General features: G+C 70.8%; 412 protein-coding genes, 13 pseudogenes and 1 riboswitch (1 of these 426 only partly in view). Of the genes and pseudogenes, 187 read left to right on the top strand and 238 right to left on the bottom strand.

The features are described from left to right. The 4 genes and pseudogenes from ATK36_RS02110 to ATK36_RS34535 form a co-directional block, all read right to left on the bottom strand. Positions 1-19 (bottom strand): annotated as a pseudogene (locus ATK36_RS02110) (cysteine hydrolase); its annotated part reaches 113 nt to the left of the window's first position; the annotation flags it as partial. A 112-nt stretch (positions 20-131) separates the two neighbouring features. Further along, positions 132-1,994 (bottom strand): S1C family serine protease, encoded by a 1,863-nt coding sequence (locus tag ATK36_RS02105; RefSeq protein ID WP_281258989.1) that lies wholly within the window; start codon positions 1,992-1,994, stop codon positions 132-134. Between the two features lie 185 nt (positions 1,995-2,179). Further along, positions 2,180-2,461 carry a TroA family protein gene (locus ATK36_RS33175; RefSeq protein WP_245914196.1) on the bottom strand — a complete coding sequence of 94 codons (282 nt, stop codon included), beginning with the start codon at positions 2,459-2,461 and terminating at the stop codon, positions 2,180-2,182. 173 nt (positions 2,462-2,634) lie between these two features. Continuing rightward, positions 2,635-3,054 (bottom strand): annotated as a pseudogene (locus ATK36_RS34535) (ABC transporter substrate-binding protein); the annotation flags it as partial. Positions 3,055-3,637: 583 nt separating this feature from the next. On the opposite strand from ATK36_RS34535, the gene ATK36_RS34135 reads away from it, so the two are divergent. Next, positions 3,638-3,760, top strand: a complete 123-nt coding sequence (locus tag ATK36_RS34135) for a hypothetical protein (RefSeq protein WP_281258988.1) — start codon at positions 3,638-3,640, stop codon at positions 3,758-3,760. Positions 3,761-3,863: 103 nt separating this feature from the next. Here the strand turns inward: ATK36_RS34135 and ATK36_RS34130 are convergent, their stop codons facing one another. Next, positions 3,864-4,763: a hypothetical protein gene (locus ATK36_RS34130; RefSeq protein WP_098509573.1), complete on the bottom strand. Its 900-nt coding sequence runs from the start codon at positions 4,761-4,763 to the stop codon at positions 3,864-3,866. 187 nt (positions 4,764-4,950) lie between these two features. On the opposite strand from ATK36_RS34130, the gene lexA reads away from it, so the two are divergent. Next, positions 4,951-5,604: a transcriptional repressor LexA gene (lexA, locus tag ATK36_RS02085; protein ID WP_098509572.1), complete on the top strand. Its 654-nt coding sequence runs from the start codon at positions 4,951-4,953 to the stop codon at positions 5,602-5,604. 6 nt (positions 5,605-5,610) lie between these two features. Here the strand turns inward: lexA and ATK36_RS02080 are convergent, their stop codons facing one another. Together ATK36_RS02080 and ATK36_RS02075 are read right to left on the bottom strand one after the other, a co-directional pair. Further along, positions 5,611-6,831, bottom strand: coding sequence for a cytochrome P450 (locus tag ATK36_RS02080; protein ID WP_098510276.1), 1,221 nt, complete (start codon positions 6,829-6,831; stop codon positions 5,611-5,613). A 114-nt stretch (positions 6,832-6,945) separates the two neighbouring features. Beyond that, complete coding sequence (locus ATK36_RS02075) at positions 6,946-7,734, bottom strand: alpha/beta hydrolase (RefSeq protein WP_098510275.1); 789 nt, start codon at positions 7,732-7,734, stop codon at positions 6,946-6,948. A gap of 286 nt (positions 7,735-8,020) precedes the next feature. On the opposite strand from ATK36_RS02075, the gene ATK36_RS02070 reads away from it, so the two are divergent. After that, positions 8,021-8,839, top strand: coding sequence for an LLM class flavin-dependent oxidoreductase (locus ATK36_RS02070; RefSeq protein ID WP_098509571.1), 819 nt, complete (start codon positions 8,021-8,023; stop codon positions 8,837-8,839). A gap of 855 nt (positions 8,840-9,694) precedes the next feature. Beyond that, positions 9,695-10,108 (top strand): DoxX family protein, encoded by a 414-nt coding sequence (locus tag ATK36_RS02065; RefSeq protein WP_098509570.1) that lies wholly within the window; start codon positions 9,695-9,697, stop codon positions 10,106-10,108. Positions 10,109-10,112: 4 nt separating this feature from the next. Here ATK36_RS02065 and ATK36_RS02060 read toward each other — a convergent pair whose 3' ends face one another. Both ATK36_RS02060 and ATK36_RS02055 read right to left on the bottom strand, forming a co-directional pair. Beyond that, a complete protein-coding gene (locus ATK36_RS02060; protein WP_245914194.1) occupies positions 10,113-10,628 on the bottom strand; it encodes a MarR family winged helix-turn-helix transcriptional regulator in 516 nt (171 codons plus the stop codon). Continuing rightward, positions 10,625-11,983 (bottom strand): MFS transporter, encoded by a 1,359-nt coding sequence (locus ATK36_RS02055; protein ID WP_098509569.1) that lies wholly within the window; start codon positions 11,981-11,983, stop codon positions 10,625-10,627. The genes ATK36_RS02060 and ATK36_RS02055 overlap by 4 nt, the downstream gene beginning before the upstream one ends. A 175-nt stretch (positions 11,984-12,158) precedes the next feature. Here ATK36_RS02055 and ATK36_RS02050 point away from each other — a divergent pair, with 175 nt between their 5' ends. Beyond that, positions 12,159-12,335 (top strand): DUF2795 domain-containing protein, encoded by a 177-nt coding sequence (locus ATK36_RS02050; RefSeq protein WP_098509568.1) that lies wholly within the window; start codon positions 12,159-12,161, stop codon positions 12,333-12,335. 462 nt (positions 12,336-12,797) lie between these two features. Next, positions 12,798-13,028 (top strand): hypothetical protein, encoded by a 231-nt coding sequence (locus ATK36_RS02045; protein WP_245914192.1) that lies wholly within the window; start codon positions 12,798-12,800, stop codon positions 13,026-13,028. Here the strand turns inward: ATK36_RS02045 and ATK36_RS02040 are convergent. After that, positions 12,997-13,854, bottom strand: coding sequence for an NAD(+)/NADH kinase (locus ATK36_RS02040; protein WP_098509567.1), 858 nt, complete (start codon positions 13,852-13,854; stop codon positions 12,997-12,999). The genes ATK36_RS02045 and ATK36_RS02040 overlap by 32 nt on opposite strands. A gap of 190 nt (positions 13,855-14,044) precedes the next feature. On the opposite strand from ATK36_RS02040, the gene ATK36_RS02035 reads away from it, so the two are divergent. Next, positions 14,045-15,322 carry an FAD-binding protein gene (locus tag ATK36_RS02035; protein WP_281258987.1) on the top strand — a complete coding sequence of 426 codons (1,278 nt, stop codon included), beginning with the start codon at positions 14,045-14,047 and terminating at the stop codon, positions 15,320-15,322. A 55-nt stretch (positions 15,323-15,377) separates the two neighbouring features. Here ATK36_RS02035 and ATK36_RS02030 read toward each other — a convergent pair whose 3' ends face one another. Beyond that, positions 15,378-16,736 carry an aminotransferase class I/II-fold pyridoxal phosphate-dependent enzyme gene (locus tag ATK36_RS02030; protein ID WP_170069547.1) on the bottom strand — a complete coding sequence of 453 codons (1,359 nt, stop codon included), beginning with the start codon at positions 16,734-16,736 and terminating at the stop codon, positions 15,378-15,380. A gap of 191 nt (positions 16,737-16,927) precedes the next feature. On the opposite strand from ATK36_RS02030, the gene ATK36_RS02025 reads away from it, so the two are divergent. From ATK36_RS02025 to msrA, 6 genes are all read left to right on the top strand, one after another. Beyond that, complete coding sequence (locus tag ATK36_RS02025) at positions 16,928-17,773, top strand: ABC transporter ATP-binding protein (protein WP_098509564.1); 846 nt, start codon at positions 16,928-16,930, stop codon at positions 17,771-17,773. Between the two features lie 32 nt (positions 17,774-17,805). Beyond that, a complete protein-coding gene (locus ATK36_RS02020; RefSeq protein ID WP_098509563.1) occupies positions 17,806-18,810 on the top strand; it encodes an ABC transporter substrate-binding protein in 1,005 nt (334 codons plus the stop codon). After that, on the top strand, positions 18,810-20,897 hold the full coding sequence (locus tag ATK36_RS02015; protein WP_098509562.1) for an iron ABC transporter permease: 2,088 nt from the start codon (positions 18,810-18,812) through the stop codon (positions 20,895-20,897). The genes ATK36_RS02020 and ATK36_RS02015 overlap by 1 nt, the downstream gene beginning before the upstream one ends. Next, the gene (locus ATK36_RS02010; protein WP_245914189.1) at positions 20,864-21,247 is read left to right on the top strand and encodes a GntR family transcriptional regulator; all 384 of its coding nucleotides are present in this window, start codon (positions 20,864-20,866) and stop codon (positions 21,245-21,247) included. The genes ATK36_RS02015 and ATK36_RS02010 overlap by 34 nt, the downstream gene beginning before the upstream one ends. Further along, positions 21,244-21,417 carry a hypothetical protein gene (locus tag ATK36_RS33165; protein WP_245914181.1) on the top strand — a complete coding sequence of 58 codons (174 nt, stop codon included), beginning with the start codon at positions 21,244-21,246 and terminating at the stop codon, positions 21,415-21,417. Before ATK36_RS02010 ends, ATK36_RS33165 begins: the two co-directional genes overlap by 4 nt. Positions 21,418-21,804: 387 nt before the next feature. After that, positions 21,805-22,311, top strand: a complete 507-nt coding sequence (gene msrA, locus ATK36_RS02005; protein ID WP_098509561.1) for a peptide-methionine (S)-S-oxide reductase MsrA — start codon at positions 21,805-21,807, stop codon at positions 22,309-22,311. A 181-nt stretch (positions 22,312-22,492) separates the two neighbouring features. Here the strand turns inward: msrA and ATK36_RS02000 are convergent, their stop codons facing one another. Together ATK36_RS02000 and ATK36_RS01995 are read right to left on the bottom strand one after the other, a co-directional pair. Then, on the bottom strand, positions 22,493-24,868 hold the full coding sequence (locus ATK36_RS02000) for an MGDG synthase family glycosyltransferase (protein WP_211291759.1): 2,376 nt from the start codon (positions 24,866-24,868) through the stop codon (positions 22,493-22,495). Positions 24,869-25,000: 132 nt separating this feature from the next. Next, complete coding sequence (locus ATK36_RS01995; RefSeq protein WP_170069546.1) at positions 25,001-25,978, bottom strand: DMT family transporter; 978 nt, start codon at positions 25,976-25,978, stop codon at positions 25,001-25,003. 110 nt (positions 25,979-26,088) lie between these two features. On the opposite strand from ATK36_RS01995, the gene ATK36_RS01990 reads away from it, so the two are divergent. Further along, entirely contained in the window at positions 26,089-26,754 is a 666-nt protein-coding gene (locus ATK36_RS01990; protein ID WP_098509560.1) for a VC0807 family protein, read from the top strand. Next, the gene (locus tag ATK36_RS01985; RefSeq protein WP_098509559.1) at positions 26,754-27,503 is read left to right on the top strand and encodes an SDR family NAD(P)-dependent oxidoreductase; all 750 of its coding nucleotides are present in this window, start codon (positions 26,754-26,756) and stop codon (positions 27,501-27,503) included. The genes ATK36_RS01990 and ATK36_RS01985 overlap by 1 nt, the downstream gene beginning before the upstream one ends. A 92-nt stretch (positions 27,504-27,595) precedes the next feature. Here the strand turns inward: ATK36_RS01985 and ATK36_RS01980 are convergent, their stop codons facing one another. Further along, entirely contained in the window at positions 27,596-28,813 is a 1,218-nt protein-coding gene (locus ATK36_RS01980) for a PucR family transcriptional regulator (RefSeq protein WP_098509558.1), read from the bottom strand. 152 nt (positions 28,814-28,965) lie between these two features. Here ATK36_RS01980 and hpnC point away from each other — a divergent pair, with 152 nt between their 5' ends. The 7 genes from hpnC to hpnH all read left to right on the top strand — a co-directional run bounded on the left by hpnC (position 28,966) and on the right by hpnH (position 37,598). After that, positions 28,966-29,838 (top strand): squalene synthase HpnC, encoded by an 873-nt coding sequence (gene hpnC / locus ATK36_RS01975; protein WP_098509557.1) that lies wholly within the window; start codon positions 28,966-28,968, stop codon positions 29,836-29,838. Further along, the gene (gene hpnD / locus ATK36_RS01970) at positions 29,835-30,695 is read left to right on the top strand and encodes a presqualene diphosphate synthase HpnD (RefSeq protein ID WP_170069545.1); all 861 of its coding nucleotides are present in this window, start codon (positions 29,835-29,837) and stop codon (positions 30,693-30,695) included. The genes hpnC and hpnD overlap by 4 nt, the downstream gene beginning before the upstream one ends. A gap of 97 nt (positions 30,696-30,792) precedes the next feature. Further along, positions 30,793-32,145 carry a hydroxysqualene dehydroxylase HpnE gene (gene hpnE / locus ATK36_RS01965; protein ID WP_098509555.1) on the top strand — a complete coding sequence of 451 codons (1,353 nt, stop codon included), beginning with the start codon at positions 30,793-30,795 and terminating at the stop codon, positions 32,143-32,145. Continuing rightward, on the top strand, positions 32,142-33,176 hold the full coding sequence (locus ATK36_RS01960) for a polyprenyl synthetase family protein (protein WP_098509554.1): 1,035 nt from the start codon (positions 32,142-32,144) through the stop codon (positions 33,174-33,176). The genes hpnE and ATK36_RS01960 overlap by 4 nt, the downstream gene beginning before the upstream one ends. Before the next feature lie 55 nt (positions 33,177-33,231). Then, the gene (shc, locus tag ATK36_RS01955) at positions 33,232-35,136 is read left to right on the top strand and encodes a squalene--hopene cyclase (protein WP_098509553.1); all 1,905 of its coding nucleotides are present in this window, start codon (positions 33,232-33,234) and stop codon (positions 35,134-35,136) included. Beyond that, complete coding sequence (ispH, locus tag ATK36_RS01950; protein WP_098510272.1) at positions 35,136-36,593, top strand: 4-hydroxy-3-methylbut-2-enyl diphosphate reductase; 1,458 nt, start codon at positions 35,136-35,138, stop codon at positions 36,591-36,593. The genes shc and ispH overlap by 1 nt, the downstream gene beginning before the upstream one ends. Positions 36,594-36,596: 3 nt before the next feature. Further along, positions 36,597-37,598, top strand: a complete 1,002-nt coding sequence (hpnH, locus tag ATK36_RS01945) for an adenosyl-hopene transferase HpnH (RefSeq protein ID WP_098509552.1) — start codon at positions 36,597-36,599, stop codon at positions 37,596-37,598. Between the two features lie 143 nt (positions 37,599-37,741). Here the strand turns inward: hpnH and ATK36_RS01940 are convergent, their stop codons facing one another. Then, positions 37,742-38,605 carry an alpha/beta fold hydrolase gene (locus ATK36_RS01940; protein WP_098509551.1) on the bottom strand — a complete coding sequence of 288 codons (864 nt, stop codon included), beginning with the start codon at positions 38,603-38,605 and terminating at the stop codon, positions 37,742-37,744. Between the two features lie 293 nt (positions 38,606-38,898). Between ATK36_RS01940 and ATK36_RS32690 the strand changes: the two genes are divergently transcribed. The 4 genes from ATK36_RS32690 (at position 38,899) to ATK36_RS01915 (ending at position 45,679) form a co-directional block, all read left to right on the top strand. Then, positions 38,899-39,480, top strand: a complete 582-nt coding sequence (locus tag ATK36_RS32690; protein WP_245914179.1) for a MarR family winged helix-turn-helix transcriptional regulator — start codon at positions 38,899-38,901, stop codon at positions 39,478-39,480. After that, positions 39,477-43,298, top strand: a complete 3,822-nt coding sequence (locus ATK36_RS01925) for an ABC transporter ATP-binding protein (RefSeq protein WP_245914177.1) — start codon at positions 39,477-39,479, stop codon at positions 43,296-43,298. Before ATK36_RS32690 ends, ATK36_RS01925 begins: the two co-directional genes overlap by 4 nt. Positions 43,299-43,724: 426 nt before the next feature. Beyond that, positions 43,725-44,243, top strand: a complete 519-nt coding sequence (locus ATK36_RS01920) for a lytic polysaccharide monooxygenase auxiliary activity family 9 protein (RefSeq protein ID WP_098509550.1) — start codon at positions 43,725-43,727, stop codon at positions 44,241-44,243. Between the two features lie 272 nt (positions 44,244-44,515). Continuing rightward, positions 44,516-45,679: a glycoside hydrolase family 64 protein gene (locus tag ATK36_RS01915; protein ID WP_098509549.1), complete on the top strand. Its 1,164-nt coding sequence runs from the start codon at positions 44,516-44,518 to the stop codon at positions 45,677-45,679. 127 nt (positions 45,680-45,806) lie between these two features. Here the strand turns inward: ATK36_RS01915 and ATK36_RS01910 are convergent, their stop codons facing one another. Both ATK36_RS01910 and ATK36_RS34920 read right to left on the bottom strand, forming a co-directional pair. Next, positions 45,807-46,172 (bottom strand): DUF488 domain-containing protein, encoded by a 366-nt coding sequence (locus tag ATK36_RS01910; protein ID WP_098509548.1) that lies wholly within the window; start codon positions 46,170-46,172, stop codon positions 45,807-45,809. Positions 46,173-46,223: 51 nt separating this feature from the next. Next, positions 46,224-47,930, bottom strand: a complete 1,707-nt coding sequence (locus ATK36_RS34920; RefSeq protein ID WP_483860562.1) for a TetR family transcriptional regulator — start codon at positions 47,928-47,930, stop codon at positions 46,224-46,226. Between the two features lie 86 nt (positions 47,931-48,016). On the opposite strand from ATK36_RS34920, the gene ATK36_RS01895 reads away from it, so the two are divergent. Next, positions 48,017-48,484, top strand: a complete 468-nt coding sequence (locus ATK36_RS01895; protein WP_098509547.1) for a hypothetical protein — start codon at positions 48,017-48,019, stop codon at positions 48,482-48,484. A 284-nt stretch (positions 48,485-48,768) separates the two neighbouring features. Here ATK36_RS01895 and ATK36_RS01890 read toward each other — a convergent pair whose 3' ends face one another. The 3 genes from ATK36_RS01890 to ATK36_RS01880 form a co-directional block, all read right to left on the bottom strand. Beyond that, positions 48,769-49,143 carry a hypothetical protein gene (locus ATK36_RS01890; protein ID WP_245914176.1) on the bottom strand — a complete coding sequence of 125 codons (375 nt, stop codon included), beginning with the start codon at positions 49,141-49,143 and terminating at the stop codon, positions 48,769-48,771. 308 nt (positions 49,144-49,451) lie between these two features. Continuing rightward, positions 49,452-50,390, bottom strand: a complete 939-nt coding sequence (locus ATK36_RS01885) for a hypothetical protein (protein ID WP_098509546.1) — start codon at positions 50,388-50,390, stop codon at positions 49,452-49,454. Between the two features lie 77 nt (positions 50,391-50,467). Further along, positions 50,468-51,319 carry an EamA family transporter gene (locus tag ATK36_RS01880; RefSeq protein ID WP_098509545.1) on the bottom strand — a complete coding sequence of 284 codons (852 nt, stop codon included), beginning with the start codon at positions 51,317-51,319 and terminating at the stop codon, positions 50,468-50,470. 68 nt (positions 51,320-51,387) lie between these two features. Between ATK36_RS01880 and ATK36_RS01875 the strand changes: the two genes are divergently transcribed. Next, complete coding sequence (locus ATK36_RS01875) at positions 51,388-52,281, top strand: LysR family transcriptional regulator (RefSeq protein WP_098509544.1); 894 nt, start codon at positions 51,388-51,390, stop codon at positions 52,279-52,281. On the opposite strand, the gene ATK36_RS01870 is transcribed toward ATK36_RS01875, so the two are convergent. The 3 genes from ATK36_RS01870 to ATK36_RS01865 all read right to left on the bottom strand — a co-directional run bounded on the left by ATK36_RS01870 (position 52,278) and on the right by ATK36_RS01865 (position 52,998). Further along, positions 52,278-52,487, bottom strand: a complete 210-nt coding sequence (locus ATK36_RS01870; protein ID WP_098509543.1) for a hypothetical protein — start codon at positions 52,485-52,487, stop codon at positions 52,278-52,280. The genes ATK36_RS01875 and ATK36_RS01870 overlap by 4 nt on opposite strands. 146 nt (positions 52,488-52,633) lie before the next feature. Next, a complete protein-coding gene (locus tag ATK36_RS34125) occupies positions 52,634-52,765 on the bottom strand; it encodes a hypothetical protein (protein WP_281258986.1) in 132 nt (43 codons plus the stop codon). Further along, positions 52,762-52,998: a hypothetical protein gene (locus tag ATK36_RS01865; RefSeq protein ID WP_098510268.1), complete on the bottom strand. Its 237-nt coding sequence runs from the start codon at positions 52,996-52,998 to the stop codon at positions 52,762-52,764. Before ATK36_RS01865 ends, ATK36_RS34125 begins: the two co-directional genes overlap by 4 nt. Before the next feature lie 65 nt (positions 52,999-53,063). On the opposite strand from ATK36_RS01865, the gene ATK36_RS01860 reads away from it, so the two are divergent. Continuing rightward, positions 53,064-53,684 (top strand): TetR/AcrR family transcriptional regulator, encoded by a 621-nt coding sequence (locus ATK36_RS01860; RefSeq protein WP_098509542.1) that lies wholly within the window; start codon positions 53,064-53,066, stop codon positions 53,682-53,684. Positions 53,685-53,734: 50 nt separating this feature from the next. Here the strand turns inward: ATK36_RS01860 and ATK36_RS01855 are convergent, their stop codons facing one another. After that, on the bottom strand, positions 53,735-54,121 hold the full coding sequence (locus ATK36_RS01855) for a hypothetical protein (protein WP_098509541.1): 387 nt from the start codon (positions 54,119-54,121) through the stop codon (positions 53,735-53,737). Between the two features lie 100 nt (positions 54,122-54,221). Between ATK36_RS01855 and ATK36_RS01850 the strand changes: the two genes are divergently transcribed. After that, positions 54,222-54,479 carry a hypothetical protein gene (locus ATK36_RS01850; protein WP_098509540.1) on the top strand — a complete coding sequence of 86 codons (258 nt, stop codon included), beginning with the start codon at positions 54,222-54,224 and terminating at the stop codon, positions 54,477-54,479. Here the strand turns inward: ATK36_RS01850 and ATK36_RS01845 are convergent, their stop codons facing one another. After that, positions 54,480-55,547, bottom strand: a complete 1,068-nt coding sequence (locus tag ATK36_RS01845) for a YeiH family protein (RefSeq protein ID WP_098509539.1) — start codon at positions 55,545-55,547, stop codon at positions 54,480-54,482. It abuts the gene before it with no gap. A gap of 95 nt (positions 55,548-55,642) precedes the next feature. On the opposite strand from ATK36_RS01845, the gene ATK36_RS01840 reads away from it, so the two are divergent. Further along, positions 55,643-56,419: a GntR family transcriptional regulator gene (locus ATK36_RS01840; protein WP_098509538.1), complete on the top strand. Its 777-nt coding sequence runs from the start codon at positions 55,643-55,645 to the stop codon at positions 56,417-56,419. A gap of 35 nt (positions 56,420-56,454) precedes the next feature. Here ATK36_RS01840 and ATK36_RS01835 read toward each other — a convergent pair whose 3' ends face one another. The 3 genes from ATK36_RS01835 to ATK36_RS01825 are packed head-to-tail and all read right to left on the bottom strand — an operon-like array spanning position 56,455 to position 60,827. Beyond that, positions 56,455-58,488 (bottom strand): oxidoreductase, encoded by a 2,034-nt coding sequence (locus ATK36_RS01835; RefSeq protein ID WP_098509537.1) that lies wholly within the window; start codon positions 58,486-58,488, stop codon positions 56,455-56,457. A 21-nt stretch (positions 58,489-58,509) separates the two neighbouring features. Next, positions 58,510-59,562: an FAD-binding oxidoreductase gene (locus tag ATK36_RS01830; RefSeq protein WP_098509536.1), complete on the bottom strand. Its 1,053-nt coding sequence runs from the start codon at positions 59,560-59,562 to the stop codon at positions 58,510-58,512. Next, positions 59,559-60,827: an aromatic ring-hydroxylating oxygenase subunit alpha gene (locus tag ATK36_RS01825; RefSeq protein ID WP_245914174.1), complete on the bottom strand. Its 1,269-nt coding sequence runs from the start codon at positions 60,825-60,827 to the stop codon at positions 59,559-59,561. The genes ATK36_RS01830 and ATK36_RS01825 overlap by 4 nt, the downstream gene beginning before the upstream one ends. 118 nt (positions 60,828-60,945) lie before the next feature. Between ATK36_RS01825 and ATK36_RS01820 the strand changes: the two genes are divergently transcribed. Then, positions 60,946-61,878: a LysR family transcriptional regulator gene (locus ATK36_RS01820; RefSeq protein WP_098510267.1), complete on the top strand. Its 933-nt coding sequence runs from the start codon at positions 60,946-60,948 to the stop codon at positions 61,876-61,878. A gap of 432 nt (positions 61,879-62,310) precedes the next feature. On the opposite strand, the gene ATK36_RS01815 is transcribed toward ATK36_RS01820, so the two are convergent. After that, entirely contained in the window at positions 62,311-63,099 is a 789-nt protein-coding gene (locus tag ATK36_RS01815) for a thioesterase family protein (RefSeq protein WP_098509534.1), read from the bottom strand. 402 nt (positions 63,100-63,501) lie between these two features. Between ATK36_RS01815 and ATK36_RS01810 the strand changes: the two genes are divergently transcribed. Beyond that, a complete protein-coding gene (locus tag ATK36_RS01810; protein WP_098509533.1) occupies positions 63,502-64,287 on the top strand; it encodes a S1 family peptidase in 786 nt (261 codons plus the stop codon). 274 nt (positions 64,288-64,561) lie between these two features. Beyond that, positions 64,562-64,705, top strand: coding sequence for a hypothetical protein (locus tag ATK36_RS31905; protein ID WP_170069544.1), 144 nt, complete (start codon positions 64,562-64,564; stop codon positions 64,703-64,705). A gap of 42 nt (positions 64,706-64,747) precedes the next feature. Here the strand turns inward: ATK36_RS31905 and eno are convergent, their stop codons facing one another. After that, complete coding sequence (eno, locus tag ATK36_RS01805) at positions 64,748-66,028, bottom strand: phosphopyruvate hydratase (protein WP_098509532.1); 1,281 nt, start codon at positions 66,026-66,028, stop codon at positions 64,748-64,750. Between the two features lie 577 nt (positions 66,029-66,605). Next, positions 66,606-67,700 carry a CaiB/BaiF CoA transferase family protein gene (locus tag ATK36_RS01800; RefSeq protein WP_098509531.1) on the bottom strand — a complete coding sequence of 365 codons (1,095 nt, stop codon included), beginning with the start codon at positions 67,698-67,700 and terminating at the stop codon, positions 66,606-66,608. Positions 67,701-67,918: 218 nt separating this feature from the next. Here ATK36_RS01800 and ATK36_RS01795 point away from each other — a divergent pair, with 218 nt between their 5' ends. After that, complete coding sequence (locus ATK36_RS01795) at positions 67,919-68,197, top strand: antitoxin (protein ID WP_098509530.1); 279 nt, start codon at positions 67,919-67,921, stop codon at positions 68,195-68,197. A gap of 219 nt (positions 68,198-68,416) precedes the next feature. On the opposite strand, the gene ATK36_RS01790 is transcribed toward ATK36_RS01795, so the two are convergent. The 5 genes from ATK36_RS01790 to ATK36_RS01770 are packed head-to-tail and all read right to left on the bottom strand — an operon-like array spanning position 68,417 to position 72,557. Then, on the bottom strand, positions 68,417-69,043 hold the full coding sequence (locus ATK36_RS01790) for a class I SAM-dependent DNA methyltransferase (RefSeq protein ID WP_098509529.1): 627 nt from the start codon (positions 69,041-69,043) through the stop codon (positions 68,417-68,419). A gap of 33 nt (positions 69,044-69,076) precedes the next feature. Beyond that, positions 69,077-69,748: a GntR family transcriptional regulator gene (locus ATK36_RS01785; RefSeq protein ID WP_245914171.1), complete on the bottom strand. Its 672-nt coding sequence runs from the start codon at positions 69,746-69,748 to the stop codon at positions 69,077-69,079. Beyond that, positions 69,745-70,647 carry an ornithine cyclodeaminase family protein gene (locus tag ATK36_RS01780; protein WP_170069543.1) on the bottom strand — a complete coding sequence of 301 codons (903 nt, stop codon included), beginning with the start codon at positions 70,645-70,647 and terminating at the stop codon, positions 69,745-69,747. The genes ATK36_RS01785 and ATK36_RS01780 overlap by 4 nt, the downstream gene beginning before the upstream one ends. Further along, the gene (locus ATK36_RS01775; protein WP_098509527.1) at positions 70,644-71,645 is read right to left on the bottom strand and encodes a proline racemase family protein; all 1,002 of its coding nucleotides are present in this window, start codon (positions 71,643-71,645) and stop codon (positions 70,644-70,646) included. The genes ATK36_RS01780 and ATK36_RS01775 overlap by 4 nt, the downstream gene beginning before the upstream one ends. Before the next feature lie 3 nt (positions 71,646-71,648). Then, on the bottom strand, positions 71,649-72,557 hold the full coding sequence (locus ATK36_RS01770) for a dihydrodipicolinate synthase family protein (protein ID WP_098509526.1): 909 nt from the start codon (positions 72,555-72,557) through the stop codon (positions 71,649-71,651). A 142-nt stretch (positions 72,558-72,699) separates the two neighbouring features. Here ATK36_RS01770 and ATK36_RS01765 point away from each other — a divergent pair, with 142 nt between their 5' ends. Further along, positions 72,700-73,341: a GntR family transcriptional regulator gene (locus ATK36_RS01765; protein WP_245914170.1), complete on the top strand. Its 642-nt coding sequence runs from the start codon at positions 72,700-72,702 to the stop codon at positions 73,339-73,341. 453 nt (positions 73,342-73,794) lie between these two features. Continuing rightward, the gene (locus tag ATK36_RS01760; RefSeq protein ID WP_170069542.1) at positions 73,795-74,997 is read left to right on the top strand and encodes an MFS transporter; all 1,203 of its coding nucleotides are present in this window, start codon (positions 73,795-73,797) and stop codon (positions 74,995-74,997) included. A 658-nt stretch (positions 74,998-75,655) separates the two neighbouring features. Here ATK36_RS01760 and ATK36_RS01750 read toward each other — a convergent pair. After that, positions 75,656-76,726, bottom strand: coding sequence for a TetR/AcrR family transcriptional regulator (locus ATK36_RS01750; RefSeq protein WP_098509523.1), 1,071 nt, complete (start codon positions 76,724-76,726; stop codon positions 75,656-75,658). Positions 76,727-77,154: 428 nt separating this feature from the next. On the opposite strand from ATK36_RS01750, the gene ATK36_RS01745 reads away from it, so the two are divergent. The 6 genes and pseudogenes from ATK36_RS01745 (at position 77,155) to ATK36_RS34530 (ending at position 82,300) form a co-directional block, all read left to right on the top strand. Beyond that, entirely contained in the window at positions 77,155-78,276 is a 1,122-nt protein-coding gene (locus ATK36_RS01745; protein ID WP_098510264.1) for a cytochrome P450, read from the top strand. 84 nt (positions 78,277-78,360) lie between these two features. Further along, a complete protein-coding gene (locus tag ATK36_RS01740) occupies positions 78,361-78,954 on the top strand; it encodes an HdeD family acid-resistance protein (RefSeq protein ID WP_098509522.1) in 594 nt (197 codons plus the stop codon). 47 nt (positions 78,955-79,001) lie between these two features. Then, complete coding sequence (locus tag ATK36_RS01735; RefSeq protein WP_098509521.1) at positions 79,002-79,541, top strand: DUF6069 family protein; 540 nt, start codon at positions 79,002-79,004, stop codon at positions 79,539-79,541. Between the two features lie 1,047 nt (positions 79,542-80,588). After that, on the top strand, positions 80,589-81,533 hold the full coding sequence (locus ATK36_RS01730; RefSeq protein WP_170069541.1) for a glycosyltransferase family 87 protein: 945 nt from the start codon (positions 80,589-80,591) through the stop codon (positions 81,531-81,533). 327 nt (positions 81,534-81,860) lie between these two features. Then, a pseudogene (locus ATK36_RS34915) lies at positions 81,861-82,049 on the top strand (hypothetical protein); the annotation flags it as partial. After that, positions 81,995-82,300 (top strand): DUF6414 family protein, encoded by a 306-nt coding sequence (locus ATK36_RS34530; protein ID WP_423682843.1) that lies wholly within the window; start codon positions 81,995-81,997, stop codon positions 82,298-82,300. The pseudogene ATK36_RS34915 and the gene ATK36_RS34530, both read left to right, overlap by 55 nt. 852 nt (positions 82,301-83,152) lie before the next feature. Here the strand turns inward: ATK36_RS34530 and ATK36_RS01720 are convergent. Together ATK36_RS01720 and ATK36_RS01715 are read right to left on the bottom strand one after the other, a co-directional pair. Next, positions 83,153-84,307, bottom strand: coding sequence for an acyl-CoA dehydrogenase family protein (locus ATK36_RS01720; RefSeq protein ID WP_211291757.1), 1,155 nt, complete (start codon positions 84,305-84,307; stop codon positions 83,153-83,155). An 18-nt stretch (positions 84,308-84,325) separates the two neighbouring features. Further along, the gene (locus tag ATK36_RS01715; RefSeq protein ID WP_245914391.1) at positions 84,326-85,138 is read right to left on the bottom strand and encodes a 3-hydroxybutyryl-CoA dehydrogenase; all 813 of its coding nucleotides are present in this window, start codon (positions 85,136-85,138) and stop codon (positions 84,326-84,328) included. 153 nt (positions 85,139-85,291) lie between these two features. On the opposite strand from ATK36_RS01715, the gene ATK36_RS01710 reads away from it, so the two are divergent. Then, positions 85,292-85,963: a TetR/AcrR family transcriptional regulator gene (locus ATK36_RS01710; RefSeq protein ID WP_098509517.1), complete on the top strand. Its 672-nt coding sequence runs from the start codon at positions 85,292-85,294 to the stop codon at positions 85,961-85,963. On the opposite strand, the gene ATK36_RS01705 is transcribed toward ATK36_RS01710, so the two are convergent. Both ATK36_RS01705 and map read right to left on the bottom strand, forming a co-directional pair. Next, on the bottom strand, positions 85,964-86,779 hold the full coding sequence (locus tag ATK36_RS01705) for a DUF1295 domain-containing protein (protein WP_098509516.1): 816 nt from the start codon (positions 86,777-86,779) through the stop codon (positions 85,964-85,966). Between the two features lie 10 nt (positions 86,780-86,789). After that, complete coding sequence (gene map / locus ATK36_RS01700) at positions 86,790-87,581, bottom strand: type I methionyl aminopeptidase (RefSeq protein ID WP_098509515.1); 792 nt, start codon at positions 87,579-87,581, stop codon at positions 86,790-86,792. A gap of 331 nt (positions 87,582-87,912) precedes the next feature. Between map and ATK36_RS34120 the strand changes: the two genes are divergently transcribed. Next, positions 87,913-88,035, top strand: coding sequence for a hypothetical protein (locus tag ATK36_RS34120; protein ID WP_281258985.1), 123 nt, complete (start codon positions 87,913-87,915; stop codon positions 88,033-88,035). A gap of 226 nt (positions 88,036-88,261) precedes the next feature. Here the strand turns inward: ATK36_RS34120 and ATK36_RS01690 are convergent, their stop codons facing one another. Further along, entirely contained in the window at positions 88,262-88,810 is a 549-nt protein-coding gene (locus tag ATK36_RS01690; protein ID WP_098509514.1) for a D-alanyl-D-alanine carboxypeptidase family protein, read from the bottom strand. A 222-nt stretch (positions 88,811-89,032) separates the two neighbouring features. Here ATK36_RS01690 and ATK36_RS01685 point away from each other — a divergent pair, with 222 nt between their 5' ends. The 3 genes from ATK36_RS01685 to ATK36_RS01675 are packed head-to-tail and all read left to right on the top strand — an operon-like array spanning position 89,033 to position 91,646. Next, positions 89,033-89,728, top strand: a complete 696-nt coding sequence (locus tag ATK36_RS01685) for a response regulator transcription factor (protein ID WP_098509513.1) — start codon at positions 89,033-89,035, stop codon at positions 89,726-89,728. Then, positions 89,725-91,146 carry a sensor histidine kinase gene (locus ATK36_RS01680; RefSeq protein WP_098509512.1) on the top strand — a complete coding sequence of 474 codons (1,422 nt, stop codon included), beginning with the start codon at positions 89,725-89,727 and terminating at the stop codon, positions 91,144-91,146. The genes ATK36_RS01685 and ATK36_RS01680 overlap by 4 nt, the downstream gene beginning before the upstream one ends. Then, complete coding sequence (locus ATK36_RS01675; protein WP_245914166.1) at positions 91,143-91,646, top strand: hypothetical protein; 504 nt, start codon at positions 91,143-91,145, stop codon at positions 91,644-91,646. Before ATK36_RS01680 ends, ATK36_RS01675 begins: the two co-directional genes overlap by 4 nt. A gap of 9 nt (positions 91,647-91,655) precedes the next feature. Here the strand turns inward: ATK36_RS01675 and ATK36_RS01670 are convergent, their stop codons facing one another. The 7 genes from ATK36_RS01670 to ATK36_RS01640 form a co-directional block, all read right to left on the bottom strand. Beyond that, a complete protein-coding gene (locus ATK36_RS01670) occupies positions 91,656-92,825 on the bottom strand; it encodes an MFS transporter (RefSeq protein ID WP_098509511.1) in 1,170 nt (389 codons plus the stop codon). Positions 92,826-92,903: 78 nt separating this feature from the next. Then, positions 92,904-93,449, bottom strand: coding sequence for a GNAT family N-acetyltransferase (locus ATK36_RS01665; protein WP_245914164.1), 546 nt, complete (start codon positions 93,447-93,449; stop codon positions 92,904-92,906). A gap of 516 nt (positions 93,450-93,965) precedes the next feature. Further along, complete coding sequence (locus tag ATK36_RS01660; protein WP_098509510.1) at positions 93,966-94,730, bottom strand: SGNH/GDSL hydrolase family protein; 765 nt, start codon at positions 94,728-94,730, stop codon at positions 93,966-93,968. Positions 94,731-94,960: 230 nt separating this feature from the next. After that, the gene (locus ATK36_RS01655; RefSeq protein ID WP_141544339.1) at positions 94,961-97,126 is read right to left on the bottom strand and encodes an AbfB domain-containing protein; all 2,166 of its coding nucleotides are present in this window, start codon (positions 97,124-97,126) and stop codon (positions 94,961-94,963) included. Positions 97,127-97,738: 612 nt separating this feature from the next. Further along, a complete protein-coding gene (locus ATK36_RS01650) occupies positions 97,739-98,194 on the bottom strand; it encodes a hypothetical protein (protein WP_098509508.1) in 456 nt (151 codons plus the stop codon). Between the two features lie 15 nt (positions 98,195-98,209). After that, entirely contained in the window at positions 98,210-102,307 is a 4,098-nt protein-coding gene (locus tag ATK36_RS01645) for a polymorphic toxin-type HINT domain-containing protein (protein ID WP_098509507.1), read from the bottom strand. 106 nt (positions 102,308-102,413) lie between these two features. After that, positions 102,414-103,472 (bottom strand): hypothetical protein, encoded by a 1,059-nt coding sequence (locus ATK36_RS01640; RefSeq protein ID WP_245914162.1) that lies wholly within the window; start codon positions 103,470-103,472, stop codon positions 102,414-102,416. Positions 103,473-104,060: 588 nt separating this feature from the next. Between ATK36_RS01640 and ATK36_RS01635 the strand changes: the two genes are divergently transcribed. Next, positions 104,061-105,272: a glycosyltransferase gene (locus ATK36_RS01635; RefSeq protein WP_170069540.1), complete on the top strand. Its 1,212-nt coding sequence runs from the start codon at positions 104,061-104,063 to the stop codon at positions 105,270-105,272. Positions 105,273-105,339: 67 nt separating this feature from the next. On the opposite strand, the gene glgC is transcribed toward ATK36_RS01635, so the two are convergent. From glgC to ATK36_RS01610, 5 genes are all read right to left on the bottom strand, one after another. Continuing rightward, positions 105,340-106,557, bottom strand: coding sequence for a glucose-1-phosphate adenylyltransferase (gene glgC / locus ATK36_RS01630; RefSeq protein ID WP_170069539.1), 1,218 nt, complete (start codon positions 106,555-106,557; stop codon positions 105,340-105,342). Next, a complete protein-coding gene (gene glgA, locus ATK36_RS01625) occupies positions 106,554-107,711 on the bottom strand; it encodes a glycogen synthase (RefSeq protein ID WP_098509506.1) in 1,158 nt (385 codons plus the stop codon). The genes glgC and glgA overlap by 4 nt, the downstream gene beginning before the upstream one ends. 55 nt (positions 107,712-107,766) lie before the next feature. Beyond that, entirely contained in the window at positions 107,767-108,534 is a 768-nt protein-coding gene (locus ATK36_RS01620; RefSeq protein ID WP_098509505.1) for a putative protein N(5)-glutamine methyltransferase, read from the bottom strand. 64 nt (positions 108,535-108,598) lie between these two features. After that, positions 108,599-109,084: a universal stress protein gene (locus tag ATK36_RS01615; protein WP_098509504.1), complete on the bottom strand. Its 486-nt coding sequence runs from the start codon at positions 109,082-109,084 to the stop codon at positions 108,599-108,601. A 205-nt stretch (positions 109,085-109,289) separates the two neighbouring features. Beyond that, positions 109,290-109,505 (bottom strand): ArgP/LysG family DNA-binding transcriptional regulator, encoded by a 216-nt coding sequence (locus ATK36_RS01610; RefSeq protein WP_387001278.1) that lies wholly within the window; start codon positions 109,503-109,505, stop codon positions 109,290-109,292. Between the two features lie 158 nt (positions 109,506-109,663). Here ATK36_RS01610 and ATK36_RS01605 point away from each other — a divergent pair, with 158 nt between their 5' ends. The 4 genes from ATK36_RS01605 (at position 109,664) to ATK36_RS01590 (ending at position 114,871) form a co-directional block, all read left to right on the top strand. Further along, the gene (locus ATK36_RS01605; RefSeq protein ID WP_098509503.1) at positions 109,664-110,119 is read left to right on the top strand and encodes a MarR family winged helix-turn-helix transcriptional regulator; all 456 of its coding nucleotides are present in this window, start codon (positions 109,664-109,666) and stop codon (positions 110,117-110,119) included. A gap of 400 nt (positions 110,120-110,519) precedes the next feature. Beyond that, the gene (locus tag ATK36_RS01600; RefSeq protein ID WP_245914160.1) at positions 110,520-111,020 is read left to right on the top strand and encodes an ATP-binding cassette domain-containing protein; all 501 of its coding nucleotides are present in this window, start codon (positions 110,520-110,522) and stop codon (positions 111,018-111,020) included. 9 nt (positions 111,021-111,029) lie between these two features. Then, positions 111,030-113,147, top strand: coding sequence for a transglycosylase domain-containing protein (locus ATK36_RS01595; protein WP_170069538.1), 2,118 nt, complete (start codon positions 111,030-111,032; stop codon positions 113,145-113,147). A 95-nt stretch (positions 113,148-113,242) separates the two neighbouring features. Then, positions 113,243-114,871 (top strand): AMP-binding protein, encoded by a 1,629-nt coding sequence (locus ATK36_RS01590; RefSeq protein WP_098509501.1) that lies wholly within the window; start codon positions 113,243-113,245, stop codon positions 114,869-114,871. Between the two features lie 9 nt (positions 114,872-114,880). Here ATK36_RS01590 and ATK36_RS01585 read toward each other — a convergent pair whose 3' ends face one another. The 3 genes from ATK36_RS01585 to ATK36_RS01570 form a co-directional block, all read right to left on the bottom strand. Beyond that, positions 114,881-115,315 (bottom strand): ATP-binding protein, encoded by a 435-nt coding sequence (locus tag ATK36_RS01585; protein WP_098509500.1) that lies wholly within the window; start codon positions 115,313-115,315, stop codon positions 114,881-114,883. Between the two features lie 3 nt (positions 115,316-115,318). After that, the gene (locus ATK36_RS01580; protein WP_098509499.1) at positions 115,319-115,693 is read right to left on the bottom strand and encodes an STAS domain-containing protein; all 375 of its coding nucleotides are present in this window, start codon (positions 115,691-115,693) and stop codon (positions 115,319-115,321) included. Positions 115,694-116,093: 400 nt separating this feature from the next. Beyond that, positions 116,094-116,627, bottom strand: coding sequence for a DUF6790 family protein (locus ATK36_RS01570; protein WP_098509498.1), 534 nt, complete (start codon positions 116,625-116,627; stop codon positions 116,094-116,096). A 57-nt stretch (positions 116,628-116,684) separates the two neighbouring features. Here ATK36_RS01570 and ATK36_RS01565 point away from each other — a divergent pair, with 57 nt between their 5' ends. The 3 genes from ATK36_RS01565 (at position 116,685) to ATK36_RS01555 (ending at position 119,256) form a co-directional block, all read left to right on the top strand. Beyond that, positions 116,685-117,107 carry a MarR family winged helix-turn-helix transcriptional regulator gene (locus ATK36_RS01565; RefSeq protein WP_098510257.1) on the top strand — a complete coding sequence of 141 codons (423 nt, stop codon included), beginning with the start codon at positions 116,685-116,687 and terminating at the stop codon, positions 117,105-117,107. Between the two features lie 236 nt (positions 117,108-117,343). Continuing rightward, positions 117,344-118,618, top strand: coding sequence for an AAA family ATPase (locus ATK36_RS01560; protein ID WP_098509497.1), 1,275 nt, complete (start codon positions 117,344-117,346; stop codon positions 118,616-118,618). Positions 118,619-118,623: 5 nt separating this feature from the next. After that, positions 118,624-119,256: an RloB family protein gene (locus ATK36_RS01555; RefSeq protein WP_098509496.1), complete on the top strand. Its 633-nt coding sequence runs from the start codon at positions 118,624-118,626 to the stop codon at positions 119,254-119,256. Positions 119,257-119,335: 79 nt separating this feature from the next. Here ATK36_RS01555 and metH read toward each other — a convergent pair whose 3' ends face one another. From metH to ATK36_RS01510, 9 genes are all read right to left on the bottom strand, one after another. After that, the gene (metH, locus tag ATK36_RS01550; RefSeq protein ID WP_098509495.1) at positions 119,336-122,935 is read right to left on the bottom strand and encodes a methionine synthase; all 3,600 of its coding nucleotides are present in this window, start codon (positions 122,933-122,935) and stop codon (positions 119,336-119,338) included. A gap of 169 nt (positions 122,936-123,104) precedes the next feature. After that, the gene (locus tag ATK36_RS01545) at positions 123,105-123,542 is read right to left on the bottom strand and encodes a hypothetical protein (RefSeq protein WP_245914158.1); all 438 of its coding nucleotides are present in this window, start codon (positions 123,540-123,542) and stop codon (positions 123,105-123,107) included. Between the two features lie 264 nt (positions 123,543-123,806). Further along, positions 123,807-123,998, bottom strand: a complete 192-nt coding sequence (locus tag ATK36_RS01540) for a hypothetical protein (RefSeq protein ID WP_098509494.1) — start codon at positions 123,996-123,998, stop codon at positions 123,807-123,809. A gap of 4 nt (positions 123,999-124,002) precedes the next feature. After that, complete coding sequence (locus ATK36_RS01535; protein ID WP_245914156.1) at positions 124,003-125,541, bottom strand: carboxylesterase/lipase family protein; 1,539 nt, start codon at positions 125,539-125,541, stop codon at positions 124,003-124,005. 341 nt (positions 125,542-125,882) lie between these two features. Next, positions 125,883-126,296 (bottom strand): SsgA family sporulation/cell division regulator, encoded by a 414-nt coding sequence (locus ATK36_RS01530; RefSeq protein WP_098510255.1) that lies wholly within the window; start codon positions 126,294-126,296, stop codon positions 125,883-125,885. A gap of 210 nt (positions 126,297-126,506) precedes the next feature. After that, positions 126,507-127,916, bottom strand: a complete 1,410-nt coding sequence (locus tag ATK36_RS01525) for an L-fucose/L-arabinose isomerase family protein (RefSeq protein WP_098509493.1) — start codon at positions 127,914-127,916, stop codon at positions 126,507-126,509. Positions 127,917-127,921: 5 nt separating this feature from the next. Then, entirely contained in the window at positions 127,922-128,932 is a 1,011-nt protein-coding gene (locus tag ATK36_RS01520) for a substrate-binding domain-containing protein (protein ID WP_098509492.1), read from the bottom strand. 23 nt (positions 128,933-128,955) lie between these two features. Next, positions 128,956-129,942: an ABC transporter permease gene (locus ATK36_RS01515; RefSeq protein WP_098509491.1), complete on the bottom strand. Its 987-nt coding sequence runs from the start codon at positions 129,940-129,942 to the stop codon at positions 128,956-128,958. After that, a complete protein-coding gene (locus ATK36_RS01510) occupies positions 129,939-131,480 on the bottom strand; it encodes a sugar ABC transporter ATP-binding protein (protein ID WP_098509490.1) in 1,542 nt (513 codons plus the stop codon). The genes ATK36_RS01515 and ATK36_RS01510 overlap by 4 nt, the downstream gene beginning before the upstream one ends. Before the next feature lie 423 nt (positions 131,481-131,903). Between ATK36_RS01510 and ATK36_RS01505 the strand changes: the two genes are divergently transcribed. After that, positions 131,904-137,372: an ATP-binding protein gene (locus tag ATK36_RS01505; RefSeq protein ID WP_098509489.1), complete on the top strand. Its 5,469-nt coding sequence runs from the start codon at positions 131,904-131,906 to the stop codon at positions 137,370-137,372. Positions 137,373-137,597: 225 nt separating this feature from the next. Here ATK36_RS01505 and ATK36_RS01500 read toward each other — a convergent pair whose 3' ends face one another. Further along, positions 137,598-138,101 carry a flavodoxin domain-containing protein gene (locus ATK36_RS01500; RefSeq protein ID WP_098510254.1) on the bottom strand — a complete coding sequence of 168 codons (504 nt, stop codon included), beginning with the start codon at positions 138,099-138,101 and terminating at the stop codon, positions 137,598-137,600. Positions 138,102-138,197: 96 nt separating this feature from the next. Between ATK36_RS01500 and ATK36_RS01495 the strand changes: the two genes are divergently transcribed. After that, on the top strand, positions 138,198-139,226 hold the full coding sequence (locus ATK36_RS01495; protein ID WP_098509488.1) for a CobW family GTP-binding protein: 1,029 nt from the start codon (positions 138,198-138,200) through the stop codon (positions 139,224-139,226). 61 nt (positions 139,227-139,287) lie between these two features. Here ATK36_RS01495 and ATK36_RS01490 read toward each other — a convergent pair whose 3' ends face one another. After that, positions 139,288-140,718: an NF041680 family putative transposase gene (locus tag ATK36_RS01490; protein WP_098510205.1), complete on the bottom strand. Its 1,431-nt coding sequence runs from the start codon at positions 140,716-140,718 to the stop codon at positions 139,288-139,290. Positions 140,719-140,987: 269 nt separating this feature from the next. Between ATK36_RS01490 and ATK36_RS01485 the strand changes: the two genes are divergently transcribed. After that, entirely contained in the window at positions 140,988-141,257 is a 270-nt protein-coding gene (locus ATK36_RS01485; RefSeq protein ID WP_098509487.1) for a hypothetical protein, read from the top strand. Between the two features lie 60 nt (positions 141,258-141,317). Here the strand turns inward: ATK36_RS01485 and ligD are convergent, their stop codons facing one another. From ligD to ATK36_RS01465, 4 genes and pseudogenes are all read right to left on the bottom strand, one after another. Then, complete coding sequence (gene ligD, locus ATK36_RS01480) at positions 141,318-142,328, bottom strand: non-homologous end-joining DNA ligase (protein ID WP_098509486.1); 1,011 nt, start codon at positions 142,326-142,328, stop codon at positions 141,318-141,320. Next, positions 142,325-142,558: pseudogene (locus tag ATK36_RS01475) on the bottom strand (ATP-dependent DNA ligase); the annotation flags it as partial. The gene ligD and the pseudogene ATK36_RS01475, both read right to left, overlap by 4 nt. 498 nt (positions 142,559-143,056) lie before the next feature. Continuing rightward, a pseudogene (locus tag ATK36_RS01470) lies at positions 143,057-143,890 on the bottom strand (ATP-dependent DNA ligase); the annotation flags it as partial. A 72-nt stretch (positions 143,891-143,962) separates the two neighbouring features. Next, complete coding sequence (locus tag ATK36_RS01465; protein ID WP_098509485.1) at positions 143,963-145,105, bottom strand: DUF1015 family protein; 1,143 nt, start codon at positions 145,103-145,105, stop codon at positions 143,963-143,965. 59 nt (positions 145,106-145,164) lie between these two features. Here ATK36_RS01465 and ATK36_RS01460 point away from each other — a divergent pair, with 59 nt between their 5' ends. Next, a complete protein-coding gene (locus ATK36_RS01460; protein ID WP_245914154.1) occupies positions 145,165-146,745 on the top strand; it encodes an MDR family MFS transporter in 1,581 nt (526 codons plus the stop codon). A 29-nt stretch (positions 146,746-146,774) separates the two neighbouring features. On the opposite strand, the gene ATK36_RS01455 is transcribed toward ATK36_RS01460, so the two are convergent. After that, a complete protein-coding gene (locus ATK36_RS01455) occupies positions 146,775-147,233 on the bottom strand; it encodes a MarR family winged helix-turn-helix transcriptional regulator (RefSeq protein WP_098509483.1) in 459 nt (152 codons plus the stop codon). 148 nt (positions 147,234-147,381) lie between these two features. Here ATK36_RS01455 and ATK36_RS01450 point away from each other — a divergent pair, with 148 nt between their 5' ends. The 6 genes from ATK36_RS01450 to ATK36_RS01425 all read left to right on the top strand — a co-directional run bounded on the left by ATK36_RS01450 (position 147,382) and on the right by ATK36_RS01425 (position 151,216). Then, entirely contained in the window at positions 147,382-147,774 is a 393-nt protein-coding gene (locus tag ATK36_RS01450; protein ID WP_098509482.1) for a DUF5313 domain-containing protein, read from the top strand. 12 nt (positions 147,775-147,786) lie between these two features. After that, on the top strand, positions 147,787-148,755 hold the full coding sequence (locus tag ATK36_RS01445) for an RluA family pseudouridine synthase (protein WP_098509481.1): 969 nt from the start codon (positions 147,787-147,789) through the stop codon (positions 148,753-148,755). 133 nt (positions 148,756-148,888) lie between these two features. After that, positions 148,889-149,467, top strand: a complete 579-nt coding sequence (locus ATK36_RS01440; RefSeq protein ID WP_098509480.1) for an ArsR/SmtB family transcription factor — start codon at positions 148,889-148,891, stop codon at positions 149,465-149,467. A 76-nt stretch (positions 149,468-149,543) separates the two neighbouring features. Then, positions 149,544-150,035 carry a DUF2975 domain-containing protein gene (locus ATK36_RS01435; RefSeq protein WP_098509479.1) on the top strand — a complete coding sequence of 164 codons (492 nt, stop codon included), beginning with the start codon at positions 149,544-149,546 and terminating at the stop codon, positions 150,033-150,035. Continuing rightward, entirely contained in the window at positions 150,035-150,271 is a 237-nt protein-coding gene (locus ATK36_RS01430) for a helix-turn-helix domain-containing protein (RefSeq protein ID WP_098509478.1), read from the top strand. The genes ATK36_RS01435 and ATK36_RS01430 overlap by 1 nt, the downstream gene beginning before the upstream one ends. Before the next feature lie 117 nt (positions 150,272-150,388). Beyond that, the gene (locus ATK36_RS01425; protein ID WP_098509477.1) at positions 150,389-151,216 is read left to right on the top strand and encodes an LLM class flavin-dependent oxidoreductase; all 828 of its coding nucleotides are present in this window, start codon (positions 150,389-150,391) and stop codon (positions 151,214-151,216) included. Positions 151,217-151,739: 523 nt separating this feature from the next. On the opposite strand, the gene ATK36_RS01420 is transcribed toward ATK36_RS01425, so the two are convergent. From ATK36_RS01420 to ATK36_RS01410, 3 genes are all read right to left on the bottom strand, one after another. Beyond that, positions 151,740-152,303 (bottom strand): dihydrofolate reductase family protein, encoded by a 564-nt coding sequence (locus ATK36_RS01420; RefSeq protein ID WP_098509476.1) that lies wholly within the window; start codon positions 152,301-152,303, stop codon positions 151,740-151,742. An 85-nt stretch (positions 152,304-152,388) separates the two neighbouring features. Then, complete coding sequence (locus ATK36_RS01415; RefSeq protein ID WP_098509475.1) at positions 152,389-153,666, bottom strand: cytochrome P450; 1,278 nt, start codon at positions 153,664-153,666, stop codon at positions 152,389-152,391. A gap of 54 nt (positions 153,667-153,720) precedes the next feature. Then, positions 153,721-154,092, bottom strand: coding sequence for a hypothetical protein (locus ATK36_RS01410; RefSeq protein ID WP_098509474.1), 372 nt, complete (start codon positions 154,090-154,092; stop codon positions 153,721-153,723). A gap of 155 nt (positions 154,093-154,247) precedes the next feature. On the opposite strand from ATK36_RS01410, the gene ATK36_RS01405 reads away from it, so the two are divergent. Further along, positions 154,248-156,407, top strand: a complete 2,160-nt coding sequence (locus ATK36_RS01405) for an IS4 family transposase (protein ID WP_141544338.1) — start codon at positions 154,248-154,250, stop codon at positions 156,405-156,407. Between the two features lie 134 nt (positions 156,408-156,541). Further along, entirely contained in the window at positions 156,542-157,609 is a 1,068-nt protein-coding gene (locus ATK36_RS01400) for a J domain-containing protein (RefSeq protein ID WP_098509472.1), read from the top strand. A gap of 157 nt (positions 157,610-157,766) precedes the next feature. Here ATK36_RS01400 and ATK36_RS31900 read toward each other — a convergent pair whose 3' ends face one another. Further along, positions 157,767-157,940, bottom strand: a complete 174-nt coding sequence (locus tag ATK36_RS31900) for a hypothetical protein (RefSeq protein WP_170069537.1) — start codon at positions 157,938-157,940, stop codon at positions 157,767-157,769. A gap of 897 nt (positions 157,941-158,837) precedes the next feature. Between ATK36_RS31900 and fabG the strand changes: the two genes are divergently transcribed. Genes fabG through ATK36_RS01370 form a run of 6 tightly spaced genes read left to right on the top strand, consistent with a single transcriptional unit; the run spans position 158,838 to position 164,619 of the window. Beyond that, entirely contained in the window at positions 158,838-159,599 is a 762-nt protein-coding gene (gene fabG / locus ATK36_RS01395; RefSeq protein ID WP_098510253.1) for a 3-oxoacyl-ACP reductase FabG, read from the top strand. Positions 159,600-159,603: 4 nt separating this feature from the next. After that, positions 159,604-160,056: a MaoC family dehydratase gene (locus ATK36_RS01390; RefSeq protein ID WP_098509471.1), complete on the top strand. Its 453-nt coding sequence runs from the start codon at positions 159,604-159,606 to the stop codon at positions 160,054-160,056. Between the two features lie 54 nt (positions 160,057-160,110). Then, positions 160,111-161,136, top strand: coding sequence for a phosphotransferase family protein (locus tag ATK36_RS01385; protein ID WP_098509470.1), 1,026 nt, complete (start codon positions 160,111-160,113; stop codon positions 161,134-161,136). After that, entirely contained in the window at positions 161,136-162,359 is a 1,224-nt protein-coding gene (locus ATK36_RS01380) for an acyl-CoA dehydrogenase family protein (RefSeq protein WP_098509469.1), read from the top strand. Before ATK36_RS01385 ends, ATK36_RS01380 begins: the two co-directional genes overlap by 1 nt. Further along, positions 162,356-163,528 (top strand): acyl-CoA dehydrogenase family protein, encoded by a 1,173-nt coding sequence (locus ATK36_RS01375; protein WP_098509468.1) that lies wholly within the window; start codon positions 162,356-162,358, stop codon positions 163,526-163,528. Before ATK36_RS01380 ends, ATK36_RS01375 begins: the two co-directional genes overlap by 4 nt. Further along, positions 163,525-164,619 (top strand): acyl-CoA dehydrogenase family protein, encoded by a 1,095-nt coding sequence (locus tag ATK36_RS01370; protein ID WP_098509467.1) that lies wholly within the window; start codon positions 163,525-163,527, stop codon positions 164,617-164,619. The genes ATK36_RS01375 and ATK36_RS01370 overlap by 4 nt, the downstream gene beginning before the upstream one ends. Before the next feature lie 74 nt (positions 164,620-164,693). Here the strand turns inward: ATK36_RS01370 and ATK36_RS01365 are convergent, their stop codons facing one another. Both ATK36_RS01365 and ATK36_RS01360 read right to left on the bottom strand, forming a co-directional pair. Beyond that, on the bottom strand, positions 164,694-165,464 hold the full coding sequence (locus ATK36_RS01365) for an SDR family oxidoreductase (protein WP_098509466.1): 771 nt from the start codon (positions 165,462-165,464) through the stop codon (positions 164,694-164,696). After that, on the bottom strand, positions 165,461-166,213 hold the full coding sequence (locus tag ATK36_RS01360) for an SDR family oxidoreductase (RefSeq protein ID WP_098509465.1): 753 nt from the start codon (positions 166,211-166,213) through the stop codon (positions 165,461-165,463). Before ATK36_RS01360 ends, ATK36_RS01365 begins: the two co-directional genes overlap by 4 nt. A 359-nt stretch (positions 166,214-166,572) precedes the next feature. Here ATK36_RS01360 and ATK36_RS01355 point away from each other — a divergent pair, with 359 nt between their 5' ends. Further along, positions 166,573-168,075 carry an alpha/beta fold hydrolase gene (locus tag ATK36_RS01355; RefSeq protein ID WP_098509464.1) on the top strand — a complete coding sequence of 501 codons (1,503 nt, stop codon included), beginning with the start codon at positions 166,573-166,575 and terminating at the stop codon, positions 168,073-168,075. A 437-nt stretch (positions 168,076-168,512) separates the two neighbouring features. On the opposite strand, the gene ATK36_RS01350 is transcribed toward ATK36_RS01355, so the two are convergent. Next, complete coding sequence (locus ATK36_RS01350; RefSeq protein ID WP_245914151.1) at positions 168,513-169,514, bottom strand: YdcF family protein; 1,002 nt, start codon at positions 169,512-169,514, stop codon at positions 168,513-168,515. A gap of 585 nt (positions 169,515-170,099) precedes the next feature. Here ATK36_RS01350 and ATK36_RS01345 point away from each other — a divergent pair. The 3 genes from ATK36_RS01345 (at position 170,100) to ATK36_RS01340 (ending at position 171,348) form a co-directional block, all read left to right on the top strand. Then, on the top strand, positions 170,100-170,420 hold the full coding sequence (locus tag ATK36_RS01345) for a hypothetical protein (protein ID WP_245914149.1): 321 nt from the start codon (positions 170,100-170,102) through the stop codon (positions 170,418-170,420). Positions 170,421-170,579: 159 nt separating this feature from the next. Further along, a complete protein-coding gene (locus tag ATK36_RS31895) occupies positions 170,580-170,732 on the top strand; it encodes a hypothetical protein (RefSeq protein WP_170069517.1) in 153 nt (50 codons plus the stop codon). A 79-nt stretch (positions 170,733-170,811) separates the two neighbouring features. Beyond that, positions 170,812-171,348, top strand: a complete 537-nt coding sequence (locus ATK36_RS01340; protein ID WP_098509463.1) for an EF-hand domain-containing protein — start codon at positions 170,812-170,814, stop codon at positions 171,346-171,348. A 71-nt stretch (positions 171,349-171,419) separates the two neighbouring features. On the opposite strand, the gene ATK36_RS31890 is transcribed toward ATK36_RS01340, so the two are convergent. The 5 genes from ATK36_RS31890 to ATK36_RS01325 form a co-directional block, all read right to left on the bottom strand. Beyond that, positions 171,420-171,659: a DUF6917 domain-containing protein gene (locus tag ATK36_RS31890; protein ID WP_387001318.1), complete on the bottom strand. Its 240-nt coding sequence runs from the start codon at positions 171,657-171,659 to the stop codon at positions 171,420-171,422. A 309-nt stretch (positions 171,660-171,968) separates the two neighbouring features. Then, positions 171,969-172,193 carry a hypothetical protein gene (locus ATK36_RS33155; RefSeq protein WP_245914147.1) on the bottom strand — a complete coding sequence of 75 codons (225 nt, stop codon included), beginning with the start codon at positions 172,191-172,193 and terminating at the stop codon, positions 171,969-171,971. A gap of 66 nt (positions 172,194-172,259) precedes the next feature. Then, a complete protein-coding gene (locus ATK36_RS33150; protein WP_245914145.1) occupies positions 172,260-172,478 on the bottom strand; it encodes a hypothetical protein in 219 nt (72 codons plus the stop codon). Between the two features lie 190 nt (positions 172,479-172,668). Then, a complete protein-coding gene (locus ATK36_RS33145) occupies positions 172,669-172,809 on the bottom strand; it encodes a hypothetical protein (protein ID WP_245914143.1) in 141 nt (46 codons plus the stop codon). Continuing rightward, positions 172,799-173,812, bottom strand: coding sequence for a Gfo/Idh/MocA family oxidoreductase (locus ATK36_RS01325; protein WP_098509461.1), 1,014 nt, complete (start codon positions 173,810-173,812; stop codon positions 172,799-172,801). The genes ATK36_RS33145 and ATK36_RS01325 overlap by 11 nt, the downstream gene beginning before the upstream one ends. 321 nt (positions 173,813-174,133) lie before the next feature. On the opposite strand from ATK36_RS01325, the gene ATK36_RS01320 reads away from it, so the two are divergent. The 5 genes from ATK36_RS01320 (at position 174,134) to ATK36_RS01300 (ending at position 179,633) form a co-directional block, all read left to right on the top strand. After that, positions 174,134-174,730 (top strand): DegT/DnrJ/EryC1/StrS family aminotransferase, encoded by a 597-nt coding sequence (locus tag ATK36_RS01320; protein ID WP_098509460.1) that lies wholly within the window; start codon positions 174,134-174,136, stop codon positions 174,728-174,730. Beyond that, on the top strand, positions 174,727-176,052 hold the full coding sequence (locus ATK36_RS01315) for a protoporphyrinogen/coproporphyrinogen oxidase (protein ID WP_098509459.1): 1,326 nt from the start codon (positions 174,727-174,729) through the stop codon (positions 176,050-176,052). The genes ATK36_RS01320 and ATK36_RS01315 overlap by 4 nt, the downstream gene beginning before the upstream one ends. Before the next feature lie 244 nt (positions 176,053-176,296). Further along, a complete protein-coding gene (locus tag ATK36_RS01310; RefSeq protein WP_098509458.1) occupies positions 176,297-176,716 on the top strand; it encodes a hypothetical protein in 420 nt (139 codons plus the stop codon). Beyond that, positions 176,716-178,110: a CoA transferase gene (locus tag ATK36_RS01305; RefSeq protein WP_098509457.1), complete on the top strand. Its 1,395-nt coding sequence runs from the start codon at positions 176,716-176,718 to the stop codon at positions 178,108-178,110. Before ATK36_RS01310 ends, ATK36_RS01305 begins: the two co-directional genes overlap by 1 nt. Next, positions 178,107-179,633: a class I adenylate-forming enzyme family protein gene (locus ATK36_RS01300; RefSeq protein WP_098509456.1), complete on the top strand. Its 1,527-nt coding sequence runs from the start codon at positions 178,107-178,109 to the stop codon at positions 179,631-179,633. The genes ATK36_RS01305 and ATK36_RS01300 overlap by 4 nt, the downstream gene beginning before the upstream one ends. A gap of 141 nt (positions 179,634-179,774) precedes the next feature. Here ATK36_RS01300 and ATK36_RS01295 read toward each other — a convergent pair whose 3' ends face one another. Then, positions 179,775-181,226 (bottom strand): aromatic amino acid ammonia-lyase, encoded by a 1,452-nt coding sequence (locus ATK36_RS01295; RefSeq protein WP_098509455.1) that lies wholly within the window; start codon positions 181,224-181,226, stop codon positions 179,775-179,777. A gap of 192 nt (positions 181,227-181,418) precedes the next feature. Next, positions 181,419-181,610 carry a Z-ring associated ZapG family protein gene (locus ATK36_RS01290; RefSeq protein WP_098509454.1) on the bottom strand — a complete coding sequence of 64 codons (192 nt, stop codon included), beginning with the start codon at positions 181,608-181,610 and terminating at the stop codon, positions 181,419-181,421. Between the two features lie 167 nt (positions 181,611-181,777). Here ATK36_RS01290 and ATK36_RS01285 point away from each other — a divergent pair, with 167 nt between their 5' ends. The 5 genes from ATK36_RS01285 to ATK36_RS01265 all read left to right on the top strand — a co-directional run bounded on the left by ATK36_RS01285 (position 181,778) and on the right by ATK36_RS01265 (position 185,371). Beyond that, a complete protein-coding gene (locus ATK36_RS01285) occupies positions 181,778-182,164 on the top strand; it encodes an ArsR/SmtB family transcription factor (protein ID WP_098509453.1) in 387 nt (128 codons plus the stop codon). A gap of 42 nt (positions 182,165-182,206) precedes the next feature. Continuing rightward, entirely contained in the window at positions 182,207-182,809 is a 603-nt protein-coding gene (locus tag ATK36_RS01280) for an SRPBCC domain-containing protein (protein WP_098509452.1), read from the top strand. A 13-nt stretch (positions 182,810-182,822) separates the two neighbouring features. Then, a complete protein-coding gene (locus tag ATK36_RS01275; RefSeq protein WP_098509451.1) occupies positions 182,823-183,311 on the top strand; it encodes an SRPBCC family protein in 489 nt (162 codons plus the stop codon). A 290-nt stretch (positions 183,312-183,601) separates the two neighbouring features. Then, positions 183,602-184,207 (top strand): TetR/AcrR family transcriptional regulator, encoded by a 606-nt coding sequence (locus ATK36_RS01270; protein WP_141544336.1) that lies wholly within the window; start codon positions 183,602-183,604, stop codon positions 184,205-184,207. Between the two features lie 558 nt (positions 184,208-184,765). Next, on the top strand, positions 184,766-185,371 hold the full coding sequence (locus ATK36_RS01265) for a TetR/AcrR family transcriptional regulator (RefSeq protein WP_098509449.1): 606 nt from the start codon (positions 184,766-184,768) through the stop codon (positions 185,369-185,371). A gap of 2 nt (positions 185,372-185,373) precedes the next feature. Here ATK36_RS01265 and ATK36_RS31885 read toward each other — a convergent pair whose 3' ends face one another. Next, positions 185,374-186,336, bottom strand: a complete 963-nt coding sequence (locus tag ATK36_RS31885; protein WP_098510250.1) for a helix-turn-helix transcriptional regulator — start codon at positions 186,334-186,336, stop codon at positions 185,374-185,376. A gap of 89 nt (positions 186,337-186,425) precedes the next feature. Between ATK36_RS31885 and ATK36_RS01255 the strand changes: the two genes are divergently transcribed. Continuing rightward, positions 186,426-186,896: a nucleoside deaminase gene (locus tag ATK36_RS01255; RefSeq protein ID WP_098509448.1), complete on the top strand. Its 471-nt coding sequence runs from the start codon at positions 186,426-186,428 to the stop codon at positions 186,894-186,896. 39 nt (positions 186,897-186,935) lie between these two features. On the opposite strand, the gene ATK36_RS31170 is transcribed toward ATK36_RS01255, so the two are convergent. From ATK36_RS31170 to ATK36_RS01215, 9 genes are all read right to left on the bottom strand, one after another. Continuing rightward, complete coding sequence (locus ATK36_RS31170; protein WP_141544334.1) at positions 186,936-187,169, bottom strand: hypothetical protein; 234 nt, start codon at positions 187,167-187,169, stop codon at positions 186,936-186,938. 206 nt (positions 187,170-187,375) lie between these two features. Next, positions 187,376-187,606: a hypothetical protein gene (locus ATK36_RS01250; RefSeq protein WP_098510249.1), complete on the bottom strand. Its 231-nt coding sequence runs from the start codon at positions 187,604-187,606 to the stop codon at positions 187,376-187,378. A 147-nt stretch (positions 187,607-187,753) separates the two neighbouring features. Beyond that, positions 187,754-188,359 carry a TetR/AcrR family transcriptional regulator gene (locus ATK36_RS01245; RefSeq protein WP_098510248.1) on the bottom strand — a complete coding sequence of 202 codons (606 nt, stop codon included), beginning with the start codon at positions 188,357-188,359 and terminating at the stop codon, positions 187,754-187,756. A 739-nt stretch (positions 188,360-189,098) separates the two neighbouring features. Next, a complete protein-coding gene (locus tag ATK36_RS01240) occupies positions 189,099-190,265 on the bottom strand; it encodes an acyl-CoA dehydrogenase family protein (protein WP_098509447.1) in 1,167 nt (388 codons plus the stop codon). Then, positions 190,262-192,214 carry an acetyl/propionyl/methylcrotonyl-CoA carboxylase subunit alpha gene (locus ATK36_RS01235; RefSeq protein ID WP_098509446.1) on the bottom strand — a complete coding sequence of 651 codons (1,953 nt, stop codon included), beginning with the start codon at positions 192,212-192,214 and terminating at the stop codon, positions 190,262-190,264. Before ATK36_RS01235 ends, ATK36_RS01240 begins: the two co-directional genes overlap by 4 nt. A 10-nt stretch (positions 192,215-192,224) precedes the next feature. Further along, on the bottom strand, positions 192,225-193,826 hold the full coding sequence (locus tag ATK36_RS01230; RefSeq protein WP_170069536.1) for an acyl-CoA carboxylase subunit beta: 1,602 nt from the start codon (positions 193,824-193,826) through the stop codon (positions 192,225-192,227). Then, positions 193,823-195,016: an acyl-CoA dehydrogenase family protein gene (locus ATK36_RS01225; protein WP_098509445.1), complete on the bottom strand. Its 1,194-nt coding sequence runs from the start codon at positions 195,014-195,016 to the stop codon at positions 193,823-193,825. The genes ATK36_RS01230 and ATK36_RS01225 overlap by 4 nt, the downstream gene beginning before the upstream one ends. Continuing rightward, entirely contained in the window at positions 194,971-196,668 is a 1,698-nt protein-coding gene (locus ATK36_RS01220) for an acyclic terpene utilization AtuA family protein (protein WP_170069535.1), read from the bottom strand. The genes ATK36_RS01225 and ATK36_RS01220 overlap by 46 nt, the downstream gene beginning before the upstream one ends. Continuing rightward, positions 196,665-197,456 carry a TIGR03084 family metal-binding protein gene (locus ATK36_RS01215; protein WP_098509444.1) on the bottom strand — a complete coding sequence of 264 codons (792 nt, stop codon included), beginning with the start codon at positions 197,454-197,456 and terminating at the stop codon, positions 196,665-196,667. The genes ATK36_RS01220 and ATK36_RS01215 overlap by 4 nt, the downstream gene beginning before the upstream one ends. Before the next feature lie 834 nt (positions 197,457-198,290). Between ATK36_RS01215 and ATK36_RS34115 the strand changes: the two genes are divergently transcribed. The 6 genes from ATK36_RS34115 to ATK36_RS01180 all read left to right on the top strand — a co-directional run bounded on the left by ATK36_RS34115 (position 198,291) and on the right by ATK36_RS01180 (position 210,369). After that, positions 198,291-199,472, top strand: coding sequence for an acetoacetate decarboxylase family protein (locus tag ATK36_RS34115; RefSeq protein WP_281258982.1), 1,182 nt, complete (start codon positions 198,291-198,293; stop codon positions 199,470-199,472). Positions 199,473-199,692: 220 nt separating this feature from the next. Continuing rightward, the gene (locus tag ATK36_RS01200) at positions 199,693-202,752 is read left to right on the top strand and encodes a ribonucleoside-diphosphate reductase subunit alpha (protein WP_098509443.1); all 3,060 of its coding nucleotides are present in this window, start codon (positions 199,693-199,695) and stop codon (positions 202,750-202,752) included. An 88-nt stretch (positions 202,753-202,840) separates the two neighbouring features. Continuing rightward, positions 202,841-203,914 carry a ribonucleotide-diphosphate reductase subunit beta gene (locus tag ATK36_RS01195; RefSeq protein ID WP_098509442.1) on the top strand — a complete coding sequence of 358 codons (1,074 nt, stop codon included), beginning with the start codon at positions 202,841-202,843 and terminating at the stop codon, positions 203,912-203,914. Between the two features lie 111 nt (positions 203,915-204,025). Then, positions 204,026-204,205, top strand: a riboswitch (cobalamin riboswitch). Positions 204,206-204,339: 134 nt separating this feature from the next. Then, positions 204,340-206,604, top strand: coding sequence for a 5-methyltetrahydropteroyltriglutamate--homocysteine S-methyltransferase (metE, locus tag ATK36_RS01190; RefSeq protein WP_098510245.1), 2,265 nt, complete (start codon positions 204,340-204,342; stop codon positions 206,602-206,604). Between the two features lie 201 nt (positions 206,605-206,805). Then, entirely contained in the window at positions 206,806-208,260 is a 1,455-nt protein-coding gene (locus tag ATK36_RS01185; RefSeq protein WP_098509441.1) for a cytochrome P450, read from the top strand. A gap of 243 nt (positions 208,261-208,503) precedes the next feature. After that, the gene (locus ATK36_RS01180) at positions 208,504-210,369 is read left to right on the top strand and encodes an EAL domain-containing protein (protein WP_098509440.1); all 1,866 of its coding nucleotides are present in this window, start codon (positions 208,504-208,506) and stop codon (positions 210,367-210,369) included. A 705-nt stretch (positions 210,370-211,074) separates the two neighbouring features. Here ATK36_RS01180 and ATK36_RS01175 read toward each other — a convergent pair. From ATK36_RS01175 to ATK36_RS01165, 3 genes are all read right to left on the bottom strand, one after another. After that, on the bottom strand, positions 211,075-212,268 hold the full coding sequence (locus tag ATK36_RS01175) for an LCP family protein (protein ID WP_098509439.1): 1,194 nt from the start codon (positions 212,266-212,268) through the stop codon (positions 211,075-211,077). A gap of 116 nt (positions 212,269-212,384) precedes the next feature. Next, a complete protein-coding gene (locus tag ATK36_RS01170; protein WP_211291755.1) occupies positions 212,385-213,641 on the bottom strand; it encodes an SAM-dependent methyltransferase in 1,257 nt (418 codons plus the stop codon). An 80-nt stretch (positions 213,642-213,721) separates the two neighbouring features. After that, entirely contained in the window at positions 213,722-214,417 is a 696-nt protein-coding gene (locus tag ATK36_RS01165; RefSeq protein WP_098509437.1) for an alpha/beta hydrolase, read from the bottom strand. Positions 214,418-214,515: 98 nt separating this feature from the next. Between ATK36_RS01165 and ATK36_RS01160 the strand changes: the two genes are divergently transcribed. After that, complete coding sequence (locus ATK36_RS01160) at positions 214,516-215,244, top strand: sugar isomerase domain-containing protein (protein ID WP_098509436.1); 729 nt, start codon at positions 214,516-214,518, stop codon at positions 215,242-215,244. A gap of 79 nt (positions 215,245-215,323) precedes the next feature. Here the strand turns inward: ATK36_RS01160 and ATK36_RS01155 are convergent, their stop codons facing one another. Next, positions 215,324-217,189, bottom strand: coding sequence for an ABC transporter ATP-binding protein (locus ATK36_RS01155; RefSeq protein ID WP_098509435.1), 1,866 nt, complete (start codon positions 217,187-217,189; stop codon positions 215,324-215,326). A 210-nt stretch (positions 217,190-217,399) separates the two neighbouring features. Between ATK36_RS01155 and ATK36_RS01150 the strand changes: the two genes are divergently transcribed. After that, a complete protein-coding gene (locus ATK36_RS01150) occupies positions 217,400-218,848 on the top strand; it encodes a glycosyltransferase 87 family protein (protein WP_245914134.1) in 1,449 nt (482 codons plus the stop codon). On the opposite strand, the gene ATK36_RS01145 is transcribed toward ATK36_RS01150, so the two are convergent. The 4 genes from ATK36_RS01145 to ATK36_RS01130 all read right to left on the bottom strand — a co-directional run bounded on the left by ATK36_RS01145 (position 218,835) and on the right by ATK36_RS01130 (position 226,249). After that, entirely contained in the window at positions 218,835-219,044 is a 210-nt protein-coding gene (locus tag ATK36_RS01145) for a helix-turn-helix domain-containing protein (protein WP_003071237.1), read from the bottom strand. The genes ATK36_RS01150 and ATK36_RS01145 overlap by 14 nt on opposite strands. 178 nt (positions 219,045-219,222) lie before the next feature. Beyond that, entirely contained in the window at positions 219,223-220,851 is a 1,629-nt protein-coding gene (locus tag ATK36_RS01140; protein ID WP_098509434.1) for an ABC-F family ATP-binding cassette domain-containing protein, read from the bottom strand. A 674-nt stretch (positions 220,852-221,525) separates the two neighbouring features. Next, positions 221,526-224,369: a S8 family serine peptidase gene (locus ATK36_RS01135; RefSeq protein WP_098509433.1), complete on the bottom strand. Its 2,844-nt coding sequence runs from the start codon at positions 224,367-224,369 to the stop codon at positions 221,526-221,528. 317 nt (positions 224,370-224,686) lie between these two features. Further along, on the bottom strand, positions 224,687-226,249 hold the full coding sequence (locus tag ATK36_RS01130) for a deoxyguanosinetriphosphate triphosphohydrolase family protein (RefSeq protein ID WP_098509432.1): 1,563 nt from the start codon (positions 226,247-226,249) through the stop codon (positions 224,687-224,689). Positions 226,250-226,298: 49 nt separating this feature from the next. On the opposite strand from ATK36_RS01130, the gene ATK36_RS33135 reads away from it, so the two are divergent. After that, a complete protein-coding gene (locus tag ATK36_RS33135; protein WP_245914132.1) occupies positions 226,299-228,134 on the top strand; it encodes a lycopene cyclase family protein in 1,836 nt (611 codons plus the stop codon). 153 nt (positions 228,135-228,287) lie between these two features. Beyond that, the gene (locus tag ATK36_RS01115; RefSeq protein WP_098509431.1) at positions 228,288-229,967 is read left to right on the top strand and encodes a GGDEF domain-containing protein; all 1,680 of its coding nucleotides are present in this window, start codon (positions 228,288-228,290) and stop codon (positions 229,965-229,967) included. A 527-nt stretch (positions 229,968-230,494) separates the two neighbouring features. Here the strand turns inward: ATK36_RS01115 and ATK36_RS01110 are convergent. From ATK36_RS01110 to ATK36_RS01075, 8 genes are all read right to left on the bottom strand, one after another. After that, positions 230,495-230,830, bottom strand: coding sequence for a YnfA family protein (locus ATK36_RS01110; RefSeq protein ID WP_098509430.1), 336 nt, complete (start codon positions 230,828-230,830; stop codon positions 230,495-230,497). Between the two features lie 250 nt (positions 230,831-231,080). After that, positions 231,081-231,479 carry a metal-sulfur cluster assembly factor gene (locus ATK36_RS01105; RefSeq protein ID WP_098509429.1) on the bottom strand — a complete coding sequence of 133 codons (399 nt, stop codon included), beginning with the start codon at positions 231,477-231,479 and terminating at the stop codon, positions 231,081-231,083. After that, entirely contained in the window at positions 231,476-231,925 is a 450-nt protein-coding gene (sufU, locus tag ATK36_RS01100) for a Fe-S cluster assembly sulfur transfer protein SufU (RefSeq protein WP_098509428.1), read from the bottom strand. Before sufU ends, ATK36_RS01105 begins: the two co-directional genes overlap by 4 nt. Beyond that, a complete protein-coding gene (locus tag ATK36_RS01095; RefSeq protein ID WP_098509427.1) occupies positions 231,922-233,223 on the bottom strand; it encodes a cysteine desulfurase in 1,302 nt (433 codons plus the stop codon). Before ATK36_RS01095 ends, sufU begins: the two co-directional genes overlap by 4 nt. Positions 233,224-233,268: 45 nt before the next feature. Further along, positions 233,269-234,066, bottom strand: coding sequence for a Fe-S cluster assembly ATPase SufC (sufC, locus tag ATK36_RS01090; RefSeq protein ID WP_098509426.1), 798 nt, complete (start codon positions 234,064-234,066; stop codon positions 233,269-233,271). Between the two features lie 34 nt (positions 234,067-234,100). Next, positions 234,101-235,273, bottom strand: coding sequence for a Fe-S cluster assembly protein SufD (sufD, locus tag ATK36_RS01085; RefSeq protein WP_098509425.1), 1,173 nt, complete (start codon positions 235,271-235,273; stop codon positions 234,101-234,103). 2 nt (positions 235,274-235,275) lie between these two features. Further along, positions 235,276-236,724 (bottom strand): Fe-S cluster assembly protein SufB, encoded by a 1,449-nt coding sequence (gene sufB / locus ATK36_RS01080; protein ID WP_098509424.1) that lies wholly within the window; start codon positions 236,722-236,724, stop codon positions 235,276-235,278. Then, the gene (locus ATK36_RS01075; RefSeq protein ID WP_211291754.1) at positions 236,721-237,629 is read right to left on the bottom strand and encodes a helix-turn-helix transcriptional regulator; all 909 of its coding nucleotides are present in this window, start codon (positions 237,627-237,629) and stop codon (positions 236,721-236,723) included. Before ATK36_RS01075 ends, sufB begins: the two co-directional genes overlap by 4 nt. Before the next feature lie 95 nt (positions 237,630-237,724). Here ATK36_RS01075 and mptB point away from each other — a divergent pair, with 95 nt between their 5' ends. The 6 genes from mptB to ATK36_RS01045 all read left to right on the top strand — a co-directional run bounded on the left by mptB (position 237,725) and on the right by ATK36_RS01045 (position 245,561). Beyond that, positions 237,725-239,401: a polyprenol phosphomannose-dependent alpha 1,6 mannosyltransferase MptB gene (mptB, locus tag ATK36_RS01070; protein WP_170069534.1), complete on the top strand. Its 1,677-nt coding sequence runs from the start codon at positions 237,725-237,727 to the stop codon at positions 239,399-239,401. 6 nt (positions 239,402-239,407) lie between these two features. Continuing rightward, the gene (locus ATK36_RS01065) at positions 239,408-240,334 is read left to right on the top strand and encodes an ABC transporter ATP-binding protein (protein ID WP_098509422.1); all 927 of its coding nucleotides are present in this window, start codon (positions 239,408-239,410) and stop codon (positions 240,332-240,334) included. Continuing rightward, positions 240,331-241,119 carry an ABC transporter permease gene (locus ATK36_RS01060; RefSeq protein ID WP_211291753.1) on the top strand — a complete coding sequence of 263 codons (789 nt, stop codon included), beginning with the start codon at positions 240,331-240,333 and terminating at the stop codon, positions 241,117-241,119. Before ATK36_RS01065 ends, ATK36_RS01060 begins: the two co-directional genes overlap by 4 nt. A 378-nt stretch (positions 241,120-241,497) precedes the next feature. After that, the gene (locus ATK36_RS01055; RefSeq protein ID WP_098509421.1) at positions 241,498-242,367 is read left to right on the top strand and encodes an isocitrate lyase/PEP mutase family protein; all 870 of its coding nucleotides are present in this window, start codon (positions 241,498-241,500) and stop codon (positions 242,365-242,367) included. 799 nt (positions 242,368-243,166) lie between these two features. Then, positions 243,167-244,144, top strand: coding sequence for a COX15/CtaA family protein (locus tag ATK36_RS01050; protein WP_098510240.1), 978 nt, complete (start codon positions 243,167-243,169; stop codon positions 244,142-244,144). 553 nt (positions 244,145-244,697) lie between these two features. Continuing rightward, the gene (locus ATK36_RS01045; protein ID WP_245914382.1) at positions 244,698-245,561 is read left to right on the top strand and encodes an acyl-CoA desaturase; all 864 of its coding nucleotides are present in this window, start codon (positions 244,698-244,700) and stop codon (positions 245,559-245,561) included. Between the two features lie 2 nt (positions 245,562-245,563). On the opposite strand, the gene ATK36_RS01040 is transcribed toward ATK36_RS01045, so the two are convergent. Together ATK36_RS01040 and ATK36_RS01035 are read right to left on the bottom strand one after the other, a co-directional pair. Continuing rightward, positions 245,564-246,430: an ATP-grasp domain-containing protein gene (locus ATK36_RS01040; protein ID WP_098509420.1), complete on the bottom strand. Its 867-nt coding sequence runs from the start codon at positions 246,428-246,430 to the stop codon at positions 245,564-245,566. Beyond that, positions 246,427-246,753 (bottom strand): hypothetical protein, encoded by a 327-nt coding sequence (locus ATK36_RS01035; RefSeq protein WP_098509419.1) that lies wholly within the window; start codon positions 246,751-246,753, stop codon positions 246,427-246,429. Before ATK36_RS01035 ends, ATK36_RS01040 begins: the two co-directional genes overlap by 4 nt. 96 nt (positions 246,754-246,849) lie before the next feature. Between ATK36_RS01035 and ATK36_RS01030 the strand changes: the two genes are divergently transcribed. Continuing rightward, positions 246,850-247,821: a quinone oxidoreductase family protein gene (locus tag ATK36_RS01030; RefSeq protein ID WP_098509418.1), complete on the top strand. Its 972-nt coding sequence runs from the start codon at positions 246,850-246,852 to the stop codon at positions 247,819-247,821. Between the two features lie 44 nt (positions 247,822-247,865). On the opposite strand, the gene ATK36_RS01025 is transcribed toward ATK36_RS01030, so the two are convergent. The 3 genes from ATK36_RS01025 to ATK36_RS01015 all read right to left on the bottom strand — a co-directional run bounded on the left by ATK36_RS01025 (position 247,866) and on the right by ATK36_RS01015 (position 251,807). Beyond that, entirely contained in the window at positions 247,866-248,396 is a 531-nt protein-coding gene (locus ATK36_RS01025) for an FKBP-type peptidyl-prolyl cis-trans isomerase (protein WP_098510238.1), read from the bottom strand. Positions 248,397-248,446: 50 nt separating this feature from the next. Next, positions 248,447-250,717, bottom strand: a complete 2,271-nt coding sequence (locus ATK36_RS01020; protein WP_098510237.1) for a HelD family protein — start codon at positions 250,715-250,717, stop codon at positions 248,447-248,449. A gap of 109 nt (positions 250,718-250,826) precedes the next feature. Further along, positions 250,827-251,807 carry a heme o synthase gene (locus ATK36_RS01015; RefSeq protein ID WP_098509417.1) on the bottom strand — a complete coding sequence of 327 codons (981 nt, stop codon included), beginning with the start codon at positions 251,805-251,807 and terminating at the stop codon, positions 250,827-250,829. 475 nt (positions 251,808-252,282) lie between these two features. Between ATK36_RS01015 and tkt the strand changes: the two genes are divergently transcribed. The 6 genes from tkt to pgl all read left to right on the top strand — a co-directional run bounded on the left by tkt (position 252,283) and on the right by pgl (position 260,568). Then, a complete protein-coding gene (gene tkt, locus ATK36_RS01010; RefSeq protein WP_098509416.1) occupies positions 252,283-254,388 on the top strand; it encodes a transketolase in 2,106 nt (701 codons plus the stop codon). 24 nt (positions 254,389-254,412) lie between these two features. Next, positions 254,413-255,525, top strand: coding sequence for a transaldolase (tal, locus tag ATK36_RS01005; RefSeq protein ID WP_098509415.1), 1,113 nt, complete (start codon positions 254,413-254,415; stop codon positions 255,523-255,525). Positions 255,526-255,535: 10 nt separating this feature from the next. Continuing rightward, entirely contained in the window at positions 255,536-257,170 is a 1,635-nt protein-coding gene (locus tag ATK36_RS01000; protein WP_098509414.1) for a glucose-6-phosphate isomerase, read from the top strand. After that, on the top strand, positions 257,167-258,693 hold the full coding sequence (gene zwf / locus ATK36_RS00995) for a glucose-6-phosphate dehydrogenase (protein ID WP_098509413.1): 1,527 nt from the start codon (positions 257,167-257,169) through the stop codon (positions 258,691-258,693). Before ATK36_RS01000 ends, zwf begins: the two co-directional genes overlap by 4 nt. A gap of 97 nt (positions 258,694-258,790) precedes the next feature. Continuing rightward, entirely contained in the window at positions 258,791-259,798 is a 1,008-nt protein-coding gene (gene opcA / locus ATK36_RS00990) for a glucose-6-phosphate dehydrogenase assembly protein OpcA (RefSeq protein ID WP_098509412.1), read from the top strand. After that, on the top strand, positions 259,795-260,568 hold the full coding sequence (gene pgl / locus ATK36_RS00985; protein WP_098509411.1) for a 6-phosphogluconolactonase: 774 nt from the start codon (positions 259,795-259,797) through the stop codon (positions 260,566-260,568). Before opcA ends, pgl begins: the two co-directional genes overlap by 4 nt. Before the next feature lie 85 nt (positions 260,569-260,653). On the opposite strand, the gene ATK36_RS00980 is transcribed toward pgl, so the two are convergent. Next, positions 260,654-261,601, bottom strand: a complete 948-nt coding sequence (locus ATK36_RS00980) for a glycoside hydrolase family 25 protein (protein ID WP_098509410.1) — start codon at positions 261,599-261,601, stop codon at positions 260,654-260,656. A 340-nt stretch (positions 261,602-261,941) separates the two neighbouring features. Between ATK36_RS00980 and ATK36_RS00975 the strand changes: the two genes are divergently transcribed. After that, positions 261,942-263,201: a sensor histidine kinase gene (locus tag ATK36_RS00975; RefSeq protein WP_170069533.1), complete on the top strand. Its 1,260-nt coding sequence runs from the start codon at positions 261,942-261,944 to the stop codon at positions 263,199-263,201. A gap of 259 nt (positions 263,202-263,460) precedes the next feature. On the opposite strand, the gene ATK36_RS00970 is transcribed toward ATK36_RS00975, so the two are convergent. From ATK36_RS00970 to ATK36_RS00930, 9 genes are all read right to left on the bottom strand, one after another. After that, positions 263,461-263,805 (bottom strand): RNA polymerase-binding protein RbpA, encoded by a 345-nt coding sequence (locus ATK36_RS00970; protein WP_098509409.1) that lies wholly within the window; start codon positions 263,803-263,805, stop codon positions 263,461-263,463. Positions 263,806-263,879: 74 nt separating this feature from the next. Then, a complete protein-coding gene (gene secG, locus ATK36_RS00965) occupies positions 263,880-264,110 on the bottom strand; it encodes a preprotein translocase subunit SecG (RefSeq protein WP_098509408.1) in 231 nt (76 codons plus the stop codon). Between the two features lie 133 nt (positions 264,111-264,243). Continuing rightward, a complete protein-coding gene (gene tpiA / locus ATK36_RS00960) occupies positions 264,244-265,029 on the bottom strand; it encodes a triose-phosphate isomerase (RefSeq protein ID WP_098509407.1) in 786 nt (261 codons plus the stop codon). Next, positions 265,029-266,243 (bottom strand): phosphoglycerate kinase, encoded by a 1,215-nt coding sequence (locus ATK36_RS00955; protein WP_098509406.1) that lies wholly within the window; start codon positions 266,241-266,243, stop codon positions 265,029-265,031. The genes tpiA and ATK36_RS00955 overlap by 1 nt, the downstream gene beginning before the upstream one ends. Before the next feature lie 4 nt (positions 266,244-266,247). Next, a complete protein-coding gene (gene gap, locus ATK36_RS00950; RefSeq protein WP_098509405.1) occupies positions 266,248-267,249 on the bottom strand; it encodes a type I glyceraldehyde-3-phosphate dehydrogenase in 1,002 nt (333 codons plus the stop codon). Positions 267,250-268,433: 1,184 nt separating this feature from the next. Next, on the bottom strand, positions 268,434-269,609 hold the full coding sequence (locus tag ATK36_RS00945; protein WP_098509404.1) for a winged helix DNA-binding domain-containing protein: 1,176 nt from the start codon (positions 269,607-269,609) through the stop codon (positions 268,434-268,436). A gap of 168 nt (positions 269,610-269,777) precedes the next feature. After that, positions 269,778-274,235, bottom strand: a complete 4,458-nt coding sequence (locus tag ATK36_RS00940) for a hypothetical protein (protein ID WP_098509403.1) — start codon at positions 274,233-274,235, stop codon at positions 269,778-269,780. A gap of 17 nt (positions 274,236-274,252) precedes the next feature. Then, positions 274,253-275,056, bottom strand: a complete 804-nt coding sequence (locus ATK36_RS00935; protein WP_098509402.1) for a hypothetical protein — start codon at positions 275,054-275,056, stop codon at positions 274,253-274,255. After that, positions 275,056-276,519: a hypothetical protein gene (locus ATK36_RS00930; RefSeq protein WP_098509401.1), complete on the bottom strand. Its 1,464-nt coding sequence runs from the start codon at positions 276,517-276,519 to the stop codon at positions 275,056-275,058. The genes ATK36_RS00935 and ATK36_RS00930 overlap by 1 nt, the downstream gene beginning before the upstream one ends. A 77-nt stretch (positions 276,520-276,596) precedes the next feature. On the opposite strand from ATK36_RS00930, the gene ATK36_RS00925 reads away from it, so the two are divergent. Continuing rightward, positions 276,597-277,034 (top strand): PPOX class F420-dependent oxidoreductase, encoded by a 438-nt coding sequence (locus ATK36_RS00925; RefSeq protein WP_098509400.1) that lies wholly within the window; start codon positions 276,597-276,599, stop codon positions 277,032-277,034. 186 nt (positions 277,035-277,220) lie between these two features. Here ATK36_RS00925 and whiA read toward each other — a convergent pair whose 3' ends face one another. Genes whiA through uvrC form a run of 4 tightly spaced genes read right to left on the bottom strand, consistent with a single transcriptional unit; the run spans position 277,221 to position 282,098 of the window. Next, positions 277,221-278,210: a DNA-binding protein WhiA gene (gene whiA, locus ATK36_RS00920; RefSeq protein ID WP_098509399.1), complete on the bottom strand. Its 990-nt coding sequence runs from the start codon at positions 278,208-278,210 to the stop codon at positions 277,221-277,223. A 36-nt stretch (positions 278,211-278,246) separates the two neighbouring features. Further along, positions 278,247-279,200, bottom strand: coding sequence for a gluconeogenesis factor YvcK family protein (locus tag ATK36_RS00915; protein ID WP_098510235.1), 954 nt, complete (start codon positions 279,198-279,200; stop codon positions 278,247-278,249). Between the two features lies 1 nt (position 279,201). Then, complete coding sequence (rapZ, locus tag ATK36_RS00910; RefSeq protein ID WP_098509398.1) at positions 279,202-280,059, bottom strand: RNase adapter RapZ; 858 nt, start codon at positions 280,057-280,059, stop codon at positions 279,202-279,204. 50 nt (positions 280,060-280,109) lie between these two features. Next, on the bottom strand, positions 280,110-282,098 hold the full coding sequence (gene uvrC, locus ATK36_RS00905; protein ID WP_098509397.1) for an excinuclease ABC subunit UvrC: 1,989 nt from the start codon (positions 282,096-282,098) through the stop codon (positions 280,110-280,112). A 252-nt stretch (positions 282,099-282,350) separates the two neighbouring features. Here uvrC and ATK36_RS00900 point away from each other — a divergent pair, with 252 nt between their 5' ends. Next, positions 282,351-283,067, top strand: a complete 717-nt coding sequence (locus ATK36_RS00900; RefSeq protein ID WP_098509396.1) for a S1 family peptidase — start codon at positions 282,351-282,353, stop codon at positions 283,065-283,067. 63 nt (positions 283,068-283,130) lie between these two features. Then, complete coding sequence (locus tag ATK36_RS00895; RefSeq protein WP_098510234.1) at positions 283,131-283,910, top strand: exodeoxyribonuclease III; 780 nt, start codon at positions 283,131-283,133, stop codon at positions 283,908-283,910. Between the two features lie 12 nt (positions 283,911-283,922). On the opposite strand, the gene ATK36_RS00890 is transcribed toward ATK36_RS00895, so the two are convergent. From ATK36_RS00890 to fmt, 8 genes and pseudogenes are all read right to left on the bottom strand, one after another. Next, a complete protein-coding gene (locus ATK36_RS00890; protein WP_098510233.1) occupies positions 283,923-284,318 on the bottom strand; it encodes a PH domain-containing protein in 396 nt (131 codons plus the stop codon). Positions 284,319-284,380: 62 nt separating this feature from the next. After that, positions 284,381-284,887, bottom strand: a complete 507-nt coding sequence (gene ribH / locus ATK36_RS00885) for a 6,7-dimethyl-8-ribityllumazine synthase (RefSeq protein ID WP_098509395.1) — start codon at positions 284,885-284,887, stop codon at positions 284,381-284,383. Next, a complete protein-coding gene (locus tag ATK36_RS00880; RefSeq protein WP_211291799.1) occupies positions 284,884-286,164 on the bottom strand; it encodes a bifunctional 3,4-dihydroxy-2-butanone-4-phosphate synthase/GTP cyclohydrolase II in 1,281 nt (426 codons plus the stop codon). The genes ribH and ATK36_RS00880 overlap by 4 nt, the downstream gene beginning before the upstream one ends. Before the next feature lie 84 nt (positions 286,165-286,248). After that, positions 286,249-286,854 (bottom strand): riboflavin synthase, encoded by a 606-nt coding sequence (locus tag ATK36_RS00875; protein WP_098509393.1) that lies wholly within the window; start codon positions 286,852-286,854, stop codon positions 286,249-286,251. 72 nt (positions 286,855-286,926) lie between these two features. Beyond that, the gene (gene rpe / locus ATK36_RS00870) at positions 286,927-287,610 is read right to left on the bottom strand and encodes a ribulose-phosphate 3-epimerase (protein ID WP_098510232.1); all 684 of its coding nucleotides are present in this window, start codon (positions 287,608-287,610) and stop codon (positions 286,927-286,929) included. A 411-nt stretch (positions 287,611-288,021) separates the two neighbouring features. Continuing rightward, positions 288,022-288,174: pseudogene (locus ATK36_RS00865) on the bottom strand (flavoprotein); the annotation flags it as partial. Next, positions 288,171-289,595, bottom strand: a complete 1,425-nt coding sequence (locus ATK36_RS00860; protein ID WP_098509392.1) for an RsmB/NOP family class I SAM-dependent RNA methyltransferase — start codon at positions 289,593-289,595, stop codon at positions 288,171-288,173. The pseudogene ATK36_RS00865 and the gene ATK36_RS00860, both read right to left, overlap by 4 nt. Beyond that, positions 289,592-290,518: a methionyl-tRNA formyltransferase gene (fmt, locus tag ATK36_RS00855; RefSeq protein WP_098509391.1), complete on the bottom strand. Its 927-nt coding sequence runs from the start codon at positions 290,516-290,518 to the stop codon at positions 289,592-289,594. The genes ATK36_RS00860 and fmt overlap by 4 nt, the downstream gene beginning before the upstream one ends. 158 nt (positions 290,519-290,676) lie before the next feature. Here fmt and ATK36_RS00850 point away from each other — a divergent pair, with 158 nt between their 5' ends. Next, on the top strand, positions 290,677-291,132 hold the full coding sequence (locus ATK36_RS00850; protein WP_098509390.1) for a GatB/YqeY domain-containing protein: 456 nt from the start codon (positions 290,677-290,679) through the stop codon (positions 291,130-291,132). Between the two features lie 110 nt (positions 291,133-291,242). Here the strand turns inward: ATK36_RS00850 and ATK36_RS00845 are convergent, their stop codons facing one another. The 4 genes from ATK36_RS00845 to ATK36_RS00830 form a co-directional block, all read right to left on the bottom strand. Continuing rightward, positions 291,243-291,452, bottom strand: coding sequence for a hypothetical protein (locus ATK36_RS00845; RefSeq protein WP_098509389.1), 210 nt, complete (start codon positions 291,450-291,452; stop codon positions 291,243-291,245). Next, the gene (locus ATK36_RS00840; protein ID WP_245914129.1) at positions 291,449-291,796 is read right to left on the bottom strand and encodes a hypothetical protein; all 348 of its coding nucleotides are present in this window, start codon (positions 291,794-291,796) and stop codon (positions 291,449-291,451) included. Before ATK36_RS00840 ends, ATK36_RS00845 begins: the two co-directional genes overlap by 4 nt. An 82-nt stretch (positions 291,797-291,878) precedes the next feature. After that, complete coding sequence (locus ATK36_RS00835; protein WP_098509388.1) at positions 291,879-292,541, bottom strand: Crp/Fnr family transcriptional regulator; 663 nt, start codon at positions 292,539-292,541, stop codon at positions 291,879-291,881. A gap of 19 nt (positions 292,542-292,560) precedes the next feature. Next, positions 292,561-293,199 (bottom strand): nucleotidyl cyclase domain-containing protein, encoded by a 639-nt coding sequence (locus tag ATK36_RS00830; RefSeq protein ID WP_098509387.1) that lies wholly within the window; start codon positions 293,197-293,199, stop codon positions 292,561-292,563. Between the two features lie 251 nt (positions 293,200-293,450). Here ATK36_RS00830 and ATK36_RS00825 point away from each other — a divergent pair, with 251 nt between their 5' ends. Both ATK36_RS00825 and ATK36_RS00820 read left to right on the top strand, forming a co-directional pair. Next, positions 293,451-294,518, top strand: coding sequence for a helix-turn-helix domain-containing protein (locus ATK36_RS00825; RefSeq protein ID WP_098509386.1), 1,068 nt, complete (start codon positions 293,451-293,453; stop codon positions 294,516-294,518). Beyond that, positions 294,500-295,642, top strand: coding sequence for a hypothetical protein (locus ATK36_RS00820; RefSeq protein ID WP_098509385.1), 1,143 nt, complete (start codon positions 294,500-294,502; stop codon positions 295,640-295,642). The genes ATK36_RS00825 and ATK36_RS00820 overlap by 19 nt, the downstream gene beginning before the upstream one ends. A 1-nt stretch (position 295,643) precedes the next feature. On the opposite strand, the gene ATK36_RS00815 is transcribed toward ATK36_RS00820, so the two are convergent. The 16 genes from ATK36_RS00815 to pyrR form a co-directional block, all read right to left on the bottom strand. Then, a complete protein-coding gene (locus tag ATK36_RS00815) occupies positions 295,644-296,186 on the bottom strand; it encodes a GNAT family N-acetyltransferase (protein ID WP_098509384.1) in 543 nt (180 codons plus the stop codon). Positions 296,187-296,884: 698 nt separating this feature from the next. Next, on the bottom strand, positions 296,885-298,978 hold the full coding sequence (locus ATK36_RS00810) for a primosomal protein N' (protein ID WP_098509383.1): 2,094 nt from the start codon (positions 298,976-298,978) through the stop codon (positions 296,885-296,887). Positions 298,979-299,093: 115 nt separating this feature from the next. Then, the gene (gene metK / locus ATK36_RS00805) at positions 299,094-300,296 is read right to left on the bottom strand and encodes a methionine adenosyltransferase (protein ID WP_170069532.1); all 1,203 of its coding nucleotides are present in this window, start codon (positions 300,294-300,296) and stop codon (positions 299,094-299,096) included. Between the two features lie 97 nt (positions 300,297-300,393). Beyond that, the gene (gene coaBC, locus ATK36_RS00800; RefSeq protein ID WP_170069531.1) at positions 300,394-301,620 is read right to left on the bottom strand and encodes a bifunctional phosphopantothenoylcysteine decarboxylase/phosphopantothenate--cysteine ligase CoaBC; all 1,227 of its coding nucleotides are present in this window, start codon (positions 301,618-301,620) and stop codon (positions 300,394-300,396) included. Continuing rightward, positions 301,613-301,882 (bottom strand): DNA-directed RNA polymerase subunit omega, encoded by a 270-nt coding sequence (rpoZ, locus tag ATK36_RS00795; protein ID WP_098509382.1) that lies wholly within the window; start codon positions 301,880-301,882, stop codon positions 301,613-301,615. The genes coaBC and rpoZ overlap by 8 nt, the downstream gene beginning before the upstream one ends. A 5-nt stretch (positions 301,883-301,887) precedes the next feature. Continuing rightward, complete coding sequence (gmk, locus tag ATK36_RS00790) at positions 301,888-302,550, bottom strand: guanylate kinase (RefSeq protein WP_098509381.1); 663 nt, start codon at positions 302,548-302,550, stop codon at positions 301,888-301,890. Next, on the bottom strand, positions 302,547-302,864 hold the full coding sequence (gene mihF / locus ATK36_RS00785) for an integration host factor, actinobacterial type (protein WP_003096398.1): 318 nt from the start codon (positions 302,862-302,864) through the stop codon (positions 302,547-302,549). The genes gmk and mihF overlap by 4 nt, the downstream gene beginning before the upstream one ends. 107 nt (positions 302,865-302,971) lie before the next feature. Beyond that, positions 302,972-303,814, bottom strand: coding sequence for an orotidine-5'-phosphate decarboxylase (pyrF, locus tag ATK36_RS00780; RefSeq protein WP_098509380.1), 843 nt, complete (start codon positions 303,812-303,814; stop codon positions 302,972-302,974). Continuing rightward, positions 303,811-307,140 (bottom strand): carbamoyl-phosphate synthase large subunit, encoded by a 3,330-nt coding sequence (gene carB / locus ATK36_RS00775; protein WP_098509379.1) that lies wholly within the window; start codon positions 307,138-307,140, stop codon positions 303,811-303,813. Before carB ends, pyrF begins: the two co-directional genes overlap by 4 nt. Then, on the bottom strand, positions 307,140-307,766 hold the full coding sequence (locus ATK36_RS00770; protein ID WP_098509378.1) for a DUF4276 family protein: 627 nt from the start codon (positions 307,764-307,766) through the stop codon (positions 307,140-307,142). The genes carB and ATK36_RS00770 overlap by 1 nt, the downstream gene beginning before the upstream one ends. After that, entirely contained in the window at positions 307,763-308,965 is a 1,203-nt protein-coding gene (locus ATK36_RS00765) for an AAA family ATPase (RefSeq protein WP_098509377.1), read from the bottom strand. The genes ATK36_RS00770 and ATK36_RS00765 overlap by 4 nt, the downstream gene beginning before the upstream one ends. Continuing rightward, the gene (carA, locus tag ATK36_RS00760) at positions 308,965-310,098 is read right to left on the bottom strand and encodes a glutamine-hydrolyzing carbamoyl-phosphate synthase small subunit (RefSeq protein WP_098509376.1); all 1,134 of its coding nucleotides are present in this window, start codon (positions 310,096-310,098) and stop codon (positions 308,965-308,967) included. Before carA ends, ATK36_RS00765 begins: the two co-directional genes overlap by 1 nt. Beyond that, entirely contained in the window at positions 310,095-310,598 is a 504-nt protein-coding gene (locus ATK36_RS00755; RefSeq protein WP_098509375.1) for a PH-like domain-containing protein, read from the bottom strand. Before ATK36_RS00755 ends, carA begins: the two co-directional genes overlap by 4 nt. After that, entirely contained in the window at positions 310,598-311,923 is a 1,326-nt protein-coding gene (locus ATK36_RS00750) for a dihydroorotase (RefSeq protein WP_098509374.1), read from the bottom strand. The genes ATK36_RS00755 and ATK36_RS00750 overlap by 1 nt, the downstream gene beginning before the upstream one ends. Beyond that, positions 311,920-312,867: an aspartate carbamoyltransferase catalytic subunit gene (locus tag ATK36_RS00745; RefSeq protein ID WP_098509373.1), complete on the bottom strand. Its 948-nt coding sequence runs from the start codon at positions 312,865-312,867 to the stop codon at positions 311,920-311,922. The genes ATK36_RS00750 and ATK36_RS00745 overlap by 4 nt, the downstream gene beginning before the upstream one ends. Next, on the bottom strand, positions 312,864-313,460 hold the full coding sequence (gene pyrR / locus ATK36_RS00740) for a bifunctional pyr operon transcriptional regulator/uracil phosphoribosyltransferase PyrR (protein ID WP_098509372.1): 597 nt from the start codon (positions 313,458-313,460) through the stop codon (positions 312,864-312,866). Before pyrR ends, ATK36_RS00745 begins: the two co-directional genes overlap by 4 nt. A 260-nt stretch (positions 313,461-313,720) precedes the next feature. Between pyrR and bldD the strand changes: the two genes are divergently transcribed. Continuing rightward, positions 313,721-314,209 carry a transcriptional regulator BldD gene (gene bldD / locus ATK36_RS00735; protein WP_003096372.1) on the top strand — a complete coding sequence of 163 codons (489 nt, stop codon included), beginning with the start codon at positions 313,721-313,723 and terminating at the stop codon, positions 314,207-314,209. An 836-nt stretch (positions 314,210-315,045) separates the two neighbouring features. Here bldD and nusB read toward each other — a convergent pair. From nusB to ATK36_RS00720, 3 genes are read right to left on the bottom strand one after another with little or no spacing between them, the layout of a single operon-like run. Continuing rightward, entirely contained in the window at positions 315,046-315,507 is a 462-nt protein-coding gene (gene nusB, locus ATK36_RS00730; RefSeq protein ID WP_098509371.1) for a transcription antitermination factor NusB, read from the bottom strand. Continuing rightward, positions 315,507-316,070 carry an elongation factor P gene (gene efp / locus ATK36_RS00725; RefSeq protein WP_098509370.1) on the bottom strand — a complete coding sequence of 188 codons (564 nt, stop codon included), beginning with the start codon at positions 316,068-316,070 and terminating at the stop codon, positions 315,507-315,509. The genes nusB and efp overlap by 1 nt, the downstream gene beginning before the upstream one ends. Before the next feature lie 47 nt (positions 316,071-316,117). Continuing rightward, positions 316,118-317,215, bottom strand: coding sequence for a M24 family metallopeptidase (locus tag ATK36_RS00720; protein ID WP_098509369.1), 1,098 nt, complete (start codon positions 317,213-317,215; stop codon positions 316,118-316,120). A gap of 95 nt (positions 317,216-317,310) precedes the next feature. Here ATK36_RS00720 and ATK36_RS00715 point away from each other — a divergent pair, with 95 nt between their 5' ends. Next, positions 317,311-317,892 carry a B-4DMT family transporter gene (locus tag ATK36_RS00715; RefSeq protein WP_098509368.1) on the top strand — a complete coding sequence of 194 codons (582 nt, stop codon included), beginning with the start codon at positions 317,311-317,313 and terminating at the stop codon, positions 317,890-317,892. Here ATK36_RS00715 and ATK36_RS00710 read toward each other — a convergent pair. The 6 genes from ATK36_RS00710 to aroC all read right to left on the bottom strand — a co-directional run bounded on the left by ATK36_RS00710 (position 317,816) and on the right by aroC (position 324,524). Beyond that, positions 317,816-319,336, bottom strand: a complete 1,521-nt coding sequence (locus tag ATK36_RS00710) for a glycoside hydrolase family protein (protein WP_170069615.1) — start codon at positions 319,334-319,336, stop codon at positions 317,816-317,818. The two genes, ATK36_RS00715 and ATK36_RS00710, sit on opposite strands and share 77 nt — an antisense overlap. Before the next feature lie 58 nt (positions 319,337-319,394). Beyond that, positions 319,395-320,294 (bottom strand): GNAT family N-acetyltransferase, encoded by a 900-nt coding sequence (locus ATK36_RS00705; protein ID WP_098509367.1) that lies wholly within the window; start codon positions 320,292-320,294, stop codon positions 319,395-319,397. Next, positions 320,291-320,722: a type II 3-dehydroquinate dehydratase gene (gene aroQ / locus ATK36_RS00700; RefSeq protein ID WP_098509366.1), complete on the bottom strand. Its 432-nt coding sequence runs from the start codon at positions 320,720-320,722 to the stop codon at positions 320,291-320,293. The genes ATK36_RS00705 and aroQ overlap by 4 nt, the downstream gene beginning before the upstream one ends. Before the next feature lie 234 nt (positions 320,723-320,956). Continuing rightward, positions 320,957-322,069 (bottom strand): 3-dehydroquinate synthase, encoded by a 1,113-nt coding sequence (aroB, locus tag ATK36_RS00695; RefSeq protein WP_098509365.1) that lies wholly within the window; start codon positions 322,067-322,069, stop codon positions 320,957-320,959. Positions 322,070-322,815: 746 nt separating this feature from the next. Continuing rightward, on the bottom strand, positions 322,816-323,340 hold the full coding sequence (locus tag ATK36_RS00690; protein ID WP_170069529.1) for a shikimate kinase: 525 nt from the start codon (positions 323,338-323,340) through the stop codon (positions 322,816-322,818). After that, positions 323,337-324,524 (bottom strand): chorismate synthase, encoded by a 1,188-nt coding sequence (aroC, locus tag ATK36_RS00685; RefSeq protein ID WP_098509363.1) that lies wholly within the window; start codon positions 324,522-324,524, stop codon positions 323,337-323,339. The genes ATK36_RS00690 and aroC overlap by 4 nt, the downstream gene beginning before the upstream one ends. A 314-nt stretch (positions 324,525-324,838) precedes the next feature. Between aroC and ATK36_RS32685 the strand changes: the two genes are divergently transcribed. Continuing rightward, positions 324,839-325,345, top strand: a complete 507-nt coding sequence (locus tag ATK36_RS32685) for a hypothetical protein (RefSeq protein WP_211291817.1) — start codon at positions 324,839-324,841, stop codon at positions 325,343-325,345. A 212-nt stretch (positions 325,346-325,557) separates the two neighbouring features. On the opposite strand, the pseudogene ATK36_RS33130 reads toward ATK36_RS32685, so the two are convergent. Next, positions 325,558-325,938, bottom strand: a pseudogene (locus ATK36_RS33130) (prepilin peptidase); the annotation flags it as partial. 667 nt (positions 325,939-326,605) lie between these two features. Then, on the bottom strand, positions 326,606-327,016 hold the full coding sequence (locus ATK36_RS00675) for a hypothetical protein (RefSeq protein ID WP_170069528.1): 411 nt from the start codon (positions 327,014-327,016) through the stop codon (positions 326,606-326,608). Positions 327,017-327,089: 73 nt separating this feature from the next. Here ATK36_RS00675 and ATK36_RS00670 point away from each other — a divergent pair, with 73 nt between their 5' ends. Next, on the top strand, positions 327,090-327,581 hold the full coding sequence (locus tag ATK36_RS00670; RefSeq protein ID WP_245914127.1) for a Rieske (2Fe-2S) protein: 492 nt from the start codon (positions 327,090-327,092) through the stop codon (positions 327,579-327,581). Positions 327,582-327,630: 49 nt separating this feature from the next. Here ATK36_RS00670 and ATK36_RS00665 read toward each other — a convergent pair whose 3' ends face one another. Both ATK36_RS00665 and ATK36_RS00660 read right to left on the bottom strand, forming a co-directional pair. Next, complete coding sequence (locus tag ATK36_RS00665) at positions 327,631-328,086, bottom strand: PTS sugar transporter subunit IIA (RefSeq protein ID WP_098509360.1); 456 nt, start codon at positions 328,084-328,086, stop codon at positions 327,631-327,633. After that, positions 328,083-328,322, bottom strand: coding sequence for a PTS sugar transporter subunit IIB (locus tag ATK36_RS00660; RefSeq protein WP_098509359.1), 240 nt, complete (start codon positions 328,320-328,322; stop codon positions 328,083-328,085). Before ATK36_RS00660 ends, ATK36_RS00665 begins: the two co-directional genes overlap by 4 nt. Positions 328,323-328,564: 242 nt before the next feature. On the opposite strand from ATK36_RS00660, the gene ATK36_RS00655 reads away from it, so the two are divergent. The 5 genes from ATK36_RS00655 to ATK36_RS00635 all read left to right on the top strand — a co-directional run bounded on the left by ATK36_RS00655 (position 328,565) and on the right by ATK36_RS00635 (position 333,320). Next, positions 328,565-329,362 (top strand): GntR family transcriptional regulator, encoded by a 798-nt coding sequence (locus tag ATK36_RS00655; RefSeq protein ID WP_098510227.1) that lies wholly within the window; start codon positions 328,565-328,567, stop codon positions 329,360-329,362. Further along, positions 329,359-330,600 (top strand): PTS transporter subunit EIIC, encoded by a 1,242-nt coding sequence (locus tag ATK36_RS00650; RefSeq protein WP_098509358.1) that lies wholly within the window; start codon positions 329,359-329,361, stop codon positions 330,598-330,600. Before ATK36_RS00655 ends, ATK36_RS00650 begins: the two co-directional genes overlap by 4 nt. 29 nt (positions 330,601-330,629) lie before the next feature. Next, positions 330,630-330,899 carry an HPr family phosphocarrier protein gene (locus tag ATK36_RS00645; protein WP_098509357.1) on the top strand — a complete coding sequence of 90 codons (270 nt, stop codon included), beginning with the start codon at positions 330,630-330,632 and terminating at the stop codon, positions 330,897-330,899. A 103-nt stretch (positions 330,900-331,002) separates the two neighbouring features. Continuing rightward, positions 331,003-331,818 carry a serine hydrolase domain-containing protein gene (locus tag ATK36_RS00640; RefSeq protein ID WP_098509356.1) on the top strand — a complete coding sequence of 272 codons (816 nt, stop codon included), beginning with the start codon at positions 331,003-331,005 and terminating at the stop codon, positions 331,816-331,818. Then, positions 331,815-333,320, top strand: a complete 1,506-nt coding sequence (locus ATK36_RS00635) for an alpha/beta hydrolase (protein WP_245914125.1) — start codon at positions 331,815-331,817, stop codon at positions 333,318-333,320. Before ATK36_RS00640 ends, ATK36_RS00635 begins: the two co-directional genes overlap by 4 nt. A 16-nt stretch (positions 333,321-333,336) precedes the next feature. Here ATK36_RS00635 and ATK36_RS00630 read toward each other — a convergent pair. The 3 genes and pseudogenes from ATK36_RS00630 to mltG form a co-directional block, all read right to left on the bottom strand. Further along, a pseudogene (locus tag ATK36_RS00630) lies at positions 333,337-333,897 on the bottom strand (GrpB family protein); the annotation flags it as partial. A gap of 31 nt (positions 333,898-333,928) precedes the next feature. Continuing rightward, positions 333,929-334,792, bottom strand: coding sequence for a shikimate dehydrogenase (locus tag ATK36_RS00625; RefSeq protein WP_281258978.1), 864 nt, complete (start codon positions 334,790-334,792; stop codon positions 333,929-333,931). Next, positions 334,779-336,455, bottom strand: a complete 1,677-nt coding sequence (gene mltG, locus ATK36_RS33125) for an endolytic transglycosylase MltG (RefSeq protein WP_342751980.1) — start codon at positions 336,453-336,455, stop codon at positions 334,779-334,781. Before mltG ends, ATK36_RS00625 begins: the two co-directional genes overlap by 14 nt. Before the next feature lie 141 nt (positions 336,456-336,596). Here mltG and ATK36_RS33120 point away from each other — a divergent pair, with 141 nt between their 5' ends. Further along, positions 336,597-337,037, top strand: coding sequence for a hypothetical protein (locus ATK36_RS33120; protein ID WP_245914123.1), 441 nt, complete (start codon positions 336,597-336,599; stop codon positions 337,035-337,037). 248 nt (positions 337,038-337,285) lie between these two features. Here ATK36_RS33120 and ruvX read toward each other — a convergent pair whose 3' ends face one another. The 6 genes from ruvX to ATK36_RS00585 form a co-directional block, all read right to left on the bottom strand. Next, complete coding sequence (ruvX, locus tag ATK36_RS00610; RefSeq protein WP_098510223.1) at positions 337,286-337,786, bottom strand: Holliday junction resolvase RuvX; 501 nt, start codon at positions 337,784-337,786, stop codon at positions 337,286-337,288. Continuing rightward, the gene (alaS, locus tag ATK36_RS00605) at positions 337,776-340,439 is read right to left on the bottom strand and encodes an alanine--tRNA ligase (RefSeq protein WP_098509354.1); all 2,664 of its coding nucleotides are present in this window, start codon (positions 340,437-340,439) and stop codon (positions 337,776-337,778) included. Before alaS ends, ruvX begins: the two co-directional genes overlap by 11 nt. A 92-nt stretch (positions 340,440-340,531) precedes the next feature. Further along, complete coding sequence (locus ATK36_RS00600) at positions 340,532-340,834, bottom strand: hypothetical protein (protein WP_098509353.1); 303 nt, start codon at positions 340,832-340,834, stop codon at positions 340,532-340,534. After that, the gene (locus ATK36_RS00595; RefSeq protein WP_098509352.1) at positions 340,831-341,226 is read right to left on the bottom strand and encodes a DUF948 domain-containing protein; all 396 of its coding nucleotides are present in this window, start codon (positions 341,224-341,226) and stop codon (positions 340,831-340,833) included. Before ATK36_RS00595 ends, ATK36_RS00600 begins: the two co-directional genes overlap by 4 nt. A 166-nt stretch (positions 341,227-341,392) precedes the next feature. Continuing rightward, positions 341,393-342,250: an NAD(P)-dependent oxidoreductase gene (locus tag ATK36_RS00590; RefSeq protein WP_098510222.1), complete on the bottom strand. Its 858-nt coding sequence runs from the start codon at positions 342,248-342,250 to the stop codon at positions 341,393-341,395. 85 nt (positions 342,251-342,335) lie between these two features. Beyond that, positions 342,336-343,712, bottom strand: coding sequence for a replication-associated recombination protein A (locus ATK36_RS00585; RefSeq protein WP_098510221.1), 1,377 nt, complete (start codon positions 343,710-343,712; stop codon positions 342,336-342,338). Positions 343,713-343,821: 109 nt separating this feature from the next. Here ATK36_RS00585 and ATK36_RS00580 point away from each other — a divergent pair, with 109 nt between their 5' ends. Both ATK36_RS00580 and ATK36_RS00575 read left to right on the top strand, forming a co-directional pair. Next, entirely contained in the window at positions 343,822-344,076 is a 255-nt protein-coding gene (locus tag ATK36_RS00580; RefSeq protein WP_245914121.1) for a metallophosphoesterase family protein, read from the top strand. 222 nt (positions 344,077-344,298) lie between these two features. Further along, positions 344,299-344,856, top strand: a complete 558-nt coding sequence (locus ATK36_RS00575; protein ID WP_245914119.1) for a metallophosphoesterase family protein — start codon at positions 344,299-344,301, stop codon at positions 344,854-344,856. Here the strand turns inward: ATK36_RS00575 and ATK36_RS00570 are convergent. The 5 genes from ATK36_RS00570 to ATK36_RS00550 form a co-directional block, all read right to left on the bottom strand. Then, entirely contained in the window at positions 344,822-345,673 is an 852-nt protein-coding gene (locus ATK36_RS00570) for an SGNH/GDSL hydrolase family protein (protein WP_098509351.1), read from the bottom strand. The two genes, ATK36_RS00575 and ATK36_RS00570, sit on opposite strands and share 35 nt — an antisense overlap. A 216-nt stretch (positions 345,674-345,889) precedes the next feature. After that, entirely contained in the window at positions 345,890-347,077 is a 1,188-nt protein-coding gene (locus ATK36_RS00565) for a phosphotransferase (protein WP_098509350.1), read from the bottom strand. An 89-nt stretch (positions 347,078-347,166) separates the two neighbouring features. Continuing rightward, positions 347,167-348,108 (bottom strand): DUF389 domain-containing protein, encoded by a 942-nt coding sequence (locus ATK36_RS00560; protein WP_098509349.1) that lies wholly within the window; start codon positions 348,106-348,108, stop codon positions 347,167-347,169. Continuing rightward, the gene (gene aspS, locus ATK36_RS00555; RefSeq protein WP_098509348.1) at positions 348,108-349,880 is read right to left on the bottom strand and encodes an aspartate--tRNA ligase; all 1,773 of its coding nucleotides are present in this window, start codon (positions 349,878-349,880) and stop codon (positions 348,108-348,110) included. Before aspS ends, ATK36_RS00560 begins: the two co-directional genes overlap by 1 nt. Before the next feature lie 598 nt (positions 349,881-350,478). Continuing rightward, positions 350,479-352,374 carry an intein-containing Rv2578c family radical SAM protein gene (locus tag ATK36_RS00550; protein WP_211291752.1) on the bottom strand — a complete coding sequence of 632 codons (1,896 nt, stop codon included), beginning with the start codon at positions 352,372-352,374 and terminating at the stop codon, positions 350,479-350,481. A 112-nt stretch (positions 352,375-352,486) separates the two neighbouring features. On the opposite strand from ATK36_RS00550, the gene ATK36_RS00545 reads away from it, so the two are divergent. Next, positions 352,487-353,434, top strand: coding sequence for an NADP-dependent oxidoreductase (locus tag ATK36_RS00545; RefSeq protein ID WP_098509347.1), 948 nt, complete (start codon positions 352,487-352,489; stop codon positions 353,432-353,434). Positions 353,435-353,472: 38 nt separating this feature from the next. Here ATK36_RS00545 and sthA read toward each other — a convergent pair whose 3' ends face one another. Further along, entirely contained in the window at positions 353,473-354,885 is a 1,413-nt protein-coding gene (gene sthA / locus ATK36_RS00540; RefSeq protein ID WP_098509346.1) for a Si-specific NAD(P)(+) transhydrogenase, read from the bottom strand. Positions 354,886-355,115: 230 nt separating this feature from the next. Between sthA and ATK36_RS00535 the strand changes: the two genes are divergently transcribed. Further along, complete coding sequence (locus tag ATK36_RS00535) at positions 355,116-355,595, top strand: transglycosylase SLT domain-containing protein (RefSeq protein WP_098509345.1); 480 nt, start codon at positions 355,116-355,118, stop codon at positions 355,593-355,595. Here the strand turns inward: ATK36_RS00535 and ATK36_RS00530 are convergent. The 7 genes from ATK36_RS00530 to ATK36_RS00500 form a co-directional block, all read right to left on the bottom strand. Continuing rightward, a complete protein-coding gene (locus ATK36_RS00530; protein WP_098509344.1) occupies positions 355,592-356,890 on the bottom strand; it encodes a type I glutamate--ammonia ligase in 1,299 nt (432 codons plus the stop codon). The genes ATK36_RS00535 and ATK36_RS00530 overlap by 4 nt on opposite strands. Continuing rightward, complete coding sequence (locus ATK36_RS00525; protein WP_098510219.1) at positions 356,887-358,623, bottom strand: IucA/IucC family protein; 1,737 nt, start codon at positions 358,621-358,623, stop codon at positions 356,887-356,889. The genes ATK36_RS00530 and ATK36_RS00525 overlap by 4 nt, the downstream gene beginning before the upstream one ends. 59 nt (positions 358,624-358,682) lie before the next feature. Then, positions 358,683-359,981 carry a lysine N(6)-hydroxylase/L-ornithine N(5)-oxygenase family protein gene (locus ATK36_RS00520; RefSeq protein ID WP_098509343.1) on the bottom strand — a complete coding sequence of 433 codons (1,299 nt, stop codon included), beginning with the start codon at positions 359,979-359,981 and terminating at the stop codon, positions 358,683-358,685. Then, on the bottom strand, positions 359,978-361,654 hold the full coding sequence (locus ATK36_RS00515) for a pyridoxal phosphate-dependent decarboxylase family protein (RefSeq protein ID WP_098509342.1): 1,677 nt from the start codon (positions 361,652-361,654) through the stop codon (positions 359,978-359,980). The genes ATK36_RS00520 and ATK36_RS00515 overlap by 4 nt, the downstream gene beginning before the upstream one ends. A gap of 239 nt (positions 361,655-361,893) precedes the next feature. Then, a complete protein-coding gene (locus ATK36_RS00510) occupies positions 361,894-362,850 on the bottom strand; it encodes an LLM class F420-dependent oxidoreductase (protein WP_098509341.1) in 957 nt (318 codons plus the stop codon). Continuing rightward, a complete protein-coding gene (locus ATK36_RS00505) occupies positions 362,847-364,952 on the bottom strand; it encodes a S9 family peptidase (RefSeq protein ID WP_098510218.1) in 2,106 nt (701 codons plus the stop codon). Before ATK36_RS00505 ends, ATK36_RS00510 begins: the two co-directional genes overlap by 4 nt. 21 nt (positions 364,953-364,973) lie before the next feature. Continuing rightward, positions 364,974-365,831, bottom strand: a complete 858-nt coding sequence (locus ATK36_RS00500; protein WP_098509340.1) for a PPK2 family polyphosphate kinase — start codon at positions 365,829-365,831, stop codon at positions 364,974-364,976. A gap of 166 nt (positions 365,832-365,997) precedes the next feature. Between ATK36_RS00500 and rocD the strand changes: the two genes are divergently transcribed. Then, entirely contained in the window at positions 365,998-367,227 is a 1,230-nt protein-coding gene (gene rocD, locus ATK36_RS00495; RefSeq protein WP_098509339.1) for an ornithine--oxo-acid transaminase, read from the top strand. 83 nt (positions 367,228-367,310) lie between these two features. Further along, entirely contained in the window at positions 367,311-367,892 is a 582-nt protein-coding gene (locus tag ATK36_RS00490; protein ID WP_245914117.1) for a phosphatase PAP2 family protein, read from the top strand. Here ATK36_RS00490 and zapE read toward each other — a convergent pair. Further along, the gene (gene zapE, locus ATK36_RS00485) at positions 367,834-368,877 is read right to left on the bottom strand and encodes a cell division protein ZapE (RefSeq protein ID WP_098509338.1); all 1,044 of its coding nucleotides are present in this window, start codon (positions 368,875-368,877) and stop codon (positions 367,834-367,836) included. The two genes, ATK36_RS00490 and zapE, sit on opposite strands and share 59 nt — an antisense overlap. 101 nt (positions 368,878-368,978) lie before the next feature. On the opposite strand from zapE, the gene ATK36_RS00480 reads away from it, so the two are divergent. The 10 genes from ATK36_RS00480 to ATK36_RS00435 all read left to right on the top strand — a co-directional run bounded on the left by ATK36_RS00480 (position 368,979) and on the right by ATK36_RS00435 (position 375,745). After that, positions 368,979-369,746, top strand: a complete 768-nt coding sequence (locus ATK36_RS00480) for a pyrimidine reductase family protein (RefSeq protein WP_098509337.1) — start codon at positions 368,979-368,981, stop codon at positions 369,744-369,746. Beyond that, positions 369,746-370,276: an RNA polymerase sigma factor gene (locus ATK36_RS00475; protein ID WP_098509336.1), complete on the top strand. Its 531-nt coding sequence runs from the start codon at positions 369,746-369,748 to the stop codon at positions 370,274-370,276. The genes ATK36_RS00480 and ATK36_RS00475 overlap by 1 nt, the downstream gene beginning before the upstream one ends. Next, positions 370,273-370,689 carry a hypothetical protein gene (locus ATK36_RS00470; RefSeq protein ID WP_098509335.1) on the top strand — a complete coding sequence of 139 codons (417 nt, stop codon included), beginning with the start codon at positions 370,273-370,275 and terminating at the stop codon, positions 370,687-370,689. The genes ATK36_RS00475 and ATK36_RS00470 overlap by 4 nt, the downstream gene beginning before the upstream one ends. A gap of 126 nt (positions 370,690-370,815) precedes the next feature. Next, on the top strand, positions 370,816-371,238 hold the full coding sequence (locus tag ATK36_RS00465; protein WP_098509334.1) for an Asp23/Gls24 family envelope stress response protein: 423 nt from the start codon (positions 370,816-370,818) through the stop codon (positions 371,236-371,238). Positions 371,239-371,278: 40 nt separating this feature from the next. Then, entirely contained in the window at positions 371,279-371,455 is a 177-nt protein-coding gene (locus tag ATK36_RS00460; RefSeq protein WP_098509333.1) for a hypothetical protein, read from the top strand. Next, a complete protein-coding gene (locus ATK36_RS00455) occupies positions 371,452-371,838 on the top strand; it encodes an Asp23/Gls24 family envelope stress response protein (protein ID WP_386998518.1) in 387 nt (128 codons plus the stop codon). Before ATK36_RS00460 ends, ATK36_RS00455 begins: the two co-directional genes overlap by 4 nt. Beyond that, positions 371,838-372,380 (top strand): DUF6286 domain-containing protein, encoded by a 543-nt coding sequence (locus ATK36_RS00450; protein WP_098509332.1) that lies wholly within the window; start codon positions 371,838-371,840, stop codon positions 372,378-372,380. Before ATK36_RS00455 ends, ATK36_RS00450 begins: the two co-directional genes overlap by 1 nt. Continuing rightward, positions 372,377-372,979, top strand: coding sequence for an Asp23/Gls24 family envelope stress response protein (locus tag ATK36_RS00445; RefSeq protein ID WP_098509331.1), 603 nt, complete (start codon positions 372,377-372,379; stop codon positions 372,977-372,979). The genes ATK36_RS00450 and ATK36_RS00445 overlap by 4 nt, the downstream gene beginning before the upstream one ends. A 27-nt stretch (positions 372,980-373,006) precedes the next feature. Beyond that, positions 373,007-374,080 (top strand): ATP-dependent DNA ligase, encoded by a 1,074-nt coding sequence (locus tag ATK36_RS00440; RefSeq protein WP_098509330.1) that lies wholly within the window; start codon positions 373,007-373,009, stop codon positions 374,078-374,080. Between the two features lie 96 nt (positions 374,081-374,176). Continuing rightward, entirely contained in the window at positions 374,177-375,745 is a 1,569-nt protein-coding gene (locus ATK36_RS00435; protein WP_098510215.1) for an alpha/beta hydrolase, read from the top strand. A gap of 212 nt (positions 375,746-375,957) precedes the next feature. On the opposite strand, the gene ATK36_RS00430 is transcribed toward ATK36_RS00435, so the two are convergent. Beyond that, on the bottom strand, positions 375,958-376,200 hold the full coding sequence (locus tag ATK36_RS00430; RefSeq protein ID WP_098509329.1) for a DUF2630 family protein: 243 nt from the start codon (positions 376,198-376,200) through the stop codon (positions 375,958-375,960). 86 nt (positions 376,201-376,286) lie between these two features. Between ATK36_RS00430 and trxA the strand changes: the two genes are divergently transcribed. Beyond that, positions 376,287-376,667, top strand: a complete 381-nt coding sequence (gene trxA / locus ATK36_RS00425) for a thioredoxin (RefSeq protein ID WP_098509328.1) — start codon at positions 376,287-376,289, stop codon at positions 376,665-376,667. Between the two features lie 72 nt (positions 376,668-376,739). Here trxA and ATK36_RS00420 read toward each other — a convergent pair whose 3' ends face one another. After that, positions 376,740-377,669 (bottom strand): proline dehydrogenase family protein, encoded by a 930-nt coding sequence (locus ATK36_RS00420; protein WP_098509327.1) that lies wholly within the window; start codon positions 377,667-377,669, stop codon positions 376,740-376,742. Between the two features lie 11 nt (positions 377,670-377,680). After that, positions 377,681-379,309: an L-glutamate gamma-semialdehyde dehydrogenase gene (pruA, locus tag ATK36_RS00415; protein ID WP_098509326.1), complete on the bottom strand. Its 1,629-nt coding sequence runs from the start codon at positions 379,307-379,309 to the stop codon at positions 377,681-377,683. A 133-nt stretch (positions 379,310-379,442) separates the two neighbouring features. Here pruA and ATK36_RS00410 point away from each other — a divergent pair, with 133 nt between their 5' ends. Continuing rightward, a complete protein-coding gene (locus tag ATK36_RS00410; protein ID WP_098509325.1) occupies positions 379,443-381,041 on the top strand; it encodes a PucR family transcriptional regulator in 1,599 nt (532 codons plus the stop codon). Between the two features lie 27 nt (positions 381,042-381,068). Further along, on the top strand, positions 381,069-381,725 hold the full coding sequence (locus ATK36_RS00405; RefSeq protein ID WP_098509324.1) for a maleylpyruvate isomerase N-terminal domain-containing protein: 657 nt from the start codon (positions 381,069-381,071) through the stop codon (positions 381,723-381,725). Between the two features lie 31 nt (positions 381,726-381,756). Here the strand turns inward: ATK36_RS00405 and ATK36_RS00400 are convergent, their stop codons facing one another. Next, positions 381,757-382,749 carry an MsnO8 family LLM class oxidoreductase gene (locus ATK36_RS00400; RefSeq protein ID WP_170069526.1) on the bottom strand — a complete coding sequence of 331 codons (993 nt, stop codon included), beginning with the start codon at positions 382,747-382,749 and terminating at the stop codon, positions 381,757-381,759. 39 nt (positions 382,750-382,788) lie between these two features. Beyond that, positions 382,789-383,181, bottom strand: a complete 393-nt coding sequence (locus ATK36_RS00395; RefSeq protein ID WP_098509323.1) for a DUF6221 family protein — start codon at positions 383,179-383,181, stop codon at positions 382,789-382,791. A 381-nt stretch (positions 383,182-383,562) separates the two neighbouring features. On the opposite strand from ATK36_RS00395, the gene ATK36_RS00390 reads away from it, so the two are divergent. From ATK36_RS00390 to ATK36_RS00360, 7 genes are all read left to right on the top strand, one after another. After that, positions 383,563-384,228 carry a TVP38/TMEM64 family protein gene (locus ATK36_RS00390; protein WP_098509322.1) on the top strand — a complete coding sequence of 222 codons (666 nt, stop codon included), beginning with the start codon at positions 383,563-383,565 and terminating at the stop codon, positions 384,226-384,228. 119 nt (positions 384,229-384,347) lie between these two features. Then, positions 384,348-385,976: a serine/threonine-protein kinase gene (locus ATK36_RS00385; protein WP_098509321.1), complete on the top strand. Its 1,629-nt coding sequence runs from the start codon at positions 384,348-384,350 to the stop codon at positions 385,974-385,976. A gap of 64 nt (positions 385,977-386,040) precedes the next feature. Next, the gene (locus ATK36_RS00380; RefSeq protein WP_098509320.1) at positions 386,041-386,346 is read left to right on the top strand and encodes a hypothetical protein; all 306 of its coding nucleotides are present in this window, start codon (positions 386,041-386,043) and stop codon (positions 386,344-386,346) included. A 27-nt stretch (positions 386,347-386,373) separates the two neighbouring features. Beyond that, the gene (gene msrB, locus ATK36_RS00375; RefSeq protein WP_098509319.1) at positions 386,374-386,802 is read left to right on the top strand and encodes a peptide-methionine (R)-S-oxide reductase MsrB; all 429 of its coding nucleotides are present in this window, start codon (positions 386,374-386,376) and stop codon (positions 386,800-386,802) included. A gap of 159 nt (positions 386,803-386,961) precedes the next feature. Then, positions 386,962-387,903: a TIGR04222 domain-containing membrane protein gene (locus ATK36_RS00370; protein ID WP_098509318.1), complete on the top strand. Its 942-nt coding sequence runs from the start codon at positions 386,962-386,964 to the stop codon at positions 387,901-387,903. Then, positions 387,896-388,696 carry an MbnB/TglH/ChrH family RiPP precursor modification enzyme gene (locus ATK36_RS00365; RefSeq protein WP_098510213.1) on the top strand — a complete coding sequence of 267 codons (801 nt, stop codon included), beginning with the start codon at positions 387,896-387,898 and terminating at the stop codon, positions 388,694-388,696. The genes ATK36_RS00370 and ATK36_RS00365 overlap by 8 nt, the downstream gene beginning before the upstream one ends. Further along, positions 388,693-389,019, top strand: a complete 327-nt coding sequence (locus tag ATK36_RS00360; protein ID WP_098509317.1) for an SCO6045 C-terminal-like domain-containing protein — start codon at positions 388,693-388,695, stop codon at positions 389,017-389,019. Before ATK36_RS00365 ends, ATK36_RS00360 begins: the two co-directional genes overlap by 4 nt. Here ATK36_RS00360 and ATK36_RS00355 read toward each other — a convergent pair. Genes ATK36_RS00355 through hemE form a run of 4 tightly spaced genes read right to left on the bottom strand, consistent with a single transcriptional unit; the run spans position 388,970 to position 393,588 of the window. Further along, the gene (locus ATK36_RS00355) at positions 388,970-390,355 is read right to left on the bottom strand and encodes a CoA transferase (protein WP_425427362.1); all 1,386 of its coding nucleotides are present in this window, start codon (positions 390,353-390,355) and stop codon (positions 388,970-388,972) included. The two genes, ATK36_RS00360 and ATK36_RS00355, sit on opposite strands and share 50 nt — an antisense overlap. A gap of 14 nt (positions 390,356-390,369) precedes the next feature. After that, entirely contained in the window at positions 390,370-391,062 is a 693-nt protein-coding gene (gene hemQ / locus ATK36_RS00350) for a hydrogen peroxide-dependent heme synthase (protein ID WP_098509315.1), read from the bottom strand. A gap of 46 nt (positions 391,063-391,108) precedes the next feature. Further along, positions 391,109-392,518 (bottom strand): protoporphyrinogen oxidase, encoded by a 1,410-nt coding sequence (gene hemG, locus ATK36_RS00345; protein ID WP_098509314.1) that lies wholly within the window; start codon positions 392,516-392,518, stop codon positions 391,109-391,111. Beyond that, the gene (gene hemE, locus ATK36_RS00340; protein WP_098509313.1) at positions 392,515-393,588 is read right to left on the bottom strand and encodes a uroporphyrinogen decarboxylase; all 1,074 of its coding nucleotides are present in this window, start codon (positions 393,586-393,588) and stop codon (positions 392,515-392,517) included. The genes hemG and hemE overlap by 4 nt, the downstream gene beginning before the upstream one ends. A gap of 474 nt (positions 393,589-394,062) precedes the next feature. Between hemE and ATK36_RS00335 the strand changes: the two genes are divergently transcribed. The 3 genes from ATK36_RS00335 to ATK36_RS00325 all read left to right on the top strand — a co-directional run bounded on the left by ATK36_RS00335 (position 394,063) and on the right by ATK36_RS00325 (position 397,351). Beyond that, the gene (locus ATK36_RS00335) at positions 394,063-394,626 is read left to right on the top strand and encodes a DUF3000 domain-containing protein (RefSeq protein ID WP_170069525.1); all 564 of its coding nucleotides are present in this window, start codon (positions 394,063-394,065) and stop codon (positions 394,624-394,626) included. Positions 394,627-395,300: 674 nt separating this feature from the next. Then, the gene (locus ATK36_RS00330; protein ID WP_098509311.1) at positions 395,301-396,017 is read left to right on the top strand and encodes a response regulator transcription factor; all 717 of its coding nucleotides are present in this window, start codon (positions 395,301-395,303) and stop codon (positions 396,015-396,017) included. Between the two features lie 71 nt (positions 396,018-396,088). Continuing rightward, a complete protein-coding gene (locus tag ATK36_RS00325) occupies positions 396,089-397,351 on the top strand; it encodes a ribonuclease D (protein WP_098509310.1) in 1,263 nt (420 codons plus the stop codon). Between the two features lie 456 nt (positions 397,352-397,807). On the opposite strand, the gene ATK36_RS00320 is transcribed toward ATK36_RS00325, so the two are convergent. After that, the gene (locus ATK36_RS00320; RefSeq protein ID WP_141544333.1) at positions 397,808-398,899 is read right to left on the bottom strand and encodes a tetratricopeptide repeat protein; all 1,092 of its coding nucleotides are present in this window, start codon (positions 398,897-398,899) and stop codon (positions 397,808-397,810) included. Between the two features lie 128 nt (positions 398,900-399,027). Here ATK36_RS00320 and ATK36_RS00315 point away from each other — a divergent pair. Then, a pseudogene (locus ATK36_RS00315) lies at positions 399,028-399,336 on the top strand (3-hydroxyacyl-CoA dehydrogenase NAD-binding domain-containing protein); the annotation flags it as partial. Here ATK36_RS00315 and ATK36_RS00310 read toward each other — a convergent pair. Together ATK36_RS00310 and ATK36_RS00305 are read right to left on the bottom strand one after the other, a co-directional pair. Further along, a complete protein-coding gene (locus tag ATK36_RS00310) occupies positions 399,293-400,441 on the bottom strand; it encodes a sensor histidine kinase (protein WP_098509308.1) in 1,149 nt (382 codons plus the stop codon). The pseudogene ATK36_RS00315 and the gene ATK36_RS00310 sit on opposite strands and share 44 nt — an antisense overlap. Beyond that, positions 400,438-401,109 (bottom strand): response regulator transcription factor, encoded by a 672-nt coding sequence (locus ATK36_RS00305; RefSeq protein ID WP_170069524.1) that lies wholly within the window; start codon positions 401,107-401,109, stop codon positions 400,438-400,440. Before ATK36_RS00305 ends, ATK36_RS00310 begins: the two co-directional genes overlap by 4 nt. Before the next feature lie 243 nt (positions 401,110-401,352). Here ATK36_RS00305 and ATK36_RS34525 point away from each other — a divergent pair, with 243 nt between their 5' ends. From ATK36_RS34525 to ATK36_RS00290, 4 genes and pseudogenes are all read left to right on the top strand, one after another. After that, positions 401,353-401,550, top strand: coding sequence for a hypothetical protein (locus tag ATK36_RS34525; RefSeq protein ID WP_211291751.1), 198 nt, complete (start codon positions 401,353-401,355; stop codon positions 401,548-401,550). Further along, positions 401,531-403,184: pseudogene (locus ATK36_RS00295) on the top strand (thiamine pyrophosphate-binding protein). The gene ATK36_RS34525 and the pseudogene ATK36_RS00295 overlap by 20 nt, the downstream one beginning before the upstream one ends. After that, on the top strand, positions 403,181-403,312 hold the full coding sequence (locus tag ATK36_RS34110) for a hypothetical protein (protein WP_281258975.1): 132 nt from the start codon (positions 403,181-403,183) through the stop codon (positions 403,310-403,312). Before ATK36_RS00295 ends, ATK36_RS34110 begins: the two are co-directional and overlap by 4 nt. Positions 403,313-403,382: 70 nt before the next feature. Further along, a pseudogene (locus tag ATK36_RS00290) lies at positions 403,383-403,709 on the top strand (aldehyde dehydrogenase family protein); the annotation flags it as partial. A gap of 43 nt (positions 403,710-403,752) precedes the next feature. Here the strand turns inward: ATK36_RS00290 and dxs are convergent. Continuing rightward, a complete protein-coding gene (gene dxs / locus ATK36_RS00285; RefSeq protein ID WP_098509307.1) occupies positions 403,753-405,669 on the bottom strand; it encodes a 1-deoxy-D-xylulose-5-phosphate synthase in 1,917 nt (638 codons plus the stop codon). A gap of 168 nt (positions 405,670-405,837) precedes the next feature. Continuing rightward, a complete protein-coding gene (locus ATK36_RS00280; protein WP_098509306.1) occupies positions 405,838-406,029 on the bottom strand; it encodes a hypothetical protein in 192 nt (63 codons plus the stop codon). A gap of 79 nt (positions 406,030-406,108) precedes the next feature. Between ATK36_RS00280 and ATK36_RS00275 the strand changes: the two genes are divergently transcribed. Next, positions 406,109-407,638, top strand: coding sequence for an APC family permease (locus ATK36_RS00275; RefSeq protein WP_098510211.1), 1,530 nt, complete (start codon positions 406,109-406,111; stop codon positions 407,636-407,638). Positions 407,639-407,693: 55 nt separating this feature from the next. On the opposite strand, the gene ATK36_RS31875 is transcribed toward ATK36_RS00275, so the two are convergent. After that, the gene (locus ATK36_RS31875; RefSeq protein ID WP_170069523.1) at positions 407,694-408,002 is read right to left on the bottom strand and encodes an alpha/beta hydrolase; all 309 of its coding nucleotides are present in this window, start codon (positions 408,000-408,002) and stop codon (positions 407,694-407,696) included. 275 nt (positions 408,003-408,277) lie between these two features. Here ATK36_RS31875 and ATK36_RS00265 point away from each other — a divergent pair, with 275 nt between their 5' ends. Continuing rightward, entirely contained in the window at positions 408,278-409,321 is a 1,044-nt protein-coding gene (locus ATK36_RS00265; RefSeq protein ID WP_098509304.1) for an ABC transporter substrate-binding protein, read from the top strand. Between the two features lie 4 nt (positions 409,322-409,325). Here the strand turns inward: ATK36_RS00265 and ATK36_RS00260 are convergent, their stop codons facing one another. After that, on the bottom strand, positions 409,326-410,516 hold the full coding sequence (locus ATK36_RS00260; protein WP_098509303.1) for a class I SAM-dependent RNA methyltransferase: 1,191 nt from the start codon (positions 410,514-410,516) through the stop codon (positions 409,326-409,328). Next, the gene (locus ATK36_RS00255; RefSeq protein ID WP_245914112.1) at positions 410,513-412,591 is read right to left on the bottom strand and encodes an APC family permease; all 2,079 of its coding nucleotides are present in this window, start codon (positions 412,589-412,591) and stop codon (positions 410,513-410,515) included. The genes ATK36_RS00260 and ATK36_RS00255 overlap by 4 nt, the downstream gene beginning before the upstream one ends. Positions 412,592-412,745: 154 nt before the next feature. Here ATK36_RS00255 and ATK36_RS00250 point away from each other — a divergent pair, with 154 nt between their 5' ends. Further along, positions 412,746-413,411, top strand: a complete 666-nt coding sequence (locus ATK36_RS00250) for a potassium channel family protein (protein ID WP_098509302.1) — start codon at positions 412,746-412,748, stop codon at positions 413,409-413,411. Next, positions 413,411-414,067 carry a potassium channel family protein gene (locus tag ATK36_RS00245; protein ID WP_098509301.1) on the top strand — a complete coding sequence of 219 codons (657 nt, stop codon included), beginning with the start codon at positions 413,411-413,413 and terminating at the stop codon, positions 414,065-414,067. Before ATK36_RS00250 ends, ATK36_RS00245 begins: the two co-directional genes overlap by 1 nt. Positions 414,068-414,171: 104 nt before the next feature. Here ATK36_RS00245 and ATK36_RS00240 read toward each other — a convergent pair whose 3' ends face one another. Together ATK36_RS00240 and ATK36_RS00235 are read right to left on the bottom strand one after the other, a co-directional pair. Next, positions 414,172-414,843, bottom strand: a complete 672-nt coding sequence (locus tag ATK36_RS00240) for a DUF3159 domain-containing protein (protein ID WP_098510210.1) — start codon at positions 414,841-414,843, stop codon at positions 414,172-414,174. 186 nt (positions 414,844-415,029) lie between these two features. Beyond that, on the bottom strand, positions 415,030-415,410 hold the full coding sequence (locus tag ATK36_RS00235) for an OB-fold nucleic acid binding domain-containing protein (RefSeq protein WP_098509300.1): 381 nt from the start codon (positions 415,408-415,410) through the stop codon (positions 415,030-415,032). Positions 415,411-415,513: 103 nt separating this feature from the next. Here ATK36_RS00235 and ATK36_RS00230 point away from each other — a divergent pair, with 103 nt between their 5' ends. Next, positions 415,514-416,239 (top strand): alpha/beta fold hydrolase, encoded by a 726-nt coding sequence (locus ATK36_RS00230; RefSeq protein WP_245914110.1) that lies wholly within the window; start codon positions 415,514-415,516, stop codon positions 416,237-416,239. A 327-nt stretch (positions 416,240-416,566) separates the two neighbouring features. Here the strand turns inward: ATK36_RS00230 and ATK36_RS00225 are convergent, their stop codons facing one another. Both ATK36_RS00225 and dut read right to left on the bottom strand, forming a co-directional pair. Next, positions 416,567-417,217, bottom strand: a complete 651-nt coding sequence (locus tag ATK36_RS00225; RefSeq protein WP_098509299.1) for a DUF3710 domain-containing protein — start codon at positions 417,215-417,217, stop codon at positions 416,567-416,569. Next, positions 417,217-417,708, bottom strand: coding sequence for a dUTP diphosphatase (gene dut / locus ATK36_RS00220; protein ID WP_098510208.1), 492 nt, complete (start codon positions 417,706-417,708; stop codon positions 417,217-417,219). Before dut ends, ATK36_RS00225 begins: the two co-directional genes overlap by 1 nt. 24 nt (positions 417,709-417,732) lie before the next feature. On the opposite strand from dut, the gene ATK36_RS00215 reads away from it, so the two are divergent. Then, a complete protein-coding gene (locus tag ATK36_RS00215; protein WP_098509298.1) occupies positions 417,733-418,218 on the top strand; it encodes a DUF3093 domain-containing protein in 486 nt (161 codons plus the stop codon). Between the two features lie 166 nt (positions 418,219-418,384). Here ATK36_RS00215 and ATK36_RS00210 read toward each other — a convergent pair whose 3' ends face one another. Continuing rightward, positions 418,385-418,693 carry a DUF4193 domain-containing protein gene (locus tag ATK36_RS00210; RefSeq protein WP_098509297.1) on the bottom strand — a complete coding sequence of 103 codons (309 nt, stop codon included), beginning with the start codon at positions 418,691-418,693 and terminating at the stop codon, positions 418,385-418,387. 527 nt (positions 418,694-419,220) lie between these two features. Here ATK36_RS00210 and cei point away from each other — a divergent pair. Next, positions 419,221-419,907, top strand: coding sequence for an envelope integrity protein Cei (gene cei / locus ATK36_RS00205; RefSeq protein ID WP_098509296.1), 687 nt, complete (start codon positions 419,221-419,223; stop codon positions 419,905-419,907). A 16-nt stretch (positions 419,908-419,923) separates the two neighbouring features. Here the strand turns inward: cei and ATK36_RS00200 are convergent, their stop codons facing one another. Next, positions 419,924-420,745 carry an inositol monophosphatase family protein gene (locus tag ATK36_RS00200; RefSeq protein ID WP_098509295.1) on the bottom strand — a complete coding sequence of 274 codons (822 nt, stop codon included), beginning with the start codon at positions 420,743-420,745 and terminating at the stop codon, positions 419,924-419,926. A 64-nt stretch (positions 420,746-420,809) separates the two neighbouring features. Here ATK36_RS00200 and ppgK point away from each other — a divergent pair, with 64 nt between their 5' ends. The 7 genes from ppgK (at position 420,810) to ATK36_RS00160 (ending at position 430,714) form a co-directional block, all read left to right on the top strand. Then, complete coding sequence (gene ppgK / locus ATK36_RS00195) at positions 420,810-421,571, top strand: polyphosphate--glucose phosphotransferase (RefSeq protein ID WP_098509294.1); 762 nt, start codon at positions 420,810-420,812, stop codon at positions 421,569-421,571. 211 nt (positions 421,572-421,782) lie between these two features. Beyond that, positions 421,783-423,201: an RNA polymerase sigma factor gene (locus ATK36_RS00190; protein ID WP_098509293.1), complete on the top strand. Its 1,419-nt coding sequence runs from the start codon at positions 421,783-421,785 to the stop codon at positions 423,199-423,201. 669 nt (positions 423,202-423,870) lie between these two features. Further along, entirely contained in the window at positions 423,871-424,848 is a 978-nt protein-coding gene (locus tag ATK36_RS00180; protein ID WP_098509291.1) for an ABC transporter permease, read from the top strand. Then, a complete protein-coding gene (locus ATK36_RS00175; protein WP_098509290.1) occupies positions 424,848-425,849 on the top strand; it encodes an ABC transporter permease in 1,002 nt (333 codons plus the stop codon). The genes ATK36_RS00180 and ATK36_RS00175 overlap by 1 nt, the downstream gene beginning before the upstream one ends. Further along, the gene (locus ATK36_RS00170; protein ID WP_098509289.1) at positions 425,846-427,969 is read left to right on the top strand and encodes an ABC transporter ATP-binding protein; all 2,124 of its coding nucleotides are present in this window, start codon (positions 425,846-425,848) and stop codon (positions 427,967-427,969) included. Before ATK36_RS00175 ends, ATK36_RS00170 begins: the two co-directional genes overlap by 4 nt. A gap of 42 nt (positions 427,970-428,011) precedes the next feature. Beyond that, entirely contained in the window at positions 428,012-429,700 is a 1,689-nt protein-coding gene (locus ATK36_RS00165) for an ABC transporter family substrate-binding protein (protein WP_245914109.1), read from the top strand. Between the two features lie 81 nt (positions 429,701-429,781). After that, entirely contained in the window at positions 429,782-430,714 is a 933-nt protein-coding gene (locus ATK36_RS00160; protein ID WP_098509287.1) for a DUF3592 domain-containing protein, read from the top strand. On the opposite strand, the gene ATK36_RS00155 is transcribed toward ATK36_RS00160, so the two are convergent. Further along, positions 430,691-431,686, bottom strand: a complete 996-nt coding sequence (locus ATK36_RS00155; RefSeq protein WP_098509286.1) for a phosphotransferase family protein — start codon at positions 431,684-431,686, stop codon at positions 430,691-430,693. The two genes, ATK36_RS00160 and ATK36_RS00155, sit on opposite strands and share 24 nt — an antisense overlap. Positions 431,687-431,706: 20 nt before the next feature. Then, a complete protein-coding gene (locus ATK36_RS00150) occupies positions 431,707-432,087 on the bottom strand; it encodes a hypothetical protein (RefSeq protein ID WP_098509285.1) in 381 nt (126 codons plus the stop codon). Between the two features lie 82 nt (positions 432,088-432,169). Here ATK36_RS00150 and ATK36_RS00145 point away from each other — a divergent pair. After that, a pseudogene (locus ATK36_RS00145) lies at positions 432,170-432,533 on the top strand (APC family permease); the annotation flags it as partial. A gap of 51 nt (positions 432,534-432,584) precedes the next feature. On the opposite strand, the gene ATK36_RS00140 reads toward ATK36_RS00145, so the two are convergent. Then, positions 432,585-433,898 carry a type I glutamate--ammonia ligase gene (locus tag ATK36_RS00140; RefSeq protein WP_098509284.1) on the bottom strand — a complete coding sequence of 438 codons (1,314 nt, stop codon included), beginning with the start codon at positions 433,896-433,898 and terminating at the stop codon, positions 432,585-432,587. Positions 433,899-434,397: 499 nt separating this feature from the next. Between ATK36_RS00140 and ATK36_RS00135 the strand changes: the two genes are divergently transcribed. After that, entirely contained in the window at positions 434,398-434,577 is a 180-nt protein-coding gene (locus tag ATK36_RS00135; protein WP_037358805.1) for a DUF7455 domain-containing protein, read from the top strand. 184 nt (positions 434,578-434,761) lie between these two features. Here ATK36_RS00135 and ATK36_RS00130 read toward each other — a convergent pair whose 3' ends face one another. The 5 genes from ATK36_RS00130 to ATK36_RS00110 form a co-directional block, all read right to left on the bottom strand. Further along, on the bottom strand, positions 434,762-435,931 hold the full coding sequence (locus tag ATK36_RS00130) for an ROK family transcriptional regulator (protein ID WP_170069522.1): 1,170 nt from the start codon (positions 435,929-435,931) through the stop codon (positions 434,762-434,764). A 22-nt stretch (positions 435,932-435,953) separates the two neighbouring features. Continuing rightward, on the bottom strand, positions 435,954-437,387 hold the full coding sequence (locus tag ATK36_RS00125; RefSeq protein ID WP_098509283.1) for a sugar ABC transporter permease: 1,434 nt from the start codon (positions 437,385-437,387) through the stop codon (positions 435,954-435,956). A 23-nt stretch (positions 437,388-437,410) separates the two neighbouring features. Continuing rightward, entirely contained in the window at positions 437,411-438,184 is a 774-nt protein-coding gene (locus ATK36_RS00120) for an ATP-binding cassette domain-containing protein (protein WP_098509282.1), read from the bottom strand. Between the two features lie 95 nt (positions 438,185-438,279). After that, on the bottom strand, positions 438,280-439,416 hold the full coding sequence (locus ATK36_RS00115) for a sugar ABC transporter substrate-binding protein (protein WP_098509281.1): 1,137 nt from the start codon (positions 439,414-439,416) through the stop codon (positions 438,280-438,282). Positions 439,417-439,761: 345 nt separating this feature from the next. After that, entirely contained in the window at positions 439,762-441,510 is a 1,749-nt protein-coding gene (locus tag ATK36_RS00110) for a DEAD/DEAH box helicase (protein WP_098510206.1), read from the bottom strand. Positions 441,511-442,651: 1,141 nt separating this feature from the next. On the opposite strand from ATK36_RS00110, the gene ATK36_RS00105 reads away from it, so the two are divergent. Continuing rightward, positions 442,652-443,737: a YihY/virulence factor BrkB family protein gene (locus ATK36_RS00105; RefSeq protein ID WP_245914107.1), complete on the top strand. Its 1,086-nt coding sequence runs from the start codon at positions 442,652-442,654 to the stop codon at positions 443,735-443,737. Between the two features lie 5 nt (positions 443,738-443,742). Here the strand turns inward: ATK36_RS00105 and ATK36_RS00100 are convergent, their stop codons facing one another. The 3 genes from ATK36_RS00100 to ATK36_RS00090 form a co-directional block, all read right to left on the bottom strand. Continuing rightward, complete coding sequence (locus ATK36_RS00100; protein ID WP_387001695.1) at positions 443,743-443,904, bottom strand: hypothetical protein; 162 nt, start codon at positions 443,902-443,904, stop codon at positions 443,743-443,745. A 107-nt stretch (positions 443,905-444,011) separates the two neighbouring features. Further along, on the bottom strand, positions 444,012-445,442 hold the full coding sequence (locus tag ATK36_RS00095) for an NF041680 family putative transposase (RefSeq protein WP_098510205.1): 1,431 nt from the start codon (positions 445,440-445,442) through the stop codon (positions 444,012-444,014). A 295-nt stretch (positions 445,443-445,737) separates the two neighbouring features. Continuing rightward, the gene (locus tag ATK36_RS00090) at positions 445,738-445,980 is read right to left on the bottom strand and encodes a DUF3039 domain-containing protein (protein WP_098509280.1); all 243 of its coding nucleotides are present in this window, start codon (positions 445,978-445,980) and stop codon (positions 445,738-445,740) included. Between the two features lie 97 nt (positions 445,981-446,077). Between ATK36_RS00090 and ATK36_RS00085 the strand changes: the two genes are divergently transcribed. Genes ATK36_RS00085 through ATK36_RS00075 form a run of 3 tightly spaced genes read left to right on the top strand, consistent with a single transcriptional unit; the run spans position 446,078 to position 448,274 of the window. After that, positions 446,078-446,986, top strand: coding sequence for a pseudouridine-5'-phosphate glycosidase (locus tag ATK36_RS00085; RefSeq protein ID WP_098510203.1), 909 nt, complete (start codon positions 446,078-446,080; stop codon positions 446,984-446,986). Then, positions 446,983-447,864, top strand: coding sequence for a carbohydrate kinase family protein (locus ATK36_RS00080; protein WP_170069520.1), 882 nt, complete (start codon positions 446,983-446,985; stop codon positions 447,862-447,864). The genes ATK36_RS00085 and ATK36_RS00080 overlap by 4 nt, the downstream gene beginning before the upstream one ends. A gap of 11 nt (positions 447,865-447,875) precedes the next feature. Beyond that, a complete protein-coding gene (locus ATK36_RS00075; protein ID WP_098509279.1) occupies positions 447,876-448,274 on the top strand; it encodes a hypothetical protein in 399 nt (132 codons plus the stop codon). A 9-nt stretch (positions 448,275-448,283) separates the two neighbouring features. On the opposite strand, the gene ATK36_RS00070 is transcribed toward ATK36_RS00075, so the two are convergent. Continuing rightward, positions 448,284-448,628, bottom strand: a complete 345-nt coding sequence (locus ATK36_RS00070; protein ID WP_098509278.1) for a DUF3099 domain-containing protein — start codon at positions 448,626-448,628, stop codon at positions 448,284-448,286. Positions 448,629-448,652: 24 nt separating this feature from the next. Beyond that, positions 448,653-449,918, bottom strand: coding sequence for an amidohydrolase (locus ATK36_RS00065; protein ID WP_098509277.1), 1,266 nt, complete (start codon positions 449,916-449,918; stop codon positions 448,653-448,655). Between the two features lie 26 nt (positions 449,919-449,944). Here ATK36_RS00065 and ATK36_RS00060 point away from each other — a divergent pair, with 26 nt between their 5' ends. From ATK36_RS00060 to ATK36_RS00045, 4 genes are all read left to right on the top strand, one after another. Next, the gene (locus ATK36_RS00060) at positions 449,945-451,450 is read left to right on the top strand and encodes a DUF7782 domain-containing protein (protein ID WP_245914105.1); all 1,506 of its coding nucleotides are present in this window, start codon (positions 449,945-449,947) and stop codon (positions 451,448-451,450) included. Then, a complete protein-coding gene (gene dtd, locus ATK36_RS00055) occupies positions 451,447-451,872 on the top strand; it encodes a D-aminoacyl-tRNA deacylase (protein WP_098509276.1) in 426 nt (141 codons plus the stop codon). Before ATK36_RS00060 ends, dtd begins: the two co-directional genes overlap by 4 nt. 271 nt (positions 451,873-452,143) lie before the next feature. Further along, positions 452,144-453,175 (top strand): sigma-70 family RNA polymerase sigma factor, encoded by a 1,032-nt coding sequence (locus tag ATK36_RS00050; protein ID WP_098509275.1) that lies wholly within the window; start codon positions 452,144-452,146, stop codon positions 453,173-453,175. A gap of 572 nt (positions 453,176-453,747) precedes the next feature. Next, entirely contained in the window at positions 453,748-455,418 is a 1,671-nt protein-coding gene (locus ATK36_RS00045; RefSeq protein WP_098509274.1) for a fumarate hydratase, read from the top strand. Here the strand turns inward: ATK36_RS00045 and ATK36_RS34105 are convergent. The 6 genes and pseudogenes from ATK36_RS34105 to ATK36_RS00005 all read right to left on the bottom strand — a co-directional run. After that, positions 455,405-455,875 (bottom strand): MarR family winged helix-turn-helix transcriptional regulator, encoded by a 471-nt coding sequence (locus tag ATK36_RS34105; protein ID WP_098509273.1) that lies wholly within the window; start codon positions 455,873-455,875, stop codon positions 455,405-455,407. The two genes, ATK36_RS00045 and ATK36_RS34105, sit on opposite strands and share 14 nt — an antisense overlap. Then, on the bottom strand, positions 455,872-457,305 hold the full coding sequence (locus tag ATK36_RS00035; protein WP_098509272.1) for an MFS transporter: 1,434 nt from the start codon (positions 457,303-457,305) through the stop codon (positions 455,872-455,874). The genes ATK36_RS34105 and ATK36_RS00035 overlap by 4 nt, the downstream gene beginning before the upstream one ends. 338 nt (positions 457,306-457,643) lie before the next feature. Continuing rightward, a complete protein-coding gene (locus ATK36_RS00025) occupies positions 457,644-458,096 on the bottom strand; it encodes a hypothetical protein (RefSeq protein ID WP_245914103.1) in 453 nt (150 codons plus the stop codon). Positions 458,097-458,737: 641 nt separating this feature from the next. Further along, positions 458,738-459,333, bottom strand: a pseudogene (locus ATK36_RS00015) (ABC transporter ATP-binding protein); the annotation flags it as partial. Between the two features lie 611 nt (positions 459,334-459,944). Next, positions 459,945-460,703: a glycosyltransferase gene (locus ATK36_RS34520; RefSeq protein WP_098509271.1), complete on the bottom strand. Its 759-nt coding sequence runs from the start codon at positions 460,701-460,703 to the stop codon at positions 459,945-459,947. Then, positions 460,690-461,373 (bottom strand): UTRA domain-containing protein (locus ATK36_RS00005; protein ID WP_098509270.1); only part of this gene is annotated, 684 nt, incomplete at its 5' end. The genes ATK36_RS00005 and ATK36_RS34520, both read right to left, overlap by 14 nt.

Genomic DNA, 461,373 nt, shown 5'->3' with positions numbered 1-461,373 from the left:
ATCCCGGCCCGGCGCGGTCCTCACGCACCACGCCGTCGTCCGGCGACCGATTTCTCCCCGGCCGCGTCGGCGGGTCCGCGGAAAACCCCGGGGCGGCGGGCGAGGCCGCTCCGGGGTGGACTGTCCGATCGTCAGCCGACCGGGCCTTGGACCGGGGTGACGGTGACGCTGTGCTGCTGACCGGAGGAGTCCAGCACGGTGAGCGTCAGATTGTCCCCGGGATGGTGCTGATCCATCAGGGTGGTCAGGGCGGTGGCCGAATCGACGGTCCGGCCGTTCAAGGCGGTGATCACCTCGCCCGCGGACAGGCCCGCGTTCGCCGCCGGGCCGCCGGTCAGCACGCTCTGGATGACCGCGCCCTGGCCGGTGGTGCTCCGCCCCTGGCCTTGGCCCGGCCGGCCGCCGCCGTCGGAAACGGACACACCCAGGAACGCCGTCTGTCCGATGTGGACGGTGCTGGAGGAGGTGCCGCCGACGATCTGGTGGGCGACCGAGACGGCCTGGTTGATCGGGATGGCGAAGCCCTGCTGGCCGGTGGTGCCGTCCGAACCGTTCTGGCTGCTGTTGCCCTGGCTGCTGTTGCCCGGACCGTCCTGGCCCAGGCCTCCGTTGCCCTGACCGAGGCCGCCCTGGCCGTAACCTCCTTGCCCCTGGCCGAAACCGCCCTGTCCAAGGCCGCCTTGGCTGCCGTTGAACTGGTATCCGGCGGAGGCGGCGGTGTCCATGCCGATCACCTGGCCGTTCGCGTTGACCAGCGGGCCGCCGGAGTCGCCGGACTGGATGTTCGCGTCGACCTGGATCAGGCCGGTCAGCTGCTCGGACGAGCCGCTGGATTCATCCGACGCGGTGATCGACTGTCCCAGCGCAGTCACCCGGCCGGACGCGACGGCCGGATCGCCACCGGTGCCGCCGGCGTTGCCGATGCCGACCACGGCGTCGCCGACCGTCACTTTGGACGAATCGCCGAGCGTCTCGGTGGTGAGGCCGGAGGCGTTCGCGAGCTTGAGCACCGCGACGTCGTGACTGCGGTCGTAACCGAGCACGGACGCGGTGTACGTGCGGCCGTTGCCGATGTCGGTGACCTTGATGCTGGTCGCGCCCTCGACCACGTGATTGTTGGTAAGCACCTCGCCGTCCGAGGTGAGCACGATGCCGGTACCGGCGGCCGCGGCACCCTGGTAACCCAGCTCGGTGTTCACGTCGACGAGCCCCGGATCCACCTTGCCGGCGATCGCTTGCGCGTTGATGGCCGCGTTCGACGCCCCGCCGGGGGTGCCGATCGAGCCGAAGTTCTGGTTCCCGGACGCCCCGTTCGACTGCCACACGAAGTGTCCGGCCCCGAGCCCCACCGCGACCGACAGCCCGACCGCCCCGACCACGATCGCGGCGGACCGCACCGGGTGCCCGCGCTTCGGCGGTCGCCCGAACTGGTGAGTCCCGTGCGGCGCCCATCCCGCGTAACCCGCGTGCCCGGCTCCCGGATACCCGCCGCCCGGAGGAACCGGTCCGGCTCCCGGGTGTCCGGCGCTGTGCTGCGCGGCGGCATATCCGGTCGCTTCGTGTGCCGCCTCGATGCCCGGCTGGCCGGCCGCGGGACCGGTTCCCGGGTGCGCCGCGGCGGGGTGCCAGCTGCCCGGGTGGCTGGAGCCGGGGTATCCGCCCGGTCCGGTCTGTCCCGCGCTCGCCGGCCCGGCGTTGGTGTGCCCAGCGCCCGGCCACCCCGCACCAGTCTGCCCGGCCCCGGTCTCGCCGCGACCGGCACCCGACCAGCCCGCACTGGCTTGCCCCGCCCCAGCCGCGCCGCGACCGGCACCCAGCCACCCCACACCAGCCTGCCCCGCCCCAGTCGCGCCGGGGGTCGCATCCGGCCGGTCCGCTCCGCCGTACTCGCCGCCCGGCTGTCCGGAACCCGGCGGCGCCCATGGATTGTCCTGCCCGGCCTGCGGGTGGGGGCGTCGCGGGTCCCGGCCCGGGTTCGGTTCCTGCTCGTTCATGGCCCCTCCAGCCTGGCTCGTGGCCTTCGCCTGCTCCAGCACACACCCTCTACCTGAGAGTTTCCTGGTCGTGGTCCAAGCGAATGCTGTGGAGCGGGACGGCCGGACCCGGGCGATCCGGCGAAAGCGGCAGAACCGGCGGGCGCGGCGCCGGACCGTGTTCTGCCTGCCGCGTCGCGTGAAGGTCATGCCCCGTTCTCGAGCGCCGTGGCCAGCTTCGGCGCCACCGCGTCCAGCGCGTACGGGATGCTCAGCACAGATGGGAAGGCCATCGCGATGGCGACATCCTGTTCAAGCGGCACATACGCGCCGCGCTGGACGGCGGAAAGGGTTTTGAACAACGGGTTCGCCTCGAACGCGGTGCGCGAGGCCGCGCTGTCGTAGCTGATGATGAGCACATCTGCGTCGAGCAGGCCGAGTTGTTCGGGCGAGATCTGCGCGCGGCCCGGGGTGCTGGACGGGGGCAACGAGGTGATCTTCGAGGACAGCGTGAGGCCGAGCTGGGAGAAGAACGTGGTGGCGGCGTCGGTGGGGCTGTTGATGGCGTAGACGCTGTTGGTCGAGACCGGGCCGAAGGTGAACGTCTTCCCGGCGAGCCCCGGATGCGCCGCGCGGACGCCGTCGATCTTGTGTCCTGCACCTGTTTCACCAGCTCCGCCGCTCTGGCCGGCTTGCCGAGCACATCGCCGGCGCGCTCGGTCATCTGCGGCCAGCCGTCCTTGCCCGCGCCGTTCCGGAACCCGAGCGTGGGCGCGATCCTGCCGAGCTTCGGCAGATCGGTCTTGAGGTCGTAATCGTCCGAGGCGAGGATCAGATCCGGCTTCGCCGCGGCGATCTTCTCGATCGGCAGGCCACCATCTGCGACGTACGCGGTCTCCACGCCGGACCCCGGTTCCGCCCAGGCGGCGAGCCCCTTCGCGAACGACTGGTTCCGCACGGACAACACCAGCTCCGCGCCGAGCGCCAGCGCCAGGTCGGTATCCCGCAGATACCCGGCTGCCACCACCCGTCGGGGCCGCGCCGTGACCGTGGTGTCGCCCAGTTGCCCCGGCACGGTCATCGGAAACCCCGGCGCCGCCTGCTCGGCCGGGGCCGCACCACCCGTCCCGCACCCGGCCAGCACCAGCGAGGCACCGGCGGAACCGAACAGAAAACCACGACGGGACAGGCTCATGGGGACTCCTCGGGTCGGCCGCGGCGGATTCGGGACCGAGTGGAAGTTAGCTTAGCCTAACCATAGTTGCCGCACACTATCAATCCGCGCCCATCGCCGCCTACAGCGTCCACTGTGGACAGCGAGCGCGGGGAGTTCCCCTGTGACCGCACCATTCCGCCGAGGCCCTCCGGCGGCCGGTGGACGGCCATGCCTAGGGTGCCCCCGTCCGGCCCGTACGACGAGGAGATCGCATGCCGCTCCGGGTGTTGTTCTGCATCGGTATCAACCAGAACTTCTTCGACCTGCCCCGCGACGGCATCACCCCGGCGGACGTCTGGCAGGCGTTCGTCTCGATGACCGAGCAGCTCAAGGCCCTGCCCGGGATCGGCTACCTCGGCGACCTGGACGACGACTCACATGTGGTCGGCCCTCCGACGGCTGGCCGTGGACCTGTTACCTGCTCTCGGACGCCGACACGCGAGAGACGGTGCAGGAGGCCTGCACTCTGTTCCGCACCACCCCGGTCGGCGCGGACGGCGCGAAGCTCTGGAAATTCGCCAAGGTGGAGGCGCGGATCGGCCGGGCGCCGACCATCCGCGACGACGGATGACGCCCGGCCCGCGGTACTCCGGCCCGGGGCGGCGTTGAGGACGCTTTCCCTCCTGCCGCCCCGGTAGCCGATCGGTGTACCGGACCGGCAGCCCGTCGGTCCATTATGGACGATCGGGCTCCTGCGCGGGCCGTCCGGGGTCGCCCGGCTGCGGGTGCCCCGGCTGAGGCGGGTACTGCCCCGCCGGGTACTGGCCGTACGGCCCGGGCGGCGGAAATCCGGCCGGGGGAACGGATCCCGGCGACGGTGCCGGGTATCCCGACGGTGGGACGAAGTGCCCCGACGGCCCGTCCTGGGCGACCGGATACGCGGGCTGGGGCGAGCCGACAGACCCCGGCTGTGCGCCGTGCGGTGCCGGATATCCGGGCTGCGGCGCGGCGCCGTATCCCGGCGGCATCTGCGGCGGAACCGGATACCCGGGCACCTGCCGTGCATCGGGTCCGGCCTGCGGCACGAAACCCGGCGGCAGACCCGGGGGCGGCACAGGACCCGGCGACGGCGGATACCCCGGCGCTGCCCCGAACCCGGAGTGCGGCGCACCCCAGGCATACCCGGCCTGCGGAGCATGACCCGCTTGCGGCGGACCCGCCTGATTCCCCGGCCCCGCCGCCCAGCCCGGAACACCGCCCGCCCAGGTTACGGGAGGCTGCACCAGTTCCCCGACCTTCGGCACCCACAGCACGATCCCGATCGCGGCCGCGGCGACCGCGGGAACGACGAGGTACCCGAAGGCATCCCGGCCGCTACCGCTGAAGATCCCGTTCGCCCCGAGGATCGCCAGGACCGCCTGCGCCCAGGCGGCGAGCAGCAGGAGCCGCGCCGGCCACAGGCGCCGGTTCACCGTGAAGACGGCGCCGGCGAGGGCAAGCAGGCCCAGCAGGGTGAGCCCGCCGTGCACGACCGTCTTCAGGTCGTCGTTCAGGTGCTCGATCAGTTCGAAGATCTCCAGCCACAGCAGCACGACCTCGGCCACTCCGGCGATCCCGCCCAAGATCAGGTTCACCGGCGGACCAGGCCGTCCGGCCCGGCCGCCCGGCGCGGGTGTTCCCGGGTACTCCATGTGCGCAACCCCCTCCGTGGCCGTCCGGCCGCGGGCAGTCTACCGGCGCGGCCGGGTGTCCACTGTGGAAACTCGGCGGAAACCCACCCGGGCCTCCGGCACGCGCCGTGGTGCCTCTACGATTCCGCAGGTGAGTGCCTACGACGACATTTTCGACGACCTCGACGCCTCGGCGCTGCCCGCGCGGCAGCAGCACATCCTCGCCACGATCCGGGACTGGGCCGGACGGCACGGGTACTCGCCGAGCACCCGGGAGATCGGCGAGGCGGTCGGGCTGCGGTCCACGTCGTCGGTGTCCAAGCACCTCACCGCGCTCGAGGAGAAGGGGTTCCTGCGCCGCGGCGCGGCGATGACCCGGCCGATCGACGTGCGCGCCTTCCTCGGCGACGCGCCGGCGCGCGAAGACGGCGATTCGGTCAGCGTGCCGGTGGTCGGCGACATCGCGGCCGGCACGCCGATCTCCGCGCTGGAGCACGTGGACGACGTCCTCCAGCTGCCACGCGGGCTGACCGGCCGCGGCACCGTCTTCGGCCTGCGCGTGCGCGGTGACTCGATGGTCGACGCGGCGATCTGCGACGGGGACATCGTGGTCGTCAAGCAGCAGTCCGAGGCGCACTCCGGCCAGATCGTCGCCGCGATGATCGACGAGGAGGCCACCGTCAAGGTGTACCGCCGCCGCGACGGGCACGTCTACCTGGAGCCGCGCAACCCGGCCTACGACGTGATCGACGGAGACCGGGCCGTGGTGCTCGGCGCCGTGGTCTCGGTGCTACGCAGCGTCTGAGCCGGATCACCAGGCCACGGGCAGCTCGTATACGCCGTAGACCGAGCCGTCGTGCTTGAACGGGATGTCCTCGATGTCCGCGGCCAGCGCGAGGGTGGGGATCCGCCGGTACAGGGTGCGGTAGACGACCTGCAGTTCCAGCCGGGCCAGTGGCTGCCCGAGGCATTGGTGCACGCCGAAACCGAACGCGACGTGCCGGCGCGGGTTGCGGGCGAGGTCGAGCCGGTCCGGGTCGGGGAACGCCTCCGCGTCCCGGTTGGCGATCTCGTTGGCCATGATCAGGCCTTCTCCGGCGCGAACGATCTGCCCGGCGATTTCGATGTCTTCGAGAGCGACGCGACGCCGTCCGCTGTGGGTGATGGTGAGGTAGCGCAACAGTTCTTCGACCGCGGACGCGACCAGGGCCGGATCATCGCCGGACTCGCGCAGCTGCGCCAGCTGTCCGGGGTTGCGCAGCAGGGCGAGCGTGCCGAGCGCGATCATGTTCGCGGTCGTCTCGTGCCCGGCGATCAGCAGCAGCACGCCCATCTGCGCGGCCTCGGTGCGGGTCAGCTCCCCCGCTGCGATGCGGTCGGCCAGCCCGGACAGCAATGCGTCGTCCCGGCGCGCGAGTTTCTCGCCCATCAGCTCGTCCAGGTAGGTCAGCAGCGCCCGGTGCGCGGCGACCCGCTCGTCCGGATCGGTGGTGCGGCGGACGAGGCGCTGGCTGTGTTCCTGGAAGAAGCCGTGATCGGCGTAGGGAACGCCGAGCAGCTCGCAGATCACCAGTGACGGCACGGGCAGCGCGAACGCCGGCACGAGATCCACCGGGTTCGGCCCGGCCAGCATCTCGTCGATCTGCTCGTCGACGATCCGCTGCACCGCCGGGCGCAGGCTCTCGGTGCGCTTGACCGTGAACGCGCCGGTCACCATCCGCCGCAGCCTGCCGTGTTCCGGATCGTCCATCAGGATGAAACTGATCCCGGCGCCGCCGTCGGGCGGCATCGGCGCCTGGAGCGGGTAACCGGGCCGGGTGATATCCGAACTGACCCGCGGGTCGGCCATCAGCGCGCGCTGCTCGGCGTAGCGAGTGACCAGCCACGGCGTGCTGCCGTCCCACAGCCGCACCCGGGACAGCGGCGCCTTTTCCTGCAGCTCGCGCGCGGCGGGCGGCGGGTCGAACGGGCAGCGGGCCGCCCGTGGCATCGGATAATCCGGCACCACGGCCGGGTCGAGCGTGCCGGTCATCGGGTCCTCCTCCGTTCCGGTGCGGAGGTGCTTGCGGGTCAACGATTCCCTCGAACGCACCACCGGTTCGTGATCAGTCAACCGGATCCGGCGGAGTTAAGTCAAGCGCTTGAGTCAGCGTGGGAGATGGTCCCGGAACCACGCGGTCAGCGCCGCGTCCACCACGTGCGCGGCCGGGAAGGGCGGCGCCGGTGTCAGCCCGGGCTCGGCGGCCAGCGGGTGCGCCAGCCCGGGGATCGACCGCAGTTCGGCCCGCTCCCCCATCGCCTCGGCCAGCTGCAGCGCGTCGGCCCGCAGCGCCGGGTGGTCGAGTTCGCCGCTCACCACGAGCAGCGGCGCGCGAGCCGCGAGAGTCCCGGCCCAGGGCAGGAAATTCAGGCTGTCCACGGCTTTCTCGGACTCCGCGGTGTACGGGTAGTCACCGGGGAACAGGTCGACGACGGACCGCATCCGGATCGCTGCGTTCACCAGTGCGCCGGCGAAGACCGGGAGGTCGGTGTCTGCGAGCACCCGCAACGCGACGGCCCCGCCCAGCGACGCGCCGAGCACACCGATCGGGCCGTCGTCGACCGGCAGTTGCGCGCGGACAGAGGCCAGCGCGGCAGGGAACTCCTCAGCCGCCTGCCGGACGAACGGGTGCAGGTACAGCATCAGCGGGTCCTTGCCGAACAACTCCACGACCGCGTCGGTCCTGCCGTCGACCATGCGCGCGCCACACATCGGCATGCCGAGATGCACCCGCCAGGCGGGCACCTCGTCCATCGGCAGCGCCGCCGCGAACGCCGCGTCGGTCCGTGGCGCGTCCAGCATGTGCCAGGTGACGATCAGTTGGGTGGCATGGCCGGCGGGCGGTAACGCGGTGAACGGCACTCCGGCCGCGGTGCCGGTGATCGGTGCGGGCATGCCGGCCACGGTAGATCCGCCGTCGTGGCAGCGGAATCCCTTGTCCGCCAACAGCGAACCGGGACCATAGTACGCGCCGAGCCCCTGGGTATCGGGAAACCTCTTCTGCGGCAACGAAGTATGCTCCCCTCCGCGATGAGGAACTGCCTTGGCGAACGTGGTCGGCTGGGCTGCGGAGATCGATCCTGGGTCCGGGGGCCGTTCCTCCGACCGGATGACGGAGGCGTGGCTTGCCGGGCCGGGGATGTGGTTGAGTCGGGGCAGGACTTCCGGGGAGTGATCGATCATGACGACGAAACCGTTCCGGTTCGGGGTGGTGGCCGCGGCGCAGGGCGGCGCCGCCCAATGGCGGGAGACCGCGCGGCGCGCCGAGGACCTCGGCTACTCGATCCTGCTTTCGCCGGACAATCTGCACCTGCCCACGCCCACCGCGGCGCTGGCGGTGGCCGCGGCCGTGACGGACACGTTGCGGGTCGGGTCTTTCGTGCTGGCCAGCCCGCTGCGCACGCCGCGGGCGGCGGCCTGGGAGGCGCACAGCCTGAGCGTGGTCACCGATCGGCGATTCGAGCTGGGCATCGGCACCGGGATCCCCGCGATGCGCGAGGCCGCCGCCGAACTCGGGCTGCCCTACGGCACCGGCGCGGAGCGCCTGGCCCAGGTCGCGGACACGATCACGCACCTGCGGACACTCGACGGCGCCGAACACACTCCGGTGCTGCTCGCCGCCGGCGGGCCGCGGGCTCGCCGCCTCGGCGGCGAACGCGCGGACATCGTGACGCTGGCGGACAAACCGCTCACCAGCCGGGCGGACTTCGCCGCGCACGCCGCGGAGATCCGCGCCGCCGCGGGTGACCGTGAGGTCGAGCTGGCGATGAACGTTTTCGTGGTCGGCGACGAGGCGCCCCCGTGGATCCGCAGCTTCATCGGCGCGGATGCCGCGACCCTGCGCGAACACGACTCGCTCGCGATCCTGCCCGGCGACCCGGCCGCCGCAGCCGACGAACTCGAACGGCGGCGCGCGGAATACGGAGTCTCCTACGTGAGCGTGAACGGCGCGTTCCTGACGGAGTTCGCGCCGATCGTGGCCCGGCTCAGCGGCCAATGAGCTGACGCGCGGCTTACGGCTCGCGGCGGGGCGATGGCGGGTCCGGGGTGGGCCTGGTGGATGCGCCGGTGGGTGAATGACTCCTCGACTGCTGGGGGGGCAGGGTGTCGGCAAAGTCGGTGTGAGGGGCCTTGCGCAGACGGCGGAGGTCCGTGGAGGTCTGTGAAGGGCCCCTTCACAGACCCGGGACAGGTCCGGCGCACACCACGAGGTGGTCGCGCGTCTCGAACACCTCCGCTTCGCCTGCTGCCGGGCGTGATCGACGAAAGATGGCAGGCGCCGTCGACGATGCGCGGCCGCTACGGCTCACTCTGCTGATCACGGGTCCTCGACCAACTTTGCCGGGACCCTGGCCGGGCGGGGACGCGGCAGGTGACCGGGCGACGGTGACTGCCGGAGTGGTGCGGGTGAGTACACCGGCAGGCTGACAACCGCCCACGGGAAACACTTGTAGTCACACGAGAATCCGCAAACCGCGGCCACACGGGCCGACCACACGGGCCGGGCTCTGGCGAGCCCGATGCCCTCCTACCGGTGCAAGCAGATCAAGCGCGAAAGGCCGCCCCCGCGCCCAGCGCGGCAATGCCCCGGCGCTCCCGGCTCCACCACCGCAGTCCCCGGCACCCGGTACGCCCCACCAGCAGACCCGGCATGCCCGGTTCCGCTCCGGCAGCGCGTGACGCACGCCAGTCCCACCCCCGCCGCCGGCACCCATCGCATCGGGAAAATCCGCACTTTCGCAGGTATCACAGGCCCGCCGCGGCGCGTATACCTGATCGCACCGAAAGGTCTGTACCACCAGCAGACGCGGAGCGGGCCAGGGAGGCCTGCCCGAACGGTCCCCATGGAGGCGGTATGCACCGGCTGGACACGACCCGGGAGCACGCGCTGGGCCTGTTCCGCATCGTGATCGGGTTCCTGTTCGCCTGTCACGGCGTGAAAACCCTGTTCGGGCTGCTCGGCGCGGCGGCACCGGTGCCGGTCGGGCAATGGCCGGGCTGGTGGGCGGCGGTGATCCAGCTCGCCGCCGGAACGCTGGTGTGCCTGGGCGTCGGCACCCGGGTGGCCGCGCTGCTCGGGTCGGGCTCGATGGCCTACGCCTACTTCGCCGTGCACTCCACGCACGGCCTGCTCCCGATCGAAAACGGCGGTGAAGCGTCGGCGATGTTCTGCTGGGCGCTGCTGATACTCGCGTTCACTGGGCCGGGCCGGTTCAGCCTCGCCAACGCGCTGCGCCCGAAGACGCGGGCCGCCGCGCAGCAGCCCTGAGGGATCAGCCGGACTCGGCGAGGTCGTCGATCGCGCCGATCAGTTCCGCGAGGGCGGGGATGGCGGCGGCGATCAGGTGCCGCCATGCCGGATGGACACGGTCGAGTGCGGCGGCGAGGATCGCGGCGTTGTGCGCCTGATACCGATCGACCGCCTCGCGCCCGGCCGCGGTCAGCTCCAGCGCGACCGTGCGCCGGTCGCCGCCGCCGCTGGTGCGGGTGACCAGGTCCCGCGTGCGCAGGCCGGTGACCATGGTGGTGACCGAGTTCGGCGCGAGCTTCAGCAGCTGCGCCAGCCTGCTCGGCCGGGCCCCGGGGTGTTCCGCCAGGCAGGACAGCAGTTCCAGCTGCGCCACGGACAGCGTGTTGTCCGGATCGGCCGTCCGCGCGGCCCGCCGCATCGCCCGCCGCAGCCGTGCCACGACGTCGGCGAGCACGGGTTCCGGGACGGTTCCTTCGAGCATCGCGGCCGCGGTGACCTCCGGCCCGTCGGAGGCAGCGTGCGGACCCTTTCCGGTCACCGAGCCGCCTCGCCCCGCGCGGCCAGTCCGGTACCCGCGGCGAGCACGCCCGCACCGGCCAGTACCGCGAGGGCGACGGATTCGCCGCCGGTGTGCAGGCAGAGCGTCACCAGCGCCACGCCGAGAGCGGTGCCCAGACCGCGTGCCATGTTCACCAGTCCACCTCCGGTGGCCGACATCGCCGCCGGGATCGCACCCATCACGGCCGAGTTGTTCGCCGGGATGAACACTCCCAGACCGAGCCCGGCCACGACCAGCGACACGCCTGTCTCCCACGGTGTGGACACCAGCGCGAGCCCGCCGCACCCGGCCGCCGCGGCCAGCGCGCCGAGCACCGTCCGGCCCCGCGCGCCGAAGCGGGCGGGCAGCACCCGGTCGGCGAGCACCGCGGCGAGCGCGAACCCGGCGGGCAAGCAGGTGAGCACCAGCCCGAGGCTCCCCTTCGCTCCGGACACCTGCGGCAGCAGGGTGAGCGGCCCGAACAGCACGAGATACCCGCACAGCGCGCCGACCAGCCCGAGCGAGACCACCGGCGGACGCAGCACGGACAGCCGCACGATCGGGCTGCCCGCAGTGCGTTCCCGCAGCACGAACCCGGTGCCCGCGGCCAGCGCGACCCCGGCCAGCACGCCGATCGCCCAGCCCGGCAGGTTCAGTCCGGACACCCCGGACAGGGCCAGCAGCAGCGCGGTCGAGGCGGTCGCCAGCAGCAGGACCCCGGCGCCGTCGAACCGGCCGAGCGGCGTGCGCTCCCGCGTGCGCGGCAGCAGGTAGCGCCCGGCGATCAGGCCGATCAGGCCGACCGGCGCGTTGACCAGGAAAACCCAGCGCCAACCTGCGGTGTCGACCAGCAACGCGCCGACCGCCGGGCCGAGCGCGAGCCCGAGCGCCTGCGCGGCGGCCTGCACGCCGAGCGCGGCCCGCATCCGCTCGCGCGGCACGCTGCGCACCACCAGCGCCACGCTGTTGGCCTGCAGCATCGCGGCGCCGAGCGCCTGCACCACCCGGAACCCGACCAGCCAGCCGAGCGACGGAGCCAGCCCGCAGGCGATCGAGGCGGCGGTGAACACGGCGAACCCGTACACGTAGGTGAGCTTCCGGCCGACCGCGTCCGCGATCCGGCCGACCGCGGCCAGCAGCCCGACCAGCGCGAGCAGGTACGCCAGCGACACCCACTCCACCGCGGCCAGCGGCTCGGCGTATTCCCGCTGCAGTGCCGGGAAAGTCAGCGTGACGATGCTGGCGTCCAGTTGCCCCATGAACGCGCCGAAGCACACCGCGCCGACCGCGAACCATCCGGCCCGCGGATGTTCCCGCACTGCCCGCGGCCGCGCCCGCTCCAGCAGGACCGTCACGTCGCCTCCTTCGATTTCATTCTTCTACAGAACTACTTTACCCCCGGGTTGCGCCATGCTTGATGGGTAAAGATCACATAAATAGTTCGGGAACCGACTCATTTGGGTGCAGGTATGGCCCGCCGCGGATCGGGTAGCCGGGGAACACTCACGCCCACCCGAGAGGAGAGCCGCGATGCCGGAGGTGCACGAATACCTCGCCGAGGTCCGCTACCCATGCGACCGGGCCGAACTCCTGCGCTGCGCGAGCGCGTGCGGCGCGGATGACACCGTGCTCGGCCGCCTGGGCACCTTGCCCGAGCAGGAGTACGAGAGCGCAGACGTCGTGCACCGGCTCCTGGGACGCGAGTGACCTGAGAGACGCAAGAGACGCAAGAGACGCAAGAGACGGTACAGTCCCCGCAATCCTGCCTCCGTCGGCGCTCAGACGCTGGGCCCTCGGCGAAACCCAGGCACATTCCCCGGCGAATTTCGCCTGGAATCGAGGATGTTCAGACCATCCCGGGCGTCATCTCGCATCGCCAGCCATATGCCGAGACCATGTGACGGGACTCCCCGATGCTGTTCCCCGACGGCCGGGGCACCGGGCTCGGACACCGCAGTGGCCGCGGTTGACCGGCCGGACAGCGGAGATCCAGACTCACCGGGTTCCGGCCAGGGCGTCGGCAAAGTCGGTGTGGAGGACTGTGAAGGGGCCCTTCACAGACTCAGAGTCCGTCAAGGGCCCCTTCACAGACCCGAAACCGGTCCGGCACACGCCACGAGGTGGTCGCACACACCTCCGCAACGCCCACTGCCGGATCCCCGACCAACTTTGCCGGAACCTTGGGGGTTCCGGCCGATCGGCGCGTTCGTCTGCCCGGAGGGCGCAGCCTGTTTCGCGGCGGTGGACCGGCTCCAGGAGTCCGGATGGCTCGGCGAGGACGACGAGACCGTCGTCCTCAACACCGGCGCCGGGATCAAGTACCCCGAAACGGTGCCCCTCGACGTCCCGCTGCTCGCGAAGGACGGCGTCATCCCGGCGGGATCTCCGCGGAGTCGGTGAGCCGCAGCTTGCGGCGGGCGCGCTGGTAGAAGGTCGTCATGCCGAGCCGGACCACCCGCGCAGCACCAGGGCGGGCCTTCAGCTCGATCGTTTCCCCCGGCCCGACGTACCCGGCTACCTGCCCGTCGACCTCCACAGCGAGCCGTCCGCTGGAGGGCAGCACCTCCAACGCGACGACGTCGTGTACGGACAACACCACGCCCCGGCTGTACGCGGAGTGCGGCGCGGCCGGAGTCACCAGCAGCGCCTCCACGGACGGGCTGGTGATCGGCCCGCCTGCGGAGAAGCTGTACGCGGTAGAGCCGGTCGGCGTGGCCACTACGACCGCGTCGGCGGCGTAGCTGACGAACTGCTGACCATTCACCCGCACTGCGACGATCGCGCTGCCGTCGCCCGGTACTCGGACCACGGCGACGTCGTTGAATGCCGTCACGGTGCGTTCGCCGAGCCGGGCGTCGACTGCGAGCCGGGGCTCCACCGTGAACTCGTGCCCGTCGATGGCCGAGAGCGCGTTGGGCAGGTCCGGCACGTCGACCTCGGCGAGGAAGCCCAGCTTGCCCAGGTTCACCCCGAGCACCGGGGCACGCTGCCCGTCGGCGAGGCGCATCGCCCGCAGCATGGTGCCGTCGCCGCCGAGGCTGACCAGCAGGTCCGCCCGGCTGCCCAGTTCGGCGGACGGCACGCCGACCGCCGAGCAGTCGAGCCGCTCCAGCTCGTCGGCGATGCCGAGGATCTCGATCCCGCGTCCGGCGGCCCAGCCGAGCACCGCGGCGACCGCGGCCGCGGAATCCCGGCGCGGGTGCAGAACCAGCCCGGCGGCATGCATCTCGGTGTCCCCTCGCGTCAGCCTGTGCTGCGCCCAGTCTGCCCCGGCGCGCCCGGGGCGGCGAGCCACGCGCGGGTAACTGATTAATTTAGTAGGCCGACCCCCACCCGGCACGTAACCGTTGCTACGAAGCCATTCGGCCGTGACTGTGGTCGGATTGGTAATGATCGGCACAGTAAGCTCGGCTCTCGTGATCGACGACGCGCGTGCCACCCGGACGAACTGGGCCGGGAACCTCACCTACCGGGCCCGCGAGATCCGCACTCCACGCACCGTCGAAGAGGCCCGGGAACTGGTCGCGCGGGCTCCCCGGGTCAAGGCGCTCGGCAGCCGGCACTCCTTCAACGCAGTGGCCGACAGCCCGGACGGCCTCCAGCTCGACCTGAGCGCGCTCGACGTGCCCACGACGATCGATCCGGCCGCCGCCAGCGTCACCCTCGGCGGCGGGGTCCGCTACGGCGATGTGGTGAAGCAACTCGACGAAGCGGGCTTCGCGCTGGCGAACCTCGCGTCCCTGCCGCACATCACGGTGGCGGGCAGCGTCGCGACCGGTACGCACGGCTCCGGGCAGCACCAGCCCGGTCTCGCCTCCGCGGTGTCCGCGGTCGAACTGCTCACCGCGGACGGCGAGCTGCGCACGTTCAGCCGTACCGGCGACCCGGACGTCTTCCCCGGCCTGGTCGTGAACGCTGGCGCGCTCGGCGTGCTCACCCGGCTCACACTCGACCTGGAACCGGCGTTCCAGGTAAGGCAAGACGCGTTCGACGCGCTTCCGTGGCAGGCCGCGATCGAGCATTTCGACGAGATCCAGGCGGCCGGGTACAGCGTCAGCATGTTCACCAACTGGGCACGCGACGTCGTCGACCAGGTGGTACTGAAGAACCGCGTGCCCGCCGAAGTACCCCGCACCCTCTTCGGCGCCGTCCCCGCCGACGGACCCCGGCACCCGGCACACGCCGCGGGCATATCCGCGGAGAACACCACCGTGCAAGGCGGCGTACCCGGCCCGTGGTATGACCGGCTGCCCCATTTCCGCGTCGGCTTCGCCCCGAGCGTCGGCGCGGAACTGCAGAGCGAATACTTCGTCCCCCGGGCATCCGCCGCAGCCGTTTTCGAGGCCCTGCGCGGAATCGGCGACCGGATCGCGGAACTCGCACTGGTCTCGGAAATCCGCACCCTGGCCGCCGACGACCTGTGGCTGAGCCCCGGCTACCGCAGCGACCGCGTGGCCCTGCACTTCACCTGGCGCCCCCGACAGCCGGAAGTCGAAGCCCTGCTGCCGCTGATGGAGGAACGACTCGCCCCGTTCGCCGTCCGCGCGCACTGGGGCAAGCTGGTGCACGGCAAGCCGCTCGAACCGGGGCACCGTGGATTGCCGAAGTTCCGGGAGCTGGCCGGGCGGCTCGATCCGGCGGGGAAGTTCCGTAATCCGTTCCTGGATTGGGCGTTGTTCGATACGCAGGGCTGAGCCGGAGTCCACAGCGTCAGTCCACAGTGTAATTCCACAATGTCACTCCGCAGCGTCACTCCACGCTGGAAATCCGGCCCCGGTGCACGGCACGCCCGATCATCCGGGCCAGATCCGCCACCAGCGCCGGGTCGTCCGGAAGCTGCCCGGTCGCCACGCGCAGATGCGGCGGACCTGAAGCCGGATAACATCGCCGGCCCTCGCCGGCCGAAATGCCCTTGGCCGCCAAGGCGATCAGGGTGCGGGACTCCTCGGCGACCGGGATCCACAGCCCGAGACCGTCTCGGCCGAAGGCGGGAATGCCCTGTTCGCGCAAGGCATCCGACAGAGCGGTGCGGCGCTGGGCGTAGCGGTGGGCGGCGCGGTGGAGCAGGACGGCGGTGCCCGGATCGGTGAGCAGGAACGCCTGCGCGTTCTGCAGGATGCGGCTCGACCAGCCGGGGCCGCGATGCCGGCGCACCTGGTCGATCAGTGTGGCCGGGCCGCCGAGCACGCAGCTGCGCAGCTCCGGGCCGAACGCGGTGCAGTACGAGCGTACGTGCAGCACCCGGCCGGGCAGGTGCGCGCCGAGGCTGACTGGGGGTGCGGTGGCCAGCGGGCCGAGATCGTCGTCCTCGATTACGGCGAGGTCCTCTTCGGACAGGACTGCGGCGAGGTCGGCGATGCGCTGTGGCGGCACCGAATGCCCGAGCGGGATTTGCGCGCGGGTCTGGTAGATGAACGCGACCGGGCGGTGTGTGGCGAGCACGGCGGCCAGTGCGGCGGGCTGTGGGCCGTCGTCGTCGCAGGGCACGCCGACGACGTGGATCCGGGAGTTGCGGAGAAGGTCCAGCAGCCACGGGGCGGTCGGCGTTTCGAGCGCGACGGTATCCCCGGGGCGCGCCACGGCCTGGCAGGCCAGCAGCATCCCGTCGTGCCCGCCGGCCGCGATCGTCCATGACTCGGCCGGGAAAGGCCAGTCCGAGCGGACCGCGGACCGCAGCCGGGCGGTGAGCACGTCGTGGCCGCCGGGACGTTCGGTGCGCACCCCGGCGGCCACGGCGTCCTCCAGCGGGGGCAGCAGGACCGGATCGGGCAGCCCGTGTTCCAGATCCACGGCCGGCCATCCGGAGAACACTCCGCCGGGCGCCGGGGCGGCCGGGGGTTCGAGCACGATCGTGCCCCGGCGTCGGCCGGTGCCGATCAGGCCCGCGGTGCGCAGCTGCGACCACGCCTCGGCAATGGTCGTGGGGCTGACCGAAAGCTCCGCGGCGAGCGCCCGCACGGTGGGCAGCCGCGTGCCGGGCGGCACCTGACCATCGCGGATCAGGCCGGAGACCGTGCTCGCCACGCCACGCGCGGTGCGCTCGCCGATCCGGGCGACGAGCCAGCCCGGCCCGATCGGCGGAGTCGTCGCGAGTTCGCCAATGGCCACGCACCGGCTCCCCTCGTCCGGTCGGTTCCTGTCGGGTTCCGAAGCTAGGACGGGAATCGGACGCGGCCAAGGCGTTTCACATCCTGGTGCGCCGCCCGCCGCCAGCCGGTACAAACCGGTCCCCGGTGAGCTGCGCCACCGACGGCCGCGCGGACTGCACAAACCGGAACTGTCAGGTTAGGCTAACCTTCATGTCGCTTCCCCGGCCGGACGCACCGACGCTCACCGGTACCGCCCTGACCCTCGGGTACGGCGCGGATCCGGTGGTACGGGACGCGGGGGTCGCCCTGCGTCCCGGCGCGGTCACCGTCCTCATCGGCCCGAACGGATCGGGCAAGTCCACCCTGCTGCGCGCGCTGGCCCGGCTGCACCGGCCGGAGTCGGGCTCGGTCACCGTGCCGGGCTCCGGCGACGCCGAGGTCGACGCGCGTGCCTTGTCCGCCAAGGAGTTCGCCCGGCGCGTGAGCATGCTGACCCAGTCCCGGCCCACCCCCGGCGGGGTGCGCGTGCGCGACGTGGTCGGCTACGGCCGGCATCCGCACCGCGGCCGCTTCGGCTCCGGCGATCCGGAGGGACCCGCGGTGGTGGCGCGGGCGATGCGGCTCACCGGCGTCGCCGCGATGGCCGCCCGGCCGGTCGGCGAGCTTTCCGGAGGGGAACTGCAGCGGGTCTGGCTCGCCACCTGCTTCGCGCAGGACACCGGCGTGATGCTGCTCGACGAGCCGACCACCTTCCTGGACCTGCGCTACCAGATCGAGACCCTCGACCTGGTCCGCGACCTCGCCGACGAACACGGCGTCGCGGTCGGCGTGGTACTGCACGATCTCGACCAGGCAGCCGCCGTCGCCGACCGGATCGTGCTGCTCTCCCGCGGCGTCGTGCGGGCCGACGGCCGCCCGGACGAGGTGCTCACCCCGGAGCTGCTCACCGAGGTCTACGGCCTGCGCATCGAGGTGTACCCGGACGAGAGCGGGCACGTGCGCACCCGGCCGATCGGCAGGCACACCACCCGGACCCGTACGGCCCGCTCCGCCTGAACGCGCTCCCCCCACCGGAAGAAGGAAGATCCGTGTCCCCACATCCCCGTTCCCCCCGCAGGCCGCTCGTGAAGGCCGCCGCGGCCGCGCTGGCCGTGCTGTTCGCCTCGGCCTGCGGCACCACCGAGGCCCCGGCGGACGCCGCGGCCACCACCGCCGCGAAACCGTCCGGCCCGGTCACCGTCACCGACGAACGCGGGCAGGTGCGCCTGCCCGCGCCCGCGGCGAAGGTGGTCTCCCTGGAATGGGGCCTGACCGAGAACCTGCTGGCACTGGGCGTGCAACCGATCGGCGCGGCCGACGTGAAGAACTACAACGTCTACGACAAGGTCGCCCCGCTGCCCGAGTCCACTCCGGACGTGGGCACCCGCGGCGAGCCGAGCACCGACGCGATCGTCGCGCTGCACCCGGACCTGGTGGTCACCACCACCGACCTGCCGGAGAGCGTGATCGCGCAGATCGCCGGAAAGGTGCCGGTGCTCGCGCTGAAGGGCTCGGACGCGGCGGATCCGATCGGCTACCTGCGCCGCACCGTGACCACACTGGCCGAGGCGACCGGAACGCAGCAGCAGGGCGGGAAACTGCTGGCCGACTTCGACGCGAAGGTGGCCGGCGGGAAGGACAGGCTCGCCAAGGCGGGCAAGACCGGGGCGCCGTTCACTATGGCGGACGGCTATGCGACCTCCGGCACCGTCACCGTCCGCATGTACACGCCGGGTTCGTTCCTCGGCGGGGTGGCGAAGGAACTCGGGCTGGCCAACCAGTGGACCGGCGGCGGTGACAAGACCTACGGCCTGGCCTCCACCGACGTCGAGGGCCTGACCAAGATCACCGACCCGGCGACGACGTTCGTGTACGCGGCCAGCGACAGCGAAGGCGACGTGTTCAAAATGGACCTCGCGGACAACGCGGTGTGGAAGCAGCAGGCGTTCGTGAAGGCCGGGCACGTGCACCGGATTCCGGACGGTATCTGGATGTTCGGTGGCCCGAAGTCGGCGTCCGCGTATGTGGATGCGGTCGTCGACGCACTGTCCTGATGACTGTTTCGCTGCAGTCGCCGGAAAAGCCCGCGGCGCCCGCTCGGCTCCGCCTGGGCGCGCCGGTGGTGTTCACGGCCGGGATCGTCGCGCTGGTCGTACTGTCCACAGTGCACTTACTGCAGGGCACCTCGCAGATCGGCGTCGGCGAGCTGCTGCGCGCGATCCTGCCCGGCTCGGGCGGCGACGAACGCGCGCAGGCCGTGGCAGTGCTGGTGGCGAGCCGCCTGCCCCGGCTCGCCGCCGCGCTGCTGGTCGGGCTGGCGCTCGGGTTTTCCGGCTGTGTCCTGCAATCCGTCGCACGCAACCCGCTAACCTCGCCGGACACGCTGGCGGTCAACGCGGGTTCGTACGTCACGGTGGTCGCGGTCTCCGCGTTCGGCGTCTCCCTGCCGTTCTACTTCAACGGCTCGGTCGCCTTCCTCGGCGGCCTGGCGGCGGCGGGGCTCGTGCTGCTCGTGGCACGGGGCGGCGGGGGCAGCCCGGCCCGGCTGGTGCTCGCGGGTTCGGCGATCGCGCTCGCACTCAACGCGCTCACCTCGGTGCTGCTGATGCTGTTCCAGCAGAAGACGACCGGACTGTTCGCCTGGGGCAGCGGCACGACCGTCCAATCCGGACTGCGGCAGGTTTCGCTTGCGGCGCCGGTGATCGCGGTCGCGGTGCTCGGCACGCTGCTGCTGGCGCGCCGGCTCGACGTGCTCGGGCTCGGCGACGACCAGGCCCGCGTGCTGGGCATCGACGTGGCCCGCACTCGTCTCGTCGCGGTCACGCTCGCGGTGCTGCTCGCGGCGATCTCGGTGACCGTCGCCGGGCCGATCGGGTTCGCCGGGCTGTGCGCACCGGTGATCGCGCGGCTCGTCGCCGACCGCGTGCCCGGGCTCGGGCGGCATCCGCTGCTGCTACCGCTCGCTGGGCTGGCCGGCGCACTCGTCGTGGTCACCGCGGACGTGCTGCTGCGCGCCCTGGTCCCGGCGGACCTCGCGACCGCGGTACCGACCGGCGTGGTCACCTCGCTGGCCGGCGGCATCGTGCTGGTGTGGCTGGCCCGTCGCCGGCTCACCGGCGACGCCGGCGCGCCGAGCGCGCACGGCACTGTCCGCTCGGGCCGCTGGGTCGCGGCGACCGGGATCGTGCTCGCGATCGCGGTGGCCGGTGCGTTCGTCGCGGCGCTGCTGCTCGGCGATCGGCTCGTGCTGCTCGGTGACGTGGTGAACTGGTGGCGCGGGCTTTCCGGCACCGAGGTGAGCTTCGTCCTGGACCTGCGCTGGCCACGGGTGCTGGCCGCGCTGCTCGGCGGAGCGGCGCTCGCCGTCGCGGGCGCGATCGTGCAAGCGGTCGCCCGGAACCCGCTCGCCGAACCGGGACTGCTGGGGGTCACCCCAGGGGCGAGCGTCGGCGCGATCTCCGTCGTGCTCCTGGTACCGGGCGTCGGGATCTGGCCGGTGATGGGTGCGGCCACCACGGCGGCGCTGCTGACCTTCGCACTGGTGTACCGGCTCGCGGCGGGACGACGGGCGTCCTCGGAACGGCTCGTGCTCATCGGCATCGGGATGAGCACCGCAGCTACCGCGATCACCACGATGATCGCGGTACTTGGCTCGCCGTGGAACACGAATCTCGCGCTCGCCTGGCTCTCCGGGTCGACCTACGGCCGGGAACTCGGGCAGATCGTGCCGGTCGCGCTGTACCTGCTGCTGGCGGTGCCGCTGGCCCTGTCCGGATCGCGGACGCTGGATCTGCTCGCGCTCGACGAAGATGTGCCGCGGGTGCTGGGCGTGCCGATGGAACGGGCGCGGCTCGGCTTGGTCACGCTGGCGGCGCTGCTGACCGCGGCCGCGGCGTGCGCCGTGGGTGCGCTCGGGTTCGTCGGCCTGGTCGCCCCGCACGCGGCGCGAGCGCTCGTGGGGTCGCGGCACGCCCGGGTCCTGCCGGTGGCCGCCGCACTCGGCGCGGTCCTGGTGAGCGTCGCCGACACGCTGGGCCGCACCGTGCTCGCGCCGTCGCAGGTGGCCGCGGGACTGGTGACCGCACTGATCGGCGCGCCGTACTTCGGGTGGCTGCTCTGGCGGAGCCGGGCACTGCGCTGAACTCCTCGGACAAGCTGAGGAGCAGGCTCGCCGGCATGTCCTCCGCGGTCCACCGGCACCCGCTCGCCGCGCAGGCTGCCGAGCATCTGTTGGCCCGGGTGCGGGCGGGCGAATGGCCGCTCGGGCACAAGCTGCCCGGCGAGACCACGTCGGCCGCCCAACTCGGCGTCGGCCGCTCGACGCTGCGCGAAGCGATCCGCGAGCCAGCGGGCAAATGGCCGCTCAGGCACAAGCCGCCCAGCGAGACCACGCCAGCCGCACAACTCAGCATCGGCCGCTCGACGCAGCACGAAGCGATCCGGCGGGCAAGGGTGTGCTCGATTCCCGGCAGGGCGCAGGCGTGTTCGTGACCGCGCTGGACGTGCCCGAGGAATGGGACGCCGTGCTGCGCCGCGCTTCGATCGTCTCCGTGCTCGAAGCGCGGATCGCCATCGAGGCGGAGGCCGCCGCGCTCGCCGCGCAGCACAACGGCCGGTGGAGTGCCCGCGCCGCCCGCCGCGGCGTGGAGGGGGTCGCTTGAGCCGACAGCCGGACCCGCTCGGCCCCCAGGGTGTCGGCAAAGTCGGTGTGAGGGGCCCTGCGCAGACCGCGGAGGTCTGTGAAGGTCCGTGAAGGTCCGTGGAGGTCTGTGAGTCCGTGAAGGGCCCCTTCACAGATCCGGGACAGGTCCGGCGCACACCACGAGGTGGTCGCGCACGTCGAACACCTCCGCTACGCCTGCTGCCGGGCGTGATCGACGAAGAGGGCAGGCGCCGTCGATGATGACGCGGCAGCCACGGCTCACTCTGTTGATCACGGGGCCTCGACCAACTTTGCCGGGACCCTGCGCTCGGCCCCCAGGAATAGACCCGGACGGGATACTGTCGTACCCGACGTAGTTGCAGTCCGATCCGAACAGGAGACGATCATGGCGACCGAGAAGGCGCTGCTGGCCGGCGGATGTTTCTGGGGGATGGAGGAGCTGTTCCGCCACCAGCCCGGCGTCACCGCCACCCGGGTCGGCTACAGCGGGGGCGACACGCCGAACGCCACCTACCGCAACCACGGCTCGCACGCCGAGGCGATCGAAGTCACCTACGACCCGGAGCGCACCGATTTCCGTGCGCTGCTGGAGTTCTTCTTCCAGGTGCACGACCCGAGCACTAAAGACCGGCAGGGCAACGACCTCGGCCCCAGCTACCGGTCGGCGATCTTCTACACCACCGAAGAGCAGAAGAAGATCGCCGAGGACACCATCGCCGACGTCGACGCGTCCGGGCTCTGGCCCGGCAAGGTCGTCACCGAACTGACCCCGGCGGGCGCCTTCTGGGAGGCCGAGCCGGAGCACCAGGACTACCTCCAGCGCTACCCGCGGGGCTACACCTGCCACTTCCCCCGGCCCGGCTGGAAACTGCCGAAGCGGGAAACCGCCTGAGCCTGCCCGGCCAGACGGCGCGGAGACCGGCCGGATCGAGCCCGTGCCCGTCGCACGTCCGCGCCATCCTCGGCGCGAGACCATTGTGGACAGTCCGCCAAGTCTGCCCGGGAATTGGCCTTCACAGCACCCGAACCCGAACCCCGAGCCCGGGCGGCGGGACGAGCCACCGAACGAAAACTCACCTGGGCACCCGGCTGAACGCCTCCACCACCCCACCGGCCAGCCGGTCCCCCCGCGCCGCCTGCTCGACCGGGACCGTCACGCACACCGTGAACCGGTCCGCCCACGTCATCACCCCGATCGCGACCGGGACGCCGGGGGCCAGGGACAGCACCGGATACACCGTCCGCACCCGCGCGCCGTTGAGCACGACCAGTGAACGCGCGCCGGGCAGCACCGAGGCCAGCGCGCTGAACCAGGTGCCCCGGTAGACGAGCCGGGCCAGACGGTGGTGCAGCCAGGGCGGGAAGATGCCCAGCACCCGCACCACAGCGTGACCCGCCTTCGGTGCCCCGCGGCCGACCTGGGCGGCCAGCAGCTCCCGGGTCTGGCGGATCCGGTCCGGCAGCGGCATCGCGCCGGTCGGCAGGTCCACCGAAGCCGCGCCGGTGTGGTTGCCCGGTTGCCGGATCGTGCCGGTGTCCCGGATCGACATCGGGATCAGCACCCGCATCCGCGCCGGGGCGCGCTCCCCCAGTTCACGGTGCAGTGCCTCCGCGACCAGGGCCAGGACGAGGTCCGTGGTCGGCACGCCGATCCGCCGCGCCGCCGCCCGGACGTCCGGCGCGTGCAGGTGCGCACGGGCGAAATGCCGCTGCGGGCCGTCGATCCGCGTCTCCCAGCGCACCTGGGACGCGGGTCCGGCCTTGGCCAGCGCCCACATCCCGCGGGCCAGCTCGCCGGCTTCACGCCTTCGTACAGCGGAGAAAACGTTGTCCCGTAAGGAAAATCGACGGTCCGGAGACGGCGGGGCGAGGACGGTCTTGCCCCGCGTCCGGCCGACCAGCGCGGCGATCACCGCGATGCCGTCGCTGGCCGCGTGGTGCAGTGCGACCAGCAACGCACCCTGCCCACCTTCGATCCCGGTGACGAGCCGGGCGCGGACCGGGTGCTCGGGCGTGACCGCGACCGAGAAGAACTCGTCCATCGCCTCCGTGACCGAAGTTTCCAGATCCGCGTCCGGACCGGTTTCGACGTGGTCGAGCACGTCGGCCGCGGTCCGGGCCCGGGCCTCCTGCCACTTCGGCCGCCACAGGCCGGTTCCGGGCAGCAGCCGCGTGTGCAGACCGGGTGTCGCGGAGACCAGATACTCGGCGTCGGCCAGGGTCACCGGGGAGCCGTCCGGCTTCGGGTCGAACAGGAGCACCGCGCCGGCCTGTTGCGGCACCTCGCGCGTGGCCGCGTGCACGAACAACGCGTCTTCCGGGCGCAGCCGCCGGGTCGCCCCGTTGTGCGGGCCCTCGACGAGCGATTCCAGCGCCGTCACGATCGGAACGGCCGTCTCGCCGTGCCGGATCGCGTTCTCCACCATCGTCTTCAGCCGGGCGGGCTCGGCGATCAGGGAGCGCACCACGGCCGCCAGCTCACCGTCCTTTTCGGACCGCAGAGTGAACCCGGCGGCGGCCATCACCTCGGCGCTCGCCTTGCCGTGCGCGGCGATCGCACGGTGGATCAGCACCGGCCGCCCGCAGGCCAGCGCCTCCATCGCGGTGACCCCGCCGTTGTTGGTCACCAGCACGTCGGAGGCGAGCACGTACGATTCCGGCTCGTCGGTCCAGCCGACGACGCACAGCCGCGGCTCGCCCCAGGCGCGCAGCCGTTCGGCCAGCGCCTCGTTGCGCCCGCAGATGGCCACCGGCCGCACCGCCGGGTCCGCGTCGAGCAGCTCCAGCGCCGCCGCCTCGACCGCGCCGAACCCGAGCGAGCCGCACGAGATCACCACCACGAACTTGTCCGGCGGCAGGCCCAGCCGCTGCCGGGCGGCGGCCCGGTCGCCCGGCCGGAACTCCGCGCGCACCGGCGGCACGGACACCGCGACCCGCGCGGCCGGGCAGGATTCCAGCGCCTGCCGCACCGCGATCTCGTGCATCACCATGGTGAGGTCGACCGAGCGGTAGACCCAGAACGGATGCGGCGCGAAGTCCGGTACCCACGCCCCGATCGGCGCCGAGAGCCGGCCGCTGCGGCGCAACCAGGCCAGCCCCGCCGTCGCCATCGGATACGTGGAGAGCACCAGCTCGGGCGCGAACCGCGCGACCGACCGGGCGAGCCGCCGTCCGCACCACTGGCCGACCACCCACCGCGACACCGCGGCGAACCACGGCAGCCGCCAGATCGCGCGATAGAAGAACTCGTACAGCCACGGCGTGGTCTCCACGTTCGCCACATACAGCCGGCGCAGCAGCGGAGCCATCCCGGGACCGAGCAGGTCCAGCAGGTCGATCCACTCGATGGTGGCCCCCGGCCACCGCTCCCGCACGCCGCTCTCCAGCACCCGCGCCGTGGCGTTGTGCCCTTGCCCCATGTTCGCGGAGACGATCAGTACGCGTTCCACCGCGCCCCTTTCACCCAGCAACGGACGGCTGATGACCAGTCCAGGTCCGTGAAGGGGCCCTTCACGGACTCTGATTCCGTGAAGGGCCCCTTCACAGCTTCTCCACAAGGCGGGCGAAGGAAGCACACGGCGTCAGCAGCTGGATCCGGCGAGACCGTAGCCGTCGCCGGAGCCCGGCCCCGGTCCGCGGTGCTCGGACTCGGCGGCTTCCCCCGATCCGGCGACGGGTTCGGCCGACAGGTGCGAGGCCCGGGTGGACAGCATCACGATCCCGATCACGATGACCAGCCCGCCGAGGGCCTCGCCGAACAGCGCGAGCGGGGTGCCGTTGGCGGATTCGCCCATCCAGGACAGTCCGATCGCGACCCCGACCAGCGGATCCAGCGCGGTGATGACGGCCAGCGCCGGGGTGAGGAACCGGCCCTGCTGGAACGTGTTCTGGCTGAGCAGGAACCCGATCGGGCCGATCACGCACACCAGATACAGCGTCCAGTGCCGGAACGGCTCCCCGGCCCCGATCCGGAACTGGTTCGCGACCACCTTCATCAGGCCGGCGGTCAGGCCGTAGAGCACCCCGGTGGCCACCGCGAGACCCAGCACCCGCAGCGAGGCGGACCGGCTGAACGCGCCGAACCCGAGGCCGAGCAGGGTGAGCACGGCCAGTACGAAGCCCAGCGGCAGGAGCGCGGCCCCGGTGACCAGCGTGGCGCCGTTGCCGCTGGGCCGGGCCACGACCAGCAGCCCGGCGAGCCCGGCCACGCACAGCAGGGCGCCGAAGGTCATCATCCGGTCCGGGCGGCGCCGCTCCAGCCGGGCCGAGGCGAACCCGGCGAACATCAGCGAGGTCACCAGCAACGGCTGGACCAGCAGCAACGGCCCGTAGGCCAGGGCGACCAGCTGCAGGACCAGCCCCAGCACCGTGCCCGCGATGCCGATCAGCCACAGCGGCCGCCCGACGAGCCGGCGGAACAGCGTGAGGTCCAGCGGTCCCCCGGCCTCCACCTCCTTGGTGGCCCTGGCCTGGGCGGCGCTCGCGAGCCCCATGCACACCGCGCCGAGCACCGCGGCGGGGACGGCCACGAACAGCGATACCCCCGTGGCAGCGGTCATGGCACCCTCACCTCACATCATTCCCATCCGCCGTGTTTATGCTGTTGGCAGCCCGCAGGCCGCGGCAGGGGACCCGGTCGACCCGGTACCGGAGGACGAGAAGCGACCCTATGCGACACCACCTGACGATCGACCTGCCTTCTTTCCGCAATCTGGTGGTCGGCGGGGGCCGGCATCTGCTGGAGTCGGCGCTGGTCCCGGCCGGCCTGTTCTACCTCCTGCTCACGCTGGTCAGTTTCGATTCCGGGGTGATCGCCGCCCTGTGCTGGTCGGTGACCGTGCTCACCACCCGGCTGGTGCTGCGCAAACCGGTGCCCGTGGTGCTGCTGCTGACCACCGGGCTGCTGGTCGCGCGGACCGTGCTGGGCCTGGCGACCGGCAGCACGTTCCTGTACTTCCTGCAGCCCACGCTGCAGAACTTCGTGGTCGCCTGCCTGTTCCTGGTCTCCGCGCCGTTCAACAAGCCGCTGCTGGCCCGGCTGGCCGGCGAGTTCTGCTCGTTCCCGGACACGCTGTCGGGCCACCCCGGCATGCGGCGGTTCTTCCAGCGGCTGTCCCTGCTCTGGGCGCTGGTCTTCGCGGTCAACGGCGGGGTCACCCTCCTGCTGCTCGCGAAGGCCACCGTCGGCGACTTCCTCATGGTCAGCACGGCCGGCTCGTACAGCCTGGTCGGGCTGACCATCCTCGGCTCGCTCTGGTGGTTCCGGCGTTCGCTGCGTTCGGCGGGCATCGTGCTGCGGATGGGCCGCCGTCCCACGGCCGCGCCGGCGGGCTGATGCCCGGGTTCGGCACCGCGCTGGTCACAGGCGCCTCGTCCGGGATCGGTGCGGCCACCGCCCGGCTGCTCGCCGCCGGCGGTACGCGCGTCCTGCTGCACGGCCGCGATCGGGAACGGCTCGGCGCGCTCGCCGCGGAGACCGGCGGGGCCGCCCTGCCCGCGGACCTCGCGGATCCGGAGCAGCGCTGCCGGCTCGCAGAGCGGCTCGCCGCCGAGGAGCTGGATCTGCTGGTGCACAACGCGGGGCTCGGCTGGGCCGGGCCGCTGCCCGAGCTGCCCGCCGAACGGCTCACCCGGCTGATGGCGGTCAACCTGACGGCGCCGCTGGAGCTGACCAGGGCGCTGCTGCCGGCGATGCTGGCGCGCGGGCGTGGCAGGATCGTGTTCGTCACCTCGATCGCCGGACGCACCGGCGTCGCGGGCGAAGCGGTGTACGCGGCAACGAAGGCCGGCCTCGACGCCTTCGCCGAAAGCCTCCGGTTCGAACTCCACGGCACCGGGATCGGCGTCGGCGTGGTAGTCCCGGGCGTGGTCCGTACGGAGTTCTTCACCCGCCGTGGCAAGCCCTACACCCGTAGTACGCCCCGGCCGGTGAGCGCCGGACGGGTCGCCGCCGCCGTGGTCCGGGCCGCGGAGCGGCCCGGTGACTACTACGTGCCGCGGTGGCTGCGCGTCCCGGTCGCGCTGCGCGGCGTGGTGCCCGGCGCGTATCGCGCGCTCGCGACGCGCTTCGGGGCAGAAAGCTGACCGGTCCACTGCACCTCCTCCCGCGACGCCGGCCCGGACGTTCTCGAACCTAGTTCTGCCAATCTCTCCGGGCATCAGGGTTATTCCCGACCTCACCCCGGATCTCCCGGTTCCGCCGGATCGCCCGTCTCCCCGGGCGCGCCCCAGGCCAAGGCGAGCAGCAGGGTGGCCCGCGAGGCAGGGTCGTCGAGTGCGGGCCCGAACAGCTCGTGCAGCCGGCCGAGCCGGTAGGACACGGTCTGCGGGTGGATGTGCAGGTCCTCGGCCACCGCCTTGCGGTCACCCAGATGGAGCAGCCACGAGGTGAGCGTGGTGGACAGCCGGGCGCGCGAGGAGTCGTTCAGCTTCGCGAGCGGGGCCAGCACCCGCAGGCGCAGCGCGTCGAGCAGCCGGTCGTCGCGGTGCACGATGACCGCGTCGAGGTGCTCGTCGGCGAACACCGGATCGTCGCTGAGCAGGTGGTCGCGGCGCAGCCGGGCGGTCACCTCGGCGATCCGCAGGCTGGCCGGCAGCCGGTCCACCGGGACCTCGGCACCGACCACCGCGCCCGCCCCGCGCAGCGCCCCGGCCAGCCACGCGCGCCGCCCGGGTCCGCCGGGGTCGGGCACGATGGTGACCAGCAGGCCCGGCCGGCGCAGCCGCAGGCAGGTGTCGTCCAGCCGGGACACCAGCTCCCGGCCGAGCTCGTTCTCGTCCTCCACCAGCACCACCGCGGCCTGGCGCGGCAGCCGCCAGGCGGCGCGGGCCGCGGCGGCCCGGACGGCGGCCATGTCCGCGCGGTCGGACAGCAGCAGCTCGGTCAGCTCGTCCCGGAGCCGTTCCCTGACCCGCACGCCGTCGGACTGCTCCAGCAGATACCCGCGCAGCGAGGATTCGGAAAGCTGGTCCACCAGGGCGAACACGGTGGTGGCCAGCGAGGCGAACAGCTCGGCCTCCACCTCCAGCCCCAGCGCCGCCTCCGAGACGTGCCGCCAGGCCACCCGCGCGCCCACCCGATAGGCGGACAGCAGACTGGTCACCGGGCGGCCCTGCCGGTACTGGGTGCGGCCGATCTCCTCGAACACCACCTGCTCCACACCGGAGCCGAGCCCCGGCAGATCCTGCTCGGGCTCCTCGGCGGCCAGCGCGATCAGCCGCCGCACGAACCCGGCGCTCGCGGTGATGATCTCGGCCAGTTCCTCGGTCAGGAACTCCGCGTAGTCCGGGTGCTGATCGACGAGCTGATCGCGCACCTCGTCGAGGATCGCCGGCAGCCGCCGGGTCACGACGACTTCCAGCTCGTCCAGCCGGGTCACCTGATCAGGTCCCATTTCGTCCGGCCCTCCCTCCGTCACCGCCTGCCGATCCGCGAGTCCACGCGCCTATCCTCACCCCACTTTGTCGTCTCGTGCCAAGTCGAACCCCCCAAAATTCTCCATCCGGTTGCAGAAGCCGCCCATCCGGGCGGACCAGACTAACCTCGATGACACGCACTTCACCTGGCCGTCACAGCCCGGAAGGAGCCGGTCTGCGGGCGAAGCGGCACGCGGAGAACTTCCCGGTCGCGCTGCGGATCCTGCCGCGGCCGCTGCGGGCGGACCTGGTCGCGGTCTACGGCGTCGCGCGCACCGTCGACGATCTGGGGGACGAAGCCGAGGGCGAGCGCGGCGCCGGGCTGGAGGCCTACCGCGCGGAGCTGTCCGCGACGTTCGCCGGCGCCGAACCAGCCGACCCGGCGCTGCGCGCGCTGGTCCCGGCGATCCGCGGCGGTCGGGTCGAGCAGGCCCCGTTCCGGCACCTGATCGAGGCGAATCTGCAGGACCAGCGCGTAAAACGCTATGCGGATTACGCCGGGCTGCGCGAGTACTGCCGGCTTTCCGCGGATCCGGTGGGCCGGATCGTACTGTCGCTTCTGGACGTCCGCGACGAGTCCGCGGCCCGGCTGTCCGACCGGATCTGCACCGGGCTGCAGCTGGTGGAGCACTGGCAGGACGTCGGCGAGGACTACCGCAACGGGCGGATCTACCTGCCACAGGAGGATCTTGCCGCGTTCGGGGTCGCGGAACGGGAGCTGGCCGCGGCGCACGCATCGCCGCGGCTGAAGGAACTGATGCGCTGGGAGACCGACCGCGCAGCCGCCCTGCTGGGCAGCGGCGCGGAGCTGATCGGGCGGCTGTCCGGCTGGGGACGGCTCGCGGTGAGCGGCTTCCTCGCCGGCGGGCTCGCGGCGGTGGACGCTTTGCGCGACAGCCGCGGGGACGTGCTCGGCCGGCCGGTCCGCCCGAGCCGCGCGGGGGTACTGGGATGGCTGGGGTGGCTCCAGGTGAGCGCGAGGACGGAGAGGCGGTCCGGATGACGACGGTCGAAGACGCGTACGCGCACTGCACGCGGATCACCCGGGAGCAGGCGCGCAATTTCCATTACGGCATCCGGCTCCTGCCGCCGGCCAAGCGGTCCGCGTTGTGCGCGGTGTACGCGCTCGCCCGGATCATCGACGACATCGGCGACGACCTCGCGCGGTCGTCCGAGGCGAAGCTGCAGGGCCTGGCCGAGGTCCGGAAATCGCTCGCCGAGCTGTCCACCAGCACCGACCCGGTGTACGTCGCGGTCGCCGACGCGGCCCGCCGCCACCCGATTCCGCTCGGTGCGTTCGAGGAGCTGCTCGACGGGGTCGAGATGGACGTGACCGGCCGTGAATACGTGCGGTTCGAGGAGCTGGTGGAGTACTGTCGCTGCGTGGCGGGCTCAGTCGGGCGGCTGTGCCTCGGCGTGTTCGGCAGCCGCCCGGACGCGGCCGCCCCCGGCTACGCCGACGAGTTGGGAATAGCCTTGCAGCAGACCAACATTCTGCGCGACATCCGGGAGGATCTGCGCAACGGCCGGGTGTATCTGCCCAAAGAGGACCTGAACCGGTTCGGTGTGGAGCTGGCGATCGGCGCGGACGGGAACCTGGCCGATCCGGGTGGCGGGCTCACCGCGCTGATCCACGACAGTGCCGCGCGGGCACGGGACTGGTACACGCGCGGGCTGCGCCTCGTGCCGTTCCTCGACCGCCGCAGCGCCGCCTGCTGCACGGCGATGTCGGGGATCTACCGCACCCTGCTCGACCGGATCGACGAGCAGCCGTCCCGGGTGTTCGATCGGCGGCTTTCCTTGTCCGGCCGGGAAAAGGCCGTGGTGGCGGCGCGGGCGCTCACGGGGATCGGGCGATGACCGCGGCCCGGCGGGAGGCTTCTCGCGGAGGCGGCCGGACCGTCGCCGGTGCGCCGTCCATTGCGGACACCGAGCCGCTCGCTCCCGCGGAGGCGGCGTGACCACCGCGGTCGCCGTGGTCGGTGGCGGGCTCGCCGGGATCGCCACCGCGCTCGCCTGCGCCGACGCCGGGCGGCCGGTCACGCTGTTCGAGGCGCGGCCGCAGCTGGGCGGGCTGACCCATTCGTTCCGCCGCGGCGACCTGCATGTGGACAACGGCCAGCACGTGTTCCTGCGCTGCTGCACCGCCTATCTGGCGCTGCTGGAACGACTCCGTGTCGCCGACAAGGTGCTGCTGCAGCCCCGGCTGGAAATCCCCATCCGCGTCCCGGGCGCCGCCGGCGCGACCTGGCTGCGCCGTGGTGCGCTGCCCGCACCGCTGCACCTGGCCGGTTCGCTGGCGCGCTACGACCCGTTGCGCCCGCTGGACCGGGCCCGGTTCGCCCTCGCCGCGCTCGCGTTGCGGCGGGTGGATCCGACCGACGACCGCACCGATCGCCAGTCGTTCGGCGACTGGCTGCGCCGGCACGGGCAGAGCGCGTCGGCCATCGAAGCGCTGTGGGACCTCGTGGGCGTGGCGACGCTGAACGCGACCGCCGACGAAGCCTCGCTGAGTCTCGCCGCGACGGTCTTCCAGGAGGGCCTGCTGACCGATCCCGCCGCGGCCGACATCGGCTGGTCGCTGGTGCCGCTGACGGAGTTGCACGGCGAACCGGCGCTCGCCCGGCTCATCGAAGCCGGCGCCACTGTCCACACCGGCACGAAGGTCCGGGAGCTGGCCCCCGACGGGGATTCCTGGCAGATCCGCACGGACCACGCGGTGGAGGAGTTCGCCCAGGTCGTCCTCGCCACGCCGCCGCCGGTCACCGAGCGGCTCGCCCCGGCGGGCGCGATCCGGCTGCCCCCGGGCTGGTCCGGCGGGCTGGGCAGCTCCCCGATCGTCAACGTGCACGTGGTGCTGGACCGGAAGGTGCTCGCCGAGCCGTTCGTGGCCGGGGTGCGCACGCCGGTGCAGTGGGTGTTCGACCGCACCCGTCAGTCCGGGTTGGACACCGGCCAGTACCTGGCGATGTCGCTGTCCGCCGCGGACGCGGAGATCGACCTGCCGTCCGCGGCCCTGCGGGCCCGGCTGCTGCCCGAGCTCACCGGCCTGCTCCCGGAAGCCGCGCACGCGGAGGTGCTCGACTTCTTCGTCACCCGCGAGCGGCACGCGACCTTCCGGCCCGGACCGGGGACCGCTTCGCTGCGCCCGCCCGCGGTGACCGCGGCGGACGGGCTGTATCTGGCCGGTGCGTGGACCGCGACCGGCTGGCCCGCGACGATGGAGGGTGCCGCCCGCAGTGGTGTCGCCGCGGCTTCTGCCCTCCTGGAGCAGAACGTGCCCGAGAAGAAGGAGGGAGTCGGAGCATGACCACCACCATGGGCTCCGCGGCTGCCACGGGGGTTCCCGGGATACTGGGACGGGCACGCGACCTCGTGCAACCCGCGTTGCGAAAGGCCGTGGCACGGCTGGACGAATCCAGCCGCGCGCAGAGCGCCTACCATCTCGGCTGGACGGATCGCGACGGTGTGCCCGCGGCGGGCAACGGGGGCAAGGCGGTGCGTTCCGCGCTCGCCGTGGTGTCCGCCCAGGCCGCCGGCGCGGCCGTGGAGACCGGTGTGCCCGGAGCGGTCGCCGTCGAACTCGTGCACAATTTCTCGCTCGTCCACGACGATCTGATGGACGGCGACACCGAACGGCGGCACCGGGCCACGGTGTGGTCGCTGTGGGGCGCGCCGAGCGCGATCCTGACCGGCGACGCGATGCTCGCGCTCGCGCTGGAAGTGGTGCTGGACAGCGGTTCCCCGCACACCGTGCCCGCCGCGCGGCTGCTGACCGAGACCACCCGGCGGCTGATCGAAGGCCAGGCGCTCGACATCGCGTTCGAGGAGCGCGACGACGTCGCGGTCGCCGAATGCGTGGCGATGGCCGGGGGCAAGACCGGGGCACTGCTGTCGGCGAGCGCCGCGATCGGTGCGGTGCTCGCCGGGGCCGGCCAAGAGGTGGTCAGCGCGCTGACGGTGTTCGGCGAGGAGATCGGCCTGGCCTTCCAGCTCGTGGACGACGTACTCGGGATCTGGGGCGACCCGGCGGTGACCGGCAAGCCCGTGTACTCCGATCTGCACGCGGGCAAGAAATCCCTGCCGGTCACGTACGCCACCACTCACGGTGGCGCGCCCGGACGGGAGCTGGCCGAGTGGCTCGCCGCGCCGGAGCCCTCGGACGAGGCCGAGCTGGCCCGGGTGGCCGCGCTGGTCGCCGCGGCGGGCGGCCGGGAATGGGCCGTCGCCGAGGCCGCACACCGGCTCGCCGCCGCCGAGCAGGCACTCGCCCCGATCCCGGCCGGACCCCGCGCCGACCTCATCGACATCGCCCGGTTCATCGTGCACCGGGAGGCGTGATGCCCCTTCCGGAACTGCCCCACCACGCCCGTTTCTTCCTGCGCCGGGAGGCCCGATGACCCAGACCGTGCCCGAACCGGCCGTCGTCGCGCAGGCGGCTCCCGAATCGGCGCTGACCGCCGCGATCGGCTTCCTGCGCCGGGAGCAGCACCCGGCGGGCTGGTGGAAGGGCGAGCTGGCGACGAACGTCACGATGGACGCCGAAGACCTGCTGCTGCGGCAGTTCCTCGGCATCCTGACCCCGCAGGTGGCGCAGGAGTCCGCCCGGTGGATCCGCTCGCAACAGCGGGCGGACGGCACCTGGGCGAACTTCCCCGGCGGCCCGGCCGACCTGTCCACCACGGTCGAGGCGTGGGCGGCGCTGCGGCTGGCCGGTGACCCGGCGGACGCGCCGTGGCTGGCCACGGCGGCGGAGTACATCCGCGGGCACGGCGGGCTGGAGGGCACCCGGGTGTTCACCCGGATCTGGCTCGCGCTGTTCGGCCAGTGGTCCTGGGACGAGCTGCCGAACCTGCCCCCGGAGCTGATCTTCCTGCCGTCCTGGTTCCCGCTCAACGTCTACGATTTCGCCTGCTGGGCGCGGCAGACGATCGTGCCGCTGACCGTGGTCGGCACCCTGCGCCCGGTCCGCGGCCTGCCCTTCGACGTGGCCGAGCTGCGGATCGGTGAACATCCCGCGAAGACCCGTGCGCCGTGGACCTGGGACGGGGTGTTCCAGAATCTCGACACCGCGCTGCACGTCTACGCGAAGCTGCCGGTCAACCCGGTCCGGAAGGTCGCGCTGAAACAGGCCGCGGAGTGGATCCTGGCGCGGCAGGAGGCCGACGGGTCCTGGGGCGGCATCCAGCCGCCGTGGGTCTACTCGATCCTGGCGCTGCACCTGCTCGGTTACCCGCTCGATCATCCCGCCCTCAAGGCCGGCATCGAGGGGCTCGACGGGTTCACCATCCGCGAAGAGACCGAGCAGGGCTGGGTACGCCGCCTGGAAGCCTGCCAGTCGCCGGTGTGGGACACCGCGCTGGCGATGACCGCGCTGCTGGACGCGGGCGTCTCCCCCGGCGACGAAATGCTCGTCCGGGCGACGGATTGGGTGCTGGGCGAAGAGATCCGGGTGACCGGCGACTGGTCGGTGCGCCGCCCGCGGCTGGACCCCGGCGGGTTCGCCTTCGAGTTCGCCAACGACGGCTACCCCGACACCGACGACACCGCCGAAGTGGTGCTCGCCCTGCGCCGGATGGGCAAGCCCGACCACCTGCGGATCCGGGCGGCGGTGGACCGCAGCGTGCAGTGGCTGGAGGGCATGCAGTCGCGTGACGGCGGCTGGGGCGCCTTCGACGTGGACAACACCCAGGTGCTCGCCACGAAACTGCCGTTCTGCGATTTCGGCGCGGTGATCGACCCGCCGTCCGCGGACGTCACCGCGCACGTGGTGGAAATGCTTGCCGCGGAAGGAAAGACCGACACCCCGGCATGCCGCCGCGGGGTGCAGTGGATGCTGGACCACCAGGAGCCGGACGGCTCGTGGTTCGGCCGCTGGGGCACGAACTACGTGTACGGCACCGGTGCGGTGGTCCCCGCACTGGTGGATGCGGGCATCCCGGCCGACGACCCGCGGATCCGGCGCGCGGTGCGGTGGCTGGCCGAGCACCAGAACGCCGACGGCGGCTGGGGCGAGGACCTGCGGTCCTACCGGGATCCGGCCTGGGCCGGGCGGGGCGACTCCACGCCGTCGCAGACGGCGTGGGCCTTGCTCGCGCTGCTCGCGGCCGGGGAACGCGCATCCGAGGCGGTCACCCGGGGCGTGGCGTGGCTGTGCGAACGCCAGCGCCCGGACGGCGGCTGGGACGAGGACAAGCACACCGGCACCGGCTTTCCCGGCGACTTCTACCTGTCCTATCACCTGTACCGCGTGGTGTTCCCGCTGTCCGCGCTGGGCCGATACGTGCGGGGCGGGTCGTGATCCCGGCGGTGGTCTGCGCGCCGCTGCGGATCGAGCAGCTGGCGTTACGCGGCGCTGTCCACACCGGACTCGGGCCGCGGCGGGCCGCGGCCACCGCCGCCCGGCTGCCCGCCGGTCCCCGCCTCGTCGCCGGGCTCGGCGGCGGCCTCGCCACCCACGTGCGGCCCGGCGACCTGGTGGTCGCGACCGAAGTGCGCGGTCCACAGGGGACTGTCCCGGTGCCGTCCGCTCCGCTGCTCGCGAGCGAACTGCGCCGCCGCGGCCTCACTGTCCACACTGGACCCATCGTAGGCAGCGACCACGTCGTGCACGAGCGCGAGCGGGCCGAACTGGCGGAAACCGGGGCGCTGGCGGTCGACATGGAGTCACCATGGCTGGCCGCCCCCGAGGCACCCTTTGCCGCCGTCCGGGCCATTGTGGACACTGCGGGCGCGCCACTGCTCCGCCTCGCCACGGTCTCGAACGGGCTGGCCGGGCTGCGCAGTCTTCGCGCCGCCGCACCGGTTTCCACCGCGTGGCAACGGGCTGTGCGGTCCCGGGACATACTGCTGGCCGCTCCGCGTTCGTTCTGCGCCGGAGTGGAGCGGGCGATCGACATCGTGGAACGCGCGCTTGATCGGTTCGGCACGCCCGTTTACGTGCGTCGCCAGATCGTGCACAACACCCAGGTGGTCCGCCGCCTCCAAGAGCGCGGCGCGGTGTTCGTGGACGAGGTCGGCGAAGTGCCCGAGGGCGCCACGCTGGTGTTCGCCGCGCACGGCGTCTCCCCCGCCGTCCGGCAAGAGGCAGCCGGGCGTGGGCTGTCGGTGATCGACGCGACCTGTCCCCTGGTCACCAAGGTGCACAACGAAGTCCGCCGCTACCACGAGCGCGGCGACACGGTCTTCCTGATCGGGCACGCCGAGCACGAAGAGGTGCAGGGCACCGTCGGCGAAGCGCCCGGCCATGTCGTGGTGGTCGACGACGTGGCGACCGCGCGCCGGGTCACCGCCCCGGACGCGAGCCGGGTCGCCTACACCATGCAGACCACGCTGGCGCTCGACGAGGCCGAGGAAATCGCTTCCGTGCTGCGCACACGGTTCCCCGGGCTGGCCGCGCCCCGCAAGGACGACATCTGCTACGCCACCACCAACCGCCAGGCCGCGCTGCGGGCGATCGCCCGCGAGGTGGATCTGGTGCTGGTGGTCGGCTCCACCACCTCGTCCAACTCACTCCGGCTCGTGGAGGTCGCCGGACGCGCGGGAACGCCCGCCGTCCTGGTGGACGACTGCGCGGACCTGGACTTGCACCGGCTGTCCGGCGTCGGCCGGATCGGCCTCACCGCGGGCGCTTCCGCTCCGCCCCACCTCGTGGACGAGGTGGTCGCGGCGCTGGGCGGGCTCGGACCGGTCACCGTCACCGAACGACGGCTGACCGAAGAGGAAACGACCTTCACCCTACCTCGGGAGGTGCGCTGAATCATGGCCATGCCGTTGCGCCAGTCCGTCCGGCTGGGCGGCTACCTGATGCTGCAGAAGCTGCGGCGCAAGGAGAAGTTCCCGCTGCTGGTCGAGCTGGAACCGCTCTTCGCGTGCAACCTCAAATGCGGCGGCTGCGGCAAGATCGCCCAGCCGCACACGCTGCTCAAGCAGCGGATGCCGGTGGCGCAGGCGGTCGGCGCGATCGAGGAGAGCGGCGCGCCGATGGTCTCCATCGCCGGCGGGGAGCCGCTGATGCACCCGCAGATCGACGAGATCACCCGGCAGCTGCTGGCCCGGAAGAAGATCGTCTTCCTGTGCACCAACGCGTTGCTGCTGCCCAAGCACATCGACAAGTTCACCCCGCACCGCAATTTCGCCTGGATGGTGCACATCGACGGGCTGGCGGAGCGCCACGACGCCTCGGTGCGCAAGCCCGGCGGCTTCCAGGCCGCGGTCGAGGCGATCAAACTGGCCAAGGCCAAGGGTTTCCGGGTCATGACCAACACCACGTTCTTCACCGGGGACACCCCGCAGGACGTGATCGACGTGCTGGACCATCTCAACGACCTCGGCGTGGACAACATGCAGATCTCGCCGGGCTACGCTTATGAGAAGGCCCCCGACCAGGACCACTGGCTGGGCGTGCGGCAGACTCGCGAACTGTTCGCGAAGGCCTTCGGCGGCGGCAACCGCAAGCGCTGGCGGCTCAACCACTCGCCGGTGTTCCTCGATTTCCTGGAGGGCAAGCGGGATCTGGAGTGCACGCCGTGGGGCATCCCGTCCTACTCGCTGCTCGGCTGGCAACGCCCGTGCTACCTGCTCGACGACGGCTACACCGAGACGTACCAGGAACTACTGGACACGACCGACTGGGACGCCTTCGGCCGCGGCAAGGACCCCCGGTGCGCGAACTGCATGGCCCACTGCGGATACGAACCCACGGCGGTGATCGCCACCCTCGGCTCGCTGAAGGAATCCGTGCGCGCTGCTGTGGGCCACTGACGCCGCTGGGGTGGCCGGAGTGCTCGTGGCTCCGGGGTGGCTGGGTGGTCGTGGCTCCCGAGGTGGCTGTGCGCGCTGCGGTCACCCCGGGCAGCGCGGCAGGTCGGGCCGTGTCCCCGAATAGCGCACTTCCGAACGGCACCTCACCCCGGGCAGCGCATCATCACGTCGTGCAGCGCCGCCCCGATCACGGCCGCGCCCGCGCGGGTCATCACCGTGGCCGCGTGGTCGGCGCCCGAGATCCGCCGCGGGTGGCCGAGGGTGGGCAGCACGGCCCGGAATTCCGCCAGCGCCGCCGCCGAGTACGCGGGCGGCGTGCCCGGCCCAGAACCCCATTCGGCATAGACGAACTCGATCGGCACGGTCAGCTCACGCCAACGGTGCTCGCCGAACAGCACGTCGGTCGCGTCGGCGAGGACGACCTCGCGGTCCAGCAGCACCCGGCCGTCGGCGAGGTCGTGCTCGAGGTGGTCGCGCAGCAGCGGATCACGGGCGTCCAGCAGCGGGTTCGCCGCGGTGAAATACGCGAGATACTGCTCGACCCCGTCCCACCGCCGAGACACCCTCGCCAGCTGGGCCGCGAACGCGGCGGGCACCTCCTCCGGCGTCAGGCCCGGCGCGACGGCGACCGGGAACCCGCCGTCCACCAGCACCAGCGCCTGCACCCGGTCCGGACGGCGGACGGCCAGTTCCACCGCCACGAAGCCGCCCATCGACATCCCGCAGACCGGCACCCGGCTCAGCTCCAGCGCGTCGAGCACCCGCACCAGATCCTCGGCGTGCTGCCGGATCGAGGACGGCCCACCGACCGGATAGCTGCCCGCTCGGCCGCGCAGATCCGGGGTCACCAGTGAGACGCCGGGCGTCTCCAGCGCCAGCCAGTTCCACAGCCGGCAGTTGCTCGCCACCCCGTGCACGGCCAGCACCGCCGGACGCCCGCCCGCGCCGAGTTCCACCGCCAACGTACCGCCGTCGACCGGTATCCGGACCGTCCTGCGTTCCGCCATCACCCCACGGTAGCGGACCGGACACTGTGGACGGTTCAACCGACCGTGCGGTTCCGGCCCCCGGCGGGCGATTCATCCCGGCAAGGCACATCCGGCCCACCACGCCGTTCGGGCCGGACATGGAGGTCGCCGTGCAATGTGCTCACCGGCCGACAAGCAGTCCGTGAAGGGCCCCTTCACAGCCTTGCCGCCGGACCGTGCCGGTCGCCGCCGGGCGAACGGACCGACCGGCCATAGCGGACCGCCGCGGCAGATGGTTCGACGGTCGAACAAAACGGCGCTACAGTCGGGACGTGCCCGAACCCACCGCCGCAGGAAGCCTCTCCGCGCCCGGAATCACCACTGCAGGAACCGATCCCACCCCCACCGCCGGAACCGCCAAACCCACCTCCACAACCCCCAGCGCCACCACCCCCACCGCTGGAACCGCCCCCGCCGCCGGATCCACACCGGACCCCGCGGCCGTGCTCGCCGTCCGCACCCTGGCGCGCGTCTCCCGCGTGCTGGAGCGCTCGACCGCCGAGCTCAACCTGGCGCACTACCGCGTGCTGTCGGCCATCGCGGGCGGCGATGCCCGGGCGTCCCGTGTCGCGCAGCGGCTCGCGCTCGGGCGTCCGGCGATCAGCGCCGCGGTGGACGCGCTGACCAAGCGTGGGCTGGTCGTGCGCAGCGACGTCGACGGCGATCAGCGGGCCATCGCGCTTTCCCTGACCCCGCTGGGGGAACGGCTGCTCGCCGAGACCGAGGCCGAGATGGTCGCCAGGGTCGGCGCGCTGGCCGGGCGCACCCCCGACCCGGAGCAGGTGCTGCGGGTGCTCGGCTGGCTCGGGCCGGCCATCGACGAACTCGTGGCCGAACACCTGGCATCCCGGTGAGCACCGCGGACGGTCCGGGCTGGCTGCGGCGGCTGACCGGCTACGTCCTGCGGCACCGCCGGGAGGTGGCGCTGGCGCTCGGCGCCGCGGTGCTCGGCGCGGCCTGCCAGACCGTGGTCCCGTTGCTGGAGCGGGAGATCGTCGACAACGTGGTGCTGCGCGGCGACCAGTCCCTGTGGCCGTGGCTGGCCGCGCTGCTCGTGGTGGCCGCCGCCGCGTTCGTGTTCACCTACCAGCGGCGGTACCGCGGCGGCCGGGTCGCCCTGGCCGTGCAGTACGACCTGCGCAACGACATGCACGCGCACCTGCAGCGACTGGATTTCGCCGCGCTCGACCGGATGCCCACCGGCCAGGTGGTGGCCCGGGCGACGGCCGATTCCGGGATCGTGCAAGGGCTGCTCACCCTGCTGCCGACGGTGAGCGGCAACATCCTGCTGGTCCTGCTCTCGCTCACGGTTATGCTGGTCCTCTCCCCGTTGCTCGCGCTGGTGAGCCTGATCGTGGTCCCGGCCCTGCTCGCGCTGTCCTACCGGATGCGCCGCCGGATCTTCCCCGCCACCTGGGCCGCACAGCAGCGCGAGGGCGATCTGGTGCAGATCGTCGACGAGGACATCAACGGCGTCCGCGTGGTGAAGGCATTCGGCCAGGAACAGCGGGAGCTGGCGCGCGTCGCGAAGACCGCCGGGGACGTCTACAGCACGAACCTGCGCGCCGTCCGGCTCCAGTCGCGGTATCAGCCGCTGCTGCAAGCGATCCCGTCGCTGGGGCAGGTCGCCGTGCTGGTGGTCGGCGGCTGGCTGGCGCTGCACCACGGGCTCAGCCTCGGCACTTTCCTGGCGTTCTCCACCTACGTCGCGCAGCTGATGGCGCCCGCCCGGCAGCTGGCCGGGGTGCTCGCGATCGGGCAGCAGGCCCGCGCGGGGGTCGAGCGGATCTTCCAGCTGCTGGACCTCGAACCGGCGATCACCGACGCCCCGGACGCGCGGGACCTGCCGCCGGCGCGGGGCGAGCTGACCTTCCGGGACGTCCACTTCGGACATTCGGCGGACGCACCCGTGCTCCGTGGTTTCGAGCTGCACCTCGCGGCGGGCGAGCGGGTCGCGCTGGTCGGGGCGAGCGGCAGCGGCAAGACCACCGCGACCATGCTGGTGTCCCGCTTCCACGATCCCGATTCCGGCGCGGTGCTGGTGGACGGGCACGATCTGCGGTCGGTGCGGCTGTCCTCGCTGCGCTCCCAGGTCGGCGTGGTGTTCGAGGAGAGTTTCCTGTTCTCCGACACGATCCGCGCGAACATCGCCTACGCCCGTCCGGACGCCGGCGAGGACGAGATCCTCGCCGCAGCCAGGATCGCGGCGGCCGACGGCTTCGTTTCCGAGCTGCCGCAAGGGTATGACACGGTGGTCGGCGAACGCGGACTGTCGCTGTCCGGCGGCCAGCGGCAGCGCATCGCGCTGGCCCGCGCCGTGCTCGCCGACCCTCGCATCCTCGTGCTCGACGACGCGACCAGCGCGGTCGACGCCACCACCGAAGAGGCGATCAACGAGTCCCTCCGCACCGTCCTTTCCGGACGGACGACGCTGCTGGTCGCGCATCGGCGCTCGACCCTGCACCTGGCCGACCGGGTGGTGATGCTGGACGGCGGCGTGGTCGCCGATCAGGGCAGCCACGAGGAGCTGTTCGCCCGCAGCGCCCGCTACCGCGCCCTGCTGACCGGTCTCGACGACGCGGAGGCCGAGCAGGTCGGCGACCGGATCGAAGCCCTGTCGGAATGGGCGGGCGGCACCACCGAATCCGCCTGGCGCGAGGCCGAACGGCAGCATGAGCACCGGCTGCACACCACCCGGGCAAGCACCGCGGGGATCGGGGCCGGGCTGGCCGGCTCGGCCGGGCGCAGCTGGCGCGCCGCGTTGCCCCCGACCCCGGAGCTGCTCGCCCGGGTGGATCGGCTCCCGCCGGTCCGCGACTCCGCCACGCTGGACCTGTCCGCGGAATCCCGGCAGCAGCGCGGGTTCTCCCTCCTCACCCTGCTACGGGAGTTCCGCCGCCCGCTCGCGCTCGGGCTGCTGCTGGTGGTGCTCGACGCGGCCGCCTCGGTGATCGGCCCGGTACTGGTCAAAAGCGGGATCGACGACGGGGTGCTGCGGGCCTCGCAGGCCGTGCTGTTCGGCGCGGCCGGGCTGTTCCTGGTGATCATCCTGGCCGCGCTGCTGGACGGGATCGCCGAGACGTTCGTGACCGGCCGGACCACGCAGCGGGTGATGCTCTCGCTGCGCGTGCGGATCTGGGCGCAGCTGCAACGGCTTTCGCTCGACTACTACGAACGCGAGCTGACCGGCCGGATCATGACCCGGATGACCACCGACGTGGACCAGTTCGAAGCCCTGATCCAGAACGGATTGCTGTCCGCGCTCGTCGCGGTGGTCACTTTCGCCGGAGTGGGGGTCACCCTGGTGGTGGTGAATCCGGTGCTGGGCCTGTGCACGCTCACCGTGGTCGTGCCGCTGGCGATCGCCACCGCGGCGTTCCGGCGCCGCGCGACACGGCTGTACGACGTGGCCCGCGACCGGGTCGCCGTGGTGAACGCCGATTTCCAGGAAAGCCTTGCCGGAGTGCGGGAATCGCAGGCGTTCACCCACGAGGGCGCGACCATCCGGCGGTTCCGCGAGCTGGGCCGTGACTATCTGGACGCCCGGTTCTCCGCGCAACGGCTCGCCGCCACGTACTTCCCGTTCGTGCAGTTCCTCTCCGCCGGCGCGGATGCGATCGTGCTCGGGGTGGGGGCCGGGATGGTCCGCTCCGGCTCGCTGAGCGCCGGTGCGCTGATCGCCTTCGTCCTGTACATCGACTTGTTCTTCTCCCCCGTCCAGCAGCTGTCGCAGGTGTTCGACTCGTGGCTGCAGACCCGGGTTTCCGTCGACCGCATCGCCGAACTGATGCGGCTGGAGACCCTCACCCCGGTCGCACCCGGCGCCGTCACTCCCCGCCGCGTACGCGGGGCGATCGCCTTACACGGCGTACGTTTCAGCTACCCCACCGCCCCTGCCACGACGCCCCGACGGCGCGGCCCGGCCGACCCGCGGATGATCCCCGGCGCCGAGGCCACCGCGAAGCTCCCGGAAGCGTTGCGGGGTATCGACTTGACCATCGCACCCGGCGAAACCGTCGCGCTGGTCGGGGAAACCGGCGCGGGCAAGTCGACGGTGCTGAAACTGCTGGCCCGGTTCTACGATCCGGACACCGGCCACGTCCGCGTGGACGGCCGCGATCTGCGCGACCTGGACCTCGCCGGTTACCGGCGGCTGCTCGGCTACGTGCCGCAGGAGGCATTCCTGTTCACCGGCACCGTCCGCGACAACATCGCCTACGGCCGCGCCGATGCGACCGACGCCGAAGTGGAGGCCGCCGCCCGCGCCGTCGGCGCACACGAGTTCGTGGCTTCCCTCCCCGGCGGCTACCTGCACGAGGTCGCCGAACGCGGTCGTTCACTCTCCGCCGGGCAACGCCAACTGCTGGCGCTGGCCCGCGCCCAGCTCGTCGACCCGGCGATCCTGCTGCTGGACGAGGCCACGTCGAACCTCGACCTCGCCGCCGAAGCCCGCGTGTCGAACGCCATGCGCACGGTGTCCTCCGGCCGCACGACAATCGTCATCGCGCACCGCCTGCACACCGCCCGCACCGCCGACCGGATCGTGGTCCTGGAGCACGGCCGCGTCGCCGAATCCGGCAGCCACGCGGACTTGCTGGACCGGCCGGGCCGGTATGCCGCGATGTGGGCGGCGTTCACCTCCCTGAGCGGGGAGGGGCCGACTGCCGCTTGAGCGGTCTGTGGCGCTCGGGTGTCTCGGGTGCTTCGCGGTGGGTGCGTTCTCTCGGTACTTGTGATCGAAAGTTGGCGTACGCGTACGCCAACTTTCTGCGGAGAGTGGCGATGGTCGGTGGGGTGCGGGATCTGATCTCTTCTGGGGGATTCGGGGCGTCTTTGGGAACCCTGGGACGGACGCGTTGGCGTTCGGGAGTCGCGTCGTAGTGGCCGCACGGATCTGGGCAGGTCGGACCTCGTCTCGATGTTGATCACTAACGATAGTCGGTCATTCTTTGCCATCTATTGACCTCTTCGCCCCTCCCCTTTATGGTCTAGACCATAACTCCATCCTTCGCTCGCCCCCATCGAGTCACCGGCAGTGTGGCCCGCGGGTTTCGCCATGCCCGGAAAGGGAAGGCGAGCACTCCCCGAAGGAGCTGCCATGAAAGCGAACCGGAAACTCATCGCCGCGCTGAGCGGGGCGGCGATCGCGCCGGTGCTGGTGCTGGCCGGGCCGGCGAGCATCGCCAGTGCGCACGGGTACGTGAACTCGCCGCCCAGCAGGCAGGCGGAATGCGCGCAGGGCATCGTCGAATGCGGGGCGGTCAAGTACGAACCGCAGAGTGTCGAAGGCCCCAAGGGGCTGCACGAATGCAACGGCGGAAAGGCCGAGTTCGCCGAACTGAACGACGACAGCAAGGGCTGGCGCGCCACCCCCACCGGCACCACGGCCAGTTTCACCTGGACCTTCACCGCCCAGCACTCGACCACCGACTACGAATACTTCATCGGCGGCCAGAAGGTCGCCGGCTTCGACGGTGGAGGCCAGAAGCCACCGGAAACCGTTACGCACCAAGTGGATCTGAGCGGGCACACCGGCCACCAGACAGTACTGGCGGTCTGGAACATCGCGGACACGGCGAACGCCTTCTACTCCTGCATCGACCTGCAGGTCGGCTGATTCCCCTGAACGGAGGCGTGCCCGGCGACGTGGCGGCGTCCCGGGCACACCTCCCCCGCGCCGCGACGAAAGTCGTAAGCCAAGTGGGCCAACGGAATCCGGTCCGAAATGCGCCCGCCGGCGAGCACCGGACCACTGGTCCAGACCCTTGCCCGTGCGCCCGGTTTCCGGTGGCGGCCCGGGCACCCTCCCGGCGAACTGTTGACCATTTGCCAACAAGATGATTAGCGTTCCCGTCAGCGAGCAACGGTGCGACCAGGAGGCGATTTTCCTTGATATCCCGGCGAACTTTCCTCGGCGCTTCCGCGGCGGCGGCGACCATCCCTTGGTGGGGAACGAATCCGGCCGCCGCGGCGACCCCGGACACGGTCAAGATCGCCTTCGACGATCGATCCGGCGCGGGGCAGACCTACGCCTACATCACCGGAACCACGCTGGACCACCGGCTGATCGTCCTCAAGGCCGACGGCACCGCGTACTACCCGCCGTCGCCGGGCGCGCAGGCGCCGCTCGGGGTGGACTGCGCGATCCCGCTGAAATCGCTGTCCCAGGTGAGCGTGCCCAAGATGATCGGCGCCCGGATCTACCTGGCACTCGACGAGAAACTCGACTTCTTCGTCAATCCGGGTCCGGAAATGGTGCACCCGAGTTTCCTCAGCGCCGACGACCCGAACTACCGGCGAAACTGGGCATTCGCCGAGTTCACTTTCAACGACGGCCAGCTCTTCGCGAACATCAGCTACGTGGACTTCGTGGCCATTCCGATCGGCCTGCACCTCACCACCACGGGGTCCGGCGAGCAGACCGTCGAGGGACTCCCGGCCCGTTCGCTGGACGGGATCTGCGACGAGCTGAGGAAACAGGGCGGCTCATGGGCCAAACTGGTGGAGGACGACGGCGGGAAGGCACTGCGGGCGCTGTCCGCCCAGCACCGCGCCGACCAGTTCGCCGGCTACCTCGACGGCTACCTCGACCAGGTGTGGGAGAAATACGGCGGCACCAAGCTCACCGTCGACACCCAGCGTCCCGATCTCGGCAAGTTCACCGGCCAGGTCTCGGGCGGGAAACTGACCTTCACCAACGGCGAAAGCTTCGACAAGCCCGCCACCGCGGACGTGTGGAGCTGCGACAGCGGCCCGTTCTCGCTCGCGGGCAACCCCAGCGAGGCCCGCAAGGCGATTGTGCCGCGGCTGGCCGCCGCGCTGAACCGCACCACCTTGCTGGACAATCCGAACCAGCCGACCGGCGAGGACCCGGCGAAGTTCTACCAGGGCGACAAGACCAATCACTACGCCCGGATCGTGCACAGCAAGCTCCCGGACAACCGCGGTTACGCCTTCCCGTATGACGACGTCACGTCCGGCCAGGACTTCAGCGGCGCAGTTCAGGCCGGCGACCCGGACACGCTGACCATCACCGTGAACGCCTTGCGCTGAAAGCAAAACTCACCCGGCTGGAGCACTTTCGCGCGCATTCCGGCCACGTGGTGGGCGAGTCTCCTCGTCCACCACGCCGGTTGCGCCACGATCGCCGGCCTTTCAACCTCGCCGCGTGGTGCCTGGATCAGTCCTCGCCGCGAAGGACTTCGGCCAAGACCGCGGCCTGGCTGTACGCGGGGTCCTTGGTCGCGGTCAGCAAGGTGAGCCGCCCACGGGCCGCACGGGCGCGGAGCGCGGCGACGGCCTCCGCCGCAACGGGTTCCGACAGCTCAAGCCGGTAACGACGGCCGAATTCGGCGAACCGCTCCGGATCGTGGCCGTACCAGCGACGCAGTTCCGTGGACGGCGCGACGTCCCGGCACCAGTCGTCCAGCGCGGCCGCGGTCTTGGCCAGCCCACGCGGCCACAACCGGTCCACGAGGACCCGCGTGCCACCCTCCGAGGTCGCCGCGTCGTACACCCTGGCCACCTGCACGTCGGGAGTGCCCATACCGCCATTGTGCCGCCCGCCCCTGCCGGCCAAGAATGGCACTGAGTGCACTTACTGCCCCCGACGCCCCCGCTCCGCCTCACGCAGCGCGGCACCGATCCGCGTGACCACCTCGTGCACCGGGGTCGTGGTGCGCAGCACCGCCACCACGGTGCCCGGCTCGTCACCCGCCATGGCCAGCGCGGTTTCGATGCCGGTCACGTCTGGAGTTTCGCTCTCTGCAGCCACATTCCCGGGGGCAATGCGCTCGGAAGCAGCGCTCCCGGAACCGGTGCGCTCGTCGAAGGCAAGGACGTCGCCGCTGGCAGGAGCATTGATCCCGGTAACCGCGCTGCCGGACGCCGGTGCCCCACGACCAGCGATCGGCTTACCGGACACGGCCACATCACCTGGGTCGATCACGGCGCCTGCCGCACCGGCGATGCCGCCGGACTCGCCGGAAGCCGCCGCCGTTGCGGGCCTGGTCGCACCGGCACCGGACGCCTTGCCGGAAGGAGCCACCCCGGCCGAACCCACCGCGCCACCGGCAGCGACCGCCCCGCCAGCGGCCATTGCCGCGCTGGAACCCACCGCGCCTCCAGCACCAACCGCCTCGCCAGCGGCCCCCGCCTCACCAGAACCCACCACACCACCAGCACCAACCGCCTCGCCAGCGGCCCCCGCCTCACCAGAACCCACCACACCACCAGCACCAACCGCCTCGCCAGCGGCCCCCGCCTCACCAGAATCCGCCGCGCCTCCCACGCCGGCCGCACCGCCCGAGGCGATCGTGCGGCGGGAGGCCGCCACGGCCTCGGAGCCGTCGGCCGCACCGGAAGCCGTTGCGTCGCCGGAGCGGATCGCACCACCGGACCCAGCCATCCCACCAGGCCCAGCCACCCCACCAGGCCCAGCCACCCCACCGGAACCGGCCGCACTACCCGGCCCAACCGCCACGCCGGACGCGGCAACCCCGCCGGAACCGGCCGCGCCACCCGGACCAGGCACTTCGCCCGAACCGATCGGGCCGGACGAACCCGCCGTACCAGGCGCAGACATGGTGCCGTGCCCAGCTTCACCAGGCATGGGCGCTCCGCCGGCCCCGATCGTCTCGCCCCCGGCGACCCCGGCGGACCATCCGGCACCGGGCGCGGCGGCCGGGTCCGGCGGGCGGAAAGCGGCTGCCACCAAGGCGAATGCCTGTTGCGCGCTGGCCGCGATGTCGTCTCGGCCGCCGCTGCGCAGCCAGCGTCGCAGGACGTGGTTGTTGGCGGCGGCGATCGCGGCCGCCGCGACGGCCGCGCGCAGGCTGGCGGTCTCGTCGCCGGCGGCGGCGAAGCGGTCGGCGAGGTAGCGGGCCAGCACCCGCTGGTACCGGTCGACGGTCGCGACTTCCTTGTCGCGCAAGGAAGGCACCGTGCGGGTGAGCGTGAACCGCTTGAGCGACACGTCGAGTTCGGCGGCATACGAGTCGAGCACCAGCGAGACCGCCGCGCACGCCACGTCCACCGGGTCCCGTCCCGGGTCCGCGCCCGCGAAGACCTGTTCCATCTCGGCCACGATCTCGTCGTGGTTGGCGAAGAGAACGTCGTCCTTGCTGTCGAAATACCGGAAGAACGTGCGCCGCCCGACCCCGGCGGCCGCGGCGATGTCGTCGACCGTGGTCGCTTCGTACCCGTTGGCGGCGAACAGGTCCACCGCGGCCGATGCCAGCGCCCGCCGCAGCTGCCGTCGCCCGGCGGGCGTCGCCCCGACGCGGGTGCGCGGCGTGTCCGTCATGACCAGGACGGTAGCAGCAGACTTGCTAGTGGCACTGAGTGCCGTTAGCATGAATGGCATCCCTTGGACAGCGGAAGGCGTCGACGATGACTCTCGATCAGCAGCTGTGGCCCGGCGCCGGAACCGGCCCGGCCACCGGAGCCGAACCCGCGGCCGCGTACTACGGCGGGCTGTTCGGCTGGACGATCCGCCGCCAGGAATCGAAGCTGTTCCTCGCGCTGGAAGGCGGGCTCTGCGCCGTCACCCTGCCGAAACTGACGGCCGGCCCGGTGCTCGCGCATCTGCTGGCGCTGGGTTGCGAGGGCCCGTCCGTGGTCGTGCCGACCCCGCACGGCCCGCGCCTGTCCATCCTCGCCGAAACCGACGGGCAGCTACTCCCGCGCGGCTCCCTCCCCGCCGACGTCACCGTCCTCGACTGTGGCGCGCTCCTCCCCCTGCCCGCCGGGCAGCGCACGCCCGGCGCGGGTCCGGAATGGCTGACCGCCCCGGATCCGCGGCACCGCTGGCTGCCCAGCGTGAGCGCGGTCCTGGCCGGAGTCCGCCGCCGCCCCTGACCTCCGGCGGTTCTCTGGACGGCCATCACAGCCGATCAGGGAAATGGGTTCGCACGATCTCATCGGGCGGGCGCACTCCCGGCTCCGCGCAGTCCCGGGGCGCGGGTTTTACCGTTGTACCAACCGAAAGCAGGACAGCTCAGCCGGGTACGCAGACCTCGTCCAGTACCGCGGCCGCCTCGGCCACCAGGGTGTCCAGACCGGCGAGGAAAGCGTCGATCTCCTGCCTGCGGCGGTGGCCACGCCGCGGGTTTCCCCGTCATACCAACCGAAAGCAGGACGGCTCAGCCGGGTACGCACACCTCGTCCAGCGCAGCGGCCGCCTCGGCTGCCAGGGTGTCCAGGCCGGCGAGCAGGGCGTCGATCTCCTGCCTGCGGCGGTGGTCGCGCCGCGGGGACGGCACCAGGGAAGTACCGACGAGCATGAGCAGGATGTCGATCTCGTAGGCCAGATCGGCCAGCCGCAGCGCGGGTACGTGATCGCCGGGGGCGCCGGTCTCCGCGTGCCGGCAGGTCGCGTGGCCCAGGGTTCGGCACAGGGTGCGCAACCGGGTGCGGGTGGCATCGGCGTACGGATCGGACCTGGGGCCGCCGGTGCGGATATTCCACGCCACCGAGAGCAGGCAGCGGCCGGCGTCGTCCAGGGCGGTGTTCGTCACCGGGGTGAGTCTGGGAGGGCGGCGTGCGGCGAGGAGTCCGACACGCCAGGGCTCACCGCATCGGATGATCGACGGCAGCCAGGCCAGACCACCGGACCTGACCTCGCACCCGGCACTCCGGAACCCACCAATCTCCGGTAACCCCGGCAGAACACCCGCCGCCTCGAGCCGCCCTCCGGCTTCGCCCGCGCCGCGCCCAGGCTGTGAAGGGGCCCTTCACGGACTCTGAGTCCGTGAAGGGCCCCTTCACAGCCTCAGACCGAAGCTCAAACCCGAAGCGCAGCCGGAAGCGCAGCCCACCACGGAGCTCACGGCACCGGGAGATCCTCCGGACCCGGGCCGGCCAGCAGCAGACGGACCGTCGCGTCCACCGGGAGGCGGTCGTCGGTGGCGTGGGCGAGCAGGGCGTGGATCCGGCCGGCTTCCGGGCTCAGTTCCGCGGTGGTGTCGGTCACCTCGGCGCTCGCGGCGGCGAGGGTGCCCAGCCCGGCGTGGTGGTGGGCGTCGCGGACGGCGTTGCGCAGCACGGCCAGTTCGGCGGGTGTCGGGCCGCGCTTCTCCTCGCGCAGCCGCGCCACGATCCGCCGGACGGCCGGGGAGTGCGCGGCGACCGCCTGCCGCCCGGCGAAGGAGGCCACCATCCGGGGCGTCGCTCGCGTCGCGGGAGCCGCGGGCGGCGGTGTCACGATCGGCGTGGCGGGCAGGCTGTCCAGCGCCGCGGCCCGACGGCGTTCGCTCTCGCGGACCCGGGCCACGGGATCCGGACGGCGGGCGGCGGCGATCTCCCGTGCCTGCGCGCGGGCCCGCTCCCCCGCCCCGGTCAGCCGGGACGGGCGCCGGTAGCCGCCCTCGTCAAGGGCCTGTTTGCGACGCTGGGCGAACCACGCCTCGAAAGTCTGCCCCGGCCGCGGCGGCTCGCGCACCTCGTTCATCGCCGCGGCGGGTCCGTCGTCGAACCAGCCGTTCAGCCGGGAACGCAGGAAATCGCCGGGGCGCTCCCCCGCGGTCCGTGGCCGCTGCCGCTCGCCGCCGGGCAGCACGCTCACCGCGATCAGCAGCGCGTCCGGGCAATAACCGTTGGCGTACCAGAATTCCAGCTGCCGTTCGACGTCGTCGCGTTCGTCGCGGGTCAGCCGTTCGGTCACCCAGCCGAGGCGGCGGAAGAGCACGCCGGTGGCCTGCGCGCGTTCGTGCGCGTCGCCGGGGACGACCGTCGCCGGCCACTCCCGGTCCGGGATCCGCACCACGGCCGCACCTCCTTCCGGTGCCCCGACGGTACGGGGGCCGCGACAGCGCCGATCGGCCGACACGCCGGATTCCGGACTCAGCCCCGCCGGAGCACGGCCACGGCGTTCACCGCCACGATCACCCCCATCGCGACCCAGGCCAGCGCGTCCGGACGCTGGCCCAGCACAACCAGGCCGACCAGCGCGGCCAGCACCGGCTGCACGCTCATGAACGCGCCGAAGAACCGGGGCGGCACGCGCCGCAGCGCCAGCAGGTCCACCAGGAACGGCACTGCCGACGACAGCACCCCGGCGAGTACCGCCGCGCCGAGCGCCCCGGCGGAGAGCGGATGGTGCAGGAACACGAAGATCCCCACCGGCAGATAGACGAGCCCGGACGCACCGGCCGCCGCTGCCGAGCCCTGCACGCCGGGCAGCCGGCGGCCGACCGTGCGGTTGAGCAGGATGTAACCGGCCCAGCACCCGGCGGCCGGCAGCGCCAGCCCGATCCCGATGTAGTCGGTGCTCGGCTCCGGCCGGGTCAGTACGCCGACCGCGGCCGCGGCGAGCAGCGCGCACGCGAGGTCCGTCCGACGCCGCGAGCCGGCCAGCGCGAGGGCCAGCGGGCCGAGGAACTCCAGCGTCATCGCCAGTCCGAGGCCGAGCCGGTCGATCGCGGCGTACAGCGCGAGGTTCATCGTGGCGAACACCGCCGCCAGCGCGAGCACCGGCCGCCATTGGGCCGCGGTGAACGTCCGCAGCCGCGGCCGTCCGGCGGCGAGCAGCACCACGGCCGCCACCCACTGCCGGACCGCCACCACCCCGGCCGGGCCGAGCACCGGGAACGCCAGCGCCGCCGTGGCCGCTCCGACCTGGTTGGAGAGCGCGCCGCCGAGCAGCATCGCCGCACCACGGGCATGGGAGGTCCCGGCCGTCTCGGTAGTCGCCATGCGCCGAGCGTGCCGCCCGATCATCCATGCGCAAAATGCATTGACCGACTCATCGATACGCTGGACGCATGGATCTGGAACTGCGGCAGCTGCGGTGCCTCGTCGCGATCGTGGACGCGGGCACGTTCACCGACGCCGCGATCGAACTCGGCGTCTCACAGGCCGCCGTGTCCCGCACGCTGGCGTCGCTGGAACGGGCCCTCGGCGTGCGGCTGCTCAACCGCACCAGCCGCAGCCTCACCCCGACCACCGCGGGCGTCCAGGTCCTTGCGCGGGCCCGGCATCTGCTCGACGAGGCCGACGATCTGGTCCGCGAAGCCACCACCGGGCACACCCGGCTGCGCATCGGGCACCCGTGGTCGGCGATGGGCCGCCACACCGCCGAATTCCAGCGCCGCTGGGCGGCCGGGCACCCGGACATCGAGCTGCTCCTCATCCGGACGAACAGCGCGACCGGCGGGCTGGCCGAAGGACTCTGCGACCTCGCCGTGCTCCGCACTCCGATGCCGCCGGGCCGGTATTCCGGCGCCGCGGTCGGCCGCGAGGACCGTTACTGCGCGATGGCGGCGGACGATCCGTGGGCGCGCCGCCGCAGCGTCACCCTCGCCGAGATCGCGACCCGGGTACTGGTGATCGACACCCGCACCGGGACCACGACGACGGATCTGTGGCCGGCGGACGCGCGCCCGGAGGTCGAGCGCATCAACGACATCGACGACTGGCTGGCCGCCATCGCGACCGGGCGGTGCGTCGGCGTGACCCCGCACGGGACCGTGCCCCAATATCGGCGCGACGGCATCGTTTACCGCCGGGTGCGCGACGCGCCGCAGGTCCCGGTCCGGCTCGTCTGGCGCCGCGAGGACCCGCATCCGGCCACCCACGCCGCGGTGGCCCTGCTGGGCGAGCTCTACCGCGGCGGCGACCGTCCACATGCGACTCATCGGGCTCCCGGACAGCACTAGACTGACCGGACGAAGGGGCTGTTGTTGCGACTGTCCGCAGTGGACTCCGGCGCGGAAGCGGCCGTCACGCCGGTCTCGTCGACGGCCGCCTGCTCTTCCTGGAACATTTCCGCCATCCGCCCGCGCGCGGCGGGCAGATCGGTCAGATCGCTCTGCGGAATCAGCGGAATCGCGGCGGCGATCTCGGGATCGCAGGGATAGTTCATCGTTCTCCTCCGGACGGACAGGCTCGTTGTTGATCATCCTCCCGCTGCCCGTCCGTCCCGCGCACCCGACGACCGTCGCGAATCCGTATGCCGCGATGCCGACGAACGGCGCCGCAGCACGGAACCCAACCGTCCACAAGGGACGATCACCGGCCGGACCGCCGCCGGATCAGCACCGCGCCGAGCACCATCAGCGCCACGGCGGCGAGCACGATCAGCCCCTTGAGCAGCAGGTCGGTCACCAGGTGGCGCAGGATCTCCGCGCCTTCCCCGGTCACCGCGCATCCCGCCCGCGGTCGTCATCCAGCCACCGCACCGCTTCCCGGGCGACGCGGCCGCCGCCACGCTCGCCCATCGCACGGGCGACGGTCTTCGCCCCGGCCCGCACCCATTCGCCCTTTCCCCGCCGGCGCAGCGCGACGACCGCCGCGAACACGGCCAGCCCCAGCACCACGACCGCCCCGGCGATGATCCCGAACCGGATCAGCAGCACGTTCAGCACCGTCTCCATGACCATCCCTTTCTGTCACGCCTGTGATACAAACCTGAATATCACGAGTGTGCTATAAAAGTCCAGTGCCCAAGGTGGTGGACGGAGAACAACGGCGAGCGCACATCGCGGACGCGGTGCTGCGGCTGGCCGCGCGAGACGGACTGAACGCGGTGTCGCTGCGCGCCGTGGCCACGGAGGCCGAGCTGAACATCGGCTCGGTGCGGCACTATTTCGACAGCCAGCACGCCCTGCTGCGGTTCGCGATGCAGGCCACCATCGACCGGGTGTCGGCCCGGCTGCTCGCCCACCGGGAAGCGATGCCCCCCATGGCCGGGCTGCCCGGCGCGGAGATCGTCGACCGGCTCACGGACTTCTTCGCCGAACTCCTCCCGCTCGACGAACGGCGCCGCTCCGAAGCGACGGTGCTGGTGGAATTCCTGATCGCCGCGCGCGCGGATCCCGGCCTGGCCGACCTGGCCGCGGAAACCATCCGCGGCACCGTGACCCTGGCCCGGCGCATCCTCGACGCACTGGCCGGCACCGGCACGTTCGCCCCCGGAGACCCGGAGGTGGAGGCGCCACGGCTGGCCGCACTGCTGGACGGGCTCGTCTTCCGCGCGATCCTGCAGCCGGAGGTGACCACGGGTGCGGAGTGCCTGGCCGTGCTGCGTGCGCATCTGACCGGGCTGACGCGGGAGGGGTGAGCCCGGGGTCGTCCGGGGCCGACGAAAATCGGCACGAACCGGCCGGAACCTCAGCCGGGCAGCCGCACTTCCGCCCAGGTCGTCGCCCGTGCTCCATCGGTGACCGTGGACCATTCGGAGGCCAGGTCGTCCAGCAGCAGCCGGCCCCGCCCGCGGCCGGGTGAGCGCGGCTCGCCCGCGGGGGCGACCGGTTCGATGCGGGTCACTTCGAGGCGCAGCCGCGGCGGGCCGGCGAGCAGGCCGAGCCACAGGCCGCGGCAGACGGCGCCGTCGCGGGCGGCGTCGGTGATCAGTTCGTCGAGCAGGAGCACTGCGTCGGCCACGCGGGGGGCGTCGACGTGCGAGAGCATCGCCCGGAGCGTCGTGCGGGCGGGTCCCGCGATGTCCGGGCCGTCGAACACGGCCGTGGTGGCCGGGTGCCGCGCATGATCGGCCATCGCCGGTCCTCCTGGAATAGGGGTGGCAAACCCGGAACTACCCAGATCATTCCGGAGTCAACCGCAGGCGCCCTTATCCTGGCCGGGAGGGAGGCAGGGCATGGAGGACGACCGGCGGGCCTGGTCCGAGGAGGATCGGGCGGCCTACCGCGCATTCGTGCGCGAACATCACCCCGACGTGGGCGGTGACCCGGCCGAGTTCGCCGCGGGTCTGCGTGCCCTGCGCGAGCGCGCGGCCACCCCGGCGGAGGAGCCCGATGCCCCGATCGTCTTCGTGACCCGGCAGAGCGCGCTGCCCCGGCTGGTGTCGGCGTTGTCGGCTCGCCGCCGGCGCAAGCGCAACCCGCGCGTCCGCTGATCAGAGTGCGCCGGTCAGCGCCTGCAGGCCGAGGCTCGAAGCGGCGACCGCGACCCACAGCAGCGCGCCCATCAGCAACGGCCGGTGCCCGGCGGCACGCAGATCGGCGGGCTTGAGGGAAAGCCCGATCCCGGCCAGCGCCGTGGTGATCATGAACGTCCCCGCGGTCGACAGCGGTTCGTGCCACGAAGCGGGGATCAGCCCGGCGCTGTCCAGCCCGGCGGCGACGAGGAAACCGATCAGGAACGGCGGCACCAGCCGGTGCCAGGGCAAGGTACGCAACGACATCCGGCCGGACCGCGCGTCGCGGCGCGCTGCGAGGAGAGCGAGTACGAGGACGATCGGGATCAGCGTGAGTGTCCGCGTGAGCTTCACGACGATGCCGTACGACCCGGCGTCGCCGCCGTACGCGTACGAAGCCGCGACGACGGACGAAGTGTCATTCACCGCCGTACCGGCCCACAGCCCGAACGCATGCGACGACATCCCCATCAAGTGTCCCAGCGGCGGGAAGAGCAGTACTGCGGCCACGTTGAAGGTAAAGATCGTGCCCAGCGCGTACGCGACGTCGGCTTCCTTCGGCTTGAGTACGGCGCTCGTCGCAGCGATCGCGGACGCGCCGCAGATTCCGGTGCCCACCCCGATCAGCGTCTGCGTGTCCCCGCGTACGCCGAGCAGACGGCCGAGCAGCCACGCACCGCCGAGCGCGACCGCGAGCGTGCCGAGCATGACCGGCAACGACTCCCCGCCGACCTGAACGACCTGCTGCAACGACAAACCCGTACCCAGGACCACGATCGACAGCTGCAGCACAGCCCGCGACGCGAAGGCGTACCCGGGGCTGAGCCCCACTGCGCGCAAGCCCGGCACAGCAACTCCAGCGAGCGCGCCCAGAAGGATCGCCAGCACCGGCCCACCGACGACCGGAACGAGTTTCCCGCCCGCTGTCGCCACCGCAGCGATCAGCACGGCGACCGCGAGCCCCGGAACTTTTCCCCCGAGCTTCGCCAGCCAATCCGGCGCTGCGGCGATCCTCGCCCGGCCGAACGCGGCCCCGTCCGCCGTCATGACACCTCCAATGTACGTACATTTACCGTAGGATATGTACGTACATTTGACAACCGGGGTCGGACGGTAGTGTTCCCGCAGGCGGAGGAGGTGCCATGAGCGAAGGCGGGCTGGACCGCGACGGCGGACGGCCGCTGTGGCGGCAGCTGCGGGAACGGCTGCTCGACCGGATCCGCGCGGGCGAGTTCGACCACACCTTCCCTGGGGAACTGGCGCTGGCCGAGGAGTACGGCGTCAGCCGCCAGACCGTCCGGCAGGCCCTGCGCGAACTGCGCGCGGACGGGACCATCGTCGCCGAACGCGGACGGCAGCCGCGGGTCGCCGAAGCGGCCGAGATCGTGCAGCCACTCGGGGCGCTCTACAGCCTCTTCGCCGCGGTCGAAGCCGCCGGGCTGGCGCAGAACAGCATCGTGCGCACGCTGGACATCCGCGCGGACGCCGTGGTGGCGGAACGCCTTTCGCTGGAAGGCTCCACTCCCCTGCTGTACCTGGAACGGCTCCGACTGGCCGGCAACGATCCGCTCGCCGTGGACCGGGTGTGGCTGCCCGCGGCGATCGCCCGTCCTCTGCTGGACGCCGATTTCCAGCGCACCAGCCTGTACGGCGAGCTGCACCGCCGTGCGGGGATCCGGCTGGACCACGGCGAAGAACAGATCCGCGCGATCGTGCCCAGCCCCGCCGAACGCGCCCTGCTCGGCTGCGACCCCGCGTCGGCCGCGTTCTCCATCTGCCGCCTCGGCACCAGCGGCGGCACCCCGGTGGAATGGCGCCACACCCTGGTCCGCGGGGACCGGTTCGCGCTCACCGCGGAGTTCTCCGGACGGACCGGGTACCGGCTGATCGGCACCCGGCAGCCGGCCGCGCTCGGCTGATCGCCGTCTGTCCTTTAAGGACTCAGGACGGGTCTTCAGATGGCCCGGCAGAGGCGCGCCGCGTCCAGCATCGCCGCGTGGACGTTCCGGCTCGCCACGGCGTCGCCGATCCGGAAGAGCCGCCAGGCACCCTCCGGGTTCCGCACCACCGACTGGGCCTGCAAGGCGAGCAGCCCGCCGAGGTCCACGGCGCCCAGGTTCACCGACCGGCCGGTCAGCTCGTCGTAGACCTCCCGGACCGGGTCGGTGCCCATCTCCGCGACCACCCAGTCGACGCTGCGGTACTCGCGGAATTCAGTACCGTCCACGCCGAGTTCCACCGCCAGGCCGCCCTCGGCGCGGCGGACTCCGTGCAGCCGCCGCAGCACGGTGATCGGCACCGCCGCTTCGGCCAGCGCAGTGAAGTAGGTGGACGCTGTGATCGCCCCGACGTCCGGCGAGACCGACCGCTCCGGAGTGACGATCTCGACCCGCGCGCCGCCGCGGATCAGCGCTTCCGCCGCGTCCAGTGCCTGGTTGCCGCCGTGATCGTCGTAGACCATCACCCGGCCTTGCGGACGGTGTGTCCCGCCCAGCACGTCCCAGGTGTCGAGCACCAGGTCCGCACCAGGCACGCGGGGCGCGGCCGGGGTGCCGCCGGTGGCGACGATGACGACGTCCCAATCCTCGTCCCGCAGCGTGGCCGCCTCGACGTAGGTGTTGAGCGAGATCGGGACCCCGAGGCGGGCGAGTTCGTCCAGCCGCCAGTCGACGATGCCGCGAAGATCGCGGCGGCGAGGCGATCGGGAAGCCAGCAGCAGTTGCCCGCCGACCTGGTCGCCCGCCTCGTAGAGCCGGGCTTCGTGGCCACGCTCGGCCAGCACCCGGGCGGCCTCCAACCCCGCGGGACCCGCACCGATGACGGCGACGCGCTGAACGACCGTGGCACGGTCGATGCGATGGGGCAGTTCGAGTTCACGCCCGGTCGACGGGTTGTGGATGCAGTACGCGGCACCGGACTGGTAGATGCCGTCGATGCACATGCCCGCGCCGACGCAGGGGCGGATCCGGGCGGTTTGCCCCTGCCGGACCTTGGCGGGCAGCTCGGGATCGGCGATCAGCGCGCGGGTCATGCCGACGAGATCGAGCAGTCCTTCGGCGATCGCGTACCGCGCGGTCTCCACGTCCGCGATGCGCGCCGCGTGCATCACCGGCACGGCGAGCTTCCGCTTGATCTGCCCGGCGAATTCCAGGTGCGGCGCGGCCGGGGTGTGCATCGGCGGGATCACCCGGCCGAGTTCGGCGTCGGTGCCGATCGAGCCCCGGATCAGGCTGAAGAAGTCGATCCCGGCCTCGGTCAGGTCCCCCGCGATGCGCAGCGCCTCGTCCGGCTCGACGCCCCCGGGACGCTGTTCGTCGAAGCTCATCCGCACCCCGACCACGAAATCCGGCCCCACCGCCGCCCGGACCGCACGGATCACCTCCAGGGGATAGCGCATCCGGTTCTCGTATGAACCCCCATACTCGTCGTCCCTGGCGTTCCAGAACGGGGTCCAGAACGCGTCCAGGAAATGCCCGTAGGCCATCAGCTCGATGCCGTCCAGACCGGCCGCCCGGCACCGCTGGGCGACGTCCACGAAATCCTGGCGCACCCGATCGAGATCCCACTGTTCCGCCGCCTTGGCGAACGCCCGGTGCGCGGGTTCGCGGACGGCGCCGACCGAGACCGCGGAGAGCCACTCCCCCGCGTAGTTGCTCGTCCGGTGGCCCAGATGGGTCAGCTGGGTCATCACCGCGGCGCCGTGTTCGTGCACTTCGTCGGCCAGGCGGCGCAGCAGTGGCTCCGCTTCGTCCTTCCAGAGCTGGAGGTTGCCGAACGCGGGCGTGCTGTCGCGGCTGACCAGCGCGCTGCCGCCGATCATGGTCAGCCCCGCTCCGCCCCGCGCCTTTTCCACGTGATAGGCCCGGTATCGGTCCCCGGGCAGCCCGTCCTCGCTGTAGGCGGGCTCGTGCGAGGTGCTGACGATGCGGTTGCGCAGGGTCAGCCCCTTGAGGGTGAACGAGCTCATCAGCGGGTCCGGGACGGTCATCGCAGCTCCAAGGGGCTCGGGTCAGGCATCGATCGTCAGGTCCTCGACGGGGGTGGCGCAGCAGGCGAGGATCCGACCCGCGGCGATTTCCCGCGGCCGGATCCCGCCGGCGTGGCGGAGATCCACCCGGCCGCCGAGGAGGGTGAGCTTGCAGGTGCCGCACACGCCTTCCCCGCATGAGGAGGGCAGGGTCAGCCCCGCACTCGCTGCCGCGGCCAGCACGGTCGTGCCCGGATCGCACTCGATCACCCGGCCGCTGCGCCGGAATTCGACGCGGTGTGCCGGGCCCGTCTGCGCCGGAATGGCCGGAGCGGCCGCGCCGAACACGAAAGACTCCACGTGACAACGGCCCGGTTCGGCACCGGCCTGGACGAGCAGTTCCCGCACCGCGGCCAGGTACGGCGGCGGCCCGCAGGTGAAGATCTCCCGGCCCGCCAGATCCGGCGCCGCTGCCGCCAGCACCGGCAGGGTGAGCCGGCCACGGTGACCACGCCACTGCTCACCCGGGGAATCGCGCCCACACAGGATGACGACCGAAACACCGGGTTCCTCGGCCAGGGCTTCGAGTTCGGCGCGGAAAACGATGTCGCCGGGCGTCCGTGCGGAATGCAGGAACACGACGCCGGCCGGATCGCCGGTCTCGCGCAGGGTGCGCACCATGGACATCGCCGGGGTGATCCCGCTGCCCGCGGTCAGGAACAGGTACTTGTCCGCGGCGTGCTGCGCGAAGCTGAACTGCCCGAACGGGCCGGACGCACCGAGCACGTCACCCGGTCGCAGGTGGTCGTGCAGCCAGTTCGAGACCACGCCGCCGGGAACACGCTTGACCGTGATCGCCGGCCGTTCCGGACGGGTCGACGGGGACGAGATCGTGTAGCAGCGTTCCACTCGCTCGCCTTCGAGGAGGAAACGGAACGTCAGGAACTGGCCGGGCTGGAAGGACAGCGCCGCTACGGCGGGCTCGAAGACGAACGTCTTGACGTCGTGGGTGACATCGACGATCTCGGTGCAGGTGAGCTGTTCGTCCGGGGCTTCGGCCGGGCTGATCTCCGGCGCGACAGTGGGCGAGGTCATCGGTTCTGGTGCTCCTTCAGGCGCTCGATGTACCAGGTGACGAATTCCTCCACATGGCTCTCGGTCGGCGCGTACGGCCCGGGTTCGTAGGCCGGATCGCGGACACCGGCCTGCGCCCGGGCGACCAGCGCGCCGTCCTGGGCGTTCGTCCGGCGCCAGACGTCGGTGAGCGTTTCCAAGTCGTAGTCGGTTCCTTCGACGGCGTCGGCATGCACCAGCCAGGTCGTGCGGACGAGGGTCCGATCCACCGCGAGCGGCAGCACGGAGAACGTGACGGCGTGGTCGCCGAGGAAGTGGAACCACGAATTGGGCTGATAGTGCACGGACAACCGGCCCAGCCGGGGCGTGTCCAGCTCGCCGAGCAGCTTGCGCGAGGCGGCGCGGCCGTCGCGGGTGTAGGACTCACCGGCGCCGTCCAGGGCCTCGCGCTGCACCCGGAACGCCGTGGGACGGCCGGAAAGTTCCTCGATCGGCTCGTACGGCATGCCGCGCCGATCGCACTCGCGCGCCAGCTCGGCCGAAGCGTCGAGATAGCGGCGGTGCGCGGGCAGCAGCCGGTCCGGGATCTCGTCCGGCCGGTACCCGTAGGTCGGAAAGAATGTGCACGTCAGCTCGGGATGCCCGGCCTCGCAGTGGTAGCACTCGCGGTTGTTCTCCATCACCAGCTTCCAGTTGGCGTGCTCGACCAGATCCACCTGGGCGGCGACCTTGGTGTGGCGCAGCCGGTGTGCGGCAAGATAGGGCCGAACCTGCTCGGCGACCTCCTCGAAATCGGCGGGCGGTTCAGGGGCCAGGCACAGGAACAGCAGCCCTTCGACGGAGCGCAGTCCGACCCGTTTCAAACCCCAGCAGCTCTTCTCGAAATCCGGAGCCTGCTGCCCCGCATGCAGCAACGCGCCGTCCGTCGCGTACGTCCATTGGTGGTACCCGCACACCAGATTTCCGGTCGATCCCGCGGCGTCGGACAGGATCCGGGCACCACGGTGGCGGCAGACGTTGTGGAACGCGCGCACCTGCTCGTCGTCGTCACGCAGCAGGATGACGGAGTACCGCCCGAGGTCGACGGTCACGTAGTCACCCGGTTCGGGGACCTCCGCCTCGGTCGCCACGAAGATCCAGTGCGCGGCGAAGATCGCGGCCAGATCGAGGGCGAAGAATTCCTCGCCGGTGTAGAACGGCGCCTCCAGCGCCCGCCCCCGCTTCCGGCGGGCCACGAGTCCGGCGGTCGCGCAGCGGTCGCTCGCCGGTTCGGCCGATACGGTCACGATTACCTCCTCGGATGCGGACGCTCCGGAACCGCCGGGAACGTGTTCTTGAAGTGTGGCCCGGGATCCGCAGCAGGAAAATCTCGTGTTGGTGCAGAGGACCATGCACAATGAGCGCATGATCGATAGACGGCTGAACGTGCTCCGCGTGGTTGCCGCCTGCGGCACGGTGACCGCCGCCGCGGAAGCGCTGAAGTTCTCGCCGTCGGCGGTGTCGGCTCAGCTGCGCTCCCTGGCCGGGGAACTCGGCGTCCCGCTGCTGGCCCAGGACGGCCGTGGCGTCCGGCTCACCGAATCCGCCCAGACGCTGCTGGCGCGCGCCGCCGAGCTGTACACGCTCTGGGAAGAGATCCGCGGCGAACTCGGCGACACCGATCCGGACCAGATCAGGTCGCTGCGGCTGTGCGGGTTCTCCACCGCCGCTTCCGCGCTTTTGCCTTACGTGGTCGCGAAAGTCCGCGATGTCCATCCACAATGTACAGTCCGGATCATCGAGGCCGATCCGGAGGAGTGCTTCGAACTGCTGCTGGCCCAGCAAGCCGATCTGGCCGTCGTCGTGGCGACCGCCGCGCTGCCGCCCCGCACCGACACCCGGTTCGACCAGCAATCGCTGCTGGAGGATCCGCTCGATCTCCTGGTCCCCGCCGAGCACGCCCTCGTGGGCCGCGGCTCCGTGCTGCTCAGCGAGGCCGCGCGCGAACCGTGGATCATGGACCGGCCGGGGCGGACCCATCACGGACTCGTGCTGACCGCGTGCGCCAACGCGGGTTTCACCCCCTCGGTCGCCCACGAATCCTCGGAGTGGGACACCGCCGCCGCCCTCGTGGGCGCCGGCCTCGGCGTCGCCCTCATCCCCCGCCTGGCCCGCATCCCGGCCGGCGACCGGATCGCCCGCGTCCCCCTCGGCGGGGACCCGACCCCGGCGCGGCACGTCCTGACCGCCGTCCGGCGCGGCAGCCGCAGGCAGCCCGCGATCGCCACCGCGCTCGCCGCACTCGCCGACGTCGCCCGCCTGCGGGCGACGAAACCGTTGCCGGAGAAGGAAACCTGAGACAGCGCGCGAGACCGGTTCCTACCGGGTTCCGGCAAAGTCGGTCGAGGACCCGTGATCAGCAGAGAGAGCCCTGGCTGCCGCGTCATCATCGACGGCGCCTGCCCTCTTCGTCGATCACGCCCGGCAGCAGGCGATGCGGAGGTGTTCGAGATACGCGACCACCTCGCGGTGTGTGCGCCGGACCGGTTTCGGGTCCGTGAAGGGGCCCTTCACGGACCTCCACGGTCGGCGCAGGGCCCTGCACACCGACTTTGCCGACACCCTGGCCGGTTCCTACGTCCGGACCACCGTCTCCGCGTGGCGACGCAGGACCGTCGGAATCACACTCGCGCCGACCTGATCATCGGCACGACCGTCATGCCACGCTGCGGCGACCTTTTCGGAGGCACCGGCTGCCCACGTCGAATCCGCCGCCTGCCGGGGAACCGGTCAGCCGAGCCGGATCCCGGCCAGCTGCGTGGCCTGGGCGACCAGCTTGCCGGTGCGGTCCCACACGTGGCAAGACTCGTCGACCCGGCCGCCGCCGATCAGGTGCGCGCGGTGCAGGACGCGCACCGGGCCGGGGGCCGGGCGGGCCCGCACGTAGGCGGTCAGTTCGAGCGTCGGCACCCAGCCCGTGTTCGTGATGTCCAGGGTGGCCGGCGGCAGCGCGTCGATGGCGAACAGCAGGCTGATCGGATCGAACGGTTCGTCCGCGGGCAGGCCGAGCCAGCCCCGGATTTCGCCGCGGCCGGTGTGCACCCGGCCCACCGGCTGGTCGGTCCGGAGATCGATCTCGTCCATGATCGCCACCGGGATCCCGCCCGGCCCCTCCGACGGCACCCGTTCCCCGCCGGGCACCTCAAGCCGCGGATCCGGCAGGCCGTCCTGCCAGTACGGCGTGTCCGCGCTGAGCGAGCCGAAGGTGAACAGGGCCTCGGCCTGTGCCACGCCGTCCCGTTCGAGGCGGCCGCGCACCTGGCTGACGGTGCGCCCGCTGCGCATCGGCTCGATCACCACTTCGGCCGGTCCGGGCGAGGGCGACCGCAGGTAGTGCGCACTCGCCGCGAGCACGTCCGGCTGCCCGGCGACGACCCCTGCCGCCCGCGCGATCGTCGCGAGCAGGTAGCCGCCGTTCGGCCGCCCGCCGACCGTCCACGCCGCACTGAGATCGACTTCGAACGTGCCGGCCGTACGCTGTTTGACACCGGTCACCACGGAGAACGTCGTAGTGGTCAAGGCCCCTCCTCGCCGGGCAAGTCTGCTCCGGCAACCTAGCTGGTCCAAGTCGTTCCGTTCCCGGCACTGAGAGCCACGCCACCCCTGCTCCCGCACGGCCGGATCGTTCGGTTCAGGCGGGATCACGGAACCGGTCGCGCCCGGGAATCGCGCTTCGGCGAAGGGACAGTGACAGCGGACGAGTCTCCCCTTCGTCTGTCCATTGCGGACTTGACGCCACCGCCAGGACCGGGCAAAGCGGACTCCCGCGAGACCGGCGGGTCTCCGCCCCGCCGCCCCCCATCCCGCCGTCGGCCCTACCGGCCGCGGCCTCCTCCGGTTCCACCCGGTTCGGTGATCTTCACCCGGCCGCCGGGCGGCTAAAGTGACTGCGATCCCGGCCCGCCGACGAGGGGAACCCCGATGTCATCACGGTTCGCGCCGCTCGCCGCGGGAGTCCTCGCGACGGCCGTGCTCACCGCGTTCTGCCCGTCCGCCTCCGCCCAGCCGGAGATCGCGGGCGGGGCCAGGGCTTCCCTCGCCGCGCATCCCTATGCGGTGTACCTGATCGACAACCAGGGCACCCAATACTGCGGCGGCGTGATCGTCAGCCCGACCGCGGTCGCCACCGCCGCGCACTGCCTCGCGGACGTGCCCGCGAGCGAGACCAGGGTGGTCGCCGGGCGGGAGGACAAGCGGGAGCCGGGCGGGGTCGTACTCGGCGTCACGCAGGGCTGGCGGCATCCGGATTTCCGGACGGTGCAAGAAGGTTCCGACGTCGCGGTGCTCACCGTCCGCGGGCGCCTGCCCTATTCCCCGGTCGATCTGGCCCGCGATCCCGCCGAGCACCCCGCGGGCACCCAGGCGACCGTCCTCGGCTGGGGCCGCCTCGCCTCGGGCGGCGAGCGTTCCAACTCCCTGCGCTCCGTTGGGGTCCCGGTCGCCGAAAATGCCACCTGCCACGAGGGCTACTCCGACTTCAACCCGGCGAGCATGCTGTGCGCCGGCTACCCGGAAGGCGGGGCCGACGCCTGCCAAGGCGACTCCGGCGGCCCCCTGGTCGTCGGCGACACCCTGATCGGCTTGGTCTCCTACGGCGACGGCTGCGGAAAGCCCGGCAAACCCGGGGTCTACACGAGGGTCACGGCCTTCGCCGACGACATCGCGGCGCACGCCGGCCTTTCCGGGTCATCGCGTCTTTCCGGGTGATCGCGCGCGGAGGACGCCGGGAGCCGGGTAGGCCGGCGGCATGACTTCCCCGGAGGCGGAACAACGCCAGCCGCCCGGGCTTCCCGCCGGGCGGCGGACTGACGGGACCCGACGCTGCTCGGTGCGGCGTGCGCCCGGTGCGGTCCATGGCCGGGAACGGCGGTGTACCGCGGTTGGTCGGCAGCGGTTGGGGTCGGCAGCGGTTGGGGTCGGCAGCGGTTGGTCGGCAGCGGTTGGTCGGCAGCGGTTGGTCGGCAGCGGTTGGTCGGCGACGATGCCCACAGCGGCTGTCCCCGCGGCGAGGCTGCCGCGGGCGACGGTCCTGCTGTCCGGTGCCGCCACCGATGCGAAGGCGGCACTGTGGGTCAGCGCCGCTTGCACGGCGGCCGCGGCCCTCGTCGCGAGGCTGCGCCGGTGACCCGAAGGTGGCGGCCCGGCCGGCCCGGGCCGCCACGGTGGATCACTGACGCGGCAAGGTGTCCCGGCCCGCGTAACGAGCCTCGGTACCCAGTTCCTCCTCGATGCGCAGCAGCTGGTTGTACTTCGCCGTGCGGTCGGAGCGGGACAACGAGCCGGTCTTGATCTGCCCGCATCCGGTGGCCACCGCGAGATCGGCGATCGTGGTGTCCTCGGTCTCGCCCGAGCGGTGCGAGAGCACCGCGGAGTAGCCCGCCTTGTGCGCGGTGTCCACCGCGGCGAGCGTCTCGGTGAGCGTGCCGATCTGGTTGACCTTGATCAGGATCGAGTTCGCGATCCCGCGTTCGATCCCGTCGCGCAGGATGTCCACGTTGGTGCAGAACAGATCGTCGCCGACGAGCTGCACGCGGTCGCCGATGCCGTCGGTCAGCTGCTTCCAGCCGGGGTAGTCGTCCTGCGCCAGACCGTCCTCAATGGACACGATCGGGAACCGCGTGGTCAGCTCGGTCAGGTAGGCGACGTGCTCCTCCACGCTGCGCTTGCGGCCTTCGCCGGTGTAGTCGTACACGCCGTCGCGGTAGAACTCCGAGGCCGCCGGGTCCAGCAGCAGCGCGATGTCCTCGCCAGGGGTGTACCCGGTCTCCTCGATCGCGCGGACCACGAACTCCAGCGCCTCGTCGGCCGAGCCGAGGTGCGGGGCGAATCCGCCCTCGTCGCCGACGTTCGTGTTGTGCCCGGCCTCGCGCAGCGAGGCGCGCAGGGTGTGGAAGACCTCCGAGCCCATCCGCACGGCCTCGGCGAACGTCGAGGCGCCGACCGGGCCGATCATGAACTCCTGGAAGTCGATCGGGTTGTCCGCGTGCGCGCCGCCGTTGACGATGTTCATCATCGGCATCGGCAGCAGGTGCGCATAGACGCCGCCGAGATAGCGGTACAGCGGCAGGGAACCCGCCGCGGCGGCCGCCTTCGCGACCGCGAGGGAGACGCCGAGCGTCGCGTTCGCGCCCAGCCGCGCCTTGTTCGGGGTGCCGTCGAGCTGGATCATCGCCCGGTCCACGTCGCCCTGCGCCTCGGCGTCGAGCCCGGTGACCGCCTCGGCGAGTGCGCCGTTGACGGCTTCGACCGCCTTGCGCACGCCCTTGCCGTGGTATCTCCGCCGGTCCCCGTCCCGCAGCTCCACCGCTTCGCGGGTACCGGTCGAAGCACCCGAGGGCACGGCCGCCCGGCCGGTCGACCCATCCGCCAGGACCACGTCCACCTCGACCGTCGGGTTACCGCGGCTGTCGAGCACTTCGCGGCCCTTGACCAGGACGATGCTTGTCATTGCGCTCCTCGGGAGATTCGGCCGGAGCGCTCTGTGAAACGGACCGTGGGCACTGCGGCAGCAGGCGGCACCACGGTGAGCCGCACATTCGCAGCGAGGCTAGCAGAGCTTTGCTGAATCGATCCTGCGCTTGCCCGACTGAATCGATCCTGCGTGACCATCCCCGGAAACAGGCGACTTCGCGCCCCGGACAGCCACGGTTCATCACGACGTCGGACGGCGCGCTCAGGTTCGGGTCCGCGAGGAGTGCCGATGGATCACGCCGTCCCGCCCTTCCGCGCTGGTGACCCGATCATCGCGTCGCTGGCTCAGGCCGGACGCGACGAGCAGCACTACGGCCCGGACGCGAGCCTGTTCGACTTGGCCCGGCAGGACAAGACACCACTGGCCTTCGGGCACGGCGTGCACTACCGCATCGGGGCTCCGCTGGCCCGGATGGAGGCGGAGATCGCGTTGCCCGCGCTGTTCGCCCGGTTCCCGGAGCTGACACTGGCCTGCCCGGCCGGGGAATTGCCCCTGCTGCCGTCCTTCATCACCAACGGGCACCCTCACCCTGCCCGTGCGCCTGTACGGCTGATCAGAGCGCCCAGCCGGCCAGCACCGCGGCGAGATCGCCACCCGGGACCGGCGGCGGAGACGGAATGTCCGCCGGGGTGCGGGAAAACCGCGGCGCCGGGGCGGGCTGGACGACGCCGTCCAGCTCGATCAGCCCGGAACGAGCCGCGATGTGCGGGTGCGCAGCGACCTCGTCCGGCGCGAGCACCGGCGTGACACAGGCGTCGACATCGGCGAAGTGGGCGGCCCATTCGTCGCGGGTCCGGGAGAGGAAGGCGCGCGTGAAGACCGCGCGCACCGCGGGCCAGCCTTCGCGGTCCAGCTGCGCGGGGAGCCCTGCGTCGGTGAGGTCGAGCCCAGCCAGCAGTGCGGTGTAGAACTGCGGCTCCAGCGCACCGACCGCGACGTAACGACCGTCTGCGCAGACGTAGGTGTCGTAGAACGGAGCGCCGCCGTCGAGAAGGTTGGTCCCGCGTTCGTCGGACCACAAGCCGACCCCGCGCAACGCCCAGAACATCTGCGCCAGCACGCCCGCGCCGTCCACCATCGCCGCGTCGACGACCTGGCCCAGGCCGGTGCGCTCCCGTTCCCACAACGCCGAGAGCACCCCGGTGAGCAGGAACATCGAACCGCCGCCGAAGTCACCGACGAGGTTCAGCGGCGGCACCGGCCGCTCCCCCGCACGACCGATCGCGTGCAATACGCCGGTGAGACCGAGGTAGTTGATGTCGTGCCCGGCCCGCTGCGCCAGCGGCCCGTGCTGACCCCAGCCGGTCATCCGGCCGTAGACCAGGCGCGGGTTGCGCTCCCGGCACTCTTCGGGCCCGACCCCGAGCCGCTCGACGACGCCCGGCCGCAGCCCTTCGATGAGCACGTCCGCCTTGCCCGCCAGCCGGAGCACGAGGTCGCGGCCCTCGGGTGCCTTCAGGTCCACCGCCACCGAACGGCGCCCACGCAGCATCGGGTCGGGCCGGTCGCCGGTGAGGTTGAGCGATCCGGACGGGCGTTCCACCCGCACGACGTCCGCCCCGAGGTCGGCGAGCACCAGGCACGCGTGCGGGGCCGGTCCGAGCCCCGCCAGCTCCACGACCTTCAGCCCGTCCAGCGGTCCCGCCACGTGTCCTCCTCGTGCTCAGCGTCGGATACCCGCCCACGCTAACCGAGAACGGGCCGCAGCCGGCCTTCCGGCCGGGTAACCCACAGGTGGGGCGTGTCCGGCCCGGACCACGGCACCCCTCACCCGAATCGGGGACCCCGGCGTCTGGCCACCGTGCCCCGGGGGTACCCGGCTGGTATCCAGACCGCGAGGGGCACGACTCGGCAAAGGAGTGCGACATGAGCTTTTTCGACCAGGCCAAGGAAAAACTCCAGGAATTCACGGGCGGCAACAAGGACAAGACCGGCGAGGGCATCGACAAGGCCGCCGATTTCGCCGACGAGAAGACCGGCGGCGGCCACGGCGACCAGATCCGCCAGGGTGCGGACAAACTGAAGGAGCACTTCGGCGGCGGGGACCAGCCCGAAGGCGGCGGGCAACCCGAGGCCGGGCAGCAGCCCGGTGGTCCGCAACCCGGTGGCCAGGAACAGCAATTCGGCGACGGACAGCAGCAGTAAGGACGCCGGTGGTGGCCCCACCCGCCTGACCCGAACTGTCCATAAAGGACACTCTGCCGATGCTGGACGACGGCCGCACCCCGGCTGCCACCGTCTGCGGTCGGCCAAGGTCTGTGAAGGGGCCCTTCACGGACTCTGAGTCTGTGAAGGGACCCTTCACAGCCTGGGCTCGCGGAAGCGGAGAGGCGCCGTGGGGCAGGGCCAGAGGCAGCGCCCGGCTCAGCCGGGTTTGCGCGCGCTGATCAGCAGGTGCTCCTCCGGCTCGGCACCCGGCTTGTCCGGCGCGAAGGTCTCCCGGTGCGTCTCGAGCACCTCGAACCCGGCCACGCGAACCCGGTCCGCCAGCGCCTCGGCGGAGTAGCTCGTCACGACCATGCGGTGGCCGAGGAACTCGATCGGCAGATCTTCGACGTCGGCCGGAACGGTCGCCAAGGCCAGAAGCCCGCCGGGTGCCAGCCAGCCCGCGACGCGAGCCAGCACCGCTTCGGTGTCCGCGCGGGACATCTGCAGGAACGAGAAGAACGCGCAGACCGCGTCCCAGCTCTCCGGGCCGGTCTCCCAGTACCGCACGTCCGCTTGCACGAACTCGGCGTCCGGGACCTGGGCGCGGGCGATCCGGACCATCTCCCCGGATACGTCGAGGCCGGTCACCCGGTGACCCGCCGCGGCGAGGTCCGCGGCGACCGGGCGGCCGGTACCACTGCCCAGGTCGAGCACGCGCGCACCGGCCGGCAGCGCCGCCAGCAGGCCCCGCACCGCGCGTTCGGCCACCGGCCGCAGGCCGAACGCCGCCTCGTAGTCCGCGCCGATCGCGTCGAACACTTCCGCCGGATCGGTTCCGCTCATCCTGGTCTCCCCTCGTCGCCGGAGGGGATCACGTTATCCCGCCCAGATCCCGCGCACATGCCGGATGTGGCGATCCATCAGGGCCTCCGCACCGTCCGCGTCGCGGGCTTCCAGCAGGTCCAGCAGCTGGGCATGCTCGGCAGAGGAGGGCACCAGCTCCGAACGCTCGGCCAGCCGGCGCAGTCCGTAGATCCGGGACCGGGCACGCAGCGAGCGGACCACCTCGACCAGCTGCGGATTGCCCGCCTCGGCCAGCAGCATCAGGTGGAACTGCATGTCCGTGGCGACATGCGCGATCAGGTCGTGCTCGACGGCCGCGCGTTCGATCCCGGCGGCCAGCGGGCGCAGCCGGGCCAGCACCTGCGGGTCCACCCCGGTCTCGGCGAGCCTGCGGACCGTGGGCACCTCGATCAGCGCACGCAGCTCGCTGAGGTCGTCCAGGTCCTTTTCGGACGGTTCGGTGACCCGGAAACCCTTGTTGCGCACCGTGTCCACCAGGCCTTCCTTGACCAGGTCGAGCATGGCCTCGCGGACCGGGGTGGCCGAAACGCCGAACTGCGCGGCCAGGTGCGGCGCGGAGTGCACCGCCCCGGGCCGCAGCTCGCCGGAGATCACCGCCGCGCGCAGCGTCTCGGTGATCCGCTCGCGGAGGTTGCGCGGCACCCCGAACGACGGCAGGACCAGCGGCGGCTGTTCCTCGGTCACGATCCCTCCCCGAGCGCGGCCTGGTAGGTGGCCGCGGCGACCACGAGATCCTCCCACGCCATCCCCACGCTCTTGAACAACCGGGGACCGCCCGTCGCGTGCGCCCGCCCGCGGACCAGTTCGGCGAGCGGGACCAGATCCGGCTCGGCGAGCGCCCCGGATCGCACGGCCTGCACCACGTCACCGGCCTCCCGCAGCGCGGCGGCGGTCGTCTCGACGACCACCGTGGCACGCCGGGCCGTGGTGTCGTCGACCTCGCGGGCATCCGGTTCGTGCGAACCGACGGCGACGACCGTGGCGTGTTCCGGCAGCAGCGCGCCGTCGAACAACGGGGTCCGCGCAGTGGTGCAGCAGGCGACGAGATCGGCGTCGGCGACGTCGGCGGGCGTGCCGGCCCGAGCGGACAGCTCGCCGTACTTGTCCGCGAAGTCCTGCGTCCGCGCCGGATCCCGGCCGACCACGACCAGTTCCCGCACCGGCCGCACGGCGCGCAACGCGGCGACGTGACTGTGCGCCTGCGGGCCGGTGCCGAAGACCACGAGCCGGGAGGCGTCGGGTTCGGCCAGCGCTCCGGCCGCGACGGCGGACACCGCCGCGGTGCGCACCGACGTGATCGCGACCCCGTCCAGCAGCGCCAGCGGGCTCAGCGTCGCACCGTCGAGCAGCAGGTAATGCCCCTGGATGCGGGGCAGCCCCCGGGCCGGGTTGCCCGGCGCGACCGAGGCCACCTTGACCCCGGTGAACCCGGCCCATGAGGCGGGCATGAGCAGCAGCTGCCCGGCCGGTACCCCGACCACCGACCGGGCCGGATCGGCGTCCGGGTCGAGTCCGCCGAGCAACGCCGCGCGCAGGGCGTCGATGGCCAGGTCCACCGTCGGTTCGGCATCGAGGAGCTTCACAGCCGGAATCCTGCGGGGAACGGGTCTTCGGGATCAAGGAAGTACTGCGCGGTCCCGGTCAGCCAGGCGCGTCCGGTGATGGCGGGCACCACCGCGGGGCGGCCCGCCACGGTGGTCTCCTCCAGCAACCGGCCGGTGAACGCGGTGCCGAGGAACGACTCGTTGCGGAAATCCGTCCGCAGCGGAAGTTCCCCGCGCGCGTGCAGCTGCGCCATCCGCGCGCTGGTGCCGGTGCCGCACGGCGACCGGTCGAACCAGCCGGGGTGGATGGCCATCGCGTGCCGGGAATGCCGGGCGGTGGACCCCGGGGCGGCGAGGTACACGTGGTGGCAGCCGGCGATCTCCGGGTCCTCCGGGTGCACCGGCCGGTCCTGCTCGGTCGCCGCATCCATAATGGACAGTGCGGCAGTCAGCATCCGCTGCTTTTCCCCGCGGTCGAACGGGATCCCGAGCTGTTCAAGCTCCACAATGGCGTAGAAGTTCCCGCCGAAGGCGAGGTCGTAGCGCACCGTGCCGAGCCCGGGCACGGCCACCTCGCGATCCAGCCCGACCGCGAAGGAGGCCACGTTGCGCAGCGTCACCGACCGGGCCACCCCGTCCTCGACCTCGACCCGCGCGAGCACCAGCCCGGCCGGGGTGTCCAATCGGATCTCGGTGACCGGCTCGCGAACCTCCACCATGCCGGTCTCCACCAGCACCGTGGCGACGCCGATGGTCCCGTGCCCGCACATCGGCAGGCAGCCGGAGACCTCGATGAACAGCACGCCCCAGTCGGCGTCCGGACGGGTGGGCGGCTGCAGGATCGCGCCGCTCATCGCGGAATGCCCGCGGGGCTCCTCCATCAGCAGGGTGCGCAGGTGGTCGAGATGCTTCATGAAGTACAGCCGCCGCTCGGCCATGCTCGCCCCGGGCAGCATGCCCACCCCGCCGGTGATCACCCGGGTGGGCATCCCCTCGGTGTGCGAATCGACCGCGTGGAACACCCGTTTCGCCCGCATGGTCTAGGAAAGTCCTTCCTCGAGGGCCCGGATGGTCGCCTCCCGCACCAGCTTGTCCTGCTCCGCGGTCAACGGCACCCGTGGCGGCCGGCACGGCCCACCGTACCGGCCGGCCAGATCCATGCTCAGCTTGATCGCCTGGACGAACTCGGTCTTCGAATCCCAGCGCAGCAACGGATGCAGCAACCGGTAGAGCGGCAAGGCAGTGGCGAGGTCACCCGCCGTCGCAGCTGCCCACAGGTCGATGGACGCCTTCGGGAGCGCGTTCGGGTACCCGGAAACCCAGCCGACCGCACCGCCGGTGGCCAGTTCGAGCGCCACGTCGTCGGCCCCGCACAGCACGTCGAGCCCGGGCGCCAGCTCAGCGATCTGGTAAGCGCGCCGGACATCGCCGGAAAACTCTTTCACGCCCGCGATCAAGCCCTCGTGGTACAGCTGGGCCAGCAGCTCGGGCACGAGATCGACCTTGGTGTCGAACGGGTTGTTGTAGGCCACGATCGGCAATCCGGCCTTGGCGACCTCCCGGTAGTGCGCCACCACCGACCGGTCGTCCGCGCGAAAGGCGTTGGGCGGCAACAACATCACCGCGGAGCAGCCCGCCTCGGCCGCGTCCTCGGCCCAGCGCCGCGCCTCCACGGCCCCGTACGCCGCGACACCCGGCATCACCGAGAAACCCTCCGGCGCCGCGGCGACCGCGACCTGGACCACCCGTGAGCGTTCTTCCGGCGTCAACGTCTGGTACTCGCCGAGGGAACCGTTCGGGGTCACGCCGTGGCAGCCGTTCGCCGCCAGCCAGGAGACGTGCTCACTGTAGGTATCGAAGTCCGGTGCCAACGTGCCGTTCGCGGCTTCCCGGAACGGAAGCGCGGTCGCCACCAGCACGCCGTGCCATGGCTTTTCGCGGTCTGTCATGGGCCCTCCCTGGGACGGTGTCCGGCGCGCCCATCGTGCCATGTGTTATGTGACATTGTACAGAGCCGAACCGGAATGCCCGTCGTGCGCAGCAGGTCACACCGCTTAGATACAAGCTGAGATGCATGCTACCGTCGCCGCCGTGACCGAACCCCGCGTGCCCGCCGCCGATCGCGCCTACACACTGACCAAGGAACTCGTCCTGACCGGCGAACTGCCCGGCGGGCACCTGTTCAGCGAGGGCGAGATCGCCGAGCGCCTCGGCGTCAGCCGGACCCCGGTGCGCGAAGCCTTCCTGCGGCTGCAGGTCGAAGGCCTGCTCAACCTGATCCCCAAGCGGGGCGCCGTGGTGGTCCCGGTACCCCCGGGCGAGGCCGAGGACGTGCTCGACGCGCGGGAGGCCGTGGAAACGTCCGCAGTCCGCAGGCTGGCCCGCCGCCCGGAGCTGATTCCCGGCGCGCTCACCGAGCTGCACCGCGTCCTTGACACCCAGCGGCGCCACGCGGAAGCCGATGACCTGCACGCCTTCGCCGAGGCCGACGAGCTCTTCCATCGCACGATCGTCGCCGCCGGCGGGAACGCCCTGCTGCTGGACTTCTACGCCACCCTCGCAGATCGCCAGCGGCGCATGAACGTACACGCCCTCAGCCCGATTCGCGGCCAACTCCCGGAGATCGTCGGGGAACACGAGCACCTGCTGCGCATCATCACCGCGGCCGAGACCGAGGCCGGTGCGTTCGCCCCCGCACTGCGTGCGCACTTGGACCGGGTACACCGCCGATGACCGCCGGGCCTGGTTTTCGACGGCCACCGCAGGAATGCGACCCCACCGGCGGTGCGCGGATTTCCCCGCGCACCCACCTGAACCGGGCCTACCGCCGGTGACCACAACCAGCACACAGCACTCAGACGGACTCGTTTCGGCGGTTAGGCCCACTCCGCAGCCATCAAGGGACGACCGGCAGACACCCCCAGCTGAACGACCTTGCTTCGGGCGACCGCCACGCAGACCCCCACTTGACCCAGGTGCACCGCCGATGAGCCGACCACCCGGACAACCCAGCCCTGAGCCACCACACCGGAATCCAAGCCCCGCACCGTTACTCCGGCACCGGCCCGAACCGGGTCCGTCGACGACGATCACCGGGGCACCACGCGTCACCCGGCTCCCCACCACCACGCCGGAAAGCGAGCCGCGCTCCCGACTCCACGCCCACTTCGGCCAGGTGCACCACCGATGATCACAGCCACTCCGCCAACCACCCGGACAACCTGGCTCCCAGCCGCCGCCGCGGTCTTCGTGTGCGGCTGGGGCGGTAACCAGTTCACCCCGCTGCTGGTGATGTATCAGGCCGCGGGCTACTCGGCCTTCACCGTCGACGCGCTGCTCGGCGCGTACGTGCTCGGCCTGGTGCCCGCGCTGCTGGCGTCCGGCGGCCTGTCCACCCGGTTCGGACGGCGGCCGGTGATGCTCGCAGGCACGGCGTGCTCACTGGTGGCGAGCGCCCTGATTGCGCTCGGGCCGCTCGGGGCGGGGTGGATCGCGGCCGGCCGGTTCCTCACCGGGGTGGCGGTCGCGGTCGCGATGGCGGTCGGCTCCACCTGGATCAAGGAGCTGGCCGACCTCGACCCGCGGGCCACCCCCGACGTCGGCACCCGCCGCGCGGCGCTGTGTCTCACGCTCGGACTCGGCGCCGGCCCTGGGATCGCCGGGGTACTCGCCCAGTGGGGACCATTGCCGATGATCCTGCCCTATATCGTCCACATTGGACTGACCGTGATCGCCCTGCCGTTCGCCGCGCGCGGCAAGGAGACCCTCCGCCTTGACGCGCTTCAGACGCCGGCACGGCGCGGACTGCCCGGCACCACAAGGCATCCCCGTTTCCGGCGAGTGATCGTGCCGTCCGCGCCATGGATTTTCGGCTCGTGCGGTATCGCTTACGCCGTCATGCCGCAGCTCGTGCACGACCGTCTCGGCTCATGGTCCCTCTGCTACTCGACGCTGCTCACGGTCTGCGCCATCGGTGCCGGCGTCGGAATCCAGCCGATCGCGAAACGCGTGGACCGGACGAACAGCGCCCGCGCAATCCTCACCGGGATGACCGTGATGTGCGCCGGACTCGCAATGAGCGCCGCCGCGGCCGCAGAACGTTCACCTTGGCTCGCACTACTGACCGCTCTCGTCCTCGGCACCGCGTACGGCATCGTGGTCGTTTCCGGCCTCCTGGAACTGCAGCGACTCGCCCAGCCGACGGAAATCGCCGAGCTGACCGGCATCTTCTATGCACTGGCCTATCTCGGTTTCCTGCTCCCGTCACTACTGGCCGCACTCAACGGAGTAGCCGGATACCCGATGCTGCTGAGCTGCCTCGCCGTACTGGCACTCGGCGGCACGGCCGTGATCGCCCGGCATTCCCGACGGCACCTGCCTGCGGACTGACCGTTTCCTGCCCGAGTTCCCTTTGTCTGGACACGTTTCCCGTACACCCGTCAGCTGGCGTCGTTTCCCACACACGATCACCGTGCCGAATCCGGACACCGGCGCCATTGTTCCGCTACCGGATCGAATATTCCATTGTGGACCCAAGGTCCAAGCCGAGTAGTTCCAGCAGGCGCAGGGCGCAGCACATCCTTTCCACCGGCACGGCTCGGCACATTCCGTCCCCCACAGGTCTCACCACGGCCCTCCCCAGGGCGTCGGCAAAGTCGGTGTGAGGGGACCTGCGCAGACCGCGGAGGTCCGTGAAGGGGCCCTTCACAGACCCGAGAGAGGCCCGGCGCACTCCACGAGGTGGTCGCGCATCTCGAACACCTCCGCATCGCCCGCTGCCGGGCGCAATAGATCGAGAGGGCAGGCGCCGTCGATGGATGACGCAGCAGCCACGGCTCACTCTGCTGATCACGGGTCCTCGACCAACTTGCCGGGACCCTGGGCCCCTCCCCAGGCACGGCTCAACACGTCTCTCCTCTGCGGGGCTCAGCACGTCCCGTCCCCCAGTACGGCTCAACACGTCTCCCCTCTGCAGGGCTCAGCACGACCTTCCCCCGTACGGCTCAGCACATCCCTTCCCCCGGCAGTGCTCGGCACGATCCCCAGATCAGGCGACCTTTCCTCCCGTCGCCGCCGCATGGCAGGCGCCGAAACCCTCGGCGCGGACCACGATCCGGCCCGATTCGACCCGGATGGCGGTTTCCGTCGCGTCGCTCACCGCGGAGACACCGGCGGCGGCGGCGATCTCGCCGGTCTCGTCGACCACCACCCGCAGCCGCGGCCACGCGTCTACCGGGCACGACTGACGGAGCAAGCCGCGCAGATCGGCGAGCACGAGGGCGACCAGTGGCACCAGTTCACCCGGCTGCCCGGTGACCACGACCAACGTCACGTCGTCGGTGGTGAACGCGGCGCGCACGGCTTCCTCGATCGCGGACAGCCGGTGCAGGCCGAGCACCGCCACCACCCCGTCGCCGTCGAGGCGGACCGGCTGCGCGCGCAGTGCGTCGAACGATTCCGGCGGCGCCCACGCCTCCCCCGCGGCCCGCGCCTGCGGCACGATCGGCGGCGTCGGCCAGCTGTCCTCGAACCGCAGCGACGGCAACGCCTCGCACGCGCGCACCACGTTGAACGGCTCCCCGAAGCCGGGCGCGGCGGCAGCGAGCTGGCTCGCGCCGTGCAGCAGCGTGAACGCCGCCTCCGCCACCCGGACCAGTCGCCCGCCCATCCGTTCGGGCGGGGACAGGCGTTCCATGGCCAGGCCGAACACGATCGCGTCGAACCGCAGGAGCTGAGCGTAGGGCCGGTGGGTCAGCTCGTCGGCGAGGATCTCCGGGAGCAGCTCCACCCCCAGCCGCGCGGCGGGGTCGGACGCCAGCGGCAGCCGCGCCACCCAGGTGCGGGCCAGCGCCCCCAGCACGTCCCCCGCGGTGAGCGAACGGTACGGCCCCGGCAGCTCGGCCGCGGACCGTTCCGCCTCCTCCGCGAGCACGGCGAAGTACAGCGCGCGCTTACCCGGGAAGTTGGAGTAGACGGCCCCGCGCGTCAGCTCCGCCCGCTGGGCGATCACATCGATCTTCGCCTCCCGAAACCCCCGTTCGGTGAACTCCTCCCGCGCCGCGCCGAGCACCTTCGCCCGGTTGCGCTCCTGCGTTTCCGCCCTGGTCAGCCGGGCCATCTGGGTCCTCCGATCTCCTCGGCGGCAGACTAGCGTTCACATGTATATGATGAGATCATCTGAATTGACCATCTGAATGACCGGACGTCTGCTCACCCCCATCCGGATGACCCGGTCCGAACTCCCCGGAGCTGCCCGTGCCCGCTGACTTCAGGCCTGCCGAACCCGCACCGTCCGAACCGTCGGGTGGCTCCCGCCCCAGCTCCCCGTTCCAGGACACCGAGCAGTCCGGCTCCACGCCGTCCGGCCCCACGCACCAAGCCTCGGAATCCCCCCGCTCAGACCTGCCGTCCAAGACTTCACCCGACCCGGCGACCGCTCTTCCCGCCGATCCCGACCCCGGCAGCACCAGCCCCGAGACCCGCCCGACGTCCACCACCGGCTCGGCCGGCCCCACGCCCTCGCGCCCCGCTCCGGACGTTCCCGAGATCGACCTGGCCGACCCCTCCGTGATCACCGATCCGTTCACCGCCTACGGACACGCGCGGGGACAGGGACCGGTGGCCCGGCTCAGCGGGCCGGGGTTCGGCCCGGTGTGGGTGCTGACGCGGCACGCCGAGGCGCGCGCGATGCTCACCGATCCGCGGTTCGCGCTCGGGGCAGGCACTTTTCAGCCGCTCGACGTGCCCGAACACTGCCGTCCCTATATGCGGACCATGCAGGAAATGGAGGGCGAACCACACGCCCGCCTCCGCCGGCTGACCGCGCCGGCGTTCGCTGCCCGGCGGGCGCTGGCGTTCCGGCCTCGGATCGACCGCGTGGTGGCCCGGCTGCTCGACGCACTGCCCGAGCACGAGCCGGTGGACCTGATCACCGCGTTCGCGCAGCCGTTGCCGATGGAGGTGATCTGCGAACTGGTCGGCGTCCCGGAGGCGGACCGGCCGAACTGGCACGAGTATGGCTCGAACGTGGTCCGCGGCTCCGGCGAAGGATTCGCCACCGCCGTCCCCGGGATCATCGACGGCGCACGAGACCTCGTCGCGCACCCGGACAGCGAGCTGCTGCGCCACCTCACCGAGGACGCGGGGCTGACCGGCCAGGAGACCGTGGCCCTCGTCTGGCAGCTCGTGCTCGCCGGGCAGACTCCGGCGAATTTCCTGGCCAATGCCGTAGATGCGCTGATCACCTACCCCGATCAGCTGGCCGTGCTCCGCGACGGACCACACCACTGGCCGAACGCGGTGGACGAGCTGATGCGCTGGTGTGGCTCGCAACTGCTGACCATTCCCCGACGCGCGACCCAGGACGTCGAGCTGTACGGCGTCACCGTCCGCGAAGGCGAACAGGTGACCGTGTCGATCGCGGCGGCGAACCGGGACCCGCGGGTGTTCCCTGAGCCGGACCGGCTGGACGTGCGCCGGGCAGCGGGCGGGCACCTCGGATTCGCCTTCGGTCCGCACTTCTGCCTCGGCGCCTCGTTCGCCCGTGTCCAGATCGAGGTCGCGCTCACCGCGTTGTTCGACCGGTTCCCCACGCTGCGCACGCTCGACGCGCGGCGGGCCCCGGACCCGGGCACCTGGCGGCTGGCCACGCTGCAGGTGTCCGGCTAGCGCCCCGATCGGGTGAGGCCCGCGGGCCGAAACGCGCGCCCGGCGTTACCGTGCCCCCGGTCGGCGCATACCCGGGAGGTACGTATGTCCGCATTCCAGACTCCACCCGTTCTCGGCCTGGCCGTGCTGGATCCCCGGCGGGCGTGGCCGCTGGTCGCCGCGCGCGGCGCGCTGGCCGTGGTGTTCGGTGTATTCGCGCTCGCCTGGCCCGGCGTCACCGTGCTGGCGATGGCGGTGCTGTTCGGCATCTACGCTCTGGTCGACGGATTCGGCGCGATCGTCCAGGCGTTCCGGCCAGGCGACGGCACGCACCGCCTCGCGTACGCATTGCTGGGGCTGCTCGGGCTCGCGGCCGGGGTGCTCGTGCTCGTCTGGCCCGCGCTCACGGTGCTGGCGCTCGCGACGTTCGCCGGCGTGTGGGCGGTGGTCACCGGCGTCGCGGAGATCGTGGCCGCGATCCGGCTGCGCAAGCAGATCACCGGGGAGGCCTTCCTCATCTTGGCCGGGCTGGTGGCCGTGGTCGCCGGGGTGCTGGTGCTGGTGCACCCGATCGCCGGGGTGTTCGGAATTGCGATCTTGCTCGGCTGCTACGCGCTGCTGCACGGGATCGTCCTCGTCGTGCTGGCCTTCCGGCTGCGCCGGCTGGCGAAATCCGAGCCAGCGGAAGAGCCCCGGTAGCAGGACAATCGGAAGCGACGAGCAGCCCGGCGGCGGAGGGATCGGTGATGACGCAGTACCCGCGTGGTGATTACGGGCAGGATGTCCGACCCGGTGTGGACGCGGCTCGGCTGTGGGCGGGCGGGGTCGCGACCGCGGTGGTCGCGGCACTGGTCGCGTTCGTCGGCCTGCTGATCGCCCGGGGTTTGTTCGAGGTGCCCGTACTGGCCCCGAAGGGCGACGGTATCTGGGGCAATGCCAGCACCACCACGTACGCGATCGCGGCCGCCGTCGCCGCGCTGCTGGCCACCGGGCTGATGCACCTGCTCAGCGTCGCCACCCCGGCGCCCGGCCAGTTCTTCGGCTGGATCATGGTGCTGGTGACGCTGATCGCGGTCGTCCTCCCGCTCACGCTCACCGTGGAGCGGAGCGCGAAAATCGCGACCGCGGCGATCAACCTCGTGATCCGGCTGGTGATCGCGCTCGTGGTGAGCAGCATGGCGGCGAACGCGCGCACCCTGCACCGGCACAAGACCGGCCGCCGGGAGCCACCGCCGCCGACCCGGCAGTGGCCGCAGCAGCCGCCTTCCTCGTACTACGACAGCTGAACCGGGCACTTCACACGAGTGCACCCAGGGTCCCGGCAAAGTTGGTCGAGGACCCGTGATCAGCAGAGTGAGCCGTAGCGGCCGCGCATCGTCGACGGCGCCTGCCATCTTTCGTCGATCACGCCCGGCAGCAGGCGAAGCGGAGGTGTTCGAGACGCGCGACCACCTCGTGGTGTACGCCGGGCCTGTCTCGGGGTCTGTGAAGGGGCCCTTCACAGACTCAGAGTCCGTGAAGGGCCCTTCACGGACCTCCGCAGTCTGTGCAGGGCCCCCCACACCGACGTTGCCGACACTCTGCGAGTGCACCAAGGAGCCGGAAGGCCGCCGCGCTGCCCGAACCCGTCGGATGGCCCGTCGGGGCCGGGATCCGCTCGGCCTCGGCATCATGATCTCCTGCCTTCGGTCACATGCCGAACACTCCGGGCAGGCCACCCGGCACAAACCGCAAGTTCCAGTCCGCAAGGCAACCGCAGAACGGCGGCGGGCACCTCACGAACGAACCTGCCCCGATCACCATCCACTGCCCGACTGTCCACTCGCGACACAGCCAGCCCACCGAGGACCGCGCACAGTGAATCGTCACCGCCCCGTAGGACCGGAAGGACACCGCGTTCCTGGCCGGACACCGTATTTTGCCGGGACCCGTCAGCTGAACGCTCGGGCTGAATCCGACTCAACCTCGGCAGCCTGACCTCGCACGCTCTGCCGGCACCACACGCCGAACACCCCGCCCGGCTTCACCCGGCAGCGACGCCGGGACCGCAGGCGTCAACTTCGGCACTCGACCCCAGCACAAGCCGCAGATTCCGATGACAGGGACACCGCAGATCGGAGACGGTCACCTCAGCGCCAACCCCGAACACCCACCCGACTGTCCACTAACGATGACACAAACCGGCCCACTGAGGACCAACGCGGACCGGGCACAGCGAATCGCCACAGCCCACACTCCGACATGTCCTGAATCACACTCCCGTCGAAAACCATCCGGCCGAACGCGGCGTCTAGCCGGATATGAACGAGGTTCGAGCGCATCGCCGGCCCGGCGTGGCATCGTGGATCGCAAGCCAGGCAACGAGTCTGGCCGGCCGCCGGACGTGGCAGGTCGCCGCGGTGGCCGGGGCGATCGGGCTCGGGCTGCTCGGGCTGCTCGATCTCGCCTACCGCAGCAGGTTCGGCGACCTGCAGAGTTTCTACCAGGGAACGTTGGCCTGGTGGCATGGACTGGACCCGTACGGGCAACTGCCGGTGACCTACGCCGGCCCGACCCCGGGCTTCATCTACCCGCCGTTCGCCCTGCTGCCGTTTTCCTTCCTCGCCGCGCTGCCGTTCCCGGCCGCCGCCGTGCTCAGTATGCTGGTTTCCTTGTCTTGCCTGGGTTTCACCGTCTTCCTGGTACTGCGGCGAGTCTGGCCGGACGGCGGCACCCGGGGCTTCCTGAAGGTCACCATCGCGGTGCTGCCGACCTTGCTACTGCTCGAACCGGTGCGCAACACCGTCGGGCAGGGACAGGTCAACCTCCTGCTGATGGCGCTGGTCGCGGCGGACTTCCTGGTCGAGAATCCGCGATGGCCACGGGGAATGCTGATCGGGATCGCCGCGGCGATCAAGATCACCCCGGTCGCTTTCGTGCTCTTTTTCCTGGTACGCAAGGACTTCCGTTCCTCATTGACCGTCGCAGGCACCGCGGCCGCCGTCACCGGCGGAATGGCCCTGCTGATGCCGGACGAGTCGAAACGGTTCTTCTTCGGCGGTGTGCTCAACGGGCCCGCCGGAATCGTCAACCGGGACAACCAGACTATCTCCGCCGCACTCAACCGGCTCGGCCTGCACGGGGTCTGGCACCACGCGGCCTGGATCGTGCTGGCGGCGCTGATCCTGGCGGCTGCAGTGCTGATCATGCGGCGCTCCAGCCCCGAAATCGGCCTGCTCGCCAACGCCGCGGCCGCGTTGCTGCTTTCCCCGCTGTCCTGGACCGCACACTGGGTGTAGGTGGCCCCCGCGCTGGTGGCGCTCGCGGCAAGCATGCTGCCTTCCCACGGATTCCGTCCACTGAGGACTGCAGACCGGTGTATCCGGCTGCTGCTCACCTGCGCCGCGCTGCTGCTACTCGGCCCACAGATTCTCACTCCGGCCGACGGGCCTTGGGCGGGATGGCAGCTGATCGTGGCGAACACCTACCCGTTGGTCACCCTCGCATTGCTGCTGACCGCTGCGTACCGGGCACACCGCGCCGCCGTCCTCGCACCGATTCGGCCGACCCCGGCCCGTCCCGAACCGGTAGCCGCCGCGCCGTCAGCCAGTGCGCTCCCCCATCCGAAAGCGGTCTCGATCAAGGAGCTGGCCGAGTATCTGGGGCACGCCGACGCGGGCTTCACGCTCCGGACGTACACCCACCTCGTCCCGTCGAGCCCTGAACGGGCCAGGCAAGCCGTTGACGCGGTGTTCGCGAGATCAAGCAACCAACAAGGCGACGTAACCGCCGCGACTATCTATACCTTGACGTAGATAGAGTAAAGTCTCTCGCTGGACAGCTCGATCAAGGCGCCGAAGAAGGGCGCAGCTTCTCTCGACGCGCCAGCAGGAAGACCGCAATAGGGTGGGAAAAGTTTCTATCGTTCAATCCAGAAAGCGGCACGGAATCAACTATTCAAAGATCCATGCTCGACAGCTTATTTCCAGATCTTGAAATCAGCCTAGAGGCAACCCTTTTGCGGGATATCAGCGACGAATTTAGCGACACCGAGATTGCCACATAGGAGGTCATCCGAGAGAAATGTCCAGAAGGTTCCTTGGTTCGACTCACCGCGCCAGGATACCTCTTCGACAGCAACTACTTAGGCAGCTCTCTAGTAAACCTATCTACAGCAATAAACGGGTATCAATAGCTTAACTACGAGCTACTAAAGGCCGCCCTGAAGGAAACAGAAGGCGACCCCAACAACGAGCTCGCAGACTTGAACTTCCTCGAATCGTCATTTCCCAAAGGGGAAGAGGACGAATACGAGAGAGTCTTGCACGACTTCATCCCAGACTTTGGGTATACCGCAAACTTTCTTCGCGCAGTAATCAGGACCACAAGAGGACTCCTGCCGTCCGGATTGAACCTAGTTTCGTTTAGCTCCCACGGAAACATCCAGATGACAGCAAACACCCGCCTTCAAAGAGAACGCCGATACCTGGAGGCGGACCCGGCAATCATCGGTTCAAGATTCGGCACTACACCTCAGGACTGGACAGTAGTAGGCACCGTAGGCCACTACACCCCAGCTGCCCGCCGAAGCAAGTGCAATACAAAAGAGTGCCATCGAGACACTTCGCGAATTCCAAGATGGAGCAAAAGAAGCCACCGGCTTCAGCCGAGCTAACTTTATAAAGGAAGTAACCAAGATGCTTTCCGAGCTAGGCCGCCTCGGCTTCCTAAATGTTCCACAGCATCCGGGAATGACCATCATCCCCATGGTGATATATCGCCATGTCCAGTAGCGCGAGTGCTTCTCGCCGGGGCGGACAGTCAACGCGGTGTTCGGGCGGTCTGGTGCCAATGACGGCCTGGAGGCGGCCTGATCATGGACCACCAGGACCACCCGAACTACCGGATCAAGATCAATCTAGCCCTTGAGCAGCGCCCGAGCCATCACAACCCGCTGGATCTGGTTCGTCCCTTCATAAATCTGCGTGATCTTCGCGTCCCGCATCATGCGTTCCAGCGGGAAGTCGCGGGTGTAGCCGTAGCCGCCGAGGAGCTGGACCGCGTCGGTGGTCACGCTCATCGCCACGTCCGAGGCGTGGCACTTCGCGGCGGCGCCGAAGAAGGACAGGTCCGCGTCGCCGCGTTCGGACTTCGCGGCGGCGGTGTAGACCATCTGGCGGGCGGTCTCCACGGCCATCGCCATGTCCGCGAGCATGAACTGGATGCCCTGGAAGTCGGCGATGTGCTTGCCGAACTGCTTGCGCTCCTTGACATACGCCAGCGCATGATCCAGCGCGCCCTGCGCGATGCCCACCGCTTGGGCGCCGATCGTCACCCGGGTGTGGTCGAGGGTGCGCAGGGCGATCTTCAGGCCCTGGCCGAGCTCGCCGACCAGGCGGTCGCCGGGGATGCGCACGTTCTCGAACAGCAGCTCACGCGTCGGCGAGCCCTTGATGCCCAGCTTCCTTTCCTTGGCACCGAACGAGAAACCCTCGTCGGACTTCTCCACCACGAACGCGCTCACGTTCCCGCCGCGGGGGCCGTCCGGGTCGGTCACCGCGAGCACCGTGTAGTACTCCGACACCCCGGCGTTGGTGATCCACGACTTCTGTCCATTGAGGATCCAGTCGTCACCGGACTGCTTGGCACGGCAGCGCATCGACGCGGTGTCCGAGCCGGCGTCGCGTTCGGACAGTCCATACGAGAATCCGGCGGCCCCCGAGGCCAGTGGCGGCAGGTACTTCGCCTTCACGTCCTCGTTCGCGGCCAGGATCAGCGGCAGGCTGCCCAGCTTGTTCACCGCCGGGATGAGCGAGGACGCCGCGCACACCCGCGCGACCTCCTCGATCACGATGCAGGTGGCCAGCGCGTCCGCACCCGCGCCGCCGTATTGCTCCGGCACGTGCGGGGCATGGAAATCGGCGGCGACCAGTGCGTCGTAGGACGCCTTCGGGAACTCCGAGCGCTCGTCGGCCTCGGCGGCGTGCGGCGCGATCTGCTCCTCGGCGACCGCGCGGACCGCCGCGCGGATCGCCTCGTGGTCCTCGTTGATCTTGAACAGGTCGAAAGTCATCAGGTACTCCTCGAAGGATCAGGCGTAGGTGTAGAAGCCGCGACCGGTCTTGCGGCCCAGCAGGCCGGCGTCGACCATCCGCGCCAGCAGCGGCGGCGGGGCGTACAGCGGCTCCTTGAACTCCTCGTACAGCGATTCCGCGACCGCCTTGGTGGTGTCCAGCCCGATCAGATCGGCCAGCGCCAGCGGGCCCTGCGGATGCGCGGCACCCCGCACCAGGCCCTCGTCGATGGCCTCCTTGGTGGCGAATCCGGACTCCAGCATGCGCACCGCGGACAGGATGAACGGGATCAGCAGCGCGTTGACCACGAACCCGGACCGGTCCTGGCACAGGATCGCGTGCTTGCCCAGCTGGTCCTCGGCGAACGCGCGCGCCCGCGCGGTGGTCTCCTCCGAGGTCAGCAGCGAGGGCACCAGCTCGACCAGCGGCAGCACCGGCACCGGATTGAAGAAGTGCACGCCGAGCACCTGCGCCGGACGTTTCGTCGCGGTGCCCAGCTTCATGATCGGGATCGACGAGGTGTTGGAGGCCAGCACCGCGTCCGGCGCGGTGACGATCTCGTCCAGCTTGGCGAACAGCTCCCGCTTGACCGCCTCGTTCTCCACGATGGCCTCGACCACCAGCGTGCGGTCGGCCAGCTCGCCGAGGTCCTCGGCGACCCGGATCCGGCCCAGCACCTCGGCCGCCGAGTCGATCCGGCCCTTCTTCTCCGCCCGCGTCAGGGAGGCCTCCAGCCGGGCCCGGCCCGCGTCGGCCGCGGCGCGGCTCGACTCGACCGCGACCACGTCCAGCCCGGCCCGGGCGCACACCTCGGCGATCCCTGCCCCCATCTGCCCGCATCCGACCACGCCGACGAGCTCCACGCGCCGTCTCCTCTCCGCTGTACCGGTACTTGGTTCCACTGTTACGGTACTCAGTATCAGCCGGGAACGGAAGCGGGCGCTCCCGCTGCCGGGACACGGGTGCGGGAAGGAGGGATCGGGATGCCGGCGAAACCGGCCCGCCAGCGGCTCACCGAGGCCGCCTTCGAACTGTTCGAGGAGCGCGGCTACGACCAGACCACGGTGGACGACATCACCGAGCGGGCGGGCGTCGGGCGGACCACGTTCTTCCGCGCCTTCCGGTTCAAGGACGAGGTGATCTTCCCCGACCACGAGGTGCTGCTGAGCGCGATCGGGAACCGGCTGGAGGGCGCGGACCCGCCGACCGCGCTGGTCGCGGTGACCGAGGCCGCCCGGCTGGTGCTGCGGCACTATGTCGCGGAGGGTGACCTCGCGCTCGCGCGCTACCGGCTGACCCGCCGCGTACCCGCGTTGCGCGCGCGGGAGATCGCCGGCACCCAGCAGTATCAGCAGCTGTTCCGCGACTTCATGCACCGCAGCCTGGGCGGCGGCGAGGACACCGCGCTCCGCGCCGAACTGCTGGCCGCGGCCGTGGTCACCGCGCACAACCACGTCCTGCGCCGCTGGCTGCGCGGGCAGGTGGAGAACCCGGAGGCGGAGTTCGACGCGGCGATGGCCGACACCGTCGCGCTGTTCGGCGCGCGTGCGGACGAGCCGGAGACCACGGTGATCGCATTCCGCACCGGCAAGGACCTCTCCGCCGTGCTCCCCGGCCTGCGCCGGCTGCTCGGCAACGACGGGATGCCCGGCTGATCAGTCCACAGTGGAGGGAACCCGGCGCGGGAACCACGGCACCACCGGCGAAGTACGGCGCTGGTACTGCGCGTACTCCGGGTAGCGCCCGCGGGTGATGCTCTCGGTGAAGATCGTGGACCCGACGAACAGCACGCTCAGCAGCAGCGCCCCGGCCACGGTCCAGGTGAGCGCGCCGGCCGCGGCGACGCCGAACCCGGCGACCAGCCACCACTGCGCCTGTTCGAAGAAGAAGTTCGGGTGCCGGGAGAACCGGAACAGCCCGGTCTGCCGGAACTGCGGATCGGGAACGCGCCCGGCCGCGAGTTCGGCGGCCTTCCGGCGGTGGAAGTCCCACTGCTGCTGATCGGCCACGGTCTCCCCCGCCAGGCAGGCGAGGAAGGCGAGCGCGAGCAGCGCGTCGGCCACCCCGAACGGCGTCCGGTGCTCCAGCGCGGTCCACGCGGGCAACGCGATCAGCAGCAGAATCCCGTTCTGGCACAAGGTGATGAAGAACAGGTTGAACAGCTGGAACTGCCACGGCGCCATCCGCCCGCGCAGGATCGCCCAGCGATAGTCCTCGCCGCCACGCGCGTATCCGCCTTTGCGGCCGAAGTTGAACGTCAGCCGCGCGCCCCACAACGCCACGAGCACGAACAGCACGTTCAGCCGCGGGTCCGCGAAACCCGCGTGGCCGGCGAAGATCCCGGCGTAGGCCACCGGCACCAGCGACCAGATCCGGTCCACCCAGGAGTATTCGCGGGTGAGCACCGAGAGCAGCCAGCAGCCGGCGCAGACCGCCCCGAAGACCCACAGGCAGACCTGGAACGCGTTCATGAGCGGAACTTTACGCGCCGCGCGGCGCCTTTTCGGAGGCTCGCCGGGTGAGCACCAATGCGTCGCCGTCGGTGATCGCGACGGTGTGCTCGGAGTGCGCCGTGCGCGAACCGTCGGCCGAGCGGATGGTCCAGCCGTCCGGGTCGTAGACGATCTTGTCGGTCGTGCGCGCAAGCCAGGGTTCGAGTGCGAGGGTCAGCCCGGGCCGGAGCTTCATACCGCGCCCGGCCTGTCCCTTGTTCGACACGTGCGGATCGCCGTGCATGGTGCGGCCGATGCCGTGCCCGCCGAATTCGGTGTTGACCGGGTAGCCGTATGCGCGGGCGACGCCCCAGATCGCGGCCGAGATGTCGCCGAGCCGGTTGCCCGGACGCGCCACCTCGATCGCCGCCTCCAGCGCCTCCTCGGTGGCGCGGATGATCCGCTGGTCCTCCTCCGCCGGGGTGCCGACGATCACCGTGCGCGCCGAATCGGCCGCCCACCCGTCGATGGTCACCGCGAAGTCCGCGGTCAGCACGTCCCCGTCGCGCAGGAGGTAGTCGTGCGGCAGGCCGTGCAGCACGGCGTCGTTGACGGCCAGGCAGAGGACGTTGCGGAACGGGCCCCGGCCGAAGGAGGGCGAGTAGTCCCAGTAACACGACACGGCCCCGCGCTGCTTGATCATGTCCCGCACGTGGTGCTCCAGATCCAGCAGGTTGACGCCCACGTCCGCAAGCCGGCCGACCTCCGAGAGCACCTCGGCGACGAACCGCCCGGTCACGTGCATGCGGTCGATCTCCGCAGGCGTCTTCAGCTCGATCACGGTTGCCTCACGTTCGACATCGGTATAGTTATACCGACGACAGTAGCACGATGCCGGGATAGAAATACCAGTCCGGCCGGGGCGCGCGGCCCAGGCTGCCGCTCGAGACGCGCGGCCACCTCGTGGTGTGCGCCGACCTGTCCCGGGTCTGTGAAGGGGCCCTTCACGGACTCTGAGTCCGTGAAGGGCCCCTTCACAGACCTTCACGGACCTCCGCCGTCTGCGCAGGGCCCCTCACACCGACTTTGCCGACACCCTGGTCACCTCGCTGATCAGCGACCTGCCGCCCACCCTGGGCGTCGACTTCTCCCGCCCGACCGGTGATTTCTTCGTGGACGCGAACTACTGGTACGCCCGCGACGCGGACATGCTGTTCCTGCATCCGCCGGACTGGATGCGGATCGTCACCGGCCGGTCCGCCTTCTGCTATCCGCTGCTCTCCTGGTACTGGTGACCGGCCGCAACGGGATGGATCCAGCTGCCCGCGGTGATCTACGCGACGATGATCGTCACGCTCACCGCGGGGTGGTGGTGTTCGGCGATCCGGCCACCCGCACCGGCAACCCGGCGAAGTTCCTCGCCTTCACCCTGCCCTATGTGCTGATTCCGTTGCTGCTGATCCGGATGCGCCGGCCGCTGCCGTTCACCCGCCGGTTTCTGACCACTGTGGACAGACGGGTTCAGCCGATCCGCTGCCGGCGGCGGGCCGGGGTATGCCCGGGATGCGGCAGCCGCAGCGGCTCGGTGTCCGGGTGGTACTCGAAATGCCACCATTCGTTGTCGTAGCGGCGGAACAGCCGATGGGCCGCGCCGTGCCGTTCCAGCCAGGCCGCGCCCTCGGTCGGGCGCACGTCCATGGCCGTCCCGCCGACGTGCGCGGACTCCTCCGGCGGCAGCACCAGCCGCCGCGCCTCGGAGACCGAACCGGTGCGGCGGACCTCCTCGGTGAACAGCCGGTACTGCTCGGCCGCGTCGCGGTGGCCCGACGTCAGGCCGATCAGCTGCCCGTCCCGCCAGAACGCCTCGGTGCGGGCGCGGGTGAACGCCGCACGGGCCGCCGCGTTCAGCCCGGCCAGATCCTCGGCCGGATACCGCAGGCCCAGCGCCCACTGGCAAGCCAGGTATCGGGCACGGCCGGGCGCCCGGACGAACGCGACGGGCAGCAGCAGTACGCCCATCAGCCGGGTGATCGCCGTCAGCAGCCGGGGACTGAGCAGGAAGCGGAGCATGCAGCCAGTTTCGGAGGCCGGTGTGCCCGGCCGGTGCGGACGATGTCCGGGCAGTCCGACGGCTCTGTAACAGCTCTGTGACAGCCGGCGTCCGTTACCGGTTCATGACCTGCCGCGCACCCCGCGGTGAAGCACCACCACGACGCTGTCGGGTGGTGTCCGCTGTGGACTGTCCGGGAGCCGGACGGGCGGGCACCGATCACTGCTGCGATAGTGAGAACCATGCCCCGGGTGCTGCTCATCGAAGACGACCAGGCCGTGCGGGAGGGCCTGCAGATCGCCCTCACCTACCAAGGCCACACGGTCGAAGCCGTGGAGACCGGAGAGGAGGGACTCGCCCGGCTCACCGGCGGCACCGCCGACGTGGTGGTGCTCGATCTGATGCTGCCCGGCATGGACGGATTCGAGGTGTGCCGCCGTATCCGCGCCTCCGGCGATCTGCCGATCATCATGCTCACCGCGCGCAACGACGACATCGACGTGGTCGCCGGGCTGGAGGCCGGTGCCGACGACTACGTGGTCAAGCCCGCACAGGCCCGGGTGCTGGAGGCGCGCATCCGGGCGGTGCTGCGCCGCACCGGAGGCGAACCGCGCCAGGCCGGTGCGGCGGAGGCGGGGCCGGAACGGCACGGGGACCTGGCCATCGACCGCGCCGGCCTGGTGGTGGCCAAGCACGGCCGGCCGGTCGCGCTCGCGCCCACCGAACTGCGCCTGCTGCTCGAACTGTCCGCCTCGCCCGGCCGGGTGCTCAGCCGCCAGCAGCTGCTCGAATCGGTGTGGGACCAGGGATACCTCGGTGACTCCCGGTTGGTGGACGCCTGCGTGCAACGGCTGCGCTCGAAGATCGAGGACGATCCGGGCGCCCCGGCGTACGTGCAGACCGTCCGTGGTTTCGGCTACCGCTTCGGACCGCTGTGAAGCTCTGGCGGAACTGGGGGCTGCAGGCGCGCCTGCTGCTCGCGTTCGCCCTGCTGAGCGTGGTGACCGCGAGTGCGGTGGCCGGGATCGGCTATGTCCGGGCGCGGGACGCGATCGTGCAGCAGGCGCAGGACAGCGCCGTGGTCGACATGACCAACAAGCTCCAGCAGATGTATCCGCTGCGGACCGGTGCCCCGGATCCGGCCCAGCTGAACGACATCGTCGAGAAGCTGCGCGGCCGCACCGTCACCGTTGCCGCGCTCGCCGGCTCGCTGTACCAGGGCGACCTGCCCGTTTCGGACATCACTCCGGAGCTGCGCGCGAAGGTGGGATCCGGGCAGGTGGCCTGGCAGCGGATCGCCCACGACGGCGTCACCGCGCTGGTGATCGGATCGCAGCTGCAGATCACCGGCGGCTCGAAGCACGCACCGACCTTCCCGTCCGGCATCGAGGTGTACGAGCTGCGGACGTTCGAGAACGAGAGCGAGACGATCGCCGGACTGGCCCGCGACGCGTGGCTCACCGGCGGCGGTGGCCTGCTGCTGGCCATGCTGCTCGCGCTGCTGGCCGCCCGCAGCGTGCTCCGGCCGGTGCACGAGCTGCAGCGCGCGGCGCACCGGCTCGGCGAGGGCGATCTCGACACCCGGCTGACCGTGCGTGGCGGTGACGAACTGGCCGCGGTCGCCGGGACGTTCAACTCGACCGCGGAATCCCTGCAGAAGCACGTCGGCGAGCTGCGCCGGATGGAGGCGGACGCGCGCCGGTTCGTCGCCGACGTCTCGCACGAGCTGCGTACCCCGCTCGCCGCGATGACCGCCGTCACCGACATGCTCGACGCCGAGTCGGAACGGCTGCCCGGCGTGTCCGGCCAGGCCGTGCGGCTGGTCAGCCGGGAGACGCACAACTTGACACGGCTGGTGAACGACCTGATCGAAGTGACCCGCTTCGACTCCGGCACGGCTTCGCTCGCGCTCGACGACATCGACCTGGCCGAAGCGATCCGGATGACGCTGCGCACCCGAGGGTTCACCGACGAGGTCCAGGCGGACCTGCCGGACGGCATCCGGGCCAGGGTGGACCCGCGCCGGCTGGACGTGATCGTGGCCAACCTGGTCGGCAACGCGCTGCGGCACGGCGAGACCCCGGTGACCGTGCGGCTGACCGGCGACGCCGCCGGGGTGCGCATGGAGGTCGCCGATTCCGGCCCCGGGCTCGACGAGGAAGTGCTTCCGCACGTGTTCCAGCGGTTCTACAAAGCAGACAGCGCGCGCGGCCGTTCCGAGGGCAGCGGGCTCGGGCTCGCCATCTCCTGGGAGAACACCCGCCTGCACGGCGGGCAGCTGACCGCGGCCAACGCGCCCGGCGGCGGCGCGGTGTTCGCGGTGTGGCTGCCCCGCACGACGGAGGTGGAGCAGTGACCCGCCGGACGGTGTGCGTGCTGGCCGCGGTCGCGCTGCTGGCCACCGGATGCGGAGTGCGGCCCAGCGGGGTGATCCCGGGTAACGGAGCACCGAGCGGACCGGCCTACCCGCCCGGCCGGTCCGGCACCGCGGCCCCCGGGGCGGGGCAGGACGTGGTGCTGTACTTCGTCCGGGGCGGCTCGGTGACCCCGGTGTCGCGCTCAGGCCCGCCCCCGGAGCCGGCCGGGCTGATCGGCATGCTGGCCGCCGGACCGGACGGCCGGTCCGGCGAGGGAGGCTTCACCACGGAGGTGCCGAAGACCGCCCTGCCCGCCACGGTGACGACTGCCGGCGTGAGCGTGCAGGCGAACCTGCACTCGGACGTCACCACGCTGTCCGCGACCGCGGTCGACCAGATCGTCTGCACCCTGCTGTCGGACGACAGCCTGGCCGAGCTGGCCACGGTGGTCCTCAGCGGCGGCGGCCGGACCCTCCCGGCGGCACGATGCCACCCCTGAGCGTCCGGGTCACCGGGGCTTGAGCGCCGGGGCGAAGATCACCCCGAGCAGGCACAAGACGATCGGCAGCACGAACGTGACGTTGAGCGGCATGAAGTGCGCCAGCCCGCCGATGATCGCCGGGCCCGAGAGCAGGCCGAGGTAGCCGACGCCGACCACGCGGGCCATCAACGCGCCGGACGCGCGGGTGTCCAGGTTTCCCGCCGCGGTGAACAGCTGCGGAACGCCGCCGGAAAGGCCCAGCCCGAACACCGCCCAGCCGATCAGGGACAACGGCACCCACGGCGACGCCGACGCGACCGTCAGCCCGAGCGCGGCGAGCGCCGACCCGTACCGCATCACCGCCACCGGCCCGGCGAACGCGGCCACCCGGTCGGTGGCGAACCGGCCCACCGTCATCGCGACCGCGAACGAACCGTAGGCCAGGGCGGCGGTGCTCTCCGAGGTGCCCAGCCCGTCGCGCAGGTACAGCGCCGACCAGTCGTTCGCCACGCCCTCGGACAGCATCATGGCGAGCGCGAGAAGGCCGAGCAGCCAGACGAGCCGGGCCGGCGGGCTCTTCCTCTCGTCCACAGTGGACTCTTGCGCCGAGGCCGCGGGCGTGGCCAGCAGGAACCGGCCGGCCACGGCCACCACCAGCGCGCACAGCAGCCCGGTGCCGCCGAGCGAGACCACGGCAGGCAGCCCCGCGTCGAGCACCGCCGCACCGGCCACCGAGGCCAGCGCCCCGCCGATCGACCACATCGCGTGGAACGCCGCCATGATCGGCCGCGAGTAGGCCCGTTCCACGACCACCGCCTGCGCGTTCATCGCGACGTCGAGCGAGCCGTTGAAGAAGCCGAACCCGAGCAGGGCCAGCGCCAGCGTCCACCAGTTCCCCGCCAGCCCCGGCAGCACCAGCGCCACCCCGAGCAGGATCCCCGCGACGGGCACGATCCGGTGATTGCCGAACCGGTCGGCCAGCCGGCCGGCGACCTGCATCCCGGCGAGCGCGGCGCCGCCGAGCACCAGCAGCAGCGCGCCCAGCGCGGGGTGCGAGATCCCCGCGGCGCGCTCGACCACCGGGATATGCACCACCCACATGCCGACCGCGAAACCGTTGAGCGCGAACACGATCCAGGTCGCCGCACGGGCCCGGCGCGCGACGGTCCGTGCCTGGGGTGGGGACAGCTCGGTCATCGGCCTCGTTTCCTGGTCGACGGCGGGTCTGTCCCGATGATCGCACGGCGGGGCGCGGTCCGTCTCGCACGGAAGGCCTCAGGCCGGGGTGAGATCCTTGTGGTACACCAGGAATTCGCACGGCACCGCGAGCAGCGGCGCGAGGTGCGGGAAATCCACGTCGAGGGTAGTGGTCCGGACCACCTCGTAACCGAGCCTGCGGTACCAGCGGGCGAGGAAATCCTTCGCCGGGTGGGTACCGTCGCGCGGCACCAGCAGTTCCAGCTGAATCCGGCGATGCCCGGCCGCGCGGCTGTGCCGTTCGGCGAAGGCGACCAGCGCCCGGCCCAGCCCCGTGCCGCGCACCTCGGGCGACGCGGCCAGCATGCCGAACTCCCCCGTGTCGTCGGCGAGGCGGCACACCCGGACACAGCCGGCCAGCCGGCCGCCGAGCCGCGCCACCGCGATCTCCCCCGCGGCGACGAACCCGGCCACCTCGGCGGGCGTGGTGCGGTCGACCGCGCCGGACCAGAGGCCCGTCTCGGACTCCGCGTAGACCAGATTGACCAGGTCACTCACCGCGGCCACGAGCGCGATGTCCCCGGCCGCGGACGGCGGCAGCAGCGTGATCTCCGGAGCAGTCACACGACGCAGCGTAGCCGTGGGTGCGGTGGTTGGCGGGGTGTCCGCGTGAGCCGCCCGGCGCAGCACTCCTTCAACGATCACCGGGCATGCAACGACCCCACGGCCCGGGCGAATCAATGCAGCTACCCCGTTTCCGGCCGAACTGCCCACCATGCTCAGCGGCACCGTGGTCACGCGACCCGGTTCGCCCTCGAACGACGGGCGTCATGATCCGCTCAGCATGGGAGCAATGCGAACTGCCCAGCGCATGCCCACCGCAGCAGGGTTCCGGCAAAGTTGGTCGGGGACACGGCAGCGGGCGATGCTGAGGTGTGTGCGACCACCTCGTGGCGTGCGCCGGACCGGCTTCAGGTCGGTGAAGGGGCCCTTCACGGACTCTGAGTCCGTGAAGGGCCCCTTCACAGACCTCCACACCAACTTTGCCGACACACTGCCCACCGCAGCACCCGGTCATGCGTTCGCCCCACCGGCCCGGGTGATCAGGGAGCCGGACACTCAGCCGGGAAGGTGCTGGACTCAGCAGATGCTGCCGATGCTGGAGGTCCAGCCCCACCACATGCCGTACTCGGCGAGGTTCCCGGCGTCGTTGAGGTGGATGCCGTCGGCGTTCCACGGGCTCGGGTTCGGCAGGTTCGCCGAGCCGGCGGGCGGGATGTACTGCCGCAGGTCGACCAGCGCGGTGCCCTTGGCGACCGCGGTCTGGTGGATCACCGAGGCATACTGGTCCCAGGTGTAACGCTGGACCGAGCCGCCATAGGGGTTCGGGGTCCACTTCAGCTCGGCGTAGATGGACATCAGGATGTCGACCCCGGGCCGCGCGGCGCGGATACCGTCGATCACCTTCTCCAGATCGCCCCGGAATTTCGCGGGGTCGGCCTGTGAGATCAGCTCGTTGCCGCCGAGGTCGACGAGGACCAGATCCGGGGTGTGAGCCGTCAGGTCGGCGAGCGCGCCGGTGGTGTCCGCCCAGCGGCCGCCGGGCAGGTAGTCGGCGGCGAGCGCGCCGTTGTGCGAGTGGTTGCGGGTTTCGGTACCCCATTCCGCGTGCAGGTCGTTGGCCAATTTCGTGGCCCACCCGTAGGTGGTGGGCGCGTAGGTGTCGGTGGCGGACCGGTAGCCGGTGGTGGCGTAGCCGGTGTCGGCCGAGGTGCCGAGGATGGCGACCGAGCCCTTGCGGGCGCACCAGGTGCGCTCCTGCGCGGCGTCCGCGCCGACCGTCGTGCACATACCGAGACCGAGGGCCAGAAGTGACACGAGCGCGACAAATCGGGCTTTTCGCATGGTGGGGGGACCTTTCGAGCACACCGGGGATCCGGCGAGTCGGGAATCGGGGACCAGAGGTCTTCGGCAGGTAGTTCGTCGCCATGAGGAACCTGAACACCGGAGGCCTTGCGGACACTTTAGCGTGACAGGACGATCTAATTTGACCGACGCTCAGCAGTGCAAGGACTATCGCCGGAACCGGGGCCGCCTCGCGCGTGACGGGGTGACCCCGGTTCCGTGCCGCCGGGTCAGGTCCGGTAGTCCCGGGTCCGGCCGGTCGCCGGGTCATGATCGATGACGCCGTGTTGGAAGGTGTTACGGCGCAGATTCCCGGCCTGGATTTCGTCGCTGGTGGGGAAACCGAGGTAGGAACGTTCCCAGCCGAGCCGGGCGTAGTGGTCGCCGATCGCGCCGTAGATCAGGTGCGCACCGGTGGCGGGCGACCAGTAGATCGAGCCGCCGTTCTGCACGTGAGTAAAGCTGCCCTCGACATTCGGCGTCGGAGTGGTGTCGATGGTGGGCAGTTTCCAACGGTATTCGCCAGCACTCTGGTATTTCTCCAACGCTGCACCGGTGACCGCGTGCGCACCCGTCGCAGCGCTCCAGTACATCCGGCCGCCGGCGTAGTCGCGGTAACGGACCCCGCCGCCGAACGCGTCGTACACCTCGGGCGCAACCGGGGCGCCCAGCTTGGCGCGGAGGGCGTCGTCGTTCTTCCAGCGCAACGTGATCGGCGTGGTCACCTCCGGGTCCGGGTCGACCACTGACCAGGTGGTGTCCTCTTTGAACAGCCAGCTGGCGTTGTAGGTGCCACTGTCGGTACTGGCGGCGGCATACACCTGGCCGCCCCAGTGGCGCAAGAAGTGGCCACGGTGGGAGTAGGACTCCAGCGACACACCGGAACCCGACGTGCCCGGGCTGGCGCACCAGGTTGCGTCGTTCTTGAACGGGGTACCACCGTCATTGGCGGCGAGCTTCACCATGTCGCCGTCGGCGCGCAGGTAACTGCCCTCGAACTGGGTGGACTCCAGCGAGAAGCAATTCGGGTCGGCCAAGCCATCCTTGATCGTCCAGGTAGCGTCGGTCAGCTTCGCAGTGCTCCGAGTGCCGGGCTCACCCCGGACAATGTAAGTGCTGCCACCGTTACTGGCGACGTACGCGCCACGGACACCGGAGGTAGTCGCTTCCAGCGACTGCGTCGGCACAGCATGTTGGCCGGTTTGCAGGAAGGCCTCGATGTCGTGGTCGGAGCCGGCAAGCGCGGCGACAGCGGCGGCGACCAGGCGGGGCCGCATTCCACCATTCTCGGCGCGGGCCTTGATCTCCCGTACGACCCGACGGTTCTCCGCAGCCTTCTTTTCGTTCTCTACCGCGACATCGCGATCACGCGCGGCATAAATGCCAGTGGCAAGGTAAGCCTTCCAATCTGCCGGAACCGCACTGCTCAAGGAAGCCTGAGCGGCAATGGCGATCTGGGTCCCCGGCGCCGCTTTCTCCAGGATCTTCCGGATGAAGAAGTCGTCGGCCAGATCGAGCATCACGTCGGTGGTCTGCAATCCGACGACGGTGGCCGCGTTCTGCCGGGCGTCCCGTGCCGCCAGCCGTACTTTCTCCGCCTCGTCACGGTCCTTGTCGGCGTTGATCGCGTCCGTCTGGTCCTGTCGCTTCGCCGCGAGCAAACCGTTGGCAAGAAAGACTTTCTGCTCGGCTTCCGACGCCCCGTAGGCCGCGAGCGCAGCTGCCTTGACCTTCGGATAGCCGGTCACGAAATGCCACAAGTCGTAAATGAAGTCACGGTAACCCAGATCGAGCTGCTGATCAGTAACCGGCATCGCGACGAGCGCGGCAGCGCTCTGCTTCAATCGCCGCGCCTGGTCACGCTCCAACCGCCCACGCGCGTAGTTGTCCCGATCACGCCCGGCCAGTTCGGTGACCCCGGACCGGATGAACAACGTCGACGCCGTATCGCCATCCCGGAATGCCTGCAGCGCGCCTTCTTTCACCAGCGGGAACCGCACCGGGTCGGCGGTGTCGAAAATCTTGAAGACGAAATCGTGGTCACGCAGGACGAGCCAGCCGTTGTCGATGTCCAGTCCCAACGACCGGACCGCCTCCACCCTCTCGCCCTGAGTCGCCTCCGGCACCCGGGTCGCCGGCGGAACGGCAGGGTCGACGGGCGCCTCGGCCAACGCCCTCACCGACGGCATCGACGGCACCACCGGCACGGCGTCGGCCCAAACCGGCGGGGTCGCGAACCCCGTCAACACGGCCGTAGCGGCGACGGTGATCAGCACCCGGCCGGGCAGGCCGGGCCTCTTGCCCATTGCAAACACTCTCATTCCCCTCTGAATTCCTACCCCTGTGGTGCCCCTGCATCGGCGATCTTCGGCAAACCCCGCATAACCCCCGATCACCCCGAATTACTCCCGCAGTAAACCAACGAAATACCATTCGCCGCATCCACGGTTACCCTATGCCATAAATAGTCGGCGACAATCATGATCTTCCTGTAGCACACCTCGGTCGACCTGGTACACCTTTCCTGCAATTATTCGACCGGAGTGCCAGTCTGCGATAAAATCTTGCTTTGCGGCAAGTAGCTCCGACCCTCATCACCAGTGTCCATCAGTGCGCCGCATGTTCGGCCACCAGACGACCCGGGACGCTAATTGCCGGCATCGCCGCATCCGCTCAGAATTCGATCACCTCAGCTGCAGGATCCGGCGAATATCGGACAATCAGGTCGCCGAGCAGCGCCGACTCGGCGTCGCAGTCCTCTTCGACACGCCGTTCTAGAATAACGGCGTCCGACCCCGTCCAGCACCGTGACGGTCTCTGGGCCTACAGAGAACCGGTTCAGTCTGACTCGGTATACTTTTGATCTTCAGAGCCCGCGGAGGCAGGGGAGCAAGCCCGCTCCCGCAGACCCTGCCGCGAGAAGTTAAATAGAGAATGCACATCAGTTCACCCTCCCCTCATTAAATAGATATCGCTGTTCAAACCCCCTTGTCATGCCGTTTCGCCGATCACGACGCAAGCAGGCTCAACGCTTCTTCGTAGGACATCGCATTGACCGGGGCCAATACCGCAAGCCCTGTCAGTGCAGACCGGGCGGCCTTCGCCATCGCGCGCAAGAACTCGTCCTCCGCAACCGACGTCCGGCGCGCCACCTTCCCGACGCACGTGACCAGCATACGGCCAACCTTTTGCCGTTCGAAAATCAGTTCGACGGGCATATCTGGAAACCTGGTTGAAACACGATTCCGGATACGGAAGTCGCCGAGCATCGTGCAGATGTACACCCACAGCTGGTCAACGAGATCCCACTGAGCTTGGCCGCAGATCTCGACCCCGTTGATCACCAGCTCGATCGCGCCTTCGATGTAGTCCGAATCCGGCACCGAAGCCCCCGGAACCGAAGCATCCGACAGCAGCGTAAAGGTCCCGTCGGACTCGCGCAGCAGGGTGCGCACCTCGATCATGATTCTCCCATTTCTTCAGTGGGGGTAGAACTGGCCAATCCGACCATTGTTCAGCCCCACGGTGTAGGTTATTCCATCAACTGTACCTTCTATCTGGTACATGCCGCCAGTCCCCTTGCTGATCAGCGTGTCCCGGTTCTGCGCCAGCACTCTTTCGATGGTGCTCTGAAGTTCATCGATGGTCATGCTCTCACGAAAGAAGCTCTGATTCTCCTTGACCGAACCGTCCCAATACTTCGGGTGGTGCCGAATCAGGAAGTGGTCCATCCCCTTCTTGTCGAGAAGGAACTGCTCGCGGCCGAACTGCATCTGCTTGTTGGCGAAATTCTTCAGCACTTCCAAACAGGCGAGGTTATGGACGAGGACGTCTCGACCGCCCGCCTCGACGTAGTACGTATGCATCTCCTCGACAGAGAGATTGTAGACGACTTTTTCCTCCTCGTACGACCGAAGTGCGCTGACCGTCACCGGCCGGTCCTTCCGGTCGTGCAGGCGGTCACCAATGCGCAGATGATCCGCGGGCGCCCAGAGCCGTCGATTCTCGACCCAGAAGGGGTGCCCGGCTGTTGCGTGGATCGTGGCGCCGTTGTCTGCTGTGACGTCGACCAGATCCTTGCGCCCGGAGCCGACGATAACCGCCGAGACCGGACGTGTCCCCGTCCGCCCTGTAATCGGATCGGTCGTGATGACTGCGTCACCGGCCTTGACGTCTTTGATCGGACGATGGCTGCCATCCGCGAGCAACACCGGTGTCGCGGGGCTGAAGCTGTTCGGCACGCTCGGACACCGGGCTTCCGCCGCCGTGACAACACCACGCATCTGTTCCAGGAACTTCTGGCCGGTCTTGGCCTCGTCGAGGAACTTGGTCAGGCCTCCGCCGACCTTGGCGATGGCCGCCACAACTTCCGGAACCTTCCCGGCCATCGAGATCAACGTGCCGACGTTGAGTACCGTCCAGAGACAGGCTGCGACATCGCCCTCGCCGAAGCACCTTTTGGCGTCGGTATAGCCGATCAGATCCAGCAGGGTCTGCCCGCCGTTTTGGACGAGGTAATCGATGATCCCCTTTTTGGTCTGCTCCCGCGCAGCGAGGTACCGGTTCACGAGTTCTTCCCCGCCGTCGGAGAAGAGCGCGTCGATGTCTTCACCCGTCGGATCTGGACCGGCATCGTCCAACCGCTGAACTTGCTTGGCGCGTTCAGCTGCCTTCCGTTCCCGTTCCGCTTGTTCCGCGCGGTCGGCCGCGTGGCCGGCGTCGATGGCGTGCTGCAGTGCGTCACGCGCAGCTTGGGCGGTGTTGTCCGCGTGGGTTTGGGCTTCGGCCGCGGCCTTTTCCGCTGCAGTCGCGTCGGATTCGGCGCGGCTGGCTGCACCGCGGGCGGCGGCAGCGTCGGATTCCGCGCGGTTCGCGGCAGCACGCGCGGCGGCTGCGTCGCGTTCAGCAGCGGAGGCTGCTTTCCCGGCGATGGCAGCGTCGTTGCTGGCGGCGTTGGCCGCGGCACGCGCTTTGACCGCGTCGGCGCGGGCCTGGGCGTCTGCGTCGTGGGAGCGAGCGGCAGCGGCGCGAGCCGCAGCACCGTCGACCGCGGCATCGGCGGCGGCCTTCTGGGCTTCCGCCGCCGACTTCGCGGCAGCGGCCGAGGAGTGCGCCGCGGCAGCGGAGGCATCGAACGCGGGTTTCACCTCGCCCGCTGCCCGGTCGGCGGCGTCTTGGGCGCGTCGTGCGGCGTCGAGGGCTTCGGTCGCGCGTTGTTGTGCGGCAGCGGCCTGTTCGGCGCCGATGGCTTTGGCCTGGTTCGCGACCAGCACGACGAAGTCGGCGTCGAGGTCACCGCCGCTGAACGGGGCAACCACGGTGATCGCGGTGTTCGCGGGATCGGTGATCGCCGTGGAGGAGTTCTTCGCTGCTGACGCGGCCTTCACCGCCAATCCGGCCTGGGTGGCGGCAGACACGGATTCGGCTGCTGCTGCGTCGGCTTCGGCTTTGGTGCGCTCCGCCGAGCGTGCGGCCTGGATCGCTTCGTCCGACGCCCGTTCTGCGAGCGCCATGGCGTTACGGGCGGCCTCGGCTGCTTGTGCTTCGGAGAAGGTGGCGTCGGAGGCGGCAGCGTCGGCTTTCAGCCGGGCCGCATGAGTCGCGGCGGCTTCGGCCTCCGCCCGGTTCGCTGCCGCATTCGCCCGCGCCGCCGCTGCTGCTGCCTGCTGCGCCGCAGCCCGCGCCCGAGCGGCGTGCGCACCGGCCTCGGTCGCCGCCGCGCGAGCACCCGCCGCCGCGCCGGTCGCGGTGTTCGCCGCGCCCCGCGCGGCACCCGCGGCATTCCGCGCGACCCCCGCCGCGCCGCGGGCCTCGTCCGCAGCATCCTGTGCCGGCTTCTGATTCTGGCCGCCCCGAGCCGCTGCGGCCATCGAATCCATCGCCGCGGCGCGGGCCTCAGCCGCCCGCTGGTCGCGTTCGGCCTGATAGGCATGGTCCCGTGCATCCGCGGCGTTCCGTTCCTCACCACGCGCGCGGGTCTCCGCATCAGCGGCCCGCCCGTTTGCCGCGTCCGCGGCGCCACGGGCCCCGGCCGCGATCCCCGCCTGGCGGGTGGCCTCCGCGCGTGCGGAGTGCGCGACCGCGGCCTGCTGATCCGCACGTGACCGTGCCGCTGCAGCGGCCGCACGCTCCCGCTCCGCCTTCTGACGGGCAGCCGCCGCGTTCGCGGCTTCACGTTCGGCGGTGACCCGCGCGGTCCGGGTTCGTTCGGCCGCGGCCCACGCCTGAGCCTCAGCGGACTCGGCTGCCTGACGAGCTGCCTTCGTCCGTGCAGCGGCGTCTTTGGCCGCGTCCGCCTGCACCCGGGCCGCATCGGCGAGCCGCGCTGCGGCCTTCGCGTGTTCCTCGGCGTGCAGACGCCATTGGTGTGCTTCGGCGGCGTGCCGTTCGGCCTGTTCCTGGGCGTTGCGGGCCTGATCGGTGAACGCCGTCGCGTCGATCGTGTGCGCGGCGGTCTCCGACGCACTCACCGCGGCCTGCGCGGCATTGGCCATACCCGTGGCCATCTGCGCCCACTGCACGCCGTAGGTCAGGCCGGTCTCGACCAGAATGTTCGCCTGCACCTGCGCCGACGCCGATGCCCGCTGCGCGTCCTCGCCGGCCTGACGGGCATACCCGAGCTGACGGGCGACCTCGTTCTTCTGCCGGTCGAACGCATCCGCCGGATGCTTCCCGCCCGCGGTGTTCGCCGCCAGGATCTGGGCAGCGGTGCGTGCCTCGTTCCCCGCCAGCACCAACGCGTTCGCCGACTTCTCCAACGCCCGGACACCATTGCCGTGCGCCACCAGCAGATTCCGGCGCGCCTGCGTGGCTCGCGCGGACCGGCGCGCCAGATCAGACAGTTCCTCAGCCGCCTTGATCCGTGCCTCTTCGTCCTTGAGCTGCTGTTCCCGCGTGTCCGCGTCGGCCTTGGCCGCCACCAGATACCCGGACTTCAGGAATTCCGTGATCGCCGCGTCACCAGCGTCCAACGCCGCCTGCGCGGCGCGCTGCACCGCTGGACCGGCCGCGGCGGTCAGCATCAGCACCCGGGCGCGAGCCCGATCCCGCAACTCCTGCTCGCCCTTGGCCGCATCCGCGTCACGCTGGTTCGCGATGTCCTTGCCAAAAGCCAGAAAATCACTGCGGTCATACACGCTGCCCGCAAGCACCCGCTCGACTTCGGCCTTGAGGTAAGGGCCACCCGTGCCCCGCAATGCCTCCACCTCGGCCAGCTCGCGACGCGCGATCTCATCCTTACGAGCCCGCGCCCGCGCCTGTGCCTCCGCATTACCATGGTCGAGGAACTCCATGATCGCCGCGCTCCTGCCCACGGCCAGTGCGGCCGCCGCCGCTTCACGAACCTCCGGTTCCTCGGCCAGCTCCGCGTTGTCCACCACAATCTGGCGCAACCGCGGATCACCCCGATCCGGCACCCCGGCCGAACCGTCCCACTCCCGATACGGATCCGACGGCATCGGCCGCGCCGGGTCCTCCACCGCCGGCTGATCCGCAGCGGCCGCGACCCGGCCTGGTGCGGCCGTCGCGGCACCCGGCTGGACCACCCCGGCCAGCACCGCGAACGCGATAAAGAGCAAGAAAAGTCTTCGGGCGTGTTTCAACGCAGTCCCTCGGGATCGAGTGCGCCACAGCGCACACTTGAAAATACGGAAGGGTCGTGCTCGTGCGTTTGGGGCGATCGGTTCAGACGGCGGCGCGGACCCGCTGCTCGCCGTCTTCGGCCTGCTGCAACAACCCGGCCCAATACCGAGCCTGCTGCGCGGCCTGCGTGCTCTCGTCGGTCCACTCGGCCTGGTTGTCCCGCGCCGGACCGGTCATTGCGGCCCAGTTCGGACCGCTCCCTGCGTTCGCCGCGGCCAGTACCGTGGCCCAGTTCGCAGCCTGCTTGTCGGCCAGGCGCTGAGCCTCGCCCCAATACGACCGGGCCGGCCCGGTCTGCTCGCCGACTGCCTGCCACGCCCGTACCGCCGCGGACTTCGCCCGCTCGGCCTGATCTCCCGAGGCATCCCGTGCGGCCTGTTCGGCCGCCGCCGCGTCACTCAGCAAACGGGAAAGTGCGGCCCGCCATCGCATTTCGTTGTCGGCGCTGCGCCGGCGGTGCGTGTCCAGGTCGAGCTTCGCGCCGAACGCCCACCCACTGGCGAAGAAATCGACCACGTCGCTGTCGGTCGCACCGACTCGCACCGCGTACGACGCGCTCACCCGCACCTGCTCCCCAGGATCGTGGGCCGCAAGATCACGCACGAACTGCCGGTCGGCCTCGGCCAACGCCCTTGCCTGCTTGCCTGTGGTCTCGCGGGCAGTCCTGTCGCGCTGCTTGGCTGCCTCGAAACCGCCGTGCGCGAACCGCTCACGTTCGGCGTCGTCCGGGCTGTTCATCGCTTTCTGCGCGGCAGCGTGCACCGCTGGGGAAAACTCCGCCGGGTACGTGGCCAGCACCCACTTTACGAAATCCGTATTACGAGCCTTCTTCTCCTCCGATAAACGCACCGCATACGCGTAACCAGAGTCCATGAACTGCCGGATCGCCGCCTCCGGCGCCTTCGACAACACCGCCTGCCACGCCGCGATCCGCACGATCGACCGTGGATCGTTCATCGCCAGATGTCGCACCCACGCCTTCTCCGCGGCGAAATCCTGGACACCGGCCGTTGCGGCCACCGCCACCGACGACGACCCGGACACACCTAACGCGACCGTCACCGACAGGCAGACCGCAGACAGCACAAAGCGCGCACGCATCCGTTTTTTCCTCCCCTGGGACCGCGGACCGAAACACCTAACGCGGACAAACAAAAATTAGTGAAACAACCCAACACGCACAAGCGAGACGATCATCACCAACCACCACGTAACGAACCGGCGAGCCGCGACGATCATGGGAATCCGGCCGCCCCGGATCCGGCGGGCCGACGACGGTTCATACGCCAAGTCCCGGCTCCGGCGCGACGCACTCATCGATGCCAGATCACCCCAGGGTGCCGGCAAAGTCGGTGTGAGGGGCCCTGCGCAGACGGTGGAGGTCTGTGAAGGTCCGTGAAGGTCTGTGAAGGGGCCCTTCACAGACTCAGAGTCCGTGAAGGGCCCCTTCACAGACCCGAGACAGGTCCGGCGCACTCCGCGAGGTGGTCGCGCCTCGAATACCTCCGCATCGCCCGCTGCCGGGCGCAATCGATCGATATGGCAGGCGCCGTCGATGATGACGCGGCAGCCACGGCTCTCGCTCTGCTGATCACGAGTCCTCGACCACCTTTGCCGGGACCCTGCGAATCACCCGCCCGCGCGTAATCCGGCTGCGCGATGCGCCCGGGATCTGGCAGGCTCACGGTCGTGAAGATCTTGTTCGCCACCGCGCCCGGGTACGGGCTAACCCTGCCGATCATCCCCCTGGTGTGGGCGGCCCGTGCGGCCGGGCACGAAGTTCTGCTTGCTACCGCCGCCGAAGTGGCCGAAGCCAGCGCGGGCGCCGGGCTGCCGGTGTCCGATGTGTTCCCGCACCGGGACGTCTGGCAGGACCTGGTGGCCAGCGTGACCGGCGACGATACGGACGAGGCCGCCATGCCGGAGGAATACCGGCTGGCCCGCCGCGGAAACGGGCCGTTCGCGCTTTTTACCGCGACCATGACCGAAGGCACCATCGAGGCGGGCCGCGCGTTCGGCGCCGAGCTGGTGGTCACCACCTCCGACCACGCGACGGGCATGCTCACCGCAGCCGCGCTCGGCGTGCCGGTGCTCGAAGTGGGCAACCGGGTCTCCTGGTCGATGCGGGACATCGACTGGCGCACCGGACACCAGGACATGTCCGGTGAGGACGAAGTCACCCGCGTGATGCGGGAGAAGCTCGGTATCGGCCAGGCCATCGCGCGCCCGATCGCCCGGATCGACCCGCGCGCGCCCAGCATGGGCGGGCTGCACCCGCAGGACGAGCATCCCGACGAACGCGACGGCGTGCCGTGGTGGCCCATGCAGTTCGTGCCCTACAACGGCGGCGCGGTGCTCCCGGAATGGGCGCTGTACCGGCCCGAACGCCCGCGGATCGCGGTCACCCTCGGGACCGTGGTGCCGAGTGTGAACGGGGTCAGCAGCCTCGCCGCGGTACTGGCGGGTCTCGGCGGGATGGACGTCGAAGTCGTGCTCGCCGCGGGCACCGCCGACCTGAGCGAATTGGGCGAACTGCCGGCGAACGTACGCTCGGTGGGCTTCCTTCCGCTGTCGGCGTTCCTGCCGTCCTGTTCGGCGATCGTGCATCACGGCGGTTCCGGCACCACTGCCGCGCCGCTGTTCTACGGTATCCCGCAATTGATCCTGCCCGGCTTCGCGGACAATCCGGTGTCCGCGCAACGCGTCGTCGACCGCGGTGTGGGCCTGTCCCACGACCCGGCCACCGTCGACGCCGACGCGGTGCGGTCCATGGTCCAGCGGTTGCTCACCGAGGACTCGTTCGGCAAGGCAGCCGCCGAAGTCCGGGCGGAGATGGCCGCCCAGCCGAGCCCGGCCAGCGTCCTGGCACGCGCGGTCGAAGCGCTGAACCGAAGGCTGTGAAGGGGTCCTTCAGGGACTCAGAGTCCCTGAAGGACCCCTTCACAGCGCAGCGGTGGTCGTGAAGGCGCTAGATCGCCGTCTCCCCCTTGCCCAGCACCACGATCCCGAACGGGCTCACGTGGTAGTGCTCCCGGTCGCGGGCCAGATCCACGCCGATGTGCGCGCCGGGCGGCACCACCACGTTCTTGTCCAGGATGGCCCGCCGCACGACCGCGCCGCGGCCGACGCGGACGCCGTCCAGCAGCACCGAGCCCTGGACCACGGCGCCGTTCTCCACGAGAACGTCCGGCGACAGCACCGAATCGACCACCTGGGCACCGGAAATGATGCAGCCGTTGCTCACGATCGACTGCGTCGCCGTGCCGCCCTCCACGAACTTCGCCGCGGCGCGCTGGCCCGGATGCGCCAGGATCGGCCACTTCCGGTTGTACAGATTGAAAATCGGCGAGGTGGAGATCAGGTCGGTGTGCGCGTCGTAATAGCTGTCGATCGTCCCGACGTCGCGCCAGTAGCCGTGGTCGCGGTCGGTTTCGCCGGGTACCACGTTGCCGGTGAAGTCGTACACCGCGGCCTCGCCCTTGGCGACCAGCGCCGGGATGATGTCGCGGCCCATGTCGTGCTTCGAGCCGGGGGCGCGCGCGTCCGCCCGCAGCGCGTCGAGCATCACCTGCGTGGTGAACACGTAATTGCCCATCGACACGTAGGACTGCTCCGGCGAGTCCGGCAGGCCCGGCGGATCCTCGGGCTTCTCCAGGAACGCGTCGATCCGGGTGCCGTCGGCGGTCTGGATCACGCCGAACGGGCGGGCCTCCGAGCGTGGCACCCGGATCCCGGCCACGGTGACCCCGGCGCCGGAAGCGATGTGCGCGTCGAGCATCTGCCGCGGATCCATCCGGTAGATGTTGTCCGCGCCGAACACCGCGATGTAGGCGGGTGATTCGTCGTGCACCAGGTTGAGGCTCTGGTGGATGGCGTCCGCGCTGCCCTGGAACCAGTGCGGGCCCAGCCGCTGCTGCGCGGGCACCGGCGTGACGTATTCGCCGGTGAGCGAGGACAGCCGCCAGGTGGTCGAGATGTGCCGGTCCAGGGAATGCGATTTGTACTGGGTGAGCACGCAGATCCGGCGGATCCCGCCGTGCACCAGATTGGACAGCACGAAGTCGATCAGCCGGTGCACCCCGCCGAAGGGCACCGCGGGTTTCGCCCGGTCGGCGGTCAGCGGCATCAGCCGCTTGCCCTCGCCGCCGGCCAGCACGATGCCCAGCACCTCGGATCCGTCGATCACGAAAGCCTCCCGCACGCCTCGTAGACCGCGACCGTCGCGCCGGCGATTGCGGCCCAGCCGAACTGTCTCACGGCCCGGTCCCTCCCGGCCAGGCCCAAACGGGCCGCCCGGGCGGGCTCGGCGGCCAGCTCGTTGATCCGCGCCGCGAGCGCGGTCTCGAACGCCGCCGGCTCGGTCTCGTCGTAGTGCACCAGCAGCCCGGTCGCGCCGTCTTCGACCACCTCGGGGATGCCGCCGACATCGCTGGCCACCACCGCGGTGCCGCACGCCATCGCTTCCAGGTTCACGATGCCGAGCGGCTCGTAGACCGACGGGCAGACGAACACCAGCGCGTGCGTCAGCAGCTGCACCACCTCGGCCCGGGGCAGCATTTCCGGGATCCACCGCACGCCGGACCGCTTCGCCTGCAGATCCGCGACGAGCCCGCGGAATTCCGCGTCCAGCTCCGGGGTGTCCGCGCCACCCGCGCACAGGATCAGCTGCACGTCCTCGTCCAGCTCAGCACCCGCGCGCACCAGATGCGGCACGCCCTTCTGCCGCGTGATCCGCCCGACGAACAGCGCGTACGGCCGGTCTGAGTCGATACCGTGCTTCGCAAGCACGTCCCTGTCCGGGTCCGGCCGGTACAGCCCGGTGTCGATGCCGTTGTGCACCACGTGCACCCGCGCCGGATCGATGTCCGGGTACGCCGTGAGTACGTCACGTCGCATCCCCGCGCTCACCGCGATGATCGCGTCCGCCGCTTCGTAGGCTTCGCGCTCAATCCACGACGACACCCGGTAGCCGCCGCCCAGCTGCTCAGCCTTCCACGGGCGCAGCGGTTCCAGCGAGTGCGCGGTGATCACGTGTGGGATCCCGTACGTCAGCTTCGCGAGATGCCCGCCCAGATTGGCGTACCACGTATGACTGTGCGCGAGATCGTGCCCGGCGAGCACGTCCGCCATCGAGACGGCGATGTCCATCGTCGCGAACGCGGGCTGGCTGTAGCCGTACGCGTCGCGGTGCCCGTGGGCGCCGTCCGACCGGTCGGGACCCCAGCAGTGCACGTCCAGGTCGACCAGCGACCGCAGCTCCCGCGCGAGGAACTCGACGTGCACCCCCGCTCCCCCGTAGACGTCCGGCGGGTACTCCCGGGTGAGCAGGCCGACCTTCATAACCCGACCCTAGACGCCCTGCCTGGCCGTCCGCAGTACAGGAAGCGAACGATGATCAACGACTGCCGAGCACGACAGTGGCGCCGAGGTCCGCCGAGTGTTCGACACGCGCGATCAGCCCGGCTCGGCGCGCCTCCGCGGCCGCGGCTTTCGCCTGCTGCTCACTCGTTTCAAACAGCACGTGCCCGCCGGGCGCCAGCCACGACGGCGCTTCCGCGACGACTCTGCGCAACAGGGCCAACCCGTCGTCCCCGCCGTCCAGGGCGGTCCGCGGTTCGTGATCACGGGCTTCCGGCGGCAACAGACGGAGGTCTCCGCTGGGCACGTACGGCACATTCGAGATCAGCACGTCGACGTGGCCGCGCAAACGCGACGGCAAGGGCTGGTAGAGATCGCCCTCGTACACCGCCCCTGGCACGTTCTTCCGCGCGCACCGCACTGCCGCGGGCTCCACGTCGGCGGCGTGCAGTTCGATGCCCGGCACCTCAGCGGCGACCGTGGCCCCGAGCGCGCCGGAACCACAGCACAGGTCGAGCACCACCGAACCGGCCCGCGCGAACCCCGCGGCCAGCCGGACCAGCAGCTCACTGCGGTGCCGCGGCACGAAAACGCCCGGCGCCACGACGAACCGCCGTCCCACGAACTCCGCCCAGCCGAGCAGGTGTTCCAGCGGCTCCCCCGCCGCGCGGCGGGCGACCAGCGGTCCGAGCGGTTCGCCGGATTCCACCAGCAGCTGTGCCTCGTCCTCGGCGAACACACAGCCTGCGGCACGCAGCCGCGTCACGATCTCGGAGTAGTCCACCCGTCCGCTATTCCTTGTCATCCGACCACGAAAACCACTGCCACCAGGCAAGAATTCCCGTCCCGATCCATCCATTGAGGACTGTTCACGGCACCACCACGACCGGCCAGGTCGCGGCGCGGACCAGCCGGTTGCCGACCGAGCCAACGAGCCGGTGCCCGCCCTGCTCGGACGCGCCGACCACGACCAGGTCGGCACTCTCGTCGAGAGCGGCCTGGCGCAGTTCGGGGAAGGTCTCGCCGCGCCGCACCATGAAGGTCACCGGCACCGACAGCTCGTGCGCACGGGCGGCCAGCTCGTCGCGCAACTGCTTGATCTCCTCCTCGAAAGACCGCAGCTGTACGTCGACCACTGCCGCCGCGGCGAGCCCGGTCCACACTCTGGGCGAAGCGACGTACACGACCACCAGCCGCGCTCGCTGACGGCGGGCGAGACCGGCCGCGTACGCCGCCGCGCGCAACCCGGTCGGCGACGTGTCCACCCCGGTCAGGATCACCCGCGGTCCATCGGTACCTCGTTCGTACGGACCGGGCTCCCAGCGCGGGCCGTACTCCTCGACCAGTTGCTCCACCGGGCCATTATCGCCATACGCGGGCGGAAAATCGCATCAGGCAGAAGTGAGTCCCCACAGCCGGCCGCCTGCTGGTAGCGTGCCCGCGTTCGGTTCGCCGTCCCCCGCGACGTGTACTTCGTCCCGGAGCTACCCCGCAACGCCACCGGGAAGATCGTCAAGCACCTGTTCGGCGACGATCTGTAGCCGCTGCCGGATCCCGGCCTCAGCGCGCCCGCTTCGCCGCCCGGGACACTGCTGCGGCCAGCGGGGGCGAGTCGAGCTTCCGCTGCTGCCAGTACAGCGGCACGTCGGCAGGGTGGTCCGGGGCCAGGTCGGTGAGACCGGGGCCTGGCACCTGCAGTTCCGGCACCATGCCCCAGACGAGGCCAGCCGCCACCGCGTCTGCGAAGGACGCCGAAGCGGGGACGTAGTGCCGCACCGGTTCCGCGCCGGCCCGCCGCGCTCGGCGTGGCCCGTGGGGTCTCCTCTTCGGCTACGGCGTGCGGATGCTGGTTTCCGCGGGATGAACCGGCAGCCTTCCGGCGAACCGGACAATCGACGTCGCCAATAGCTCTTATTGAGAGCTAACTTGCGGATATGCCCGCGAATGTGCTCGCCGAAGACCTGATGACCGCCGTGCTGCGGATCCGCCGCCTGGTACGGCGGCGGTTGCGGGGTGAGCTGCCCGGCCCGCATCTGCCCGCTTCGCACGTGGAACTGCTGCGAGTGGTACACCGCGAGCCGGGGATCGGAGTGGCCGCGGCCGCGCGGGAGCTGAACCTGGCCGGGAATTCGGTGAGCACGCTGGTGAATCTGCTCACCGAGCGCGGATTGCTGCGCCGCGAGGTCGATCCGGCCGATCGGCGGGCCGCACGGCTGCACGTCACCGGCGCGGCGGTGCGGCGGATGACCGCCTGGCGGCAGGCGCGGATCGGACTGGTCGCCGAGGCACTCGATCGACTGTCCGAAGAGGACACCGCGGCGATCACCGCGGCCCTGCCCGCACTCGGCAGGCTCACCGCGCTCCTTGATCCGGTGGAGGAGGGCAGATGATCACACCATCGCGGTGGCCTGCTCATGCGGCCGACCGGATGCGGACATCCTGCAGGACACCGCACCACATGTCTGCACCATCCCGACAACCCGCTCATGTGGCCCACCAGACGCAGGCATCCTGCAGAGCGCCGCATCACATGACCGCACCATCCCGGCGACCCGCTCACGCGGCCAACCAGATGCGGACATCCCGCAGAACACCAGACCGCATGACGACACCATCGCGGCGACCTGCTCGCGCGATTGACCAGATGCGGATGCCCCGCAGAACACCGCACCACATGATCACACCGTCCCGACAACCCGCCCACACCACCGACCAGATGCAGGCATCCCCCAGAACACCAGACCACATGACCACAGCATCCCAACCCGTCCCGCGAACTCTGGAGGAGGCATGAACGAGCCCGAGGCCGCCGTCCGGTGCGCGGGGGTGCGGCATGCGTTCGGTACCACGCGCGCGGTGGACGGGGTCGATCTGGAAATCCGCCCCGGCGAGGTGTTCGGCCTGCTCGGCCCGAACGGAGCGGGCAAGACGACCACGATCCGGGTGATCACGACATTGCTCACCGCCGAGGCGGAGCAGGTCAGCGTGTTCGGGATCGACGTCACGCGGCGGCGGATCGACGTCACGCGGCGGCGGATGGCGGTGCGGCGGCGGATCGGCTATGTGCCGCAGCAGCTTTCCGCGGACGGCGCGCTGACCGGGCGGGAGAACGCCACGTTGTTCGCCCGGCTTTTCGACGTACCGAGGGCGCAGCGAACCGCGCAAGTGCGTCTTGCTGGGCGCTACCGCGCTCGCGCTCACGATCGCATCGGCCTTGCTGGGCAGGCTGGCGCGATGACACTTGCGTCACATCAACGCCCGCACACCGCGTTCTCACCGCCGCGGGCTTAACGTGGGTACGTGGCTCGTCGCAGGGGGGTAGCCCCATTCCTCGGATTGTGCGTGCTGGCGGGGGTTCTCTTCGCCGGCACGCTGGCGCCGGTGGCGATCGGCGCGGGTGTGCTGTCCAATCAGGTCAGTGACTCGGTCGACTCGATCTCCGCGGATCTCGCGCACGCGGATCCACCACTGGTCACCACGGTGACCGACCGGACCGGCGCGCCGATCGCGACTTTGTACGCGCAGTACCGCATTCCGGTCACCCCGGCACAGATCTCCCCGGCGATGAAGGCCGCGATCATCGACATCGAAGACCGCCGGTTCTACGCCGAGGGCGGCGTCGACCCGCAGGGCATGCTGCGCGCGGCGGTCAAGGACAGCACGGGCGGCAATCTGCAGGGCGCCTCCACGATCACCCAGCAATACGTGAAGAACTACCTGGTGAACGTGGTGGACCGCACCAACAAAGCGGCGCAGCAACAGGACAAAGAGGACTCACTGGCCCGCAAGCTGCGCGAGGCGAAGATGGCCGTGCAACTGAGCGCGACCGTACCGAAGGACCAGGTCCTCGCGAATTACCTGAACGTGGTGGAATTCAGCGGCACGGTGTACGGCGTCGGCGCCGCGGCACAGGCGTATTTCGGGACGACAGTGGACAAACTGACCGTCGTGCAGTCCGCGCTGCTGGCCGGGATGGTGAACAACCCCAACGTCTACAACCCCTACACGCATCCGGCCAAAGCGCTCCAGCGGCGCAACACCGTGCTCGACGCCATGGTGTCGGCCGGGTCGATCCCCGCCTCGTACGGGGCCACCGCGAAAGCTGCTCCGCTCGGCGTCGTCGGGGCGAAACCGGCGGCCCCGTCGAGCACCTGCATGGGCGCGGCGCCGGACGCCGGGTTCCTGTGCGCCTACGCCGTGCGTTACCTGGAGCAGTCCGGGTTCACCGCGGACCAGATCGACACCGGCGGCTACACCGTGAAGACCACCCTGGACCCGCACGTGAGCCAGGTGGTCAAGGACGCGGTCAACGCGAACGTGCCGACCACCCAGGACGGCGTGGCCAACACCTTCGCGGTGGTGCAGCCCGGCGGCGACGGGCATCAGATCCTCGCCATGGTCGCGAACCGCAACTACGGCACCGATCCGGACCAGGGCGAGACGTCCTCGAACATCGTGGCCGACGCGAGCAACAAGTTCGGCGCCGGTTCCTCGTTCAAGATCTTCACCTCGGCCGCGGCGATGGCGGCGGGCAAGGCCGGGCTGAACACGCCGCTGACGAACCCGTTCAGCGACTGCTTCACCCCGCCGAACGCGAACCAGTACACGCACTGCTATCCGGTGAGCAACGACGGCACCGGTTACCCGAACCCGATCTCGCTGGCCGACGGGCTGGCCACCTCGCCGAACGTGGCGTTCGTCGGGCTGGAGGCGCAGGTCGGCATGCCCGCGATCCTGGACATGGCGAGCAAGCTGGGGCTGCGCACCACGATGGCGACCAACGACGCGGGCACCAAGCCGATCACCGACCCGGCCGACCAGCGGTCGAAGAACCCGCAGTACGACGAACCGCAATCGCAGTATTTCGAGAACCTGCTGTCGTTCACCCTCGGCAACAGCCCGGTGAGCCCGCTGGAGATGGCGAATGTGTCGGCCACCCTGATGAGCGGCGGGACCTGGTGCCCGCCGGATCCGATCCTCACGGTCACCGACCGCAACGGCGCACCCGTGCCGGTCAAGCAGCAGTCCTGCGAACAGGTGATCCCGCCGGGCTTGGCGAACACCCTGGAGGCAGGACTGAGCCGGGACACCACCGCGGGCACTTCGGCCGCCGCCGCGCGCAACGCCGGCTGGACCCACCCGGACATCGGCAAGACCGGAACCACGCAGGAGAGCGAATCGGTCGCCTTCATCGGCGGTGTGGACCACTACGCGGTCTCGTCCATGGTCTTCGCGGACGGCCCGCGCCCGCAGGAGATCTGCCCCGGCACGCCGGTCCACCTCGGCACCTGCGGTCACGGCGCGTTCGGTGGCACGGTCGCCGCGCCGCCGTACTTCACGGCGATGACCACGCTGCTCGCCGGGCAGCCGGACGTGCCGATCCCGGCGCCGGACCCGCAGTACCTGGACGCGCACTGAACCCACGGCACCACCGGCGGCCCCATATAGCGTCTTCCTGACGGTCGTAATGCGTATTACAGTACGCAGTGTCCGCGCCCGCCGGGAGGTCCGCCGTGCCGTTGCTGCCGAGTGCCCACGTCGACACCTTCTGCCGGGACCACCTGCCGCCGCGCGCACAATGGCCGCGGTTGCGGTTCGAGCTGCCCGAACTGCAGTACCCGGACCGGCTGAACGCGGCCACCCGGCTGGTCGACGGAGCGGTGCGGCGCTGGGGCGCCGACCGGCGCGCAGTGTTGTCCCCCACCGATTCCTGGACGTACGGCGAGCTGCTCGCGCGAGCGAACCAGGTGGCGGGCGAGCTGAAGGCGCTCGGGGTCGTGCCGGGCAACCGGGTGCTGCTGCGCGGGCCGAACACGCCGTGGCTGGCCGCGTGCTGGCTGGGAGTGCTCAAGGCGGGGGCGGTCGCGGTCACCACGATGCCGATGCTGCGCGCGCACGAGCTGACCAAGATCGTCGAGACCTGCGCACCCGTCCTTGCGCTGTGCGATCACCGTTATCCGGACGAGCTGGCGTCCTTCGGCTTCCCCGTCGTCGCCTACGGCAGCGTCGCGGCCGACGATCTCGCCGCCCGTTGCCGTGCCCGGCCGGACATCTTCGCGGACGTGGAAACGTCGGCCGACGACGTCGCGATCCTCGCGTTCACCTCGGGCACCACCGGACGGCCCAAGGCGACCATGCACTTCCACCGCGATCTGCTCGCCATCGCCGACACATTCTCCCGGCATATGGTGCGCCCCGAACCCGGTGACCTGTTCTGCGGCACTCCCCCGCTGGGGTTCACCTTCGGGCTCGGCGGGTTGCTGGTGTTTCCCCTGCACGCCGGTGCGGCGACGCTGCTCATCGAACGCGCCGCGCCGCTGGAGCTGGCCGATCTGGTCGCCGGCCACGGCGTGACGGTGCTGTTCACCGCACCCACCGCGTATCGCGCGATCCTGGCGTCGGACCGCAGGCCGTTGCTCCGGGGCCTGCGCCGCGCGGTGTCCGCGGGCGAAGCGCTGCCCGCATCGGTGGCCACCGATTTCCACGAGGCCACCGGACGCCGGCTGATCGACGGGATCGGCAGCACCGAGATGCTGCACGTGTTCATCTCCGCCGCCGACGAGGACGCGCGCCCCGGCGCCACCGGCCGCGCCGTCCCCGGCTACCACGCACGGATCGTCGACGACGAGGGCCACCCGGTACCCGACGGCACGCCGGGGCGGCTCGCCGTGCAAGGTCCGACCGGCTGCCGTTACCTGGCCGACGACCGGCAGACGGTGTTCGTCGAGGATGGCTGGAACCTCACCGGCGACACCTTCGTACGCGACTCCGACGGCTATTTCCACTACCGCGCGCGCAGTGACGACATGATCGTCTCATCTGGTTACAACATCGCCGGACCGGAAGTAGAAGAAGTGCTCCTGCATCATCCCGACGTGCTGGAATGCGCCGTGGTCGCGGCACCGGACGAAGCACGTGGCTCGGTGGTGGCCGCGTACGTGGTGCTGGCCGAAGGCGCCGAGGCCGGTCCGGCCAAGGTCGCCGAACTGCAGGACTTCGCGAAATCCCTTGCCGCACCGTACAAATACCCGCGCCGGGTGGAGTTCGTCCCCGAGCTGCCGCGCAATCCCAGCGGCAAGGTGCAGCGGTACCTGCTCCGCCGCCGCGCCGCCGAGTCACGTGCCCCAGAGTCCAGTCCGTGAAGGGCCCCTTCACGGCATTTCTGCGGTGCGGGCGTCGCCGAGGTTCCAGCCGAGTGTCACGACGGTGCCGCCCGCGCCGGTCCGGACGTCCGCCCGGTCGGCGCTCGCGTGCAGCAGCAGGAGCCCGCGGCCGCGGACCGGGACCGGGGTGCGGTCCTCACCGGCGGGGCGCCAGCAGCCGTGGTCGGTGATCACCAGCTCGACCTGGTCGACGTGCAGAGTCGCGTCGAGGTCGACGTGGCCGGGTTCGCCTTCGCGGTAGGCGTGGTCGGCGACGTTCGCCAGTGCCTCGTACCCGGCCAGCACGATGTCGTGCGCCCGGTCGACGGGAATGCCCGCGGACAGCGCCCATTCCAGCAGGCGGTGCCGCAGGGAACGCAGGGCGAGCGGCTCGGCAGGCACGCCGTGGAGGCTCAGCACGTCGATGGCGGAAGGAACGGGCAATGCTCAACCGCCCGTTCCGGCGACCCCGGCCAGCGCCTGGTCGACCGAGGGGAACAGCTTGATCCACTCGTCGAGGCCGGTGCTGGTGAACGGCCGCGTGGTGATCGTGGACGTGCTCACCACGCGCAGCGCCCCCGTGTCCAGCTTGCCGTGCGCGCCGGCCAGCACCTGCAGCCCGGACGAGCTGAGGAAATCCACCTCGCGCAGATCGACGACGAGTACGCCGGGCCCCCCGTCGAGCACGCCGCCGACCGCTTCGTCCAGCTCCGGCGCGGTGACCAGGTCGATCTCCCCACCCACGGTGAGCACCGCGGCCGGACCCCGCCACCGGACGCTGACCTGCAGCTCGCCGCCCGCCCCGTCCCCGGAAACCGTCACCCGTCCGATGGTGCCGCAAGCGTGGGCGGAGCGCCAGGCGACAGCGGGCCTGCGTGCGCTGCGGCCGAGATGGGCGGTCGTATGGCCGGCCGTCGAAGTTCCGCTCCACGAAGTACTGCTGCAACTCGGGGCGGAGACTTTCCAGCAGGAACCGCGCGTCCCCGAGCACGGGGTAGTTGCGCAGGACCCGCTGGACGACGCCGTACCTTCCGGTCGTGGCCAACGCGAGCAGCAGCAGGGCCGGGAGCGACCACCACAGCGAGCAGCATTGCCCCGGCCGCGAGCAGCGCGAACCCCGCGACCGCCCCGAACCGGACAACGCTGAGTCTTGCCACGGCGTCGAAACTCATCGCCGTGGCGAGACCGCGCAGGGCGGAATCCACTTCGGACCGAACGGGGTTCAGCCGAGTACCGCGGCGGCCGGGCGGGTTCGGCCGGAGGACAGCTGGTGCGAGCGGTGGGCGAGGAAGATCATCACCGTGGGGACGAGCAGATCGGAGACCAGGACTCCGCCGGTGTTGCCGGGCGCGTGATCGCCGTTGGCGAACCATTGGTAGACGTGGCCGATCAGCGCGCCCCACAAGAACATTCCGGCGCCGAGGCCGACCGTGATCCGTTCGCGCGAGGTGGCCGAGGACGAGGCGGCGCGCAGGCCCAGCACCGCGAGCCCGAGGTTGGCGAAAGCTATCTCGAAGGTGAACGGGGTCCGCGCGAAGCCGATCGCCGTGGCCATCACGTCCGGGAAGCCGAGGAACGCGATCGTCATCCACAGGCTGCCGCAACCGAGCGCGACGATGCTCCACCACCGCTGCCAGGTTTCGAGCGTCGCCTGCCGGGAGGGACTGTGCCGGGTGCGGATCAGCGCGCCGGCCACCGCCACCGCGGGCCAGATCAGCGGGACCGCGGTCTGGAGAAGGTACGAGGTTTCGGTCATGACTTGAGTCTTGCATGGTTAATATTAACTCGTCAAGACTCCGGTATGCTGTCCCGCGTGGACGATGGATTGGCCGATGCCCTGCATCGCGTGGTGTACCTGCTCGGCGAGGCCACCCGGCGGCGCGTCGACGACTCCGGCGGGCTCAGCTACAGCCAGCTGCGGCTGCTGGGCATGCTGGAGGAGATCCAGCCCGCGACCCAGCACCAGCTGGCTCAGGCACTCTCGGTGTCCGACCCGGCGATCAGCCGCGCCCTGCGCCCGCTCGAAGCCGCCGGCCTGGTCCAGGTCCGCCCCGACCCCGCCCACGGCAGGCGGCGCCTGGTCGCCGTCACCGAAACCGGCCGCACCGCCTTCCACGACGGCGGGAAACCGCTCTACGACGAACTCCGCGCCGCCCTGCTGGCCGCCGGATTCCCGTACGAGCAGTACTTGCGGGACACGCTCCGGCTGGCGGAGTTGCTCGGTCCAAAGCTGTGAAGGGGCCCTTCACAGACTCTGAGTCTGTGAAGGGCCCCTTCACAGACCGAAACCGGTCCGGCAGCCACGGGTCTCCCTGCCGACCACGGGTCCTCGGCCAACTTTGCCGGAACCCTGGACTTTGAACCGACACATGACGACGTCACGAGCGCCGACCAATGCCTTGTTCTGTTCAGATCTGACGAAATCAAGCCTCTGATTGCACCCCATGAGCCGGTCAGACCTAGGATGAGGACATGCTGATCCGCTTCGAGGTGTCGAACTACCGGTCGATCGCAGCTCCCGCGGAGCTGTCCATGGTCGCGATCGACCGGGACCGCGACGCGGCGCGAGAGCAGCCGATGCTGAACGAGAGCCTGCTGCCGGTCGCGGCCGTGTTCGGCCCCAACGCCTCCGGCAAGTCCACGATCATCTCCGCTCTTACCTGGGTTCGCGACGCCGTTCGATATTCTCTGCGCGCATGGGACGACGAGATCCCCATCGAGCCGTTCGCCTTCGGCGCCGGCCCGGCCTCGCCCAGCGAGTTCACCGTCGAGTCCGTCATCGACGGGATACGTTTCGAATACATCGTGGAGCTGGATGCCCGCAAGGTCCACTACGAAGGGCTATTTCATTACCCCGAAAAGAAACGTCGGCGAATTTTCGAGCGAGAACACACGGACCTCAAGCTGCAACGCGGACTCGGCAGAATCTCCGGAACCCGGGAACTCCTCACCGAAAGAACTCTCGCTCTGTCGATCGCGCGCCGATTCGACGAGCCCTTGGTGTCCGGCTTCGCCCGAAGCATCTTACTCACGCAGACTCTCGGCTCAGCCCCGCGGAGCGCTGCACTGCGCCGGAATCGCGACGGACGGCAATTCTTGCCCTATCCAGAAAAATCGACCTTGCGCTGGTTCGAAGAATCCGACCAGCCGTCTCTGTTCGACGACGGGACCTTGCCCGCCGGCCGCACCGATCGAGATCGCGCCCTGGCGCTGCTCCGGCTCGCGGACCTGGGCATCGACGAGGTCATGATCGACGCGCCGAGCGGACCGGGCGCGCTCGCCCGGCGGATCCGGCTGGTCCACCGCAGTGCCGAAGAACGGACCCCGCTCGAGTTCACCGCGGAATCCGAAGGAACCCGGACCTGGTTCGCGCTCATCGGACCGGTGCTGAACGCCCTGCAGGAGGGATCGCTGCTGCTCGTCGACGAACTCGACGCCAGCCTGCATCCCACACTGTCGGCGCAACTGATCCACTTGTTCCAGGACCCGGACACGAACCCGCGGGGGGCCCAGCTGATCTTCACCTCCCATGACACCAGTCTGCTCAACCACCTCAACCGAGACGAGGTCTGGCTCACCGAGAAGGACTCGGCCGGGGCGACGAGGCTCGGCGCCTTGGCCGAGTTCGCCGGGGAGCGAGTGCGCAAGTCACAGAATCTGGAGACCGCCTACCTGCACGGCCGGTTCGGCGCGCTCCCCCAAGTCGATCAAAGTGAGCTTCTCCGTTCGCTCGGCTTGATCGGCTGATCGCGGTGTCTCCTCGCCGAAGGCAAGCCGCCTCACTCAAGCGGACCACCGCCGCCCGGCCGGAGCGGCGCACGATCGTCGTCTTCACCGAAGGCAAGAACTCCGAGCCCGACTATGTCAACGGCCTCAAACAGCTCCCGCACATCGCCCGGAATGTCGCCCTCAATGTGGAGTTGCATCCGACCCACGGAGTCCCGCTCAAGCTGGTGCGTCTCGCGGTCGAGCGCAGCGCGGACCCGGAAATCGACGAGTGCTGGTGCCTGTTCGACGTCGAATGGCCGAGAAACCACCCGAACCTGGAAGAGGCCAGGGCGCTCGCCCGAAAACACGGGATTCTGCTGGCCATCACGAACCCGTGCTTCGAACTCTGGCTGGTGCTGCACTACCAGGATTTCGACAAGTTCTGCACCACTGCCGACATCGAACGGATCAGCCGCGGCCTCGACAAGCGCTCCGGCAAGAGCCTCGAAGCCGCTCAGTACCTGCCGTCACGCGCGAAAGCCGCACGGCGTGCCCACAACCTGGAGAAACGCCATCTCCGGGACGGCACTGTCTTCCCGCACGACAACCCGTCGTCCGGGATGGCGAAGTTCCTCACCGCGGTCGAAGGCGCCGCAACCCGCGCCGGCGACCCCTGACCCACGACTGGAACCTCGGCTCCCTCTCTCGTCGCGACCGTGTCCGTGAAGGGCCCCTTCACAGCGGCACGGCAGGCGGTCAGTACGCCAGGTTCGGCCGGAGCCAGCGCTCCACCTCGGCCAGCTCCATCCCGCGCCGTGTGGCGTAGTCCTCGACCTGGTCGCGGCCCAGCCGGCCGACGGTGAAGTATCGCGACTCCGGGTGCGCGAAGATCAGGCCGCTCACCGCGGCGGCCGGGGTCATCGCGTACGACTCGGTGAGGCCGATGCCCAGCTCGGCGGCGCCGAGGAGGGTGAACAAGTCCTGCTTCTCGCTGTGGTCGGGGCTCGCCGGGTAGCCCAGCGCCGGGCGGATGCCCCGGAAGCGCTCCGCGTGCAGGTCTGCCAGCTCCGGTTCGGCGTCCGGTTCGAACCAGCGGCGGCGGGCCTCCAGGTGCAGGTACTCGGCGAACGCCTCGGCGAGACGGTCGGCCAGCGCCTTCACCATGATCGCGCGGTAGTCGTCGTGGTCCGCCTCATAGTGCGCGGCCAGGGTCTCCGCGCCGTGGATGGCGACCGCGAAACCGCCGAGGTGGTCGCCTTCGGGGGCGATGTAGTCGGCGAGGCAGCGGTTCGCCCGGCCTTCCGGCTTTTGCGTCTGCTGGCGCAGCATCGGGAACCGGAAGTCCGCGTACTCGCCTTCCAGGAGGATGTCGTCACCCTCGGTGTGGGCCGGCCAGTAGGCGTAGGCACCGCGGGCGTGGAACGAACCACGCTCGATGATCTCGTCCAGCAGCCGGTTCGCGTCGTCGAACAGCTCCCGCGCCACCGGCTGGTCCAGGATCGCCGGGTACTTGCCCTTCAGCTCCCAGGCCAGGAACAGGAACTGCCAGTCGACCAGCTCGCGCAGCTCGGCGATCGAAGGCTCCCGCACGCACACCCCGGTGAACTCCGGCACCGGCAGCCCGGCGAACGAAACCTCCTCCTTGTTCGCCCGCGCCTGCGCCAGGGTCAGCAACGGCGTGGTGTGGCGGTTCGCGTGCTGCTCACGCAACCGCTGCTGCTCGGCACGGTTGTTCGCGTCCAGCGCGTCGGCGCGGTCGGTGTCGAGCAGATCGGACACCACGCCGACCACCCGCGACGCGTCGAGCACGTGCACCGTGCTGTGGTCGTACACCGGGGCGATCTTCACCGCGGTGTGCTGCTTGGAGGTGGTGGCCCCGCCGATCAGCAGCGGCAGCTTCAGCCCGCGCCGCTGCATCTCCGTGGCGACCGAGACCATCTCGTCCAGCGAAGGCGTGATCAGCCCCGAAAGCCCGACGACATCCGCGTGCTCGGCCACCGCAGTGTCCAGGATCTTCGCCGCGGGCACCATCACGCCGAGGTCGATCACCTCGTAGTTGTTGCAGCCCAGCACGACGCCGACGATGTTCTTCCCGATGTCGTGCACGTCGCCCTTCACCGTGGCGAGCACGACCTTGCCCTGGCCGCGGGAGGTCTCGATGCGGCCCTCGGCCTTCATCTTCTCCTTCTCCGCCTCCATGTAGGGCTCCAGGTAGGCGACCGAACGCTTCATCACGCGCGCGCTCTTGACCACCTGTGGCAGGAACATCTTCCCGGCGCCGAACAGGTCGCCGACGATCTTCATGCCGTCCATCAGCGGACCCTCGATCACCTCGAGGGGCCGGTCGAAGGACTGCCTCGCCTCCTCGGTGTCCTCCTCGATGAAGTCCACGATCCCATGCACCAGCGCGTGCGAAAGCCTTTCGGCGACCGGGTTTTCGCGCCAGGACAGATCCACGACCCGCTTGGTGCCGCTGCCCTTCACCGTCTCGGCGAACTCCACGAGCCGGTCGGTCGCGTCCTCGCGGCGGTCGAAGAGCACGTCCTCGACCAGCTCCAGCAGATCCTTCGGGATGTCCTCGTACACCGCGAGCTGGCCCGCGTTGACGATGCCCATGTCCAGCCCCGCGCGCACGGCATGGAACAGGAACGCCGAATGCATCGCCTCGCGCACGACATTGTTGCCACGGAAGGAGAACGACAGGTTCGAGATCCCGCCGGAGGTGTGCGCGCCCGGACAGCGCTCCTTGATCAGCGGCAGCGCGTCGATGAATTCCTTGGCATACGCGTTGTGCTCGCTGATACCGGTGGCCACGGCGAGCACGTTGGGGTCGAAGATGATGTCCGTACCGTCGAAACCGGCCTGCAGGGTGAGCAGATCGTAGGCCCGCGAACAGATTTCCACCTTGCGCGCGGCGGTGTCGGCCTGGCCCTTCTCGTCGAAGGCCATCACCACCACGCCCGCGCCGTAGTCGCGGATCCGCCGCGCCTGCGCGAGGAACGGGCCTTCGCCCTCCTTCAGGCTGATCGAGTTGACCACACCCTTGCCCTGCACGCAGCGCAGCCCGGCCTCCAGCACGCTCCACCGCGAACTGTCGACCATCACCGGGATCCGCGCGACCTCCGGCTCGGTCGCGATCAGGTTCAGGAAGGTGGTCATCTCCTGCTCGGATTCGAGCAGGTCGGCGTCGAAGTTCACGTCGAGCAGGTTGGCGCCGCCGCGGACCTGCTCCAGCGCGACGTCCACCGCGGCCTGGTGATCGCCCGCCTCGATCAGCTTGCGGAACCGCGCCGAACCGGTCACGTTGGTGCGCTCGCCGATCATCACGAACCCGGTGTCCGCGCCGATCGTGAACGGCTCCAGGCCGGAGAACCGGGTGGCCGGGGCGAGCACCGGCACCGGCCGCGGCGGGACCTGCGCGACCGCCTCGGCGATCTTCGCGATGTGCTCCGGGGTGGTCCCGCAGCAGCCGCCGACGATGTTGACCATGCCCGACCCGGCGAACTCGCCGAGCGCGCCGCCGGTCTGCTCCGGGGTCTCGTCGTAGCCGCCGAACGCGTTGGGCAGCCCGGCGTTCGGGTAGCAGGCGGTGTAGGCGTCCGCGATCTTCGCCAGCTCCTCGGCGTGCGGCCGCATGTCGGCGGCGCCCAGCGAGCAGTTGAGGCCGACCACCAGCGGCTTGGCGTGCGCGATCGACTGCCAGAACGCCCCGACGGTCTGCCCGGAGAGCGTGCGGCCGGACAGGTCCACGATGGTGACCGAGATCCACAGCGGCAGCTGTGGCGCGACCTCGCGGGCCGCGGTGATCGCGGCCTTGCAGTTGAGCGTGTCGAAGATGGTCTCGATCAGCAGCACGTCCACGCCACCTTCGGCGAGCGCGGCGATCTGCTCGGCGTAGGCATCCTTGACCTGTTCGTAGGTGACCGCGCGGTAGGCCGGGTCCTCGACCCGCGGCGACAGCGACAGCGTCACGTTGAGCGGGCCGACCGAACCGGCCACGTACCGGCCGCCGAACTCGTCCGCGGCCTGGCGGGCCAGCTGGGCGCCACGCAGGTTCATCTCGCGCACCTTGTGCTCCAGGCCGTAGTCGGCCTGTCCGATCGAGGTGGCGGTGAAGGTGTTGGTGGTGGTGATGTCCGCACCCGCGGCCAGGTACTGGCGGTGCACGTCGAGCACCACGTCCGGGCAGGTGAGGTTGAGCAGGTCCGGATCGCCGGTGACGTCCTTGGGATGCCCTTCGAGCCAGTCGTCGCGGTAGTCCGCGGGCGTCAGGCCGGCGTTCTGCAGCATGGTGCCCCATGCGCCATCGAGCACGGCGATCCGCCGATCGAGCAGGGCCCGCAGGTTCTCGGTCATGCCACCTCCGCAGCTGAAGTCACGGAGGCGCCCTTGGGATCGTGGTGCGATCGGCCGAGCGTGGCGGACCGCCGGGTCCGTTGCAGCGCCTCTCGACCTGGCCCTCGAGACTACCGGAAGTGACCGTCCGGTGGGCAGCCGCGTTCACTCCGCGAGACGCGAAACGCTGTTACCGAGCCGGCCCCGAGCCATCCTCGAGTGGCGCTCCACGCCACGACCACTCCGTACGGCGCGGCCGGCCCGGCAGCGCGTTCCGGCCGGTGCACCAGCGAAGCGTGTCCCAGGCGTCCGTGACCGGCTCCTGATCGGGGAACAACCGGGCGGCCACACGGGCGCAGATCCCGCGTGGCGGATCGAACGCAGCACCCTGGCCCCGGGCGAGGTCGTCACCGTGCAGCAGGAGTTCGACGCAGCCCATGGCGGCGAAGCCGGCTGGATCGGACCTCCCTGTCGGGTGGTAGGCGCGCGACTGCGGAGCAGCCGTACGGACTGCTGCCGCGAGCAGGCGTCCGCCGGTCAGCGCGAATTCGAGCAGCTCGGCGGGCGAGGCTTCCGCGTCGGCCGTGGCGAGGAACCGGACGTAGTGGTCGGGCGGGCTGCTGACCACCTGGGCCGCGCAGGGTCCCGGCAAAGTTGGTCGAGGACCCGTGATCAGCAGAGTGAGCCGTGGCTGCCGCGCATCATCGACGGCGCCTGCCATCTTCGTCGATCACGCCCGGCAGCAGGCGAAGCAGAGGGCTCGAGACGCGCGACCACCTCGTGGTGTGCGCCAAACCTGTCCCGGGTCTGTGAAGGGGCCCTTCACAGACTCAGAGTCCGTGAAGGGCCCCTTCACGGACCTTCACGGACCTCCGCCGTCTGCGCAAGGCCCTCACACCGACTTTGCCGACACCCTGACCTGGGCCGCGTACGAGAGGAGCGTGTCACCGAGGTGCTCGGCGGTCGTCCGGCAGTCCCAGTCCAGTCCGCCGGCCGTGCGGGTCCAGTCACCGTCGGTGTGCGGCCCGAGCGCCGCTGCCACGTACTCGGTCGCCTCGTCCAGGTCGCTCGCAGTCACCGCCATGGTGTCATCGTGGCATTGCCGGCCCCGGCCGGGTGGCCCAGAACCCGCAGTGGTGGTCCTTCGCGAACCCGGTGAGCGGCCCGACGCCGTCCGGCCGATAGGACACCGTGGTCCCGGTCCGGCCGGTGCGCACGAACGCGGTCCAGTCGTCCACCATCCGATCGGACAGACGCTGCTGTGCCGGGCTGAACGCGGCCGGAAGGCCGTCGATGTCGAACAAGTACGACAGCTCGGCGGTGTGCGGCGAACCGAGCGGGAACGGTGTGGACACTTCCTTCGCACCCGGTGGGGCCGGGTCCGCGAACTCGTACGTCGATGTGGACGGCAGGGCGGCGGCCATCCGAGCGGCCGGGCAGGCGAAGACGGAGTCGGTGACGGTCGCCGCATAGGCGAGGGAAGCGTTGCCGCTGAACGCGTCCACCGGATATTCGGCGACCACCGCCGCCGCGTCCGGGAAGACCCGGCGCAGAGCCTCGGGATAACCGTGCCGGGTGATCGGCTGCCCGCTGGAGGCGGTCTCTTCGGCGAGGAAGTAGGTGAACTCGTCGTGCGTCGTGCCCAGCAGCACCGGTACCGGGGCGGCTGCGCCGTGGCGGATGCCCTCCGGCGGCGCTTGCGGCAGGACGGAGCCGCCGGTGACCGGTCCGGGAAGCTCGATCCCGGCGAGGGAGGCGTACCGGGGCGCGTCGAGCAGCTTCCCGGGCGGCAGCGCGCGCAGGCAGGCCGCTGCGGTGGCCCGGTCCCGGCAGCCGTGCGCAGCCGCGTACGCGACGCTCGTCCTTTCCGCGTCCGCCAGCGTCGCCTGCTGCCCACAGGGTCCACTTTGGATGATCGCGGCGCGAAACAGCCCGCGCGAACCCGGGGCCACCAGGTGATCGCACACCGACATCCCGCCCGCGGACTCCCCGGCGATGGTCACCGCGGCCGGGTCCCCGCCGAAGGCCGCGATGTTGTCGCGCACCCAGAGCAAGGCCTGCTGCTGGTCGAGGAACCCGTAGTTGCCCGGCTGGGTGTCGAGCGCCGGATCGGCGAGGAAGCCGAGCGCGCCCAGCCGGTAGTTGACCGTGACCACGACCTCGTCGCCGCGGGTCGACAGGCGCCGCGCGTCGTAGCGGTCGCCACCGCCGTTGACGAACGCGCCGCCGTGCAGCCAGACCAGCACCGGACGGGCGGTGGCTCCGGCGGCCGGGGTCCAGACGTTCACGGTGAGGCAGTCCTCGCTCGTCGCCGTGGCCCCGGCCGGTGCCTGGGGACAGCGCGGGCCGGGTTTCGCCGCGTCCCGCTCCCCCGGCCACGCCGCGGCGGGCGCCGGCGGCTGCCACCGCCGCTCGCCGACCGGCGGAGCGGCGTAGGGAATGCCTTGGAACAGGCGGTGATCCGGGGCGACCGTGCCCCGCACAAGTCCCGAGGCCGTGCGCACCACGTCGCCGACCCGCCCGACGGCCGCGTCCGAGGCAACGCAGGCCGAGGCGGCCAGCGCCAGCACGAGCCCCAGTACCGCCGGCAGGCCTCGCCGTGCCGCGCCGAAAACCGCCTCCACCACCGGCGGGACGATACCGGGCCGGTTCACCCGGCCGGGCGAGGGGCAGCGGGGGCGAGGGATCAGGAGAGGTCAACCGCGGCGGTACGGATCGTTGACCGGCTTCGCGGTGACGAAGACTTCTTCACGCGTCAAGCGGGACTGCCGACAGCCCGCCTCCGCCCCAGTGCGGGCGACGCCCGCCAGGGGGCCGAAAGGCCGGAAACCGGCCGCGGAATGCACACGCCTTTGTTCGGCCCGACCTGCGGAACGCTGGACCGTCCCGTCAGTCATTCCCGCGAACTCACCCGGTCGCCACAGGGCCGGAAACCCCGCGCGGCCGGAGTCGCATCTCGGGCGAATGGTCAGTCGCGCATAGCCAGTTTCGACAGTTCCCGGTCGAAGTCGAACCAGAGTGCCTCGTCGCCGAAGGGCACCTCGTCGTAGGTACGGTCGAGGAAATCGGCCAGCTCGGCCGCCTCGGCCTCCAGCACGGCAGACCCGTCCGGCGCGTTCAGCTCCACCAGGACCTGGCTCTCGTCGGCGGCGGGCCGCACCCGGACGTCGCCGTCCCCGGCAGGCGCCAGCAGGCCGTCGGCGAGCAGATCCCGCCCGAACAGCCAGCGCACCACCCCGGCGCCGGCGTGGTAGCCGACGGACACGGCGTACGGGTCCGCCGCGTCGTACTCCAGGTCGGCACGCACCGGGAGCGGAACCGCCCCGAACGTACGCAGTCCGAAAATGACCGTCGCGCGGACGACCGGTGGCTCGATACCCACGTCCGCCACCTCCTTCGCATGCACCGGTTTACTTATGAGTTTCTCCTTTCATAGGTAACCCCACGTGAGAGAAGAAGCTGCACCGCTCGCGATCTTTCACCCCTTTGGTGGAGACAGATCTCTCAGATGGTCACCGGGAGGGCAACTAAAACGACACGAACGGGCAAACGCGCGAGCGGTGCGCCGGCGGTGCGCCGGCCCGGAGGGCGGCTACCTGCGCCATTCTTCCAGCCGCACGCCGATCCGGGCGGCCGCCACGCGCACCTCCCGCCGCCGGTCGCCGGGCACCGCGTGCACGTGGTTGGCGCCGAAACCGGACAGAAAGGTGGCCGCGGGCACGTCGAGCCGCGCGAACGCGTGCGGCCATTCCGGAGTGGACCGCGAGACCAGCTCGGCGGTGGTGGATTCGTCGAACCGCTCGAACTCGCCGAGCATCAGCTGCAGCCGGTATTCGCCGTCGAGCCGGCTCAGCCGGGCCAGCGTCATTTCGCCCGGCGCGGCGATGTGCTGGACCGAGGCCCCGCCCGCCGGGAAGAAGAACACCTCCGGATAGAGGTGCACCTTCGCCAGGTTCTCCGCCGGGTCGTCGCTGCGCGCGGCGAACCAGGTCGCGTGCTGACCGGAGTTGCACAGGTCCCACACGTCCCGGTCCGGGTGGTAGTGCCGCACGTCCGCGAACAGCACCGGTGTCCCGGTAATCAGGTGCAGCAGCTGCATGGTGAGCGCGCCGTCCATGTCCGCCTCGGTGGCCGTGACGTGCACGGGCTTGGGACCGTTCCAGTCGTACGGGTCGTTGAGCAGGGCCTCGGCGACGTCGGCGGTGGCGAAGTGCTCGGTCAGCTCCGGCTGCGCCTTGATCCCGGAGAAGTCCAGGTGGCGTTCAGCCGCCACGTCGCGCACCGCGAGGTAGAGCCGCAGCTGCCGCTCCAGCAGCTCGGGAGTGAGCCGGTCGCCGTCGTAGTGCACCGTGGCGTACCGCTCCAGCCATTCCCGCCCGCGCCCGGCCTCCTTGGCGAGGTCGCCGGACTCCGCGCGGCGCACCAGCTCGTATTGATCGATCTCCTCGACGTCCACGCCGAACGTGCGCATCCACTGGTCGGTGTTGGCGACCGCGGTGTTCATCCCCATCGGACGCCCGCCGAACCGGCCGAACGTCGACCCGTGCAGCGCGGCCACCGCGGCCGCGGCCCGCGCCTGCGCGCCGACGTCCTCGATCAGCCCGGCATCGCCGGGAGCGCCCCACAACCGGGTGTGCGCCCGGCCGATCTGGTCCAGTGCGCCGCCCGCGGCGAGCATCCCGACCAGGCCCGGTTCCGCCGGATCGGTACTCGCGACCAGCAGCAGCGGCCCCGGCGTCGCGTCCGCGGCGAGCATGGTGAACTGCGGGAACGCCCAGACCGCGTAGTAGAGCACGGTGAGCTCGACGCCTGCCGCGGCGACCGAACGGGCCGCGGTGGTGGCGGTGGTGTTCGCGGCCACCAGCCCGCCGGCGACCACCTCGTGCCCGGCCGCGGCGAGCGCTGCCGCGAAAGCGTCCATTTTGGACTGGATGAATCCGGTGTTGCGACGGTGCACGTGCTCCCGCCCGTCCGAGACGGCGATCAGGCCGATTCGCGCCATGGTGCTCAGCTCCGGTTCAAGTCGGTGTAGACCTGGGCCGCGTCGGCGCGGGTGACCAGGCGAGTGGGCAGGGTCTGCTGTTTCGGCACCTGCCGGCAATCGAGCAGGAGCTTCTTCGCCGCGGCGATCGCCTCGGCGCCGCCGGTCGGGTAGACGAAGGTGGCCGAGAGCCGTCCGGCTTCCACGGCCTTGATCCCGCCCTCGGGCACGGGCAGGCCGTCGATCCCGGTGATCGGCAGATCGGCCCGCCCGGCGTTCTGCGCGGCGATCCGCGCGCCCTCGGCCATCGGGTCGTTCGCGGAGAACAACGCCTGCGCGTCCGGATGCGCCTTCAGCAGCGCGTCGGCCTGCTGCTGTCCCTTGTCCCGCAACCAATCCGCGTCCGCGGTGCCGGCCACGGTGATGCCGTGCCCGGCGATACCCTGGTCGAAACCGGCACTGCGTTCCTTGGCCGGAGTGGACCCGGCGAGCCCCCTCAGCTCCACCACTTTCCCGCCGTGGGGCAGCAGGGTGTCCGCGAAGAACCGGCCTGCCTGACGGCCGATGTCCACGTTGTCCGCGCCGATGAACGAGGTGTAGCCCTCGCCGTCCACCTTGCGGTCCAGCACCAGTACCGGAATACCCTGCGCGTAAGCCTTGTGCACCACCGCGGTCAGCGGCGTGGCCTCGTTCGGGCTGATGATCAGCAGATCGATGTTCTGGGTGAGGAAGGTGTTGACCTGCTCGACCTGTTTCGCGTTGTCCTGCGCGGCATCGGCGAAGTGCACGGTGAACTGGCCGACGCCGGCCGCGGCACGGCGGATGTCGTCGTCCATCCGGACCCGGTAGGGCTCGGAGAGGTTCGCCTGGCTCATCCCGATGGTGTACTTGCCGCCGGTGCCCTGGCAGGCCCGGGCCGGCGGGGCGCCCGCCGAAGCCGCGCCGGGCGCGTTCTCGTGCGTGGTGCCGCAGGCGGCGAGGGCCGAGACGAGGACCAGTCCGGCGACGGCCGCCCCGTGGCGGGTGGTTGCGGACATGCGTTCCCCTTTCCGACGCGTGCTCACGCGATGGCCGGGCGCAGCCGTTGCACACCCGCGGCGAGCACGATCACCACGCCGACCACGATCAGCTGCACGTTCGAGTCGATGTCGTTGAGCTGGAGGATGTTGTCGAGCACGCCGACCAGCAGCGCGCCGGCCACGGTGCCGGACACCGAGCCGCGCCCGCCGGTGAGGCTGGTGCCGCCGATCACCACGGCGGCGATCGCGTTCAGCTCGTAGCCGGTGCCGTCGTTCGGGCCGCCGAAGTTGAGCTGCCCGGCGTGCACGATGCCGGCCACCGCGGCGAGCAGGCCGCACAGCCCGAAGACCAGGATCTTCACCCGGGTGACCGGCACCCCGGACAGCACGGCGGCCTTTTCGTTGCCGCCGATCGCATACACGTGCCGGGCGAACGCACTGGACCGCAACAGCAGCACGGCAAGCGCGGCGATGGCGGCGAAGATCAGCGCCGGGATCGGCACCACGCCGCCGAAAGTGCGCTCGCCCAGCAGCGAGAACGGCACCGGTGCCTGGCCTGGCCCGTCGCCGTAGGTGATCGACACGCCCTCCCCGCCGGACCACATCCGGGCCAGGCCCCGCGCGATCTGCATCCCGGCGAGCGTGACGATGAACGCCTGGATCCGGAACCGCGCGCTCGCGATCCCCTGCACCACCCCGAAGACCAGGCCCACCGCGAGGATCGTCAGCACCCCGGGCACCAGACCCCAGCCGGAGGTGAGCAGCTCGGCGGCACCCACGCTGGCCAGCCCGACGACCGAGCCGACCGACAGGTCGATCCCGCCGACCAGGATCACCAGCGTCATGCCGACCGCGATGATGCCGATCTCGGAGATCGCGCGCACCACGTTGAACAGGTTCTGGCTGTCCAGGAACACCAGATCCCCGCCCCGGCGCGGGGAGAACACAATCGCCGCGGCGAATACGATTACCAGCCCGAAGACGCTTTGTAACCGGAACACCACGGCCAGCACGCCCCGCGCGGTCATTTCGGCCCTCCCGCCGGTATCTCGCCCATCGAGGCGGCGAGCAGATCCGCCTCGCCGGCCGTCGCCGTGTCCAGTTCGGCCACGCTGCGTCCATCGCGCAGCACCACTACCCGGTCGCACACACCGACCAGCTCGGCAGGTTCGGACGACGCGAGCAGCACGCCGACGCCGGTCCGCGCGGTCTCGCCGAGCAACCGGTAGATCTCCGCCTTCGCGCCCACGTCCACGCCGCGGGTCGGCTCGTCGAGCAACAGCAGCGCGGGCTCGGTCAGCAACGCCCGGCCCAGCACGACCTTCTGCTGATTCCCGCCGGACAACGAGCCGACCGGGACGGACAGCGAATCCGCGCGCACCCCCAGCCGGTCCGCCGCGCGCTTCGCCGCATCGCGCTCGCGGCGAGCGGACACCAGCCCGAACCGGGCCAGCCTGTCCACAATGGACAGCACGGTGCCCGCCACCACGGAATGCTCCAGCGCGAGCCCGGCGATCCGCCGGTCCTCGGGCACGAACGCCAGCCCGGCGCGCAGCGCGCGACGCGGCGACCGTGGCCGAAATTCCTTGCCACGCACGAAGATCCGTCCTCGCACCGGGATCGAGCCAGACGCCCCGTACAAGGCTTCGAGCAGCTCCGTGCGCCCCGCGCCGAGCAATCCGGCGAGCCCGACGATCTCCCCGGCCTTCACCGACAACGTGATCCCGTCCGGCTCGCGACGCCCCGGTCGCGCGCGCACGGCGAAATCCTCCACCCGCAGCACGTCCGCGGTACCCACGCCGGACCCGCCGGAGGCACGGAACATCTGGTCCACCGGCCGGCCCACCATCGCCTCCGCCGCCCGTTCCGCGGTCAGCTCCCCGGCCGCGAACTCGGCGACCACCGCGCCGTTGCGCAGCACGGTGGCCCGGTCCGCGATCCGGCCGATCTCGTCCATCCGGTGCGACACGTAGACGATCGCCACCCCGTCCCGGCGGAGCTGCCCGACCACCGCGAACAACCGGTCGACCTCACGCGGCGAAAGCGCCGAGGTGGGCTCGTCCATGAGCAGGATCCGGGCGTCCAGCGAGACCGCCTTGGCGATGGTGACCAGCTGCTGCTCACCGGTGCGCAGCCGGTCCACCGGGACCCGCGGATCGAGATCCACCCCGCACCGGGCGAGCACCCGCCGGGTCCGCGCGGCCATCCGCGGCCGGTCCAGCGTGCCCCGGCGGGTGTGCGGCTCCCGGCCGAGGAACACGTTCTCCGCCACGGAAAGCGCGGGCACCAGGTCCAGTTCCTGGTGGATCATCGCGACCCCGGCGCGGCGCGCGTGCCCGGGGCGGGTGAACCGGACCGGCCTGCCGCCGATCCGGACCACCCCGGACCCGGGCGCGACCTGCCCGGAGAGGATCTTCAGCAGGGTGGACTTGCCCGCCCCGTTCTCCCCGAGCAGGGCGTGCACCTCCCCCTCGCGCACGGTGAGGTCCACCGAGCGCAGCGCACGCACCCCGCCGTAGGTCCGCCCGACACCGGCCAGCTCGACCAGCACTCCGCCGTCGCCCATGACCAGCCCCCCGGCCGTGCCCGCGTCGGGAAATCGATTACCGACGTAAGGTAGGGGTGCCCCGATGGTGTGTCAAGGGTCACAAGGAAGTGTGACCGGCGGAGCCCGCGCCGACTGGGCCGCCCGGACCGCTCCCGCGACCGCCGGACATCGGGGATTCAGCCGATCGTCAGGCGCTCGCCGCGCCATGGTTCATACCAGCGTGATTTGTGGCATACCGCGCGTGAAACGGGCTTGCGGGCCGGTGTCCGCAGGAGGATTTGGCGGGTTCCTACAATCCGGCAGGCGCGGCATGCGTCATCCGGAACAGTGCGCCGAGCGGTGCCCTAGGAGCAGTGTGTAAGACGGCACAGGCGGTGGTCCGGCAAGCCCGGCGCCGCCGCCGCGCGTGGTGTTCCGGGGTTATTTTGGGAGGCTCAGTCCGTGTTCAATCGTGTCGCCATCGTCAACCGCGGGGAGGCCGCGATGCGGCTGATCCATGCGGTCCGGGATCTCTCCGCGGAGACCGGTGAGCGGATCGAGACGATCGCGCTCTACACCGACGCGGACGCCACCGCGACGTTCGTGCGTGAGGCCGACGTCGCCTATCCGCTCGGGCCCGCGTCCGCCCGCCCGTACCTGGATCTGGCCAAGCTGGAGACCGCGCTGGCCGAGACCCGGGCCGACGCGGCCTGGGTCGGCTGGGGCTTCGTGGCCGAGGACCCGGCGTTCGCGCAGCTGTGCGAGAAGCTCGGGATCACCTTCGTCGGGCCGAGCGCGGACGCGATGCGCCGGCTCGGGGACAAGATCGGCGCCAAGCTGATCGCCGAGGAGGTCGGCGTCCCGGTCGCGCCGTGGAGCGGGGGCGAGGTGGCCACGCTCCAGGAGGCGCTGCGCGCCGGCGAGCGGATCGGCTACCCGCTGATGCTCAAGGCCACCGCGGGCGGGGGCGGGCGCGGCATCCGCAAGGTGTCCTCGGGCGAGGAGCTGGCCGAGGCCTACGAACGCACCAGCCAGGAGGCGCTGCGCGCGTTCGGCAGCGGCGTGGTGTTCCTGGAGCGGCTCGTCACCGGCGCGCGGCACGTCGAGGTCCAGGTGATCTCCGACGGCGAGACGGCGTGGGCGCTCGGCGTCCGCGACTGCTCCGTGCAGCGCCGCAACCAGAAGATCATCGAGGAGTCCTCCTCGCCGGTGCTCGCCCCGGCGCAGACCGCGGAGCTGAAGGCCTCCGCCGAGCGGCTCGCGGTCGCGGTCGGCTACCGCGGCGCGTGCACCGTGGAATTCCTCTACCACCCGGGCGAGAAGCTGTTCGCCTTCCTGGAGGTCAACACCCGTCTCCAGGTGGAGCACCCGATCACCGAGCTGACCACCGGCACCGACCTGGTCCGGCTGCAGCTGCACGTGGCCGGCGGCGGGAAGCTGACCGGCCCGCAGCCGGCCGAGGCCGGGCACGCGGTGGAGGCCCGGCTCAACGCCGAGGACCCGGACCGCGACTTCGCCCCCTCCCCCGGCCGGATCGCGCGGCTGCTGCTGCCCGCCGGGCCGGGCATCCGCGTGGACACCGGGGTGAGCGAGGGCGACACCATCCCGGCCGACTTCGACTCGATGATCGCCAAGATCATCGCCTACGGCGCCGACCGGGACCAGGCGCTGGCGCGGCTGCGCCGGGCGATGCGCGAGACCTCCGTGCTGATCGAGGGCGGTGCGACCAACAAGAGCTTCGTGCTGGACCTGCTCGACCAGCCCGCGGTGCTCGACGCGAGCGCGGACACCGGCTGGATCGACCGCGTCCGCGGCGAGGGCGGGCTGGTCACCACCCGGCATTCGGCGGTGGCGCTGGCCGCCGCGGCGATCGAGGCCTACCAGGACGAGGAGGAGGCCGGCCTGCAGCGGCTGCTGTCCACCGCGCGCGGCGGCCGTCCGCAGGCGCGGCACGAGAGCGGCCGTCCGCTGGACCTCAAGCTGCGCGGCGTGTCCTACCGGGTCACCGTGGCCCGCATCGGGCCGAAGCGGTTCCGGGTCGGCCTCAGCGGCGGCGGCGAGGTGCACCCGGCCGACGTCGAGATCGAGCGCTTCGACGAGCACAGCGGCCAGATCACCGTGAACGGCACGCGGTTCCGGCTGGTCACCGGCACGCACGGGCCGACCCACCTGGTCGAGGTCGACGGCGTGACGCACCGCGTCAGCCTCGACGAGGGCGGCGTGGTCCGCTCCCCCGCCCCCGCGCTGGTGGTCGCCACCCCGCTCGCGGCGGGCGACGAGGTCGAGGCGGGCGCCCCGGTGCTCGTGCTGGAGAGCATGAAGATGGAGACGGTGCTGCGCGCGCCGTTCCGCGCCCGGGTCAAGGAGCTGCCGGTGTCGGTGGGCAGCCAGGTGGAGACCGGCGCCCCGCTGCTTCGGCTCGAACCGCTGGCCGAGGACGACGCGGCCGAAACCGTGGAGCACGCCCAGATCGCGGAGATCGACCTGCCCGCCGAACCCGCCGTGACCGCGCGGGTCCGGGCCGAGCGCGGCCGGGGGGATCTGGCCGGGCTGCTGCTCGGCTTCGACGCGGATCCGCATGACGAGGGCCGCGTGCTCGCCGGGTACCTGGCCGCGCGTGCCGAGCCGGACGCAGGCCCCGCGATCGAGCACGAAGTGGTGCTGCTGCGGATGTTCGCCGATCTGTCCGAGCTGAGCCGCACCAAGCCCGCGGCCGACGATCTCGGCGGGACCGGCCACGTGCACAGCTCGCGCGAGTACTTCCACACCTACCTGCAGAGCCTCGACGTGGAGCGGGCCGGGCTGCCGGAGAAGTTCCAGGCCCGGCTGCGCCGCGTGCTCGCCCACTACGGCGTCGGCGAGCTGGATCGCACGCAGGCGCTGGAGGAGGCGGTCTTCCGCATCTTCCTGGCCCAGCAGCGTTCGGCCGGCGACGTCGCGATCGTGTCCGCCCTGCTGCGGGCCTGGCTGACCGAGGCCCCGCCTACCGGCGCGCTGCGCGAGGAGGCGGGCCTGGCGCTGGAGCACCTGGTCGCGGCCACCCAGCTGCGGTTCCCAGCGGTCAGCGACCTCGCCCGTGGGGTGGTTTTCCGCTGGTTCGCGCAGCCGATGCTGCGCCGGGCGCGCGCGGAGGTGTACGCGGACGTACGCGGGCATCTGCGGCACCTGGACAGCAACCCGGACGCGGCGGACCGCGCGGAGCGGATCGCCGCCATGGTGGCCAGCTCCGAGCCGCTGGTCCGGCTGCTCGGCCAGCGCATCGGACGGCCCGGCGCCGATCCGGCGCCGCTGCTGGAGGTGCTGACCCGGCGCTACTACGGCAACAAGACCCTGTCCGAGGTGCGCGGCCGCACGGTGGCCGGCTGCGCGTTCGTCACCGCCGAGCACAGTGAGCCGGCGCGGGTGCTCACCACCGCGGTCGACTTCCCGCAGCTGCCCGACGCGATGCGGGCGCTGGCCGAGCTGTCCGCGGACGCGACCGGCCCGGTCGTCGCGGACGTCTACCTGCGCTGGGCCGACCAGCCCGACGGCGACGCGATGGCCGCGCGGCTGGAAGCGGCGCTCGCCGCGCAGCCGCTGCCCGCGCACCTCGGCCGGATCACCGCCACGGTGGCCGGTGGCGGCGGCGCGGTGATGCACCACCACTTCACCTTCCGCCGCACCGCCGAGGGCGCCTTCGCCGAGGACCGGCTGATCCGCGGGCTGCACCCGCGGGTGGCCGAGCGGATGCAGCTGGAGCGGCTGCAGGAGTTCGACCTGACCCGGCTGCCGTCGGCGGACGAGGAGGTGTACCTGTTCAACTGCGCCGCGAAGACCAACCCGGCCGACGAGCGGCTGGTCGCGATGGCGCAGGTGCGCGACCTCACCCCGTTGCGTGAGACGGACGGGCGGCTGGTGGCGCTGCCCGCGGCCGAGGACGTGCTGGCCGCGTGCCTCACCGCGATCCGTTCCGTGCAGTCGCAGCGCCCGGCGCGGAAACGCTTCGACACCAACCGGATCGTGGTCTACGTGTGGCCGCCGAGCGAGCTGACCACCGAGGAGCTGCACCTGCTCGCCTCGCGGGTGCTGCCCACCACCGCGGGCGCCGGGCTGGAGGAAATCCTGTTCCTGGCGCGCCGGCGGAACCCGGAGACCGGGGAGCTGGCCGACGTCGCGGTGACCATCCGCAACGAGGTCGGCTCGGGTGCGCGGCTCACCGTCGGCACCCCCGATCCGGAGCCGGTGCAGCCGCTGGACGACTACCGGCAGAAGGTGCTGCGGGCCGCCCGGCGGGACACCGTCTACCCGTACGAGCTGACCGAACTGCTCGCCGGCGCGGGCGGCTTCGCCGAGCACGATCTCGACGACACCGGCGCGCTGGTGCCGGTGGACCGGCCGAAGGGCCGCAACACGGCGGGCATCGTCGCCGGGGTGGTCAGCACGCCGACCGCACGGGTGCCCGAGGGCGTCCGGCGGGTGGTGCTGCTCGGTGACCCGACGAAGGCACTGGGCGCGCTCGCCGAGCCCGAGTGCGCGCGGATCATCGGCGCCCTCGACCTCGCCGAGCGGCTGCGGGTGCCGGTGGAGTGGTTCGCGCTCTCGGCCGGGGCGAAGATCTCCATGGACTCCGGGGTGGAGAACATGGACTGGATCGCCGCCGCGCTCAAGCGGATCGTCGAGTTCACCCAGGACGGCGGCGAGATCAACATCGTCATCTCCGGGATCACCGTGGGTGGCCAGCCGTACTGGAACGCCGAGGCGACGATGCTCATGCACACCAAGGGCATCCTGGTGATGACGCCGGACTCGGCGATGGTGCTGACCGGCAAGCAGTCCCTGGACTTCTCCGGTGGCGTCTCCGCGGAGGACAACTTCGGCATCGGCGGGTACGACCGCGTGATGGGCCCGAACGGGCAGGCGCAGTACTGGGCGCCCGACCTGGCCGGGGCCCGCGACGTGCTGATGGCGCACTACGATCACGCCTACGTCGTGCCCGGCGAGACCGGCCCGCGCCAGGCCGTCACGAACGACCCGGTGACCCGGGACATGTCGGCCTACCCGCACGCGATCCCCGGCAGCGAGTTCACCTGCGTCGGCGAGATCTTCTCGGCCGAGCACAACCCGGACCGGAAGAAGCCGTTCGACATCCGCACCGTGCTGCGCGCACTGTCCGATCAGGACCATCCGGTGCTGGAACGCTGGGCGGGCATGGCGGACGCGGACACCGCGGCGGTGCAGGACGCGCACATCGGCGGACGGCCGGTCTGCCTGGTGGGCATCGAGTCGAAGCCGGTCCCGCGACGCGGGTTCCCGCCCAACGACGGGCCGGACACCTACACCGCGGGCACGCTGTTCCCGCGCTCCTCGAAGAAGGTGGCGCGCGCGATCAACGCGGCCAGCGGCAACCGTCCGCTGGTGGTGCTGGCGAACCTGTCGGGCTTCGACGGCTCGCCGGAGTCGATGCGGAAACTGCAGCTGGAGTACGGTGCGGAAATCGGCCGCGCGGTCGTGAACTTCCGGGGCCCGATCGTGTTCACCGTGATCTCCCGCTACCACGGCGGTGCGTTCGTGGTGTTCTCCAAGGCACTCAACCCGAACATGACGGTGCTGGCGCTGGAAGGCTCGTTCGCCTCGGTGCTGGGCGGTGCCCCGGCCGCCGCGGTGGTGTTCGCCGGTGAGGTCACCACCCGCACCGCGACCGACCCGCGGGTGAGCGAACTGCAGGCCCTCGTCGCCGAGGCGGGCGGCGCCGAACGGGCCGCCCGCGCGGCCGAGCTGGCCGAGGTGCGGGCCACTGTCCGCGCCGAGAAGCTCGGCGAGGTGGCCGCGGAGTTCGACCGGGTGCACAGCATCGAGCGCGCCGTGGAGGTCGGCTCGGTGGACGCGATCGTGAGCGTGGCCCAGCTGCGGCCGCGGATCATCGAGGCGATCGAGCACGGCCTGAAGAGCTGACCCGGTCGCCGGCGAAGCTGTGAAGGGCCTCTTCACGGACTCAGAGTGGCCCCGGCAAAGTTGGTCGAGGGCCCGTGATCAGCAGAGAGAGCCGTGGCTGCCCGGCCGGTTTCGGGTCCGTGAAGGGGCCCTTCACAGCCCTCCTCAACTGCGCAGGGCCCTCCACACCGACTTTGCCGACACCCTGGACGCAGAGTCCGTGAAGGGGCCCTTCACGGACATCGGTCAGAGTTCGGCGTGCGCGCGGACCCCGTGTCCGACGTCCCGGGCCCACGCCCGGATCCGGTCCCAGTCCCGGAAATCGCCGGCCCGCCGGCCCATGGCCAGCAGCCGGCCGAAGCCGCGGGCGGTGGCGGGATCCAGCCGGCCGCCGAAGGTCGCGGTGCGTTCGGCGTCGATCGCGGCGGCCAGCAGGGCGACCCGCGCGGGCAGGCTGACCCGGGCCGGCTGCGCACCGGGGCCGCACGGGCCGCTGTGGAACAGCCAGACCGGACGCTCCCGCAACGCCTCGGTGTGCTCCTCCAGCAGCCGCACCGCCTCCGGCCGCCAGCGCCAGTAGTAGAGCGCGCTGCCCACCACCACCGCGCGGTACGGCGTCACCTCGCAGACCTCGCCCGCGGACCGCAGGTCCACGCTCAGCCCGAACTCCCGAAGCTCGCCGGCGATCGCCTCGGCGATCCCGCGCGTGCCGCCGTTCTTCCCGGCGTGCGCGACGAGTATTGCGGTCATGCCCGCCATTCTCCGCCTTCGAGACCGGTCCCGTCCCGGCCATTCCTCCGAATGAGGGCAGGATAGGCTCGACGGCCGGTGCGGAGGAGGGGCCAAGTGCGCAGGCAGCGGATTCCGGTGGTGCTGATCACGGGCTTCCTCGGGGCGGGCAAGACCACCTTGCTCAACCATCTGCTCGCGAACCGCCAGGGCGCCCGGATCGGCGTGGTGGTCAACGATTTCGGCCGGGTGAACGTCGACGCGCTCGCGGTCGCCGGGCAGGTCGACACCATGGTCTCGCTCGGCAACGGCTGCCTGTGCTGCGCGGTCGATGCGAGCGGGCTGGACGCCATGCTGGGCAGGCTTTCCCGGCCGGAGGCGGGCATCGACGTGATCGTGGTCGAGGCGAGCGGCATCGCCGAACCCCGCGACCTGCTGCGGCTGATGATCGCCAGCGAGAACCCGGACATCCGCTACGGCGGGCTCGCCGCCGTCGTCGACGCGGCGGAGTTCGAGGCGCGCCGCACCCGCCACCCGGAACTCGCCGACCACCTGCGCCTGGCCGACCTGGTGATCCTCAACAAGGCCGATCGCGCCGACGCGGACGCGCTGGCCAGGGTCCGCACCGTCGCCGAGGAGTTCGCACCGGGCGTCCCCCTGCTGGTGACCGACCACGGCCGGGTCGACCCGCAGCTGTTCTTCGACCCGCGCCCGCGGGAGACCTACGGCCAGCTGTCCTTCGACGACCTGCGCGCGGACGATCACCACGACCACTCGCAGCATCTGCACACCCAGTACGAGAGCATCACGTTCACCTCGGCAGAACCGTTGTCCCCACGGCGTTTCCTGGCGTTTCTGGAGCACCGCCCGCCCGGCTTGTACCGGGTGAAGGGGACGCTGGACCTCGGCTCGGCGGACCCGCGGGCCCGGTTCGGCCTGCACACCGTCGGCTCGTTCGTCCGGCTCGACCGCTCGGCCTGGCCCGCCGGAGGACGGCGGACCGAGCTGGTCCTGATCGGCGCGGGCCTCGACCGCGCCGAGGTGACCCGGCGCTTGACCGCCTGCCGCGCCGACGATCACACGCCGGACGAACGCGGGCTGCTGCGGATCCTCCGCTACCTCGACGAACCCGCCACCGCCACCTGACCCCGCGGCGCACGACCCCGGCAAGGCTGTGAAGGGGCCCTTCACGGACTCAGCTTGTTGTTTAACCTGTGTGGTTGCGGTGCTGCGCGAGGGTGAGGTCGCGTTTGACGGTTTTGCCGACGTTGTAGCGGGTTGCGGGGTGGTGGTTGGTCGAGCCGGCTGGGCGTCCAGGACCAGGCCGGGAGGGTTTCGGTGCGGCTGCGGGGCGGGTTGTCGTCGCGTGCAGGTTGCGAAACCCCCGCCGAACCCGAGCCGGAGTCAACCGGCGGGGCTCGGTGACTGGTTTCTCCCACGGGCGGCGGTGATCCTCGGCCAGCGGGCGGGCCAGTCGCAGTTGCGTGTGGACGGTCAGGATCAGCCAGGTCCAGCGGTCAGCCGATTCCGGGGCGCGCAGCTTGGGACGGGTCCACCCGAGGGTCTGCTTGAACAGCCGGAAGGTGTGCTCCAGGTCGAAGCGGCGCAGGAACACCTGCCAGAGCAGGTCGACCAGTTCGGCACTGGCGCCGGTGACCGAGGACCACAGCCAGACCGGTTTGGGGTCGCGATCACCGGGCAGATGCTCGACCTGCAGGCGGATCACGGTGCCCTCCACCAGGGGAAGCTCACCGTCGTGGTCCAGCCAGGGGCCGCGACGGGTCAGGCGTGGGTGCAGCCGGTCCCATGCCTGGGCCTGGGCGTGTCCATAGCGGGTGGTGTCGGTGCCGGTGGTGTGCTCGGGGGTGTGCCAACTGGCGGGATCGGCCAACGTGAACACCCCACCGTGCTTGGCCCGGCGGCCGGGCGCGCCCGGCCGCCGGGGCGGTGCGGGCCGCAGCATCACCCGGCCGGAACGGATCCTGCCCACCACCTCGACGGGCAGATCAGCCAGCACGAACGCCAGCCGGGGCAGGTCGTAGCCGGCATCGGCCACGATCAGAATGCTCGGATCGGCGGGCTGCCAATGGCCGGCGTCGATAATCCGGCCCACGACCGCGCGTAGCTGGGCGGCGGTGACCGCGGTGGCGTCGTCGGCGGGTCCCAGCCGGACCGCGTCCAGGACCGCTGTCCACGAGGTGCGCCCGGTCTCCAGCGCCGCGACGAACGAGTAGGGCCAGCCGGGGATCATCTGGGCCTGGCCCTTGCCGCGGGCGTAGGTGTGGCAGAACAGCCGCTCGGGGCTGCACGCGGCGTCCGGGCGCAGCCAGTGCGACACGTCCACGCCCAATGCGATCCGCCCGCCCGCGGCACGAGGCAGGGGCAGGCGTGCCAGGGTGGTGCGTAACCGGCCGACCTCGATCGTGCCGTGGTTGATCGCGTCGTAGCCGGCGCCGTGCCCGCGCCGATGCTCCGGGACCAGCGACAGTTCGGCCAGGCTGGCGACCGGCCCGTCGGCGCACAGCACCGCGTCGGCCAGGTCGGACAAGGCGTCCGCCCGACTGGTCAGGCACTGGTGGAACCGCTCCCGGAACGCGGACAACTCCCCGAGTGCACCGGCACGGCCGGCGTCGTGCACACTGATCAACTGAGGCCCCTGGTTGTGATCTTCCTTCTGTCGCAAGAAGAATGATCAACCAAGGGCCTCACCCACGATCAACCGGGGTAGCGCGACAACGCAACCGGGTTAAACAACAAGCTCAGAGTCCGTGAAGGGCCCCTTCACAGCTTCAGGTTGAGGGGGATTCGACGCGCCGAGGGAGGGGAAACGCGGCGGTCCGGGCGGCCACCGGCGCACGATGGAGGTGCGCGCAGAACTCGAACCGGTCTCCCCGGAGGAGGAGTTCCATGGTGGAGGCGAGCACGGCCCGGTGGTACCTCGTCGGCGCGCTGCCCGAGGAGCACCCGGTCGCCCATCTGATGACCCGATCCGACGACCTGCGCTACCGCCGGTCCGCGTGCGGCGCACGGGATTCGCGCAGCTGGACCCCGATCGACCTGACCGCGCCGGGTACCGGGCACCTCAGCCCGTGCCCGGCGTGCGCGGCCACGCTGTCCGGCGCGCCCGTTCCGTCCGGCGAGCTGGAGCAGCTGGCGTTCGACCTGCAGCTGGGCTGATGCGACCCGCGCCGGGCCGGCTCGGCCTGCGGGCGCGGGGCGCGGGGCGCGGAAACCCGTTTACGGCTTGGGTTCCTTCTTCGCCCGGCTCGGCGCGACCCGCGGCGGTTCGTTCGGCATCTTCGGGTACACCGGCGGCCACGGCGCGTCCATCAGGCCGTTCGCCAGATCCGCGGCCGACAGCTCCAGCAGCGGTTCGATCGATTGTGGACGGTCGTTCGCCCCGGCCCACGGGTCGCCGTGGTCGGCGAGCCGCGCCGGGACGGTGGCCAGCGTCAGCGTGTCCGGGTCGACGGTCGCGAGTTCGTCCCAGCCGATCGGGGTGGACACCTGGCCGCCCGCGCGCGGACGCACGCACCAGGCACCGAACACGGTCTTGTGCGGCGCGTTCTGGTTGAAGTCCACGAACACCCGGCTGCCGCGTTCCTCTTTCCACCACTGTGCGGTGATCAGGTCCGGATGCCGGCGCTCCAGCGCGCGGGCGAGCGCGACGGCCGCGGCCCGGACCTGGTAACCGTCCCACCGCGGTTCGAGGATGGCGTACAGATGCAGGCCACGGGAGCCGGACGTCTTCACCTGCGCCTCGATGCCAAGCCCGGTAAGGAATTCGCGGACCAGCACCGCCGCCTCACGCAGTTCGGCGAACCCGATGCCGGGCGACGGGTCCAGGTCGATCCGCAGCTCGTCGGCGATGTCCGGCGAGTCCGCGCGGTTCGGCCAGACGTGGAAACCGAGGCAGCCCTGGTTGACCGCCCACAGCACGTGCGCGAGGTCGACCGCGACCAGCGCGTCACTGGTCGTGCCGTTCGGGGTGGACACCACCGTCGTGGTCAGCCAGGACGGTGCCGTCTTCGGCACGCGTTTCTGGAACCACGACTTCCCGCCCGCCCCGTCCGGATAACGCTCCAGCAGCAGCGGACGGCCACCCAGCCGGGCGAGCAGCGGACCGGCCACGGCCTGGTAGTAGCGGACGAGGTCCAGCTTCGTCTCCCCGCGCTCGGGGAAGTAGACCTTGTCCGGACTGGAGACGGTCAGCTCGACCCCGTCGACTTCCAGTGCCACCCCGGTCATTTCGCCTCCCCGAACAGGTCCGCCAGCTCGGCGGGCGGTGCTTCGGCCAGCTGGGCGTAGGTGCAGGACTCCGGATCCCGGTCGGGCCGGAACCGGACCAGCCGCCCGCCGTGCCGGAACCGGCCGCCCTGCAGGTGCTCGTACCGCACCTCGGCCACCCGCTCCGGACGCAGCGGCTCCCAGCTGAGATCCTTGCCCGGCGCCCACCGGCTGCTCGCGCCGGGGCGCCGCACGGTTTCCGCCCGGTCCGCCGAGGTGTCCCGTCCCGCGGTCTCGTCCCGCTCCGCCGAGGTGCCGTCCGTGGCGGCGGCGGTTTCCTCCGGCGACGTGCCTTCCGTGGCGGCAGTGGCTTCCTCCGGCGACGTGCCTCCCGCCGCGGCAGCGTCCCGCTCCGCCGAACTGCCATCCGTCGCGGCAGCGGCATCCTCCGGCGACGTACCTCCCACCGCGGCAGCGTCCCGCTCCGCCGAACTGCCATCCGTCGCGGCAGCGGCATCCTCCGGCGACGTACCTCCCACCGCGGCAGCGTCCCGCTCCGCCGAGGTGCCGTCCGTCGCGGCGGCGGTTTCCTCCGGCGACGTACCTCCCACCCCGGCAGCGTCACTCTCCGCCGAGGAGCCTTCCCCCGCCGAGGACGCATCCCGCTCCGTCGACGTGCCTTTCCCCGGCGCCGCATCCGTCGACGTGTTCGCCGCGGCATCCTCCGTCGACGTGTTCTCCCCCGCGCCTTGCCATTCCGCCCAGCTGCGCCACGGATGCCCGTCCAGCGCGTTCTCCCGCCACGGCGCCAGTTCCGCCACCAGCTCGCCGCGCCGGGCCTTGGTGAAACTGCTGGCGACGCCGACGTGGTGCAGCGTCCCGGTGTCGTCGTACAGACCGAGCAGCAGCGAGCCGATGCCCTGGCGGTCCTTGTGCCAGCGGAATCCGGCGACGACGCAGTCCGCGGTGCGCTCGTGCTTGACCTTCCACATGACCCGGCGGTCCTGTTCGTAGGGCTGGTCCGCGGGTTTGGCCATCACGCCGTCGAATCCGGCGCCTTCGAACCGGGTGAACCAGTCCTGCGCGACGTCCGGATCGGTGGTGAGCGGGGTCAGGTGCACCCGCCGCAACCCGGCCCCGGGCGCGCCGAGGATTCCCTCCAGCAGGTCCCGCCGCCGGGCGAACGGTTCCCCGGTGAGGTCGTCGTCGCCGAGGGCGAGCAGATCGAACGCGACGAAGCTGGCGGGGGTCTCCGCGGCGAGCTTGCGCACCCGGCTGGCCGCCGGGTGCAGCCGCAGCTGCAACGCCCCGAAGTCCAGCCCGCGCGAGGTGACCAGCACGATCTCCCCGTCCACCACGCACCGCGGCGGCAACGCCTCGCGCAGCAGCCCGGTCAGCTCCGGGAAGTACCGGGTGAGCGGCCGGTCGTTGCGGGAGCCCAGTTCGACCTCGTCGCCGTCGCGGAACACCACGCAGCGGAACCCGTCCCATTTGGGCTCGTACCGCAGCCCCGCCGCACGCGGCACTTCGCGCACGGCTTTGGCGAGCATCGGCCGCACCGGCGGCATCACAGGCAGCTGCACATCCGCGATCCTAAGCCGGACGGACGCTGACCTGCAGCGTTTTCCCTCCTGACGGGTGGGCCGGCGCCACGGTCACAGATCGGCCAGCACCAGGCCACCGCGGGGTTTCGGGGTGAAGTAGGTGGCCTTGCGCGGCATCCGCCGCCCGGCCGCGTGCACCGCGCGGACCGTCTCGAACGGCACCGGGGCCAGCTGCACCACGGCGTCGGCCTCCTCGGGCACCGGGCGCCCGGCCATCAGCGGACGCAGGTGCGGTCCGTCCACGGGCAGGCCCAGTGCCTGGGCGAACAGCACCCGCTCCACCACTTCGTGGTCGATCACCAGCGGGCCGCCGTCCGGGAGCCGCACGTGCAGGACCGTTTCCCCGGCCAGGACGACCGCGGTACCCGGGACCCGCGGCGGCGTGCGGTCCGCCGAGGACGTGACGGTGAGCCCGGCTTCCTGCCAGGCCTTGGCCAGCTGGTCGGCGGTGAACCCGGTGCCGGTGAGCACCCGGTGGATCGGCTCGATCGCCAGCCGTGGCCCCGCGGTGATCAGGGCCAGCAGCGAACCGGTGGCCTCCGCGGCGGCGACCCGGTGGTTGCCGTCCGCGACCAGCAGGTCCGCCGCGGAAGCCGCCTGCAGCAAGTGTTCCTGCACAGGTCCGGAGGGCACCACCCACACCTCGTGCACCCGTCCGGCGTGGTCCACGGTGCACACGTCGGGGCGGCCGGCCGCGGCAGCGTCGACCGCTTCGGTGAGCGCGACGCCGTCGTTCACCGGGACCAGCAATGCGGCGCTTGTCGCACAGCCCAGCCCGGCGAGCACGGCCGCCCGTTCCGCGACCACCTCCGGGTAGACCTCTTCGGTGTGCCGCACGTGCGCGATGCCCGCGTTGAGCCCACGGATGTCGACCAGGCACTGCAGCCCGGACACAGCGCCCCCGTCGATCCGGTACGCGGCCACGAATCCGCTCAATGCGCGGTAATGCTCGGCGCGTAGCCGGGCGAGCATCGCGCGCGCCTGCGGCACCGCGGCGACCGGATCCAGCCCCGCGGCCAGCGCGGCCGGCGTGCGCGCCGGATGCTGCGCGGCCAGCAGCGTGTCCCCTGCCCCGGCCGGGGAGGCCAGCGCCGCGGTCACCGCGTCCGGTTCAGCGAATTCGTCGACGTCCGGGCCCGGCACTTCGCCGCGCACCACCCACCCGCGGCGGATCGGCCGCACCCACGTGTCCATGCCCCCATCATGGCTGGCGGGCCCCGCGCAATCATCCTGCGCCAGGGCGGCTCTGGGGAATGCCAGCCGCCCCGGCGGGGTTGTCGCCGGACATGGGTTCCCCGGAGATCACCTCGACCCCTGCGGGTCCGGCCGGGCGCAAGAGCGCCGTCGGCCTGCGCTCGGCCCGCGGCCCGGTGCTGATCGCGGTGATGCTGTCCACCGGGCTGGTCGCGCTCGACAGCACGATCATCGCCACGGCGGTGCCCTCGGTGGTCCGCGATCTGGGCGGATTTTCGCAGTTCCCCTGGCTGTTCTCGGTCTATCTGCTGACGCAGGCGGTGACCGTGCCGCTGTACGGGAAATTCGCCGACGTGCTGGGCCGCCGTCCCGTGATGTTCTTCGGCATCGCGGTGTTCTTGCTCGGTTCGGTGCTCTGCGGGGTGGCGTGGAGTATGCCGGTGCTGATCGCCGCCCGCGCCGTGCAGGGTATCGGGGCCGGCGCCGTGCAGCCGATGAGCATGACGATGATCGGTGATCTGTACACCGTCGAAGAGCGCGCGCGGGTGCAGGGTTACGTCGCCGGGGTGTGGGCGGTCGCCTCGGTGATCGGCCCGGCTCTCGGCGGGGTGTTCTCCGAATATCTCAGCTGGCGCTGGATCTTCTTCGTCAACCTGCCGCTCGGCGCGATCGCCGCATGGATGCTGTACCGCAAGTTCACCGAGCGTGTCGAACGCACCCGCCACCGTGTCGACTATCGCGGCGCGGCACTGCTCACCGTCGGCTGCACGCTGCTCATCCTGGCGCTGTTGGAAGGCGGCGTGGCGTGGAGCTGGGAGTCGGTTCCGAGCGTCGCCGCGTTCACGCTGGCGATCGTGCTGCTGGTCGCGTTCGTCTTGGTGGAACGGCGTGCCGCGGAACCGGTGCTGCCCTTGTGGGTGTTCACCCGGCGGACGCTCGTGGGCGGCAATCTGGTGGCCCTCGTGGTGGGCGCGGTACTGCTGGGACTCAGCTCGTTCCTGCCTGCCTACGCGGAGGGCGTACTCGGCACCGACGCCCTGACCGCGGGGTTCGCGCTGGCCGCACTCACCATCGGCTGGCCGATCGCGGCGTCCCTGTCCGGGCGCATCTACCTGCGGATCGGGTTCCGCGACACGGCGTTGATCGGCAGTGGCTTCGCGGTCGCCGGCGCGGTGCTGACCGCTTCGCTCGGCCCGTCGTCGCCGGTGTGGGAGGCGGCGGGCTCGGCCTTCGTCCTCGGCATCGGGCTCGGCTTCATGTCCAGCCCCACCGTCGTCGCGGTGCAGTCCACGGTCGGCTGGGAACGGCGAGGGGTGGTCACGGCGACCAACATGTTCAGCCGTTCGCTCGGCAGCGCGGTCGGCACCGCGGTGTTCGGCGCGATCGCCAACGCCACCCTCGCGTCGCGGTTCGCGGACGCGCCCCGGGACGTGGCCGGGCACCTGCCCTCCGGGGTCGACGCGACCAGCCGCGTGCTGGGCGGGACCCCCGACCATTCCGCGATCGGGAGGTATATGCGGGACTCGCTGGGCGTCGCCACGCACTACGTCTTCCTCGCGATCGTGGGCGTGGCCGCGATCGGCGTGGTCGCGCTGATCCTGATGCCCCGGCGGACCCAGCCGTTGACCTTCCCGGACTGACGCGAGAGGCAGTCCGGCGGGCGGTCGTCTCAGCCGGTCGACCCGGGCGCGGTCGCCTCGATGACCCGGCCGAGCGCGGCGTGCAGCGCCTCCAGCTCGGTGACCTCCATCCCGAGCGTTTCCACCACGCGGTACGGGATCTTCTCGGCCTCGGCCCGCAGCGCGCGCCCCTCGCCGGTGAGGTCCACGGTCAGCTGCCGTTCATCGGCACGGCTGCGCCCACGGGTCACGTACCCGATCGCCTCCAGCCGCTTGAGCAGCGGCGACAGCGTGGCCGGCTCGTGCCGCAACGCCGCACCCAGGTCTTTCACCGAGCGCGGCGCCTTCTCCCACAACGCCAGCATCACCAGGTATTGCGGATGCGTGAGCCCGTACGGCTCCAGCAACGGCCGGTAGATCGCGATCACGCTGCGCGAAGCGACCGAGAGCGCGAAGCACACCTGACGGTCGAGCTTCAGCGGATCCTCGCCCAGGTCGATCTCGGCCACCCGTCCTCCTCCTGCCACCGGGACGCCCACCCTAGCGCGCCCCGCCCGCGGCCTTCACCACACTAATAGTTAGTGTACTAATCATTAGGATACTCTCGCCGCCAGACTCGGCAGATTCGGCAAGCTCGGCACACGTGGAGGAGGCACGATGGACCGTCCCGGAGTGTTCCGCTGGTTCCGGTACGCGGCAGGTGGACGGCTGCCCGAGCGTTACCACGACTGGCTGCTGCACGACACCACATCGAAGCACTGGAAAGCCCGGCACGTGCTGCGCAGCAGCGTGGGCATCGCGCCGCTGTGCCTGGTCTGGCTGCTGCTGCCGGCACCCCTCCCGCTGCGGCTGGCGATCGTGCTGATGGCCGCGCTCGTGGCGTACTTCTACTCCTGCGCGTACATGGAGGAGAGCATCGACCATCGGTTGTCCCGCAACGGTTTCCCGCCCGGCACCGGCAAGCGGATCCGCCGCGAGAAGGCCGCCCAAGCCGACGCCGAGGCGACCACCCGGTACATCGCGACCTACCGTCAGCAGCCCGGCGACTAGACTCGGGAGCCGATGAGACGCAAGCTCCCGCCCCCGATCCCGCCGCGGCATGGCCTCGAACCGGCGCGGCTCCGGCTGCCGGAAGAAGGCCCGTGGACCAGCCTGCTCGACCACCTCGTGCAGCGGCTGCCACGGGTCACCCCGGAGCGGATCGAGCAGATGCTGCGCGAGGAGCGGATCCACGGCGCACACGGGCCACTGGGCGTGGACACGCCGTTTGAACCGGGCACGTTCATCTGGTTCCACCGCGATCTGCCGGACGAGGTGCCCGTGCCGTTCGAGGTGACCGTGCTGCACCGCGACGAGCATCTGCTGGTCGCGGACAAACCGCACTTCCTCGCGACCATCCCGCGCGGACGGCACGTGCTGGAGACGGCATTGGTGCGGTTGCGCCGCGATCTCGGCTTGCCCGCGCTGTCCCCCGCGCACCGGCTGGACCGGGTCACCGCCGGGCTGGTGCTGTTCGTGATCACCCCGTCCGCACGTGGGGCGTACCAGACGATGTTCCGGGATCGTCTGGTACACAAGGAATACGAGGCGATCGCGCGGTACGACCCGGAGCTTTCGCTGCCCCGCACGGTACACAGCCGGATCATCAAGGAGCGCGGCGTACTGGCCGCGCAAGAGGTGGCCGGACCGCCGAACGCGGAGTCCACTGTGGAGCTTCTGGAGCAGCGCGACCGACTCGGCCGGTATCGGCTGCGGCCCGCCACCGGACGCACGCACCAGCTGCGCGTACACCTGAGCGGACTGGGAATCCCCATCCTCGGCGACGATTTCTATCCACAGCTGAGGGAAAAGCCCCTCGACGACTTCACGAAACCGTTGCAGCTGCTGGCCAAAGTGCTCGAATTCACCGACCCGCTGACCGGCGAGCACCGCCGGTTCACCAGCCGCAGACGACTGTCCGCCTGGGATTCACCGGACGAGTGGGCGGCCCCGCCGATGCCGGCTCCGGCACCTGACACCACTCGCACGTAGCAGCCGCGCCCCTCAACCGCCTCGATCAGACCCCGGCCCGTTCTCTCGTCTCTCTCGAACCACAATTACCGTACATGTACGGCAGCAGACCTGGGCCCTTGACGACTTTGTTTGTCACTGCTTGGCTCGAACCATGCGTGACGTCGAAGTGATCGAGGATCCGGCCACCGCGGCGACCGCACTGGATCCGGTCCGGGCCCGGCTGCTCGCGGCGCTCACCGAACCGGCCTCGGCCGCCGCGCTCGCCGCCCGCGTCGGCCTGACCCGGCAGAAAGTGCATTACCACCTGCGGGCGCTGGAATCGCACGGCCTGGTCGAACCGGCCGGCACGCGGCAATGGGGTGGGCTGACCGAGCGGCTCTTCGCCGCGACCGCGACCGGCTACCTCGTCTCCCCCGCCGCCCTCGGCGCCGCGGCCGCGTCCCCGGCGAAGCCCGACCGGCTGTCCTCCGGCTATCTGCTCGCCGTCGCCGGACGGATCCTGCGCGAGGTCTCCGGACTCGCCCGCCGGGCCGCGCGAACCGGGAAGCCCCTGTCGACCCTGACCGTCGACACGGAGATCTCCTTCCGTTCGGCACGCGAACGGGCGGCCTTCACCCACGAGCTGAGCACCCTGGTGACCGACCTCGTTTCGCGCTACCACGACGAATCCGCCCCGGACGCCCGCGCGCACCGGCTCGTCGTGGTGGCCCATCCGAAGCCCGCGGAGTGACATCCGCCGAACAAATGCGTTCCCTGACCTATCGATTTACGATAGATTCCCATCGCAAATCGATGGAGGGCGGATCATGGGCAAGCTGACCGTGCAGGCGCTGCGCGCCGTGCTGGTGCTGGTACTCACCGGCACCGTGTTCGTGCAGGTGTTGATGGCGTGGACGGTGATCAGCGGGAACGACCCGGAAGACGGATCGCTCCCGCTGACCCCGCTGCGCCTGATCACGATCCTCGGCCTGGTGACGGTCGAAGTCACCCTGGTCTGCGTATGGCGACTGGTGACCATGGTGCGACGCGGAACCGTGTTCTCCCCCGCCGCCTTCCGGTACGTGGACATCGTGATCGGCGCGATCGTGGCGGCCGCCCTCGTGTGGTTCGCGGTCACGGCCGTCAATGCTCCGGGTCAGCGGGACGACCCGGGCGTCACCCTGATCATGGGCGGGATCGGCGTGGCCATCCTGGGGGTCGCGCTCATCGTGCTCGTCCTGCGGATGCTGCTCGCCCAGGCCGTCGCGCGCGACGGCGAAGCGGCGCGGATGCGCGCGGAGCTGGACGAGGTGATCTGATGCCGATCGCGGTCGACATCGACGTGATGCTGGCCCGGCGGAAGATGTCCGTAGGCGAACTCGCGGACCGCGTCGGGATCACGCCGGCCAACCTGGCGGTTCTGAAGAACGGCCGTGCCAAGGCGGTGCGCTTCGCGACGCTCGCCGCGCTTTGCGAGGTGCTCGACTGTCAGCCGGGCGAACTGCTGCGCTGGGAAGCCGAGGACACCGGCGAACGGGCGCCACGCTCAGCCTGATCGGGGCGACTGTCGCGCCGGATTCCTTGCCGTGTCGTGTCGAATGCACTGTGGCTCGTTCGTCGAAGATAGGAGAGGCCGGCACCAGGCCGGGCCGCAAGGGGAAGGGACTTCACCATGACGGGCAATTCGACGCGCGAGGTCAGGCCGTTGCGGTTCGGGGTCGTCGCGCCGATCACCGATGGCCTGCCGGCGTGGCGTGATCAGCTCCGCGGGCTGGCCGACAGCGGTTACTCGACGATCTTGATGCCTGATGTGCCGCAGTTGCAGCCGGCACCGGGTCCGGCGCTCGCCGTGGCGGCGACGATCACCGGTCTGCGCGTGGGGACCTGGGTGTACGCATCCCCTGTGCGGCCAGCGTGGATCACGGCGTGGGAGGCGCACTCGCTGTCCGTGCTCACCGAGGGCCGGTTCGAGATGGGCATCGGCACCGGCCGGCCCGGAATCGCCGACCAGCTCCGTGAGCTGGGCCTGCCGGTCACCCCGGTCGGCCAGCGGCCGAGCCAGGTGCGTGACATCGTCGCCGCCCTGCGCGACCTCGACGGCCCGGACCGGCACACCCCGGTGGTCATGGTCGTGGGCGGCCCGAAGGCACAGGCACTCGCCACGGAACTCGCCGACACGGTGACTTTCGTGATGCCCCAGATCGAGACGCGGGCCGCGACAATGCAGCGGGTACAACGCTTCGAGAACCCGCGCGGTGCGGAACTGGCGTTGCACGTACCGGTGGTGGGCGATTCGGTCGCCGCCTTCATGTCCGCCCCCGGCACCGACCCTGCCGCCGTCCGGGCCGCGGACTCGCTGGCCTTCCTGCCCAGTGATCCCTCCGCCGCTGCCGAGGAGATCCAGCGGCGACGGGAGGAGTGCGGCTTCTCCTACTTCGTGGTCGGTGCCGAGGCCGCCGCTACCCTCGCACCCGCCGTCGCCGAACTGTCCGGACGATAGGCCGTGAAGGGAGAGTCCGTGAAGGGGTCCTTCACGGACTCTGAGTCCAGGGTCCCGGCAAAGTCGGTCGGGACCCGTGATCAGCAGAGAGAGCCGTGGCTGCCGCGCATCATCGACGACACCTGCCCTCTTCGTCGATCACGCCCGGCAGCAGGCGAAGCAGAGGTGTCCGAGACGCTCGACCACCTCGTGGTGTGCGCCGGACCTGTCCCGGGTCCGTGAAGGGGCCCTTCACAGACTCAGAGTCCGTGAAGGGCCCCTTCACGACCTCCGCAGTCTGCGCAGGACACCCCGCACCGACTTTGCCGACACCCTGGACTCTGACCCGAAAAATACGCCTCCACGGCGGCCCAGCGCAGCGGCCCGGGTTATTGATCCGCAAATAGGTACCAAATCACCCTCTTGGGGCACGTGGTTCCCATGGGACTGCTGAGGCGCCTATTTGCACCCTGAACCAGGCGCCCCAGCGGGGCACAAAGACTGAGTCCGTGAAGGGTTCCTTCACAGCCTTGCCGACGGGAACTCAGCGACGGGTCTCGTAGCGGGTCAGCAGCACGCCGTCGGGGAACGTCAGGGTCTCCACCAGAGTCAGGTTCACCCAGTTGTCCAGGGCCGTGAAGAACGGGGTGCCGCCGCCCACCAGGACCGGCGCGGTGGCCAGTATGTACTCGTCGATCAGCCCGGATCGCATCGCCGCCGCGGCGAGGGTGGCGCCGCCGATGTCGAGCGGGCCGCCCTCCTCCGCCTTGAGCCGGGTGATCTCGGCGACCGCGTCGCCGGTGACCAGGCGGGCATTCCCGTCGACCGTGCCGATCGTGGAGGAGAACACCGCCTTCGGCATGTCCAGCCAGCGCCGGGCGAACTCGATCTCCGCCGGGGTGACGCCGGGCTGCTGGGCGGCGGTCGGCCAGTGGGAATTCATCGTCTCCCACAGTTTGCGCCCGTACAGCGCCAGGCCGGTCTCCGCGACCCGGTCCGACCACCATTGGAACAGCTCGTCGCTGGGCACGCTCCAGCCGATGTCGTCACCGGGCGCGGCGATGTAGCCGTCCAGGCTCAGGTTCATGCCGAAGGTCAGTTTCCGCATGGCGGCCGCCTCCCGTGAGTCGGTATTCCGGGTACAGGACACCACGGCGCGACAGAATCCGCGGTCAGGCCGGGCCGGGTCGCCCTTACTTGACCAGGACCGGCAGCGAATCGAGCCCGTACACGATCGAGACCTTCCGGAACTCCAGGTCCTGCGGGGCCACCGCCAGGCGCAGGTCCGGGAAACGCCGGACCAGGGCGGGGTAGGCCGCGCGCAGTTCCATCCGGGCCAGTTCGGCGCCGATGCAGCGGTGGATGCCGTAGCCGAAGGCCAGGTGCGAGGTCGGCTCACGAGCCGGGTCGAAGCGGTCCAGGTCGCCCGCGCCCAGGGAGCGGTCGCGGTCGGCGACCGAGAGGGACACCAGCACGATGTCCCCCTCGCCGATGTGGGCGCCGGCGATCTCCAGGTCCTGCTTGGCGAAACGCGGGAAGGCCATCTGCACCACGGTCAGGTACCGGAGCAGCTCCTCCACGAACTTGTGCACCGACTCCTCGTCGCCGCGGACCGCCTCGAAGGCGGCCGGGTCGCGCAGGACCACCAGCGCACCCAGCGCGAGCATGCTGGCAGTCGTCTCCAGGCCACCGGTCAGCACGCCGTCGGCGAGGCCGGCCAGCTCCTCGTCGGAGATCTCGTCGCCGTGGTCCTTGATCAGCATGCCGAGCAGGCCGTCGCCGGGCTCTGCGCGCTGCTTCTTCACGATCTCGCGCAGGTAGACCAGCGATTCCGAGATCGCGCCGAGCGACGCGCCCGCACCGCCGAACAAGTCGAACCGCGCGGTGCTCAGCCGCTGGAAGTCCGCACGGTCCGCATAGGACACTCCGAGCAGCTCGCAGATGGTCAGCGACGGGATGGGCAGCGCGAACGCCTCCCACAGGTCCACCGGCCCGTCCGCGGCGGCCATCGCGTCCAGCTGCTCGGCCACGATCTCGTCGATCCGCGGGGTCAGCCGGGACAGCCGCCGCATGGTGAACTCCGGCGTGAGCAGCTTGCGCAGCCGGGTGTGCACCGGCGGATCGGCGAACCCGAGCCCGCCCGGATCCTGGTCCTCGGTGACCCCGGCGCTGCCGACCAGGTTGGTGAAGTCGTTGCTGAACTCGGTCACCTTGCCGAGTACGGCCTTGGCCTCCTCGTACCCGGTGACCAGCCAAGCGTTCATGCCGAAGGGCAGGTCCAGCTTGCTGATCGGCGCCTCTTCCCGGCGACGGCCCAGCTCGTGTACCGGGTCCAGGCCTTCCCGGCGCAACGGCATGAGCGCGGCGTCCGGCAGCAGCGCCATCTTCTCGAGGTCGAAGCCGCGCTTCTGCTGGCGTGCAAGGTACCGGCGGCCGGCCCAGGCGAGGACACGCGAACGGAGACTCCCCATGGCCGCGACCCTACCGCACTCTCCTTGACCACCTGCCAGCGGCGGAGGCCCTGGTCACGCGGGTGCGGAACGCCACCGACCGGTCTCGCTCGGAGTGCCGGCGGCCGGCCGCGCCACAGTGTAGGCACCGGTGATCGTCTGGGTGATCGCGTTCCCGGCCCGGTTCCGCGCGGTCACCTTCAGCGACGGCGACTTCCCGGCCGGCTCCGGCGGATTCCGCCACGTGGCGCGGTAATCGCCGGACGCGCCGGTGATCTTCGCGGGCTGCCAGGTGGCCCCGTCGTCGAAGGACACCGAGACGGCCGCGGAGTTGATCGGTGCACGGGATCCGGCACCGCTGAACGCCGTATGCCCGATGTGCAGCGCGAGCGCCTGATCGCCCGCTTTCGACGTCGTGGTGAGGTCGGCCGCCGGCCGGTAATCCACGGTCAGCGCCCCGAGAATCCGGCACCTCGTGGTGTGCGCCAGCCCTGTCTCGGGTCCAATGCCAGGAACTTAAGGTCTGGTGGGTGGTGTTGATCACGGTTTGGGTGTGATCGGCGTGGTGGTGTGGATAGGCAACGAGGCTCCGGCTAGAGCTGGTGATTGTCGAGATCATCAGCAAGCCAGGAGCCTCGTTGTCCGTTCATGGTGTCATGCCCTCGGGCTGGTCCTCGCCGGTGGGTCGGTTGTTGTCACAGGCCGGGCTGGGGTTGCTGTCGTGGGTCGTCCCGCCCGCGCTGGTTGATGAGGCGCTGGCCGTCGCCGGCCGGGACGAACGGCGGTTCCGGGCACTGCCGTCGCGGTTGGGCGTGTACTTCGTGCTCGCGTTGTGCCTGCTGCGCACCAAGTCCGGCAACGCGACGATCAGGGCGATGTTCTCGCAGGAGAGTCTGCCCCGGTTGTCCGTGCTGGGCTGGTGGCCGCCGGCCAGCACGGCGCTGACCAAGCTGCGGGACCGGATCGGCGTGGTGCCCTTCCAGTTGTTGTTCGGCGCGCTGGCGCGGGCGGCGCCTACCCGGAACAGGCCGTGGTCGCACGCGTTCGGGCTGGAGGTGTGTGCCTGGGACGGCACCGAGGTCGAGCCGGCCGACACCGCGGCCAACCGTGAACACTTCCCGCCCCATCACCGCACAGGCGTGGCCCGCGGGCCGTCCAAGATCCGGGTGCTGGTGCTGCTGTCGTGTGGCAGCCGCCGTCTGCTCGGCGCGGTCACCGGCCCGCTGAGCCAGGGCGAGCCCACCCTGGCCTATCAGCTGCTGCCCCGGCTGCACGACCGGATGCTGCTGCTGGCCGACCGCTGCTTCCTCGGCTATCCACTGTGGACCGCGGCGCGGGAACGGGGCGCGCATCTGCTGTGGCGGGCCAAGCAGAACACCCCGAAGCTGCCCGTGCAGCACGCGTTGCCGGACGGGTCCTGGCTGTCCACCCTCCACGCCCCGGCCGACGCCCGCCGCTGGGCGCGCAACGTGCGCCGCAACAAGCAACGCGGGCACCGCCCGCCCACGCCCCGCCCGATCAACGGCATCGTCGTCCGGGTGGTCGAAGCACTGATCACCGTCACCGTCGACGGCGTCACCCGCACCGAGAAATACCGGCTGGTCACCAGCCTGCTCGACCCCGCACACGCACCCGCCGGCCAGCTCGTCGCCCTCTACGCCCGCCGCTGGACCGCCGAAACCGGCATCAAAGAGATCAAAACCACGCTGCTGGCCAAGCGGCCCCTGCGCGGCCACACCCCGATCCGCGCCCAGCAGGAACTCTGGGCCACCCTGATCGTCTACCAGGCCATCCGGCTGCTGATCAGCCACGCAGCGCTCACCCAGAACCTCGACCCGTCCCGGATCTCCTTCACCTCCGCCCGCGACGCCGCCGAACACGCGATCACTACCACACCCGCCGACACATCCCGACACCTCCAATGGGTGGCCCAGGACTTATGCCGACAGCTGATCACCGTCCACACCCACCACCGCGTCTACCCCCGAGCACTCAAACGCACCACCACGCGCTACCCCCACCGCAGCAAAACCCCGCAACCGACCAGCACCAAAGCCAGCTACCAGGTCCACATCCTGCCCACAGCAGAAACAACACCACCCACCACAACCAAACCAACACCACACCAACCCAGAACCGACCTAAGTTCCTGGCATTGGTCTCGGGTCTGTGAAGGGGCCCTTCACGGACTCAGAGTCCGTGAAGGGCCCCTTCACAGACCTTCGATCGCCACCGGCATCGTGTCGGCCGGATCGGTGTGCAGCACATCCCGCACGGTCGCGAGTTCGCTTTCCTTGGTGGCGAAGGATTCGCCGGCCGGAATCCCTCCGCGGCGAACGAGAGGCCGACCCGGTGGCGGTCCTCGGCCTTCGGCGCCGCGCCACCCCATTGCACGACGTAGTGCAGCCGCCCGGGCGACGGTTTCGCCACCGGTGTCACGTATTGCGGCGTCGTCGCACCCGCGGAGATCAGTGCGGCGACATCCTCGCCATCCTCGATTCCGGGGCGGCGGTGGACCGGATCTCGCCGCCACCAAGGCCGAAGGCGCCCGCCGCAACCGGCTCGGCGTGGAGCGGGTCGTCGAACGCATCCGCGAGAGCGGGCACGAGGTCGTCCCCCGCGCCGTGGACATCGCCATCGCCTTGATGAGTGACGGCGTGCACGGCAGCCTGGTCACCGAGGCGGGCTGGCCCCCCGGCGAGTACGAATCGTGGCTCGCCGCGGCGCTGGTGGCGAACCTGCTCGCAACTCCGGAAACCTGAAAACGATTCCCCGGGAAGTTTGCGCCGGAAAGCCTTACCAGAGTTACCTCCGGCGCGCGGCGGAGGTGGGTGGTCCGCGGGTTCGCCGACCCCATATCGTTGCCCCGGCAGCCCGGCGGAGGTGGAACGCGAACGTGCCCGACTACTACGCGGTGCTCGGTGTGGGGAAGACGGCGTCGGCCCCGGAGATCAAGGCGGCGTACCGGCGGCTGGCCAAGGCGCGCCATCCGGACGCCGGGGGCAGCGCCGCGACTTTCCAGCTGCTGGGCGAAGCCTACGAAACGCTCGGGGATCCGGGCCGCCGTGCGCAGTACGACGCGGCGGCGCTCAAAGTGCGCGCGCGGCGGCGGTTCAGCGAGGAGCCGGGCTTCGTGCCGGAGCCGCCCGAGCCGGCGCCCGAGGACCTGGCCTGGTGGGGGGCCGCCGGCGAGGATTCGCGAATGCGGCATGGCAGGCGGCGCAGCCCGGGCCACACGCCGGTGGTGGCCGCGGTCGCCGGGCTGGTCCTGGTGTTGCTGCCGCTGCTGACCGGCGTCGAGTTCACTGCTCCGGTGCTGATCGTGTGGCTGACGCTGACCGCGGGGACCGCGCTGCTGGTGCAGCGGCTGGCCCGCGGGTTCCTCCGCGCCCGCCGCGCCCAGCACGAGTACGCCGGGGAGTTCGGCGGCACGACAGTGTTCGGCAGTCCGGGCACCGAGGCCGACGAGCTGGCCGAACGGCTCACCGCGGAGCTGCTTGAACGCTACCTGACCCGGTTTCCCGGCGCGCGGATCTTCCACGGGCTCTCCTGGCCGGGTTCGGTGTTCGCAGACGTGGACCACGCTGTCCTCTGCGGACGGCGGCTGGTGCTGATCGAATCCAAACAGTGGCTCCCCGGGCACTACGAGACCGCCGAGGACGGGCGGCTGCTGCGCAATGGCCGGCTGTTCCGCGGCGGCGGCAGCCGGCTGCCGGAAAGCCTCGACCGGTACCGCGACCTGCTCCCCGGCATCGCGCTGCGCGGGGCGATGATCCTTTATCCCAGCCGCGCCGGCGAGCTGAGCACCGCGGACCCGCACGGCGAACCCGCGCCGCCGCTGACCCCGGTGCAGTTCCTGCACGAGATCGGCGGCTGGCTGTCCGCCGAACCGTCCACTGTGGACCACGAGACGCTGCGGGCGCTGACCGGGCTGGTCACCGGGCAGCCCGAGCGGACGGCCTGACCGGGCTGCCAGGCCACGGCCGTGCACCGGACGGCCCCACGCCCGGAGCCGGCCGGGCGGACGGCTGCGGTCTCGGGCAGCACCGGCACCAGCCCAGCCGACGCCCTCGGTACGACGATCCGTTCCCGGCCCCGGGCACCCCTCGGCGCGTACCTGCTCAGGTGTACACCCGCACCCAGTCGACGTGCACCGCGAGCCGGTCCGGAGTGGACGCGTCCGGCGCCGGGATCCAGCCCGGCGCGCCGTACGGGCCGGGTTCCTGCTGGATCACCAGGTACATCGGGTCCTGCGGGACGACCGGATGCTTCTTGCTGTACCGCGTGTCGTACACGGTCTGCCCGGGAGAAGTGCCCGCGGTTCAAGCAGGCGCGCGGGGTACGAGGCCCCGGTCCCGGACCGGAGAGCAGCAGGCGGTGACCTGATCAGGCCGGTGGTCTTCGCGCGCTTCCGCCGCGTTCCACGGCTGCCGGGCGGAAGGCGCCGGCCGGGGGGACGAGGAGTGTCTGCCACATGAGAAGCCCGAACGGGTCGCCGGGATCATCTTCTGTCGGTCGCGCGTGAAAGCCGAGAATCACAGGCGCGCCGGACCTTGTCGATGACTCGATCTTCGGTGACCCGACGATGGTCGAGACCTTCGCACGCGGCCTTGCCAATCGTCACCAAGATCATCCATACTTCGCCGCCCGCCGTGGCGAATCCCGGCCGTACGGCCGATCCTCGCACCATCCACTGTGGACTGTGCGTACGCCGGGCGGGCGAAGCGCGCTACGGTATCCGGGCGGCGCACCCGCGTCCACAGCGGCCTCGCGGCCGTACTCCCCCCGCGCCGCTCACCCCGAACCCATGCCGCGGCGGCAAGGGTGGGGCCATGGCCACCGTGCCCGCGGACCGCCCCGCACCACCCGCGGAAGGTCTGTGAAGGGGCCCTTCACAGACTCAGAGTCCGTGAAGGGCCCCTTCACAGCCTTGCCGACCGGAGCCGGGGGCCGCCGGACGGGTGAGATCCGCCGGGGTATCGGAGCCGCGCGGGTAGCCGGCCGGAGCAGGCGGGCCGGAGGACCGCACTCGCGTGTCACCCGTAATAAGCGTACGCTTAGTCCGCTGGTGGCGGTACCGGTCCGCCGAAAGCCCTCATCGAGCGCTTTCGGCCGGTCACGCGCACCGGCACGCTGGTTCTCGACGACGATTCCCGAAGATGACGATGATTCTCGAAGACGAGGAGAGCACCGTGACCGATTCCCCCTCCCGCGTAGCCATCGTGACCGGCGCCGGTCGCGGTATCGGTGCCGCGGTCGCGCGCCGGCTCGCCGCCGACGGGTTCGCCGTCGGCCTGCTGGACCTGGACGAGGCGGGCGTGCGCAAGGGCGCCGAGGCGATCATCGCCGACGGCGGCCGCGCGGTGGGCGTCGCGCTCGACGTGAGCGACGCCGAGCAGGTGGACGCCGCGGTGACCCGGGTGGCCGGGGAACTCGGCGCGCCGACCGTGCTGATCAACAACGCCGGCATCACGCGGGACAACCTGCTGTTCAAGATGACCGAGCAGGACTGGGATTCGGTGCTGTCGGTGCACCTGCGCGGCTCGTTTCTGATGACCCGCGCGGTGCAGAAGTACCAGACCGAGCAGAAGTGGGGCCGGATCGTCAACCTGTCCAGCACCTCCGCGCTGGGCAACCGCGGGCAGGCCAACTATGCCGCGGCCAAGGCCGGCATGCAGGGTTTCACCAAGACCCTCGCGATCGAGCTGGGCAAGTTCGGGGTCACCGCGAACGCGATCGCGCCCGGGTTCATCGCCACCGACATGACCGCCGCCACCGCGCAGCGGGTCGGCGTGTCCTTCGACGACTTCAAGACGGCCGCCGCCGGGCAGATCCCGGTCGGCCGCGTGGGCACCCCGGACGACATCGCGAACGTAGCCTCGTTCCTGGTCAGCGACGGCGCGGGCTTCGTGTCCGGCCAGGTGATCTACGTGGCCGGCGGACCGAAGGACTGACCCGATGCGCACGTTCTCCGATCTCTCCGAATTCAGCGCCGCGACCGGCGAGCACCTGGGCGAGAGCGACTGGCACACCGTGACCCAGGAGCAGGTGCAGCAGTTCGCCGACGCCACCGGTGACCATCAGTGGATTCACCTCGACCGGGACAAGGCCGCACAGGGACCGTTCGGCACCACGATCGCGCACGGTTTCCTCACCCTGTCCCTGCTCTCGATGTTCGGCCCGCAGGTGTACCGGGTCGAGGGGCTGCGCCTGGTCGTCAACTACGGGCTCAACAAGGTGCGTTTCCCACAGCCGGTGAAGGTCGGCTCCCGGGTCCGCGGCGGAGCCGACCTGATCGAGATCACCGATGCGCCCGGCGGGAAACAGGCCGTGGTGCGCTGGACGGTCGCGATCGAGGGCGAGGACAAGCCCGCCTGCGTGGCCGAAACGGTCGCCCGGCTGATCGCCTGAACCCCTCGTGCTCGCCCCCATCGACCAGTCGGTACCGCATGTCAGGAGGCCCCGATGACCCGCACCGACCCACCCGGACTCGATCTGTCCCGGCTGCGTGCCCATCTCGACCGCGAGCGGCCCGGACTGGTCGCCGGCGAGCTCACCGCGGAGGTGATCCAGGGCGGCCGGTCCAACCTCACCTACATCGTCGGCGACGGCGTCGGCCGGTGGGTGGTGCGCCGCCCGCCGCTCGGGCACGTCCTGCCCACCGCGCACGACATGGGCCGCGAGTTCCGCGTCATGACCGGGCTCTCCGGCACGCCGGTCCCGGTGCCCGAGACAGTCCTGCTGTGCACCGACCCGGACGTACTCGGCGCGCAGTTCTACGTGATGGAGTTCGTCGAGGGCACGCCGTATCGCTCGGCCGACGAGCTGGCGAAGGTCGGCGAGAAGCGCACGAGGGCGATCGCGGAGGGGCTCGTGGACACCCTGGTCGAGCTGCACGCGGTGGATCCCGAAGCCGCCGGGCTCGGCGATTTCGGCCGTCCGGACGGGTTTCTGGAGCGGCAGCTGCGGCGATGGAAGAAGCAGCTCGACGGTTCCCGCAGCCGGGAGCTGCCCGGGGCCGATCAGCTGCACGACCGGCTGGCCGCGAAACTGCCGCCGTCCGGCCGTCCGTCCATTGTGCACGGTGACTACCGGCTGGACAACGTACTGGTGGGCTCCGGCGACCGGGTCACCGCGGTGCTCGACTGGGAGATGTCCACCCTCGGCGACCCGCTCACCGACGTGGCGCTGCTGATCGCGTACGCCGAGCGCGACACGGTTTCGCTGCAGATGGTGTCCAACGCCAGCTCCGCACCGGGCTACCCAAGCACCGACGAGGTCATTTCCCGTTACGCACAACGGTCCGGGCGGGATGTGTCGGCGCTCAACTGGTACGTCAGCTTCGCCTTCTTCAAGCTCGCCGTGATCTTGGAAGGCATCTACTACCGCCACAGCAAGGGCCAGACCGTTGGCGCGGGTTTCGAGGGCATCGGCGACGGGGTCACCCGCCTGATCGCGTACGGCAACGAGACGCTCAAAGAGGAGAAGTGATGGACTTCGCGTTCGACGCCCGGACCGAGCAGTTGCGCGAACAGCTGCTCGAGTTCATGGATTCGCACATCTACCCCGCCGAACCCGTGTTCCAGCAGCAGATCGCCGAACGCAGCGACCCGTGGACGGCGCCGCCGATCGTCGAGGAACTCAAGGCCGAGGCCCGGAAACGCGGTCTGTGGAACTTCTTCCTGCCCGGCGAGCACGGTGCCGGGCTGACCAATCTCCAGTACGCGCCGCTGGCCGAGATCACCGGCCGCAGCCCGCACCTCGCGCCGGTCGCGCTCAACTGCGCCGCCCCGGACACCGGGAACATGGAAGTCCTCGCCATGTTCGGCAACGAGGCGCAGCGCAAGCAGTGGCTGCGGCCGTTGCTGGACGGGGAGATCCGCTCGGCGTTCGCGATGACCGAGCCGGAGGTCGCCTCCTCCGACGCGCGCAACATCGCCACCAGCATCCGCCGCGAAGGCGACCAGTACGTGATCAACGGCCGCAAGTGGTACATCTCCGGCGCGATGAGCCCGGACTGCGCGATCTTCATCGTGATGGGCAAGACCGATCCCGAAGCCGAGCCGCACCGGCAGCAGAGCATGATCCTCGTCCCGCGGGAGACGCCGGGGCTCACCGTCGAGCGTGGCATGCACGTGTTCGGCTACACCGACGGCGACCACGGCGGCCACGCCGAGGTGCGGTTCGAGGACGTGCGGGTGCCGGTGGACAATCTGCTCGCCGAGGAGGGTTCCGGGTTCGCCATCGCGCAGGCGCGGCTCGGCCCCGGCCGTATCCACCACTGCATGCGCGCGATCGGGATGGCCGAACGCGCGGTGGCGGCCCTGTGCCGGCGCACGCTCACCCGCGAGACGTTCGGCAAGCCGATCGCCGAGGCCGGGGTGGTGCAGGACTGGATCGCCGAATCACGCGTGCGGATCGAGCAGCTGCGGCTGCTCGTGCTCAAGACCGCGTGGCTGATGGACACCGTGGGCAACCGGGGCGCACACACCGAGATCCAGGCGATCAAGATCGCCACCCCGCGCGACGTGGAGTGGATCCTGGACAAGGCGATCCAGGCGCACGGCGCGGGGGGCGTCAGCCAGGACTTCCCGCTCGCCGAGCTGTGGGCGGCCGCGCGCATGCTGCGGCTGGCCGACGGGCCGGACGAAGTACACAAGCGGTCCCTGGCGCACCGGGAGCTGAAGAAGTACCGCGCGGAGGCCGCCCGGTGACCGCTTTACAGGACCAGGTTGCGGAGTTCCTCGCCGCGCACGACCCGAAGACCTTGCCACGCCTGGACTTCCTGCGCGCCCGGTTCGACGCCGGGCTCGCCTGGGTGTATTTCCCACCGGGTCTCGGCGGGCAGGCCGCGCCCCGGGCCGAGCAGGCCGGGGTCGACGCCGCGTTCGCCGAAGCGGGCGCGCCGGACAACCAGCCGGGCCGGAACACGATCGGCCTCGGCATGGCCGGGCCGACGATCCTCGCCTTCGGCACCGACGAGCAGCGCAAGCGCCACCTCCGTCCACTGTGGACCGGCGAGGAGGTCTGGTGCCAGCTGTTCAGCGAGCCCGGCGCGGGCTCGGACCTGGCCGCGCTGGCCACCCGGGCCGTCCGCGACGGCGACGACTGGGTCGTCACCGGGCAGAAAGTGTGGACCTCCGGCGCGCACAACGCGCAGTGGGCCATCCTCGTCACCCGCACCGATCCGGACGTGCCCAAGCACCAGGGCATGACGTACTTCCTGTGCGACATGACCGCGCCGGGGATCGAGGTCCGGCCGTTGCGGCAGATCACCGGCGAGGCCGAGTTCAACGAGGTCTTCCTGACCGAGGTGCGGATCCCCGACGCGCACCGGCTCGGCGCGGTCGGCGAGGGCTGGAAAGTCGCGCAGACCACGCTGATGAACGAGCGGGTCTCGATCGGCGCGGTCGCTCAGCCCCGCGAGGGCGGCATGCTCGGGGTGCTCACCAAGACCTGGCGGGAACGCCCCGAGCTGCGCACCCCACAGCTGCGCGACCGGCTCGTGCAGCTGTGGGTGGAGGCCGAATCACTGCGGCTGGCCGGTGACCGGTTGCGCCAGCAGCTCACCGCCGGCGCGCCCGGACCGGAGGGCTCGGCGATGAAGGTCGCCTTCGCCGAGCTGAACCAGAAGCTGAGCGGGCTGGAAATCGAGCTGCTCGGCGAGGAGGGCCTGCGTTACGACGACTGGACGCTGCGGCGCCCCGAGTCGGTCGACTTCACCGGCCGTGAAGCCGGGTACCGATACTTGCGTGCCAAGGGAAACTCGATCGAAGGCGGCACGTCCGAGGTGCTGCGGAACATCATCTCCGAACGCGTGCTGGGGCTGCCGTCCGAGCCGCGGGTGGACAAGGACGTCGCCTGGAAGGACCTGCCGCGATGAACTCGCCGGACCTGCTTTACTCCGACGTCGAAGAGGATCTGCGCGCGTCCGTGCGTGCGCTGCTGACCGACCGGGCCGATGCCGCGGCCGTGCTCGCGCGAACGGAATCGACCGAGCCGTACGACCTCGGCCTGTGGCGGACACTCGCCGCCGACCTGGGCGCCGCCGGGCTGATGGTGCCCGAATCGCTGGGCGGGCACGGTGCTTCGGCCCGGGAGACCGCCGTCGTGCTCGAAGAACTGGGCCGCAGCGTGGCACCGGTGCCGTTCCTGGGCAGCGCGGTCCTCGCGACCGCGGCCCTGCTGCCCACCGGCGACGAACTCCTGTCCCCGCTGGCCTCCGGAGAGCTGACCGCCGCACTCGCCGTCCCGCTCACCACCGCCCCCGGTTCGCCTTTTCCGGCCACCGTCCGCGCCGACGGCACCCTGACCGGCCAGGTCCGCACCGTGGCCGACGCTTCGGCGGCTGCGACGTTCGTGGTGCCTGCAGTGTCCACTTCGGATGGTCCGGGCCTGTACGCCGTGGACAGTTCCGCAGCGACGGTCACCGAAGTCGTCCCCCTCGACCTCACCCGCCGAATCGCCGACGTGACCTTCTCCGGCGCCACCGCCCGGCCGATCGTCCTCGGCCCCGCCGCCGAGTCCGCTTTGGACAGTGCCCTCTCGACCGCGGCGGGCCTGCTCGCCTCGGAACAGACCGGTTTGGCAGAATGGGCACTGACCGAGACTGTGACGTACTTGAAGGGCCGGTACCAGTTCGGCCGCCCGGTCGGCGGTTTCCAGTCGCTCAAACACCGCTTGGCCAACCTGTACACCGAGCTGGTCAACGCCCGCGCGACCGCCCGCTACGCCGCCGACGCCCTCGCCGGCGGCTACGACGTCCCGATCGCCGTCGCCGTCGCCCAGGCCCGCGCGGCACCGGTCGCCGTGCACGCCACCGAAGAGGCCGTCCAGCTACACGGCGGGATCGGGATGACCTGGGAACACCCCCTGCACCTGTACCTCAAGCGCGCGAAGAGCGACGAGCTGGCCTTCGGCACCCCGGGCCGCCACCGGACACGGCTGGCCGAACTGGTCGACCTGCCTGGGTGAGGGCTGTGAAGGGGCCCTTCACGGACTCTGAGTCCGTGAAGGGCCCCTTCACAGCGCCACAGCGCCGGAGCGGGTCATGCGTCGGGAAGCTGCTCCAGCTTCCGCTGCAGCTTGTTCATGCCGCCGAGCCAGCGATCCGGGTCGGCGGCCCGTGCGGCGTAGTAGTCCGCGACCTCGGGGTGCGGCAGGACCAGGAAGCGGCCTTCCTCGATCGCCGTGAACAGGGCGTCGGCAACCTGGTCCGGTTCGATCGCCGCCGCGCCCATCAGCAGCTCTCCGCGTTCCCCGGCGCTCTCCAGCATGGCGGTGCGCACCCCTTGCGGGCAGATCGCCTGCACGGTGATGCCGCGGTGCCGGTAGGTCGCGGAGAGCCATTCGGCGAACGCCACCGCGCCGTGCTTGGTCACCGAATAGGGCGCCGAGCCCAGGCTGGTCAGCAGCCCGGCGGCGGAGGCGGTGACGATGAAATGTCCCGCACCGCGTGCCAGCCACGCGGGCAGCAGCGCACGGGCGGCACGAACGTGCGCCATCACGTTCACGTTCCAGGCAGCCGCCCAGTCGTCCTCGGTCGCGTGCTTCTCGCCGAACGGCGCGACTCCGGCGTTGGCGCAGAAGACGTCGATCTCGCCGAGAGCCTCGCGGGCCGCAGCGACCAGGCGCGCCACGCCGGCTTCGCCGGCCACGTCCCCGCCGAACGCGGTCCCGCCGATCTCCGCGGCCACCTCCGTGGCCCGGTCCCCGTCCAGGTCCGCGACGAGCACCCGCGCCCCGTCCGCGGCGAACCGGCGGGCGATCGCGGCGCCGATCCCGCCCCCGCCGCCGGTGACCACGACACCTGCGCTCACAGGCCACCGCCGAGGGTCAGGCCGCCGTCGAGAACCAAGGTCTGTCCGGTGACCCAGCCGGCCTCCTCGGACAGCAGGAACGCGACCGCCCCCGCGATGTCCTCGGGCACCCCCAGCCGCTTCAGCGGATAAGCCTTGGCGACCTCCTCTTCCCGTCCCTCGTACAGCGCGGTCGCGAACTTGGTCTTGACCACCGCCGGCGCCACCGCGTTCACCCGGATCCGCGGGCCGAGTTCGTCGGCGACCTCCTGGGTCAGCCGGATCAGCGCGGCCTTGCTGACCCCGTAGATGCCGATCCCCGGCGAGGCCCGCAGCCCGGCGACCGAGGCGACGTTGACCACCGACCCGCCGTGCTCGCCCATCCAGGCGTCCCGGGCCAGCCGGATCCACGCCAGCGGCGCGAGCACGTTGACCGCCATGATCTTCGCCGCGGCCGACTCCTCGACGTCCAGCACGGACCCGTGGACCGGGTTGATCCCCGTGTTGTTGACCAGCATGTCGAGCCGCCCGAAGCGGGCGATCGCCTGCGCGATCGCGTCCGCGCGGTGCGCCTCGTCGTCCGCCTTGCCGGGCACCCCGAGGGCGTGCTCGTCCCCGCCCAGCGCGGCCACCGCCTCGGCCAGCGGCTCCGGTTTGCGCGCGGTGACGCACACCCGCGCTCCTCGCGCCACCAGCTCCCTGGCAATACCCAGCCCGATCCCCCGGCTGGCCCCGGTCACCAGGGCCACGCGGTCCTTGAACGAGTTCACGAAACAAGCCTCCTGATCCTGCCGCACACGAGGCGGCTAAGCGGTTGCTTACCCAGCCTATCGGGGGTTCGCCCACACTCAAAACCCTGCCCGCCGCCCGCAACCGGGAAAACACGGAGGGCAACCACGGAAGTCACCTTCCGTGGGCGCGGCCGCGGCCCTGCCGACCTGAGGAGCCGAGCACACCCGACCACCGCCACCCGCAGGAACAGGCCACGCCGAGCCGGACCGACCGGCACCGCCGACGGAAACGATCAACGAGCGGTCGGCGGAGCCCGGCCACGAATGCTGAGTACGCTTTCCCCACACCGCAGCAGATCCCTTCGAGACGCTGCCCTCTCGCACGACCGGAAGAAGCCATGCCGAATTCTTTTCCCCTGTATCTGACCGCGGCAATGCTGGCCGCACCCGCGCTGACCACGCCCGCCTCCGCGTCCACCGCGCCGGACAGCGGACTGAGCTGGGCGCCGTGCCGATCCGTGCACCAGGAGTGGGAGAAGGAGGACGACCGCTCCGAATGCGCGACCGTCACCGTCCCGCTCGACCATGCCAGCCCGGCCGGCCGCACCATCGGCATCGCGGTCAGCCGGATCCGGGCTACCGAACCGCAGCAACGCCGCGGGGTGCTGCTGATGAATCCCGGTGGACCGGGCAACCAGGGTATCGGGATGCCGTGGTCGTTGACCCAGACCACGTTGAAGGACGTGGGCCGCGACCACGACCTCATCGGCTTCGACCCGCGAGGTGTCGGGCTGAGCGGCGGATTCGAATGCCCGAAGGACGCGAGCGACGGCGTCGAACCCGCCCCGGGCACCGGTGCCGAGCAACGCTTCCGGGCCGAATACGAGATCGAAGCACACGCCAACGCCCGCTGCACCGGCTACGACCGTGAACTGATCTCCCGGCTCAACACCCGCGCCGTGGCCGACGACATGGACGACATCCGGGTGGCGCTGGGCGAGAAGAAGATCAGCTTCTTCGGCATTTCCTGGGGAACCGCGCTGGGTGCCGTCTATCGCAGTCACTACGACCGCAACGTCGACCGCATGCTCCTCGACTCGGTGATGCCGCCCGAGTTCTCGGTTGAGACCATGGAACGCGGTACGTCCGCCGCCAAGCAGGCCGGCTACGAGGACTTCGCGGCGTGGGCCGCCGACCGTGACAGCACCTATCACCTCGGCCGGACAAGTCGCGAGGTTCGCGACTTGGCGCTGTCGCTGTGGCGGCGTCTCGGCGAGCACCCGGTCACTGTCAAAGGACCGGACGGCAAAACGCGCGAGTACTCCGACGGCTCGCTTTCGGCGATCCTGTCCTACCAGCGCCCCCACTGGGACGAGGTGGCACGCAGCGTGGCCGCGCTCCGCGACGGCGGTGTACCCCCGCTGACCGGAGAGGAACCCGAACACGACAGCTGGGGACTCCAGCCGAACAGCAGCGGCGGCCTGTTGATGCAGCGCGCGGTGCTCTGCAACGACCAGGGTGCCGCACCCGATGCCGACGCCGCGTGGCGGCTGAAGCAGCACCGTGCGGAGAAATACCCGATGTTCGCCAACGGCGCGGGCTACAGCAACTGGTGCGCCGGCTGGCCACTGACCCACGGCCCCGGCTGGGACCTCCAGCGGGGAACGAGCCCGCTGCAGCTCGTCGGCCACCGCTACGAAGCGATCACGCCCCTGGTGTGGGCCGAGCAGATGAAGCGCCGGATCGGCGGCGAGGTACTCACCGTCGACAATGGTGCGCACGGCTCCCTGGACCTCGTCGACTGCGCGAGCAAAGCGGTGGACTTCATCAGCACCGGCCGGACCAGCAGCGGCTCGTGCCCCGGCGAACCCTCGAAGAGCCTGCCCGGACAACCCGGCTGACGGCGAAACCCCACGGCGCACCGTGACGACCGCCGGGGCACGCCCACAGCTCGTGCTCCGGCAACCCTCCGCGAGCCCGTCCGGGCAAACCGGCCGACAGCGGCAGCCCACGGTGTACCGGGGCCACCACCGGGACACGGCCGCGACGCGCACCCCTGCGAACCCTCCGCAAGCCCGCCCCGGCAAACCGGCCGGCAGCGGCAGCCCCGGTACGTACCGGGGCTGCCGCTGTCCCATAAGCCCCGGTACGCGAGCCGCGCCGGGTGGCCTGCGTGGTCGGGAGTTCCCGGCCGCAGCCGGACAGCGGCACGGAGTAAAACCGCGCTACAAAACGACTTCTACGCCGCCCGAGACCGCGCGGTGACCCGGCACCGGTGGGCCTGGACGGGGTCCCCACGAAGACCGTCTCCCCGGACCCGGGCGACGCCCCACAGGGGTCAGCGGAGCCAGATCAGATACGCCACAACCAGCGCCACGGCGATGACCCCGTTGAGGATCGCATAGTCCCGCAGGATGCCGACGAACTCGCGGATGGTCGCGCTCGGCAGGTAGTACCAGGCGGTGCGCGAGCCGAGTACCTGGCCGTTGATCCGCGCACGGCGGGAGATCAGCGCGGTGCGGAAGGCGTGGTAGTTGTTCGTCACCAGCACCGAGCGGTAGTCCGGCTTGAGGCCGAGCATGATCTCCTTGCTGTACCGCAGGTTCTGCTCGGTCGTGGTGGAGCGGTCCTCCAGCAGGACGCGGTCCTGCGGCACGCCGGCTTCGATCAAGTAGTCCGCCATCGCCCGGGCCTCGGCCAGCTCCTCGTCGGGTCCCTGACCACCCGAGGTGATGAGGATCGGCCGGCCGCCGCGCGCGTTCTCCGAGTCGTACACCCTCCTCGCCCGGTCGAGCCGGCTCGCCAGCAGGGGCGGCACCTTCGCGCGGATCAGCCGGGAACCGTGCACGACGATGAAATCCACCCCGGTCCGGTGCGGGACCAGGCCGTAGACGAGCGAGTAGAGGACGTACACGGCGAACAGGCCGGACAGATAGCCGAGCGGGACCCCGACCGCGGTGATCGTCGTCTCCAGCCAGACCGGGTTGGCCCCTTTGCCCAACGAGATCAGCAGCGGGGCGAAGGCGAAGAGGGCGAGCCCGGCCAGCAGCGACAACAGATTCCCCAGCCGCCGGCCTTCGCGGCGCAGCATCAGGAAACCGTTGCACACCAAGAACAGCGGCAGCAGCAAGAAGACCGCCAGCAGGACGGCGGTCCCGGCGGTCGTGCCGTTGATCACTTCGTGCATCCCGGGGATCTCCTGCAGCAGGGACGTCACGCCCATGCCGAGCAGGAGCAGACCGATCACGAACGGCACGCCGTTGATCAACCGGCGCCGTTCGAGCCTGAAGAGAATCGCGAAGGCCAGGAAGAAAGGCACTGACACCAGCACATAGTCCACCGAACGGAGTATAGGGATCGGGCAACCGGGTCCCGACCCGGATACCCAACACGAATGGGTGAACGTCACCCGCGCGGTGCCGCCCGGCCGGACGAGCAAGCACACGGCTTCCGCACTGTCCACGCGCGACTCTCCCACCCCTCGGAACTCGATCCGGACGGCAATTTGTCCCACGAACAGCCGCTCGACAACGCGAACAATCGTCGAAGAAGCCGACCGCTCCCGTAACAAAATCAGCGGGTCGAATAGAGCCGCGCACGATCGGCGCAACCATCGGTCCCGCATCCTCCAGCACATTCTTGACAGGACGCCATTTCCTGTGATCCGGACTCCTCGCAGAATGTGAATATCCTTGCACATCACCAGAATCCGGCTGCGCATCGTGACGATGACACCCGGCACGCTCACCCGGCCATACCGATCACACCCGATGGAAAACCCGCGAATACCACGCGCCGGGCACTCGGCACGGCCATTCGGATGATCCTGGCAACCGGCACCCGACCTGCGCGAGTGGTGCTTCCCCAAACCGCCAGACGGACACCGGAAAGCTGTTAACCTCGCCTCGATGATCTTCACTGCGCTGTGGAGGACGAATGCGGAGAAAAATCGGGGACGACACTGCCGGCCATCGCGGGGATCGCGCTCTGCTCCGGCGACGTCTCGCCCGCTTCCGCTGCCACCGGCGAGGTCACCGTGTCCGCAACCGAGCTGAGCCCGCTCACGACCTACCACGACCCGGCAGGCTGCTACCGGGTCCCGGTCGCCGCGCACGTCCTGGCCAGCCAGGCCGGCACGCCGGTGCGGATCTACGCCGGTCCGCTGTGCGCCGGGCCGTCGCTGACCGCGCGGCCGGGCGACGGCTCGCATGTGGCGCCCAGTAGCGACAGCTTCTCCGTCCGATGATCAGTGGCACCGCACCGGCACCCGTCTCCCCCGATCTCGAAGCCGCCACCCTCGATCTGGTCGTCGTCGGGATGGGTTACGTGGGCCTGCCCCTCGCCGCGGCCGCCTGCGACGCGGGCCTGTCCGCGCGAACCCGCGCTGACCGGAATCGCGCACCCGGTGGGCGACGTCGAAACCGCGCTGCGGCAGGCAGACGTGACCGTGCTGCTCGTCGGCCACCGCAATTGCCGGACCGGGACCCTGGCCGCGCGAGCGCGCCGGCTGCTCCACACCACCGGACTGGTACCGGGAGAGCAGGTGCAACGGCTCTGACCCCGGGCCTGCTGCACCGCAGGAAGCCTCTTCTTGTCCACTTCCATGTCCAGCTCTACCTGGAAGGATGATCACCGCAATGACCGCAGCAATCCGGAACGACCGGCTGCGCAAGCGTTTCGAGAAGTGGGATGCCGACGGCGACGGCGTGATCGAGCGCAGTGACTACGCGGCCGAGGCGGACCGGATCATCGCGGGGTTCAACGCCTCCCCGACCGAGCCTTCGGCCCGCGCGGTGCGCGACGCGTACGTGGCGATGTTCGACTTCCTCGCGGAGAAGGCCCGGATCGGCGCGAACGGCTCGATGAACCCCGATCAGTTCCAGAAAGTGGTGGAGCAGCAGCTGTTCCAGGAAGGGGACGCGGGTTTCAACCGGGTGCTGCGGCCCACCATCTCGGCCATCGTCGGGCTGTGCGACACCGATGGCGACGGGATGATCGGCCCGGCCGAGTTCCGCACCTGGATGCGCGCCATCGGGGTCGACGAGGCCGCGTCGAAGGACGCGTTCGCCACCATCGACGCGGACGGCGACGGTCGGCTGACCGTGGACGAACTGGTCCAAGCCGTGCGTGACTACCACTTCGGCACCCTGGAAGTACCACTCCTGGGCGCCTGACCGAGCGGGAGGAGGGGGCCGGCGGCAGGCCCCCTCCTCCCGCCTCCCCCAGGGCAGCCGCCCCTGCTCGATCAGGCTTGGCCGACCACGATCCGGTGACCGAGTTCCTCGCCGGTGCGCGACCCGTCGGCGCGGATCAGTACGTTGCTGTGACGGGGAAAGTGGCAGCCGTCGAAGCCGAGCACGGTGCCGATCAGCGTCCCGCCCGCCCAGACTCGGTCCAGCACACCGGCGTTCGTCATTGCGGCGAAGCCGAGAAGGCCGACCGGGCGGTGCGGCTGACGAGCTCCCCCAGTTCGCTCGGCCCGCATCACCGATGCGCTTCGCACGGCCAGCACGAGCCCGCCCAGCCCGCACGAACGTCTCCCCGGCGACGGTGTCAGGTGGACGTTGACCATCACGGCCGGACCGGGCCGCAACACCAGACTCGGCTGGCAGGCAAGAAATCCGCCCCCTCACGGACCAGACCCGCCACAGTACGTTCGGCAGGCCCAGACCGGACCGTCGTGAACCCCAACCTCCCCCGCAGCAGGCTCACGCCTCCCGAATCCGAAGCGGCGCCTCGGCCTCCAACAGACCCACGGTCGGCAACGCAAGCAACCGCTCATGATCAGCTCGCTTCACCGCGCATCCCGCACGGCCAGCACGAGATCCTGCATCGCCCGCACAAACCGCACAAACATCTCCCCGGCGTCCGCGCCCAGCAGGCCGCCGTCGTGGGGGCGAAGCGACAGGCGCGGCTCCACTGACCAGGCCCCGGAGTACCCATTCTCGACCAGCAGCCGCACACAACCGGCCACGTCGGCGGCGCCTTCCCCGGGCAGCCGGAATTCGTGCCGGTCCACCGTCCAGTCCTTGATATGTACGTGTGCGACCTGAGAAACGATTTCCGCCGGCAATTCGCGGGCGGATTACCCGTGCGTGATCCCATTTCCGGTATCGAAGAGCACTTGCACCGAGGGGACGGCCGCGGCCAGGAGTTCGAGTGTCCGCTCGGCGTTCGTGCCCGCCCATCCGGTGCAGTTCTCGTGCAGCAGCACGAGCCCCGCCCACTCGGCGTCTTCCGCCAGAAGAGTGATCCGGGCGTGCACCTCGCGCCGCCATTCGGGCTCGGCCGACCCGTCGTTCACCTATGACATGATTCGGGCGTAACGCGTGCCTGGCCGGGCACATCGCCGCGTGAGGATCGCCAATTCGGCGCGGTCCCGGTCGAACGCACCGGTGATCGGCCGGCTCCAGCGCCGATCCGCGAGGCGGCCGACACGACCGCCGGCCCCTCGGTGGCCGGCGCGCCGGCCACCCGGGCGAACGCATCGTCACTCAGCTCGGCGAGCGGAATCCGGTCCACCGTGCGCAGTTCGACCGCCCGCCGGCCCAGCCGCCGGGTTGCCGCGAGCTGCGCGGGGAGCCGTCGCCCGCCTCGTCGGTGATCCCGCAGAACACCGGCGCGTCAGCCGGCATAGCGCGGGACTCGGCCCCCGGTGATCGGCTCCGCGCAGACGTTCTTCGCCACCGACAGGATCCGCACCACTTCCGAGGACCCGAGCATCCCGCGCGCCGGCGACGCGACCCCGCGCCAGAAGCCGCGATAGGCGCCGATCATCCAGGAGAGCAGGCAATCGTCGCGCAGCACCGCGTGTTCCGTGCGGCCGTTGCGGGTCAGGGTGAGCTGGGCGTGATCGTCGTCCTCGCTGACCGGGTAGTGCCCGACCGCGGTGCCGTGAGTGAACTCGCAGGTGACCCGGCGCTGCCGGATCGGCGAGGTCAGATCGGAGGTGATCCGGCTGCGCACCCCGCTGGTGTGCCGCAGCCCCACCTCGGCCCCGCCCATCCGCGGGACCACCAGATCGTCGAGCACCAGATCGTAGCCGGTGGCATGGGTGACCCGGGCGTTGCCGGCCAGCCGCAGCGCCAGCCCGACCCCGTGCGGCAGCTCCACGTCGAAGGCGTTCTGGCCCGCCGACCCGGACAGCGACCGCCGGAACCGGGGCTTGTCCTGTTCGATCGTGATCGCCCGCAGCTCGCCGAACTCGTTGTCCCGCACCACTTCCGTGAGCCGGTGGGTGAGCGTGCTGGCCAGCCAGGGTTCGACGACCTCCAGCCGCAGCCGGTGCTTGCGGATCAGCCGCTGCATCCGGGCCAGCTCGTCGGTGTCCGGGGCGAGCGGCTTCTCCACCACGAACCGGCGGAACCCGTGCGCGGCCAGCTCGGCCACCACGGCCGTGCGCACATCCGGCGGGGTGCACACGTGCACCACGGTGTCCTTCGGCTCGACGAGGCGACGGGCGTGGTCCAGATCCCGCGCGACGGTGAGCCGGGGGTTCGCCGGCACCGGGCGGCCGGGATCGCACCCCACCACGGGCTCGTCCCCGAACAGGTCCGGCGCCAGGGACCGCGCCTTCGCCAGGACCGGAACGTGCAATCCGGCACCGGCCCGGCCCAGTCCCACGACGAGTGTCTGCACCTGAAAAATCTCCCGCGGTTCCGTCACGATGATACGAAAATGGCAGCCATGGCCGCAGGGAAATATGCGTGCTGCTTTCCTGGTTGTCAACGCCGATCTGTTGACATGACCAAGAAGAGTGAACTCGCGGAAACCGGTGGACGCCCTCCGCACCGGCCACCATAACCTGGATTTCCCTTGCCGCAAAGGAGGTGACGCACCCTGTCCGGCCCCGCAATTCCCTTCTTCCCGCAGACCCGCGCTTTCGCCGAATCCCGGCCGGCCCCGGAAGCGCAGATCGATCAGGTCCGCCGGAACGGCGAATATTCCCACGGCGCCACCATGGCCCGGCCGGAGAATGCACTCGCCGAATACACCGGCGCGAAATACGTCCGGGAGGCCGGCGACGGAACGCACGCAGTGGTGCTCGCGCTGGGCGACGCCGGTGTGGTGCGCACCGACGACCGGGAGCCGGCGGAGACCGCGAGCCCGCTGCCGCACCACGGCCGGTTCGGCGCGACCGGGGGGAACTTCCCGGCCATCTCGACCACGACCTCGCTGCCCGGCCTGAACAGCAGGATGGACGACCTGCGGGCGACCGTGCTGCTGACCCGGCTGGAGCAGGACATCGCCCGTTGCGCCAAGCTCGCCGGGGTCCCAGGGTTCCGGCACACTTGGCCGGGGACCCGGCAGCGGGCGATGCGGAGGCGTGTGCGACCACCTCGTGGCGTGCGCCGACGCGGTTTCGAGTCCGTGAAGGGCCCCTTCACAGACCTCCACACCGACTTTGCCGACACCCTGGCCGGGGTCCTGCGGGGCCGCCGGCGCTGGCTCGGCTTCGGTGCACGCGACATCCTGCGCGCCCGCAAGCCGGGGACGCACCTGCACCGGCTGACCGTGCTGCTGGTGCCGACCGTGGACCTGGTGGTCGTCCGATGAACCCGGACGTGGTGGTGGTCGGGGCGGGGATCGCGGGGCTGACCGCCGCGCGCACCCTCGCCGGAGCGGGCCGCCGGGTCCGGGTGCTGGAGGCGGCCTGCCGGATCGGCGGGCGGATGGCCACCGTCCGGACCGGCGGCTACCTCGTGGACACCGGCGCGGAGCAGATCTCCTCCTCCGGCTACGACACGACCTGGAAACTGGTGCGGGCCTGCGGGCTCGCCCCGCCCGAGCTGCTCCCCCGGCTCGGCGCGGGCGTTTCCCTCTGGCGAGGCGGGCGGGCGCGGTCCGGGGTGACCCGGCTGTCCGCGCTGGTCACCGGTGCCGGGCTCGAACGCGGGGCCCGCCGGGATCTGTTCCGCCTGCTGCGCCAGAGCAGGCGCGGTTTCGACACCGGGCGGCCGGAACGGAGTCCGCTCGGCGAGTGCACCGTGGCCGAACTGGGCGCGCGTCTGCATCCCAGTCTCAGCGCCCATCTGCTGCAGCCCGTCGCGTCCGGTTTCCTCGGCTGGCATCCGGAGCGGTCCACCGCCGCGCCGTTGCTCGCGCTGCTGGCCGCGATCGGCCCGTCGTCGGCCTGGCGGACCTACCGGGATGGCATGGACACGCTCGCCCGGTCCCTGGCGGAAGGCCTGGACGTGCGCATCTCGTGCGAGGTCGATGAAGTGCGGGCGGAAGACGGCGGTGTCCTGGTGCGCACCACCTACGGCGACATCGATGCCCGCGCCGCGATCCTGTGCGTGCCCGCCCCGATCGCCCGTGTGCTGTACCAGAACCCGGATCCCGCGGCCGGCGCGTTCCTCGCGGCCTGTTCCTTTTCGCCGATGCTCAAGGTCAGCTACCTGCTCGACCGGCCGCTCACCCCGCTCGGACGGCCCGCCAGCATGCTGCTCGTCCCGGCGGCGGAGGACAGCACCGTCTCGACGATCCTGGCCGACCACGTCAAGCATCCGGGCCGGGTACCCGCCGGCCACGGGCTGATCTCCGTGCTGGCCGCCCCCGGCCGGGTGCCGGATCTGCTGACCTCACCGGACGAGACCATCGAGCACGTGCTGGGCCAGGCGGCCGAACGGTTCGTGCCCGGCCTTCAGCGGGCCACCGTCGGGACGCTGGTGCACCGGTTCCGTCACGGACACCCCGAGGCCACCCCGGAAGCCCTCCGGACCAGGGCGGCCTTCGAAGCCCGCCTCGGCGCGGCCGTGGACTACGCGGGCGATTGGGTCCGCTTGCAGCCGAACAGCGAAGGAGCCGCCGAGGCGGGCCGGAGCGCGGCCGAACGGGTCCACGCCCGGCTCGGCGCGGGATCGGCGGGTGCGCGATGAAGCCGCACGACGTGGGCAGGCGGTTCGACGAAGTCGCCGAACACCGCGTCCCGATCACCGTGCACCTCGACCGGCCGGTCGGCATCGCGGCCGGATTCGTGCCCACGGCCGGGGATTCGGCGCGGAGGGTGCGCCAGGCGGCAGGCAGACCGGCTGGGGTCCGGCGCGGTGACATGGTCGCGATCGTCAAACGCCATCACTGGGACCACGACCTGCTCGCGGGGCAGCGATCCGCCCGGGCGCGGTGCCCACGCTGCTGTCCGGGCACTTGTCCCCGGACACCCTGGCGGTGCCGCGCGAACGGATGCTGCTGGTCACCGCCGAGGAGCCGCAGCTCGGCTCTCCTGGGCCAGGCGCTGGACGACGTCCGGAACACGCCCGCCGGCACGACAACGAGCCAGTGGTACTCGACCACACTTCCCGCACCACGGGCCCACCGGAACTGGTGGTCCATACCACTGCGACGACAGTCGGCAGGCTCGAAGCGCACCGTGGTACGCCGGATCGCCCGGCGCCGAACTGCTGGCCCCCTGCCCCGCGCGAGGGGCTCTACCCCGCCGGACTGTCCGAAGCGGACCTCTCGGCGGTCCGGGATCTGGTGCGTGATCCCGGTTTCCATGCCTGTTCACCGGTTTTCTCCCCGATTCAAGGACAACGACCGTGATGACTTCCCTACTCGGCCGGGTATCCGCAGGCCTCGGCTGGACCGGACCGCTGGATCTGGTGCTGCGCACCGAAGCCGACATCCAAGCCGCCTGCGGGATCATGCAGGTGCACGGCAGGCGGTCCGGCGCCCCGGCGCTGCTGCCCGTCGACTACTGCGCCACCGTCGGCCGTCAGCTGCTCAAGACCGGCGTCTCGGCGGTCCATTTCGCCCGGCTCCGGGGACTTCAACTGTCCACAGTGTCCACTTCGGTCGCGGAAGCCGCAGTGCTGACCATCTCGCAGTACCTGGCGGCCGCTTCGGCCGGTGATACGCCCGGGGAGCCCGGTGCGGGGCCGCCGTTCGTCTCCGCCGAGGGAACCCGGTTCGAGCTGGAGGCGCTCGACGCCAAGGTCTGGATTCGGTTCTGGGCCGCGCTGAACGTGCCACCGGCCGCGATCCGCGACAGCTGGGCACCGTTCGCCGGCCGGTTCGCGACGGCAACCTGTGCCCTGCCCGCCGAGCTACCGCAGGCCGCTGCGAGCCGGTCCTTCGCCGCGCTGGCCGCTATCGCCGCACTGACCGGGATGTCCCTCGTCACGGTGCAAGCCCAGCCGCTGACCGGGATCCCCGCCTACACCATCACTCCGGGCGTGGGGCGACAGCGGGTCACGGCCCCGACGGCGGGAACGGCGCCGCTGGCCGGGGTCCGGGTGCTGGAATCCACCCGGCGGGTGCACGGGCCGTTCGCAGGGCACCTGTTGCGGCTGCTCGGCGCGGAGGTCGTCCGGATCGAGTCGCCGGGTGGTGATCCGGCGCGTGCGGAACCGCCCTGCGGTGACGGGATCTCAGCGCGTTTCCACGCCTTCGATCACGGCAAGCAGCGGGCAGAGATCGACCTGAACACCCCGGCGGGCCGCATGGAAATGCTTGATCTCGCCCGGACGGCCGACGTCTTCCTGCACGACTGGACGCCCGGCCAGGCCGTCCGCCGCGGGCTCGATTTCCGGGATCTCGCCCGCGCCGCACCAGGGTTGATCTATTCGTCCGCCTCGGGCTGGGGCACCGAGCGCGGAGCACTCGGTGCCCCAGCGACCGATTTCGCCGTCCAGGCCCACAGTGGATTCCCTGCCCCGACGCTGCTGACGGTCGTCGGCCTCTTCGGTGGACTGGTCAACGCGCACGGGATCGTCGAGGCACTGGCGCAGCGGGAAACGACCGGCCGCGGGCAGGTGGTCGAATCGTCGCTGCTGTCCGCGGCCGCCCACCTCAACGCTGTGCTGCGGCCGATCGAAGGCCCTCCCGAGGTGCCCGTCTGCACCGACCTGAACGACCTCGTGCACGATCCCCGGTTCGCCCCGTGCCTGATCCGGGACCGCTGCGTGACGGTCGCTTCCCCTTGGCACTTCGCATGAACGTATGGACTTCACGGGAAGGGCTCGTGCTGCGCGACCTCGTGCCCAGCCAGCTGCGGCGCCGCTGGGTGGACGACGGGTACTGCCCGGACCGGGACCTGTACTCGCTGTTCGCCGAGCAGGCCGCGCGGCACCCGGACCGCCAAGCGGTGGTCGACGACGCGGGCGTCCTGACCTACCGGCAGCTCCGGCAGAAGGTCCGCATGGCGGCGGGCATGCTCGCAGCGGCGGGCCTGGGATGCCAGGACGTGGTCGGTATGCAGCTCGAAAACGGGCGGTACGCGGTGATCGCCGAGCTGGCCGTCGCCGCGGTCGGTGCGGTGTGCCTGCCGATCCCGGCCGGGCAGGGCGAGCACGACCTGCTCGCGCTGCTGATTCGGGCCCGCGCCCGGGCCGTTCTCGTGTCCGATGAGGGAGAGCTCGACGCGCTGCGCGATCGGCTGCCGCATCTCCGGCGGGTCTCGGCCACGCCGTGGATCGGCCTCGATCACGGCCCGCTGCCGACGCCCGAACCCGAAGCGCCGGCCCGTTTCCTGGCCTCGTCCGGTTCCGAGACCGCACCCAAGCTGGTCGCCTACAGCCACAACGCCATGGCCGGCGGACGCGCGAACTATCTGCGCGCGGTGCACGGCGACGTCGAGGTACCGCGTGACCTGGTGTTGGTGCCGCTCTCATCCTCGTACGGTTCGTTCGGTGTACCGGCGACGCTGTGCCGGATGGGCGGCACATTGCTGCTGCCCGGCCGCTTCGACCCGGTCCACGCGATGACCGCCATCGAAGAACTCGGCGCGACCCACGTGTTCGGCGTGCCCACCATGTTCCGCCGCATGGCCACCGCGGAAGTGTCCGCCGATCTGTCAAGCCTGCACGCCGTGGTGTCCAGCGGCGACGCACTGCCCCCGCGGGCGGCGGAAGCGTACCGGCAGCGGTTCGGGGTGCCGGTCGTGAGCGTGTACGGCTCGGCGGACGGGGTCAACTGCCACACCCGGGAACCGGCGCGAGGTGCCGGATTTCCGGACCCCGCGGTCACTTCGATCCGCATCCGGGGCGGCGAGATCCAGGCTCGCGGCCCGATGACCCCGCTCTGTTACGTCGGCGACGAAGCCCTCGACGCCCGGTACCGGCTGCCCGGTGGCTGGGTGCGCACCGGCGACCTCGGCCGGTTCGACCGCGACGGCCGGCTGCACCTGCTCGGCCGCGCCCGGCGGGTGATCCTCCGTGGCGGCCACACCATCAGCGCGGCCGAGGTGGAACGGGAACTGGCCGCGCACCACCTGGTCGCCGAGGTGGCCTGCGTCCCGGTCCCCGATCCGGACCTGGGCGAACGGCTGTGCGCCTGCGTGGTCGCCCAGCCCGGATCCCCCACGCCGCACCTCGGCGAACTCGCCGGATTCCTCATCGGCCGGGGCCTGGAACCGTGGAAACTGCCGGAAAGGCTGATGGTGCTACCGGAACTCCCGCTCGGCGCCACCGGCAAGGTGTGCCTGCACACCCTCTCCCGGCTGGCCCGGGACCAGCACTGACCCCGGCCCGTGCACGCCCCCACGTATCCACTCAGGACGGTGACGCTGTGAAGGGGCCCTTCACGGACTCTGAGTCCGTGAAGGGCCCCTTCACAGCCTTCAGGAGCCCGCGGGTGGACGGTCCCGGCGCGTAGCGGGGGGTTACAGGAGGGCCAGCCGCCCGAGCAGGGTCTCCGCCTGGCCGATTTCGGTGCTGAGCGGGTGATCGGCCATGGTGTGCGGCAGGACCGAGGACGCGAGCTGGAAGGCTTCGCGCAGCGGGGTGTCCGGAAGCGGCGTCTCGGCGAGACGCAAAGCCCTTGTCGCGCCAAGGAGTTCGCAAGCCAGCACGGTCCGGTACGCAGCGGTCGCGGCGACGGTACTGCGGACGGCGTGAGTCGAAAAGCTCGCGTGGTCCTCCAGACCGCGCGAGATCACCGCGGTGCCGAGGGTGACCGGAGAGGCTTCGTGCCGCAGAGTGCCGAGAGCGTCGTGCGCGACGTATTCGAGGATCATGATTCCGGAGCTGCCCGTCGGCCCGTCGGCGAGGAACGGCGGCAGGCCGCTGAGGTCCGGTTCGACGAGATCGCTCAACCGGGCGGCCGACAGCTCCGCGACGTGGTGCAGCGCGGCGCGCAGGTGGTCGAACGCGAGCGCCACGTGTGCGGTGGAGAACTGCCCGTGGTGATACGCCTGTTCGGTCTCGATGTCGATGAACGGATTCTCGGCCGCCGCGTTGAGGTCGATGTCCAGGACGCGTTCCACGTTCGCCGCGGCCTCCAGCGCGGTGCCCTGCACCTGCGGAAACGCCCGCAACCCGAACGGGTCCTGCAGCCGGCGACCGGCGGGCAGGTCGTCCGCGGCGGTGAGCAGGCGGCGCAGCCGCGCGGCACACCGCACCGCGCCCGGGTGCGGCCGGGCCTGGTGCACGCGTTCGGAGTAGGCCTCGGCCGAACCGCCCAGCGCGCAGAACGTCAACGCGGTGACCACGGTGCTCGCGTCCAGCAGCCGTGAGAGGTCGTGCCACGCCAGCACGGCCTGCGCGAGCGTCGCCGCGTTGCTGGAGATGAACGCCAGGGCGTCACCGGGGCTGATCGCGACCGGATCGAGCGCGCCGGCCGCCCACGGCAGTTCCCCGGCCAGCGTCAGCGCGATCTCCGCGAGCGCGGTCAGGTCCCCGGTGCCGATCGCGCCCCGGGAGTGCACGAGCGGCTGAGCCCCCACCCGCAACGCGGTCTCCAGCGCACGCAGCAGCCGCGGGTGCACACCGCTGCCCGCCGCCGCCAGCTGGTTCAGCCGCACGAGCATCGCCGCCCGGACCGCGTCCCCCGGCAGCGGTTCACCGGTGCCGCCGGCGTGACTACGCAGCAACCGCAGCCCATGCTGGTCCACGGACTCCGGATCCACCACGGTATGCCGGTTCGCGCCCACCCCCGTGGTACGGCCGTAGACCGCCCGCTTCGCACCCAGCTCGACGGCGAGTTCGTAACTCTGCTCGGCCCTGGCCATCGCCCCCGGAGCCAGCTCGGCCCACGCACTGAGACGGGCCACCCGCACCGCGTCGGCGCACCGGAGCCCGGTGCCGTTGATCTCGATTCGGCTGCTGTCGGTCATCACGACCCCACTCGACAAGGTTTCCTGCACGCTGCTGGTGATCTGACACTAGGCACGCCCGGACGCGGCGGCCGGCCGGGGTGGCTGGTACGAGCGGAAGCGCCGAGGGTCTTTCGGCCTGCACGCGTTGGGTTTCCGACACCCTGCCCAGCCACGGCAGTTCCGCCGTCGGCGCGCCCGGCCGAGAGCCGGTCAGTCGCGACGACCCTGGTTCCGGCCCACCGCACGGCCGACGAAGAAGCCGATCAGGAGCCCCACGATCAGGCCGATGGCGATGAAGAAGATGATCGTCGCGGCCGCGATCTTGCCGACGGTGCCGAGGAAACCCTTCGCTTCGAGGTCGGCGGCCCATACGGCCGTCTGGGTGAGCGCGTAATGTGTCATGGCTTCAAGCCTGGCATGGCGGGAGCATGCCGCGCAGCCGACCCCTCGCGCAGGTGACCGAGAGCGTCCACATCGGACGGCATGCGCAACGAAGACGGACCCATGCCGAGCGTGCGACTTAATACCAGCACTGCCTTATATAAGCGTGGGCTGGTATAGTCCTGGTTGTGCACGCGTTCGACATCCTCGGCGACCCGGTGCGCCGGCGCATTCTGGAGCTGCTCGCCGACGGTGAGCAGACCTCGGGCGCGATCACGGACGTGATCCGGGCCGAGTTCGGGCTCTCCCAGCCGGGTGTCTCCCAGCATCTGCGCGTGCTGCGTGACAGCGGGTTCGCGTCGGTGCGGGCCGAGGGCGCTCGCCGGTTCTACGCCGTCGAGCCCGCGCCGCTGCGTGAGGTCGACGCATGGTTCGGCCGGTTTCGCCGGTTCTGGGATCAACGCCTCGACGCGCTGGAAACCGAGCTGGCCCGGGGCAAGCGCGCAGCTCGGACGGCTGGCGCCAAGCCCGGCACCGAGGCAGGCAAGACCGATCCCTCAGCGAAAGGCATGTGACATGAAAGACGTCTTGGACGAACTGCCGCCGCCCGCCGGGCTATGGGCAAGGGCAGCGTGCCCGCCGGCGACGCCTACACCATCGAGCTGCGGCGTCGATACTCAGCGCGGATCGACGACGTCTGGGATGCCCTGACCAACCCCGAGCGGCTGCGTCGCTGGTTGAAACCGGTCACCGGGGACCTGCGGCCTGGCGGGAAGTTCGAGCTGGACGGAGGCGAGCATGGCGAGATCCTCCGGTGCGAGCCACCGCGTCTGCTCACAGTGTCCTGGCTCTACGGGCCGGACGCCGACGCGTGGCCCGGGACGAGCGAGGTCCAGGTGCGTCTGGCCCCAGGCCCGGCCGGCGACACCGAATTCGAACTCATCCACGCGGCAGTCGTCGAGGAACCCCTCTTCCCGACCTATGGCCCCGGCGCCGGCGGCGTCGGCTGGGACCTGCATCTCCTCAGCCTGGCCCAGCTGCTGGCCGATGGTGAGGCCGCCGGCCACGAGGAGGTCGCGAAGTCACCCGAAGGGCGCGAGTTCATCCGGCGCAGCGCCGCGGCCTGGGGAGAGGCTCACCTGGCCGCCGGTGGCGAACCGGTGCACGTCGCGGCCGCAGTCGAGGCCACCACCAAGTTCTACGCACCCGACCCGGCCTGACTTCCCGGCAGGAATGTGTGCCACGAAGGACACCAACTCGATCGAGATCGCCCTGCCGCGGGAGAAGGTGGCCCAGCTGCTCGCCGACCCGGCACAGATACCGAAGTGCCTGTGCGGGGTGGTGCTGCACGAGCCGGTGAGCGAGACCCACGGGCAGCCCGGAACCGAGTCGCGGGTCGTGATGCAGTCGGGGAAGCGCAAGATCGAGCGCACCGAAACGATCACCCGCCGGAATCCGGCAGACCTGCACGAGATCCCCACCGAGGTCGTCGTTCACTTCGACCGGGAGATCGCCGGCGCGGGCAGGTGGAGCGCCTTGCGCGATCGGCTGACCGAAGCCGATCCGGAGACGACGCTCTGGGAGAGCGAATACCGATTCGACAGCCTGCCGATACGGCTGATGGGGCAGCTGATGCCCCGCCTTCCGCAAGCAGTCGCAGCACATGCAGGATTCAAGGCGTTCGCCGAACAGGGGAAGAATGTCCGCGAAGGGCGGAACTGATCTGCCGCGCTATGTCGTGTCGCGCAGGCGGGTTGCCGAAGCGGGCTCTCCAGCGCAGACCTCTCCAACGCAAACACGGCGTCGGGTACCGCACCGTCGCCACCGGACAGCTCCGGCAGAGCTCCGCACACCCGGAATGCCCCATCCCCGGCCATCAACTCTCCGGCACCACAATTGACGTACATGTACGGTAATTGTGCAGAACAAGAGCGCGAAGGAGCACTGTGCCCGAGAGCCGGCCGCACCCAGCCCCGCCCCGAAAGCGTGCCCCCCGCGGCACCCTCGACCGAGTGAGAGTGCTCCTCGCCGCGACGGCGATCATGGCCGAGGAAGGCACGGAAGCCGTCACGATCCGCCGGATCGCCGACGAACTCGACGTGCGGCCAATGGCGCTGTACACCTATTTCCGCAGCAAGGACGAGGTCCTCGCCGGAATTTACACACGCCTGCTCGCCGAGATCGATCTGCCCGTGGCAGACGAAGGCCCCGACGGAATCCGAGCCGTCATGCACGCGTACTACGAACTACTGATCGAGCACGCCGCACTGGCCCGGATCCACCTCGCCGCCGACCACTACGGCCAGGGCGACCTCCGCGTCAGCGAAAAGCTGCACGGCTTCCTGCTCGCCCGAGGACTCGACGACCGTGCCGCGACGGAGCTGGTCGCCACGCTCGTGCGGTTCACCATCGGCAGCGCCCTCCTGCGTCCGCTGCCGAACTTGCCGGAAGAGGATCCCCAGGCGTGGCGGAACTCGCAGCGCGACACCCAGGTCGTCTCCGCTTCCGACCGTTCACCGTCGCCTGCGCCCGGGACCGGGCTGCCGGACTTCACCGGAGACGAGTTCTTCGAGCACGGGCTCGACCTGATCCTGGCCGGGGTGCCGCCGAGGAAGTGAAGGTGACCCGGTGACGCCTGCACCGAGACGGGTTCTTGACCTTCCGGATTGGACACACGCCAAAGCACACTGGCCAGTTCGGCGGCGGCGTCGAATACGCCACTGTGAATGCGCCACTGTCGCGACAGCTTCAGCGGTATTGCCGCAACCATCCCGACTGCTACCGCACCAGGCGACCCACCGAGGCTGTCCGGAAGACCCCCACCTGAAGTCCATTAAGGACATTCCCAGACCGATGACCGAACAGCCCGACGAAGTCCTTGCAGCACAACACTTCCAACAAAGACTCAGGACCGCACGCCGCCCAGACGGCCACGCTTGTGACCACAATGGACAGAGCGGGACAGGCGCAGCGCTCAGCCCGACCTCGCCGACGCGAAGCTGACGACCGGGCCGCCAACAAGGGAAGGCTTACCTAAATCACCGGCGACCGGGCACCCGAACCTGCCCGAAAGTACTGCCCGCCCCGGCGGAGCCCGGTCCCACCGGCTGAGCGAGCGCTTACAATCAGCAGCACCCCGGCGGGAGCCGCCTGCGGGGCGCGAGGAGGTTCGCCGGATGACGACGGTTTCCGCGGAGTGGTGGCCGGACGTGCAGCCCGAGGCCGCCCGCCGGCTCATGCTCGCCGGGGTGGAGTCGTTCGCGAAACACGGGTTCCACGCCACGACCACGCGGGACATCGCGGGGGCGGCCGGGATGAGCCCGGCCGCGCTGTACGTGCACTTCCCGTCGAAGGCGGCGCTGCTGTTCGCGATCAGCCGCAGCGGGCACGAGCAGACCCTGGCGCTGGTGGAGAACGTGCTCGCGCGCATCACCGATCCGGTCGAGCGGATGCGGCAGCTGGTCGAGGACTTCGTCGCCTGGCACGCCCGGCGGCACACCATCGCGCGCGTGGTGCAGTACGAGCTGAACGCGTTACCCGAGGAGGAGTACCGGATCGTCGCAAAGTTGCGCCGCCGGATCGCGCAGCTGGTGCGCGAGGTGATCGCGCAAGGCGTGCAGGCGGACGTGTTCACCGTGACGGATCAGCACGTGGCGGCGCGCGCCGTACTTTCGCTGGGCGTCGACGTGGCCCGCTGGTACGGCGACCGCGTGCGGGAGACCCCCGAAGCGCTCGGGCGGGAGTACAGCGAACTCGTGCTGCGGATGCTCGGCACGCACTGACGTCAGCTTTCCGCGACGGCACGGGTGAACCGGCCGGCGATTCGGGCCAGCCGTTCCACCAGGCCCGGCGGCGCTTCCTCCACCACGAAGTCGTAGTCCCACTGCGCGAGGTAACACGGGATGGCGGTGAGATCGTTGGCGCCGGTGCGCAACCGGCACGTGGCGGCGTCGACCGGTTCCACCGCACCGGCGGACGGCGGGATCCGCGCGGCGAGTTCCGCGGCGGACGTCGACACCCGCAACGTCACCTGGTGCGGGTACGGCGCGGCGGAGATGCGTTCGGACACGTAGGCGGCCAGGTCCGCGGCCGGCGGTTCCCGCGGCGTGAACCGGAAACCCGGCACCGGCAGCCCGTCGATGCGGTCCAGCCGGAACGTCCGCCAATCCGCGCGATCACGGTCGTAGGCGACCAGGTACCAGCGCCAGCCGGTGTGCACCAGGCTCAGCGGTTCGACGTCGCGTTCGCCGACCACGCCGTCGCGAGTGCCGTAGGTGAAGCGCAGCCGCTCGTGATCCCGGCAGGCGGCGGCGACCACGGTGAGCAGCTCGGCGTCGATCGCCGGGGCGCCGCCGGGCATCCGGACCAGCGCCGCGTCCATCGCCCGCACCCGGCCCCGCAACCTGGTGGGCAGGACCTGTTCGAGTTTCGCCAGCGCGCGCACGGACGTCTCCTCGATGCCGGACACCGTGCCGTTCGCGGCCGTGCGCAACCCGACCGCCACCGCGACCGCCTCGTCGTCGTCCAGCAGCAACGGCGGCAGCGCGGCACCCGACCCGAGCCGGTATCCGCCCGCCACGCCGGGGGTCGCGTGCACCGGATAGCCGAGCGCGCGCAACCGCTCGACGTCCCGGCGGATCGTGCGGACGTCCACCTCCAGCCGTTCGGCGAGGTCGCGGCCAGGCCAATCGCGGCGGGCCTGCAGCAGCGAGAGCAGCCGCAACAGCCGTTCGGACGTTCCGTACATGCCGAGCACTCTGCCAGAGAATGCGGACATCCCCGGTCCTCGATCCCGCTGGGGTTGCCGACCGCGGTGCCGACCCGGGACAGTGACGCATGCCGATCGACCCGCACCAGCTGCTCGCCGTCGCCCGCGATGAGGCCGAACTGGGCCGAGCGGAGGGCGGCGTCCCGATCGGCGCCGCCCTCTTCGACCGCGACGGCCACCTGCTCGGCCGCGGCCACAACCGCCGCGTCCAGGACGGCGATCCGTCCCTGCACGCCGAAACCGCCGCGTTCCGCAACGCCGGCCGCCGCCCGCACTACCGCGACACGATCATGGTGACCACCCTGTCGCCGTGCTGGTACTGCAGTGGCCTGGTCCGCCAGTTCGGCATCCCGCACCTGGTGATCGGCGAATCCCGCACCTTCACCGGCGGCCACTCCTGGCTGGCCGCCCACGGCGTGCACGTCGACCTGCTCGACGATCCCGCCTGCACGGCCTTGATGACGGCGTTCATCCGGCAACGGCCGGACCTGTGGGCGGAGGACATCGGCGAGCCTCCCGCGCCGGACGAAAGTCCGTGAAGGGGCCCTTCACGGTCTCTGATTCCGTGAAGGGACCCTTCACAGCCTTCTTCTAGCCGCGACAGCGGTGGCGACAGCCGCGACAGTGGCGGTGGCGGTGGCGGTGGCGGTGGCGGTGGCGGTGGCGGTGGCGGTCAAGTCCACAATGGACAGTCCGCCACCCTCCAGCGAGGACGACGCGGCGGTCCACCGGCGCAGCGGGCTGCCCGTCGATCGACACGAGCGGGCGAGATCGTCGGTTCCGCCGTGATCCGGGGCTGTACGCGCAGCCACCACCTCGGACACGCACTCTGGGCGGCCCGGAAGCTGCGGTGACACCGACGAGGAGCAGGGCGTGTCCACCAAGAACGCAGCCGGCTATCAGGGCTGAAGTCCACCGGGTGGCAGGCGCCTGTCACCCGGAAAGATCCCACCCGGTCAAGCGTCACCCACAGTGCACTTGATAGCCCAAACGGGTGAGTCCAGGAATAGTAAGCTGATCAGGCGGCGACCGTGACCGACAGCGCGGCGACACCCGCTTCGGTCAGCTCGGCGACAACCAGGCCGGGCGCGGCCGTGGTGGCGCCGGCCGCCGGGCGGACGTAGCCGCCGCGGGCGAGGGCATGCGCGGTCATCTGGTCGCAGCAAGCGAAACCGTCGATGAAGAGGTCGGGCTCGCAGCTGGTGGACATTTGGGCCCGCTGCTGCGCGACGGCCTTGAGCATGGCCATCGCGCGATGGGACAGCTCGACGGGGGCCTCTTCCTGACCGGGCACCTGAATCGCCTTCTTCCTGAGCAAGCTATTTACTCTATGTTATCGGACATTGGGCCGAATGTGTTACCAACCACACTGTAACCCTTGCCCTTCGCACAGTGGTCAAGGCGCCCCGATTCCGCCCAGCCGGGTCTCCAGGGTGGCCGCCCATTCCCGGACGATCTGCCGGCGGCGGCGGGTGTCGTCGGTCAGCAGGTTGGCCAGGCCGAGCCCGCGGGCGAGGTCGAGCGTGGCCTGTACCAGCTCCCGCACACCGTCGCGGGTCTCGTCCACGCCGAGCAGCCCGACCGTCACCCGGTGCGCTTCCCGCCCCACCCGCGCTTCCAGCGGCACGAGCGCCGCCCGCAACTGCTCGTCGGTGGCCGCCATCGCCCACAGCTGCAGCGCGGCCCGGAACATCGGGCCGGTGTAGAGGTTCAGCACCATCTCGACCACCCGCTCGATCCGCGACGGCCCGACCGGCAGCCCCGCCGCCCGCGTGCGCAGCTCGTCCAGCTGCGCCTCGCCGAGCAGGTCGACGGCCGCGATGACCAGCGCCTCACGCGTGGGGAAGTGATGCTGCGCGGCACCCCGGGAGACCCCCGCCCGCTCCGCGATCACCGCGACGGTCACCCCGTGCCAGCCCTGTTCGCTGAAGCAGTCCATGGCCGCTTCGATCAACCGCCGTCGCGTGGTCCGGCTCCGCTCCTGCTGCGGCTCACGAAGCATCAGGACCACCCGGGAACGGTCGTGGGGACGGTGTGCATGGACGGCTCCTTGCCAACATCGATCGGCCGGGCCGTACTGACCCTGGCCCGAGGATTGAGCGCGCGGCAGCCGGTGCCCGGGGACGGATGGCACCCCCAGACGGACAGCGCGACGAAAGACTGACCACCGAACCAGCGAGTGCACCCGGCCGCGCGTATGCGGGGATCACTCGTGGCCCGACACCCACATCCACAGCCGGCCCCCCACGACGCGCATCCACGCCCCGCCACGGCAGCACCCAGCACCTCACCGAGCCGGCCCTCGGCCCAACCCCGAACCAGCCGCCACCCCACCTACCGCCACCGAACAGCCCTGCACCAACCCAAGCCAAACCCCTGTCGAGCGCCTTACCGATCCAGCCATCGGCCCGGACAGAACCGGCCACCACCCCGGCGACACCACCCCACCCACCACCGAACGACCCCGCACCCGCCCGAGCCGGGGCAGCACCGGGCAACTCATCAAACCAGCCCTCGGCCGAACCCGAACCAGCCGCCGCACCTCCGACACCACCCCGCCCAGCGCCGGACCACCCCGCACCGGCTCACACCTGCGCACCACCCGGCAACTCACCGAACCAGCCCTCGACCCAACCCGAACCAGCCGCCGCCCCACCGACACCACCCCACCCACCATCGAACAACCCCGCACCGATCCGGACCAAGACGCCACCCGACGCCGCATCGACCCCACCGCCGGCTCAGTAGGACTTCGGCAGCCCGAGGCTGTGCTGCCCGACGAAGTTGAGCACCATTTCCCGGCTGATCGGGGCGATCCGGCCCAGCCGGACGGCGGTGACCAGGCTGCCGAGGCCGTATTCGGTGGCAAGGCCGTGGCCGCCATGCGTCTGCACGGCCTGGTCGACCGCGTGGATGGCGGCCTCGGCGGCGGCGTATTTGGCCATGTTGGCCGCTTCGCCGGCGCCGAGGTCGTCGCCGGCGTCGTAGAGCGAGGCAGCCTTCTGGGTCATCAGCCGCGCCAGTTCCAGCTCGATCTTCACCTCGGCCAGCGGGTGCGCCAGTCCCTGATGCGCGCCGATCGGCGTGCCCCAGACCTCGCGTTCGTTCGCGTAGCCGACCGCCTTGCCCAGCGCGTAGCGGGCGAGGCCGAGGGAGAACGAGGCGCCCATGATGCGTTCCGGGTTGAGGCCGGCGAACAGCTGCGCGATCGCCGCGTCCTGCTCCCCCACCAGCGCTTCGGCGGGGAGCCGGACGTCGTCGAGGAACAGCGCGAACTGGTCTTCCGGGGCGACGATGTCCATCGCGATCCGGCGGGCCTCGAACCCCGGCGCGTCGGTGGGCACGAGGTAGAGCGCGGGCTTGAGCCGTCCGGTCTTCGCGTCCTCGGTGCGGCCGACCACGAGCACGGCGTCCGCTTCGTCGACGCCGGAGATGTAGATCTTCCGGCCGGTCAGCAGCCAGTCGCCGCCGTCGCGGCGGGCGGTGGTGGTGATGCGGTGGGAATTGGAGCCGGCGTCCGGTTCGGTGATCGCGAAGACGATTTTCCTGCTGCCGTCAGCCAGTCCGGGCAGCCATTGCCGCTTCTGCGCGGCCGTGCCGAACCGGGACAGGACGGTGCCGACGATGGCCGGGGAGACGACCATCAGCAGCATCGGGGTGCCCGCGGCGGCGAACTCCTCCAGCACTGCGGCGAGATCGGCGATGCCGGCGCCGCCACCGCCGTACTCCTCGGGCAGGTTCACCCCGAGGTAGCCGAGCCGCCCGGCCTCGGCCCACAGCTCGTCGGTCTTCTCACCCGCCCGCGCTTTCCCGGCGTAGTACTCGTGCCCGTACTTGCCGGCCAGGCCGGCGACCGCTTCGCGCAGCGCCACGCGTTCCTCGGGCTCCACGAAATTCATCGCGTTCATGCTCGTTCACCCACCACTGCCAGCACTGCGCCGACTTCGACCTGCTGCCCGACTTCGACGGGGAGCGCGGTGACCACACCGTCCGCCGGTGCCGAGATCCGGTGTTCCATCTTCATCGCTTCGAGCCACAGCAACGGATCCCCCGCCGCCACGACGTCACCGGCGGCCACCGCGAGCCGCACCACCGTGCCCGGCATCGGCGCCACCAGTGAGCCCGCGGCCGGCGCCGCGTCCGGATCGGCGAACCTCGGCTGCCCGGTCAGCGTCACCGAACCCAACGCAGAGTCTACATAGGACTGATCGGACCACCTTCGCACAGTGAACGCCCGGCGGATTCCGGAAACATCCAGTACCACTCGCTCCGGCTCAGCGGACACGAGCGTCACGTCCTCGTATCCCTCGGCTCGCAATCCGTCCCGAGCCAAGGAATAGGCGACCTCGTACCGATTCCCCCCGACGCTGAAGGATTTGCGTTGCGGAGCGGACCGCACGTTGCGCCAGCCGGAGGGCAGCCCGCGCAACACGGTCGCCGACGCGCGGTTCGCTGCAGCGTCAGCGAGAGCCGCGGCCAATGCGGACAACCGCTGAGCGTCCATTGTGGCCAATGGGCGCGCCAGCGTGTCCAGTCCGTGCCGATCGAAGAAGGCCGTATCGGTGTCACCGGCCAGAAAAGCTTCGTGCCGCAGGACTCGGACGAGCAGATCACGATTGGTCACCACACCGTGGATCCGGGCGCCCGCGAGCGCGGCGGCCAGACGGCGGGCAGCCTCGATCCGGGTCGGCGCCCAGGAGATCACTTTGGCCAGCATCGGATCGTAGTGCACGCTGACCACCGAGCCCGGCTCCACACCGGAATCCAGGCGCAGGCCCGCACCGTAGGTGAAGCGACGGTCCACATCGGGCACGTCGAACGCGTGCAGCGTGCCGCTCTGCGGCTGCCAGTCCGCGGCCGGGTCCTCGGCGTACAACCGGACCTCAATGGAATGTCCCTGTGCCAACGGCGGTTCCGGATCGAGGCGCGCACCGTCTGCAATGGACAGCTGCAATCCCACCAGGTCCAGGCCGGTGACGTTCTCGGTGACCGGGTGCTCCACCTGAAGCCGGGTGTTCATCTCCAGGAAGTAGAACCGGCCGTCGGGCGCGGCGAGGAATTCCACCGTGCCCGCACCGGTGTACTCGATCGCTTGCGCCGCTTTCCGGGCCGCATCGAACAACGCGGCCCGCAACTGCGGCCCGACGAACGGGGAAGGCGCCTCCTCGACCACCTTCTGGTGCCGCCGCTGGAGCGAACATTCCCGCTCGCCCACCGCCCAGACCGTGCCGTGGGTGTCGGCGAGCACCTGCACCTCGATATGCCGCCCGGTCTCCAGATAACGCTCGCAGAACACCGTGGGGTCGCCGAACGCCGACCCTGCTTCGGCCCGCGCGCTCCGTACCGCCTCGGCCAGCTCCGCCGGCTCGCGCACCACGCGCATCCCGCGCCCGCCGCCCCCGGCGGACGCCTTGACCAGCAGCGGCAGATCGTCCTCGGTGACCTCGTCCGGGTCCAATTCGGACAGTACCGGCACGCCGGCCGCGGCCATCAGCCGTTTCGACTCCACTTTGGAGCCCATGGCCGCGATCGCGGCGGGCGGCGGACCGATCCAGGTCAGCCCGGCGTCGAGCACCGCCTGCGCGAACGCGGCATTCTCGGACAGAAAACCGTATCCCGGGTGCACGGCGTCGGCGCCCGCGTGCGCCGCGGCTTTCACGAGCAGGTCCGCACGCAGGTAGGTCTCGGCGGGCGCGGCACCGGGCAACCGCACCGCGACGTCGGCGTCGCGCACGTGCGGTGCGTCCGCGTCCGCGTCGGAGAACACCGCGACGGTACCGATTCCAGCCGTCCGGCAGGTGCGGAACACCCGGCGCGCGATCTCGCCCCGGTTGGCGACCAGCAGGTTCTGGATCACAGCGGCACCCCTACATCCGGAAGACGCCGAAGCCACCTTCAGCGCCCTTCACTTGTCCATTGTGGATAACCGACAGGCTGAGCCCGAGCACCGTGCGGGTGTCGCGCGGGTCGATGATGCCGTCGTCGTAAAGCATTCCGGACAGGAACATCGGCATCGACTCCGCCTCGATCTGATTCTCCACCATGGCGCGCATTGCCGCGTCGTGGTCGTCGCTGTAGTCCTGGCCCCGGCTCGCGGCGGCCGCTCTGGCCACAATGGACAGGACACCGGCCAGCTGGGCCGGCCCCATTACCGCGGACTTCGCGCTCGGCCAAGCGAACAGGAACCGGGGATCGTAGGCCCGCCCGCACATCCCGTAATGGCCCGCACCATAGGAAGCGCCCATCAGCACGGACAAGTGCGGCACGCGCGAGTTGGACACCGCGTTGATCATCAGCGCTCCGTGCTTGATGATGCCGCGCTGCTCGTACTCCTTGCCGACCATGTAGCCGGTGGTGTTGTGCAGGAAGATCAGCGGGGTGTCGACCTGATTGGCCAGCTGGATGAACTGCGCGGCTTTCTGCGACTCCTCGTTGAACAGCACCCCGCGCGCGTTGGCGAGGATGCCCACCGGATACCCGTGGATGCTCGCCCAGCCGGTCACCAGGCTCGCCCCGTAGAGCGGCTTGAACTCGTCGAAATCGGAGCCGTCCACCACGCGGGCGACGACCTCACGCGGGTCGAACGGGATCTTCAGGTCGGCGGGCAGGATGCCGAGCAGGTCCTCGGCGTCGAACCGCGGCTCGGCGTATCCGCTCTTCGGCGCCGGTCCCTGCTTGCGCCAGTTCAGCCGCTTGACGATGCTGCGGCCGAGACGGATCGCGTCCGGTTCGTCGGCCGCCAGATAGTCGGCGAGACCCGAGGTGCGGGCGTGCATTTCCGCGCCGCCGAGGGATTCGTCGTCGGACTCCTCCCCCGTGGCCATCTTCACCAGCGGCGGGCCGCCGAGGAACACCTTCGCGCGTTCCTTGACCATCACCACGTAGTCCGACATGCCGGGCAGGTACGCCCCACCCGCGGTGGAGTTGCCGAAGACCAGCGCGATGGTCGGCACCTTCGCTGCCGAGGACCGGGTGAGATCACGGAAGATCCGGCCGCCCGGAATGAAGATCTCCTTCTGGGTCGGCAGATCCGCACCGCCGGACTCCACCAGGTTGATCACCGGCAGCCGGTTCTGCGCGGCGATGTCGGCCGCACGGAAGGACTTCTTCGTGGTCAACGGGTTGCTCGCGCCGCCCTTGACGGTGGGATCACTGGCCGAGATCAGGCACTCGACGCCCTCCACCACCCCGATCCCGGTGATCAAGCCGGCGCCCACCCGGTAGTCCGATCCCCACGCGGCCAGCGGGGACAGCTCCAGGAACGGCGAATCCTCGTCCAACAGCAGCTCGATCCGTTCGCGGGCGAGCAGCTTGCCCCGTTTGCGGTGGCGCGCCACGTACTTCTCGCCGCCACCGGCCACGGCTTTGGCGTGCTCGGCGTCGATCTCCGCGATCTTCTCCAGCATCGCCTCCCGGTTGGCGGAGAACTCTCCCGCCCGGGTGTCCACTGTGGAACTCAGGGTGGTCATGCGGTGTATCCCAGTCGCTTCGCGGCCAGACCGGTGAGGATCTCGGTTGTGCCACCGCCGATGCCGAGGATCCGCACGTCCCGGTAGTGTCGTTCCACTTCGGACTCACGCAGGTACCCGATCCCGCCGTGCAGCTGCACGGCTTCGTGCACCACCCACTCGGCTGCTTCGACGGCGGTGTTCTTGGCGAAACAGGCTTCGGCGATGACCTCTTCCCCGGCCACGTGCCGGATCGCCGTCTGCCGGGTATACGTGCGCGCGACGTCGATCTTGCGCGCCATCTCGGTGAGCTTGTGCTGCACGAGCTGCCGGGAGATCAGCGGACGGCCGAAGGTCTCCCGTATCCGGCACCATTCCAGCGTCAGGTCGAGCGAACGCTGGGCGTGTGCATAGGCCTGGACCGCAAGGGACAGCCGTTCGGTCACGAACTGCGTGGCCACCTGGGCGAACCCGCTGTTCTCAGCACCGACCAGATTCTCCACCGGCACCCGCGCGTCCACATAGGACAGATCAGCGGTGTCCGAAGCGGACCAGCCCATCTTCTCCAGCCTGCGCGAAACCGTGAACCCCGGCGTGCCCCGTTCCACGACCAGCAGCGAGATCCCGTGCGCGCCGGGCTCCCCGGTCCGCACCACTGTGGTCACGAAGTCCGCGCGGCAGCCCGAGGTGATGAACGTCTTGACCCCGTTGACCACGTATTCGTCGCCCTCGCGGACCGCGGTGGTGCGGATACCGGCGACGTCGGAGCCGCCGTCCGGTTCGGTCACCGCGAGCGCGCCGATCTTGTCCCCGGCCAGCGTCGGCCGCACCCAGCGTTCGATCTGCACCGGATCGCCCGCGGCGGCGAGGTGCGGCACGGCGATCCCGCAGGTGAACAACGAGGCGACGAGCCCGCCGGAACTCCCGGCGTAGTGCAGTTCCTCGGCCACGATGACGGCGTCGAGGTAGTCGCCGCCACCACCGCCCACCGCCTCGCCGAAGGCGACACCGAGCAACCCCAGCGCACCGGCTTTCCGATGCAGCTCACGGGGCAATTCCCCGGCACGTTCCCATTCGCCGAGGTGCGGCAGCACCTCCTTCTCCGTGAACCGGCGCACGGTCGCGCGCAGCTCCCGGCGTTCGGGCGTGCCGAACGGATCGAGGTTCACAGCAACTCCTCCGGTACGTCGAGTTCGCGCGCTCGCAGCCATTCGCCGAGGGCCTTCGCCTGCGGATCGAACCGAGCTTGCGAGGCCACGCCTTCGCCGAGAATCCCTTCCACCACGAAGTTCATCGCCCACAGGTTCGGCAGCAGGTGCCGGGTCACCGGCAGCGTTTCGGTCTCCGGCAGCAGCTTGCGGAACTCGGCCACGGTGAGCCGCCGCACCAGCCAGCGCCACGCGGCTTCCGAACGCACCCAGACGCCGAGGTTGGCGTTGCCACCCTTGTCCCCGCTGCGCGCGCCGGCCACCCGCCCCAGCGGTACCCGGCGCACCGAGCCTGCGGCCGGCAGCTCGGGCAGCGCCGGTTCGTCCACTTCGGACAGCGGACGGGTCTCCGCCGCCGGCGCAATGTCGACTCGCGACCCATCCGGCAGCACCGCCACGTGCGACACCTCGGCAGTGTCCACATAGGCCGCCGAGTAGACGCCGTACGGCGCGGCTTCCGAAGGCGGTGCGGTCACGTGGAAACCCGGGTAGCTGGCCAGCGCCAGCTCCACCGCGGCCGAGCTGAACGCGCGCCCGGCGACCTCGGGGTCGGCATCTTTCACCGCGACGTGCAGCAACGCGCTGGCCTGCTCCTCGGTCTCCGCGTCGGCGTGGTCGGTGCGCGCGAGCGTCCAGCGCAGCTCCGCCGGACGCCGGTTCGCCAGCGCCTCTTCCAGCTGATCCCGCACCAGTACGGCCTTTTCCTCGATGTCCAGTCCAGTGAGGACGAACGTGGTCTCGTTACGGTACCCGCCGAGCCGGTTGAGGCACACCTTCACCGTGGGCGGCGGCGCTTCCCCGCGCGCACCCGAGATCCGGACCCGGTCCGGGCCGTCCGCGGCGAGCGCGAGCGTGTCGAACCGGGCGGTCACATCGGGATTCGCGTAACGAGCGCCGGTGATCTCGTACAGCAGCTGCGCGGTGACCGTGCCGGTGTTCACCACTCCCCCGGTGCCCGGGTGCTTGGTGATCACGCTGGATCCGTCCGCGTGGATCTCCGCGATCGGGAAGCCCGGGATCCCGATCGGCTGCTCGCGGAAGAACGCGTAGTTTCCCCCCGTCGCCTGGGCCCCGCATTCGATCACGTGCCCCGCGGCGACCGCGCCGGCCAGCGCGTCGTAGTCCTCCCGCGCCCAGCCGAAGTGCGCCGCGGCCGGGCCGACGAGCACCGACGCGTCGGTCACCCGCCCGGTGACCACCACGTCCGCCCCCGCGTCCAGGCAGGCGGCGATCCCCCAGGCACCCAGATAAGCGTTGGCGGTCAACGGTTTCCCGAACCCGAGCCGCTCGGCCCGGGAGATCAGGTCGTCCCCCTCCACATGCGCGATCCGCACCTCGATACCGAGCTTGGCGGCCAGCTCCCGCACCGCCGCGGCGAGCCCGGCCGGGTTCAGCCCCCCCGCGTTCGCGACGATCCGCACGCCGTTGTCCTTGGCCAGCCCGAGGTTCTCCTCCATCTGGCGGAGGAACGTCCTGGCGTATCCGCGATCCGGGTCCTTCATCCGGTCGCGGCCGAGGATCAGCATGGTCAGCTCGGCGAGGTAGTCGCCGGTCAGCACGTCCAGCGGCCCGCCGGTGAGCATTTCGCGCACCGCGGAGAACCGGTCGCCGTAGAAGCCGGAAGCGTTGCCGATCCGCAATGCCGGGGCGTTCACACGAACTGCCCCGGTGCTCGCCCGGCCCCGGGCGGCCCGGCGAACGCCTGCGCGATACCGAGCCACTCCCGCACTTGGCCGCCGGTGGCGACGAGGTCGGTGTCGTCGGGATGCCGCCGTTGGGTGACCACCAGGCAGAAATCGAGGGCGCTGCCGGTCAGCCGTCCTTCGGCGTCCTCCGGGCCGAACGCCCAGGTGACGCCGTCCGGCGCGGCCAGCTCCACGCGGAATTGCCCGGGCGGTGGCGCGAGCGAGTGCAGCTTGTAGGCGAAATCGCGAGTGCGCGTACCGAACCGGGCGATGTGCCACAGCCGCCCGCTGGGCTCGCGGACGACCCCGAGCGCGTCGGCGAGATCCTGCCCGTGCGCCCAGGTCTCCATCATCCGCGCGGTGGCCATCGAAGCCGCGCTCATCGGCGGCCCGTACCAGGGCAGTTTCGCCCCCTCCGGAACCGCGGCGAGCGCCTCCGCAAGCTCGGCCCGGCCGGCCCGCCACCGCGCGAGCAGCTGCTCCGGCGGCTCCGCCGCGCCCTCGGCCGCCCCGCGATCCGCATACGCCTCACCGATCCTGAGCAGGTTCTCCACCTCGGCCTGCCACCGCCGCGGCCGGCGCGCCGCGATCAGCGCCTTCCCGTCGGTCCAGGCCAGATGCGCGATCTGATGCGCCACGGTCCACCCCGGCGCCGGGGTCGGCCGGGCCCATCCCGCCTCGTCCAGCCCCGCCACGAGCGCGTCCGCCACCTGCGATTCGGCCGCCAGATCCCCGAGGATCACGGCGAGATCAGCCATCCCTGCGCCTCCCTGCGTCCGCGGATGCCCCACCCGCCGACCAGCGTGGACCCCGGTGCCGAAAAAATCAAGCTCGTGTGATTGTTTCTCGCCCGGGGCCGTGCGGCAGCGGTTCGACCGGGCGGGCCTCCGGTTCAACCAAGGACACAAGGACGGGCACCTGCCCCGCCGCCAGCGAATCGCCTTCGCCGAGTGTGGGTACTTTCTTGGCGGAGAATTAGCGTACGTGTACGGCAAAAACGCCGACAGAGACACGAGCAAACACACTCACCCCACCGAGTGACACGTTGCCGGCGATCCGGCCAGGACCTACCGTCGGCACATGGGTTCGCACGCGAAGGTCGGACACCAGGTCACCGCCACGCCGGCACGAAACATCGGTGACCAAGGGGCTGCTGGCACTCTTTCCGGCGATTATCTTTTCGCCGCAACGATCCACCACCTGACAGAGCAAGTCCCGCACCGGATCCCCACCATGGGAGAACCGCTGATCGCCACGACGCGCGGAGCATCGGCAGACAACGGAGCCAGCGTCCCGGCCCCCCGAGAATGTCATTGCGCCACAATGGATTCCTGGCCTGGCTCCCCCGTCACCCGTCGTGACCTCGGCCCCGAAGACCTGCCCCTGCCACGACTCGCCGGACCAGGCATCGCGCGCGACTGGATGCGCAGCGATCAGGTCCTCAGCTCGGACAACGTCCTCCACGCCAGGTTCGCGCACACGTCCTCCCGCGCGGCGAAGCACTCCGGCCCGGAGAAGTGTTCCCGCGAGCCGGGCAAATGGCACAGGCCACCGTACGGACCGCGGTGACCGCCGTACCCGAGGCGGGAAGCGTGAGCGGCTACCCACCGGAGCCGTGGCGACTCACCGGCGACGCCTGTTTGTCGATGTGGCGACTGCCGGTCGACGACGTGCCCGGCCTGCCCGCGGGCGCGGAACCGATCCTCATCGCCGGGCATGCGTCCGTGTTCACCGCCTGGATCGACTACCGGCCGCCAGGGCAGCTGAGTTACCACGAACTGCTCTGCGCAGTCGCGGTACACGGCCGCGGACTCGCCGCGTCGATCACGCAGATCTGGGTCGACAGCGAGATATCACGGGACGGCGGGCGCGCACTCTGGGGCATCCCGAAAGACCTCGCCTCGTTCGGCTTCACCGGCGGGCGAACCTTCACGGCCGCCACCGGGATCACGACGGACACCGACACCGTGACCGCCACCAGCGCCGCGGCCACCGAAACTGCAACAGCCGACACTGGGACCCCCGACACCCCGGCCACCTACACCGCGACCGCCGACACTGCGGCGACCGCGACCGACGACCCAGCGCCAACCCACACCGTCTCCACCGCAGCAACCGGCACCGCAGCTCACACCCCGGCCGCTCGCACCGCGACCGCCGCCCCTGCAACCGGCTCCCCGACGAGTACCCCCACCGTGCCCACCGCAGCAACCGACGCTGCAGCGACCGACACGGCGGCCACCAACACCGCGACCACTGGTACTGCAGCAGCCGAGGGGACGACCGCCGACACCACAGCCACCGGAAAGGGCACCACCCACCCACCAACCACCGGCACGGACACCACCCGCACCACAACCGCCCACCCGGACACCACCCACACCACCGCCACCCACCCAGACACCACCCACACCACCGCCACCCACCCAGACACCACCCACACCACCGCCACCCACCCAGAGCCGACCCAGCCTGACCCCACCCACCCCGCGCCCACCGGCATCTGGATCGCCACCGCCGCGTTCACCCCCCGCGCCGGGCTGCCCTTCCCCCTGCCCGCCCGATTCGAGATCGCCCAGACTCTCGGCGGCCGCCTCACCCGTACACCGGTGCGGTGGCGAGCCCGGCCGTCACTCGCCGCGGCGGACTGGGCGGTCAACCCCGCCGGGCCGCTCGGTCACCTTGCCGGGAAGCGGCCCGTGGTCAGTGCCGTACTGCGCGGATTCACCCTCGAATTCGGTCCGCGCGAGGCCTCCACCAGCCGCTCTGAGTGACGACCTAACCCGCGAGGGTGAAGCCTCGACACGCCACCAGTTGGGGCACGTGCAGGTCCCAACCCCTACATGTAGTCTCTGAACACCGGCAGCCCCCAGCGACGGGGAGACCGCTTCGGGAGGGTCGCCGGGCAGATCTACGTAACCGCAGCGCACAGCCCCGCCGGGCCGTGCGCCGCTCGAACACGCCCTTTTCGGGTCGACTCTGTGGGAGACGCGCATGTCAGTGGAAACCGGTACGCGGCCGCCGGCGACGGCAGACCAGGCCCCGAACACCGTCCACGTGATCCGGCGGGACGGCAGTGTCTCGCCCTTCGACGCGGGCAAGATCTCGGTGGCACTGACCAAGGCCTTCCTCGCGGTCGAGGGGGGCGACGCCGCGGCGTCCTCGCGCGTGCACCATGTGGTCGCCGAGCTGACCGGGCAGGTGGAGGCCGGGCTGCTCCGGCACGCCGGGCCGGAGACCGCGCTGCACATCGAGCAGATCCAGGACCAGGTCGAACTAGCGCTGATGCGCGGGGAGCACCACAAGGTCGCCCGCGCCTACGTGCTCTACCGCGAGGAGCGCACGAAAGCCCGTGCGGCCGCCGCGCCCGCCCCGGCCGAGGCCGCGATCACCGTGAAGGGCGCCGACGGCACGGTCCGCCCGCTCGACTGGGCCCGGGTGGCGCACGTCGTCGGCGAGGCGGTGGCCGGGCTTGAGGACGTGTCCGCCGAGCCGGTGCTCGCCGAGGCGAAGCGCAACCTCTACGACGGCATCAGCACCGACGAGCTGGCGCTGGCGCAGATCATGGCCGCCCGGGTGCTCGTCGAGCAGGAGCCGAACTACTCCTACGTCAGCGCCCGGCTGCTGCTGGACAAGCTGCGCGGCGAGGCGCTCGGCTACCTGGCCGGCGCCCCGCGCCTGGCCAGCCAGGACGAGATGGCCCGCGAGTACCCCGCGTACTTCCGCGCCTACCTGCGCCGCGCGGTCGAGCTGGAGCTGGTCGACGGCGAACTGCTCGGCTTCGACCTGGATCGGATCACCGCCGCCCTGCACGCCGAGCGGGACCTGGACTTCGGCTTCCTCGGCCTGCAGACGCTCTACGACCGGTACTTCCAGCACCACAACGGCGTCCGCTTCGAGCTGCCGCAGGCGTTCTTCATGCGCGTCGCGATGGGCCTGGCGATCCGCGAGGACGACCGGGAAGCTCGGGCGATCGAGTTCTACGAGCTGCTCTCCACGTTCCACTTCATGGCCTCGACGCCGACGCTGTTCAACTCGGGCACCACCCGTGCCCAGCTCTCGTCCTGTTTCCTGACCACAGTGGACGATGACCTGGACTCGATCTTCCAGGCGTACAAGAACAACGCGCTGCTGGCCAAGTACTCCGGCGGGCTCGGCAACGACTGGACCCCGGTCCGCGGCCTCGGCGCGCACATCAAGGGCACCAACGGCCAGTCCCAGGGCGTGGTGCCGTTCCTGAAGATCGCCAACGACACCGCGGTCGCGGTGAACCAGGGCGGCAAGCGCAAGGGCGCGGCCTGCGCCTATCTGGAGACCTGGCACGTCGACATCGAGGAATTCCTCGATCTGCGCAAGAACACCGGCGACGACCGCCGCCGCACGCACGACATGAATACCGCCAACTGGGTGCCCGACGAGTTCCTGCGCCGGGTCGAGGCGGACGCGCAATGGACGCTGTTCTCCCCGAACGAGACCCCGGACCTGCACGACCTGTTCGGCACCGCGTTCGCCGAGCGCTACCGCGAGTACGAGGCGGCCGCCGAACGCGGGGAGATCAAGGTGTTCCGGCGCGTGCGCGCGGTGGAACTGTGGCGGCGCATGCTGACCATGCTGTTCGAGACGGGGCACCCGTGGATCACCTTCAAGGACCCGTGCAACCTGCGCTCGCCGCAGCAGCACATCGGCGTGGTGCACTCGTCCAACCTGTGCACCGAGATCACGCTGAACACCAACAGTGAAGAGGTCGCGGTCTGCAACCTCGGCTCGGTGAACCTGCTCAAGCACGTCACACCGTCCGGTGTGGACACCGCGCGGCTGGAGCAGACCGTGCGCACCGCGGTCCGCATGCTGGACAACGTGATCGACATCAACTTCTACACGATCCCGGAGGCGCGCCGATCCAACCTGCGCCACCGGCCGATCGGGCTGGGGCTGATGGGCTTCCAGGACGCGCTGTTCGAGATCGGCGTGCCGCTGTCCTCGGACGCCGCGGTGCGGTTCGCCGACGAGAGCATGGAGCACCTCTCCTACTACGCGATCTCGGCCTCCACCGACCTCGCCCAGGAACGCGGCCGCTACCAGTCGTTCGAGGGTTCGCTGTGGAGCCGCGGCATCCTGCCGATCGACTCGCTGCAGCTGCTGATCGACGCCCGCCAGGGCGACGCGCTCGACGTGGACACCTCGTCCACTTTGGACTGGGCGCCGCTGCGCGAGCGGGTGAAGACGGTCGGCATGCGCAACTCCAACGTGATGGCGATCGCGCCGACCGCGACGATCTCCAACATCTGCGGGGTGGGCCAGTCGATCGAGCCGCTGTTCCAGAACCTGTACGTGAAGTCGAACATGTCCGGGGACTTCACCGTGGTGAACCCGCACCTGGTGCGCTCGCTCAAGGCGCGCGGGCTGTGGGACGAGGTCATGGTCAGCGACCTCAAGTACTTCGACGGCAGCCTCGGCCAGATCGACCGCGTGCCGGACGACCTCAAGGCGCTGTACGCGACCGCGTTCGAGATCGAGTCGAAGTGGCTGGTGGACGCGGGTTCGCGGCGCCAGAAGTGGATCGACCAGGCACAATCGCTGAACCTCTACATCGACGCGCCGAGCGGACGCAAGCTCGATGAGCTGTACCGCTACGCCTGGCACAAGGGGCTCAAGACCACGTACTACCTGCGGGCCCGCTCGGCCACGCACGTGGAGAAGAGCACCCTGCGCGGCACCGACGGCAAGCTGAACGCGGTGTCGGCCACCCCCGCCGCTGCCGCCCCCGCCGCAAGCCCGGCAGCGGCCCCGTCGGCCGGTCCCGCTCCGTCTGCCGGTCTAGCCCCGTCGGCCGGTCCCGCCCCGGCCTCTTCGCCGTCGGCCGCCCCGGCCCCGGCGCCGTCTCCTTCGCCGAGCCCGGCTCCGTCGCCCAGCCCTGCCGCCGCGGTCCCGGCCACCCCGCCCGCCGCGCAGCCGGAATCGAAGGAGCTGCCGAAGGTGGACGACGTGGACTTCGTCGCCACCGAAGGCGCCGCCTGCCGTATCGACGACCCCGACTGCGAAGCCTGCCAGTAACCGCCCGACGAGCTGTGAAGGGCCCCTTCACGGACTCTGAGTCCGTGAAGGGGCCCTTCACAGCCCTGAACCTTGAGGTGAGTGGACTATGACCAACGTGGAGAGCACGGACGCGACCGGGCTCGGCCGGATCGAGGTCGGCGCGGGCCGGATCGACGTCGACGACAAGCGGATGATCAACGCCCGCGCCGACGTGAACCAGCTGCTGCCGATGAAGTACCGCTGGGCCTGGGACAAGTACCTGGCCGGCTGCAACAACCACTGGATGCCGACCGAGGTCGCGATGCAGGCCGACATCGCGCTGTGGAAGTCCGCCGACGGCCTGACCGAGGACGAGCGGCAGATGCTCAAGCGCAACCTCGGCTTCTTCGCCACCGCGGAATCCTTGGTGGCCAACAACATCGTGCTCGCGGTGTACCGGCAGATCACCAACCCGGAGTGCCGCCAGTACCTGCTGCGCCAGGCCTTCGAGGAGGCCGTGCACACGCACACCTTCCAGTACATCTGCGAGAGCCTCGGCCTGGTCGAGGGCGAGCTGTTCAACATGTACCGCGAGGTACCGTCCATTTCGGACAAGGACGCCTGGGCGCTGAGGTACACCCAGCACCTGGAGGACCCGGACTTCGAGACCGGCACGCCGGAGGCGGACACCGCGTTCCTGCGCGACCTGGTGGCGTTCTACGTGATCTTCGAGGGCATGTGGTTCTACACCGGTTTCGCGCAGATCCTGTCGCTGGGCCGGCGGAACAAGATGGTCGGCATCGCCGAGCAGTACCAGTACATCCTGCGGGACGAGTCGATCCACCTGAACTTCGGCATCGACTGCATCAACCAGATCAAGATCGAGAACCCGCACCTGTGGACCGAGCAGTTCCAGGCCGAGGTCCGGCAGATGCTGACCGACGCCTGCGAGCTGGAGGTCGCCTACGCGCGCGACACCATGCCGCGGGGCATGCTGGGCCTCTCGGCGCAGCTGTGCGAGCAGTACATGCACTTCATCACCGACCGGCGCGCCCAGCAGATCGGGCTGGCGCCGATCTTCGGGGAGACCGAGAACCCGTTCCCGTGGATGTCGGAGGCGATGGACCTGAAGAAGGAGAAGAACTTCTTCGAGACCCGGGTCATCGAGTACCAGTCGGGCGGCGCGCTGGACTGGGACTGACCCCGCACTCATGATCCCGCACTCCGGGAATCGAGTGCGACTTGTGCCGTCCCCGGCCACGACCCGCTAGGCTCGGCCACGCCACTGGTTCGCCAGTACGTGGCCGAGCCTGTTTTCCGCGCGGCCGCGCACTGGGGAGGCAACAGGGAACCCGGTGCGAATCCGGGACTGCCCCGCAGCGGTATGTGGGAACGACAGCCGTCACCGCGAGAGCGGTACAGCACTGGGCGCGAGCCCGGGAAGCGACGGCCGGTAGGCACGAGCGGTATGCCCACGAGTCCGAAGACCTGCCCGTGGCACGCGCGCCGAAGGCGTGCGTGAGTCCGGGCCTCGTGGGACAAGGCACGACCGAAGCACGGCTCTCGCGTGCCCGGGCTCATCCGGCGAGCACGTGAGGATGCATTGCTGTGAACACACCGGGCACCCTGAACACCCTGGGCACCACGGTCCTCGGTCATCCGAGGATCGGGCCGGACCGGGAGCTCAAGCGAGCGCTGGAGGCCTACTGGGCGGGCAAGGTCACCGAGACCGGCCTGCTGGAGACCGGGCGGAGGCTGCGCGAGCGGACCTGGACCGCTCTGCGCGACACCGGTCTCGGCTCGATCCCGTCGAGCACTTTCTCCCACTACGATCAGGTGCTCGACGTCGCCGCGCTGTTCGGCGCGCTGCCCGGGCGTTTCACCCGGCTGGGCCTTTCCCCGCTGGACACCTACTTCGCCGCCGCCCGCGGGGTGCCGGACGCGCCCGCGCTGGAGATGACCAAGTGGTTCGACACGAACTACCACTACCTCGTCCCGGAACTCGGCCCGGACAGCCGGTTCACGCTGACCGGCACCGCCCCGCTCGACGAGGTCCGCGAAGCGAAGGCGCTGGGCATCACCCCGCGGCCGGTGCTGGTCGGACCGGTCACCTTCCTGTTGCTGGCCAAGGCGGACACCCCCGGGTTCGAGCCGATCGAACTGCTCGACGAGCTGCTGCCCGCCTACGTCGAGCTGCTGCGCCGCCTGCGGGCCGAGGGCGTGGAGTGGGTACAGCTGGACGAACCGGCGTTCGCCGCCGACCGGAGCACCGCCGAGCTGAACGCGCTCACCCGCGCCTACCACGTGCTGGCGAAGGAGACCGAACGGCCGAAGCTGCTGGTCGCCGGATACTTCGGCAAATTGGGCCGGGCGCTGGGTGTCCTCGCCCGCTCCCCGATCGAGGCGCTGGCCGTCGACCTGGTCACCGACGAGTCCTTTGTGGACGATGTGGCGGCGGAAGGCGCGCTGCGCGACAAGGAAATCCTCGCCGGGGTCGTGGACGGGCGCAATGTGTGGCGCACCGATCCGGACCGCGCGCTCGCGTGCGCGCGGCGACTGGCCGGCACCGCTGCCCGGGTCAGCGTGAGCACCTCGTGTTCGCTGCTGCACGTGCCCTACGACGTGACCGCGGAGACGCGGCTCGAACCGCGGCTGCAGAGCTGGCTCGCGTTCGCGCGGCAGAAGGTCGACGAGGTGGTGCTGCTCGGCCGTGCGCTCGACGGCGAGGACGTGGACCTCGCCCCGGCGCGCGCCGCGGTGGCCGATCGCGCCGGCGCCACCGAGCTGACCGACCCGGCGGTCCGCGGCAGGCTCGCCGGGCTGACCGAAGCGGACGCCGTCCGCCCGCCGTACGCGCAGCGTGCCGCCGCCCAGTCGGCCGCGTTGGACCTGCCGGATCTGCCGACCACGACCATCGGTTCCTTCCCACAGACCGGCGACGTGCGCCGCGCCCGCGCCGCGCACCGGGCGGGCAAGCTCGGCGCCGAGGAGTACCGGGGCGCCATGCGCGCGGAGATCGAACGCGTGGTCCGGCTGCAAGAAGACCTCGGCCTGGACGTGCTCGTGCACGGCGAGCCGGAGCGCAACGACATGGTGCAGTACTTCGCCGAGCAGCTGGCCGGGTTCGCGGCCACCGAGCACGGCTGGGTGCAGTCCTACGGTTCGCGCTGCGTGCGCCCGCCGATCCTGTTCGGCGACGTCTCGCGGCCGGAGCCGATGACCGTCGAGTGGGCGCGGTATGCCCAGAGCCTCACCAGCCGCCCGGTGAAGGGCATGCTGACCGGTCCGGTGACCATCCTGGCCTGGTCGTTCGTCCGCGACGACCAGCCGCTCGGCGACACCGCGCGGCAGGTCGCGCTGGCCATCCGCGACGAGGTGGCCGATCTGGAGGCGGCTGGCATCCGCGTCATCCAGGTCGACGAGCCGGCGCTGCGGGAGCTGCTGCCCCTGCGAACGGCCGCGCACGACGCGTACTTCGCCTGGGCGGTGCACGCGTTCCGGCTGGCCACCTCCGGCGTCGAGGACCGCACACAGATCCACACGCACATGTGCTACTCCGAATTCGGCGAGGTGCTGCCCGCGATCGACGCGCTGGAGGCCGACGTGACCAGCATCGAGGCCGCCCGGTCGAAAATGGAGGTGCTGGCCGACCTGACCTCCGCCGGATTCGCCCGCGGCGTCGGGCCCGGTGTCTACGACATCCACTCGCCGCGGGTCCCGGACTCCGGTGAGGTGACCGGCCTGGTCCGCACCGCACTGGCCGCGGTGCCCGCCGATCGCCTGTGGGTCAACCCGGACTGCGGACTGAAGACCCGCGGTTACGCCGAGGTGGAACCCGCACTGCGCCACCTGGTCGGCGCGGCCCGTCAGCTCCGCGGCGAACCCCGCTGAGCCCCGGCCGCTGACCAGTAAAGGCTGTGAAGGGGCCCTTCACGGACTCTGAGTCCGTGAAGGGCCCCTTCACAGCCCTCCAGCCGCCGCTCCGGCTGGTCGGTCTCACCCGGACGGGCCACAGCGCAAACGTTGTCACCGGGTCAACAGCAGCGCACCCTGGGAACTGTCCAAGATCCCCAAGCCTGGAGGTGGTCGGCGATGGCCGGTACGGCAGCCCGGATCGCGGCGTTGCGGGAGCGGGTGCCGCCGTTGACCGCGGTTCCGTTGCCGCGGGCCGTGGACGAGCGATGGCTCGGGGCGCGGTTTCCGGTGCGGGCGCTGGCCGAGCCACCGTCCGGGAGCGGGCTGGCGCCGGTGCTCGGCGACGACGGGCCGCCGGTGGTCGGGCACGCGCCGGACATGATGCGGTTCGGGCTCGAATTCACCATGCGCCGGTTCGCGCAGTACGGGCCGGTGTACTGGACCGGCGCGTTCGGCCGCCGGATCGTGTCGCTGTCCGGGCCGGAGGCCACCCGGATCGCGCTGGTGAACAAGGACAAGGCGTTCTCGCAGGAGGGCTGGAACTTCTTCATCGAGCGCTTCTTCGACCGCGGGCTGATGCTGCTGGACTTCGGCGAGCATCGCCTGCACCGCCGGATCATGCAGGAGGCCTTCACCCGCGAACGGCTGGCCGGCTACGTCACGCAGATGGGCCCGCCGCTGCGCGAGGGCGTCCGCGCCTGGGGCGCCGGCGGGCCGCGGCTGTACTGGGCGCTCAAACAACTCACCCTTGACGTGGCGACCAGGGTGTTCATGGGGCTGCCGGCCGAAACCGGCGGATTCGGCGCGGGGCGGATCAACCGCGCGTTCGTGAGCGCGGTGCGAGCCGGGACGGCGATCGTGCGTTATCCGGTGCCGGGTGGCCGCTGGGCGGCGGGCCTGCGCGGGCGGCGGCTGCTGGAGAACTACTTCGGCGCGAGCCTGCCCGCGAAACGCGCGACGGACGGCGACGACCTGTTCTCCGCGCTCTGCCAGGCCACCACCGAGGACGGCGACCGGTTCGGCGACGCGGACATCGTCAACCACATGATCTTCCTGATGATGGCCGCCCACGACACCACCACCATCACCAGCAGCGCGATGGCCTACTACCTGGCGAAGTACCCGGAGTGGCAGGAGCGCGCCCGCGCGGAATCACTGCGGCTGGGCGACGGACTGCCCGACATCGAAGCGCTGGAGAGCCTGGAAACGCTGGATCTGGTGATGAAGGAGGCGCTGCGGCTGCGCGCGCCCGTGCCCTCGCTGGCCCGGATGACCACGAAGGACACCGAGGTACTCGGCCACTACCTGCCCGCGGGCGCGCTGGTCGCGGTTTCCCCGACCGTCAACCACTTCTCCCCCGAATGCTGGACCGACCCGCTGCGGTTCGACCCGCTGCGCTTCGGCCCGGACCGCCGGGAGGACAAAACGCACCGCTTCGCCTGGATGCCGTTCGGCGGCGGGGCGCACAAGTGCATCGGGCTGCAGTTCGGCGGCCTGGAGGTGAAGGCGCTGCTGCACGAGATGCTGCGCACCTACCGCTGGTCGGTGCCCGCGGGCTACACGCCGAAATGGGACTACGTCTCGCTTCCGGTGCCCACCGACGGGCTCCCGGTGCAGCTGACCTACCGGTGACCTCAGCCGCGAGCGGCGAGCACCAGGGCGAGGGAAATGGCCGGAACCAGCCCCACCATCGAGCACTCTTGGTAACGTCCCGTCACCAATTGTACGGATCGCTTCACTCGTTCAGCCGGTAGACAGTTCATTCCACCCGTGATGCCGTGGCATCATTCGCGGCCAACTCGTACCTAGCGTGGGTCCCCCGATTCCCGGCACTGGGTCTGAGCTGGTCATTGTCCGCGTCCGAAGAGGTGGAGTGTGGCCGAACCCGGTGCCGCGCCAGGCTGGGCCGGTGTCGCACGCAAGTACGCGGCCACGCTCGCTGACACCAACGGAGTAGCGCTGCCCACCGGCGAACTGGAGCGGCTGCTGCTCGCCTTCGCGGACGAGGTCGCCGACTCGCTACCGCCGCCGGACGAGGGTGCGCTGCTGCGGTTCGCCGCACTGTTCGGCGCCGCCCCGATCGGGATCGCGCTCGCCGACCGGTCCGGCGTGGTCGTGGAGGCGAACGCGGCGCTGGCGAAGCTGCTCGGCGGGACCGCCGAGAGCCTGGTCGGCCGGCATCTCGCGGAGCTGGCCGCCACCCCGCAGGACACCGGCAGGCTGCGCGCCGGGCTGGCCCGGATCCTCGAGGAGGGCGACGACCGGCGGACCGTCCGCGGCGTGCATCTGGACCACCGCGTGGACGGCGGGCTGATCACCAACGTCACGCTCGCCGCGGTCCCCGGGGACACGCCGGGCAGCCGGTTCCCGATGCTGATGGCCGCCGACGCGGACGACCTGCACCTGCTCGGCGAGCGGCTGCTGCACCAGAACCTGCACGATCCGCTCACCGGCCTGCCCAACACCGCGGCGTTCACCGCCCGGCTCGAATTCTCCCTCGCCTCGGCGGGCGAGTCCGAGATCGCGTTGATCTACCTGGATCTCGACGGATTCCGGGTGATCAACGACGGGCTCGGCACCGGCGTGGCCGATCAGGTGCTGAAGAAGGTGGCACGCAAGCTCAAGGCGGTGTTCGACGGACCGCACGAGGGTTACGAGGGGTATCTGGCCCGGCTGTCCGGCGACGGGTTCGGGGCGGTGCTGCGCGGCCCGCAACTGACCCAGCAGCACGCGGTCACGCTGGTGGATCGCGCGCTGCTCGATCTGCAGGAGCCGGAGTACCTCGACGGCGAGGGTATCGGGGTGAGCGCCAGCGCGGGCATCGTGGTGCGCTCGGCCGCCGGGGACGGGCACATCGAGATGCTGCGCGCCGCGGAACTCGCGCTGCACCGGGCCAAGGAAGCGGGCAAGGCGCAGTGGATGCTGTTCGACCCGCACCAGGACGCCCGCGACCGCGGCCGGTACCGGCTGGGCGCGGTGATCGCGGGCGCGCTGGAGAACGGCGAGTTCTCGCTGATCTACCAGCCGACCGTGAAACTGGCCGCGCAGGACCAGATCGCCGCGGTGAACGCCGGGCTGCGCTGGCGCCACCCGGAGAAGGGCGAGCTGGACTCGGCCGAGTTCTACCCGCTCGCGCAGACCACCGGGATGACCGTCCCGCTCGGGCGGTGGCTGCTGGCCGAATCCCTGGCCGCCACCGCACGCTGGCGCGACCGCTACGGCGACGCCGCCCCGGACGTGTGCATCCGGCTGCCGAAGCGGCTGGCCATCGACCCCGATCTGGTAATGCTGGTGAAGGAGCAGCTCGACCGGCACGCACTGCCCGCGCGGGCGTTGCGGCTGTGCACCGACCGGGAGTCCCTGTTCGACGAGACGGGCGAGGTGCTGGACTCCTTCTCCGTACTCGCCGACCTGGGTGCGCAACTGGTCCTGACCATCGAAGGTTCGTCCGATCTGGAGCTGATCCCCCGCTTCGGCCTGCCGGTGCGGCACGTGATCCTCAGCGGCGCGGTGATCGAAGCACTCGCCGACGAGCCGGCCGAGGCCGACGTGCGCCATCTCGGCCAGCTGGTCGTCCGGGCGAAGGAACTGGGCCTGCGGATCGGCGCGGAGGGCGTGCGCACCGCCCGGCACGCGCACCGGCTGCGGGAACTGGGCGTACTGGCCGCCCGCGGCTCCTTCGTCGCCGACTCGGCCACCGGCGACGAAGTGGACGAAATGATCGAACGACACGCACGCTGACGGTGGCCGCTGGTGGGCGGCCGTGCCGGCTTGGGCGAGCGGCCGCTGCTGGGCCGGGCGTGCGGCCTCGCTGGGCCGGGTAGGCGGTTTTGCCAGGTGAGTAGGCGGTTTTGCCGGGACCGGGTGGACGACATTGCGGGCTTGAACGAGGGGGCGCCGGGCCGGGTGAGCGCTGAGCCGATTCGGGTGCGGCTTTACCCGGGCCGAGTGCGCGACTCTGGCAGCTTCAGCAAGCGGCCTTCCGGGCCAGGTGGACGGGCGGCCTGGCCAGCTTAAGCAAGGACCGCCGCCCGCGTGCACCTCAACGTGGGCAAGACGAGGTGCTACGCGAGCAGAGCGATAAGTCCGGCGTCGCCGCCCCTCCAAGGCGATCCCGACTACAGCGCCGATGATCACCTGCGCAGCCGGGTGGTCCTTCAGCTCGACCCGAGACCAGCAGACCCACGCCACAGGAAGGTCACTGCCGACGACCGCACTCGTCACTCGGCATTCGTTTTCCCCAATTAGCGTACACGTACGCTAATTTTCACAACACAACCAGGACCTTCAACTCCCGAGCCCCGGCCAGGCCAGCCGCCGGCTCGATGTCCTCGCCTGACCGACTCGCCAGCCGGACGGCTCAGTCCCAGTGCCCAGCCGACCACCGACCCAGTCCCCCGCCCGACCAGGCACCGACTCACTGCCCGCGCTCAGCCGACCGCCGGCTCAGTTGACCACGATGCCCGCAGGTACCTCCGTGTCGTTCTTGAGCGCGTCGAACAGCTGCTGCGATTTGCTCTTGTCCCAGTGCTCGGCCGAACCGCTGGTCACCGGGACCGTGGTGGTGGTGACCCCGCCGTCGGAGATGCCGCGCATGGCGATGGCCAGGCCGACCAGGTTGTGCAGGTGGTCTCCGCTGTCCATGGTGAGCGCGTCGGGGGCCGAGGACAGCAGCGGGAAGAAGTCGAACGGGTTGAGCAGCGTGCCGGGGCTGGCGATCTGGCTGACCAGCGCGCCGATGAACTTGCGCTGGTTGGCCACCCGGTCCAGATCCGAACGCGGGGTCGCGCTGCTGTGCCGCATCCGGACGAAGCCGAGTGCCTGGCGTCCGTCGAGCTGCTGGCAGCCCGCCTTGATGGCGATGCCGGTCATCTCGTCGTTCATGTCCTTGTCGATGCACATGTCGACCCCGCCGATCGCGTCGACGATGTTCGCGAAGCCGCCGAAGCCGATCTCCGCGTAGTGGTCGATGTGCAGGCCGGTGGCGCCCTCCACGGTCTTCACCAGCAGCTGCGGGCCACCGAGGGTGAACGCCGAGTTGATCTTGCTGGTGCCGTGCCCGGGGATTTTCACCTGGGAGTCGCGCGGCAGCGACAGCAACGTCGGCTTGGCCGAGTTGTCCGGCACGTGCGCGACCATGATCGTGTCGGTGCGCTGGCCGCCCGCGTCGCTCTCGCCGCCGGTGGCCAGGTTCTCCTCCTGCTGGGCGGTCAGCCCGGCGCGGCTGTCGGAACCGACGATCAGCCAGTTCGCCCCGGAGGCGGCGGCCGGGCGGCCGGAGTAGTCGCTCAGCGCGTCCACCCGGTTGATGGAGAACTCCAGGTAGGCCCAGACCCCGCCGAGGAACAGCACGAACACCAGCAGCAGCGTCATCAGGATCCGGCCGACGCCCCACCGGCGGCGCCGGCGCGGCCGCGAGGCCCCGGCGGGCCGGTCGGGCGGGCCCTGGTACGGCGGCGGGGGCGGCTCGCCCGGCGACTGCCCAGGCCGGCCTATCGGCGGGGTACGGCCGTCGTACGGGCTGGGGGCACGCCCCGGCAGCGGCATCATCTGGGCGCGCTGCCGCGGCTGCTGGCCGCCGGGCCGCGGTGGCCGAGGTGGTGGCATCCGCCGCCGGCCGTCGTCGCCTCCGTACGTCATCGGTCGATCACCCGTTCCCCGAATCCGGTGGTCCTGTGCGGCCCAGTGAACCGCACGACGCCATCACAGAGACGTGCGGTACCCGGGACTGGTTGCGCCGGTGGGGAACGGGCAGGTCAGCGCGGGTCGGCGAAACCGAACTGGTGCACCTTGAGGTGCCCGGCCCGGAAACCCGCCTCGGAGTAGGCGAGGTAGAACTCCCACATCCGCCGGAACACGTCGTCGAAGCCGAACCCGCGGATGTCCTCCCAGCGCGACTGGAACCGGTCCCGCCACAGCTTCAGCGTGCGGGCGTAATCCTGGCCGAACTCGCGCATCCCCGCCAGCTTCAGCCGGGTGTTGTCGCGCATGCCCTCCTCGATCACGCGGACCGACGGGATGATGCCGCCGGGGAAGATGTACTTGTGGATCCAGCTGTAGGACCGCGCCGAGGCCACCATCCGCTCGTGGTCCATGGTGATCGCCTGCAGCCCGAACCGGCCGCCCGGACGCAGCCGCCCGCCGACGGTGCCGAAGAAGGCGGGCCAGTAGGCCGCGCCGACCGCCTCGATCATCTCCACGCTCACCACCGCGTCGTACTCGCCGGTGGCCTCTCGGTAGTCGCACAGCCGCACGTCGACCCGGTCGGCGAAGCCCGCTTCGGCGATCCGCGCGTCGGCAAGCACTTTCTGCTCGCGCGAGATGGTCAGCGAGGTGACTCGCGCCCCGCGCGCGGCCGCCCGGATGGACAGCTCGCCCCAGCCGGTGCCGATCTCCAGCACCTCGCTGCCCTCGCGCACCCCGGCGTAGTCGAGCACGCTGTCGAGCTTGCGGTGCTGCGCGGCGGTGAGCGTGTCCCCGGGGCCGAACAGCGCCGAGGAGTACATCATCGACTCGTCGAGGAACGCGCTGAACAAGTCGTTCGACAGGTCGTAGTGCCGGTGGATGTTGGCCCGGGAGCCCTCGATGGTGTTCTCCTCGGCGGCGGGCTGGGTGCGCTCGGCCAGCCGGCGGAACCGCTGCAGGAACGGCGGCACGATGGTGGCCATCCGCTCCGCGAACGGGGTCAGCACGCCGGGCAGGTCGTCGGTGGTCCAGTCCCCGACCATGTACGCCTCGCCGAAGCCGATCTTGGCGTCCGCGCCGAGCCGGTGGAAGAACGCGGCCGGCCGCAGGATCCGCATCCGGGGCGCGTCCGGCCCGCCCGCGCCGAGCACCGTGCCGTCCGGGAACGTGACCTGCACGTCCAGCGTCTTCACCGCACGGCGGAACAGCGCCTCCGCGGCCCGTGCCCGCACCGGTGAATGCGGCGGTGCGGCCAGTCCCGGCCAGCGGGATCCGTCCGGCACCGGCGCGTCCTGCGCCGCCGGCCGGTCAACACTTGAGGTGGACAAGACACTCCCTCCGCACGAGCCTTCCGGCCCTCTCCCCATGATATTCCGGGGCCGCGCGGCGCGCGCCCCGTCCCGGCCGTTCATCCGGGCAGCCGGAGCCCTCCGTCGCCCGGCGCGGCCGCGGCCCGCCGGAAGGTCTCGTCCTGCTCCCCGGACCCGGTCAGCTCCCGGGTGAACGCGCACATCAGCCTGGTCCAGACCGCCGGGCGGCGGAGCATCGAATGCCCCTCGCCGGCGATCTCCACCCGGGCCACGCGGGCGGCCACCGGCCGGGCCCGGACGGCGAAGTCGTAGGAGTCCGCGGGCGAGGTCATCCGGTCGCGGGTGCCGTGCACGACCAGCACCGAGCGGTCGCGCACCGGCTCCACCGGCTCGCCGGCCGGAGTCCACGGCGCCAGCGCGCAGACCCCGGTCACCGCGGGATCGTCGGCGATGCGCAGGGCGACCCGCGCGCCCATGGAATGCCCGACCAGCACGATCGGCACGCCGGGGTGCTCGGCGCGGATCCGCGCCAGCGCCCACCGCCCGTCCGGGACCGGGCTCTCGGCCGGCTCGTTCCAGCCGTAGATGCGGTTGCGCAGCAGCCGCACCTCCAGCCCCTGGTCCCGGCCCGCCCGGTGCAGGGCTCTGGCCATCGGGATCATCCGCAGGTAGGCCAGCCGCCACGGCTGGACCTCCGCGGTGCCGTACTCCGCTCCCCCGTGCAGCACGAGTGCCACCGCGCGGGTGCGGCCCCGCGCCCGCCATCGGGCGAGCACCGGCCCCGTCTCCGCCACCAGCCGCCTCCCTTGGTCCGATCGGGCTTCACGGTAATCCACCACGAAGCGTGTCCACGCGATACATTCGGCGCCCGGACCCGCGATGAAGGGCAGGTGTGGTGAGCGCCACGGAGATCTGGAAGAGCACAGCCGCCAAACTCGAGGCCGCGGCCGAGGCCAACGCCGCGCAGCTGAGCGCGGCGGCGGAGCTGCTGCTGGAGGTGATCCGGGCGGACGCGCTGGTGTTCACCGCCGGTGCGGGGCACTCGCTCGCCGCGGTCGCCGAGACCTTCTACCGCGCCGGCGGGCTCGCCTGCGTGTACCCCGTGTACCACCCGGAACTGCTGCCCCTGCACGGTGCGCAGCAGAGCACGAAGACCGAGCGCCGCGGCGGTCTCGCCGAGGAGGTGCTGGCCGAACGCGCCCCCGGCCCGGACGACGTGCTTGTGGTGTTCTCCACCTCCGGGGTGAACCCCTATCCGGTCGAATTGGCCGCGGGCGCCCGCCGCCGCGGTGCCGCGGTGATCGCGGTCACGTCGCGGGCCTGCGTGGCCGCCGCGCCGCGCCGCGCGCCGAGCACGCTCGTCGACGAGGCCAGCGTGGTCCTCGATTCCCTGGTGATCCCGGGCGACGCGAGCCATCCGGCGGACGCGCCGCGCACCGCGCCGCTGTCCACTGTGGTCAACGCGTTCCTGTGGAACCGGATCCTGGCCGAGGTGCTCGACCGGGGGACCGCCGAAGGTCTCGACGTGCCACTGTGGCGCAGCTCCAATGTGGAGGGCGGCGACGAGGCGAACGCGGCGCTCCTGGCCAAGTACATCCCACGGGTGCCCGCGCTGCGCTGAACGCGCCCGCCCCAAGGCTGTGAAGGGGCCCTTCACGGACTCAGAGTCCGTGAAGGGCCCCTTCACGGCCTGTACACCGTCACGCGGCGGTGGACGCTTCGTCGAATTGCGTGTGGTACAGCTCGGCGTAGCGGCCTTCGCGGGCCAGCAGGTCCTCGTGCGTGCCCCGCTCGACGACGGTGCCGTTCTCCACCACCAGGATCAGGTCCGCTTGGCGGACGGTGGACAGCCGGTGCGCGATCACCAGTGCGGTACGGCCGTCCAGGGCGCCGGTGAGCGCCTCGCCCACGGCCGCTTCGGACTCGGAGTCGAGGTGCGCGGTCGCCTCGTCGAGGACGACGACTTTCGGCTCCGCCAGGAGCAGCCGCGCGATCGTGAGCCGCTGCCGTTCGCCGCCGGACAGCCGGTAGCCGCGCTCGCCGACGGTGGTGTCCAGCCCGTCCGGCAGCGAACGCACCAGCTCGGCCAGCCGCGCCTGCTCCAGCGCCGCCCACAGGTCGGCGTCGACCGCGCCGGGGCGGGCGTAGGCCAGGTTGGCGCGGATGGTGTCATGGAACAGGTGCCCGTCCTGGGTCACCACGCCCACCGTCTCGCGCAGCGTGGCGAAACTCAGGTCCTTGACGTCCACTCCGGACAGCCGGACCGCGCCACTGTCCACGTCGTACAGCCGCGGCAGCAGCGAGGAGATCGTCGACTTGCCCGCCCCGGACGGGCCGACCAGCGCCACCATCTGCCCGGCCTCGGCGCGGAAGCTGACGCCGTGCAGCACCTCGTCCCCGCCGCGGCTGTCCACAGTGGCCACGTCCTCCAGCGAGGCAAGGGAGAACCGGTCCGGCGCGGGATAGCCGAAACGGACGTCGTCGAACTCCACCGCGACCCCGCCCGGCGCCAGGCGTTTCGGCGCGGGCGGCTCCTGGATCATCGGCTCCAGGTCCAGCACCTCGAAGACCCGTTCGAAGGAGACCAGCGCGGTCATCACGTCCACCCGGACGTTGGCGAGCGCGGTCAGCGGCGTGTACAGCCGGGTCAGCAGCAGCGCCAGCGCGACCACGGTGCCCGGGGCCAGCCGCCCGGTGAGCGCCAGGTACCCGCCGAGGCCGTAGACCAGGGCCTGCGCCAGCGCGGAGACCAGGGTCAGGCTGGTCATGAACCAGCGGGTCAGCATCGCGGTGCGCACCCCGATGTCGCGAACCCGCCCGGCCCGCACGCCGAACTCGGCCACCTCCTCGCGCGGCCGGCCGAACAGCTTCACCAGGGTGGCCCCCGGCGCGGAGAACCGCTCGGTCATCTGCGTGGTCATGCCCGCGTTCAGCTGCGCGGCCTCGCGCTGCAGGCCGGCCATCCGGCGGCCGAGCCGGCGCGCGGGCAGCACGAACACCGGCAGCAGCACCAGTGCCACGACCGTGACCTGCCAGGACAGCGACACCATCACCACCAGCGACAGCGCCAGCTGGATCACGTTGGTGACCAGGCCGGACAGGGTCGCGGTGAAGGTGCGCTGCGCGCCGATCACGTCGTTGTTCAGCCGGCTCACCAGCGCCCCGGTCCGGGCCCGGGTGAAGAACGCGATGGGCATCCGCTGCATGTGGTCGAACACCGCGACGCGCAGGTCGAGGATGATGCCCTCGCCGATCCGGGCGGACTGCCACCGTTCGGCGAGGCCGAACCCGGCATCGGCCACCGCGAGCCCCGCGATCACCGCGGCCAGCACGAGCACGGGGGTCAGGTCGTGCCCCCGCACGATCGCGTCGACCACCTTGCCGGCGAGCACCGGCGTGGTCACCGCGAGCACCGCGGAGACCACGGTGAGTGCCAGGAAGATCAGCAACGACCGCCAGTGCGGACGGGCGAATCGCGCGACCCGGCGCATGGTCCCCCTGGTCAGGGCCCGCGGCGCGTCGGCGGCCCGCATCGCGGAGCCGAGCAACGCCCAGGTGTTGTCCATCGGAGCCTCCCCAGTCAGGGCACGGTCATGGCCCGGCCAATGCGGGTGTTTCTGCGCAAAACCTCTAGAGTACTGTAACTATTTTCCGGAGATGACCTGCACAACACCCTCCGGTCCGGCATTCTTCCCGAGCGGGCGAGGATCGGCTGCGGCGCACCGGTACGGCCTCGGTAGCCTGTCGCCACGGCCGGCCGCGGCGGAAGGGGAGGAATGCACCTGCTGATGGCCCCTGCCCGCACCACCGGCTCGCCGCACACCCGGGTACTGACCTGGGATCTGGTGTTCTACCTCGGCTGCCTCGTCTTCGCCCTGATCACCGCGTTCGCCTCGGAGTTCTACGGATACCGGATCTGGGGCGCCTTCGCGATCGCGGGCTACGGGATCGCCGCCGCGCACAGCGGCCGGCTGCTGGTCGCCGCGCGGCGATACCGGTATCGGCCGGATGATCCCGGCGGTTCCGGCACACCCCGGCCCGGCAACGACGGCGGGCTCGGCACTTCCGGCAACCTCGGCGGTCTCGGCAGGTTCGGGAACTTCGGCCGGTCCGGCAGGCTCGGCCGGTTCAGCGCGCACCGGCCCGGCTCGCGGTGGCTCGGGATCGGCGCGATCGGGCTGCTGGCCATGCTGTGCCCGCTGGCGGTGCTGGTGATCCGCCGGCTGACCGGAGTGGACTGGCTGATCACCCCGGGCTCCTGGGCCGCGCAGCCCGAGGTGTGGGTGATCGAGCGCAGCGCCACCCTGCTGCTGCAGCACGGAACGCCCTATGTGGACGTCACCGCGCTTAATCGCCCTCCGGAGGTGAACGACTACACGCCCTACGGTCCGGTGATGGCGTTTTTCGGTTTGCCCCGCGCGATTTTCGGCGGCAACCCGGTCACCGACGCACTCACCGACGCGCGGTGGATGTTCGCGCTCGCGGCTGTCGCATGTGTACTCGGCGCGCTGCGGCTGCTGCACCGGCCGCGGATCCCGGTACTGTCCGCGCAACTGGTGCTCGCCTGCCCGCTGACCGCGCTGACCTGGGCGGTGGCCGGGCCGGACCTGGCGATCGCCGGGCTGCTGGTGCTGGCCTGCGCACTCGCGGCCACCGGCCGGGCGGGCTGGTCGGGATTCGTGCTGGCGCTGGTGATCAGCGCGAAACTCATCGTGGCACCGGCGTTCGCGGTGCTCGCGGTGCTGATCCTGGTCCAGGCCGGGAAAACCGCGGGACGCGCCGCGCTCGGCCGGTTCGTGACCACTGTGGCCGGTACGACACTGCTGCTGCATCTGCCGGTGTATCTGGTCGATCCCCGGGCGTTCACCGAGCATGTGCTGCGTTTCCCGCTCGGGATGGGCGTGGTGCACTCCCCGGCGGCGAGCCCGCTGCCCGGGCATCTGCTCGCCGAACTCGGCCCGGCGGGCCGGGTGCTCGCACTGGTCCTGGTCGGCCTCGCGGCCGTGGCGATGCTGGTGTGGCTGGCACGCCGTCCCCCCGCGACCGGATCCGCCGCTCTCGTGCGGATCGCCGTCGGACTCGGCGCCTTGATCCTGCTCACTCCGGCGACCCGGTACGGATACCTGGTCTACCCGGTGATCCTGCTCGGCGCGGCACTCACCTTCCGCGCCGCCGGCCCGCTGCGCCCCCCGCGCAGCGACCTTGGTAGTGCTACTTCTTCTTGACCCTCGTGGCTCCGCCACGCCCCCGCAGCTGAACGCCGGACTCGGACAGAACCCGGTGGACGAACCCGTAGGAACGCCCGGTGGACTCCGCCAGAGCCCGGATGCTCGACCCCTTCTCGTATTTCTTCTTCAGATCCGCGGCCAGCTTGTCACGCGTGTTGCCGGTGATCCGCGCGCCTTTCTTGAGATCAGCCACGTCGATCGCCTTCCCGCCGAGTGGTTGTTCCGGGCCCTACCGGGCCCCTGCCGGGGCAATGATCGAACACTCTGCGCCGGATTGCCAGACGACAGCCGCAATTCTCGCTGAAAAGCGATCACATTGGGCCATTCCAGTGCTCGGGCACCACCGTGCGCAAGCGGGCGGACGCACCGGGTCAGGCAAGTTGCACGAGTTCGAGGTATTCGGCCGACCAGTGGTCCTCGGTGCCGTCCGGCAGCAGGATCACCCGCTCCGGTTCGAGCGCCTCCACCGCGCCCGGATCGTGCGTGACGAGCACGACCGCGCCGGCGAAGCTGCGCAGCGCGTCCAGGACCTGCGCCCGGCTGGCCGGGTCGAGGTTGTTCGTCGGCTCGTCCAGCAGCAGCACGTTGGCCTGGCTGGAGACCAGCCCGGCCAGCGCGAGCCGGGTCTTCTCCCCGCCGGAGAGGGTGCCCGCGGGCTGGTCGAGCTGCTCGCCGGTGAACAGGAACGAGCCGAGCAGGTTCCGCAACTCCTGTGCCCCGGTGTCCGGGGCGAGATGCCGGATGTTTTCCCACACACTCGCATCGTGGTCGAGTGTTTCGTGTTCCTGTGCGTAATATCCCAAACGCAATCCGTGACCCGGTTCGACGGAACCGGTATCCGGAGTTTCCAAACCACTCAGCAAGCGCAGCAAAGTGGTCTTTCCGGCACCGTTCAATCCGAGTACGACGACCTTGGACCCGCGGTCCACGGCAAGATCGACTCCGGTGAAGATCTCCAGCGAGCCGTAGGATTTGGACAGTCCGTCGACGGTCAGCGGGGTGCGCCCGCAGGAGGCGGGTTCGGGGAACTTGATCCGGGCGACCTTGTCCGCCTGCCGGGTCTCGTCGAGGGAGGCCAGCATCTGCTCCGCGCGCCGGGCCATGTTCTTCGCCGCGACCGCCTTGGTGGCCTTAGCGCCGAGCTTGGCGGCCTGCTGCTGCAGCGCGGCGGCCTTCTTCTCGGCGTTGGCCCGCTCCCGGCGGCGGCGCTTCTCGTCGGTGGCGCGGGCGTCGAGGTAGCGCTGCCAGCCCATGTTGTACAGGTCGATCTCGCCGCGCGTCGCGTCGAGGAACCACACCTTGTTCACCACGTCGCCGAGCAGCTCGACGTCGTGACTGATCACCACGAGACCGCCATCGTGCTGCTTGAGGAAGCCGCGCAGCCAGGTGATCGAGTCCGCGTCCAGGTGGTTCGTCGGCTCGTCGAGCAGCAGGATGGTCTCCGATTTGCCCCCGGCGCCCGCTTCCGCCGCGGCGAACAGGATGCGGGCCAGCTCGACCCGGCGCCGCTGCCCGCCCGAAAGCGTGCGCAGCGTCTGCGCCAGCACCCGGTCGGCCAGGCCGAGGTTCGAGCAGATCCGCGCGGCCTCGCTCTCCGCGGCGTATCCGCCGAGCGAGGCGAACCGCTCCTCCAGCCGGGCATAGCGGTTGATCGCCTTGTCCCGCTGCCGCTCGTCGACCAGCTCGGACATCTCGGTCTGCGCCTTCTCCATGTTGCGCAGCAGCGAGTCCAGCCCGCGCGCGGAAAGCACGCGGTCCTTGGCCGTGACCGACAGATCGCCCTCGCGCGGGTCCTGCGGCAGATACCCGAGCTCACCGCTGCGCCGGACGTCGCCGGCGTGCGGTTCGCCCTCGCCGGCGAGCACCTTCAGCGAGGTGGTCTTGCCCGCGCCGTTGCGGCCGACGAGGCCGATGCGGTCGCCGGACTGGATCCGGAGGGTGGCGCCATTGAGCAGGATGCGTGAGCCGGCGCGCAGCTCAAGGCCGGTGGCCGTGATCATGGAGACTCCCGGAGTCGGGGGTGGAAGCGGGCACGACGGCGAAACCCCCGGCACAGCAGGCACCCGGGGCCGCGGCGGCTACTCTCGCTGGATCCGCACGAACTCCTTGACGATCACGAGACCAGTGTACGAGGCGGCGTCGAGGGGTTTTCCCGGCCGTGGCCGGATTCACTTCCGGCCGAGATGCTACGAAGTCCACTTCAGACGCGCCAGACACCAGGGTGTCGGCAAAGTCGGTGTGAGGGGGCGCAGACTGCGGAGGTCTGTGAAGGTCTGTGAAGGGGCCCTTCACAGACTCTGAGTCCGTGAAGGGCCCCTTCACGGACCCGAGACAGGTCCGGCGCATTCACAGACCCGAGACAGGACTGGCGCACACCACGAGGTGGTCGCGCGTCTCGAACACCGCCGCTTCACCCGCAGGCGGGCGCAATCGACGACGATGGCAGGCGCCGTCGATGATGGCGCGGCAGCCACGGCTCTCTCTGCTGATCACGGGGCCTCGACCACCTTTGCCGGGACCCTGCGCCAAACGCCGTGAAGGGACCCTTCACGGACTCAGAGTCCGTGAAGGGTCCCTTCACCACCTTGGCCCCGAAGCACCGAAGCACCGGAGCCCCGGAGCGACGGAGCGACGGCACCGGAGCGCAGAGGCGCTCGGAGAACGACCAAGCCGCTCAGGCGGCCCGCACCGGACCGTTGGTCACCGTCTTGTGCACCGCCGCCGCCTGCCCGGGTGTGACGAACCCGTACACATGCAGGGCGACGCTCCGCAGCGTGCCGCTGTCGCCCGGCGCGGTGTCGAGCACTTTGAACGTCCAGGTGCCCTCAGCCGGGCCGCTCATCTGCGTCAGCGGCTGCGCCGGCCGGTACGTGCCCGTGAACGGTGCGTTGCTGCCGGTCACGGAGCTGAACGGCCGGCTCGCGGAGTCGGCGAACACCACCTGGCACAGGTTCCGCCCACCCCCGCCGGACCGCTGGAACAGCGTCGCCTGCGCGCCCGAGGGCGAGGTCAGCGTGCCGACCAGGTCACCGGCGTAGCTGTGGCTGATGCCCACCGTGGTGGACGCCGGGTCGGTGCTGCAGGTGGTGCCGTCCACCGACAGCGTCACCTTCGAGGCCGCGCCGACCCCGCCGACCACCAGCGGCACCGACGCGCCGACCTGCGAATTGTCCGGAATCGGCAGCGCTGGGCCGGTGTAGGCGAAGGTCTTCGCCTCCTGAGCCGGGGTGCCGATCGGGATTTCGAAGGTGCTGGCGAGCGGTGACAAGGCCCCCGCGAAGGTCACCTTCGCGGTCAGCACCACGGGGGTGCCGAGTGCCTGACCGGCCGGGACCGTGACGGAGAAGTCGTTCACGCCGGTCTGCCCCGGGCTGATCGTGCCGTACGGCTTCGCGCGGGGGGCCACAGTGACTCCTGTGGTCGGAGAGGTCAGCACCACGCTGGTCGACGCCGCCGCGCCGTCACCGGTGTTCTTGACCGGCAGCGTGACCTTCGCCGTGTCCCCCGGCTGCACCGAAGTGCCGCCGTTCGCCGTGGTGACGGTGGGCTGCAGTGCCTGCGCGTAGGGCTGCGGGCTGGCACCGGTGTACTCCAGCACCTTGTCCGCCAGCACCACACCGTTCCCGGTCAGCACGTCCGAACCCGGCGCTTCGAGGTCGACCGCGGTGCGCAGGAAGGCTTCGCGAACGTCCGAAGCGGACAGTCCGGGGTTTCCGGACAGCACGAGGCTGGCGATGGCGGCCGCGTGCGGAGCGGCGGCGGAAGTACCGAAGAACGGGTCGAAGCCGCGCACCGAGGTGCGTACCCCGTCGGCCGCGGTGATCTCCGGCTTGGCCCGGACCTCACCGCCGGTCGAGGACACATTGCCCGGGGTGATCGGCCTGCCGTCGGCCTCGTAGAACATCCGCCGCGGACCGTCGGAGCTGAACCGCTCGGCCTTGCTGGCGCCGGAGTACGCGGCCGGGAACGGACCCTTCGGGTTGGCCGGGTCGCCCGGCTCCAGCGGGCGGCCGAACGCCGGCCCGGCAGGGGCGGCAGCGACGGAGAACGCGGCCCGCGCCGCGCTGTGCCCGGCCGCGACGCCCGGTGTGCTGTAGCCCTTCAGCGCCCCGGCCGTGTCCTTGAACCGGCTGCGGAACGCGGTCAGCGACAGGTAACGGTTCTCGCCGGAGAACTTGACCACGGCCACGCGCAGGCCGGTCCCGCCGAACCGCGGGGTGGCGAGGTGCTCGTACGGATCCTGCGTGCCGTTCTGGGTGTCCTGGCTGAACGAGACGACGTTGCCCGCCCGGTCGAGCAGATACAGGTCGTAGTCGTCGGCGGCCGCGCCGAGCGGATCCGACCAGTGCAGCGTGATCGGGACATTCGCCGAGGAGGCGTCGGAAATCGGTTCGTAGATCTGGGTTCCCGCCGCACCGGCGAAGTTGTGCGCGGTCCCGCGGTACTTGCCCACCGGCACGCCCGAGTCGGCGAAGTCGCCTTCCCAGTGCGCGGCCGTGTTGTCGGCGACGTTGCCGTCGTTGCCCGCCGAGGAGAAATACAGCGCGCCGTCGGCGGTCACGGCGTTCACCGCCTGCGCGATGATCCAGTCCTGGAACGGGGATTCCTTGAAGTAGATGACGTCGTCCACGATCACGTCGCAGTGCGACTCGAAGCGGAGCTTGCGGATGTTGTCCGCGAAGCCGGCATCGGAGTTGAACGCGGTGGCGAAGCCGAGCCGGGCGTTCGGCGCGAGGTCGTGGATGATCTCCAGCATCGCGGTGCCCTCGTCGCCGCTGCCCGCCTGCCCGGCGGGCACGTCGACGCCGGCGGGCAGTTCGCCCTTGGCCTGGGAGACGGCCAGCGAGTCGATCCCGTCGGAGAGCGCGCAGGCCTTCACTCCGGCGCCGGTGACCCCGAATTCGCGACGAGCGGTGTCGGCGTTGTGCGCGCGATCGCCCTCACTGGTGAGGGTCGCCGCACTCTGGTTCGCGAGTGCCTGCTGCAGCGCCCGGCCGATCCGATCGGACTTCTGCTGCTTGGTTTCCGGCTCGGTGTGCACGCCGTCCGCGGAGTTTTCCCGTTGCCGCGCGGTGATCGCCTGATCAGCGGTCTCCACGCGCCGTACGTCGGCGCGCGCGGCGATCGCGGGCAACGCGGAAACCGGCACCTCGGCACGGATGCTCGCGGCGCGGGCGGACACCGTGCGCACCGCGGCCCCGGCCGCCTGCAGGTCGTGCACCAGGCCGTCGCTCACCTTCGTGACGCGAAGGTCGACCAGCGCGGTGGCTCCGGCCGCCACGACACCCGGCACGGCCGACTGGCTCAGCGCGTTGCTCCGCAGCTTCTGCGCGACGAGCAACTTACTGTCTAGTTTGGACTCATTCTTGCTGCGATTGTCTTTCACCGCCTGCAACGCGGCGATCTGTTTCTGCGCGGTGGCGGTCAGAGAGTCCGGTGTGGACGATTCTGCGGCACTCGCCCCCGGTGGAGCGGCCAGCCCGGCCGCGGCGAGTACCGCGACGGCGGCGGAAAGCACCGCCGCCCGTCTTCTCCCGATCGCTGATCCTGTCGTGGCTTTCGTGGAACGGCTTCGACGCACATGCGCCTCCGAATCTCGCACCGCGTGCCCCGACTCACGCTGCCAACGCCGGTGAACACCGGCTGCGTCCCAGCTAAGGGTCCGGGCACCGCGCGAAAAATCAGCCGTTGGAGTGACGAACGGGAGAACTCTCCCCAAATCCACCGGAAGTCGTGCGCCGTTCGGCCGAACCGCTCGCGGGAACCTTCAGCGCACAGGGAATGCGGCGCACCGGAACCTGGGGCGCGCAGGAACCTTCAGGGCATGGGGGCGCTTCAGAGCACGAACGAATCCGACCACGGCTGCCCGGACCGGCCGGACAGCGCGTCGAGCAGGGTCACGGCCTGCTTGTCGGTCAGCGAAGCGATGAAGTCGACCACCGCGCGGCCGCGGGCCAGCCCCTGCACCGCGTCCGGGCCCTCGACCCGTTCCCCGGTCGCGCCGATCAGCAATTCCGGTGCGGTACGGGCGATCCCGGCGTACTCCTCGTGCGCCAGCTCGACCAGATCGTGCAGCCGGCGGGGCAGCCGGGACAGCTCGTCGCGGTCGAGCAGCCAGCTCTCCAGCGCGTCCGCCAGGGTGGTCACCAGGCCGGCCTGGCCACGCTGGTGCAACGCGAGATCCGGGCGCAGCAACACGAACCGGCGGTGCACGAACTTGAGTACCTGCACCTCGTGCCACTGCGCGGGGCGCAGCGACAGGTGCCCGGACCGGGTGGAGGGCGAGGACAGCAGGAAAACCCCGTTGACCAGCCGGGAACTCCAGCTCGCGGAGAACGCCGCCGTGGCCTGTTCGGCTTCGGTGGAGCCGTCGAACCCGGTGTCCAGCAGGCCGTCCACCAGTTCGTGGCGGACCCGGGCGACGGCCTCGGTGAACGCCTCGTCGTCCACGATCCAGCCGTCCTTGAGGTGCATCCGGCGGCGCAGCTGCTCCAGCGAACGGCCCGGCCGGCGCAGCTCGGCGGCGAGCCCGGCGTCGGACAGCGCGGCCAGCTCCGCCGCGTGCGCGAGCCACTCCCCCAGCTCGGCGGCCACCGGGGCGTGCTGCAGCACGCCGATCCGGTGGAAGTCCTGCAGATCGTGGATCGCGTAGGCGATGTCGTCGGCAGTGTCCATTACGGACGCTTCGACGGTCTGCTGCCACGGCTCGATCCGCCCGGCGAACGGGGCGCGGGCCTGCGCGAAGTCGTCGAGTTCGGTGACGTAGGCGGAGAACTTGCTCGAGCCGGTACCCGGCGCGTCGTCCGGCTCGGCGGCGCCGCGGGGCGGCTGGGGTATCGCCGACGGGTGCGGCTGCGGGATGTGCAGCCGTGCCCACGGGTATTTGAGCACCGCGGCCCGCACCGCGGTGGTCAGATCGAGCCCGATCGCGGACGGCCCGCGCACGTCGGTGGTGGTCAGGATGCGGAAGGTCTGGGCGTTGCCCTCGAACCCGTCGGCCAGGCCGAACCGGTGCCGGGCGAGCCGGTCCAGCGTCTGCTCGCCGAGGTGGCCGAACGGCGGATGCCCGAGGTCGTGGGCCAGCGCCGCGGCCTCGCACGCGTCCGGATCGCAGCCGCCGAGCTTGGTGGCCAGCTCCGCGGACTCGCTCGCGCCGATGATCCGCTCCGCGATCGCGCGGGCGACCTGGGCGACCTTCAGGCTGTGCGTGAGCCGGTTGTGCAGCAGCCCGGAATCGCCCGCGCTGACCACCTGCGTTACCCCGCCGAGGCGGGCGAAGAACGGCGAGGCGGTGATCCGGTCGCGGTCCACGCGGAACGGGCCGGCCGCCAGGTCGGTGAACCCACCGGCCGAGCCCGCCGGGTCGCGGCGGGCGGCCCTCGGGTCGATCTCGTGCATGCAGTCCACCGTATCGGCCCGTACCCGCTCCGTGCGGCAGGATCGGAGCATGACCGACGTGCTGGTGGCGGGAGGCGGCCCCGCCGGACGAGCCCTCGCCCGCGCGTGCGCCCGGCGGGGGCTGGCAACCACCTTGGTCGACCCGTCCCCGCACCGCCCGTGGCAGGCGACGTACGGACTGTGGTCGGACGAAGTGCCCGGCCTGCCCGCCACCGCGATCGCCGCTGCCCCGGCCAGGACCGTCGCCTACGGCACCCGCGAGCACCACCTGGACCGCGACTACCTGGTCCTGGCGAACGACGGCCTCCGAAACTGGCTTACCGCCCCCGAAGTGACGATCCTGACCGGCCGTGTGATCACCGCCGACCACGGCCCGCACGGCTCGACGGTGCTGCTCGCCGACGGCCGCCGTCTGACCGCGGCCGTGGTCGTCGACGCGACGGGCGCCGCCAGGACCCTGTCCGGTGGGCGGCCCCGCGGGCCACGGGCGGAGCAGACCGCGTACGGCCTGGTCATCCCGGCGGAGTCGGCTGAACGCCTGATACCGGACGCTGCGGATACGGCGGTGTTCATGGACTGGCGGAATGATCCCGAGTTGGGTCGTCAGGCGCTCTCAGCCGGGTGGGGTGGGGCCGGGCAGGGTGCCGTTGCCGATGCCGATGCCGCGGCGAGTCCGCTCGGCGCGTACGCGCAGGATCGCCCCGAGGTCGTCGAACGTGGCGGAGCGCCAGCGGCTCAGCCCGAGGTAGAGCGGCCCACCGACCCGTCCGGCGGCACCGATCGCCCCGGACCGCCGACCCGGGCGGATCCACCGGACGCCACCGGCGGACATGACGTCGCACCGACCCGGCCTGGCACCGCCCGGCTGCTGCCGGATCTTTCCGGCGGCGACCGCCACGCGACCATGCCCGATCAGCCCGGCATGACCGGCCACGCTCCGTCCTCTGACCGGACTCACGGCGGCCACCGCACAACCCCGCCGGATTCCGCCGACTCGCCCGAAACTGCCCACCACCGCACAACCCCGCCGAACCGGTTCCGCGGCACCGACCATGCGACTCCAGCTGACCCCATCGATGACCACGGCGTCGTAGCCGACCCGCCCGGCACGACCCACCACAAAGGAACCTCGCCGGCCGCCACCCACCACCCCACAACCCCCGGCCATCCGAACCCGCCCGACCTCACCCACCACGACGTGGTCTCCGACACACCCCCACCCGTCAACCGCGCCACCGGTCCTCGCGGGACATCCGCCGGAGCCGGTCCCCGCCACGGCGCCCTCCCCGGTCCCGATGCGGCTTTTTGTTATTTTCTCCCGCGCGGTGACGGTTCCGTGCTCGTGGAGGAGACCTCGCTGGCCCGCCGCCCCGGGGTGCCTGCCGGGGAGCTGGCCGCGCGGCTGCGGGCGCGGCTGGCGGCCTGCGGGGTGCCTGCCGAGGGCCGTGCGGAGCGGGTGCGGATCGTGCTCGACCTGCCGATGTCCGGGCGGGGGCGGGTGGTGCCGTTCGGGGTCGCGGGCGGGTTCGTGCATCCGGCGACCGGGTACAGCCTCGCCACGGCGCTACGGCTGGCTCCGGTAGTGGCGGGGGCGATCGCCGGAGCGTTCGACGCGGGGCCTGCCGCGGCCGCGCGGGCCGCGCACCGGGCACTGTGGACAGTCGAGGCGCGAGCGGTGCATGTGTTGCGGCGTCACGGTTTGCGTGCGTTGCTCGGCATGTCCCCGGATCAGCTCGCCGGGTTCTTCGAGCTCTTCTTCTCGCTGCCGCCCGCGATGCAGCGGGCGTTCACGTCCGGACGGGACGATCTTCCGGGTACCGCGGGCGCGATGGGCAGGGTGTTCCGTACCGCGTCGCCGAGGCTGCGGTGGCACCTGCTAGGCTGAGCACTGCGAGGAATTTTCCCACTTTCGGGTGGTGTAAGCAGAGTGCAAGCAGAGCCTGCCGGGTTACTCCGATTCAGGTAACTCAGGTTCCTCCGCGATGAACATCTGCTGACAACGGTTCCTTCTCGCGCGAGCCGATGCGACGATCGGCCGGTGACGACGCTCCGTGCGGTCCGCTTCGCCTTTCAGCCGATGTACAGCCTGCACACCGGCGGCGTTGTCGCGTACGAAGCACTCGCGCGACCGGGCCGGGGCACCGCGCACGAGCTGCTTGCCGAGGCCCGCCGCGCCGGCCGGCTCACCGAGGTCGACCTGGGGCTCGCCGCCGCCGCGGTGCGGCAGGAGGCCACCCGGCCCAGCGCGCTGCCGTTGCACCTGAACCTCTCCGCCCGCACGCTCGCCGCCGCGCCGTCGGCGTTCGACGAGCTGATCGCCGAACTCGGCGCGGCCGGGCGGCGCACCCGCGACGTGGTGCTCGAGATCGGGCCGCCGTTCACCCACCTGCCCGCGGATCGGCTGCTGGCCGGGATGCGCATGGTCACCGAACTCGGCTTCCGGCTCGCCCTCGACGGGCTCGGCCGCGGGGATCTGCCGCTGGCCCTGCTCGCGCGGGCCCCGGTGGACCTGATCAAGCTGGATCGCAGCGTGCTGCGCGGGCTGCCCGACGACCCGGCCTCGGTGGCCGTGGTCGAAGCGCTGCTGCACTTCACGACCCGGACCAGCATCCGGATGGTGGCGACCGGCATCGAGACCGGCCCGCAGCTGGACGCGGCTCAGCGCCTCGGCGTGCGGATCGCGCAGGGCAACCTGCTGGCCCCGCCCGCCGCGCACCGGTCCGCCCCGGCGGCGGGCGCGGTGGTGCCGGACGACCGCCGCACCCCCGCTCCCCCGCAGGCCCCGCGAATCGCGGACTTCCTCCGCCCCGCCACCACCCTGCCCGAGGACGCCACCTGCGACGACGTCCGCGAAGTACTGGCCGCCGCGGACGCGCCGAGCGGAGTGATCGGCGTGGACGAGAATCACCGTCCGCAGTGGTCGGTGGACCGGACACGGTTCCTCGTCGCGGTCACCGGCCCGTACGGTCACGCTCTGCACGCGAAGCGACCAGCCGGGCGGCTGGCGGACAAGCCGCACACCATCGAGGCCGGGGCGAGCGCGCTGGAGTTCCTCGAACTGGTCACCGACGCGGACTGGGCTCGCACCGGCGACGACGTGGTCGTGGTCGACGGGGCCGGGCACTGCCTCGGCGTCGTGCTGGTCACCGACGTCGTGCGCGGGGTCGCGGAGGCGAAAGTCGAGGAGGCCGTCACGCTCAGCCCGCTCACCCGGCTGCCAGGCAGCGAGGCGGTGGCCCGCGACGTGGAACGCCGGATCGCGACCGGCGAGCCGTTCGTGGCCGCCTGGCTGGACGTGGACGCGTTCAAGATGGTCAACGACAAGGCCGGCTTCGCCGCGGGCGACGACCTGATCCGCACCCTCGGCAGAACGCTCACCGAACTGACCCGGAGACTGCCGCGGATGCGGGTCAGCCACGTCGGCGGCGACGATTTCCTGATCGTCTGCGACGTGGACGAGATCGCCCCCGTCGCCGCGGCGATGCTGGACACGGAGTGGTCCGCGGAGGGCATGCCGGTCACCGTCTCCCTGGCCACGCTCGTGTGCGCGACCGAGTCGATTCCGTCCTATCGGGACGCTTCCCGGCTGCTGGCCCCGCTGAAGAAACGCGCGAAGGCGGTCCCCGGGTCGAGCTGGGTGCTCGGCCGCCCCGGCAGCGACCGGGTCGAGGTGCTGCGCGGGATCGGGCGCGAGGTCGCGGTCAGCCGTTCGGCATAGCCCGGGACTCCCGGCAGGCACGGCTCTCCCGGTGATCGAGGTAGGTCGAAACACCGGACTTCGGACGCAACTCGCCCCCCGTCGGACGCGAGGCCACAGTCAACCACTCGACACAACCCGGGACTCCCAGCAGGCACGACCCTCCCGGTGATTGAAGTAAGTCGAAACACCGGACTTCGGACACAACTCGCCCCAACGGGCGCGAGGCCGCAGTCAACCACTCGACATAACCGAAAACTCCCAGGGTGTCGGCAAAGTCGGTGCGGAGGTCTGTGGAGGTCTGTGAAGGGGCCCTTCACAGACTCTGAGTCCGTGAAGGGCCCCTTCACAGACCCGAAACCGGCCCGGCGCACGCCACGAGGTGGTCGCACACACCTCCGCATCGCCCACTGCCGGGTCCCCGACCACCTTTGCCGGAACCCTGGGGTACGCCTCGATGAGGTTGGAAGTTCACCACAGGGGCGGCCACAGCCGAAAGCAGACTCCTCCACCGAACCCCGAAAGGATCGTCCACAGTGGACGGAGTGCTACCCGCCTCGCGGTGCGTACATGATCACGGCGACGCCGGCGAGGCAGAGCAGTGCACCCAGCACGTCGTAGCGATCCGGGCGGTAGCCGTCCGCGACCATCCCCCAGGCGAGCGAGCCGGCGACGAAAACCCCGCCGTACGCGGCGAGGATGCGGCCGAAATCGGCGTCCGGCTGCAGCGTGGCGACGAAACCGTAGAGCCCGAGGGCCACGATCCCGGCGCCGACCCACCACCAGCCGCGATGTTCGCGCAGGCCTTGCCAGATGAGCCAGGCACCGCCGATCTCCAGAATCGCGGCGGCCACGAACAGCACGATGGAACGGAAGACCGTCATCAGGCGGCTACCGGCGCGAGCACGGAACCAGCAGCGGCGCCCCGCGGTCCCTCATTCATGGCTGTAGTTACTGATCCGACCAAAAGTAGGCCGCCCCCACCCTGCACGTAACCGTTGCTACGAAGCCATGAGGCCGTGACTGTGGTCGGATTGGTAATGATCGGCACAGTATACGGGATTGCGGTGAACGACGAAGACACGGAAGGCCACCCCGGCGCGGCCCCCGGGATGACCTTCCGGCAAAGAGAACTCAGACCGTGAAGCCGAGCGCGCGCAGCTGCTCGCGGCCCTCCTCGGTGATCTTCTCCGGGCCCCACGGCGGCATCCAGACCCAGTTGATCCGGAAGTCGCTGACCAGGCCGCCGGAGGTCAGCGCGGCCCCGGTCTGGTCCTCGATCACGTCGGTGAGCGGGCAGGCGGCCGAGGTCAGCGTCATGTCCAGGGTCGCCGAGTTGTCGGCCTCCACCCGGATGTCGTAGACCAGGCCCAGATCCACCACGTTGATGCCGAGTTCCGGGTCGACGACGTCGCGCATCGCCTCTTCGATGTCCTCGATCCTGGCCACGTCGGCGGGCACGGCGGCGGCCTGCTCGGGCAGGTCCGCGGCGGTGCGCCCCGCACGCGGGTCGATGGCCGTCTCTTCGCTCATGCCTTCTCAGCTCCTGTGGTGGTACTGGACACCGCGTCCTTGAACGCCATCCAGCCCAGCAGCGCGCACTTCACGCGCGCCGGGTACTTCGCGACGCCGGCGAACGCGACACCGTCCTCCAGCACGTCCTCGTCCGGTTCGACCTTGCCCTTGCCCTGCATCAGCTCCACGAAGGCGTCCATGGTGGTGAACGCCTCCTCGACGGTGCGGCCGACCACGAGATCGGTCAGCACCGAGGCCGAGGCCTGGCTGATCGAGCAGCCCTGCCCGGCGTAGGACACGTCCTCGACCTTGCCGCCGGTCACCTTGACCCGCAACGTGATCTCGTCCCCGCAGGTCGGGTTGACCTGGAAGGACTCGGCGTCGAACGGATCACGCAGGCCGCGCCCGTGCGGGTTCTTGTAGTGGTCCAGGATGATCTCCTGGTACATGCTCTCCAGGTTCATTCCGCGACCCCGAAGAACCTCTGCGCCGCACGGATCCCGGCGACCAGCGCGTCCACTTCGGACAGTGTGTTGTACAGGTAGAAGCTCGCCCGTACCGTGGCCGGCACCGAGCAGGCCCGGTGCAGCGGCCACGCGCAGTGGTGCCCCACCCGCACGGCGATACCGAGGCTGTCGAGCACCTGACCGGCGTCGTGCGGGTGCACGCCGTCGATCACGAACGCGACGGTGGCGCCGCGGTCGGCCAGATCGGTCGGGCCGATGATGCGCACGCCGGGGATCGCCCCGATGCCCGCGATCGCGGCCGCCGCCAGCTCGTGCTCGTGGGCCGCGATCCGGTCCATCCCGACCGCGGACAGGTAGTCCACCGCCGCGCCGAGGCCGATCGCCTGCGAGGTCATCGGCACCCCGGCCTCGAACCGCTGCGGCGGCGCGGCGAACGTGGTGCGCTCCATCGTGACCAGCTCGATCATCGAACCGCCGGTGAGGAACGGCGGCATCGCGGCGAGCAGTTCGGTACGGCCGTAGAGCACGCCGATGCCGGACGGAGCCAGCATCTTGTGCCCGGAGAACACCGCGAAATCGACGTCCAGCGCGTGGAAGTCGACGGAGAAGTGCGGCACCGACTGGCAAGCGTCCAGCACGGTCAGCGCGCCGACCGCCTTCGCCTTGGCCACCAGCGTATCCACCGGGTTGACCGTACCGAGCACATTGGACTGGTGCGCGAACGCGACCACCTTGGTGCGCGGCGTGATCAGCTCGTCTGCATCGGACAGATCGAGCCGGCCTTCCGGAGTGACCTTGAACCACTTCAGCGTCGCCCCGGTCCGCTGGCACAACTGCTGCCAGGGCACCAGATTCGCGTGGTGCTCCAGCTCCGTGATGACGATCTCGTCGCCCTCGCCGATCCGGAACCGGGAAGCCTCCGGACCGGCGGTGACGGCATTGCTCATCGCGTACGCCACGAGGTTGATGCCCTCGGTGGCGTTCTTGGTGAACACCAGCTCTTCCGGCTGGGCGCCGACGAACTCGGCGGTCTTCGCCCGCGCGGCTTCGTAGGCGTCGGTGGCCTCTTCGGACAGCTGGTGCGCACCACGGTGCACGGCCGAGTTCGACGTGAGCACGTACTGCCGCTCCGCGTCGAGAACCTGCACCGGCCGTTGCGAGGTCGCCCCGGAGTCCAGGTACACCAAGGGTTTCCCGTCGCGCACCGTGCGGGACAGGATCGGGAAGTCGGCGCGCAGTGCCGCCACGTCAAGGGGCACAGAGTTGGTCAGGCTGTTCGAGGCCGTGGTGGTCATCGAGCCAACTCCTCTCGGTGTAGTCGGGAACTCAGGCGCGGTACGTCAGGCCTTCGCCGACTGGCTCATGCCTCCAGAGCCGGCGGGCTCGGCAGAGCCCACGTACTTCACGTACCCGTTCTCCTCCAGCTCGTCGGCCAGCTCGCGGCCGCCCGACTCGACCACCCGGCCGCCGGCGAACACGTGCACGAAGTCCGGGGTGATGTGCCGCAGGATCCGGGTGTAGTGCGTGATCAGCATGACGCCGACCTCGCTGCCCGCCTTGTATTCGTTGACGCCCTCGGAGACCACCCGCAGCGCGTCCACGTCGAGGCCGGAGTCGGTCTCGTCGAGGATCGCGAACTTCGGCCTGAGCAGTGCCAGCTGCAGGATCTCGTGCCGCTTCTTCTCCCCGCCGGAGAAGCCCTCGTTCACCGAGCGCTCGGCGAACTCACTCGAGATGCCGAGCTTGCCCATCTCCTCCTTGACCTCCTTGACCCAGTGGCGCAGCTTGGGAGCCTCGCCCCGGACCGCGGTGGCCGCGGTGCGCAGGAAGTTCGACATCGAGACGCCGGGCACCTCGACCGGGTACTGCATGGCGAGGAAGAGGCCGGCGCGGGCGCGTTCATCAACGCTCATCTCGAGCACGTTCTCGCCGTCCAGCAGCACCTCGCCGGAGGTGACCTGGTACTTGGGGTGCCCGGCGATGGCGTAGGACAGGGTGGACTTGCCGGAGCCGTTGGGGCCCATGATCGCGTGCGTTTCCCCCGACCGGATGGTCAGGTTCACGCCCTTCAGGATCTCCTTGGCACCTTCCTCGGTGGTCACCGAAGCGTGCAGGTCCTTGATTTCCAGGGTAGCCATTCTGTGTTCCTCAGTCTGATGTGGACGGACCGGCTCAGGCGCCGACGGCTTCGAGTTCGGCTTCGATCGCCGCTTCGAGGCGCTCGCGCACCTCGGGCACACCGATGCGGACCAGGATCTCGTGGAAGAACCCGCGCACGACCAGCCGGCGCGCGGCCTCCTCGCCGATACCGCGCGACTGGAGGTAGAACAACTGCTCGTCGTCGAACCTTCCCGTGGCGCTCGCGTGGCCGGCGCCTTCGATCTCGCCGGTCTCGATCTCCAGGTTCGGCACCGAGTCCGCGCGCGCCCCGGGCGTGAGCACCAGGTTGCGGTTGAGCTCGTAGGTGTCGGTGGCCTCGGCGGCCGCGCGGATCAGCACGTCACCGATCCACACGGTGTGTGCGTCGTTGCCCTGCAGCGCGCCCTTGTACATCACGTTGGACTTGCAGTGGGCCACCGCGTGGTCCACGAACAGCCGGTGCTCCTGGTGCTGCCCGGCGTCGGCGAAGTACAGGCCGAGCATCTCCACGTCGCCGCCCTTGTCCGCGAAGGTCGCGGTGGGCGACACGCGCACCAAGTCGCCGCCGAGGGTGACCACGGTGTGCTTGAGCGTCGCGTCGCGGCCCAGCCGCAGGTGCTGCTCGGAGACGTGCACCGCGTCGTCGGCCCAGTCCTGGACGCTGACCACGGTGATCTTCGCCGAGTCGCCGATGACGAACTCGACGTTGTCCGCGTACGTGCCGGAGCCGACGTGGTCGAGCACGATCACCGCTTCGGCGAACGCCTCGGCGCGAACCTGCAGGTGCCCGTACGCGACCTTGCCCTCGCCGGGGCCGTGTACGCGCAGCGTCGACGCCTTCGACGCCTTGGTCTCCTTCGGCACGGTCACCACGGTGGCCTGCGTGAAGGAGGAGTACGCCTGCGCCGCGATCCGGTCGCTGGGCACGCCCGCCTCGCCGAGGCGGACGTCGTCACGGCCGACCGTCTCGATCTTCAGTTCCGGCGCCGCGTCGGTCTCCAGGGTGATCTCGCCCGAAGCGGCCGCGGTGCCGTCGTGCAGGCCGCGCAGGCGCTTCATCGGAGTGAAGCGCCAGTTCTCCTCACGCCCGCCGGGGACCTCGAAGGCCGCGACGTCGTAGGAGGTGAACCGCTCCGCGCGGGAGGCCGCCGGAATGACGGCCCCCTCGCGAAGCGCTTCCGAAACGTTGTTCTCTGCCACGGACATGGTCAGCCGACGGACCCTTCCATCTGAAGCTCGATCAGGCGGTTCAGCTCGAGCGCGTACTCCATCGGCAGCTCCCGCGCGATGGGCTCGACGAACCCGCGCACGATCATCGCCATCGCCTCGTCCTCGGCCAGGCCGCGGGACATCAGGTAGAACAGCTGCTCTTCGCTGACCTTGGACACGGTGGCCTCGTGGCCCATGGACACCTCGTCGTTGCGGATGTCCACGTACGGGTAGGTGTCCGAGCGCGAGATGGTGTCCACCAGCAGCGCGTCGCAGACCACCGAGGACCGCGAGTGGTGCGCCCGCTTCGCGACCTTCACCAGGCCGCGGTAGGACGTGCGGCCACCGCCGCGCGCCACCGACTTCGACACGATCGTCGAGGAGGTGTGCGGGGCGAGGTGCTCCATCTTGGCGCCCGCGTCCTGGTGCTGGCCCTCACCGGCGAACGCGACCGACAGGACCTCGCCCTTGGCGTGCTCGCCCATCAGGAAGACCGACGGGTACTTCATGGTCACCTTGGAGCCGATGTTGCCGTCGACCCACTCCATGGTCGCGCCCTCTTCGCACTTGGCGCGCTTGGTGACCAGGTTGTACACGTTGTTCGACCAGTTCTGGATCGTCGTGTAGCGGCAGCGGGCGCCCTTCTTCACGATGATCTCCACGACCGCCGAGTGCAGCGAGTCGGACTGGTAGATCGGCGCCGTGCAGCCCTCGACGTAGTGCACGTAGGCATCCTCGTCGACGATGATCAGCGTCCGCTCGAACTGGCCCATGTTCTCGGTGTTGATCCGGAAGTAGGCCTGCAGCGGGATCTCCACGTGCACGCCCTTGGGCACGTAGATGAACGAGCCGCCGGACCACACCGCGGTGTTCAGCGCGGAGAACTTGTTGTCCCCGGCCGGGATCACCGAGCCGAAGTACTCCCGGAACAGCTCCGGGTGCTCCTTGAGCGCGGAGTCGGTGTCCAGGAACAGCACGCCCTGCTCCTCCAGGTCCTCGCGGATCTGGTGGTAGACGACCTCGGACTCGTACTGCGCGGCGACGCCGGCCACGAGGCGCTGCTTCTCCGCCTCCGGGATGCCGAGCTTGTCGTAGGTGTTCTTGATGTCCTCGGGCAGGTCCTCCCAGGAGGTCGCCTGCTTCTCCGTGGACCGCACGAAGTACTTGATGTTGTCGAAGTCGATCCCGGACAGGTCCGCGCCCCAGTTGGGCATCGGCTTGAGGTCGAAGAGCTTGAGCGCCTTGAGGCGGGCGTCGCGCATCCACTCGGGCTCGGACTTCTTGCCGGAGATGTCGAGGACGACGTCCTCGCTCAGGCCGCGACGGGCGCTGGCGCCCGCCTCGTCGGAGTCCGCCCAGCCGAAAGCGTAGTTGCCCAGGGACGCGATGGTCTCTTCCTGGCTCAACGGCTCGGTGGTGGGAGTGCGCTGCTCGGCAGCGGCAGTCATGCGGGTTTCCCTCCATTCGGGATCCGTGCGGGCTGCTCCCGCGACGGCGTGGCCGCCGCAGGGGCGGTGGTGCGGTCCGGCTCGGGATGGGCCGGGATACCCGCCGGTGCGGCGGGTACGTGTGTGGTGCACGCGTTGTCCCCGCGTGCGATGGTCGCCAGGCGCTGCACGTGCGTGCCCAGCAGCCGGGCGAACGCCTCCGTCTCGGCCTCGCACAGCTGCGGGAACTCCGCGGCGACGTGCGCGACCGGGCAGTGGTGCTGGCAGAGCTGGGTGCCCACCGCGGCGGCGGCCGCACCGGTGGTCGCGGTGCCGCCGACCTGACGGGTCGAGGCAGCGTAGCCCTCCCTGGTCAGCGCGAGCGCGAGTGCCTCCGCCCGGCGCGCCGGATCGGGTGATCCGGTGATCGCCGCGCGGTGCGGGCCGACCAGCCGGTCGACCCGGCTCTCGGCGAACGCGCGCACCGCGTCCGGCCCGGCGTGCTCGGCGAGGAACCGGACGGCGGACACGGCGAGATCGTCGTAGGCGTGCCCGAACCGGGCCCGGCCGGCCTCGGTGAGCAGGAAGAGCCGGGCGGGCCTGCCCCGGCCGCGCGGGCCGCGGCGCGGCGCGTCGCGGGTCTCCGCCTCGCCGTCGGCCAGCAGCGCGTCCAGATGCCGCCGGACCGCGGCCGGGCTGATGCCCAGCTGCTCGGCGACCGCCACGGCGGTCATCGGGCCCTGCTCCAGCAGCAGCCGGGCGACCTCGTGCCGGGTCCGGCCCTCGGCCGGGGAACCCGCCGCGGCGAGGGCTTCGTGCCCCGGCCGCGCGGCGGCAATCTCGGCGCTGACCTGCACGGGCACAGCACGACCCGGGGTTCGCGGCGATTCGCCGCGCCCCTCGCCGGTGCACCCGTTCTTTTTCACAACACAAGTGTGTCCTATTTCCCGCCGCCAGGCAAAGGCGGGGCCGGTGGCAGTGACCCGAGTCACCGGGAACCGGACTCGATACGCTTCCCGGCGTGGCGATCGGCGAGCATTCCGAGCAACGGGTCCCGGATCCGGGTGGATCCGGCGATCCGGCGACCGCCGTGGCGCTCTCGCCGGTCCGGCCGCGCACAGCCGGGCCGCTGAACGACGCCGAGCACCGCGGGCTCGACGTGGTGCGCCGCTTCGGCACGGTCGGTTCGCTGTTCCTCGCCCTCGGCTCGCTCGGCGCGGGGGCCGCGCCGGTGATCAGCCCGGTGCAGGACCTGCCGGTGCTGCGGCTGTTCACCCGGATCCCCTCGGTGTCGCTCGCGATCGCCTTCTCCGGGATGGGCATCCTGGTGCTCAGCTGGCTGATGCTCGGCCGGTTCGCCCGGCCGGCCAGCGCCCGCCTGGCCACCCGCGGGCAGCTCGCACGCACCCTCGCGATGTGGGTCGCCCCGCTGCTGGTGATCCCGCCGCTGTTCTCCCGCGACGTGTACAGCTACCTGGCGCAGAGCGAGATCGTGCACCGCGGGATGGATCCCTACCAGCTGGGGCCGGCGCAGGCGCTGGGCGTGGCCGATCCGCTCACCTCGGGCGTGTCGAACATCTGGCGGGAGACCCCCGCGCCGTACGGGCCACTGGTACTGCGGCTCGGCGGCTGGCTCGCCCCCTTGGGCGGCAACAACATCGTGGCCGGGGTGCTGCTGCAGCGCGCGCTCGCGCTCGTCGGCGTGGTGCTCATCGTGTGGGCGCTGCCGCGGCTGGCGCGGCGCTTCGGCGTGCAGCCGGCCACCGCGCTGTGGCTGGGCGCGGCGAATCCGCTGCTGATCTTCCACTTCGTCGCCGGGGCGCACAACGACGCGCTGGCCATCGGGCTGATGGTGGCCGGGCTGGAGGTCGGCATCCGCCGGTTGCCGACCCGGGTGAAGGGGGATTCCCCGCCACCGCCGGCCAGAGGCGAGCTGCTCTACATCGGACTCGGGGTGGCGATCATCACCGCCGGCGCCACCGTGAAGGTGCCGACGGTGCTGGCGCTGGGCTTCTTCGCGGTGATGGTGGCGCGCCGCTGGCACGGGCGGATCAAGGATCTGGTGCGGGCCGCGCTCCCGATGGCCGCGTTGTTCGGCGTCGTGCTGGTCGCCATCTGCTACGGGACCGGGCTGGGCTTCGGCTGGGTCGGCGCGACCCTGAACACCCCGGGCCTGGTGCGCTCGTGGATCTCGCCCACCGCGGAGCTGATCAACCTCACCGGGGTGCTCGGCATCGCGCTCGGGATGGGCAACCACACCGACGCGCTGGTGCCGATCTTCGGCGCGCTGGGTTATCTGGTCACCGCGGCGGTGACGATCAAGTTCCTGTGGGCCAGCTTCAAATGGCGCTACCGGCCGATCATCGGCCTCGGCGTGTCCCTGGGCGCGGCGATGATCCTGCAGATCAGCCTGCAGCCGTGGTACCTGCTGTGGGCGGTGATCCCGCTGGCCGCGGCCGCGGGCACCTCCCGGTTCCGGGTGGCCGCGACGGTGGTCAGCGCCGTGCTGCCGTTCCTGCTCTCGCCCACCGGCAGCACCTTCGACGGCCGTTCCTACATCCTGCCGTGGGCCTACGGCGCCGCGATCCTCGTCACACTGGGCGGCCTCGCCGTGGTGCACCGGGTCTGCCCGCTGCTGCTGTCGCGGACGTCTCCCCCGTCCCCGGCACCGGAGGCCCGCGCCGACGTCGTATCGTGACCGGTTGTGGACAACTCCGCGGTCGAGATCACCGGTCTGGTGAAAAGCTACGGCTCCACCACCGCGGTCGACGGGCTCGACCTGCGGATGGCGCGTGGCTCGCTGCTCGCCCTGCTCGGCCCGAACGGGGCCGGCAAGACCACCACCGTCGAGGTCTGTGAGGGCTTCCGCCGCCCGGACGCGGGCACCGTGCGGGTGCTCGGGTTCGACCCGGTCGCCGACCACGCGCGGCTGCGGCCGCGGGTCGGCATCATGCCCCAGGGCGGCGGCGCGTACCCGGGCGTGCGGGCGGACGAGATGCTGCGGCTGGTCGCCTCCTGCGCGGCCCGGCCGCACGATCCGGCGTGGCTGCTCGACGTGCTCGGCCTGACCGGGGCGCGGCGGACCCCGTTCAAACGGCTCTCCGGCGGGCAGCAGCAACGGCTTTCGCTGGCCTGCGCCCTGGTCGGCCGCCCGGAACTGGTGTTCCTCGACGAGCCGACCGCGGGGATGGACCCGCAGGCCCGCCGGCTGGTCTGGGACCTGCTCGGCGCGCTGCGCGCGGACGGGGTGAGCGTGCTGCTCACCACGCACCTGATGGAGGAGGCCGAGGCGCTGGCCGATCAGGTGGTGATCGTGGACCACGGCAAGGTCGTGGTCCAGGGCACGCCGCACGCGCTCACGCTGGAGGACGGCGAGTCCGCGCAGCTGCGGTTCCGGGCGCGTGCCCGGCTCGACACCGGCCTGCTCACCGCGGCGCTGCCGGAGGGGTACCGGGTCAGCGAATCCGCGCCCGGCGCGTACCTGGTGGAAGGCTCGGTGGACCCGCAGGTGGTCTCCGCGGTCACCGCGTGGTGCGCGCAACAGGGCGTGCTGCCCGAGCAGCTGCAGGTCGGCCGCCGCACGCTGGAAGAGGTCTTCCTCGAACTGACCGGGCGGGAGCTGCGCGCATGACCACCTCGTTCCCCGAGGGCACCTTCACCCCCGCGCCCGGCCGCGGCTCGCTGGGCCGGATGCTGCGTACGCACGCCCGGGTCGAGGCCGCACTCACCCTGCGGCACGGCGAGCAGCTGCTGCTCACCCTGATCATCCCGCTGGCCCTGCTGATCGGGCTGAGCCTGCTGGACGTGCTGCCCGCGGGCCAGCTCGGCACCACGTCCAAAGTGGACTGGATCACGCCGCGGATCCTGGCGCTCGCGGTGCTCTCGTCCGCGTTCACCGGGCAGGCCATCGCCCTCGGTTTCGACCGCCGCTACGGCGTGCTGAAACGGCTTTCGGCGACCGCGCTGCCCTCGTGGCTGCTGGTGGCCGGCCGGGTGGTGGCCGCGCTCGTGGTGGTGGCTCTGCAGTCGGTGGTGCTCGGGGTGGTCGCGGCCTTCCTCGGCTGGTCGCCCTCGGCGGCCGGGCTCGGTGCCGCGATCCTGTTGCTGGTGCTGGGCACGCTGGCCTTCGGCGCGCTCGGCGTACTGCTCGGCGGGGCACTGCGGGCGGAAGCGGTGCTGGCGCTGGCCAACGTCGCCTGGTTCGTGCTGCTGCTGGCGGGCGGGATCCTGCTGGCCCCTTCGGCGCTGCCGTCCGGGGTCGGTGCGGTGGTGGAGCTGCTGCCCTCCGGCGCGCTGGCGGAGGGCATGCGGGCCGCGCTCGTCGGCGGGCAGTTCCCGGCCGACCCGATGCTGGTGCTCGCCGGGTGGGCCGCGGTGGCCGGGGTGTTCGCCACGCGCACGACGAAACTCACCTGAGGCCCCCAGCCGGGGTACCGGCGCGGTCCGGTTTTCCGGGCCGGGCCAGAAGATCCGCGTGATCGGGAAGATGATCACCCGTTCGCGAAGACCCGGCGCCGCGCCCGCGATGCGGCAGAAATCCTTGCACCGCACCATAGTTGATCACTTCGGCGGCGTCGCGTCGCCGGAGTGCGGAGGTGACCCGAACACGCCCGGGTAATAGGGTCCATTGTGTTCACTACTGTCTGTTATGTCCGAGTTGTCCTCCGTGACCTGATCAGCCGATGGCGGCGCCTGCGAATTTCGATAAATTCGAGACATACGGGACACAATCCGTTCCCGTTTCCGCATGAAATCGCGTGTTTCGCCCAGAGTCGCCACCCCAGAAAGGCTGTCATGACGTACGGAAGCGCACTCCGCAACGAGGTCGCCCACGCGCAGATCACCCCCCTGATCGGCGTTTTCGACATGTTCTCGGCTTCGGTCGCCGCCCAGCACTACAACGGCATGTTCGTCTCCGGATTCGGTTTCGCCGCCTCGTACTACGGACTGCCCGACATCGGGTTCATCGCCTGGCCGGACATCGTGAACTTCGTCCAGCGGCTGCGGCTGGCGTTTCCGCAGCAGCACCTGCTGGTGGACATCGACGACGGGTACGTCGACCCCGAGGTGGCCGCGCACGTGGTCGAGCACCTGGAGCGGATCGGTGCGTCCGGGGTCATCATCGAGGACCAGAAGCGGCCCCGCCGCTGCGGGCATGTGGACGGCAAGCAGATCCTGCCGCTGGCGGAATACCTGGAGAAGCTCGAACTCGTCCTGGAGACCCGCCAGGACCTGGTCGTGGTGGCCCGCACCGACGCCACCGAGGAGGAGGAGATCCTGCGCCGCGCCGAGGCCCTCGCGCAGACCGACGCGGACGTGATCCTGGTCGACGGGGTGCGCAGCGTGGACTGGATCCACCGCGTCCGCCGCGTCATCGGTTCGAAGCCGTTGCTGTTCAACCAGATCGCCGGCGGCAAGTCCCCGCGGCTGTCGCTGCCGGAGCTGCAGGAACTCGGCGTGGACGTGGCGATCTACAGCACGCCGTGCCTGTTCGCCGCGCAGGAGGCGATCGACACCGCGCTCGCCGAGCTGCGCGCGAACGACGGCAGACTGCCCGAAACCCGGCCCGGCAGCGTCGGCGTCGCGGCGTCCATCGAGCTGCTCGAACGCAATATCAGCCGGCACCACCGGGACCGGGCCGCCCGCCGACCGGCACAGGTCTGACCCAGGGCCCCGGCAAAGGTGGCCAAGGGCCCGTGATCAGCAGAGAGAGCCGTGGCTGCCCGACCGGTTTCGGGTCCGTGAAGGGACCCTTCACAGCCCTCCGCACCTGCGCAGGGCCCTCCACACCGACTTTGCCGACACCCTGAGGTCTGACCCGAATCCATCCGGACGACGCGCGGCACGTGCCCTGGCACGTGCCGCGCTTTCGCCTGCTCCGCAACCGGCCTGGAGGAGCCGGGCGAGCAGCTCCGGACGTAGCTGAGCACCCCGGAGGCAGAACCGCGCACGAGGCCGCGTTCCGACCCCGGCTCGCAAGGGAAGGAGCACTGTGCCGCCGAGGGAAAGTTCGCGTCTTTCGATAGCCCTGTTCACGACCGCTCCACTCCTCTGGGCGATCACCTGTAACGGACGGTATTGCCACGCCGGCGGTGGCATGAAACCTGCGCTGCGCAAATCTACGCGGCAGCGTGATACCCCAGGAGATCGATTCGGATTTCCGTCGCGATGAGCATGAGCGAGGTCCGCGTCCGACGGATTCGATTGCCGATTCGATGATTTTCCCCCGGAACGAATAATCTTCAGTTTTATGGCTGCGAATGGTTTCCGTCCAGCCTTGCCGAGCGCCGACGCGCCCGAAACCCGAAGCCGTGAAGGGTCCCTTCACAGCCTCAGAGTCCGTGAAGGGTCCCTTCACAGACCGACCCGCCGGCACGCGGCCCGTCCCGCCGCGCTGCCGGAGCCGGCCGCCACCGGCTGACCGGCCGAAACCGCCCGGTAGCCTGCGCGTATCGTGGCCTGCGTGTCTCTACGCAGCCTGATCGCCCGCCTGCCTTACCCGTCGTCCGCGGCTCAGCAGGCCATCGGGATCGCGGCGGTGGTCACGCAGGCCGGGATCGGCGTCACCGGGTCGGTGGTGCGGGTGACCGGCTCCGGGCTCGGCTGCAACACCTGGCCGAAGTGCATCGGCAGCAGCCTCGTCCCGGTGCACCACCCGGGGATCGACACGATCAACCAGTGGATCGAGTTCTCCAACCGGATGCTCACCGGCGTGGTGATCGTGGTGGCCGCGCTCGCCGTGCTCGCCGCGTGGCGGATCCAGATCGACCACCCGCACCGGCGCCGGTTGGTGAAGCTGGCCTGGCTGATGCCCGGCGGAGTGGTGCTGCAAGCGGTGCTCGGCGGCATCACCGTGCTCGCGAAGCTGGAATGGTGGACGGTCGCGCTCCATTTCCTCGCCTCCACTCCCCTGGTGTGGCTGGCGGTACTGCTGCTCAAGGCGTTCCGCGAAGGAGACGAACCGGCCCGCCCGCTGGTGCCCGCGCTCGGCCGTCGGACGCTGGTGGTGCTGATCGTGCTGATGTGGGCGGTGCTGATCGCCGGGACCACGGTGACCGGGGCCGGTCCGCACGGCGGCGACCTGAACACCCACCGGCTGGCCGTGCCGGTCGACCGGCTGGCCCAGGTGCACAGCGGGTTGCTCATCGCCTACCTCGTGGTGCTGGCCGTCTTCGGGCTCACGCTGCTGCGCGGCCGCGCGCCGAAGAGCGTGTGGCAGCGCTACGCCTGGGTGTGGGCGGTCGCGCTCGCCCAGGGCGTGCTGGGCACCGTGCAGTACGCGCTCGGCGTGCCCGAGGCGATGGTCTCCTTCCACGTGCTCGGCTCCGCGCTGGTCATCATCGTCACCGCCACGCTGTGGACCGGCACCCGCGACCGCGGCCCGGTTCTCTCGAAGCTCCCGGCGGCGCCGGAGGAGCGGGAACTCACCCCGGCGAGCTGACCGCCATCCAGGCGTACTGTGCCGATCATTGCCAATCCGACCACAGTCACGGCCTCATGGCTTCGTAGCAACGGTTACGTGCCGGGTGGGGTCGGCCTACTAATCAGTTCGGATTAGTAACTTCGCGTCGGCCTGGCGGACAGTTCGGCCACTTACGATAAGCCGCGAACCGGCCGCCGAAGCGCCCCGAGGTGACGCGTCATGACGTCCGCCCCTGGGGTGTCGGCAAAGTCGGTGTGAGGGGCCTTGCACAGCCCGCGGAAGTCCGTGAAGGTCCGTGAAGGGGCCCTTCACAGACTCTGAGTCCGTGAAGGGCCCCTTCACAGACCCGGGACAGGTCCGGCGTACACCACGAGGTGGTCGCGCCTCGAATAGCTCCGCATCGTCCGGTGCCGGACGCAATCGATGAAGAGGGCAGGTACCGCCGATGATGACGCGGCAGCCACGGCACACTGCTGATCACGGGTCCTCGACCGACTTTGCCGGGACCCTGACGTCCGCCCCCGTCAGTTCCGCCAAACCTCTCGTCTCCGGCCGCCGCGGGCCGCTGGAGATGGTGGTGCTCAAGACTTTCCTGCTGGTGCCGTTCGCCGCGCTGCTGGCCGCCGTGCCGCTGCTGTGGGGCTGGGGCATCGGGTGGACGGACGTGATCCTGGCGGTGGTCTTCTACGTCTTCACCACCCTCGGGGTGACGGTCGGCTACCACCGCTATTTCACCCACGGTGCGTTCAAGGCCGGGCGGCCGCTGCGGATCGCGCTCGCGGTGGCGGGCAGCATGGCCGTGCAGGGTTCGGTGATCTTCTGGGTGGCCAGCCACCGCAGGCACCACGCGTTCGCCGACCGGGAGGGCGATCCGCATTCCCCGTGGCTGTTCGGCACCTCCCCGGCGGCGCTGGTGCGGGGCTTCTGGCACGCGCACATGGGCTGGATGTTCGGCCGCGCGGTGACCAACGCCGACCGGTTCGCCCCCGATCTGACCGGGGATCGCGATCTGCGGGTGGTGAACCGGTTCTTCTGGCTGTGGATCACGCTCAGCCTCGGGCTGCCCGCACTGCTCGGCGGGCTGATCTCGGGCGGCTGGCCGGGCGCGCTGAGCGCGTTCTTCTGGGCCGGGCTGGTGCGCGTCGCGTTCCTGCACCACGTGAGCTGGTCGGTGAACTCGATCTGCCACCTGATCGGCGACCGCCCGTTCGCCAGCCGCGACCGCGCGGCGAACTTCTGGCCGCTGGCGCTGCTGTCCATGGGCGAGTCGTGGCACAACTCCCACCACGCCGACCCGACCTGTGCCCGGCACGGCGTGCTGCGCGGCCAGGTGGACGTCTCGGCCCGGGTGATCTGGCTGTTCGAACGCCTCGGCTGGGCCGGCGAGGTCCGCTGGCCCCGGCCTGAACGGCTGGCGGCCAAGCGGATCCGCTGAACTTAGGCCAGCTGCTGCCGCACCGCCGAGGCGAACCGCAGCGGGGCACCGGCGTCCGCGTAGCGGAACCCCAGCGTGGGCTCGGTCAGCTCCATTTCCAGGATCAGCGGACGGCCGTCGTCCCCGCGGATCAGGTCCACCCGGGCGTACAGCAGCTCCGCGCGCAGGATGCCCAGCAGCGAGCAGGCGGCGTCTAGCGCGTCCTCGGCCACCGCGCGCACTTCGGGCGCCGGGACCGCGGCGGCCAGGCGTTCCTCCAGGTACAACCCGGAAGCATCCGGGCCGGAGCCGAACATGACCGCCTTGGTGAAGGCGTGCGAGTAGATCCCGCCGAGGAACACCGCGGCGATCTCCCCCTGAGTGTCCACACTGGACTGAAACGGCTGCACGAGCGCGGTCCGGCCGTCCTCGTGCAGGCCCCGCAGGTGCTCGTCGGCCGCCAGGCCCCCGGCGGCGAACTTCGCCACGCCGTGCGAGCCCGCGCCGACCGACGGCTTCACCACGAAAGGCTGCTTCGGCCACTTCGCCCGCTCACCCGGCTCGATCAGCTCGGAAGGCACTGTGGGGACGCCCGTGTCGTGCAGCTCGACGAGATAGGCCTTGTCGGTGTTCCAGCGCACTACTGGAGCCGGATTCGCCAGGGACGGAACGCTTTCGCACCAGCCGAGGAACTCTTCGCGGCGGTCCGGGTAGTCCCAGGTCGCGCGCAGGACCACCAGGTCCGCCTCGGCGAAGCCCGCCGCCGGATCGTCCCAGGCCGCCCAGTGCACGGTGAAGCCCAGGTCGGCAAGTGCGGGCAGGACGATCGCGTCGTCGCCGTCGCCCTCGGGCATCGCGGCACAAGAGGCGAAGTACGCGGTGCGGGTCATCGGCCGGCTCGCGGGCCGGCCATCTTGCGCCGGTGCGCGGCGCCGATCTTGACCGCGTTCACGGTCTCGCTGTCCCATTCCGCGGCTTCCAGGTCTCCGACCGCCCCGACCAGCGCGTTCCCGGCTTCGGTCCCGGCCACGAGCACGTCGCCCAGCGCGCCGTCCGCGCCGACGAGCACCACCCGGGCACCCGCCCGGCCGATGTTCTCCACCACCGCACGCGAGGGCTTGCCGTGCCGGGCCACGAAATCCCGTGCCGCGGCGACCTGCCGGGCGGTCGGCTCAGTGGGCACGGTCGGCGTGTTCTCGGTCTCCTCAGCCACGTCGCGAGCTTAGCCCGTCACCCCCGGTACCGCGGAAGGGTCGTGTTCTCGGCCATAGTGGACTAGGAAGGCTGCCGAACTCGCGTAGGAGGAGCAATGCCGACGGTTGTGCAGGTAACCAGGACTGGTGGCCCGGAGGTACTGGAAACCGGCGAGGTCCCCGTCGGCCCGCCCGGCGCCGGAACGCTGCTGGTCGACATCGCCGCGGCAGGCGTCAACTACATCGACACATACCAGCGTCAGGGCATCTACCCGCTGGAGCTGCCGTTCGTGCTGGGCATGGAAGGCGCCGGCACGGTCGCCGAGGTCGGCGAAGCCGTGACGGGTTTCGCCCCTGGTGACCGGGTGGCCTGGCAGGGCGTCCTGGGCAGCTACGCTGCGCGCGCGGCGATCCCCGCCGCCGTGGCGGTGAAGGTGCCCGCAGGAATCTCCGACGAGGTGGCCGCCGCGACGTTGCTGCAGGGCGTCACCGCACATTACCTGGTGCGGTCCACGTACGAGGTGAAGCCGGGCGACGACGTCCTTGTGCACGCAGCTGCCGGCGGTGTCGGGCTGCTGCTCGTACAACTCGCGAAGGCGCGCGGCGCGCGCGTGATCGGCACGGTGTCCACCGATGAGAAGGCCCAGCTGGCCCGTGGCGCCGGTGCGGACTACGTGATCCGCTACGACCGCGAAGACTTCGCCGCGGTCACGCGCGAGCTGACTGGCGGCGAAGGCGTGGCCGTGGTCTACGACGGCGTCGGCAAGGACACTGTGGACGGCAGCTTGGCTAGCCTGCGGATCCGCGGCACGCTGGCGTTGTTCGGCGCGGCGAGCGGCCCGGTGCCGCCGCTGGACCCGCAGCGGCTCAACTCCGGCGGCTCGCTGTACCTGACCCGCCCCACCGCCGCGCACTACGTGCGAACGCGCGAAGAGCTGGACTGGCGCGCGGACGAGCTGTTCGCCGCGGTCCAGGACGGCTCCCTCGACATCCGCATCGGCGGCCGTTACCCGTTGGCCGAGGCACGCCGTGCGCACGAAGACCTCCAGGGCCGCCGTACCACCGGCAAGCTGCTGCTGATCCCGTGACGCAGGCCCGTGCGTGCCCCGCGCGGGGGCACGCACGGATCGGATCAGGCCGGGACCGCCACGGCGTCGACCACGAACACCAGTGTCTCGTTGGGCGCGATACCGTTCCCGCCTTTGCCGTAGCCGAGGTCCGGCGGGATGATCAGCAGCCGGCGGCCGCCCTGCTTGATCCCGGTCAGGCCCTCGTCCCAGCCCTTGATCACCTCGCCGGCGCCGAGGCTCAGGGAGAACGGCTCCTTGCCGAACGAGCTGTCCAGCTGTTTCTTGTCCGACCAGGTGACCAGCGTGTAGTTCATGGTCACCTGCTGGCCCGGCTTCGCCTCGGCGCCGGTGCCCGCGGACAGATCCTTGATGACCAGCTTCTTCGGCGGGGTGCAGTCGTCCGGGACGGTGATCTCCGGGGCCTTGCCGAACTCGCCCGTGGTCTTGAGGTCATCCGCGGTGCACACCCGGGAGGGGGCCGCCGCGGGGGACGAAGCACCGGCGGACGCGCCGCTGTCGCCGCCACAGCCGGTCAGGACGGCCGCCGCCGCCACGCAGGCCGCCATGGCCGCGATGTTGCCGATTTTCTGCATGCCGAGCACCCTATCCCTGGAGGCACTGCGATTTCGGCAACAGCGCGACTTTAGCCAAGCCGGTGCAGCGCCGGGACCGGGTCACCGGTCTGGACCACGCCGAGCCGGCGGGTCGCCCGAGTCAGTGCCACGTACAGATCGTTCAGTCCCCGCGGGGACTCGGCCACGATCTCGTCCGGCGCGATCAGCAGCACCGCGTCGAATTCCAGGCCCTTGGCCCGATCCACGGTCAGCACGCTGAGGCGTTCGCCGGCACCCAGCAACGCCCGCAGGTGCTTTCGCCGCGCCGCGGGCACGAGTACCCCGATCGTGCCACCGTCCACAAGGGACAGTTCGGCCCGCACCAGTCCGGGCAGCTCGCCGTCCAGGTCGGTGCTGCGTCTGCTCCACGGGGCCACGCCGGTCTCCCGCACCGAGGACGGCGGGGCGAGGTCACCGCCGAGTTCGGTGAGCACGTCCGCGGCGACGGCCATGATCTCCGCCGGGGTCCGGTAGTTGACCCTCAGCTGCGCCAGCCGCCAGCGATCGGCCACATACGGCGCCAGCACCTCGTCCCAGCTGCGCGCTCCCCCGGCGGTGCCGGTCTGCGCGACGTCGCCGACCAGGGTCATCGACCGGTTCGGAGTGCGGCGCATGAGCAGCCGCCAGTCCATTGCGGACAGTTCCTGTGCCTCGTCGACGATCACGTGGCCGAAGGTCCAGGTGCGGTCCTGCGCCGCCCGCTGGGCCGCGGTCAGCTCGCTGCGCGCCTGCTGCCGTTCGGCGAACAGCTCGGCGTCGAGCACGTCGGACACCCGCAGCATCTCCTCGTCCTGGATCTCCTCGTCCTGTTCGAGGATGTCCAGCACGCCCTCGGCGTACGCGCGTTCCACCCGTTCCCGGCGGCGGTTCTGGGCCTGCTCCTCGGAATCGTCCGCGCCGAGCAGCTCGGCCAGCTCGTCCAGCAAGGGCACGTCGGCGGGCGTCCACTGGGCGTCACGGCCGCTTTCCAGGTGCGCGCGCTCGGTGTCGGTGAGCAGCGTCCCCACGGCGCGGGCCAGGTAGGCCGGGTCGGCGAAGAGGTCGTCGAGAAGGCCCTCCGGGGTCAGCTTTGGCCACAGCCGCGTCAGCGCGGCCGCCACCGCCGGGCTGGCCGCCAGCTCGGCCCGGATGTCCTGGACGTCCTGGGCGTCGAGCAGGTCCTCCCCCAGCTTCCGCGCGGCCTGCCGGGTCAGCGCGTCGAGCACATCGGACACGAACAGCCGGCGCGCGAGGTTGTGCGGACGGCGTGAACGGCGTGCCCGCGTCCGCGCCTCCACGCAGGTTTTCCGGTCCAGCTTGAGGATTTCCCGCTCGTGCTCGATCTCCAGCACCGGATCCGGCACCCGCTGGCGGTCGCGGACGGCGGCGGCCAGCACCTCGGCCAGCACCACCCGGCCCTTCACCTCGGCCGCCTCCGGCGATTCCACGCCCACCGCGTCCAGCCCCGGCCACAGCTGCCCGACCGTCGCCAGCAGCACCCCGGTCTCACCGAGGGACGGCAGCACCTGGCCGATGTAGCGCAGGAACGTGCTGTTCGGCCCGACCACCAGCACGCCACGCGTGGTCAGCTGCTGGCGGTGGGTGTAGAGCAGGTAGGCCGCGCGATGCAGCGCCACGGCGGTCTTGCCGGTGCCCGGCCCGCCCTGCACCACCAGCACCCCGCCGAGCGGCGCGCGGATGATCCGGTCCTGCTCGGCCTGGATGGTCGCGACGATGTCGTTCATCTCGCCGGTGCGACGGCGCTCCAGCGCGGCCAGCAACGCCGCCTCGCCGGCCAGCCCGAGGTCCTGGCCCTGGTCCGCCGCGCCGAGATCGAGGATCTCGTCGTCGAACCCGGTCACCCGGCGGCTCAGCGAACGCAGGTGCCGCCGCCGGCGCACGCCCTCCGGCGAGGCGGCCGTGGCCAGGTAGAAGGGGCGGGCCACCGGGGCACGCCAGTCGATCAGCAGCGGGCGGTAGTCGTCGTCCTCGTCGAACAACCCGAGCCGGCCGACGTAGGTGGTTTCCTCTTCGCGGCCGGGCAGGAAATCCAGCCTGCCGAAGCACAGCCCCTGCTCCACCGAACCGAGCTGCGCGAGCCGGTCGGTGTACAGCGTGGTGGCGACGTCGCGTTCCGTACGGGCCTGTGGGGTACGCCCGGTCTGCCGCAACGTCTCGTCGAGACGGCGCTGGGCGTCCCGCCGCTCGATGTCGAGCTTTTCGTAGACCGCCGAGACGTACGTCTGCTCACGCGCCAGCTCGGCGGCATGGTCGGACGTACCGTCCTCGAAGACACGGCTCGTTTCCCGGTCCGGGGACACGGACAAGACTCAATCCTGCTTTCGCTTCGGGGAATGCGGCGGAGGGCCGAGAGGGCACAGACCGTCCAGCCTACGGCATTCCCCGCCGCAGAGCGCAGGGTCAGAGGGGTCAGAAGGGCAGGCCGAGCGTGGGCAGCCCGATCGCGGCGTCGACCGCCAGCGCCACGAACACGATCATCAGGTACGTGTTGGAGCGGTGGAACAGCGCCATCGGCTTGGTCTCCACGCCCCGGCGTACCTCGGCGTTCAGGCGGTGCGCGTAGAAGAGGAACCAGGCACCGGCGACGACCGCGAAGGTCGCGTACAGCCAGCTGGTGACCGGGAGCAGCAGCAGCGTCCAGGCGACCATCACCCACGAGTAGATGACGATCTGACGGGCCACGTGCTGCGCGGTGGCCACCACCGGCAGCATCGGCACGCCCGCGCGCTCGTAGTCCTCGCGGTACTTCATGCCCAGCGCCCAGGTGTGCGGCGGGGTCCAGAAGAAGATGACGCCGAACATCACGAACGCGGGCCATTGCACGGTGCCGGTCACCGCGGCCCAGCCGATCACCACCGGCATGCAGCCCGCCGCGCCACCCCAGACCACGTTCTGCGAGGTACGCCGCTTGAGGCCGAGGGTGTAGACGAAGATGTAGAACAGGATCGTCACGATCGCCAGGATCGCGGACAGCAGGTTCACCGTGAAGTACAGGACCACCGCCGAGGCGACCCCGAGCACCAGGCCGAACACCAGCGCGTTGCGCCGGGGCACCGAGTCCTTGACCAGCGGGCGCCGCTTGGTGCGGTTCATGACCTTGTCGATATCCGCGTCGATCACGCAGTTGAGCGCGTTCGCGCTGCCCGCGGCCATGGTGCCGCCGACCAGGGTGGCCAGCACCAGCCACAGATCCGGCACCTGGCGCCCGGCCAGGAACATCGCCGGGATCGTGGTGACCAGCAGGAGTTCGATCACCCGCGGCTTGGCGAGCGCGGCGTAGGCGCCGAGCACCCGGCGGAGGCTTCGCCGGGCCCCGTGCGGTCGTGCACCGTCCGGGTGTACGGCGCTGGTGTCGTCACTGCGTCCGTGCGCAGCGTTCACCAACGACATTTCACTCCCTGTGTCAGTTCGGGGCCGGGCGGACCGGAAGATCGTGGTGCCAGTGGTGAATCCGCCGGACCCAGCCCGCGAACGATGGTAGCCGTGGCGATTCGCGCGACACTGCGCGGGGCCGGGACACGCCGCGGGGTGTCTGCTCCGTCACGCTCGCGCCGGCCGGCGCCCGGCGCGTCGCCGGGGCCGCTCCGCCGGGCGATTCCGGAAGGCCCCCGCCGGAGCACCGCTGACCAGCGCCGGAACGGGTGGCGGACGGCGTACTCGCCCGGCCGTCGCGACAGCCGGGCGCGACGCTACCCACTAGGCTGCCGGGCAGGGGCCCGCCGGTCTGCCTGCGCGCCGCCGCCGGCCGGAATATCGTCCTCTCGGGATCGATTGAGAACCAGCGATCGAGAACACCGGCGGTGCGCACCGGCACCGCCGTCGGGGACCCCCGTCACAACCGCATCGACGCAGGAGTTCGAGTTCAGTGCCCGAAACCGCTTCCACCAGCGAGACCAACCCGTTGCTCCGGCGTACCGCGCCGGCCGACTGGACCGAGACCGACACCCGCGCCGTGGACACCGCCCGGGTACTGGCCGCGGACGCGGTCGAGCACTGCGGCAGCGGTCACCCGGGCACCGCGATGAGCCTGGCGCCGCTGGCCTACACGCTCTTCCAGCGCGCCATGCGGCACGACCCGGCGGACCCGCACTGGGCCGGGCGCGACCGGTTCGTGCTCTCGGCCGGGCACTCCAGCCTGACCCTCTACATCCAGCTGTACCTCGCCGGGTTCGGGCTCGAACTGGCCGACCTGGAGCAGCTGCGCCGCTGGGGCTCGCTGACCCCGGGCCACCCGGAGTACCGGCACACCAAGGGCGTCGAGACCACCACCGGCCCGCTCGGCCAGGGGCTGGGCAACGCCGTGGGCATGGCGATGGCCGCCCGCCGCGAGCGTGGCCTGTTCGACCCGGACGCCGCGGCCGGTGAGAGCGTCTTCGACGGGCACATCTACGTGATCGCCTCGGACGGGGACATCGAGGAGGGCATCACCTCGGAGGCCTCGTCGATCGCCGGCCGCCAGCAGCTGGGCAACCTGGTCGTCTTCTACGACGACAACAAGATCTCGATCGAGGACGACACCACCATCGCCCTGTCGGAGGACGTGGCGAAGCGCTACGAGGCCTACGGCTGGCACGTGCAGACCGTCGAAGGCGGCGAGGACGTCGTCGCGATCGAGAAGGCCATCGCCGCGGCGAAGGCGGAGACGCAGCGGCCCTCGTTCATCGTGCTGCGCACGATCATCGGCTACCCGGCCCCGACGAAGATGAACACCGGCAAGGCGCACGGTGCCGCGCTCGGCGCCGAAGAGGTCGCGGGGGTCAAGAAGATCCTGGGCTTCGACCCGGAGCGCAGCTTCCAGGTCGACGCCGAGGTCATCGAGCACACCCGCAAGGCGCTGGAGCGCGGCAAGGAGTGGCGCGCCGAGTGGCAGGTCCGCTTCGACGCGTGGGCGGCGGCCAACCCGGAGCGCAAGCAGCTGTTCGACCGGCTCGCCAAGCGCGAGCTGCCCGAGGGCTTCGCCGACGGCCTGCCCTCCTGGGAGCCGTACGCCGCCAAGGGCGTCGCTACCCGCAAGGCCTCCGGCGAGGTGCTCAACGCGCTGGCCGGGCCGCTGCCCGAGCTGTGGGGCGGTTCCGCGGACCTCGCGGAGAGCAACAACACCACCATGAAGGGCGCCGACTCGTTCGGTCCGGCCGAGGCCGGCACCGCGATGTGGAACACCAGCCCGTACGGGCGCACGCTGCACTTCGGCATCCGTGAGCACGCGATGGGCTCGATCCTCAACGGCATCGCCCTGCACGGCGGCACCCGCCCGTACGGCGCCACCTTCCTCACCTTCTCCGACTACATGCGCCCGCCGGTGCGGCTGGCCGCGCTGATGGGCCTGCCGGTCACCTACGTGTGGACGCACGACTCGATCGGCCTCGGCGAGGACGGCCCGACGCACCAGCCGATCGAGCACCTCGCCGCGCTGCGCGCGATCCCCGGCCTCAACGTGGTCCGCCCGGCGGACGCGAACGAGACCGCGTACGCGTGGAAGGCCGTGCTGGAGGACGTGGCGCACCCGTCGGGATTCGCGCTGACCCGGCAGAACGTGCCGGTCCTCGAAGGCACCAGCGCCGAGGGCGTGCAGAAGGGCGGCTACGTGCTGGCCGACGCCTCCACCGGCGAGCCGCGGGTCATCCTCGTGGCGACCGGCTCCGAGGTGCAGCTGGCCGTCGAAGCGCGCAAGACGCTCGAAGCCGACGGCGTGCCCACTCGCGTGGTGTCCATGCCGTGTATCGAATGGTTCGACGCGCAGGATCAGGGGTACCGCGATTCCGTACTGCCGCCGTCGGTCAAGGCGCGGGTCTCGGTCGAGGCCGGGATCGCCATGCCGTGGCAGCGGTTCACCGGTGACGCCGGAGTGAACGTTTCGATCGAGCACTACGGTGCCTCGGCCGACGCGGCCACCCTGTTCCGTGAGTTCGGCTTCACCGCCGAGGCGGTCGTCGACGCCGCCCGCCGCTCGATCGCCGGCACCCAGCACTGAACTCCTTCCCGAAAGGACCGCATCATGACCACTGATCGGCTCGCGCAGCTGTCCGAGGCCGGCGTCTCGATCTGGCTGGACGACCTCTCGCGGGAACGCCTGAACACCGGCAACCTCGCCGCGCTCGTCCGCGGCAAGCACGTCGTCGGCGTGACCACCAACCCGACCATCTTCGCGAACGCGCTCTCCGACGGGGCCGCCTACGACGCCCAGGTCAAGGAACTCGCCGACCGCGGCACGGACCTCAGCGGCGCCGTCCGGGAGCTGACCACCACCGACGTACGCAACGCCGCGGACCTGTTCCGCGACGTCTACACCGCCACCGGCGGCGTGGACGGCCGCGTCTCGATCGAGGTGGACCCGCGGCTGGCCAAGGACACCGGCAAGACGGTGGCCGAGGCCAAGGACCTGTGGAAGACCGTCGACCGGCCGAACGTGCTGATCAAGATCCCGGCGACCGCCGAGGGCCTGCCCGCGATCACCGCGGTGCTCGCCGAGGGCATCAGCGTCAACGTCACGCTGATCTTCTCCGTCGAGCGGTACCAGGCGGTCATCGAGGCCTTCTTCGCCGGCCTGGAGCAGGCGAAGGCGAACGGTCACGACCTCAAGGGCATCCACTCGGTCGCGTCCTTCTTCGTGTCCCGTGTGGACAGTGAGGTGGACAAGCGGCTGAACGCTCTGGGCACCGACGAGGCCAAAGCGCTGCTCGGCGAAGCGGCCATCGCGAACGCGCGGCTGGCGTACGCGGCCTTCGAGGACCTGTTCGCTTCCGACCGCTGGAAGGCGCTCGCCGAGGCCGGCGCCAACGCGCAGCGGCCGCTGTGGGCCTCCACCGGCGTGAAGGACCCGGCCTACTCCGACACCCGCTACGTCGACCAGCTCGTGGTCAAGGACGTGGTGAACACGATGCCGGAGAAGACCCTGGATGCGGTCGCCGACCACGCGCAGATCACCGGCGACACGGTGGCCGGCCGCGGGCAGGACGCGCAGGCGGTGTTCGACAAGCTGAGCGCTGCCGGGATCGACGTGCCCGACGTGTTCGTCACCCTCGAGAACGAGGGTGTGGAGAAGTTCGAGAAGTCCTGGCAGGAGCTGCTCGACACGGTGACCGGCCAGCTGGAAGAAGCGAAGGGCTGAACCCGAGACCATGACCACAGGGGACGAGACCGGCGTCGAGATCGTCGACGCCGAACTGGCAGGCAAAGCCGCGCCGCTGGCCGACCGGCTGGCCGCGGAGGGGGCCGCCTCGAAGCTCGCCGCACAGGACGCCACGCTGTGGGGTCCGGACGCCGAGTCCGAGGCGTCGATCCGGTTGTCGTGGACGACGCTGCACAAGTCGTCGCGGCCGCTGATCGGGGAGATCGAGGCGCTGCGCGCCGAATTGCGCAGCGAAGGCGTGGACCGCGTGGTGCTCGCCGGCATGGGCGGTTCCTCGCTCGCGCCGGAGGTCATCACGGCCACCGCCGGGGTGCAGCTGACCGTGCTCGACACGACCGATCCGGGCCAGGTGGCGGACGCGCTCGCGGGCGATCTCGACCGCACCGTGCTGGTGGTGTCGTCGAAGTCCGGCGGCACGGTGGAGACCGACAGCCACCGGCGGATCTTCGCCAAGGCGTTCGCGGACGCGGGCATCGACGCGGCCCGGCGGATCGTGGTCGTGACCGACCCCGGCTCGCCGTTCTCCGCACTGTCCGAAAAGGAGGGTTACCGCAAGACCTTCCTGGCCGATCCGCACGTGGGCGGCCGCTACTCGGCGCTCACCGCGTTCGGCCTGGTGCCGGCCGGGCTCGCCGGGGCGGACATCGCGCGGCTGCTCGACCAGGCCGCCTCGGCTGCCGAAGCGCTGGCCGCGGACACCACGGACAACCCGGCGATCAAGCTCGCCGCGGCCTGGGGTGCGGCGCACGAAGCCGGCGCCGAGAAGGTCGTGCTCGCAACCACGGATTCAGGCAGCTCCAGCCATTTGCCTGGCTTCCCGGACTGGGCCGAGCAGCTGATCGCGGAGTCCACCGGCAAGCTCGGCACCGGCCTGCTGCCGGTCGCCGTCGAAGGCCCGGACGCCCCCGGTTTCGCCGACGCCAAGGCGGACGCGACCCCGGTCGCGATCGGCGTGCCGGAAGGCGCGGCGAAGATCTCGGTGACCGGCGCGCTCGGCGCGCAATTCCTGGTGTGGGAGTTCGCCACCGCGCTGGCCGGGCGGCTGCTCGGGATCAACCCGTTCGACCAGCCGGACGTCGAAGCCGCGAAGAAGGCGGCGCGCGCATTGCTGGACGACCCGGAGAAGCTAAAGGGCGGGGAAGCACCGGCCACTGTGGACGGTTCCGTCGAGATCTTCGGCAGCGAAGGTGTTGCCACCGAAGGAAAACTGACCGACATGCTGCGCGCGTTCTTCGGCACGGTGACCGAAGGCGGATACATCGCGGTGCAGGCCTACCTGGACCGGCTCGACGACGCCTCGACTTCGTTGCTGCGCAGCGAGATCGCGAAGCGGACCGGCGTGCAGACCACCTTCGGCTGGGGTCCCCGGTTCCTGCACTCCACCGGGCAGTACCACAAGGGCGGCCACCAGAACGGCAGCTTCCTGCAGATCACCGGCGCGGTCGCCGAGGATCTGGACGTGCCGGACCGCCCGTACACCCTGGGCCGGCTGCAGCACGCCCAGGCGCTCGGCGACGGCCAGGTGCTGGCCGGGCACGGGCGCCCGGTGCTGCGGCTGCACCTGACCGATCGGGCCGCCGGGCTGGCCGAGCTGGTCCGCGCGGTCCAGGAGGTGGCCGAGTGACCTGGCGCAACCCGCTGCGGGACGCGCGGGACAAGCGGCTGCCGCGGATCGCCGGGCCGTCCAGCCTGGTGATCTTCGGGGTGACCGGCGACCTGGCCCGCAAGAAGCTGATGCCCGCCATCTACGACCTGGCCCACCGCGGGCTGCTGCCGCCCGGCTTCTCGCTGGTCGGCTTCGCCCGCCGCGACTGGGAACACCAGGACTTCGGCGAACTGGTGCACGATTCGGTGCGCGAGCACGCGCGGACGCCGTTCAAGGAGTCGGTGTGGAACCGGCTCGCCGAGGGCATCCGGTTCGTGCAGGGCACCTTCGACGACGACGACGCGTTCGACCGGCTCGCGCGGACCGTGCGCGAACTGAACGAGGAACGCGGCACCGGCGGCAACACCGCGTTCTACCTGTCCATCCCGCCGGGCGCGTTCCCGGTGGTCACCAAGCAGCTGGCCCGGTCCGGGCTGGCCCAGGCCGACGAGAACACCTGGCGCCGCGTGGTGATCGAGAAGCCGTTCGGGCACGATCTCAAGAGCGCCAGGGAACTCAACGGGATCGTGAACGACGTCTTCCCCGAGGAGTCGGTGTTCCGCATCGACCATTACCTCGGCAAGGAGACAGTGCAGAATATCCTCGCGCTGCGCTTCGCCAACCAGCTGTTCGAGCCGTTGTGGAACGCGAACTACATCGACCACGTCCAGATCACCATGGCCGAGGACATCGGCCTCGGCGGCCGCGCGGGGTACTACGACGGGATCGGCGCCGCCCGGGACGTCATCCAGAACCACCTGCTGCAGCTGCTCGCCTTCACCGCGATGGACGAGCCGCTGTCGTTCGAGCCGAAGTCGCTGCGGGCGGAGAAGGCGAAGGTGCTGGCGGCGACCAAGCCGGTGCACCCGTTGCACGAGACCACTGCGCGCGGGCAGTACGCCGGCGGCTGGCAGGGCGGCACGAAGGTGCCCGGCCTGCTCCAGGAAGCGGGCTTCGCGAAGGACTCCACGACCGAGACCTACGCCGCGGTGACGCTGGAGGTGCAGAACCGCCGCTGGGCGGGGGTGCCGTTCTACCTGCGCACCGGCAAGCGCCTCGGCCGCCGGGTCACCGAGATCGCGGTGGTCTTCAAGCGGGCCCCGCACCTGCCCTTCGATTCGACCTCGACCGAGGAGCTGGGGCAGAACGCCCTTGTCATCCGGGTGCAGCCGGACGAGGGCATCACGCTGCGGTTCGGCTCGAAGGTGCCGGGGACCACGATGGAGGTCCGCGACGTCACGATGGACTTCGGGTACGGGCACGCGTTCACCGAGTCCTCGCCGGAGGCCTACGAGCGGCTGATCCTGGACGTGCTGCTCGGCGAGCCCTCGCTGTTCCCGGTGAACGAAGAGGTCGAGCTGTCCTGGGAGATCCTGGACCCGGTGCTGAACCACTGGGCGAAGCTCGGCACCGCTCCGGAGGAGTACCCGCCGGGGACCTGGGGTCCCAAGTCCGCAGACGAGATGCTCGAACGTACTGGCCGGAACTGGAGGCGTCCGTGATCCACAATTGCGAAGCCGATCACGGCCGCCGACTGGCAGTGTCCGTTTGGGGCACCCACACCCGGGGGAGTATCCCGCAAGAACACCGGAGGCGTCCGTGATCATCGATCTGCCGTCGACGACCACGTCGGCGCTGAACAAGAAGCTGGTGGAGATCCGCGAGCAGGGTGGCCAGGTCGCGCTCGGCCGGGTGCTGACCCTGGTCATCGTCGCGGACGACGACGCCAAGCTCGAAGACGCCATAGAGGCCGCGAACGACGCCAGCCGCGAGCACCCGTCGCGGGTGATCGTGGTGGCCAAGGGCGCGCGCACCGCGGCTCCGCGGATAGACGGCCAGATCCGCGTGGGCGGCGACGCCGGGGCGAGCGAGGTCATCGTGCTGCGGCTGTACGGCGCGCTGGCGTCGCAGGGGCAGAGCGCCGTGGTGCCGCTGCTGCTGCCGGACGCGCCGATCGTGACCTGGTGGCCCGAAGCCGGCCCGAAGGCCCCGGCGGAGGATCCGCTCGGCGAGCTCGCGCAGCGGCGGATCACCGACTCGGCCGCGGAAAAGAACCCGATCCGCTCGCTCACCACCCGCGCGAAGTCCTATGTGGAGGGTGACACGGATCTGGCCTGGACCCGGCTCACGCACTGGCGGGCCCAGCTGGTCTCGGCGCTGGATCTGCCGCCGTACGAGAAGATCATCGGCGCGACGGTGACCGGTGAGGCGGATTCGCCGTCCACCGAGCTGCTCGCGGGCTGGCTGGCCGAGTACCTCAAGGCTCCGGTGCGGCGGATCAAGAGCTCCAGTGCCCAGGGCATCATCTCGGTGCAGCTGGAGCGGCGCTCCGGCGCGGTCGAGCTGACCCGCCCGGACGGCCGGGTCGGCACGCTGACCCAGCCTGGCCAGCCGACCCGGCGGATCGCGCTGCAGCGGCGGAGCAACCTGGAGTGCCTGGTGGAGGAGCTGCGCCGGCTCGACCCGGACGAGATCTACGAGGCCGCCCTGCACGGCCTGCACAAGCTCGCCCCCTCCGGCACCGGCAAGACCGCCGCGGCCAAGCCGAAATCCGCCCGCGGCGCGAAGGCCCCCGCCAAGAAGAGCACGGAAAAGAGCGCCTCGTGAGCCGGACCGAGGTCGTCGTCTACGAGAACCCGGAGCTGCTCGCCGCCGCCGCCGCGGCCCGGCTGGTCACCCGGATCGTGGACGTGCAGGCAGCGCGGGGCTCGGCGTCGGTGGTGCTCACCGGCGGCGGCACCGGCATCGCGGTGCTGCGCGAGCTGCGGGAGTCCCACGCCCGGGACGCGATCGACTGGTCGCGCCTGGACCTGTACTGGGGCGACGAACGGTTCGTCCCGGCGGATTCCGGCGAGCGCAACGAAAAGGGCGCGCGGGAGGCACTGCTGGATCACGTGCCGCTCGCCCCGGAGCGGGTGCACGCGATGGCCCCATCGGACGGCGAGTTCGGCGACGACGTGGACGCGGCCGCGGCCGCGTACGCGAAAGTCCTTGCCGACGCGGCCGAGGACGGCGAGCAGGTCCCGGCGTTCGACATCGTGCTGCTGGGTCTCGGCGGGGAAGGGCACACCGCGTCGGTGTTCCCGGACTCCCCCGCCGTACACGAGACACAGCCGACGGTGGTGGCGGTGCGGGATTGCCCGAAGCCGCCGCCGACACGGGTCTCGCTCACCCTCCCGGCGATCCGCCGGGCGCGCGAGGTCTGGCTGATGACCGGCGGCGCAGCCAAGGCGGACGCCGTCGCGCAGGCACTCGCCGGCGCGCCGGAGACGCAGATCCCGGTGTCCGGAGCGCGCGGCTACCACCGCACGCTGTGGCTGCTCGACCGCGAAGCGGCCGGCAAGCTCACGAAGGTCTACCAGCCGCCCGGCAGCTGACCTTCAAGATGCTGTGAAGGGGCCCTTCACGGACTCTGAGTCCGTGAAGGGCCCCTTCACAGCATCTACGCGTACGGGGTCGCGCTCAGCCGACGATGTCCAGGTCGAACTCGGCGTTGGTGCTGTACTCGAAATCCGCCCACACTGCACCGGGCAGCGCGTAGCGGCGGTGCGACACGACCTTCGGGTCGAAGCCGGATTCGTCCTTCGGGTTGTGCCCGATGCCGGCCTTGTCGCTGCCCCACGCGTGGATGTTGCCCAGGAACACCGGAGTGGGCGCGAGGCCGTCGGGAGCAAGCCACGGCCGGATGACGATCGCCGCGGTGTCGCTGCCGGACAGCAGGAGCCGTACTGAGGTGATGTCCTTGCTGGGCGCCAGTTTCAGTCGTTCCATCAGTTCAGTCACCTTTCCTGCCGCGGCCGGCGCACCGGTGAGATGCGCGTTCGTGTAGGACTCGTCGAGATCGACACCGTTCGCCCTGATCCCGGGCACCCGCCCGGTGCTGGAGTACTGGTGGAGGTCGTAGCGGCCGGCGGCGGCGTCCGGGCGGGCGCCGTAGCGGGCGATCCAGATGACCAGGCCCGGCACGCCCCAGGTGTCCGGGCGCAGCTTCTTCGCCAGTGCGTTGTTCAAGTACACGCCCGGCCGGAAGCCCTGCCGCGCGACCTCGTTGCAGAACGCGGTGGCGAAGCCGCGCTTCTGGCCGTCCGGGATGTTGGGCAGCCGGGACGACGCGGGGTTGTCCTCGAGATCGAGCATCGGCGCGCAGCCGGTGGCGCCGAGCCGGCGGACCTCGCCGAGCAGGACACCCGCCTGGGCCTCCGGGCCCGGGTTCGCCTGCGCGAAGTGGTATCCACCGACCGGGATGCCGGCCGATCTCGACCCCGCGACCTCGGCGTCCCCGGCACCGCCCGCCGGTCTGCCCCCGCCGTCGGACAGTTTGACGTACACGTACGTCACGCCATGGGCACGGACCGCCTGCCAGTCGGTCACGTGCTGGAAGCTCCGGTAGATATCGATACCCAGCGCCATACCCGCCAGGATGACGCAGTTCACCCGCTCCCGCGATCGACGCGGTCCAGGCAAACGGACGAGCCACAGCTCGGCCAATGAGCGGCTCACCACTATGTGGGACCGGCTTTAAGGTAAACGTAAGGTGGTGTGATCAACACGGAGTGAGATTGCCGTGCATATCCTCACCCGAACAGCCTATGCGGCGAGATTAACAGACGAGAAGGGCCACAGTGGGTGAAATTCACCGGCACTACACATCTCCTCGTTAGCATCCGCACATTTGTTCCCCGCCGCGCGTCCCGATCGGGTGGACGGCGCCTCTCATGACCAAGTCCACAAGACGAATGGGGTCGCCGAGATGAGTACAGAGGGACTCTCGATTCCAGGCATCTCGATGGGCAGCTCCGGAGCGGGAGCCGCCCGCGGGGAACGATGGTACGGCCGGTTCGCGCTGGTCACCGCGCTGCGCCGACGTGCGCTCACGATGCTGCGCCGTCCGGCCACGACGACCGCCTTCCTCGAAGCCGCGGTACTGGCGCTGGTCGTGCTCGACGTGTGGCTCGTCGTCCCGCAGCGAGCCCAGTCCTATTCGTTCTACCTATCCGGCATCTCCTGTCTCGCGGTCCTGCTGCGCCGACGGTTCCCGTTCCTGGCGCTGCTCATGGCGGTGCCCGGGTTCTTCGCCGGCTGGGCGCAACTGGCGTCGATGTTCACGCTCGGCATGGTGGCCGCGCGGCGGCAGCTGGCCTGGCAGACCTGGGTGGGCGCGGCGCTGGTGTTCACCTGCCGGTTCGTCAGCTGGCCGTTCAGCGAGTTCGCGCAGCTGACCTGGCGCGAGCACATCCTGGACGGGATCTACGGCGTCCTCGTGGCGGGCATGCCGGTCGCGCTCGCCCTGCTGCTCGGGGCACGGCAGGAGATCGCCGCGAAGCTGGCCGAGCTGGCGAAAAGCCGCGACCGGGAACGGCGGCTGTACGCGGACGCCATCCGCGCCGAGGAACGCGCCCGGCTGGCCCGCGAAATGCACGACGTGGTCTCGCACCAGATCACGCTGATCGCGATGCAGGCGGGAGCCCTGCAGGCACAGGCGAAGGAAGGCCCGGCGCTGGAGACCGCCCAGGTGATCCGCGGGCTGTCCCGGCGGACGCTGGAGGAATTGCGTTCCCTGGTGAGCGTGTTGCGCTCGGGCGCCGAGGAAGACGGCCCGCGCCACGGCATCGGCGAGCTGGACCACTTGATCCGCACCGCGGAGGTGCCGGTGCAGCTGACCGTGGAGCAGCTACCGGACACCCTGCCGAGCCAGGTCTCCGCGGCCGCGTATCGCACCGTGCAGGAATGCCTGACCAATGTGCACAAGCACGCCCCCGGCGCGACCGCGACCATCCGCATCCAGGCGGGCAGCGGCGCGCTGGACATCGAGGTGGAGAACGAACGCGCCTGCCGCAGCGGCGAACGCCTGCCCTCCGGCGGGCACGGACTGACCGGGCTCGCCGAACGAGCCCGGCTGCTGGGCGGCAGCTTCGAGACCTCCGGCACGGAGAACGGCGGTTTCCGGGTCCGTGCGCGGTATCCACTGGAACTGGCCGCGGTCACGCCACCGAGTACCGCGGCGCCGTGACCCCGCTATGAAGCCAGGCCGTACCCGCGCCTGCCCGATACACCGGGTAGGCGACGAGCCGGGCCCCGGTAGGCCATCAGCGTGACCCGCCCCTCGCGCGACGGCCTCGGCGGCAGATCCGCGCGCCGGAGCCGAATTTGCCCTGCAGGACACCGAAAGTGCCCCATCGCACCCCATGCTTGACGGGCCGTAACGCGAAAAACCACCGGCCCGGACCCGTGGCGGCCGGGGCGGTGGTTCCGCGGACTGCGGTGAGACCTCAGATCAGTTCGCGACGCTGGCGGAGCCGCTCCAGTGCCTCGGCGAGAATGGCCTCGCCATCGGCATCGCTGCGACGCTCCTTCACGTAGGCCAGGTGCGTCTTGTACGGCTCGGTGCGCGGAGCGGCGGGTGGGCTCTGCTCGTTCTGCCCGCCGGGCAGGCCGCAACGCGGGCAGTCCCATTCCTCCGGGACCTCCGCGTCCATCGAGAACGACGGACGGGCTTCGTGCCCATGGGCACACCAATAGGACACCCGGCGCCGCGGCGCCGACTCACCCCGTTCCGATTCGCCCGAAGGACCGGCACCCACGCGGGTGCCGCGAATCGCGTTACCGCCAACCATGAATCCTCACACGTTGAAATCGGCGGCGCGCCCCCCTATAGGCACGCCGATCAACTGGCCCCTGTCCGGGGCGGTCAGACCTTGAGCAGCAGGCCGATCCCCACGATGCTGATCACCCAGATCGCGACGAGCAGCAGCGTGATCCGGTCGAGGTTCTTCTCGGCCACGCTCGAACCCGCCAGGCTGGACTGCATGCCACCGCCGAACAGCGAGGACAACCCGCCGCCCCGGCCGCGATGCAGCAGCACGGCCACCACCAGCAGCACGCTGGAGACGATCAACAGGATTTGCAGGAACAGCTTCATCTCATCCTCTGTGCTTGTCGGAGAATGCAGGGGTACGGCCCTGAAACCGCCCGGCGGTTGCCACCGTACCCCCGGACTCGCCCACTGCTCTAGTGACGGACCGGATACACAGGCTACCCGGTAGTGGCCTCGATCAGGGCAGCGGGCCACCCGCGGCCAGCGCGCAGAGCTTGGTGAACTCCTCACCGTCCAGGCTCGCACCGCCTACCAGGGCACCGTCGATGTTCTCCGCCGCGACCAGCTCGGCGACGTTGCCGGACTTGACCGAGCCGCCGTAGAGCACCCGGACCGCGGTGGCGACCTCGTCGCCGTACTTCTCGGCCAGTGCCGCCCGCAGGGCCTTGCAGCATTCCTCGGCGTCGGCCGGGGTGGCCACCTTGCCGGTGCCGATCGCCCACACCGGCTCGTAGGCCACCACCACGGTCGCGACCTGCTCGGCCTTGAGCCCCTTGAGGCCCTCGATCAGCTGTGCGGTGGTGTGCGCGAGGTGCTCGCCCGCCTCGCGGACCGCCAGCTCCTCACCCACGCACAGGATCGGCGTGATGCCGTGTTTGAGCGCGGCCCGGACCTTCTTGTTGACCAGCTCGTCGGTCTCGTCGTGGATCGCCCGCCGCTCCGAGTGACCGACGGTGACGAAGCTGCAGCCCAGCTTCGCCAGCATCAGCCCGGACACGTCGCCGGTGTAGGCACCGGAGTCGTGCGGCGAGAGGTCCTGCGCGCCGTAGCTCATGGACAGCTTGTCGCCGTCCACGAGCGTCTGCACGCTGCGGATGTCGGTGAACGGCGGCAGCACGGCCACGTCCACCTTCGCGTAGTACTTCTCCGGCAGCGCGAAGGCGATCTTCTGCACCAGTGCGATGGCCTCGAGGTGGTTGAGGTTCATCTTCCAGTTGCCGGCCACCAAGGGCTTGCGTGCCACTAGTTCTTCCCCTCCAAGGCGACGACGCCGGGCAGTTCCTTGCCTTCCAGGTACTCCAGCGAGGCGCCGCCGCCGGTGGAGATGTGCGAGAAGCCGTCCTCGGGCAGGCCCAGCTGCCGCACCGCGGCCGCCGAGTCACCGCCGCCGACCACCGTGAACGCGTCGGCGGCCACGAGTGCCTCGGCCACCGCGCGGGTGCCGCCGGCGAACGCCTCGAACTCGAACACGCCCATCGGGCCGTTCCAGAAGACGGTCGCCGCGTCGGCCAGCTTGCCCGCGAACAGCTCGCGGGAGCGCGGGCCGATGTCGAGACCCTGCCGATCGGCCGGGATCGCGGTCGCGTCGACGACCTCGTACGGCGCGTCCGCGGCGAACTCGGTCGCGGCCAGCACGTCGACCGGCAGCACCAGTTCGACCCCGCGTTTCTCCGCCTCGGCGAGGAAGCCACGGACCTGGTCGAGCTGGTCGGCCTGCAGCAGCGACCGGCCGACCTCGTGGCCCTGGGCCTTGAGGAAGGTGTAGGCCATGCCGCCGCCGATCAGCAGCCGGTCGACCTTGGTCAGCAGGTTCGCGATGACGCCGAGCTTGTCGGACACCTTCGCCCCGCCGAGCACGACCGCGTACGGCCGCTTGAGGTCGTCGGTCAGCTTCTTGAGCACGTCCAGCTCGGCCAGCACGAGCCCGCCCGCGTACGCCGGCAGCACCGACGCGATCTCGTAGACCGAGGCCTGCTTGCGGTGCACCACGCCGAAGCCGTCGGACACGAAGGCCCCGCCCGGGACGAGCGCGGCCAGCTCGGCGGCCAGCTCGGCGCGGCCGGCCGCGTCCTTGCTGGTCTCCCGCGCGTCGAACCGCACGTTCTCCAGCAGCACGACGCCGCCCGCGGCCAGCGCGCCGGTGCACGCCTCGGCCGAATCGCCGACCAGGTCGCCCGCGAGGGCGACCTCGGCACCGAGCAGCTCGGAAAGCCGCTTCGCGACCGGAGCGAGGGTGAAGGCCGGGTCCGGCTCGCCCTTCGGGCGGCCCAGGTGCGCGGTGACGACGACCTTCGCGCCCGCCTCGGCGAGCTGCTCGATCGTCGGCAGCGCGGCGCGGACCCGGCCGTCGTCGGTGATCCGGTCTCCTTCGAGCGGGACGTTCAGGTCGCTGCGCACCAGCACGTAGCGGTCCCGGACGCCCTCGCTCAGCAGATCGTCGAGGTTCTTGACGGTCATCGGGTCAGAGCTTCGAGCCGATGAGCTTGATCAGGTCCGCGAGGCGGTTGGAGTAGCCCCACTCGTTGTCGTACCAGCCGACCACCTTGACCTGGTTGCCGATCACCTTGGTCAGCGGTGCGTCGTAGATGCAGGACGCCGGGTCGGTGACGATGTCGGCGGACACGATCGGGTCGGTGCTGTAGCGCAGGATCCCGGCCAGCGGGCCCTCGGCGGCGGCCTGGTAGGCGGCGTTGATCTCCTCGAGGGTGGCGGCCTTCTTCAGGGTCACCGTGAGGTCGGTGGCCGAGCCGGTCGGCACCGGGACGCGCAGCGCGTAGCCGTCCAGCTTGCCCAGCAGCTCCGGCAGCACCAGGCCGATCGCCTTCGCGGCGCCGGTGGAAGCGGGCACCACGTTCAGCGCGGCGGCGCGGGCGCGGCGCAGGTCCTTGTGCGGGCCGTCCTGCAGGTTCTGGTCCTGGGTGTAGGCGTGGATCGTGGTCATCAGGCCCTGCTCGATGCCGAAGGCGTCGTTGAGGACCTTGGCCAGCGGGCCGAGGCAGTTGGTGGTGCAGGAGGCGTTGGAGATGATCACCTGCGAGCCGTCGTACTTGTCGTCGTTGACGCCGAGCACCACGGTGAGATCCTCGCCCTTGGCGGGCGCGGAGATGACGACCTTCTTGGCGCCGCCGGCGATGTGCGCCTTGGCCGCGTCGGCGTTGGTGAAGAAGCCGGTCGACTCGACGACCACGTCCACGCCCAGCTCGCCCCACGGCAGGTTGGCCGGGTCGCGCTCGGCGAGGGCCTTGATGGTCTTGCCGTCCACGACGATGCCCTCGTCGCTGACGCTGACCTCACCCGGGAAACGGCCGAGGATCGAGTCGTACTTGAGCAGGTGGGCCATGGTGGCGACGTCGCCGAGGTCGTTGAACGCGACGACCTCGATGTCGTGACCGCTCGCCTGCACGGCGCGGAAGAAGTTGCGGCCGATCCGGCCGAAGCCGTTGACACCTACGCGAACGGTCACTGCTGCCACTCCTTTGGGTCTTGATCACTGCTGGTCTCGCAGCCGCGATCACTGCTGTTCGTGAAGCGCGGCGAAGTCGCGGGGCACCGGCCCCGGAACACCGCGGGTTTCGGCGCAACCCTAGCGCGCGGGCCTCGTCGCCCCGGACTGCCCCGACGAGACTTCCACCACTGCGCGAACACGTCAAGAATCGATTAAGAACCCAGCTCAGCCGCGTTCACCCGAAAATCGGGGGCACGGGGCGGACCACCGGCTTGATCGGTCTTGGTGCCCGGATTCACCCGGCTTTTCCGCGCCCGGGCCGCGCCTCGTCCGCGCCGGTTGACCCGTCCAGGGGGCACCTTGCCCGGGGACGGCCGAGGGTCGTGACCCCGGACCGGTTGCCACGACAACGGCGGATCGCGGGCGGCGGATCGCGGGCGGCGGATCGCGGGCGGCGGATCGCGGGCGGCGGATCGCGGGCGGCGGATCGCGGGCGGCGGATCGCGGGCGGCGGATCGCGGGCGGCGGATCGCGGGCGGCGGATCGCGGGCGGCGGATCGCGGGCGGCGGATCGCGGGCGGCGGATCGCGGGCGGCGGATCGCGCGGGGCTTCTGGGGAAGCCCGCGCCGGACATTTGTCACGGGGGGTCACTCGAGTGCATCCGCAGGTCCCTGGAGGGAGTGGGACATTCCCATGGTGGTGGAGCGGCTCGGTGCGGCGGCTCGTGTGTCGAGCTGCGGCGGGGCGGCTCGGCGCCACTCGCGCGCGGAATGGCGCCCACCCACCACGCCGACCCAGCCCCTCGCAGCACTCCGCCCGCTCATCACGCCCTGGCTGCGCCGATCGCACCTCACCCTGCCGGGCGGTCCTGTCCCCCCGGCAAGGCCAAGGCTGTGAAGGGGTCCTTCACAGACTCCGAGTCCAGGGTCCCGGCAAAGTCGGTCGAGGGCCCGTGATCAGCAGAGGGAGCCGTGGCTGCCCGACCGGTTTCGGGTCCGTGAAGGTGCCCCTCACGGACTCAGAGTCCGTGAAGGGGCCCTTCACAGCCCTCCGCACCTGAGCAGGGCCCTCCACACCGACTTTGCCGGGACCCTTGACTGAGTCCGTGAAGGGGCCCTTCACGGACTTTCCGCCTCCGGACGCCGGGGGCAGGAAGCGGGCTGTTCCGCCTGGGCCAGCGAACCTGTGGAAGTCACCCCGGTCATCCCGCCAGCTCCTTCTCCACCGGGGTGCGGAACTTCGGCACCACCCGGGCCTCGCCCAGCCAGTCCGCCAGCCGGGCCGCTTCCGTCGCCACGGCGGTGGTCTTCTCCGTGCCGACGTCCTCCAGCAGCCTGGTCGCGATCTCCCCCGACGGGCGCTGGGCCCAGGCGCCGACCACCCGGCCGTCGCTCCAGATCGTGGGGCCAATGTTGCCGCTGCGGTCGAACAGGGCCGGGCGGTGCGGGCCCAGGTACCAGTCGCGGACGGACCAGCCCATCGCGGTCGGGTCCAGTGCGGGCAGCAGGGCCACCCACGGGTCCGGTTCCGCGACCGGGGCCAGGTCGTCGGCGAGGGCCACGGCGGGGGTTCCGTCCAGGTCCACCTCGGCTGGGGATACCGCGGACAGCACACGCTTCGTCTGCGCCGCGGTCCAGCCCGTCCACCAGCGCAGGTCGGCGATCGGCGCCGGGCCGAACGCGTGCAGCCAGCGGCGGGCCAGCTCAGCCCGCGCATCCTCCGGCGACACGTCCGGCCAGCCCGCGGGCAGCCAGTCGGCCGCGGGCGACCAGTGGTATTGGGTGCTCAGCCACGTCCCCCGAGGGCGGCCGCGCACGATCCGTCCGTCGACGGCCAGCTGGAACAGCACCCGGCTGGTGACGTTCCCGATCGACGCGTACGGCTTGCCCTCGGCCATGTGCAGCTGCTGACGCAGGCGCGGCTCGTCCTCCACCAGCTGCTGCGCAGTGGCGATCTCCCTGGCGCGCAAGGCTTTCTCGACGCTGTCCTCGACCTCGGCCAGCCACCGCGGCGGATCCGCGACGTTCTCCGGATGCCCCTGGGTGCCGAGGTGCTGTTCGAGGAGCCGCCGCTGCCGGGCCGCGATGTCCGTGGCGCACCCCGCCTGCACACAAGCACCCGTGTCGACCGACGTCACGAACATCGTCCGCCGCATCCCGAGCAGCCGCAGCAGAGTGCGGTCCTCGTACAGCGCACGCTCGACATCGGCCACCGACAACCCGCGTACCCGCGCCCACGCGGACAGGTACACCGACGCCGGGTCAGTGGCATGCAGCGCGACGACACCGCCGGCGGCCTCCTCGACGGTGGCCGCCGGCGCCGCGAGAAAGTGGCGCGCACCGAGCCGAGCCCGGCGCTGAGCGAGGGAGATCTTCACCCCTCGGTTCTTACCAGCAGGGTCCGACAAAAACCGCCCGACCAAACCACCGACCCCGAACCCGCCCCCGTTACCCCTCCCCGGAGTGCCGGGCCAAGGGCTGTGAAGGGTCCCTTCACGGACTCAGAGTCCGTGAAGGGCCCCTTCACAGCTTTTCCGCCGGCTGGGTCAGGAGGCGGGTTCCGCGTCGGTCGGCATCGGCTCGGTGCGGCTGAACATGCGGGTCGCCGAAAGGCGCGCGACGCCGTCGGGGTCGCCGAGGTCGTCGAGAGACGTGCGGATGGTCGCGTCGACCGACAGGTACTTCTTCCCGGCGCGAAGGTCTGCGTCGTTGCGCAGGCGGACGATCAGCGGGAACTCGGCGAGAGCGCCGGCGTCGAACAGGCCGGTGGTGTAGATCAGCTGTACGCCGAGCGCCTCGGCGACAGCGCGCTGCAGCTCCAGTAGATAACCCGCGGACGCGCGGCCGATCGGGTTGTCCAGGAACAGCACCCCGGAATGCCGGTTGCGGGCCTTGCCGCGGTTGTTCGCGCGAAGCGCGGCCAGCGTGCAGTACAGGATGATCGCCGCGGTCAGCTGCTGGCCGCCCGAGAACACGTCGCGGATCTCGGACACGCGCTGTCGTTCCGTACGCAGCACCGAGTCCGGCTTGAGCATGTCGACGCGGAATCCCTTGGGAGCGGCCACCATCACGCCGCGAAGCACGAGCGACAGCCCGTCGCGCTTCACGTCACGGCCGTCGGCGGTCTTGCCCGCGGCCGCTTCGTCGACGACCTCGCCCAGCTTCTCGGCCAGAGCGTGGTCTTCGAGTTCGGTGAAGCGGATGCGCAGGAACTCCTGACCGGACCAGTCACCGAGGCCGTCCGGCAGCCGGGACACGCGTTGCGCCGAACGCAGCGTACGCAACGCGCCTTCGACCATGCCCTGCAGCCGAGTGATGATGCCGCTACGGTGCCGGTCGATCTGTGCGAGGTCGTCGGTGAGCGTACGCAGCCGCGGTCGCAGTGCCTCTGCCCACTCGGCGGCATGCGCGGGCAGCTGATCCCGCTTCACGGAGACGACCTGCTGCCGTACCGGCGTACTCAGCTTTTCAAACCGCTTCTCGGTCGCGTACTGCGCAAGCTGGTCGGCGGCCGACCGTACGCGCTTGTCCCCCGCGTCGGCGGCGGCTTGTGCTTCGTTCAACACGGCGTTGAGCCGGGTGTGCTTCGCACGAGCAGCTTCCACGTCGCCCTCGTACGCCGCGGCGGGCTCGTCAGGTCGCAGGTGTGCCAACGACTCGGCGAGCAACCCGAAGCCGGACGCTGAAGCCTTCGCCGAGTCGAGCGTCCCTTCAGCTGCCGCGCGGCGTTCCTGAAGCTCCTCCCACTGCCGGGCGGCAGCGGACACTTCCAGCGAAGCGGCGTCGATCAGCTCCAGGCCGTGCTCGATGTCGCGCGGCCGCTCCGCGGAACCCGCGGCGTTCGCATTCAACGGCAACGCATCCAGCTCGGCCCGACGCGTGGACACCTGGCCGATCACCTCGGTGCGTTCATCCTCCAGAGCGTCGACCACACGCCGGGCGCGAGCCAGCGCGGCCGCCCGCGCGGAAGCGTCCGAGCCGTCCGGTGTCTCCAGCAGCTCCGCGGCACGCTGTCGCACCTGCTCGTCCAACGCCTCCAACGCGGACGACGCGGCCGCATCGGCGGACTCCGCCTGCTCCAGTTCCGCGCGCAGGTCACTGCCGACCTCTACCTTCGCGTACGCCTCCGACGCAGCCGCGAAGGTGCGTCGCAGCGCATCGACGGGTTCGGTTGGCGTGTCAGCGTCTTCGGACAGCTCTGCGGCGCCGGGTACTTCGGCCAGCTCGGCACGCGCCGTCGTAGCAGTGCGACGGTGACCATCCGCCGTACGCTGCTCCTCCCCCGCCTGTTCGCGCAAACGCGCCGCGCGCGTCGCCGCTTCCGAAGCAGTCGTCTCAGCGCGCTCCGCGACCTCAGTAGCCCGCTCGACCTCTTCGGTCCACTCCGCGACGCGCGCGGCTCGCGTCGCCAGCTCTCCGAGCTTGCGCGCCTTCTCCTCGGCTTCGGCGGAGATTGTGCGCAACGCGGGCACCTTCTCCCGCAACGAAGCCGCCTTGTCGCTCAGCCGCGTGAACTCCGCTTCGGCCTGCGCGAGCGCCGTCTGTGCAGTCTCGCGCGCCGCGCGGGCGCTCTCAGCCTGCTCCGCGAGCGTCGCGATCGCGCCCGCCGGGTAATCCTCGCGCCACGTAGTGAGCTTCCACCTGAGCGCGCCGTCTCCGGACAATGCTTCGGACAGCTGTTCAAGCCGACGTTGCCGCTCGGCATGGCGCTGTGCAACGGCTTCGCGCTCGGTGTCCGCGGCTTCTTCGTCGTACATCGCCGGGTTCGGCGGCACGAGGAACTCGACACCTGCCGCAGCGGGCAGATCCGCCGGCTGGAACGCCTCCGTGGTCCCGACAGCGATCACCGCACTGGGCAGCAACCGCCCCGCCGACAGGACTTCACGCGCCCGCGGGATCTGCGCGCTGTCGTTCAGCAGCACTCCGGCGACCAGCTGCGGCATCCGCGCCAGCACCTCGTCCCGCCGCACCGAGTCCAGTTTGGACAGATACCGCCACCCGGACCACGCGGTGATCCCCGCCTGTTCCAGCGCATCCAGCGCGGCCTGCACGTCCTCCGGCGGCGGCAACAGTCCGCCCGAACCGAGCGCGGCCAGCGCTCGCTCGTCCGTGGACTCCTCCATCCGCAGCGCGGTCTGCTCCTTCTCCACCGCCACGCTCGCGTCGCGCAACCGCTGCAGCAGCACCGGAAGGTCACTCTCCAGGTGCACATCGTCCGCGCCGAGCAGCTCCATCAGCCGTGGTTCGGCGGCGAGCGCGTCGGTACGGCGGTGCGCCCGCTTCAGATCCTCGGCCGCGCGGGCCAGACGGTCCTGAGTGGACCCGGCGAGCTGATGCGCCTCGTTCACCGACCGTTGCGCCGCCTGCACATCCTCGCCGACCCGATCGAGTTCCTGCTCCCGCCGCACAGACTCGGCAGCCGCGGTCTCCGCCTCCGTACGCGCGGACCGCGACGCTTCGGCGACATCTGCACCCGCAGTCAACAGCCCGCTGCGTACAGAGGTGGAGATTTCCTCACGCAGCTCCGCAATCCGCGCGGACAGGCCACGCGCTTCCGCGCGCCGGCCGGCGGACAGGTTCGCCGCTTCGTCCCGTTCGGCTTGCGCCTTCTCCGCTTCGGCGCGCAACGCGTCCGCGTGCGCCTCCGCCTTGTCGCCTTGCCGCTGCGCGTCGCGCGCCAACCCGAAGAGACCGCGCGCGAGCGCAGTCGCCGCAGCATCCCGGGCGGCGAGTGCCGGCTTCGCCTTCTCCTCGCGGTTGCCGACGAGCTGACGGAGATCCTTCGCCTTGCGCGCGGCGTTGAGCCGGTTCAGCACCGTCGCGGTCTCGCGCCACGCTTCCGCCTGCGTCTTCGCCTCGGCCAGCTCGCCGTCCACGCGCTCACGCTCGATCTGGGCTTCCTCCAGCCGCAGCACCCCGACGAGGCGACGCAGCTCGGTGACGCCCGCGGTGAGCCGCCGGTGATCGCCCTCGGCGAGCTTCTCCGCGGTCTTCACCTCTTCGACGTGCTCCGCCAAGCCGGACAGGCGCGCGTTCTCCACCTCGTCCCGCGCGTGGATCCGGCCGGACAGCTCGGCCAGGTCGGCGCGCGCGGACTCGGCGATCCGGCGGGAGGCGGCCGCCACTCCCTCCTCTTCGGACAGCGGTCCGAGCAGCTCCAGCGCGCCCTCGACGAACTCCTTCTCCGCGATCAGATCGCCGCGCTGCGCGAGGTTGTTCTTGTACGTCGACACGACCTCGGCGAGGTCTTTCGGCTCGTCTTCGGACACCACCGCGCGCAGCAAGAACTCGACGAACGCTTCGTCGGTCGAGAACGCGAAGGCGTCCGCGGCCTCGCCTTCACCGGCGTTCATCGCACGCTGGTAGCGGAACAGCTCGGTGTCGAGCCCGAGCTGGTCGAGCCGTCCGGTCCATTCGTGCCGGCGGCGCGTCCAGAACAGTTCCAGCTCCGGCTCGGCCATCGCGGCACCGGCGATCCGGTCGTGGAACCCGGACACCGTGAGCAGCCGGCCCTCCTCGGTCAGCGGCAGCGTTTCCAGGCCCAGCTCGGCGGTCGGGCGGAAGCAGTACCAGGAGTCGACGAGGTTCTCCGCGTCCGCCGAGGTGACATGCCCGCGCCATTCGGAGACCTTGCCGGTGATCACCCGTGCCCCGGTCTCCACGTGCAGCCACTCCAGCACCACGTGCGCGACGTCCTTGGCCGCCACGAACTTCTCCAGCACCTTCGTGCTCGTGGTGCCCACCACCTGGCGGCGGCCGGGCAGCATCACCGAGAAGATCAACTTGATCAGTACCGACTTGCCGCCACCGTTCTCCAGGAACAGCACGCTCGCCGGCGACGGACGACGCACCGCACCGCCGGTGTGCACGCCGGCGGAGAACAGCGCATCCTGCTGCGGCGCGGTGATCGTGGCGCCGACCCCGCTGAAGTCCAGCACCACGTCCTGATAGCGGGCGCCCGCAGGCCCGACAGAGTGCAGGCGGACCCGCGAAAGCTCGTACATCCTCTTCAGTCCCCCTCTTACTGCAACATGTCCGAAGCGGTCGCGCGCAACGTGCCCCCGGCGCCCGCGACCGTCACGACGTCGAGCGCGAGCAGATCGTCGAACGCCGCGTCGGCGGCCAGCTCGCGCACCTGGACCTGATACCGCGGTGTGGTGCGGTAAGTGCCGCCCTGCTCGTCACTGACCTGTACCAGAAACCCTTGATCGGCAAGGAAACGCAACGCGCGCGCCACCATGCCACGGGTGGTGTCCGCAGCCATCCGGCCGTCCTTTGTGGCCGCAGCGGCCGGGCGGCGGGCGTACGCACGCCATGCCTGCTCCAGCTCCGGTGCGTCCGCCAACGGATCGTTGTTCGCTTCGGCATCGTGCGCGCGCTCATCGAGCACGCGCGCGGCTTCGCGCACCATCGCGTCGACCTGCTCCACACTGACCCGGCCGATGTAGGTGTCGTTGGCCAAGTCGTCCGGACGCGGATACCCGAGCGCCGCGGCAGCCAGATGAATCAGGCCGTGCAGCACCTTCTCGGTCTCACGCCGTTCACGGATCTTCGACTGCCGCGCGTAGCTGTCCATCTTGATCTCGAAGATGGATTCGTCGGTGGCCGCCAGCACACACCCGGCCTGATGCGTCACTTCGAGCACCATGAGCCCCAGCCCGGCCGCGACAGCGTGCGTCAGCGCTTTGAACGCGTTGTCCTCGCCATAGCGGCGTACCAGCTCGCCGTACACGACGTCGCGGGCAGGCAGCTGCTTCGGGCGCATGCCGAACGCAACGAGCCGCGCGGCGGCTTCGGCGTCGACGCTCGTGTGCATCACGGCCATCAGGCGACCTCCTCGGTTTCGTCGTCCGCACGGTCGACTTGAGCGGTGTACAGCAGCAGATCGGCGCCACCGAAGTCCGGGTCGTCCAGCACAGCGCCGTCGTCGACCGCGAGCAGCACGTGGCGCTCCCCCTGCCGGCGCGCGGCGCCGACCTCGGGACTGTAGGCGTGCAACGCACGCAGCGCGACCAGAGACGGCAACCCGGGTTGTCCACTGCGCCGTGCGTCCTCCAGCAGACCGGACAGGCGGCGCGGCACGTCCGGCAGGTCCAGCAGCTCGTCGGCCTGCCGCCACACGTCGTCACCGAAGCGGTCGTTCACTTCGGCGGGCACCAACTCCGGCTCGGGAACCTCACCGATCAGCTGATCCCGCTCCGGCGCCGGCCGCAGCAGCAACGAGACCAGCGACGACAGCGACGGCACCACAGGTGGGACGATCCCGGCTACGGCATGGAAAAAGTGCTCCGCCGGCGCGACTGCATCGGCGAGCGGCAGATCCAGCGTGGGCATCAGCAGCTGGCCGAACAGGTCGAGCGTCGCGCGCTGTGGTGGCCCGGAAAACTGCTGACGGTCCTGTTCCGCGCGAAACACCGCCCCGGCGTCGGCGAGCCGCGACTGCAGACGGGTGTGCCGGCGGATGCAGTCCGCGACGATGTCGACCAGCTCGGCCGCGCGGCGCTTGTGATCCGGGTCCTCGGACTCGTCGCGCGCGGTGGTGATGTTCTTCAGGATGGCGTTCTCCGCGCGGAACCGGGACTCGATGTGCCCGAGCGCCGACTCGATCAGGTCGGGCACCTCACGCTCCCAATCGACCGCGCGTACGTCGCGACGGGTGGCGTCGAGCTTGGCACGCAACGTCTCGCCGTACTGCACAGTGCGGTAGCGCGCCTGCTCGGCCGCCAGCTTCGCGTCCGCCAGGCGGCCACGGTTGATCAGGTTCTCCAGCTTCACCTCGGCCGCGATCTGCGCCGACTCGACGTCGGTGTCCAGCGCGCCGACGAGCACGTTGATCGCCTCGTCGGTGGCCCGCAGGTACACCTCGCCGTCCGGGGCGGCCAGCTCGACCAGCAGCTTGAAGTCGAACTGCCGGCGCTGGTAGCCGCCGGGACCCAGCGACCCGTAGACCCGCCGGAAACCGCGGTCGGTGGTGCCCACGTTGATCAGGTTGTCCAGCACCCACTTGGCCACCCGTACGTGCTCCTCGGGCATCCGCGAGGGGGCCTGCACCGCGATGAACGGCAGCAGCCGGTCGATCACCTCGTCGTGCCCGGCACCGGTGTCGAAGTCCATCGCGATGGTGACCTGGTCGATCGTGTGCAGCGCGATCTCTGCCATCTGGTAGATCGTCGCGTCCGCCCAGTCGAGCTTGGGCTTGCGCGTGTCCAGGTCGTGCAGCGGCGCGGTGCAGGCGAGCGCCTTCAGCCGGCGGGTCAGCCCCTCGTCGGCCAGGCCCGCGGCGGTCATCTCGTCTTCTCGCACAGCAGGCCAGGCTAGTCGGCCACGCTGCGCGCACGCGCGGGTGAGCCTCTAAGGTCGACCGCATGCGTGAAATGAGCCGCGAGCAGTGGTGGGCGTTCGCGAGCAGCGGTACCCGGACCGGCATGCTGGGCCTGGTGCGCGCGGACGGCGCGCCGATCGTCACCCCGATCTGGTTCCTGCTCAACGAGACCCCCGACGGCGACGAGCTGATCTTCACCACCGGTACGGACACCCTCAAGGGCAAGGTGCTGCGCCGTGACCCGCGCCTGTGCCTCGCCGTCGACGACCAGCGGCCGCCGTACTCCTACGTGCAGTTCACCGCCGAGGCTGAACTGCACCACGACCTCGACGATGTCCTGACCTGGGCGACCCGGCTCGGTGCCCGCTACATGGGCGAGGAGAACGCGGAGGCCTTCGGCAAGCGCAACGCGGTCCCGGAGGAATCCCTCGTCCGGGCGAAGATCACGAAGGTGATCGCCCGGGCGGGCATCGCCGGGTAGGGCGCCGGGTCAGCCGCCCACGTAGGGCGGCTGACCACGGAAAGCGGGTGACCGGAGCGCCTCCCCGATGACCGGCTCGCCGCTGAGCGACGAGGCCGCTGGGGATCGCCCCGATCTCGTCGTCGGCGACCACGGCTCGGTCATCCACTACGCGACCGGCCTCGAGTTCCGGCCACCACGCCCGGATCAGCCCTCTTCTTCGAGCATCTCCGGGGTCACCGCGGATTCCGTGTCCGGGATGTTCAGCTCCTTCGCCCGCTTGTCCGCCATCGCGAGCAGACGGCGGATCCGGCCGGCGACCGCGTCCTTCGTCATCTGCGGATCGGACAGCTGGCCCAGCTCCTCCAGGGACGCCTGGCGGTTGGACAGCCGGAGCCGCCCCGCGGCCAGCAGGTGATCCGGGGCGGTGTCGCCGAGGATCTCCAGCGCCCGTTCGACCCGGGCGGCGGCGGCCACCGCGGCCCGCGCGGAGCGGCGGAGGTTGGCGTCGTCGAAGTTGGCCAGGCGGTTCGCGGTGGCGCGGACTTCGCGGCGCATCCGCCGTTCCTCCCACTGCAGCACGCTCGTGTGCGCGCCGAGGCGGGTCAGCAGGGCGCCGATCGCGTCGCCGTCGCGGACCACCACCCGGTCCGCGCCGCGGACCTCCCGGGACTTCGCCTGGATGCCCATCCGCCGGGCCGCGCCGACCAGCGCCAGCGCCGCCTCCGGTCCCGGGCAGGTCACCTCCAGCGAGGAGGACCGGCCCGGCTCGGTGAGCGAGCCGTGCGCGAGGAACGCGCCCCGCCACGCCGCCTCCGCGTCGGCCACCCCGCCGGACACCACCGCCGCGGGCAGCCCGCGCACCGGGCGGCCACGCTGGTCGATCAGGCCCGTCTGCCGGGCCAGCCCCTCGCCGTCCTTCACCACCCGCACGACGTACCGCGTCCCCTTGCGCAGCCCGCCGCTCGCGGTGATCACGTGCACGTCGGAATGGTGCCCGTACAGCTCGTGGATCTCCTTGCGCAGCCGCCGGGCCACCGATCCGGTGTCCAGCTCCGCCTCCACCACCACCCGGCCGGCCACGATGTGCAGCCCACCGGCGAAGCGCAGCATCGAAGCGACCTCCGCCCGGCGTGGCCCCATCTTCGTGATCTCCAGCCGGCTCAGTTCGTCCTTCACCGCGGCGGTCATCGCCATCTGCTGCCCCTTCTGCCTTCCGCTGCGCGCCCGCCGTCAGCCACGATGTTCCCCGATCGCCTGCCGCACGCACCCGGCGAGCGCATCTGGATCATGCCGTCCCGCCACGATCGGGTCGGCCACCGCCCCCAGCAGGGCCCGCGCCCCCAGCCGCCCGGCCGCGCGATGCAGTCCGGCCGGGTCGGGCACCGAATCGCGGTCCGCGATCACCGCGTCCACCCGCAGCGCGGGCGCGTGCTCGAAGAGTACGTCCAGATGCCGCTCCGGGGAGAATCCGGCGGTTTCCCCCGGCTGGGGGATCAGATTGAGCACCACGACCTTCGCCGCCGAGGTGCGCACGAGCGCGTCGTGCAGATCCGGCACCAGCAGATGCGGCAGCACGCTGGTGAACCACGACCCGGGGCCGAGGAACACCACGTCCGCGCCGAGCACCGCGTCGATCGCCTGCGGGCAGCCGGCCGGCGGACGGTCCGCACCGGCGGGCGGGTGCAGGCTGATCCGCCGCACCTGGCCCGGGGTGCTGGCCACCGCGACCTGGCCGCGGATCCGCCGGACCGCGCCGGGATCCCGGCTGTCCAGGCCGGTCACCTCGGCCTCGATCTCCAGTGGTTCCGGCGACATCGGCAGCACCCGGCCGGAGATGCCGATCAGCCGGGCCGCCTCGTCGAGCGCGGCCACCGGATCGCCGAGCACCTCGAACAGCCCGGCCAGCAGCAGATTGCCCACCGCGTGCCCGGCGAGCGCGCCATCGCCGCCGAAGCGGTGCTGGAACACCTCCGCCCACAGCCGCCCGCCGTCCTCGGCGGCGAACGCGGCGAACGCCTGCCGCAGGTCGCCCGGCGGCACCAGGCCCAGCTCGCGGCGCAGCCGCCCGGACGAACCCCCGTCGTCGGCGACCGTGACCACCGCGGTGACCTCGCGGGTCACCCGGCGCAACGCGGTCAGCGTCGCGTGCAGCCCGTGGCCCCCGCCGAGTGCCACCGCGCGCACCTCACTCACGGCCAAGGTCGCGGTGCACCACCTTCACGGCCATTCCGTCCTCCTTGGACAGTCGCTGGGCGAGCTCCTCGGAGATCGCCACGCTGCGGTGCTTCCCGCCGGTGCAGCCGACCGCCAGCGTCAGGTACCGCTTGCCCTCGCGCTTGTAGCCGGCGCCGATCAGCCGCAGCAGCTGGTGGTAGCGGTCCAGGAACTCCTCCGCGCCCTCCTGGGTGAGCACGTAGTTGCGCACCTCGGTGTCCAGCCCGGTGTGCTCGCGCAGCTCCGGGATCCAGAACGGATTGGGCAGGAACCGCACGTCCATCACCAGGTCGGAGTCCATCGGCAGGCCATACTTGTAGCCGAAGGACAATACCGTGACGCGGGTCTGCGTGCTCGCCTCGGAGCCGAACGCGTCCTCGATCTTCGCCCGCAGGTCGTGCACCGACAGCGCGGACGTGTCGAGCACCAGGTCGGCCTCCTCGCGCAGCGGCGAGAGCAGCGTGCGCTCGGCGGTGATGCCGTCCGCGAGCCGTCCGTCGCCCTGCATCGGGTGGCTGCGCCGGACCGCCTCGAACCGGCGCACCAGCACCGCGTCCGTGGCCTCCAGGAACAGCACCCGCGGCTTGTACCCGCGCGCGTCCAGATCCTTGATCACCGAGGCCAGATCGTCGGTGAAGGCCCGCGACCGCACGTCCATCACCACGGCCACCTTGGTGATCGCGCCGCGCGCCTGCGCGCCCAGCTCGACCATGGTGGCGATCAGCTCCGGCGGCAGGTTGTCCACGACGAACCAGCCCAGATCCTCCAGGCACTTCGCCGCGGTCGACCGCCCCGCCCCGGACAGGCCGGACACGACGGCGACCTCCATCCCGGAATTCCGGTTGCCCTCTTGCGCACTCACTCTGGTTCCTTCCCCATTCACGGCCCCTGCTCCCCAGCGGCGGTCCCGGACTCCCCGGTCAGGGCCGCCACGACGGCTTCCGCGGTGCGCCTGCCGAAGCCGGGCACCGCCTCGATCTCCTCCACCCGGGCCTGTTTGACCTTCTTCACCGAGCCGAAATGCTTGATCAGCGCGGTGCGCCGAGCCTGCCCCAGTCCGGGCACACTGTCCAATTCGGACGTCTGCATGCGCTTCGCGCGCTTCTCGCGGTGGTAACGGATGGCGAACCGGTGGGCCTCGTCGCGCAGCCGCTGCAGCAGGTACAGCGCGTCGGAGGTGCGCGGCAGGATCACCGGGTCCGGGTCACCGGGCAGCCACACCTCTTCCAGCCGCTTGGCCAGCCCGGCCACGGCGATGTCGGTGATGCCCAGCTCCGCCAGCACATCCGCGGCCGCGGTCGCCTGCGGGCCCGCGCCGTCCACCACGAGCAGGTTGGGCGGGTAGGCGAACTTGCGCGGCCGCCCGGTCTCCGGGTCGATTCCGGCGCGCACCGGCTCGGCCGCCTCGCCCGCCTCGTCTCCGGACTCCGGCTCCGCCGCGGTTTCCTTGAGGTAGCGGTGAAAACGCCGCCGCACGACCTCGGCGATGGACGCGACGTCACCCTCGGCCGCGGCCTCGCGCAGCGCGAACTTCCGATACTCCGACTTGCGCGGCAGGCCGTCCTCGAACACCACCAGGGAGGCCACCACGTCGCTGCCCTGGATGTGGCTGATGTCGATGCACTCGATACGCAGCGGCGCACTGTCCAGCGCGAGGAAGTCCTGCAGCTCCTGCAACGCCGCCGAACGCGCGGTGAGATCGCCCGCGCGGCGCAGCTTGTGCTGAGTGAACGCCTCCGCGGCGTTGCGCTGCACGGTCTCCGCGAGCGCCTTCTTGTCTCCGCGCTGCGCCACCCGCAGCCGTACCCGCGATCCGCGCAGACCGCTCAGCCATTCGGCGACGGCCTCGGCGTCCGCGGGCAGCTCCGGCACGAGCACCTCGCGCGGCACCACCGGACCGGCGTCCGGCTCGTCCCGGCCCGCACGGTCGGACTCCTCGCCGTAGAACTGGGTGAGGAAGTGGTCGACCAGCGCCGGAACGTCCATCTCCTCGGCCTTGTCGATCACCCACCCGCGCTGCCCGCGTACGCGGCCGCCGCGGACGTGGAAGACCTGTACGGCGGCCTCCAGCTCGTCGTGCGCGAAGGCGACCACATCGGCGTCCGTGCCGTCGCCGAACACCACGGCCTGCTTCTCCATCGCCCGGCGCAGCGCGCCCAGATCGTCCCGCAGCCGCGCGGCGCGCTCGAACTCCAGATCCTGGGACGCCTCGGCCATCTCGCGTTCCAGCCGCTTCACCATCGCCTCGGTACGGCCGGCGAGGAAGTCGCAGAAGTCCTCGACAATCGCGCGGTGCTCGGCCGCGGACACCCGGCCCACGCACGGCGCCGAGCACTTCTCGATGTAGCCGAGCAGGCAGGGCCGGCCGATCTGGCCGTGCCGGCGGAACACCCCGGCCGAGCAGGTGCGCGCGGGGAAAACCCGCAGCAGCAGGTCGAGCGTCTCGCGGATGGCCCAGGCGTGCGAGTACGGGCCGAAGTAGCGCACGCCCTTCTTGCGCGCGCCGCGGTAGACGTGCAGCCGCGGGAACTCCTCGCCGAGGGTCACCGCGAGCACCGGGTAGCTCTTGTCGTCGCGGTAACGGACGTTGAACCGCGGGTCGAACTCCTTGATCCAGTTGTACTCCAGCTGGAGCGCTTCGACCTCGGTGGCGACCACGGTCCACTCGACGCTCGCCGCGGTGGTGACCATCTGCCGCGTACGCGGGTGCAGCCCGGACAGATCGGCGAAGTACGAGTTCAACCGGCTGCGCAGGCTCTTCGCCTTGCCGACGTAGACGACCCGCTTCCCGGCGTCACGGAACTTGTACACGCCGGGAGCGTCCGGGATGCTCCCCGGTTTCGGTCGGTAGGTGGTCGGATCAGCCACCTCACCACCCTATGTTCCGGCCCCGGCAGTTTGCCGCCCGCCTCCCGTCCAAAGCTGTGAAGGGACCCTTCACAGCCCCAGAGTCCGTCAAGGGCCCCTTCACGGACTACGCGACCCGACGGAAGTCGGATATCGCGGGCAAAAGCGACGTTCGTCGGTTCCCGGCCGGGTGCCGCGCTGCCTACCGTCCGTTCAGCCGAACGCAGATTCGGCATTCCTCCCATTCGGTCCCCCCTGGGAAAGGATCCCGCTTTGAGAAAGATCCGGGTTTTCGGCACGGTCACCGCGGCCGCCGTGGCCTGCACGCTGGCCGGCGGCACCGCGAGCGTCGCACAGACGAACATCATCGGTGGCAGCAACGCGCCTTCGGTCAGCTGGGGCGCACAGGTCTACGTCAACACTCCCGACCGCGACTTCCAGGGCTTCAACTGCTCTGGCACGGTCGTCGCCGCGGACTGGGTGATGACGGCTTTGCACTGCCTCGACGAGGACGGCAGCGGCATGTTCGTGCGCGTCGGCTCGAACACGCTCTTCGGCGGCACGAAGATCGCCGTGGACCGCAAAGAGTCCGCGCCCAGCGGCGACATCGCGTTGCTGCACCTCGCGCAGCCGACGGACGCGACGCCGGTCAAGCTCGGCGACGCCGACCCGGCCAACGGCAGCACCGACCAGCTCTACGGCTGGGGCCGCACGACCCCGACCGGCCCGCCGGCGTCCGAGCTGAAGGTCGCGAACGTCAAGGTCAGCGGCCGGTCCACGGACGCGTACGGCGGCCGCGCGATTCAGAGCCGGGGCGTGGACGGCGCGGCATGGAAGGGCGACTCGGGCGGTCCCGAGCTGTCCGGTGGCGTACAGGTCGGCGTCGCGTCGACTGTGCAGAACCAGAGTGGCACGAACACCCGCGGCACCAACAACTACGCGAGCGTCGCGAACAGCCGCTCGTGGATCAAGAGCACCGCGGGCGTGTGACCACTGCGGCCGGGCGTCCCGCTCCAGCTCCGGTGGGGCACAGCGTGTGGGATGCTCGGCCGCATGCGCGTCGCAACGTGGAATGTGAACTCGATCGTGCCCCGGCTGCCCCGGGTGCTCGACTGGCTGGAGCACACCGCGCCGGACGTGCTGTGTCTGCAGGAGCTGAAGAACACCACCGAAGCGTTTCCTGTCGAACCGGTGCGGGCGCTGGGGTACGAGGTTGCCGCGTACGGGCTCGGACGGTGGAACGGTGTGGCGATCGTGTCGAAGGTGGGGCTCGCAGACGTCGTACGCGGGTTACCCGGCGAGCCGCAGTTCGACGGTGAGTCCCAAGCCCGCGCGGTGGGCGCGACATGTGGCGGCGTACGGGTGTGGTCGGTGTACGTGCCGAACGGCCGTGAGCCGGAAAATCCGCACTACGCCTACAAACTTGAGTGGCTGTCGGCGTTGCACGGTCTCGTCGGCACTGAGCTGTCGACGGACCGGCCGTTCGCCGTACTGGGCGATTTCAACGTCGCACCGGACGACGCCGACGTGTGGGACATCGAAGCGTTCGCCGGCTCGACGCACGTGACCGAGCCGGAACGCGCGGCGCTGACGGCGTTGCGCGAAGCGGGGCTGTCGGACGTCTTCCCTCGGCCGCTCAAGTACGATCACCCGTTCACCTACTGGGACTACCGCGCGGGGAACTTCCCCAACAACCGGGGAATGCGCATCGACCTGGTGTACGCGAACAACGCTTTCGCCGGCGCTGTACGCGACGCGTACGTGGATCGGGAGGCCCGTAAAGGCAAAGGCCCTTCCGATCACGCACCGATCGTCGTGGATCTGGAGCTCTGAGCGACCGGCGCGTCAGGAACCCGTCGCCGAGCGGTGCAGACGACGCAACGCGCGCACCGCGAGCACGGCACGTTCACGGTCCACCGCCTGGATGGCCATCACCGAGAAGTACTCGTCGTCGGGCAGCTCCAGGCGCGCCCACGAGGCGCCGTCCGGAAAACTGACCGACAGCACCTCGTCCCACGCGAAGCGCCGCCTCGCCAGTACGTTGCGTACCTCGATGCCCGTGGCGTCCGCGCGGACGCGGGCCATCGCGAAGAGCATGGTGCCGAACGACAGCAGTACGCCAATGCCGATCATCGCCACCTGATCGGACGCCTCGAACACGACGCCGGTGTGCGAACTGCGCAGCAGCACGGCCACCACGACGAACGCGGTGAGCAATAGGACCGCCAGCGTGCTGCACATGATCAGGGCACGGCGCGGGCGGACCACCAGGGCACTCTTGTCGGTTTCGGTCACCGTTGTACTCACACGAATCCCCGCTCGGTCCACGGCTGCCGCAGTCCGCGCAGCACGTGCGCGGTGTCGAGGGCGGCCACGGTCGCCTCGTATCCCTTGTCCTCCGCCGAGCCGGGCAGGCCCGAGCGGTCCAGCGCCTGCTGCTCGGTGTCACAGGTGAGCACGCCGTTGCCGACCGGAGTGCCTTCGTCAAGCGCAACCCGCGTGAGCCCGGCTGTCACCGCGTCGCACACGTACTCGAAATGCGGCGTGCCCCCGCGGATCACCACGCCCAGGGCGACGACCGCGTCGTGGTTGCGAGCCAGCGCCTGCGCCGTCACGGGCAGCTCTACTGCGCCCGCGACGCGGACGACCGTGGGCTCTTCTTCCAGCTGCGCTTCCTTCGCCGCAGCCAGCGCACGCTCCAGCAACGCGTCGGCGATCTTCGCGTGCCAGCGGGTGGTCACGACGGCCAGCCGCAACGCCTTGCAGTCGCTCAGGTCGAGCGCGGCCTCCGGCCGCCCCTCGCCGCTCATCGCTCGTTCCCCTCTTCGGCTCCCGGCCTCGTCGCGCCGACCTGGTCGTAGTGCTCCAGCTGCGCGAGGTCGTGCCCCATCCGATCCCGCTTGGTACGCAGGTACCGCAGGTTCTCCGGGTTGGGCGAGATCGGCAGCGGCACGCGTCCGCTGACCCGCAGCCCGTAACCCTCCAGGCCGACCCGCTTCGCCGGGTTGTTCGTCAGCAGCCGCATCGAACGCACGCCCAGATCGCAGAGGATCTGCGCGCCGGTGCCGTAGTCGCGCGCGTCCGCGGGCACGCCGAGGGCGAGGTTCGCGTCCACGGTGTCCGCGCCGTCGTCCTGAAGCTGGTACGCCTGCAGCTTGTGCAGCAGGCCGATGCCACGGCCCTCGTGCCCGCGGATGTACAGCACGACGCCGCGGCCCTCGTCCGCCACCGCCTGCAGCGCCGCCTCCAGCTGCGGGCCGCAGTCGCAGCGAAGCGAGCCGAACACGTCGCCGGTCAGGCATTCCGAGTGCACGCGTACGAGGATGTCCTCGCCGTCGCCGACTTCGCCGTACACGAATGCGACGTGCTCGATGCCGTCGAGCAGGCTGTCGTAGCCGACCGCGCGAAACGTGCCCGCCGCCAACGGGATCCGCGCCTCCGCGACGCGCTCCACCTGCTTCTCGGTGCGCCGCCGGTAGGCGATCAGATCGGCGATCGTGATCATCTTGAGGTCGTGGTCGGCCGCGAACACCTCCAGCTCGTCGCGACGGGCCATGTCGCCCTCGTCCTTCTGCGACACGATCTCGCAGAGCACCCCGGCCGGGTGCAGCCCGGCCAGCCGGGCGAGGTCCACGGAAGCCTCGGTGTGCCCGGGGCGGCGCAGCACGCCGCCCTCTTTCGCACGCAGCGGCACCACGTGCCCGGGGCGGCGGAAGTCCTTCGCGGTCGCCTCGGGGTCGGCGAGCAGGCGCGTGGTGTGCGCGCGGTCCGCGGCCGAGATGCCCGTGGTGATGCCGTCCGCGGCGTCGACCGTGACGCTGTACGCGGTGCCCCGCTGGTCCTGGTTGGTGTGGTACATCGGCGGCAGGTCGAGCCGGTCCGCCTCCTGCTCGGTGAGCGCGACGCACACGTACCCCGAGGTGTAGCGCACCATGAACGCCAGCAGCTCCGGCGTCGCCATCTCGGCGGCGAAGATCAGATCGCCCTCGTTCTCGCGGTCCTCGTCATCGACGACGACGACCGGGCGCCCGGCCGCGATGTCCGCGATCGCCGCTTCGATGGTGTCCACGTCGACCCCCCCTGCCACCCCGCACGGGGTCCAGCCCGCCTTCGGTTCGGCCGCTGCCTTCGTCTCGCTCACGAATGCTCCTCACCTGCTCTGGGGTCGACGTCACTCATTGTGCGCGCTCACACCCACGTATGGGGTAGTGAGCTTCTCCACGTACTTGGCGACGACGTCGACTTCCAGGTTCACCGGGTCCCCGCTCTCGCGGCGGCCGAGCGTGGTGACCTCCAGCGTGGTCGGGATGAGCGCCACCGAGAACCGGTCCGCGGACACGCTCGCCACGGTGAGCGACACCCCGTCCACCGCTATCGAGCCCTTCTCCACGACGTACCGGGAAAGGGCCGCGGGCAGCTCGAACGTGGTCAAGCCCTGCTCGTCCCGGGAGAGGAACACGCCGGTACCGTCCACGTGCCCCTGCATGATGTGCCCGCCGAGCCGTCCGCCGGCCGGCGTCGCGCGTTCGAGGTTGACCGTGTCGCCCACGGCCACCTTCGAGAGGCTGGAACGACGCAGTGTCTCGTTCACCACATCCACGGTGAACTCGCCGCCGGAGGCCGTGACGACGGTCAGGCACACCCCGCTCACCGCGATCGAGTCGCCGTGCGCGGCGTCCGAGGTGACCAGCGGGCCGCGTACGGTCAGCCGGGCCGCACCGTCCAGCTGCTCGACCGCGGTGACCTCGCCGACCTCTTCGACAATTCCCGTGAACACTGCTGCCTCCCTCACCGGCCCACCGTCCCGGTGGTCCCTCCATCCAACACCCGCCCGGCCCTAGGGTCGCGCTCAGCCCACGCGGTGGCGCGCGGCCTGCTCGCGCAGGGCGGCGACAGCGCGGCCCGGGTCGTCCGCGCCGTACACGGCGGAGCCGGCCACGAAGCAGTCGACGCCGGCTTCGGCGGCCTGCTCGATGGTGTCGGCGTTGATCCCGCCGTCGATCTCGACGATCAGCTTGAGGTGCCCCGTGTCCACGAGACGGCGAGCGGTACGCACCTTCTCCAGTACGTCCGGGATGAACGACTGCCCGCCGAAGCCCGGTTCGACCGACATCACCAGCAGCGTGTCGTAGTGCTTGAGGGTGTCCAGGTGCGCTTCGAGCGGCGTACCCGGCTTGATCGACAGGCCCGCCTTCGCGCCCGCGGCGCGCAGGTCCTTCGCCAGCTTCACCGGGTCCTTCGCGGCTTCGACGTGCACAGTCACGTTGTACGCACCGGCTTCGGCGTAGCCGATCGCCCAGCGATCCGGGTCGTCGATCATCAGGTGACAGTCGACCGGCACGTCGGTGGACTTCAGCAGGGACTGCACCACCGGCAGGCCGAGCGTCAGGTTGGGCACGAAGTGCGCGTCCATCACGTCCACGTGCACCCAGTCGGCCCGGGTCGGGCCGGGAGTGGCCACGGCCGCGATTTCCTCGCCGAGCCGGGCGAAGTCCGCGGACAGGATGCTGGGTGCGATGAGGGGGTGAGCCACGGCCCGAGTGTAGGAGTCCCCGGCTGACGGCCGTTCACCGGCCGAGCGGGCGGAAGTTCGCTTTTCGGTCTCTTGCCGCTCATCCGGAGGATCCACGCACAACAGCTGCGCCGGAACCAATGAGTGACCACCGGACCTTCCGGACGAAGAGCACTGAGGAGAGCCATGGTCCCGGCAAAGTTGGTCGAGGACCCGTGATCAGCGGAGAGAGCCGTGGCGTCCGCGTCATCATCGACGGCGCCTGCCATCTCGATCGATCACGACCGGCAGCAGGCGAAGCGGTGCTCGAGACGCGCGACCACCTCGTGGTGTGCGCCAGACCTGTCCCGGGTCCGTGAAGGGGCCCTTCACAGACTCAGAGTCCGTGAAGGGGCCCTTCACGGACCTCCGCAGTCTGCGCAGGTCCCCTCACAGGCCGCCCGCGGTCTCCAGCCAGCGCCCGGCGGTGGGCGTGAGGGTGATCGCGAGCCGCCAGCCGCGCACGAACGCGGGACGGGCCAGCTCGGCGGTGAAGCGGGTATCGAGCCCACCGCACGAGCTGGCGACCAGCCCCAGATCCGTCACGGCTTGCGCAGGACTGCGCAGAACATTGCGTCCGTACCGTGCCGATGCGGCCACAGCTGCACGTACGGCCCTTCGCCGAGCTGTGGCACGTCGGGGAAGAACGCCCGCGCGTCGAGCACCTCGGACTTCGTACGACGGGCCGTCTCCCCCACCACGCCCTCGGTCTCGGCCAGGTGCGGCGAGCACACGACGTACGTGACGACGCCGCCCGGCCGGAGCAGATCCAGCGCGGCCACGAGCAGTTCGCCCTGCAGCTTCGTGAGGTCCGCGACGTCCGACGGCTTGCGTCGCCAGCGCGCTTCGGGACGGCGCCGCAGCGCGCCGAGGCCGCTGCACGGAGCGTCGACGAGAATCCGGTCGTAACCGGGTTCGAGTTCGGACTCCCGGCCGTCGCCGATGTGGACGGTGACCGGCAGGCCCACGGTGGCGTTCTCGACCAGCCGCGCGCGGTGCGGCGCCTTCTCGAGAGCGTCGACGTGCGCGCCGCTGATCTTCGCGAGCGCACCCATCAGCGCGGCCTTACCACCGGGCCCCGCGCACAGGTCGAGCCACCGCTCGTCGGAACCTTCAAGGGGCGCCTTCGTGGCCGCGACAGCGCACAGCTGGCTGCCTTCGTCCTGGACCGCGGCCAGCCGTTCCCGGATCGGCTCGGCGTCCGCGGGGTCACCCGCGCCCGCGGGCAGCCGCACGCCGTACGGCGAGTACGGCGCCAGGTCGCCCCCGGTGATCGCGGCCAGCTCGTCGGCGCTGATCTCGCCGGGCCGGGCGACCAGGTGCACCTCGGGCCGTTCGTCGTCGGCTTCGAGCGCGGCCTTCAGCTCCGCACCCTTGTCCCCCAGCGCTTCCGCGAACGACCGGGCCACCCAGCGGGGGTGCGCGGTGCGCAGCGCGTACGCACCGATCGGGTCGGCGGACTCGTCCGGCGCCAGCTCGTCGAGCCACTGCGCCTCGTCCTTCCCGGACACGGTGCGCAGGATCGCGTTGGTGAATCCCGTTGCCCACGAACCGGCTTCCGCCCGTACGAGGTCCACAGTGGACCCCACGGCGGCGTGCTCCGGGATCCGGGTACGCAGCAGCTGGTACACGCCCAGCCGCAGCGCGTCGAGCACCACCGGATCGGTCTTCTCGATCCGACGGTCGGCGCAGGCCGCGATCACCGCGTCGAGCAACCCCTGCGCCCGCGAAGTGCCGTACGTCAGCTCCGTCGCCAACGCCGCGTCACGGCCGTTCAACCGGCGTTCGCGCAGCAGCTGCGGCAGCACCAGGTTGGCGTACGCGTCCTTCTCCCGTACTGCGCGCAGTACGTCGAACGCGACCTGCCGGGCCGGGTCGATCTCCGGCGGACGACGCGGTCCCGATTTGCGCGGCGCCGGGCGGCTCCGCTGCGGCCGGTCCGGCCTCCGCTGTCCACGTTCGTTCACCGCAGGCGCTCTCCTTCTTCGATCCGCGTTCCGCGCGCCCAGTCGGTGGCCGCCATCCGTTTCTTGCCCGCTGCCTGGACTTCGCCCAGCCGCACCGGTTTCGTCGCCGTGCCGGCCAGGACGCGCTTGCGCTCCACGACCAGCTCGCCGGGCGGCGGGCCGGGCTCGTCGAGCACGGTGACCGGTCCCAGTTTGACCCGTTCGCCGCGGAATTCCGCCCACGCGCCGGGATCCGGCGTCACCGCACGGATCTGCCGATCGACGGCCGCCGCCGGATCGGCGAAGGATACCCGCGCGTCCTCCACGGACACCTTAGGCGCGTAGCTGACGCCTTCGCCGGGCTGGGCGACCGCTTGCAGGGTCCCGTCCTCGATCCCGTCCACGGTGGACCGCAGCAGGTCCGCACCGGAGTGCGAGAGCCGCTCCAGCAGCGCGCCCGCCGTGTCGACCGGGCCGATCGCCTCGGTGACGACGCCGAACACCGGCCCGGCGTCGAGTTCCTTCACGATCCGGAAGGTGGACGCGCCGGTGATCTCGTCGCCCGCGCGGATCGCGGACTGCACCGGCGCCGCACCGCGCCACGCGGGCAGCAGCGAGAAGTGCAGGTTCACCCAGCCGTGCGCGGGAATGTCGAGCGCGGACTGGGGCAGCAGCGCCCCGTAGGCGACCACCGGGCACACGTCCGGGGCCAGCTCGCGCAGCCGCGCGAGAAAGGCCGGGTCACCCGCCTTGGCCGGGGTGAGCACCTCGATACCGTGCTCGCCGGCGAGCGCGCCGACGGGCGAGCGCAGCACCTTGCGGCCACGCCCGGCCTGGGCATCCGGGCGCGTGACGACCGCGACGACCTCGTGCCGGGACGAGTCGAGCAGAGCGCGCAGGGCGGGCACCGCGGGATCGGGGGTGCCGGCGAAGACAAGCCGCATCACCGCACCTCCGGCGGGAAAAGGGGGAATTCATGCTGGTCGGACATCAGGCATGAGTCTAGGGAGCACGGCGCGGACCGCACGGGTGAGGGTGGCGGTCGGCCGCCGGACCGGCCAGGCGCGGCGCGGCCGGGACGAGCGGGTGCCAGGATCGGGGCATGACCACGCTCAAGGAGACCCTGCACGCCGACCTGACGACCGCGATCAAGGCCCGTGACCAGCTGCGTTCGGCGACGCTCCGCCTGACCCTCGCCGCGATCGGCTACGAGGAGACCGCCGGCAAGACTGCCCGCACGCTGTCCGACGACGACGTGGTGAAGATCATCACTCGCGAAGTGAAGAAGCGCCGCGAAGCCGCCGAAGCGTTCGAGAAGGCCGGCCGCGCGGAGTCGGCTGAACACGAGCGTGCCGAAGCGGAGGTCCTGACCGCGTACCTGCCGGCGCAGCTGAGCGACGAAGAGCTGCAGTCGCTCGTGACGGCCGCGGTGGCGGAGACCGGGGCGTCCGGGATGGCGGGGATGGGTGCGGTGATGAAGGCGGTGCAGCCGAAGATCGCGGGCCGTGCGGAGGGCGCGCGCGTGGCGGCCGAGGTGCGCAGGCAGCTGGCCGGCTGAGGCCAACGACACGGAACCGGCCCGAAACGAAAAGACCCGGTTCCCGCCGCGTGCGGGACCGGGTTCCCGGGTACTCCGGAAATCGTTGCGCTGCTTACCTTTCGCCGCGATTACCGCAGCGCGGCCACGGTCAGGGTGGCGAGCCCGCCGAGTCCCCCGACCGCCATCGCGACGACGGCGAGCGAGGCCGTCGCCGCGGCCAGCTTCGTGACGAATCCGACCAGCCGCAAGGCGACCCGGATCAGCACGACGAACGCCACGATGACCAGCACGAGGATGCCCGCCGACGAGTCGGCACCGGCGGCGGCCAGGGTGCTCATCGACGGCCCCGCTGGGCGAACACGCGCTCGACGGCCGGATATTCACGATCGGCCGCGTACTCACGGTCGGCCGCGCGCCAGGCCTCGACCTCGCGGCGGATCTCCAGTGCGTGCCTGCGCTCCGAACCGAGCCGCAAGGCCCAGCGCCAGCCGAGCCCGAGCGAGATCACCGAGCCGACGCCGAGCACCAGAATCGCTTGCCCGACAAGGCCGTCCGGCGGGGCGAGCCGCACCAGCACGAGCAGCGCCCACAGGTCCGCGACGGTGCACAGGATCACCAGCGCCGCCGCGTAGACCCCGCGTCGCCAGCGAATCGGCTGCGGGGCGGGAAGAAACGGGTCCATGGCTGCCTCCCTCAGAGTGTGTACTCTCAGGATTCCCCTGTGCGGCAAAGAAATCTGTGTCAGCAGACACGTTCACCGAAACTCAGCGGGCGAGCCTGCCCAATTCGGCGAGCCGGTGGATCACGATCCGGCCACGCGCCGTGCTGAGCACCCCGCGGCCACGCAGCTCCCGGGTCACCCGTGCCCAGGATTCACGCGAAACCGCCGCCGTGGCAGCGAGTTCCGCCTGCGTACCGGGGATCGCGACGACGAGATCCTCACCCCGGCGTACCCCATGCTGAACGGCCAGCTGCATCAGCTGCGCGGCGACGCGCCGGGTGATCGTGCCGCCGCCGACATCGAGCCGCTGCCGCCCGATGTCCCGCATCCGGTCGGCCAGGACCAGCAGCAACGCCCAGGAGATCGCCGGTTCGCGGCGGCACAGCGCGGCGAATCGCGCAGCCGGCACGACGAGCGCGTCCAGCTCGTCCAGCGCGGCCACGGTCGCCGAACGCGGCCCGCCGTCAATCGCCCCCAGTTCCCCGACCACGTCCCCCGCACCGCGTACGGCGATCAGAACCTCGCGGCCGTCGGAGGTCGTGTTGCTGATCCGGACGTGCCCGGACAACAGCAGCAGCACGATCGCGGACCGGTCGCCCTCCCGGCAGACCACGTCGCCCCGGCGGTACGCGCGACGGATCGCCAGCTCGGCCACCTTGCCCTGCTCGGCGGCGCCGAGCGCAGGCCAGAATCCGGTCGTCTCCACGGGTCGCCTCCCGGGTTCGTCACGCGGTGAGCCCCGCCCGGCGCCGGCCCGGCCCAGTGGCCCCGGTCCCTTCCGCGGTCCGCAGCCAGCCCCGCATCCGCTTACCGCCCACTCGCACGTGGAAGGCGTGCGTGAACGCGGTGCGATCGATACCGGCGTACCCGTGCCGCACGACCGACCAGTGGATGGCTTCCGAAACGGCCAGCGCGAGCGGCCCCGCGGTGTTGCGCAATCGCTTGCGCAGCTCGGGCGCGTCGAGCAGCCGGCAGGCGAGGTCGACATCCTCGCCGTACGGCCCGTGCCCGTCGTAGTGGACCTCGCCGGCGTGCATCGCCACCCGGAGCCGGAAGGCCGCCTCCGGCCGGTCCGCGTTGTGCCGCGCCAGCAGTTCGGCCAGCGCGGGCACCACCCCCGCGAGCAGCACCGTCTTCGGTGCCTCGTCGACCGGCCGGACCAGGCAGAGCGCCCCGTCGCCGCGGTCCACGAAGGGGTCGCGGAACCCCTCGGTGATCCCGCCCGCCCGGAATGCCTCGTCGAGCAGGTCGAACAGGATCGCGCGCAGCTGTGCCCGGGCCGGGTTGGTCCGGGTGGTCGAGCCCTCGATGTCGACCACCAGGATCGCCCGGTGCAGCGGTACGTGCAGCACTGCGGTGTCCACGGCCCACCCCCTCTGTTCAGGTGGCTACTGAAATCTAGTAGACTTTCACAAGACAAACTATAAAGGCTCCGGTCGACGCTGAACAGAGCCACCGGCTTAAGTCCCGCCTAAAACTTCCCCTGGGCCACCTGAACTAAACAACCCCTGAAATCACCCTGTCGGCACGCGGCACACACCCCAGCCGAGCCCGAAAAACCCTGTACAATCACTGTCACTCACAGTTTAGTGAACTTCACTGAAGGGCCTGAACAGTGTCCCAGCCGAGTCCCGCCCTCGCCGGCCGCCTCCGCGCGCTGCGAAAGGAGAGCTGGCCGGGCGTCGTGATCACGCAGCGCCGGCTCGCCGACGTGTTCGGGGTGAGCAACGGGCTGCTGTCGTCGTGGGAGAACACCGCCACCCCGGTCAGCCCGCCCACCTTCCGGCTCGACGCGTACGCCACCTTCTTCGCCACCCGGCGGTCGATCGAGGGACCTGAGGACCGGCTGCTGCCGGTCGCGGAGCTGACGGAGGAGGAACGCCGCCGCCGCGAGCAGCTGCGTACGGAGCTGGCCGGGCTGCGCGGGAGCACCGACGAGCCCGGCAGCCCCGTCGCGGAGTTCGCCCCGGGCAACCTCTGGCGGTTCCCGGCGAAAGAGGACGTCGTACTCGTGGTGTCGCAGCTGCCCGAGAACCGGCGGATCGAGTACGCCGATCCGGCCAGCCCCGACTACGCCCAGCTGTTCAGCTACGCCGATCCCGACGCGCTGATCGAGCTGTACGGACACATCCGCGCCTGCAACCCCACCAACAACGTCTCGTTCCGCACCGCGAACCAGCGGGTCCCCCTGCGTCCCAAGGAGTACACCGCGCACCTCGTGCTGCTCGGCGGGGTGGACTGGAACCCGCAGACCAAGGAGCTGCTCGCGCTGATCGACGCGCCGGTACGCCAGGTCGGCCGCGGCGACGGGGACGACGACGGCTTCGGCGGCTTCGTGGTGACGCGGCCGGACGGCGCCATCGAGCACTTCAACACTCAGGTGTCCCCGGACGGCGCCGTGGTCGAGGACATCGCGCTGTTCTACCGCGGGCCGAACCCGCTCAACCGCAAACGCACCGTGACAGTGTGCAATGGCATGTACGGCCGGGGTACGCTGGGCGCCGTGCGAGCGCTGACCGATCCGCGTTTCCGCGACCGCAACCAGGAGCACCTGGACCGGCGATTCGCGGGGGTACCGTCCTTCAGCATCCTCAGCCGGGTGCCGATCTTCAACAACCAGGGGCTCACCCCCGACTGGACGCTGGCGGCCCACCGGCTGCACGAATGGCCGGAGACGAACTGACCGTGACCACGGCCGGCAGCCCGCGGGAGGACCGCGGCACCCGCCGACGCCTGCTGGCCGAAGTCGAAGCCGGAACCGTCCCCGAAGCCGATCTGGATGCCATCGTCGTACCCAACGGCCGCTCGGACCTCGTACACGCCTGCGCCGCCGCCCGGGAGACCGACGCCACCCTGCTCCTGCTGTGCAGTCACAACGGCGACGCGGCGAAGGCCGTCCGGGCCGCGACGGAGGCCGGGGTACGGGCATTCGCGATCGACACCGGGCACGTCCCGGCGGGCGTGGTGCCGGAGTTCGCCACCACCCGGCTGCTCGCCGCGCAGGACCTGCTCCACCACCCCGACACGAGTTTCAAGCGCAACCTGGGCTTGCTCGTCGCCGACCTGTCCGGCTGGGCCAGGGTGGCGTTTCTCGACGACGACATCCGCCTGCCGCGGCCCGCCGACCTGCGCGAGGCGGCCGGCCTGCTGGACCGCTACGCCGCCGTCGGCCTCGCGAATGCCGGCATGCCGGACAACTCCGTCGTCTACCACGCCTACCGCGAGTCCGGCGGGCAGCAGGACACCTTCGTCGGCGGCGGGGCGCTGGTCGTGGGACGCCGCTGTTTCAGCTCGTTCTTCCCGGACGTCTACAACGAAGACTGGTTCTTCCTGCTCGACGACGCCGGGCTACGGCCGACCGCGCTGATCGGCAGCGCGCACCAGTCGGTGTACGACCCGTACGAACCCGGGCGGGCCGAGTCCGAGGAGCTGGGCGACACGCTCGCCGAGGGGCTGTACGGCCTCCTCGACCGGGGCCTGCGCCCGGCGGACGCGACAGAGGAGTACTGGGCGGGATTCCTGGAGAGCCGCCGGGAATTCATCCGTACCGCGCTGCGGCAGGTACATGCGGCGGCGCGGCTCGACCTCGCCAAACGGCCCGGCATGATCGAATCGCTGCGTAGCGCGTTGCGCCGCAACGAGGAGAAGGTCACAGCCGCGTTGTGCACCCGGTTCCTGCAGGCGTGGCACACGGATCGGGCCACCTGGCAGGCCCATGTCGCCGAGCTGCGCGAGCGGCACGCGGACCGCGACGCCGACGAAGCGTTCCACACCCTGGGCATCGACCGGCTGGTACGGCGAAGCTGAGTCAGAGCGGCTTCACCAGCACGTGGCAGGTCTCGATCTCGAAGCTGCCGTCCGGGAGGAGGTTCTCCGCGCGGCAGGCGACCGTGCCGTGTCCCCAGTCCCGGTAGCCGAGCCGGTGGTAAAGCCGCGCTGCTTCGCCGTTGTCCGTGCGCACCGCCAGCGCGCAGCGCGCGTACCCGAGGCCCGCCAGCCGGTCCTCGGCGGCCTGGATGAGCGCCCGCCCGATCCCGCGATTCCGGTGCGCGGGAAGGACTTCCGCGTGCATCAGCAGCGGGACTCCGGGCAGGAACAGCCGGATCGGCGGCTCTTCGGCGGCTTCCAGCCAGACGTACAGATTCCCGACCGGCAGATCCGCCGACCACGCGGTGAGCAGGATCCCGAGCCCCTCCTCCTGCCGCGCGACCCGGCCGGTGAAGTACTCCTCCGCCGCGCCGAGGACGACGGCCAGCGCCGGAATATCGGCCCACCCGGCGGGACGAATCGCAGTGGCGGACGCCCGCTCGCCGGGTCGACTCCCGCGGGCACGCAGATCGGTCTTCGGCATCGTGCATCAGCGTAGGACCCACGTCGACGGCCCCCCACCGGGGGACAGGCCTGACCCGTCCGGGTGGCTCTTTTCCGGCACTTGTCACGCAAACCCACCGTGGGGTGGCTACTTCGGACACTCGTCACCCGGGATCGCGCGATCGCCAGAGAGGGTGTGCCGATAGCGGTCCGCAGCCGGTCGATCGCCGGGCGGCTTCGCTGGAACGCGTCGGTGCCGCGGCAGGAAACCGGGTCATGCCCTCGTCCGGCTTCGAGGGATTCCCTGAAGCCGGATCACATCCAGCGGGTCCAGCCGAATCCGGATCGGCTCGACGGCTTTCCGAGCGCGATCCGGATCAGCACACGCCCGGACACCATCGCCACCCGCACCTCCACACCTCCACACCGAACACCGGTGCCGGACAACGGCATCATCCAGGAACCCAGCCACAAACCGACTCAGCCGCCACCGGTACGCAACCGCCGGAGGGTTCCGCGACATCAGATCACCTCCAGCAGATCCAGCCGAATCCGGAGCAACTCCGCAGCCGTCCCAGCACGACCCGAATCACTGCACGCTCCCGGACACCATCGCCACCCTCATACTCCACACCGAAAAACCCCTAACTGGTGCCGGACAACGGCAATCATCCAGCAACCCAGCCACAAACCGACTCAGCCGCCAGCGGTACGCAACCACCGGAGGATTCCGCGACATCAGATCAAATCCAGCGGATCCACCTGAATCCGGATCGGCTCGGCAGCCTTCCGCGCATCCCGGCGAGCAGCCGCCTCGTGCACCGCCACGGCCAGCGCACGCCCCTCCGGACGCGCGACCCGGATCAACGCACGCTCCCGGACAGCGTTGCCGTCCTCGTCCTCCTCGCCGAGCGGAACCGGTCCGAGAACCTCACCGGTGCCGGGCAACGACAGGTCATCCAGCACCGCACCCACCGCGGACGGACTGCCCTCCACACTCGCCATCCGCATCGCCGGGGGGAAGCCCAGTTCGCGGCGCTGCTCCAGCTCCTGCCCGGCGTGCCAGGCCGGATCCCAGCGCACCAGCGCCTGCACCACCGGCAGGCCCGCCTCGGCGCCGACCACGACCCGGCCGCCGGAGAGGGCGGGGCGGACCAGCGCGGCCGCAGCCATCCACCGGCGCAGTGTCTCCTCCGCCGCGCGCAGATCCTGCCTGCCCAGCAGCGCCCAGCCGTCGAGCAGCAACGCGGCCCCGTACCCCCCTTCGGCGACCGGCTCCGCGCCCGGAGTGCAGACCACCAGCGCCGGACGGCCGGGCACGGTCGCCAGCACCTCGGCGGCCCCGGAGGTCCGTACCGGTACGCCGGGGAACGCGCGGCCCATCTCCTCCGCAGTCCGCTTCGCCCCGACGACCACGGCCCGCAGCCGGACCGAACCACAAGCCGGGCAACGGAACGCCGTCTCCGGCACGCCGCACCACCGGCACGCGGGCGGCCGCGGCGCCCCGTCCGCCGAACCGCCCGGCAACCCGAGCGGGCCGGCGCACCGGCGGCAGTGCGCGGGTGTCCGACACTGTCCGCAGGCCAACCCGGGTACGTACCCTCGCCGCGGCACCTGCACCAGCGTCGGCAGCCCAGCGGCGAACGCCTGTCTGGCCGCCTCGAAGGCGACCGCAGGCAGCCGGGCGACCCGCGCAGCCTCGTCCCGGGCGACGTCGAAGTCTTCCCCCACCGGCGTGACCCGCGGCGCCGCGGCCCGCAGCGCGGTGCGGCCGGCCGGCACCGCCTGCGCCCAGCCCGACTCGACGAGCAGCTGCGCCTCGGCGGTCCGCGCGAATCCCCCGACCAGCAAAGCGGATCCGGTGGCGTGCGCCCGATCCATCAGCACGTCTCGCACATGCGGGTACGGCGCGTGCGGGTCAAGGTGCAGATCGTCGCCGTCGTCCCAGACCACGAACAGACCGGGATCGGCGACCGGGGCGAACATCGCCGCGCGCGTACCGACCACCACGCGCACCGCGCCCCGCAGCACGGCGAGCCAGCGCCGGTACCGCTCGGCTGGCCCCAGCCCGGCGATCAACGCGACGACTCCGTTGTCCCCCAACAGATTCGCGCACGCTTCGTGGACGCGTGCAAGGTCGCGGTGGTCCGGTACGACCAGTACCGCGCCCCGGCCCTGCGCCGCCGCGGCGGCCGCGGCTTCGGCGAGCCGACGAGGCCAGTCCTCACCCGGCAAGGCCTGCCACACGGCGTTGGCCGGGCCGCCCTTGGTTACGGCGTCCAGGAACGCCCCGCCGCGCTCGTACCGCGCCCAGCCCGTCCCGTCTGGCGGCGAGGGCACCGGCGCGGCCTCTGCGGGCGGTTCGGCCTCAGCCTTCGCGTGCCGGGGCGGCAATGCCAGGCGCAGCACGTCCGACAGCGTGCCGCCGTACCGGTCGGCCACCGAACGGCACAACGCATGCAGCGAAGGCGGCAGCACCGCCTCGCTCGAAGTGACTCGCTCCAGGTACGCCAGCTTCCGCTCGTACTCGGTGGTGTCGGTGCGTTCGAGCAGGTAGCCGTCCACAAGCTGACCGGCGAACCGCACCCGCACCCGGCAGCCGGGCACCGCGGTCTCGTGCAGCTTCTCCGGCACCTGGTAGTCGAACGGCCGATCCAGATGCGCGAGCGGCAGATCGACGACGACCCGCGCGACCGGCAGCTCCGGCGCGGGCTGCAGCTGGCCTCTCCGGGACCGGGCAGGCTTCTTCTTCGCCGGTCGGGCCTTCGGCTCCGGCACGGCGCGCGAAGGCTCCGGCAGGTCCCACAGCGGGGCGGATTCGGAGCTGCTCACCCGGAGATCTTTACCAGACCACCCCGACACCCTCGCTGCCGAACGCTGTGAAGGGGCCCTTCACGGACTCTGAGTCCGTGAAGGGCCCCTTCACAGCCAAGCAAAAGCGGAGGGATCAGGCGCCGGCGAGGGAGCGCAGCGCCTCGGCGCGAGCGATGCTCTCCCACGGGAGGTCCAGATCCGGGCGGCCGAAGTGGCCGTACGCCGCGGTCGGCGCGTAGATCGGGCGCAGCAGGTCCAGGTCACGGATGATCGCGGCCGGGCGCAGGTCGAAGACCTCGCTGATGGCGGACTGGATCTTGCTCGGGTCCACCGTCTCGGTGCCGAAGGTCTCCACGAACAGGCCCACCGGGGCGGCCTTGCCGATCGCGTACGCGATCTGCACCTCGACCCGCCCGGCCAGGCCCGCGGCGACCACGTTCTTCGCCACCCAGCGCATCGCGTACGCCGCGGAGCGGTCCACCTTGGACGGGTCCTTGCCCGAGAACGCGCCCCCGCCGTGCCGGGCCATACCGCCGTAGGTGTCCACGATGATCTTCCGCCCGGTCAGCCCGGCGTCGCCCATCGGGCCGCCGATCACGAACCGGCCGGTCGGGTTCACCAGCAGCCGCGAGTCCGTGGTGTCCAGCTCCAGGCCCGCCAGCTCCGGCTCCACCACGTGCTGCCGGACGTCCACGCCGAGCATCTGCTCGAGGTCGATCCCGTCCGCGTGCTGGGTGGAGACCACCACGGTGTCCAGCCGCACCGGCTGCTCCCCGGCGTACTCGATGGTCACCTGGGTCTTGCCGTCCGGGCGCAGGTAGGGCAGCACGCCGTCCTTGCGGACCGCGCTCAGCCGCCGCGACAGCCGGTGCGCCAGCGCGATCGGCAGCGGCATCAGCTCCGGGGTGTCCGAGCAGGCGTAGCCGAACATCAGGCCCTGGTCGCCCGCGCCCTGCCGGTTGATCTCGTCCTCGTCGCTCTCCACCCGGGACTCGTAGGCGGTGTCGACGCCCTGGGCGATGTCCGGGGACTGCGCGCCGATCGCCACGTTCACACCACACGAATTGCCGTCGAAGCCCTTCGCCGACGAGTCGTAGCCGATACGCAGGATCACGTCCCGCACGATGGTCGGGATGTCCGCGTACGCCTCGGTGGTCACCTCACCGGCCACATGCACCTGGCCGGTGGTGATCAGGGTCTCGACGGCGACCCGGCTGCGCGGATCCTTCGTGAGCAGCCCGTCCAGGATCGAGTCGCTGATCGCGTCACAGATCTTGTCGGGGTGACCCTCGGTGACCGATTCCGACGTGAACAGTCTTTTCGTGGACCCAGTCACGACTTCGCCACTCCCTCGGTTCGACTCGGTACCGAAGAGCGCTCTCCGGTCCCCCCGTTTGCCTGACCCACCTTACCGAGCGGAACTCGTCCGCCGGTCAACGCGAGCGCAAAACCACCACCGCGTCCCACAATGTGGCCGCCAGCCGGGCCTTCGTCCCGAGCGGGATGGGCGCTTCGGTGCCGTCGGCGGCCAGCAGCCAGCCCGAATTGTCCTCGGTGCCGAACGCCTTGCCGTCGCCGACCGCGTTGACCACCAGCAGGTCGGCGCCCTTCCGGCGCAGCTTCGCCCGCGCGTGGTCGAGCACGCTGCCGTGCTCGTCGCCGGTCTCCGCGGCGAAGCCGACCACCGTCTGCCCGGCCCGGCGCTCGCGCACCAGCTCGGCCAGGATGTCCGGGTTGCGGTCCAGCGTGACGACCGGATCCGGGGCGTCGTCGGACTTCTTGATCTTGTGGCCGGCTCGGGAGGCGGGCCGGAAATCCGCGACCGCGGCGGCCATCACCACCACGTCGGCCTCGGCGGCCGCGGCGCGGACCGCGGCCCGCAGCTCCAGCGCGGTGGACACCCGCTGCAAAGTCACGCCCGCGGGCGGCGGCAGCGCGTCGGTGTGCCCGGCGACCAGCGTGACCGCTGCCCCCCGCTGCGCGGCGACCCGGGCGAGCGCGTAGCCCTGTTTGCCGGACGAGCGATTGCCCAGGTAACGGACCGGGTCCAGCGGCTCCCGGGTGCCGCCGGCGGAGATCACCACGCGCAGGCCCGTGAGGTCCCGCGGCAGCGCCCGCGGCGCTTCGAGCAGCAACCGGGCCAGGTCGACGATCTCGGCCGGGTCGGCCAGCCGGCCCTTGCCGGTGTCCACCCCGGTCAGCCGGCCCGCGGCCGGTTCGGTGACGACGCTCCCGCGCGAGCGCAGCAGCGCGACGTTGTCCCGGGTGGCCGGGTGCTCCCACATCTCGGTGTGCATGGCCGGGAAGAACGCGACCGGGCAGCGGGCGGTGAGCAGGGTGGTGGTGAGCAGGTCGTCGGCCAGCCCATGCGCGGCTTTGGCCAGCAGGTCCGCGGTCGCCGGGACGACGAGCACCAAGTCGGCCTCCTGGCCGACGCGGACATGCTGCACCTGAGGCACGTCGGTGAATACCCCGGTGTGCACCGGATGCCCGGACAGCGCCTCGAAAGTCGCCGCGCCGACGAAGTTCAGCGCGGCGGCGGTGGGCACCACGCGGACGTCGTGCCCGGATTCGGTGAGGCCCCGCAGGACCTCGCACGCCTTGTAGGCGGCGATCCCGCCGCCGACGCCCAAGACGATCCTGGGCCGGGCGTCACTCACCCTCGGTGTGCTCCAGCAGCCCGCCGTGAATCTCGCGCAGCGCGATCGACAGCGGCTTCTCCCGGGGACCGGGCTCCACCAGCGGGCCGACGTACTCCAGCAGGCCCTCGCCGAGCTGCGCGTAGTAGTCGTTGATCTGCCGGGCCCGCTTGGCCGAGTAGATCACCAGCGCGTACTTCGAGGAGACCTTCTCGAGCAGGTCGTCGATCGGCGGGTTGGTGATGCCTTCGAGCTCTTCCAGCGTCGCCTGTTGCACAGCCACTCGTGCTACTCCGTATCGTCCGGGATGGCGGTGGCGGAGAGTTCGCCACCGGTCATCAAGTCTAGCAACCGCTGCGCGGCCGTCCCCACGTCGGCGTTCACCAGCCGCACGTCGAACTCGCCGGCGGCGGCCAGTTCGCGCTCCGCCTCGGCCAGCCGGCGGCGCACCGCGGCCTCGTCCTCGGTGCCGCGCCCGGTGAGCCGGCCGACCAGTTCGTCCCAGGACGGCGGCATCAGCATCACCAGCCGTGCCTCCGGCATCGCCGCGCGCACCTGCCGCGCGCCCTGCAGTTCGATCTCCAGCACCGCCGGGCGGCCTTCGGCGAGTGCCCGCTCCACCGGCTCGCGCGGGGTGCCGTACCGGTTGCCGGCGAACTCGGCCCATTCCAGCAGCCGGCCCTGCGCGACCATCCGGTCGAACTCCGCGCCGTCCACGAAGTGGTAGTGACTGCCCTCCACCTCGCCCGGCCGCGGGGACCGGGTGGTGACCGAGACGCTGAAGTAGATGTCCGGATCGAGCAGCCGCAGCCGCCCCACCACACTCGACTTCCCGACCCCGGAAGGCCCCGAGACGACGGTGAGCCGGGGGCGGGAGAGTTCTCTCGCCCCCGGCTCACCGTCGTGGCCGGTCCCCCGGGTCACCGGGTGGTCCCGACCGGCGCCGCTCACTCGCCGCTGAACTCGGCCAGCAGTGCCTTGCGCTGCCGGTCGCCGAGCCCGCGGAGCCTGCGGCTGGGGGCGATCTCCAGTCGTTCCATGGTCTGCTGGGCGCGGACCTTGCCGACGCCGGGGAGCGCCTCGAGCAGGGCCGACACCTTCATCTTGCCGAGAACCTCGTTCTCCTCGGCCTGCTTCAGCACGTCGACCAGAGTGGTACCGCCCCGCTTCAGCCGCTCCTTCAGCTCAGCACGGATGCGGCGGGCGGCGGCGGCCTTCTCCAGCGCCGCAGCACGCTGTTCCTCTGTCAGCTGGGGAAGTGCCACGTTTTCCTCCGGTAGTTCTCACATCTGGGTGGGTGACGCGACGGTACCCACCCCTGAGCAGGGGCCACAATGCGGGGGTGGCCGCTACAACGGGATTTCGGGGCCTGCTAAAGGCCGTTTTCCCGCATTCCCGCCAGCTGGTCGGCAACGCGTTGCGCCGCACGGCGTAACGCGTCCGCGTCCGGTCCGTGGCGCAGCAACTCGCGGGACGAAGCGGGCAGCAGTCCGGGCAGGTCAGGGCCGAACACCGCGTGCAGATCGGCCACTGTCGCGCCCTGCGCGCCGAACCCGGGTGCCAGCACCGGGCCGTTGAGCCGCGCCAGATCCACTTCTCCGGGCGCCACGGTCGCCCCTACGACCACGCCGACGTCGCCGTAAGGCTCCACCCCTGCGTTGTGCTCCGCGGCCGCGTCCACGACGCTCTGAGCCACCGTACGGCCGTCCGGCAGCCGCGCGCTCTGCAACGCATGCGCTTCGGGATTCGACGTCCGTGCAAGCACGAACAGCCCATTGCCCGCTTCACGTGCTGCTGCTACGGCCGAGTCGAGCGACCCGAAACCCAAATACGGCGAAACTGTGGCCGCATCGGCCGTAAATGCTGCCTTTTCGGCCACGTACGCGGCGGTGTACGCGGCCATAGTGGAGCCGATGTCGCCACGTTTCACGTCGAGCAGCACCAGCGCGCCCGCGTCGTGCACGGTGTCGATGACGCGCTCCAGCACCGCCACGCCCGCCGGGCCGAACGCTTCGAAGAACGCCGACTGCGGCTTCACGATCGAAACGACCGCGCCCAGCGCCTCCGCGGCGCCGAGGGCGAACCGTTCCAGCCCACTGGCGTCCAGCGGAAGGCCCCACGACTCGATCAGGCCCGGATGCGGGTCGATTCCGGCGCACAGCGGGCCACGGGCGGCGACCGCAGCCGCCAGCCGTGCCCCGAACCGTACGGTCACGACGTCGCCTTCAGAGCGGCCTGCAGGTCTTGCAGGCTGCGTACGCCGATGTCTCCGCGAATCAGCGCCTCGATGCCGTGTACGGCCGCCGCAGCGCCCTGCACCGTGGTGATGCACGGGATGTCCCGCGACACCGCGGCGGTGCGGATCTCGTAGCCGTCCACGCGCGGACCGCTGTTCCCGTAGGGCGTGTTGATGACCATGTCCACGCCACCTTCGAGGATCACGTCCACGATGTTCGGCTCGGCCTCGGTCGATCCTTCGTAGTGCTTGCGCACGCTGGAGCAGGGAACCCCGTTGCGCCGCAACACTTCCGCGGTGCCGGTCGTGGCGAGGATCTCGAACCCGAGATCGGCCAGCCGCTTCACCGGGAACACCATCGACCGCTTGTCACGGTTGGCCACCGACACGAACACCCGGCCCGAGGTCGGCAGGGAGCCGTACGCGCCGTGCTGCGACTTCGCGAACGCCTGCCCGAAGGACACGTCCACGCCCATCACCTCGCCGGTGGACTTCATTTCCGGGCCCAGCAACGAATCCACGCCGTGTCCCTCCGGCGTGCGGAAGCGGTGGAACGGCAGCACGGCTTCCTTGACCGCAACCGGCGAATCGGCCGGCATCCGCCCGCCGTCGCCTTCTGCGGGCAGCACGCCCGAAGCGCGCAGATCCTTGATCGAGGAGCCGGTCATAACCAGCGCCGCGGCCTTCGCCAGCGGCACCGCGGTGGCCTTCGAGACGAAGGGCACCGTGCGCGACGCACGCGGGTTGGCCTCCAGCACGTACAGCACGTCGTCCTTCAGCGCGTACTGCACGTTCAGCAGCCCGCGTACGCCGACGCCGCGCGCGATGGCCTCTGTGGAGCGACGTACGGCTTCAAGATCCTGCGCGCCCAGCGTGATCGGCGGCAGTGCGCACGACGAGTCGCCGGAGTGGATGCCGGCCTCCTCGATGTGCTCCATCACGCCGCCCAGGTACAGGTCGTCGCCGTCGAAGAGCGCGTCGACGTCGATTTCGATCGCGTCGTCGAGGAAGCGGTCCACAAGCACCGGGTGCTCGGGCGTGACCTCGGTGGCGCGGTGGATGTAGCCGGCCAGCGTCTCCTCGTCGTAGACGATCTCCATGCCACGCCCGCCGAGCACGTACGACGGCCGTACGAGCACCGGGTAGCCGATCTCGTCCGCGATCCGCTTCGCACCTTCAAACGACGTCGCGGTGCCGTACTTCGGCGCGGGCAGCCCGGCGTTTCGCAGCACTTCGCCGAACGCGCCGCGGTCCTCGGCCAGGTTGATCGCCTCCGGCGGCGTACCCACCACCGGCACCCCGGCGTCGGCGAGCCGCTCCGCGAGCCCGAGCGGCGTCTGCCCGCCCAGCTGCACGATGACGCCCGCGACGGTGCCCGACTGCTGCTCCGCATGCACCACTTCGAGTACGTCCTCGAAGGACAGCGGCTCGAAATACAGCCGGTCGGAGGTGTCGTAGTCGGTGGACACCGTCTCCGGGTTGCAGTTGACCATCACGGCTTCAAATCCGGCCTCCCGCAACGCGATCGCCGCGTGTACGCAGGAGTAGTCGAACTCGATGCCCTGCCCGATCCGGTTCGGGCCGGAGCCGAGGATGAGCACCTTCGGCTTGTCACCCTGCGCCGCGACCTCCGAAGTGGCCGCGGGATCGGTCTCGTAAGCCGAGTAGTGGTACGGCGTCTTCGCGGCGAACTCCGCGGCGCAGGTGTCCACGGTCTTGAACACCGGCCGTACGCCGAGCCGGTGCCGAAGCGTGCGTACGCCGTCTTCGCCGGCCAGCTCCGGACGCAGCGCCGCGATCTGCCGGTCGGACAGGCCGGTGCGCTTCGCGCGGCGCAGCAGGTCGCCGTCCAGCACCGGCGCTTCGCGGACCTCCGCGCCGACCTCGCCGATCAGCGCGATCTGGTCGATGAACCACGGGTCGATCTCGGACGCCTCGTGCACCTGCTCGACCGTGGCGCCGAGCCGCAGCGCACGCTCCACTTCGTACAGCCGCCCCTCGTGCGGCACCCGCAGGTCGTCCAAAGTGGACTCCAGGGTGACGCCTCCGGGATCGGGCTGCGTCCAGAACCCGGTGGCCTTGGTCTCGATCGAGCGCATCGCCTTGCCGAGCGCCTCGGGGAAGCTGCGGCCGAAGGACATCGCCTCGCCGACCGACTTCATCGTGGTGGTCAGCGTCGGGTCCGCGCCGGGGAATTTCTCGAAGGCGAACCGCGGCACCTTCACCACGACGTAGTCCAAAGCAGGCTCGAACGCCGCCGGGGTCTCGCCGGTGATGTCGTTGCGGATCTCGTCGAGGGTGTAGCCGATCGCCAGCTTCGCGGCGATCTTGGCGATCGGGAACCCGGTCGCCTTCGAGGCCAGCGCACTGCTGCGCGACACCCGCGGGTTCATCTCGATGACGACCATCCGGCCGTCGTCCGGGTTGAACGCGAACTGGATGTTGCAGCCGCCGGTGTCCACGCCGACCTCGCGCAGCACCGCGATGCCGACGTCGCGCATCTGCTGGTACTCGCGGTCGGTCAGGGTCATCGTCGGCGCCACCGTGACGCTGTCGCCGGTGTGCACGCCCATCGCGTCCACGTTCTCGATCGAGCACACGACCACGACGTTGTCGTGCTTGTCGCGCATCAGCTCAAGCTCGTATTCCTTCCAGCCGAGCACGCTCTCCTCGATGAGTACCTCGGTCACCGGCGACTCGGCCAGGCCCGTGGAGGCCAGCCGCTCCAGGTCCGCGGCCGTGTGCGCCATCCCCGAACCGAGCCCGCCCATGGTGAACGAAGGCCGGATCACCACCGGCAGCCCCAGCTCGGCGACCGTCTCGCGGACCTCCGCCATGTCGTGGCACACCCGGCTGCGCGGCACCTCGCCACCGATCGTGCGCACGATGTCCTTGAACTTCTGCCGGTCCTCACCCCGCTGGATGGCGTCGATGTCCGCGCCGATCAGCTCCACGCCGTAGCGCTCCAGCACGCCCCGCTCATGCAGAGCCACCGCGCAGTTCAACGCGGTCTGCCCGCCGAGCGTGGCCAAGAGACAATCGACCGGCCGCCCCGCGTCCTTTTCTGCCGCGATCACCTTCTCCACGAAGTCGGGCGTGACCGGCTCGATGTAGGTGGCGTCGGCGAACTCGGGGTCGGTCATGATGGTGGCCGGGTTGGAGTTCACCAGGCTCACCCGCAGCCCTTCGCCGCGCAGCACCCGGCAGGCCTGCGTCCCCGAGTAGTCGAACTCGGCGGCCTGCCCGATCACGATCGGCCCGGAGCCGATCACCAGCACGTGCCGGATATCCGTCCGTTTGGGCATCAGTTTCCTTCTTTCACCAGGCGCCGCAGACCATCACGGAAGGCCTGGAAGCTTGCGGAGCGGTTGTTCTCTACGTCCATGTGCGGGGCGATGTCGGATGCCAGGAGCAGCTTCTGCAATCCGGACCGGTGATAACCACGCGCGGCGAGCACCTGTCCCAGCCTCTCCCAGGTCCCACCGGCGATCCGGTCGGGATCCCGGAACGGCTGCTGCTTGTGCAACGAGGCCGGAACCCGCGGATAAGCGGCACGCAGTGCGGGAACGTCACCGAAGAACCACGACTCCAGTTCTTCGATGACGATCCTGATCAGGACGTCCGGGTCAGCGGAAGCCGAAACGGCGGTGAGCCCTTTGTCCTTGGCCATCGTCAGGAGCCGGTCCTTGAGTTCACGGCAATTCTCCTCGTCTCGATCGACGAGGACGGCGACCTTCACCTTCTCCCACCGAACTCGGGCCGCATACCCCGCGAACCGCTGAGGAAGCTCCTTGAGCATCGTCGTCTTGCCCTGGAAGCCGATGACCTGGAAGGCGACGCCGGGCACGATCTTCGGGACGAGGTGCGCCAATGCCGCTTTCGCGGACGGCTCTTCCACCAGTACGTCGAGGGTCAGCGGACCGAGGTTCATATCGGTCGCCCAGATCTAGTCAAGGGATCCCCGACCCCGAAGTAGCCCTCCATCCACAGGCTGCCCAACGACCCGCCGGCATCGACCATCGCCATCAGCCGGCGGTTCTCGGACGCACGCGAGCACTGGGTGAAGCCGTCCTCATCGCGGTAAAGCGCCCACATCTCTTCCGGACGGAGAGCATCCGCGAAGTACGGGGAGTGCGTCGTCACCAGTATCTGGCTCTCCGCCGAAGCGGCGCGAACCTCCTCGGCCAGCGGGTAGAGCAGCCTCGGATGCAGCTGGTTCTCCGGTTCCTCGATGCCGACGATCGGTGCCGGGGCGGGATCGAAGAGCACCGTCAGGTAGGCCAGCAACTTCAACGTTCCATCGGAGATGAACTTGGCCAGCATCGGCGTGTCGAACGGCCGGTCCTTGAGCCGCAGAAGCAGTCTGCCGTCCGGCATCTGCTCCGAATCGACTCGTTCCAGACCCGGTATCCGCTGGCTCAGGACGTCGAAGATGCCCTGCAACCGCTCGGGATGGCGATCGGCCAGGTACTGGATGACGTTGGCCAGGTTGTCACCGGTGACCGACAGCTTCTCCTGGGGACCCGCCATCGGCTGCTGCCGGACCTGGTCGATGTTCAGATAGGACAGGTACCAGCCGGTGATGAACCGCCGCAGGGCAGCGACCTGCGGATACCTGCTCAGCTGCCCGAGGCTGCTGACGGCCAGGAGATCGGCGCTGTCCAGCCGCTCCGGGCTCTTGGCGCCCGCCTGCTCGTCGTAGACCGCACCTTCGCCGCGCGAGAACTTCAAGATCTCGGTCGGCCGCCCCTGGCCCGGGTTCGTAGTCCACCGCAAGAGTTCGCGCTCCACCACCGGCGAGCCCGATTCCTCATCGATCGCCAGCTGGTAGGTGATGAGCCGATTCGTACTGGGATCGTGGTACTTCAGCTCGAACTCCACCGGGCCTTCGGCACCCCGGCTCCGGATCTCGGCGATCCGATTCCGCCCGTCCCAGGCCCGGCGCAGGTTGGTGGTGAAGGCCTCGTGGAGGAAGGCGAAGACGTCGAAGACCGTCGACTTGCCGCTGCCGTTCGGTCCGAAAAGGACTGTCAACGGAGTCAGCGTCTCGAAGGTCACGTCGCGGAGCACCCGGTAATTGCGGATGTGCAGGCGCTCGATCGCCGGTTTCGACCCGCCCGACGCGGTCATCAGGCCTTCTTCTCCATGAGCTTCACGAACTCGTCAAACAACGGCGCCGCATCGTGCGGACCAGCCGCGGCCTCAGGGTGGTACTGCACCGAGAACGCCGGCACGTCAAACGCACGCACACCTTCCACCGTGTCGTCGTTCGGGCAGTAGTGGCTGATCTGCGCGGCGCCGTACGGCGAATCGAAGCGCTGCCCCGGCTCGCCTTCGAGGGCGAAGCCGTGGTTCTGCGCGGTGATCGCCACGCGGCCGGTGGCCACGTCGATCACCGGAATGTTGATGCCGCGGTGGCCGTAGCGCATCTTGTACGTGGTCAGGCCCAGGGCGCGGCCGAGGATCTGGTTGCCGAAGCAGATGCCGAACAGCGGGATTCGTTGTTCCAGCACGGTTTTCGTCAGCGCGGTGGCGTGTTCGGTGGTGGCCGGGTCGCCGGGGCCGTTGGACAGGAACACGCCGTCCGGGGCCAGGGCGAGCAGTTCCTCCGCGGTGGTGCGGCTGGGCAGCACGTGCACCTCGATGCCGCGCTGGGTCATCAGCCGCGGGGTGTTCGCCTTGATGCCGAGGTCGAGCGCGGCCACCCGGAACCGTCGTCCGCCGCGGGCTTCGACCACGTATGGCTGGTCGGTGGAGACCTCGCCGGCCAGGTCGGCGCCCTTCATCTGCGGGCCGGCCAGCACCTGCTCGACCATCTTCGCGTCGGTGTCCAGCGCCTCGCCGGAGAACACCCCGGCCCGCATCGCCCCGCGCTCACGCAGGTGGCGGGTCAGCGTGCGAGTGTCCACTTCGGAGATCCCGACCACGCCCTGGCGGACCAGCTCGTCGTCCAGGCCGCGGGTGGCGCGCCAGTTCGACGGCGTGCGCGCGGGATCGCGGACCACGTACCCCGAGACCCAGATCCGGGCCGATTCGTCGTCCTCGTCGTTCCAGCCGGTGTTGCCGATCTGCGGCGCGGTCTGCACCACGATCTGCCGGTGGTAGGACGGATCGGTGAGGGTCTCCTGATAGCCGGTCATCCCGGTGCAGAACACCGCCTCGCCGAGCGTCCGCCCGCGGGCGCCGTAGGCCGCGCCACGGAAGATCAGGCCGTCTTCCAGAACCAGCGCGGCCGGGCCGCGGGTGCCGTTCGCGGTGCTCACTGGGCACCTCCTTTGATGTCGTGGGGGGAAAGCTTGTCAATCCATTGTGGATAGTCTTCGAGGTCGTCGCCGCGGAACCCGGTGTCCAGCTCCAGCTCGCCGAGCCGCCAGGTGAGCACGAGCAGCGCGTCGGTGCCCATCACCTTGCCCGCGATGCGGGAATCGCGGCGCGCGCCGGTGATCGCCGCGCGCGGGATCCAGAAGTCGGGTGCGCCGCCGCGTTCCACGGCGACGCCTTCGGGGTGCAGCCGCCACACCGCGCCAGTGCGCAGCCCGGCGCCGCGGGTCACCACGCGGTCCTGCCAGCTGCCCGCGATGGTGGTGCTGAGGTAGAGCCCCGTGGACTCCAGCACGACCTCGCCCGGCTCCGCGGGAACCTCCGGGAACGGCGGCACCCAGGCGCTCTGCGACCGGGACTTGCGCCGCCAGCCCAGCCACATGCCGTACAGGCAGAGCAGGAAGAAAACCACGATCGCCAGCACGAGCCAGAAGCGCTCCATCAGCGGATCTTCCCTTCCCGCGCAGTGATCCGCCCGCGCAGCAGGGTCGCTGTCACCACGCCGGGCAGCCGCATTCCCTCGTACGGGGTGTTGGCCGCGATGCTGGCCAGCTCGGCGCCGCGCACGGTCCACTCCGCCGCCGGGTCGACCAGCGTCAGGTTAGCGGGTTCCCCGGTGGCGAGCGGGCGGCCGTGCTCGGGCAGATTGCCGATCTCGGCGGGGCGTTCGCTCATCACCCGGGCCACGCCGCGCCAGTCGAGCAGGCCGGGCTTCACCATGGTCTCCACGACCACCGACAGCGCGGTCTGCAGGCCGAGCATGCCGGGCCGCGCCGCGTTCCACTCGGTGTCCTTGTCCTGCGGGGCATGCGGCGCGTGATCGGTGGCGACGCAGTCGACGACGCCCTCGGCCAGCGCCGCGCGAAGCCGTTCCGCGTCGCTGCCGGTGCGCAGTGGCGGGTTGACTTTGTTGACCGGGTCGTAGGTTTCGAGACGATCGTCGGTGAGCAACAGGTGGTGCGGAGTCACTTCGGCGGACACCTTGGTACCGCGTTCCTTCGCCCAGCGAAGCACGTCGACCGTACCCGCAGTGGAGACGTGGCAGACATGCAGCCGCGCGTTCGCGTGCAGCGCGAGCAGGCAGTCGCGCGCGACGATCGACTCTTCCGCCGACGCGGGCCAACCCGGGTAGCCGAGACGGGACGCCTGTTCGCCTTCGTGCGCCTGCGCGCCGACAGTGAGCCGCGGCTCCTCGGCGTGCTGTGCGATCACCGCGTCGAGCGCCGTGGAGTACTCCAGCGCGCGCCGCATCAGCAGCGGGTCGGCGACACACACGCCGTCGTCCGAGAACACCCGTACGCCCGCGACGCTCTTCGCCATCGTGCCCAGCTCGGCGAGCTTCTCGCCCTTGAGCCCGACAGTGACCGCGCCGACCGGGTGTACGTCGACCAGCCCGGCTTCCTGCCCGCGCCGCCACACGTGATCGGTCACCAGCGCGTTGTCCGCCACCGGGTCGGTGTTGGCCATGGCGAACACCGCGGTGTAGCCGCCCAGCGCGGCCGCGGCGGAACCACTTTCGACGGTCTCGGTGTCTTCCCGCCCCGGCTCGCGCAAGTGCGTGTGCAGGTCGACGAACCCCGGCAGCAGCACCTGTCCCGCGGCCTCGATCACCTCCGCGCCTTCGGGCACGGTGACCGAGCCGATCTCGGCGATCACCCCGTCCCGCACGAGAACGTCGACCGGCTCCCCCTCGCCGTACGGACGGGCGCCCTTGATCACCAAGGCGGTCGATACCGCCTCCGCGGGAGGACGTACGTCGGCGGTCATGCAGCGGCTCCTTCACTGGCCAAGAGGTGGTACAGGACCGCCATGCGCACGTGTACGCCGTTGCGGACCTGTTCAGTCACAGCCGAAGCGGGAGAATCGGCGACCGCGTGCGCGATCTCCATCCCGCGCAGCATCGGACCGGGGTGCAGCACCACGGCGTGCTCCGGGAGCAGCGCTTGACGCCGCTCGGAGAGGCCGTAGGAGATCGAGTATTCGCGCGCCGACGGGAAAAAACTCTGTCCTGGGCCCCCGCCAGTCATCCGCTCAGCCTGTACGCGAAGCATCATCACCGCGTCGACCGCGGGCAGCTCGGCGTCGAGGTCGTGCGACACCGTGACGGGCAGCTTGTCGACGCCGACCGGAAGCAGCGTCGGCGGGGCGACGAGCACGACTTCGGCGCCGAGCGTGGTCAGCAGGTGGATGTTGGACCGCGCCACGCGGCTGTGCAGCACGTCGCCGACGATCGCGATCCGGCGGTCCTGCAGGCTGCCGAGACGCTCTCGAAGCGTGGCGGCGTCGAGCAAAGCCTGCGTCGGGTGCTCGTGCGTGCCGTCGCCCGCGTTGACCACCGAAGTACCGGCCTCGGCGAGCCAGCCGGACAACCGGTGCGCGGCGCCGGATGCCGGGTGCCGGACGATCATGCAGTCGGCTCCTGCGGCCGCGAGGGTGAGCGCGGTGTCCCGCAACGACTCGCCCTTGTTCACCGAGGAGCTGGACGCGGACACGTTGATCACGTCCGCGCTCATCCACTTCCCGGCGATCTCGAAGGACACCCGGGTGCGCGTGGAATTCTCGTAGAACAACGTGATCACGGTGCGGCCGCGCAGCGTCGGCAGCTTCTTCACCTCGCGCCCGAGCAGCGTGTGCTTCAGCTCGTCGGCGGTGTCGAGCACGGCCGTGGCGGTGGCCGCGTCCAGCCCGTCGGTGGCGAGCAGATGCTTCACCGGGTTTCTCCTTCCGGCGCGCGAAGCAGCACCGCGTCCCGGCCGTCCGTTTCGGACAGCAGCACGGAGACGCCTTCGGCTCGCGCGGTGGGCACGTTCTTCCCGACGTAGTCGGCACGGATCGGCAGCTCGCGGTGCCCGCGGTCGACCAGCACGGCCAGCTGCACCGCACGCGGGCGGCCGTGGTCGCGCAACGCGTCGAGGGCGGCGCCGATCGTGCGGCCGGAGAACAGGACGTCGTCGACGAGGATCACCACCCGGTCGTCGATGCCGGCCGCGGGCAGCTGCGTCTGCTCAAGGGCGCGCGGCGGGCGGCGGCGCAGATCGTCGCGGTACAGGGTGATGTCGAGGGCGCCGTGCGGCGGCTCGGCACCGGCGAACTCGCCGATGCGGGCGGCCAGGCGGGCGGCCAGCGGGGTGCCGCGGGTGGGAATACCGAGCAGCACCGGGTGCTTCTCGGGCGGACCGGCCCCGAGGGCGGTCTTCTCGATGACCTGGTGGGCCATCCGGGCTATCGTGCGCGCGACATCACCGGCCGAGAGCAGCTCCCGCTGCCCCGCCGGCTCCGCCGCGCCACGCGGACGTGACGACAAGGCGGACCTCCTTCCCCGCCTCTCCGGACGGGTCCTTAAAGGACGTCGGCTTCCGGCCGGCGCCGGAAACCGCACCGACAGTAGCAGGGCCGGTCAATCATCCTTCCGAGTGGTCCGAACAGGCCCGTCACCTGCGCGGACGGACGTTCCGCTTGACCTGGTGACAACTATGCGTAACCATTACTCTGAGTATTCGACTCGAGGAGTCCCCGTCCCGGTCGTTCCGGCCGGTGTGGGGTGAGGAAACGGAGAACCACCAGATGGGCGATTACGCCAAGGCGCTCGGGGCCAAGCTCCGCGGGATCCGCCAGCAGCAGGGACTGTCCCTGCACGGGGTCGAGCAGAAGTCCGGCGGCCGCTGGAAGGCCGTCGTCGTCGGCTCGTACGAGCGCGGGGATCGCGCCGTCACCGTGCAGAAGCTGGCCGAACTGGCCGACTTCTACGGGGTCCCGGTGGTCGAACTGCTGCCGGAGGGCCGGGTGCCCTCGGGTGCCGAACCCGCCACGAAGATCGTGATCAACCTCGAACGGCTGCAACAGCTGCCCGCGGAGAAGGTCGGCCCGCTCGCCCGGTACGCGGCCACCATCCAGAGCCAGCGCGGGGACTACAACGGCAAGGTGCTCTCCATCCGCACCGAGGACCTGCGCTCCCTGGCGATCATCTACGACATGACCCCGGGCGAGCTCACCGAGCAGCTCATCGACTGGGGCGTCCTGCCGCCGGAGGCCCGGCCGTCCAAAGAGGACTGATCCGCCGCAGGCGGATCGCGCGCGACGTGGTGGGCGTCCCCGGCAGGGGGAAGCCGGGAACGCCCACCACGCGCCGGACCGCCTCGGGATCAGTGCCCAGCGGGGCACGGCGACCCTGTCGGCAACGCACGGGGTGGTAGCCCGGCTGTTCACCGGGCCTGCTCGCGCACCGCAGCCAAGCCACATGGGGGCTCGTCCCGCCCACCCGTGCGAACGGATCCGCTCGCACGCTCGCGAGGCCCGTCGAGACGGGTGAAAGGTGCCGGTCATCCGGCTCCACACCGTGATCAACACCCGATGAACGTCCCTTTTGCCGGGTTACCACTGCACACGGTGATCAACTCGCCCACCAGGCGCTCCACCATGATCATCAGCGTTCGGAATCGATTTTCACCCGATCAGGTGAGGGTCGGGCGATTTTGCTCACCGCCGGGTACGACGGCACCCCCCGGACGCGGCGAAGGCCGCGTCCCCGGAAACCAGGAGAACGCGGCCTTCCGAACCGGTCGGCAGGCGAGCGGGTACGCGCGGGGCGCTCCCGAACTCGCCCTCAGCGGCCAGGAGAACGAACGATCATCACCGGAAGGCTGTGAAGGGGCCCTTCACGGACTCAGAGTCTGTGAAGGGCCCCTTCACAGCGCCGCACTGTGTCGTACCCGGCGGGCACAATCACCGCAGCGCGCAAGGCAGGACCGTGCCGCGACTCAGCACCTCGCGCGAACCGTCCATCAGCTCCGCTCGGCGCGCCAGCGGAGGGTTCTCCTCACACCGTCGCATCTCACCAGCAGCCCGGTCCTCAACACCAGCACCCGGACACGCCACCCGGCGCCGAGGCGCTACAGCACCGCCCGCAGCCGGTCGGCGATGGTGCCGATCCGGCCCAGCACGCCGTTGACGAACCGGGGTGAGTCGTCCGTGGAGAGTTCCTTCGCCAGGCCGACGGCCTCGTCGATGGCGACCGGGTCCGGGACGTCGGCGGACCAGAGCATCTCGTACACTCCGGCCCGCAGCACCGCCAGGTCGACCGGGGGCATCCGCTCCAGGGTCCAGCCCTGGGAGTGTTGCGCGAGCAGCTCGTCGATGCGCTCGCGGTGGGTGGTCACGCCCTCGACGACCGTGATCGTGTAGTCCGCGACCGGGTCCGCCTCCACCGCGCCGACGCGGTCGGCCAGCAGCGTGACCGCGTCGGTGTCGCGCTGGGCGGCCTCGTACAGCATCTCGACCGCGCGCCGGCGGGCCTGGCGGCGGCTGATCGGGCCGCCCCGGTTCGGGTGCGGCGGGAGCTTCCCCTCGGCCATCAGGCCGAGACGCGGCCGAGATACCGGCCGTCGCGCGTGTCGACCTTGATCTTCTCGCCGGTCGAGAGGAACAGCGGCACCTGGATCTCCGCGCCGGTCTCCAGAGTGGCCGGCTTGGTGCCGCCGGTGGAGCGGTCGCCCTGCAGGCCGGGGTCGGTGTGCTGGATGAGGATCTCGACCGAGGTCGGCAGCTCCACGTAGAGCGGCTCGTTCTCGTGCACCGCGACCTGGACCTCGGTGTTCTCCAGCATGTAGTTCGCGTTGTCGCCGACGACCTCGGCGTTCACCGTGATCTGGTCGTAGGTGTCGCCGTCCATGAACACGAAGTCCGCGCCGTCCTTGTACAGGAACGTCATGTTCCGGCGGTCCACGGTGGCCGTGTCGACCTTCGTGCCGGCGTTGAAGGTCTTGTCGACGACCTTCCCGGTCAGCACGTGCTTGAGCGTGGTGCGCACGAACGCACCGCCCTTACCCGGCTTGACGTGCTGGAACGCGGTGACGGTCCAGAGCTGGCCGTCCAGGTTGAGGACGAGCCCGTTCTTCAGGTCGTTGGTGGTGGCCACGAGCTTTCGGTCTCCTGCTGTGTCGGTCTCTTCGTCCGCGGCCCGTCTCAGACGGCCACGAGGTCCTTGGTGCTCAGGGTAAGGAGTTCGGGCCTCCGGGCCCGCACGACGAGCGTGTCCTCGATGCGCACGCCACCGCGCCCCGCGAGGTAGACGCCGGGCTCGACGGTGACCGCCATACCGGCGGACAGTGTACCGACGCCCGTGGCAGCGAGGCTGGGCGCCTCGTGCACCTCGAGTCCGACGCCATGCCCGAGGCCGTGCAGGAAGCGCTCCCCGTGGCCCGCTTCGGCGATCACCGAACGGGCCGCGGCGTCCACTTCGGACACCACGACGCCGGGCATGACCGCCGCGGTGCCCGCCGCCTGTGCGCGGTGCACGAGGTCGTACAGCTCGCGCTGCCAGCCGGCGGGTTCGCCGAGCACGACGGTGCGGGTCATGTCCGAGTGGTACCCGTCCACGGTCGCGCCGAAGTCGATCTTCACGAAGTCCCCTGCCCGCAGCCGCGCGCCGGTCGGCTGGTGGTGCGGGATGGCCGAGTTCGGCCCGGCCGCCACGATGGTGCCGAACGAAGGACCGCTCGAACCGTGCTCCAGCATCCGGTTCTCCAGGTCGCGGGTCACCTCCAGCTCGGTGCGCCCGGCCCGCACTCCCCCGGCGGCCAGCAGGTCCGCCAGCGCGCGGTCGGCCACGGCGCACGCCGCGCGCAGGGCCTCGATCTCGGCTTCGTCCTTGACCAAGCGCAGCTGCTCGACAAGACCCGGCGTACGGATCAGCTGTACGTCCGCGAAACGCACGGCGAGCGCTTCGTGCTCTTCGACGCTGACGTGCTGGCTCTCGAACCCTGTACGGCTGTACGTCGCGCGTTCACCCGCGGCGTACGAAGCGAGCGCGCGAGCGCTGGCACGGTCGAGTACGCGCACAAGGTCGGGCACTTCCGCGTCGGACTGCGTGATGTAGCGCCCGTCGGTGCAGAACACCGTCTTCGCTTCGCCTCCGGCGTGCAGCAGCAAGGCGGCGTTCGACCCGGTGAACCCGGTCAGATAGCGGATGTTGAGCAGGTCGGTGATGAGCAGCGCGTCGACCCCATTGTCGTCGAGCAGGGTACGCAGCGCGCCGCGGCGGTGAGCGTGAATTTCCGGCACCCGGCCAGCTTAACCAGCGGGTTCCCCACAGCCCGGCCGGTGCCACGCGGAAGGAGGCCACGCCGTGCTCACCCGGCGCCGCCTAGACTCCGTCCATGCTGGGTGCCTGGTTGACGCGCGGGCTGGTGATGGCCGTGGTGCACGCCGTCGCGATGACGCTGCTCGCCAAGTGGTCCGTGTTCCACCCGACCGACCAGACCGTGCCCACTTCCCTGACGCTGGCTGTGCTGGTCGGCGTCGCGGCGTTGCGGAGCGCGGTCGACGGCTGGCTCGGCAAGCCGGACCGTGGCCGGGCGTGGTTCATCGCGGGCCTGGTCGCAGGCGTGGTCTCGGGAATTCTGTACGTCGTCGGGCGCGCGGTCTTCGTCGACGAGACCGGCGTGTCCGAACTCAAGTCCGCGCTGACCGGCGGGGCCGCGTTCACCGCACTGCTGGTGCTGCTCCCGGCCGGGGTGGGTTTGTTCGTGGGCAGCAGGATTCGCCGCCCTGATCGAACCGCGGACGAGGACAGGGCGCGGGTGCCCGCAGACGAGGAGACCGGTGGCGAACTGCCGCCGCGCGCCGCAACGGACGAGCAGCGGCGCCCGCGTCCGTCCCCGGTCAGCCGCCCAGCGGCAGCCCGCGGGCGGAGGCGTCCCACTGTCGCGGGTCGGTCTCCAGCACCCCGGAACCGTTGAGCGGCACGATGGAAGTGTCCGGCAGGCCATAGAGCACGCCGTCGAGCACGATCCCGTAGCCGCGCCCGTACGCGTGCACCACTGTGGCCCCGGAGTGCAGCCGCGTCTTCACCGGCAGCTTCGCGAGCTGTGGCACCGGCCGGTCGAGGAGTTCCCCGGCAAGCACCCCGGCCACGGAGCGCCGGTCGACCCGGATCCGCTCGCCCCGCCGGAACAGGTCGATCATGCGGTCCGGGGAGGGCATCGCCACGCCGTCGAAGGTCGTGGTCAGTCGGGACGGCGACGAGCAGCCACCGGCGCCGCGCACGTCGAGACCGAAGTGCATCAACCCGGTCGGGGCGCCCGCGTCGCCGATCCGGGTGGCCCGCACGACGTCCAGCGGTACCGTGCCACACGGGTCGGCGGGCGAGGTGGGCGCGTGCCCGTCCGGACGGCGGATCAGGCCCGGTCCCTCCTGCCAGGCGCCCGGCAGCACCACTGGGGCGTAGGGCTGCACGGTGAAATCGCGGTCCCAGAAGGTGATCGTGGTGCCCTCGGCGGTCTCGTGCGCGACGGCGAACGCGTCCAGCGCGCCGACCCAGGCCAGATCGGCGCTGAACGCGTCCACCACCGACCGCTCGCGCGGTGCGGCGGTGCCCGAGACGGAGGCGAATCCCTTGACCCCCAAGGCTTCCACCCCGCTGCGGAAGGCCGCGTCGTGCGCCCGCAGGACGAACTGGCCCGCACCGTTCCAGCCCGCGGCGCGGCCGGTCGTGTCGGTGAACATCAGGTAGTACCAGCCGTCGAGGAACACCGCGGCGGGCTGGCCCGCGCCGTAGACGTTGGCGCGGTGCACGTCGTGGGACGGGCCGAGGATCGGCTGGCCGCCGTTCGCCCGGGTCCAGTGCACCCCGTCGGTACTGGTGGCCATGCCGACCGCGTTGCCGAGCGCGTGATCGCCGGCGGCTCCGGTGTAGTACATGAAGTAGGTGCCGCCGACACGCAGGACGGACGGGTCGCAGGTGTGCACCCCGTCGAAGTGGCCGGGCGAACCGGACAGGACCGCGGGCGGTGCGCCGCCGCCAGGACCGGTGAACGGGCCGTTGGCGGAGGAGGCCTCGCCGTAGAGGATGTCGTCGCCGGGTGGCGGGGCGCTTCCGTACTGGCTACACCACCAGATCCGCGTCCGGCCGTTTTCGGTCATCACCGTGGGGCCGTAGTTGTACACCGCGTCGGCCGCGCCGGCGGCCACCACTCCGCCGCTCTGCCGGGGCGAAGCCGTCGCGAGGGGGACGTTCGCGGTGCGTTGCTCGGCCGGGGTATTCGTTCCGTCACCGGCGATATTGCCGTGTGCGGTACCGTCGGCCTGCAGCTCCGCAGCACTCTGGCTGCAGCCCACGACCACCGCCCCGGCCAGTAGCAGCGCAGAGAGAAGACGCACGGGTCGCCGGCCCCCACGACGCATCAGGTGCACGATCGCAGAGTGTAGCGAGCGACCCACCACTCGGGTGACATCAACCTGGTCATGAGGTGTCTGTCGCGACCAGTTCGACCTCGAACCCGTCCTCGTTCTCCAGGTAGGCCGCGTAGTGCTCCGGCCCGCCGGCCCGCGGGTAGCGGTCGGCGAACAACGGCCGCCAGCCGGACCCGCCGCGCGCGAGCCGGTCCACGTCCGCGCGGCAGCCCGTGTGCAGGGCGAGATGGTTCAGCCCCGGCCGGGTGCGTTCGTGATCCGGTCCGGTGGCCGCCGGGGACTGTTCGACCACCAGGTAGGTGTCACCGAGCCGCCAGCTGACTCCTGCGGACCAGCGCTGGAACTCCCGCCAGCCGAGCCCGCCGAGCAGCCAGCCCCAGCTCCGCTCGGCGCGCGACAGCTCCGGTACCCACAGCTCGACGTGATGCAGCCGCCCGCGCCGGGACGGCAGCGCGACCAGCACCCGGTGCGTCGCGCCGAAGGCCTCCCGGACGCCGACGTCGAGGAACCCGGTGTGCGCCACGACCGCGAGACTGGCCGCGTTGTCCTCGTGCACGAGCGCGAACACGGCGGGCAACCCGAGAACACCGTACGCGTGATCGAGTATCGCGGTGACCGCTTCGGTGGCGAATCCGTGGCCCGCGTGCTTCATTGCGACGGAATAGCCGATCTCGGCGACGTGACCGGGCAGCGTGCTCGACCGGCGCAGGCTCGCCACGCCGATCAGCGCACCGGCGTGCTCGACCGCCCAATGCCCGTACCCGGGCGGGAGAGCGGCGGCCACGCGGTCGGTCACGAGCGCGCGTGCCTGGCTCGGATCGGAGAAGTCGGCGGCGAAGTACCGGCTCATCGCGGGATCGGCGAACAGCGCGACCACCGCGTCACCATCGGCCGCGGCGAGGGGGCGCAGCCGGAGCCGGCCGGTCGCCAGCTCCGGTGCCGAAGTCACGACCCGTGTGCCGCGAGCCAGCGGAGCGCGAGCGCGTACCCGTCCGTGCCGAGCCCCGCGATGACCCCGGTGGCGAGGTCCGAAAGCACGCTGTGGTGCCGGAATTCCTCCCGCCGGTGCACATTGCTGATGTGCAGCTCGATGAACGGAGCGCTCAGCTGCGCAGCCGCATCACGCACGGCGATCGAGTAATGCGTCCAGGCCGCCGCGTTCAGCACCACGGGCGAGCCCGCGTCGGCCGCTTCGTGCAGCCAGCCGACCAGCTCCCCCTCGTGGTCGGTCTGCCGGACCTCGACCTCGATCCCCAGCTCGGCGGCGGTGGTCTCGCACAGCCGCACGAGATCAGCGTGGCTGCCCGAACCGTAGACACCCGGCTCGCGGCTGCCGAGCCGCCCGAGATTGGGCCCGTTGAACACGAAGACCTTCACGACATCACGCTCCCCTTGCCCGCGACCGCTGCCGTCGGGTACATCCTCGGAACCTTCTCTGCTGCTGCGTCTGCCACCGCACGTTCGCTTCGCTCGGACACGGCTGCCTCCACAGCGACGCACTCACGTCGCGAACCTCGGCCGTACGCGCACCCTGCGAATCGTTGGGCACGGCTCCATGCCGCCGAGCCCGTGGGCACCGCCGCCGGCCGCGCGTGGAGCCCGGCGAGACGGTCACAGCAGAACGCTTCCGCTGCCGGCGTTGTCGGCTTCGAGTACCGAGTAGGCGGCGGCCAGCAGGGCGGGGTCGGGGCCTTCGAGGCGGCCGGGTTTGGCGAGACCGTCCAGGACGACGAAGCGCAGGACCCCGGAGCGGGTCTTCTTGTCGGTCATCATGGTCTCCACGAGCTGCGGCAGGGCGCCAGGCTCGTAGGTGGTGGGCAGGCGGAGCAGGTTCAGCACCGAGGTGTGCCGGGCCGCGGTGGCGTCGTCGAGACGGCCGGCGAGGCGGGCCAGCTCGGCGGCGAACACCAGGCCGACGCTGACCGCCGCGCCGTGACGCCAGCGGTAGCGCTCCCGGCGTTCGATGGCGTGTCCGAGGGTGTGGCCGTAGTTGAGGATCTCGCGGAGATCGGACTCACGCAGGTCCGAGGCGACCACGTCGGCCTTCACCTGGATCGAGCGGCGGACCAGTTCGGCCAGCACCTCGCCGGCCGGGTCGACGGCCGCGGCCGGATCCGCCTCGATGAGTTCGAGGATCCGCGGGTCGGCGATGAATCCGGTCTTGACGACCTCCGCCATTCCGGCGACCAGCTCGTTGCGCGGGAGCGTCTCCAGCGTCGCGAGGTCGACCAGCACCGTACCCGGCTCGTGAAAGACGCCGACCAGGTTCTTGCCGGCGTCGGTGTTGATGCCGGTCTTCCCGCCGACCGCGGCGTCGACCATGCCCAGCAGTGTCGTCGGTACGTTCACCAGCCGCACCCCGCGCATCCAGGTGCCCGCGACGAACCCGGCGAGATCGGTGACCGCCCCGCCGCCCAGCCCGACGACCACACCGCGCCGGTCGAGCCCGATCCGGCCGAGCACCTCCCAGCAGAAGCTCGCCACGGAGAAGGCCTTGCCGTCCTCGGCGTCCGGGATCTCCACCCGGTGCGCGTCGAGCCCGGCGGCGGCGAGTTCGTCCCGCACGGCCTCCGCGGTCGCGGCCAGGGTGGGCGGGTGGATGAGGGCGATCTTGGAGGCGTCGGCGAGGTGCTCGGTGAGCTCGCCGAGCAGCCCCCGCCCCACCACCACGTCGTAGGGCTGCGCGGTGGCGACCCGGATCCGGACCGGCTGCGTCTCGGGCACGGTACTCCTCACTGCTGCTCGGACTCGCTGTTCGGCGAGTCGACGGGGAATCGGGCGGGTGGGCGTGGGCGGCCCGGGTGCCGGGTGGCTGCGCCGACGTGGCGCAGCCGAGTGGCTGCTGATCGGGCGGCTGGGCTTCGGGCGCCGGGTGGCTGCTCGGAGGCGTCGTTGCCGGGCGGCTGCTGATTCGGGTGGGTACGGGCTGTGCCTCGACGGCGGAGCTTCGGGTGCGGGTGGAGGTGGGCTGCAGATCGGTGGTGGCAGGTACCGGGTGGAGTCCGATGACGCTGATCGGGCGGTCCAGCTGCGTGTCCGGCGGCTGGCCATCGGATTTCGGGCAGACAGTGGACTATAGGTCGGTTGTCGGCAGGTACGGGTGGTGTCAGATGGCTGACCGGGCGGCTGTGTCTCGACAGCTGGGCTTCGGAGTGTGGGTGGGCGGCGGGCTGCAGGTCGATGTCGCAGGTACGGGTTGGTGTCGGGCAGTTGCTGCTAAGTCAGGAGCGGGGTTCAGGGCTGGTGGTCGGTCGGCGGCGTGGTGCTCGATGCGGGTGAGTGGGCTCGCTTGCCAGGTGGGCGGCATGTCCGGTGCGGACGTCGCATCCCCCGTCACCGGCGCTGGTCGTTCGGTCGATCTTGTCCGTCAGTCGATTATGGTTGAGGCGGGCCACGTGCCGGGCGGCCGTCGCCCGGTCGGATGTCCTGGTCGCGTGGCGACGACAACACCCGCGGTGGCCCGGATCGGACTACTGCTGCCGGACCTGGCCGGGCTTGAGCGCGGCAAGTACGGCGGCCACGACCTCGTCCGGGGAACGGTGGTCGGTCTCGATCTCGACAGTCGCCACTTCGCGGTACACCGGCAGGCGAGCGTCCAGCAGTGTCTTGAACGTGGCGCGCGGGTTCACTCCGGCCAGCAGCGGGCGCGCGGTCGAGAGACCGGTCCGCTGCACCCCGGCGGCGAGGCCGACGTTCAGGAACACCACCGTGTGCTGCGCGAGGCGGGCGCGGGTGCCGGGAGCGAGCGGGGCGCCGCCGCCGAGGGAGAGCACGCCGTCGTGCTCCTCGAGCCCGGTGGCGACGACTTCCTCTTCCAGCGCGCGGAAGGCCGGTTCGCCGTCCTCGGCGAAGATGTCCGCGATCGGGCGGCCCGTGCGGGCGACGATGTCGTCGTCACTGTCGCGGAAGGGCACGTCCAGCGCGGCGGCCAGCATCGGGCCGACCGTGCTCTTACCCGATCCCGGCGGCCCGACCACCACCGCGCGCGGGCTCACCAGCGCTCCTCGAGCGCGGTCAGGTACGCCTGCGCATTGCGCCGGGTCTCGGCCAGCGAGTCACCGCCGAACTTCTCCACCGCGGCGTCCGCGACGACCAGCGCGACCACGGATTCCAGCACGACCCCGGCCCGCGGCACCGCGCACACGTCGGAACGCTGGTGGATGGCCACCGCCGGCTCACCGGTCGTGACGTCCACAGTAGACAGTGCTTTGGGGACGGTGGAGATCGGCTTCATGGCGACCCGCACGCGCAGCGGCTCGCCATTGGTGATGCCGCCCTCCAGCCCGCCCGCGCGGTTCGACCGCCGGGTGACGCCGACCGGACCGGTGCCGCGGTCGATCTCGTCGTGCGCCTGGCTCCCCCACCGGCGGGCGGTGGTGAAACCGTCGCCGACCTCGACGCCTTTCATCGCCTGCACGCCCATCAGCGCGCCCGCGAGCCGCGCGTCGAGCCGCCGGTCCCAGTGCACGTGCGAGCCGAGCCCCGGCGGCAGGCCGTAGACGAGCACCTCGATCACGCCGCCGACCGTGTCCCCCGCCTTCCGCACCGCGTCGACCTCGGCCACCATCGCCTCGGTGCCCTCGGCGGAGAAGGCGCGCACCGGGCTCTCGTCGATCGCGTCGAGGTCACCCGGCTGCGGCAACGGCCCCGCGGGCACGTCCGCGCCGCCGATGGAGACGACGTGACTGAGCACCTCGGCGCCCAGCAGCTGGCGGAGGAAGTTGCGCGCCACCGTGCCGAGCGCGGTCCGCGAGGCGGTCTCACGGGCACTGGCTCGCTCCAGTACCGGCCGGGCCTCGGCGAAGCCGTACTTCTGCATGCCGGGCAGGTCCGCGTGCCCCGGCCGGGGCCGGGTGAGCGGCTCGTTGCGGGCCAGGCCGGCCAGCTCGGCCTCGTCGACCGGATCGGCCGCCATCACCTTTTCCCACTTGGGCCACTCGGCGTTCTCGATCTGCACGGCGATCGGGCCACCCTGGGTACGGCCGTGGCGGACGCCGCCGAGGAACTGCACGTGGTCGGTCTCGAAGCCCATCCGCGGGCTCCGGCCGAACCCGAGCCGCCGCCGCGCGAGCTGCGCGGTGAGGTCGGAGGTGGTCACCTCCACCCCGGCGGGCATGCCCTCGAGCACAGCGGCGAGAGCGGGTCCGTGCGATTCTCCTGCGGTGATCCAGCGCAACACCGGCTAATCCTGTCACGGCCCACCCGCGGCCCCGGCAGAGGCCCTGGCCTCAGGCGACCCCCGATCCAGGGAGCGGGAACACCGCGCAGAGCCAGGTGGCCAGCATCAAGCCGGGCCCGTGCGGGACGAGCAGGCGCGGCGGGCCGTCTCGGGGCTGGGGTCGGTGCAGGCGGCGGTGGGTGAGTGCGGCGGACGGGGTGAGTGGGGGCGGGAAGGTTGGAGGGACAGGTGAGGATGGTGGGGCTGGCGGGATTGATAGGACTGCTGGAATAGGTGGAGTTGTTGGGGCGGGTGGGGCTGGAGCGTTTGCCGGGTTGGGTGAGGAAGAAGTCTCCACGGGTGAAGTGGCTGCTGGGGCTGATGTCCCTACGGGGACCGGGGCTGATGTGACTATTGGGGCAGATGTGATAAAGCGGGCCGCTGGGTTGAGTGAGGTTGCCGGGTTGAGTGAGGTTGCCGGGTTGAGTGAGGTTGCCGGGTTGAGTGAGGTTGCCGGGTTGAGTGAGGTTGCCGGGTTGAGTGAGGTTGCCGGGTTGAGTGAGGTTGCCGGGTTGAGTGAGGTTGCCGGGTTGAGTGAGGTTGCCGGGTTGAGTGAGGTTGCCGGGTTGAGTGAGGTTGCCGGGTTGAGTGAGGTTGCCGGGGCGAGTGAAGTCGTTGAGGTTGGAGTGGTTACGGAGGCGAGAGTGGCCTTGGTGATCGCCGGGACCGCTGGAGTGGGCGGGACCGAGGAGGACGGGACTGAGGATGTGAGCGAGCCGCCTGGCGTCGGTGAGGCCGTTGAAGGAGGCGGGGAGACAAAGGCGGGGGAAGAGCGGGGGTGATCCGGTCGGGGCGGAGCAGAGGGCAAGACGGGGTGCGGCCACGGCTGGGAATCGGGCGATGGGCGCGAGTTCGGATGGTCGTTCGAGGTCGTGGGGGTTGACGGCCGGTGCTCAGGTGGGCGTGGAGTGGGTGAGGAGAGGGCTCGCGGGCGGTGAAAGCGTCTGCGGAGGTGGGCTGTGGCAAGGCCGATAGTGCTGACCGCGGCGGCTAATGCTGCGGCGGCGGGTGGGGCCGGACCGCCGAGGGCACCGAGTACCGCGCCCAGGGCGCCGGAGAGTTTCACGTCGCCTGCGCCGAGGGCGCCCGGGGCGAGTCGGTGTACGAGCAGATGGGCGCCGCCGAAGAGGAGGCAGCCGGTTAGGGCGGCGAGGAGAAGGTGGGGGCCACCGTCCAGGGCGGCGAGGGTCAGGGCGATCGCGACGGCTGGGTAGGCGGGGCCGGTCAACACGTCGGGTAGTCGGTGGTAGTGGAGGTCGGTCAGGGCCAAGGGGACTCCTAGTACGGCGACCACCCAGGGCACCGGTAGCCACCAGGCGGGGAGCGCGCCGGATTCGGCCAGGGCGGCGGGGATTGCGACGGCGACCGCCACCATCGCGAGGGCAAGAGCGGTGGAGATCGGGGCGCCGGCTCGTTTCACCGCCAGCAGCAGCACGGGGGTGACCGCGACGGCTGCGAGTACTGCCATGAGGACCATGCCACCAGCGTGTCCGCGGGGCAGGGAGCTGCGCAAACGTCAGGCGTAGTGATGGTCCCTCTCGTGCGCGACACGCCGCGAGGTTCACTCGACGGAGCCGGTGGGGCGGGAATCGCGAGGGCGTTTCCGGGGGAGGCGCGGGGGCTGTTCGGGCTCCCGGAGGCGCGGGGCTGTTCGGGCACGCGAGAGGCGCGAGGCGACTGCCGGAAGAGGCCGGACGGTTCCCGGGGAGACGCGGGCCGGTTCCCGGGAGAAGCGGGACAGTTGCAAGGGAGGCGCGGGCCGGTTCCGGCATGAGAGAGGCGCGAGACGACATCCGGGAGAGGTCAGACGGTTCCCGTGGAGAGGCGGGACGATTGCCGAGGAGACGGTCGGTCGCCGAGAAGTGCCCGGCAGTACGGGCGCCCGGAGACGAGAAGCGCTCCCGGGAGACAACCGGACGGTTCGGACGATCCAGCAGGAAGTCGGGCGACCAAGTACGAGAACGCGACATCGACCAACCCGCGCAAGACTCAACCCCGCCAGACAAAGACGCAACCCGTCAGGAGACAGCCGGAAACCGAAGTCACCGGCCCACCGGCACCGTCCGGTCGCGGGGGCGACGAGTGCGGCGGCTGAGGAACGCCTGCCCGAGCAGCACCAGGCCGCAGAGAACGCACACCGCCTCGGTGATCACGCCCCAGTATTCGTACTGGCTGGTGAACTGGTCGTGCACGCCGTAGAAGCCCACCGTCACCGAAAGCAGGTAGGCGAGCAGGGTCACGCCGCCGAAGCCGAGGGTCAGGAAGGCCGGTAGCCAGTGCCGCCAGGTCAGCAGGGCCACCGCGATCAGCACCCCGGCCACGCCGTTGACCAGGAACAACGGACCCACCACGGCGATCTCCGAGTAGCCGCCGTGCCAGTACAGGATGAAGTGGACCGCCGCCGAACCTGCCAGGCCGAGGGCGCCGAGGGCGCGCATCCAGGTAGCCAGCATGGCCGTCTCCTTCCGCCGAGGGGGGACACGGCTTACACGGGCGAACGGAAGGAACGGTTCACCGGAAAGTGCGATGAACCGGAACGGGCCGGGGGCCGTTGCCCCGGATATGACTCCGGATACGACTGCCGAACAGCATTCCCGCCGTTCCGTTCTCACCGCCGGCGCCGCGGTCGCCGGGGCGGCCGTGGGCACGGTCGCGCTCGCCGCCTGTGGCGGTGGGAGCGGAGGCGGCGGCTCCAGCGCGCCCACCACGGCACCGGCCGCGGGCGGCGAGGTGCTCGCGTTGTCCGAAGTGCCCGTCGGGCAGGCGAAAGCCGCGAAAACGCCGGACGGGCAGGATGTGTTCGTCGCGCAGCCGACCGCGGGCACGGTCGCCTGTTTCAGCGCGATCTGCACGCATCAGGGCTGCACCGTCAACCCGCCGGAGAACGGCGTGGCGCACTGTCCTTGTCACGGCTCCGTGTACAACGCGCTCACCGGCGCGGTCGAGCAGGGGCCGGCGACCCAGCCGCTGCACAAGGTGGCCGTGAAGATCAGCAACGGCCGGGTCGTCACGGCCTGACCGGGACCGCCCTTTGTGGACACGCACCGTCCACAAAGGGCGGCCGGGTTCAGTCGTTCCAGGTGAACAGCTCCGCGCCGGCGACGACCTGCCGGCCGGCCACCAGACCGGCCAGCACGTCGGCCGGGGCGTCCAGGCCGACCACGGGCACGATCGGCGAATAACCCTTGGCCGCCACGGCCTCCGGGTCCCAGCCCACGACCGGCTGGCCGGCCCGCACCGCTTCGCCCTTCGCCACGTGCAGGGTGAAGCCCTCGCCCTTCTCCTTGACCGTGTCGATGCCCAGGTGCACGAGCACCGCCCGGCCGTCCTCGGTGGCCACCACGAAGGCATGCGGGTGCAGGGTCACCACCGTGCCGTCGACCGGCGCGACCGCGTCCGCCCGCCCGCCGGACGGGCGCACCGCGACGCCCGGGCCGACCATCGCCTCGGCGAAGACCGGGTCCGGCACCTCGCCGAGCGCGACCACCTCCCCCGCGACCGGGCTCAGGATCCGCAGGCTCACATCAGATCCTCGATGTCACTGGCGATGGTGTCCGCCTCCGGCCCGACGATCACCTGCAGCGCCGTGCTGCCCATCTTCACCACGCCCATCGCGCCGGCCGCCTTCAGGCCCGCCTCGTCGACCAGGCCCATGTCGTCCACCTCGCAGCGAAGCCGCGTGATGCAGCCTTCGATCTCGGTGAGGTTCTCCGCGCCACCGAGCGCCGCGAGAATCTTCTCCGGCCTGTCATCCGCCATCGCGGCCTCCTTGTATCCCGTTCGGTTCGCCACCTGGAGCAGTGGTGTGTACCACCAGTACTACGCCGCCCGCGCGACGCGCCCCGGCCCGGCGAACACGAACGGATAACGGTGGTTGACACCCGCTCGTCCGGCGGAGCATCCTGCCCCATCAGATCAATGGTCTAGACCGGAACGTACCAATCTTCCGGCCCGGACGCGAGCACCGGTCCTCCGGTGCGCGGAGAGGGAGGGTGACGCCGATGAGCGCGGCCGCGCACGTCCCGCCACCCGAGCCCGCCGAGCGGGTGGTCGAGGGCCCGACGCCGAAGCACGCCCAGCTGCGCGAGATCCTGCGCCGCTCGGTGGAGCGGGAGCTGCCGCCGGGATCACCGATCCCGTCCGAGCGGGAACTCGCGCAGCGCTACGGCGTGTCCCGGCTGACCGTCCGCTCGGCGATCGGGAAGCTGGTCGAGGAAGGCCTGCTGGCCCGGGTCCGCGGCAAGGGCACGTTCACCGCGGCCCGGCGGATGGAACTGCAGCTATACCTGATGTCGTTCACCGACGACATGCGCCGCCGCGGGCTGGCCCCGGCCACCGAGGTGATCTCGACCTCGACCGAGGTCCCGCCGGTCACCTCCGCGCACGCGCTCGGCCTCGCGCCGGGCGTGCCGGCGCACCGGCTGATCCGGCTCCGCCGCGCGGACGGCGTGCCGCTGGCCGTGGAACGCGGCTGGTATCACGCCGAACGCACGCCGGGCCTGCTCGGCCTCGACCTCACCAAGTCCCTGTACGCGGAACTGGCCCAGGCCTACGACCTGCGGCCGGATCACGCGTACCAGACGGTGTGGGCCGAATCCGCGGACCGCGAGACGGCGGGCCTGCTGGGCATGCGCACCGGCAGTCCGCTCCTGGTCTTCCGCCGGGTCTCCAGCGCGCACGGGGAGCCGGTCGAGGACATGACGTCCTGGTACCGGGGCGACCACTACCAGGTGACCATGCAGCTGGACCGGAGCATCCCGGGCTCCGGCGACGAACCCCACTATGGAGGTACCCGATGAGCGCCACCACCGCGGCGGCGGCCAAGGGCAAGAAGGGCGGCGGCCTCGCCGGGCTGCAGCGCTTCGGCCGCAGCCTGATGCTGCCGATCGCCGTGCTGCCCGCGGCCGGCCTGCTCAGCCGGCTCGGCCAGGACGACGTCTTCGGCAAGGACGGCCTGGGCTGGGACAAGGTCTCCGCCGTGATCGGCGGGGCGGGCGGCGGCATCTTCAACTGGCTGCCGCTGATCTTCGCGATCGGCATCGCGGTCGGTTTCGCCCGCAAGGGCGACGGTTCCACCGCGGTCGCCGCGGTGGTCGGCTGGGTCGTGCTGACCCAGGTGATCCAGGCGATCGCCCCGCTCAAGGACGTGACCGGCTACAAGGCGGACAAGGGCTGGGAGTTCCAGCCGATCCACTGGCCCTACAGCGTGCTGACCGGCGTGATCACCGGCATCGTGGCCGCGCTGCTGTGGCAGCGCTACCACCGGATCAAGCTGCCGTCCTGGCTGGCCTTCTTCGGCGGCCGCCGGTTCGTGCCGATCGTCACCGCGTTCGCGATGATCATCATCGGCGTCGTCCTCGGCATCGTGTTCAAGTACGTGGACCACGGGCTGAACTCGGTCGGCGAGGCGGTGGACGGTTCCCCGGTCCTCGGCGGCGGCATCTACGGCGTGCTGAACCGGCTGCTCATCCCGGTCGGCCTGCACCAGCTGCTGAACGTGCCGGTGTGGTTCATCTTCGGCGGCGGCGACCTGACCAACTTCTTCCACCACGTGCAGGGTTCCGGCTCGTTCATGACCGGGTTCTTCCCGATCTTCATGTTCGCGCTGCCCGCCGCGGCGCTGGCGATCTGGCGGACCGCGAAGCCGGGCCAGAAGAAGATCGTCGGCAGCATCATGATCTCCGCGGCGCTGACCTCGTTCATCACCGGCGTCACCGAGCCGATCGAGTTCGCGTTCATGTTCGTGGCCTGGCCGCTGTATCTGTTCCACGCGGTCATGACCGGCGTCTCGCTGGCGTTCTGCAACTGGCTGGGCATCAAGCTGGGCTTCTCCTTCTCCGGTGGCGCGATCGACTTCGCGCTGAACTCCTCGCTGGACACCGCGCACAAGGCCTGGCTGCTGATCCCGATCGGGCTGGTGCTGGCCGTGCTCTACTACGTGGTGTTCCGGTTCGTGATCACCAAGTGGAACCTGCCCACGCCGGGCCGCGAGGACGATTCGGTGGAGGCCGACCTCGAACGCTCGGCCGCCAAGTGAGCAGCCCCGACCAGCCAGAGAGGACGACCATGCCGGAGAAACGCGTCACGGTGGCCAGCAAGGTGGGCCTGCACGCCCGCCCGGCCGCGCTGGTGGCCAAGGCGGCCGCGGCCCAGCCGGTGGCGGTGCGGATCGCCAAAGCCGGTGGTGAGCCGGTGGCCGCGGGCAGTGTGCTCAATCTGATGACCCTCGCCGCCGCGTTCGGCGACGAGGTGGTGATCAGCGCCGAGGGCGAAGGCGCCGAAGCCGCGGTGGACGCCGTGGCCGAACTCGTCGCCACCGACCTCGACACGCCCTAGCCTCGCCCCCGGCAACGCTGTGAAGGGGCCCTTCACGGACTCTGAGTCCGTGAAGGGTCCCTTCACGGACGGGGCGCCGGGAGCAGCCGATACGCTGGGCCGTATGGAAAGCCTGCGCCTGATCGACGAGTGGCCGGTGGACGAGACGGCGGCCGGGGTGGTCGGCACGGACGGCGTGATCCGCGGACGGCACGGGGACCCGGCCCGGCCGTTCCGGCTGGCCTCGGTGACCAAGCTGCTCACCGCCTACACCGCGCACATCGCGATCGAAGAGGGCGTCTTCGAGCTGGACACCCCGGCCGGGCCGGCGGGCTCGACCGTGCGGCACCTGCTCGCGCACACCTCCGGGCTGGCCTTCGACGCGCACAAGGTGATGGCCGTGCCGGGCACCCGGCGGCTGTACTCCAACGCGGGTTTCGAGCAGCTGGCCGAAGCGCTGGCCGAGCACGCCGGGATCGCCTTCGCGGACTACCTCGCCGAAGCGCTGCTGAGCCCGCTCGGCATGACCGCGACCGAGTTGGCCGGTTCACCCGCGGCAGGAGCCACCTCCACCCTCGACGATCTGCTGCGGTTCGCCGCCGAGCTGCAGTCGCCGAAGCTGCTCGCGCCGGAGACCCTGCGGGCGGCCACCGAGGTGGCCTTCCCCGGGCTTTCCGGCGTGCTGCCCGGATTCGGGCACCAGAAGCCGAACGATTGGGGCCTCGGCTTCGAGCTGCGCGACCACAAGAGCCCGCACTGGACCGGCGCGCACAGCTCGCCCCGCACGTTCGGCCACTTCGGCCAGTCCGGCACGTTCCTCTGGGTCGACCCGGATGCCGGGTTCTCCTGTGCGGCGCTGACCGACCGGTCCTTCGGCCCGTGGGCGGCCCAGGTGTGGCCGCCGTTCACCGACGCCGTCCTCGCCGAGCTCACCGCGTGAGAATCCGCGTCACGCTGGCGGTCGCCACGGTGCTGGCCGCCGTCGCCTGTTCGGCTCCGGACGACCCGGCACCCTCGGCTGCGCCCTCCCCGGCCGCCGATACTCCGGCGCCACTGGGCACGGGTGGTGCCGCCGCGCCACAGCTGAACTGGACCCGCTGCAACGGCGGGTACGAGTGCGCCACGGCACCGGTGCCGCTCAGCTACCGCGAGCCGGGTGGCGCGAAGCTGGACCTGTCGGTGATCCGGCTGCCTGCCACGGATCCCGCGCACCGCCTCGGTTCCCTGATGATCAACTTCGGGGGACCCGGCGCGGACGGGATCAGCGAGCTGACCCGGTTCGGCGGCCGGTATCCGGCCGAGCTGCGGGCCCGGTTCGATCTGGTGAGCTTCGATCCCCGCGGGATCGGCGGCAGCTCGCCGATCCACTGCCCGGGTGCCGACCGGCTGCCCGCGCCCGGTTCTCCGTTGCACGACAACGGATTCTGGGCGGCGAGCGCGGCCACCGGCAAAGCCTGCGCGGCCGGTTCCGGCGCCGAGCTTGCCCATCTGTCCACCGCGAACGTCGCGCGGGACATGGAACTGCTCCGGCAGTCGCTCGGCGAGCCACAGCTGAACTTCTACGGGTATTCGTACGGCACCTACCTAGGCGGCACGTACGCGAACCTGTTCCCCGACAAGCTGCGCGCGATGACCCTCGACGGCACGCTCGATCTCGTCGCCAACTCCACCGGTCAGCCCGGCACGCAGAACGCTCCGGTCGACGTACGCGCCGACGTCGCGACAGCGCAGCAGCACGAGCTGGAAGCGTTCTTCGCTGCGTGCAACGCTGCGGGGCCGGGGAAATGCGCTTTCGCCGGCGGTGATCCGAAAGAGAAATTCGCCGCCCTGTACGCACGATTGACCCACGGCGGCGCCGGCGGGGTCACTGTTGCGTCCCTGATGCAGACTATGGACCGTTCGCTGTACCAGTGGTCGCGATGGCCTCGGCTCGCCCGTACGCTGGCCGCGCTCGTCCCGTCCGCACCGGTCTCGCCAGCGCCCGTAGCCGATCCGTGGGTACCCACGCACTCGCCGGGATTCCTTGCCGTGCAATGCCTTGACAGCGATTTGCCGCAGGATCCCGCGCAGTACCGCGAACTCGCGGCCCGCGAGGAGCAGCGGCAGCAGTATTTCGGGCTGGCGCCGGTGTTCGCCATGGCGCAGTGCGTCGGCTGGCCCGCGCACGACGAGGACCGTTACCTCGGCCCGTGGAACCGGCCGCACCGGCATCCGGCGCTGATCCTGTCCACCCGCCACGATCCGGCCACTCCCCTGGCCAATGCCCAGGCCACAGCGAAGGAATTGGGCGACGGGCGGGTGCTCACCGTCGAAGGCGCCGGGCACACCACACTCGACGTGCCCAGCAAGTGCGCTTCGGCGGCGATGGTGCGGTATTTCGTGGATCTCGCGGTGCCCCAAGAGGAAGCCACCTGTCCACCGGACGTGGGGCCGTTCCCCTGACCGCTGGAGAGCGCTACGCCTGCGCGCGGCCGATGATCTCGTCGATCACGTCGTTCTTCGCGTCGGCGTAGTTCTGGATGTAGTCCCAGGTCCGGGCCGCGAGTTCGCGCTTCTTCGCCAGGTACCGGCCGAGTTCCTCCGGATGCGTCCGCAGCCGGTCGCGGAAGAGCAGGTACCGCGGCGTCTGGCCGTCGCCCGGCGAGTGCACGTGGAGGTTGATGTTCGTGTCCGGGCCCTTGAAACAGCGGTGCTTCTCCCAATCCGGCTCTCGGATCACCAGCCGGTAGCCGGCCCCTTCCAGCAAGGGAACGTAGGCCGCCTCGTCGTCGGAATCGGGCACTTCGAGCAGAATGTCGATGATCGGTTTGGCCGCCAGGCCCGGAACCGACGTCGACCCGACGTGTTCGAGCAGCACGATCCGGTCGCCGAGCACCGCACGCAGGCGGGCGGCTTCGCGGTCGAACAGCCGCGGCCATTCGGGGTCGTACCCGGCGAGCGTGACCGTGGTGCCGAGCCGGGGCGGCTCCCCCACCCAGGCGGCGCGGATGGCGTCCTCGTCGTTGACCTCTCTCGACACCGGAATTCCCCTCAGGCGGCCCGACAGTACGTCAGGAGATCGGCAGCGGCAGGACGTCGCCGGTGGCCGACCGCAGCGCGGCACGCATCTCCGCTCGCGGCGCGGGACGGCCGGTGAAGTGCTCGACCTGCCCGAAAGCCTGGTGCAGCAACATATCCAGCCCGGTCGCGAGCTTCCCACCATGCGCCGCAACAGCTTCGGCCAGCGGCGTCGGCCACGGGTGGTAGATCACGTCGAGCACGCTGCCGATCCGCGACAGCTCCGCGACATGCGGCTGCACGGCTTCCGGCGGCACCGTGCTGATCAGCACCGCCGCCTCGTGCGCGAGCTTCGCGAAGTCCACTTCGGACCAGGTCAGCACGTCGACGCTCAGCCCGGCTCGCCCGGCCGCTTCGAGGGTCTCCCCGGCCCGCGCCGGATTGCGGACGACCAGCTGTGCCGAGCCGACTCCCAGCCCGGCCAGCCCGACCACTGCCGCGGCCGCCGTGCCACCCGAGCCGAGCACGACGGCATGGTCGCCCGGGGCAGGCAGGTAACCACCGGCCACCTGCAGGGCACCGGTCACGCCCTCGACGTCGGTGCAGTCGGCAAGCCAGCCTTCGGCGGTGCGCACCAGCGTGTTCGCCGCACCGGCGGCAGCCGCCCGCGGGGTGACCACGCCGGCATGGTCGAGCGCAGCCCGTTTGCCGGGCATGGTGACCGACAGCCCGATCCACTCCGGACCGAGCCCGTCGACGAACCCGGGCAGCTCGCCGGCGTCGGTCTCGAACCGGTCGTAAGTCCAGCCGGACAGGCCGAGCGCGGCGAACGCGGCGCGATGCAGCACCGGAGACAGGGAATGCGCCACCGGCTTCCCGAGCACGCCCGCCCGGCGCGGGAGATCAGTAGGCGCCACGGGACTGTGCCAATATCCGGTTCTGGTTGTGCTCCTCGTTCGTGACCGCGAAGCAGGAATGCCCGTCCTTCTCGCACTTCACGAAGAACTCCCAGTCGCCCGGCGTCGGCTTGACCGCGGCCTTGATGGCGTCTGTGCTGGGCACCCCGATGGGCGTCGGCGGGAGACCGGTGTTCGCGTACGTGTTGTACGGGCCGGCCTTGTCCCGGTCCTCCGGCTTCGTGAGCAGTGTCGGGCGGTCGAGCGCGTAGTTCACGGTCGAGTCCAGCTGGAGCTTCATGTTCTTGCCCAGCCGGTTGTAGAGGACCCGCGAGATCTTGCCGAAGTCGGGGGTGATCGCCTCGCGCTCGATGAGCGAGGCGATGATCAGCGTCTGGTACGGCGTCATGCCCGGGCCGGTGTTCTGCGGGCCGAGCCCGGCCGCCTGGATCGCCCCCGTAGACTGGTGCACGAGGTCCTTGACCAGCTCGTCGGCCGTCCAGCCGGGTTTCACGTCGTAGACGCCGGGCGCGATCAAGCCTTCCAGGCGCTTGTCCTTGGCGGCGGCCTTGTCGGCGTTCTCGACCGCCCAGGTGGGCACGCCGAACGCCTTGAGGTCCGCGTCGGCGACGGTCTTGCGCAGCGCGTCCACCGGAATGCAGGTGCTCTTGCCGTTCAGCGTCGCGCAGGAAGCCTTCGACATCAGCGTGAACACCCCGGGGGTGACCTTGCCGTCGGCCTGGGTGATGTCGTCGAACTGCGTGTACGGGCGGATCTCCAGCCGTCCGACGCGGGCCGACGGGGAGGTGATCGCCTCCACCGCGCTGACCCCGGACATATGCTGTTTCAGCAGGTAGTAGCCCTGCTGAATACGGCTCAGCGCGGCGTTGTCCGCACCGGCCTTGACGAACGCCTTGGTGCTCGCGACGACCCCGAGGCCGGTCAGCTTCGCGCCGATGGCCGAGGTGGTGTCCCCGTCTTCCACCTGCACGAGAGCGTCGCCTTGCCCGGAACCGTCGAAATCGTCGTAGCCGAAGAACTTCTCGTAGCCGAACCAGGCGCCGCCGGCGAACAGCACCAGCACGACGATCGCGGCGACCCAGCCGAGTGTGCGTTTACGACGCCGGCGCGGCTTGGCCGGGGCCTCGTCCGGAGGCGGGTTCTCGGCGTCTTCGTATTCGCCTTCGTACTCGCCGTCGTCGCCGTCCTCGTATTCCTCGTACTCGCGGTAGTCGTCGTACTCGTCGTCGAAGAGGTCGTCGAGGTGTTCGCGGGGCTGCTCGGCGGGTTCGTCGAGCAGGCTCGGGATGACCTCGGTGGGCTGTTCCGCCAGCGGGAGCCTACGGGGGTCGCGCGGCATCGGACCGGCGGCGTACCGCGGGTCGGGCGGCATCGACGGGTGTGGGCCGGGGGCGGCGAACCGCGGATCGTGCGGCATGGAGCCCTCGGTGAACCGCGGGTCCGGGGGCATCGACCCGTCCGTGACCCGCGGATCCGGCGGCATCGAAGCGTCGGCGAAGCGCGGATCGTGCGGCGTCCAGCCTTCAGCGAACCGCAGGTCCGGCGGCATCGAGCCGTCCACGAACCGGGGGTTCGGCGGCGCGATCGGCCGGCGCCGCGGCGGCCGGCCGGGCGCGGCCGGGGGTTCGGCGGCCACCGGGTTGCCGACGTCCGGGGTAGGCACCTCGCCCAGCTCCCGGCGCCGGCGGCCGGTGGCGCGGGGATCTTCGGCGTATTCCTCGTTATACGGCTCGGGTTCGGGCTGGGGCGGACGGCGCCGCGCCGGTGGCGGCCCCTCGGCGTTCCCGGCCCGACGACGGCGTGGGTGCGCCTGTTCCCCTGCCTCGCCACGAGGACCGCGCGGCGGGGGCTGCTCGGCATCCGGCGCGCGGCGGCGACTCGGTTGCGGAAGCGGCTCGCCCTCGTCGAGGAGACGCCCCGGCGGTCCCTGTTCACCCTCGTCGAGCAGGCGCGGGCCGGGCGGCGGAAACTGCTCAGCTTCGTCCACACGACGGCGGCCCGGCGGCGGCTCACCCTCGTCCACATGACGGCGAACGGGCGGCAGCTGCTCACCTTCGTCCGCGCGACGGCGGCCCGGCGGCAGCTGCTCACCTTCGTCAAGACGGCGACGACCCTGCGGCAGCTGGTCCTGCTCGTCCGCGCGGCGACGGCGCCGGGGCGGCGGCTGCTCGGCATCCGCGCTCCGGCGGCGGGCGCGCGGCGGCGCCTGCTCGTCCTCGCCTTCGGGGCGGCCGGGCGGGGGTAACGGCGCACCCGGCGGAGGCTGTTCGGGCTCCGGCGCGCGGCGGCGCCGGCCGGGGCGCGGGCCGTCCTCCGGACGGATCCGGCGAGGGGCGGCCCGGTGGGGTTCGGCAAGCTCGTCCAGCTCGGGTGCCCGGCGGGGCGCGCCGGGGGGTGGCTGGCGGGTGCCGTCCGCGCGGCGGGGGCGCCGGACGGGAGGTTCGCCCGGAGGCCGCCTCCGGCGACCCGGGTTCTCGGGACCGCGGGGCTCGGTCATGAGTCGCCTTCCCGGGCCCGGTGCGCAGCGGCGGCGTCGAGCCAGGCCTGCAGGATCTCCACGGCGGCGGCCTGGTCGACCACCGCACGCTGCTTGCGGCCCTTGACTCCGCGCTGGGACAGCATCCGGGACGCGGTGACCGTGGTCAGCCGCTCGTCGGCCAGCCGGACCGGGACCTCGCCGACGCGGGCGGCGAGGCCGTCCGCGTACGCGAGCGCCAGGTCGGCGGCGCTGCCCTGGCGGTTCGCCAGCGTCCTGGGCAATCCCACGATCACCTCGACCACCTCGTGTTCGGTGACGAGTTCGGCAAGCCGGTCCAGATCGCTGTCGTTCTTCGCATCACGGGAGAGGGTAACCAGAGGACTGGCGAGGATGGGGGCGGGATCGCTCAGCGCCACACCGACCCGGACAGAACCGACATCGACCGCGAGGCGTCTGCCCCGGCCCGGATCGGACGCGCCGGGCCGGTCCGGGCCTCGATGCGGCTTAGCGGGCAACGCCGGCGACCGCCGCGCGCACCGCGGCCGTGGCCTGCGCCGCACCGGCCGGGTTGGTGCCCCCGCCCTGGGCCATGTCCGGCTTGCCGCCGCCCCGGCCGCCGATCGCCTCGGCGAACGAGGGCACGAGCTTGCCCGCGGCGAACCCGCGCTCGCGCGCCGCCGCGGTCGTGGCGACCACGAACGCGATCTTCTCCCCGGCCGGGGAGAACAGCGCGACCACCCCGGGCCGCTCGCCGAGCCTGCCGCGGATGTCCGCGGCGAGCGCACGCAGCCCGGTGCCGTCCACGTCCGGCACGACCTCGGCGACCACCGCGACGCCACCGGCGTCCTCGGCCTTGTCCGCCAGCGCGCCGGCCGAGCCGAGCACCTGCTGGGTGCGCAGCTGCTCGATCTCCTTCTCCGCGTTCTTCAGCCGGGTGAGCACGTCCTCGATCCGGGCGGGCAGCTCGTCGGAGGGCACCTTGAAGGTGTTCGCCAGCTGCGAAACCAGCAGCTGCTCCTTGCGCACGTGCTTGAGCGCGTCCGGCCCGACCAGCGCCTCGACGCGGTGCACCCCGGAGCCCACCGAGGCGTCCGAGACCAGCTTGACCAGGCCGAGCTGGCCGATCCGCTCGACGTGCGTGCCGCCGCACAGCTCGCGCGAGTACTCGCCCATGTCGACCACGCGCACGTCGTTGCCGTACTTCTCGCCGAACAGCGCGACCGCGCCCAGTTCGAGGGCCTTGTCCTTGGTGGTGGTGTAGCTGCGCACCTCGACGTCGGTCTGCAGGTAGTCGTTCACCTCCTGCTCGACCTCGGTGAGGATGTCCGAGGACACCGCGCCGGGCGTGGTGAAGTCGAACCGCATCCGGCCGGGCGCGTTGAGCGAACCGGCCTGCGCCGCGCGCTTGCCGTAGGCACCGCGCACCGCCGCGTGTACCAGGTGGGTGGCCGAATGCGAGCGCTCGATGGACAGCCGCCGCGTCGCGTCCACCGCACCGGTCACCCGGGTGTCCAGCCCGACCTCGCCCGCGGTCACCTCGACGCGGTGCACGAACAGGCCCGGCACGATCTTCTGCACGTCGAGCACCTTCAGCTCGACACCGTCGCCGAGCAGCACCCCGGTGTCCGCGATCTGGCCGCCGCTCTCCGCGTAGAACGGGGTGCGGTCCAGCACCAGCTCGGCCCGGTGGCCCGCCGCGACGCTGCGCACCGGCAGGCCGTCTTCGAGCAGGCCGACCACCTTCGCGTCCGCCTGCAGCTCGGCGTAGCCGAGGAACTCGGTCTCGCCGTGCTGTTCGAGCAGCTTGCGGTATTCCGACAGGTCGCCGTGGCCGCTCTTGCGGGCCGCCGCGTCCGCCTTCGCGCGCTTGCGCTGCTCGTTCATGAGCGTGCGGAAGCCGTCCTCGTCCACGGTCAGGCCCTGCTCGGCCGCCATTTCGAGGGTCAGGTCGATCGGGAAGCCGTAGGTGTCGTGCAGCTGGAACGCCTTGTCCCCGGCCAGCACGTCGCCGCCGCCGCGCTTGGTCTCCGCCGCGGCCAGGTCGAAGATCCGCGAGCCGCTGGTGAGGGTGGCCAGGAACGCCTCTTCCTCGACCCGCACCACCTCGGAGATCCGGTCGAAATCGGTGACCAGCTCGGGGTAGGTCGGCCCCATCGTCTGGCTGACGATCTTCGCGAACTCCTGCAGCACCGGCTCCTGCACGCCGAGCAGCCGGGTGGAACGCACGATCCGGCGCAGCAGGCGGCGCAGCACGTAGCCGCGGCCGTCGTTGCCGGGAGTGACGCCGTCGCCGATCAGCAGCACGCCGGTGCGCGCGTGGTCGGCGATCACCCGGAAGCGCACGTCGTCGAGGTGGTTGGCGCCGTAGCGGCGGCCGGAGAACTCCTCGGCGCGGCCGATCACCGGGCGCACCAGGTCGGTCTCGTAGACGTTCTCGACGCCCTGCAGGATCGTCGCCACCCGCTCGACGCCCATGCCGGTGTCGATGTTCTTCTCCGGCAGTTCGCCGATCGGCGGGTGACCCAGCTTCGGGCTCAGGTCACCGCGCACGTCCTGCATGAAGACGAGGTTCCAGATCTCGATGTAGCGGTCCTCGTCGGCGATCGGGCCGCCCTCGCGGCCATAGGCCGGGCCACGGTCGTAATAGATCTCCGAGCACGGGCCGCCGGGACCGGGCACGCCCATGTCCCAGTAGTTGTCCTTGCCATCGCGGACCTGGATGCGCTCGCCCGGCATGCCGGTGATCTTGCGCCACAGCCCGGCCGCCTCGTCGTCGTGCTCGTAGACGGTGGCCCAGATCCGGTCCGGGGCGAGGCCGAAACCGCCGTCGGCCTGAGACCGGGTGATCAGGTCCCAGGCGTTCTCGATCGCGCCGTCCTTGAAGTAGTCGCCGAACGAGAAGTTGCCGGCCATCTGGAAGAACGTGTTGTGCCGGGTGGTCTTGCCGACCTCGTCGATGTCCGGGGTGCGCACGCACTTCTGCACGCTGGTCGCCCGCGGGTAGGGCGGCGGCACCTCGCCGAGGAAGTACGGCTTGAACTGCACCATGCCGGCGTTGACGAACAGCAGGTTCGGATCGTCCAGGATCAGCGGGGCACTCGGCACCCGGGTGTGGCCGCGGCTCTCGAAATGCCGCAGGAACCGATCGGTGATCTCGTGTGTGTCCACGGGGTGTCCTCAGGATGGGTCCGGCCCCGCACGCGCGGCGGCCGGGAAAGACGGGAGAGGGACGGCGACGGCGGAGGGCGCGCGGAAGCGGCTCAGCCCTCCGCCCGGCGAGCTCGCCGGACGGGGCGCTGGGCGGCGTGCCGGCCCGCGCCCGCGGGCGGTGCGGTGAACCCGGTGCGTTCCTCGACCATGTCGTGCAGCTCCTGTTCCCGTTCGCTCATCCCGGCGCGCACGTCCGCGCCGAACGAGCCGACGGCGCCCGCGAGTTCCCGCACGGCGTCGCCCACGTTCGATGCTAACCCGGCGGGCGTGGCCTGACGAGCGGCTTCGGAGGTCTTGCGGCTGAGCGCGACCCCGGCGACCACGCCGAGCCCGAGCCAGAAGAGGCGCTTCACTTCTTCCCCCGGCGCGACGAGCGCTCGGCCTTGGCCGCGCGGCGCTTGCGCCGGGCGCGGATCGCCTTGCTGACCCCATAGGACACCGCGGCGGTCTTCACCAGCGGCCCGCCCAGCGTCGCGGTGAACACCGAGGACAGCGCGGACACGTTGCCGCTGACCGCCTGCGCGTTGGCGGTGATCCCGTCCACACGCTCCAGCTGGGTGTTCACGTGCGTGATGGTCTCGTTGGCGCCGATCAGCAGCGGATCGGTGTTCTCGTGCGCCTTGCGGATCGCGATGGTCGCCTCGTCCAGCGTGCGGCCGAGCTTGAGCAGCGGGATCGCGAGCAACAGGACCAGCAGTACGAAAGCACCTGCGGCGATCAGCGCGGCGATCTGCCCTGCCGACACGGGCCCTCCTCGGGTGGTACGGGGTCTTCGAGTGCCAGTGAGGTTACCGCCTGGCCCGCTGTTCGCCGGGGTCGCCCCGCCGGTGTGGTCACGCAGCGCAGCCACCCGGGGGAAATCGGTTTCGTACCAGCGGCCCGGATCCCGCAATTCACCTTCGCAGGTGTACTCAGCGACCTGTCTTGACGATCGCCTCGTACAGCACGGCCATGTCTTCTTCGCCGTGCCCAGCCTCCACTGTGGCCTGTAGATGCGCGAGAGCCGCACTGATACCGGCGACGTCCACCGCATCACCGGCTGCCGCGACGACAAGGCTCGCGTCCTTCGCCGCGAGTGAAGCGGGGAAGCTGGCCGGGTAGTCGCCGGACAGCATCATCGGTCCTTTCATCCGGGCGTAGTCGACGTCGAATGTGGTGCCCTCCATGACGTCGAAGAACAGCTGTGGGTCCACACCGAGCGCGTGGGCGAGCCCCAGGCTTTCGCCTGTGGCGTTGGTGAGCGCGAGCACCCAGGCGTTCATGACCAGCTTCAGGCGGGTGGCAGCGCCGTGCTCGGTGCCGAGCCAGCGCGTACGCGAGCCGATGGTGGCGAACACCTGCTCCGCGCGCTCGCGCACTTCTTCCGGACCGGCTGCGAGTATCTGCAGCTTCGCCTGCTCCGCGGGCACTTTCGTGCCCATCACCGGGCAGTCGACGAACGGCACCCGCGCTGCGGCGGCGTCTTCGGCGAGCTTGGCCACCCACTCGATCCCCACGGTGCTGGTCTGCAGCCACACCGTCCCAGGCGCGGGCGCGGCCTGTGCGAACACCTCGGCGACGACCAGGCCGTCCGACAGCATGGTCACGAGCAGGTCCGCTCCCTCAGCCGCTTCGCGCGGCGAGGAGGCCACCACGGCCCCTTCCGCGGCGAGTGGTTCGGCGTTCGCCCGGGTGCGGTTCCAGGCCCGCACCTCGAATCCCGCGCGGACGAGGTTGGCGGCCATCGGGCGGCCCATGATTCCGGTGCCGAGGAAAGCGATTGTGGTCATGCCCGCCATCATCGGCCGGTCGGTCGCCGCGCGCAGGTCGACCGGAAATCCGTTCGGCTGCCAGGGGTTTCGAAACCCGTGTGTCTCAGCGCTCGCCGCGGATGGTGCGGCGCAGCCTCGGCACGCGCTCGGCCAGCGGCCGTTCCCCGCCACGCTGGGTGGGCTCGTAGTAGTCCCGGCCGACGAGTTCGTCCGGCGGGTATTGCTGGGCCAGTACGCCTTCCGGGACGTTGTGCGGGTACCGGTAGCCCTTCGCGTTGCCGAGTTTCTGCGCACCCGCGTAGTGCCCGTCGCGCAGATGCGCGGGGACGGTGCCGGCCGAACCGGAGCGGACGTCGGCGAGCGCCGAATCGATGGCCGTGATCACCGCGTTGGACTTCGGCGCGGTGGCCAGGTGGATGGTCGCCTGCGCCAGCGCCAGCCTGCCCTCCGGCATGCCGATGAAGCTCACCGCGTGCGCTGCGGCCACCGCGGCCTGGAGCGCGGTGGGGTCGGCGAGCCCGATGTCCTCGCTCGCGTGCACCACCAGCCGCCGGGCGAGGAAGCGCGGGTCCTCCCCCGCCTCGATCATCCGGGCCAGGTAGTGCAGCGCGGCGTCCACGTCCGAGCCGCGGATCGACTTGATGAACGCGCTGATCACGTCGTAGTGCTGATCGCCGTCACGGTCGTAGCGCGCCGCCGCTTTGTCCACAGTGGACTCGACGATGGCGAGGCCGATGGTCTTGTGCTCGGTCGCCGAGGCCGCGTCGGCCGCCGCTTCCAGCGCGGTGAGCGCCCGCCGTGCGTCGCCCCCGGCCAGCCGGACCAGATGCGCCCGCGCCTCGTCGGTGAGCTTCAGCGCACCGCCGAGACCGCGTTCGTCGGTGAGCGCGCGCTCCAGCAGGGCGACGATGTCGTCTTCGGTGAGCGAGCGCAGCTGCAGCACCAGCGAACGGGACAGCAGCGGCGAGACCACCGAGAACGACGGGTTCTCCGTGGTCGCGGCCACCAGCAGGACCGTGCGGTCCTCCACAGCGCCGAGCAGCGCGTCCTGCTGGGTCTTGGAGAACCGGTGCACCTCGTCGATGAACAGAACGGTGTTCTCGGCGTTGTACTGGCGGCGCCGGCGCGCCTCCTCGATCACGCCGCGGACTTCCTTGACCCCGGCCGAGAGCGCGGACATCGCGACGAACCGGCGTCCCGTGGCGATGGACACCAGGTTGGCGAGAGTGGTCTTGCCGGTCCCCGGCGGACCGTAGAGCAGCACGGACGCGGGCGCGGCACCCTCCACCAGCCGGCGCAGCGGCGCCCCTTCGCGCAGCAGGTGCTGCTGGCCCACCACCTCGTCGAGCGTGCGCGGGCGCATCCGCACCGCGAGCGGGGAACTCGCCGGGGCGGCCTGCACCGCGCTGCCGCCCGCGCCCGCAGGCTCCGGCGGCGGCCCCAGATCGGGGTTCACCGTGAAGAGTTCGTCTTGTGCCACACCGATGACGGTAACAGTGCCCAGGTCGTCGGCCGGAGAACGTGCCGAGGGGACTCCGCCGTCCGCGAACGGGCCGACGCCACCGCGCCCGGACGCGCACACTGGGCGGATGGTGTCCTCGGTCGCGGTGCTCTCCGACATCCACGGCGTGCTGCCCGCCCTCGAAGCGGTGCGGACCGAACCGGACGCGGCCGCGGCGGACGTCGTGGTGCTGTGCGGTGACCTCGCCGCCGGGCCGCTGCCGAGGCAGACTCTCGACCGGCTCGCCGCGCTGGGCGAGCAGGCGGTGTGGGTGCGCGGAAACGCCGACCGCGCACTCGTCACGTCGGCAGGGGTCCCGGCAAGGTTGGTCGAGGACCCGTGATCAGCAGAGTGAGCCGTGGCGGCCGCGCATCATCGACGGCGCCTGCCATCTTCGTCGATCACGCCCGGCAGCGGGCGATGCGGTTGCGTTCGAGATGCGCGACCACCTCGTGGTGTGCGCCGGACCTGTCTCGGGTCCGTGAAGGGGCCCTTCACAGACTCAGAGTCCGTGAAGGGCCCCTTCACAGCCCTCCGCAGCTGCGCAGGGCCCCTCACACCGACTTTGCCGACACCCTGCGTCACGCCGGCCGCCGACGGGCACATCACGATCCCGGACCCGATCGCCGGGTGGGCAGCCGGAGAACTGCGGCCGGACCAGCTCGCCGTACTGGACGGGTTGCCGTTGTCGGTGACCATCGACGTGGACGGGCTGGGCTGGGTGCTGTTCCGCCACGCCACCCCGCGTGACGACGAAGAAGTGGTGCTGGTGGACAGTCCGCCCGAGCGGTGGCTGGAGGTCCTCGCCGGCACCGAAGCGGAGACCGTGGTGTGCGGGCATACCCACATGCCGTTCGCCCGGCTCGCTGGACGGCGCCGGATCGTCAACCCCGGCAGCGTCGGAATGCCTTATGGCACAGCGGGTGCGCACTGGGCGCTGGGTCCGGGAGTGCAGCTGCGGCGGACCGTGTTCGACGCCGAGTCCGCCGCCCGCGTCCTCGAGGAGACGTCGGCTTATCCCGGAATCGCTGCGTGGGCCACGGATTTCCTCCGGAACCCAGCCTCGGATCTGGAGGCGCTCCGGGGCTTCAGCCCGCGTGCCCGCGGAACGACCGCCACATGATCACCGCGGCGTACGGCAGGAACTCCCGTCCACGCCGCCACAGCCACGGCACGCCCTTGGCGACCAGCCAGCCGAGATGCCCGGCGGTGCTCGGTTCCACCCCGCCGGAACAGGTCAGGCCCACCGGTTCCGGCACAGCGAAGCCGGCCTCCGCGAGCAGCGAGGTGAAGCCCCGGGCGAGCATCCGGTGCCCCAGTTCCGACGGATGCAGCCGATCGACGCTCCACGCCGTGAGGTCGTAGGCCCCGGGCAGCGCGTCGAGATCGAGACACGCGATCCCCTCCGCCTCGACCACCTGGTCGATCGCGTCGTTCAACTCGACGACACGCGCGCTCAGCGCCCGCTTCAGCGACTGCGGCAGGCGGAAAACCTTGCTGTGGTCGTGGAATCGCACCGGCAGCACCGTGGTGCCGACGGCGGCGAAGGCGCGGACGATCTCGGTGAGATCCTCGGCGATCCGATCCGGATCGAAGTCCGGCCGGAGGGTGTCGTTCATCCCGGCCACGAGCACCGCGACGTCCGGCCGGTGCGCGAGCGCGGCGGGCAGCTGATCGATGCGCACGCACTTCATCCGCGCGCCGGTGAACGACAGGTTGAGGTAGCCCTCCTCGCCGACCCCGAGCGCGGCCGCGACCAGCGGCCCCACTCCCCGCCAGCCGCCCCGTCGCGGCAGCGGATCGCCGAGGCCGACGGCAGTGGAATCGCCCAGCACCACCATCCGCGCCGCCCGGCGTGGCTCGGCCGGGGGTACGGGCAGGCCTCGGACCTCGGGTGCGGGCTCGGGAACAGAGGTGACTCCGACGCTGATCACGGTCACCCCCTGACCATCGGGCACCCAGACTCACCCCTGGTGATGGCGAGGTAACGCGGCATGGACGAGGCCGGGAACTTCCGGTTCCCCCACCGCCCGGCGCCCGTTATGCCGGGTTCCGCCGCTGCCCGCCCCGCCGCTACTGCTGCCCGCTGAGGCCAAGGCTGTGAAGGGGCCCTTCACGGACTCTGAGTCTGTGAAGGGCCCCTTCACAGACCCCGATCAGCGGAAGGCGGGATAAAAGGCGAGATCGGCGTGCGGGCCGAGACGGGCACCGAGTGCGGCGGCCACCCGAGCAGCGTGCTCGGCGACGTCGGTGTGCCGGGCGTACCCGGCGTGTTTGGCCAGCTCCCGCCACCACGTGACCAACGCGGCCTCGCGGCTGAGCGGGGTCGCATGCCGGGTCAGGTCGAGCGTGGGCAGGACCCTCCGCGTAATCCGCCACACCAGCAGCAGCTCACTCACCGTCAGCTGATCGGCCAGCTCCGCATCGTCGGCGAAGGACGGCCACACCGACACCACCTCGGCGCGCCAGGCGGCGATCATCGCCTCACTCATCCCGGCGGGCAATGCCAGCGCATCGGGCCAGAAGGCGAACGGCAAGCGTAGATAGGCCGCGTCGATCAGCGCGGTGCGCACGCGGCCGCGTTCGAAGTCGAGGAACCGCACGCCGGACCCGGTGACCAGGTTGTTGTCCGGGCTCAGCTCCACCGGGCTGAACGCGCCGAAGGCCGCCGACCGGGCCTGGGCCACCGCCGTGGCGACGCGCTCGCGCACCGGGTCGGACACCGTCACCCCGAGCAGACCGGACAGCATCCGCGGGACCTCGGTGGTCTCCGCGGCAAGGTCCGGGTCTTCGATCCGGCCCGGTCCGCCGAGCCGGCGCAGCAGCGCGTGGAAATCGGCCTCCCGCCCGGCCGTACCGGCGTGCAGCCTGCCGAGTGAGCGCGCCCAGGACAGCAGAGCCCGTTCGGCGGCGCGGGAATCCCGTGCGGTGAGCTTGTCCTGCAGGGTGGGCGCCCGGCCGAGGTCCTCGATCACCAGCACCCGGTCCCGCCCGTCGTGCGCGAGCAGCTCCGGGCACATCCGCTCGTCCGGGGCGAGCGCGGTGAACAGCTGGTAGCTCACCGCCTCCTGGGCGAACGGATCGGCGCGGCCGGGCACCGCCGGATCCGGATAGTGCTTGACCACGAGGGTGCGCGGCAACGCGAAGGAGGAGGACACCACACGGGCCCGCACGACCGTCGCCGGGCCGCTGCCTTCGAGGTGCTCGGGCTGCACGAGAGTGATCGAGCTGCCGAACCGGCGGGAAAGCACGGCCTCACCGGCCGCGACCGCCGCGGCGAGGGCGAGCTCCCCGGCTTCCGCCCGCACTCCGGCGTCTCCGGCGGAAGAGGTGTCGACTGTCATCGGCACCGACCCTACTCGTGACTGAGCAACCATGACCACCAGCTACCGGGTAGGAGAACGCGGATGGCCGCGTTTTCCCGCATTCGTCCTCACCCTCGCGAGAGCGGACGCAACAGCGCCGAGGAACGCTGCTTGCGTCGGCGAAGGATCAGCACAATGGCTGCCGCGAGGACGATCCCGGCGAGGTTCACCACCAGCTGCAGCAGCGAGAACCCGGCGCGGTCCCAGCGGCCGGCGACCGCCGCGACCACCACATACCCGGCGGCGGGCACGGTGGTGACCGAGATGAACACCCCGACCAGGGCAGCCGATTTCGCCGAGGTCATCGCGAGCATCCCGGCCGCGCCGGCGAGCAGCGCCACCACGAAGGACGCCGGTCCGACCTGGTAGACGAAATCGACGTCGTGGTTGCCGTCGATCGTTCCCGGGTCGAAGATCCCGGCCGCGCTGCCGGCCAGCACGCCGGCCAGGGTCACCGCCATAGCCACCGGGAACCCCGCCAGCAGCGCCAGCCCGGCCCGGCGCACCAGATCGCCCCGGCGCAGCACCAGCCCCACTGCGATCGCGGCCAGCGGGCCGAACTCAGGGCCGACCACCATCGCACCGACGACGGTGATCGGCGAATCGGTGAGCACCCCCACCGCGGCCAGCAGGCAGGCGATCGAGAGGAAGCCGAGGAAGGTGGCGTTCGCGCGGGATTCCTCCCCGGTACGGCCGAGCAGCTCCTGCCACACCACCGCGTCCGCGGCCTCACCCGGGGCCGCTTCCTCCGCCGCGTCGGCGGCGTCGGACACCGCGGTGTCCAGCGCCTCCAGGGTGATCCCGCCGGTGCGGTCGAGCCCAAGTCCGCAGAGGCCGTCGACGATCTCGTCGGCGGCCTCGCGCGCCACGTCGGCCTCGATCAGGTCACCCTCGGGCGACACCGCCGCCCCGCGGTGCAACACCAGGTGCGCGGTGCCCGGATGCCCGCGCAGCAGCTCCACTACCTCCGCGGTGTGCTCCGGTGGGCACACCACTCGCACGTGCAGCACTACTTCGCCGGGGCCGCCGGCTTCGCGTCGATTCCGGCTTCCTTGCGCTGCTGCGCGGTGATCGGCGCGGGCGCCGCGGTGAGCGGGTCGTAGCCGCCGCCGGTCTTCGGGAAGGCGATGACCTCGCGCAGCGATTCGGCGTGCGCCAGCAGCATCACGATGCGGTCCCAGCCGAAGGCGATGCCGCCGTGCGGCGGCGCGCCGAAGGCGAAGGCGTCGAGCAGGAAGCCGAACTTCTCCTGCGCCTCCTCCTCGCCGAGCCCCATCAGCGCGAAGACCCGCTTCTGCACGTCCTCGCGGTGGATACGGATCGAGCCGCCACCGATCTCGTTGCCGTTGCAGACCAGGTCGTAGGCATAGGCGAGCGCGTTGCCCGGGTCCTGCTCGAACTTGTCGATCCACTCCGGGGTGGGCGACGTGAACGCGTGGTGCACCGCGGTCCACTTGCCGGAGCCGACCGCCACGTCGTCGCCGATGTCCTCGACCGGCGCGAACAACGGCGCGTCCACCACCCACACGAACGACCAGGCGTTCTCGTCGATCAGGCCGAGGCGCCGGCCGATCTCGTCACGCGCGGCGCCGAGCAGCGGCTGCGCGGTGGAGATCTTGCCCGCGGCGAAGAAGATGCAGTCGCCCGGTTTCGCCCCGGCGGCCGCGGCGACGTTCGCGCGCTCGGCCTCGGAAAGGTTCTTCGCCACCGGGCCGCCGAGTGTGCCGTCCTCGCCGACCAGGACGTAGGCGAGTCCCTTGGCGCCGCGCTGCTTGGCCCACTCCTGCCAGGCGTCGAGCTGGCGGCGCGGCTGGTCCGCCCCGCCCGCCATCACGACCGCGCCGACGTAGGGGGCCCGGAACACCCGGAACGGGGTGTCGGCGAAGAACTCGGTCAGCTCGGTGATCTCGAGGTCGAAGCGCAGGTCCGGCTTGTCCGAGCCGTACTTGGCCATCGCCTCGCGGTAGGTGATGCGCGGGATCGGCCGCGCGATCTCGTGCCCGATCAGCCGCCACAGCGCGGACACCACGGCCTCGCCGACCGCGATCACGTCGTCCTGCTCGACGAAGCTCATCTCGATGTCGAGCTGGGTGAACTCGGGCTGCCGGTCGGCGCGGAAGTCCTCGTCGCGGTAGCAGCGGGCGATCTGGAAGTAGCGCTCCAGCCCGCCGACCATGAGCAGCTGCTTGAACAGCTGCGGCGACTGCGGCAGCGCGTACCAGGAGCCGGGCTTGAGCCGGGCGGGGACGAGGAAGTCGCGCGCGCCCTCCGGGGTGGACCGCGTCAGCGTCGGCGTCTCGACCTCGACGAAACCCTGATCGTGCAACACGTTCCGGGCCGCGCGGCTGACCTCGCTGCGCAGCCGGATCGCCGCCGCCGGACCGCTGCGGCGCAGGTCCAGATAGCGGTAGCGGAGCCGGACCTCCTCGCCGACGTCGACCCGGTCGTCGATCGGGAACGGCAGCGGGGCGGCCTCGGACAGCACCTCGAGCCCGGTGGCGAGCACCTCGATGTCACCGGTCGGGATCTCGGGGTTCGCGTTGCCCTCGGGCCGCCGCGCGACCTCGCCGACGACCCGCACGCAGAACTCGGAGCGCAGCGCGTGCGCCCGTTCGGCCATCTCGCCCTCGCGGAAGACGACCTGGGCGACGCCGCCGGCGTCCCGGAGATCGATGAAGATGACCCCGCCGTGATCGCGCCGCCGGGCCACCCATCCGGTGAGGGTGACGGTCTGTCCGGCCTGCCCGGCACGCAGGGTGCCGGCTTCATGAGTGCGGAGCACTGCGACTGCTCTCCTTAAGCCCACGGGGTCGCCGGCGGGGTGCGCCGGAGGCGGTTTCTCGCCGAACACAGAGGTTAACGAACCCACCGCGGGCGGCCGCGACCAGGTTTGACTCGGGTCCGTCGCCTGTGGCGCCGCGGGGGCCGCCGCCGCGGTGGGTTCGGGTGCGAGGTGAATCCCAGCCGCATCGGCAGCCGCCGGGTAGGCAGCCCGCGCGCGATCTCACGCAGCCAGGCCAGCGCCGCTGCGCGGGCAGAAGCGGATGCGTGCGCGACCCTCGCCCAAGTCCGGGCAGACGCGGATGCGTGCGCGACCCTCGCCCAAGTCCGGGCAGATGCGGGTGCGTGCGACTTCCGCCTGAGCCACGCCGACTGCCACCGCCCAGGCCGCGGAAGGCGCGCGCGATCCTCACCCACGCCTGGCCGTTCTCGCCGCCAGAACACCGGTGTGCGCGGCCCAGCCAAGCCGTCCGTCGCGCCTGCCGGCTGGCTTTCCGTGGCTGTGAAGGGGCCCTTCACGGACTCTGAGTCTGTGAAGGGCCCCTTCACAGCCACCCCGACCGCGGCGCAGCCCAACCCGGGCGGGGGCGGGGGGCGGGTCACAGCAGCCGCAGCTGGGTGGTCTCCGTCCGGGGCGGTGGCGGTTCGGGTTCGCGGTGGTTGTTCGCGGTCTGTGGGGCGAGGCCATGGCGGCGGAGCAGCGGGCCGGCGCGGGCGGCGAGGAGTTCGCGGTAGCCGCGGTCGACATAGCTGCCCCGCGCGTAGAGGCGCCGGTATCGGGGGACGAGGGCCGGATGTGTGCGGCCCAGCCAGGACGCGAACCATTCCCGGGCGCCGGGACGCAGGTGCAGCGGCAGCACCGTCGCGCTGGTGACGCCGGCGTCGGCGAGTTCGGCGAACAGGGCGTCGAGGGCTTCGGCCGAATCGGTCAGGTACGGCAGCACCGGGGCGACCATCACCGAGCACGGCAGGCCCGCCGCGGCCGCTTTGCGCAGCAGGTCCAGCCGGGCCTGGGGGCTCGGGGTGCCCGGCTCCAGCCGCCGTTGCAGGTCCCGGTCGAGCAGCGCGAGCGACACCGCCAGCCGCACCGGAACGTCCTTTCCGGCCACGCTCAGCAACGGCAGATCCCGGCTCAGCATGGTGCCCTTGGTCAGGATGGACAGCGGGGTCCCGGACCGGGCGAGCGCGCGGATGATGCCGGGCATCAGCCGGTACCGGCCTTCGGCCCGCTGGTACGGATCGGTGTTCGTGCCCATCGCCACCGGTTCGCGGCGCCAGCTCGGGTGGGTGAGCTGTGCGGCGAGCACCTCGGGCGCGTTCACCTTGACCACGACCTGGGTGTCGAAGTCGTGCCCGGCGTCGAAATCGAGGTAGGTGTGCGAGTGCCGGGCGAAGCAGTTGTGCGAGACCACCCCGTCGGCGACGAAATCGCCGGTGCCGGTGGTGATGTCGAACAACGGCAGCGACAGGCCCATCGGCTCGACCGCGGCGACCCGGCGCCGCACCGAGCCGATCACGGTGCCCTCCAGCGAACGCTTCCAGGCCACCACCGGATCGGCCAGATGCAGGAAGCGCAGCACCTCACCGGTGCCCCCGGTCAGCCGTGCCTGCCTGCGGCCGGGGTGCCCGCGATGCCCGACCGTCTCGTAGGAGAAGGAGAACCGGTCCAGCGCGGCGAACAGCGCCTCCACCACCTCGGTCTCGTCGTGGGCCAGCGTCAGCGCCCCACGCCGGTACCCGCCGGCCAGGTCGAACAGCCCGGCCAGGAACCCGCGCGCCCAGTGCGCGTCCGGCTCCCGCGGGATCCGCATGAATCCCGCCGACGAACCGAAATCCGGCAGGTAGGCCAGCGCCCGCGCGGCCGCTTCCGGCTCCGTGGCGAACCCGCCGGAGCGCAGCATTCCGCACAGGTACCCGGCGCGGTAGCCGAGCGTGTCGTCCGGGGTGCGCACGAACCGGCCCGCGCCGACCAGCTCCATGCCGGGCTCCAGATGCGGCCGCTGCGCGGTGCCCAGCCTGCTGCCGGTCACGTACTTCCAGCCGCGGGCACCGAGGAACCGGTGATCGGCCCCGGCCACCAGCCGGGTGCCGTCCTCCAGCGTGATCCGGTACGCCTCGCGCACCGTGCTCCACTGCGCCAGCACCTCGGTGGGCACCAGGCGGCGCGCGACCCCGTGGCCGCGCGTGCCGAGGATCCGGTCCCCCGTGCGCAGCTCGGCGATCGGCTTCGCCCGCCCGTCCGCCAGCAGGACCGGCGTGCTGCCTTCGAGGCAGTACGTGCAGGCATGCGAGCACCCCCGGTACGGGTTCACCGACCACCGGAACGGCACCGCCGACTCCCCGGGCACCCGGTTCAGCACCGACCGGGCCCGCACCTCGTGGAACGTGATCCCCCCGAACTCCGGTGCCCGCACCGACCGCACGGCCTCGCCGAACGCACCGAGACCGGGCAGGACCGGCTCTCCCTTCCCCGCACGCAACTGCTCCCATCGCACCCCTCAAGTCGAACACATGTTCTAACCCAGTGTCAAACATACGTTCGAGCAAGACCCGATCGAGGTAGGGTGGCGGGTAGTTCGACAGGTCTCGAACAAAGGAGGAAAGGCGATGCGAGCGATCGGCCTGACCGAGTACGGCGGACCCGAGGTGCTTCAGGTGCTCGAACTGCCCGATCCGGTGCCAGGCACCGGCGAAGTGCGCATCCGGGTGCACGCCGCGGCGGTCAACCCCGCCGACATGTTGCTGCGTTCCGGCGTCACGCACGAGCGGTTCGAAGGCCGTCCCGGGCCTTACATTCCAGGGATGGACGCGGCGGGAGTGGTCGACGCGATCGGCCCGGACACCGAAACCACTCTCCAGCCGGGCGACGCGGTGATCGCGCTCGTCCGTCCTTATCGGACACACGGTGGCGCGTACGCCGAGTCGATCGTGGTCCCCGCCGAGTCGGTCGTGCCGATGCCGTCGGGCGTCGACTTCGCAGCGGCCTCGACGCTGCTGATGAACGCCCTCACCGCGCGGATCGGGCTGGATCTGCTCGCCATCCCGCCCGGCGGCACGGTCGCCGTGACCGGTGCGGCCGGCGCCTTCGGCGGATACGCGGTCCAGCTGGCCAAGAGCGACGGCCTGCGCGTACTCGCCGACGCCACGCCGGCGGACACCCAGCTCGTCTCCGGGCTCGGCGCGGACGAAGTCGTCGCGCGCGGCGACGACGTGGCCGGCCGGTTCCGCGCGCTCGCACCGGACGGGGTCGACGGATTGCTCGACGGGGCGATGCTGCACGAGCTGGCCGTCCCGGCCATCCGGGACGACGGCGGGATCGCGGTCATCCGCGGCTGGGCGGGCCCGGCAGGCCGCGGGATCCGGGTACACCCGGTGTGGGTCACCGAATCCGCGACCGACCACGCCCGGCTGCTGCGACTGCGGGATCAGGCCGAAGCAGGCGATCTCACCCTGCGCGTGGCCGACATCCTGCCCGCGGCCGCGGCGGCCCAGGCCCACCGCCGGCTCGCCGAGGGCGGTGTGCGGGGCCGTCTCGTCCTGGACTTCACAGCTTGACGGGGCACCTCCCGGCCCGACCTAGGGCCGCGAGGTCGTCACCCGGGGAAGTGCTCCAGCGCGCGGATCTTGTTGGTCGCATCGAGTGCGGCGACCTTGTACGCCTCGGACAGCGTCGGGTAGTTGAAGACCGCGTCCACCAGGTAGTCCACCGTGCCCCCGCAGCCCATCACGGCCTGTCCGATGTGTACGAGGTCGGTCGCGCCGGTACCGAACACGTGAACACCGAGCAACTTCCGGTCCATTGTGGACACCAGCAGCTTGAGCATTCCGTAGCTGTCCCCGGTGATCTGCCCGCGGGCCAGCTCCCGGTACCGCGAGACGCCCACCTCGTACGGGACCGACGAAGACGTCAGCTGCGCCTCGGTCGCGCCGATGTAGGAGATCTCCGGAATGGTGTAGATCCCGATCGGCTGCAGCGCGCCCAGCCCGTTCGCCGGCTCGCCGAACGCGTGGTACGCGGCGAGCCTGCCCTGGTCCATCGAGGTGGCGGCGAGCGCCGGGAAGCCGATCACATCGCCGACCGCGTAGATGTGCGGCACCGAGGTGCGGTAGTGCTCGTCCACCTCCAGCCGTCCGCGCGAATCGGCGGCGAGCCCGGCGTTCTCCAGCGCGAGTTCCCCGGTCATGCCCTGGCGCCCGGCCGAGTACATCACCGCCTCGGCCGGGATCCGCTTGCCGCTGACCAGGGTGGTCACGGTGGCTTCGGCGGACACCGCCACGTTCGACACCTTCTCGCCGAACCGGAACGTCACGCCGAGGTCGCGCAGCTGGAACTTCAGCGATTCCACGATCTCCGGATCGCAGAAGCCGAGCATCTGGTCCCGCTGCTCGACCACGGTGACCCGCGCGCCGAGCGCGGCGAACATCGAGGCGTACTCGATGCCGATCACGCCCGCGCCGACCACCACCAGCGACGACGGGATCTCCTCGAGGGCCAGCACCTCGTCCGAGTCGAGCACCCGGGCGGCGTCGAAGTCGACGTGGTCCGGCCGGGCGGGCCGGGTCCCGGTGGCGATGACGAAGTGGCCGGCGGTCAGCGTGCGCCGGTCGCCGGGATGCCGTCCGTCCACCACCACGGTGGTGGGATCGGCGAAGGAACCGGTGCCGACCACCAGGTCCACGTGGTTGCGCAACAGCTGGGCGCGCACCACCTGCACCTCGCGGCCGATCACGTGCTGGGTGCGTGCCATCAGGTCGGCGATGGTGATGTCCTGCTTGACCCGGTAACTCGCGCCGTACAGTTCGCGCTGGTTCATGCCGGTCAGGTAGAGGACCGCTTCGCGCAGGGTCTTGGACGGGATCGTGCCGGTGTTGACGCACACTCCGCCCACCATGTCGTGGCGATCGACGACCGCCACCTTCTTCCCCAGTTTCGCGGCCGCGATGGCGGCCTTCTGCCCACCCGGGCCCGAACCGATGACGATGAGGTCGTATTCGTGTTCGCTCACGCCAAGAGCGTGCGCACTCGGCCGCGCGGGCGCAAGCCAGGGTTGCCCGGAAGGCCACTTCGGACGAGTCGGACCGCGCTTGTGTGAAGGTCCACATCGGGCTAGATTTTGTCCAGACCACTCTCCATCATCGGTCGTGTCCCCACTTAGGCATCCCCACGCCGCCGCGGCGGTGGGCAGCGCTGCCGCCGCCGTGCCGGTGTCTCCACTCCGACGACTGCGAGGTCGCCTTGAAGCTTTCCCGCCGTGTTTCCGTCCTGTCCGGACTGCTGGTGTCCGGGGCGGTGCTCGCCGCCCCGATGGCCACCGCGAGCACCGCCGAGCAGCAGCGTGGCTGTGCTTACCAGAGCACCCTGGCCGGCACGCAACTCAGTGATGTCCAGCTCGCCCAGCAGGCGCGCAACGCCGGCCTGCACGGCCAGAGCCTGGTGCTGTCCGTCGCGGTCGGGCTCGCCGAGAGCGCCGGCTGGACGCACGCCCAGCTGACCAACACCGATTGCAGCCGCGACCGCGGTCTCTGGCAGATCAGCGACCGCTGGCACCCCGAGGTGTCCGACGGGCAGGCGTTCGACCCGGTCGGCGCGGCGAGGGCCATGTACGCGATCTCCTCCCACGGCAGCAACTGGTCGCCGTGGGTGGCCTACAACAACGGGTCCTATCAGCAGTACATGTCCCGTGCGCAGGCCGCGGCCGGCCAGGCCGGCGGCTAAGCCCGAAGTATGCCGCGACGGCGCTGTAGATCGGTGACGGTCTGCAGCGCCGCTTCGAGTTCCTCCCTGAGCAGGGCCGCCTGCTGGGCGGCCACGTCGTCGCCCAGCAGCTCGGCGAACCGGCCCTGCTCCAGCAATGCCAGCGATTCCCACGGCGAAGCCGCGAGTTCACCCACCCGGGTACCGGCGGGCGGCGGCGCCAGTTCGTCGGCGATCCCGGCCGTCCCGGCGGCGAGCAGCGCGGCCACGACGAGATGCGGCTGCGCGTCCGCTCCGGCGAAGCGGAACTCCAGCCGTGGCGCGGTCTCCGTGCCACACCACCGGATTGCGCACGTGCGGTCGTCCCGCCCCCAACGCAGCACGCGCGGCGAGAACGGCCCGGTGCGCAGCCGGACGTAGCTGTTCCAGGTCGGCGCCCACACCGCGGTCAAGGACCGCGCGTCACGCAGGACTCCGGCCAGGAACGCACCCAGCACGGCCGTGTCCGATGTGGACAGTGACAGGTGCACGTGACACGAGTTGCCCTGGCCGGATTCCGGCGCGGCCAGGTAGTCCGCGCTCGCACCGTGACCGGCTGCGACCCGGCGGGTCAGCAGTTGCAGCAGCAGTGCATCGTCGCAGGCGGCGAGGGCGTCGCGATGCCGGAGGACCACCTCGTACTGCCCGGGATGACACTCCGCGCGGGCCGACTCGACGCCGAGCCCGGCCGTTGCCGACCGTAGCTCGGCCAGCATCGGCGCCAGCCGTTCTGTGCCGCCCACGGCATAGTCGACGCCGTGCGAAGTGAGCGGAACCCCTTCCGCGTCTCGGAAAACGACCTCGTGCTCCAGGCCGGCCGAGGGCACCAGGCCCCGTTCTTCCAGTACCGCCAGTTGTTTCCGCAGAACTGTGCGCGGGGCCAGCCCGGCCGGTTCGCCGGACCCGAACTCCGCGTCGCCCACCACCGCCCAAGTCCGTTCGTCGAGCGGAAACGCAGTCGCCGCGTCGGGCCGCACGCGCAGGTCGCCGAAGCCGTCGAGGTAGCGGCTCACCGGGCCGTCCTCCGGCAGCGGTGCACGCTCGGGGGTCCAGGCGAACACGTAGCTGCACATGCCGTAGCCGGTGTCCACGACCTCGGCGGCGAACGGCGCGGCCAGCTCCACCGCGGCGAACCGCGCGTGCGGGTCGGGCACGAGCAACGTCAGCCGGTTCCCGTCCTCGGCGAACACTCGGCGCAGCACCTCGGCTCCCTCGCGGTGCGCCGCCGCGCGGGCCGCGAGCGAACGCGGCCCCACCGGACGGGCGAACGGCGTCACCAGGCACCTTCCGGATCGGGCGCGTGCAACGGATTCGGCACGCGTCCCCAGCGAACGTCGAACTCGTCGTCGCGCTCGACCTTGTCGAAGCCCTGGCCCCCGAAGTGCTCGCGGTTGAGCGTGACGCGCTCGACATCCGGCGCGAAGAGACGACAGGCGTCGAACCGTTCGGTGACGTCCGGGTTCTCGTCGCGATAGCGGCCGACGACAGTGCGTACCAGCGCCCAGAAATCGCCACGTGCGAGCCCCAGATCGTCCAGCAGGATCTCGGCCCAGAAGCGCAACTGTCCGGAAAAGACCGAGCTGAACAACGACTGCGCGAGCAGGTGCGCCGGCCAGCGCAGCATGTCCGCGGCGGCCTCCGCCGGGAGATCCGCGTACGCGGGCAGTTCCTCGTCCAGCAGATCGACGCCCTGCGCGAAGTCCTTGATCGCGACCCGCAGCGGGCGACCCTCGGCGTCGACGATGAGGACGAGATTCTGGCCGTGCGGGCAAAATCCCACGCCGTAGCGCAGCAGCCATTGCAGCAACGGGGTGAGCAACAGGTCGAACAACCGCGAAAGCCACGCTTCGGCGCCTTCGCCGGAGCGGGTGATGAGCCGGGTCAGCACGGCTTCCCCCGCAGTGTCCCGATAGGGCAGTGCGGCGAACGAGAGCGCCTGCTCCCCCACCGCAAGCCGCGCCACGAGCGGCTCCCGCCAGAGCGCGCCGAGCGTCTCGTGGAACCGGTAGGGCAGCTCCTCCAGCGCGCCGAACAGCGGATGCCGCACCGAGACGCCGGCGACCTCACCCAGCAGCTCGAACCGGTATTTCCCGGACAACAGCGGATCGGCCGCGTCGATCCGGCGCAGCCATTCGGTGACGGACGGCCCGGCGAGCGTGGCAGCGGAGTTCAGCCCGCGGTAGACGAGGGTGTTGCGCACCGACACCGCGGTCTTCACGTCGTGGCGGTCCGGGCGCGAGCAGTTGGCCAGCGTACGTACGGTCTGATGTGGACGGTAGACGTCAGTACTCTCCCCCAGCTCGGCCATCTGCCCGGTGGCCAGCTCGGCGGCATAGAGCGTGCCGACGATCTCGTCCGCCTGCCAAGGATGCACCGGGACCCACACGTACTCCGCCGGATCGCCCAAAGTCGCCGCCCGCGCTGCGAAAGCCGCACGGGTCACCTCGTCGAGTTCCTGGCGCAGCAACGTTTCCGCGTCGAGCCCGGCGACGCTGCGGAACTGCGCGAGGTCCCGATGCACGGCGTACCACCGCAGCCGCACGTCGGTCCCCGACTCGGGCGCGTAGCGGGCTCGGTCCCGGGCGGAGAAGCCCACGCGGCCCTTGTTCAGCACGAGCCGGGGGTGCCCGGCGAGATGCCCGTCGGCCAGATTGTAGTCCATTTCGGACAGATGGGCCACGGTGGGCGCGCGGCGCAGGCGGATCGCTTCATTCGTGACCGTGGCGGTCAGCTCGGCCAGCACGTCGGCCAGCCGGAGCCCGGTGAGGCCCAACGTCTCGCGTGCGTCGGCCACGAGGGTGCGCGGGTCGTCGGCAGGTGTCTCGGCTCCGTCGGCCAGGCGGATTGCGCTGCCGGGCAACACGGTCCAGGATTCGAAAGCGCCCCGGCGTGCTTCGAAGCGGTACGAGACGCCGTCCGGCAGCTCCAGCAGCCATTGGCGATGCCCGGCCCGGGTCGGCTCGCCCGCCTGCGGGACGAGCATCGCCTCGTAGGACAGCTCGCCGAGCATCTTGTGCGTGACAAGTGAACCCGCGGCCCGCCAGGCGGCGGTATCGGTCAAACGGTCGGTCACTGGTCCTCCGTTTCATCCAGGCCGAAGGTGGTGAAGGCAGTGCGCTCCGGCAGTTCGTAGACCGGTTTCCCGCACACCGAGTTGAGAATCGACGCGGCCCGCCAGGCGCCGAGCCCGAGATCCGGCGCGCCGGGTCCGTGCGTGTGCCGCTCCGCGTTCTGCACGTACAACGAGCCACGCACCGGCTCGTTCAGCTGCACGCGGTAGTCGGCGTCGATGATCAGCCGCCCCTGTTCGTCGCGGCGGACCTCCTCGCCGAGGCCGGAAAGCAGTGGCCTCAAAGGCGTTTCGGTGTATCCGGTGGCCGCGACCACCGCCGACGTCCGGTATGTCGCGGCGCTGCCCTGCTGGACATGCCGTAGGTGCAGCAGAATTCCTTCGGCATCGGCGGACGCGGAGGTCACGTCGACGCCCGGAGTCAGCACCGCATCCGGCCAGCCGCCGCCGATACTGCGGCGGTACAGCTCATCGTGGATCTCGCCGATGGTCTCGGCGTCGATCCCCCGGTACAGCTGCCATTGCGTGGGCAGCAGGCCGTCGCGGACGGATCCGGGCAGCCGGTGGAAGAACTCGGTGTAGTCCGGAGTGAACTGTTCCAGGCCGAGTTTCGAGTACTCCATCGGCGCGAACGCCGGCGTCCGCGCCAGCCAGCGCAGACCGTCCACTGTGGAACGACTCCGCAAAAGATCGAGGAACACTTCGGCACCGGACTGCCCGGACCCCACGACCGTCACCCGATCCGCGGCGAGCAGCTCGGCCCGGTGTGCGAGGTAACCGGCAGAGTGCACGGCCAGGATGTCCGGGTCGTGCACCAATCCCTGCAACGGTTCCGGCACGCTGGGCACGGTGCCGACCCCGAGTACCACCGCAGTGGCGAGCACCGGTTCCGTCCCGGTCACGGTGAGTTCGTACGCCTCCTCGTCTGGCCTCCAGCGCAGACTGGTGACCTCGTGGCCGAACCGGCAGGACGGGAGCCGCTCAGCCGCCCAGCGGGCGTAGTCGTCGTATTCCGCACGCGGCATGTGGAAACGCTCCGCGAAGTAGAACGGCAGCAGGCGGCCGCGTTCGCGCAGGTAGTTCAGAAACGAGTACCGGCTCGTCGGATCGGCCAGCGACACCAGGTCGGCGAGGAAGGGCACCTGCAACGTCGCGCCGTCCACCAGCATTCCCGGATGCCACCGGAACTCCGGGCGCGCGTCGAACAGGACCACGTCCAGATCCAGCGGATCGGCCAGCGCGGCGAGCGACAGGTTGAACGGGCCGATCCCGACGCCTGCCAGGTCGTAGCGTCTCACGACGCGACCGGGCTTTCCTGCGTCACCACGGATTTCGCGGCGACGGCGGTCACTGCGTCGAGCAGCGGGCGGTAGTCGGCCTCGGTGGCGTGCGGGTGCAGGAGGGTGAGTTTGAGCCACCGCCGCGGGCTGCCGTCCGGCCCGGTGGGCAACACACCGCGGCCGATCACCGCGGTGCCCTCCTCCATCAGTGTCCGCCGCACCCGGGCGACCAGTTCGTCCCCGGCGGCGCCCGGCAGCTCGTCCGCAACCCTGGGACGGAAGACCACTGTGGACAATTCCGGCGGCCCCCAGGAACGCAGGTCCGGATGATCCTCCACCCGCGCGTGCAGGGCGGAAGCGTTGGCACAGCAGCGTTCCACCAGCTCGCCGAGCCCCTGCACACCGAGCGCCCGCACCGTCACCGCCATGCGGAAGGCGTCCGGGCGACGGGAGGTGTGCAACGACCGGCCGAGCAGATCCGGCAGACCCGCCTCGGTGTCGTCGTCGGCGTTGAGATACTCGGCGCGGACGGTCAGCGCGCGAAGGTCGGTGGCCTCGCGGGCCGCGAACAACCCCGCCGCGACCGGCTGCCAGCCGAACTTGTGCAGATCGAGCGCGACCGAATCGGCCAGCTCCAGCCCGGCGACCCGCCCCCGCAACGCCGGGCTGCACAACGCGAGCCCGCCGTACGCGGCATCGACGTGCAGCCTCGCCCCGGCACGGCGGCAGATCTGCGCGATCTCCGGCAACGGATCGATCCGGCCGGTGTTGGTCGTGCCCGCGGTCGCCACCACCACCGCGCGTGCGCCGAGCGTGCCCAGCACTTCGGCCAGCGCCGAGGGCACCATCCGATCGTCCACACAGGACACAACGACCGGCGCAGGCAGCCCCAGCAACCAGGCCGCGCGGGCGACGCTGTGATGGGAATTCGCCCCGCACACCGGGCGCAGCACAGCACCCGTGGTCTCCCGCGCGAGCAGCAAACCGAGGAGATTCGACTCCGTACCGCCCGACGTGACGACCGCGTCTGGCCGCGCGTCCCGCGGATAGCACAGCCGCGCGATCCCCGTGGTGAACTGCCGCTCCAGCTCACTCGCGACCGGCGCCTGATCCCACGAATCCATGGACGGGTTGAGCGCGGACGCCACCACGTCCGCCGCCACCGCCACAGCCAGCGGCGGGCAGTGCAGATGCGCGGCACACGCGGGTTCCGCCGGATCGGCCGCCCCCGCGGCGAGCAGCGTGCCCAGCTCCTCCAGCGCGCGCTCGGCTCCTACTCCCTGCCAGGGCAACCCGGACGGCGGGGCGGCGTTCTCGGGGTGTTCCGGGCAGGTCCTGCTGCCGTCGCCCGCGAGGGACGGCTGGGTGCCTCCCGGAGCAGGCGAGTCCAGGCCGCTCCCCGGTGGATTGAAATCCCTTGCAGAGCTTGGATCGGGAGCGGAGAGGTCTGGCGCTTCCGACGCGTGAGCCCTTCCGGAAGAACCGAAATCCCCGGCGACCCCCACCCGGTCCGCGCCCGCGTTGCCCACCGTCGCCAGCGCGGCCACCGCGGCCGGCCCGCCGGACGGGATGGGGCCACCTCGTTCCGCCGTGCCGGAGGCCAGCGCACGCAGGGCGACCGGGATCAGCCGCGCGAGCCGGTCCGCGCCGTCCGGACCACCGGCCAGCCAGGCCGAGGACTCACCCTCCATGGAGCCGCCTTTCTTAGGGTAACCTTTCCTAACCCTACGCAACGATACGGGCACCCGCCGCCGGTCCGCGCGCGGGTACCGTGCCGTCGTTCCCAGCATGCTGGGCGGACGCGTCGGAATGCGTCGGCCATTCGGGAGATCCGGTTCCCCCGAACGCCGAGCCGAACGCCGACCGGGACGCGAAAAGGCCGGTGGCCCGGGGGTGCGCAACCCCGGGCCACCGGCCGCCGGAACCAGCCTCAGCGCACCGGGGCGAGCCCGCGCACCTGGGCGAAGACATCCCCGCCGGTCGGCAGCACAGCGAGCACGGGAGTGGTCAGCCCGTTGTCCACATAGGACTGCACCTGCTCCCGGCAGGACGCCACGCTGCCGTGCACCACCAGCGCGTCGACGACCTCGTCCGGGATCACCTCGTTCGCCTTCTTCCGATCACCGGCGGCCCACGCCTCGTGCATCGGCCGCAGCTGCTCGCCGCGGCCCAGCCATTCGTGGAACGCCGCGTACACCGGCACCGTCAGGTACGACGAGATCATCATCCGTCCCAGCGCCCGCGCGGCCCCGGCGTCCTCGGTCGGGCATACGAAAATCCGGGCCGCCAGCTCGACATCGGGGCCGACGACCTCCCGTATCTTCGGCACGTCCGCGGCGGCCAGCCAGTTGGTGATCGCCCCGTCGGCCTCCTTCGCGGCCAGCCGCAGCATGCCCGGACGCAGCGCGGCGAGCATGATCGACGGCGCCGGGCCGGGCGCCCGCTCCAGCCGGAACTTCGCCACCGAGAACGTGTCGTAGGACTCCGTCACCTTCTCCCCGGCCAGTGCCGAGCGCAGGAACCGCAGCGTGTCCCGCGACCGTTTGAACGGTTCGGCGAACTCCGCGGAGTTCCAGCTCTCCACGATCACCGGCGAAGACGCGCCGATGCCCAGCACGAACCGTCCGGGCGCGAGTTCGGCCAGCGTCGAGGCGCTCATCGCGAGCAGGCCCGGCCCACGGGTGTAGACCGGCACGATCGCGGTACCCAGCCTCAGCTGCGGCGCCCACTGCGAGGCCAGCACGAGCGGCGTGAACGCGTCCGTGCCCGCGGTCTCCGCGGTCCACACGTCGGTGTAGCCCAGATCCGGCAGCTGCTCGACGAGCGCGCGATGCTCGATCAGCGGCACCCCGGTGAGCGGGATGGTGAGTCCCCAACGACTGGTCACGGCTGCTCCTTACGACCGGCGTTCAGCTCACGCAGAATCCAGTCGACCTGCGTGCGCATCAGGTTTTCCGCGACCTCTTCGGCCTGCGGCGTCATGTGGGTGGCCCCGGCGAGCGGCAGGAACACGTGTGCGCGGCCGGCGGCGAGCAGGGCCGAGGACAATCGCAGCGAGTGCGCGGGGAACACGTTGTCGTCCGCAAGCCCGTGCACGATCAGCAACGCCCGGGAGAGCGACCCCGCGTCCGCGATGAGCGAGTTGTGCTCGTAACTGTCCGGTTCGGACTCCGGGGTGCCGAGGTAACGCTCGGTGTAATGCGTGTCGTACAACGACCAATCGGTGACCGGCGCACCGGCGACCGCGGCATGGAACACATCCGGACGGCGAAGCACGGCGAGCGCGGACAGGTACCCGCCGTAGGACCAGCCGCGGATGGCGACCCGTTCCAGATCCAGCTCCGGATACGCTTCGGCAGCCGCGTGCAGCGCGTCGACCTGGTCGGCCAGCGTCACATCCGCGAGCTTTCCGGCGATCGCTTTCTCCCAGGCCGGACCACGCCCCGGCGAACCGCGCCCGTCCACGACCAGCACCGCGAAACCCTGGTCCGCCAGCCACTGCGGCGTCAGGAAAGCGTTGCGGCTCTGCAAAACCCGCTGCGCGTGCGGACCGCCGTACGGGTCGAGCAGCACCGGCAGCCGACCTTCGCTCGGTTCGTATCCCCGCGGCAGCACCAAAGCCGCGCGCAGACCACGCTCCCCCAGCGTGAGCCAGGTCAGATTCGGCACGATCTCCGGGTCCACAGTGGACGACGCGATCGTCCCTGCCACCGCACCGTCTCGCAGCACGCTGACGCGCGGACCGCTGTACTCCAGGCTCCACGCGGTCAGCACGGTCAGCTCCGCACGGCCCGCCCCGGCGTGCACGCCGTCCTGAGTGGACAGTCGACGCACGCCGTCGCTTCCCGCGCGGTACACGTGAATCTGCGTCGGATCGTCTTCCGAAGCGGTGAAAAGGATTTCGTCGCCGACGTGGAGCACCGCGCGCAGCTGCATGCCCGGCGGAGTCACCGGCGTGCCGCCGACGACGAGCCGGTGGTCTCCGTCCGCGGCGCTCTCCACGACCAGCCTGCCGTCCGGCGTCCAGGCCGGCACGCCCTGCACGATCTCCACCCAGTGCTCGTCGGTCTCGGTGTGCAGCTCGGTCACCGATCCGTCGGCCGGGTCCAGAGCCAGCACCGTGAGCGCCTGCTGATCCCGCGGCTGCACCGAAAGCAGCGGCTGCCCACCGGCCGACCAGTGCACGGCGACCAGGTATTCCCAATCCCCGCCGGCCACGTCGACGCGGCTGCCGTCGAGCCCGAGCACGGCGAGCGACACCTCGGCGTTCGGCGTACCGGCGGCCGGGTAGGCCACCACGTTCGCGGGCCGCTGCGGGTTCGCCGGGTCCCCGATCGTCCAGCGCGGCACCGGACCGCGATCGGACCGCTCGACGAGCAGGCGGCGCCCGTCCGGCGCCCACCAGTACCCGCGGACGCGGTCCATCTCCTCAGCGGCGATGAACTCCGCGAGCCCCCACGTGACGTCCTCGCCGTCCTCCTCGGCCAGCGCCCGGTCCTCGCCGGTGGCCAGCTCGATCACGCGCAGCCGACGGTCGCGCACGTAGGCGACATGCGTCCCGGCCGGGTTCGGCCGCGGATCGATCACGGACCCGTCGACCAGCATCCGGGTGGTGCCGGTGGCCAGGTCCAGCGTGTAGAGCTTGCCGGACAAAGTGAACGTGACGAGCGTGAACGCGCTGTCGACGTCGAAGGCCACCACCCCGCCCCCGGTCTCGCGAGCCCGCTCCCGCCGCGCCCGCTCCTCGGGCGGCAGGTCCTCCTCCCCCGGCAGCAGCTCGGCCGCGTCGACCAGCAGCGTCTCCCGGCCGTCCGCCGGATCGAACGACCACAGGCTGTGCCGCGGGTCGGTGCCCGAAGCCGTGCGCAGGAACACCACCCGCGAGCCGTCCGGCGCGACCCGGAACTGCTTGGGCGCGCCGAGGGTGAAACGCTGGGTGCGGGCCTGGCGGCGGAGGAACGGAACGTCGTCGAGCGCGGAGTCGGTCACGACCCGCACTCTTTCAGAAGATCAGCCGCTCGCGCCAACATGCTGCAGCGCGGCCCGCTGCTGCGCCACGTCGTAGCCCGGCTCGGGGAACTGCGGATCCAGCTCGGCGAAGGTCTCGGTGAGCAGCTCGGCCACCGCCCAGTTCCGATACCACTTGCGGTCGGCGGGCACCACGTACCACGGCGCGTGCGCGGTCGAGGTCCGCTTCAGCAGATCCGCGTAGGCGGCCTGGTAGGCCGGCCACAGGCGGCGGGCTTCCACATCGGAGGGGTCGAACTTCCAGCGCTTCTCCGGCCGGTCCAGCCGCGCGGTCAGGCGCCGCAGCTGCTCCTCCGGGGAAATGTGCAGGAAGACCTTGACCAGCGTGGTGCCCGCCTCCGTCAGCTCGCGCTCGAAGGCGTTGATCTCGGTGTAGCGGCGGCGCCGGTCGGCTGCGGCAAGCTCCCCGGTGACGCGCGGCACCAGGATGTCCTCGTAGTGCGAGCGATCGAAGACGCCGAGGTGGCCCGGAGCGGGCAGCCGCCGGCGGATGCGCCACAGGAAATCGTGGCGTCGTTCGGCGGCGGTGGGCTTCTTGAATCCCGTGTACTGCACGCCCATCGGGTTCACCAGGCCGAGCACATGCCCGACGGTGCCGCCCTTGCCGGAGGTGTCCATGCCCTGCAACACGAGCAGGACGCTGCGCTCTCCGCCGCCGGAACCCTCCGCGAACAGCGCCTCCTGCAGCCCGGCCAGCCGCTCGCCGGCCGACGCGAGCCGCTTCGCGCCTTTGCCCTTCTTGCCCGGCCCGACCGGCAACGAACCGGGGTCCGGCAACTCGCCGTCCGCCAAGAGCGCGGCACGGACCCGGTTCGCGTTCTCCTTCGCCTTCTTCGCCATTCAAAGAACGATAACCGGCAGTTCACGGCCGTACCCGGGCCAGCGGTCACCCGTTGGCATGGTTACGCAGCGAATCACCGTGCTCAGTCCGGAGTGCGCAACGAACAACCGGTGTAAGCAACGTTTCCCGGATGAACTCTCCGCCTAGGCCATCTAGCCTGAACGCATGACGACGTTCGCCGGTACCGGCCTCCCCGCTTCCACCGACGGCTACCTCGCGCTCGACGAGCACTGGAGCGCGCAAAACTACCATCCGCTGCCGGTCGTCATCGCCGAAGCCGCGGGCGCCACGGTGACCGACGTCGACGGAAAGTCCTATCTCGACTTCCTGTCCGGCTATTCGGCGCTGAACTTCGGGCACCGGCATCCGGACCTGATCACCGCCGTGACCGAGCAGCTCGGCCGGGTCACGCTCACCTCGCGGGCGTTCCACCACGACCAGTTCGGCCTGTTCTGCCGCGAGCTGGCGGAGCTGACCGGCACCGAGATGGTGCTGCCGATGAACTCCGGCGCGGAGGCCGTGGAGTCCGCGGTGAAGCTGGCCCGCAAGTGGGCGCACCGGATCAAGGGCGTCCCGGACGGCACCGCGGAGATCATCGTGGCCGGTGCCAACTTCCACGGCCGGACCACCACCATCGTGTCCTTCTCCACCGACGAGACCGCCCGCGCCGACTTCGGCCCGTTCACCCCGGGGTTCGTCACCGTCCCCTACGGCGACGCGGATGCCGTGCGCGCCGCGATCACTCCCCGAACCGCGGCGGTCCTGCTCGAACCGATCCAGGGCGAGGCGGGCGTGATCGTGCCGCCCGCCGGGTTCTTCGCCGAGGTCCGCCGGGCGTGCGACGAGGAGGGCGTGCTGCTGATCGCTGACGAGATCCAGTCCGGGCTCGCCCGCACCGGCACGGTGCTGGCGCTGGACCACGAAGGCGTGCGCGCCGACCTGTACACCCTCGGCAAGGCCCTCGGCGGCGGCATCCTGCCGGTGTCCGCGGTGGTCGGCAGCCGCGCGGTGCTCGGCGTGCTCAAGCCCGGCGAGCACGGCTCGACCTTCGGCGGCAATCCGCTGGCCTGCGCGGTCGGCCGCGCCGTGATCCGGTTGCTGAACACCGGCGAGTTCCAGCGGCGGTCCACCGAACTCGGCGAGCATCTGCGGCAGCGGCTCGGGAAACTCGTCGGCCACGGGCTGGCCGAGGTCCGCGGTCGCGGGCTGTGGGCGGGCATCGACCTGGCCCCGGGCGGGCCGTCCGGCCGGGCCGCGTCCGAGGCGCTGGCCGGGCTCGGCGTGCTGTGCAAGGAAACCCAGGACACCACGCTGCGGATCGCCCCTCCGTTGGTGATCACCCGAGCCGAGCTGGACCGTGGCCTCGATGCCATCACCCAGGTGGTCCAAGCCTGAAGGGCTGTGAAGGGGCCCTTCACGGAATCAGAGTCCGTGAAGGGCCCCTTCACAGCTTTCACGGCTCCCGTACGCTCGCATGAGTGACCGTCAGACGGGTACTTCTCTTCGTCGCCGTGCTCGGCGCGCTCGCCGCCGTTGTGCTCGGCTTGCTGGTCGTACCCCGCGCACCGGGATCGCTCGACACCTGGGCCACCGACCGCACCGGGGAGCTGAGCGAACGGCTGCTCGACGTGCTCGTCCTGCCGACCGAGCCCTACCTGGTGATCCCGGCCATCGCGCTGATCGCCGGCGCCGCCTGGTACCTGCGCCGGCGGGAGGACGTGATACTCGCGGTCGCCGCGCCGGTGCTCGCCGTCGCACTCAACACGTGGGTGCTGAAGCCGATCTTCGGCCGCTGGAAGGACGGCACGCTCGCCTACCCCAGTGGCCACACGGTCAGCCTGGTCGCCGTGCTCGTGGTGCTCGTGCTGCTGGCCCGGCCGAAAGTGCTCGCCGCGATCGCGGCGATCCTGCTGCTGGGCTGCGCGACGATCGGGCTGGTCGGCCTCGGCTACCACTACCTCACCGACGTGGCGGGCGGGGTCTGCTTCGCGACGGCCGTGGTCACCGGGCTGCGGGCGGTGCTGATACCGCGTCGCGTGCCAGCGCCGTCAACCGGCTGACGGCACGCAGGTACTTCTTGCGGTAGCCGCCGTTGACCATCTCCTCGCCGAACAGTTCGGGCAGCGGCACCCCGGACACCACCACCGGGATCGCCCGGTCGTAGAGCCGGTCGGCGAAGGCGACCAGGCGCAGCCCCACGTTCTGGTCCGGCGCCGGGGTCACCCGCGCGAGGTGCACCCGGCTCACCCCGTTCAGCAGCTTCCCGTACCGCGACGGATGCAGCCGCGCCAAGTGATCGGCCAGCGCGCCGAATTCGTCCAAAGTGGACCCTTCGTGCGCCGCCGCGGACGCGGCCAGCTCCTCGTCCCCGACCGGCGGCGGAGCGTCGGGCAGACCGCGGTGGCGGTAATCCGGCCCGTCCACCCGGACCACGGTGAACCGCCGGGACAGCGCCTGGATCTCGCGCAGGAAGTCGTCCGCGGCGAACCGGCCTTCGCCCAGCTTGTCCGGCAGCGTGTTCGACGTCGCGGCGACGTGCACGCCGGCGTCGGTCAGCTCCTGCAGCAGCCGGCCGACCAGCGTGGTGTCACCGGGGTCGTCCAGCTCGAACTCGTCGATCGCGAGCAGCCGGTGCGCCGACAACCGCCGCACGGCCTCGCCGAAACCGAGCGCGCCGACCAGGTGGGTCAGCTCCACGAAAGTGCCGTACGCCTTGGGGCCGGGAGCTTCGTGCCAGGTGGAGGCAAGCAGGTGAGTCTTGCCGACCCCGAAACCGCCGTCGAGGTAGAGGCCCATCGGCCCGGCCGGGGCCGCCGCACCGCCACCGAACAGCGAACGCAGCCGGGACTTCTTGGCCGAGCCTTCGCCGATCCGCGCGGCGAACGCCGAGCACGCCTCGACCGCGGCGACCTGGCTGGGCTCGTCCGGGTTGGGCAGGTAGGTGCCGAACCGGGCCTCGCCGAACCGCGGCGGCGGCACCAGGGACTCGATCAGTTCGTCGGCCCCGAGCTCGGGAAACCGGTCGGTCAGGGCAGCTGGGGGCATGGTCGGGGAGCCTATCCGGGCCGGTCCGGGGCGCCGCCGCCCGCCGTCCCGCGGCGGCGAGGCATATCCCCCGGTCGGGGCCGGGACGGGGCCGTGCTGGGATGGTCGCTGTGCGGAGCGTGTGGCCACCATCACCGGGAGGGCGCGGGGACGGCCCCGCGCTCTCCGATGTGGACCTGGAACGGATCTACGGCTATCCGCCGGCCTGCCCGGGGCCGTTCGTCCAGGTCAACTTCGTCGCGTCGGCGGACGGGGCGGTCGCCGTGGACGACCTGTCCGCAGGGCTGTCGAATCCCGCGGACAAGCGGGTTTTCCTGCTCGCCCGCGACCTCGCCGACGTGATCCTCGTCGGCGCGGGCACGGCCGGTGCGGAGGGTTATCGAGGAGCGCGCACGAACCCCGTCCGGGCCGCCCGTCGCGAGCGCCTCGGCCGCTCCCCCGTGCCGCCCGTGGCAGTGGTCACCCGCAGCGGCGCGCTCGACCCGGCCGCGCCGCTGTTCACCGACACGCGTGTGCCGCCGATCGTGCTCACCACCGCCCGTGCCGACACGGCCGTGCTCACTCGCGCAGGCGCCGAAGTCCTCATCTGCGGAGAGGACGACGTGGACCTGAAGCGGGCGCTCGCCCTGCTCTCCGAACGCGGTCTACGGCGCATCGATTGCGAAGGCGGGCCACGGTTGTTCGCTTCGCTCGCCGCTGCCGGTCTCGTCGACCAGCTGTGCCTCACCGTCGCGCCGATACTCGCCGGCGGCGGTGCCAGACGGATCGCGGCCGGCCCGGCGGTCGTCCCGCCGCAAGGGCTGGAGCTGGCGTCGGTTCTCGTCGAGGACAGCGCCGTGCTGCTGCGCTACCGGCGGTACCCAGGCTGATGGACGACGACGGCAGGCTCGCCGGAGATGCCGCGGCAGGCGACCACGCCGCTTTCGACACCCTGGTCCACCGTCACACGCCGATGATGTTCCGGGTCGCGCTCCGGATCACCGGCAGCCCGGCCGAGGCGGAGGATGCCGTGCAGGAGGCCTGGCTGTCGGTCTGGCGCGCGCTGCCCGCGTTCCGGCAGGAAGCGCGGCTGTCCACCTGGCTCTACCGGGTGGCCACCAACGGCGCGCTCGCCCAGCTGCGCCTGCGCCGGCCGACCGTGCCGCTGGACGAGGCGGCGGGCCAGGTCGCCGGCACCACCCCGGAACGGCAGGTGGTCGACGCCGAGCAGGTGGACGAGGTGCTGCGGGCGATCGCCCGGCTGGAGGTGTCCCAGCGGGTCCCGCTCGTGCTGCGCGAGCTGGAGGGACTCAGCTACGAGGAGGTCGCCGAGATCCTGGAGGTAGGCGTTCCCGCCTTGCGTGCGCGGCTGCGCCGGGCCAGGGTGGCGCTGCTCGGTCAGTTGAGGGAGCGGTCATGACGGACCCGGAGCGCGATCCGCGGTGGGCAGCGGTACGCGCGGCGCGCAGGCACCGTGTGCCGACCCCGCCCGGGCTGGTCGAACGCGTCCTGAACGCCCTCGACGACGTGCGCTCGGCGCGATCGCTGCAGCTGCCCTCGGATCAGGGCCTGCTCTCGGTCACCGAACCGGCCTTCCTGCGGCTCGCGCGCACGGTCGCGGACGCCGAGGCGGCGGCCGTGCCCGGGATGCGGGTGACCGCGGTGGCGCTGGCCGACGGGCGGCTGCAGGTGCTCGCCGCGGTCCGCTACGGCGTGATCGCCGAGGAGGCGGCCGACACGCTGCGCGCCCGGATCACCGCGGAACTGGACCGGCAGCTGGGCGCCCGGCCGCCGGTGGTCGACGTGCACGTGGTCGACGTCCGTCCGGACTGAGCCGCCGAATTAGCCCGTCCGGGTGAGCCCGCGTGAGCTTTCGCCCGGTCGGCACATCGTAGGAGCAGGCAGGGCGCCGCCCGGCGACACTGGAGGCGCACATCGGCAGACGAGGGAGCGAAGAGCATGGCGCAGCAGAACTCGGACCCGCCCGCAGACGTGGGCGCGCCGGGCCGTACGACGATCGCCTCACTGGTCGTGCAGAAGGTGGCCTCGGTGGCCGCGCGCGAGATAGCCGGGGTGTACACGCTCGGCGGCGGCGGGGTGTCCCGCACGCTCGGCGCGATCAAGGAACGGATCCCCGGCTCGGGCACCGCCACCACCACCGGCGTCTCGGTGGAGGTCGGCGAGAAGCAGGCCGCGATCGATCTCGACCTGGTGGCCGACTACGGCGCGCGGCTCCCGGACGTCGCGCAGTCGGTGCGGCGCAACGTGATCAGGGCGGTCGAGGAGATCACCTCGCTCGAGGTGATCGAGGTCAACCTCACGATCACCGACGTCCATCTGCCGGGTGAGGACGACGAGGCGGACTCCTCGCGGGTGGAATGACCCGCGAGGACATGCGCGGAAGCACACGGAAGGAAACACGTTGAACGCAACGCAGACCGGGATCCTCGCCGGCCTGATTCTCGGCCTCGCCGCCACCCAGGGATTCACCGCGTTCCTGGTCACGCTCGCCGTCGGCGTCATCGGACTGGTGGTCGGCCGGGTCCTCGACGGCGAACTGGACCTCGGCGACGTGTTCGGCAAGGGCCGCGACAAGTGAGCCCGGTGGCGCAGGTCGACCTGCCTCGCAGCGCGCTGCCCGAGCCGGCGGAGCGCGGCGCGCTGAGCGTCGCGCACACGGTGGTGCGCAAAGTCGCCCAGCATGCCGCGGACCTGGTGCCGGGCACCGTGCCGAACGAACGCCGCATCGCCGGCGTGAGCACCCGCAAGTCCGGCGCGACCGCGAAGGTGGCCGGCTCGGACAACGACGTCGACCTCGCGCTGGAACTCGCGTTGCGGTACCCGGCGGCCGTACAGGCGGTGACGGGCGACGTACGCGCGAAGGTCGTCGAAGAGGTCGAGCGGCTCACCTCGTACCACGTACGTTCGCTGGCGGTCACGGTGTCCGCGCTGCTGCCCGACGTCGCACCGAGGGTGCAGTGATGCGGGTTGTCGTCCGGCTGTTGTCCACTGTGCTCGCTCTCGCGATAGCGGGCGGCGGGGCGCTGCTCGCGCTGGAGGTCGGCTGGCACTGGTGGCAGCCGGATCGCGGACCGTTGCTCATCCCGTGGCCGCAGTGGCGCACCGTACTGTCCACAGTGGACTGGGGCAGCACGTCGATGCGGATCACCGCGGGGATCGTGGTGGTCGCGGGGATCGTGCTCGCGCTGCTCGCGTTCGTCGCGGGTGACCGTAAGGTGCCGATGACCGAACCGGCCGACGGCGTCAGCGTCAGCACATCGCCGCGCGCGCTCGCGCGGATGGTGGGGATCGCGGTGCGCGCGCAGGACAACGTACGCGGCGCGTCGGTCACTGCCAGCGCTCGCCGCGTACGCGTACGCGTGCGCGCGACGAGCCGATTGGAAAGCGAAGAACAGCTCCGGCCACGTCTGCTGGAGACGGTGACGACGGTGCTGGACGACCTGCCGCTCGTACGCCGGCCGAAGGTGACTGTGGTCGTCGATTCGCCGAGGGACCGCCGATGAGCAACGCTGTCACCGCCCGCCGGGCCCAGGGCCGTTCGTACGGCACCGAGCGCACGCTGACGTGTCTTATCGGTGTGGTGGCGATTCTTGCCGGCGCGGCCGCACTGGTGGTCGGCATGGGCTGGCTGGGCCGGTTCCGCGCTCAGCGTCCGGTACTCGACCCCCTGGCGGTCGGCTGGCTGCACGACCACGCGCTGTACGCGCGGATCGGCGCTGTCGTGATCGGCGTACTGCTGCTGGTGCTGGGCCTGTGGTGGCTCGTGCGTTCGCTGCGCCCGGAGCGTCATCCGGACCTGCGGCTGGACGAGACGCCGGGCGCCGAACTCACGGTGACGTCGGGTGCGCTCGCCGGTGCCGTGAGCACCGACGCGGAGCAGATCGACGGCGTTGTCCGCGCGCGGGTGCGCTCGGTCGGCACGAATGCCGAGCCCGCGTTGCGCATCTCCCTGTGGCTGGCCGAAGGCGCCGACGTCCGGCGAGTGTGGGAAGACCTCGAAGCGCACGTACTGACTCGCGCCCGGGAATCCCTCGGCGTCACCACGCTGCCTACAGCGATCCGCCTCGAACTCGACACGGCCGGGCCGACACGCGTGCGCTGACCGCGGCTTTCGCCGAGAATGCCGGACATGGCCCTTCCCCTGGCGGCACCGATCAAGCCCATGCTCGCGAAGCCCGCGAAGGCGATCCCCGATTCCGGTGGGCTGCTCTTCGAGCCCAAGTGGGACGGGTTCCGCTGCCTCGTTTTCCGGGACGGCGACGAACTCACCCTCCAGTCGCGCGCGGAGAAACCGCTCAACCGGTACTTCCCCGAGGTCATCGCGGAGCTGAAGGCGAGCCTGCCGGACCGGATCGTGCTGGACGGGGAGCTGGTGGTCGCGCGCGGCGGCAAGCTCGACTTCGACGCGCTCACCGAGCGCATCCACCCGGCCGACAGCCGGGTCCAGCTGCTCGCGAAGGAGAGCCCCGCACAGTTCGTCGCGTTCGATCTGCTCGCCCTCGGCGACGAGTCCTTCATGGACGAACCGACCTCCGCACGCCGCGAACGGCTGACCGCGTTGCCCAGCGTTGCGCTGACCCCGGCAACCACAGATCCGGCGACCGCACGGCACTGGTTCGAGCTGTTTGAAGGCGCCGGCCTCGACGGCGTGATCGGCAAACCGCTGACCGAGCCGTACACGCCGGGCAAGCGGGTGTTGTTCAAGTACAAGCATTCCCGTACTGCCGATTGCGTACTCGCCGGCCTGCGGTGGCATGTGGACTCCGCGCCCAGCGAAGCGGTCGGCTCGTTCCTGCTCGGCCTGTACGACGAGCAGGGCCTGCTGCACCACGTCGGCGTCGTCGGCTCGTTCCCAGCCGCGCGACGGCGAGAGCTGGCCGCCGAGCTGAGCCCACTGATCACCGACGGCGAGGGCCATCCATGGCTCGGCGACGCGGTGCGCGAAGGGCAGCGGGTCCCCGGCGGCATCACGCGCTGGCGAGCGAAAGAGCAGCCGTGGGTGCCGCTGCGGCTGGAGCGCGTCGTGGAGGTGTCCTACGAGCACACCGAAGGCGGCTACCCGTCGCGGTTCCGGCACACCGCGCAGTTCGCCCGCTGGCGCCCGGACCGTGAACCGTCCTCGTGCGGTTACACCCAGCTCGACGAGCCCGCGCGGTACGACCTGTCCGCAGTGTTCCGCGGGGAGGTCGTACGGACCCGCTGAGCCGCGTCGGTGTCGCGGACCCGCTCACTGCCTCCCCACACCCGGCATGTCAAGCTCGGCGGCGAGTTCGCCCGGATTCGACGTGAGGACCTGCCCGTGCACCGCCGTTTCGCCCGCCGTCTCCGTCTGCGCGTACGGCTGGTCGCGGCGACGCTCGGCGTGCTCGCGCTGGCCGGGTGCACGACCGGGCCGTCGGTGCGCCCGGCGGTGATCGACAACGACGGGCGCAACACGCCGTCCCCGAAGTCCAGTACGGCGCCGGTGCCGCTGCCCCCGCTTACGCAGCCGCAGTCGTCGGCGCTGCGCTGGGCGGACTGCGGCCAGGACACCCGCGAGCGGATCGGCGACCCAGCCGTGCCCGCTTCGCTGCAGTTCAGCTGCGCGCGGATGACCGCACCGCTCGACGCGCCCGACGACACGCAGCGGCTGCTCGCGCGGATCTACCTGCTGAAGGTGGGGAACGGGCCGATCCCGCTGGCAGTGGTCAACGATGTCGGCGGCGAGCCGGGCACGGTGTACGCGGCGCGGCTGGCCGCGCAGTTGCCGCCGGCGTTCCTTCAGAAGTTCTCGCTGATCGGTATGGACCGCCGTGGCACGGGGCTGTCCGGCGGCGTGCAGTGCGCGCCGGACGAGGTGCGGTCCGCATTGCTCGGCGCCGATCCGACACAGGGCGGCCTCGGCGACGTACTGGACGCAGCACGCCGGGTCGGGCAGCAGTGCGCAATCGACCTGGACACCGCGCAGACCGCACTGGACAGCTGGCGTACCGCCGGCGACCTCGACAAGCTGCGGCAAGCGCTCGGCCTTGACCGGCTCAACGCGCTCGGCCACGGCGACGGTTCGAAGGTGCTGTCGGAGTACGCCGTGCGCTACCCCGCACAGGTGGGCCGCATGGTGCTAGACGGCCTGCCGGACCCAGGCGACGACCGAGGCGCCGTACTCGACGCGGTCGCCGCCGGCGCGCAAGCCACCTTCGACGCGTTCAACGCCGACTGTGCCGCCCGAGGCTGTCCGCTGGGTGATGCAAAAGCCGCACTGAAGGCCGTCACCGACCGGCTGCGCACCGCACCAGTCAGCGGCCCCGACGGTCTCGTAGTCGGCCCGGGGGTCGCGACCTATGCCGCGTACGTCGGCCTCAGCGACCGCACGCGCTGGCCCGCTCTCGCGGACGCCCTGAACTCAGCCCGCAACGGCGACTTCGCTGCGCTGACGGCCTTCGCGGACCCCGTACTAGTCGACGCGCGTGGGCGCGCGTCGCGAATCAGCGGCATGATCGCGACCCGCTGCAACGACTCGTCCACCCGGCTGCCCGCCGACCAGATCGACCGCGCCGAAGCCGCCATGCGCACCAAGTACCCACAGTTCGGCGCCGCCATCGCCCAGGAACTCGCCTGGTGCGGTGCCTGGCCCGTACGCCGCGAGCCGTTGCCCGCTGCGGGTGCCCCCGGCGCCCCGCCGATCCTGGTCGCCGCCACCGCGGCCGACCCGGTGACCCCACAGGTCGGCACCACCCGCGCGGCGGACCAGATGCCCAGTGCGGTCACCGTCACCTGGCAAGGCGCGGGCCATGGTGCGGTGGGCCAGTCGCCGTGCGTCACCGCTGCCGTGCAGGGGTTCCTGATCGACGGCAAGGTTCCGGACACCAGGACGCTCTGCCCGGCTTGAGCTGGGGCTTCGGCCGCGCGGGCGGGGGCCTCGGCCCCGGTCATCTCGTTGCCGCTGAAGGCTTCTGCGCTCCTGGGGTCGGCCGTGGAAACACTTCGGAGTCAGGCCGGCACCCTGCTCGGGCGCTGGTCTCCGACTTCGAGTCCCACGCCCGGCCCAATCCGGCGCGGGACCGCCGGGCGGCGCTCGCGCGCACCCTCAGCCCACCCCGGCTACTGTCGGTAACCTTCGACCTGCGCGACGGAGCGCACCTGGACCTCGTCCGGGTCCTCTGCGAACTCGGTGCGTGCCCGGCGCCGGCGGAGCAGGTCCCAGCACTGGTCCAGGTGCTGTTCCAGCGCCGTCAGCCGGTCCCGGTCCGCGGCGGACAGGCCGGTGCCTGCCGCGCGGGCGCGCAGCTCGTGTTCCTCGGCGATCAGCTCGTCGATCCGGTTCAGGATGCCGTCCTCGGTCATGGGTACCTCCGCAAGTCGTCCGGCAGGAGTGCAGACGCGGCGGCGGGCCGGGGAATTCCCGGCCGGTCCGGTTCGTTGGACCCGTCATGGGCACAATGGAGCTGACCGCGGGCAATTTCGACGAGACCGTGACCGACAACAAATTCGTGCTGATCGACTTCTGGGCGAGCTGGTGCGGCCCGTGCCGGCAGTTCGCGCCGGTCTACGAGAAGGCTTCGGAGCAGCATCAGGACATCGTGTTCACCAAGGTCGACACCGAAGCCGAGCAGCAGCTCGCGGCCGCCTTCGACATCCGGTCGATCCCGACGCTCGCGGTGATCCGCGACAGGACGCTGATCTTCTCCCAGCCGGGCGCGCTGCCCCCGGCCGCGCTGGAGGACGTGATCCGCCAGGCGCGCGAGGTCGATATGGACGAGGTCCGCAAGGCCGTCGCCGCCGAGCAGGCGCAGCAGCCCGCGCAGGACTGACCAGGGCAACCACGAAGGCCCCGGTACCCGCATCGAGCCGGGTACTCGGGGCCCTCGCCGTACGTGGGGAGCTCAGGAGCGCGTGACGAGCCCGCGCAGGAAGAACGTCAGGTTCGCCGGCCGTTCCGCGAGACGCCGCATGAAGTAGCCGTACCACTCGTCGCCGCACGGCACGTACACCCGCATAGTGGTGCCCGTCGCGGAGATCCGCTGCTGCTCGTCCGGGCGGATGCCGTAGAGCATCTGGAACTCATGGTCGTCCGCAGTGCGCCCGGCGTCGGCAGCCAGCCGCTCCGCGATGGCGATCATCCGCGGATCATGCGTAGCGACCATCGGGTAGCCCTGCCCTGCCATGAGCACCCGCAGGCAGCGTACGTAGGACTTGTCCACTTCGGACTTGTCTTGGTACGCCACGGTTTCCGGTTCGGAGTAGGCGCCCTTGCACAGCCGTACCCGCGAACCCGGGCCGGACAGCTCGTGGCAGTCCTGCTCGGTACGCCGGAGGTAGGCCTGCAACACCGCGCCCACCCACGGGTACTCGCCGCGCAGCTTCCGGAGGATGCCGAGCGTCGAGTCGGTGGTGGTGTGGTCCTCCATGTCGAGGGTCACCGTCGCGCCGACAGCTTCCGCTGCCGCGCAGATCTTGCGCGCGTTCTCCAAGGCGACGCCCTCGCCGTCGCCCGGCAGGAACTGCCCGACGGCGGACAGCTTCACCGAAACGTCAGCGCCTTCCGAAAGGCCTTGCTCCGCCAACGCGGACAACAGTTCCTCGTACGCCTGCACAGTCCTTGTAGCCTGTGCAGCGTCGGTGGTGTCCTCACCGAGGTGGTCGATGGTGATCTTGCGACCGTCGGCGGCCAATTTCCCGGCAACGCGTACGGCGTCCTCCGTAGCGGCACCGGACACAAACCGACGGACCACGGCACGCGTCGCGGGCACAGCTTCGATCAACGCCCTGATCCGCGGTGATCGAGCAGCAGCGAGCAACGGGGTACGCAGCATTGCTGTCCTCCTCAGCCCTGGTGCGGGTAGCGCACGATGGTCGGCGGCACGAAGGTCTCCTTGATCGAGCGCGGACTCGTCCAGCGAAGCAGGTTGAAGATCGACCCGGCCTTGTCATTGGTGCCGGAAGCGCGCGCCCCACCGAAGGGCTGCTGCCCGACGACGGCACCGGTCGGCTTGTCGTTGACGTAGAAGTTGCCCGCGGTGAACCGCAGCGCTTCGGAGGCCTTCGCGACTGCTGCGCGGTCGTTGGCGATCACTGCGCCGGTCAGGGCGTACGCAGCGGTCTCGTCGATCACCTTGAGGACGCTGTCGAACTCGGCGTCTTCGTACACGTACACAGACAGGATCGGCCCGAAGTACTCGGTGCTGAAAATCTCGTGCTTCGGGTTGGTCGACACGAGGACGGTCGGCTGCACGAAGTAGCCCACGCTGTCGTCAGCCGTGCCACCGACGAGGATCTCCACTTCGGAGTCGCCCTTGACGCGCTCGAACAGCGACGCGTGCTTCTCGAAAGCGCGACGGTCGATCACTGCGCCACCGAAGTGACTGAGGTCGGTTACGTCGCCGTAGCTGATCGCCTCGGTCTCGCTGGCCAGGCCGTCCTTCATCTGCTCCCACAGGCTGCGCGGCACGTACGCACGCGAAGCAGCGGAGCACTTCTGGCCCTGGTACTCGAACGCGCCGCGGACGAGCGCGGTGCGAAGCACGTCAAGGTCGGCCGACGGGTGCGCGAGCACGAAGTCCTTGCCACCGGTCTCGCCGACGATCCGCGGGTAACCGCGGTAGCCGGAGATGTTCGCGCCGACGGTGCCCCACAGGTGCTGGAACGTGGCAGTGGACCCGGTGAAGTGGATGCCCGCGAGGTCACGGTGTTTCAGCGCGACCTCGGAGACCGCCTTGCCGTCGCCGGGCAGCAGGTTGATCACGCCCGGCGGCATGCCCGCCTCTTCGAGCAGCCGCATCGTCAGGTGCGCGGCGAAGCTCTGCGTGGGCGAAGGCTTCCACAGCACGGTGTTGCCCATGAGCGCGGGCGCAGTGGGCAGGTTGCCGGCGATCGCGGTGAAGTTGAACGGCGTGATCGCGTACACGAAGCCTTCCAGCGGGCGGTGCTCCATGCGGTTCCACACGCCGGGCGAACTCTTGGGCTGCTCAGCCAGCACACGGCGGCCGAACTCGACGTTGAAGCGCCAGAAGTCGGCGAGTTCGCAAGCGGAGTCGATCTCGGCCTGCGTCGCAGTCTTGGACTGGCCGAGCATGGTGGCCGCGTTCACCGTCGCGCGCCAGGGGCCGGTCAGCAGGTCGGCCGCGCGCAGGAGAATGGCAGCGCGGTCGTCGTACGAGAGCGCACGCCACTCCGGGGCCGCCTTCGCCGCGGCAGCGATCGCGTCGGACGCGTCCTGCTGCGAAGCGCTCCGGATGGTGCCGAGTACCTGGCCGTGGTTGTGCGGCTGGACAACGTCGATCTTCTCGCCGCCTCCAGCGCGCTGTTCACCGCCGACCGTCACAGTCAGGTCCACCGGTCCGGCCTGACCCAGCTTCTTCAGCACGCCCTCCAGTTCGGCGCGCTCAGCGCTCCCGGGGGCGTACGTGTACACCGGCTCGTTCTTCGGGGCGGGGGTCTGGGTCACGGCGTCCACGGCGGCTCCCTCGGCTTCGCTGACTGTCTTCGCTGACTGCTCGATTTACCCGAACGGTAGCCCCGCGAACGGGCTAAGGGTTTGTCCGATCGGCTAGAATCGCCTGGATGCTTTTGTCCGATCGGAGTCCGCCATGAGCAGCCCGGATCCGTTTGCCGGCACCTCCCTGCGGCACGTTCTGGCCACCCTCGGCGAACCGCTGGTCCGGGTGCTCGTCGCGCCGCGTGGGCTGGGTGTGCCGGTGCAGGACGTGGTGATCCTCGATCCCGAGGACCCGCCCGAAACCCATCCCGGCGACCTCGTGCTGGTGATCGGCGCGCGTGGCCGATCGGCGGCCGCAGCGATCCGCGCAGCCGGGCGCCGCGGGGCGGCTGCGGTGGCAGTGAAAGGCGACGGCGGGATCGATGTCGCCGCCGACGCGGGCGTCGCGCTACTGACCGTGGGCGCCGAGGCACGTTGGGAGCAAGTGGAGGCGCTGGCCCGCGGCGTGGTCGACGCTGCGCGCGCAGGCGGCGAAGCGGAGACGGGTGAGGTACTGGGCGACCTGTTCGCCCTTGCGCAGACTGTCGCCGCCCTTACCGGCGGGCTGGTCAGCATCGAGGACACTGCCAGCCGCGTACTCGCGTACTCACGCGCGGGCGACGAAGTCGATGAGTTGCGCCGGCTGTCCATCCTCGGCCGCGAAGGACCCGAGCGGTACTTGGTGATGCTCCGAGAGTGGGGCGTCTATCAACGACTGCGCGCAGGCGAAGGCATCGTACGCGTGGACGAGCGTCCGGAGCTGGGCATCCGCCGCCGGATCGCGGCCGGCATCCACGCCGGTTCCCAACCGCTCGGCACGATCTGGGTGCAGGAGGGGGCGCAACCGTTGACCGAGCAGGCGGAAATCGCGCTTCTCGGCGCCAGCCGCACGCTCGCGCCGCACCTGATCCGCGCGCGGACGCAGCCGGACCCACAGCTGCGGCTCCGCGAAGAGCTGCTGGCCGGTCTGCTCGACGGCAGGGTCGACGCGGAGTCCGTGGCCGACGACATCGGCGCGGATCCGACAAGACCCGCCCAGGTGCTGGCCTTCGCGCTGGCACCACAGCAGCCGTCCGCTCCGTCAAACCGGCTGTTACGGCGCGCAGAGCTGGTACACCTGATCGCAGTGCACACCGCGGCGTACCGGCGCACCGCGTTGGTCAGTGTGCTCGGTGGTCGCGTGTACGCGCTCCTGCCCGATCTTTCGGAGAACCCCGACGCCTCCGTACTCGCGTTGGCGAAGGAAATCGTTGCTGCAGCTCGACATCACCTCGATGTACCGGTACGCGCGGCGATCGGCGGCGTCGTGCCACGGCTGTCCGAAGCGGTTGCTTCGCGAGGCGACGCAGACCGCGTGCTGATCGCGATGACGCGCGGACACTGGGCCGACGACGTCGCGTCCCTCGCCGACGTACGGGCCGACGTGCTGTTGTCGGAGGTTCTCGCGTACCTCGCGGACAAGCCGCGCATCAGAGACCCCCGTCTCACCGAGCTGTTGACCCACGACGCCAAACACGGCGGCATCCTCGTACCCGCGGTACTCGCCTACCTCGATGCCTTCGGTGACGTACGCACAGCTGCCCGTGAGCTGAACATTCACCCCAACACGGTCCGCTACCGCGTACGCCGTGCCACGGAAGTCTCCGGCATCGACCTGACAGACCCGGCGCAACGGCTACTCACCGAACTACAGCTCCGGCTGCCACGCTGACCCGGATATTCTCGTTAGAGTGCGAAGGTGGATCTTTTCCCTCGCGCCTGGACCGCCCTGCAGGAAGCCGTGCGCTCGCTCGAAGGCGGGCAGTGGGTCTCCCCGTCCGGCTGCACCGGCTGGCTCGTGCAAGACCTCGTCGCGCACCTGATCATCGACGCGCAGGACGTGCTCGTCACGCTTGCCTCCACCACCACCGCGCCCGCCACGCTGACCGAAACCAGCTACTGGCAACCGGCCGGGGAAGCACCGGACGGCACCGATGAGGAATCGGCGTTCGTCCGCCGCAGTGCGGCCGCCTACGGCACCACCGCGTGGCTCCACCACCATTTCGACGACCTCGCCGTGGCAGCCGGCCGTGCCGCGGCGGCCGCCGATCCGGCCGCCCGCGTGGAAACCCGGGACGAGGTCATGACCGTCCCGGACTACCTGGCCATGTGCGTCCTGGAAACGACCCTGCACCACCTCGATCTGATCGCCCATCTGTCCGGAGTGGACGGACCTCCGGCGGAGGCACTGGCCGCCTCCCGGGCGATGGTGGCGGACATCGCCGGTTTCGCCCTGCCGTCCTCGTTCGACGACCGCGCGACGCTGCTCATGACCACCGGGCGGCGTACGCCGTCCGCCACGGAAACCGGCGCGCTGGGGGAACTCGCCGCGAAACTGCCGGTGATCCTCGGTTGATCGTAACCACGGAAGGAACCAGGAGATCCACTCAAGCAGGCACCGAAAGCCCGGCGAGCGCCGCCAGCGCGGCGAAGGAGTCCACCCGTTCGGCCGGGTCGTAGGTACTGGTGCTGATCAGCAGTTCGTCCGCGCCGGTGCGCCGGACGAGCGTGCCGAGCCGGTCCGCGACCTCCTCCGGAGTGCCGCTGATCTGCCCGGCGAGGACTTCGCCGAGCCGGGTGCGTTCGCGCTCGGTCATCGGCAGCGCGAGGATCTCCCCGGCCGGGGCCAACGGCGGGAACACGCCGTGGCTGCGGGAGTACACAGTGGACCAGGCTTCCGGAAGCAGCAATCGCCGGGCCTGCTCCGCGGTGTCCGCCACGGCGACCGCGGTCGACACGACAACGTACGGATCCGCAATGTCCGAGCGGAACTGTTCGCGGTAGCGGGAGATCGCGTCGAGCATCGCCTGCTCACCGCGTGCCGGGGCGATCACCAGCGGCAGCCCCAGCTCGGCGGCGAGGCCGGCACCCGCGCCCGTGGCCAGCAGGAACACCGGCACCGACTGGCCTTCCGCCGGGATCGCGTGCACGCCCGGGTAAACACTTTCCCCGCGGAAGAACGAGAGCAACTCGCGCACCTGGCCGCCGAACCCGTCCGCCGCGTCCTTGCCCTGCCCGAGCGCGCGGCGCACGCCCTCGACGAATCCGACCGACCGGCCGAGCCCCAGGTCGATCCGCCCGGGGTGCAGCGCCGCCAGCACCCCGAACTGCTCGGCGATCACCAGCGGACGGTGATTGGGCAGCATCACACCACCGGTCCCGACCCGGATCCGCTGCGTGGCACCCGCGACCGCGGCGGCGAGCACCGCCGGCGCGGACCCCGCCACGCCCGGCACCCCGTGATGTTCGGAAACCCAGAACCGGTGATACCCGAGCGCTTCGACGTCCTGCGCGAACGCGACGGTGTCCCGCACGGCCTGGGCGGTCCCCCGCCCCCGCCGCACCGGCGAGCGGTCGAGCACCGAGATCGGAACGTCCACGCAGAGGCCAACATCCGCGTGCGGGCGGGGATTCCCGGGTCAGGGGCGCCAGCGTTCGCTGTAGTCCGGGTGATCGGCGTAGGGCAGGGCGAGCAGGCGCAGCGTCACGCACCAGTTGACCCCGGCGTCGCCGGCGGGCACATGGCAGGTCTCGCACCAGTATTCGCTGCCGTAGAGCGGGAACCCCGGCACCTTCTCGGCCACCGTGGTGCGGTGCGCGAGCATGATCCGGCGGGTCACCTCGATCTCGTTGATCATCTGGTTGACCACGTCCAGCTCGACGTCGCCGAGCGTCCGGATCCGCTGTTCCACCGGGACTTTCGCCTCTTCCCGGGTAAGCTGCTCCCCGGCCTGCTGCTGCCGCACCGCCTGCATGATCAGCGCCTGGCGCTGCCCCACCCGCGCGGCGAGGAACGCGATCAGGTCCTCCACCGGGTCTCCTCCCTGCCGATCCGTCCACCGGCCCGGACTAGGCGCGCCGTTACACCCCGGACCCGGCACCGACCGTGCCCGATTCCGCAGAACGGGTCGCGAGCAGGCTAGACCCTGGATGGAGCTTTTCGGGAACGCCGCGAGATTGATCACCGAACGTCACGACCAGTGGCGACCGGGCGGTCACGGGCGGCCTGGTTGTAGTCGAGGCCCGCCGCCCGCCGCCCGCCCGAGGTCTGTGAAGGGGCCCTTCACAGACTCTGATTCCGTGAAGGGCCCCTTCACAGCTCCGCGATTCCGTGAAGGGCCCCTTCACAGCTGCGCCCCGGACCGGCAGGGGTACGGCACGGAGCGCGACGGCGAGTGCCCTACCGTGGCGGAGTGTCCGGCAGAACCAAGCTCCTCCTCGCGCTCGCCGTGCTCGTCGTGCTCGCGGCCGCCGCGGTGTGGCTGCCGGTTCCCGGGGCGGCGCAGCTGCGGCAGTGGGCCGCCGAGACCGGCTCCGCCACGCCGCTCGTGCTGCTGGCCGCGTACTCGCTGCTCACCGTCGCGCCGATTCCTCGGACCGTGTTCAACCTCGCCGCCGGGCTGCTGGTGGGCAGCATCGCCGGGGTGCTGATCGCGCTCGTCGCGACGACGATCGCGGCGGGGCTGTCGTTCGGGCTCGCCCGGGTGCTCGGGCGGGACCTGATCACCCGGCATCTGCACCGGGCGCCGGTCCGGGTGGTCAACGAGCGGCTGTCCGGCGGAGGTGTGCTGGCCGTCACGTCGCTGCGGCTGATCCCGGTGGTGCCGTTCGCGCCGCTGAGCTACCTGTGCGGGGTGTCGTCGGTGAAACTGCTGCCCTACCTCGCCGGAACACTGCTCGGCAGTGTGCCCGGCACGATCGCCGTGGTGGTCTTCGCCGACGCCCTGACCGGCGACACGCCGCCCGCGCTTCTCGCCTCGTACGCGATCTTCGCGGCGGCCGGGCTGGCCGGGCTGCTGTACGGGCTTCGCAGGCGTACCCCGGCCACGGCAGCGGAGGAGCACGCACCGACTGGCTGACGGCGGCCGGGTACTTCCGACCGCTACACTCGTTCGGGTGCGCGAGGGGTAATCCGCGCTGAGCACGGACACGATTCACCGGGATTTCGTCAGGAGCGGTCGCCATCGACACCGGGCAGCTGATCGCGGGGCACTACCGCCTCGTCGAGCACATTGGTAGCGGTGCCATGGGCGTGGTGTGGCGCGCGGTCGACGTGCGCCTGGAACGGTCCGTGGCGATCAAGCAGATCCTGCCGCAGCCGGGCGTGTCCGAGGCCGAGCGCGACAACATGCGCCAGCGCGCCATGCGCGAGGCGAAGAACGCCGCCCGCTTCCAGCATCCGAACGCCATCGTGGTGTTCGACATCGCCGAGCACGGCGGCGATCCCTGCCTGGTGATGGAGTACCTGAACGGGCCGAGCCTGTCCGCGGTGCTGGCCGGGCAGGGCCCGCTGCCGGTGGGCCAGGTCGCGCGGATCGGCGAGCAGGTCGCCGCGGCACTGGTCGCCGCGCACCGCGCCGGGATCGTGCACCGCGACGTCAAACCCGGCAACATCCTGATCGACGAGACCGGCACCGCGAAGATCACCGACTTCGGCATCTCGCGCGCGGCCGGCGACATGACGCTCACCCAGACCGGCCTGATCGGCGGCACCCCCGCCTACCTGGCCCCCGAGCTGGCCCGCGGCGCCGATCCGGTGCCCAGCTCGGACGTGTTCGCCCTGGGCGCCACGCTGTACCAGGCGATCGAGGGCCAGACCCCGTACGGCAACACCACCAACCAGCTCGCGCTGCTCTACGCCGCGGCGAACGGCCAGGTCAACCCGCCCACCCAGGCGGGCCCGGCGACCGCGCTGCTGATGAGCCTGCTGCGCCCGGAGCCCGGCGAACGGCCCAGCATGGCCGAGGCCCGGGAACGGCTGGCCACCCTCGCCACGGGTGAGCCGGCCCAGCCGCCGCTGCTGTCGGGCAACCGCGGCGCCGGTACCGGCGCCGGCCCGCCCCCGCCGTGGCAGCGCGTGGGGGCCGGTCCGCAGTCCCCGTCCTCGGCCCCGATCCCGGCGCAGAAGACCCCGTCGAACCCGCCTCGCACGCCGACCGCGGCGTTCATGCCGATGCGCTCACCGGCCGCCCCGCCGCCCACTCCCCCGCGTGCGCAGCCCGCGGCCCAGCGCCCGGCGCCGTCCGCGGCCGCGCCGAACTACGCCACCGGCCAGGCACAACGCCCGGCGGGCAAGCGCCGCATGGTGCTGCTCGCCGGTGGCGCCGTCGCGGTCGTCGCGGTCGCGGTCATCGTGTTCCTGGTGCTCAGCAACAGCAGCGGCTCGAACGGCGGCACCACGGCGCAGCAGGGGCAGACGCCGTCGAGCGCGCCGTCGACATCCGCGCCGCCCACCACCACGAGCACGCCGAACGGAGCACTGGGCCAGACCCAGACGGAAGGCAAGATCACCGACTACGGTGCGGCCGGGATGCTGCTCACCAACGGCTTCTTCGCGGACCCGGGCGCCAACTGGGCACATCTCACCCCGGCGGCGCAGGCCGTGTACGGCAGTCAGTCCGCGTTCCAGCAGTACTGGTCAGGGCACAAGATCAACCGGTACGAGTCCGCGCGCGCGGACAGCGGCGGGGGCAACGCGGACGGCTCCATCACGATGAACCTCACCATTGACGGGAACCGCCGTGGCTACCGGGTGATCCAGTCCGGTGGGCAGATGCTGATCGACAGTGACACCCGGCTGGACGCCGGCGGGGCATCCGGCCAGTGACCGTCCGCGCGACACAGCGCGCGGGCCGGTGCGTCGACCGGGGTACAGGGCTTACCGTGGGGGTATGGCCGAGAGCGCAGCAGTGCCGCCGGGCTGGAACCCGCGGTTCCACGACGATCTGATCGGGCTCGACCCGGCCGATCCCGAGGTCCGGGCGTTCGCCGCCCACCTCGACCGGATGGAACGGACCGGGCCCACCTTCACCGTGGAGGCCTGCCTCGACCAGGTGGCCGATTTCGCCGAGTCCAGCGCCCGCACCGGCGGGCTGCGGTACTGGATCTCGGTGCTGTTCGTGGTGCTCATCGTGCTCGGGCTGCTGGTCACCGCCTGGGACATCGCGACCCACACGATCGCCTTCCTCTCCCGGTAGCGAGGTAACGTGGAACAGGTGAAAGGTATGAAACCCGTGGTCGGCACCACCCCGCGTGTGGTGAAGTCCGAGCAGGAATGGCGTGCGCAGCTCGGTCCGGAGGAGTACGCGGTGCTCCGGCAGGCCGGCACCGAACAGCCCTTCACCGGTGAGTACACCGACACGAAGACCATCGGCGTGTACGAATGCCGGGCCTGCGGCGCGGAGCTGTTCCGCAGCGACACCAAGTTCGAGAGCCACTGCGGCTGGCCGTCGTTCTACGACCCGGCGGACTCGGACGCGGTGCTGCTGCGCGAGGATCGCACGCTCGGCATGCGGCGCATCGAGGTGCTGTGCGCGTCCTGCCACAGCCACCTCGGGCACGTGTTCGAGGGCGAGGGTTACGCCACCCCGACCGACCAGCGCTACTGCATCAATTCCATCTCGCTGAAGCTCGTCCCGGAGGCCGAGGGCTGACCGGTACCGCGAGTCCCCTGCCGCCCTCTCCGCCAGTGCGGGGAGGGCGGTTTTCGCGAGTACGGGGAACCCCGCGCCGCGGATCGGCGTCATTTATCCCGGCATGTTCGGTTCGCCCGAACGGTTAAGGTCGATGCCGGACGCGAGAGGGGACCTGCGTTGAACGAACCATGGGGGATCTCGGGTCCGGAATTCCTGCTGTACTTCGGGCTGGCGCTGGCCGCGCTGCTCGTGCTGCGGATCGCCGGGCCGCCACTGCTGAGCAGGCGACGGCCGCTGGGCGCGGCGGCGGACGACGGTTCGCCTCCGCAGGACGTCTACGAGCTGGCCTACCTCGCCGGCGGCGCGGACCGGGCCGTGGACACGGCGATCGCGAAGCTGCTGGAGAGCTATCGGCTGCGGGTCAGCAGTTCCGGGCGGATCACCGCCGCCGGAAAGACGCCGAAGGCGCCAAGGCTGGAACGGAGCGTGCATCTGGCGGCGAAGGGTGCGGGCGCCACGACGGCGCAGGTACGCAAGTCCAAGCACGTCGCGCCGGCGCTTCGCGCGATCGAGAGCAACCTGAAGCGCCGCGCCCTGCTGTCGACCAGCGACGGGGCCGGTGGTCTCCGCAGTGGGATCGCAGTCGCGTACGCGGCCGTGCTCGTGATCGGCATCGTGCGGCTGGTCAACGGGGCCGAGCTGCACCGTCCGGTCGGTGGGCTGATCGGGCTGCTGCTGCTCGCGTTGGTACTCACGATCATCGCCTTCGCCACCCGTAACGGAGGTAAGCGACGCCGTCCGACGAAGGCGGGGTACGCGATGGTCGCGCGAGCGCGCGCCGAAGCGAAGAGCATCGAAGAAGGCGACGACGCGGTTGTGGCCAACAGTGGCCGGACGTTCCAGTACGCCAGTGCCGCAGGGATCGTCGCGCTCGCCGGTATCGCGTTCTATCCGGACGACGAGTTGAGCACGGCCCTGCTGAGCGCGCCGGTCTCCTCGGGTTGGAGCAGCGGAGCGTCCGGCGGAGGATCCTCGTCCAGTGGCGGCTCGTCGTGTGGTGGCGGGTCCTCGTGCAGCAGTGGCTCGTCCTGTGGCGGCGGGGGCGGCTGCGGTGGCTGAGCGGCTCGGCGTCGGCCTCGGCTGGCGTTCCGAGCTGGACCTGTCGGTCGCGCGGCTGCCGGGTGTCGACTGGGTCGAAGTGGTCGCGGAAAACCTGCACGCGCCCCAGCTTCCGGAGAGCCTGCAGGCACTGCGGGACCGCGGGATGCCGGTGCTGCCGCACGCGGTCTCGCTGTCCCTCGGCGGTGCCGAACCACTGGAGACCGCACGCGTGGAGCACCTCGCCGAGCTGGCGCGGGTGCTCGACGCCCCGCTGGCCAGCGACCATGCGTGCTTCGTCCGGGCGGGCGGTCTCGATTCCGGTCATTTGATGCCGTTGCCTCGCACCCGGGACGCGCTGGACGTGCTCGTGGCGAACGTCCGGCTCGCCCAGTCGATGCTGGACGTGCCGCTGGCGCTGGAGAACATCGCCGCGGTCCTGCGGTGGCCGGAGGACGAGCTGACCGAGGAACAGTTCCTCGCCGAGCTGACCGAACGCACCGGATGCCAGCTGATCATCGACGTGGCGAACCTGTACGCGAACGCGCGCAACATCGGCACCGACCCGGTCGCGTTCCTCGACGGCATCCCCTGGGAGCGGCTGGCGTACGTACACGTGGCGGGCGGTGTGGAACGCGACGGCGTCTACCACGACACGCACGCTCACCCCGTCCGTCCAGAAGTGCTCGATCTGCTCGCCGAGCTGTGCCGGAGGACCGATCCACCCGGAGTCCTTCTGGAACGCGACGACGACTACCCCACTGACCGCGAGCTTGCGGCCGAGCTGTCCACGCTGCGCGCGGTGATCGCGTGAGCCGCGAAGAACTTGCGGCGCGGCAAGCGGAACTGCTGGAAGCGCTGCTGTCCGATGGGGCCGCCCCGTCCGGCTTCGACGCGAAGCGACTACGCGTCGAAGCCGACGTGCTTCGCGACAAACGGCGCCGGCTCGTCGCGTACCTGCGACCAGACCTGCCCGAAGCCCTCGGCGAGCGCTTCGCGCCGCTGTTCGACGCTTACGCCACCGAACACCCGAAGACCACCGAAGTCCGCACCGGGCAGTACGCCGACGCGTTCGCGACCTGGCTGATCAGCCGGGGTGAGCTGGCGAAGCCGCGCCGACGCTGGTTCCAGCACTGACCGGCGACCACACTGCGGTGTCCGAACCCGGCCGATGCGTGGGGTGATCCCACTGCGGTGGGGCGCCTGGCAGTACCCCTGGCATCCGTACCCGGGTCATTCGGCCGAAGTCGCTGTCGACGTCCTCCAGCAGGTCCGAGAAGTCCGCTGCCGAGGCTGTGGCCTCAGTGCGGCCCAGGGAGTCCAGCCAGGCACCGGTGCCCGCCAGCGACAGCTGGGCCCGCCAAGTACCGCCTTCGGTCACCGTGCGGTGCAGTGCGGTCATCACCGCCGCGGCGGTCAACCAGCCCGTCGCGTGGTCGAGAGCCTGCACGGGCAACGGCGCCGGGGCGTCAGCGGCGTTCTCCTCGGCGATACCGGACGACATCTGCACGAGGCTGTCGAAGCCGCGTCGGCGTGCCCACGGGCCAGTCCAGCCGTACGCGGACAGATCGGCCGTCACCAGCCCCGGCCGTAGCTCGGCAAGCTCTTCCGGGCCGAACCCCAGCCGCGCAAGCGCGCCCGGACGGAATGACTGCACCAGCACGTCAGCGCGGGCGATGAGCTTCTTCAGCTTCGCGCGGCCACCTTCGGTGTCCAGCGCGACGTACGCCGACCGTTTGCCTTGGCCGGTGTCCATGGTGAGCGTCGGGATCCGCGGCAGGTGCGCGGCGCCGACGTGCAGCACGTTCGCACCGTGTGCGGCGAGTACCCGGCCCGCGACCGGACCGGCCAGTACGTGTGTCAGCTCCAGCACGCGCACCCCGCCGAGCGGACGCGCGGACTCGAACAACGTACGCGGCGGAGCGTCACCGATCCGTTCCAGCTGCACCAGCGGCAGCTCTGCGACGGCCTGCCCCTGCGGGTGGGCACGCCATTCCTCGCGTGAGCGCATGAACGCGGCCGCTCCGCCCGCCGTGATCACCGCGGACTCGACTTCGGCCACAGTCTTCGCGGCAACGGTCTTCGCCACCGCTTCGCGGGTCGCGGGCACCCCGAGCGCCCAGCAGACCGCTGCTTCGTGCCGGGAGGTGTTGCAATGCAGCTTGATCCAGCCGTCGGCCGCGTGGTAGTCGCCCGCGATCGGACCCCACGGGCCGGGTCCCGGGTTGCCGTCGATCCGCAACAACCGCTCGCTGGCGAACGAGGCAGCCGCATGCCGGCTGTCGACGGCCACAGTGCCCGGTTCGATCCCTCGCAGGCGCAGCATCTCCGCGGCGGCGAGCGTGGCCACAGCGACACTCGCCGTGGCCACGGTCGGCACCCGGAACGGGCCGGGCAGCACGGAATCGTCGCCGGTCAGCGAAACGGGCGGCAGTGATCCGCCGGTGAGTGTCCGCCACACCCCGGCCAGCACGTTGTCCACGGCGGTTACGGCAGGGCCGCGACGAGCTCGGCCGGCGGCACCCGGGTGCCGGTGTAGAAGGGGATCTCCACCCGTACATGCCGACGGGCTTCGGTGGCCCGCAGGTGCCGCATCAGGTCGACGATGCGGTGCAGCTCGTCGGCCTCGAAGGCGAGGATCCATTCGTAGTCGCCGAGCGCGAACGAGGCCACGGTGTTGGCCCGCACGTCCGGGTAGTCGCGTGCTTCCTTGCCGTGGTCGGCCAGCATCTTGCGGCGTTCCTCGTCGGGCAGCAGGTACCAGTCGTAGGACCGGACAAACGGGTACACGCAGATGTACTTGCGCGCCTCTTCGCCGGCCAGGAACGCGGGGATGTGGCTCTTGTTGAACTCGGCGGGCCGGTGCAGCGCGGTCTGGCTCCACACCGGCGTCGCGGCGCGGCCCAGCGGCGTGCTGCGGAACCCGGTGTAGGCGGCCTGGACCTGTTCGATCTCCTCGGCGTGCCACCAGATCATGAAGTCTGCGTCGGCGCGCAGCGCGGACAGGTCGTACACCCCGCGTACGACGACGCCCTTGGCTTCGAGCCCGTCGAGGTATTCCGCGGTCTCGCGGCCCGCAGCCCCGCGGTCCTCACCGAGGCGGCCCGGCTCGATCCGGAAGACCGACCAGGTGGTGTAGCGGATCGTGTCGTTCAGCTCGTTGTAGTTCAGCCGCGCCATACACCCATCCTGGCACTGCACGCGAAGGATGCGGCAAGCGCCTCCGTCACACTGTGAGCTGAGCGGCGATCCGACGTGCCGCAGCGTCTGCCGTTGCCACGCACGCGGGCAGGCCGACGCCGTGCAGGGTGGCCCCGGCGACAGCAAGGCCGGGTACAGCGGACACCGCGTCCTCGATGCGCGCGACGCGTTCGATGTGCCCGGTGCCGTACTGCGGAAGTCCTCCGCCCCAGCGCGTGACGAGTACGTCGATCGGATCAGCCGTGACACCGGTGAGCCGCGCCAGGTCGTCGCGTACGACGGCGATCAACGAAGCGTCGTCGCCGTTTAAGGCGCCCGGCTCGCCGAAGCGGCCGACGGACCCGCGGACGAGTACGGCCCCTTGCTCGCCATAGTGCGCCCACTTGTTGGTGGAGAAGGTGAACGCCTTCGCTGCGTACGGCACGCCGTCTGTGTCTCGCTCCCCTGCGCCGACGAGAATGCCCGAAGCGTCGGGCATTGCCGTGTCTGGCGGCAGAGCGAGCGCCACGACGGCCATGGACGCCAGCTCCACTTCGCCGAACGCAGTGGACGCGATGGGGACTACGCCGTCCAGCAGCTTCCGCGCGGCGGGCGCGGGGACCGCGAGCACCACCGCGTCTGCCTCGGCGGGGCTGTCCTCGGGCGCGTGCGCAGGCGCGGCGGCTCCGAAGTCGAGCCGCCAACCAGACGACGTACGGGTCAGCGCGCGCAGTGTCGCCGAGGTACGCAGACGCGCGGCGGACAACTCCAACAGCCGTTGCACGAGAACATTCAGGCCGCCGCTAAGCGTGCCGAAAACGGGCGCCGTACTCGGATTCTTGGGCTGCAGCGACGCGGCTGCCTCGGTCAGCGAGGCCGCTCCGTCGACGACTGCCTTCGCCAAACCGGGCATCGTGGCGCGCAGCCCCAGACCGTCCGCTCCCCCGGCGTAAACCCCGCCCAGGAGCGGATCGACGAGACGGTCCACCAGTTCGTCGCCGAAGCGACTTCGCAGCAACGGACCCAGCGGCAGATCGCCTTCACCAAGCTCGACCGGCCCGAGCGACGGTTCTTTCTCCACGGTCCGACGGCCGCTCTCGGAAAGCACCCCGGCAACAGCCTCGGCGGACGCGGGCACGCCCATCACCGTGCCCGGCGGAAGACCCTGTATCGAACCACCGGCATGGATCTTGGCGCGCGCCTTCGTCGGATGCACGAGGCGGTCTTCCAGACCGACTTCCGCGATCAACGCGGTGACCTCGGGGCGGCGGGCCAGAAACGCCTCAGCGCCGACGTCGTAACGTACGCCGCCGACCTCCGCCGTACGCACCTTGCCGCCGACTGCGGCCGTGCTCTCGAAGACCGTGATCTCGGCTGCTTCGCCAAGCAAGCGACGCAGTCGGTACGCCGTGGCCAGGCCGGAGATCCCTCCCCCGACGACGGCCACCCGTTTCACAGCGAATGCACCAGCTGGACAACCCGGGTCAGCACGTCCGGGTCCACGTTCGGCAGGACGCCGTGGCCGAGGTTGAAGATGTGCCCGCGCGCCATGCGGCCCTCCTCGACGATGCGGCGGACCTCTGCCTCCAGCACCGGCCAGGACGCGTGCAGCAACGCCGGGTCGAGGTTGCCCTGCACCACCGCTTCGCCGCCGAGCCGCCGTACGGCCTCGTCGAGCGGCACGCGCCAGTCGACGCCGACGACGTCCGCCCCCGCGTCGCGCATCGCGACGAGCAGCTCACCGGTACCGACGCCGAAGTGGATCCGGGGCACGCCGTACCCCGCGACCTCCTCCAGCACCCGCGCGGAGTGCGGCAGGACGAACTCGCGGTAATCCCGCTCGGACAGCGCGCCGGCCCACGAATCGAACAGCTGGATCGCATCGGCCCCCGCCGCGAGCTGCGCGTGGAGGAAGGTCGCGGCGACGTCCGCGAGCCGGGCCGCGAGCTCGTGCCACAGCTTCGGCTCGGAGTGCATCAGGGCCTTGGTGTGCTCGTGGTTGCGGCTCGGCCCGCCCTCGATCAGGTAGCTGGCCAGTGTGAACGGCGCACCGGCGAAGCCGATCAGCGGCGTCTCGCCAAGCCGCTCCACGAGCAGCCCGACCCCTTCGGCGACCTTTGCGACCTGCTCCGGCTCAAGCACCGGCAACGCCCGGACCGCGGCCACGTCGCGCACCGGGCGGCCCATCACCGGCCCGGTACCCGGCACGATGTCGACGTCCACCCCCGCCGCCCGCAGCGGGACCACGATGTCGCTGAACAGGACCGCCGCGTCCACCCCGTGCCGGCGGACCGGCTGCAGGGTGATCTCGGCGAGCATCTCCGGGTCGAAACAGGCGTCCAGCATCGGCACGCCTTCGCGCAGCGCGCGGTACTCCGGCAGCGACCGCCCGGCCTGGCGCATGAACCACACCGGCACCCGCGCCGGCCGCTCCCCCCGCGCCGCAGCGAGGAAGGGCGCCCCGGGAAGCGCACGACGAACCGGTGAGACCACGGACAGAGACGAAAGCTCAGGCACGAACTCCATGCTCCCACGCCGCTCACCGCACCGGCGGGGGCGGTGCGGTCCCGGCCACGGAACACGGGCTGTGAAGGGACCCTTCACAGCCCCAGATTCCAGGGTTCCGGCAAAGTTGGCCGGGGACCCGTGATCAGCAGAGTGAGCCGTGGTTGCCGCGTCGTCATCGACGGCGCCTGCCATCGTCGTCGATTTCGCCCGGCAGCGGGCGAAGCGGAGGTGTTCGAGATGCGCGACCACCTCGTTGTGCGCCGGACCTGTCCCGGGTCTGTGAAGGGGCCCTTCACAGACTCAGAGTCCGTGAAGGGCCCCTTCACAGACCTTCACGGACCTCCGCAGTCTGCGCATGGCCCCTCACACCGACTTTGCCGACACCCTGGCCCAGAGTCCGTCAAGGGCCCTTCACGGACTTCTGGCCCGAGCGGAGGGGCCACTCGGCGCGCCTGCGACCGCAACCGGGTGTCGCCGCCTTAAAGTCGGAGCGTGACCGCGATGACGCCAATGCCCGAGCTGTTCCGCGAAGCCGTCGCGGCGTTGCAGTCCGTCCGGCCACGTCCGGAAATCCGGCTGGAGCCGATGCGGGCGCCGCAGCGGCTGGCGCCGTGGTCGTACGCACTCAGCTGCGAGGTCTCCGGACCGGCCGACGTGCTGGCCTCCGGCCGCCTCGTGCTGCTGCACGATCCCGACGGCCAGGAGGGCTGGGACGGCGTGCTGCGCATGGTCATGTACGTCCGGGCCGAACTCGACCGCGAGCTCGCCACCGACCCGTTCCTGCCCGCGGTCGGCTGGTCCTGGCTCACCGAGGCGCTCGACGCCACCGGGGCCACCCACAAGGCGCTCGGCGGCACGGTCACCGAGACCTCCTCGGCACGGTTCGGCGACATCTCCGGCCCCTCCCGCACCGACGATCTCGAACTGCGGGCCTCCTGGACGCCACTGGACGGCGCGTTGCGCCCGCACGGATTCGCGTTCTGCCAGGTGATGGCCAGTGTCGTGGGCCTGCCACCAGTCGGCGTGACGCTGTTCGAGCAGCGCCAGAGCTCCTGACTTTTCGAAATTCACCCGGACGGTCCGATGTCCGGGTGCCCCTGCACGCCCGCGGCGGCCCCCGTGCGGCCCCCTGCGGGCTCGACCGGACGGCCCCGGAGGCCCCGGGACGGCCCGGATCCGAGCGACGTTCACGTCTGTCCCAGATGGACGGACCGGCGGCACTGTGTCGGCCGCCACGTTCGTGAGGCCCGATTGATCACCGTCGGTAAACCCCAGGTCACCGCTTCGCGGGAGCCCCGACGCACCCTCCCGGATGGCGGCGGGCCGCCGATCGCCGCGCCGAACCCCGCGGCAAAACATGAAGAAAAATGATCTTGCCCCGGCCAGGGGCCATTTCCGGGTTCCGGAGGCCCCTCCGGCAGGGCACGCGCGGAAGCATCGGCACTTGCACGGGCCATCTGCACGCCCGTTTTCCGAGCAGTAACCCAGGTGCATCGCACCTTTGTGAGCAACCGTTAACAACAGGCCAATCATTGGTCCGATCGTGCTAACGCGACTTCGCTCCGTAATCAACCGCACGGGATAGATACCCGTTCGATCCCCCCGCGATGGCGTCCGGGCGGCTACAGTTCCTGGGACGACACCACTTTCGGTCTAAAGCTGGCGCGGCTGAACGGCCGAAGGTCCCGGTGCCGGTCGGGGGGCACGACCGACTCCAGGGAGGTAGTGACGTGGCTACCGTCGGCTTATCTCAGGCCGTCCGATCCACGCCAGCCGGTGCTTTGCCGGCGAGCATGGTTCCGCATCCGCGGGAAGAGCTTTTTTCCGTGTTGGTGGTCGATGACCACCCGTTGTTGAGGGAGGCAATCTCAGCACGACTCGCACAGATGGGTGCGGGCACCGTCCACGAAGCCGCCACGGTGGCCGAGGCGAGGGCGCGAGCACAGGCCACCGGCCCGTGCGACCTGGCGATCCTCGATCTCGGACTGCCGGACGGCAGCGGCATCGAGCTCGTGACCGAGCTGCGCAGCCACGGCTGGCCGCGTGTGGTGGTACTCGCATCCTCCGACGACCCGTACGCGGTGCGCTCCGCGTTTCAGGCCGGCGCGCAGGCGTACCTGCTCAAATCGGCCTCGCCGGTCGTCGTCACCGACGGCGTCCGCCGGGTGCTCGAGGGTGGCGTGTACGCCGACCCGAGTGTGGCTCCGGTCCTCGCGACCGGCACGCGGGTCGCAGGCACCGACAACACCCCACGCGAGCTTTCCGCGCGCGAGGTGGAGGTACTGCAGCTCGTCGCCGACGGGCAGTCGAACAAGGAGATCGGAGAGGAACTGTCCCTCTCCGCGCTCACCGTCAAGTCCCACCTCTCCCGGATCGGGCGCAAGCTCGGCACGGGTGACCGGGCGCAGATGGTCGCGCTGGCGATGCGGGCCGGCGTGATCCGCTGACGAGGACGGACCACATCCCTGCGGGGCGGGCGGACCAGGCGCGGCCGGCCCGTCCCGTAGGGTCGTCTTCCATGGGAACTGCACAGGCGGACGGAGCCCGGACCGGCGAATCCACCACCGAGGCGACTGCTCCGCCGGTGCTTCTGCGCGAACCGGCCGAGGGCACCCCGCCGGTGGTCGAGGATCCGGGGGCGCTCGCCGAGGCCTGCGCGCGGCTGGCCGGCGGCACCGGCGCGGTCGCGGTGGACACCGAACGGGCGTCCGGCTACCGGTACTGGCCCAAGGCCTACCTCGTCCAGCTGCGCCGGGAGGGCGCCGGCACGGTGCTGGTCGACCCGATCGCGCTCGACGGTGGGCTGGACCCGCTGCGCGCGGTCCTCAACGACACCGAATGGGTGTTGCACGCCGCCTCCCAGGACCTGCCGTGCCTGGCCGAGCTGGACCTGCACCCACGCTCGCTGTTCGATACCGAACTCGCCGGGCGGCTGGCCGGCCACGAACGCGTCGCACTCGGCACGCTCGTGGAGAAGCTGCTCGGGTACACCCTGGAAAAGGGCCACAGCGCCGCGGACTGGTCGAAGCGGCCGCTGCCGGTCGACTGGCTCAACTACGCGGCGCTGGACGTCGAGCTGCTCAACGAGCTGCGCGCGACCCTCGAAGCCGAGCTGGCCGAACAGGGCAAGCTGGAGTGGGCGCGGCAGGAGTTCGAGGCCGTACGCACCGCCCCGCCACACCCGCCGCGAGCCGAACCGTGGCGCCGGACCTCCGGGGTACACAAGATTCGCAACCCGCGCGGCCTCGCCATGGTGCGCGAGCTGTGGCAGGCCCGCGACGAGCTGGCCCGCAAACGTGACCGCGCGCCGAGCCGTGTCCTGCCGGACAGCGCGATCATCAACGCGGTGACGGCCGATCCCAAGACCGTCGAGGAGCTGCAGGCGCTGCCCGTGTTCAGCGGACGCGTACAGCGCAAGTACACCGCCAGCTGGCTGCGGCACCTGCAGGTGGCCAAGACGCTGCCCACGAGTGAGCTGCCCTCGCCGTCCCAGCCCTCCGACGGCCCGCCCCCGGTCAACCGCTGGGCGGACAAGGACCCGGACGCGGCCGCCCGGCTGTCCGCGGCCCGCACCGCCCTCACCGCGATCGCGGAGGAAAGACGGCTGCCGGTGGAGAACCTGCTGCTGCCTGACCTGGTCCGCCGCACCTGCTGGAGACCGCCCACCGACCTGTCCGAGGACAGCGTCGCCGAGACCCTCCGCGCCGGCGGCGCCCGGCCGTGGCAGCTTGAGCTGACTGTGGGCGCGCTGAGCAAAGCGCTGCACAGTACGGCTCCCTGACGGCGGTCTCTGCGGCCCTGAGGGTCGCCCGGGATGCTGCCGGCCCAGGGACCTGTACGACGGCGTAGTCGCCGCAGCGGCTCGACAGTGCCGGGACTCCGGTCCGGACAACACGACGGGCGGTTCCCGGCCGCAATCGCGGTGGGAAGTTCCGGTCGAACGCCTCGATCGGCGGCGCGAAGCCCGCCCGACGCCGTCTCGGCACAGCTACAATCTCAGCCGTCCACGGCAGTTCGCCGGCGTACCGGGCCGGCCTACTGCGGCAGCCGCGGTGAGAGGGCTCGGGCGAGCGCCCCCATCGGCCGCGCGCCACCAACGCCTTCTCAGCAGCCCGCACTCTCCTGCCGGTTCGACGGCGTCCCCAGCCACTCCCACCGGCACGCTGCCACAACGGCAGCAGGAAGGCTCAGATCGAACACCTCGATCAGCCACGCGCAAGCCCAGCTGACCCCGGCCTCAGCCGCCCGCACCTTCGCGCAGCCATTCCGCCGCCTCCACCGTGTCCGGATGCTCCGCCCCGAACACCTCCGTCAGCCCGGCCACCACCGCGGCCAGTTCGCGGTCCGCCTCCTCATCCCGGCCTCGTGCGCGGGCGGTTCTGGCCAGGGTCGCCCGGAAGCCCAGCTTGAGCGGGTGCGCGCCGGGGAGGGCCGTCGACTCGACAAGACCGCCGGCGAGGTGCTCGGCCTGGTCGAGGTCCCCGCTTTCCAGGCACGCTCGCGCCAGTTCGCCCGCCAGGCTCCAGGTTCGCGGGGACCCCGCCGGGGCCGCGGCGAGCAGCGAGCGGTACAGCACAGCCGCTTCCGCCGGTTCGCCCGCGCGCCGCAGCACCGTGGCGAGCACCTCCACCGAATCCGCGGTCGGGCGGCGTTCGGCGTGCAGCCGGGCGGCCAGCCGGATTCCGTGGGCTTTCCCGCTTTCCGCCTTGATCAGCAGCTCGATCGTACGGGCCTCGTCCTGCTCCTCCGGGGTGCTCGCGTGCGCGGACAGCTCCTCGTGCAGCTGTCTGGCCTCCTCGAACCGGGCCAGGGTGCGCAGCACGCCCACCTTCCGGAACCCGGCTGCCACGGTTTCGGCCGCGGCCGGGCCGAACTGCTCCCGGCAGCCGTCGTGATACCGGTCGAGCACGGCCAGCGCGCCGGGGTAATTCCCGGCCAGCGAAAGCATTTCCGACAGCATGACCTGCGCCTGCAGGGTGGCGGGATCACCGGGCCCGAGCACGGCCGCATAACGCTCCACAGTGGACTCCAGCAGGTCGAGCCCCGCGGTGATCCGGCCCTGCGCGGCGCGGGCCACGGCGAGGTTCGCCCACGCGCCGAGGGTGCCCGGGTCCTGTTCGCCCGCCACCCGGACCTGGGCCTCGGCCAGCTCCGTATAGTGCTCCTCCGCGGCGGGCCAGTCACCGGTTCCGACCAGCAGGAGGCCCAGCCGGTGCCGCAGCACCATGGCGTCCGGGCTCTCCTGATCGGCTCGTTTGGCCAGCGCCTTGCGCACCTTCGCCAGCTCGGCCGCCTGCTTGCGCGCGCTGTTCGCCCGGAATAGCCCCATCGCCGTCCCCCCGTCCGGATCGCTTCGGACCAGTGTGCCGCAGGCCACCTTCCGCGGGAGTGTGCGCTGCCCCACTCGCCCGAAACCGGCCTACTAGGGGGGCGAAGGCATGACTTTCACCGCGGAGGATCCCGGACGAGGTCGTCACCAGGGCGATCACGCGCCTGGTCACCGTGTCTGGTCTGGACAAGCCGGTCGCACTGAGCACTGTGGGCAAGGGCCACGACCACACCCGGCCGAACACCTTCGGCCCGCAGGGCCTGGTCTCGCTGGACGGGGCGTTCGCCGCCGGCGCGGATCTGTCCGGTGTGGCGGGGATAGCGGATCCGAAGCTGGCGCGGGAGATCGCGCAAACCGGGCACAAGATCCTCCGGCGGCTGATCGAGGTGGGGATCAGAGCCCCGCCGCACCGGAGTGCTCCGGCGTCGGGAGGCGGATGGTGATCGCCAGTCCCCCGCCGACCACCGGTTCCGCGGCGATCGTCCCGCTGTGTGCCTGGACCGCGGCGCGCACGATGGACAGGCCCAGGCCGGCGCCGGAGCGGGCGGTGCGGGCCACGCCGGCGCGGCGAAAGGGTTCGAACAGCTCCGGGACCGCCGCGGGGTCGAGCAGGCCGCCCGAGGAGCGCACGCGCAGGGTGGACCACTGCGCGCCGGCCTCGGTGGCGACCTCGATCCAGCCGCCGTCGACGTTGTGCCGCACCGCGTTCTCCACCAGGTTCCCGGCGATGCGTTCGAGCAGTGCCGGGTCGCCGACGGTGAGCGCGGCCGGGGTGTCCAGCGTGACGCGCAGGCCGCGGTGCTCCGCTTCGGCGCGCACGGCCGCCCAGGCCCGAGCCACGACGGTGGCCAGGTCCACGGGTTCGCGGACCACCAGCCCGGCTCCGTCGGTGCGGGCCAGCAGCAGCAGGGAGTTCACCATCCGGCCCGCCCGGTCCGTGGCGTCCAGCACCACGCCGGCCATCCGCCGGAACTCGGCCTCGTCCGCGTGTTCGTCGGACAGCGTGACGTCCAGCTCGGTCCGGATCACCGACAGCGGGGTGCGCAGCTCGTGGCTCGCGTTGGCCACGAAGTGACGCTGCGCGTCGAACGCGGCCTGCAGCCGGTCGAGCATGTCGTCGAAGGTGCGGGCCAGCTCGGCCAGTTCGTCGCGCGCGCGGACCTCGCCGATGCGCTCACCCAGCGATTCCACCGACAGCCGCCGCGCGGTACCGGTGATCTCGCGCAGCGGCCGCAGCACGCGCGAGGTGAACGTCCAGGCCAGGATCGCCGCCGCGGCCACGACGAAGCAGAACGCCAGCGAGCCGAACAGCAGCACCCGGTTCACCGCGTGCTGACGCAGGTGCTGGGCGAGGGTGGAGGCGTCCACGTCCACCCCGTCCACCCGCACCAGGGTGCCGGGCGGCAGGTGCGGCACCGCGTCCACCGCGTCGCCGACCAGCGTCCAGGCCAGCCAGAGCAGCAGCAGCCCGGCCGCGGCGACCAGCACGGTGGCGAGCACGGTGACCCGGACCCGCAGGCTCCGGGCGCCGGACGGCCTCACCCGGCGGCGTCCACCGGCACCCGGTAGCCCGAGCCGACCACGGTCTCGATGACGCCGGGCTCGCCGAGCTTCTTGCGCAGGGTCATCACGGTCACCCGCACGGTCGTGGTGAACGGGTCGGCGTTCTCGTCCCAGACCCGCTCCAGCAGTTCCTCGCTGCTGACCACCGAACCCGCCGCGGACAGCAGCACCTCGAGCACGCCGAACTCCTTGCGGGTCAGCTCGATCGGCCCGCTCGCCCGGCGCACCGTGCGCTTGGCCGGGTCCAGCTCCACGTCGCCCGCGGTGAGCAGCGGCGGCGCGGCCGGGGTGGCGCGGCGGCCCAGCGCGCGCACCCGGGCCACCAGCTCCGGGAAGGCGAACGGCTTGGCCAGGTAGTCGTCCGCGCCGAGGGACAGCCCGTCCACCCGGTCGGAGACCGAGCTGCTCGCGGTGAGCATCAGCACCCGGGTCAGCTCGCCGGAGGCGACGATCTCGCGGCACAGCTCGTCCCCGGACATCCCGGGCAGATCGCGGTCGAGCAGGACCACGTCGTACCGGGTGACGGCGGACTTCTCGTGTCCGTCGTCCCCGGTGAGCGCCACGTCCACCGCCATGCCCTCCCGGCGCAGCCCGCGGGCGATCGCATCGGCCAGTGGCTCTTCGTCTTCGACTACCAGAACTCGCACCAGACCACAATCCCACAGTTTCCTGAGAGTGCCTGAGAGACCTCAGTGGACACTCGGGGAAACGCCGTGGCCGGCTTGGGGACCGGGTGCCGCGAACGTTGGCGAAATGCTCGAAGACGGGCGGGTCCGCGGCAAGTCTGGTCGTATACGTCACAGTCGGCCTCGATACGCCGCGTACGCCGGAGCGCATTCTTGCGGTGTGGCCGGGACCGAAGTCATTCCGACGAGACAGGAGTTGCCCAGGTGAGTGATCTTCCCCCGGTCGGCCCACACGACTCGTCACCGGTGCCGCGTTACGCCGGTTTCGCGAACTTCGCCCGGCTGCCGCGGCGGGACGAGGTGCCACGGGCGGAGATCACCGCGATCGCCGCATCCCACGCCGCTTACGACCTCGTGAGCCTGATGTCCTGGGGAAGTCCGCATGACTCGTATCGGTGGTGACGTTGTCGTCGAGACGCTGCGCGCGCTCGGCGCGGACATTGTGTTCGGCCTGCCCGGACAGCACGCGCTCGGCCTGTTCGAAGCCCTTCGCCGAGCCGGCGGTCTTCGTGTCGTCGGCTCGCGAGTGGAGAACAACCTCGCCTTCGCCGCAGACGGACACGCGCGCGCCCGGCTGGCCGCGAATCCGGAAGGAGCCGTCCCGGTCACGCCGATGATCGTGTCGACCGGTCCGGGCGCGTTGCTCACTTTGGCTTCCCTGCAGGAATCGCGGGCGGCGTCGGTGCCCGTGCTCGGCATCTCCAGCCAGGTCCCGGTCGCCGGGCTGGGCGGCGGACAGCACGGCTACCTGCACGAGCTACCCGACCAGCAGGCGAGTTTCCGCAACGTGGTCAAGTCGGTGCACGTCGTCCGCTCGGTGAGCCAGATCCCGACCGCGCTGCGCGAAGCCTGGACCATCGCGGCGACCGCGCCGTACGGCCCGGTGTGGGTGGAGATCCCGGAGGACGTACTGCTCGCCGAAGCCGCGCTGCCGCCGTTGACCGCCGTTGACCGCCGTCACAGCCTCTCCCCCGCCGCTGGAGCCGCTGCCGGAGCTGGTCGCCGAAGCTGCGAAGGTGTTGGGCGGCGCGAAGAATCCGGTAGTCCTCGCTGGTGGCGGCGCGCTGCGCTCCGGTGCGTACGCCGAACTGCGCGAACTCGCCGAAGCGTTGCGGGCGCCGGTCGTGTCCACCTTCGGCGGCAAGGGCGTGTTCGCCTGGGACCACCCGCTTTCCGCGCGGTCGTGGCTGGAGGACTGGCACACCACGGAGTTCCTCGCCGACGCGGATGTGCTCCTGGTACTCGGTTCCGGGCTCGGCGAGCTGTCCAGCAACTATCGGGAATTCGCTCCACGCGGCCGGCTCGTCCAGGTCGAAGCCGAACTCGGGAAGCTGGAGTCCAACTATCCGGCGCTCGCGCTGCACGCCGACGTCCGGACGACGTTGCGGTCGCTGCTGCCGCAGCTTCCTGCGCGTCCCGTGGACGGCAGCGCCGAAGCTGCCGTCAAGGATCTCCTCGCCCGCGTCGAGTCCAGGTTGGACGGACAGCCGCTAGCCGCCGAGCGGAAGCTGATCGAGGACGTGCGCGCGGCGCTTCCTGAAGGCACACAGTCCTTCTGGGACATGACGATCGCGGCGTACTGGGCGTGGTCGGCGTGGAATCCCGACGGTTTACCGATCCACACCGCACAGGGTGCAGGCGGGCTCGGTTACGGACTCCCCGGCGCGCTCGGTGCCGCAGCAGCCGGCGTACGCGCGCTCGCCGTCTCTGGGGACGGCGGAGCGATGTACGGCCTGTCGGAGCTGGCGACCGCCGTACAACACAATCTCGACGTCACGTGGCTGCTGATCGACGACGGTGGCTACGGCATCCTTCGCGAGTACCTGACCGACGCGTTCGGCGAGACCACTGCGACAGAGCTGGCCAGGCCGGACTTCGTCGCGCTCGCGGAGTCGTTCGGCGTCCCGGCCCGACGCTCGTCGCTCGACACCGTACGCAGCGATCTCGCCGAAGCCGTGCGTACGCCGGGGCCGTCCGTCGTCGTGCTGCCGGCGGTTCTGAAGATGTTCGCCCCCAGTCATCTGGATCACCCGTGATCAGCAACTTCATCGACGGCGCGACAGCCGACGCACCAGGGACGCTTGAGCTGACCGATCCGGCCACCGGTGCGATCGTGGACCACAGCGTCCTCTCCGGACAGTCTGAAGTGGATGCCGCGCTGTAGGCTGCGTCGCGCGCGTTTCGAAGCTGGCGAAGCAGTAACTCCGCTGCAACACCAGGAAGCACTGCTGAAGCTGCGCCAGGACGACGAGCTGGTGCAGGAAGAAGTCTTCGCGCCCGTGCTGACCGTACAGCCGTTCACCGACGAGACCGAAGCGCTCGAAATGGCCAACGGCGTCCCGTACGGCCTGGCTTCGTCGGTGTGGACCAACGACGTCGCCCGCGTGCACCGCCTGTCACGAGAGCTGGACTTCGGCTGCGTATGGGTCAACACCCGCGGCCCACTGGCCGCGGAGATGCCTCACGGCGGCTACGACCATTCCGGGCACGGCAAGGACCTCTCAGCGTATTCCTTCGCCGAGTACACCCGTATAAAGCACGTGATGACACGCTTCGCGTAAGGGGGCGAAGGTGTGCCACCTTCGCCCCCGAACCGGGCAGCGGTCAGGTACGGGGCTGCTCGTCCGCCGTCGCGGACACGTCGCTGCCCAGGCGGCCGGACGCCCATTCGGTGATCCGGCGGGCCACGTCCTGCGCGGTCAGGCCCATCCGGTCCAGCACCTCGTCCCGCGAGCCGTGCTCGTGGAACGACTGTGGCACCGCCAGATCACGCAGCGGGACGTCACAGTCCGCGTCGCGCAGTACCGCGGCCAACGCGGAGCCGAAGCCGCCATGGCGTCCGCTGTCCTCCACCGTCACCACGAGCTTGTGCTGCTCGGCCAGCGCGACCAGCTCCGCAGGCACCGGGACCACCCAGCGCGGGTCGGCCACCGTGACGCCGATGCCCTGATCCGCGAGCCGGCCCGCAGCCGCCAGCGCGAGCTTCGCGAACGCGCCCACAGCGACCAGCAGCACGTCTGTCGAGCCCTGCGGACGACGCAGGAGATCAACCGTGCCCAGACGCTCCACGGCGGGTACGTCCGGGCCGACGCTGCCCTTCGAGAAGCGGAGCGCGGTCGGGCCGTCCTGCACCGCGACCGCTTCGCGCAGCTCCTCGCGCAGCGTGCCCGGGTCACGCGGGGCGGCCACTCGCATCCCGGGCACCATGCCCAGCAACGACAGGTCCCACATCCCGTGGTGGCTCGGGCCGTCCGGGCCGGTGATGCCCGCCCGGTCCAGCACCAGGGTGACCGGCTGGCGGTGCAGGGCCACGTCCATCAGCACCTGGTCGAACGCGCGGTTGAGGAACGTCGAGTACACCGCCACCACCGGGTGGTAGCCGCCCATCGCGAGCCCGGCCGCCGACGTCACCGCGTGCTGCTCGGCGATGCCCACGTCGAACCAGCGGTCCGGGAACCGCTCGGCGAACTTCTCCAGCCCGGTCGAGCGCAGCATCGCCGCGGTGATCGCCACCACGTCCTCGCGCTCCGCGCCGATCTTCACCAGCTCTTCGCCGAACACCCCGGTCCAGCTCGGGCCCTTCACCGGCGGCAGGCCGGTCTCCGGATCGATCGGATCGGTCTGGTGCATCTGGTCGGCCTGGTGGTTCACCGCGGGCGCGTACCCGTGGCCCTTCTCGGTGACCACGTGCACGATCACCGCGCCGCCGAAGGCACGCGCGCTCTGGAACGCCTTCTCCAGCGCGGCCAGGTCGTGCCCGTCCACCGGGCCGAGGTACTTCAGGCCCAGATCGGAGAACATCACCTGCGGGCTCAGCGCGTCCTTGATGCCGGCCTTCGCGGCGTGCAGCGCGGCGTAGAGCGGCTTGCCCACCACCGGCGTGCTGCGCAGGATCTCGCGGCCGCCGTCGAGCAGCCGCTCGTAGCCGGGCTGCAGCCGCAGCGCGGCCAGATGGTCGGCCATCCCGCCGATGGTCGGCGAGTAGGACCGGCCGTTGTCGTTGACCACGATGACCAGCGGGCGATCCTTGTGCGCGGCGATGTTGTTCAGCGCCTCCCAGCACATCCCGCCGGTCAGCGCCCCGTCGCCGACCACCGCGATCGCGTGCCGGCGCGGCCCGCCGGCCAGCTCGAAGGCCTTCGCCAGACCGTCCACATAGGACAGAGCGGTGGAGGCGTGGCTGTTCTCCACCAGGTCGTGCTCGCTCTCGCCGCGGCACGGGTACCCGGTCGGGCCGCCCTCCTGGCGCAGCCGGTCGAAGCCGGGGTGCCGGCCGGTCACGATCTTGTGCACGTAGGACTGGTGCCCGACGTCCCAGATGATCGCGTCCCGCGGCGAGTCGAACACCCGGTGCAGGGCCAGGGTCAGCTCCACCACCCCGAGGTTCGGCCCGAGGTGCCCGCCGGAGCGGCGCACCTTGTCGACGAGGAAGTCCCTGATCTCGGCCGCCAGCTCGCCGAGGTCCTCGACGCTCATGCGCTTCAGGTCCGCCGGTCCCCGCACCGAGTCCAGCATCGTCACAGCTCCACCTCGTCCGTTCCCGCTCGCTGTCCGCTTCGTCCGCCGGTTCGGGCCAGTCTACGGACGCCCGCCAGCGCCGCCACGCCCACGGCGGCGCGAGTCACACCGTCCCACGTGAGAGCAACTGCACGACCAGGCGAATTGTGGCCTCGCCCGGCCAGCGCGCGGTCACCCCGCGTCGCCGAAATACTCCCCTTCGATCACCCGGTACGAGAGGATCCCATGGTGGAGGTGCCCATCGACGGCGAACGGGTGGATGCGCGCGCAGGCGGGCGAAGCGAGACCCGCCGTCCGGCGGAGGCCGCTCTGGTCCGCGCGGCCGCCCGGCCCGCGGCGAACCGGCCGCACGGCGTGGAGCACCGGCTTCCCTGCCGGGGACCCCCGGGCGCCTCGCTCCGGAACCCGCGAACCCCGATCCCCACCGGAAGGAACCGTGCCGTTGAGCGACTCCGGCGACCGTGAACTGAACGAGTTCGGCTACACCAACCAGCTCAGGAGAACCCTCGGCGGCTTCCACACCTTCGCCGCCGGGATCAGCTACATCTCGGTGCTCACCGGCGTCTTCCAGCTGTCCTACCTCGGTCTTTCCGAGGGCGGGCCGGCGTACTGGTGGTCCTGGCCCGCGGTCTTCGCCGGCCAGCTGATGGTGGCGCTGTGCTTCGCCGAACTGGCCGCGCAGTATCCGGTGGCGGGCTCGGTCTACAACTGGGCGAAGAAGCTCAGCAACCCGCATCTGGCCTGGATGGCGGGCTGGATGATGCTGCTCGCCTCGATCGTCTCGATCTCCGCGACCGCGCTGGCGTACCAGCGCACGCTGCCGCAGATCTCGTCGTTCTTCCAGTTCATCGGCGACGGCACGGGCACCAGCGACGCGGCCAACGGCGTGCTGCTGGCCGCCCTGCTGATCGTGTTCACGACGCTGGTCAACGCGTTCGGCGTCAAGCTGATGGCCCGCATCAACAGCGCCGGGGTGTTCGTGGAGCTGCTGTTCGCGGTGCTGCTGGTGGTGTTCCTGGCCTTCCACTTCGTGCGCGGGCCGGGCGTGGTGACCGAGACCAACGGCACCGGCGCCGGACACGCGGGCGGCTATCTCGGCGCGTTCCTCATCGCGGGCATCGCCTCCTCGTACGTGATGTACGGCTTCGACACCGCGGCGTCGCTCGGCGAGGAATCGCTGAATCCGCACCGCAACGCGCCGAAGGCGATCATGCGCGCGCTGATCGCCTCGTTCCTGCTGGGCGGGCTGATCATCCTGTTCGCGCTGATGGCGGTCGGCGACATCCACGCACCCGAACTCGGCACCGTCGGCCTCCAATACGTGCTCACCGACGCGCTGGGTCCGGCGGTCGGCCGGATGTTCCTGTTCGTGGTGTTCATCGCGATCACCGTGTGCGTGCTGGCGGTGCACACCGCCGCGATCCGGATCGCCTTCGCGATGGCACGGGACAACGCGCTGCCCGGCGGCTCGAAACTGGCCCGGGTCAACAAGAAGACCGGCGCCCCGGTGCTGCCCGCGATCGTGATCGGCGTGCTCGCGATCGCGCTGCTGCTGGTCAACATCGATTCGACGCAGATCTTCTCCGCCGTGACCAGCCTGGCGATCATCCTGATCTACCTGTCCTACCTGCTGGTGACGGTGCCCATGCTGGTCCGCAGACTACGCGGCGGCTGGCCACGCAAGGACGCCCCGGCGGGCCGGTTCTCCCTCGGCCGCTGGGGCCTGCCGGCGAACGTGCTCGCCGTGCTCTGGGGCGGCGCGATGACGATCGACCTGGCCTGGCCGCGCAACGAGATCTACAACGCGTCCCCGCCGTATCACTGGTATCTGCAATGGATCTCGGTGCTGTTCGTGGGCGTGTTCGCGGCCGGAGGCTTCGCCTACTACTGGTTCGTGCAACGGCACCGGATCGGGGTGCTGGCCGACCACGCCGCCCCGGTCGCGGGCGGGCCGGAAGAGGTTTCCCGGTAGTCCTGCCCCTGGGCAGGACGGTCTCCTCAGCGAAGCCGGTCAGCCGGACCGAGGGTCACGGCCGCGGCTCCGGGACCGGCGCAGCTGCCGGTCCCGGTTGCCCGGCTTCGGAGAATCGGACCACTTCGCTCGCATACGGCAGTTTCACCAGCGAGCCGTGCCTGTCGTCCTTCACCGTCAGCAGCGATCCGCCCATGCGCCGCTGCATTTCCGTCGTCCCGGAATAAGGGGTCACGGATTCGGACTGGTGCCCGACGAGCTGCAGCTCGCTCCGGCCCGGCTGGTAGTCGACCGGCACGGTCACCGAGGCGCATTCGGCACTCGTGCCGGCGCTCCCGGCCAGGAAGGAGCCGGCTGCGCGCACGGCAAAGTCGGTGTGGAGGTCCGTGAAGGGGCCCTTCACAGACTCTGAGTCCGTGAAGGGCCCCTTCACGGACCCGAAACCGGTCCGGCGCACGCCACGAGGTGGTCGCACACACCTCCGCATCGCCCACTGCCGGGTCCCCGACACAACTTTGCCGGAACCCTGGCCAGTGTGCCCCTGAGGCAGGGTTCTCACCGGCTCATTTTATGAGCACGGTCACACCGGGCACACTCCCAAGGGTTGCAAGTCAGGCAAACCTTACCTAATATCCGCGCATGCCTGCTTGGAGATCCGCCGACGCCGCCCGTCCCCAGCTGCCCCGCACAGGCCTCGGACGGCGGGATTTCCTGCGGGCCGCGACGGCGCTGTCCGCCACCGCCACGCTCGCCGCCTGCAGCGGCCGCTCCGGCGCGCCCGAAGGCGAGGCCGGCCCGGGCTACCCGGTCGACGTGCGCGGAGTGCAGGGCACCGCGACCGTGCCGCGGCGGCCGGAGCGGGTCGTTTCGGTGGGCCAGTACCGCGATACCGACGCGGCCGTGGCGCTCGGGGTGACTCCCCTGCTCACCCCGGATCTGAGCAAGTTCCTGCCGGGCGGGCTCTCGCCGTGGCTCAAGGCGCGCGCCGGGGACCGCCTGCCCGAGCTGTTCGCCGACGTGGAGTTGCCGTTCGAGCGGATCGCCACGGCGCGCCCGGACCTCATCCTCGGTACCGACCGGTCGACTCTGGCCCGCGATTACCGGACGCTCAGCGGAATCGCGCCCACGATCTCGCCCGCGGAGGGCTACAACAAGGACACCTGGCAGGTCACCATCCGCCGGATCGGCGCCGCGCTCGGCCGGTCCGCCGACGCCGAACGGCTCGTCACCGACGTGGAACACCGGATCACCGCGGCGAAACAGGCCCATCCCGGGTTCGCCGGCCGGACCTTCACCATCGGCCCGGTGGTCGCGGACGGCACGGTCACCACCATCAGCAGCACACAGGACTCGTCCGCGCTGTTCCTGGGACAGCTGGGACTCGTGCTGTCACCGAAGGTCACCTCACTGCCGCAGACCTCGATCCCCGGCCGCTCGCAGATCAGCCCGGAACGGCTCGACCTGCTCGACGCCGACGTGCTCGTCCTGACGTACGCCACGCCGGAGAGCCGCAAGCGCCTGGAGGCCGAGCCGCTGTTCCAGCGCATCCCTGCCGTGCAACGCGGCGCGTACGTGCCGCTGGACATGACCACGGCGATCGCGCTCGCCTTCCCGACCGCGCTGAGCGTGCCGTACGGGCTGCAGGAGTGCGTACCGAAGCTCGCCGCCGCACTCGCCCGCTGACGCGCTATTGCAGCAGCGCCACGCATTCCACGTGATGCGTCATCGGGAACGCGTCGAAGGCGCGCAGCTCGGTGAGCGAGTAGCCGTGCTCGGCGAAGTACGCCACATCCCGGGCGAGCGCGGCCGGATCACAGGCCACGTACACGATCCGGTCCGGCTCGCCCTCGGCCACCGCGTCCGCGACCGCACGGCCGGCGCCCCTGCGCGGCGGATCGAGCACGACCACGTCGACCGGCTTCGGAGCGTCCGCGAGCACGTGTTCCACGCGACCGGCCTGCCACCGCACCTGCGGCAGATCGGCGAGGTTCCGCTCGCCGTCGGACACCGCGCGGCGACCCGATTCCACCGCGTACACAAGGCCTTCCGGCCCGGCCTGCTCGGCGAGCACCGAGGCGAACAGGCCGACACCGGCGTAGAGATCCCACGCCACCCCGCCTTGCGGCACCTCGGCCCACTTCGCGACCAGCCGCGCGAAGGTGTCGGCGGCGAGCGGGTGCCCCTGCCAAAAGCCGTGGGCGTCCAACCGCCAGTCGCGATCCGCGGCATGCTGTACGGCCTCGCCACCGGACAATTGACGGCCACGGGTACGTCCGTGCACTGTGGACAGTTCGCGCACGTGGACCCGGCTGTCGCCGTCGCTGGTCACTTCCAGCTCCGTACCCGGCTTCCATCGCTTCGACAGCGGCTGCGCCAGCGCGCCCGGCACCGTGATCGGGCAGTCGTCCAACGGAATCACGCGATGACTGTGGTGCGCGCGCAAGCCTGCGCGACCATCTCGCCCGGCCACCAGCCGCACCCGCGTACGCCAGCCGAGCGGGCCGCCGTCCAGCGGTTCCACGACCACTTCGCGGGAGATGCCGGCCAGCCGCTGCAGCTGCTCGGCCACCACGGCCGCCTTCAGTTCCCGCTGGTAGCCCGGATCCGCGTGCTGCCAATCGCAGCCACCGCATCCACCCGGCGCGGCCAGCGGGCAGGGCGGGGTGACCCGATGCGCCGACGCCGTGAGGACCTCGAGCGCGTCAGCCCGGCAGAACGCACCGCCCTTGTCCTCGGTCACCTCCGCCCGCACGCGTTCACCGGGCAGCCCGTGCCGGACGAACACCACCCGTCCGTCCACTCGGGACACACAGTGCCCGCCGTGCGCCACCGGGCCGATCTCCAGCTCCAGAGTCCGGCCCAGCCAGTTCTCGCTCATTCCGTGCTTTCTTTGTCGGTTCCGGCGGAGGGGGTTCCGCCCTTGTTCGATCCCGCAGCGTTCGATCCCGCGGGCGGGTTCGGGCCGCCCGGCCCGAACCCGCGGCGCACGTCACCGGCGGCCGGCCGCGTTCGCCGCGCGCGGGCCACGGCCTTCGCCGAGGACTCCAGCTGCCACGGCACGCTGGCCACCACCACGCTGGGCTGGAACAGCAGCCGGCCCTTGAGCCGCAACGCACTCTGGTTGTGCAGCACCTGCTCCCACCAGTGCCCGACCACGTACTCCGGGATGAACACCGTGACCACGTCGCGCGGGTTCGCGCCGCGGACCCGCTTCACGTACTCCAGCACCGGTTTCGTGATCTCCCGGTACGGCGACTCGACCACCTTGAGCGGCACCTTGAACTTGTGCTCCTCCCATTCCTGGGTGAGCCGCCGGGTGTCCGCGTCGTCCACGTTCACGGTGACCGCTTCGAGCACGTCCGGGCGCATCGCCTTGGCGTAGGCCAGCGCCCGCAGCGTCGGCCGGTGCAACTTGGACACCAGCACGATCGCATGATTGCGCGAGGGCAGCACGGTCGGGGTGTCGTCGAGTTCCTTGAGCTCCTCGGCCACCCGGTCGTAGTGCTTGCGGATCGCGGTCATCAGCACGAAGATCGCCACCATCGCGGCGATCGCGATCCACGCGCCGAGCAGGAACTTGGTGATCAGCACGATCACCAGCACGGTGCCGGTCATGGTCAGGCCGATCGCGTTCACCGTCTGCGAGCGGCGCATCCGCCGCCGCACGGCGGGGTCGGTCTCCCGGGCCAGCAACCGGTTCCAGTGCCGGAGCATGCCCGTCTGGCTCACCGTGAAGGACACGAACACACCCACGATGTAGAGCTGGATCAGCCGGGTCACCTCGGCGTCGAAGGCGATGATCAGCACCAGCGCGAACACCGCCAGGAACAGGATGCCGTTGGAGAAGGCCAGCCGGTCCCCGCGGGTGTGCAGCTGCCGCGGCAGGTACCGGTCCTGGGCGAGGATCGAGCCGAGCACCGGGAACCCGTTGAACGCGGTGTTCGCGGCCAGCAGCAGGATGATGCCGGTGGAGAAGGAGATGTAGTAGAACGCGGGCGGGAAGTCCGCGAACACCGCGTGCGCGATCTGCGCCACGATGGTCTTCTGCTCGTACCCGGCGGGCGCGCCCTGCAGCTGCTGCGCCGGGTTGTCCGCGAAGTTCACCCGGGTGATCACCGCGAGGGTGATGATGCCGACCAGCATGGTCACCGCGAGCACACCCATCAGCAGCAGCGTGGTGGCCGCGTTCTTGGATTTCGGCTTGCGGAAGGCGGGCACGCCGTTGCTGATCGCCTCGACCCCGGTCAGCGCGGCGGCGCCGGAGGAGAACGCGCGCAGGATCAGGAAGACGAACGCGAACCCGGTCCAGTCGCCCTCCGAGTGCAGCTGGAAGCCCGCGCTCTCGGCCCGCATCTCGGTGCCGGTGGCCGCCTCCACCAGACCCCAGGCCACCATCACCAGGATGCCCAGGATGAACCCGTAGGTGGGAATCGCGAACGCTTTGCCCGATTCGCGTACTCCGCGCAGATTCAGCGCGCTGAGCACCGCGACGATCACCACCGCCGCGAGCACCTTGTGCTCGGCCACCCAGGGAATCGCCGAGCCGATGTTGGCCACCCCGGAGGAGGTCGACACCGCGACCGTGAGCACGTAGTCCACCAGCAGCGCGCTCGCCACGGTCAGGCCGAACCTGCCGCCCAGGTTGGTCCCGGCGACTTCGTAGTCACCGCCCCCGCTCGGATAGGCGTGCACGTTCTGCCGGTAGGAGGCGACGACCGTCAGCATCACCAGCGCGACGGCCACCCCGATCCACGGCGCGAACGCGTACGCGGACAGGCCGGCGAAGCTCAGGGTCAGGAAGATCTCCTCCGGCGCGTACGCCACGCTGGACAGCGCGTCGGAGGCGAAGATCGGCAGGGCGATGCGCTTCGGCAGCAGGGTGTGGGCCAGCCGGTCGCTGCGGAACGGGCGCCCGAGGACCAGCCGCTTCAGCACAGTCGGGAACTTCGACACAGTCAGGAATCTACAGCGGAGCGGCGCCTGCCGATTTCAGGGCGGCGGAGGGGAGGACGGTGGACCCGCCCGGCCCCGGGCAGGGTAGGTTCGGCGCTGGTGTCAGAGGGTACCCGGAACCGCGGGTCATCCATACCCCGCAAGGAGGCTGAGCGTGCACGTGGTGATCATGGGATGCGGCCGGGTCGGCGCTTCCCTGGCCGCGGCGCTGGAGCGGCTCGGCCACGACGTGGCCATCATCGACAAGAACCAGCAGGCCTTCCGCAGGCTGGGCAGCGACTTCCACGGCGAGCAGGTGGTCGGGATCGGGTTCGACCGGCAGGTGCTCATCCAGGCCGGCATCGAACGGGCCGGCGCGTTCGCCGCGGTGTCCAGCGGCGACAACTCCAACATCATCTCCGCCCGGGTGGCGCGCGAGAACTTCGGTGTGGAGCATGTGGTCGCGCGGATCTACGACCACAAACGGGCCGCGGTGTACGAGCGGCTCGGCATCCCGACCGTGGCCACCGTGCCGTGGACCACCGACCGGTTCCTGCGCACCCTGCTGCCCGACGGCGTGGCCTCGGCCTGGCGCGATCCCTCCGGCAACGTGGCGCTGCTGCAGCTGCCGCTGCACGAGGGCTGGGTGGGCCAGAGCGTGCATTCGCTGCAGGAGGCGACCGGTGCCCGGGTGGCGTTCATCATGCGCTTCGGCACCGGCGTGCTGCCGGACGGCAAGACCGTGGTGCAGGCCGACGACGTGGTCTGGGTGGCGGCGCGATCGGGCACCGTCGGCGATGTGACGAGCGTGGCCGCGCGGGCCCCGGAGGAGGAGAACTGATGCGGGTCGCGATCGCCGGCGCGGGCGCCGTCGGGCAGTCCATCGCCACCGAGCTGATCGACGGCAATCACCAGGTGATGCTGATCGAACGGGAGGCCGGTCAGTTCGAACCGGAGTCGGTGCCCCAGGCCGACTGGGTGCTCGGCGACGCCTGCGAGGTCTCCATCCTGGAGGAGTCCGGGATCGAGCAGTGCGACGTGGTGATCGCCGCGACCGGGGACGACAAGGCCAACCTCGTGGTGTCCCTGCTGGCGAAGACCGAGTTCGCGGTCCGCCGGGTGGTGGCGCGGGTGAACAGCCCCGGCAACGAGTGGCTGTTCACCGACGCCTGGGGCGTGGACGTGGCGGTGTCCACCCCGCGGATGCTCGCCGCGATGGTCGAGGAGGCGGTGAGCGTCGGCGATCTGGTGCGGCTGATGACCTTCCGCCAGAGCCAGGCGAACCTGGTGGAGCTGACCCTGCCCGCGGAGACGCCGCTGGCCGGGCGTCCGGTGAGCGAGCTGGCCCTGCCGCGGGACGCGGCGCTGGTCACCATTCTGCGCGGGGACCGGGTCATCGTGCCCCAGCCGGAGGACCCGCTGGAGCCCGGCGACGAACTGCTGTTCGTGGCGACCTCGGACGTGGAACCGGAGATCCGCTCCGCCCTCGGCTACTGAGCCCGCCCCCTCTGCCCGCCCCCCTGCCGAAAAGCTGTGAAGGGGCCCTTCACGGACTCTGAGTCCGTGAAGGGCCCCTTCACAGCCGTGCGATCAGGAGGGGGTCAAGCGTCGGGGGTCGGTGACTGGGCGTATTTGCGGCGCAGGCGGTCTTCGGCCTCGGCGTCGGTCTCCGGCACAGGCGCGGTCTCGGCGAGCGCCTTGAGCCGCTTGTCCGAACGGCGCACCGCCCAGACGACCACGAGCAGGCCCAGCGCGTAGAGCGGGTAGCCCATCGCGATCTTGGCGAAGGCCAGCCAGCCGGTGTAGTCGCTGTCGTAGAGCCAGCGCTGCACCACGAACCGGGCCGCGAAGACCAGCGCCAGCGCCAGCGTGGCGATGTCGTAGCCGCGGATCGAGACCTTGTCCTTGCGCCAGGCGGTGCCCTTGCCGTTCAGCGCGTTCCAGGCCACCCCGGCCAGCGGCCAGCGCGCCAGGATGGAGGCCACGAACACCCCGCAGTAGAGCAGGCTGGTCCAGATGCCGAAGAGGAAGAACCCCTTCGCCGAGCCGGTGCGGTAGGCGATGAAGGCCGCGATCGCCACCCCGAAGAACCCGGAGATGGCCGGCTGCAGCGGCTCCTTGCGCACCATCCGCAGCACGGTGATGGCCACCGCGCCGCCGAGGGAGCCCCAGATCGCCACGGTCAGCCCGAACAGGGAGTTGAGCAGGACGAAGAAGATCACCGGCAGCGAGGAGTAGAACAGGCCGGCGGTCCCGCCCATCTGGTCCAGCATGGTCGGCTTGGCGTCCGGTTCCTTCGCCTCGCCGGCCGCTGTGGAAGCCGGTGCCCCGGTGCCGGGCACCTCGGCTCCCGGCGTCTCGGCGCCCGGTGTCTCGGCTCCGGGCGCGGCGGACGGGGTCGCGTCGGCGCCGGGCACGGGCCGGCGGTCGTGCGGGGCAGGTTCAGTCACGAGAGTCGATCACCCTACGGGGCTCTGGAGTTCGTAGTACGGGTTGTAGAGCACTTTCTGCCCGTCCCGTTCGGCCATCCGGCCGCGGACCTTGACGGTGCGACCGGGCTCGATGCCGGGAATCCGGCGTCGGCCGAGCCAGATTAGCGTCACGCCCTGAGTGCCGTCGAACAGCTCCGCCTGAAGGGTCGCCGCACCGTCGGTCGGGCACAGCTCCACACTGCGCAATCTGCCGAGAACGGTCACCTCTTCGCCGGAGCGGCAGTCGCACGCCCGCTGCGCGCCCTCGGCCCCGGACCGTTCGGACATCTCGTCGGCGTCGAGGTCCTCGACGTCGCTGGTCAGCTTGCGAACCAGCCGGCTGAAGTAGCCGCCGTCCTTGGCGGGCATGGTGTGCTCCTGTGCTCCGGGGCCGCCGACATCCTGCGGCCCGTGCGTCTCCAGCGTAGCTGTGGTCCCGGCAAGCGAAACCGGTTTGCGGCAAGATCGCAACGTGACGTCCGCGATCCCGGTTCGGGCCGCCGTGCTGCTGCCCGGCACCGGCTCCGACGAGGTGTTCGTCCGCGCGGTGTTCTGCGGCCCGCTGGCCGCGCTCGGCGTGCCGCTGCACACCCCTGCTCCGGTACCCGGCGCCGGGCTCGCGGAGGGGTTCCTGGCGGCGCTGGACCGGCTGTCCGCGCAGCACGGCCCGGTGCTGGCCGGCGGGATCTCCTTCGGCGCGCATCTGGCCGCGGAGTGGGCGGTCGCGCATCCGGGCCGATGCGCGGGCCTGCTCGCCGCTCTCCCGGCCTGGCACGGCGAACCCGGCCAGGCACCCGCCGCGCAGTCTGCGACGCTCACCGTGGATCTGGTGGCCACCCACGGCGTGTCCGCCGCGCTGGCCCAAGCCGAAGCGGGCAGCCCGCCGTGGCTCGCCGCGGAGCTGGGCCGGGCGTGGCCGAGGCACGGGTCCGGGCTGGCGGCCGGGCTCCGCGTCGCGGCCCGCAGGCCCGCGCCCACCCTCGAAACGTTGCGGGGGCTGGCCGTGCCCGCCGGGATCGGGGCGTGCACCGACGACCCGATCCACCCGGCAGGCGTGGCCCGCGAATGGGCCGGGGCGCTCCCGCGCGCGCAGTACGTGGAGACCACGCTGGCCGCACTCGGCGCGGACCCCGAATCCCTGGGCCGCGCCACCGTGCTCGCCTATCTGCGCGCCCTTCGAGCGATGGGAAGTCCGTGAAGGGGCCCTCTTCACTGACTCAGAGTCAACGGTGTCGGCAGAGTCGGCGTGGAGGGCCCTGCGCAGCTGCGGAGGGGGCTGTGAAGGGCCCCTTCACAGCCCTGCGTAGCTGCGGAGGGCTGTGAAGGGCCCCTTCACGGACTCTGAGTCCGTCAGGGGCACCCTCACGGACCCGAAACCGGTCGGGCCGCCACGGCTCTCTCTGCTGATCACGAGCCCACGACCAACTTTGCCGGGGCCCTGCGCTGCGGAGGTCTGTGAAGGGGCCCTTCACGGACTCTGAGTCCGTGAAGGGCCCCTTCACGGACTTGAAACCGCGGTGACGCTTCAGCCCTGCTGTTCGGCGATGTGCTGCGCGACCGCTTCGGGCAGCGTGATCGGCAGCGGGGTCCGCACCGGCATCGGCGAGTCCCCGCGGTCCACCACGGTGCGGCGCACGATGGCCCGCAGCACCTCCGGTGCCTGCGCCGCGGCGGACTGCGGCCCGGCGATCACGCCGCGCAGCATCCAGCGCGGGCCGTCCACACCGACGAACCGCAGCGCGACGTCGCCGATGATGGCCGACAGCTCCATGCCCCACTCGCCGCGGCCGACGTTGACCTTCGCCCCGTCCGCGCGCAGCTGATCGCCCAGCTCCGTGCTCACCTCGCGCCACAGCCCGCCCGACCGCGGCGCGGCGTACCCGCTCACGGTGATCTGGCCGTGCTCGGTCACGATGTGCACCGCGCGCACCCCGCCCGCGTCGGGGTCCATCTCGACCTGGACCTGCGAACCGTCGGGCACCGGCACCTTCACCGAGCCGAGGTCGATCCGCGGGATGCCGTCGTCCTCGGCGTCGGCGACGTCGAACGGCCCGTCCGAGGTCTCCGACAACCGGTCACCGGGTTCGACCGCGTCGTCCGCGCCGGTCTCCTCCGGCTCGGTCCCGGGGCCGCGCCCGTTGCCGCCGGACCCGCGCTTGCGTCCGAAAATCCCCACTAGCTCTCCGTTCCTTCCCCGGCCTGCTCCGTGTCGGGGACCAGTGTGGCGTGCCCGCCGGTCGAGCCGTAGCCGCCCGCGCCGCGTTCGGTGCCGCCCAGCTCGGCGACCTCGACGAACTCCACCCGCGCCACCTGCTGCACCACCAGCTGCGCGATCCGGTCGCCGCGGGTGAGCACCAGCTTCTCCCGCGGATCGTGGTTGATCAGGCAGACCCGGATCTCACCGCGATACCCCGCGTCGATCGTGCCGGGCGTGTTCACCACCGACAGCCCGACGCGCGCGGCGAGCCCGGAGCGGGGATGCACGAACCCGGCGTACCCGGGCGGCAGCGCGATCGCCACCCCGGTGCCGACGACCCCGCGCTCGCCGGGTCCGAGCACGATATCCGAGGTGGTGACGAGATCGGCGCCGGCATCGCCCGGCCGCGCGTAGGCGGGCGGCGGGACATCCGGATCGAGCCGTTGGAGGAGTACCTGAACGCTGGACACGGGCGGCGAGACTACCCTGGCCGCGTGGCTGATCGCGTGAACACCGCCGGGCCCGGCGTCCTCCGGCACTCCGAACGGCTGTACGTGCCGTGGTGGGGATGGCTCCTGCCGATGCTCGGGGCGGTCCTGCTCGGCGTCGAAATCCACCTGGGCTACCCGGCGGTGCCGGTGTGGATCCCGCTGCCGGTGGCCGTACTGGTGATGGCGGCGCTGCTGCTGTCGCTGGGCCGCTCCCGGGTCCGGGTGACCGGCGGCGGCGAACCGGAGCTGTGGGTGGGCGAGGCCCACCTGCCGGTGCGCTTCGCCGGCGAGATCGAGGTGCTGACCGGCGACGCCAAACGGCACGCCCTCGGCCGCGACGGCGATCCCTCGGCGTTCGTGCTGCACCGCGGCTGGGTGGGCCCCGCGGTCCGGATCCGGCTGACCGATCCGGCCGACCCGACCCCGTACTGGCTGTTCAGCACCCGTCACCCGCAGCGCGTCGCGGACCTGCTGCGCGAAGCCGGCTGAGCCGCCCGCCCGGACACGACTAACGAAAGGGACCGGCCCCGGCGGGCCGGTCCCTTTCGTTAGTGGTTCGTGCGACCTGCGTTCCCCCGCTGTCGCGACTGTGGTTTCCCTGATCCCCGTTCCCCGGCCGACGCCGGGCCTTCGAAGTCCGCCCGCGCGGAACGGCTCAGGCGCAGTCGCGGCAGATCAGCCGCCCGCCGCTTTCCTCGGCGAGCCGGCTGCGGTGGTGCACCAGGAAGCACACGGAGCAGGTGAACTCGTCGGCCTGTTTCGGCACGACCTTCACCGTCATGTCCTCGCCCGAGAGCCCGGACAGGTCCGCGCCGGGCAGTTCGAAGTTCTCCGCGCTCGCGTCCTCGTCGACGTCGACGACGCCGGACTGGTTCTCGTTGCGCCGGGCCTTCAGCTCCTCCAACGAGTCTTCGGCCAGCTCGTCGGCTTCGCTGCGGCGCGGCGCGTCGTAGTCGGTAGCCATGGTGTCCCTCACCCCTGCGAATCTGCTTGTCGTCCTACCCCGGTCCGGGCGGGACCCGGATCCGGTCGTGCCGCTGGTCAACGTTCCAGCGCCCCGGTTTGTGCCCGGCGCGCGCAGTGACCGAGGTCTCAGCTGACAGGGCCCGCTTTCCGCGGCCGGAGCCCGGGAAGGGTAGCTCACCGCCGGGCGCGCCCCGCACCGAGTCGGGCAATGCCCGTCACACGTCACCCGGCAGGGGGAATGCGCAGGTGAGACGCACATCCTCCGTTCGGGTTGCGCGCGCGTCACGAAGCGCACCCGGCCGCCGTGTCCGCTTGCCCCTTCGCGGCCGGTCGTGGTGCGATCGGCTGATCGGGGACGCGGGGGTTCCGGGGGAGGGCTGCTCGGGGCGCACGGCGGCGAAAGCGCCCCGCACCACCGGGTGCGGGGTGGAACGCCTAGGCTCACCGGCTACGACGGTTCCGGTGAGTACACCGTCGGCTACAGCGGGGCCGCGGGATCCCCGCTTCGGGGAAGGGGACGCGGCAGTGGCGTCGGGGAACGGCTCGGGCAACCGTGATGCGCGGCCCTATCGCAGGCACCGGCCGTTGCCCGCGCTCATCGTGATCGGGGTGCTCGCGCTCGGCGCGGTGGTCGTCTGGGTCAACGCGGTGGTCGGCCGCGGCGATGTCGACGAGGCGGTGCGCTGCACGCCCGACCCCGCGCCACAGCCGGGGGCGGTCTTCACCTCCGTGCCGCACAACGGTCTCGACGACCGCTCCCCCATCCCGCCGGACAAGGTCACGCTGAAGGTGCTCAACGCCAGCACCACCCGCGGCCAGGGCGGCATCGCCACCTCCGCGCTGCGCGAGCTGGGCTTCACCGGCATCGGCGACCCCGGCAACGACCCGGCCTACCCCAAGGGCGACGCGCAGTGCCGCGGCCAGATCCGCTACGGCGACAACGGCGCCGCCGCCGCCCGCACGGTGAGCCTGGTGGCCCCGTGCGCGGAGCTGGTCCACGACAACCGCCGGGACGCCAGCGTCGATCTGGCCACCGGCAAGCTCTTCACCGACATCCAGCCGCGCGCCGAGGCCCGCACCGTGCTCAAGCAGCTCTCCGACTGGTCCCACGCCCACCAGGGCAGTGGTGGCGGCAGCGAGCAGTCGTCGGGCAGCGGCGCGCCGACGGTCGACCAGACCCTGCTCGCCGCCGCCCGCGACGTCACCTGCTGAACCTGCCGAGCCGCCGTCAGATTCCGGCGGCGCCGTGCGTGACCAGCCGCTCGCGCAGCTGCGCGGCGATCGGCGGGGCCGCGACGAACGTCATGTCCTCGCCGAGGTCCGGGGCGCTGCCCGGCAGCAGCACGGTCGCACCGGCTTCTTCGGCCACGAGCCCGCCCGCGGCCCAGTCCCAGCGGTGCAGGCCGTGCTCGAAGTACGCGTCCAGCCAGCCCGCGCCGGTCGCGCACAAGTCCAGCGAGCCCGCGCCGCGGCGGCGGATGTCGCGGACTTCACCGGCCAGCGCGGCCACGAGCGCAGCCTGACGGACGCGACGCTCACGCACGTACGCGAACCCGGTACCGACCAACGCGAGGTCGAGCCGCGCCGGTTCGGACACCGACAGCTGACGCCCGTCGAGCCAGGCGCCCTCGCCGCGGGCGGCGGTCCAGCAGCGGCCGCTGACCGGTTCGATCACCGCGCCCGCCACCGAGACACCGTCCACCTGCGCCGCGATCGACACCGCGAAATCGGGCAGGCCGTACAGGAAGTTCACGGTGCCGTCGATCGGATCGACGACCCAGGTCACCCCGCCGCTCGCGGCCGTGCCGCCGCCCTCCTCGCCGAGCACGGGTTCGCCCGGGCGCAGCACGGCCAGGCGGGCCCGCACCAGCTCCTCGGACTCCCGATCGGCCGCGGTGACCACATCGGTTTCCGCGGATTTCGTGTCCACCCGCAGGTCCCCGCCCGCGCGCAGGGATTCCCACGCGGACCGGACCAGCTCGGCGGCCTCGCCCGCGACCTGTTCGGCGATCTTCTTCAGCACCAACTCGTCAGCTCCCACGTCGGCCATGTCATCACATCCGGTTAAAGTCTCCGCAGCAGGCTTCTGAATCGTGCGAGAAGGGACCACGTCAGTGACGGCGACCCGAGGTTTCGGAATCGACATCGGCGGCAGCGGGATCAAGGGCGCGCTGGTCGATTTGGACCACGGACAGCTGATCGGCGATCGGCACCGGATCGACACGCCGCAGCCGTCCACCCCCGACGCGGTGGCCGACGTCGTCGCGGAGATCGTCCGCGCCGCCGGGTGGGACGGGCCGGTCGGCGTGACGCTGCCCGCCGTGGTGAAGAAGGGCGTCGCGCACACCGCGGCCAACATCGACCACAAATGGATCGGCACGGACGCGGACGCGCTGTTCGCCGAACGGCTCGGCCTCGACGTCGCCGACGTCGCGATGCTCAACGACGCGGACGCGGCGGGCATGGCCGAGATCCGCTTCGGCGATCCGGCCGCGCGCACCGGCGTCTCCGCGCTGCTGACCTTCGGCACCGGCATCGGCAGCGCCGTGTTCCACGACGGCAAGCTCGTGCCGAACACCGAACTCGGCCATCTGGAGGTCGACGGGCACGACGCGGAGAAGCGGGCCGCGGCCTCGGTGAAGGACAACGAGGGCCTGTCGTACCCGGATTGGGCCAAGCGGGTGCACCGCTACCTGACCGTGCTCGAGAACCTGATCTGGCCGGATCTGTTCCTGGTCGGCGGCGGGGTGAGCAAAAAGAGCGAGAAATGGGTGCCGCTGCTGGACGTGCGCACCCCGGTCGTGGTCGCATCACTGCAGAACAACGCGGGCATCGTCGGGGCCGCGGCGGCGGCTGTGGAGGGTATCCAGCACTGACCCCGGGAGCCGCCCCGCGTCCCGGAACGGTCACGAGCGGCAGGCCGGAGGGTGATCGCTTCGCGACGCACCGGGCCGACGTCGTTACAATGGAACGCAGCGCACGGCTGCGGGAGGGAAATCCGCAGGCCGGGGCGTGTTCCCCGAATGTGAGGCAGCCGAGGTGTCGACATCTCGGTTCGTCATGATCGACCGCTGCGAAAGGGCGTAAGTGGCAGCCGCAAGAACCGCAACCCGAAGCGGGACGAAGACAGCGACCGCAGCCGGCGAGCCGGCCGACGAGGCAGCCACCGGCGAGGCGAAGCCCGCGCCGCGCAAGACCGCCACCAAGTCGGCAGGTGCGAAGAAGACCGCGGCGAAGAAGGCTCCGGCCCGCAAGCCCGCCGGCAAGGCGGCGCCCAAGACCGAGGACGGCGAGCCGGACGGCCCCGGCGAGCCGGACGAGGCCGAGCTGGACAGCCCGGACCTGTCCGACCTCGAAGAGGTCGAGGTCGACGTGGTCGACGAGACGGTCAACGACGAGACCGAGGACGACTCGGACGACGAGGAGGCCGAGGAGACCGGCACGCCTGCGGCGCGCCGTCGCGCCGCCGCCGCGGACAAGGGCAAGCCGTCGTCCTCTTCCTCTTCCTCGGACAACCCGGACTTCGTCTGGGACGAGGAGGAGTCCGAGGCCCTGCGCCAGGCGCGCAAGGACGCCGAGCTCACCGCCTCGGCCGACTCGGTGCGCGCCTACCTCAAGCAGATCGGCAAGGTCGCGCTGCTCAACGCCGAGGAGGAGGTGGAGCTGGCCAAGCGGATCGAGGCCGGGCTCTACGCCGCCGAGCGCGTGCGCACCGCCGAGGAGGAGGGCGAGAAGCTCGTCACCCAGATGCGCCGCGATCTCAAGTGGATCGTGCGCGACGGGGAGCGGGCCAAGAACCATCTGCTGGAGGCCAACCTCCGGCTGGTGGTCTCGCTGGCCAAGCGCTACACCGGCCGCGGCATGGCGTTCCTGGACCTGATCCAGGAGGGCAACCTCGGCCTGATCCGCGCGGTGGAGAAGTTCGACTACACCAAGGGCTACAAGTTCTCCACCTACGCCACCTGGTGGATCCGCCAGGCGATCACCCGGGCGATGGCCGACCAGGCCCGCACCATCCGCATCCCGGTGCACATGGTGGAGGTCATCAACAAGCTCGGCCGCATCCAGCGCGAGCTCCTGCAGGACCTCGGCCGCGAGCCGACGCCCGAGGAACTCGCCAAGGAGATGGACATCTCGCCGGAGAAGGTCCTGGAGATCCAGCAGTACGCGCGGGAGCCGATCTCGCTGGACCAGACCATCGGCGACGAGGGCGACTCGCAGCTCGGTGACTTCATCGAGGACAGCGAGGCCGTGGTGGCGGTGGACGCGGTGTCCTTCACGCTGCTGCAGGACCAGCTCCAGTCGGTGCTGCAGACGCTGTCCGAGCGCGAGGCGGGCGTGGTCCGGCTGCGCTTCGGCCTCACCGACGGGCAGCCCCGCACCCTCGACGAGATCGGCCAGGTCTACGGGGTCACGCGCGAGCGGATCCGGCAGATCGAGTCGAAGACGATGTCGAAGCTGCGGCATCCTTCGCGTTCCCAGGTGCTGCGCGACTATTTGGACTAGACCACCCGGACAGGTGCCGAGAACCCCGTCTGCCGCGGACCGCGGCGACGGGGTTCTCGCGTTTCCGGGGTATGCGCCTGCGGGCTGTGAAGGGGCCCTTCACAGCCTTCGCGAGTGGAGCGTTCCGGCAAAGTCGGTGTGAAGGTCCGTCAAGGGGTCCTTCACAGACTCAGCGTCCGTGAAGGACCCCTTCACAGACCCGAAACCGGTCCGGCGCACGCCACGAGGTGGTCGCACACAACCCTCCGCATCGCCCACTGCCGGGTCCTCGGCCTCAGCGTCCGTGAAGGGTCCCTTCACAGCCTCAGCGTCCGTGAAGGGCCCCTTCACAGCCTTCGCGAGTGGAGCGTTCCGGGCGTTCCGGTAGCGGGGCCGGAATACGCGGAACCATTCCGGAACCATGATCGCCGGTAAAGAGGCGCATACCGACCGAGAGATCTTCCGCGGCGCTACGGCCGAAAGTCGGAGTTTTTCCTGCTGCCTACGGAAATCGTGACTATTTGGTTGCCTGGGAACGAAGATCGCAACGATCTTCGGCATTAGGCTGCGCCAGCAACGAGCGTCCGCATTCGGAAGGCAGCACCGGCACGTGTTCTCGACGAAAACTCCTTCGCGCGAAAATCCCGCGGCGCGGGGCGGATCCGGCGGCCCGGGTGAATCGAGGGAACCGTGATCGGGTTCCTCGTCCGCCGGCTGGTCAACTACGTGGCCCTGTGCCTCGTGGCCACCTTCGCGGCGTTTTCCCTGGCATCACTGGCATTCAGCCCGCTCGACGCGCTGAAGCTGCGCAATCCGCCCGCCCCGCAGTCCACGATCGACGCCAAGACCGCGGAGCTGTACCTGGATCAGCCTATCCCGCAACGGTTCCTGACCTGGCTGGGCGGCGTGTTCCAGGGCGACTTCGGCCGCACGATCGCCGATCAGCCGATCACCGACGAGCTGCTGCGCCGCGCCGGGGTGAGCCTGCGGCTGTTCCTGCTCGGGATCACCCTCGGCATCATCATCGGTGTGCTGGTCGGGGTCGTCAGCGCGATCCGCCAGTACAAGATCAGCGACTACCTGGCGACCACGTTCTCCTTCGTGGTGCTCTCCACCCCGGTCTTCGTGATCGCGACGATCCTGAAGGCCGGCGCCCAGTCGGTGAACGACACGCTCCTGGGCGGGTACCAGTTCTTCATCGTGCAGGGCGAATCCGGCGACGTCTCCGGTGGATTCGGGGACGTGGTGCTGGACCGGTTGCAGCACATCATCGTGCCCACGTTGGCGATCGTGCTGACCCAGGTGGCCTACTACAGCCGCTACCAGCGCTCGGCGATGCTCGACGTGCTCGGCTCGGACTTCCTGCGCACCGCGCAGGCCAAAGGCCTGACCCGCCGGCGCGCACTGTTCAAGCACGGCCTGCGGACCGCGCTCATCCCGATGGCGACGCTGTTCGCCTTCGGGTTCGGCCTGCTGATCACGGGCGGCATCTTCACCGAGAAGATCTTCGGCTGGTACGGCATGGGCGACTGGCTGGTGACCGGAATCCAGAAGCAGGACACGAACATCGTGGCCACCGTGACCCTGTTCATCGCGGTCTGCGTGCTGCTGGCCGGCTGGCTGGCGGACGTGTTCTACGCCGTGCTCGACCCGAGGGTGAGGATCTGATGGCCGCTCCCCTGAACGAGGCCGACCTCGCCGACGCCGCGGTCGCGGCCACCGATGCGGGCAGCGAGCGCGACAGCCGGTCCTCCGGCCGCGGCAAGCTGGTCGCCCGCCGGTTCCTGCGCAACCGGCTCGCGGTGGCCGGGCTGCTCGTGGTGGTGCTGTTCTACCTGGTGGCGTTCACCTACACCTGGTACGCGCCGTGGGCCTACGACGAGCTGGACCCGGCCGCCACGCTGATGCCGCCGGACGGCACGCATTGGTTCGGCACCAACCAGATCGGCGGCGACATGTTCGCGCAGACCATGCGCGGGCTGCAGAAGTCGCTGACCATCGGCCTGCTGGCCGCGTTGTTCTCCACCGGCGTGGCCTCGATCATCGGCGCCGCGGCCGGGTATTTCGGCGGCTGGACCGACCGGATCGCGATGTGGGTGGTGGACCTGCTGCTGATCCTGCCGCCGTTCCTGATCATCTCGATCCTCTCGCCGGCCTTCCGCGGCAAGACCTGGCTGATCCTGGTCGGCCTGATCGCGGTGTTCCAGTGGATGATCACCGCGCGGATCGTGCGCGGGATGACGCTGACCCTGCGCGAGCGCGAGTTCGTGCAGGCCGCGCGGTTCATGGGCCAGTCCTCCTGGCGGATCATCGTCAAGCACATCGTGCCGAACATGGCCTCGCTGCTGATCATCGACGCGACGATCAACGTCGGCGCCGCGATCATCACCGAGACCTCGTTGTCCTTCTTCGGGTTCGGGGTGCAGGCCCCGGACGTCTCACTGGGCACGCTGATCTCCGCCGGCTCCGACGCGGTGCGCACCTTCCCGTGGCTGTTCTACATTCCGACCGGTTTCCTGGTGGCGACCGTGCTCGCGGTGAACTTCGCCGGGGACGGCCTGCGGGACGCGCTCGACCCGTCGTCGAGCCGGTCGCGGCGCAAGGAGCGCAAGCGCATCGAGGAAAAGACGAAGTCGCCGTCCGCCAGCACCGTGGGAGCACAAGCATGAGCGCCGCACTCGAACTGAGCGCGGAGACCGGCAAGCCGACCGGCACCGTGCTGGAAGTCTCGGATCTGGAGGTGTCCTTCCCCTCGGAGTCCGGCCGGGTGCACGCGGTGCGCGGGCTGAGCTATCAGGTCGGCGCGGGTGAGGTACTTGGCATCGTCGGGGAATCGGGCTCCGGCAAGTCGGTGTCCTCGCTGGCGGTGATGGGATTGCTGCCGCCGCAGGCCCGGGTATCCGGCTCGATCCGGTTCCAGGGCAGCGAACTGATCGGCCGGTCCGACGCCCAGCTGTCGAAGATCCGTGGCAAGAAGATCGCCATGGTCTTCCAGGATCCGCTGTCCGCGCTGACGCCGGTGTACACCGTGGGCGCGCAGATCGCCGAGGCGCTGCTGGTACACGCCAAGGGCTCGATGACCAAGCAGCAGGCGCACAACCGTGCCCTCGAGCTGCTCGATCTGGTCGGGATCCCGAACGCCGCGCAGCGCGCGAAGGCGTTCCCGCACGAGTTCTCCGGCGGGATGCGCCAGCGCGCGGTGATCGCCATAGCGATCGCCAACGACCCGGACCTGATCGTCGCCGACGAACCGACCACCGCGCTGGACGTGACGGTGCAGGCGCAGGTGCTGGAGGTGCTCAAGACCGCGCAGGAGGTCACCGGCGCGGGTATCGTGATCATCACTCACGACCTGGGTGTGGTCGCCGGGTTCGCCGACCGGCTGATGGTGATGTACGCCGGGCGCGCGGTGGAGCAGGGTCCGGTGGAGGCCATCTACGCGCGGCCGCGGATGCCGTACACGCTGGGCCTGCTGGGTTCGATCCCGCGGGTGGACGCGCGGGAGAAGCAGCCGCTCGTGCCGATCGACGGGCAGCCGCCGTCACTGGTGGACCTGCCGGCCGGATGCCCGTTCGCGCCGCGCTGCCCGCTCGCGATCGACGCCTGCCGGCAGGACGAGCCCGAGCTGCACACGATCACCGTGGGCGCGCCGGCCGGCACCGCGCACCGGGCGGCCTGCCTCCGTACCGAGGAACTCGCGCGGCCGGACGTCGGCGCGGCCGAAGTGTACGGGGCCGAAGTGGTCCGGGAGGCCGCGGACGCCGCGGTACCGCGGGCCGAGCGCGCCACTGTGCTCGACGTGCGGGACCTGCAGAAGCATTACGTGGTGACCAAGGGCGCGGTCCTCAAGCGCAGGGTCGGCGCGGTCAAGGCGGTCGACGGGATCAGCTTCGACCTCGTCGAAGGCGAAACCCTGGGCCTGGTCGGCGAATCCGGCTGCGGCAAGTCGACCACGCTGATGGAGATCCTGGAGCTGGCCGCACCGTCGGCCGGTTCGGTGGCGGTGCTGGGCAAGGACGTCGCGAAGCTGGACGGGAAGGGCCGGCGGGCGATCCGGCGGGACCTGCAGGTGGTGTTCCAGGACCCGATGGCCGCGCTGGACCCGCGGCTGCCGATCGGCGACATCATCGCCGAGCCGATGGTCGTGCACGGCTACGACAAGGCCCGGATCGAACAGCGGGTACCGGAACTGCTCCGGCTGGTCGGCCTCCGGGCCGAGCACGCCGAGCGGTACCCGGCGGAGTTCTCCGGCGGGCAGCGCCAGCGCATCGGCATCGCCCGCGCGCTCGCGCTGGAACCGAAGCTGATCGTGCTGGACGAGCCGGTGTCCGCGCTCGACGTGTCCATCCAGGCGGGCGTGATCAACCTGCTCGACGAGCTGAAGGCCAAGCTCGGCCTGTCCTACCTGTTCGTCGCGCACGACCTGTCCGTGGTGCGGCACATCGCCGACCGGGTGGCGGTGATGTACCTCGGCAAGATCGTGGAGATCGGCGACGTGCGCACCGTGTTCGAGGCCCCGCAGCACCCCTACACCCAGGCGCTGCTGTCCGCGATCCCGGTCCCGGACCCGGTCCGGGAGCGCGAACGCAGCCGGATCATCCTCACCGGCGATCTGCCGAGCCCGGCGAACCCGCCCTCGGGCTGCCGGTTCCGCACACGGTGCTTCGTGTTCGCCCGTCTGTCCGAAGAGGACCGGAGGAACTGCGTCGACGTCGAGCCCGTGCGCGAATCTCGCGGGGCCGACCACGACGCGGCCTGCCATCACGCCGAGACCCGTGACGTCGTGTAGCCACCTGTCCGTTGGCGCACAAGGGAAAGAAAGGTATTCACCATGCGACGGAGAATGGCCGCACTCGTGGCTCCCGTTGCCGCTCTGGGGCTCCTGCTCGCCGCTTGCGGCGGCGGTAGCGGCGGCGGCAACGGACTGCAGGACGCCGGCACTCAGAGCGTCAAGTCCGCCGACATCAACCCGCAGCCGCTGGACAAGCTCAAGGACGGCGGCAACCTCCAGTGGCCGATAGACCTGATGCCGGACAACTGGAACTACCACCAGGTCGACGGCACCGTGGCCGACGGCGCGTACATCGAGGGCGCCATCCTGCCCTACGTCTTCACGCAGAACTCGGACGCCTCGGTAGCGCTGAACAAGAGCTATTTCACCTCGGCCGAGCTGATCAGCCAGGACCCGCAGGTGGTCGAGTACAAGATCGACCCGAAGGCGAAGTGGAGCACCGGCAGGCAGTTCTCCTGGGAGGACTTCGCCGCCCAGGCCAACGCCCTCAACGGAAAGAACAAGGACTACCAGGTCTCGACGACGTCCGGCTACGAGGACATCGCGAAGGTCGAGAAGGGCACCGACGAACAGGACGTCAAGGTCACCTTCGGCAAGAAGTACGCCGAGTGGAAGGGGATGTTCGCCCCGCTGTACCCGAAGGAGCTCAACTCCGACCCGGGCATGTTCAACAAGGGGTGGGCGGTCAAGCCGGAGATCACCGCGGGCCCGTTCAAGATCAAGAGCATCGACCAGACCGGCAAGCAGGTCGTCGTCGAGCGGGACCCGGCCTGGTGGGGTGAAAAGCCGAAGCTGGACACGGTGACCTACAAGGTCGTCGAGCGTTCCGCGCTGCCGGACGCCTTCGCCAACGGCCAGATCGACTTCTACAACCTCAACAACGACATCAACCTGTTCAAGCGGGCGCAGGCCGACTCGAACGCGGTGGTCCGCCAGTCCAACAACCCCGACTACACGCACCTGACGTTCAACGGTGCCGCCTCGTCCATCCTCGCCGACAAGGACCTGCGGCTGGCCATCATGAAGGGCATCGACACGGTCACCATCGCCAAGTCGATCCTCGGCCAGATGCAGAAGGACACCACTCCGCTGGGCAATCACCTCTATCTCAAGGGCGCCAAGGAATACGCGGACAACTCCGGCCCGTACAAGTTCGACGCGAACGCGGCCAAGGCGGAGCTGGACAAGCTGGGCTGGAAGCAGTCCGGCGACGTCCGCGCCAAGGACGGCAAGCCGCTGAAGATCCGCATGGTGATCCCCTCGGGCACCCCGATCAGCCAGCAGACCGGCCAGCTCCTGCAGTCGCAGCTCAAGACGATCGGGGCCCAGCTGGACATCCAGCAGGTGCCGACCGCCGAGTTCTTCAAGAACTTCGTGAACGTCGGCAACTTCGACGTGACGTTGTTCCGCTGGCTGTCGAACTCGTTCCCGATCGACGGCAGCAAGGGCATCTACTACCTGGACCCGAACAACATCAGCCAGAACTACGGCCATGTCGGGGACGAGAAGCTGAACAAGCTGCTCGACACCGCCGCGCAGGAACTGGACGACACCAAGCGGGCCGCGGACATCAACGCCGCGGACCAGGAGATCTGGGCGATCGGCCACCAGCTGCCGATCTTCCAGTCGCCGGGCGCCTTCGCGACGCGCAAGACGCTGGGCAACTTCGGTTCGCCGGGTTACGCGAACCACCCGTACGACTATCTCAAGATCGGTTTCCTGAAGTAGCCGTGCGCAGGTGAACGAGAAGGAGCGGCGCGGACCGGGTTCGCGCCGCTTCTTCCTTTGTGGACAGTAAGGTGGTTCTCCGTGCGGAATATCCTGCGGCTGCGGCCCGTGCACCACATCCTCGTCACGAGCGCAGCCGTGCTGCTCGCCTGCGCCGCGGTGCTCGCGCTGCAGCTGGCCGAATTCGGCCAGGCCCGTGCGGCGCTGGAGGGATTCGGCCCGCAGACCACCGCCACCGTGACCGGTTCCGCCGAGGACTCGGCCACGGTGCGGTTCGCCGTGCCGGGGCGGCCGGACGTCAGTGCGACGATCGGGCTCGACAGCACTCCCCCAGCGAACGGCAGCCGCGTGCCGGTGCGCTACGACCCGGCGGATCCGGCGCGGGCGGTGATCCCCGGCGCCACCCCGCTGATCACCGCGGACCGCGCGTCGACCTACGCCACGGTGACCGTGGTCGCGGCGCTGGCCGTGCTGCTGGTGACCGGGTTCCTGCTGCTGACCCGGTTCGTCCGGCCCGCTCGTGCCGCCGTACGGAGCACTGTGCCGGTACGCCGGGTCAAGCTGCAACGTGGCCTGCTCACCCGGTCCTGGCTGGAGACCGAAGGCGCGACGCCACGGTGGATTCCGGTCTACTTCTCCCCCACGCTGATCGGCCTGCCGTCGCCGGTGAAGGTCGAGGTACTCGGTGATCTGCGGCAGGACCGGCACGTCGCGGTCCGGGTGGCCGGGGAAGTGCTGTACCCCGCGGGCGCGACGCGCATGGCCGAGCCACGCGGGCGACGCACGGACAACCCGGCCGGGCCGGACGAGGAACGCAGCGCCGCCGCGGTCCGCCCGGTGCCGCTGCGGCACCAGTTCCGTACGGACCTGCCGGTGCTGGCCGTCGCGCCGGTGGCCGGGGTGTTCTGGGCGCTGGTCGACGGCAGCGGGTTCACCGGCTGGCTCGTGGTCACCGTGCTGATCGCGGCGTTCGGGTTCTGGTGGGCCGCGCTACGCGGGTCCGATCCGTCCTGAGTCCAGCGCCGCCAGCACCTCGCCCAGTTCGGTGTAGGAATCGGCCAGCCGCTCCCGCTGCTCGTACCGGTGCCGTTCCAGCCGGACAGCGGCCAGGTGCCGTGCCCGGTAGTACAGCGCCCGTCGCCGGGCCTGCGGGGTGGCGGCGAGCGGGCCGTAGGTCTCCCAGAACGCGTCTCGCTCGGTGCCCGGCTTCTTCGCGGTCATCCAGATCGTCCAGTCCGCGGCCGGGTCTCCCCACCAGCTCCGGTCGTGGTCGAAGACGCCGGTGATCTCCAGATCCGGGGACACCATCACGTTCACGTGCCACAGATCCCCGTGCAGCAGACGGGGTTCGGTGATCTCGTTGAGCAACGCGGCGTCCTGTGCGGCACGGTCGCCCACCGCGCGCACATCGGACGCATCGAGGCCGAGGTCGTCTAAATCCGCAGCATTGTCCGCGAAGCAGCGTACGAGCGCTTCGCTCCAAGTATCCGTGTGCGGACCGGCGACGGCCCCGAAGCCCGGCCCACGCACACCGTGCACGGCGCGGGTGATCTCGCCGAGGCGGCGGAAGTAGGGGCGACGGGCATCTGGCGCGGAGCCCGGCAGCACCTCAGGCGCCGGGCGTCCGTCGAGGACCTCCTGCACCAGGTAGTCGCGGCCGATCACCTCGTGGGTGAAATCCGCGGCGAGCGTGCGCGGCAGCAGCGGCGCGATCGGCGCGAAGTACGGCGTGGCAAGGTATTCGTTGCGCATGAACTGCCGTTCGGTCCGGGTCTGCCGGGCCGGTTCCGGGGCCACCCGCAGGATCACCGGACCGTCGGCCAGCTCCACCCGGTAGGTCGTGTTGTAACTGCCCAGCCCCAGCTCGGTGGCCGCGAGCACGTGGATGTGCGAGCCGAGCGCACGGCGGCACAGCAGCTCGACGAGGGGCGCGGTGAGCGCACGCTGGAACGCGTCCACGGGCCGGTCCAGCGGATGGAACTCCACCCGGGCATCCTGCCACGTGATCAGTGCAGCACGAGGCCACGCCGCGACAGGGTGTCGGCCACCCGCAGCCGTTCCAGCTCGCGTTCGAAGCCCTCCGGCAGGGTGGCGAGCCGATGCTCGACGCCCAGTTCCCGGCAGGCGGTGAGGAGCAGCTCGTCGTAGGCCTGCCGGGTGCCGATCCGGCGGGCGGCGGGTGTGCCGGGCGGGAATCCGGCGAGCGTCCGGCGGACCCGGCGCAGATCGGCGGCGACCTGTTCCACAGGCGGCCCGGACGGGACCGGGCGCGCCCGGCGCAGCCGCCGCACGAGCGCGGGGGTCCGCAACGCAGCCCAGAACAGCGCCGAGGGGGCGAGGCTGACCACGGCGAACAGCACAAGGGTTCCGGCCGTGGCGCCGTTCATGACTCCACTCTAGCTACCCCCGGGCCGGCCTGCTGGATTCGCCACCGCACTGGCCGACGGGTACGGCCCTCGACTTTGCAGCGGCACCACGCACCCGCGCTGGGGCACCCCGCATCGGATGACCATCGGCGGGGCGGTGCTGATCGCCGGGCTCGCCGCCTTCGTGCCGATCGACGCGCTGTCGGACATGGTCGGCATCGGCGCGCTGTCCGCGATGATCATCGTCGCGGTGGCGGTCCCGGTGCTGCGCAAACGGCGGCCGGACCTGCACCGTGCCGTTCTCCCCGGTGGTGCCGGTCATCGCCGCGCTCGCCTGCTTCTCCCTGATGCTCAACCTCGACGTGCTCACGTGGATCCGGTTCGCCGCCTGGCTGGTGCTCGGACTGCTCCTCTATTTCTGCTACGGACGCAAGCACTCCCGCCTGGCCGCACGCGAAAAAGACTGAGCCGCACCGTCTCCCGGTAAATGTCCACTATAGACGGACGGGACGATCACCTCAGTAGCGCCACCGGTGCGCGTCGAGGATCTCCTCCGGAGTCCGCTCGGCCGCCCACGCCGCATCCGAGGCCCGCACCGCGCGGAACGCACCCAGCAATTCCTCCCCCAGCACACCGGAAACCCGCGGGCTGGCGCGCAACGCCTCGTCCTTCTCGGCGTGGTTCGCGGGCAACGGCCGCACGCCGCGCGCCTCCCGTTCCGCTTCGCTCCAGGTGCCCGGGTCCTGGCTGATCGGCTCGGGCGGAACCACCCCGTCCTCGATCCCGGCCATCGCGGAGGCGAGCACGACGGCCAGCGCGAGGTACGGGTTGGCCGACGCGTCGGAGGCTTTCAGCTCGACATTCGCGTGGCCCTGCCCGAGCAGCTCCGAGCCCAGCACATACCGCAGCGGCGCCTCACGGTTCTCGACACCCCAGAATCCGTACGCCCCGGTGTAGTAGCCCGGCCGCTGCCGCATCGCGGACGCCACGCTGGGGGCGGTGATCGCGGTCAGCGCGGGCAGATCCCGCAGCAGCCCGCCGATGTAGGCGGCGCCCTCCTGGCCCGGCCCGGCGAGCAGGTTCTTGCCGTTGCTGCGCACGGAGGTGTGCAGGTGCCAGCCGTTGCCCGCGCCGGTGAGGTCCGGCAGCGGGGAGAAGCTCACGCGCAGCCCGTGCGCGTGCGCGGCCGCGTGGATGGTCTGGCGGGCGAGCAGCTGGTCGTCGGCCGCGGACAGCGGATCCGTTGCGGCCAGGGACAATTCCAGCTGCGCCGGGCCGTACTCGGCGTGCAGCTGGCCGATCTGCAGGCCGTTCCCGGCGAAGTCGTGCAGGATCGCGGCCACGAAACCGTCGAGGCCGATCAGCGCGTGCGGGCTGTAGGCCGGGCCGGGATGGCCCGGCGTCACGGTGAACTCCATCTCGTAGCCCGCGCGGAATTCGAGACCGCGCCGGGCCGCTTCGTCCACTTGCCGCTGCAGGACCGCGCGCGGGCAGTACGGCGAGGGCTCGTCCGCCACGGTGCGCTGCCACACCGGCACCCAGGCGAACGCAGGCTGCCCGGTCAGCCGCCGGAGCCGCTCGACGACCGGGACGAGCCGATGGTCCCCGGACGGAGTCGATAGCCCGGCGTGCGCGTAGGTGATCATGTCGTGGCTGTCGAACACGGCGAACAGCGTGGTCGCGCCGACCCCGCGTACCGCCGCGTCGGCCAGACCGGCGATCGGCACGACTCGTGACCGGGGGATGCCGTTGTTGTCCGCCCAGGCCAGATGGACGCCGCCGACCCCCGCCGCAGCCAGATCCTTCGCCGCCGCCGACGCCGCCTTGGCCATAGTGTGCTCCCTTCGTCACTGTCAGTATTCCGGTCCGGCGCCGAGCGATCCGATCGGCCCTCCCGGCCGGATTCCGGGCCACCGTGGCGAAGAACACACTCCGCCCGGATCCGCTTGCCCGGAAACCCCGGCCGCGAGGACCAGACCGGCAGACCCCGGAAAATTCCGCTGAGAACGAACAAGACCCGCACCGGAATCGCGTCGCCGGGTTTCCCCGGCCACCCGAAATCCTCCCCCGCATAGGGTCTGACCACGCAAAATGTCCGGCATTGGGTGGGGTGGAGCAGTGCCCGGCGCCGGGCGCTACGGCAACCGGGGTAATTCGGCGTGACACACCTCCCACCGGCGCGGGAACACTTGCGGGCAGCGAAACGTCTGCAAGAGTGGAAGCACGAACACCGCGGAGCCGGAAGCGATCCCGCCGAAGGCAGTCTCTCCGAAGTGGGCGTAGCTGGATCGAGGTACCGGGAGACCGGTACCGGGACGGAGGGAGACCCCCATGACAACGCCGACGCTCACCCGCCCCGAATTGACCGCCGCCGACCGTTGCGACCGGTGTGGAGCAGCAGCTCAGGTCCGCGCCGTACTCAGCTCCGGAGGCGAACTGCTCTTCTGCGGCCACCACGCCCGCGAACACGAGGCGAAGCTCAAGGAGCTCGCGGCAGAGATCCAGAAGTAACCGACGACCAGACTTCCGTCCCGGAGGCGGCAGGTGCCCGGCGCACCTGCCGCCTCCGGCCGTTTCGGGGCCGTTCCACATCCCGGGACCCCGGCCCGTCGCCACGGACTCAGAGGCTGTGAAGGGGCCCTTCACGGACTCTGAGTCCGTGAAGGGCCCCTTCACAGCCCATCGGCAAGCAGGTTCAGACCGTGTCGAGGACGGTTTCGAAGGCGACTTCCGCGGCGCCGAGCAGCTTCACGTCCGCGCCCAGGACCGAGCTGACGATCCGGGTCCCGCCCACCGCCCGGCTCACCAGGCTGCGCCGCCGGACCTCCTCGGCGACGACCCGGATCACCGCCTCGGGCAGCACGGTCAGCAGGTCCCCCAGCACCACCAGCTGCGGGCCCAGCAGGTTCACCACGTTCACCAGGCCGAGAGTCAGCCACTCGGTGAACTCCGCGAGCCGCTCCAGCGCCGCTTCCGGATCGCGGGCCAGTTCGCGCAGTTCCACCAGGATCGCGCCGCGGGCGATGCCTTCGGGCAGGCCCAAAGCACGGCACAGCGCGGCTTCGCCGATCTCGGTCTCCCAGCATCCGCTGTTGCCGCAGTAGCACGGCCGCCCGCCGGGGCGGATCACCATGTGCCCGATCTCCCCGAAGTAGCCCGCGCCGCCGCTCAGCGACGAGCCTTGCGCGATCACGCCGCCGCCCACGCCGACATCGGCGGAGACGTACACCGCGTCGGACGAGCCGCGGGCGACGCCGCGCAGGTGCTCCGCGAGCGCGCCCAGCTCGGCGTCGTTGCCGACCAGGATGGGGATGCGCAGCACGCCACCAAGGCGTTCGCCGAGGGCGACGTCGGTCCAGCGCAGGTTGGGCGCCTCGTGCACGTGCCCGTCCGCGCGGCGGACGACGCCGGGCACCGCGATGCCGGCGGCCACCGGGTCCACGCCGAGATCGGCGGCGAGCACCCGGGTCGACTCGATCACGTGCGTGATCACCTCGTCCGCGGTGCGGGTGGGCGTGCGCAGATGCCAGCTGTCCCGGACCAGGATCTGCCCGCCCAGCCCGACCAGCGCCATCGCCACGTGCTCGACCTGCAGGTCGACCGCGAGCACCACCGCGGCGTGCGGTTGCGGCAGGACCAGGAGCGAGGGGCGCCCGGCCCCCCGCCCCGGCCGGGGCACCCGCTCCTCGACGACGCCCGCCTCGGCGAGCCCGTCCACGAGGGTCTTGATCGTGCTGCGGTTGAGCCCGAGTTCGGCAGCCAGCGCGGCCCGCGTGCTCGGGCCACCCACGTGCAACAGCCGCAGCAGAGTCGTGCGGTTGTGCCGGCGCACCTCGTCCGGGCGGGCGACGGGCGAGCTGCTCACCAGGCTATCTTCCCATCGGCCCTCAGCGCGCCGACGCCTCGGCTCGCCGCCGGGACAACGCGTCGACGGTCGCGGCCAGCATCAGCACCAGGCCGGTCACGATGTTGACCACCGCGGCCGACTGCTGCAGCAGGCCGAGCCCGTTGTTCACGATGGCCAGCACGGCACCACCGATCACCGCGTCGATGACCCGGCCCTTGCCGCCGAACAGGGAGGTCCCGCCGATCACCGCCGCGCCGACCGCGAACAGCAGCGTGTTCAGGCCACCGGATTGCGGGTTCACCGCGCCGATCTTCGACGAGTACACGATCGCGCCGATCGCGGCGAACGACGAGCTGATCACGAACACGCTCGTGCGCAGCTTCGGCACGTTGATGCCGGCCCGCCGGGCGGCTTCCTTGTTGCCGCCCACCGCATACAGGTGCCGTCCGTACTTGGTCCGGTTGAGCACGTAGGTCCCCGCGAACAGCAGCACCAGCACGATCGGCACCACGTACGGCACGCCCTGGATGCTCACCTGGTCGTTGGACGAGCGGTTCACCGTGAGCAGGTAGGTCGAGACCGCGGCGAGCACCGCGAGCACGCCGACCTTGAACACCACGATCGGCGTCGGCTGCACCACCAGCCCCCGCCGCAGCCGGGTGAAGTGCTGCCCGAGCGCGATGACCGCGTACCCGCCGACCGCCACGACGAACAGCACCCAGCTGCCTGTCACCGACAGGTTTCCGTTGGCCACCGCGTTGAGCGTGTCGCTGGTGCTGATCGGCAGCGTGCCGCCTTCGCCGATGAACTGCAGCAGTACGCCCTGCCACACAATGAACAACGCCAGCGTCACCACGAACGAGGGCATGCCGATCTTCGAGACCAGGAACCCGGTGATACAGCCGATCGCCGTCCCGGTGCAGATCGCGATCGCCATCTCCACCCAGGCGTTCACCGGGGCGCCGATCAGGATGATCACGATGCCGATCACCGAAATGACCGCACCGGCCCAGATCCGTTGCAGCAGCGCGAGTCCCGCCGCGATCACGAGCACCACGATGAAGGTGACGAACACCCCGGTGCCCATGGAGCCGAGCAGATTCCCGTTGCGCACGTAGTGCAGCGCCATCAGCCCGGCGCACACGCCCGAGGCGGTACCGGCGGACAGGTCGATCTCGCCGAGCAGCAGCACGAACACGATGCCCATCGCGATGATGGTCTGCCCGGCGCCCTGTTCGAGCAGGTTCGCGATGTTGCGCAGGGTGAAGAAGTCCCCGGACAGCGCGCTGAACAGGATCGCCAGCACGATCACGCCCAGCACGGCCGGGATGGAGCCGAGCTGGCCGTCCTTCATCCGGGCGAAGTAGTCCTTGATGGCCTCACCGGTGGACATCGAGGTCGTGTCGATGCCGAAGTCGGTGATGGCGCCGCTGCCCGCCTCCGGGTTCGCCGGCTTCGCAGGGGTTTCAGTCATGGCAGGTTCTTTCTCGTGGCTGCTCACAGAGCGACGGCTTCGGGGCGGGCGAGGCCGAGGTCGCCCGACCGGCCCGCGGTGATGAGTTCGACGATCTGGCTGTGCGTCACGTCCTTGGTCAGCACCTCGGCCACCAGCCTGCCCAGGTACAGCACGTCGATCCGGTCCGCGACCTCGAACACGTCGGCCATGTTGTGGCTGATCAGCACCACGCCCAGGCCCTGCTCGGCGAGCCGGCGGACCAGATCGAGCACCTGCCGGGTCTGCGCGACGCCGAGTGCCGCGGTCGGCTCGTCCAGGATCACGACCTTGCTGTTCCACAGCACCGATTTCGCGATCGCCACGGTCTGGCGCTGACCGCCCGAGAGCGCGGAGACCGGGGTGCGCACGGACTTCACCGTGCGCACCGAGAGGGAGGCCAGCGTCTCGCGGGCGGCCTTCTCCATCGCGGCCTCGTCCAGCAGCCAGGAGCTGCCGCGCTCCCGGCCGAGGAACATGTTCTGCACGATGTCGAGGTTGTCGGCCAGCGCGAGATCCTGGTAGACGACCTCGATGCCGAGTTCGGAGGCGTCCTTCGGGCCGTGGATGTGCACCTGCTCGCCGCCGAAGGTCACCTTGCCGGTGTCGTACGGGTGGATGCCGGCGATGCATTTGACCAAAGTGGACTTACCGGCCCCGTTGTCGCCGACGAGCGCGGTCACTTCGCCCGCGCGCACCGCGAAGTCCACGTCGTGCAGGACGTGGACCGGGCCGAAGCTCTTGTTCAGGCCGGAGATGTCGAGAATGGGCTCGCTCATGGTTCGCTTGTCTCTCCCGTGGGGACCGGGCCGGGACGCGTGGTCGGGGGTACGCGCGTCCCGGCCCGGCGGTCTAGGGTGCTACCGGGTCCGGCTCAGGAGATGCCGTACTGGGTGCACTTGGCGGCGACGTCACCGGTACACACATCCGAGGCCTTCACGTAGCCGGCCTGGACGACCTTCTTGACATCGTTGACGGTGATCAGCTGCGGGGCCAGCAGCACCGACTTGATGTCGCGGTTGTTCTTCGGGTCGTGCAGCGTGCCGGTCGCGATCTTGTCCGCCGCGGCGGTGTCGTTCTTGGCCAGCGCCGCCGCCAGCTTGGCGGTGTTCTCGGCCTCTTCCTTGATCGGCTTGAAGATGGTCAGCAGCTGGTCGCCGCGCAGGATGGCCTGCAGCCCGGCCGCGGTCGAGTCCTGGCCGGTGACCGGGACCTTGCCGTTGAGACCGTTCTTCTTCAGCACGGTGATCACCGCGCCGGCCAGCTCGTCGTTCGCCGCGACCACGCCGTCGACCTTGCCGCCGGCCCGGCTGAAGATCTGCTCAAAGGTCTGGCCGCCGACTTGCGGGTCCCAGTCGTTGATCGGCTGCTTCTGGACCAGCTTGAGCGCGCCGGAGTCGTACAGCGGCTTGAGGATCTTGTCGTGCCCGTCGCCGAACAGGGTCGCGTTGTTGTCCGTCGGCGCGCCCTCGATCTGCACGACGCCGGCGCCCGGCTTGCTCTTCAGCGCGTCGGCCAGGCCCTGGGCCTGCAGTTCGCCGACCTTCTCGTTGTCGAAGGAGACGTAGTAGTTCGCCGAACCGCCGAGGCTGGGCCGGTCGTAGTCGATGACCGGGATGCCCGCGGCCTTCGCCTTGGCCTCGATCTGCGCGCCGACCGCCGGATCCGACGGCGCGATGATCAGAACCTTGACGCCCTGGCTGATGAACCCGTCGGCCAGCGAGGAGAACTTCTGGTTGTCGCCCTGCGCGTTCTGGATGTCCGAGCTGAAGCCCTGCGCGGACAGCGCGGCCTGCAGCATCGGCTTGTCGAAGGCCTCCCAGCGGGCCGAGGTGGCCGTCTCCGGCAGGATCACGCCGACCTTGCCGCCGGCCCCGCCACCGGCCGGGGCCGGCGCGGACGAGGAGCTGCTCCCCGAGCTCCCGGAGTTCGAGCTGTTCGCACCGCACGCGGTCAGCGCCAGACCGGCGCTCACCGTGGCGGCGAGGAGGGTAATGGTTCTGCTGCGCATCCTCGTTCCTTCCGGATCAAGCTCGCGCAGCGGTGTTCCGGAACCAACCGGCGCACCGTCGCGCATATGTTGTGGACGACAACATATGCGCCCGGAGGGCTGCACGGAAGACGGCGGGAACGACGAATCGACACCTTAAGGACACGGTTCGGCAACGTAGGCCGAAAATGTGACCGACGCTGACGGCGTGGTCCGGACCACTCACCAAGGGTAACCGAACTTGACCGTTTTCCCCAGGACGAGCGACCGGCCCGGACCCGGGCGATACCCCGCGTGATCGCAGGACCGCCCGGCCGGGCCGGTCGGATGACGTGGCCCGCGATTTCGCCCGGGCACGGAGGGGCCCTACCAGGAGCGCAGGGTGACGATCCGTTCCTCGATCTGTTCCATGGTGGCCATCGCGGTCGGCGGGCCGCCGCACACCCGGCGCAGCTCGTTGTGGATCGCGCCGTGCGGCTTCTTCGTGCGGTGGTGGTAGACGCCGACGAGGGCGTTCAGCTCCTTGCGCAGCGCGCCGAGCCGTTCGCTGACCGACTGCGGCCGGGCGGCCGGGGCGGGCCGCTCGGGCTCGGCGGGGCGGCGCCGCTTCTCGTCGGAAAGCTGCTCCTCCTGCCGTTTGCGCAGCAGCGCGCGCACCTGGTCGGGCTCCAGCAGGCCGGGCAGGCCCAGGTACTCCTGCTCCTCCTCGGACCCGGAGAACACCGCCGTGCCGAACGAGTTGCCGTCGTAGATCACCTGGTCCAGCTCGGCCGAGGCGCCGAGCGAGGTGAACGCCTTCTCCTCCTCGCCCGGTTCGTCCTCGGTCCGGTTGGCCTGGGCGAGCAGCTCGTCCTCCCAGCCCTCCTTCTCCCGGTGCGGCTTGCCGAGCACGTGGTCGCGCTGGGCCTCCAGCTCGCTGGCCAGCTCCAGCAGCACGGGCACGCTGGGCAGGAACACACTGGCCGTCTCGCCCTTGCGCCGGGCCCGCACGTAGCGGCCGATCGCCTGGGCGAAGAACAGCGGCGTGGACGCGCTGGTGGCGTAGACCCCGACGGCCAGCCGCGGCACGTCGACGCCCTCGGACACCATCCGGACCGCGACGATCCAGCGTTCGTTCGTCTCGGAGAACTCCTTGATCCGGCCGGAAGCCTTCGGATCGTCGGACAGCACGAGGGTGGGCATCTCGCCGGAAATGCGCTGCAGGATCTTGGCGTACGCGCGCGCGGACTCCTGATCGGTGGCGATGACCAGGCCACCCGCGTCCGGCACGCCCTGGCGGACCTGGGTCAGCCGGGTGTCGGCGGCCTGCAGCACCGCGGGCACCCACTCGCCCGACGGATCCAGCGCGGTCCGCCAGGCACGGGCGTTCTGCTCGGCGGTCAACGGCTCCCCGAGCCGGGCGGTGAACTCCTCCCCCGCGCTGGTGCGCCAGGACGCCTCGCCGGAGTAGGCGAGGAACACCACCGGCCGGACCACGCCGTCGGCGAGTGCGTCGGAGTAGCCGTAGGAGTGGTCGGCCTTGCTGCGCTGGAACCCGCCCGCGTCCGGTTCGTAGGTGACGAACGGGATCGCGGAATCGTCGCTCCGGAACGGAGTGCCGGTGAGCGCGAGCCGGCGTACGGCGGGTGTGAACGCCTCGCGCACCGCGTCGCCCCAGGACTTCGCGTCGCCGCCGTGGTGGATCTCGTCGAGGATCACCAGCGTCTTGCGGTTCTCGGTGCGCACCCGGTGCAGCGTGGGGTGCGCGGCCACCTGCGCGTAGGTCACCGCGACCCCGGTGTAGTCGCGGGAGGTGACCCCGGTGGTGTTGCGGAAGTTCGAGTCGATCGCGATCCCGGCCGCGGCGGCCGCGCTCGCCCACTGGTGCTTGAGATGCTCGGTGGGCGTGACGATGGTGACCGCCTCGACCGTCCGGTCCGAGAGCAGCTCGGCGGCGATCCGCAGGCCGAACACGGTCTTGCCGGCCCCGGGCGTGGCCACCGCCAGGAAGTCCTTCGGCTTGCGGGTCAGATACTTCGTGAGCGCGCGGCGCTGCCAGGCGCGCAACGGGCGCGCGGTGCTGTCCTGCCCGGCAGGCGGTGCCCCGAGGACCCCCTGGGTCGTCGTCTCGGACAAAGCTCGGCTCACCCCCTCCTCCGGCCACGCGTTGCGGCCGTGACGTGCGAAAACCCCCACGCCGGCACCGGCTTCGGCGCCGGCGGCCACGATGAGGGCACGCCGGTCAGCCTACCTTCCGGAGCGGCCGGCACCCGGCAGCGGCACGGCCGGGGTCCCCGCCCCGCCCGCCGGGCACGGGGCCAGGGTGTCGGCAAAGTCGGTGTGGAGGTCCGTGAAGGGGCCCTTCACAGACTCAGAGTCCGTGAAGGGCCCCTTCACGGACCCGAAACCGGTCCGGCGCACGCCACGAGGTGGTCGCACACACCTCCGCATCGCCCACTGCCGGGTCCTCGGCCCTTTGCCGGACCCCTGGGGCACGGGGCGGTGAGCCGAACGCCCGCCCATGGACCATGCTGGAACCACGATGGGTGAGGTGGAACCGGAAACGGGCAGGACGACGGCGCGCGAGGCACCGCGGGATCCGTCCCTGCCCGGCGCGGGGCAGGCGGAGAGCCCGGCCCGCCATCCGGAGGTCGCCGAGGGCGACGCACGGGGCGACCGGCCTGCGGCAGACCGGCCCGCACAAGGCGAGGCCCTGAGCAACCCGACCGCCGACCCGGCCACACCCGCGCCCAGCGAAGTGACAGCACCCGGCGACCGGCCTGCAGTGACCCGGCCCGCGAACAGCCGGACCGCCGGCCCCAGCAGCGAACCGACCCGATCTGCACACACCACGGCCACGCCACCCGGCGACCGGCCCGCAGTAACCCCGCCCGCGAACGGCCAGGTCCCCGACGACCCGGCCAGCGGCAATCCCGGGGCACCAACCCCACCCGCACCCGGTCACCCCACCTCCGGCCGTCTCGAAGCACCGCCGCCCACTCCGGCCCCGCAACCGGCACCCCCAGCCCTCGCCGGCCGGCCCGCACCGAACCCGCCGCCGACCGGCTCACCAGCACCGAACACACCCACCGGCAGCCCGGCCGCCGCTGCCCCGGCAGCTCACCACCCGTCCCCGCCCGCCGCTGCGGTGCACGGCCCGTCCGCCGCCGGGCCGGTCGTGGAAGACTCGGGTTCGGGTGGTTTCTCCGCGGCGGGCCTTTCGCCCGGAATTCCGCCCGCACCCCACCCGAATCCGAGGACCCCGTCCGGAACCACCGTGCCCGAGAACCCCGCACCCGGTGCCCCGCCACCGGAACCGCCACCCGCGCCACCGGCGAAGCCGCCGCGCAAGGGGCCTTGGCGGCTCCTCACCCGCACCCTCGCGAAGGCCTGGGAAGGCAACATCTTCTCCGAAGGCGCCGAGGCCGCGTTCTGGCAGACGCTCTCGCTGCCGCCCCTGCTGCTCGGGCTGCTGGGCAGTCTCGGGTTCGTCGGCGAATGGTTCGGCCAGGACGTGGTCACCGCCGTGCACGACCGGATCATCGCCTTCTGCCACACCATTTTCAGCCAGAACGCGGTGCAGGAGATCATCGAGCCGACGGTGAACAGCATCCTCACCGTCGGCAAGGGCGAGATCGTGTCGGTGGGGTTCGTGATCTCGCTGTGGGCGGGATCCTCGGCGATGTCGTCGTTCGTCGACGCGATCACCGTGGCGCACGATCAGTACGGCGTGCGCAACGAGGTGTGGCAGCGGATCTTCGCGCTGCTGCTGTATCTCGCCGGGCTGATCGTGCTGGTGGTCGGGCTGCCGCTGCTGGCGATCGGGCCGGATCTGCTGCCGGAGTTCTTCCCGGTGACCTGGCGGCCCACGGTCGCCTCCTGGGTGGGCACGCTCTACTTCCCGGTCCTCGGGGTGATGATCGTGCTGGCGCTGACCACGCTGTACAAGCTCGCGCTGCCGCGGCGGCTGCCCTGGCACCGCGGGCTGCCCGGCGCGATCCTGGCCATGCTGGTGTTCCTGATCGCCAGTATCGGGCTGCGCATCTACCTCAACTGGATCACCAAGACCGGCTACACCTACGGCGCGCTGGCCGCCCCGATCGCCTTCCTGCTGCTGATGTTCTTCATCGGGCTCGCGGTGGTCGGCGGCGCCTACTTCAACAGCGCGATCCAGGAGCTGTGGCCGGCGAAGCCGACCCGGCGGCAGCGCCGCAAATGGCGCCGGCTGGAGATGGTCCGGGCCAGCGAGCGGATGCACGCCGAGGACGGCCGCACCCGCTGGGAGCGCACCACGATCCCGTTGCGCCGCCCCGAGCCGGAGGGCGACGGGCACGAAGGCGAGAAGCCGCCGCGCCCGTCGTGAGCGCCTCAGCGGTGGAAGCGCCAGGTCTTGCTGTCCACGGCCGCGCAGACGCCCGGCGAGACGACCACGACCCGCAGGGTGCCGTCCCGCTCGTCGAAGTCGATGCCTTCGGTTTCGAAGGTCCCGCTGCAGCCGCTTTCCAGCGACAGCCGACCCAGCGAAGTCACGTGCCCGGTCACCAGGGTGTCGGCAAAGTCGGTGTTAGGGGCCCTGCGCAGACGGCGGAGGTCCGTGAAGGTCTGTGAAGGGGCCCTTCACGGACTCAGCTTGTTGTTTAACCTGTGTGGTTGCGGTGCTGCGCGAGGGTGAGGTCGCGTTTGACGGTTTTGCCGACGTTGTAGCGGGTTGCGGGGTGGTGGTTGGTCGAGCCGGCTGGGCGTCCAGGACCAGGCCGGGAGGGTTTCGGTGCGGCTGCGGGGCGGGTTGTCGTCGCGTGCAGGTTGCGAAACCCCCGCCGAACCCGAGCCGGAGTCAACCGGCGGGGCTCGGTGACTGGTTTCTCCCACGGGCGGCGGTGATCCTCGGCCAGCGGGCGGGCCAGTCGCAGTTGCGTGTGGACGGTCAGGATCAGCCAGGTCCAGCGGTCAGCCGATTCCGGGGCGCGCAGCTTGGGACGGGTCCACCCGAGGGTCTGCTTGAACAGCCGGAAGGTGTGCTCCAGGTCGAAGCGGCGCAGGAACACCTGCCAGAGCAGGTCGACCAGTTCGGCACTGGCGCCGGTGACCGAGGACCACAGCCAGACCGGTTTGGGGTCGCGATCACCGGGCAGATGCTCGACCTGCAGGCGGATCACGGTGCCCTCCACCAGGGGAAGCTCACCGTCGTGGTCCAGCCAGGGGCCGCGACGGGTCAGGCGTGGGTGCAGCCGGTCCCATGCCTGGGCCTGGGCGTGTCCATAGCGGGTGGTGTCGGTGCCGGTGGTGTGCTCGGGGGTGTGCCAACTGGCGGGATCGGCCAACGTGAACACCCCACCGTGCTTGGCCCGGCGGCCGGGCGCGCCCGGCCGCCGGGGCGGTGCGGGCCGCAGCATCACCCGGCCGGAACGGATCCTGCCCACCACCTCGACGGGCAGATCAGCCAGCACGAACGCCAGCCGGGGCAGGTCGTAGCCGGCATCGGCCACGATCAGAATGCTCGGATCGGCGGGCTGCCAATGGCCGGCGTCGATAATCCGGCCCACGACCGCGCGTAGCTGGGCGGCGGTGACCGCGGTGGCGTCGTCGGCGGGTCCCAGCCGGACCGCGTCCAGGACCGCTGTCCACGAGGTGCGCCCGGTCTCCAGCGCCGCGACGAACGAGTAGGGCCAGCCGGGGATCATCTGGGCCTGGCCCTTGCCGCGGGCGTAGGTGTGGCAGAACAGCCGCTCGGGGCTGCACGCGGCGTCCGGGCGCAGCCAGTGCGACACGTCCACGCCCAATGCGATCCGCCCGCCCGCGGCACGAGGCAGGGGCAGGCGTGCCAGGGTGGTGCGTAACCGGCCGACCTCGATCGTGCCGTGGTTGATCGCGTCGTAGCCGGCGCCGTGCCCGCGCCGATGCTCCGGGACCAGCGACAGTTCGGCCAGGCTGGCGACCGGCCCGTCGGCGCACAGCACCGCGTCGGCCAGGTCGGACAAGGCGTCCGCCCGACTGGTCAGGCACTGGTGGAACCGCTCCCGGAACGCGGACAACTCCCCGAGTGCACCGGCACGGCCGGCGTCGTGCACACTGATCAACTGAGGCCCCTGGTTGTGATCTTCCTTCTGTCGCAAGAAGAATGATCAACCAAGGGCCTCACCCACGATCAACCGGGGTAGCGCGACAACGCAACCGGGTTAAACAACAAGCTCAGAGTCTGTGAAGGTCCCCTTCACGGACCTCCACACCGACTTTGCCGACACCCTGGGCACTCCGTGGGGAGGAGGGGACTTCGGCGCCCAGCAGTGCTACCGGTCTCCCCCCGGATGCCCAGCCCTCGGGTGAAGGATTTTCGCTTTCGTCCCGCGAGGCTGCCCGCGCGGCTCAGTCGTCCTTGCCGGGGCGCAAGCCCTTGTAGATCTTCTCGCAGGCCGGGCAGACCGGCGAACCCGGCTTCGGCGAGCGGGTCACCGGGAAGACCTCGCCGCACAGCGCCACCACGTGCGTGCCCATGACCGCGCTCTCCGCGATCTTGTTCTTGCGCACGTAGTGGAACATCTTCGGTGTGTCGTCGTCGGTCGACTCGGTGCTGTCGGTCTCCGGCTTGGTCAGCGTATCGGTGCTCACCCCTCCATCATGCCTCAGCGGCCCGGCTCCCGGAACGGGCGGCGGGAGCCGACCCGCCCGCGCCCGCACCGCGGCGATCGCCGATGATCCGTTGGTGATCACACAGACTCCGCTGTTCCTGCACGACGAGGTCGCCTCGGCGCTGCGTGACGGTCATCCCGTCGTCGCGCTCGAAAGCACGATCCTCTCCCACGGCCTGCCGTACGGACGCAACCTCGACGTCGGACGGCGGCTGGAGCGGGTGGTGCGCGAAAACGGCGCGATACCGGCCACTATCGCGGTGCTCGACGGGCGGGCGGTGATCGGCCTCTCCCCCGAGGAACTGGCCCGCGTGTGCGCGCCCGGTGCGGGGCTGGAGAAGCTGTCGCTGCGCGACCTCGGCCCGGCCGCCGGTCTCGGCCGTTCCGGCGCGACCACGGTGGCCGCCACCTCCGCGCTGGCCGCCGCGGCCGGCATCGGCGTGTTCGCCACCGGCGGGCTGGGCGGGGTGCACCTCGGTGCCACGCACAGCTGGGACGTGTCCGCCGATCTGGGCGTGCTCGCGCAGGTGCCGACCGTGGTGGTGTGCTCCGGGGTCAAGTCCGTGCTGGACATCGCGGCCACCCTCCAGGTGCTGGAAACGCGGTCGGTGCCGGTGCTCGGCTATCGCACGGACGACTTCCCGGCGTTCTACCTGCGTTCCTCGGGACATCCGGTCGGCTGGCGGGCGAACGACCCGCTGGAGGCCGCGGCGGTGATCTCCGCGCACCGCGATTTCGCGGATTCCGGGTTGCTGCTGGCCAATCCGATCCCGCCGGAGTCCGAAATGGACCGTGCGCTGCACGACCGGCTGCTCCGCGAAGGACTGGCCAAAGTGGACCGTGACGGGGTGCGGGGCGCGGACGTGACCCCGGTGCTGCTGGAGCACTTCCACACCGCCAGCGGCGGGGTGAGCATCGACGCGAACGAGGCGCTGGTGCTGTCCAACGCGAGGCTCGCCGCCGAAGTGGCGGTGGCGCTGTCATGACCGGCATCGTGGTGGTCGGCGACGCCGGTCTCGACGTGGTCGCCCGGCACGACCAGCCGCTCCCGCACGGCGGCGACGCCCGTGCCCGGATCCGGTTCACCGGGGGCGGCGCGGGCGCGAACACCGCGCTGTGGCTGCGTTCCCTCGGCGCGGACACCACGCTGGTGGCCCGCATCGGCGACGATTCGGGCGGGCGGCTGATCCGGGCCGAGCTGGCAGCGGCCGGTATCCGATGCGCGTTCGCGACCGACCCCGAGGCGGCCACCTGCTGCGTGGTCGTGCTGGTCGACGGCAGCGGTCAGCGCAGCATGCTGGCCGACCGCGGGGCGAACAAGCGGTTCGCCCCCGAAGACGTCACGCCGGAGGCGCTGGCCGGGGCGAGTCATCTGCATCTGTCCGGGTATGTACTGCTCGATCCGTCCTCGCGCCCGGCCGGGCTGGCCGCGCTCGCGGCGGCGAAGGAGGCCGGGCTGAGCACCTCGGTGGACCCGCAGGCGGCCGCGCACATCCACGATCCGGAGGCGTTCCTCGCCGACATTCACGGCACGGATCTGCTGATGCCCAACACCGAGGAACTCGTGGCACTCACCGGTTCCGCCGATCCACGGTCGGCCACCGACCTGCTCGACACGGTCGGCGCGGTCGTGGTCACCGCCGGGCTGGACGGCGCCTGCTGGGTCGATCGCGACGGCGTGACGACGGTCCCGGCGATCGAGGCGGAATGCGTGGATTCGACCGGCGCCGGCGACGCGTTCGACGCCGGAGTGCTCACCGCCTGGCTGGCGGGTAAGTCCACAGTGGACGTACTGCGGGCGGGTACCCGCCTCGGCGCCCTCGCGGTCGGCCGCATCGGCCCGCAACCTCCCGACACCCCCTGACCCGCGAAACCGTGCCGGGCACATCCGAGTTCGTCGAGGTGCCCATCACCGCTTTTCCGCGCCCGGCTCGGGATCGGGCAGCAGTTCCGCGGCGATGCGGCGATGCCGGCCAGCGCGACACGCAGCATCCGCCGCAGCATCAGGTCGGTGTCCCACAATTCCGGGTCCCCGTACGCCTGCGCCGCAAGCGGCGCATCGGCCTTTTCCGCGATCGCCACCATCCGCTCGCCCGGCACTGCCGCAAGCTGGGGGCCCGGCCGCAGGCCGCGACGTCCTCGCGGCACCCGGTGCTGATCCAAGTGCAGGCCGACTCCGGGCACGGGACGGCCCCGGGCAAGCGCAGCGCGCACGCGGCGGACATCGACGTCCTGACCTTCCTCGCCGGCGAGCTGGGCCTGGAACCGCGCTGACCGGCGGCCTCAGCCGTCGATGACCCGGTGGTCGCGGTGCTCGATCTGCCCGGCCTCGCGCGCGAAGCGGTTCACCTTCTCCGCTTTGCGCGGCGGACGGTCGTTCGCGATGAGCACCGCGACCCAGGGCAGCGGAACGGAGATGATCAGGAAGGTCAGCGCCAGCCACCAGGTGTGGTAGGTCAGGCCGGCCAGCACCAGGCACGGAATACGGCAGACCATCATGGTCACGTACTTCCGCTTCCGGACGGCGAGCTGATCATCGTAGGACGGTTCGGCCCCGGTGATCAGGACCGCGGGCCGGTCCTGCGGTCCTTCGGCGTGCTCGTTCACGGCAGCACCTCCGGTTCTCATCCTCCCACTCCGGCCCGCCCGCCGTCAGCTGGGCGGGGCGAACCGGGACAAAGCCGCGACGACCAGGCTCTCGACGCCCGCGCGCAGGGTCGGGTGCAGGATCGGGGCGAACCGCGAGGTGTGGGCCGCGGGCACATCGCGCTCGAACCGGCCCTCGTTCAGCGCGGCGAGCACCTCGTCCCGGTCGGCCCCGCCGACCAGCCAGAACACCGACGGGATCCCGGCCGCGCGGCCGAACTCGCCGAAGTCCTCGCTGCCGGTGATCTGGGGTGCGAGATGGGTGGCTTCGGCGCCGAAGTGCTCGCGGAACACCTCGGTCAGCGCGTTCGTCTCGGCTTCGTCGTTGTCGGTGGCCGAGTAGGCCGCGAGCGTCTCGATCGTCGGCGGCTTCGGCGCGCCCGCTGCGACGGCTTCGGCGTTGACGATCCGTTCGACGGCGGCACGCACCCGCTTCATCATGCCGTCGTCGAACGCGCGCGTGCTGATCTCCAGCACGGCCTCGTCCGGGATCACGTTGGGTGCGGTGCCGGCGTGCACCGAGCCGACGGAGACCACCGCCGACTCGGTCGCCGCGATCTCCCATGAAACCACCGTCTGCAGCTTCAGGACCACTGAAGCCGCCATCACGATCGGGTCGACAGTGGCCTCCGGGCGGGAGCTGTGACCGCCCTGGCCGTGCAGCGTGATACGCATCACTTCGGCGGCGGCCATGAGCACGCCCGGCCGGGTGAACATCCAACCGGCGGGGGCGGACGCGACGTGCTGCCCGAAAGCCACGTCGGGGCGGCCGACACGGTCGAAGAGACCGTCTTCGAGCATCGCCTTGGCGCCGCCCTTGCCCTCTTCGGCGGGCTGGAACACGGCGAGCAGCGTGCCGGACCAAGCCTCGCGGTCGGCCGCCAGCAGACGAGCGGCTCCGGAGAGCCACGTGACATGCATGTCGTGCCCGCAGGCGTGCATCACCGGCACGTCGTTCCCGTCGTCGACGCCGCGCGCGGTGCTCGCATAGGGCAATCCGGTCTGTTCTTCGATCGGCAAGGCGTCCATGTCGGCGCGCAGCAGCACGGTGGGGCCTTCGCCGTTGCGCAGCACGCCGGCCACGCCGGTACGGCCGATCCCCGTGTGCACCTCGAATCCGTCCTCGGTCAGCCGCCGGGCGACTTCGGCCGCCGTGCGTGTTTCGGCGAACGCCAGCTCGGGATGCTGATGGAGGTCTTTGTACAACGCCTCCAGATCGGGCAACGCTGCTTCGAGAGGGGCCAGGACACGGCGGGGGAGATCGTCCGTCACAGCCTCTATTGTGGCAGGATTAGTCCGTGCGCACCAACACAGACTTGCCTGATCTGTCCGAGGACCTCTGCGCCCGCCTGCGCGAGGCCTTCCGCCGCGCCGGCTACGACGCCGACGGGGTCGTGGCCGCACTCGGCGGCGCGGCCCACACCGCCCTCGGCCGCGGCGAGCCCGAACCCGCCCGCCGCGCCAGCCTCGACGCGGGAGAGCTGGGCTGCCTCATCCGAGTATTTCTGCTCGGCCTCGCCGAGCCGGAGAAGACCGTCTCGAACGCGTTCGCGCCACTGAGCGTGAGCGAGGCGGTAACGGCAGGCATTCTCCGCCCCGCAGGAAACGGATTCGCTGCGGCGCTGGATATTCGCCCGCACGGTGACGAAGAAGGCTCCTGGTGGGTCGTCTCCGATCTCGACGCCGACATGCTCGGCCACGCCGTGCCCGAAGACCACGTACTCGGTGTCGGGCATGCTTCGCTCAGCCTCATCCGCGCGACGAGCCGTCGTCCGGTGAACCGGTTGCTGGACCTCGGAACCGGCAACGGCGTGCAAGCGCTGCACGCCACCCGGCATGCCCGGCAGGTGACGGCCACCGACGTGTCCGCGCGTGCCCTCGCGCTCGCGGCGGGCACGTTCCGGCTCAACGAGCTGGAGGTGGAACTCTTGCGCGGTGAGTGGTTCGCACCGGTCGCGCGCCGCCGGTTCGACCAAGTGGTGTGCAATCCGCCATTCGTGGTCGGCCCGCCCCGCGTCGACTACACCTACCGGGATTCCGGCCTCGCCGGTGACGACGCCAGCGCACTGGTCGTGCGGCAGCTGCCGGGCTTCCTCGACGACGGCGGCGTCGGTCAGCTGCTCGCCTCGTGGCTGCACCGGCGCGGCGAAGACTGGGCCGACCGCGTGACGCGCTGGTTGCCTCCGGAGACCGACGCGTGGTTCGTCCAACGCGACGTCGCGGATCCGGGTCTATACGTCGGCACCTGGCTACGCGACGAAGGCATCGACCCGCGCTCCCCGGAAGGCCGCGCGAAAGCATCCGCGTGGCTCGATTGGTTCCGGGAGAACAATGTTCAAGGCATCGGCTTCGGGTTCGTCACGCTCCGCCGCGCGAACGACCGGACGCCGACTGTCGTATGCGAAGACCTTCGCCAGGCGTACGACGATCCACTCGGCCCGGAAGCCGCGAACTGGCTCGACCGCGTCGAATGGCTGCGTACGCATAACAACGAACTTCTCGACACTGCGTTCCGTGTCCCCGACACCGTGCTGCTCGAACGCGTCGACTCCCCCGGCGACGAAGGCTGGCAGACGACCGTGCGACGGCTGCACCGCACGGACGGCCCCGGCTGGCAGCACGAAGTCGACGAACTCACCACGCGCCTGCTCGCCGGCTGCCGCGGCTTGCTCCCGCTCACCGACCTGGTGGAGCTTCTTGCCGCCGCGCAAGGATTGGCAGCGGAAGAGCTGGCCGCGGCGGCGCTGCCGGTGGTCCGCGAACTTGTCCGCCACGGCATGCTTGTCCCCGCGTCCGCACGGTGAGGGCGGTGGTGGCGCGGGTCACCCGCGCGAAAGTGACCGTCGGAGACGAGGTCGTCGGCGAGATCGGCGAACCCGGGCTGCTGGTGCTGCTCGGCGTCCACGCTGACGACGACTCGGCGAAAGCGGCCGCGATGGCCCGGAAACTGTACGAAATGCGGCTTTTGCGCGGCGAAGAGTCCTGCGCCACCACCGGCGCGCCCCTGCTCGTGGTGTCCCAATTCACGCTCTACGGCGACACCCGCAAGGGCCGCCGCCCTTCGTGGACCGCCGCTGCACGCCCGGAAACCGCGGCACCGCTCGTCGACGCCGTGGTCGCCGGGCTGCGCGAGCGCGGCGCGGCCGTGGCGACCGGGCGCTTCGGCGCGATGATGGCCGTGGAAAGCGTGAACGACGGTCCGTACACGGTCCTCCTTGAGGTCTAGACCACGTGTGACCTATGCTCCGTCCGGGTATTCATGACCCACATTCCCCGCCCGGACGAGGTTTCTCAGCAAAACCTCAGTTTTGGTGGAGCAACCGCCTGCCCGCCCGGGCCGTCTCCCGATCGGCGCACCGGGAACGTTTTTCCGACCCGGCGCGTTGACACCAGTGTCCAGCCAAGCCGGCTGGGCCCGCGGATCGGGATTCCACAGGCCCCGCTCCTCGGGCAGAAGCACCGGCGAGACACGTTCAGCCCGTGACCGGGGAGGCAGCATGTCAGTCCAGACTCTCGAACGCGAAACGCGCGGGATTCGTGAGCGCGGGATCCCAGCACCGCAGACCCAGGAGCCGGTGAGCGTGGGGGCGCTCACCGACGCCGACCTCGACGCGCAGAGCCCGGCCGCCGATCTGGTGCGCGTGTACCTCAACGGCATCGGCAAGACCGCGCTGCTCACCGCGGCCGACGAGGTCGAGCTCGCGAAGCGGATCGAGGCCGGCGTGTTCGCCCAGCACATGCTGGACACCGCCGAGAACCTCACCGGCCAGCGCCGCCGGGAGCTGTCCGCGCTCGTGCGCGACGGCCACCGCGCCAAGAACCACCTGCTGGAGGCCAACCTCCGGCTGGTCGTGTCGCTGGCCAAGCGCTACACCGGCCGCGGCATGCCGCTGCTGGACCTGATCCAGGAGGGGAACCTGGGCCTGATCCGCGCGGTGGAGAAGTTCGACTACTCCAAGGGATTCAAGTTCTCCACCTACGCCACCTGGTGGATCCGGCAGGCCATCACCCGCGGCATGGCCGACCAGGGCCGCACCATCCGGCTCCCGGTGCACCTCGTCGAGCAGGTCAACAAGCTCGCCCGGATCCGGCGCGACCTGCACCAGCAGCTCGGCCGGGACGCCACACACGAGGAACTGGCGGCGGAATCGGGCATCCCCGAGCACAAGATCTCCGACCTGCTCGACCAGTCCCGCGACCCGGTCAGTCTCGACATGCCGGTCGGCACCGAGGAGGACGCGCCGCTCGGCGACTTCATCGAGGACTCCGAGGCCACCGACGCGGAAAGCGCCGTCATTTCCGGGCTGCTGCAGGACGACATGCGCCGCGTACTCGCCACCCTCGACGACCGCGAACAGCACGTCATCCGGCTCCGCTACGGCCTCGACGACGGCCAGCCCCGCACCCTCGACCAGATCGGCAAGCACTTCGGCCTCTCCCGCGAACGCGTCCGCCAGATCGAACGCGAGGTCATGTCGAAGCTCCGCCAAGGCGAGCGAGCCGACCGGCTGCGCGCGTACGCCAGCTGAGGTCGGTGGGGTTGGGTGAAGTGTGCACGCGGAGTGCGCTCGCCTGTGGCCCCACCTCCGTGTCCTTTGGGGGCCGAACCCCCAAACCCCCGCCAGGGGGCGAGCCCCCTGGACCCCGGCGTGGTCACCTGCACCGCACCGCAGGTCTGTGAAGGGCACCTTCACAGCCTCTGAGTCCGTGAAGGGTCCCTTCACAGCTCCGTTGCCTGCCGTGCGACGGGGCCGGGGGGAGGCAGGGGTGTGCGCAAGGGGTGGTCGAGTTGTTACGAGGGGTTGGGGACGAGCGGGTTTGGGTGCGAGACTGGGTGGGTAGGAAGCGGGGGTGACGTCCGGCGGGGGGTCGGCCGGACGGTCGCGGTGAGGCCACGCGGGTGGGTGTAAGCGCAGCCACGCCGCTTTCCCCGGGAGGTCGGGTCCGTCGGGGTGGGCCCGGCCTCCCGAACCACAACCCACCGGCGCGGGCGGTATCCCGCCGGGCGTGTGGTATCCCACAGTGACCCTGCGGGGGCGGACGGCGCCGGAGCGGCCTGAGTACCGTGGGCGGATCCCGATCAGGGCAAAGGAGCCTGGCTGTGCCGTCCACCACGTTTCAGCACACCGAAGTCCTGCCGCTGGGCAAGGACACCACCACCGAGTACCGGCTGGTCACCACCGACGGGGTGGAAACCGTCGAGGCCGCGGGCCGGACCTTCCTCCAGGTCGACCCCGCAGCGCTCACCACGCTCGCGCGCACCGCCATCACCGACATCCAGCACCTGCTGCGCACCTCGCACCTGGCCCAGCTGCGCTCGATCGTCGACGACCCCGAGGCCAGCGGCAACGACCGCTTCGTCGCCATGGACCTGCTGCGCAACGCGGCCATCTCGGCCGGCGGCGTGCTCCCCATGTGCCAGGACACCGGCACCGCCATCGTCATCGGCAAACGCACCGAGGGCGTGCTCTCCGGCGGCGACGACGAACGCGCCCTGTCCCAGGGCATCTTCGACGCCTACCAGCAGCTCAACCTGCGCTACTCGCAGATGGCGCCGCTGAACTTCTGGGAAGAACGCAACACCGGCACCAACCTGCCCGCCCAGATCGAGCTGTACCACAAGGACAGCACCGCCGAGGGCGCCGGGCAGCCCAGCTACGAGTTCCTGTTCATGGCCAAGGGCGGCGGCAGCGCCAACAAGACGTTCCTGTACCAGGAGACCAAGGCCGTCCTGAACCCCAAGCGGCTCGCCCGGTTCCTGGACGAGAAGCTGCGCAGCCTCGGCACCGCCGCCTGCCCGCCGTACCACCTGGCGATCGTCGTCGGCGGGATGTCCGCGGAGTTCACCCTGAAGGCCGCGAAGCTGGCGTCGGCCCGCTACCTGGACAATCTGCCCGCCGAAGGCTCGGAACTCGGCCACGCCTTCCGTGACCGCGACCTCGAACAGCAGGTGCTGGAGATGACCCGCCAGTTCGGCATCGGCGCGCAGTTCGGCGGCAAGTACTTCTGCCACGACGTCCGCGTGATCCGGCTCCCCCGGCACGGTGCCAGCTGCCCGGTCGGCGTCGCGGTCAGCTGCTCGGCCGACCGCCAGGCCAAGGCCAAGATCACCACCGAGGGCGTGTTCCTCGAACAGCTCGAACGCGACCCGGCCCGGTTCCTCCCGGAGATCACCGAGGACGAGCTGTCCGAAGAAGTCGTCGCCGTCGACCTGAACCGGCCGATGACCGAGATCCGCGCCCAGCTTTCCCAGCTGCCCGTGAAGACCCGGCTGTCGCTGACCGGCCCGCTGGTGGTGGCCCGCGACATCGCGCACGCGAAGATCGCCGAACGGCTCGACGCCGGCGAGGAGATGCCGCAGTACCTGCGCGACCACCCCGTGTACTACGCGGGCCCGGCCAAGACCCCCGAGGGCTACCCGTCGGGTTCGTTCGGCCCCACCACGGCCGGGCGGATGGACTCCTACGTCGCCCAGTTCCAGGCCGCGGGCGGCTCCCTGGTGATGCTCGCCAAGGGCAACCGCTCGAAGCAGGTCACCGCGGCCTGCCGCAAGCACGGTGGCTTCTACCTCGGCTCGATCGGCGGCCCGGCCGCCCGGCTGGCCAAGGACTGCATCAAAAAGGTCGACGTGCTCGAATACGCCGAACTCGGCATGGAGGCGGTCTGGCGGATCGAGGTCGAGGACTTCCCCGCGTTCATCGTGATCGACGACAAGGGCACCGACTTCTTCGCCGAGACCAGCGAACCGGTCCTGCAGATCAGCTTCCGCTGAGGCGACGCCGCGGACGGACCCCTCGGTGCGGTCCGTCCGCAGTGGACGGACCGGGCACGAGCAGCGCGGTGATCCGGTCCAGCGCGGCCAGCTCGGCCGCCGGCAGCGCCCGCAACTGCGGCGGCGGCTCCCCCAGGATCTGCTGCGCCCGCGCGGCCGCCGCGGCACCGGCCGGGGTCGCGGTCACCACCCGGCTGCGGCGGTCCTCGGGATGCGGCTCCCGGACCGCCAGCCCGCGGCGCACCAGCTCGTCCACCACCAGCGTGGTGTAGGGCCGGTCGGTGCTCAGCCGATCGGTCAGCTCCCGCATGGTCAGCGGCCCCGCGGCCACCTTGAGCAACGCCTTCACCTTGATGAAGCTCATGCCCAGCTCCGCGGAGGCGACGCTGCGCCGATCGTGCAGCTCCAGCACCATCGCCCGCAGCCGGGCCCACACCCGGAACGCCTCGTCGTTCATCCCGTGGCCACCGGTTCCGGATCCAGCTCCGCCGCGACCCGGCTCGCTCCCGCCCGCGCCCGCGCGCTCGTCGTGACCAGACCCAGCATCAGCACCAGCAGCCCGCATCCGGCGATAATCCACCATCCGGCGTGACTCGCCTCGGCCAGCCCCGCCCCGAACCCGCCGTGTACCCCACCGGTCACCACCGCGCCGATCACCGCGACCCCGAGCGAGGCCCCCACCTGACGGCTCGTCGACGCGATCGCGGCGGCCACCCCGGCCTGCGCCCGCGGCATCCCGGACACCGCCGCGTTCGTGATCGGCGCGTTGACCATGCCGAACCCGAGCCCGAAGAGCACGTAGGCGAGCATCAGCCACCACAACGGGGTGTCCACGGTGATCGTCGCGAGCAGCCCCGCCGACGCCGCGATCGCCGCACCCGCCAGCACGAGCGGGAACCGCGCCCCGCGGGTGCCCACGATCCACCCGGACAGCGGCGCCGCGACCGCCGTCACCACCGCCATCGGCAAGGTCAGCAGCCCGGCGTGCAAAGCGCTGTAGCCCCGGCTCTCCTGCAGGTAGAGCGTGTTGACGAAGAGGAACCCGGCGAGCGCCGCAAACGCGCAGACCGCGATCACGGTGGCCCCGGAGAACGGGGCACTGCGGAAGAACCTCAACTCCAGCAACGGTTCCGCGCGCCGTCGTGCATACGGTACGAGCATCACCAGCGCGACCAGCGCCAGCCCGAAGGACACCATGATGTACGGGGCGCCGTACCCGGCGTCTCGGCCCTCGATGATCCCGTAGGTCAGCCCGGCCAGGAACACCATCACCAGCAGCTGCCCCACCGGGTCGAGCCGGCGCGCCCGCGGCGCACGTGATTCCGGCACGAACACCGCGGTCAGCACCACCGCGGCGAGCACGACCGGGACGTTGATCCAGAAGATCGACCGCCACCCCGCCGACGCGACCAGCGCCCCGCCGACGACCGGGCCGACCGCCATGCTCAGGCCGACCACCCCGCCCCAGACGCCGATCGCGCGGGCGCGTTCGCGGGGTTCGGTGAAGGTGTTGGTGATGATGGACATCGCGACCGGGTTGAGCATCGACCCGCCGACCGCCTGCACCGCGCGGAACGCGATGAGCAGCCCGGGGTTCGGCGCCAGCCCGCACAGCAGCGAACCGAGACCGAACAGCACCAGCCCGGTCTGGAAGGTGCGGCGCCGGCCGATCCGGTCCGCGGTGGATCCGGACAGCATCAGCAGGCTGGCCAGCACCAGCGTGTACGCGTCGATGGTCCATTGCAGGCTGGACACGGACGCGCCGAGTTCGCGCTGGATCGCGGGCAGCGCCAGATTCACGATGGTGTTGTCCAGGCCCACGATGAACAGGCTCAGACAGCAGACCGCGAGGACCAGCTGCCGCCGCCGGTGGCTCAGCTCCGGCATGTGCCTCCGATCGAGATGGTTATAGCTCTACAACATTTGCAATGCTACAACTATCTCGGCCGGGCTGTTCCGGGCAGGGTGAAGATCACCGGCCGGACCGGCGTATACCGGAGAAATCAGCCGGGAAACAGCGCCCCGAGCCGGGCGAGGGTCTTCTCGATCGCCTCCGCGTTGCGCTTCGGGAATCCGGCGAGGCCGATCGCGAACGGGAGCCGCGCCGTGGACCAGTCGAAGGTCTCGGTGACCTTGGCCTGCCCTTCGCCGAAATGCCGTGAAGGGGCCCTTCACGGACTCTGAGTCCGTGAAGGGCCCCTTCACAGCCTTGGCGCGGAGCGTGGTCACCGAGGTGAGGACTGCTTCAGGACGACTGTCCGATCGCCGAGCGGGGCGGTCAGCGGCACCGTGATCACCGGGTGCCGCAAGTCCATTGTGCACATCTGGCCGGTCTGCGCCTTGGTTTCACTCAGGTCGATCACCACGTGCTGCGGGGTCTGCTCGACCGCTTCACCGAGCGCGTGCTGACAGCCGCCTTCCTCGGCGCGCACGACCAGGACCTTGCCGCCGTCGCTGGTGTAGACCTCACGCGGGAATTCCCTCGGCAGCGCGGCCGGGTCGAGCTTCGCCGCAGGCACCGGGATGCTGCCCGCCGGAGCCTGGTACTGCGGCTTGACGGACGGGGGCGAACTCGGGGATGGGGAGCCCGCCGGCGCCGTGGCCACCGACGGCCCGCCGCACGCGGTGACCGTCGCGAGGATGATTGCCGTTCCGATCAGCTTCGTCGAGTACCTCATGCACAGGGGACGGAATGATCGCCGCGAGGGGTTGCATGCGCTCAGGAACCGGGCCGCAGCACGAGCTGCCGCCCGCCGAGCGGCGCGTTCAAGTGCACGAACAGCGGATTTTCCTTGATGTGCATGGGACACATCTGCCCACGCGGCGCCCGGGTCAGGGTCACGGTCACCACGACCTGGCTCGCCGTCTGCTCCCCGGGAGCGGCGCTCAGGCGGTCACAGCCGGCTTGCTCGGCCTGGATCACCACAGTCGCACCACCGTCGGCGAGGATCACGTCGCGCGGGTAATCCGCGGGCAACGCCGACACGTCGACCTGGTTCGCCGCCGGATCGGTGTCCCCCGGCGGTACGCCCTGCGTCGGGTGGCTCCGCGGCGGCACATTCGTCGAAGGCGCCGGCGGTGTGGTGGTCGAGGCGGGCGGTGTCGTGGTCGAAGCAGGCGGCGTGGTCGTCGCGGCAGGCGGCGTCGAAGATGGCGCGCTCCCGGCGTTGTGCGCGCCACAGCCGACCACCACGAGCAACAGCGCACCCGTTCCCAGGACCTTTCCGGTTCTCCGCATACCCGTGCGGACGGAATCCAGGCCGTTCGGGTTGCATCGGCAGCCCAGAAATCCGGTCAGCGAGCCCGACCCCACCCCGACCAGCAACAGCACCGTGCTCGCCGACGCGAGGAAGACCTGGCCACGGTCGGTGAGGGCGAAGAGCGCAGCGTCCGTCAATCCGGCGGGTCCGAACCGCACTGTCGCGACCGTCTCGGCGATCCGCACCAGCTCGACCGGGATCAGGTTCGCGGCGCCGAGGAACCGGAAGGTGAACTCGCCGGCCAGCCGCCGGTAGAGCTGTTCGCACGAGCCCGGCTCCACCAGCCGGGCTCCCGCAGCACGGCGACCCGGTCGGCAAGCGCGAGCGCCCCCGCCCGGTCGTGGGTGACGTAGATCAGCGTGGTGTCCGGCAATTCGGCCCGCAGCCGCAGCAACTCGGCGACCATGTCCTCACGCAATGTCGCGTCCAAAGCGGACAGTGGCTCGTCGAGCAGCAGCACTCGCCGGCGGATCGCGAGCGCCCCGCGCTGCTGCTGCCCACCGGAAAGCTCCCGCGGGAACCGCCGGGCATAGGCCCCAGGCCCTTCCCCCACTCTCCGGGCGACCTCCGCCCGGCGCATCCGTCGCGCCTTCAACCCGAACGCCACGTTGCCTTCGACTCGCTGGTGCGGGAACAGCGCGTAGCTATGCACCACCGCCTGCGTCGGCGGCACAGCGTTCGAGACTGATGAGTGTGGGGCTGATGTACTTACTCGGCTCTTGCCCGACCTGCGTCGGGTTCGGTATTTCCTTTGCTATCAAAGAAAATACCTGTCCGTGATCATGGTTGTCAGTCGTTGTTCGCCGGTGTCATGTGGGCGGAATGTGGGTTGCCGACCACCGCCGTCTCAACCTACAAGTGGGGGCCTCTTCGTCCATCCCGTCGACCTGGCTTCAGCCCGATCAAGCCTGTCAAGGGGGCACCTTCCCGCCCCTGGTGAGCGTACCGCGGGACTGCCCCCTTGACAGGCTTGATAGCCCTTGGGAGGTCGTCGGGATGGACGACAGGCACGCACGAACGCAACCGATGCGCCCCACTTGTCCATCCTGGAGACCTGCCCGTCCGGCGAGGACATCTCTTGATCGGTGAGCCCCTGTCTGCGGCTCCTCCGGCGGGTGGTCGCTGGGCTGCTTTTCCGCGGGCGACCGCCGGGGACCGGGCGCCAGCCCGCACGCCCCGGCGGGGCTTGCCCGCGGATCAAACACAGTGCTCAGCGGCCCCGGAGGGGCCGCCTTGAACAAGTAAGGAAACTCTGAACACGGAGGTCTAGGCACTGGCTGGGACCGGCTGGCGAGGATTCCAGGACCAGTTGGTCCGCCGGAGCGCGCGGGCTCTATGACGAACCGCGTCCTTGCGTGCTTTCGCTTCGTCTGCATGCCAATACCGGTCGGATGCCGTCGTTTGGGCAGCGTGCTTCCGGTAGATAAGGCCCGGCTCTCCGATGAATGCCCCTTGGGCTACGGCTTCGGCGGCAAGGAGTAGTCCGTCCGTCTCCGCGCCGGTCAATGCTGGCCAGCCACCGAGCGCCCAAATTAGATCCGTGTGCGCCGCGAAGGTCACTGCCTGCACGGACAATCGGTCAGCCTCATGTTCGCGGTAGAAGCGACCTGGATCGAGCAGTCCCGGCGTGGGGTCGTATGGACCCGGCACGATCTTGCCGCTCGGCAGGAGGTCTACACACGCAGAAGTGCACCACGGCACGCTATCCAGGGTTTCAATGTCACGAGTGAGTGCGCCCGGAAGCAACATGTCGTCGGCGTCTAGCGTTCGAACGTACATCCCAGATGCGCGGGCAAGCGCCATCGTCCGGGCAACTCCTGTTCGTCCACCAAGGCCAATTCCGTATGACACTCGCTCGTCGTTTGGGATCTCGTCGGCGGGCAGACCGGTATCGCCATCTTCCTGGATGCACCATTGCCAGGACCAGCCGTTAGGAAGCTTCTGCGCGACTAGGGAATTGTACGCCTCCCGTAGGAAATGGTGACCACCATGGTATACGGCGGTAATGACACTAATTACCGGCATGTTGCCCCTTTTTCCATCGCTTCAAGGGAATGGAGTACTTGAGTTCTGCCCGGTCAGCGGGGAGAAGAATGCTCGAAAATTCCACAATACGGCCAGCAATGTCGATAGACGTTTTTTCGATAACGAATAGCGGAGTACCTTCGGGAATCTTCATCGATTCACGTTCGTCAACGGTTGGTACTCTGGCCAGTATCCGATCAGAGATTGAGTCTACCTCGACGCCTACGGTACTGAGTTGGTGTTGCGTGCCCCCGGGCCAAGGCTCGTTACGATCGTCAAGAAGGTCCGGGTTTCCATCCACGATATCCAGCGGGATATACGAGTTTGACCTACCTATGACTGACCCTGATTTAATGCTCGTCGTGGAGTACGTCCTTTTGAGAACCTGGGTGCCTTCCTCTACTCCAAGCCTGCCGGAAATGTATTCATCGGAAATGGTTTTTTCATATTTCGCCGAAAACTCAAGATCGGCGGTGTCGAGCCCGCTCTCTTTTTCGCTGGCCCCCGTTGATAGTCGCTCTTCGCGGGACAGTAGTGCTCTATCCTTCTCCCACTGGTAGCGCGAACTGGGTTCGCGGACTGTTCGAGTCGGCGGCGTTCGTATGAACGTGCCTTTTGGACGAATGACCTCCACGATCCCTGTGTCTCGAAGGACTCGGATCGCCCCTCG

The organism is Amycolatopsis sulphurea (genome assembly GCF_002564045.1).
Taxonomy (GTDB): domain Bacteria; phylum Actinomycetota; class Actinomycetes; order Mycobacteriales; family Pseudonocardiaceae; genus Amycolatopsis; species Amycolatopsis sulphurea.
The sequence above is the reverse complement of the archived record's forward strand: the minus strand, read 5'-3'. Positions and strand labels throughout refer to the sequence as shown.

Coding starts and splice junctions, on each gene's coding strand:
- ATK36_RS02105 (WP_281258989.1), bottom strand. CDS start 1,994: ATGAACGAGCAGGAACCGAACCCGGGCCGGGACCCGCGACGCCCCCAC.
- ATK36_RS02080 (WP_098510276.1), bottom strand. CDS start 6,831: ATGACCGGCACGCTCGACCCGGCCGTGGTGCCGGATTATCCGATGCCA.
- ATK36_RS02075 (WP_098510275.1), bottom strand. CDS start 7,734: ATGCCCGCACCGATCACCGGCACCGCGGCCGGAGTGCCGTTCACCGCG.
- ATK36_RS02070 (WP_098509571.1), top strand. CDS start 8,021: ATGACGACGAAACCGTTCCGGTTCGGGGTGGTGGCCGCGGCGCAGGGC.
- ATK36_RS02065 (WP_098509570.1), top strand. CDS start 9,695: ATGCACCGGCTGGACACGACCCGGGAGCACGCGCTGGGCCTGTTCCGC.
- ATK36_RS02050 (WP_098509568.1), top strand. CDS start 12,159: ATGCCGGAGGTGCACGAATACCTCGCCGAGGTCCGCTACCCATGCGAC.
- ATK36_RS02040 (WP_098509567.1), bottom strand. CDS start 13,854: ATGCATGCCGCCGGGCTGGTTCTGCACCCGCGCCGGGATTCCGCGGCC.
- ATK36_RS02025 (WP_098509564.1), top strand. CDS start 16,928: ATGTCGCTTCCCCGGCCGGACGCACCGACGCTCACCGGTACCGCCCTG.
- ATK36_RS02015 (WP_098509562.1), top strand. CDS start 18,810: ATGACTGTTTCGCTGCAGTCGCCGGAAAAGCCCGCGGCGCCCGCTCGG.
- msrA (WP_098509561.1), top strand. CDS start 21,805: ATGGCGACCGAGAAGGCGCTGCTGGCCGGCGGATGTTTCTGGGGGATG.
- ATK36_RS01995 (WP_170069546.1), bottom strand. CDS start 25,978: ATGACCGCTGCCACGGGGGTATCGCTGTTCGTGGCCGTCCCCGCCGCG.
- ATK36_RS01990 (WP_098509560.1), top strand. CDS start 26,089: ATGCGACACCACCTGACGATCGACCTGCCTTCTTTCCGCAATCTGGTG.
- ATK36_RS01985 (WP_098509559.1), top strand. CDS start 26,754: ATGCCCGGGTTCGGCACCGCGCTGGTCACAGGCGCCTCGTCCGGGATC.
- ATK36_RS01980 (WP_098509558.1), bottom strand. CDS start 28,813: ATGGGACCTGATCAGGTGACCCGGCTGGACGAGCTGGAAGTCGTCGTG.
- hpnC (WP_098509557.1), top strand. CDS start 28,966: ATGACACGCACTTCACCTGGCCGTCACAGCCCGGAAGGAGCCGGTCTG.
- hpnD (WP_170069545.1), top strand. CDS start 29,835: ATGACGACGGTCGAAGACGCGTACGCGCACTGCACGCGGATCACCCGG.
- ATK36_RS01960 (WP_098509554.1), top strand. CDS start 32,142: ATGACCACCACCATGGGCTCCGCGGCTGCCACGGGGGTTCCCGGGATA.
- shc (WP_098509553.1), top strand. CDS start 33,232: ATGACCCAGACCGTGCCCGAACCGGCCGTCGTCGCGCAGGCGGCTCCC.
- hpnH (WP_098509552.1), top strand. CDS start 36,597: ATGGCCATGCCGTTGCGCCAGTCCGTCCGGCTGGGCGGCTACCTGATG.
- ATK36_RS01940 (WP_098509551.1), bottom strand. CDS start 38,605: ATGGCGGAACGCAGGACGGTCCGGATACCGGTCGACGGCGGTACGTTG.
- ATK36_RS01920 (WP_098509550.1), top strand. CDS start 43,725: ATGAAAGCGAACCGGAAACTCATCGCCGCGCTGAGCGGGGCGGCGATC.
- ATK36_RS01910 (WP_098509548.1), bottom strand. CDS start 46,172: ATGGGCACTCCCGACGTGCAGGTGGCCAGGGTGTACGACGCGGCGACC.
- ATK36_RS34920 (WP_483860562.1), bottom strand. CDS start 47,930: ATGACGGACACGCCGCGCACCCGCGTCGGGGCGACGCCCGCCGGGCGA.
- ATK36_RS01895 (WP_098509547.1), top strand. CDS start 48,017: ATGACTCTCGATCAGCAGCTGTGGCCCGGCGCCGGAACCGGCCCGGCC.
- ATK36_RS01880 (WP_098509545.1), bottom strand. CDS start 51,319: ATGGCGACTACCGAGACGGCCGGGACCTCCCATGCCCGTGGTGCGGCG.
- ATK36_RS01875 (WP_098509544.1), top strand. CDS start 51,388: ATGGATCTGGAACTGCGGCAGCTGCGGTGCCTCGTCGCGATCGTGGAC.
- ATK36_RS01870 (WP_098509543.1), bottom strand. CDS start 52,487: ATGAACTATCCCTGCGATCCCGAGATCGCCGCCGCGATTCCGCTGATT.
- ATK36_RS01865 (WP_098510268.1), bottom strand. CDS start 52,998: ATGGAGACGGTGCTGAACGTGCTGCTGATCCGGTTCGGGATCATCGCC.
- ATK36_RS01855 (WP_098509541.1), bottom strand. CDS start 54,121: ATGGCCGATCATGCGCGGCACCCGGCCACCACGGCCGTGTTCGACGGC.
- ATK36_RS01850 (WP_098509540.1), top strand. CDS start 54,222: ATGGAGGACGACCGGCGGGCCTGGTCCGAGGAGGATCGGGCGGCCTAC.
- ATK36_RS01845 (WP_098509539.1), bottom strand. CDS start 55,547: ATGACGGCGGACGGGGCCGCGTTCGGCCGGGCGAGGATCGCCGCAGCG.
- ATK36_RS01840 (WP_098509538.1), top strand. CDS start 55,643: ATGAGCGAAGGCGGGCTGGACCGCGACGGCGGACGGCCGCTGTGGCGG.
- ATK36_RS01835 (WP_098509537.1), bottom strand. CDS start 58,488: ATGACCGTCCCGGACCCGCTGATGAGCTCGTTCACCCTCAAGGGGCTG.
- ATK36_RS01830 (WP_098509536.1), bottom strand. CDS start 59,562: ATGACCTCGCCCACTGTCGCGCCGGAGATCAGCCCGGCCGAAGCCCCG.
- ATK36_RS01820 (WP_098510267.1), top strand. CDS start 60,946: ATGATCGATAGACGGCTGAACGTGCTCCGCGTGGTTGCCGCCTGCGGC.
- ATK36_RS01810 (WP_098509533.1), top strand. CDS start 63,502: ATGTCATCACGGTTCGCGCCGCTCGCCGCGGGAGTCCTCGCGACGGCC.
- ATK36_RS31905 (WP_170069544.1), top strand. CDS start 64,562: ATGCCCACAGCGGCTGTCCCCGCGGCGAGGCTGCCGCGGGCGACGGTC.
- eno (WP_098509532.1), bottom strand. CDS start 66,028: ATGACAAGCATCGTCCTGGTCAAGGGCCGCGAAGTGCTCGACAGCCGC.
- ATK36_RS01795 (WP_098509530.1), top strand. CDS start 67,919: ATGAGCTTTTTCGACCAGGCCAAGGAAAAACTCCAGGAATTCACGGGC.
- ATK36_RS01790 (WP_098509529.1), bottom strand. CDS start 69,043: ATGAGCGGAACCGATCCGGCGGAAGTGTTCGACGCGATCGGCGCGGAC.
- ATK36_RS01775 (WP_098509527.1), bottom strand. CDS start 71,645: ATGCGGGCGAAACGGGTGTTCCACGCGGTCGATTCGCACACCGAGGGG.
- ATK36_RS01770 (WP_098509526.1), bottom strand. CDS start 72,557: ATGACAGACCGCGAAAAGCCATGGCACGGCGTGCTGGTGGCGACCGCG.
- ATK36_RS01760 (WP_170069542.1), top strand. CDS start 73,795: ATGATCACAGCCACTCCGCCAACCACCCGGACAACCTGGCTCCCAGCC.
- ATK36_RS01750 (WP_098509523.1), bottom strand. CDS start 76,726: ATGGCCCGGCTGACCAGGGCGGAAACGCAGGAGCGCAACCGGGCGAAG.
- ATK36_RS01740 (WP_098509522.1), top strand. CDS start 78,361: ATGTCCGCATTCCAGACTCCACCCGTTCTCGGCCTGGCCGTGCTGGAT.
- ATK36_RS01735 (WP_098509521.1), top strand. CDS start 79,002: ATGACGCAGTACCCGCGTGGTGATTACGGGCAGGATGTCCGACCCGGT.
- ATK36_RS01720 (WP_211291757.1), bottom strand. CDS start 84,307: ATGACTTTCGACCTGTTCAAGATCAACGAGGACCACGAGGCGATCCGC.
- ATK36_RS01715 (WP_245914391.1), bottom strand. CDS start 85,138: ATGGGGGCAGGGATCGCCGAGGTGTGCGCCCGGGCCGGGCTGGACGTG.
- ATK36_RS01710 (WP_098509517.1), top strand. CDS start 85,292: ATGCCGGCGAAACCGGCCCGCCAGCGGCTCACCGAGGCCGCCTTCGAA.
- ATK36_RS01705 (WP_098509516.1), bottom strand. CDS start 86,779: ATGAACGCGTTCCAGGTCTGCCTGTGGGTCTTCGGGGCGGTCTGCGCC.
- ATK36_RS01690 (WP_098509514.1), bottom strand. CDS start 88,810: ATGCTCCGCTTCCTGCTCAGTCCCCGGCTGCTGACGGCGATCACCCGG.
- ATK36_RS01685 (WP_098509513.1), top strand. CDS start 89,033: ATGCCCCGGGTGCTGCTCATCGAAGACGACCAGGCCGTGCGGGAGGGC.
- ATK36_RS01670 (WP_098509511.1), bottom strand. CDS start 92,825: ATGACCGAGCTGTCCCCACCCCAGGCACGGACCGTCGCGCGCCGGGCC.
- ATK36_RS01660 (WP_098509510.1), bottom strand. CDS start 94,730: ATGCGAAAAGCCCGATTTGTCGCGCTCGTGTCACTTCTGGCCCTCGGT.
- ATK36_RS01650 (WP_098509508.1), bottom strand. CDS start 98,194: ATGATCGAGGTGCGCACCCTGCTGCGCGAGTCCGACGGGACCTTTACG.
- ATK36_RS01640 (WP_245914162.1), bottom strand. CDS start 103,472: ATGCGTGCGCGCTTTGTGCTGTCTGCGGTCTGCCTGTCGGTGACGGTC.
- glgA (WP_098509506.1), bottom strand. CDS start 107,711: ATGAAGGTCGGCCTGCTCACCCGGGAGTACCCGCCGGACGTCTACGGG.
- ATK36_RS01620 (WP_098509505.1), bottom strand. CDS start 108,534: ATGACAAGGAATAGCGGACGGGTGGACTACTCCGAGATCGTGACGCGG.
- ATK36_RS01605 (WP_098509503.1), top strand. CDS start 109,664: ATGCCCGCGAATGTGCTCGCCGAAGACCTGATGACCGCCGTGCTGCGG.
- ATK36_RS01600 (WP_245914160.1), top strand. CDS start 110,520: ATGAACGAGCCCGAGGCCGCCGTCCGGTGCGCGGGGGTGCGGCATGCG.
- ATK36_RS01570 (WP_098509498.1), bottom strand. CDS start 116,627: ATGACCGAAACCTCGTACCTTCTCCAGACCGCGGTCCCGCTGATCTGG.
- ATK36_RS01560 (WP_098509497.1), top strand. CDS start 117,344: ATGCTGATCCGCTTCGAGGTGTCGAACTACCGGTCGATCGCAGCTCCC.
- metH (WP_098509495.1), bottom strand. CDS start 122,935: ATGACCGAGAACCTGCGGGCCCTGCTCGATCGGCGGATCGCCGTGCTC.
- ATK36_RS01540 (WP_098509494.1), bottom strand. CDS start 123,998: ATGGCGGTGACTGCGAGCGACCTGGACGAGGCGACCGAGTACGTGGCA.
- ATK36_RS01525 (WP_098509493.1), bottom strand. CDS start 127,916: ATGGCGCGAATCGGCCTGATCGCCGTCTCGGACGGGCGGGAGCACGTG.
- ATK36_RS01520 (WP_098509492.1), bottom strand. CDS start 128,932: ATGTCCGCAACCACCCGCCACGGGGCGGCCGTCGCCGGACTGGTCCTC.
- ATK36_RS01515 (WP_098509491.1), bottom strand. CDS start 129,942: ATGACCGCGCGGGGCGTGCTGGCCGTGGTGTTCCGGTTACAAAGCGTC.
- ATK36_RS01510 (WP_098509490.1), bottom strand. CDS start 131,480: ATGGGCGACGGCGGAGTGCTGGTCGAGCTGGCCGGTGTCGGGCGGACC.
- ATK36_RS01500 (WP_098510254.1), bottom strand. CDS start 138,101: ATGACCGCAATACTCGTCGCGCACGCCGGGAAGAACGGCGGCACGCGC.
- ATK36_RS01485 (WP_098509487.1), top strand. CDS start 140,988: ATGGTGGAGGCGAGCACGGCCCGGTGGTACCTCGTCGGCGCGCTGCCC.
- ligD (WP_098509486.1), bottom strand. CDS start 142,328: ATGACCGGGGTGGCACTGGAAGTCGACGGGGTCGAGCTGACCGTCTCC.
- ATK36_RS01465 (WP_098509485.1), bottom strand. CDS start 145,105: ATGGACACGTGGGTGCGGCCGATCCGCCGCGGGTGGGTGGTGCGCGGC.
- ATK36_RS01460 (WP_245914154.1), top strand. CDS start 145,165: ATGCCAGCCGCCCCGGCGGGGTTGTCGCCGGACATGGGTTCCCCGGAG.
- ATK36_RS01450 (WP_098509482.1), top strand. CDS start 147,382: ATGGACCGTCCCGGAGTGTTCCGCTGGTTCCGGTACGCGGCAGGTGGA.
- ATK36_RS01445 (WP_098509481.1), top strand. CDS start 147,787: ATGAGACGCAAGCTCCCGCCCCCGATCCCGCCGCGGCATGGCCTCGAA.
- ATK36_RS01440 (WP_098509480.1), top strand. CDS start 148,889: ATGCGTGACGTCGAAGTGATCGAGGATCCGGCCACCGCGGCGACCGCA.
- ATK36_RS01435 (WP_098509479.1), top strand. CDS start 149,544: ATGGGCAAGCTGACCGTGCAGGCGCTGCGCGCCGTGCTGGTGCTGGTA.
- ATK36_RS01430 (WP_098509478.1), top strand. CDS start 150,035: ATGCCGATCGCGGTCGACATCGACGTGATGCTGGCCCGGCGGAAGATG.
- ATK36_RS01425 (WP_098509477.1), top strand. CDS start 150,389: ATGACGGGCAATTCGACGCGCGAGGTCAGGCCGTTGCGGTTCGGGGTC.
- ATK36_RS01420 (WP_098509476.1), bottom strand. CDS start 152,303: ATGCGGAAACTGACCTTCGGCATGAACCTGAGCCTGGACGGCTACATC.
- ATK36_RS01415 (WP_098509475.1), bottom strand. CDS start 153,666: ATGGGGAGTCTCCGTTCGCGTGTCCTCGCCTGGGCCGGCCGCCGGTAC.
- ATK36_RS01390 (WP_098509471.1), top strand. CDS start 159,604: ATGCGCACGTTCTCCGATCTCTCCGAATTCAGCGCCGCGACCGGCGAG.
- ATK36_RS01385 (WP_098509470.1), top strand. CDS start 160,111: ATGACCCGCACCGACCCACCCGGACTCGATCTGTCCCGGCTGCGTGCC.
- ATK36_RS01380 (WP_098509469.1), top strand. CDS start 161,136: ATGGACTTCGCGTTCGACGCCCGGACCGAGCAGTTGCGCGAACAGCTG.
- ATK36_RS01370 (WP_098509467.1), top strand. CDS start 163,525: ATGAACTCGCCGGACCTGCTTTACTCCGACGTCGAAGAGGATCTGCGC.
- ATK36_RS01355 (WP_098509464.1), top strand. CDS start 166,573: ATGCCGAATTCTTTTCCCCTGTATCTGACCGCGGCAATGCTGGCCGCA.
- ATK36_RS01340 (WP_098509463.1), top strand. CDS start 170,812: ATGACCGCAGCAATCCGGAACGACCGGCTGCGCAAGCGTTTCGAGAAG.
- ATK36_RS31890 (WP_387001318.1), bottom strand. CDS start 171,659: ATGCGGGCCGAGCGAACTGGGGGAGCTCGTCAGCCGCACCGCCCGGTC.
- ATK36_RS33145 (WP_245914143.1), bottom strand. CDS start 172,809: ATGCCGGCTGACGCGCCGGTGTTCTGCGGGATCACCGACGAGGCGGGC.
- ATK36_RS01320 (WP_098509460.1), top strand. CDS start 174,134: ATGGCCCGGCCGGAGAATGCACTCGCCGAATACACCGGCGCGAAATAC.
- ATK36_RS01315 (WP_098509459.1), top strand. CDS start 174,727: ATGAACCCGGACGTGGTGGTGGTCGGGGCGGGGATCGCGGGGCTGACC.
- ATK36_RS01305 (WP_098509457.1), top strand. CDS start 176,716: ATGACTTCCCTACTCGGCCGGGTATCCGCAGGCCTCGGCTGGACCGGA.
- ATK36_RS01300 (WP_098509456.1), top strand. CDS start 178,107: ATGAACGTATGGACTTCACGGGAAGGGCTCGTGCTGCGCGACCTCGTG.
- ATK36_RS01295 (WP_098509455.1), bottom strand. CDS start 181,226: ATGACCGACAGCAGCCGAATCGAGATCAACGGCACCGGGCTCCGGTGC.
- ATK36_RS01290 (WP_098509454.1), bottom strand. CDS start 181,610: ATGACACATTACGCGCTCACCCAGACGGCCGTATGGGCCGCCGACCTC.
- ATK36_RS01280 (WP_098509452.1), top strand. CDS start 182,207: ATGGGCAAGGGCAGCGTGCCCGCCGGCGACGCCTACACCATCGAGCTG.
- ATK36_RS01275 (WP_098509451.1), top strand. CDS start 182,823: ATGTGTGCCACGAAGGACACCAACTCGATCGAGATCGCCCTGCCGCGG.
- ATK36_RS01265 (WP_098509449.1), top strand. CDS start 184,766: ATGACGACGGTTTCCGCGGAGTGGTGGCCGGACGTGCAGCCCGAGGCC.
- ATK36_RS31885 (WP_098510250.1), bottom strand. CDS start 186,336: ATGTACGGAACGTCCGAACGGCTGTTGCGGCTGCTCTCGCTGCTGCAG.
- ATK36_RS01255 (WP_098509448.1), top strand. CDS start 186,426: ATGCCGATCGACCCGCACCAGCTGCTCGCCGTCGCCCGCGATGAGGCC.
- ATK36_RS01250 (WP_098510249.1), bottom strand. CDS start 187,606: ATGGCCATGCTCAAGGCCGTCGCGCAGCAGCGGGCCCAAATGTCCACC.
- ATK36_RS01245 (WP_098510248.1), bottom strand. CDS start 188,359: ATGCTTCGTGAGCCGCAGCAGGAGCGGAGCCGGACCACGCGACGGCGG.
- ATK36_RS01240 (WP_098509447.1), bottom strand. CDS start 190,265: ATGAACGCGATGAATTTCGTGGAGCCCGAGGAACGCGTGGCGCTGCGC.
- ATK36_RS01230 (WP_170069536.1), bottom strand. CDS start 193,826: ATGACCACCCTGAGTTCCACAGTGGACACCCGGGCGGGAGAGTTCTCC.
- ATK36_RS01225 (WP_098509445.1), bottom strand. CDS start 195,016: ATGGCTGCGAGCGCGCGAACTCGACGTACCGGAGGAGTTGCTGTGAAC.
- ATK36_RS01215 (WP_098509444.1), bottom strand. CDS start 197,456: ATGGCTGATCTCGCCGTGATCCTCGGGGATCTGGCGGCCGAATCGCAG.
- ATK36_RS01200 (WP_098509443.1), top strand. CDS start 199,693: ATGTCAGTGGAAACCGGTACGCGGCCGCCGGCGACGGCAGACCAGGCC.
- ATK36_RS01195 (WP_098509442.1), top strand. CDS start 202,841: ATGACCAACGTGGAGAGCACGGACGCGACCGGGCTCGGCCGGATCGAG.
- ATK36_RS01185 (WP_098509441.1), top strand. CDS start 206,806: ATGGCCGGTACGGCAGCCCGGATCGCGGCGTTGCGGGAGCGGGTGCCG.
- ATK36_RS01175 (WP_098509439.1), bottom strand. CDS start 212,268: ATGACGTACGGAGGCGACGACGGCCGGCGGCGGATGCCACCACCTCGG.
- ATK36_RS01155 (WP_098509435.1), bottom strand. CDS start 217,189: ATGGACAACACCTGGGCGTTGCTCGGCTCCGCGATGCGGGCCGCCGAC.
- ATK36_RS01150 (WP_245914134.1), top strand. CDS start 217,400: ATGCACCTGCTGATGGCCCCTGCCCGCACCACCGGCTCGCCGCACACC.
- ATK36_RS01140 (WP_098509434.1), bottom strand. CDS start 220,851: ATGATCACGGCCACCGGCCTTGAGCTGCGCGCCGGCTCACGCATCCTG.
- ATK36_RS01130 (WP_098509432.1), bottom strand. CDS start 226,249: ATGCACGAGATCGACCCGAGGGCCGCCCGCCGCGACCCGGCGGGCTCG.
- ATK36_RS33135 (WP_245914132.1), top strand. CDS start 226,299: ATGACCGACGTGCTGGTGGCGGGAGGCGGCCCCGCCGGACGAGCCCTC.
- ATK36_RS01110 (WP_098509430.1), bottom strand. CDS start 230,830: ATGACGGTCTTCCGTTCCATCGTGCTGTTCGTGGCCGCCGCGATTCTG.
- ATK36_RS01105 (WP_098509429.1), bottom strand. CDS start 231,479: ATGAGCGAAGAGACGGCCATCGACCCGCGTGCGGGGCGCACCGCCGCG.
- sufU (WP_098509428.1), bottom strand. CDS start 231,925: ATGAACCTGGAGAGCATGTACCAGGAGATCATCCTGGACCACTACAAG.
- ATK36_RS01095 (WP_098509427.1), bottom strand. CDS start 233,223: ATGACCACCACGGCCTCGAACAGCCTGACCAACTCTGTGCCCCTTGAC.
- sufC (WP_098509426.1), bottom strand. CDS start 234,066: ATGGCTACCCTGGAAATCAAGGACCTGCACGCTTCGGTGACCACCGAG.
- sufD (WP_098509425.1), bottom strand. CDS start 235,273: ATGTCCGTGGCAGAGAACAACGTTTCGGAAGCGCTTCGCGAGGGGGCC.
- sufB (WP_098509424.1), bottom strand. CDS start 236,724: ATGACTGCCGCTGCCGAGCAGCGCACTCCCACCACCGAGCCGTTGAGC.
- ATK36_RS01060 (WP_211291753.1), top strand. CDS start 240,331: ATGACCACCTCGTTCCCCGAGGGCACCTTCACCCCCGCGCCCGGCCGC.
- ATK36_RS01055 (WP_098509421.1), top strand. CDS start 241,498: ATGACGTACGGAAGCGCACTCCGCAACGAGGTCGCCCACGCGCAGATC.
- ATK36_RS01045 (WP_245914382.1), top strand. CDS start 244,698: ATGGTGGTGCTCAAGACTTTCCTGCTGGTGCCGTTCGCCGCGCTGCTG.
- ATK36_RS01040 (WP_098509420.1), bottom strand. CDS start 246,430: ATGACCCGCACCGCGTACTTCGCCTCTTGTGCCGCGATGCCCGAGGGC.
- ATK36_RS01030 (WP_098509418.1), top strand. CDS start 246,850: ATGCCGACGGTTGTGCAGGTAACCAGGACTGGTGGCCCGGAGGTACTG.
- ATK36_RS01025 (WP_098510238.1), bottom strand. CDS start 248,396: ATGCAGAAAATCGGCAACATCGCGGCCATGGCGGCCTGCGTGGCGGCG.
- ATK36_RS01015 (WP_098509417.1), bottom strand. CDS start 251,807: ATGTCGTTGGTGAACGCTGCGCACGGACGCAGTGACGACACCAGCGCC.
- tal (WP_098509415.1), top strand. CDS start 254,413: ATGACCACTGATCGGCTCGCGCAGCTGTCCGAGGCCGGCGTCTCGATC.
- ATK36_RS01000 (WP_098509414.1), top strand. CDS start 255,536: ATGACCACAGGGGACGAGACCGGCGTCGAGATCGTCGACGCCGAACTG.
- ATK36_RS00980 (WP_098509410.1), bottom strand. CDS start 261,601: ATGGCGCTGGGTATCGATATCTACCGGAGCTTCCAGCACGTGACCGAC.
- ATK36_RS00975 (WP_170069533.1), top strand. CDS start 261,942: ATGAGTACAGAGGGACTCTCGATTCCAGGCATCTCGATGGGCAGCTCC.
- ATK36_RS00970 (WP_098509409.1), bottom strand. CDS start 263,805: ATGGTTGGCGGTAACGCGATTCGCGGCACCCGCGTGGGTGCCGGTCCT.
- secG (WP_098509408.1), bottom strand. CDS start 264,110: ATGAAGCTGTTCCTGCAAATCCTGTTGATCGTCTCCAGCGTGCTGCTG.
- ATK36_RS00955 (WP_098509406.1), bottom strand. CDS start 266,243: ATGACCGTCAAGAACCTCGACGATCTGCTGAGCGAGGGCGTCCGGGAC.
- ATK36_RS00940 (WP_098509403.1), bottom strand. CDS start 274,235: ATGTACGAGCTTTCGCGGGTCCGCCTGCACTCTGTCGGGCCTGCGGGC.
- ATK36_RS00935 (WP_098509402.1), bottom strand. CDS start 275,056: ATGGCCGTGATGCACACGAGCGTCGACGCCGAAGCCGCCGCGCGGCTC.
- ATK36_RS00930 (WP_098509401.1), bottom strand. CDS start 276,519: ATGACCGCCGCGGGCCTGGCCGACGAGGGGCTGACCCGCCGGCTGAAG.
- ATK36_RS00925 (WP_098509400.1), top strand. CDS start 276,597: ATGCGTGAAATGAGCCGCGAGCAGTGGTGGGCGTTCGCGAGCAGCGGT.
- whiA (WP_098509399.1), bottom strand. CDS start 278,210: ATGGCGATGACCGCCGCGGTGAAGGACGAACTGAGCCGGCTGGAGATC.
- rapZ (WP_098509398.1), bottom strand. CDS start 280,059: ATGGAGGTCGCCGTCGTGTCCGGCCTGTCCGGGGCGGGGCGGTCGACC.
- ATK36_RS00895 (WP_098510234.1), top strand. CDS start 283,131: ATGCGCGTCGCAACGTGGAATGTGAACTCGATCGTGCCCCGGCTGCCC.
- ATK36_RS00890 (WP_098510233.1), bottom strand. CDS start 284,318: ATGTGCAGCACGCTGGCGGTCCTATTGCTCACCGCGTTCGTCGTGGTG.
- ribH (WP_098509395.1), bottom strand. CDS start 284,887: ATGAGCGGCGAGGGGCGGCCGGAGGCCGCGCTCGACCTGAGCGACTGC.
- fmt (WP_098509391.1), bottom strand. CDS start 290,518: ATGCGGCTTGTCTTCGCCGGCACCCCCGATCCCGCGGTGCCCGCCCTG.
- ATK36_RS00850 (WP_098509390.1), top strand. CDS start 290,677: ATGACCACGCTCAAGGAGACCCTGCACGCCGACCTGACGACCGCGATC.
- ATK36_RS00845 (WP_098509389.1), bottom strand. CDS start 291,452: ATGAGCACCCTGGCCGCCGCCGGTGCCGACTCGTCGGCGGGCATCCTC.
- ATK36_RS00840 (WP_245914129.1), bottom strand. CDS start 291,796: ATGGACCCGTTTCTTCCCGCCCCGCAGCCGATTCGCTGGCGACGCGGG.
- ATK36_RS00820 (WP_098509385.1), top strand. CDS start 294,500: ATGGCCGGAGACGAACTGACCGTGACCACGGCCGGCAGCCCGCGGGAG.
- ATK36_RS00815 (WP_098509384.1), bottom strand. CDS start 296,186: ATGCCGAAGACCGATCTGCGTGCCCGCGGGAGTCGACCCGGCGAGCGG.
- carB (WP_098509379.1), bottom strand. CDS start 307,140: ATGCCCAAACGGACGGATATCCGGCACGTGCTGGTGATCGGCTCCGGG.
- ATK36_RS00770 (WP_098509378.1), bottom strand. CDS start 307,766: ATGAACCTCGGTCCGCTGACCCTCGACGTACTGGTGGAAGAGCCGTCC.
- ATK36_RS00765 (WP_098509377.1), bottom strand. CDS start 308,965: ATGACCGCGTCGGGCGGGTCGAAACCGGCGATCGAGCGCCTGCACATC.
- ATK36_RS00755 (WP_098509375.1), bottom strand. CDS start 310,598: ATGGAGCGCTTCTGGCTCGTGCTGGCGATCGTGGTTTTCTTCCTGCTC.
- ATK36_RS00750 (WP_098509374.1), bottom strand. CDS start 311,923: ATGACCGCCGACGTACGTCCTCCCGCGGAGGCGGTATCGACCGCCTTG.
- bldD (WP_003096372.1), top strand. CDS start 313,721: ATGGGCGATTACGCCAAGGCGCTCGGGGCCAAGCTCCGCGGGATCCGC.
- nusB (WP_098509371.1), bottom strand. CDS start 315,507: ATGGCCGAGGGGAAGCTCCCGCCGCACCCGAACCGGGGCGGCCCGATC.
- ATK36_RS00715 (WP_098509368.1), top strand. CDS start 317,311: ATGCTGGGTGCCTGGTTGACGCGCGGGCTGGTGATGGCCGTGGTGCAC.
- ATK36_RS00710 (WP_170069615.1), bottom strand. CDS start 319,336: ATGCGTCGTGGGGGCCGGCGACCCGTGCGTCTTCTCTCTGCGCTGCTA.
- ATK36_RS00675 (WP_170069528.1), bottom strand. CDS start 327,016: ATGCTGGCTACCTGGATGCGCGCCCTCGGCGCCCTCGGCCTGGCAGGT.
- ATK36_RS00670 (WP_245914127.1), top strand. CDS start 327,090: ATGAACCGGAACGGGCCGGGGGCCGTTGCCCCGGATATGACTCCGGAT.
- ATK36_RS00660 (WP_098509359.1), bottom strand. CDS start 328,322: ATGGCGGATGACAGGCCGGAGAAGATTCTCGCGGCGCTCGGTGGCGCG.
- ATK36_RS00655 (WP_098510227.1), top strand. CDS start 328,565: ATGAGCGCGGCCGCGCACGTCCCGCCACCCGAGCCCGCCGAGCGGGTG.
- ATK36_RS00650 (WP_098509358.1), top strand. CDS start 329,359: ATGAGCGCCACCACCGCGGCGGCGGCCAAGGGCAAGAAGGGCGGCGGC.
- ATK36_RS00645 (WP_098509357.1), top strand. CDS start 330,630: ATGCCGGAGAAACGCGTCACGGTGGCCAGCAAGGTGGGCCTGCACGCC.
- ATK36_RS00640 (WP_098509356.1), top strand. CDS start 331,003: ATGGAAAGCCTGCGCCTGATCGACGAGTGGCCGGTGGACGAGACGGCG.
- ATK36_RS00590 (WP_098510222.1), bottom strand. CDS start 342,250: ATGACCACAATCGCTTTCCTCGGCACCGGAATCATGGGCCGCCCGATG.
- ATK36_RS00580 (WP_245914121.1), top strand. CDS start 343,822: ATGGTGTCCTCGGTCGCGGTGCTCTCCGACATCCACGGCGTGCTGCCC.
- ATK36_RS00565 (WP_098509350.1), bottom strand. CDS start 347,077: ATGACAGTCGACACCTCTTCCGCCGGAGACGCCGGAGTGCGGGCGGAA.
- ATK36_RS00545 (WP_098509347.1), top strand. CDS start 352,487: ATGCGAGCGATCGGCCTGACCGAGTACGGCGGACCCGAGGTGCTTCAG.
- ATK36_RS00525 (WP_098510219.1), bottom strand. CDS start 358,623: ATGCTCGGCGAGCTGTCCTACGAGGCGATGCTCGTCCCGCAGGCGGGC.
- ATK36_RS00515 (WP_098509342.1), bottom strand. CDS start 361,654: ATGGAGGGTGAGTCCTCGGCCTGGCTGGCCGGTGGTCCGGACGGCGCG.
- ATK36_RS00500 (WP_098509340.1), bottom strand. CDS start 365,831: ATGGCGAAGAAGGCGAAGGAGAACGCGAACCGGGTCCGTGCCGCGCTC.
- rocD (WP_098509339.1), top strand. CDS start 365,998: ATGACGACGTTCGCCGGTACCGGCCTCCCCGCTTCCACCGACGGCTAC.
- zapE (WP_098509338.1), bottom strand. CDS start 368,877: ATGCCCCCAGCTGCCCTGACCGACCGGTTTCCCGAGCTCGGGGCCGAC.
- ATK36_RS00480 (WP_098509337.1), top strand. CDS start 368,979: ATGGTCGCTGTGCGGAGCGTGTGGCCACCATCACCGGGAGGGCGCGGG.
- ATK36_RS00475 (WP_098509336.1), top strand. CDS start 369,746: ATGGACGACGACGGCAGGCTCGCCGGAGATGCCGCGGCAGGCGACCAC.
- ATK36_RS00470 (WP_098509335.1), top strand. CDS start 370,273: ATGACGGACCCGGAGCGCGATCCGCGGTGGGCAGCGGTACGCGCGGCG.
- ATK36_RS00465 (WP_098509334.1), top strand. CDS start 370,816: ATGGCGCAGCAGAACTCGGACCCGCCCGCAGACGTGGGCGCGCCGGGC.
- ATK36_RS00450 (WP_098509332.1), top strand. CDS start 371,838: ATGCGGGTTGTCGTCCGGCTGTTGTCCACTGTGCTCGCTCTCGCGATA.
- ATK36_RS00445 (WP_098509331.1), top strand. CDS start 372,377: ATGAGCAACGCTGTCACCGCCCGCCGGGCCCAGGGCCGTTCGTACGGC.
- ATK36_RS00440 (WP_098509330.1), top strand. CDS start 373,007: ATGGCCCTTCCCCTGGCGGCACCGATCAAGCCCATGCTCGCGAAGCCC.
- ATK36_RS00430 (WP_098509329.1), bottom strand. CDS start 376,200: ATGACCGAGGACGGCATCCTGAACCGGATCGACGAGCTGATCGCCGAG.
- trxA (WP_098509328.1), top strand. CDS start 376,287: ATGGGCACAATGGAGCTGACCGCGGGCAATTTCGACGAGACCGTGACC.
- ATK36_RS00420 (WP_098509327.1), bottom strand. CDS start 377,669: ATGCTGCGTACCCCGTTGCTCGCTGCTGCTCGATCACCGCGGATCAGG.
- ATK36_RS00410 (WP_098509325.1), top strand. CDS start 379,443: ATGAGCAGCCCGGATCCGTTTGCCGGCACCTCCCTGCGGCACGTTCTG.
- ATK36_RS00380 (WP_098509320.1), top strand. CDS start 386,041: ATGGCCGAGAGCGCAGCAGTGCCGCCGGGCTGGAACCCGCGGTTCCAC.
- msrB (WP_098509319.1), top strand. CDS start 386,374: ATGAAACCCGTGGTCGGCACCACCCCGCGTGTGGTGAAGTCCGAGCAG.
- hemQ (WP_098509315.1), bottom strand. CDS start 391,062: ATGGCGCGGCTGAACTACAACGAGCTGAACGACACGATCCGCTACACC.
- hemE (WP_098509313.1), bottom strand. CDS start 393,588: ATGGAGTTCGTGCCTGAGCTTTCGTCTCTGTCCGTGGTCTCACCGGTT.
- ATK36_RS00325 (WP_098509310.1), top strand. CDS start 396,089: ATGGGAACTGCACAGGCGGACGGAGCCCGGACCGGCGAATCCACCACC.
- ATK36_RS00320 (WP_141544333.1), bottom strand. CDS start 398,899: ATGGGGCTATTCCGGGCGAACAGCGCGCGCAAGCAGGCGGCCGAGCTG.
- ATK36_RS00265 (WP_098509304.1), top strand. CDS start 408,278: ATGCCTGCTTGGAGATCCGCCGACGCCGCCCGTCCCCAGCTGCCCCGC.
- ATK36_RS00260 (WP_098509303.1), bottom strand. CDS start 410,516: ATGAGCGAGAACTGGCTGGGCCGGACTCTGGAGCTGGAGATCGGCCCG.
- ATK36_RS00245 (WP_098509301.1), top strand. CDS start 413,411: ATGCGGGTCGCGATCGCCGGCGCGGGCGCCGTCGGGCAGTCCATCGCC.
- ATK36_RS00240 (WP_098510210.1), bottom strand. CDS start 414,843: ATGCTGGACCAGATGGGCGGGACCGCCGGCCTGTTCTACTCCTCGCTG.
- ATK36_RS00235 (WP_098509300.1), bottom strand. CDS start 415,410: ATGCCCGCCAAGGACGGCGGCTACTTCAGCCGGCTGGTTCGCAAGCTG.
- ATK36_RS00210 (WP_098509297.1), bottom strand. CDS start 418,693: ATGGCTACCGACTACGACGCGCCGCGCCGCAGCGAAGCCGACGAGCTG.
- ATK36_RS00200 (WP_098509295.1), bottom strand. CDS start 420,745: ATGGCCGACGTGGGAGCTGACGAGTTGGTGCTGAAGAAGATCGCCGAA.
- ATK36_RS00175 (WP_098509290.1), top strand. CDS start 424,848: ATGGCCGCTCCCCTGAACGAGGCCGACCTCGCCGACGCCGCGGTCGCG.
- ATK36_RS00170 (WP_098509289.1), top strand. CDS start 425,846: ATGAGCGCCGCACTCGAACTGAGCGCGGAGACCGGCAAGCCGACCGGC.
- ATK36_RS00165 (WP_245914109.1), top strand. CDS start 428,012: ATGCGACGGAGAATGGCCGCACTCGTGGCTCCCGTTGCCGCTCTGGGG.
- ATK36_RS00150 (WP_098509285.1), bottom strand. CDS start 432,087: ATGAACGGCGCCACGGCCGGAACCCTTGTGCTGTTCGCCGTGGTCAGC.
- ATK36_RS00140 (WP_098509284.1), bottom strand. CDS start 433,898: ATGGCCAAGGCGGCGTCGGCGGCGGCGAAGGATCTGGCTGCGGCGGGG.
- ATK36_RS00135 (WP_037358805.1), top strand. CDS start 434,398: ATGACAACGCCGACGCTCACCCGCCCCGAATTGACCGCCGCCGACCGT.
- ATK36_RS00125 (WP_098509283.1), bottom strand. CDS start 437,387: ATGACTGAAACCCCTGCGAAGCCGGCGAACCCGGAGGCGGGCAGCGGC.
- ATK36_RS00120 (WP_098509282.1), bottom strand. CDS start 438,184: ATGAGCGAGCCCATTCTCGACATCTCCGGCCTGAACAAGAGCTTCGGC.
- ATK36_RS00115 (WP_098509281.1), bottom strand. CDS start 439,416: ATGCGCAGCAGAACCATTACCCTCCTCGCCGCCACGGTGAGCGCCGGT.
- ATK36_RS00080 (WP_170069520.1), top strand. CDS start 446,983: ATGACCGGCATCGTGGTGGTCGGCGACGCCGGTCTCGACGTGGTCGCC.
- ATK36_RS00070 (WP_098509278.1), bottom strand. CDS start 448,628: ATGAGAACCGGAGGTGCTGCCGTGAACGAGCACGCCGAAGGACCGCAG.
- ATK36_RS00050 (WP_098509275.1), top strand. CDS start 452,144: ATGTCAGTCCAGACTCTCGAACGCGAAACGCGCGGGATTCGTGAGCGC.
- ATK36_RS34105 (WP_098509273.1), bottom strand. CDS start 455,875: ATGAACGACGAGGCGTTCCGGGTGTGGGCCCGGCTGCGGGCGATGGTG.
- ATK36_RS00035 (WP_098509272.1), bottom strand. CDS start 457,305: ATGCCGGAGCTGAGCCACCGGCGGCGGCAGCTGGTCCTCGCGGTCTGC.
- ATK36_RS00025 (WP_245914103.1), bottom strand. CDS start 458,096: ATGAGGTACTCGACGAAGCTGATCGGAACGGCAATCATCCTCGCGACG.
- ATK36_RS34520 (WP_098509271.1), bottom strand. CDS start 460,703: ATGCCGGTAATTAGTGTCATTACCGCCGTATACCATGGTGGTCACCAT.